At 42.3% G+C, this 461,373-nt stretch carries 392 protein-coding genes and 5 tRNA genes (1 of these 397 only partly in view); 190 read left to right on the top strand and 207 right to left on the bottom strand.

Annotated features, from left to right (window positions below; genetic code table 11):
* The 4 genes from trkA to NXR94_RS03515 all read right to left on the bottom strand — a co-directional run.
* Positions 1-562, bottom strand: partial view of a Trk system potassium transporter TrkA gene (gene trkA / locus NXR94_RS03530; RefSeq protein ID WP_258103192.1) — the start only. 779 nt of this gene lie to the left of the window's left edge; 562 of the gene's 1,341 nt are visible here — the first part of the coding sequence; its start codon is at positions 560-562; the stop codon falls past the left edge of the window.
* A 117-nt stretch (positions 563-679) separates the two neighbouring features.
* The gene (locus tag NXR94_RS03525; RefSeq protein ID WP_258103191.1) at positions 680-2,044 is read right to left on the bottom strand and encodes a sodium:alanine symporter family protein; all 1,365 of its coding nucleotides are present in this window, start codon (positions 2,042-2,044) and stop codon (positions 680-682) included.
* Positions 2,044-2,637, bottom strand: a complete 594-nt coding sequence (locus NXR94_RS03520) for an arylesterase (protein WP_258103190.1) — start codon at positions 2,635-2,637, stop codon at positions 2,044-2,046. Before NXR94_RS03520 ends, NXR94_RS03525 begins: the two co-directional genes overlap by 1 nt.
* A 75-nt stretch (positions 2,638-2,712) precedes the next feature.
* Entirely contained in the window at positions 2,713-2,979 is a 267-nt protein-coding gene (locus NXR94_RS03515) for a hypothetical protein (protein ID WP_258103189.1), read from the bottom strand.
* Between the two features lie 149 nt (positions 2,980-3,128).
* Here NXR94_RS03515 and NXR94_RS03510 point away from each other — a divergent pair, with 149 nt between their 5' ends.
* Entirely contained in the window at positions 3,129-4,262 is a 1,134-nt protein-coding gene (locus NXR94_RS03510; RefSeq protein WP_258103188.1) for a hypothetical protein, read from the top strand.
* Here the strand turns inward: NXR94_RS03510 and NXR94_RS03505 are convergent.
* Complete coding sequence (locus NXR94_RS03505) at positions 4,259-5,932, bottom strand: glutamine--tRNA ligase/YqeY domain fusion protein (protein ID WP_258103187.1); 1,674 nt, start codon at positions 5,930-5,932, stop codon at positions 4,259-4,261. The two genes, NXR94_RS03510 and NXR94_RS03505, sit on opposite strands and share 4 nt — an antisense overlap.
* A 210-nt stretch (positions 5,933-6,142) precedes the next feature.
* On the opposite strand from NXR94_RS03505, the gene NXR94_RS03500 reads away from it, so the two are divergent.
* A complete protein-coding gene (locus NXR94_RS03500) occupies positions 6,143-6,838 on the top strand; it encodes an FKBP-type peptidyl-prolyl cis-trans isomerase (protein WP_258103186.1) in 696 nt (231 codons plus the stop codon).
* 66 nt (positions 6,839-6,904) lie between these two features.
* Here NXR94_RS03500 and NXR94_RS03495 read toward each other — a convergent pair whose 3' ends face one another.
* A complete protein-coding gene (locus tag NXR94_RS03495) occupies positions 6,905-7,528 on the bottom strand; it encodes a rhomboid family intramembrane serine protease (protein ID WP_258103185.1) in 624 nt (207 codons plus the stop codon).
* The gene (locus tag NXR94_RS03490) at positions 7,528-8,502 is read right to left on the bottom strand and encodes a polyprenyl synthetase family protein (protein WP_258103184.1); all 975 of its coding nucleotides are present in this window, start codon (positions 8,500-8,502) and stop codon (positions 7,528-7,530) included. The genes NXR94_RS03495 and NXR94_RS03490 overlap by 1 nt, the downstream gene beginning before the upstream one ends.
* Positions 8,503-8,990: 488 nt before the next feature.
* On the opposite strand from NXR94_RS03490, the gene NXR94_RS03485 reads away from it, so the two are divergent.
* On the top strand, positions 8,991-13,634 hold the full coding sequence (locus NXR94_RS03485) for a pectinesterase family protein (RefSeq protein WP_258103183.1): 4,644 nt from the start codon (positions 8,991-8,993) through the stop codon (positions 13,632-13,634).
* A 76-nt stretch (positions 13,635-13,710) separates the two neighbouring features.
* Here the strand turns inward: NXR94_RS03485 and NXR94_RS03480 are convergent, their stop codons facing one another.
* Positions 13,711-14,859: a cytochrome-c peroxidase gene (locus NXR94_RS03480; RefSeq protein WP_258103182.1), complete on the bottom strand. Its 1,149-nt coding sequence runs from the start codon at positions 14,857-14,859 to the stop codon at positions 13,711-13,713.
* A 185-nt stretch (positions 14,860-15,044) separates the two neighbouring features.
* Here NXR94_RS03480 and NXR94_RS03475 point away from each other — a divergent pair, with 185 nt between their 5' ends.
* On the top strand, positions 15,045-17,459 hold the full coding sequence (locus NXR94_RS03475; protein ID WP_258103181.1) for a T9SS type A sorting domain-containing protein: 2,415 nt from the start codon (positions 15,045-15,047) through the stop codon (positions 17,457-17,459).
* Positions 17,460-17,608: 149 nt separating this feature from the next.
* Positions 17,609-18,049, top strand: a complete 441-nt coding sequence (locus NXR94_RS03470; protein WP_258103180.1) for a cupin domain-containing protein — start codon at positions 17,609-17,611, stop codon at positions 18,047-18,049.
* A gap of 15 nt (positions 18,050-18,064) precedes the next feature.
* Here the strand turns inward: NXR94_RS03470 and NXR94_RS03465 are convergent, their stop codons facing one another.
* The gene (locus NXR94_RS03465) at positions 18,065-19,015 is read right to left on the bottom strand and encodes an NAD-dependent epimerase/dehydratase family protein (RefSeq protein WP_258103179.1); all 951 of its coding nucleotides are present in this window, start codon (positions 19,013-19,015) and stop codon (positions 18,065-18,067) included.
* A gap of 202 nt (positions 19,016-19,217) precedes the next feature.
* Here NXR94_RS03465 and kbl point away from each other — a divergent pair, with 202 nt between their 5' ends.
* Positions 19,218-20,405 (top strand): glycine C-acetyltransferase, encoded by a 1,188-nt coding sequence (gene kbl, locus NXR94_RS03460; protein WP_258103178.1) that lies wholly within the window; start codon positions 19,218-19,220, stop codon positions 20,403-20,405.
* Positions 20,406-20,583: 178 nt separating this feature from the next.
* On the opposite strand, the gene rnr is transcribed toward kbl, so the two are convergent.
* The 4 genes from rnr to lipB are packed head-to-tail and all read right to left on the bottom strand — an operon-like array spanning position 20,584 to position 24,582.
* The gene (gene rnr / locus NXR94_RS03455; protein WP_258103177.1) at positions 20,584-22,758 is read right to left on the bottom strand and encodes a ribonuclease R; all 2,175 of its coding nucleotides are present in this window, start codon (positions 22,756-22,758) and stop codon (positions 20,584-20,586) included.
* 6 nt (positions 22,759-22,764) lie between these two features.
* Complete coding sequence (locus tag NXR94_RS03450) at positions 22,765-23,490, bottom strand: ribonuclease H-like domain-containing protein (RefSeq protein ID WP_258103176.1); 726 nt, start codon at positions 23,488-23,490, stop codon at positions 22,765-22,767.
* Between the two features lies 1 nt (position 23,491).
* A complete protein-coding gene (locus NXR94_RS03445; RefSeq protein WP_258103175.1) occupies positions 23,492-23,881 on the bottom strand; it encodes a hypothetical protein in 390 nt (129 codons plus the stop codon).
* A complete protein-coding gene (gene lipB / locus NXR94_RS03440) occupies positions 23,878-24,582 on the bottom strand; it encodes a lipoyl(octanoyl) transferase LipB (RefSeq protein WP_258103174.1) in 705 nt (234 codons plus the stop codon). The genes NXR94_RS03445 and lipB overlap by 4 nt, the downstream gene beginning before the upstream one ends.
* Before the next feature lie 108 nt (positions 24,583-24,690).
* Between lipB and NXR94_RS03435 the strand changes: the two genes are divergently transcribed.
* The 11 genes from NXR94_RS03435 (at position 24,691) to NXR94_RS03385 (ending at position 35,484) form a co-directional block, all read left to right on the top strand.
* Positions 24,691-25,032, top strand: a complete 342-nt coding sequence (locus NXR94_RS03435) for a YraN family protein (RefSeq protein WP_258103173.1) — start codon at positions 24,691-24,693, stop codon at positions 25,030-25,032.
* Positions 25,033-25,135: 103 nt separating this feature from the next.
* A complete protein-coding gene (locus NXR94_RS03430) occupies positions 25,136-25,573 on the top strand; it encodes a hypothetical protein (RefSeq protein WP_258103172.1) in 438 nt (145 codons plus the stop codon).
* Positions 25,574-25,770: 197 nt separating this feature from the next.
* Positions 25,771-27,531 (top strand): aromatic amino acid hydroxylase, encoded by a 1,761-nt coding sequence (locus NXR94_RS03425; protein ID WP_258103171.1) that lies wholly within the window; start codon positions 25,771-25,773, stop codon positions 27,529-27,531.
* Positions 27,532-27,558: 27 nt separating this feature from the next.
* A complete protein-coding gene (hppD, locus tag NXR94_RS03420) occupies positions 27,559-28,695 on the top strand; it encodes a 4-hydroxyphenylpyruvate dioxygenase (RefSeq protein ID WP_258103170.1) in 1,137 nt (378 codons plus the stop codon).
* A 17-nt stretch (positions 28,696-28,712) separates the two neighbouring features.
* Positions 28,713-29,867, top strand: coding sequence for a homogentisate 1,2-dioxygenase (locus NXR94_RS03415; protein ID WP_258103169.1), 1,155 nt, complete (start codon positions 28,713-28,715; stop codon positions 29,865-29,867).
* Entirely contained in the window at positions 29,864-30,985 is a 1,122-nt protein-coding gene (gene hisC, locus NXR94_RS03410; RefSeq protein WP_258103168.1) for a histidinol-phosphate transaminase, read from the top strand. The genes NXR94_RS03415 and hisC overlap by 4 nt, the downstream gene beginning before the upstream one ends.
* Complete coding sequence (locus NXR94_RS03405) at positions 30,982-31,995, top strand: fumarylacetoacetate hydrolase family protein (protein WP_258103167.1); 1,014 nt, start codon at positions 30,982-30,984, stop codon at positions 31,993-31,995. Before hisC ends, NXR94_RS03405 begins: the two co-directional genes overlap by 4 nt.
* A 10-nt stretch (positions 31,996-32,005) precedes the next feature.
* A complete protein-coding gene (locus NXR94_RS03400) occupies positions 32,006-32,950 on the top strand; it encodes a flavin reductase family protein (RefSeq protein ID WP_258103166.1) in 945 nt (314 codons plus the stop codon).
* Between the two features lie 4 nt (positions 32,951-32,954).
* Positions 32,955-34,895: an acetoacetate--CoA ligase gene (locus NXR94_RS03395; RefSeq protein ID WP_258103165.1), complete on the top strand. Its 1,941-nt coding sequence runs from the start codon at positions 32,955-32,957 to the stop codon at positions 34,893-34,895.
* A gap of 77 nt (positions 34,896-34,972) precedes the next feature.
* The gene (locus NXR94_RS03390; protein WP_258103164.1) at positions 34,973-35,227 is read left to right on the top strand and encodes a type II toxin-antitoxin system Phd/YefM family antitoxin; all 255 of its coding nucleotides are present in this window, start codon (positions 34,973-34,975) and stop codon (positions 35,225-35,227) included.
* On the top strand, positions 35,227-35,484 hold the full coding sequence (locus NXR94_RS03385) for a Txe/YoeB family addiction module toxin (RefSeq protein WP_258103163.1): 258 nt from the start codon (positions 35,227-35,229) through the stop codon (positions 35,482-35,484). Before NXR94_RS03390 ends, NXR94_RS03385 begins: the two co-directional genes overlap by 1 nt.
* 7 nt (positions 35,485-35,491) lie before the next feature.
* Here NXR94_RS03385 and NXR94_RS03380 read toward each other — a convergent pair whose 3' ends face one another.
* The gene (locus NXR94_RS03380; RefSeq protein ID WP_258103162.1) at positions 35,492-36,064 is read right to left on the bottom strand and encodes a hypothetical protein; all 573 of its coding nucleotides are present in this window, start codon (positions 36,062-36,064) and stop codon (positions 35,492-35,494) included.
* 246 nt (positions 36,065-36,310) lie between these two features.
* Here NXR94_RS03380 and NXR94_RS03375 point away from each other — a divergent pair, with 246 nt between their 5' ends.
* From NXR94_RS03375 to NXR94_RS03365, 3 genes are all read left to right on the top strand, one after another.
* The gene (locus NXR94_RS03375) at positions 36,311-38,176 is read left to right on the top strand and encodes a 2-oxoacid:acceptor oxidoreductase subunit alpha (RefSeq protein ID WP_258103161.1); all 1,866 of its coding nucleotides are present in this window, start codon (positions 36,311-36,313) and stop codon (positions 38,174-38,176) included.
* Positions 38,166-39,203: a 2-oxoacid:ferredoxin oxidoreductase subunit beta gene (locus tag NXR94_RS03370; protein ID WP_258103160.1), complete on the top strand. Its 1,038-nt coding sequence runs from the start codon at positions 38,166-38,168 to the stop codon at positions 39,201-39,203. Before NXR94_RS03375 ends, NXR94_RS03370 begins: the two co-directional genes overlap by 11 nt.
* A gap of 190 nt (positions 39,204-39,393) precedes the next feature.
* Positions 39,394-41,295: a DUF4139 domain-containing protein gene (locus NXR94_RS03365; RefSeq protein ID WP_258103159.1), complete on the top strand. Its 1,902-nt coding sequence runs from the start codon at positions 39,394-39,396 to the stop codon at positions 41,293-41,295.
* A gap of 103 nt (positions 41,296-41,398) precedes the next feature.
* Here NXR94_RS03365 and NXR94_RS03360 read toward each other — a convergent pair whose 3' ends face one another.
* From NXR94_RS03360 to NXR94_RS03325, 8 genes are all read right to left on the bottom strand, one after another.
* Positions 41,399-41,836: a hypothetical protein gene (locus tag NXR94_RS03360; protein WP_258103158.1), complete on the bottom strand. Its 438-nt coding sequence runs from the start codon at positions 41,834-41,836 to the stop codon at positions 41,399-41,401.
* Complete coding sequence (locus tag NXR94_RS03355) at positions 41,833-42,420, bottom strand: GNAT family N-acetyltransferase (RefSeq protein ID WP_258103157.1); 588 nt, start codon at positions 42,418-42,420, stop codon at positions 41,833-41,835. The genes NXR94_RS03360 and NXR94_RS03355 overlap by 4 nt, the downstream gene beginning before the upstream one ends.
* A gap of 3 nt (positions 42,421-42,423) precedes the next feature.
* Entirely contained in the window at positions 42,424-43,590 is a 1,167-nt protein-coding gene (locus tag NXR94_RS03350; RefSeq protein WP_258103156.1) for an AIR synthase-related protein, read from the bottom strand.
* A gap of 63 nt (positions 43,591-43,653) precedes the next feature.
* Positions 43,654-45,669 (bottom strand): OmpA family protein, encoded by a 2,016-nt coding sequence (locus tag NXR94_RS03345; RefSeq protein ID WP_258103155.1) that lies wholly within the window; start codon positions 45,667-45,669, stop codon positions 43,654-43,656.
* 76 nt (positions 45,670-45,745) lie between these two features.
* Entirely contained in the window at positions 45,746-46,234 is a 489-nt protein-coding gene (locus NXR94_RS03340; protein WP_258103154.1) for a hypothetical protein, read from the bottom strand.
* Between the two features lie 55 nt (positions 46,235-46,289).
* On the bottom strand, positions 46,290-47,057 hold the full coding sequence (locus tag NXR94_RS03335) for a (Fe-S)-binding protein (RefSeq protein WP_258103153.1): 768 nt from the start codon (positions 47,055-47,057) through the stop codon (positions 46,290-46,292).
* A gap of 23 nt (positions 47,058-47,080) precedes the next feature.
* Entirely contained in the window at positions 47,081-47,671 is a 591-nt protein-coding gene (locus NXR94_RS03330; protein ID WP_258103152.1) for a DUF1287 domain-containing protein, read from the bottom strand.
* Positions 47,668-48,993, bottom strand: a complete 1,326-nt coding sequence (locus NXR94_RS03325; protein ID WP_258103151.1) for a (Fe-S)-binding protein — start codon at positions 48,991-48,993, stop codon at positions 47,668-47,670. Before NXR94_RS03325 ends, NXR94_RS03330 begins: the two co-directional genes overlap by 4 nt.
* Positions 48,994-49,080: 87 nt before the next feature.
* Here NXR94_RS03325 and NXR94_RS03320 point away from each other — a divergent pair.
* Positions 49,081-49,153: transfer RNA gene (locus NXR94_RS03320), tRNA-Phe, on the top strand.
* Here NXR94_RS03320 and NXR94_RS03315 read toward each other — a convergent pair.
* A complete protein-coding gene (locus NXR94_RS03315) occupies positions 49,145-49,441 on the bottom strand; it encodes a hypothetical protein (RefSeq protein ID WP_258103150.1) in 297 nt (98 codons plus the stop codon). The two genes, NXR94_RS03320 and NXR94_RS03315, sit on opposite strands and share 9 nt — an antisense overlap.
* Positions 49,442-49,627: 186 nt before the next feature.
* Here NXR94_RS03315 and NXR94_RS03310 point away from each other — a divergent pair, with 186 nt between their 5' ends.
* Genes NXR94_RS03310 through NXR94_RS03300 form a run of 3 tightly spaced genes read left to right on the top strand, consistent with a single transcriptional unit; the run spans position 49,628 to position 58,054 of the window.
* Positions 49,628-53,665, top strand: coding sequence for a CHAT domain-containing protein (locus NXR94_RS03310; protein WP_258103149.1), 4,038 nt, complete (start codon positions 49,628-49,630; stop codon positions 53,663-53,665).
* An 11-nt stretch (positions 53,666-53,676) separates the two neighbouring features.
* Positions 53,677-55,812 carry an OmpA family protein gene (locus NXR94_RS03305; protein WP_258103148.1) on the top strand — a complete coding sequence of 712 codons (2,136 nt, stop codon included), beginning with the start codon at positions 53,677-53,679 and terminating at the stop codon, positions 55,810-55,812.
* 13 nt (positions 55,813-55,825) lie between these two features.
* Positions 55,826-58,054 (top strand): hypothetical protein, encoded by a 2,229-nt coding sequence (locus NXR94_RS03300; protein ID WP_258103147.1) that lies wholly within the window; start codon positions 55,826-55,828, stop codon positions 58,052-58,054.
* On the opposite strand, the gene NXR94_RS03295 is transcribed toward NXR94_RS03300, so the two are convergent.
* Genes NXR94_RS03295 through NXR94_RS03285 form a run of 3 tightly spaced genes read right to left on the bottom strand, consistent with a single transcriptional unit; the run spans position 58,051 to position 59,751 of the window.
* Positions 58,051-58,812: a pseudouridine synthase gene (locus NXR94_RS03295; protein ID WP_308706255.1), complete on the bottom strand. Its 762-nt coding sequence runs from the start codon at positions 58,810-58,812 to the stop codon at positions 58,051-58,053. The genes NXR94_RS03300 and NXR94_RS03295 overlap by 4 nt on opposite strands.
* Positions 58,812-59,372 (bottom strand): SMC-Scp complex subunit ScpB, encoded by a 561-nt coding sequence (scpB, locus tag NXR94_RS03290; RefSeq protein ID WP_258103146.1) that lies wholly within the window; start codon positions 59,370-59,372, stop codon positions 58,812-58,814. The genes NXR94_RS03295 and scpB overlap by 1 nt, the downstream gene beginning before the upstream one ends.
* 4 nt (positions 59,373-59,376) lie before the next feature.
* Complete coding sequence (locus NXR94_RS03285) at positions 59,377-59,751, bottom strand: TraR/DksA C4-type zinc finger protein (RefSeq protein ID WP_258103145.1); 375 nt, start codon at positions 59,749-59,751, stop codon at positions 59,377-59,379.
* Between the two features lie 229 nt (positions 59,752-59,980).
* On the opposite strand from NXR94_RS03285, the gene NXR94_RS03280 reads away from it, so the two are divergent.
* Positions 59,981-60,955 (top strand): DUF4403 family protein, encoded by a 975-nt coding sequence (locus NXR94_RS03280; protein ID WP_258103144.1) that lies wholly within the window; start codon positions 59,981-59,983, stop codon positions 60,953-60,955.
* A gap of 17 nt (positions 60,956-60,972) precedes the next feature.
* On the top strand, positions 60,973-61,389 hold the full coding sequence (locus NXR94_RS03275) for a DUF4403 family protein (protein ID WP_258103143.1): 417 nt from the start codon (positions 60,973-60,975) through the stop codon (positions 61,387-61,389).
* Here the strand turns inward: NXR94_RS03275 and NXR94_RS03270 are convergent.
* The gene (locus tag NXR94_RS03270) at positions 61,386-62,147 is read right to left on the bottom strand and encodes a hypothetical protein (protein WP_258103142.1); all 762 of its coding nucleotides are present in this window, start codon (positions 62,145-62,147) and stop codon (positions 61,386-61,388) included. The genes NXR94_RS03275 and NXR94_RS03270 overlap by 4 nt on opposite strands.
* A 674-nt stretch (positions 62,148-62,821) precedes the next feature.
* Here NXR94_RS03270 and NXR94_RS03265 point away from each other — a divergent pair.
* The gene (locus NXR94_RS03265) at positions 62,822-65,440 is read left to right on the top strand and encodes a WG repeat-containing protein (protein WP_258103141.1); all 2,619 of its coding nucleotides are present in this window, start codon (positions 62,822-62,824) and stop codon (positions 65,438-65,440) included.
* A gap of 22 nt (positions 65,441-65,462) precedes the next feature.
* Positions 65,463-65,708, top strand: a complete 246-nt coding sequence (locus tag NXR94_RS03260) for a hypothetical protein (protein ID WP_258103140.1) — start codon at positions 65,463-65,465, stop codon at positions 65,706-65,708.
* Here NXR94_RS03260 and coaE read toward each other — a convergent pair.
* The 7 genes from coaE to NXR94_RS03225 form a co-directional block, all read right to left on the bottom strand.
* Positions 65,694-66,305 carry a dephospho-CoA kinase gene (gene coaE / locus NXR94_RS03255; protein WP_258103139.1) on the bottom strand — a complete coding sequence of 204 codons (612 nt, stop codon included), beginning with the start codon at positions 66,303-66,305 and terminating at the stop codon, positions 65,694-65,696. The two genes, NXR94_RS03260 and coaE, sit on opposite strands and share 15 nt — an antisense overlap.
* A complete protein-coding gene (locus NXR94_RS03250) occupies positions 66,292-67,224 on the bottom strand; it encodes a hypothetical protein (protein WP_258103138.1) in 933 nt (310 codons plus the stop codon). Before NXR94_RS03250 ends, coaE begins: the two co-directional genes overlap by 14 nt.
* A gap of 12 nt (positions 67,225-67,236) precedes the next feature.
* Positions 67,237-67,554, bottom strand: coding sequence for a preprotein translocase subunit YajC (gene yajC, locus NXR94_RS03245; protein WP_258103137.1), 318 nt, complete (start codon positions 67,552-67,554; stop codon positions 67,237-67,239).
* Between the two features lie 19 nt (positions 67,555-67,573).
* Entirely contained in the window at positions 67,574-68,092 is a 519-nt protein-coding gene (locus NXR94_RS03240) for a DUF1573 domain-containing protein (RefSeq protein WP_258103136.1), read from the bottom strand.
* Between the two features lie 97 nt (positions 68,093-68,189).
* Positions 68,190-68,489, bottom strand: a complete 300-nt coding sequence (locus NXR94_RS03235; RefSeq protein ID WP_258103135.1) for a YtxH domain-containing protein — start codon at positions 68,487-68,489, stop codon at positions 68,190-68,192.
* Between the two features lie 11 nt (positions 68,490-68,500).
* The gene (nusB, locus tag NXR94_RS03230; RefSeq protein ID WP_258103134.1) at positions 68,501-69,676 is read right to left on the bottom strand and encodes a transcription antitermination factor NusB; all 1,176 of its coding nucleotides are present in this window, start codon (positions 69,674-69,676) and stop codon (positions 68,501-68,503) included.
* A 19-nt stretch (positions 69,677-69,695) separates the two neighbouring features.
* Positions 69,696-70,793, bottom strand: a complete 1,098-nt coding sequence (locus NXR94_RS03225) for a Glu/Leu/Phe/Val dehydrogenase (protein WP_258103133.1) — start codon at positions 70,791-70,793, stop codon at positions 69,696-69,698.
* A 161-nt stretch (positions 70,794-70,954) separates the two neighbouring features.
* On the opposite strand from NXR94_RS03225, the gene NXR94_RS03220 reads away from it, so the two are divergent.
* The 5 genes from NXR94_RS03220 to NXR94_RS03200 all read left to right on the top strand — a co-directional run bounded on the left by NXR94_RS03220 (position 70,955) and on the right by NXR94_RS03200 (position 75,632).
* Entirely contained in the window at positions 70,955-72,748 is a 1,794-nt protein-coding gene (locus tag NXR94_RS03220; RefSeq protein WP_258103132.1) for an ABC transporter ATP-binding protein, read from the top strand.
* Position 72,749: 1 nt separating this feature from the next.
* Positions 72,750-73,142 carry a group III truncated hemoglobin gene (locus NXR94_RS03215; protein ID WP_258103131.1) on the top strand — a complete coding sequence of 131 codons (393 nt, stop codon included), beginning with the start codon at positions 72,750-72,752 and terminating at the stop codon, positions 73,140-73,142.
* Entirely contained in the window at positions 73,139-74,182 is a 1,044-nt protein-coding gene (locus NXR94_RS03210) for a Gfo/Idh/MocA family oxidoreductase (protein ID WP_258103130.1), read from the top strand. Before NXR94_RS03215 ends, NXR94_RS03210 begins: the two co-directional genes overlap by 4 nt.
* 148 nt (positions 74,183-74,330) lie before the next feature.
* Positions 74,331-75,170: a putative phage abortive infection protein gene (locus NXR94_RS03205; protein WP_258103129.1), complete on the top strand. Its 840-nt coding sequence runs from the start codon at positions 74,331-74,333 to the stop codon at positions 75,168-75,170.
* A 111-nt stretch (positions 75,171-75,281) separates the two neighbouring features.
* Positions 75,282-75,632: a hypothetical protein gene (locus NXR94_RS03200; protein WP_258103128.1), complete on the top strand. Its 351-nt coding sequence runs from the start codon at positions 75,282-75,284 to the stop codon at positions 75,630-75,632.
* 64 nt (positions 75,633-75,696) lie between these two features.
* Here NXR94_RS03200 and NXR94_RS03195 read toward each other — a convergent pair whose 3' ends face one another.
* Positions 75,697-76,233: a YceI family protein gene (locus tag NXR94_RS03195; RefSeq protein ID WP_258103127.1), complete on the bottom strand. Its 537-nt coding sequence runs from the start codon at positions 76,231-76,233 to the stop codon at positions 75,697-75,699.
* Between the two features lie 231 nt (positions 76,234-76,464).
* Here NXR94_RS03195 and NXR94_RS03190 point away from each other — a divergent pair, with 231 nt between their 5' ends.
* The 3 genes from NXR94_RS03190 (at position 76,465) to cydB (ending at position 79,664) form a co-directional block, all read left to right on the top strand.
* A complete protein-coding gene (locus tag NXR94_RS03190; RefSeq protein ID WP_258103126.1) occupies positions 76,465-77,085 on the top strand; it encodes a hypothetical protein in 621 nt (206 codons plus the stop codon).
* A gap of 156 nt (positions 77,086-77,241) precedes the next feature.
* On the top strand, positions 77,242-78,615 hold the full coding sequence (locus tag NXR94_RS03185) for a cytochrome ubiquinol oxidase subunit I (RefSeq protein ID WP_258103125.1): 1,374 nt from the start codon (positions 77,242-77,244) through the stop codon (positions 78,613-78,615).
* A gap of 11 nt (positions 78,616-78,626) precedes the next feature.
* On the top strand, positions 78,627-79,664 hold the full coding sequence (gene cydB, locus NXR94_RS03180; RefSeq protein ID WP_258103124.1) for a cytochrome d ubiquinol oxidase subunit II: 1,038 nt from the start codon (positions 78,627-78,629) through the stop codon (positions 79,662-79,664).
* Positions 79,665-79,707: 43 nt separating this feature from the next.
* Here cydB and NXR94_RS03175 read toward each other — a convergent pair whose 3' ends face one another.
* From NXR94_RS03175 to truA, 4 genes are read right to left on the bottom strand one after another with little or no spacing between them, the layout of a single operon-like run.
* A complete protein-coding gene (locus tag NXR94_RS03175; RefSeq protein WP_258103123.1) occupies positions 79,708-80,820 on the bottom strand; it encodes a lactonase family protein in 1,113 nt (370 codons plus the stop codon).
* Between the two features lie 8 nt (positions 80,821-80,828).
* Positions 80,829-81,377, bottom strand: a complete 549-nt coding sequence (locus NXR94_RS03170) for a hypothetical protein (RefSeq protein ID WP_258103122.1) — start codon at positions 81,375-81,377, stop codon at positions 80,829-80,831.
* Positions 81,374-83,140: an ABC transporter ATP-binding protein gene (locus NXR94_RS03165; RefSeq protein WP_258103121.1), complete on the bottom strand. Its 1,767-nt coding sequence runs from the start codon at positions 83,138-83,140 to the stop codon at positions 81,374-81,376. The genes NXR94_RS03170 and NXR94_RS03165 overlap by 4 nt, the downstream gene beginning before the upstream one ends.
* Positions 83,141-83,143: 3 nt before the next feature.
* Complete coding sequence (truA, locus tag NXR94_RS03160; RefSeq protein WP_258103120.1) at positions 83,144-83,887, bottom strand: tRNA pseudouridine(38-40) synthase TruA; 744 nt, start codon at positions 83,885-83,887, stop codon at positions 83,144-83,146.
* A 73-nt stretch (positions 83,888-83,960) separates the two neighbouring features.
* Here truA and NXR94_RS03155 point away from each other — a divergent pair, with 73 nt between their 5' ends.
* Together NXR94_RS03155 and htpG are read left to right on the top strand one after the other, a co-directional pair.
* Entirely contained in the window at positions 83,961-84,440 is a 480-nt protein-coding gene (locus NXR94_RS03155) for a DUF4293 domain-containing protein (protein WP_258103119.1), read from the top strand.
* 226 nt (positions 84,441-84,666) lie between these two features.
* Entirely contained in the window at positions 84,667-86,562 is a 1,896-nt protein-coding gene (htpG, locus tag NXR94_RS03150) for a molecular chaperone HtpG (protein ID WP_258103118.1), read from the top strand.
* A 58-nt stretch (positions 86,563-86,620) separates the two neighbouring features.
* On the opposite strand, the gene NXR94_RS03145 is transcribed toward htpG, so the two are convergent.
* Complete coding sequence (locus tag NXR94_RS03145; protein WP_258103117.1) at positions 86,621-87,217, bottom strand: HNH endonuclease; 597 nt, start codon at positions 87,215-87,217, stop codon at positions 86,621-86,623.
* A gap of 121 nt (positions 87,218-87,338) precedes the next feature.
* On the opposite strand from NXR94_RS03145, the gene NXR94_RS03140 reads away from it, so the two are divergent.
* A complete protein-coding gene (locus tag NXR94_RS03140; RefSeq protein ID WP_258103116.1) occupies positions 87,339-88,202 on the top strand; it encodes an aldose 1-epimerase family protein in 864 nt (287 codons plus the stop codon).
* An 82-nt stretch (positions 88,203-88,284) separates the two neighbouring features.
* On the top strand, positions 88,285-89,121 hold the full coding sequence (locus NXR94_RS03135) for a toxin-antitoxin system YwqK family antitoxin (protein ID WP_258103115.1): 837 nt from the start codon (positions 88,285-88,287) through the stop codon (positions 89,119-89,121).
* Here NXR94_RS03135 and NXR94_RS03130 read toward each other — a convergent pair.
* Together NXR94_RS03130 and NXR94_RS03125 are read right to left on the bottom strand one after the other, a co-directional pair.
* Positions 89,118-90,164: a lysophospholipid acyltransferase family protein gene (locus NXR94_RS03130; protein ID WP_258103114.1), complete on the bottom strand. Its 1,047-nt coding sequence runs from the start codon at positions 90,162-90,164 to the stop codon at positions 89,118-89,120. The two genes, NXR94_RS03135 and NXR94_RS03130, sit on opposite strands and share 4 nt — an antisense overlap.
* Positions 90,164-91,066, bottom strand: coding sequence for a bile acid:sodium symporter family protein (locus tag NXR94_RS03125; protein WP_258103113.1), 903 nt, complete (start codon positions 91,064-91,066; stop codon positions 90,164-90,166). The genes NXR94_RS03130 and NXR94_RS03125 overlap by 1 nt, the downstream gene beginning before the upstream one ends.
* Positions 91,067-91,309: 243 nt before the next feature.
* Here NXR94_RS03125 and NXR94_RS03120 point away from each other — a divergent pair, with 243 nt between their 5' ends.
* The 4 genes from NXR94_RS03120 (at position 91,310) to NXR94_RS03105 (ending at position 98,003) form a co-directional block, all read left to right on the top strand.
* Complete coding sequence (locus NXR94_RS03120; RefSeq protein ID WP_258103112.1) at positions 91,310-93,322, top strand: alpha amylase C-terminal domain-containing protein; 2,013 nt, start codon at positions 91,310-91,312, stop codon at positions 93,320-93,322.
* A gap of 154 nt (positions 93,323-93,476) precedes the next feature.
* Positions 93,477-96,401: an FAD-binding and (Fe-S)-binding domain-containing protein gene (locus NXR94_RS03115; RefSeq protein ID WP_258103111.1), complete on the top strand. Its 2,925-nt coding sequence runs from the start codon at positions 93,477-93,479 to the stop codon at positions 96,399-96,401.
* A gap of 25 nt (positions 96,402-96,426) precedes the next feature.
* On the top strand, positions 96,427-97,110 hold the full coding sequence (locus NXR94_RS03110) for a TlpA disulfide reductase family protein (protein WP_258103110.1): 684 nt from the start codon (positions 96,427-96,429) through the stop codon (positions 97,108-97,110).
* Between the two features lie 2 nt (positions 97,111-97,112).
* Positions 97,113-98,003, top strand: a complete 891-nt coding sequence (locus NXR94_RS03105) for a patatin-like phospholipase family protein (RefSeq protein WP_258103109.1) — start codon at positions 97,113-97,115, stop codon at positions 98,001-98,003.
* Here NXR94_RS03105 and NXR94_RS03100 read toward each other — a convergent pair.
* A complete protein-coding gene (locus NXR94_RS03100; RefSeq protein ID WP_258103108.1) occupies positions 97,994-98,293 on the bottom strand; it encodes a hypothetical protein in 300 nt (99 codons plus the stop codon). The genes NXR94_RS03105 and NXR94_RS03100 overlap by 10 nt on opposite strands.
* A 102-nt stretch (positions 98,294-98,395) precedes the next feature.
* Here NXR94_RS03100 and NXR94_RS03095 point away from each other — a divergent pair, with 102 nt between their 5' ends.
* Together NXR94_RS03095 and NXR94_RS03090 are read left to right on the top strand one after the other, a co-directional pair.
* Positions 98,396-99,166 (top strand): AMP nucleosidase, encoded by a 771-nt coding sequence (locus NXR94_RS03095; RefSeq protein WP_258103107.1) that lies wholly within the window; start codon positions 98,396-98,398, stop codon positions 99,164-99,166.
* 4 nt (positions 99,167-99,170) lie between these two features.
* Entirely contained in the window at positions 99,171-99,647 is a 477-nt protein-coding gene (locus NXR94_RS03090; RefSeq protein WP_258103106.1) for an OsmC family protein, read from the top strand.
* Between the two features lie 312 nt (positions 99,648-99,959).
* On the opposite strand, the gene NXR94_RS03085 is transcribed toward NXR94_RS03090, so the two are convergent.
* The 3 genes from NXR94_RS03085 to NXR94_RS03075 all read right to left on the bottom strand — a co-directional run bounded on the left by NXR94_RS03085 (position 99,960) and on the right by NXR94_RS03075 (position 103,155).
* Positions 99,960-100,865 carry a DUF4382 domain-containing protein gene (locus NXR94_RS03085; protein WP_258103105.1) on the bottom strand — a complete coding sequence of 302 codons (906 nt, stop codon included), beginning with the start codon at positions 100,863-100,865 and terminating at the stop codon, positions 99,960-99,962.
* 215 nt (positions 100,866-101,080) lie between these two features.
* Entirely contained in the window at positions 101,081-101,491 is a 411-nt protein-coding gene (locus NXR94_RS03080) for an OsmC family protein (protein ID WP_258103104.1), read from the bottom strand.
* Positions 101,492-101,592: 101 nt separating this feature from the next.
* Positions 101,593-103,155: an NAD(P)/FAD-dependent oxidoreductase gene (locus tag NXR94_RS03075; protein WP_258103103.1), complete on the bottom strand. Its 1,563-nt coding sequence runs from the start codon at positions 103,153-103,155 to the stop codon at positions 101,593-101,595.
* Between the two features lie 190 nt (positions 103,156-103,345).
* Between NXR94_RS03075 and NXR94_RS03070 the strand changes: the two genes are divergently transcribed.
* A complete protein-coding gene (locus NXR94_RS03070) occupies positions 103,346-104,167 on the top strand; it encodes a hypothetical protein (protein WP_258103102.1) in 822 nt (273 codons plus the stop codon).
* A 32-nt stretch (positions 104,168-104,199) separates the two neighbouring features.
* On the opposite strand, the gene NXR94_RS03065 is transcribed toward NXR94_RS03070, so the two are convergent.
* On the bottom strand, positions 104,200-107,589 hold the full coding sequence (locus tag NXR94_RS03065) for a lamin tail domain-containing protein (RefSeq protein ID WP_258103101.1): 3,390 nt from the start codon (positions 107,587-107,589) through the stop codon (positions 104,200-104,202).
* A gap of 77 nt (positions 107,590-107,666) precedes the next feature.
* Between NXR94_RS03065 and NXR94_RS03060 the strand changes: the two genes are divergently transcribed.
* Both NXR94_RS03060 and NXR94_RS03055 read left to right on the top strand, forming a co-directional pair.
* Positions 107,667-108,659, top strand: coding sequence for an aspartate-semialdehyde dehydrogenase (locus tag NXR94_RS03060; protein ID WP_258103100.1), 993 nt, complete (start codon positions 107,667-107,669; stop codon positions 108,657-108,659).
* Complete coding sequence (locus tag NXR94_RS03055; RefSeq protein WP_258103099.1) at positions 108,659-109,843, top strand: hypothetical protein; 1,185 nt, start codon at positions 108,659-108,661, stop codon at positions 109,841-109,843. Before NXR94_RS03060 ends, NXR94_RS03055 begins: the two co-directional genes overlap by 1 nt.
* Here NXR94_RS03055 and NXR94_RS03050 read toward each other — a convergent pair.
* The 12 genes from NXR94_RS03050 to NXR94_RS03000 all read right to left on the bottom strand — a co-directional run bounded on the left by NXR94_RS03050 (position 109,840) and on the right by NXR94_RS03000 (position 118,093).
* Positions 109,840-110,472 carry a bifunctional 2-polyprenyl-6-hydroxyphenol methylase/3-demethylubiquinol 3-O-methyltransferase UbiG gene (locus NXR94_RS03050; protein ID WP_258103098.1) on the bottom strand — a complete coding sequence of 211 codons (633 nt, stop codon included), beginning with the start codon at positions 110,470-110,472 and terminating at the stop codon, positions 109,840-109,842. The two genes, NXR94_RS03055 and NXR94_RS03050, sit on opposite strands and share 4 nt — an antisense overlap.
* Positions 110,469-111,275 (bottom strand): hypothetical protein, encoded by an 807-nt coding sequence (locus NXR94_RS03045; protein WP_258103097.1) that lies wholly within the window; start codon positions 111,273-111,275, stop codon positions 110,469-110,471. The genes NXR94_RS03050 and NXR94_RS03045 overlap by 4 nt, the downstream gene beginning before the upstream one ends.
* Positions 111,276-111,289: 14 nt before the next feature.
* The gene (gene atpG, locus NXR94_RS03040; protein ID WP_258103096.1) at positions 111,290-112,183 is read right to left on the bottom strand and encodes an ATP synthase F1 subunit gamma; all 894 of its coding nucleotides are present in this window, start codon (positions 112,181-112,183) and stop codon (positions 111,290-111,292) included.
* An 11-nt stretch (positions 112,184-112,194) separates the two neighbouring features.
* On the bottom strand, positions 112,195-113,775 hold the full coding sequence (gene atpA / locus NXR94_RS03035; protein WP_258103095.1) for a F0F1 ATP synthase subunit alpha: 1,581 nt from the start codon (positions 113,773-113,775) through the stop codon (positions 112,195-112,197).
* Between the two features lie 35 nt (positions 113,776-113,810).
* A complete protein-coding gene (atpH, locus tag NXR94_RS03030; RefSeq protein ID WP_258103094.1) occupies positions 113,811-114,356 on the bottom strand; it encodes an ATP synthase F1 subunit delta in 546 nt (181 codons plus the stop codon).
* A gap of 1 nt (position 114,357) precedes the next feature.
* Positions 114,358-114,846 carry a F0F1 ATP synthase subunit B gene (atpF, locus tag NXR94_RS03025; protein WP_258103093.1) on the bottom strand — a complete coding sequence of 163 codons (489 nt, stop codon included), beginning with the start codon at positions 114,844-114,846 and terminating at the stop codon, positions 114,358-114,360.
* A gap of 81 nt (positions 114,847-114,927) precedes the next feature.
* Positions 114,928-115,125: an ATP synthase F0 subunit C gene (gene atpE / locus NXR94_RS03020; RefSeq protein ID WP_258103092.1), complete on the bottom strand. Its 198-nt coding sequence runs from the start codon at positions 115,123-115,125 to the stop codon at positions 114,928-114,930.
* Positions 115,126-115,160: 35 nt separating this feature from the next.
* Positions 115,161-116,204, bottom strand: coding sequence for a F0F1 ATP synthase subunit A (atpB, locus tag NXR94_RS03015; protein WP_258103091.1), 1,044 nt, complete (start codon positions 116,202-116,204; stop codon positions 115,161-115,163).
* Positions 116,205-116,221: 17 nt separating this feature from the next.
* A complete protein-coding gene (locus NXR94_RS03010) occupies positions 116,222-116,590 on the bottom strand; it encodes a hypothetical protein (protein ID WP_258103090.1) in 369 nt (122 codons plus the stop codon).
* Complete coding sequence (locus NXR94_RS17160) at positions 116,587-116,829, bottom strand: AtpZ/AtpI family protein (protein WP_374987993.1); 243 nt, start codon at positions 116,827-116,829, stop codon at positions 116,587-116,589. The genes NXR94_RS03010 and NXR94_RS17160 overlap by 4 nt, the downstream gene beginning before the upstream one ends.
* Positions 116,783-117,211 carry a polymer-forming cytoskeletal protein gene (locus NXR94_RS03005; protein WP_258103089.1) on the bottom strand — a complete coding sequence of 143 codons (429 nt, stop codon included), beginning with the start codon at positions 117,209-117,211 and terminating at the stop codon, positions 116,783-116,785. Before NXR94_RS03005 ends, NXR94_RS17160 begins: the two co-directional genes overlap by 47 nt.
* Positions 117,212-117,229: 18 nt before the next feature.
* Positions 117,230-118,093, bottom strand: a complete 864-nt coding sequence (locus tag NXR94_RS03000; RefSeq protein ID WP_258103088.1) for a M23 family metallopeptidase — start codon at positions 118,091-118,093, stop codon at positions 117,230-117,232.
* Positions 118,094-118,189: 96 nt separating this feature from the next.
* On the opposite strand from NXR94_RS03000, the gene NXR94_RS02995 reads away from it, so the two are divergent.
* Genes NXR94_RS02995 through uvrC form a run of 3 tightly spaced genes read left to right on the top strand, consistent with a single transcriptional unit; the run spans position 118,190 to position 124,845 of the window.
* Positions 118,190-120,766, top strand: coding sequence for a tetratricopeptide repeat protein (locus tag NXR94_RS02995; protein WP_258103087.1), 2,577 nt, complete (start codon positions 118,190-118,192; stop codon positions 120,764-120,766).
* Positions 120,766-123,045, top strand: coding sequence for a transglycosylase domain-containing protein (locus NXR94_RS02990; protein WP_258103086.1), 2,280 nt, complete (start codon positions 120,766-120,768; stop codon positions 123,043-123,045). Before NXR94_RS02995 ends, NXR94_RS02990 begins: the two co-directional genes overlap by 1 nt.
* 3 nt (positions 123,046-123,048) lie before the next feature.
* Entirely contained in the window at positions 123,049-124,845 is a 1,797-nt protein-coding gene (gene uvrC / locus NXR94_RS02985) for an excinuclease ABC subunit UvrC (protein ID WP_258103085.1), read from the top strand.
* A 31-nt stretch (positions 124,846-124,876) separates the two neighbouring features.
* On the opposite strand, the gene gldN is transcribed toward uvrC, so the two are convergent.
* From gldN to NXR94_RS02945, 8 genes are all read right to left on the bottom strand, one after another.
* The gene (gene gldN, locus NXR94_RS02980; protein WP_258103084.1) at positions 124,877-125,719 is read right to left on the bottom strand and encodes a gliding motility protein GldN; all 843 of its coding nucleotides are present in this window, start codon (positions 125,717-125,719) and stop codon (positions 124,877-124,879) included.
* An 11-nt stretch (positions 125,720-125,730) separates the two neighbouring features.
* Positions 125,731-127,377: a gliding motility protein GldM gene (gene gldM / locus NXR94_RS02975; RefSeq protein WP_258103083.1), complete on the bottom strand. Its 1,647-nt coding sequence runs from the start codon at positions 127,375-127,377 to the stop codon at positions 125,731-125,733.
* 31 nt (positions 127,378-127,408) lie between these two features.
* Positions 127,409-128,218 (bottom strand): gliding motility protein GldL, encoded by an 810-nt coding sequence (gldL, locus tag NXR94_RS02970; RefSeq protein WP_258103082.1) that lies wholly within the window; start codon positions 128,216-128,218, stop codon positions 127,409-127,411.
* Positions 128,219-128,250: 32 nt separating this feature from the next.
* Positions 128,251-129,291 (bottom strand): SUMF1/EgtB/PvdO family nonheme iron enzyme, encoded by a 1,041-nt coding sequence (locus NXR94_RS02965; RefSeq protein ID WP_374987992.1) that lies wholly within the window; start codon positions 129,289-129,291, stop codon positions 128,251-128,253.
* Between the two features lie 164 nt (positions 129,292-129,455).
* Positions 129,456-130,397 (bottom strand): PorP/SprF family type IX secretion system membrane protein, encoded by a 942-nt coding sequence (locus NXR94_RS02960; protein ID WP_258103081.1) that lies wholly within the window; start codon positions 130,395-130,397, stop codon positions 129,456-129,458.
* A 47-nt stretch (positions 130,398-130,444) separates the two neighbouring features.
* The gene (locus NXR94_RS02955) at positions 130,445-131,233 is read right to left on the bottom strand and encodes a uroporphyrinogen-III synthase (protein WP_258103080.1); all 789 of its coding nucleotides are present in this window, start codon (positions 131,231-131,233) and stop codon (positions 130,445-130,447) included.
* Between the two features lie 41 nt (positions 131,234-131,274).
* Positions 131,275-132,348 carry a DUF4271 domain-containing protein gene (locus NXR94_RS02950; RefSeq protein ID WP_258103079.1) on the bottom strand — a complete coding sequence of 358 codons (1,074 nt, stop codon included), beginning with the start codon at positions 132,346-132,348 and terminating at the stop codon, positions 131,275-131,277.
* Entirely contained in the window at positions 132,349-133,959 is a 1,611-nt protein-coding gene (locus NXR94_RS02945; protein ID WP_258103078.1) for a BamA/TamA family outer membrane protein, read from the bottom strand.
* 93 nt (positions 133,960-134,052) lie between these two features.
* Here NXR94_RS02945 and hemW point away from each other — a divergent pair, with 93 nt between their 5' ends.
* The gene (gene hemW, locus NXR94_RS02940) at positions 134,053-135,183 is read left to right on the top strand and encodes a radical SAM family heme chaperone HemW (protein WP_258103077.1); all 1,131 of its coding nucleotides are present in this window, start codon (positions 134,053-134,055) and stop codon (positions 135,181-135,183) included.
* Positions 135,184-135,205: 22 nt separating this feature from the next.
* Complete coding sequence (locus NXR94_RS02935; protein ID WP_258103076.1) at positions 135,206-135,571, top strand: hypothetical protein; 366 nt, start codon at positions 135,206-135,208, stop codon at positions 135,569-135,571.
* Here NXR94_RS02935 and NXR94_RS02930 read toward each other — a convergent pair.
* From NXR94_RS02930 to NXR94_RS02850, 17 genes are all read right to left on the bottom strand, one after another.
* Positions 135,568-136,281 carry a LytTR family DNA-binding domain-containing protein gene (locus NXR94_RS02930; RefSeq protein WP_258103075.1) on the bottom strand — a complete coding sequence of 238 codons (714 nt, stop codon included), beginning with the start codon at positions 136,279-136,281 and terminating at the stop codon, positions 135,568-135,570. The two genes, NXR94_RS02935 and NXR94_RS02930, sit on opposite strands and share 4 nt — an antisense overlap.
* A gap of 23 nt (positions 136,282-136,304) precedes the next feature.
* Entirely contained in the window at positions 136,305-137,330 is a 1,026-nt protein-coding gene (locus NXR94_RS02925; protein ID WP_258103074.1) for a sensor histidine kinase, read from the bottom strand.
* A gap of 213 nt (positions 137,331-137,543) precedes the next feature.
* Positions 137,544-140,405 (bottom strand): excinuclease ABC subunit UvrA, encoded by a 2,862-nt coding sequence (uvrA, locus tag NXR94_RS02920; protein ID WP_258103073.1) that lies wholly within the window; start codon positions 140,403-140,405, stop codon positions 137,544-137,546.
* Positions 140,406-140,473: 68 nt separating this feature from the next.
* Positions 140,474-141,208, bottom strand: a complete 735-nt coding sequence (locus NXR94_RS02915) for a TIGR00730 family Rossman fold protein (RefSeq protein WP_258103072.1) — start codon at positions 141,206-141,208, stop codon at positions 140,474-140,476.
* A 51-nt stretch (positions 141,209-141,259) separates the two neighbouring features.
* On the bottom strand, positions 141,260-142,156 hold the full coding sequence (locus NXR94_RS02910; protein WP_258103071.1) for a TIGR01777 family oxidoreductase: 897 nt from the start codon (positions 142,154-142,156) through the stop codon (positions 141,260-141,262).
* A gap of 97 nt (positions 142,157-142,253) precedes the next feature.
* Positions 142,254-145,061: a TonB-dependent receptor gene (locus NXR94_RS02905; protein WP_258103070.1), complete on the bottom strand. Its 2,808-nt coding sequence runs from the start codon at positions 145,059-145,061 to the stop codon at positions 142,254-142,256.
* Positions 145,062-145,260: 199 nt separating this feature from the next.
* Entirely contained in the window at positions 145,261-146,553 is a 1,293-nt protein-coding gene (locus NXR94_RS02900; protein WP_258103069.1) for a hypothetical protein, read from the bottom strand.
* Positions 146,554-146,765: 212 nt separating this feature from the next.
* Positions 146,766-147,755 (bottom strand): MoxR family ATPase, encoded by a 990-nt coding sequence (locus NXR94_RS02895; RefSeq protein ID WP_258103068.1) that lies wholly within the window; start codon positions 147,753-147,755, stop codon positions 146,766-146,768.
* Between the two features lie 141 nt (positions 147,756-147,896).
* A complete protein-coding gene (arsB, locus tag NXR94_RS02890; protein WP_374987991.1) occupies positions 147,897-148,943 on the bottom strand; it encodes an ACR3 family arsenite efflux transporter in 1,047 nt (348 codons plus the stop codon).
* Positions 148,944-148,954: 11 nt separating this feature from the next.
* Positions 148,955-149,557, bottom strand: a complete 603-nt coding sequence (locus NXR94_RS02885; RefSeq protein ID WP_258103066.1) for a low molecular weight phosphatase family protein — start codon at positions 149,555-149,557, stop codon at positions 148,955-148,957.
* A gap of 67 nt (positions 149,558-149,624) precedes the next feature.
* Complete coding sequence (locus NXR94_RS02880; protein WP_258103065.1) at positions 149,625-150,038, bottom strand: ArsI/CadI family heavy metal resistance metalloenzyme; 414 nt, start codon at positions 150,036-150,038, stop codon at positions 149,625-149,627.
* Positions 150,039-150,107: 69 nt separating this feature from the next.
* Positions 150,108-150,437 carry a helix-turn-helix transcriptional regulator gene (locus NXR94_RS02875; protein WP_258103064.1) on the bottom strand — a complete coding sequence of 110 codons (330 nt, stop codon included), beginning with the start codon at positions 150,435-150,437 and terminating at the stop codon, positions 150,108-150,110.
* Positions 150,438-150,564: 127 nt separating this feature from the next.
* Complete coding sequence (locus tag NXR94_RS02870) at positions 150,565-150,762, bottom strand: hypothetical protein (protein WP_258103063.1); 198 nt, start codon at positions 150,760-150,762, stop codon at positions 150,565-150,567.
* A 401-nt stretch (positions 150,763-151,163) separates the two neighbouring features.
* On the bottom strand, positions 151,164-152,078 hold the full coding sequence (locus NXR94_RS02865) for a hypothetical protein (RefSeq protein WP_258103062.1): 915 nt from the start codon (positions 152,076-152,078) through the stop codon (positions 151,164-151,166).
* Positions 152,079-152,709: 631 nt separating this feature from the next.
* Positions 152,710-153,396, bottom strand: coding sequence for a hypothetical protein (locus NXR94_RS02860; protein ID WP_258103061.1), 687 nt, complete (start codon positions 153,394-153,396; stop codon positions 152,710-152,712).
* Positions 153,397-153,817: 421 nt separating this feature from the next.
* A tRNA-Leu gene (locus NXR94_RS02855) sits at positions 153,818-153,903 on the bottom strand.
* 67 nt (positions 153,904-153,970) lie between these two features.
* Positions 153,971-154,043, bottom strand: a tRNA-Gly gene (locus tag NXR94_RS02850).
* 123 nt (positions 154,044-154,166) lie between these two features.
* Here NXR94_RS02850 and NXR94_RS02845 point away from each other — a divergent pair.
* A complete protein-coding gene (locus NXR94_RS02845) occupies positions 154,167-155,213 on the top strand; it encodes a metallophosphoesterase (RefSeq protein WP_258103060.1) in 1,047 nt (348 codons plus the stop codon).
* Between the two features lie 12 nt (positions 155,214-155,225).
* Here the strand turns inward: NXR94_RS02845 and NXR94_RS02840 are convergent, their stop codons facing one another.
* From NXR94_RS02840 to NXR94_RS02820, 5 genes are read right to left on the bottom strand one after another with little or no spacing between them, the layout of a single operon-like run.
* A complete protein-coding gene (locus tag NXR94_RS02840; protein ID WP_258103059.1) occupies positions 155,226-156,557 on the bottom strand; it encodes a TolC family protein in 1,332 nt (443 codons plus the stop codon).
* Between the two features lie 10 nt (positions 156,558-156,567).
* The gene (locus NXR94_RS02835) at positions 156,568-157,689 is read right to left on the bottom strand and encodes an efflux RND transporter periplasmic adaptor subunit (protein WP_258103058.1); all 1,122 of its coding nucleotides are present in this window, start codon (positions 157,687-157,689) and stop codon (positions 156,568-156,570) included.
* An 11-nt stretch (positions 157,690-157,700) separates the two neighbouring features.
* On the bottom strand, positions 157,701-158,972 hold the full coding sequence (locus NXR94_RS02830) for an ABC transporter permease (RefSeq protein WP_258103057.1): 1,272 nt from the start codon (positions 158,970-158,972) through the stop codon (positions 157,701-157,703).
* Positions 158,969-160,198, bottom strand: coding sequence for an ABC transporter permease (locus NXR94_RS02825; protein WP_258103056.1), 1,230 nt, complete (start codon positions 160,196-160,198; stop codon positions 158,969-158,971). Before NXR94_RS02825 ends, NXR94_RS02830 begins: the two co-directional genes overlap by 4 nt.
* Complete coding sequence (locus tag NXR94_RS02820) at positions 160,191-160,892, bottom strand: ABC transporter ATP-binding protein (protein ID WP_258103055.1); 702 nt, start codon at positions 160,890-160,892, stop codon at positions 160,191-160,193. Before NXR94_RS02820 ends, NXR94_RS02825 begins: the two co-directional genes overlap by 8 nt.
* Positions 160,893-161,271: 379 nt before the next feature.
* Between NXR94_RS02820 and NXR94_RS02815 the strand changes: the two genes are divergently transcribed.
* Positions 161,272-161,517, top strand: a complete 246-nt coding sequence (locus NXR94_RS02815) for a hypothetical protein (protein WP_258103054.1) — start codon at positions 161,272-161,274, stop codon at positions 161,515-161,517.
* 209 nt (positions 161,518-161,726) lie between these two features.
* Positions 161,727-161,960: a hypothetical protein gene (locus NXR94_RS02810; RefSeq protein ID WP_258103053.1), complete on the top strand. Its 234-nt coding sequence runs from the start codon at positions 161,727-161,729 to the stop codon at positions 161,958-161,960.
* A gap of 3 nt (positions 161,961-161,963) precedes the next feature.
* Here the strand turns inward: NXR94_RS02810 and mutS are convergent, their stop codons facing one another.
* Positions 161,964-164,567 (bottom strand): DNA mismatch repair protein MutS, encoded by a 2,604-nt coding sequence (mutS, locus tag NXR94_RS02805; RefSeq protein WP_258103052.1) that lies wholly within the window; start codon positions 164,565-164,567, stop codon positions 161,964-161,966.
* A gap of 63 nt (positions 164,568-164,630) precedes the next feature.
* Here mutS and NXR94_RS02800 point away from each other — a divergent pair, with 63 nt between their 5' ends.
* The 5 genes from NXR94_RS02800 to NXR94_RS02780 all read left to right on the top strand — a co-directional run bounded on the left by NXR94_RS02800 (position 164,631) and on the right by NXR94_RS02780 (position 170,428).
* A complete protein-coding gene (locus tag NXR94_RS02800; RefSeq protein ID WP_258103051.1) occupies positions 164,631-165,155 on the top strand; it encodes an RNA methyltransferase in 525 nt (174 codons plus the stop codon).
* Between the two features lie 125 nt (positions 165,156-165,280).
* On the top strand, positions 165,281-166,420 hold the full coding sequence (locus NXR94_RS02795; RefSeq protein ID WP_258103050.1) for a DUF4856 domain-containing protein: 1,140 nt from the start codon (positions 165,281-165,283) through the stop codon (positions 166,418-166,420).
* Positions 166,421-166,436: 16 nt separating this feature from the next.
* Positions 166,437-167,771: an HTTM domain-containing protein gene (locus tag NXR94_RS02790; protein WP_374987990.1), complete on the top strand. Its 1,335-nt coding sequence runs from the start codon at positions 166,437-166,439 to the stop codon at positions 167,769-167,771.
* Positions 167,768-170,218: a TonB-dependent receptor domain-containing protein gene (locus NXR94_RS02785; RefSeq protein ID WP_258103048.1), complete on the top strand. Its 2,451-nt coding sequence runs from the start codon at positions 167,768-167,770 to the stop codon at positions 170,216-170,218. Before NXR94_RS02790 ends, NXR94_RS02785 begins: the two co-directional genes overlap by 4 nt.
* Positions 170,219-170,221: 3 nt before the next feature.
* Entirely contained in the window at positions 170,222-170,428 is a 207-nt protein-coding gene (locus tag NXR94_RS02780; RefSeq protein ID WP_258103047.1) for a YwbE family protein, read from the top strand.
* A 53-nt stretch (positions 170,429-170,481) separates the two neighbouring features.
* Here NXR94_RS02780 and NXR94_RS02775 read toward each other — a convergent pair whose 3' ends face one another.
* Positions 170,482-171,555, bottom strand: coding sequence for an imelysin family protein (locus NXR94_RS02775; protein ID WP_258103046.1), 1,074 nt, complete (start codon positions 171,553-171,555; stop codon positions 170,482-170,484).
* A gap of 235 nt (positions 171,556-171,790) precedes the next feature.
* On the opposite strand from NXR94_RS02775, the gene fumC reads away from it, so the two are divergent.
* The 6 genes from fumC to NXR94_RS02745 all read left to right on the top strand — a co-directional run bounded on the left by fumC (position 171,791) and on the right by NXR94_RS02745 (position 178,123).
* On the top strand, positions 171,791-173,194 hold the full coding sequence (gene fumC / locus NXR94_RS02770; protein ID WP_258103045.1) for a class II fumarate hydratase: 1,404 nt from the start codon (positions 171,791-171,793) through the stop codon (positions 173,192-173,194).
* Between the two features lie 77 nt (positions 173,195-173,271).
* The gene (locus tag NXR94_RS02765; RefSeq protein WP_258103044.1) at positions 173,272-173,880 is read left to right on the top strand and encodes an Ezrin/radixin/moesin family protein; all 609 of its coding nucleotides are present in this window, start codon (positions 173,272-173,274) and stop codon (positions 173,878-173,880) included.
* A 95-nt stretch (positions 173,881-173,975) separates the two neighbouring features.
* A complete protein-coding gene (map, locus tag NXR94_RS02760) occupies positions 173,976-174,767 on the top strand; it encodes a type I methionyl aminopeptidase (protein WP_258103043.1) in 792 nt (263 codons plus the stop codon).
* A 44-nt stretch (positions 174,768-174,811) separates the two neighbouring features.
* Positions 174,812-176,590, top strand: coding sequence for a chloride channel protein (locus NXR94_RS02755; protein WP_258103042.1), 1,779 nt, complete (start codon positions 174,812-174,814; stop codon positions 176,588-176,590).
* A gap of 430 nt (positions 176,591-177,020) precedes the next feature.
* Entirely contained in the window at positions 177,021-177,485 is a 465-nt protein-coding gene (locus NXR94_RS02750) for a TlpA disulfide reductase family protein (RefSeq protein ID WP_258103041.1), read from the top strand.
* Positions 177,486-177,493: 8 nt separating this feature from the next.
* Positions 177,494-178,123 carry a thioredoxin family protein gene (locus NXR94_RS02745; RefSeq protein ID WP_258103040.1) on the top strand — a complete coding sequence of 210 codons (630 nt, stop codon included), beginning with the start codon at positions 177,494-177,496 and terminating at the stop codon, positions 178,121-178,123.
* Positions 178,124-178,168: 45 nt separating this feature from the next.
* On the opposite strand, the gene mscL is transcribed toward NXR94_RS02745, so the two are convergent.
* Complete coding sequence (gene mscL / locus NXR94_RS02740; RefSeq protein ID WP_258103039.1) at positions 178,169-178,567, bottom strand: large-conductance mechanosensitive channel protein MscL; 399 nt, start codon at positions 178,565-178,567, stop codon at positions 178,169-178,171.
* A 29-nt stretch (positions 178,568-178,596) separates the two neighbouring features.
* A complete protein-coding gene (gene mazG, locus NXR94_RS02735) occupies positions 178,597-179,412 on the bottom strand; it encodes a nucleoside triphosphate pyrophosphohydrolase (protein ID WP_258103038.1) in 816 nt (271 codons plus the stop codon).
* Between the two features lie 80 nt (positions 179,413-179,492).
* On the opposite strand from mazG, the gene NXR94_RS02730 reads away from it, so the two are divergent.
* Together NXR94_RS02730 and glmM are read left to right on the top strand one after the other, a co-directional pair.
* On the top strand, positions 179,493-179,723 hold the full coding sequence (locus tag NXR94_RS02730; protein ID WP_258103037.1) for a hypothetical protein: 231 nt from the start codon (positions 179,493-179,495) through the stop codon (positions 179,721-179,723).
* An 87-nt stretch (positions 179,724-179,810) separates the two neighbouring features.
* Positions 179,811-181,193 carry a phosphoglucosamine mutase gene (gene glmM, locus NXR94_RS02725; protein WP_258103036.1) on the top strand — a complete coding sequence of 461 codons (1,383 nt, stop codon included), beginning with the start codon at positions 179,811-179,813 and terminating at the stop codon, positions 181,191-181,193.
* Here glmM and NXR94_RS02720 read toward each other — a convergent pair.
* Complete coding sequence (locus tag NXR94_RS02720; RefSeq protein WP_258103035.1) at positions 181,190-181,807, bottom strand: NUDIX hydrolase; 618 nt, start codon at positions 181,805-181,807, stop codon at positions 181,190-181,192. The genes glmM and NXR94_RS02720 overlap by 4 nt on opposite strands.
* A 68-nt stretch (positions 181,808-181,875) precedes the next feature.
* On the opposite strand from NXR94_RS02720, the gene NXR94_RS02715 reads away from it, so the two are divergent.
* The gene (locus NXR94_RS02715; protein WP_258103034.1) at positions 181,876-183,021 is read left to right on the top strand and encodes a cysteine desulfurase family protein; all 1,146 of its coding nucleotides are present in this window, start codon (positions 181,876-181,878) and stop codon (positions 183,019-183,021) included.
* On the opposite strand, the gene hemH is transcribed toward NXR94_RS02715, so the two are convergent.
* From hemH to NXR94_RS02700, 3 genes are read right to left on the bottom strand one after another with little or no spacing between them, the layout of a single operon-like run.
* Positions 183,018-184,028 (bottom strand): ferrochelatase, encoded by a 1,011-nt coding sequence (gene hemH / locus NXR94_RS02710; protein WP_258103033.1) that lies wholly within the window; start codon positions 184,026-184,028, stop codon positions 183,018-183,020. The genes NXR94_RS02715 and hemH overlap by 4 nt on opposite strands.
* A complete protein-coding gene (locus tag NXR94_RS02705) occupies positions 184,025-184,630 on the bottom strand; it encodes a YqaA family protein (RefSeq protein ID WP_258103032.1) in 606 nt (201 codons plus the stop codon). Before NXR94_RS02705 ends, hemH begins: the two co-directional genes overlap by 4 nt.
* Before the next feature lie 58 nt (positions 184,631-184,688).
* Positions 184,689-185,348: a hypothetical protein gene (locus NXR94_RS02700; RefSeq protein ID WP_258103031.1), complete on the bottom strand. Its 660-nt coding sequence runs from the start codon at positions 185,346-185,348 to the stop codon at positions 184,689-184,691.
* Between the two features lie 130 nt (positions 185,349-185,478).
* On the opposite strand from NXR94_RS02700, the gene recJ reads away from it, so the two are divergent.
* The 3 genes from recJ (at position 185,479) to NXR94_RS02685 (ending at position 189,507) form a co-directional block, all read left to right on the top strand.
* Complete coding sequence (gene recJ / locus NXR94_RS02695; RefSeq protein ID WP_258103030.1) at positions 185,479-187,182, top strand: single-stranded-DNA-specific exonuclease RecJ; 1,704 nt, start codon at positions 185,479-185,481, stop codon at positions 187,180-187,182.
* A 70-nt stretch (positions 187,183-187,252) separates the two neighbouring features.
* A complete protein-coding gene (gene lptB, locus NXR94_RS02690) occupies positions 187,253-187,984 on the top strand; it encodes an LPS export ABC transporter ATP-binding protein (protein ID WP_258103029.1) in 732 nt (243 codons plus the stop codon).
* Between the two features lie 32 nt (positions 187,985-188,016).
* Positions 188,017-189,507 (top strand): GH3 auxin-responsive promoter family protein, encoded by a 1,491-nt coding sequence (locus NXR94_RS02685; protein ID WP_258103028.1) that lies wholly within the window; start codon positions 188,017-188,019, stop codon positions 189,505-189,507.
* Between the two features lie 109 nt (positions 189,508-189,616).
* Here NXR94_RS02685 and NXR94_RS02680 read toward each other — a convergent pair whose 3' ends face one another.
* Together NXR94_RS02680 and NXR94_RS02675 are read right to left on the bottom strand one after the other, a co-directional pair.
* Positions 189,617-190,441 carry a zinc-dependent peptidase gene (locus NXR94_RS02680; RefSeq protein ID WP_258103027.1) on the bottom strand — a complete coding sequence of 275 codons (825 nt, stop codon included), beginning with the start codon at positions 190,439-190,441 and terminating at the stop codon, positions 189,617-189,619.
* Entirely contained in the window at positions 190,441-191,490 is a 1,050-nt protein-coding gene (locus NXR94_RS02675; RefSeq protein WP_258103026.1) for an RluA family pseudouridine synthase, read from the bottom strand. Before NXR94_RS02675 ends, NXR94_RS02680 begins: the two co-directional genes overlap by 1 nt.
* 29 nt (positions 191,491-191,519) lie before the next feature.
* Here NXR94_RS02675 and NXR94_RS02670 point away from each other — a divergent pair, with 29 nt between their 5' ends.
* Genes NXR94_RS02670 through NXR94_RS02660 form a run of 3 tightly spaced genes read left to right on the top strand, consistent with a single transcriptional unit; the run spans position 191,520 to position 195,548 of the window.
* The gene (locus NXR94_RS02670; RefSeq protein WP_258103025.1) at positions 191,520-192,422 is read left to right on the top strand and encodes a 1-aminocyclopropane-1-carboxylate deaminase/D-cysteine desulfhydrase; all 903 of its coding nucleotides are present in this window, start codon (positions 191,520-191,522) and stop codon (positions 192,420-192,422) included.
* A gap of 28 nt (positions 192,423-192,450) precedes the next feature.
* Complete coding sequence (locus NXR94_RS02665; RefSeq protein ID WP_258103024.1) at positions 192,451-194,037, top strand: hypothetical protein; 1,587 nt, start codon at positions 192,451-192,453, stop codon at positions 194,035-194,037.
* Positions 194,034-195,548, top strand: a complete 1,515-nt coding sequence (locus tag NXR94_RS02660) for a DUF5723 family protein (protein ID WP_258103023.1) — start codon at positions 194,034-194,036, stop codon at positions 195,546-195,548. The genes NXR94_RS02665 and NXR94_RS02660 overlap by 4 nt, the downstream gene beginning before the upstream one ends.
* Here NXR94_RS02660 and radA read toward each other — a convergent pair.
* Together radA and pheA are read right to left on the bottom strand one after the other, a co-directional pair.
* Entirely contained in the window at positions 195,545-196,912 is a 1,368-nt protein-coding gene (gene radA / locus NXR94_RS02655) for a DNA repair protein RadA (protein WP_258103022.1), read from the bottom strand. The two genes, NXR94_RS02660 and radA, sit on opposite strands and share 4 nt — an antisense overlap.
* 17 nt (positions 196,913-196,929) lie before the next feature.
* The gene (gene pheA, locus NXR94_RS02650) at positions 196,930-197,994 is read right to left on the bottom strand and encodes a prephenate dehydratase (protein WP_258103021.1); all 1,065 of its coding nucleotides are present in this window, start codon (positions 197,992-197,994) and stop codon (positions 196,930-196,932) included.
* 151 nt (positions 197,995-198,145) lie between these two features.
* Here pheA and glyA point away from each other — a divergent pair, with 151 nt between their 5' ends.
* Genes glyA through rpiB form a run of 3 tightly spaced genes read left to right on the top strand, consistent with a single transcriptional unit; the run spans position 198,146 to position 200,685 of the window.
* Positions 198,146-199,417: a serine hydroxymethyltransferase gene (gene glyA / locus NXR94_RS02645; protein ID WP_258103020.1), complete on the top strand. Its 1,272-nt coding sequence runs from the start codon at positions 198,146-198,148 to the stop codon at positions 199,415-199,417.
* A 7-nt stretch (positions 199,418-199,424) separates the two neighbouring features.
* Positions 199,425-200,258 (top strand): twin-arginine translocase subunit TatC, encoded by an 834-nt coding sequence (gene tatC, locus NXR94_RS02640; protein ID WP_258103019.1) that lies wholly within the window; start codon positions 199,425-199,427, stop codon positions 200,256-200,258.
* Positions 200,251-200,685, top strand: a complete 435-nt coding sequence (rpiB, locus tag NXR94_RS02635) for a ribose 5-phosphate isomerase B (RefSeq protein WP_258103018.1) — start codon at positions 200,251-200,253, stop codon at positions 200,683-200,685. Before tatC ends, rpiB begins: the two co-directional genes overlap by 8 nt.
* Here rpiB and NXR94_RS02630 read toward each other — a convergent pair.
* A complete protein-coding gene (locus NXR94_RS02630; protein WP_258103017.1) occupies positions 200,675-202,057 on the bottom strand; it encodes a hypothetical protein in 1,383 nt (460 codons plus the stop codon). The genes rpiB and NXR94_RS02630 overlap by 11 nt on opposite strands.
* A gap of 63 nt (positions 202,058-202,120) precedes the next feature.
* Here NXR94_RS02630 and rbfA point away from each other — a divergent pair, with 63 nt between their 5' ends.
* The 5 genes from rbfA (at position 202,121) to NXR94_RS02605 (ending at position 209,226) form a co-directional block, all read left to right on the top strand.
* Entirely contained in the window at positions 202,121-202,507 is a 387-nt protein-coding gene (gene rbfA, locus NXR94_RS02625) for a 30S ribosome-binding factor RbfA (protein WP_258103016.1), read from the top strand.
* A gap of 3 nt (positions 202,508-202,510) precedes the next feature.
* Complete coding sequence (locus NXR94_RS02620) at positions 202,511-203,737, top strand: FtsX-like permease family protein (RefSeq protein WP_258103015.1); 1,227 nt, start codon at positions 202,511-202,513, stop codon at positions 203,735-203,737.
* A 75-nt stretch (positions 203,738-203,812) separates the two neighbouring features.
* Positions 203,813-206,737 carry a DEAD/DEAH box helicase gene (locus tag NXR94_RS02615; protein ID WP_258103014.1) on the top strand — a complete coding sequence of 975 codons (2,925 nt, stop codon included), beginning with the start codon at positions 203,813-203,815 and terminating at the stop codon, positions 206,735-206,737.
* Between the two features lie 92 nt (positions 206,738-206,829).
* A complete protein-coding gene (locus NXR94_RS02610) occupies positions 206,830-208,092 on the top strand; it encodes an aspartyl protease family protein (RefSeq protein WP_258103013.1) in 1,263 nt (420 codons plus the stop codon).
* A 15-nt stretch (positions 208,093-208,107) separates the two neighbouring features.
* Entirely contained in the window at positions 208,108-209,226 is a 1,119-nt protein-coding gene (locus tag NXR94_RS02605; protein WP_258103012.1) for an NAD(P)/FAD-dependent oxidoreductase, read from the top strand.
* Here the strand turns inward: NXR94_RS02605 and NXR94_RS02600 are convergent.
* Complete coding sequence (locus NXR94_RS02600; protein WP_258103011.1) at positions 209,219-210,079, bottom strand: UbiA family prenyltransferase; 861 nt, start codon at positions 210,077-210,079, stop codon at positions 209,219-209,221. The two genes, NXR94_RS02605 and NXR94_RS02600, sit on opposite strands and share 8 nt — an antisense overlap.
* A 55-nt stretch (positions 210,080-210,134) precedes the next feature.
* On the opposite strand from NXR94_RS02600, the gene NXR94_RS02595 reads away from it, so the two are divergent.
* The 4 genes from NXR94_RS02595 to NXR94_RS02580 all read left to right on the top strand — a co-directional run bounded on the left by NXR94_RS02595 (position 210,135) and on the right by NXR94_RS02580 (position 216,713).
* Positions 210,135-211,244, top strand: coding sequence for a type III polyketide synthase (locus tag NXR94_RS02595; protein WP_258103010.1), 1,110 nt, complete (start codon positions 210,135-210,137; stop codon positions 211,242-211,244).
* On the top strand, positions 211,244-211,981 hold the full coding sequence (locus tag NXR94_RS02590) for a methyltransferase domain-containing protein (RefSeq protein ID WP_258103009.1): 738 nt from the start codon (positions 211,244-211,246) through the stop codon (positions 211,979-211,981). Before NXR94_RS02595 ends, NXR94_RS02590 begins: the two co-directional genes overlap by 1 nt.
* A gap of 142 nt (positions 211,982-212,123) precedes the next feature.
* Positions 212,124-215,189 (top strand): SusC/RagA family TonB-linked outer membrane protein, encoded by a 3,066-nt coding sequence (locus tag NXR94_RS02585; protein ID WP_258103008.1) that lies wholly within the window; start codon positions 212,124-212,126, stop codon positions 215,187-215,189.
* Between the two features lie 3 nt (positions 215,190-215,192).
* Positions 215,193-216,713 carry a RagB/SusD family nutrient uptake outer membrane protein gene (locus NXR94_RS02580; protein ID WP_258103007.1) on the top strand — a complete coding sequence of 507 codons (1,521 nt, stop codon included), beginning with the start codon at positions 215,193-215,195 and terminating at the stop codon, positions 216,711-216,713.
* Positions 216,714-216,796: 83 nt separating this feature from the next.
* Here NXR94_RS02580 and NXR94_RS02575 read toward each other — a convergent pair whose 3' ends face one another.
* From NXR94_RS02575 to NXR94_RS02560, 4 genes are all read right to left on the bottom strand, one after another.
* Entirely contained in the window at positions 216,797-219,910 is a 3,114-nt protein-coding gene (locus NXR94_RS02575) for a T9SS type A sorting domain-containing protein (protein ID WP_258103006.1), read from the bottom strand.
* Positions 219,911-219,930: 20 nt separating this feature from the next.
* On the bottom strand, positions 219,931-221,856 hold the full coding sequence (locus NXR94_RS02570) for a hypothetical protein (protein WP_258103005.1): 1,926 nt from the start codon (positions 221,854-221,856) through the stop codon (positions 219,931-219,933).
* A gap of 15 nt (positions 221,857-221,871) precedes the next feature.
* Entirely contained in the window at positions 221,872-224,331 is a 2,460-nt protein-coding gene (locus NXR94_RS02565; protein ID WP_258103004.1) for a hypothetical protein, read from the bottom strand.
* A gap of 197 nt (positions 224,332-224,528) precedes the next feature.
* A complete protein-coding gene (locus NXR94_RS02560) occupies positions 224,529-236,141 on the bottom strand; it encodes a LamG-like jellyroll fold domain-containing protein (protein ID WP_258103003.1) in 11,613 nt (3,870 codons plus the stop codon).
* A 305-nt stretch (positions 236,142-236,446) separates the two neighbouring features.
* Between NXR94_RS02560 and NXR94_RS02555 the strand changes: the two genes are divergently transcribed.
* From NXR94_RS02555 to NXR94_RS02535, 5 genes are all read left to right on the top strand, one after another.
* The gene (locus NXR94_RS02555; RefSeq protein ID WP_258103002.1) at positions 236,447-239,605 is read left to right on the top strand and encodes a CHAT domain-containing protein; all 3,159 of its coding nucleotides are present in this window, start codon (positions 236,447-236,449) and stop codon (positions 239,603-239,605) included.
* 61 nt (positions 239,606-239,666) lie between these two features.
* Positions 239,667-241,034 (top strand): sensor histidine kinase, encoded by a 1,368-nt coding sequence (locus tag NXR94_RS02550; protein WP_258103001.1) that lies wholly within the window; start codon positions 239,667-239,669, stop codon positions 241,032-241,034.
* 56 nt (positions 241,035-241,090) lie between these two features.
* A complete protein-coding gene (polA, locus tag NXR94_RS02545; protein WP_258103000.1) occupies positions 241,091-243,862 on the top strand; it encodes a DNA polymerase I in 2,772 nt (923 codons plus the stop codon).
* 16 nt (positions 243,863-243,878) lie between these two features.
* Entirely contained in the window at positions 243,879-244,829 is a 951-nt protein-coding gene (locus tag NXR94_RS02540) for a threonine/serine dehydratase (RefSeq protein WP_258102999.1), read from the top strand.
* Between the two features lie 6 nt (positions 244,830-244,835).
* Positions 244,836-245,711, top strand: coding sequence for a diacylglycerol kinase family protein (locus tag NXR94_RS02535; RefSeq protein WP_258102998.1), 876 nt, complete (start codon positions 244,836-244,838; stop codon positions 245,709-245,711).
* Here NXR94_RS02535 and NXR94_RS02530 read toward each other — a convergent pair.
* Together NXR94_RS02530 and NXR94_RS02525 are read right to left on the bottom strand one after the other, a co-directional pair.
* Positions 245,708-246,481 carry a prolipoprotein diacylglyceryl transferase gene (locus tag NXR94_RS02530; RefSeq protein ID WP_258102997.1) on the bottom strand — a complete coding sequence of 258 codons (774 nt, stop codon included), beginning with the start codon at positions 246,479-246,481 and terminating at the stop codon, positions 245,708-245,710. The genes NXR94_RS02535 and NXR94_RS02530 overlap by 4 nt on opposite strands.
* Positions 246,482-246,486: 5 nt before the next feature.
* Entirely contained in the window at positions 246,487-246,969 is a 483-nt protein-coding gene (locus tag NXR94_RS02525) for a PaaI family thioesterase (RefSeq protein ID WP_258102996.1), read from the bottom strand.
* 52 nt (positions 246,970-247,021) lie between these two features.
* Here NXR94_RS02525 and NXR94_RS02520 point away from each other — a divergent pair, with 52 nt between their 5' ends.
* Positions 247,022-247,906 carry an MBL fold metallo-hydrolase gene (locus NXR94_RS02520; protein WP_258102995.1) on the top strand — a complete coding sequence of 295 codons (885 nt, stop codon included), beginning with the start codon at positions 247,022-247,024 and terminating at the stop codon, positions 247,904-247,906.
* A gap of 282 nt (positions 247,907-248,188) precedes the next feature.
* On the opposite strand, the gene ppk2 is transcribed toward NXR94_RS02520, so the two are convergent.
* From ppk2 to NXR94_RS02505, 3 genes are all read right to left on the bottom strand, one after another.
* A complete protein-coding gene (ppk2, locus tag NXR94_RS02515; protein WP_258102994.1) occupies positions 248,189-248,962 on the bottom strand; it encodes a polyphosphate kinase 2 in 774 nt (257 codons plus the stop codon).
* Between the two features lie 127 nt (positions 248,963-249,089).
* A complete protein-coding gene (locus NXR94_RS02510; RefSeq protein WP_258102993.1) occupies positions 249,090-249,995 on the bottom strand; it encodes a hypothetical protein in 906 nt (301 codons plus the stop codon).
* Positions 249,996-250,050: 55 nt separating this feature from the next.
* A complete protein-coding gene (locus NXR94_RS02505) occupies positions 250,051-250,992 on the bottom strand; it encodes an ion channel (RefSeq protein WP_258102992.1) in 942 nt (313 codons plus the stop codon).
* Positions 250,993-251,030: 38 nt separating this feature from the next.
* Between NXR94_RS02505 and NXR94_RS02500 the strand changes: the two genes are divergently transcribed.
* Positions 251,031-251,942, top strand: coding sequence for a YitT family protein (locus NXR94_RS02500; protein ID WP_258102991.1), 912 nt, complete (start codon positions 251,031-251,033; stop codon positions 251,940-251,942).
* Here the strand turns inward: NXR94_RS02500 and NXR94_RS02495 are convergent, their stop codons facing one another.
* Genes NXR94_RS02495 through prfA form a run of 3 tightly spaced genes read right to left on the bottom strand, consistent with a single transcriptional unit; the run spans position 251,943 to position 254,902 of the window.
* Positions 251,943-252,365: a secondary thiamine-phosphate synthase enzyme YjbQ gene (locus NXR94_RS02495; protein ID WP_258102990.1), complete on the bottom strand. Its 423-nt coding sequence runs from the start codon at positions 252,363-252,365 to the stop codon at positions 251,943-251,945. It abuts the gene before it with no gap.
* Positions 252,362-253,801, bottom strand: a complete 1,440-nt coding sequence (locus NXR94_RS02490) for a hypothetical protein (RefSeq protein ID WP_258102989.1) — start codon at positions 253,799-253,801, stop codon at positions 252,362-252,364. Before NXR94_RS02490 ends, NXR94_RS02495 begins: the two co-directional genes overlap by 4 nt.
* Before the next feature lie 27 nt (positions 253,802-253,828).
* Positions 253,829-254,902 (bottom strand): peptide chain release factor 1, encoded by a 1,074-nt coding sequence (gene prfA / locus NXR94_RS02485; RefSeq protein ID WP_258102988.1) that lies wholly within the window; start codon positions 254,900-254,902, stop codon positions 253,829-253,831.
* Positions 254,903-255,124: 222 nt separating this feature from the next.
* Here prfA and NXR94_RS02480 point away from each other — a divergent pair, with 222 nt between their 5' ends.
* Entirely contained in the window at positions 255,125-256,243 is a 1,119-nt protein-coding gene (locus tag NXR94_RS02480; RefSeq protein ID WP_258102987.1) for an acyl-CoA desaturase, read from the top strand.
* Here NXR94_RS02480 and NXR94_RS02475 read toward each other — a convergent pair.
* Positions 256,224-256,790, bottom strand: coding sequence for a DNA-3-methyladenine glycosylase I (locus NXR94_RS02475; protein ID WP_258102986.1), 567 nt, complete (start codon positions 256,788-256,790; stop codon positions 256,224-256,226). The two genes, NXR94_RS02480 and NXR94_RS02475, sit on opposite strands and share 20 nt — an antisense overlap.
* A gap of 57 nt (positions 256,791-256,847) precedes the next feature.
* On the opposite strand from NXR94_RS02475, the gene NXR94_RS02470 reads away from it, so the two are divergent.
* From NXR94_RS02470 to NXR94_RS02385, 18 genes are all read left to right on the top strand, one after another.
* Positions 256,848-257,909, top strand: coding sequence for a hypothetical protein (locus NXR94_RS02470; RefSeq protein ID WP_258102985.1), 1,062 nt, complete (start codon positions 256,848-256,850; stop codon positions 257,907-257,909).
* A 3-nt stretch (positions 257,910-257,912) separates the two neighbouring features.
* Positions 257,913-258,731, top strand: a complete 819-nt coding sequence (locus NXR94_RS02465; RefSeq protein WP_258102984.1) for an arylamine N-acetyltransferase — start codon at positions 257,913-257,915, stop codon at positions 258,729-258,731.
* A gap of 26 nt (positions 258,732-258,757) precedes the next feature.
* A complete protein-coding gene (locus tag NXR94_RS02460; protein ID WP_258102982.1) occupies positions 258,758-259,009 on the top strand; it encodes a hypothetical protein in 252 nt (83 codons plus the stop codon).
* A 2-nt stretch (positions 259,010-259,011) separates the two neighbouring features.
* On the top strand, positions 259,012-259,401 hold the full coding sequence (locus NXR94_RS02455; protein WP_258102981.1) for a hypothetical protein: 390 nt from the start codon (positions 259,012-259,014) through the stop codon (positions 259,399-259,401).
* 157 nt (positions 259,402-259,558) lie between these two features.
* Positions 259,559-262,084 carry a methyl-accepting chemotaxis protein gene (locus NXR94_RS02450; RefSeq protein ID WP_258102980.1) on the top strand — a complete coding sequence of 842 codons (2,526 nt, stop codon included), beginning with the start codon at positions 259,559-259,561 and terminating at the stop codon, positions 262,082-262,084.
* Entirely contained in the window at positions 262,081-262,608 is a 528-nt protein-coding gene (locus NXR94_RS02445) for a chemotaxis protein CheW (RefSeq protein ID WP_258102979.1), read from the top strand. The genes NXR94_RS02450 and NXR94_RS02445 overlap by 4 nt, the downstream gene beginning before the upstream one ends.
* A gap of 41 nt (positions 262,609-262,649) precedes the next feature.
* A complete protein-coding gene (locus NXR94_RS02440; protein ID WP_258102978.1) occupies positions 262,650-265,184 on the top strand; it encodes a methyl-accepting chemotaxis protein in 2,535 nt (844 codons plus the stop codon).
* A 55-nt stretch (positions 265,185-265,239) separates the two neighbouring features.
* Positions 265,240-265,794, top strand: coding sequence for a chemotaxis protein CheW (locus tag NXR94_RS02435; RefSeq protein WP_258102977.1), 555 nt, complete (start codon positions 265,240-265,242; stop codon positions 265,792-265,794).
* 5 nt (positions 265,795-265,799) lie between these two features.
* On the top strand, positions 265,800-266,834 hold the full coding sequence (gene cheB, locus NXR94_RS02430; RefSeq protein WP_258102976.1) for a chemotaxis-specific protein-glutamate methyltransferase CheB: 1,035 nt from the start codon (positions 265,800-265,802) through the stop codon (positions 266,832-266,834).
* Between the two features lie 2 nt (positions 266,835-266,836).
* Complete coding sequence (locus NXR94_RS02425) at positions 266,837-268,555, top strand: chemotaxis protein CheA (RefSeq protein WP_258102975.1); 1,719 nt, start codon at positions 266,837-266,839, stop codon at positions 268,553-268,555.
* On the top strand, positions 268,552-269,400 hold the full coding sequence (locus tag NXR94_RS02420; protein WP_258102974.1) for a protein-glutamate O-methyltransferase CheR: 849 nt from the start codon (positions 268,552-268,554) through the stop codon (positions 269,398-269,400). Before NXR94_RS02425 ends, NXR94_RS02420 begins: the two co-directional genes overlap by 4 nt.
* Positions 269,401-269,413: 13 nt before the next feature.
* Positions 269,414-269,782, top strand: coding sequence for a response regulator transcription factor (locus NXR94_RS02415; RefSeq protein WP_258102973.1), 369 nt, complete (start codon positions 269,414-269,416; stop codon positions 269,780-269,782).
* A 142-nt stretch (positions 269,783-269,924) separates the two neighbouring features.
* Entirely contained in the window at positions 269,925-270,527 is a 603-nt protein-coding gene (locus NXR94_RS02410; protein WP_258102972.1) for a hypothetical protein, read from the top strand.
* Positions 270,528-270,547: 20 nt separating this feature from the next.
* Positions 270,548-270,910 (top strand): response regulator, encoded by a 363-nt coding sequence (locus tag NXR94_RS02405; protein WP_258102971.1) that lies wholly within the window; start codon positions 270,548-270,550, stop codon positions 270,908-270,910.
* A 23-nt stretch (positions 270,911-270,933) separates the two neighbouring features.
* Positions 270,934-273,558, top strand: a complete 2,625-nt coding sequence (locus tag NXR94_RS02400; RefSeq protein ID WP_258102970.1) for a nitrate- and nitrite sensing domain-containing protein — start codon at positions 270,934-270,936, stop codon at positions 273,556-273,558.
* Positions 273,539-273,916 carry a response regulator gene (locus tag NXR94_RS02395; protein ID WP_258102968.1) on the top strand — a complete coding sequence of 126 codons (378 nt, stop codon included), beginning with the start codon at positions 273,539-273,541 and terminating at the stop codon, positions 273,914-273,916. The genes NXR94_RS02400 and NXR94_RS02395 overlap by 20 nt, the downstream gene beginning before the upstream one ends.
* A gap of 38 nt (positions 273,917-273,954) precedes the next feature.
* Complete coding sequence (locus NXR94_RS02390; protein ID WP_258102967.1) at positions 273,955-274,422, top strand: chemotaxis protein CheX; 468 nt, start codon at positions 273,955-273,957, stop codon at positions 274,420-274,422.
* Between the two features lie 9 nt (positions 274,423-274,431).
* Positions 274,432-275,217, top strand: coding sequence for a PP2C family protein-serine/threonine phosphatase (locus NXR94_RS02385; protein WP_258102966.1), 786 nt, complete (start codon positions 274,432-274,434; stop codon positions 275,215-275,217).
* Between the two features lies 1 nt (position 275,218).
* Here NXR94_RS02385 and NXR94_RS02380 read toward each other — a convergent pair whose 3' ends face one another.
* The 6 genes from NXR94_RS02380 to NXR94_RS02355 all read right to left on the bottom strand — a co-directional run bounded on the left by NXR94_RS02380 (position 275,219) and on the right by NXR94_RS02355 (position 280,341).
* Positions 275,219-275,827: a hypothetical protein gene (locus NXR94_RS02380; protein ID WP_258102965.1), complete on the bottom strand. Its 609-nt coding sequence runs from the start codon at positions 275,825-275,827 to the stop codon at positions 275,219-275,221.
* Positions 275,828-275,931: 104 nt separating this feature from the next.
* A complete protein-coding gene (locus tag NXR94_RS02375) occupies positions 275,932-276,774 on the bottom strand; it encodes a peptidylprolyl isomerase (protein WP_258102964.1) in 843 nt (280 codons plus the stop codon).
* A gap of 4 nt (positions 276,775-276,778) precedes the next feature.
* Entirely contained in the window at positions 276,779-277,696 is a 918-nt protein-coding gene (gene hemC, locus NXR94_RS02370; protein WP_258102963.1) for a hydroxymethylbilane synthase, read from the bottom strand.
* Positions 277,696-278,829, bottom strand: coding sequence for a DNA polymerase III subunit delta (locus NXR94_RS02365; protein ID WP_258102962.1), 1,134 nt, complete (start codon positions 278,827-278,829; stop codon positions 277,696-277,698). Before NXR94_RS02365 ends, hemC begins: the two co-directional genes overlap by 1 nt.
* A gap of 24 nt (positions 278,830-278,853) precedes the next feature.
* A complete protein-coding gene (locus NXR94_RS02360; protein WP_258102961.1) occupies positions 278,854-280,023 on the bottom strand; it encodes a GlmU family protein in 1,170 nt (389 codons plus the stop codon).
* A gap of 72 nt (positions 280,024-280,095) precedes the next feature.
* Positions 280,096-280,341 carry a type B 50S ribosomal protein L31 gene (locus NXR94_RS02355; RefSeq protein ID WP_258102960.1) on the bottom strand — a complete coding sequence of 82 codons (246 nt, stop codon included), beginning with the start codon at positions 280,339-280,341 and terminating at the stop codon, positions 280,096-280,098.
* An 85-nt stretch (positions 280,342-280,426) separates the two neighbouring features.
* On the opposite strand from NXR94_RS02355, the gene NXR94_RS02350 reads away from it, so the two are divergent.
* The 6 genes from NXR94_RS02350 to NXR94_RS02325 all read left to right on the top strand — a co-directional run bounded on the left by NXR94_RS02350 (position 280,427) and on the right by NXR94_RS02325 (position 287,271).
* On the top strand, positions 280,427-282,085 hold the full coding sequence (locus NXR94_RS02350; RefSeq protein WP_258102959.1) for a capsule assembly Wzi family protein: 1,659 nt from the start codon (positions 280,427-280,429) through the stop codon (positions 282,083-282,085).
* 83 nt (positions 282,086-282,168) lie between these two features.
* Positions 282,169-282,546 carry a hypothetical protein gene (locus NXR94_RS02345; protein ID WP_258102958.1) on the top strand — a complete coding sequence of 126 codons (378 nt, stop codon included), beginning with the start codon at positions 282,169-282,171 and terminating at the stop codon, positions 282,544-282,546.
* Positions 282,547-282,601: 55 nt separating this feature from the next.
* On the top strand, positions 282,602-284,140 hold the full coding sequence (locus NXR94_RS02340) for a YifB family Mg chelatase-like AAA ATPase (RefSeq protein ID WP_258102957.1): 1,539 nt from the start codon (positions 282,602-282,604) through the stop codon (positions 284,138-284,140).
* 25 nt (positions 284,141-284,165) lie between these two features.
* Positions 284,166-285,245 (top strand): alanine racemase, encoded by a 1,080-nt coding sequence (locus tag NXR94_RS02335; RefSeq protein ID WP_258102956.1) that lies wholly within the window; start codon positions 284,166-284,168, stop codon positions 285,243-285,245.
* 2 nt (positions 285,246-285,247) lie between these two features.
* A complete protein-coding gene (locus NXR94_RS02330; protein ID WP_258102955.1) occupies positions 285,248-286,357 on the top strand; it encodes a glycoside hydrolase family 3 protein in 1,110 nt (369 codons plus the stop codon).
* Positions 286,358-286,401: 44 nt separating this feature from the next.
* On the top strand, positions 286,402-287,271 hold the full coding sequence (locus tag NXR94_RS02325; protein ID WP_258102954.1) for a bestrophin family protein: 870 nt from the start codon (positions 286,402-286,404) through the stop codon (positions 287,269-287,271).
* A gap of 2 nt (positions 287,272-287,273) precedes the next feature.
* On the opposite strand, the gene NXR94_RS02320 is transcribed toward NXR94_RS02325, so the two are convergent.
* The 3 genes from NXR94_RS02320 to NXR94_RS02310 form a co-directional block, all read right to left on the bottom strand.
* Positions 287,274-288,131 (bottom strand): hypothetical protein, encoded by an 858-nt coding sequence (locus NXR94_RS02320; protein WP_258102953.1) that lies wholly within the window; start codon positions 288,129-288,131, stop codon positions 287,274-287,276.
* A gap of 42 nt (positions 288,132-288,173) precedes the next feature.
* Positions 288,174-288,569 (bottom strand): TerB family tellurite resistance protein, encoded by a 396-nt coding sequence (locus NXR94_RS02315; protein ID WP_258102952.1) that lies wholly within the window; start codon positions 288,567-288,569, stop codon positions 288,174-288,176.
* A 117-nt stretch (positions 288,570-288,686) separates the two neighbouring features.
* A complete protein-coding gene (locus tag NXR94_RS02310; RefSeq protein WP_258102951.1) occupies positions 288,687-289,454 on the bottom strand; it encodes an SDR family NAD(P)-dependent oxidoreductase in 768 nt (255 codons plus the stop codon).
* Between the two features lie 205 nt (positions 289,455-289,659).
* Here NXR94_RS02310 and NXR94_RS02305 point away from each other — a divergent pair, with 205 nt between their 5' ends.
* The 3 genes from NXR94_RS02305 to NXR94_RS02295 all read left to right on the top strand — a co-directional run bounded on the left by NXR94_RS02305 (position 289,660) and on the right by NXR94_RS02295 (position 291,746).
* Positions 289,660-290,856 carry a sodium:calcium antiporter gene (locus tag NXR94_RS02305; RefSeq protein ID WP_258102950.1) on the top strand — a complete coding sequence of 399 codons (1,197 nt, stop codon included), beginning with the start codon at positions 289,660-289,662 and terminating at the stop codon, positions 290,854-290,856.
* A gap of 89 nt (positions 290,857-290,945) precedes the next feature.
* Positions 290,946-291,071, top strand: a complete 126-nt coding sequence (locus tag NXR94_RS02300) for a hypothetical protein (RefSeq protein ID WP_258102949.1) — start codon at positions 290,946-290,948, stop codon at positions 291,069-291,071.
* 9 nt (positions 291,072-291,080) lie between these two features.
* Entirely contained in the window at positions 291,081-291,746 is a 666-nt protein-coding gene (locus NXR94_RS02295) for a metallophosphoesterase (protein ID WP_258102948.1), read from the top strand.
* 160 nt (positions 291,747-291,906) lie between these two features.
* Here the strand turns inward: NXR94_RS02295 and gdhA are convergent, their stop codons facing one another.
* Positions 291,907-293,259, bottom strand: coding sequence for an NADP-specific glutamate dehydrogenase (gene gdhA / locus NXR94_RS02290; RefSeq protein WP_258102947.1), 1,353 nt, complete (start codon positions 293,257-293,259; stop codon positions 291,907-291,909).
* Positions 293,260-293,415: 156 nt separating this feature from the next.
* Here gdhA and NXR94_RS02285 point away from each other — a divergent pair, with 156 nt between their 5' ends.
* Positions 293,416-293,589 (top strand): hypothetical protein, encoded by a 174-nt coding sequence (locus NXR94_RS02285; protein WP_258102946.1) that lies wholly within the window; start codon positions 293,416-293,418, stop codon positions 293,587-293,589.
* 1 nt (position 293,590) lies between these two features.
* Here NXR94_RS02285 and NXR94_RS02280 read toward each other — a convergent pair whose 3' ends face one another.
* A complete protein-coding gene (locus NXR94_RS02280) occupies positions 293,591-295,495 on the bottom strand; it encodes an NAD-binding protein (RefSeq protein ID WP_258102945.1) in 1,905 nt (634 codons plus the stop codon).
* Between the two features lie 292 nt (positions 295,496-295,787).
* Here NXR94_RS02280 and NXR94_RS02275 point away from each other — a divergent pair, with 292 nt between their 5' ends.
* Positions 295,788-296,429, top strand: coding sequence for a response regulator transcription factor (locus tag NXR94_RS02275; RefSeq protein ID WP_258102943.1), 642 nt, complete (start codon positions 295,788-295,790; stop codon positions 296,427-296,429).
* A 218-nt stretch (positions 296,430-296,647) separates the two neighbouring features.
* Here NXR94_RS02275 and NXR94_RS02270 read toward each other — a convergent pair whose 3' ends face one another.
* The 3 genes from NXR94_RS02270 to NXR94_RS02260 are packed head-to-tail and all read right to left on the bottom strand — an operon-like array spanning position 296,648 to position 300,771.
* Positions 296,648-297,820, bottom strand: a complete 1,173-nt coding sequence (locus tag NXR94_RS02270) for an acetyl-CoA C-acyltransferase (RefSeq protein ID WP_258102941.1) — start codon at positions 297,818-297,820, stop codon at positions 296,648-296,650.
* Positions 297,821-297,855: 35 nt separating this feature from the next.
* A complete protein-coding gene (locus NXR94_RS02265; protein WP_258102940.1) occupies positions 297,856-300,258 on the bottom strand; it encodes a 3-hydroxyacyl-CoA dehydrogenase/enoyl-CoA hydratase family protein in 2,403 nt (800 codons plus the stop codon).
* A 33-nt stretch (positions 300,259-300,291) separates the two neighbouring features.
* Positions 300,292-300,771 (bottom strand): MarR family winged helix-turn-helix transcriptional regulator, encoded by a 480-nt coding sequence (locus tag NXR94_RS02260; RefSeq protein WP_258102939.1) that lies wholly within the window; start codon positions 300,769-300,771, stop codon positions 300,292-300,294.
* A 106-nt stretch (positions 300,772-300,877) separates the two neighbouring features.
* Here NXR94_RS02260 and NXR94_RS02255 point away from each other — a divergent pair, with 106 nt between their 5' ends.
* Positions 300,878-301,450 (top strand): hypothetical protein, encoded by a 573-nt coding sequence (locus NXR94_RS02255; protein ID WP_258102937.1) that lies wholly within the window; start codon positions 300,878-300,880, stop codon positions 301,448-301,450.
* On the opposite strand, the gene NXR94_RS02250 is transcribed toward NXR94_RS02255, so the two are convergent.
* From NXR94_RS02250 to NXR94_RS02185, 14 genes are all read right to left on the bottom strand, one after another.
* A complete protein-coding gene (locus tag NXR94_RS02250; RefSeq protein WP_258102936.1) occupies positions 301,451-301,849 on the bottom strand; it encodes a hypothetical protein in 399 nt (132 codons plus the stop codon).
* Between the two features lie 212 nt (positions 301,850-302,061).
* Positions 302,062-304,398, bottom strand: a complete 2,337-nt coding sequence (locus tag NXR94_RS02245) for a TonB-dependent receptor (protein ID WP_258102935.1) — start codon at positions 304,396-304,398, stop codon at positions 302,062-302,064.
* Between the two features lie 36 nt (positions 304,399-304,434).
* Positions 304,435-305,457 carry a hypothetical protein gene (locus NXR94_RS02240; protein WP_258102934.1) on the bottom strand — a complete coding sequence of 341 codons (1,023 nt, stop codon included), beginning with the start codon at positions 305,455-305,457 and terminating at the stop codon, positions 304,435-304,437.
* A 71-nt stretch (positions 305,458-305,528) separates the two neighbouring features.
* Positions 305,529-307,109, bottom strand: coding sequence for a hypothetical protein (locus tag NXR94_RS02235; RefSeq protein ID WP_258102933.1), 1,581 nt, complete (start codon positions 307,107-307,109; stop codon positions 305,529-305,531).
* Positions 307,094-308,092 (bottom strand): FecR family protein, encoded by a 999-nt coding sequence (locus NXR94_RS02230; protein WP_258102932.1) that lies wholly within the window; start codon positions 308,090-308,092, stop codon positions 307,094-307,096. The genes NXR94_RS02235 and NXR94_RS02230 overlap by 16 nt, the downstream gene beginning before the upstream one ends.
* Positions 308,093-308,129: 37 nt before the next feature.
* Complete coding sequence (locus NXR94_RS02225; RefSeq protein ID WP_258102931.1) at positions 308,130-308,660, bottom strand: RNA polymerase sigma-70 factor; 531 nt, start codon at positions 308,658-308,660, stop codon at positions 308,130-308,132.
* Between the two features lie 35 nt (positions 308,661-308,695).
* Complete coding sequence (locus NXR94_RS02220; RefSeq protein WP_258102930.1) at positions 308,696-310,498, bottom strand: tetratricopeptide repeat protein; 1,803 nt, start codon at positions 310,496-310,498, stop codon at positions 308,696-308,698.
* A gap of 382 nt (positions 310,499-310,880) precedes the next feature.
* The gene (locus NXR94_RS02215) at positions 310,881-312,596 is read right to left on the bottom strand and encodes an Ig-like domain-containing protein (RefSeq protein ID WP_258102929.1); all 1,716 of its coding nucleotides are present in this window, start codon (positions 312,594-312,596) and stop codon (positions 310,881-310,883) included.
* A complete protein-coding gene (locus tag NXR94_RS02210; RefSeq protein WP_258102928.1) occupies positions 312,593-313,435 on the bottom strand; it encodes a methyltransferase domain-containing protein in 843 nt (280 codons plus the stop codon). The genes NXR94_RS02215 and NXR94_RS02210 overlap by 4 nt, the downstream gene beginning before the upstream one ends.
* Before the next feature lies 1 nt (position 313,436).
* Positions 313,437-315,299 (bottom strand): tRNA uridine-5-carboxymethylaminomethyl(34) synthesis enzyme MnmG, encoded by a 1,863-nt coding sequence (gene mnmG, locus NXR94_RS02205; RefSeq protein WP_258102927.1) that lies wholly within the window; start codon positions 315,297-315,299, stop codon positions 313,437-313,439.
* Between the two features lie 72 nt (positions 315,300-315,371).
* Positions 315,372-315,800 carry an rRNA maturation RNase YbeY gene (ybeY, locus tag NXR94_RS02200; RefSeq protein ID WP_258102926.1) on the bottom strand — a complete coding sequence of 143 codons (429 nt, stop codon included), beginning with the start codon at positions 315,798-315,800 and terminating at the stop codon, positions 315,372-315,374.
* A 2-nt stretch (positions 315,801-315,802) separates the two neighbouring features.
* Complete coding sequence (locus tag NXR94_RS02195) at positions 315,803-316,201, bottom strand: ATP-binding protein (RefSeq protein WP_258102925.1); 399 nt, start codon at positions 316,199-316,201, stop codon at positions 315,803-315,805.
* Positions 316,201-319,491 (bottom strand): DUF4175 family protein, encoded by a 3,291-nt coding sequence (locus tag NXR94_RS02190; RefSeq protein WP_258102924.1) that lies wholly within the window; start codon positions 319,489-319,491, stop codon positions 316,201-316,203. Before NXR94_RS02190 ends, NXR94_RS02195 begins: the two co-directional genes overlap by 1 nt.
* 13 nt (positions 319,492-319,504) lie before the next feature.
* Positions 319,505-319,867, bottom strand: coding sequence for a hypothetical protein (locus NXR94_RS02185; protein WP_258102923.1), 363 nt, complete (start codon positions 319,865-319,867; stop codon positions 319,505-319,507).
* A 30-nt stretch (positions 319,868-319,897) separates the two neighbouring features.
* Here NXR94_RS02185 and NXR94_RS02180 point away from each other — a divergent pair, with 30 nt between their 5' ends.
* A complete protein-coding gene (locus NXR94_RS02180; protein WP_258102922.1) occupies positions 319,898-320,596 on the top strand; it encodes a ComF family protein in 699 nt (232 codons plus the stop codon).
* Between the two features lie 51 nt (positions 320,597-320,647).
* Here the strand turns inward: NXR94_RS02180 and gldJ are convergent, their stop codons facing one another.
* Together gldJ and mfd are read right to left on the bottom strand one after the other, a co-directional pair.
* Positions 320,648-321,961: a gliding motility lipoprotein GldJ gene (gene gldJ / locus NXR94_RS02175; RefSeq protein ID WP_258102921.1), complete on the bottom strand. Its 1,314-nt coding sequence runs from the start codon at positions 321,959-321,961 to the stop codon at positions 320,648-320,650.
* A 147-nt stretch (positions 321,962-322,108) separates the two neighbouring features.
* Positions 322,109-325,462: a transcription-repair coupling factor gene (gene mfd / locus NXR94_RS02170; protein ID WP_258102920.1), complete on the bottom strand. Its 3,354-nt coding sequence runs from the start codon at positions 325,460-325,462 to the stop codon at positions 322,109-322,111.
* Positions 325,463-325,752: 290 nt separating this feature from the next.
* On the opposite strand from mfd, the gene NXR94_RS02165 reads away from it, so the two are divergent.
* Complete coding sequence (locus tag NXR94_RS02165) at positions 325,753-326,520, top strand: S1/P1 nuclease (protein ID WP_258102919.1); 768 nt, start codon at positions 325,753-325,755, stop codon at positions 326,518-326,520.
* Here the strand turns inward: NXR94_RS02165 and NXR94_RS02160 are convergent.
* Positions 326,517-326,975: a TerB family tellurite resistance protein gene (locus NXR94_RS02160; RefSeq protein ID WP_258102918.1), complete on the bottom strand. Its 459-nt coding sequence runs from the start codon at positions 326,973-326,975 to the stop codon at positions 326,517-326,519. The genes NXR94_RS02165 and NXR94_RS02160 overlap by 4 nt on opposite strands.
* Positions 326,976-327,082: 107 nt before the next feature.
* Between NXR94_RS02160 and NXR94_RS02155 the strand changes: the two genes are divergently transcribed.
* The 4 genes from NXR94_RS02155 (at position 327,083) to NXR94_RS02140 (ending at position 331,399) form a co-directional block, all read left to right on the top strand.
* Positions 327,083-328,606: a DUF4301 family protein gene (locus tag NXR94_RS02155; RefSeq protein WP_258102917.1), complete on the top strand. Its 1,524-nt coding sequence runs from the start codon at positions 327,083-327,085 to the stop codon at positions 328,604-328,606.
* Between the two features lie 39 nt (positions 328,607-328,645).
* Positions 328,646-329,200 (top strand): 2'-5' RNA ligase family protein, encoded by a 555-nt coding sequence (locus NXR94_RS02150; protein WP_258102916.1) that lies wholly within the window; start codon positions 328,646-328,648, stop codon positions 329,198-329,200.
* A 138-nt stretch (positions 329,201-329,338) separates the two neighbouring features.
* Complete coding sequence (locus NXR94_RS02145; RefSeq protein WP_258102915.1) at positions 329,339-330,151, top strand: hypothetical protein; 813 nt, start codon at positions 329,339-329,341, stop codon at positions 330,149-330,151.
* Between the two features lie 186 nt (positions 330,152-330,337).
* Complete coding sequence (locus tag NXR94_RS02140) at positions 330,338-331,399, top strand: acyl-CoA desaturase (RefSeq protein WP_258102914.1); 1,062 nt, start codon at positions 330,338-330,340, stop codon at positions 331,397-331,399.
* A gap of 27 nt (positions 331,400-331,426) precedes the next feature.
* On the opposite strand, the gene NXR94_RS02135 is transcribed toward NXR94_RS02140, so the two are convergent.
* Together NXR94_RS02135 and NXR94_RS02130 are read right to left on the bottom strand one after the other, a co-directional pair.
* A complete protein-coding gene (locus NXR94_RS02135; protein WP_258102913.1) occupies positions 331,427-332,431 on the bottom strand; it encodes an LD-carboxypeptidase in 1,005 nt (334 codons plus the stop codon).
* A gap of 1 nt (position 332,432) precedes the next feature.
* The gene (locus tag NXR94_RS02130) at positions 332,433-333,440 is read right to left on the bottom strand and encodes a TrkA family potassium uptake protein (protein WP_258102912.1); all 1,008 of its coding nucleotides are present in this window, start codon (positions 333,438-333,440) and stop codon (positions 332,433-332,435) included.
* A gap of 40 nt (positions 333,441-333,480) precedes the next feature.
* On the opposite strand from NXR94_RS02130, the gene NXR94_RS02125 reads away from it, so the two are divergent.
* Positions 333,481-334,182 (top strand): hypothetical protein, encoded by a 702-nt coding sequence (locus tag NXR94_RS02125; RefSeq protein WP_258102911.1) that lies wholly within the window; start codon positions 333,481-333,483, stop codon positions 334,180-334,182.
* Between the two features lie 34 nt (positions 334,183-334,216).
* Positions 334,217-334,711: a hypothetical protein gene (locus NXR94_RS02120; RefSeq protein WP_258102910.1), complete on the top strand. Its 495-nt coding sequence runs from the start codon at positions 334,217-334,219 to the stop codon at positions 334,709-334,711.
* A gap of 82 nt (positions 334,712-334,793) precedes the next feature.
* Here the strand turns inward: NXR94_RS02120 and recG are convergent, their stop codons facing one another.
* The 6 genes from recG to mutY form a co-directional block, all read right to left on the bottom strand.
* A complete protein-coding gene (gene recG / locus NXR94_RS02115) occupies positions 334,794-336,887 on the bottom strand; it encodes an ATP-dependent DNA helicase RecG (protein ID WP_258102909.1) in 2,094 nt (697 codons plus the stop codon).
* Between the two features lie 7 nt (positions 336,888-336,894).
* The gene (locus tag NXR94_RS02110; protein ID WP_258102908.1) at positions 336,895-337,659 is read right to left on the bottom strand and encodes a response regulator transcription factor; all 765 of its coding nucleotides are present in this window, start codon (positions 337,657-337,659) and stop codon (positions 336,895-336,897) included.
* 61 nt (positions 337,660-337,720) lie between these two features.
* On the bottom strand, positions 337,721-338,308 hold the full coding sequence (gene gldD / locus NXR94_RS02105) for a gliding motility lipoprotein GldD (protein ID WP_258102907.1): 588 nt from the start codon (positions 338,306-338,308) through the stop codon (positions 337,721-337,723).
* A complete protein-coding gene (gene gldE / locus NXR94_RS02100; RefSeq protein ID WP_258103264.1) occupies positions 338,308-339,660 on the bottom strand; it encodes a gliding motility-associated protein GldE in 1,353 nt (450 codons plus the stop codon). Before gldE ends, gldD begins: the two co-directional genes overlap by 1 nt.
* 34 nt (positions 339,661-339,694) lie before the next feature.
* Positions 339,695-340,147: a single-stranded DNA-binding protein gene (ssb, locus tag NXR94_RS02095; RefSeq protein WP_258102906.1), complete on the bottom strand. Its 453-nt coding sequence runs from the start codon at positions 340,145-340,147 to the stop codon at positions 339,695-339,697.
* Positions 340,148-340,160: 13 nt separating this feature from the next.
* Positions 340,161-341,201, bottom strand: coding sequence for an A/G-specific adenine glycosylase (mutY, locus tag NXR94_RS02090; protein WP_258102905.1), 1,041 nt, complete (start codon positions 341,199-341,201; stop codon positions 340,161-340,163).
* A gap of 105 nt (positions 341,202-341,306) precedes the next feature.
* On the opposite strand from mutY, the gene NXR94_RS02085 reads away from it, so the two are divergent.
* The 3 genes from NXR94_RS02085 (at position 341,307) to NXR94_RS02075 (ending at position 344,097) form a co-directional block, all read left to right on the top strand.
* Positions 341,307-341,597 carry an HU family DNA-binding protein gene (locus NXR94_RS02085; RefSeq protein WP_258102904.1) on the top strand — a complete coding sequence of 97 codons (291 nt, stop codon included), beginning with the start codon at positions 341,307-341,309 and terminating at the stop codon, positions 341,595-341,597.
* Between the two features lie 12 nt (positions 341,598-341,609).
* Positions 341,610-342,410, top strand: coding sequence for a M48 family metallopeptidase (locus NXR94_RS02080; RefSeq protein WP_258102903.1), 801 nt, complete (start codon positions 341,610-341,612; stop codon positions 342,408-342,410).
* A gap of 136 nt (positions 342,411-342,546) precedes the next feature.
* Positions 342,547-344,097, top strand: a complete 1,551-nt coding sequence (locus NXR94_RS02075) for an Rne/Rng family ribonuclease (RefSeq protein WP_258102902.1) — start codon at positions 342,547-342,549, stop codon at positions 344,095-344,097.
* Here the strand turns inward: NXR94_RS02075 and NXR94_RS02070 are convergent.
* Complete coding sequence (locus NXR94_RS02070) at positions 344,094-344,753, bottom strand: porin family protein (RefSeq protein ID WP_258102901.1); 660 nt, start codon at positions 344,751-344,753, stop codon at positions 344,094-344,096. The genes NXR94_RS02075 and NXR94_RS02070 overlap by 4 nt on opposite strands.
* 46 nt (positions 344,754-344,799) lie before the next feature.
* Here NXR94_RS02070 and NXR94_RS02065 point away from each other — a divergent pair, with 46 nt between their 5' ends.
* Positions 344,800-345,783: a gliding motility lipoprotein GldB gene (locus NXR94_RS02065; protein ID WP_258102900.1), complete on the top strand. Its 984-nt coding sequence runs from the start codon at positions 344,800-344,802 to the stop codon at positions 345,781-345,783.
* Here NXR94_RS02065 and NXR94_RS02060 read toward each other — a convergent pair.
* The 4 genes from NXR94_RS02060 to NXR94_RS02045 are packed head-to-tail and all read right to left on the bottom strand — an operon-like array spanning position 345,780 to position 348,525.
* Positions 345,780-346,982 (bottom strand): glycosyltransferase family 4 protein, encoded by a 1,203-nt coding sequence (locus NXR94_RS02060; protein ID WP_258102899.1) that lies wholly within the window; start codon positions 346,980-346,982, stop codon positions 345,780-345,782. The two genes, NXR94_RS02065 and NXR94_RS02060, sit on opposite strands and share 4 nt — an antisense overlap.
* A gap of 54 nt (positions 346,983-347,036) precedes the next feature.
* The gene (gene nth, locus NXR94_RS02055) at positions 347,037-347,687 is read right to left on the bottom strand and encodes an endonuclease III (protein ID WP_258102898.1); all 651 of its coding nucleotides are present in this window, start codon (positions 347,685-347,687) and stop codon (positions 347,037-347,039) included.
* Positions 347,688-347,717: 30 nt separating this feature from the next.
* Positions 347,718-347,957 carry a hypothetical protein gene (locus NXR94_RS02050; protein WP_258102897.1) on the bottom strand — a complete coding sequence of 80 codons (240 nt, stop codon included), beginning with the start codon at positions 347,955-347,957 and terminating at the stop codon, positions 347,718-347,720.
* Positions 347,926-348,525 carry an RNA polymerase sigma factor gene (locus NXR94_RS02045; protein WP_258102896.1) on the bottom strand — a complete coding sequence of 200 codons (600 nt, stop codon included), beginning with the start codon at positions 348,523-348,525 and terminating at the stop codon, positions 347,926-347,928. Before NXR94_RS02045 ends, NXR94_RS02050 begins: the two co-directional genes overlap by 32 nt.
* Positions 348,526-348,865: 340 nt before the next feature.
* On the opposite strand from NXR94_RS02045, the gene NXR94_RS02040 reads away from it, so the two are divergent.
* The 10 genes from NXR94_RS02040 to NXR94_RS01995 all read left to right on the top strand — a co-directional run bounded on the left by NXR94_RS02040 (position 348,866) and on the right by NXR94_RS01995 (position 368,358).
* Positions 348,866-351,316: an alpha-L-arabinofuranosidase C-terminal domain-containing protein gene (locus NXR94_RS02040; protein WP_258102895.1), complete on the top strand. Its 2,451-nt coding sequence runs from the start codon at positions 348,866-348,868 to the stop codon at positions 351,314-351,316.
* A 185-nt stretch (positions 351,317-351,501) separates the two neighbouring features.
* Positions 351,502-354,291: an excinuclease ABC subunit UvrA gene (gene uvrA, locus NXR94_RS02035; protein ID WP_258102894.1), complete on the top strand. Its 2,790-nt coding sequence runs from the start codon at positions 351,502-351,504 to the stop codon at positions 354,289-354,291.
* A 49-nt stretch (positions 354,292-354,340) separates the two neighbouring features.
* Entirely contained in the window at positions 354,341-355,102 is a 762-nt protein-coding gene (gene tpiA, locus NXR94_RS02030) for a triose-phosphate isomerase (RefSeq protein ID WP_258102893.1), read from the top strand.
* Positions 355,102-355,920 carry a 50S ribosomal protein L11 methyltransferase gene (gene prmA, locus NXR94_RS02025; RefSeq protein ID WP_258102892.1) on the top strand — a complete coding sequence of 273 codons (819 nt, stop codon included), beginning with the start codon at positions 355,102-355,104 and terminating at the stop codon, positions 355,918-355,920. The genes tpiA and prmA overlap by 1 nt, the downstream gene beginning before the upstream one ends.
* A gap of 80 nt (positions 355,921-356,000) precedes the next feature.
* Complete coding sequence (locus NXR94_RS02020; RefSeq protein ID WP_258102891.1) at positions 356,001-360,869, top strand: hypothetical protein; 4,869 nt, start codon at positions 356,001-356,003, stop codon at positions 360,867-360,869.
* An 18-nt stretch (positions 360,870-360,887) separates the two neighbouring features.
* The gene (locus tag NXR94_RS02015; protein ID WP_258102890.1) at positions 360,888-362,261 is read left to right on the top strand and encodes a dipeptidase; all 1,374 of its coding nucleotides are present in this window, start codon (positions 360,888-360,890) and stop codon (positions 362,259-362,261) included.
* Positions 362,258-364,240, top strand: coding sequence for a cytochrome c biogenesis protein CcdA (locus NXR94_RS02010; RefSeq protein WP_258102889.1), 1,983 nt, complete (start codon positions 362,258-362,260; stop codon positions 364,238-364,240). Before NXR94_RS02015 ends, NXR94_RS02010 begins: the two co-directional genes overlap by 4 nt.
* Before the next feature lie 7 nt (positions 364,241-364,247).
* Positions 364,248-365,543, top strand: a complete 1,296-nt coding sequence (locus NXR94_RS02005; protein WP_258102888.1) for a peptidoglycan DD-metalloendopeptidase family protein — start codon at positions 364,248-364,250, stop codon at positions 365,541-365,543.
* Between the two features lie 50 nt (positions 365,544-365,593).
* The gene (locus NXR94_RS02000; RefSeq protein ID WP_258102887.1) at positions 365,594-366,286 is read left to right on the top strand and encodes an OmpA family protein; all 693 of its coding nucleotides are present in this window, start codon (positions 365,594-365,596) and stop codon (positions 366,284-366,286) included.
* Between the two features lie 17 nt (positions 366,287-366,303).
* Entirely contained in the window at positions 366,304-368,358 is a 2,055-nt protein-coding gene (locus NXR94_RS01995; RefSeq protein WP_258102886.1) for an OmpA family protein, read from the top strand.
* 13 nt (positions 368,359-368,371) lie between these two features.
* On the opposite strand, the gene NXR94_RS01990 is transcribed toward NXR94_RS01995, so the two are convergent.
* Positions 368,372-369,142: a hypothetical protein gene (locus tag NXR94_RS01990; protein WP_258102885.1), complete on the bottom strand. Its 771-nt coding sequence runs from the start codon at positions 369,140-369,142 to the stop codon at positions 368,372-368,374.
* 84 nt (positions 369,143-369,226) lie between these two features.
* Between NXR94_RS01990 and NXR94_RS01985 the strand changes: the two genes are divergently transcribed.
* From NXR94_RS01985 to NXR94_RS01975, 3 genes are all read left to right on the top strand, one after another.
* Positions 369,227-370,645, top strand: a complete 1,419-nt coding sequence (locus tag NXR94_RS01985) for an aldehyde dehydrogenase family protein (RefSeq protein WP_258102884.1) — start codon at positions 369,227-369,229, stop codon at positions 370,643-370,645.
* Positions 370,646-370,675: 30 nt separating this feature from the next.
* Positions 370,676-371,074, top strand: coding sequence for a hypothetical protein (locus NXR94_RS01980; protein WP_258102883.1), 399 nt, complete (start codon positions 370,676-370,678; stop codon positions 371,072-371,074).
* A gap of 139 nt (positions 371,075-371,213) precedes the next feature.
* Positions 371,214-373,847, top strand: coding sequence for an AsmA-like C-terminal region-containing protein (locus NXR94_RS01975; RefSeq protein ID WP_258102882.1), 2,634 nt, complete (start codon positions 371,214-371,216; stop codon positions 373,845-373,847).
* Positions 373,848-373,901: 54 nt separating this feature from the next.
* Here the strand turns inward: NXR94_RS01975 and lipA are convergent, their stop codons facing one another.
* The 5 genes from lipA to NXR94_RS01950 form a co-directional block, all read right to left on the bottom strand.
* Positions 373,902-374,789, bottom strand: coding sequence for a lipoyl synthase (gene lipA, locus NXR94_RS01970; RefSeq protein WP_258102881.1), 888 nt, complete (start codon positions 374,787-374,789; stop codon positions 373,902-373,904).
* A 59-nt stretch (positions 374,790-374,848) separates the two neighbouring features.
* Positions 374,849-375,553, bottom strand: coding sequence for a hypothetical protein (locus NXR94_RS01965; protein WP_258102880.1), 705 nt, complete (start codon positions 375,551-375,553; stop codon positions 374,849-374,851).
* A gap of 66 nt (positions 375,554-375,619) precedes the next feature.
* On the bottom strand, positions 375,620-375,961 hold the full coding sequence (gene ytxJ, locus NXR94_RS01960) for a bacillithiol system redox-active protein YtxJ (protein WP_258102879.1): 342 nt from the start codon (positions 375,959-375,961) through the stop codon (positions 375,620-375,622).
* Positions 375,962-375,967: 6 nt separating this feature from the next.
* Positions 375,968-377,431 carry a hypothetical protein gene (locus NXR94_RS01955; protein ID WP_258102878.1) on the bottom strand — a complete coding sequence of 488 codons (1,464 nt, stop codon included), beginning with the start codon at positions 377,429-377,431 and terminating at the stop codon, positions 375,968-375,970.
* 123 nt (positions 377,432-377,554) lie between these two features.
* Positions 377,555-379,540: a dehydrogenase E1 component subunit alpha/beta gene (locus NXR94_RS01950; protein ID WP_258102877.1), complete on the bottom strand. Its 1,986-nt coding sequence runs from the start codon at positions 379,538-379,540 to the stop codon at positions 377,555-377,557.
* 68 nt (positions 379,541-379,608) lie between these two features.
* Between NXR94_RS01950 and NXR94_RS01945 the strand changes: the two genes are divergently transcribed.
* Genes NXR94_RS01945 through NXR94_RS01935 form a run of 3 tightly spaced genes read left to right on the top strand, consistent with a single transcriptional unit; the run spans position 379,609 to position 381,591 of the window.
* Entirely contained in the window at positions 379,609-380,847 is a 1,239-nt protein-coding gene (locus tag NXR94_RS01945; RefSeq protein WP_258102876.1) for a pitrilysin family protein, read from the top strand.
* Between the two features lies 1 nt (position 380,848).
* A complete protein-coding gene (ispF, locus tag NXR94_RS01940) occupies positions 380,849-381,334 on the top strand; it encodes a 2-C-methyl-D-erythritol 2,4-cyclodiphosphate synthase (protein WP_258102875.1) in 486 nt (161 codons plus the stop codon).
* 2 nt (positions 381,335-381,336) lie between these two features.
* On the top strand, positions 381,337-381,591 hold the full coding sequence (locus NXR94_RS01935; protein ID WP_258102874.1) for a hypothetical protein: 255 nt from the start codon (positions 381,337-381,339) through the stop codon (positions 381,589-381,591).
* Here NXR94_RS01935 and NXR94_RS01930 read toward each other — a convergent pair whose 3' ends face one another.
* On the bottom strand, positions 381,592-382,374 hold the full coding sequence (locus tag NXR94_RS01930; RefSeq protein ID WP_258102873.1) for an SDR family oxidoreductase: 783 nt from the start codon (positions 382,372-382,374) through the stop codon (positions 381,592-381,594). It lies immediately after the preceding gene.
* 261 nt (positions 382,375-382,635) lie between these two features.
* Between NXR94_RS01930 and NXR94_RS01925 the strand changes: the two genes are divergently transcribed.
* Entirely contained in the window at positions 382,636-383,139 is a 504-nt protein-coding gene (locus NXR94_RS01925) for a DUF892 family protein (protein WP_258102872.1), read from the top strand.
* Positions 383,140-383,147: 8 nt separating this feature from the next.
* Here NXR94_RS01925 and NXR94_RS01920 read toward each other — a convergent pair whose 3' ends face one another.
* From NXR94_RS01920 to NXR94_RS01910, 3 genes are all read right to left on the bottom strand, one after another.
* Complete coding sequence (locus NXR94_RS01920; RefSeq protein ID WP_258102871.1) at positions 383,148-383,573, bottom strand: DoxX family protein; 426 nt, start codon at positions 383,571-383,573, stop codon at positions 383,148-383,150.
* An 82-nt stretch (positions 383,574-383,655) separates the two neighbouring features.
* Positions 383,656-383,730, bottom strand: a tRNA-Val gene (locus NXR94_RS01915).
* 163 nt (positions 383,731-383,893) lie between these two features.
* Positions 383,894-384,730, bottom strand: coding sequence for a T9SS type A sorting domain-containing protein (locus NXR94_RS01910; protein ID WP_258102870.1), 837 nt, complete (start codon positions 384,728-384,730; stop codon positions 383,894-383,896).
* Between the two features lie 127 nt (positions 384,731-384,857).
* Between NXR94_RS01910 and NXR94_RS01905 the strand changes: the two genes are divergently transcribed.
* From NXR94_RS01905 to NXR94_RS01895, 3 genes are all read left to right on the top strand, one after another.
* On the top strand, positions 384,858-386,396 hold the full coding sequence (locus tag NXR94_RS01905) for a HAMP domain-containing sensor histidine kinase (protein ID WP_258102869.1): 1,539 nt from the start codon (positions 384,858-384,860) through the stop codon (positions 386,394-386,396).
* Positions 386,389-387,081 carry a response regulator transcription factor gene (locus NXR94_RS01900; RefSeq protein WP_258102868.1) on the top strand — a complete coding sequence of 231 codons (693 nt, stop codon included), beginning with the start codon at positions 386,389-386,391 and terminating at the stop codon, positions 387,079-387,081. The genes NXR94_RS01905 and NXR94_RS01900 overlap by 8 nt, the downstream gene beginning before the upstream one ends.
* Positions 387,082-387,151: 70 nt before the next feature.
* Positions 387,152-387,892 (top strand): 1-(5-phosphoribosyl)-5-[(5-phosphoribosylamino)methylideneamino] imidazole-4-carboxamide isomerase, encoded by a 741-nt coding sequence (locus tag NXR94_RS01895; protein WP_258102867.1) that lies wholly within the window; start codon positions 387,152-387,154, stop codon positions 387,890-387,892.
* Here NXR94_RS01895 and NXR94_RS01890 read toward each other — a convergent pair.
* The 5 genes from NXR94_RS01890 to NXR94_RS01870 all read right to left on the bottom strand — a co-directional run bounded on the left by NXR94_RS01890 (position 387,889) and on the right by NXR94_RS01870 (position 393,742).
* Positions 387,889-388,197 carry a hypothetical protein gene (locus NXR94_RS01890; protein ID WP_258102866.1) on the bottom strand — a complete coding sequence of 103 codons (309 nt, stop codon included), beginning with the start codon at positions 388,195-388,197 and terminating at the stop codon, positions 387,889-387,891. The two genes, NXR94_RS01895 and NXR94_RS01890, sit on opposite strands and share 4 nt — an antisense overlap.
* Before the next feature lie 197 nt (positions 388,198-388,394).
* Complete coding sequence (locus NXR94_RS01885) at positions 388,395-389,435, bottom strand: mechanosensitive ion channel family protein (RefSeq protein WP_258102864.1); 1,041 nt, start codon at positions 389,433-389,435, stop codon at positions 388,395-388,397.
* 1,095 nt (positions 389,436-390,530) lie between these two features.
* A tRNA-His gene (locus NXR94_RS01880) sits at positions 390,531-390,606 on the bottom strand.
* A 102-nt stretch (positions 390,607-390,708) separates the two neighbouring features.
* On the bottom strand, positions 390,709-392,046 hold the full coding sequence (locus NXR94_RS01875) for a dihydroorotase (protein WP_258103263.1): 1,338 nt from the start codon (positions 392,044-392,046) through the stop codon (positions 390,709-390,711).
* 241 nt (positions 392,047-392,287) lie between these two features.
* Positions 392,288-393,742: a M28 family peptidase gene (locus NXR94_RS01870; protein WP_258102863.1), complete on the bottom strand. Its 1,455-nt coding sequence runs from the start codon at positions 393,740-393,742 to the stop codon at positions 392,288-392,290.
* Between the two features lie 146 nt (positions 393,743-393,888).
* Between NXR94_RS01870 and gcvP the strand changes: the two genes are divergently transcribed.
* Positions 393,889-396,747 carry an aminomethyl-transferring glycine dehydrogenase gene (gcvP, locus tag NXR94_RS01865; protein WP_258102862.1) on the top strand — a complete coding sequence of 953 codons (2,859 nt, stop codon included), beginning with the start codon at positions 393,889-393,891 and terminating at the stop codon, positions 396,745-396,747.
* Here the strand turns inward: gcvP and NXR94_RS01860 are convergent.
* Complete coding sequence (locus tag NXR94_RS01860) at positions 396,744-397,205, bottom strand: hypothetical protein (protein ID WP_258102861.1); 462 nt, start codon at positions 397,203-397,205, stop codon at positions 396,744-396,746. The genes gcvP and NXR94_RS01860 overlap by 4 nt on opposite strands.
* Complete coding sequence (locus tag NXR94_RS01855; protein WP_258102860.1) at positions 397,202-397,966, bottom strand: NRDE family protein; 765 nt, start codon at positions 397,964-397,966, stop codon at positions 397,202-397,204. The genes NXR94_RS01860 and NXR94_RS01855 overlap by 4 nt, the downstream gene beginning before the upstream one ends.
* A gap of 39 nt (positions 397,967-398,005) precedes the next feature.
* On the opposite strand from NXR94_RS01855, the gene NXR94_RS01850 reads away from it, so the two are divergent.
* Genes NXR94_RS01850 through NXR94_RS01840 form a run of 3 tightly spaced genes read left to right on the top strand, consistent with a single transcriptional unit; the run spans position 398,006 to position 400,701 of the window.
* Positions 398,006-398,950: a CPBP family intramembrane glutamic endopeptidase gene (locus NXR94_RS01850; protein ID WP_258102859.1), complete on the top strand. Its 945-nt coding sequence runs from the start codon at positions 398,006-398,008 to the stop codon at positions 398,948-398,950.
* Positions 398,951-398,959: 9 nt separating this feature from the next.
* Positions 398,960-400,279: a DNA recombination protein RmuC gene (gene rmuC / locus NXR94_RS01845; protein WP_258102858.1), complete on the top strand. Its 1,320-nt coding sequence runs from the start codon at positions 398,960-398,962 to the stop codon at positions 400,277-400,279.
* A 44-nt stretch (positions 400,280-400,323) separates the two neighbouring features.
* Positions 400,324-400,701: a co-chaperone GroES family protein gene (locus NXR94_RS01840; RefSeq protein WP_258102857.1), complete on the top strand. Its 378-nt coding sequence runs from the start codon at positions 400,324-400,326 to the stop codon at positions 400,699-400,701.
* 16 nt (positions 400,702-400,717) lie between these two features.
* On the opposite strand, the gene hemB is transcribed toward NXR94_RS01840, so the two are convergent.
* On the bottom strand, positions 400,718-401,686 hold the full coding sequence (gene hemB / locus NXR94_RS01835) for a porphobilinogen synthase (RefSeq protein WP_258102856.1): 969 nt from the start codon (positions 401,684-401,686) through the stop codon (positions 400,718-400,720).
* A 282-nt stretch (positions 401,687-401,968) separates the two neighbouring features.
* On the opposite strand from hemB, the gene NXR94_RS01830 reads away from it, so the two are divergent.
* The 3 genes from NXR94_RS01830 to NXR94_RS01820 are packed head-to-tail and all read left to right on the top strand — an operon-like array spanning position 401,969 to position 406,084.
* Positions 401,969-402,805, top strand: coding sequence for a universal stress protein (locus NXR94_RS01830; RefSeq protein ID WP_258102855.1), 837 nt, complete (start codon positions 401,969-401,971; stop codon positions 402,803-402,805).
* Complete coding sequence (locus tag NXR94_RS01825; RefSeq protein ID WP_258102854.1) at positions 402,802-403,659, top strand: GNAT family N-acetyltransferase; 858 nt, start codon at positions 402,802-402,804, stop codon at positions 403,657-403,659. The genes NXR94_RS01830 and NXR94_RS01825 overlap by 4 nt, the downstream gene beginning before the upstream one ends.
* A gap of 4 nt (positions 403,660-403,663) precedes the next feature.
* On the top strand, positions 403,664-406,084 hold the full coding sequence (locus tag NXR94_RS01820) for a bifunctional UDP-N-acetylmuramoyl-tripeptide:D-alanyl-D-alanine ligase/alanine racemase (protein WP_258102853.1): 2,421 nt from the start codon (positions 403,664-403,666) through the stop codon (positions 406,082-406,084).
* Here the strand turns inward: NXR94_RS01820 and NXR94_RS01815 are convergent, their stop codons facing one another.
* Positions 406,085-406,231 (bottom strand): hypothetical protein, encoded by a 147-nt coding sequence (locus tag NXR94_RS01815; protein ID WP_258102852.1) that lies wholly within the window; start codon positions 406,229-406,231, stop codon positions 406,085-406,087.
* A 78-nt stretch (positions 406,232-406,309) separates the two neighbouring features.
* Here NXR94_RS01815 and NXR94_RS01810 point away from each other — a divergent pair, with 78 nt between their 5' ends.
* Together NXR94_RS01810 and purE are read left to right on the top strand one after the other, a co-directional pair.
* Positions 406,310-407,449, top strand: coding sequence for a 5-(carboxyamino)imidazole ribonucleotide synthase (locus tag NXR94_RS01810; RefSeq protein ID WP_258102851.1), 1,140 nt, complete (start codon positions 406,310-406,312; stop codon positions 407,447-407,449).
* Positions 407,446-407,967, top strand: a complete 522-nt coding sequence (gene purE, locus NXR94_RS01805; RefSeq protein WP_258102850.1) for a 5-(carboxyamino)imidazole ribonucleotide mutase — start codon at positions 407,446-407,448, stop codon at positions 407,965-407,967. Before NXR94_RS01810 ends, purE begins: the two co-directional genes overlap by 4 nt.
* 15 nt (positions 407,968-407,982) lie before the next feature.
* On the opposite strand, the gene NXR94_RS01800 is transcribed toward purE, so the two are convergent.
* On the bottom strand, positions 407,983-408,984 hold the full coding sequence (locus tag NXR94_RS01800; protein ID WP_258102849.1) for a TerC family protein: 1,002 nt from the start codon (positions 408,982-408,984) through the stop codon (positions 407,983-407,985).
* A 249-nt stretch (positions 408,985-409,233) separates the two neighbouring features.
* Between NXR94_RS01800 and NXR94_RS01795 the strand changes: the two genes are divergently transcribed.
* A complete protein-coding gene (locus tag NXR94_RS01795) occupies positions 409,234-409,401 on the top strand; it encodes a hypothetical protein (protein ID WP_258102848.1) in 168 nt (55 codons plus the stop codon).
* On the top strand, positions 409,398-410,519 hold the full coding sequence (gene corA / locus NXR94_RS01790; protein ID WP_258102847.1) for a magnesium/cobalt transporter CorA: 1,122 nt from the start codon (positions 409,398-409,400) through the stop codon (positions 410,517-410,519). Before NXR94_RS01795 ends, corA begins: the two co-directional genes overlap by 4 nt.
* On the opposite strand, the gene NXR94_RS01785 is transcribed toward corA, so the two are convergent.
* From NXR94_RS01785 to gpmI, 3 genes are read right to left on the bottom strand one after another with little or no spacing between them, the layout of a single operon-like run.
* Positions 410,516-412,285 carry an ABC transporter ATP-binding protein gene (locus NXR94_RS01785; RefSeq protein WP_258102846.1) on the bottom strand — a complete coding sequence of 590 codons (1,770 nt, stop codon included), beginning with the start codon at positions 412,283-412,285 and terminating at the stop codon, positions 410,516-410,518. The genes corA and NXR94_RS01785 overlap by 4 nt on opposite strands.
* Positions 412,282-412,821 carry a hypothetical protein gene (locus tag NXR94_RS01780; RefSeq protein WP_258102845.1) on the bottom strand — a complete coding sequence of 180 codons (540 nt, stop codon included), beginning with the start codon at positions 412,819-412,821 and terminating at the stop codon, positions 412,282-412,284. Before NXR94_RS01780 ends, NXR94_RS01785 begins: the two co-directional genes overlap by 4 nt.
* Before the next feature lie 3 nt (positions 412,822-412,824).
* Positions 412,825-414,342, bottom strand: a complete 1,518-nt coding sequence (gene gpmI / locus NXR94_RS01775; RefSeq protein ID WP_258102844.1) for a 2,3-bisphosphoglycerate-independent phosphoglycerate mutase — start codon at positions 414,340-414,342, stop codon at positions 412,825-412,827.
* Positions 414,343-414,500: 158 nt separating this feature from the next.
* Between gpmI and NXR94_RS01770 the strand changes: the two genes are divergently transcribed.
* The 4 genes from NXR94_RS01770 to NXR94_RS01755 are packed head-to-tail and all read left to right on the top strand — an operon-like array spanning position 414,501 to position 416,788.
* The gene (locus NXR94_RS01770; RefSeq protein WP_258102843.1) at positions 414,501-414,887 is read left to right on the top strand and encodes a DUF4783 domain-containing protein; all 387 of its coding nucleotides are present in this window, start codon (positions 414,501-414,503) and stop codon (positions 414,885-414,887) included.
* Between the two features lie 49 nt (positions 414,888-414,936).
* Positions 414,937-415,803, top strand: a complete 867-nt coding sequence (nadC, locus tag NXR94_RS01765; protein ID WP_258102842.1) for a carboxylating nicotinate-nucleotide diphosphorylase — start codon at positions 414,937-414,939, stop codon at positions 415,801-415,803.
* Positions 415,800-416,273: a YcxB family protein gene (locus NXR94_RS01760; protein ID WP_258102841.1), complete on the top strand. Its 474-nt coding sequence runs from the start codon at positions 415,800-415,802 to the stop codon at positions 416,271-416,273. The genes nadC and NXR94_RS01760 overlap by 4 nt, the downstream gene beginning before the upstream one ends.
* Positions 416,274-416,320: 47 nt before the next feature.
* Entirely contained in the window at positions 416,321-416,788 is a 468-nt protein-coding gene (locus NXR94_RS01755) for a regulatory protein RecX (RefSeq protein WP_258102840.1), read from the top strand.
* A 42-nt stretch (positions 416,789-416,830) separates the two neighbouring features.
* Here NXR94_RS01755 and NXR94_RS01750 read toward each other — a convergent pair whose 3' ends face one another.
* Positions 416,831-419,956: a glycoside hydrolase family 2 TIM barrel-domain containing protein gene (locus NXR94_RS01750; RefSeq protein WP_258102839.1), complete on the bottom strand. Its 3,126-nt coding sequence runs from the start codon at positions 419,954-419,956 to the stop codon at positions 416,831-416,833.
* A 135-nt stretch (positions 419,957-420,091) separates the two neighbouring features.
* Between NXR94_RS01750 and NXR94_RS01745 the strand changes: the two genes are divergently transcribed.
* The 4 genes from NXR94_RS01745 to NXR94_RS01730 all read left to right on the top strand — a co-directional run bounded on the left by NXR94_RS01745 (position 420,092) and on the right by NXR94_RS01730 (position 423,635).
* Entirely contained in the window at positions 420,092-421,240 is a 1,149-nt protein-coding gene (locus NXR94_RS01745; RefSeq protein WP_258102838.1) for a hypothetical protein, read from the top strand.
* Positions 421,241-421,627: 387 nt separating this feature from the next.
* A complete protein-coding gene (locus NXR94_RS01740; protein WP_258102837.1) occupies positions 421,628-422,062 on the top strand; it encodes a YHS domain-containing (seleno)protein in 435 nt (144 codons plus the stop codon).
* A 35-nt stretch (positions 422,063-422,097) separates the two neighbouring features.
* Positions 422,098-422,601, top strand: a complete 504-nt coding sequence (locus NXR94_RS01735) for a hypothetical protein (RefSeq protein WP_258102836.1) — start codon at positions 422,098-422,100, stop codon at positions 422,599-422,601.
* Positions 422,601-423,635: a hypothetical protein gene (locus NXR94_RS01730; RefSeq protein WP_258102835.1), complete on the top strand. Its 1,035-nt coding sequence runs from the start codon at positions 422,601-422,603 to the stop codon at positions 423,633-423,635. Before NXR94_RS01735 ends, NXR94_RS01730 begins: the two co-directional genes overlap by 1 nt.
* A gap of 414 nt (positions 423,636-424,049) precedes the next feature.
* Here the strand turns inward: NXR94_RS01730 and NXR94_RS01725 are convergent, their stop codons facing one another.
* Positions 424,050-425,264: a DUF4105 domain-containing protein gene (locus NXR94_RS01725; protein ID WP_258102834.1), complete on the bottom strand. Its 1,215-nt coding sequence runs from the start codon at positions 425,262-425,264 to the stop codon at positions 424,050-424,052.
* A gap of 32 nt (positions 425,265-425,296) precedes the next feature.
* Between NXR94_RS01725 and NXR94_RS01720 the strand changes: the two genes are divergently transcribed.
* On the top strand, positions 425,297-426,319 hold the full coding sequence (locus tag NXR94_RS01720; protein ID WP_258102833.1) for a radical SAM/SPASM domain-containing protein: 1,023 nt from the start codon (positions 425,297-425,299) through the stop codon (positions 426,317-426,319).
* A 285-nt stretch (positions 426,320-426,604) separates the two neighbouring features.
* Here NXR94_RS01720 and NXR94_RS01715 read toward each other — a convergent pair whose 3' ends face one another.
* From NXR94_RS01715 to rsmI, 6 genes are all read right to left on the bottom strand, one after another.
* Positions 426,605-427,039: a GIY-YIG nuclease family protein gene (locus NXR94_RS01715; protein ID WP_308706254.1), complete on the bottom strand. Its 435-nt coding sequence runs from the start codon at positions 427,037-427,039 to the stop codon at positions 426,605-426,607.
* Between the two features lie 454 nt (positions 427,040-427,493).
* Positions 427,494-428,258 (bottom strand): HNH endonuclease, encoded by a 765-nt coding sequence (locus NXR94_RS01710; protein ID WP_258102832.1) that lies wholly within the window; start codon positions 428,256-428,258, stop codon positions 427,494-427,496.
* Between the two features lie 16 nt (positions 428,259-428,274).
* Positions 428,275-433,071: a RecQ family ATP-dependent DNA helicase gene (locus tag NXR94_RS01705; RefSeq protein ID WP_258102831.1), complete on the bottom strand. Its 4,797-nt coding sequence runs from the start codon at positions 433,069-433,071 to the stop codon at positions 428,275-428,277.
* On the bottom strand, positions 433,068-434,021 hold the full coding sequence (locus NXR94_RS01700; protein ID WP_258102830.1) for an HNH endonuclease: 954 nt from the start codon (positions 434,019-434,021) through the stop codon (positions 433,068-433,070). Before NXR94_RS01700 ends, NXR94_RS01705 begins: the two co-directional genes overlap by 4 nt.
* Positions 434,022-434,165: 144 nt before the next feature.
* Positions 434,166-434,951: an inositol monophosphatase family protein gene (locus NXR94_RS01695; protein WP_258102829.1), complete on the bottom strand. Its 786-nt coding sequence runs from the start codon at positions 434,949-434,951 to the stop codon at positions 434,166-434,168.
* Positions 434,948-435,631, bottom strand: coding sequence for a 16S rRNA (cytidine(1402)-2'-O)-methyltransferase (gene rsmI, locus NXR94_RS01690; RefSeq protein WP_258102828.1), 684 nt, complete (start codon positions 435,629-435,631; stop codon positions 434,948-434,950). Before rsmI ends, NXR94_RS01695 begins: the two co-directional genes overlap by 4 nt.
* Positions 435,632-435,810: 179 nt before the next feature.
* On the opposite strand from rsmI, the gene NXR94_RS01685 reads away from it, so the two are divergent.
* Complete coding sequence (locus tag NXR94_RS01685; protein ID WP_258102827.1) at positions 435,811-435,966, top strand: hypothetical protein; 156 nt, start codon at positions 435,811-435,813, stop codon at positions 435,964-435,966.
* Positions 435,967-436,118: 152 nt separating this feature from the next.
* Here the strand turns inward: NXR94_RS01685 and NXR94_RS01680 are convergent, their stop codons facing one another.
* The 9 genes from NXR94_RS01680 to NXR94_RS01640 all read right to left on the bottom strand — a co-directional run bounded on the left by NXR94_RS01680 (position 436,119) and on the right by NXR94_RS01640 (position 444,412).
* The gene (locus tag NXR94_RS01680; protein ID WP_258103261.1) at positions 436,119-436,382 is read right to left on the bottom strand and encodes a 4a-hydroxytetrahydrobiopterin dehydratase; all 264 of its coding nucleotides are present in this window, start codon (positions 436,380-436,382) and stop codon (positions 436,119-436,121) included.
* A 113-nt stretch (positions 436,383-436,495) separates the two neighbouring features.
* Positions 436,496-436,756 carry a DUF493 domain-containing protein gene (locus tag NXR94_RS01675; RefSeq protein WP_258102826.1) on the bottom strand — a complete coding sequence of 87 codons (261 nt, stop codon included), beginning with the start codon at positions 436,754-436,756 and terminating at the stop codon, positions 436,496-436,498.
* Positions 436,757-436,805: 49 nt separating this feature from the next.
* Entirely contained in the window at positions 436,806-438,968 is a 2,163-nt protein-coding gene (locus tag NXR94_RS01670; RefSeq protein WP_258102825.1) for a peptidylprolyl isomerase, read from the bottom strand.
* An 82-nt stretch (positions 438,969-439,050) separates the two neighbouring features.
* Positions 439,051-440,337, bottom strand: a complete 1,287-nt coding sequence (locus NXR94_RS01665) for a hemolysin family protein (RefSeq protein WP_258102824.1) — start codon at positions 440,335-440,337, stop codon at positions 439,051-439,053.
* Between the two features lie 10 nt (positions 440,338-440,347).
* A complete protein-coding gene (locus tag NXR94_RS01660; protein WP_258102823.1) occupies positions 440,348-440,527 on the bottom strand; it encodes a hypothetical protein in 180 nt (59 codons plus the stop codon).
* Positions 440,514-441,110, bottom strand: a complete 597-nt coding sequence (gene lptC, locus NXR94_RS01655) for an LPS export ABC transporter periplasmic protein LptC (RefSeq protein ID WP_258102822.1) — start codon at positions 441,108-441,110, stop codon at positions 440,514-440,516. The genes NXR94_RS01660 and lptC overlap by 14 nt, the downstream gene beginning before the upstream one ends.
* Positions 441,091-442,398 carry a lipopolysaccharide assembly protein LapB gene (locus NXR94_RS01650; protein WP_258102821.1) on the bottom strand — a complete coding sequence of 436 codons (1,308 nt, stop codon included), beginning with the start codon at positions 442,396-442,398 and terminating at the stop codon, positions 441,091-441,093. The genes lptC and NXR94_RS01650 overlap by 20 nt, the downstream gene beginning before the upstream one ends.
* A gap of 11 nt (positions 442,399-442,409) precedes the next feature.
* The gene (locus NXR94_RS01645; RefSeq protein WP_258102820.1) at positions 442,410-443,687 is read right to left on the bottom strand and encodes a hypothetical protein; all 1,278 of its coding nucleotides are present in this window, start codon (positions 443,685-443,687) and stop codon (positions 442,410-442,412) included.
* The gene (locus NXR94_RS01640) at positions 443,684-444,412 is read right to left on the bottom strand and encodes a type III pantothenate kinase (RefSeq protein ID WP_258102819.1); all 729 of its coding nucleotides are present in this window, start codon (positions 444,410-444,412) and stop codon (positions 443,684-443,686) included. The genes NXR94_RS01645 and NXR94_RS01640 overlap by 4 nt, the downstream gene beginning before the upstream one ends.
* Positions 444,413-444,445: 33 nt before the next feature.
* On the opposite strand from NXR94_RS01640, the gene NXR94_RS01635 reads away from it, so the two are divergent.
* The gene (locus tag NXR94_RS01635; protein ID WP_258102818.1) at positions 444,446-445,507 is read left to right on the top strand and encodes an anhydro-N-acetylmuramic acid kinase; all 1,062 of its coding nucleotides are present in this window, start codon (positions 444,446-444,448) and stop codon (positions 445,505-445,507) included.
* A 248-nt stretch (positions 445,508-445,755) separates the two neighbouring features.
* Positions 445,756-447,267, top strand: a complete 1,512-nt coding sequence (locus tag NXR94_RS01630) for a sodium:proton antiporter (RefSeq protein WP_258102817.1) — start codon at positions 445,756-445,758, stop codon at positions 447,265-447,267.
* A 38-nt stretch (positions 447,268-447,305) separates the two neighbouring features.
* Here NXR94_RS01630 and NXR94_RS01625 read toward each other — a convergent pair whose 3' ends face one another.
* From NXR94_RS01625 to pdhA, 4 genes are all read right to left on the bottom strand, one after another.
* Positions 447,306-448,619, bottom strand: a complete 1,314-nt coding sequence (locus NXR94_RS01625) for an aspartate kinase (RefSeq protein WP_258102816.1) — start codon at positions 448,617-448,619, stop codon at positions 447,306-447,308.
* Between the two features lie 68 nt (positions 448,620-448,687).
* On the bottom strand, positions 448,688-449,170 hold the full coding sequence (ribH, locus tag NXR94_RS01620; RefSeq protein WP_258102815.1) for a 6,7-dimethyl-8-ribityllumazine synthase: 483 nt from the start codon (positions 449,168-449,170) through the stop codon (positions 448,688-448,690).
* 66 nt (positions 449,171-449,236) lie between these two features.
* On the bottom strand, positions 449,237-449,938 hold the full coding sequence (locus tag NXR94_RS01615; protein ID WP_258102814.1) for a tol-pal system YbgF family protein: 702 nt from the start codon (positions 449,936-449,938) through the stop codon (positions 449,237-449,239).
* A gap of 42 nt (positions 449,939-449,980) precedes the next feature.
* On the bottom strand, positions 449,981-450,988 hold the full coding sequence (pdhA, locus tag NXR94_RS01610; protein WP_258102813.1) for a pyruvate dehydrogenase (acetyl-transferring) E1 component subunit alpha: 1,008 nt from the start codon (positions 450,986-450,988) through the stop codon (positions 449,981-449,983).
* A gap of 102 nt (positions 450,989-451,090) precedes the next feature.
* Between pdhA and recF the strand changes: the two genes are divergently transcribed.
* The 6 genes from recF (at position 451,091) to NXR94_RS01580 (ending at position 458,516) form a co-directional block, all read left to right on the top strand.
* Positions 451,091-452,188, top strand: coding sequence for a DNA replication/repair protein RecF (recF, locus tag NXR94_RS01605; RefSeq protein WP_258102812.1), 1,098 nt, complete (start codon positions 451,091-451,093; stop codon positions 452,186-452,188).
* A complete protein-coding gene (locus NXR94_RS01600; RefSeq protein ID WP_258102811.1) occupies positions 452,185-452,475 on the top strand; it encodes a DUF721 domain-containing protein in 291 nt (96 codons plus the stop codon). The genes recF and NXR94_RS01600 overlap by 4 nt, the downstream gene beginning before the upstream one ends.
* A 247-nt stretch (positions 452,476-452,722) precedes the next feature.
* Positions 452,723-454,252, top strand: a complete 1,530-nt coding sequence (locus NXR94_RS01595; protein ID WP_258102810.1) for a hypothetical protein — start codon at positions 452,723-452,725, stop codon at positions 454,250-454,252.
* Positions 454,227-454,934 carry a hypothetical protein gene (locus tag NXR94_RS01590; protein ID WP_258102809.1) on the top strand — a complete coding sequence of 236 codons (708 nt, stop codon included), beginning with the start codon at positions 454,227-454,229 and terminating at the stop codon, positions 454,932-454,934. The genes NXR94_RS01595 and NXR94_RS01590 overlap by 26 nt, the downstream gene beginning before the upstream one ends.
* Before the next feature lie 159 nt (positions 454,935-455,093).
* Positions 455,094-455,801: a hypothetical protein gene (locus NXR94_RS01585; protein ID WP_258102808.1), complete on the top strand. Its 708-nt coding sequence runs from the start codon at positions 455,094-455,096 to the stop codon at positions 455,799-455,801.
* Positions 455,802-456,080: 279 nt separating this feature from the next.
* Positions 456,081-458,516 (top strand): sugar-binding domain-containing protein, encoded by a 2,436-nt coding sequence (locus NXR94_RS01580; RefSeq protein WP_258102807.1) that lies wholly within the window; start codon positions 456,081-456,083, stop codon positions 458,514-458,516.
* Positions 458,517-458,526: 10 nt separating this feature from the next.
* On the opposite strand, the gene NXR94_RS01575 is transcribed toward NXR94_RS01580, so the two are convergent.
* A complete protein-coding gene (locus NXR94_RS01575) occupies positions 458,527-459,432 on the bottom strand; it encodes a LysR family transcriptional regulator (RefSeq protein ID WP_258102806.1) in 906 nt (301 codons plus the stop codon).
* A gap of 104 nt (positions 459,433-459,536) precedes the next feature.
* Here NXR94_RS01575 and NXR94_RS01570 point away from each other — a divergent pair, with 104 nt between their 5' ends.
* Together NXR94_RS01570 and NXR94_RS01565 are read left to right on the top strand one after the other, a co-directional pair.
* Entirely contained in the window at positions 459,537-459,665 is a 129-nt protein-coding gene (locus tag NXR94_RS01570) for a hypothetical protein (RefSeq protein ID WP_258102805.1), read from the top strand.
* A 2-nt stretch (positions 459,666-459,667) separates the two neighbouring features.
* Positions 459,668-459,991, top strand: a complete 324-nt coding sequence (locus NXR94_RS01565) for a hypothetical protein (RefSeq protein ID WP_258102804.1) — start codon at positions 459,668-459,670, stop codon at positions 459,989-459,991.
* A gap of 72 nt (positions 459,992-460,063) precedes the next feature.
* On the opposite strand, the gene NXR94_RS01560 is transcribed toward NXR94_RS01565, so the two are convergent.
* Complete coding sequence (locus NXR94_RS01560) at positions 460,064-460,855, bottom strand: DUF6048 family protein (protein WP_258102803.1); 792 nt, start codon at positions 460,853-460,855, stop codon at positions 460,064-460,066.
* Positions 460,836-461,288, bottom strand: a complete 453-nt coding sequence (locus NXR94_RS01555) for a hypothetical protein (protein WP_258102802.1) — start codon at positions 461,286-461,288, stop codon at positions 460,836-460,838. Before NXR94_RS01555 ends, NXR94_RS01560 begins: the two co-directional genes overlap by 20 nt.
* Between the last annotated feature and the right edge of the window lie 85 nt (positions 461,289-461,373).

The raw sequence follows: 461,373 nt of genomic DNA, 5'->3' as shown, positions 1-461,373 counted from the left end.
TTAATATGGCAATTGTGGTAAAGTTATGGTCCGGATTCAGGTAGGCCGTTTCTGTCAGGGTCTTATCCTTCAACTCTGAGTTTTCGTCAACTGTAATTCCAATCAAGGATAGTTTACCCTGCTCAAACTCAAACGTATCCGTCATAGCAGATTGTTTGATTAGCCTCTTGATCTCCTTGGCCGCCAGTGATTCTGGTGAGATGATCTCATCGATTCCAAGATGTTTTAATCCCAGCTTTTCTCGCTGCTGTAAAAACTCGATGTTGGAAATACGAGCCACCGTTCGCTTGGCTCCCATACTCTTGCCGATAATGGCGGTAGTAATGTTGGTCTCCTCACTGGAGGTTACCGCTATTAGAAGTTCAGCTTTAGCTACAACTGCCTCATCCAGTGTCCTAACGGAGGTAGAGCTTCCCTTGATCGTACTGCAATCCAGGTTATTGGAAGCATTTTCGAGGACTGCACTATCCTGGTCTATTAGGATGATGTCTTGCCCTTCCTGAGCTAAAAGCTTGGCTAGATGAAATCCCAGGTCTCCTGCACCTGCTATGATTATTCTCATTTTGTCTGCCTAGTCCTTGTTGGTGCGACAAATATAAGACAAAGAGACCCGAGCCCTCCAAACATTTCGACCATTAAAAACATATCTTGGTTGAACAGGGAAATTATCCACTTAATCCTACGTTTTTTCTCCATTAACCCCCTGAAAGTATTGCTTAGCTGCCAATCTGACTTTGGGAGCAAGCAAAATCGCCGATATCATAGTAGGGAAAGCCATGAGGCCGTATGACATGTCGATAAAAGCCACGATAGCATCAAGCGTAGCAACTGCTCCCACAATGATCAATGCAACGTACCAGAAATTAAAATACTCACCTATCCTCGGACCAACCAGAAACGAAAAACATTTCTTGCCATAATACCCTAAACCAAAAATGGTAGTGATGGCAAAAATCACCACACAGAGCAACAGGATATAGGGGCCGATCACTGGCAAACTTATCTCAAATGCTTTGGCTGTGAGTGTAATGCCATTCAGGTCTCCAGACTTCCAGGCATCCGTCACCAAAATTGCCAATCCGGTCATCGTGCAAATAAGCAAAGTGTCAATCGCCGGCCCTAACATCGCCACCAGCCCTTCTCTCACCGGTTCCTTGGTTTTGGCTGCCCCATGCATGAGTGGAGCCGTACCCACTCCGGCTTCATTGGAAAAGGCCGCTCTCCTTGCCCCCGTCAGGATCAATGCTCCTACCATCCCCCCCATCGCTGCCTTCGCGGTGAAGGCATCTGTTACGATCAGAACAAGTGACGACCACAATTCTGAAAGGTTCATTAAAAGAATTACTATAACACTCCCTACATACAGCACCACCATAGACGGAACCAAGCGCGAAGCAACACTTCCGATTCTGGTTACTCCCCCGAAAATGACCAGTGCAATTAGAATAGCTATTAATATACCCATAATCAGATCAGCATAAAATCCGGTCTCGAGTCCCATGGGGATCAATACCACATCTTTGATGGCATCAATGGTCTGGTGCGTTTGAAATATAGGAGTCGCTCCAAATGAACCTACCACAGCAAAGAAAATGGCCAGGGGCATCCATTTCTTTCCCAATCCCTCACTGATAAAGTACATTGGACCTCCCTGAACCTGCCCCGCTTTGTCTTTTCCCCGATACATCACGGCCAGCGTACAAGTGAAAAATTTCGTTGCCATTCCAAAAAAGGCACTCACCCACATCCAAAAAATTGCCCCCGGGCCTCCGGTAGCAATGGCGACAGCCACACCAGAGATATTACCCATGCCTATAGTAGCCGCTAAGGCGCCTGACAACGCCTGAAAATGATTGATCTCACCGGGATCATCCTTATCATCATATTTTCCACGGAGCACGTTAATCGCATGCCCAAGATACCGGAAGGGGAGGAACCTTGAATAAACCATAAAGAAGGTACCACCTCCGAGCAACAGGATCAACAGAGGAGTCCCCCAAACGAAGTTGGCAGCAGCGACAAAAAACGACTCCAGGTTGTCCATTAAGGCTTGAATTTTTCAATAATTGGTCTGAGGAAAGACCAGACATGGTCTGCAATGACCACATGGCCATCTGCTGTGGGATGAATGCCATCTTCAAAGTTAAGCTCAGGTACGCCGCCCACTCCTTCTAAGATAAAGGGGATAAAATACGTTTTATTGTCTTTTACTAATTCTTTATAAAGTGACCGAAATCTAATACGATAATTTTCCGGCATCTCAAGTGGCATCTCCATTCCGGCCAAAATAAGAATGACATCAGGGTTTCGGTCCTTAACCTTATTAATGATCTTTTGAAGATTGGCCTTGCAAATTTCCAGATCCAATTCGCGTAGACCATCATTGGCACCCAACTCCAACATGAAAATATCAGGCTTTACCCTCAGGGCCTCATCGGCCCGATCCAGACCATCACCAGTTTCGTCTCCGCTAACCCCTTCATTGATCACACGAAAGTCATAACCCAATTGCCTGAGCTTTTGCTCAATCAAATAGGGAAACGCATCGGTGCGCTCCAACATGTAGCCGTCGGTGATACTATCACCAAAAAACATTAAAACCGGTTGCTGATTATCTGATACTGAAGATTGCTCCATTATTTATTTCATTCCTAAATGCAGGAAGCAAAAGTAATGTGCGCAGCTATATCGCCCGGCATCATTAATCCCTGATCATTCTTCATACCAAACCCTCAGTAGTTGATACCACTGTGAACTGGATTCTCCTCCTGTCCACAATTCCGTATCGTGACTCCCCTCCTCCTCACTGTCGTGAATATTTGGGAGCACTACCGTCTCCACATTGATCACCTTAATATTGTTTTGATTGATCCAGGCATTAAGGGTGGATAGCACCTCATCGAAATTCTGAATTTTACCAGATTTGAACATTCCGCCCTTTGTTTTTTCAGGGACAAAATCTTTTGACAAAATAGGCATGGTGTTGTGAATTTGTTCGAATGAATTTAACCAATTTTTATTTAATTAATTTGCGTTTCACCTTGAACACCGGGTTGCCTTATCAGAAAGATTTTATTAATTGGCATTATTTCTGGTCAGGGTAACTTTAACAACCAAATAGAAGCACTATGAAAAGAATACTTACCATCTCCTTTTTAGCACTGGTTATTGTGATGGCCGGATGTGTTACAGGCAAGAAGGCACTGGAAAAAGGATACTATGATCTGGCTGTTACCCAAGCCATTAAAAGATTGAAATCGAATGATGATAGCAAAAAGGCTACAGCCACTTTGAAAAAGGGCTATAACCTGGCTTTGGATACTCACCTGGATGAAATCAACCGGGCCTCTGCTTCTTCTGACCCGATGAAGTGGGAGATCATGGCCAATAACTATCGTGCGATCAATAATATGTACGATGCCATCAGAAGATGTCCGGCGTGTCTTGATATTATTCCGAATCCACAGAGATATGATAACGAGCTCTCCAATGCGCAAATGAAGGCTGCGGACGAGCGATACAATCTCGGGATGCAGGCCATGGCACAAAAGGAAAATAGACTCAAGGCCCTTGAAGCACATGAGCACTTCAAGGTGGTCAAAAATATGGTGCCTCGCTACAAGGACATCGACGATAAACTGGACGAATCACTGTTTTTCGCAACCTTAAAAGTATTGGTGGATCCAATTCCAAGTCCTTCCAGATTTCTGGAAATCAAGCACGAATTCTTTGTCAATAAGATCAATGAATACTTACACCACAAGCCGATCAATGAATATGTGAGGTTCTACACAGCCGAAGAAGCCAATGCTCAAAATTTGCAGTTTGTGGATCACATTATTCACATGGAATTTGACGAATTCAGCCTTGGTAATGTCTTTAGAGAAAACACCATCAGAGAGATCAGAAGAGATAGTGTTGTCGTAGGGAAGGTTGACGGAAAAGATGTGATCGGAACAGTAGAAGCTAAGATGAAAGTGACTGAAATTGCCATAACCGGTGGTGGATTGCTGGACTTCAAAATATTAGATAACCAGGCTAATAAAATTATCACCCAGGAAAAAATGCCAAGTCAATACACCTGGAGAACCTCCTGGGGAACTTTTGAAGGAGACAAGCGTGCTCTTAGCGAAGAGGATTTGGTTATTGTAAACCGTACCGAAGTAGGTCCTCCATCACCACAGATCATGTTCGAGGAGTTTACTGCTCCGCTCTATGATCAGGTGATCAGTAAGATCGTAAGTTATTACAGGGGGTTTTAATTACCCCCCTTTTTTTGCCAGTCATCTCTAAGCGTGATCGTCTGATTGAAAACCAGATGATCCGTGGTAGAGTCCTCATCTACACGGAAATATCCAACACGTTCAAATTGAACCTGATCACCAACATTCGCAGATTTCAGTGAGCCCTCCAGCATAGCACGGCTGTTGATATTAAGTGAATTTGGGTTGAGGTAATTCTTGAAATCATCATCGATGTCATTGAGATTTTCTGTCATGAACAGACGATCATATAATCTGATCTCAGCATTGATCGCATGTTTGGCACTCACCCATCCTAAAGTTCCTTTGACCTTTTTACCGGATGTATCCTCGCCACTCTTGGTTAGTGGGTCGTACTCAGCGTAGATCTCTTCTATTTCACCATCATCACCTTTTTTGAAACCAGTACATTTGATGATATACGCGTACTTCAATCGTACCTCGCGGTCAGGACCCAATCGGAACCATTTCCTTGGGCTCGGAGGATCTTCTTTGAAGTCCGCTCTATCGATATAAACTTCTCGTGAAAAAGGCATATCTCTTGTGCCGGCAGACTCATCCTCAGGATTATTTATCGCCTTCAGGGTCTCTTCTTTATCTTCGGGCCAGTTGGTGATGATCAACTTCACAGGATCGAGAATTCCCATTACCCGGTTGGCCTTCTTATTCAAATCGTCTCTTACCGCATGTTCCAATAACGCCACGTCAATGATCCCATCTCTACGGGCAACTCCAATGCGCTCAGCAAAATTTCTTACCGATTGTGGTGTAAAACCACGTCTGCGAATACCGGAGATCGTTGGCATACGTGGGTCATCCCATCCCGACACATATTTTCCTTCAACCAACTCGAGTAATTTTCTTTTACTCACGACCGTATAGCTCAGGTTCAATCTCGCAAACTCAATTTGTCGGGTAGGGAATATTTCCAGCTCCCTGATCAACCATTCATATAGCGGACGGTGTACTTCAAACTCAAGCGTACAAAGGGAATGTGTTACCTGTTCGATGCTATCAGACTGCCCATGAGCAAAATCATAAGACGGGTAAATACACCACTCGCCACCTGTTCTGTGATGATCGACATGCTTGATTCGGTACAGAACAGGGTCGCGCATGTGCATATTCGGCGAAGACATATCAATCTTTGCCCGCAATACTTTCTCCCCATTCGCATATTTACCTGCCCGCATATCCTGAAAGAGCTTTAGATTTTCTGCGGCCGTTCGGTCTCTGTATAAACTATGTTTCCCGGGAATTGTAGGTGTACCCTTGATCTTATTGAATTGATCCTGCGTCAGGTCATCCACATAGGCTTTGCCTTTCTCGATCAGCTGGCAAGCGAAGGTATAGAGCTGCTCAAAATAATCAGAAGCAAAGTATTCACCATCCCACTTAAAACCCAACCATTCGACATCTTTCCGGATGGAGTCAACATACTCAACATCCTCTTTCTCAGGGTTGGTATCATCAAAGCGCAGATTACATTTTCCATTGTACTCTTCGGCCAGACCGAAATTAAGACAGATGGATTTGGCATGACCAATATGCAGGTATCCGTTCGGCTCTGGTGGGAACCTTGTCTGTATCGATTCATGCTTCCCTTTGCTCAGGTCATCCTCAATAATCTGCTCGATAAAATTGAGTGAAGTCTTTTTCTCCGTTTCCATTTCTGTCTTTCAGTTTTGCAACCACAAATTAATATAGATTTTCAATCACCACAGAAACAATTTGGGATAAACGAAGCACGGTTGTGACAGGGTGAAATTATTAAGTTACCTTCGCAGGAAATTGTAAAAAACAAAGGCATTCTTGACGGTCAAACTGTCAAAATGGAAATGGTGACTAAACACCAAGTGATTGTTAAACCGAAAAACATTATGAAAAATTTAAATTTCGTTCTTGTGCTGGCTGCGTCTGCAATGATCGCAAGTTGTGCCCAGTCAGGAGGAGGATCAACCAAACTTTCTACCCTTGCTGACAGTGTGAGTTACAGCTACGGAGTGCAAATTGGTAAGGACATCAAAAAACGAAAAGTAGAAGGCATTAATGCGGACGTTCTTGCTCAGGGAATGAAAGATGCAATGGCCGAGGAGGGTGAACTTAAGCTTACTGAAGAACAAATGAACGCTGCTTTCCAGGCATTTGATGCTAAGGAAAAAGAAAAGCAGGAAGCTAGAAACGCTGAATACAAAGCTGAAGGTGATGCATTTCTTGCACAAAATGCTGAAAGAGAAGATGTGCTGACAACTGCTTCAGGCCTTCAATACCGAATCATCAAAGAAGGTACCGGTGAAAGCCCGGCTGGCACAGATCAGGTAACCGTGCACTACACAGGAAAGCTAATGGATGGAACTGTTTTCGATAGCTCAGTAGAAAGAGGTGAACCTGCAACATTCCCACTTAACAGAGTGATCCCGGGATGGACTGAAGGCCTTCAACTTATGAAAGCGGGTGGTAAAGCAGAATTGACAATTCCTTCAGATCTTGGTTATGGTCCAAGAGGTGCGGGTGCGGATATTCCACCAAACGCAGTATTGATTTTTGAAGTAGAACTACTTTCTGTTCAGAAATAACAAAAATAATAATCAGTTCAAAAGAGCCATCCTGAGGAATTAGGATGGCTTTTTTAATGTCTGAACTTATCCAAAGGGACGGTAAGAAAGTATCTGCTCAATAAAGGAGCCGCCGGCCTCGGGATATACGATCAGGGCAAAAATTAACCCATAGATCGCTCCATAAAGGTGAGCCTCGTGATTGATATTATCGCTCATATTCTTACCCTGATAATAAGAATAGATCACGTAAAGTGCTCCCAACAAAAAGCCCGGGATACATAATATCGCATAAAGACAGATGTCATTAAGAGGAAAATAGAGTATGCTGGCAAAGACCATCGCAGAGACGGCACCTGAAGCTCCCAGACTATTGTACATGGGATCATCTCTCTTTTTATAAGCCACTGGAAGATCTGATATAATGATCGCTGAAAGGTAAAAGATGACATAAACGATCGTTCCGGAATCTCCCAAAAGCTGCCCAAAAACCTGTTCGACTACCATTCCGAAAAAATAGAAGGTAAACATGTTGAAACCGAGATGAATATAGCTGCCATGAAGAAATCCGGATGTAACTAACCTGAAAAACTGGTGCTTATGAAAGACCATGTAGGGGTTCATTAACCCCTTTTGAAAAATGTTGGCATTGTTGAAAGCGGCTAAACTGATAGCTACAGTAACAATAATGATGATGAGGGTTACTGACATTAGGATTCTCTGTTAATAAGTGATGAGGCAAAAGTCTTTAATTGTGATTTACCGTCCGGCTCAGCATCAAGTCCATCCAGAATCCGGAAGGCCTGATCAAAGTATTGATTCATTTTTTCGGTGGTTTGTCCTTTGATATCTAACTGATCATATATCGACCTGACAGCATCAACTTTTTCTGCTACGACATAATCCTCCTTACCAAGCCAGCTCTCTAACTCCTGCTTCTGAATACCATTTGCCTGTTCCAGCGCCCTGATCAATAAATATGTCTTTTTGTTCGAAACGATATCACCTCCTACTTGTTTCCCAAACTTCGACTGGTCTCCATATACATCCAGCAGGTCATCCATTAGCTGAAATCCCAGACCCATGCTTACGCCAAAATCACAAATCCTCTTCCGGTCAGCTTCTTCAAATCCAGCGAGCAGTGCGCCCAACTCCAAACTGAACCCTAACAAAACTGCCGTTTTCAAACGGATCATGTTCAGGTACTCCTCTACTTGTACAGTATCCTGAGTTTCAAAATCCATATCTATTTGCTGCCCTTCACAAACCTCTACGGCGCAGCGATTGAATAATCTCAACGCCTCTGGTAACACTTCATTAGGTATGTTCAATAGCAAATCATACGCCTTCACCAGCATGGTATCACCGCTTAGGATAGCCACATTTCTATTCCACTTCTCATGCACCGTTGGCTTACCTCTTCTTAAGGGTGCTTCATCCATGATGTCATCATGCATCAAGGTGAAGTTGTGAAACACTTCCACTGCCACAGCAGGTGAAATGACTGCTTCAACATCCTTATGTTTCAATTGATACGCCATCAAAACCAGCAAAGGCCTCATTCGTTTTCCTCCCAGAGACATGATATAGCTAATCGGATCGTATAGATCCTTAGGTCGTTCCCCAAAATGTAATTGGTCAATTTCTTGCCTGATCAGCTCCTGAAGCTCTGGGATGGATTTCATTCGAATAGTTTAAGATCGCAATCTTAAGGAAAACCGAATAATTAGTCTAGTGTTTGAGGCTGAGAAAGGAAATGAGATGCTTGTTGAAAAAGATCCATCATTTTATGAAATCATCAATTCAGCGGTATTTAAGATTTTTATTTTTTCAATATTATTTGCGCAATCGTTTGCTTTTAGCAAATTGTTTTGACTTTATTTGTGATTCCTTAGTTGGTTCTGAGGTGCATTAATTGTTGTTTAACCCATCGCCAAATGCAGAGAACAACCCAAAATGGCAGGCTTTCCAGTCTACTCACGGCCTTTTTATGTAAAGAGGTCAACTACTTGGTTTATACAGGACTCCATCACCGGGCCCCTCCCTGAATCATTCCTCATAATGATTCAAGAGCAATTTCATTGGAAATCGCGCAGCCATTTCAGCGCCTAACCGACGCTAACCATCTGCTTATTAGCATTTCCAATAATCAACATCAAACATCTATTATACTATGAAAAAAATTATCCAACTATTTGGCTTATGCCTGTTGTTAGCAGCGCATCTGGTCAAAGCAGATTACACTGATTCGGTCAGCTATGATTTTAGGGACGGAACCATTATCAGTAACCAGGTCAGTGAGGACGGTAAACTCACTTTGAGTGGGGCTTATTCACATCATGGCACCACCTACGGACTCAATTTAAAGGTAAATCAAACTATATCGATTCAGGTTAGCGGCAGTTGTCTCGTTCGATTTATCGGTTCACAATACTCTTCTCTTGATTTGAAGGGAACAGCTTTCACCGATGGAGATTTGGGAACTCAGGCTACGCAAGTTGTCAATGACCTCTCAGACACTTATGACTTCGTTTATTCAGGCCCCGGTAACACGCTAACTTTTACTGCAGTACTCAACAGTGATGGTGGGGGTAGTGATATTTATTTGCCGAAAATAGAAGTGATTCCGGCACAGGCTGGAAAAGATCCGGCGATGCCTGACTATAATGTCCCGTACTATTTTGATCTAAGGGATGAAAGTATCTATGCATCAGGTGCTGGCAACCACGTAGAATCGGGATTAATCATTCTTGATGCGGGATGTTGCAATGGACTTTCTTTAAATGGTTCCCAACATGGAATTACCTTCAAGACTGGTAATACAATCACACTTCAAGTAGCTGGAAACAGCTACATCCGGATTGCCGGAGATCAGTATTCAAATGCTGATGCAAGTTCAATATCAGCTTCCAGTTCTACGGGAACCTTTGACATTGCATCGCTCAGTAACAAAACGGATATTACTTATCCGCAAGGGACAGATGGGGGACCCTGGGTTGAGTTTCTGTATTTAGGGGATACAGGAACTGTAGTGCTTACAGCGAATACAAGCACCAGTTATATTCCATATCTTGAAGTTTCCCCGGTGCCGTTTGATGTAGTGCCATGGGAGCAGAAATCTGGTTCTGTGAATATCAATGGAACGGACATCAACTTTACCGCAGGGGCCGATGAAGACAGCGATCCCACCGTTACGGTGTCCAAAGGTCACGTGACATCATTAACTCTGGAAGAAGCTTCTATAAGGATTGATCTTGGCGGAGCTGCACTTTCCTCTTTCACTCCCGTGGTTTCGGGAGACGTGGAGTCAGCAGCTATTGATGGAAACATTTTGACACTGACGATGGTGAATGCAGGAAATTCAAATCCGGGCTCATATGCAATTGAAATTATAGATGGCAGTATTGTTGATGTCTGGGATTTTGGAGCAGAAGTAGTTCCTGACACTGGGTCCACCAAGTTTAAAAACTGGTTGGATTCGGCAACTATTAATGCGTGGTATGATGGAGCGATTACACCCGGTACAGCTGGCAATGTGATGCCTACTACATTCACATCAGGAGTCTTCACGTGGACTGGAGGCACCAATGACCGACTGAGAACAACCAACACCAGTTTGACCAGATATGATGCAAACACCAAAGGAGAATTCGCGGGTAGATTATATATCAATAAGAATCCGGCGCCTGACAGACGTTTCACTGTCGAATTAAATAAAGACGATGAATTGGAACTTTGGATGTATGCAGAAAATGCAGATGGGGAACTGCATTTTCAGTTTGCAGATAGTGCGGCGCTACAGGATGATATAGCAAGCGTTCCTATTAGCACGGTAACAGAGGTCAATTTTGTAGCCAAGTATGCCGGATCATATTATATCTATGATGCTGTGGCCAAGCCTAGCTTCATGAGAATTTATCGCAAAGATGCCACCTATGTAACCATAAGTGGGACAGTTGATGAAACAAACGCCTCTGGAATTCCCGTAGGATACTCCATCGAGTTTACCAATCAGGATGGAAATTCAACGTCGACGGTTGTGAATGCTGGAGCTTATACTGTGAGCCTTCCGGCTGGTTATTCTTATGATTTAAGCCTTATAAATGCGAATGGTTTCGTGATAGAAACTGGAGCCACATTGGAGGTAACTTCCAGCACTACCACTCATGATTTGGCTGTGAAGCAAATTGCCCTTAATACGGTGACGGGAAATATCACAGGTTTAGGAGGTGCCATTTCCAATCTCACTTTGATTTATACACCTGATCCTGCGGCTGAGAAAATATTTGTTCCTGAACCAGTCATTAATACAGATTTGTCCACTTACAGCGTTCAGTTGGAGCCCAACGTTCAGTATACCATTTCGGCAGAAGGAGTTAATGATTTCGAAATTCCGTCAAATACCATCACCATAACGGCTGATGGCACAGCCGATGTGGCCTTTTCATCAAAAACGACCTATGATGTAACCATTACTGCTGAAGGTTTGTCGGAAGCTCAGTTGGGAGTTCTTAATCTGACATTCACCAACCTCCATGAAGATGGCTATGTCTATAATTTCAGCTCCCTCAGTGGAATTACACTAAGAGATGGAACATATACGGTGACCAACTCGGGATTGGATGACTACCCGGTCGAGCAGGCGCTTACCTCCAATCTAACAGTAAATGGGGCCAATGTTTCAAAGACAATTCCTTTCGTCCCTGTAAAAAAATGGACATTTGATGATCCAAAATTGAATGGACTCAGTTCGCACAAAGGCTTATTGTTTACAGGAAACATTGGTAGTGAGCCAGCGAAATCTCACCTAACCGCCAAACCCGGAGCAACCATCAATATCCCCGTAGAAGCTGGGGATAAAATAACTATGTACTACTACTACTCTGCTGCATTCAGCATCGGTGGTGGGGATACAATTGTTACCAGCTCAGGTTCAACATCACTTATCGAATCAACAGATTTTATATACGAAGGAGCCGAGGCAGGTTACGTTGAGGTGGTCTTTGGAACAGCCGCCAGCACCTCATATATTACTGATATTGTCATCAATGATGTGGTTGCTCTTGTCGCAGATATCACTGTTGGTGACGGCAAGGATTATGAAACAATCAATGCTGCTCTTGACGCTATTCGATCAATGGATCGCCCTAACGATGAGCGGGTCACGGTATGGATCGATGCAGGTAATTATGAAGAAATGCTTGTGATTGACATGCCAAATGTGACATTGAAGAATGCTGCCTCCAATCCGACAATAGGACTGCTAAACAAGGGGGTTGATATCACAGATGGTGCAGTAAGAATCACTTCATACTATGGCCATGGTTACAATTATTACAGCATGGGGACAGACCAGAAATGGCATGCTGATGTATTAGCTGTAAATAATGAAAATGGTTATACCAACTATGATAATACGGGTTCCGGAACGACTAATGGTTCATACTGGAACGCTACGGTAGTTGTTTTTGCAAGTGGCTTTGAAGCAGATAATATCATCTTTGAGAACTCCTTCAATCAATACATTTCGCTGAAAGAATCTCAGGATGTGGTGGTTGAAAAATCTGATGGCAAAGGCACAAGGCCAACAGACTATGGCAATACTGCAGTTCAGAATCGTTCCTTCGTGGAAAGAGCCGCCGCTCTATCAATTGGCAATAATGTCGATAGAGTAGTTTTATACAATTGCCGTGTTGTGGGTCGTCAGGATTCATTCTTCGGTGGAATTGGTTCAAGAGTAGCCATCTACAGAGGAGCTTATATGGGAGCCGTAGATTATATTTTTGGTGGGATGACTGCCGCATTCTACAAGTCTGATCTTGTCATGAACGTATCAGATGTGAGTGGAGATGCATCCTATCTTACCGCTGCACAGCAGGGAGGAGGAAGAGGATTCCTCATGTACGAATGTAATGTAACTTCTACCGAGCCTGGTATTGAGACAGCATCTACATTCAGAGCCAAGCCCGGGTATTTTGGTCGTCCATGGCAAGCCAACACCAGTGAAGTTGTTTTCTATAAAACGAACGTTGAAACATCCGATTACACCGGTTCCGAAGGGTTGTCCCTGATTTCACCGGCCGGTTGGAATAATTCACTTGGTGGCACATCTCCGTACATGTACGAGTATGGTACCAATGAGGAGTCCGGCATTGATAATTCATCCAACAGGGCTGATTGGTCCACGGTGCTCAGCGAACCAAAACTTACGGATGGAACGGACATCACGTTATTTAATTTTACCAAAGGCGATGACGGCTGGGATCCATTTCAGGATTTAATCGACAAAGACAGCACCCTTACCTCCTTAGCTGTAGCAGAGGGGACCCTAAGTCCTGCTTTTGACCCAACCACCTCCAACTATAGTGTCGAAGTGCCATTTGGTACAACCGACCTAAACATCACCGCCAAGGCTTCAAGCAATTATGCCACGGTTTCAACCAGCGAATACACAAGTTTACCAGCAAATATTACCATAACCGTGACCTCAGAATCCGGCAGTACTATGGAATATATGATCTCCGTCTCTGTTGCTGATGAGACACTGGGAAATGATCTTATTAACGATGACTTAATAATCTATCCGAACCCGGTAGCAACCAATGCGACATTATCTTATTCAGTCAGGCAGGATGGCAATATTAACATCTGTTTACTGAGTCTCAATGGAGCAATTGTTCAGAAACTTCTGAGTGAACCAATGAAAGCCGGTAATTACGATTTGAACATCGATGCACGAAAGCTTGATGCCGGACTGTACATTATTCAGATGAAATCTGCTTCGGAGACCAAATCTCTAAGATTGATAGTTAGGTAAATTTTACTATATCCGATTCCATAAAAAACCCTGAAAGCATGCTTTCAGGGTTTTTACATTCAACCAACCCTACAGTTTAGAAAGGATCAGACCACCTTTCATCTGTAAGTACTTTTGAGCCCGATAAGGTTTTTATAAAAGCCACCAGCGCTGTGACTTCTTCATCTGTCAGGTTCAGTTGCTGACCATCCAAACGACGATCAATACCCTCAACGCCCTGCGGAATATTATTATAATGAGCGACAACCTCCTCCAGCGATTTCTTGCTGCCATCGTGCATTAGCGGACCAAGTAATTTGCCTGTATCATCAAATAACCCCCGAAGCGATGGCGCCCGAGTATTTGTGATATCCTGATCCTTTGTAAGCGATGTGATGATGCCATTGTTTCCTGTCAATGGATCAATATCAAATTCAGGTGGTCGGTGACATCCAGCACAACCTGCCCCTCCCTGGGGAGGTGGCATCATGAATAGGCGCTTGCCATCATTTTCCAATGGACTGTAATTTGGAAAGGCCATCCTCTCATCATCTACCCGTTCCATCCCCTGATCATATTTGCTGTCGAAAGACTGAATGCTTCGAATAAATTGAGCCAATGCATCCTGAATCTTTTCTTCAGTGATCTCAGTATCACCAAAAGCCTGGGTAAATAATGCCCCATAGAATTCCACAGAATCCAACCGCTCAATCAGGTCCCCAAAACCGGGGTCGCCATTAGTACCACTAAATCCCATTTCCGAATGATCCTGGATGGGTTTGGTGGTTTGATCCTCCAAAGATGCTGCCCGTTCATCCCAGAAGAATTTGACTTCATTGCTAAACCTTGAATTAATCAGCCGCATGGAGTGACGCCCGGTCAGTCCATTCACTCCTTGACTTTGCACCTGATCATCCCCAAACCCTTTGGATTGTTCATGGCATGAAGCACATGCGATCGTTCGGTCAGAAGACAGATTCTTATCATAAAAAAGCACCCTGCCAAGCATAGCACCCTCATTGGTAACCACATTTCCGGAAGTATTATCCTTGGTGATGTAGGCTGGTACCTGCTGCCCTTCATAGTCGAACATTGACAGTGAAAGTTGCCATCCATCTAACTGTGTGGTATCTGAGTCTATACCCAACTCCATTGAGTTATCCTCCAAATTTAATGATCCGAGTTCTTCACAGGAACATAAACTCAGGATCAGGTATGCAAGCGATAAATAATGCGTTTTCCCCATTCTATTATTCTTTTAACTAAAACGGGATAATGATCAAAGACCCTACCTCTCGCTGGTCGTGATGTCAAAACGCAGCTGATCTAACTGCCTAAAATTCAACCAACTGACTGATGATTTTATCGTTCTAAAGAATTACATTCGTAGAATTTAAATGACATCTATTATAACCCTTCGCCAAACTTCACATGAAACATTCTTTATGTATTCTACTTCTTGTCTGCATTTTTTTTCCTTCTTATGCGCAATCGATTGCTTTTACCGAGGCTCAGGGGTGGATTGAATCCGCCTTCGTCAAGTGGGTGCCGATAGAAAATGCTGATACCTACAATGTATATTATAGCGGAGAAGGGGTCACCGATAAGCAAATCGATGATCAGCTTATTCGCAGCTATGGCTCTTATTTTCGAGCCGATATCCCCGGACTAAAAGCCGGAAGATATACCATCAAGGTGGCCGCTGTTACTTCTGGTATTGAGGGCAGTCCAACTGAAACTGATAACCTTACGGTAACGGCTCATGACCGAACCGGCTTTTCCTTTAGTAATGGTCGCGTTCCTGGCGCTTACAAAGCCGATGGCACTCCTAAAAGTGGAGCTGTTGTACTTTACATTACTGAAAACACCAAAAATATCATTTCTATGGATGTTACCGGTGCTACGACCAACCCCTGTATCGGATTACAAACCATTCTGGATGGATTTAAGAAAGGGAAGGACAATCGACCCCTAATTATACGATTAGTTGGACAGATCACTGATCTCTCCTACATGCTCAATGGAGATGTAGTGGTTGAAAATGGAAACAACCCTTCAAGTTACATAACCCTTGAGGGCATTGGTGATGATGCTGTAGCCGATGGCTGGGGCATCAGAATCAAAAATGCAACGAATATCGAAGTACGCAATCTTGCCACCATGAACTGTAACAGTGGGGAAGGCGACAACATAGGACTCCAGCAAAACAATGACTATATCTGGGTTCATCACAACGATTTTTTCTATGGTGACGCAGGTGGTGATGCGGACCAGGCCAAAGGGGATGGTGCGTTGGATTGTAAAAAATCTACTTACGTTACGTTTTCATACAACCACTTCTGGGACACAGGAAAATCTAATCTTTTAGGGCTAAGCGAGGGGACTACCTCAGGTCTATATATAACCTATCATCACAATTGGTACGATCACTCAGATTCCAGACACCCAAGAGTGCGCTTTTACTCCGCTCATGTCTATAACAACTATTATGATGGTAACGCCAAATATGGAATCGGCTCAACAGAAGGATCATCTGTATTTGTAGAAGGCAACTATTTTAGAAATTGCAGATATCCGATGTTAACGTCAATGCAAGGCTCGGATGTTTATGACGAAGGTACAGGAGCCAATGATTACACCGACATGCCCACCTTCTCGAAAGAAGATGGAGGAACCATTAAAGCCTATAACAACTTTATGACCGGTCAGCGCCGATTCGTGGCATACGGTGACACCGACTACCCCAACGCCACAGTTGAGTTTGATGCCTATGTCACTTCAACGCGCAATGAGACACTCTCTAGTTCCATCACCTCAGCGTATGGCAGTAATACCTACAACAACTTCGACACAAATGGCAGTATTATGTACAGCTATACTGCTGATAGCCCTGAGCAAGCTCGTGACGAGGTGATTTTCTATTCAGGGCGTGTCCGGGGAGGAGACTTTGACTGGACCTTTAATAACGCCGTGGACGATGCTTCATACGATGTGAACAGTGCATTAAAAAACGCATTGTCCAGCTATCAAACAAGTTTGGTTTCTATTCAAGGAGATGGGGATGGAACAGGTAATAGCAGTGGTGGAGATCCGGGTGCTTCTGACGGCGGAGAATCCGGAGGGAGTTCTGGTGGAGGTAGTGGTAGTGAAATCACTGGTGACATCGTCCATAATTTTACCATTTCCGGTCTTTCCAGTGAATATTTTAGCATTACAGGAAATCTTTCTGATGCCAAAGGAACAGTAACCTATGGAAACCTTACTTTAACCCAATGCCTTAAAATTGAGTCTAGCACCACAGTGGATTTCACCACTACCGAAGAAGGCGAGCTCACCCTTGTCTTTAATGAAGGATTTTCCGGAAACATAAAAATTGATGGCGTCAGTCAACCGATAACCAATGGGATACTTACCTTGACGCTTGCAAGCGGAAGTCACCAAATCACCAAGGTGGATGTCGCTAACCTCTATCTTATCAGTATTACTTATAGCAGCTCAACGAGTGGAGAAAGCTCAGAAACAGAAGGAAGTGGGGGTGGAACAGAAGGTGATACTACAGGAGAAACTATCGATGGAGGGAATTCAGCTGATACCACAGGCACCATTACAGGCACCAAACCATCATCAATGGAACTCATCATCTATCCAAATCCCGTGGAATCATTCTTAAATATTCAGGTGACTGATAGGATCGACAATATTGAGATATATAGCCTTACCGGACGTTTGATTTGCAGATATGAAGGTGTTAATCTTATTGATGTTGACTTTCTTAACAGAGGAAGCTACCTGGTAAAAATTATGACCTCATCAGGCTCTATTCAAAAAATGATTTTGAAAAAATAAACATTGATGTAATGATTTTAAGAGGCCACTTGTGGCCTCTTAAATTTTATGGAATGACTATTCCGCTTCCTAAGAAGATTGTTTTAACCGCCTAAACCCTTTAATTTAAGTACGCAATTTGGGTCAACCTTGCCTAACACTTAGCAATCATGAAAACCTCATTTCTTGCCTTTATCTCAATATTATTCCTTTTGTCTTGCACTAGTAAGACAGAAACGACTTCGGAGCAGTCCACCTCAACCAATGTACCAATTGAGCAACTGAAATTATTGAACCTGCTACAGGATTCTCTTGAAATGGCCGAAGGGATTGAGGTGATTGTCAGCTACGTCGAAGTTCCTAAACACATGGCTTTACCTGTTCATTATCATCCGGGAGTTGAATACGCCTATATCCTTGAGGGATCAGGTGAGGTCTTTCTTGAAGGGGATAATAAAATGATTGTCAAAGCGGGCTACGCCGGGAAAATCCCTCTAAAAAGAGTTCATGGCTTTACGGCTTTGGACGAAGGAGCAAAAATGGTAGTCTTCCGCGTTCACGAAACAGGTCAGCCTCATCGCATTCTTGTTGAAGATCCGGATGAGCATTGATTTAAAGTCAACCATTTAGCTTACTACAATGGTGTCCTTCAGGTGACCAATCATCGTTTCCACTAATTCAGGCAATCCATATTCATGCCTCCAACCCCAATCGGCTCTGGCTTCTGAGTCATCAATACTTGCAGGCCAGCTATTCGCAATTTTTTGTCGGTAATCAGGTACGAACGTGATTTTAAAATCCGGGTAATGCTTTCGAATTTCTGTGGTGATGGACATCGGTGAAAAACTCATGGCGGCCAGGTTATAAGAGCTTCTGACCTTAACCTGATCAATAGGTGCCTCCATCAGCTCGATGGTCGCCCGTACCGCATCCTCCATGTACATCATTGGAAGCACGGTACCTTCCTCAATAAAGCACTCGTAGCTTTCTCTCGCGATAGCTTTATGAAAAACATGAACTGCGTAGTCAGTAGTTCCTCCACCGGGCATGGCTTTATAGCCAATCAATCCGGGGTAACGTAGACTCCTTACATCGACTCCATATTTCTGAAAATAATATTCACACCACCGTTCACCTGCCAGTTTACTAATGCCATAGACGGTATCAGGGTTCATAATCGTTTTTTGAGGAACATTTTCCTTGGGAGTGTCCTTACCAAAGACAGCGATAGAACTCGGCCAGTAGATCTTTTTCACCTTATTCCTACCGGCCTCCAATACGGTAAGCAGGCTTTCCATGTTTAGCTTCCAGGCAAATTTCGGATTGTCCTCGCCCTTTGCTGATAAGATCGCAGCAAGATGATAGACCTCTTTGATGTCATGGGTAGACAAAATTTCATGAAATCGATCCGAATCAAGAATATTGAGAGGTTCATAGGGGCCGTCCCCAACAATTTTTGGGGGTTCATTCTGAAGGTCAGTGGCCACGACACTATCCCTCCCCTTCATTGCTCTGAGTTTCAATGTCAATTCTGTCCCAAGTTGCCCGCAAGCACCAATGATCAAAATTTTGTCCATGGCGAATCCTTGTTTTACTCAAGGCAAAGTTCAATTTTCGAATTGATTAAACTGGTGCCGCTCATCAAATAATGCTCACCTTCACTTGCTTCTTCAACCGCTAAAAATGTCCTATTGTTCATCGGTCAACTAGTAAGCGGAAATCAACACCGCATCTATTACATTCGTAAGCATTGATGAGCCATAAGAAAACAACAGCATCATGTACACCTCTTTAAAATTAAAACTCCAAAAAGAACTTGAGGATATCAAGTCCGCCGGATTATATAAACAAGAACGTGTGATTGCCTCACCACAGGAAGCTGACATATCCCTTCAGGATGGTTCGCAGGTCATTAACTTCTGTGCGAATAACTACCTGGGGCTTTCCTCCCATCCCAAAGTGATCGAAGCTGCTAAAAAAGCCATTGATACGCACGGATATGGGATGTCCTCAGTAAGATTCATCTGTGGAACGCAGGATATTCATAAGGAGCTGGAACAAAGAATCTCCGCGTTTCTGGGGACAGAGGACACCATTCTTTATGCTGCTGCTTTTGATGCGAATGGTGGAGTTTTCGAACCACTTTTTGGACCGGATGACGCAATCATATCCGATTCGCTCAATCACGCCTCTATCATAGACGGTGTACGGCTATGTAAAGCCCAGCGGTATCGTTATCAAAATAATGATATGGCAGATTTAGAAGCTCAACTGATCGAAGCCAAGGATGCAAAGTGTAAAATCATTGTTACGGATGGGGTGTTCTCAATGGATGGAACCATTGCTCAAATGGATAAAATATGTGATCTGGCTGAGAAATATGATGCGTTAGTGATGACTGATGAATGCCACGCGATGGGCTTTATTGGTAAAACCGGTCGAGGCGTACCCGAATATCGGAATTGTGCTGATCGTGTGGACATCATTACAGGCACACTCGGGAAAGCTTTGGGAGGGGCATCCGGAGGCTTTACTTCCGGTAAAAAGGAGATTATTGAGATACTAAGACAACGCTCAAGACCTTACCTGTTTTCGAATACCCTGGCGCCTTCTATCGTTGGCGCTTCAATAGCAGTCATTGACATGCTAAGTGAAACCACTGAATTAAGAGATAAGCTCGAGGCGAACACAAAATATTTTCGTCAGGAAATGACCAAAGCAGGCTTTGATATCAAACCCGGAGAGCACCCAATTGTGCCTATTATGCTTTATGAAGCGAAAAAGTCCCAAGAAATGGCTTCGAGGCTATTGGATAAAGGCATCTATGTGATTGGCTTCTATTTTCCAGTAGTTCCTAAAGGGCAGGCCAGAATCAGGGTACAGGTCTCAGCGGTTCATGACAAATCACATCTCGACAAAGCGATTGCTGCTTTCTCGGAAGTTGGAAAAGAATTGGGGGTGATTTGAGACAAGGGGATTTAATAACAAAATCCTGCAAGCGACAGATTGCTTTATCAACTTAATTCCAAATCGTTCATTCGCAATGACCGTTCAATATCAAGTTTCATTGCGAACGAAGTGAAGCAATCGTTCATCCTAATCGTAGGACTTAGAGTGAGGTTCAACCCTCCCTGGAAGAAATTCTTTAGGCTTCCTTCTCATCCACCAAAAACAAATCGATCGTTCTGCGGTCAATGTCTGTTTTGACCACCTTGACCGTCAACTTATCCCCAAGCGTTATGATGCGTTTATTGCGCCTCCCAATCACACGGAAATTTTTCTCGTCAAATTCATAGAAGTCATCATCCATGTCAGCCATGCGGATCATCCCTTCGCATTTGGTCTCGATGATCTCTACGTAAATACCCCACTCTGTGACCCCGCTGACAATCCCGTCAAAGTCCTGTCCAAGCATGCTTTGCATAAATTCAACCTGCTTGTACTTGATTGAGGCGCGTTCCGCATCGGCGGCATTTTTCTCACGCTCGGATGAGTGAATACATTTTTTCTCATATTCGTCCACTTCAGGAGATTTACCACCTTCCAGATAATGCCATAACAGCCTATGAACCATTACATCCGGGTAACGTCTAATCGGAGAGGTAAAATGAGTATAATGGTCGAACGCCAACCCAAAATGTCCAAGTGGCTGAGTGGTATATTTTGCTTTCGCCATCGCACGAATGGCTAGAGATTCCAGCACATTTTGTTCCGGTTTGCCTTCGATGTCTTCCATGAGTTTATTAAGACTGCCGGACACATTACCATCCAGTTTCATCTTATGTCCAAACCGGGCGGCAAACTTCGAGAAGTTATCCAACTTCTCCGGGTCCGGATCATCGTGAGTACGATATACGAAGGTATTCGGTGTTTCCTTGGTGGCTTGCTTGCCCCATTTAAAGATATGTGTAGCCACTTCTCGATTGGCAAGAAGCATCCACTCTTCAATCATTTTGTGGGCATCCTTTCGGATTTTCGGAACTACCTCCAATGGTTTTCCCTTTTCATCCAATTTGAATTTGACTTCTGTCGTCTCGAAGTTCACCGCACCCTGTTTGAAACGCTTACCTCTAAATTTCTTCGCCAAATCATTCAGGATTTGTAGGTCTTCCGCATGATCCCCTTCACCTGTTTCAATGCGTTCTTGTGCCTCTTCGTAGGTAAAGCGACGATCAGAAAGAATGATGCTACGCCCGAACCATTTTCCTTTCACTTTACCTTCCTTGTCCACCTTGAACACCGCAGCGAAAGTCAGTTTTTCTTCATTGGGTCTAAGGGAACAAAGTCCATTTGACAACTTCTCTGGGAGCATCGGAATAGTACGATCAACTAAATAGACCGATGTAGCTCGTTGCAGCGCCTCTGCTTCAAGTATTGACTTTTCTTTCACATAATGAGATACGTCAGCGATGTGTACCCCTATTTCAAAGTCTCCATTATCCAAATGTTCAATTGATAACGCATCATCGAAATCCTTTGCGTCCTCAGGGTCGACTGTGAAAGTAGTCACAGACCGGAAGTCCCTTCTTTTCTCAAGGTCTTTTTCGGTAATTTCGGTTGGTATCGCTGCAGCTGCCTGCTCAACATGTTCCGGGAATTTGAAGGGCAAACCAAATTCGGCCATGATTGAGTGTATCTCAGCTTCATTTTCTCCTGCCTGTCCCAGCACTGCGGTCACATGCCCTAACGGGCTTCTATTCTTAGCGTCGTGCCAATTGTCAATCTTCACCACGACCTTGTCATTGACTTTGGCACCCCCTATTTTTTCGGGGTACACAAATATGTCAAAATGAACATTTCGATTGTCGGGTACAACAAAAGAGAACTTAGGTGAAATCTCTATCCTTCCGACAAATTCTTCTCTAGCGCGTTTCACGATTTCCGTCACCCTGCCTTCGGGCTTAAATCCGTGGCTTGCAGGGGTAGTCACCTGTACCTTAACGGTATCCCCATCAATCGCAAATTTGAGATCATTAGACTTTACATAGATATCCTGTTCCTGACCGGGAACCACGATATATGCGAAGCGAGGGTTCACATGATCCACCACTCCCTCAAAGGTTTCAGCTTCCATCGTACTGGTAAATCGACCGTCTGAGGTTCTTGAAATCTGATCGTTACGCTCGAGGCTAAAAAGCAGATCCTTCAATGATTCCTTCGATGCCTTGTCCCTAAGGTTGAGTTTTTTGATGAGCTGACGGTAAGTGAAGCTCTGACCCAGGTTGAATGCAAAAGTCTCTCGTAGATCGCTTTTGAGTTCTTTGATTTTAGACGTATTCGGTGACTTCTTTAATCCTTTTTTCTTTCTTTTTTTACTCATGAAGAGTTAAGTAACTGTTGTTATGTTTTTAGGATCTACTAGCGGTAAGGAATTTAGCCTAAGATAAAGCTGTGCGGTGGCAATCACATCTCCCTGACAATATTTTTCAATTCTTTTTAAACCTTCCGTTTCATGGTAATATGTATAGTTTACCTTGGATCCATCCAATTCCGACTTACTGGACGGTATATCAAAAATGGTAGTCAAAAGATCTAGCGAAGTATAACTTTTGCGGTCCCCAAACTTCCACATCTCCATGGTGTCGAGGAAATTTACTTCCCATGGCTTTTTACCCGAATTGTCAAGCACGTATGGCAATTTCAATCCATTCAGCAACATCCTTCTACTCAAATAAGGAAAATCAAATTCCTTTCCATTGTGCGCACAAAGTCGAACGGTCTCAGGATCAAATTTTTTCTCCAAAAATTCCTTAATCGTCGTCAATAGCTCCTTTTCATCATTTGATGCAAAGGATTTGACCCTTATGGCCAACTCCCCATTTTCCATCTGATGATAAATCCCGAAAGCTACCACGATCACCTTTCCGAACTCTGCATAAATACCTGCTCGTGCCTCAAAAAGCTCCTCTGCAGATAATTCATCCCCATTTCTAAGGAAACCAGATTTATACTCCCAATGTTTTTGAAGGTCCTCCGGAAGTCCGGAAAAATGTTCATCCTGTGCTACGGTCTCTATGTCAACGATCAAGAGGTTACTGAGACGGTGATCCATATCATTCATGTAGTACGCCCTCCAGTTTCAGTTCAGGAATAAACGAGAGGTTGTCTGTTACTATACTGTCAGGAACAAAAATATATTTTTTATCAAATAACTGTCCGTCAATGAAAAAACTCACCCAATACTCATTGTTCAAATGGAAAACCTGATCATCAATAGGCTCAATGAGGGCGTACATGCCAGGCTCGAGGTAAGGGATCATGTGCCGAAGCGTAGAGGTTTTCTGGTCTTTACCCTCCTTCTTTCCATAGCCCTTTGAAGTAACCATCACTGTTTCGAGTTTATTATCACCTCGGTTTAGCAAGTATACTTTCCAGCCTTCATCATCCTTCACAATCGCCACCAAGACGTCCTCGATCTTTGGGAAATTGATGTCCTTTCTCATATCAGCTCCATTTCAAATAATTCACTCAAATGCAGTTTTAATCGTTCTTCTACATCCTTCAATGGCAGTTCATGACCCAACTCCTTCTGCATAGAAGTAACCGCTTTGTCATCAATGCCACACGGGACAATATTGTTGAAGTAGTCCAGATCCACATTCACGTTGAGCGCAAATCCGTGCATGGTTACCCAACGACTGGCCTTCACACCCAAAGCGCATATTTTTCGTGCCTTTTCCGGATCCTCCCAATCGATCCAAACTCCGGTTAACCCATCTATTCTACCACCCTCGATTCCAAAATCATCTAAAGTCAGTATGACCGCTTCTTCCAAATACCTCAGGTACTTATGAATATCCGTAAAAAAATTGTCCAAATCCAATATAGGATAGCCTACAATCTGACCCGGGCCATGATAAGTAATATCACCTCCCCGGTTGATCTCATAATAAGAAGCAGATTTCTGAATCAGTCCTTCTTCGTCTAAAAGCAAATGCTCCGGTTTACCGCTTTTACCTAAAGTATAAACATGAGGATGATAGCAAAAGATCAAAAAGTTTTCTGTCGGCATGCGATCCTTCTCTTCCAGCTTTCGATTGGCAATTTTCTTTTCTACAACCTGAGCAAAGACTTCTTCCTGATAATCCCAGGTTTCCTGATAATCTTTAGTTCCTAAATGTATGAATTGAGTCCTTTTGTTCATCTTATGAACGATTACATCATGCTTGAAACATGTGAAAGAGAGGAGAAGTTCTTCACATTTCTACCGACTATCCGGCAAATGATCTTCCACAAATAATATTTTTAAACCATGAAAAATCAACTCCTCGGCAAATATGGTGAAGATCGCGCGGTTTCTCATCTTGAAGAAAAGGGTTTCGAGATACTGGAACGAAACTACCGCCATGGAAGGGGTGAAATAGACATCATTGGACTATGGAAAAATCAACTATTGGTGTTCTTTGAAGTGAAACTGCGAAAGAACAATGCCTTCGGTGAACCTGAAACTTTTGTAACCGAAAACCAGCAGCAACATATCATAAATGCAGCTGAAGAATACATCCATGGAATCAACTGGAAAAAGGATATCCGCTTCGACATCATTGCCATCAAGGAGTCTGAACTGGAGCATATCGAAGATGCATTTTACTAAACCAACTACCTCAGAACATATCTGATGACTCTATCCAAAAATCAAATCAAACGGTAACCTATTAATTGACTATCTTTAATAAGATTCACCAAATTCTAATCGCATGAAATCCTCGTCCATCAAATTCTTAGGTATTCTGCTTTGTTTCTGCCTTTTCCTGACCTGTTGTGACGAAGACGGAGAAAATAGCGGAGGATCGCTACTTGGAACGTGGGCCTGGACAATGGATACCTACGTAGATTGCGACAATAGTGCGGATGACTACATATGGGAAGAAACCTGTGATGAAAACTACTGTACCCAATATGTTTTCAAACCCGGAGGCATCTTTGAAATTATAGATACCTGGAATGGAGTAAGTGAAACACTTTCTGGTACTTATTCAACAAAAGGAAATCAGCTTACCATTACGGTGAGTCAAGATAATTATACCATTACGATTACTTGGGAGTACTCCGTCAATGAAGATGAGTTAAATATTAATCTAGGCAAGGACGAATATGATGGCTGTACAAATATTGAGGTTTACACGCGACAATAGCCCTTTTAGCTAATAATTCATGACCCGGAGAAATTACGGATGGATTTATCCCCTCCTCCATCCCTCCAACCAAATCATCGGGCTATTACGTTTAAAATAATACATGATTCCATTCATGTAATTTGAAGCACACAAAATGTCCAAAATTGGCTTAATAGGCCATTTTCGGTAAATTTGAGGTACCTAATGCACCCCTTATGACTGCAAAGTCTTACATAGGTAACCCGGTTATAGACAAACTGCCCGCACACTTGCGACAGTTCATTAAACCTCAGGACTATGACCAGTATTCAGCCATCGACCAGGCTGTTTGGCGCTACGTCATGCGCAAAAATGTGAATTACCTCAAGGATGTTGCTCATGAATCCTATCTAAACGGATTAAAAGCTGCCGGAATCTCCACGGAACGCATCCCCAATATGTATGGGATGAACCGCATCTTAAAAAAAATAGGCTGGGCGGCTATAGCGGTAGATGGATTTATCCCACCGGCAGCATTTATGGACTTTCAGGCCTACAACGTCCTGGTTATTGCCTCTGATATCAGACAGATGGAACATATAGAATATACTCCTGCACCTGATATCATTCATGAATCCGCCGGGCATGCACCTATCATCGCCAATCCTGACTACAGCGAGTTTTTAAGACATTTTGGTGAGATCGGGGCCAAGGCCATTTCTAACAAAAAAGATTACGAGCTCTATGAAGCCATTAGACATCTTTCAATTATCAAAGAAGCTACTGGCACTACCAAAAAAGAGATTAAGCAGGCAGAAGAGAAAATAGCGTACTTGTCTGCCAATATGGGTGAACCCAGCGAAATGACCCTTCTTAGAAGATTGCACTGGTGGACTGTGGAATATGGCCTTATTGGTACCCTGGAAAATCCAAGGATTTACGGTGCCGGATTGCTCTCCTCCATCGGTGAGAGTACCTGGTGCCTCACTGACAAGGTGAAAAAAATGCCCTTGACCATTGAAGCGGCCTATCAGGATTATGATATCACCAAGCCACAACCCCAGCTCTTTGTTACTCCTGATTTTGCGCATTTAAGTCAAGTTCTCGAAGAATTTACCAATACCCTGGTGATCCGAACCGGAGGTGTTGAGGGTATCGAAAAGCTGATCGGTTCGGCTTCCTTAGGTTCTATAGAGCTGAGTACAGGATTGCAAATTTCAGGTGTCTTTACGCGCACTATTGAGCATGAGGGCAAGCCCATTTATTTTTCTACCGCAGGACCTACATCGCTCGCTTATCGTGAAAAAGAATTGATTGGTCATAGTCCGGATAAATATAAAGCCGGGTTTTGTTCGCCGATGGGCAAACTCAAAGGGATCAACCTGGCCATTGAAGATATGAGTCCTCGTGACCTGAAGGTCTATGATATTTATGAAGGGCATACTGCGCACCTGGAATTTGAAGGAGGAATTTCTTTGTCCGGTGAGGTAATCACGGGCATGCGAAACCTGCAGGGAAAAATCATGCTTATCAGCTTTAGAAACTGCACAGTGAAATATCAGGATGAAGTTCTTTTCCACCCGGATCAGGGCGTCTTTCACATGGCTGTTGGTAAAAAAGTAGTCTCCGCTTTCAATGGTCCTGCAGATCTCAACAGCTTTGAAATGGATGCCCATGTACCTGAAGAGACGACCATCCATGCCGCTAAGTCACACAAAACTATTGAATTAGAGCACTTGTATCAGCAGGTGCGTGACTATCGGGAAGGGCACCATAAATCCATCCACCTGGATGAGGTGCTTAACAAGCTGAAAAAAGATCATCCCAAGGATTGGTTGCTGCCTCTGGAGCTTTTGGAAGCCAGTGAAAATGACCTCATGTTCCGTGAGGAAGTAGAAACCTATTTAGATCAATTGAAAAAGAAATTACCCCAAAAGAAACACCTCATTGAGAGTGGTGTTGCCATTATACATCCAACCCAGCTACAAGAAAAATGAACATCGTTAACCCTAAAATGAAGAATTATGTCAAATGTACTTGGTATCAGAGGCTATGATTTTGTTGAGTTCTATGTTGGGTCAGCCAAAATGACTGCCTATTGGTATGCCAAAGCCATGGGCATGAAGATCACAGGCTACATTGGCCCGGAAACAGGGACACGTGATCGGGTCTCCTACTACCTTCAAAATAACAATTTAAAAATTGTCATCACCTCGGCCGTTCAACCCTCCTGCTTTGAGGTGCTCAGCTTCATCAATACACATGGCGATGGGGTTAAGCGGTGGGCAGTTGAGGTGGACAACGTGGAGGCCGCATTCAAATACGCCACACAGCATGGCGCGGTAATGGTAAGAAAACCTGAAGCCATTGAAGACAAGCATGGCTATGTCACGGAGGCTGCCATCAGACTTTATGATGATACAGAATTGGTTTACGTCAATCGGGATCATTACAACTACATCTTCATGCCTGGTTATTGTGAACCTCGGCAACATATCAACATAGAAGCTGAAGAAACCGGCATTATCGGAATTGATCATATCGTGGGCAATGTTCGTGAAAATGAGATGAACCTGTGGGCAGACTACTTTAACAAAGCCATGAGCTTTGAGACGTTTGTGGATTTCAAGCCAGGAGACATCGGCACGAAATACTCGGCCCTTTTATCTAAGGTTGTTCGCTCTTCTGATTCGGTGATTAAAAACCCGATCAATGAACCTTATGCGGCTGAAAAAAAGTCACAGATTGAGGAATACATTGAGCAATATCATGGTTCCGGAGTCCAGCACATCGCTCTGCAAACCACCGATATTGTCAAAACCGTGGAAGCACTTCGTAAAAACGGATTAGAGTTTCTGGATGTGCCGGACACCTATTATGATATGCTCCGAGAACGGGAAGACATCCAGATAGCCGAGGATATTGGCGATCTGCAACGGCTGAAAATACTATGTGATAAAGAGTCTACAGGATATTTGCTCCAACTCTTCACCAAACCAATCGGTGATCGTCCTACATTTTTCTTCGAATTTATACAACGAGAGGGTGCCGAAGGTTTTGGAAAAGGAAACTTCCAGGCGCTATTTGAATCGATAGAACTCGACCAAAAACTACGGGGCAATCTGGACAAAGAACCGGAGGCAGTGATGCCACCATGTTAAACCCAAACTGAGAGACTATGCCATTTTATCATAAAGTAGGTGAGATTCCAAGGGTAAAACATACGACCTTCTATCAGCCGGATGGGAAGACGCTCTATCGTGAGGAGCTCGTATCCAGTAAAGGCTTTTCGGGAATTTATTCTACGATCTATCACCATTTTCTCCCGACTGCGGTAAAATCCGTGAAGGAACTCGGACATCGTGAGGACGACTGGCCAGAAGCTCCTGCGCTATATTATCACTGTTATACCGATAAGAGCGAGAAAAAAGGCAACTTCATTACGGCCCGTGAGACTTTCCTGAAAAATCATACGTGTAAAATCTCTTGTGCCAGGGTCACCGAAGACACCAATGACTTTTACCGAAATGGTGGTGGAGCCGAGTACTTGTTTATACATCATGGCACAGGCGCCTTTTATAGTCAATATGGTAAAAATACCTTTGGGCCAGGAGACCAGATTGTGGTACCTCGAGCTACCACCTATCAATTGAAATTCGATGATTTCAAAAACAATAAATTGTTAATTATCGAGTCAGACACCGCATTTGAAATTCCCAATCATTATAAGAATGAATATGGTCAAATGACCGAACATGCGCCTTATAGCGAGCGTGATTTTCGTCCTCCTGAATATACAGAACCCAAAACAGGTACAGGAGACTTTCGAATCGTAGTGAAGATGAAGGATCGGTTCTTTGAACACATCGTACCGCATCATCCCTTCGGTGCGATAGGATGGGATGGATTCCTTTACCCATTTACCTTCAATATCAAGGATTATCACCCCAAAGTAGGCCGCATTCACCTGCCTCCTCCGGTTCATCTGCTTTATAAAACCAGATCATTCGTGGTTTGCAATTTCGTGCCGCGCCTTTTTGATTTTCATGAATCCGCTGTGCCCGCACCCTATTTTCATTCAAACATTGACAGCGATGAGGTGTTATACTACGTCGAAGGCGACTTTATGTCAAGAAAAGGTGTGGAGGAAGGGTCGATCACGCTGCATCCGGGTGGCATGCCTCACGGACCCCAACCGGGAAAAACGGAGGCTTCCATTGGGGCAAGGAAAACAGAGGAGTATGCTGTCATGATCGACACCTATGAGGCACTACAGCCAACATTGGCAGTGAAAAAAACGATTGATAAAGATTACGCGAAATCCTGGCTATGATCAAAATACCTCCATTTATACAACAATTAAAGCCCTACAAGGCCGGCCTATCCATTGAGCAGCTGGCTCGAGAAAAAAACCTCACCCGAATAGTAAAATTAGCTTCCGCTGAAAACCCTCTAGGTCCAAGTCCAATGGCCATGAAGGCAATCAATTCATCACTTACCGGTCTTCACAGGTATACAGATCCGTCCTCCTATAATTTGGTTCAGGCCATAGCAAAAAAATATGGTATACAACCAAATCATATTATCTGTGGCCATGGGACTGATTCCTTACTGGCTTATATCGTCAGCGCTTTTACCACGGAAGACGACGAGATCATCACTTCGGAAGGAACCTTCATCGGCATGTACGTTTCTATCCGTAAAATGGGACGAAAGCTTATTCAGGTGCCAATGAATAACCATGGTTTCAACCTCGATGGTATCCTTAAAGCGATCAATGAAAAAACCATGATGATCTACATCGCAAACCCAAACAACCCAACGGGAACGATGATCGATCGCAAAACCTTTGAATCATTTATGGATCAGGTCCCGAATCATATCATGGTGGTGCTTGACGAGGCTTACACGGCTTATGCTTCAGAAAATGAGAGTTATCCCAATGGAGTGGCCTATGACTATCCAAACATGGTCGTCACCCGCACTTTTTCCAAAGTATATGGACTCGCTGGTTTGAGGGTCGGATTTGCTGTTGGGCCGGATCACGTGATTGAGGCTTTGTATAAGGTTAAATTACCTTTCGAACCCAATAACCTTGCCCAGGCAGCAGCGATTGCTGCTTTAGATGATGAGGCTTTTTTGAAACAGACCATCGAGCTCAACAAGCAATCACTTAACATCCTTTACAAGTGTTTCGATGATCTGGGAATTGAATATGTACGCTCTCATACCAATTTTATTCTCATGCTGATGCCAACGGAGAAGTTTGCCGAGGAATTTGCTTCAGGTTGTCTCAACAGAGGGTTGATTGTAAGGCATGTAGATACTTTCGGCATTCCGCAGGGTATTCGTATCAACTCCGGCACAATAGAAGAAACAGAGTTCGCTGTTGAGGTCATTACCAAAGAATATCAGAAATTAATTGACAAGCTCAAACATCCAGTAGCGTGAAATTCGTATCCTACCAAATCGAAAATAAACACAGAAGCGGCCTATTGATCAATGGGCAAGTTTATGACCTGATGCATCATGCAGCACAAATCGGGTTGGAACTTCCTGCAACGATGCTGGAACTGCTTATGATGGAGGAATCAGGTATGGATATCGCCAAAAAAGTGGAGGCGGCCATTGTCAAGGGAAAGATCGGGACATCCATACCGGATCCACACCTGTTGGCGCCCGTTCCCAATCCTACTTCATGTCGTGATGCCTATGCCTTCAGGCAGCATGTGGCCACGGCACGAAGAAATCGAGGGGTGGATATGATCCCCGAATTTGATCAATTTCCGATCTTCTACTTCACAAATCACAACGCCATCTACGGCCCTGGAGACATAACTGTGGAAAATGATCACCTGTTTAAACTGGACTTTGAGCTTGAAGTGGCCGTCGTGATAGGAAAACGAGGCAAGAACATCCCCTCTTCCAAAGCAGACGAATACATTGCCGGATTTACCATCATGAATGATCTGTCTGCCCGTAGATTGCAAATGGAGGAAATGAAATTGAACCTGGGCCCGGCCAAGGGAAAAGACTTTGCGACTACTATTGGTCCCTGGCTGGTGACCCCCGATGAACTGGTGGATCTTAAGGTGGAGACCGCATTTGGGAACAGTTATAATCTCAAAATGGAGGCTTTTCATAACCGACAACCCGTATCTTTAGGTAACATGAAGGACATGAACTGGACTTTTGCCGAGATCATTGAAAGATGTTCTTATGGAACAGAGATTTTTCCCGGAGATGTCATAGGCTCCGGTACTGTGGGTACCGGATGTTACCTGGAATTGAACGGAACATGGGCATTACAAGCCAAAGAAAGTGGTGAACCGTTCGAGCCTATCTGGCTGGAACAGGGGGATGAAATCGAGTTGAAGATTGAGGGATTGGGTAGTTTGACCAATCGTATCAGAAAGTCCAAAAAGAACTATTCGATATTAGAAAAGAAAAAGACAACATAAACTTTCCTCGATGCCTGAAAGATCCCCATACCTGACCATCAACCCCGATCAAGCTGACACAAAAACAGTTCATCAACTCCTGCTTAGTGGAGTGGCACCACGTCCCATAGCACTGGTTTCCACTGTCTCAAAAGATGGCATCCCCAACTTGTCGCCATTCTCCTTTTTTAATGCGTTTGGAGCTAATCCACCTTATGTGGCATTTTCTCCAGCAAATAGCGGAAAAGATGGATCAGTAAAGGACACCCTCAATAATCTCAAGGAGGTGCCGGAATGTGTGGTTCAGGCCGTCCCTTATTCCATCGTTGAACAAATCAACCTTGCTTCAACACTTTATCCGAGTGATATCAACGAGTTCGAGAAAAGTGGACTAACTCCTATTGATTCTGAAATGGTAGCACCAAAAAGAGTCTGGCAATCACCATTTCAAATGGAATGTAAGGCGGATCGAATCATTTCATTGGGTGGCGACAAAGGGTCTGGCAATCTGGTTATCTGCAAAGTAGTACTTATTCATGTGAGAGAGGCCATTTATCAAAATGGAACCATCCCACCTGATCGAATCGATCTGGTTGGTCGCAATGGGGGGAGCTATTACACCCGGGCCATCGGAAACGCCATGTTCGAACTTGCGAAACCCAATGGACTAGGGGTAGGAATTGATTTGCTCCCGGAGCATATTAGAAATTCAAAGATTCTAACAGGCAATAACCTGGGAAGATTGGGCGGTCTGGCAAAGCTCCCCACAAATGATGAGATAGAAGCATTTTTTAATAATGCCACAACGATGGAACCCAATCAGGAATATATCAGTGATTACATCTATGTGGTCACTCAATCCAGAGAAAATCGGGAGGAGAAAATCGAACATGCAGCCAAACTGGCACTTGAAAATGGGGACCTGCATTTTGCGATACATGCTTTGATGAGCATTCCCTTGTTGAACTCACGCTAACATAATGAAAAAAACACCCCTTTGGAGCCCCTCAAAAAAGCGTATCGAGCAGTCCAATCTGACCGCTTACATGCGGTTTCTAAAGGAGAAGTTTTACCTGGATTTCAACGAATACTCTTCTCTGTATAATTGGTCGGTTAATGACCTTTCAAGCTTTTGGCAAAGCATATGGCAATATGCAGGGGTTATTCACTCATCTAGCTACGGAAAAGTATTGGTTGGATCAGACATCCCTACTGCACGATGGTTTGAGGGAACCAGGCTCAATTTCGCAGAAAACCTGTTGAGACATAAAGGCGAGAAAATAGCGATCACATATCAAAATGAAGATGGTGGCAGATCCACTTTTACCTACCAGGAATTACAGCATAGGGTCGCAGGTCTTGCACATGCGCTAAGAAAACTGGGAATCAAAAAAGGTGATCGCATAGCCGCATTTATTACCAACCGACCCGAGGCAATTATTGGCATGCTGGCCACCTCTTCTATTGGGGCAATCTGGTCTTCGTGTTCCCCTGACTTTGGTTTTGAAGGCGTTCTCGACCGATTTGGTCAAATCGAACCAAAAGTGCTCATTGCAATCAATGGATATCAGTACAACGGCAAGCCAATCCACTTGAATGACACGCTGATAAAGCTGGGCAAGTCAATATCCAGCCTTGAAAAAATCGTGGTCATTGAGCCACTCGGGGATTATCCTATGGACCCCTCAAAAAAAATGACCCGATGGGAAGATTTTATCTCCGAACAACCGGATGAATTAAGGTTCGAGCAACTTCCTTTTGATCACCCGCTCTACATCATGTACTCTTCGGGTACTACCGGAAAGCCTAAATGCATTGTCCATGGAGCGGGAGGATCCCTGCTGCAGCATTTCAAGGAACTCAGCCTGCACACAGACCTGAAACCGGAAGACATCATTACTTATTACACCACTTGTGGGTGGATGATGTGGAACTGGCTGGTGTCTTCTCTGTACATCGGAGCCACCATTTACCTTTTTGATGGAAGTCCTTCCTACCCCGATTTAGGTGTGCTATTTAGAGCCATTGAGAAAGAGAAGGTCAACATTTTTGGCACTTCTCCGAAATTCCTGTCGGCCTGTGAGTCGTCCGGATTGGTTCCTCAAAAAGATTTTGACCTTTCCAGTCTGAAGACCATCCTCTCCACTGGATCACCTCTCACAGATCATCATTTTGACTTTGTTTATCAGGACATCAAACCGGATGTTCAACTTGCTTCCATATCCGGAGGCACAGACATCATTTCATGTTTTATGCTAGGAAACCCTATTGGACCGGTATTTAAGAATGAGTTACAGTGCCGTGGTTTGGGAATGAAAGTCGAAACTTATAATGATGAGGGCCAGCCAATAACCGATGAAGTGGGTGAGTTGGTTTGTTCGGCTCCTTTTCCCTCAAGGCCCATCCAATTCTGGAATGACCCTCAGGGTGAAAAATATCGAAAGGCCTACTTTGATCAATATCCCGGTGTATGGCGCCATGGAGACTATGTGAAAATTACTCCAGAAGGAGGCTGCATCGTATATGGGCGTTCTGATGCCACGTTGAACGCTGGTGGAATACGTATTGGCACTGCCGAAATTTATGAACCGGTAGAGTCGCTGCCCCAAATCAAGGATTCCATCGTCATTGGAAAAAGGGTTGGTGATGATACTATCATAGTGCTGTTTGTGGTGCTCAATGAAGGCTACAAACTGTCTCCTGACTTAGAACAAAAAATCAAATCAACCTTACGGGAAAAAAGGACCCCAAGACATGTGCCCGCAGAAATTCACCAGGTTTCAGAGATCCCAAGAACCATCAGCGGTAAAAAAGTGGAGTTGGCAGTTACAAGACTTATTCATGGAGAGGCTATCACTAATAAAGAGGCCCTGGCCAACCCGGAAACATTGGAAGAATTTATTCAGACTCCCGCTTCATAAAGCAAAATTCAAAACTTTAAATAGAAAACATTTAAGTAACCCTATACGTACTTATATTTGTACTTATATGGAAAATTATGATAGCAGCCAATTTTACCGAGTTCCGAACCAATCTCAAAAAATACCTGGATGATGTCGAGCAAAATCAGGAAACGCTCATCGTCAAAAGAGGGTCCGGGAATGGTACCGTTATGATCTCTCTTGACGAATACAACTCCCTCATGGAGACCGTTCACTTGCTCGGCTCCAAAAAGAATGCAGATCACCTGTTCGAATCCATCAGACAAATGAAAGACGGCAACACTGTTGAAAATGGGTTGATCGAGGATTGATGAAGGTTATTTTCTCAAAAAATGCCTGGGAGGATTATACCTCATGGCTTTCGGAAGATCGAAAGATATTGAAAAAGATCAACGAACTGATCAAGGACATTTCTCACAGTCCATTTGAAGGTAAAGGCAAACCCGAACCATTGAAATATGAATTATCGGGCTTTTGGTCACGACGAATAGACCGTGAACATCGTCTGGTTTATCGGGTATCAGGTGAGGAAATCCTGATCTATGCCTGCAAATATCACTACGACTAGATCGGAACTATTTATCCCGCTTCATAAACCAAACCGTAATCCCATTTTCTTCGTCTTTCCATTCGTGGTAAATCTCAAAACCATAACGCTGGTAGGCCACCACATTTCTCCAAACCGAAGTCTCTAGCAGGACGGGAAGACCATCTTCCTTTGCCTTTCCAAAGACCACCTCTTTCAACTCAAAACCGGCACCTCCTCCGCCCGCTTCAACACCCAAAAACCAGAAGTAATAATGTAGACCAGCATAACGATGCTTTTTAAGATAACCCTCTCTTTTTAGTGCATTCAAAACTCCTTTTACCGAAAGAGTCAGTGCGAACTGGACTTCCAGCCATTGTTCATTCCAGAAGAACCCACCTTGATCCGACCGGTAAAACAGGGCAGCTCCTTTACGATTATCTGATAAATAAGCTCCATTTCGATTCAAGGCTTTTACAAACGTGTAAGCTGCTAATCTTTGCAGCTTTCTCTCCCGATCACCTTCCTTTCCAATGACCACATTCACACTCGGATTGGTATCAAAGGTTTTAGAAATGATTCGGATCACATTCGACTTGTCTTTTAACCTGGCTTGCCTCATAGATATTCAAACTCAAAACTGGGTTAAAAAACTCTTAATCGCTACCATATCTATTCATTTGGCAGATCCCAAAATAGATTGACTGTTTTTAAAAACTTAATTAAATCCTGCGGAGCTGTCTTCATATTTTAAATTATGCTTTTAGGGAATCAAAATAATGACAAGGATCATCTAAGAAAAGCGAACGAATCATTTCAGGTGCCCGTTTTTATTCAGTAAATTATTACTTGTAAAAACACCCCAAAAATGATGAAAACCGCTGTTGAAGAATCCAAAAGCGAAGTAGTCGTCCTATTTGCCGGAGATTCCGGTGACGGCATTCAATTTACTGGCGGGCAGTTCACTGAAACTGTTGAGCTATTCGGTAACGACATCACCACATTCCCCAACTTTCCTGCTGAAATACGAGCACCACAGGGTACGCTTTCCGGCGTGTCCGGCTTTCAATTGCAGTTCGGATCGGTAGAAGTATTTACCCCGGGAGATCAATATGATGTGCTGGTTGTGATGAATGCCGCTGCCCTCAAAGTCAATATTGACAACCTTAAAAGAGGTGGGATTATTATTGCCAACTCGAGTGGCTTTGACTCCAAAAACCTCAAACTCGCTAAATACCTCGATGGTGAAAACCCGCTGACCGATCATAGCCTGGACGGCTTTGAGGTACACGCCATGGATATCACGAAATTGACGCGAGAAGCCTTGAAAGATTCCGGCCTTTCCGTGAAAGAGGTAGATCGATGTAAAAACATGTTCGTGCTGGGTTTCATCTATTGGATGTTCAATCAAAGCGTGGACAACACGGTTAAATTCATAGGTAAGAAATTTGCAAAACACCCGGAGGTAGTAGATGCCAATATTAAAGCATTAAAAACCGGCTACCATTACGGAGATACCAGTGAAACTTTCACGACAAGGTTTAAGATCAAGTCTGCCAGCCTTCCTCCTGGTAAATACCGAAACATGAACGGAAATAAAGGGCTATCGCTGGGATTAATAGCAGCTACACATCTAAGTGACCTGAATCTGTTCTATGCCAGCTATCCCATTACCCCCGCTTCTGACATCCTGCATGAGCTCTCTCAGCATAAGGACATGGGAGTAAAGACCTTCCAGGCCGAAGATGAGATCGCAGCAGTTTGTGCGGCGATTGGTGCATCCTTCGGAGGGGCATTAGGGGTGACGGCTTCCTCTGGACCAGGTATCGCCCTTAAAGGGGAAGCGCTGGGACTGGCAACCATTCTGGAGATACCGCTTGTATGTATTAATGTTCAACGAGGTGGCCCCTCTACCGGGCTCCCTACCAAAACAGAGCAAGCAGACCTGTTTCAGGCTATGTATGGTCGAAACGGGGAGGCGCCGATGGTAGTACTCGCAACCTCCTCGCCCGGAGATTGCTTTGAAACGGCTTATGAAGCATGCCGAATTGCGGTTGAGCACATGACTCCTGTGCTACTCCTATCGGATGGGTACATCGCCAATGGGGCCGAGCCCTGGGCATTCCCTCAATCGAAGGACCTGAAGCCAATAGAACTACGTCAAGCTACCGAACAGGACAAAGATGAAAATGGTCAATTCCTGCCTTATAGACGAGACATGAAGCTCGTCAGACCATGGGTGGTTCCAGGTACTAAAGGATTTGAACACCGCATCGGTGGTTTAGAAAAAGAAGTAGAGACCGGAAATGTTTCGTACGATCCGGCCAATCACCAACGTATGGTTGAGTTGCGAGCAGACAAAATCACCACGATCGCCGATTATATCCCAAGTCAATTATTCGATTCGGGTGATGAAAACTGCGATATTCTGGTGATCGGTTGGGGCTCAACGTTTGGAGCTATCGAAACAGCGATAAGAGACCTCAAATGGCAGGGCATGAACGTAGCTCATATCCACCTGAGATATCTCAATCCTTTCCCGGCTAACCTAGGACAGATCATTAGCAACTTCGACAAGATCATTGTCCCGGAAATCAACAATGGGCAGCTGTCAGCGATCCTGCGACAGCATTTCGATTGCAACATCATCCCATTAAACAAAATGAAAGGACTGCCTTTTCAGGTTACAGAAATAAAAGAATGCATCTTAAACGAATTGGAACATGGACACTAAGGAAACAAAAACGAATGGAGCCCTGACTTCAAAAGATTTCATGACCGATCAGGAAATCCGATGGTGCCCTGGCTGCGGTGATTACTCCATCCTGAAACAGGTGCAAACGGTTCTTCCAACATTGGGAATCCCAAAAGAAAACATTGTTTTCATTTCCGGTATCGGATGTTCTTCGAGGTATCCCTACTATATGAATACCTATGGCATGCATAGCATTCACGGACGCGCTGCGGCCATTGCCAGTGGGCTTAAAGCGGCAAGACCGGATCTGGATGTCTGGATCATTACAGGAGATGGAGACTCATTGTCGATAGGAGGAAATCATCTGATCCACTTACTCAGAAGAAATTTTAATGTGAATATCCTTTTGTTCAACAATGAAATTTACGGTTTGACCAAAGGCCAGTATTCTCCTACTTCCCCAAGAGGAAAGATCACAAAATCTACTCCTTATGGTTCGGTAGATCATCCTTTCAACCCAATCATGCTGGCATTGGGTGCACAAGGAACTTATGTAGCCAGAACGGTTGATCGAAATCCCCAACATTTAAGAGATACCATAACTGCTGCGCATCAACATAACGGATCAAGTTTTATAGAGATCTATCAAAACTGTAATGTGTTCAATGACAAAGCATTTGAACGTTTTACCGACAAGGGTAGCAAAGATGATAATGCCATCTACATGGAACCCAACCAACCATTACTCTTTGGAGAAAACCTATCCAAGGGTATCCGACTGGATGGTTTCAAACCGGAAGTAGTGGAAATAGGGGAAAAATTTGCCGCAGACGATTGCTGGGTACATGATCCTACGGATAAGATCAAGGCGAGCATCCTAGCAAACTTCTTTGATTATGGTGATGAGCTTTCGGGGCTACCTCGCCCTTTTGGGGTGTTCTACCAGACGGAGAGATATACTTATGAAAGTATGATGGAAGAACAAATCAAAGAGGCTCAAACCAGGAAAAAAACAAAGCTGGATGCTTTGCTCAGTGGTGAGCATTTCTGGGAGGTCAAAGCATAATACACAGACCTCTTTTATTATTTTGAGTTTTCATGAAAGTTCCCCAATAATGGCCTGATCCAGTGATCAGGCCTTATTTTTGATACCTAATCAGTCGAATATATTTCAGCAGCAGTTTATCTGGTAAAAAATATTTCTCTCCCTATTATGGAATTCATGTCGGACTTGCATCTCATCAATAAAAAACGACATGAAATACCTCACACTTTTTGCCTTACTTTTCGCTCAACAGGTTTTTTCACAAACTTTTACGGAGCGCGATCTTAACACCTCCATAAAAGAGGTAACTGTATACCTTCAAGGTGGGTTGGTTTCCAGGAATGGAAAGGCTGAGATCTACCCGGGTAAGTCCACACTAAAAATGTCCGGACTTTCTCCCCACATTGATGAGAAAAGCATCCAGGTCAAAGCCAATGGAAACTTTACGGTACTCTCTGTCAATCATAAGCTCAGTTATCTCAATCAGCTCAAGATGGATGAACGTATTGAAAAGCTAAATGCTACCATAGAGTCAATCGATTACGAAATTTCCAACCACAATTCCCGACTGGAAATCCTGAAAGAAAAACAAAGCTTACTCAATGAAAACAAGAAACTCAGCGGAGAGTCATCCGGTGTATCCGTGATTCAGTTAAAACAGGCCATAGACTTTTATGACAGGGAGCTTAGCGCCATCAAAAAAGAAGAGATTGACACCCGCATCAAAATCAGGGAACTTCAGGAAGGTAGAACGCAAATCTCTCAGGAAATCGCTGACACCAGGAATAAAGACCATCTACCTACCGGAGAAATAGAAATCAGGATAGAGTCTAAACAGAGGACCAGCGGAGAATTCAAAATCACCTACCTGGTAGCCAACACCGGATGGTATCCTAAATATGATGTGAGGGTGGTCAATGTTGAAAAGCCACTGGAGCTTACTTACAAAGCTGATGTTTATCAAAATACCGGGGTGAATTGGGATAACGTGAAACTCAAATTATCCAATGGTAACCCGAACCAAACAGGAGTCGCTCCTCAACTTCGTCCATGGTATCTGAATTACGCCAGAAATGCTATGATCAATCGCAACACCTATGGAGTAATGTCAGGAAGAGTAGGAACAGTCTATGGTCGGGTAACAGACGAAACCGGCCAGCCGCTGCCTGGTGCAACTGTTCATGTGAAGGGGACTACAGTCGGCGCCGTCACCGACCTCAATGGAAATTATTCTATCACTTTACCAAATAATGCTTCTTCCCTACAAATTTCCTTTGTGGGATATCTAAGCCAGAGTCTCCCTATTAACTCAAACAATATCAGCACCACCCTTCATCCAGATGTGCAATCTCTCGATGAGGTAGTGGTAGTTGGTTACGGTGAACAGTCTAAAACCCCATCTATGAGAATTCGTGGTGCAAGGAGCATGGCTCAGGCGCAAGAGTATGAATATGAGGCGTATGAACCAGTTGCTGATATGGTTGCAACCACGACCATCGAAAATCAAACAACCGTGGAATTTGAGGTCGATGAGCCCTATTCTATCAAATCAAACGGCGAGAAGCTGACCGTAGATCTCAACAACTACGAAATAGAGACTCAATATGAATATTTCGCGGTTCCTAAGCTGGACAAAGATGCTTTCCTCATCGCCCGTATTGTGAACTGGAACCAGTACAACCTATTGGAGGGCGAGGCCAACCTGTACTTTGAAGATACTTATGTCGGTAGATCGATTCTCGATGCCAGATCACTAGATGACACATTAAATATCTCACTTGGCCGTGATAAAAGCATCGTGATAGGCAGAACGAAAGTAGATGACTTCTCCAAACGTAGAACCATCGGCAGTAACAAGGTAGAGAGCAGGGGTTTTGAAATCATGGTAAGAAACAAAAAGTCTCAAGGCATCAAACTCACATTGTTCGATCAGATTCCTATAGCTGCCATCAGTGATATCACGGTCACTCCAACCGAACTATCAAAAGGAAAGATCAACGATCATAATGGAGAATTAACCTGGGAGCTCGAACTGAAACCACAGCAACAGACCAAACTCAATTTGAGTTACGAGGTCAAATACCCTAAATACGAAAAAGTTGTTCTGGAATAAGGCTTGTGTGTGAGGTGTTGAATGTAGTGCGCACGTCTCTGACGTGTGCACATTTTTTTGCCCAAAATACTGTGGAATGCAGCAGCCAGATTAACCTATTGAGCTAATTCTTAATCTTCACTTTTTGTTTAAGGTATTTTACCACCTTATCGTACTCGGTATTTTCCCGGTTTGAGAGTTTAAGGATCTTCTTCTTGTCATAGAGAATTTTCACCTCTCTAAAATCACCATTTTTGGTATTGACTACCTCCTCACGCCAGCCCATCACCTCCTTAACCGGTATGACAGTTCTCATCCGGGTAACCAGAAATAACACTTCTATTTTGCCATCTCCGAGGCTCACTCTTTTAAGACTGCTCAGGAATTTTCCCATCACCAAAAGACCAATGACCAGCACAATTGGAGTAAGAATCAATTTGATAATAAAATAGTCTGCAGAGCTCAAAAGACTATCCAACAACATAAAGAACACGGCAAAAATGACAATAAGAAAGACAGCTAGCGCAAAAGCCGTGTTACGTTTTGGTTTGGAAACAATCATGAATAATTGGCAATTCGTTCCTTCAGGCCTTGCTTCACATCAGGCCATTCATCTTTTAATATGCTATAATAAACGGTATCCCTGCGACGACCATTCTGAACGATACGGTTGCTGCGCATTATACCGTCCAGCTTAGCTCCAAGCTTCTCAATAGCCCTTCGCGAACGGGTGTTAAGCACATCCGTTTTATACTCGACACGCTCATAACCCAGTCTTTCAAAGGCGTAGGTCATTAGCAGGAGTTTACAATTAGGGTTAACCTCAGTGCCGTGGAATGGGGCTCCATACCAGGTTCCACCGATCTCCAAAACAAGATTAGGCTCATCCACATTGAGATAGCAACTGAGCCCGATTGGTTCATTTATCTTTTTGTAATTCACCAGAAAAGGATACCATTTCCCCTCCTGGCTCATCATTACGCGGTCCTCCATCCATTTTTCGAATAAACTATCCTCCCAAAGGTCCCAGGGAAACCCTGTCCACAGGTTCTTATTACGGCTGTATTTGAGTAGCTTGTTCCAATCTCCGGATTGAAGCGGAGTGAGTCTCACCACTCCATTCTCCAGGATTTCTATGGGTAGCATGCTTTAGAAATAGTTGTAAGTTCCGGATGGTGCAACGATCTCGACTTCTTTTCTTTCAGCAGCTTCTACCCTTCCCACAACTTTAGCATCAATACCAAACGACTCAGAAATATCAATCACCGTCTGAGCAAAAGCCTCAGGAAGATACACCTCATACCGATGACCCATATTGAAAACCTGGTACATCTCCTTCCAGTCTGTACCACTTTCAGCATGTATTAATTTAAAGAGTGGTGGAATGTCGAAAAGATTGTTCTTAATCACCTTGAGGTCTTTGATAAAGTGAAGCACCTTAGTCTGGGCACCTCCACTACAATGTACCATTCCATGGATTTGACCAGTCAGTTCTTCTAGTAGCTTTTTAACAACCGGCGCATAAGTTCTGGTAGGACTTAGTACCAGCTTACCGGCATCAAGCGGACTGCCCTCCACAGAATCAGTTAACTTTTTTGTCCCCGAAAAAATCAGTTCCTCGTTAACCCCGGGGTCATAAGCCTCAGGATATTTTTCTCTATACTCCTTGTCAAATACATCGTGTCGGGCTGAGGTCAACCCATTACTACCCATACCGCCATTGTATTCGGACTCATAGGTAGCTTCTCCATAAGATGATAAACCGACTATAACATCTCCCGGACGAATACCATCATTGCTAATGACATCTGATCTTTTCATTCTGGCTGTAACCGTACTGTCCACAATTACGGTTCTCACCAGATCACCAACATCAGCCGTTTCACCGCCAGTGGAGATGATATCTATCCCCTGATCACGCAACATTTGGAGCACTTCTTCAGTACCATTAATTATGGCTGCGATCACCTCTCCGGGAATCAGGTTTTTGTTTCTCCCAATCGTCGATGAGAGTAAAATATTTTCTGTACAACCCACACAAAGCAGGTCATCCGTGTTCATGATCACGGCATCCTGAGCGATCCCTCTCCACACGGACAGGTCTCCGGTTTCTTTCCAGTACATGTAGGCCAATGAGGATTTGGTACCGGCACCATCCGCATGCATGATATTGCAGTAGTTTTCGTCCTTGGTAAGCAAGTCCGGAACGATCTTGCAAAAGGCCTGAGGGAATAGTCCCTTGTCTATGTTTTTGATGGCAGCATGTACCTCATCCTTGGTTGCTGAAACGCCACGTTGTGCATATCGATCACTCATGGGCGCAAAACTAATGAATCGGAAGTCTTTAGGACGTGAAAGTGTAGATTTAGAAGCAATCCTTCAATCAAAAAAACGATCATATTCATCGGATTCACCATCGTCCTGGATCACAGTACCTTCTTCAATTGGGACAAACCCTTCTTCCTGATCATATTCCGGTTCCCGTCGAGGGTTGTAACGTAAAACCTTAAACTCCGTACGGCGATTTACCTGGTGCTCATCTTCGTTTCGAGCATTTTGAATGATCAGCTTGGTTTCACCGTAGCCCTTCGCGGTGATCCGTTCAGGTGTAACACCATTCCGAATCATATACTGTACTGCCGAGCGGGCCCTTCTGAAGGACAGATCCATGTTGTAATCATCATCAGCCCGTGCATCCGTATGAGAGCCCAATTCCACATAAATCTCAGGGTTGTCATTCATGATCTCAACCAGACTATCAAGCACAATAGCAGCATCAGGACGAATATTAGCCTTGTCCAGATCATAATATATGTTGTTAAGCACAATCGGTTTTTCAATGACGATGCGCTCCATCATAATCTTTGATTCGAAATTCACATTGGTGATGAAATCTGTAAGCGTTGTTCTGTCTACAGATTTTCCCATCGTGGAGAATGGTTGACGGGTAGTGAAATAGTCCGTCTTCTCTCCTATTAAATCATAATTTTCCTCGGCATAAACCCTGAACTTAAACACTCCATCTTCACCGGTAAAGGATTCTTCTACGACTTCTCCGTTTTCTGAAACAAGGGCCACTTTCGTGTTAGGCAAAATGATCTCTTTGCCTCCATTGTCTGTCGTCACGGTCACTCCTTCGAGGTAATAATTGACAATTTTCAGGTCAGGGTCATCATTAACAAAGGTATAGATGTCATCGTCCCCTTTTCCACCAGGGCGATTAGAAGTAAAAAACCCACGTGTCAGGTCGAATTGGTACAGGCCAAAATCATCGGATTCGGAGTTCATCGGTTCCCCAAGATTTTGAACTTTTACCTTCCCTCTTTCTCTCGATGCCACAAATAGATCCAGGTTTCCAAAACCTGCATGGCCATCGGAAGAAAAATAGAGCTTACCATCTCCTCCTACAAAAGGAAATACCTCTTCCCCCGAAGTATTGATTTGTGGCCCCAGGTTCTTTACATCTACCCAGCGACCTCTTCGATTTAGCTGAGCAGAATAAATATCCGCTCCTCCAAAACCTCCTTCACGCGTAGATGAAAAGTAAAGCGTATTGCCATCCGGCGTAAGCGCCGGCGTAGAGTCCCACGCATCAGGATCGTTGATGCTCAAAGGTCGTGGTTCCAACCATTGGCCGTTCCTAAACCTGGTAAAATACAGGTTAACCTCAGTGTTCCCCGTAGCCTTACCAGTATTTCCTTTGGCGAAGATGATAGAATTGCCATCTGGGGAAATTGCCACTGATCCTTCGTTCGTATCCTCATTGTTAATCATTGGATCCAAAAGCTGCAACGTCTGCATATTCACATTTGCCCCCCTTGTCTTCACGCTAAAAATATCCGTAAATGGAGTCCCTGTCACCAGGTAGATTTTTTGACTCAGACGATTAGAAGTAAAGTAGAGAAGCCCATTTTTATAAACCGGTGAATATTCGGCCCTGGGGGTATTAAGTTCCTCCAGATTTTTGATTCTAAAATAGTTTGGTGTTTCCTCGATGACCTGTAGGTCACTTAAGTTATCCAGTTCATACTGTGCCAATTCCCTAAAACGTCTGTCCGCTACAGCACGAGTGACATAATTTTCCAGTACCTCCTGAGCCTCATCATAGAGTTGGTTTGCCTTCAGGGATTTCGCATAATAGTAAGGGAGAGACTCTTCAGAAGAATGCGCCTTCATGGCCGCTGAGTAATAGGGTCCCGCTACTTTCAGCCGATTGGATTTTCGATAGGCCTCGGCTATCTGGAAATTGATTACCGGATCCTCCTCAGTTAGCTTTTTTTCGTACAAAGCAATTGCTCTGTCAAACTCCCCTTTGTCGAAACTTTTTTGAGCCTGTTTCAATACGCAAGACTGAACCAGCAGTAGCAAAGAGACAAGAAAAATGGGGTATCTCATGGATGGAAACTCATGTTTTATCTAAAACGGAAGATAAACATAAATGATTATTGGCAAGATGGAAAAAAAGAGAATATCAGGAGAAAAAACGCTTCATCCAGCTGTCCTTCGCCTTTTGTTTCCAGTTTTGCTTCCAATCTCCGAGACTTTGTACAGAATTATTGAAAACAACTGATTCTTGTCCGATCACGCCGGACTGGACATTTTCCTTGATGGCATTAAAAGGAAACATCTGTATCCGTTCATTGGACTCTACTGCAATTTGAGTTCGGTCCAAAAGACTCAGACCAAATTCCTGCTCCATACTTCGGATTAAACCTACAGAAGAATCGATGCTACATCCACTTGCGCCGTGTCTGGACTCATCTACGGCAATCACAATAAATTGATCATAGGCTATAACGAACGTAGCATCAAGGTCCTGTCCATGTGCGGCCCACTGATTAACAAATCTTTGAAGCTGCATTTCTATCTGCACTTTTTCTTCAGGTATAAATGGTCTGGTCGACTGGTATACCCATAGTCGGGCATTATCCGACATCTGTTCGAGCGTCTGTGTAATCATGATACAAATTTAGTCCTTAATTCTGAGCACTTTAGATGGCTTATGTCATTCTTAATCACAAACCTTTTGCTTCAGCAATGAGTTCCGCTAGGTCTTTAACTTTTACCACAGATTCCTGCTCCTTATTTTTCACACCATCAGACATCATGGTCATGCAAAAAGGACATCCGACTGCAATAGTCGATGCACCGGTTGCTAATGCCTCTTCAGTTCTTTCAATATTGATTTCCTTGTTTCCGGGTTCTGCATCTTTGAACATCTGTCCTCCTCCTGCACCACAACACAATCCCTTGGTCTTGCAGCGTTTCATCTCCACCAACTCCGCATCCAGAGCTTGCAATACAGATCTTGGAGCTTCATAAACCCCGTTAGACCGGCCCAGGTAACATGAGTCATGAAACGTGATTTTCTTACCCTTGAATTCACCTCCATTCTTCAGCACAACCTTACCATCGTCAATTAGCTGCTGCAAAAACTGTGAGTGATGCACCACTTCATAATTCCCGCCAAGTTCCGGGTATTCATTTTTTATAGTATTGAAACAATGTGGGCAGGCTGTTACAATCTTTTTGATACCATAACCATCCAGCACCTGGATATTGGCCATTGCCTGCATCTGAAATAAGAATTCATTGCCAGCCCGACGAGCAGGATCCCCGGTGCAGGTCTCCTCCGGACCCAAAACAGCAAATTTCACCCCTACATGATTAAGAATTTTCACAAAGGCTTTGGTGACGGCCTTGTACCGGTCATCGAATGACCCTGCACAACCAACCCAAAACAAGACTTCCGGAACTTCCCCGGCAGCTGTCAGCTCAGCCATAGTTGGTATTTTTAATTCATCAGTCATTGCAAATCATTTTGGTAAGCGTAATGTCCTATTATTTGGTAACTGAACAGGCAGTCCGATAGCTCCTGCCCGTTCCCTATGTTGTGCACTATCAGATAGCGCTCCTGATCCGATGATTTTTTGTCTACCACAATCCCAATGTGGGTGATGGAACCTCCAAGATTCCAGCAAACCAGATCACCCGGCCTATAATCATTTGGATCATCCGTCATCGGCAAGGATTTTCCCCTTCTTTCAAAAAACTTCATCAGGTTAGGCACCCTGCGATGGTCAATATTGGTATCAGTGCCCGATAAGCCCCATATTTTTGGATAAAGGTGGAAGTTGACCTTCATGTCCTCATGCACCTCCTGCTGTAAGTCAATACCTAGTTTACGATAAGCTCGTATGATCACATCCGTACATACACCCTTGCCTTCAGGCACATCCCCGTTCGGGTACGAGATTGAAAAATAGGATGGATCGTAGGTTACGCGATCGTTAGTAAGTTCCAGGGCCGCCATAGACAGACGGGTAGTAAAGTCTCCCTGAGCCTGGAGGGTGGTTACAAAAAGATAAGTCGTTATAATCCAAATGGTCTTTTTCATTCACCTGAGTTTTTATCCAACATTTCATCCGCCCATTTAAAGCGATCGGTGGGAGCAAATTTCCAGGGTGCAAAATTCGTCTCCACGTTGGAAAACATCGAATTCCAGCTAGCAGGTGCACCCGACTCCTCCATGGCCACGTACCTCCTTAATTGTAGTATGATTTCAACCGGACTAATATTTACCGGACAGGCTTCCACGCAGGCATTACATGTTGTGCAGGCGTTGATCTCTTCTTTGGTGATATAATCTCCCAGTAATGATTTGCCATCATCAGTACTTCCGGCATTTGCTCCAACTTCTTCCGCGCGATCCCTCGTGTCCATCATTATCTTCCGGGGGGAAAGAGATTTGCCGGTAATATTTGCCGGACACTCCGAAGTACACCGTCCGCACTCCGTACAGGCATAAGCATCCATCAGATTCTTCCAGGTGAGGTCATTTACATCTTTGGCTCCAAACTTCATCCCTTCAGCCGGTGGAGCAGGATCACCCTCTACAGGTACCCCAAGCATCATTTTCACCTCATTGGTAATCTCTGGCATGTTATCCATTTTCCCTTTAGGCTCCAACCTGCTGTAATAGGTATTCGGGAAGGCCATGAAAATGTGCAAATGCTTGGAATAAGTCACGTAAAGAGCAAATGCAAAAATTCCAACAATATGAAGCCACCAGGCGGCCCGCTCGGCCACCAGGAGCATATTATCCGAATAGCTTTGAAAGAATGGTACCAGCATCGAACTGATAAGAAATGATCCGGTCTGAGTATAATGGGGCACTCCTCTTGATTGTAGTACCTGATCCGCAGCATTCATTTTTAGAATGGCGACCATCAGGGCGATCTCAATGATCAGGATCAGGTTAGCGTCTAAAGCCGGCCAACCCTTCATCTCAATTTTGTGAAAGCGATCCAACTTCAAGATATTCCTTCTAATCAAAAAGACCACACAGCTCACCAATACCAGCACTGCCAATATTTCAAAAAATGAGATAAGGAATGTGTAAAACCCTCCCATAAATGCTGCAAACAGCCGGTGCGTACCTAGCAGTCCATCCAGAATTATTTCCAGCACCTCCAAATTGATGAGAATGAAGCCTGCGTAGATCATAAAATGCAGCGTTGCCGGCACCCATCGTTTAAACATCTTTTTCTGACCAAAGGCTACCAGTCCCATCGTTTTCCATCTTGCTGTAGATTGATCACTATAGTCCGCACTTCTGCCCAAAAGTATATTTGCCTTGATACGGGCTACCCTTCGATATATCAGGAAGGTAAAGACCCCTAAAATCAGAACAAAAATGAGCTGAGGAATAAGGTTCATAGCATGTTGTTTAATCAATGAATATTTTATCCAAAAATATTTTTGCGGGTCTCATAGAATTCTCTACTTTTGCCCCCTCTTAACCACGGTGCTGTAGCTCAGTTGGTAGAGCATCGGACTGAAAATCCGTGAGTCGGTGGTTCGAATCCACTCAGCACCACCTTTTAAAGCCACTTCTTTTGGAGTGGCTTTTTTTACGCCCAATCCACACATTTTCAAAATCCGTGAGTCGGTGGGTGGGACGCCACTCCGATCGAATCCACTCAGCACCACCTTTTAAAGCCACTTCTTTTGGAGTGGCTTTTTTTACGCCCAATCCACACATTTTCAAAATCCATGAGTCGGTGGGTAGCACGCCTCTACTTTTCAAAAGCCTCAAAAAGCCACAATTCATCCCGCCATCATTTCTAATCACTAATATATCATTTTTCTCAAAAATAGTATGCATGCATACTATTTAATGGTCGTCGTTCAGGCATTATCTATGAAATTATTGTCAATCACTCGAACTTGCAGCTAAAATCTACCCTTTAGCAGGTATTTTCCCAAATTAGCTGTCAATTTGACCCTTCCTTGTTTGCAGTCAGCGCCATTCTTTTCTTAAATTGAAAATCAAACTCAACTCACCAACCAATTGAAGAGACTAGTTTGTGGCTTGCTATTTAGCATAGTCACCTTTACCGCCGTATCACAAGACTGGGCTGTGGCCTATCAGAATGCTGTTGACCTTTATAATAACTATGATTCTGAACAGGCCTTAGTCGAGGCAAACCGCTCGCTGGAACTGTACAAAGCAGCCGTGCCTGCAGATGACAAGAACCTAGGAGCCATTCTAAGGCAACTTTCCATCATTTATTACGATCTGGATCAGCCCGATGATGCACTGGATTATGCCAAACACGAAGTAGATCTCCTTCAAACCCTCAACCTCAATACTAATATCAACTATGCCAATGCATTACACAATCTGGCGGTAATTAGAATGGCAAGAAGCGAATACGGAGCCGCCGAGCCACTGATTAGAGCCTCCCTGGTGATTACAAAATCATTTTATTCCTTAGACACCTATGAGGTAGCCATCGCACAGGGAAACCTGGCCGTAGTGCTCTTCCAACTCAAAAAGGATGATGAGGCACTTGAGCTTTTTGAAACAGCATTGAATGTACTGGACAATCTCGAAGAAGTTGGAGCCGATTATTATCTGATCGCTTATAACTGTGCTTCCTTGCTTCTGGACCGATCTCGGTTTGCCGGTGCACTGGGCTATTTTCAAATCATTGAAGACTATTACAACTACAATACACCGAACCTGGAATATGGCAGCATTCTCATCAAGGTGGGGGATGTACTGGATGAATTAGGTAGGTATGAGCAGTCTGCTATAAAATATCAGCTGGCAGTCGACAACTTCTCGCAAATGAATGCCCAAAACTCTGAAGAATATACGATAGCACTCAACAACCTCACGATTGCTCTTCAAAAGACCGGGAAATTTAACCAGGCAAGGTCTCTGGTAACAGAACTGCTGGATCAAAAGAAAGCAAAGAAAAATGAAGCCCCGGCCTCATATGCCTCAACCCTTGCTAATTACGCCAACTTATTGATCAGAGACGGTAACAATTCAGGCGCTGAGAAAGCCTTGCTCGAAGCGATGGAAATCTATGAAGTTTACTCGCTCGATCAGGACCTGACTTATACCAACATACTGGAGAGCCTGAGTAGCATTAATCTGGCGAACGGAAACTTTGAATCTGCTAACAGCTATGTAGACGAAGCCATCACATTAGTAGAATCACGTGATTATCAAAGTAGAACTTATGCCCTGAACAATCTTAAATCGAAAATACTGGCACGTCAGGGTAAATATAAAACTTCCAGACAGCTAGCCTCCAAATCACTTGAGCAATCAATCACCCGTTTCGGAAGCAACGCAATACAGACCGCCTCGGTCAAAGCCTCACTGGCAACGATTGTATCACAATTGGGTGATTTCAGTTATGCTGAGAATCTTTACCTGGAAGTCTTACCCCTATTTAAGACAACCTATGGTGAATCTCATCCGGAAACTGCCAAAATCATGACCAATTATAGTTCCTTGCTCCAACTAAAGGGTAATTACTACCAAGCAGAATCCTATTTGAAGCAAGCTTTGAACATCAAAAGAAATGCTTTCGGTGAGAACAATCCTGACTATTTGATTACCTATGAAAATCTCGCCATACTTTATCAAAATACAGCGAGGTATACCGCCGCCCTTGAGATCCTGGAAAAAATTCTCTCTATAAAAGAAAATAGCTCTGGAGCTCATGACCCTTCATTGGCATTCACCTACATGAACCTGGGAAATGCAAAAAAACAAATGGCTGACTACCTCACCGCAGAAAAGTACCTCCGAAAAGCCCGCGAAATCTATGGTGCTACTGTAGGTACTGAACATTTGTTTTATACCTCATCACTTGACGCTCTGGCTTTACTCTACCAAAAAATGGGTAATACAGCATCAGCCAAACCACTTTTCAGGCAGGCATTGACTATTTATGAAAAGCACTTAGGTAAGCAAACACTGGATTACGCGACCACCTTAGAAAATCTGGCCACTACTTATCAAATGGAAGACAATCCAACAGAAGCCAAGAAATTACTGGAGGAGGTTTTGGTCATAGATCAACAAATTTTGGGAACCGAGCATCCACTATATTCTAAAACTTTACATAACCTGGCCGCCATATATGAGCAAAATAATGAATACGCTCAGGCCGAATCTCTTTACCTAAAGGCGTTGGCTATTGACGAAAAAGTGTTTGGACAAGAACATCCATCGTATGCCTCTACCCTGTACAATCTTGCGGTACTGGAACAAGAGCTGGAAAAATACGAAGAGGCCACGCTGAATTTTCAACGAGTATTGCGCATCCGAAAAAACATCCTTGGAGAAAATCATCCGGATTATGTCTATTCGCTTTACGGTCTGGCCCATATTTATCATCGTACGGGAAATTTTGAAGCCGCCAAAGCCCCATTTACATCCATCATAGAGAATTACCTGCAGCAGATCAAAAAATATTTTCCTGCCCTAAGTGAAAGTGAGAAAAGTGCGTTTTATGGTAAAATTCGCCCCGTGCTCGAATCTTATATGGATTACGCTGTAGAGTTCATTTTGCTCGAAAAGGGTACCCCTCAGGATCGAAGCCAAATGATCGGAAGTCTTTACAACCTTCAATTAGCAACTAAAGCACTTCTATTGAACGCATCAAATAAGGTGCGAAATAGAATCAATAGCAGTGGTAATCAGGAATTAGTCGACCTTTTTAACGGCTGGATTGCTCTAAAAGAAAACATCGTCAAGGCTTATTCAATGTCCAGGGAAGAATTAGTCAAAGCCGGTATTGACATCAGTCAAATGGAAAGAGTGGCCAATGATAAGGAAAAGGAGCTCTCCATGAAATCTTCAGTATTTGCAGCGGAATTCGAGCAGGCCGTCGTGGAATGGCAAGATGTTCAGGCTCGACTGCTTGATGATGAGAGCGCGATAGAAATTATTCGGATCAAGAAAAAAATGAAAGTTGATTCTGTTCTGTATGTTTCATTAATACTGAACGGTGCAATCGGAAGTACTCCTCAAATCATGGTGAATGCTAATGGGGTTGATCTTGAAGGCAAGAATTTTAAGTTGTATAAAAATTCGGTGATCTATAAAGTTCAGGATACAAAATCATATGCTGCCTATTGGGAAATGGTGGCCCGTTCGATCGGCAAAAACACCAGCGAAATTTACCTATCCGCTGACGGCGTTTTCAACAAGGTGAACATTACTACACTTTACGATCCTGATCAAAAGGAATATGTGTTGGATAAGTATAAGATCAGGCTATTGAGTAATACCCGTGAGCTAGCAGAGCCCACGGGAGCGGAAAATAGTAACAACATGGCACTTCTTTTTGGCTATCCAAAGTACAACCTGACTGCTGCCGAACAAGCCAAAACAGCTTCTTTGATTACGGATGAAGAGACGCGATATAGTTTTGGAGAAAATGTTTCCGAACTACCCGGAACCCTTGAGGAAATCAATAACATAGAATCCATTCTAGCCGGTAACCAGTGGACCTATCAAAAATACTTACAGGCATTGGCCAGTGAAGACCAGATCAAACAGCTCCAAAGTCCCAAAATATTACACGTCGCAACTCATGGCTTTTTCTTATCAGACATTCAATCCAACAATGATGACGCTGGCCTCGACAGCAGAAGTACTCGCTACAATCCATTGATGCGATCAGGGCTATTGCTAGCCGGGGCTGAAAATACTATAAGAAATGAGAGCTTCGAAGGAAAAGAAGATGGAATTCTAACCGCCTATGAAGCAATGAACCTCAACCTTGATAATACCGATCTGGTGATTATGTCCGCCTGTGAGACCGGCCTTGGAGAGGTGAAAAATGGTGAAGGGGTCTATGGGCTTCAAAGGGCCTTCATTGTCGCTGGAGCAAGTAATTTAATTATGAGTCTGTGGAAAGTTAATGATGCTACCACGCAATTACTAATGACTCAATTTTACAAAAACTGGTTTAAGGGACAGTCAAGGTTAGATGCCTTTAACAATGCCATACTTGAAGTAAAAAATGAATTTAAAGAGCCTTATTACTGGGGTGCCTTTGTGATCCTGGGTAAATAATATTTTAAATAATGACAAGACCGCTTCTATTATTATCATTTCTATTGTTAACCGGCATGGGTGCCCTTGCACAGGTTCCCGACACCTTGCGCACGTTTGCCGATACTATCAGGTACTTCAAGTCCACCGCTAAACCGATCGAAGAGTTGAACTCTCCTGCCATCGAATATGCTCCTTCTATTTCGGCTGACGGAAAAACCATGATTATCGAATCAAATAAAACCGGGCGATATGAATTGTACGACTCTAAACTGGTGAATGGAACCTGGACTGATCCGGTTTCCATTGACGCCATTAACAATTATGGAGACTCATCGGACCTTATCGCCGGCCCAAGTATCTCTTTTGATGGCAACACCCTCTATTTCTTCGCTTCGTTTCTTGATGGGCTAGGTAGCGAGGATATTTATTATTCTGAGAGAACAAAGGATGGATGGTCCGCTCCAAAAAATATTGGCGCCCCTATTAATTCCAGGGGATATGAAGGCTTCCCGTCAATATCATCTGATGGAAACACGATGTATTTCGTAAGGCAAAATTATGTTGGACCCTCAAATGATGAGTTGGCTAAAGAATGGGCAAACAAGGCATGCTTTAGCATTTACGTCTCGAGAAAGCAAAAGAACGGAACCTGGGGAGAACCCGAACCGCTTCCATACCCTATCAATGTTGATTGTGAGAAAGCACCCAGAATCATGGCCGATAATCGCACCCTCATTTTCGCTTCGAATCGTCCGGGCGGATTTGGTGACTATGACCTGTACCAATCCAGATTAAATGATGTCGGAGACTGGACCGCACCTGTATCTATGGAATATGTGAACACACCCAGCTCCGATCAATTCTCGAGTATCACGGCCCAGGGAGACATACTATATTATGTCTACGACTCGAAGGACATCTATTCAGTAGAAATCCCGCACAAGTACCGGCAATTTAAAAATGTGATCATTCAGGGTTACATCAAAGATGGTGAGACTGGCGAGGGAGTGGGCACCGAGCTGATTGTCTCGGATGCATATACCTCCGGAGAGCTGATGAGAATAAGGAATAATCCGGAAGACGGCAGATACACTGTTGTCCTGGCAGTGGGTAGTAATTATAATCTGGAGATCAAAACTGAGGGATATACTTCAAAGTCCTTCTTCTATGACTTAAGTGAAGAAGACGAGTATAAAGAAATAGATCAGGATATTACCCTCTACAAAAGCGCTAAGCTTAACCTGAACATTTATGATAGTGATCTTTTTGAACCTGTGATGGCCAATATTAAGGTTAAAGAATTAAATGGATCAGCGCCCATGATTGACATTGAAAACACTGAGTCCGGACGCATTACCCTGGATCTCCCTCTTGGGAAAAAATATGAGGTCACCATAGATAAGCCAAACTTTGACGCCAAGCAATTCATGTTAGACGTTTCAGGGCTGGTCGTATACCCGGATTTTATTAGGGACATTGATATGGTTCCTCATAAGAGAAGAGTAAAGCTAAATGTTGCAGACCTGGTCAATAACAGTAAAGTGCGCTCCAGAGTAAGGATCCGTAATAGAAATCGCGATGAAGTCATCGAGGTGAATGGCAATGAAACGGTCGCTCTTCGGGTAGGAGATCGGTATGAAATTGAAGCCACTAGCGATCAGGGATATGCCTTCAAGACTGCCGTCATAGACGTTGTTCCCGAAGGTCAGGAACAGATTATTGATCCTAACAGTACTGAGAACATTATAGCCATCTTCGCCTCTGAAGATGGGGAAGCGGTTATGCCGGACATTGACATGAAGCTCCAACCACTTCTAACTGGCACTAACTTGACATTGAAGGATATCCTTTTTGAATCCAATTCGGATCAGCTAAATGAAATCTCATTTGTCGAACTCGAACGGGTAGTCGAACTCATGAAACACAATGACGGTCTGAAGGTAGAAATTGCTGCCTACACCGACGATATAGGGTCGGCTGAATACAATGCCTCATTATCTGATCGAAGGGCTCAGAGCGTGGCAAGGTACCTTAAAGAGAATAAAATTTCCGATGACCGATTCGTCTCTCGAGGGTATGGCGAAAGCCAACCCATTTTTCCGAATGACTCCGAAGAAAACAGGGCGAAAAACAGAAGAGTCGTTCTGAAAATATTAGCCATCTAAGCCTGCCTATACCATGAAAAGATTAACAATATATTTTACGCTCCTGGCTATCGCAACTTGTTCTTATGGGCAAAAAGTCAAATACGAAGTTGATCTAAACAGGATATTGACCCTTCCGGTTGGAAACTCTGTTTCTGAACTCAGTCAATGGAAGAAAATTGAACCTGAAAACCCTAGTATCGCCTTTCAGCTCGGTGTTTTGTACAAAAAAAGGTATGAGTCAGCCGACCCATTGATGAATGCTAAATTCAAATACGGAAATGCTGAGTTGGCCATGGCTTCTTTGAAACGTGCAGAGCTTCTGGTTGATGAAAAGGAAGTTAAAAGAAATGAAGAATGCTACTTCAATTTCGGTCGTTACAATGAAAAAGGTAAGCTTGAAGTTTCCTTTGACACCGTGACGGCTTTCATCAAAAGCTCTCAAACTGAGTTATCCAGTTACCTGAGAGCAGCTAAATTTATTCAGGAAGAATTTCAACTGAGTTTTCACCATTATGATCTTGCTCATAAAATCTATTTGCAGATTTTAGGTGAGTACCCAACATTCAAGGAGCTCTATCTGCTATACGACGAAAATGTTAACCTACAATTTGAAAAATTAAGCCGGGAGTATTTATCCTTTTTGGAGCACTGGAAAACATACAAGGCAGCCGAAGATACGTTTGATATTGGTTATGATCAGAAAATTCAGATCAGTGAAATTCAAACCTATCGACTTGACGGACTACAATCTGAAATCAACTTTCTTAAAAACGACATTGAAGTATGGGACTATGCCAAATGGGTAAATGAAACAAGGGAAAGGATCAATACTGAAATCGGTGCCTTAAGAAAGAGTTTGATTACTGAAGATATCAGACTAAAAAAGGAATTAGCAAATGCCCCCTCCGATTTTAGGAAGGATGAGTTTCAGACATTAATAGTGGCTAAGGAGGTGCTGTTTAACCTTCGCAGATATGATCTAAACTCGCTAGTAGAGCCGCTACTAATTTATAAGGAAAAGCAGCATGACCTGATCAGACAAAAACTGCTTTCTGCCAGCCTTGATTCTGCAGGCACGGATGAAGATCGCGATAGAAAACTGTATTTGTATGGACAAACCCTAAACAAAATCATTTTGGCAGACAGAACATTGGTACAGGCTGCAGAAAGAAATGATACAACTGGATACAAGAAGTACCAACGATTTGTTGACGAGCAATACAATGGCGCTGATGGTATCAGTGCGTTTGTGAAAGCAGAGCGACGTCAAAACGCTAATGATGCCAGAGGAGTTGGAACAAAAATTAAGAATGAATTATATGAGCAACTTTCTTCAGACCTCACATCTGAAACCATAGTCTATCGAGGCAAATCTTTCCAATTAAGTGCAGCTAATCCTGTTGAAGATGGTTTGGTTTCTGCAGCCCCAATCACTACACATCAGCTTCGGACTTTCGATGGTGCATATGTAATTGGGGGCATCTTCAGGAATGAAAAAGAAAATAAGACGCAAGCCTTTGTTTGTGCTCTGACTCCCAATAAGCGTATGGCATGGTACAATGAATACCTCCTCAAAAATGAAAGTTCAGGGGAATTTGATTCTCATACCAGACTCGCTGCTCTGGAGTTTGTGCCCGGAGGAGTAGCCCTGATCCTAAATGCCTCTTCTAATGACGGACTCAAAACCAGCAACCAATTAATTATGTTGGATGAAAAAGGTGATCAGGTACTCACGAAGAATCTGGCGATTGATCAATATCCTCGAACGATGAGCTTCATTGAAACCAGTCATACCTTGTTTGTTACTTTCAAAGGACATGAATTTTCTGAATCTATCTCCCAGGAATCTGATATAACTACGGCTTCTTATAATCTTCTGGGAGAGCTTCAATGGCAAAAGAAAACGAGCTATAAGGGAGACATTGTATCCGTTGTCATTGCTGACAATACAAGAATAATTATCGGAGACTTCAACGAAATCAGAGATTTGGATGATCGAACCATTACTGCAGGCCCCAATCAAAGCGGAATTTACGCACTGAAACTTGATACAAATGGAGACATCATTGGCCTGAAAACGGTTACAAATAATGCTTCCCTATCCGGAAACATTATCTACAAAGTGAGCGATAACTGTATTAATATCTTTGGAACCAAAGGAGCTTATGTGAAGAATAAGGTACTCAACACTGATCCTGCAAGCGCTTTACATCTAATTTTGAATAGTGACCTGGATATACTGAGCAGCTCCCTGGACTAGGAGAGACGTTTTAGCTGGCCTATTTCTTTATCGGACAAATGCCTCCATTTGCCTCGTGGCAGGTTCTTTTTCGTGAGCGGACCAAACATCACACGGTCAAGCTTGACAACGTCGTAACCGAAGTGTTCAAATATTCTACGCACAATTCTATTCTTCCCAATATGAATTTCAATCCCGAGACTGGTATTATCCTCGTCAATGATGGCAAGTTCCCGCACATTTGCCAGACCATCCTCCAGTGGCACCCCCGCGAGTATAGCATCAAAATCATTATTGGTAATCGGCTTGTTGAGCGTGACCTGGTAAATTTTCTTGATCTGATGAGAAGGATGGGTCAGTTTCTTTGCCAGCTCACCATCATTAGTAAAAAGCAGGAGACCTGTGGTTTTTCTATCCAATCTCCCAACAGGAAAGATGCGCTCATCACAAGCATTCTTCACTAGTTGCATCACTGTCTTTCTCCCTTGTGGGTCTGACATGGTGGTAATAAAATCCGTAGGCTTGTTTAGCAATACATACTGAAGCGTTTCCGGGTTTAGTTGCTTACCCTGAAAAACAACTTTGTCAGTAGCATTTACTTTGAACCCAAGCTCGGTAATGACTTTACCATTTACCTTGATTTTACCCTCTGCAATTAGCTGGTCTGCTTCTCTTCGTGAACAAACGCCTGAATTGGCGATGTATTTATTAAGTCGCAACACTTCGGCAGAACCGGTATTGTCTTCCTTTTTATTCAAGGGCTTCTTCCCTCCTTTCATTACTCCTCCTGGTTACCGATGGTGTTTTCTTCGTGAACAAAATCTTTTGGTGTGGGCAGTTCCTTGATATCATTGATACCAAAGTAATCCATGAACTTTTGGTTAGTCCCGTACAACAGCGGTCGCCCTACTGCCTCCGATTTTCCTTTGATCTCTACCAACTCCTTTTCCAATAGCTTTTGAACCGCATAATCACAGTTTACCCCACGAATCATTTCAATCTCAGTCTTTGTGACCGGTTGCTTGTAAGCGATAATAGCAAGGGTTTCTAATGCAGAGTTGGACAGTCGCTTTTTGGATTGCTGCTTTAGCAGTATGCTAATGCTCGTTTGATAAGCTGGCTTGGTCAAAAATTGGTACCCACCACCGCTTTTCACCAAACCAAAGGAAAATTCATCTCCCGAATATTTTTGCTCTAAACGGTCGATGGCCCCATTAACATCCTCAACTGGTACATCTGCCTCGAACATTTCTTTAAGGCAGGCCACAATATCCTTGTCGGTAATGGGCTTGGGCGAACAAAATATCAACGCCTCAATATGGTTGACCAGATAATCCAAATAATTAGGACTTATTCAATTTGGCCTCTATTGAATGCATGGTATGGGGTACCGCTTTTAATCTTTCCTTACTGATGAGCTTTCCTGTATCAACACAAATGCCGTAAGTTCCATTTTTGATTCTAATTAAAGCATTCTCAAGGTTGTTAATAAATTTTTGCTGTCTACCGGCCAATTGACTCAATTGTTCCTTTTCTGCAGTATCTGCACCATCCTCAAGCGTTTTCACAGAACTAAATGTTGCTCCGCTATCCTCACTGCTTCTGGTTAGACCTTGTCTCAATGTATTTAGTTCAATGCGAGCTTTTTCAAGCTTTTGATTGATCAGTTGTTCGAATTCCTTCAATTCCTCATCTGAATATCTTGTCTTTTCTCCCATAGGTCCATTGTTTAGGTTTTAACCAAGTAATTTTTCGCTAAAGTAAAGAAGAAGCACTACAATTAAAACTGACTTTTCGCAGGTTAAACCTTAATTCAAAGACCTAACCCTTAGTAGGCTATACAACCACATTTTTATCAAAAAAGTGCTTTTAATTGAAACTAGTCTTAATGTACTCAGTTTATTATTCCCATCTAAGCAAGCCTGATTAGTTTTGAATTTCTGCACTATGAAAAATCCCAATCATCTATCAGCGCTAGGAGGACTGATTGCGCTCATCTGTATTTTGACCAGCTGTGGAGAGCGGTCCAGGAGGTTAAATGAAACGCAACCTATAGACGTTCCGCTATCTCATTTATCCTTTAATATTCACTTTCCAATTGATCAATTGGAGGCAGGAGTCAATGACATAATGAAAAAAACGCTCGTTGATGATGTTATCCCTACCAACAACAATGGAGACAAACTTTTTCTGAAAGTAGTGAAAAAGGGAGACCTTAAACTCTCCCTTCGCGACGGTCAGGCCCATGCTTCCCTCCCCTTATCGGTAGAAGTAGCCCTCAAAAAGAAAATGATGGGCATCACCTTCAGCAATCAGGACAGCCCGATATCCTTCACCGGTCACATAGAAACAATTAGCACTGCGAGTTTAGATGAATCCTGGGATTTTAGTCTGCATTGTCAGGATATGACCTTGATTTGGGATCAGGAACCAAGCTTCAACCTATTCGGAATTAATATTGATCTTACCCAGACCATGGAGAAGGCATTGGCACAAAATGAGGAAAAAATCCTCAGTCAATTATGCTCTTCGGTCAATGAATCCATTGACTTCAAAAAAGCGATGAACAAGATTTGGTTGGACATCCAAAACCCCATTAGGATTGCTCATAACCCGAAACTTCTGTGGCTTTACAGTAGGCCAAAAGCTCTTAATGCGGAACTCCTGCCTATGGAGAATGATACCTTATCCGTTCATGTCGAGTACAAATCCACAGTGCATATCACGACCACAAATGAAGTCACATGGCCCATTGAAGAATTACCACAACGTGGATCAACGATCAGCGATCGTTCGGCAATTATGGCTTATTTGGAAGCCAAAATGCCCTTCACCTTCGTGGAGGATATTCTTAAGGAGCAGTATTTGGGAAAAACCTTCGAGTATGAACAATACCACGCAACGGAAAAAATATTGCTGTAATTGGGGAAAAGGGTAAAATGAAAGTGTCCGTAGACGCCACCGGAGACCTTAATGGCACCATTATTATGACGGGAAGGCCCGTCTTAACAAAAACTGGCAAGCTCACCCTTGATCGGTTCTCCTTCGAGGTTGTTTCTGAAGATAAAATGACCTCCGCGGCAGATTGGATTACTCATAGCTTCATAGAGGCGTTTATCGTCAACAAAATCTTCATAGATGCATCAGATTTTTTGACGAAGGTGGACCACCTCGCCAATGAAGGGATTGCAAAATCAAATGTAGGAGACAAGCTCTCAACAAGCTTTGATTTCAGTGAAATTACCTCTTATGGACAGAACATTCAACAGGATACCTTACAATGGATATTTTATGTCGAGGGAAGTGGAGACCTCCTGCTCAAGAAAGACATCATACAAAAAAAGCGAGCCGACTAAAATTGCTCAAGACATTTGACTGAAACAGGTACAACCTCACGTTCCGAGGTCACCACACAGGTAATCGCATTATCCATTTTTTGGAACTCATACCCGTAAAGTATGTCAACTTCAGCCTGTGCCGCCGTCAGACTATAAGATCGGTTGACCTCTGATCTAACCGGTTGAAAAATGACTTTAGAAAATATCGATGTGGTATCCACGGGAATCATCCAGACATCCTCCCAAACCCCTGTACCGCATAGGATCGGAACCAATTCAACCGAAATTGAACAACCCAATGCCTCCAGGTCAGAGATATCAGGATTTATTTCTATCTCTTGTTGCTCAGATAAATTGATTACCGTGGAAGGGATCGGAGCTCCTGTCGCACTTTCTGAAAAAATCATATCCAATTGGATGTCTATGGTATCTCTCACCAAAGCATCACATTGGTCCTCCTGTCCATCATGAATCAGGTAAAGCTCAGCTAATCCGTCAGTAGAAACCTCTCCACTCCACCAAATAAGGAATAAATGATCTTTACAACCTCCCGAATAATCTACTATAACCTGCCATGTATCGGTATTTAGAGGAGAAATAGCTACGATCCGATAGTTATCAATCGCAAGCTCATCCGGTTTTTCAGCGGGATTGAGAATTGCAATCTGATAATCACCTTCAACTTCTTTACTGTCCACACCTGTATCCAGGCATGAGTATAATGGCAATAACAACAAGACCAAGGCGATAAAGTCAAATCGGGCCAAATGCTTCATATGTATTCATTAGACCCCCATTCAGTCAAATAAGTTGCATTTTATTTCGTATAGAAGGGAATCAGGTGAGGGGTGGGGATCAATTCGAAAACCTGTGGGGTGTATTGAAAAAATACAATAAGCCCTTTTTACCACCGAGAAAACAAAGGACACAGAGGAACTAATCTTATTGTAAATCTCTAATTCTCCTTTATTTGGACAAAATGCCATTTTTTATTCAAATAATGAAGGCTTTAAATCACCAAAAGACTTTTGACAACTCTGTCTCTGCTTTCTCAGTGATCTCCGGGAGGAGATATGGAGGAAATTCTCACCTCACAATGTGGCTATATGAAAAGAACAATCGACCCACAGAAATATTGCTTGATCCATGGGTGGCAGCAGTTACATGAAAAAGAACAAATAAAAAAGGGGTAACCTCTTACCCCTTTTTAAAATTCGATCCATTACTGGTTGGAATCGAACCTTTTGACCCGGCAGGAGCCGAGTCTATTCACCGCCTAATGTTCTACTATCTTCTATGTCTATGACTCAAAGATATGACAGTATCAGTCAGTGTATTAATGAATCCCTTCAAGCAGGAATTTTTTAATCTGAATGGGAATTTAAGAGTACTGATCCAAACATCAACAGGCATTTATTGTTTCCGGATTTGCTTATTTTGCCATCCAGCGATGAAACAGCGACAATCAACCAATAAGCTATACCTACTAATTACCCTATTTTTTGGGGTGTGCTTCTTCTCAAATGGACAAAACCTAAAAAAGGTCGAGAAGGAGTTATTAAAAGCTGATTTTGAAGATTTAAAACAGCAAATCGAAAAATCGATTGAAAAAGATTCCGGTCATTTTGCCAATTATTATTTCCTATCTCATTATTTCCTTGACACGACTCAAGGTCAATTCAGCCTGGACTCTGCAAGAGTAAATATTAACAAGGCTCTGACATTGGCCCCCAATGCCAACTCCGATCAAATGGATGTTTGGGGGAAAACTGAAATTTCTCTAAATGCTTTAGACACCCTTAAATCTCACATCGCATTGCTCGCATATCGTAAATACACCCGGCCGGCTTCAGTCTCTTCTCTGGATATTTTCTTGACCTACTATCCTGATTCTAAACAGTTTCCTGCTGCACTAAGAATGCGCGATAGCATCGCTTATGATGAAGCCACAGCAGCTGGAAACTGGCAGGCATTTAAGACTTTCATTGATCTCTATCCTGAATCTCATCTTTTCATGAAGGCGAAAGAAAATTATCACCTACTACTCTATCAGGACCAAACCAAATCAGGCGAATTGGAGAGCTATCTGGCATTTCTGAAGGAAAATCCGGAAACCCCTCATCGCGCAGAGGCGGAGGCAATTATTCTAAAGAAAATGACGCTGACCCATCGTCCCGAAGATTACATTGACTTTATCAATCGCTTTCCAAAATCCAGTATGAGAAAGCATGCGGCAGATATATTGTATTATCAGTACAAACTTGGGAAAATACCCAATATAAAGGATGTGCTGAATTTACATCCGGATAAGGACAGCCTTATTGCAATCAATAATCTGGAACAAAAACAATTAGTCCCGCTCTATTCAGATGGTCAGTATTCATTAATGGACGAAAAAGGGGAGGTTATTGAAGGACTATTATTTAAAGACATAAAATCCGATTATTACTGCGGAGGTATTCTGGATGAGTGGCTCGTGGTCAAGCCAAAGGAAAAGTGGGCATTGCTCAATCGGCAGGGGCTTCAATTGGCTGAAAATGTTTCATCGGTTACGAATATTGGTGAGGAATTAATGATAGTAGAGCAGCAAAACAAGAGGCTCCTTTACCATAAAACCGGAAATCTTGTGAGTAAGCTTGCTTTGGATGACGTTCGCATCGTTTTTGATGAATGGATCCTGTTCAAACAAGGTGAACTCTGGGGACTGATGTCCTTCAATGGTGAAGTGGTGCTTCCACCGCTCTATGCTGAGATTAGGGAAGATGGCTTTTTTTTAATACTGGAATCGGAAAATGAAAAGTATGGCATAACCAGCCTTTCACAGCTTCCTGAATTGTATCGCACCGGCCAACAAGTCCAAACCGATTTTGATGACTACGAAGTCATGGGTGACAGCCTGTGCATTGGATTCATTGGGAAAATTGAAACCCTAATGGACCGAAATATGAAAATGCTCATACGCCCGGGATGGCAACGTATTTTCATTAAACCAAACATGTGGTATATACAGCGGAATGACCTGTACTATGTATTTGATCAGGAGTTAGGGGAATTACGAAGGGAGGAACACAGCGGATTAATTACCAATTCCAATTTTATGGCCATCAAGGACAGCACAAAATGGAATGTCTACGGCCCGGGTAGTCAATTTGCCATTTCGGTTGACTCTATTGGTTTAATCAGTGAGAGTTTGGCCTTTTACCATTTGAATGGCAAGGATTATTTATTGTTCACCAATGGCCAAACATTCCAACTCCAATCAAACGATGAATTTCACCTGATCGGACCGGCAAATAGCGCTGGATTTGTAGTGATCACCAGTGGAAAATCCCAGGAGGTTCTGGATATGAAAGGAGAGCGAATGTTCATTGGTAGCAAATTCAATAAAATTGAATACCTCAACAACAATTATGTCATCGTGCGATATGGGAATAAATATGGCATCTATACTTTGGGAGAGGGCTATCTTATACGCCCGGGTTATGACCTTATTCAACGCTCCACAGATGGGTTAACCCACCTGTTAAAAAACAACCTCCTCGGATGCGTCAATACCTTTGATCGCACGATCATTCCACCGGTCTATGAGGCAAAACTCACTTTCTTTGGTGAACACTATTTTGTAACAAAAAATGGCCTAAAAGGTGTCGTCGATAAGGACAATAAGCCGGTCATACCTATTGAATATGATGAGATCAGACAATGGAATGATTCCTCTTATTGGGCACGAAAATGGGATTTTTGGTCGTTGATGACCTATGATGGCAGGGTCGTATTTGATAATGTATCTAGTCTAAGACCATGGCTGACAAATACAACAGGACAGTATTTTCTATTTCGGCAAGATGACGGTTATGGCATAATACATGCCACCAAAGGCATTCTGATTGACCCAAAATACAATGACATTGTCAACGTAGGTACAGAAGAGCATCCCGTCTATTTCACCGAACAGCATTTAAAAAAAGCAGATTTCTTCGTGGTAACATATTTTGACAGCAATGGTGAAACCTTAAAATCTCAAGCCTACAGGCCTCACGAATACGAAAATATCTATTGCGATCAGTAAGATTTGATGTAACTTGAGAGACATGAACAAGCATCGGTTTCAAAAGCTTACTTTCAAAGAAAAAGTCCAGTGGATTTATTTCAATGGGGAGTTTGTCACATCCATCCGATACTACAAATACAAGGTCAATCTTTACCTTCTTGACCGCCTTTACATTGAGCTATTTTATAATAATCTGGAGGATGCAGTCGAAAAAATAGAAGTTCTGGATGAACGTTCCAAAAGAATGAATTTCTATACTGACCAGATCAAATTACCTCGCCTGTAAAGCCAAAAGGGATTGATGGATAATCAAAACCTGCTCAATTAATGAAGTGCTCCCATCATTTTCTATGACGTACTGAGCCAGGGCTCTTTTTTCATCCTCGGGCATCTGATTTTTCATAATGGCCATCACATCCTCCTTTGTTCGGTTAACATCTCTCTTTAACGTCCGCTCCAACCTTATTGACTTCGGGGCGCTCACAAGGATTACGCAATCCTGTTTTTTATAGCTACCCGCCTCAAACATCAAAGCCGCCTCGCTAATTACATAGGGTATCCCTTGTTGACTACCAGCCCATTCATCATAATCCTTACCAACTGCAGGATGTACGACAGCATTTAATTCTTTAAGGAGCTCCGGGCTATGGAAAGCACTTTTAGCAATAAAGGCTCGGTCCAGTACCCCTTCATTATAGGCTTCCTCTCCAAATATTTTCACTACTGCAAGAATAATTGATGGTTCTTGCACCATAAGGGCTTTAGCACGCTCGTCGGCATAGTAAACGGGCACTCCCAGGGCCTTGAAAATCTTTGAAACCGTGGTTTTTCCAGCTCCAATTCCACCGGTGACACCAACTCTCAACACCTTATTGAGGGACATTTTTTACCTTGATGTAGTCCGGCAGGACCGTTACATTAAGAATGTCTTCCGGATAGTACATTAGCATGGCCATAACAGAGGAATCCTGCTTATTTAGAGTAGCCAAATCTGCTGTGACAGAAAAATCTTCTTCACTCACATCATCCATTTGGGAATTGCGGACATGGAAAAAGACATCTACCTGCATCGTTGATAGCTCCAGGGAACCATCTCCCGGAAAGTTCACCATTTCCACCGGAAGGGTGAGGCTAACTCTCTTGTACTCCTCCACATCGAATTGAACCTTCACTTCTGCCGGGTCACAAATGGCATTAGACCCTTTAGGTAGTATCACGCTGACTGATTTATCGAAGCTTCCATCAATTTCGCTGTACTCAGCCAAAGACAAATCAAAGAAAACCCTCAAGGTGTCTGTGAATGATTCCGGACCTGTTATTTCAAGCGTATCCGGGGTGATGGAAATTGGCGAGGTAATAAAATACCCCTTTTCCAGCGGAATCTTAAGCGAGTCAATAACGGCGATGGTTTTGCGGCGCTTCTTGGGCTCAATATTGATATGAAGCGTATCGGTAACCAGATAATTCACCTCCAATCCATCTAACTGACTGGAAACCAACGGAAACAAAGATGAGCCGGTAAAATAGCTGATCTCCGTCGGGTTTTCCAATTCAATTTGAATTGGACTGACATTAAACCATAAAGTGTTTTTGATAAGGTTCCATCCACCGCTGGAAACATCGATGGACACTTTGGAAGGCAGTTCTTCCATAATTACTACACTGTCCCGATCAAATTGAAATTCAATGGGGTAGTTAATTACGGCGTTGTAATCTTTATTAAGGGCATTAAAAAACCAAAAGGTAGTGGCCCCACCCAAGGAGAGGATCACTACCTTCCAATTGTTTAATAGCTTATACACTAAATATTGTCTTTATTTAGATTCCCCATATGCTCTCTTAGTTGAATCTAAGGAGATAGAACCCTTTTCAATGACGATCTTGCTCGCTTTATCTACCTCAAGCACCACGACATCCCCCTCAACGGAGGCCACCTTTCCATGGATACCTCCCATAGATACTACCTGATCTCCTTTTTTTATTCCTTCAATAAATTTCTTCTGATCTTTCTGCTTTTTTTGTTGAGGTCTGATAAAGAAGAAATAGAATATAGCAATCATACCCGCCAACATAATGAACTGGGTATATCCTCCGCCATCGGCTGCACCTTGCAGCAATAATGTTTTAATCATTTTATTCTGAATTATTTAATTACGAAGGGTTTTCCTCCGCTTTAACCACGTTTGCTTTGATTCTCAAACGAGAAATTTTTGGGTAAGTATTCGCAGTAATAGTAACTGTTTTGTTTTGAATGCCCGGCTTACCCTTACTATTGAATTTTACAGTCAGACTACCCTCTTCACCAATCCCAATTGGAGCTTTCGAATACTCAGGTACTGTACAACCACAAGAAGCTTTTGCTGATTCGATGATCAAAGGAGCCTCGCCTATATTCTTGAACTTGAATACGGTTTCTACGACATCTCCTTCTGTGATCGTTCCAAAATCATAATTCTCTTCAGAAAATTCAAACACTGGAAGCGGTCCTTCTGGCTTCACTTCCGGCTCAGTAGGGCTGGTGCTATTTGTCTTTGGCTCATTTTTCGCCAATTGCTGCTCAAGCTCTGCAATTCGGTCCTGAAGTTCTTTTTCCTTCTTAGCGTTTCCGCAGCTGATCAGCACAGCTGTCAAAATCACAAATGTTAATAGTTGAATAGTTTTATTAATCATATCGCACAATTTTTCAGAGATCCCGGCAAACTTAATAAATAAATCCCGCTAGGATGAAAGTTGATAATTTTGATACTAGAACTGAATATTGGCGGAATTAGTTGCTCTTGATTTGTGTGATCAATCCGTTCACATCATCCAATAGCTTTTCAGCTTTCACCTTCGCATCATTCACGATCTTCTCGCCCTCTGATTTAGCTTCGTTTTCCAGGCTATCACCATGTTCTACTAAATCTTCGAGCAGGTCCTCAAGCTGCTTCTTGTACTTATCCAATTTGAACGAAAGTCTGTCTCTTGTATTTGTTCCTTTGTCCGGCGCAAACAACACGCCCAGCACACCACCAATAGTGATTCCGAATAAAAATGCGAAAAAAGAACCTCCGGATTTACTGCTCATAATAGTCTCTTTTATTTGTTATCAATCAGACCCCTTCCACTTTTTCTGATTACACCTTCCGAAGTTAGCTCGTTTGCCAATACATCCAAAATCCCGTTAATAAATTGTTTACTCTTCGGGGTGGAGTAATTCTTCGAAATTTCAATGAACTCATTGATGGTGACCTTAACAGGAATACTGTGAAAGGTGATCATTTCTGTTAATGCCATACGTAAAATAATGCGGTCGGTTAACGCCACACGAGAGATATCCCAATTTCTGGTGTGATCAGCAATGATCTTGTCCAGTTCCTTCTCTCTCTTCACTGCCTGGCTAAAAAGCTTTTTAAAGAACTCAATATCCTCCTCCTCATTACGGCTGACTTGCTTCAATTCAAAAGGCTCCTCGAGTTCAGGCAAATAGTCCTGAAAAGTCTTCACCACCATGCTCCGTAAAATAGGATGATTCTCAACCCAGCGCAGATCAACAGATGTCAGGTAATCTCCGATCACTTCATTCTTGAAAATGATCTTCTTAAAAAGGTAAACGACCGCTTCCTGATGTTCTTCCGGAGTTGGGTTATCCTTCTTTTGATATTCTATCAAATACTCATCTTTCTGCAGGATGTCTTTGTACCAGCTTTTGATGGTATCATATTCATCCTGCCAGCTAATCTTCTGATCGATCAATGCCTTGTTAAATGATTCAAACTTCGTTAGTGAATCAATAACCGGATTGTTAATGAAGTGATATTTCCAATCAGACGCTTTTTGAATGTAGGCTCTTTCCTTTTTTCCCTTTTCCTGGTTTTCAATATGAGTAAACTCCAAAGCAAGTTGGATCAGCTTCAAATACATCCCTTCCAGGTCATCGACATCCTTGAGCATCTGCTGCTCTATAGTCTTCACTTCCTGAGTAAGAAACGTATAATATCTGTTGATGTGGGCCTGAACGTTCTCTGTTATTTCCGAATCCACCGATTCTGAAGCCTCAACCTTCTTTACATCCAGAAATTCAAAATAGAGCCTGGAGGCTGTCTTTCTACGAGCTGTAAACTGATCGGCATCCGTAAAGTCATCCTTCGCGGGATCAGGATAATAATGTGATTCCAATTCTTCATTGACCACATTTTTCAATGACTCCTGTGCCAAAAAATAGCTGTATAAAGCCTGCATGGCTTTGACACGTAGAATCCGACGATTAAGCATACTAAGAACGTTTTTTTTATTAATAAGTCATTCTGATCCTTCCCACTCCTTCAATTCGCTTCAACGCCAATCTTAACGCTGCCTCATGAGTGGTCGAATCATTTTCCGCTGCAAATTTCAGAACATCTGAGCAAACATCATAGATTCTTTCCGTTTGCTGATAAACTTTTTCTCTATTGTAGTTACCGATTTGTTCGTAATAGACATTGGTAATACCTCCGCTATTGATAAGAAAATCAGGAGCATAGATGATGCCTCTATCCTTTAGACGATTGCCATCAGCCCGCTCATCATCGAGTTGATTATTTGCGCCTCCGGCAACTATATCGCATCTCAACTGCGGGATCGTTTGCTCATTCAGTGTCGCCCCCAAAGCACATGGCGCGTAGATATCCATATCGAATGAAGGCACATCATCGGGTTGGACTACCCCCACCTTATGTTTTTGAGTGATCGCCTTGATTTTGTCATCAAAAATATCTGAGACAAAAACTTCTGCTCCTTCCTCAACCAAATGATCAACAAGATAAGAGCCTACATTCCCGACACCCTGCACTAATATTCTCTTTCCTTTCAAATCATCCTTGCCATATACATACTTCGCACTCGCCTTCATCCCCATGTATACTCCGAAAGCGGTCACCGGGCTGGGATCACCTGACCCCCCCATACTCTCAGGGACACCGGTTACGAACGGGGTTTCCATGCGGATATATTCCATGTCTTTAGATGTCATGTTCACATCTTCTGCCGTCCAGTATTTTCCGTTGAGGCTATTGATAAACTTGCCAAAACGGCGCATGAGGATTTCATTTTTGATCTTGCGCGCATCGCCTATGATCACTGCCTTTCCTCCACCAATATTTAATCCGGCAATGGCGTTTTTAAAGGTCATTCCTCGTGAAAGTCTTAAGGCGTCCTTAATAGCATCTTGTTCATTGGAATAGTGCCACATTCGGGTTCCTCCCATGGCTGGACCTAATACGGTGTTGTGAATAGCAATGATCGCCTTCAGTCCGGTTGCATCATCATTACAAAACACCAATTGCTCATGTTCCATGTTTTGCATGATCTGAAAAATGCCTGCCTTTTGAATCTTGTCTTGGGTATCTATCATGATGTGTTGTTTATTTGCCTTTGAATTCAATGAAAGTTGACCAATCGGGAACCTGTCGCACCTGTACGGCTGTTCGCAATCTTTAAGTTGACTCTCATTTTGCCCAAATTTAGAGGGTTATAGAGTAATAACTATTTAACTCTCAGATCGTTTTAACCTCTGTGAAAGACTTAACACACCTTAATAAATACCTTAAAAAGTATAAATGGCATTTGATTCTTGGGGCGATTTTTATAATCATCTCTAATTTCTTTGGCATTATCCCCGCTGTGGTTGTAAGATATTCTTTCGACCTTCTTCAAAATAATTTTAAAATTTTTCAATCTTTCGAAGGTTTCGAGCTGCAATCAGAGTCTTTAAGCATGATTACTTCGAGTGTGCTGATCCTCGGAATGGTCATTTTATGTGCTGCGCTACTTCGCGGAGTCTTTATGTTCTTCATGCGGCAAACCATCATCGTGATGTCTCGCCTGATTGAATATGATCTCAAAAATGAGATTTATGATCATTACCAAACCCTGCCGTTGAGTTTTTATCGAAGAAACAATACGGGGGACCTAATGAACCGGATATCTGAGGATGTCAGCCGGGTAAGAATGTATGTCGGGCCTGCAATAATGTATGGAATTAACCTGGCCACGCTTTTTGCCATGGTTATCCCTTATATGATCTATATCAACCCAACACTGACGTTGTATTCTTTGCTTCCGCTACCCCTTCTTTCGGTCAGTATTTATTTCGTTAATAACATTATTAATAAACGATCGGAAGAAATCCAGGAAAGCCTGTCCGGCCTTTCCACATTTGTGCAGGAGGCTTTTTCAGGAATTAGAGTCATTAAAGCATTTGTCCGTGAGGAAGACATCAACCATGAGTTTGCCAAAGCAAGCGATGAGTATAAAGACAAATCTCTGAAACTGGCACTGGTTCAGGCGTTCTTCTTTCCACTCATCATGGGCCTCATTGGCTTTAGCGTGATCGTTACGGTTTATATTGGGTCAATTGAGGTGTTTAACGGAGCAATCAGTACCGGTAACATTGCCGAGTTCATTATCTATGTCAATATGCTGACCTGGCCGGTGACTTCACTGGGGTGGATCACAAGTATTATTCAAAGAGCTGCGGCTTCGCAAAAGCGGATCAATGAATTTCTTCAAACGAAAAATGAGATTGAAACCACCGAAAATCTGGAATTGGAAGTCGATGGGCATATTCGGTTTAATGATGTCTCCTTTACTTACCCGGATTCAGGTATTCAGGCCTTAAAAAACATTTCATTTGAAGTAGCACCCGGCGAATCTATTGCCATTATTGGCACCACAGGCTCCGGAAAATCAACGATAGCCAACCTGATCTGCCGCATGTACGATGCAAGTTCCGGGGAGATCTCGATAGACAAAAGAGACATCAAGGCTTATAACCTTCAAAAAATCAGAAGCCAGATTGGCTACGTTCCTCAGGATGTCTTCCTCTTTTCTGACACAATAGCTGAAAACATCGCATTTGGCAAGGAGGGAATGAGAAAGGAGGCCGTTAAAAAAGCAGCCGAGGACGCTGACCTGCTTGAAAATATTGATAGGTTCCCAAATGGCTTTGAGACGCGGGTTGGTGAGCGTGGAATTACTTTATCGGGCGGACAAAAACAACGGGTTTCCATCGCACGGGCTATTGCCAAAGAACCAAAAATTCTGATCCTGGATGATGCTTTGTCTGCAGTAGACACCAAAACAGAAAATACCATCCTGAATGCCATGACCCGTATCATGAAAGGCAGAACTTCGGTTATTATCAGTCACCGGGTTTCTTCGGCAAAACTGGCAGATAAAGTAATCGTATTGGATGATGGCTACATCGTCGAGCAGGGCACCAACGAATCGTTGCTTGAGGCCGGCGGCGTTTATAAAGAACTGCACGATAAGCAACTTCAGAGTGATTCTGAAGAAGTAGAAGCCTGATATGTCAAAAAAGGATATTCAATCGAGGGCAGATATACAGCTCATGGTAGATGAGTTTTACAAAAAAGTCATTGCAGATGAGCTTATTGGCCATTTCTTTAACAACGTTGTAAAACTTGATTGGGAAAAGCACATTCCAATTATGTACGACTTTTGGGAGTCGATGCTCTTGCAGAAGAATGTTTATCGCGGGAACCCCATGCAGGCGCATCTAGACCTCAACAGCAAAAGCCCATTGAAAGAAAAGCATTTCAATCGCTGGCTCAACCTGTTTGAAGCAACCGTGGACGAGCTATTCATTGGGCAGAATGCAGATACCGCAAAAACAAGAGCATTATCTATTGCAACCATAATACAAGCTAAATTGATGACCCAAAACCCTGAACAAATATGAAAAACATCAATGCCGCACTACTGTCGTTTGGTATGTCAGGACATGTCTTTCACGCCCCATTTATTCATCTTCACCCTGGATTCACGCTGTTAGGTGCATGGGAGCGAACCACAAAAAAGATTCAGGAATTCTATCCTGAAGTTAAAAGTTACGAAAGCAAGGAGGCAGTGCTGGATGATCCCAATGTGGATCTCGTTGTTGTAAACACGCCGACATATACCCATTACGAGTACACCAAAAAAGTACTGGAAGCGGGTAAACACGCCGTAGTGGAAAAGGCATTTACTACAACTACCCAGGAGGCAGAAGAATTGAGGGATTTGGCGAAAAGCAAAGGGCTCAAACTATGTGTTTTTCAAAATCGAAGATGGGATAGCGACTTTAAAACTGTTAAGGAGGTAATCCAAAATGGAATGATTGGTGAGGTGGTTGAAGCAACTATCGGATTTCTTCGGTATAACCCCAATCTCAGCCCAAAGACCCACAAAGAAAAGCCCAGCCCAGGAGCCGGTATTATGAAAGATCTCGGCCCTCATGTGATAGATCAGGCACTCGATCTTTTTGGCATGCCTAAGTCCGTGTTTGCCGATATCGCGATCACCAGAAAGGATTCAGAAGTGGATGATTATTTTGATATTTTGTTAAAATATGATGCTTTCAGAGTGCATATCAAAGGGGGCTATTTCTTTCGAGAGATGGGGCCCTCATACATCCTGCATGGCACAAAAGGCAGCTTTCTGAAATCCAGAGGTGATGTACAGGAAGATCAGCTAAAACTGAACAAAAAGCCTGACGATGACGATTATGGTATCGAACCAGTAGTAGAAGAAGGATTGCTACACACGGAAATCGAAGGAAAGGTTATTAGAAAAAACATTCCAACGCATACCGGTAACTATAAAGATTATTATGAAGGTGTATATCAGGCCATAGCCAACGGAGAGCCGGAACCGGTAACTGCTCAGGATGGTGTCAATGTGATGAAAATAATTGATGCCGCCTTTGAAAGTGCGGAGCACAAAAAAGTAATCTCATTTTAGTAATTAAGCATTCCAAACACGGATATGTTTGTTTATCACCGGAGGATTAAGCCCCTTTAACGGGTATTCTTCACCAGAATAACAAGATGAGCTGAAAATTGTATCTATCTTAGTAATTAGTACATCAACCTGAATTCCGCTTTTATATATGCCATCAGCAAGATCTCCATTCAAACCATTTTTTGTTAAATTTCTTGGCGCAGCCGCTGCCTTCGCTATCCTTTCAGGCTTCGGTCTGATTTATTTTGTATTCACCAATGTTAAAGATCTGGACCTCACTGTTGAGAGTGACCTTGATACGCTTAGTATGTTGGGTGAATTTTTTGGAGGGGCGGTTGGTTCTATTTGGTCCCTGGCTGGAATCATCCTTTTTTACCTGGCGTTGATTTACCAGCGCAAGGAACTGGAGTTACAGCGTGAGGAACTACTGGAAACACGGCATATCCTTGCCAGTCAGTCCAGAACCATTGAGATTCAGCAATTTGAAAATACTTTCTTTCAATTATTGGATTTTCATTTGGCTGCCGCAAAACGAATTGAGGTTCAGGATGGTGGTAACGGATTCGACAAGATGTATGCGGATTTTAAGAAAATGGTTGCAGATACCAGGAAAAAAAGAAAGACTGATGGGAGTTCCCAAACTCTAGACACCCAAACCTTCGAGACCAGTTTCAGGCATGTATTCGATAGTTATAGAAACACCCTCTCACACTACATAGAAAGCTACAAAGCCCTCCTTTTTTTAGTGCATGATAAGAGCTTGGATCCTTCTTTTTATGTCAATATCATAAAACCCCACCTGACAGAACAAGAGGTTGTAATCCAGTTCTACTACTTACTTCTCAATGGTGAAAACCAAAAATTTAAAGAAGTGGTAGAACAGTATGCCCTTTTCGAAAGACTTAATAAACGAGCCGTACAAGCTATTGACGACCTACACCTGGAGGAGTTAAAACCTTCTGCTTATGGGCAGATTATTGCTGAATGAAATTGATCAAAAAAGCTATACAAGCCTGGAAGGTCATTTTTGAATTGCCCTTTTCCTTAATTTATTAATAGATTTATTAAATTTTTTATCCCTATACTATTTGACCGTCCTATGCCTACTCTAAAATTATCTTCAATTGTGTGTGAGGTGCCTGAAGAATCTGATAAAGACGAAATCTATCTGAAATTCAGGGATAAGAAAATATGGCCACAAAAGGGAAAATATCAACAGATAGATACCGATGAAACTTTGCATATCGGGCTAAGCATAAAAATTGAGCGAACCGGCACCTTAAAACTCGATCTTTGGGAATACGATCTAACCTCAAAGGATGATCATCTGGGCGTTTTTCAGTTGGAAATAACCAGTCTCGATCCGGGACGTTTTACGGAACTGTTAGTTCGGGATGAAGAAGGGGCAGAAAGGGCGAGCTATTATATTAATTGGGAAATACGCGAATAGCAGAAATGAAAAAAGCACCCAGAAAAATTTCCGGGTGCTTAACCGCCTAATGAATCACCAAAATTTATGATTTTACCAACTGCACATTGAGCTGAAGTTTGACCTCATCTCCAACAACTACACCGCCTGCCTCGGTCAGCATACTCCATGTCAACCCAAATTCCTTTCTATTGATCACTCCATTGATTTCAAATCCGGCCTTGGTTTGTCCATAACCGTCTACGGTTGTACCTCCTAATTCCACATTCAAGGAAATCTCCCTTGAAGTATCCTTAATGGTCAACGGACCTGTAAGCTTGTAGCTATCCTCTCCAACTTTATTTAGGTGTCCCTCAAACGAAATTTGAGGAAAATTTTCGGCATCAAAGAAATCTGTACTTTTAAGGTGTGCATCTCTATCCGCAACATTGGTATCCACACTTGCCGTATTGAGTTTAAACCTGGCCTTTGCTCCATCAAAATCTTCTGATTCTGCCTCTAATTCGCCTTCAAATTCCTTAAAAGCCCCGGTAACCGTTGAAATAACCAGGTGTTTCACCTTAAACTGCACTTCACTATGAGTGCTGTCTATTGCCCATTTTGTTGTTGTAAGCGTTTCCATATCTCTTTTTTTAAATCTCTAATATTAATATGTACATACATTAACTGTACATACATATATATTGTTTCATTGAAGTGAATATTTTTTTAAAAAAAATCTGGACTTCGTCTAAGATTAACCTTCAAATCGTCGTAGAAACGCCCTTATAGTGGCCGTTTTGACCAATGAAATTAAAATTTATTATCTTATAGATGTGTTTTCAATTGAGTTAGAATCTTAGCTTTTTAAATCATGAAAACTATTGGCCATATCGGGATTATCCTTTTAATAATAGGCGCAATGAGTGGCGTAACCTATATTTTGGAGACCATTCACCCTATTACACTCACCCATGACGCTCTGGAACCAGATTACTATCTGAAGAATTCTAAATTGTACTTTAAGGATGCAGAACTCGAACGAAGTAAGGGTGAACTCGCATTGGGTATCATATCACTTGAAAAAATCAGGGCGGAAGCTGATACAGAAACCAATGATCTGCTCAGCCCTTCTCTCAAAGATCTAAAATTGGTATACAATCTACTTCCGGACAAAGTGGACAGTGTTGAACAACTCACCACCCCCTGCATAGAAGTATTGCTGGCCCTTACCTACATGCAAATCATTACCGCAGAAGAACTTGTCAAAGCAGAGGAACTTTCGAAAGCGCATAAAGCCATTGATTTCGCTAAGGAACACGTCAAAACCGCACTGCAGATGTCTGAAGGAGATCGAAGAGAAAGTGAGGTCATGATCTATTCTGAAATGAATGACATTACCAGTGATCCATCCATGTCTACTGAGTATGTCCTTTCAAAAATTCAAAAAATTAAAGAAGCCACAAGAAAACTGGAAGTTTCCTTCTTTCACTAAACATTCATTTTCTATTCCCCTTTACCCTCCTCTCTATAGATATAACAATCAGGAAAAATATACTGTCAACATATCCTAAAAAGTCAGAAAAAAGCCTGTTTTCATTCGGCTGAAAATCACTGAGATAGTACCTTAGCATCTGCAAAATAACAGGCTATGGATGTAGAAATTCTCTCCCGAATACAATTTGCTTTTACTGTTGCATTTCACTACATCTACCCGCCTCTAAGTATTGGTATTGGACTGATTCTGGTCATATTTGAAGGGCTTTATATAAAAACAGGCAACAAGGACTATGAAATCCTCGCCCGTTTCTGGACTAAGATTTTTGCATTGACCTTCGGTATTGGGGTGGCCACAGGAATCGTCATGGAGTTTGAGTTCGGAACCAACTGGGCAACTTATTCAAAATATGTTGGCGACATTTTTGGAAGCGCCCTGGCAGCCGAAGGGATTTTTGCCTTTGCTCTGGAAAGCGGGTTCCTTGGTGTATTACTATTTGGATGGAACAGGGTGAAGCCCTGGGTACATTTGGTGGCCACCTGTGGCGTATTCTTTGGCTCAATGTTTTCAGCAGTTTGGATTGTCATTGCCAATAGCTGGCAGCAAACTCCGTCCGGATATCACATCGTAGGAGAAGGCATGAATGCCAGGGCAGAGATTACGGATTTTTGGGCCATGGTCTTCAATCCTTCCAGCATGGAACGGCTCTCTCACGTTTGGCTGGGTGCGTTTCTATCAGGTGCATTTTTGGTGCTGAGTGTACATGCCTATTATCTCATCAAGGGGCGCTATACAGACATTTCCAGGAAAGCCTTTCGGATTGCATTGATCGTTGCCACGGTGTTCTCACTCGGGCAGCTTTTTACCGGACATAAGTCCGCAGATGGCGTGGCCAAAAATCAACCCCCTAAACTGGCCGCTTTGGAAGGACATTTTGAAAAGTCTGCGCCTGCCGACATGTACCTATTTGGCTGGGTAGATAAGGAAAGCCAAAAGGTAACCGGAATTAAGGTTCCTGGAGGTTTATCCTATTTATTACATCAAAACTTTGAAGAGCCTGTCACCGGACTAAACGCTTTCCCCGAAAATGAGCGCCCATCACAAGTGAACGCGGTATTTCAGTTTTACCATCTCATGGTGGCTATTGGAATGAGTCTCATTGCCCTGAGCCTCCTCGGCGTCTTCTTTTGGTGGAGAGGGACGCTTTTCAATCAGAAGTGGTTACTGGTCGTTTTTGTGTTTGCCACTTTGCTCCCGCAAATAGCTAATCAGGCTGGTTGGTTTGCTGCAGAAATGGGCCGACAGCCATGGGTCGTATATGGATTGCTGCGCACATCGGATGCACTCTCTGCGAGCGTTACGGCCAATCAGGTATGGTTCTCGCTGATCATGTTTTTTCTTGTTTACTTATTGCTTTTTGCCCTATTCATCTACCTGCTAAATAAGAAAATCAAACATGGCCCATATGACGAAAGTGATATTGAAAGCCATCCCATGCAGCAGGACATTGCTCAAATTTTTAATTGATTATGGAGGACATGCAGACATTTTTAGGCTTGGATTATCCGACACTTTGGTACCTGGTTGTTGGAGCATTATTCTCCGGATATGTCATTCTGGATGGGTTTGACTTCGGGGCCGGAGCATGGCACCTTTTTTTTAAGAAAGAAGAAAGCCGCCGAATTGCCTTAAATGCTATTGGTCCCGTATGGGATGGTAATGAAGTCTGGCTGGTAATTGGTGGTGGCGCTTTGTTCGCCGGATTCCCGGTACTCTACGCTTCATTGTTTTCCGCCATGTATATTCCGTTTATGCTTTTCTTACTCTTTATCATTTTTAGAGCTGTCTCTATAGAATTTAGGAGTAAGGAAACCATGAAATGGTGGAGAAAATCCTGGGACATCGCTTATAGCACATCAAGTATCGTTCTTTCCATTCTATTGGGTATCGTTCTGGGGAATGTACTTCAAGGCATTGCCATTGGAGACAATTTCGAATATCAGGGTGGTGCTCTTTTTGAATTTCTCAATCCTTATGCCTTAATGGTAGGTATCACTACCCTGGCACTCTTTATGGTTCATGGTGCCATCTATCTGCTGCTTAAAACTGAGGGGAGGTTATTTGTCAAACTCATATTCTTATTGAAAAAAGGCATGATCTTCTTTATGGTTTCGTTCGGGATCACCACCTTATATACGTTAATCTACATTCCCCACCTTTCAGATACCTTCTCTCAAAACCCAGTAATGTTCGGAGTACCCTTGCTGGCATTCTTGAGTATCGCCAACATACCCAGATTAGCAAAGAAGAAGAAATACAAAGAAGCATTCCTGTTTTCCTCCGTGACAATGAGCTTTCTGCTGATCATAGTAGCCATTGAGCTATACCCTGTGCTATTACTTTCAACTATCGACCCGGCATATAACATAGATATCTATAATGCCGCCGCATCAGAGAAATCGTTGAGCATTATGCTCACCATAGCCGCTATAGGAACTCCTCTGGTTATCGGTTACACCATTTTTGTTTACCGCACTTTTCGGGGAAAAGTGAAATTAGATGAGACGAGCTATTAATCTAACAGTCCTTTGATCGGATAAGAACTACATCAGAATGAAACTAGGGCATTGACATAAACCGAATGCCCTGTGGTTCAAGTGGGGTATCAACTTCACTAACTTTTTCAAAAAAGCCAGTTTTATAATTGATCTTCATTACTGAAATCCTATTGGATCTTTTATTGGCAATCAACAAATATTCACCAGACGGATCAACAGCAAAGGCTCTTGGCCAGTCGCCACCACAATCCTGCGTTCCCAAATATTTAAGGGCTCCGGTGGACTGATCAACACTCATGACCGCCAGACTATTATGCCCCCGATTAGAAGCATACAGATACTGCCCATTTGGAGTGATGTGAATGTCCGCAGATTTGTTAAAATCCTTGAAATCCTCAGGTAATGTTGGTACTGTGTTTATTGAATCCACTATCCCCTGTTTTGGATCAAAAGAAAAGCCTGTCACATGTCCGGTAAGTTCATGCAATACATAAACAAACCTACCGTTGGAATGAAAGGCAGCATGCCTTGGGCCGCCACCCGGGCGAATGTTTGCAAATGGTATTGGCGCCTCAGAAACGTAACCTGCTGAGTCCGAAGAATAGACCATCACCTTATCAATTCCTAAATCAGGCACGATAATCAGGTTGCTGTTTGGCGCAGGTAAGATCATATGAGCATGAGCCGATTCCTGCCTTTCCTTATTAACACTAGAGCCATGGTGTTGAACAGACCAAACCAGCTCTCCAATCCCCCCATTTTCCTCTAGTCCATACATGGAGGCACTTCCCGAACGATAATAGGCAACCAATAAAAATCGATAATCATTAGAGATGCTCACATGGCATGCTCCCTCTCCATTAGGTTCAATCTGATTAATGAGACTAAGGTCACCTGCCTTATCTACGCTGAAGGCCGATATCTTGTCTCCTACACTATAGAGCCTTTTATTGAGGGTGTCGACTGCCAGGTAAGATGTGGAAGCCGGTACGTCAATCAGTCCCACAGGAGTCAGTTCGCCTGCTTTCCATCCAAAAACTGCGATACCCACAGAATCTTTAGGGCTTCCCGATGCTATATAAACATAATGGGTGTTGTCCGACTTTTGATTTTCACATGCGAAAACCAGAGAAAACAAGACGAAGAATAGAAATATATTTAGAGCAGCGCGCATAATCAAAGCTATTGAACCCAGACCTCAACAGTCATGGAATTATCAGGAAAGTAAATCTCAACAAAAAATTCCTGAAGATTGCCACCATCACCTGAAGCGGTTTCACGCAACAGCTTTCGGTATTGTTTCTCGGGCATTCGGACCAGCGGATGCATACTTAGAAAAACAGCATATCTATCTCCGGAATTAAATTCCTTCATATCAAAATCCACCGGAATCTCAGCTATATCTTCTTTTAGCATGATCCCAATGAATTGTTCTACTTCATTTGCGGCAAGATCCGGGTTTTGATAACTGAAAACTACCAAATCGCCTTTTACATGATTTGATTCAATAAGCGTCTGACATCTTTCGAATTGCTCCTTTAGGGCCTTATCAGAATACCGTGTTTTATAATACTTGCCTACAACAGTTCTTTGAGCAGGCTCTAGTCTATAGACCTTGACCTCATCAAATCCACCCAAATTTCCATAGATGATGTAGAGACTCCAACCCAATATGATCACGAGTAATCCGATCAGGCTACCCCATAAAATTTTTTGCTGTTTTAGGTTCATGCGTTAACCACCTCTTTGTATTGCATTCGGTGAAGCTGAGCATAATGCCCATCCTTGCGGAGAAGTTCGTCATGTTTTCCTTCTTCTACAATTTCACCTTTATCCAAAACTAAGATTTTATCCGCATTTTGAATGGTAGAAAGTCGGTGCGCTATAACAATAGAGGTTCTTCCCTTCATGAGTTTTTGAATGGCCGATTGGATCAGTTCCTCCGTTTCAGTATCTACTGAACTTGTGGCTTCGTCCAGCACGATGATCTTAGGATCATATACCATTGCCCTGACGAAAGAAATCAACTGACGCTGGCCTACTGAGAGGGTAGCTCCCCGCTCCATCACGTTATAATCAAAGCCACCTGGCAATCGCTCAATGAACGTTCTGGCTCCAACCATCTCCGCAGCCTCTTTGACCTTATCCATGGAAATATCCGGGTTCCGTAGAGTGATGTTATTATAAATAGTGTCAGAGAACAGGAAAACATCCTGCAATACTACCGCTATATGACTCCTAAGATTTTCAAGCTGATAATCCCTGATATTGCGACCATCCAGGCTGATACTTCCATTGTTGATATCATAAAACCTGTTTAGCAGGTTAATGATGGAGGACTTACCAGCGCCCGTGGCACCTACCAACGCCAATACTTCACCCTTATTTACCTCAAAATTTACGTCTCTCAGTACCCAGTCTTCATCATTGTAAGCAAACCATACCTTTTGAAAACTGACATCTCCGGCAATCTCATCAGGCGCATAATTACCATTATCGGGAATGTGCTCTGTACTATCCAACAAATCCAGTATCCGGTTGCTGCTGACAATCCCCATCTGCAAAGTATTAAAGCGGTCTGCTATCATACGTATGGGTCGAAAGAACATTTGAATATACATAATGAAAGAGATGAGCACACCCAATGTTAGCTGCTCCTGGATGACACCACCGGCCCCCCACCAAATAACCAGCCCAATTCCTCCAGCCTGGATAACCTCTGCCACCGGAAAGTAAACCGAATAGTACATCACCGATCTGATATTTGCCTTTTTGTGCTCTGTGTTGATCTGCTTAAACTTCTCGTACTCGCGCTCCTCGGCGTTGAATATCTGCACAATATTCATCCCGGTAATGTGCTCCTGGACATACGTATTGAGATTGCTGACAGCCGTACGAACCTGATTAAAAGAAACCTTGACCTTTTCCTTAAAGACATAGGTGGCGAAGAGTAAAACCGGTAGCAGGGCCAGACTGACCAACGTTAATTGCCAACTCGTGCTAAACATAATAATCAGAATCACTGTCAACTGAAGAACATCCGCCGCGATTCCCGCTATCCCGGTACTAAAAACCTCCGATAGCGTTTCAATATCCGATACATTTCGTGTTACCAATCGCCCGATTGGCGTTTTATCAAAAAACTTTAGCTTAAGATTCTGAACATGCCTGAAGAGTTGTGTTCTTATATCCTTAATGATGTATTGCCCTAACCACCCCGATAAGAATGTATGATAGTACTGTACGATCGCCTGAATGAACAACATTGCCAGCAATATGGAAGTCATCATCACAAGGCCCTGATAATCGCCCTGTGCAACTTCGTTATCAATGGTCAGCCTAATGAGGTATGGATTTAAAGGCACAACAATTGCCAGACTGAAGGTTAAAAAAACCATCAGAAAGAATTGTGTCCGGTAAGGCCTGGCAAAGACAAAAAGCCTTTTCAGCACCTTCAAATCAACAATTTTCCCGCTTACCTTTTCCTTTTCCAAAAACTATAGATAAATATGTTCAGGGTATGAAACCCTCGTCAAAAATAACCCTTCTGCCGGGACCGCTCTTCCCGCCTTTTTCCTATCTCCGCTATTAAGTATCTCCTTTAATTGATCCACTGATGTTCTTCCCTGCCCCACATCCAACAATGTACCTACCAAAGCCCTGACCATCCCTCTAAGAAACCTGTTGGCACTAACGTGAAAAACATAGGCCTCGTTGGTTTGCTCCCACTTTATTTCCTTGATCTCACAAAGAAACGTGTTGACATCTGTTTGAACCTTGCTAAACGCCTGAAAGTTCTCCCACCCGCAAATCAAATCACATGCAGCATAGATAAGTTTCAAATCAAGATCAATATTAAAAAAGTAAGAGAGCCCCTTTTTGAATGGATTCTTGAATCCATGAATATGGTATTCGTAAGACCTCAACTCTGCATCAAATCGTGCATGAGCATCAGGCTTCACTTCTCTACAGCTATTGATAGCAATGGTGTCTGGTAAAAAGGAATTTAGCTTATAAACCAGATCATCCGGATCCAATTCTTTATCAAAATCAAAATGAGCGACCTGATGAGTTGCATGTACTCCTGCATCCGTTCTTCCACTCCCCACACACTCCGTCGGTGTTCTTAGCAATGTTGAAAGCACGTGATTTAATTCTCCCTGGACCGTGTGCGCATTGTGCTGCACCTGCCATCCATGGTAGGATGTCCCCTCGTAAGAAATGTCCAGAAAAAATCGCATTGCGCAAATTAACAGTATATTGATTGTCTATTTGATAAGCACACTGCACTTTTGCTCCAAATTTGAAGAAACAATGGTCCAAAGAATACAATCCGTTTTCTTACTTCTGGTAAGTCTAATCATGTTAGGTGTGCTTTTTCTGCCCCTGTGGTCAGAGGTAAGTCCGGATGGCAGCGAAACCGTAAACATCAATGCCTACTCCCTTGTTTACACACAAGGAGGTCTTACAGATGCTGAAATCTCTACCAAACCTACCTGGTACATTTCACTTGCAGCGCTTTTTGCATCCGGCATAGCCATGTTCACCATCTTCAAGTTTCGAAACCGTATGACTCAAATGAAATTGAGTGCGGTCAATTCACTCTTCATAGGAGCAACCATCGGTTTGATCTATTTCTTCTCCACCAGGGCCGAACCTATCATCGCTAACCATCAGGGTGAATTTGAGATTGGCAGCTACATCGCGGCAGCAGCGCTGTTCTTCAATTGGCTGGCCAAGCACTTCATCCAAAAAGATGAAAAACTAGTTAGAAGTGCGGATAGGATTAGGTAAAGCATTTCCAACCTGAAAGCCTAGGAGCAAATAGTTTCAGTCAGTTTAGATTAATAATTCTACACTGGGCCTTACCTCTGTGACAAATCCCTTTGTCATAGAATACCCTCTTTTCTCTCCTTGAAAAGTCAATCCGCCATTAAAAATGACAACTTGTCACATTTTATGAGCTGGAATAGTATTTGATCCTTGCCCGGCAGTACAAACCAAATTTTTGAAAACAGAGATGCAAGAGAAAGGCACAATTTCCATTCATACCGAGAATATCTTTCCGATCATTAAGAAATTCCTCTACTCAGATCATGAGATATTCCTAAGAGAGCTGGTTTCCAATGCAGTGGACGCAACCCAAAAGCTGAAAAGATTAGCTTCACTTGGCGAGTACAAAGGTGAACTGGGTGACCTGACTGTCGAGGTAAGCTTTGACAAGGACAAAAAGACCATCACCGTATCTGACAAAGGTATCGGGATGACGGCTGATGAAATAAAGAAATACATCAACCAAATCGCTTTCTCGGGAGCTACGGAATTCATTGAGAAATATAAAGACAAAGGTGATGATCAACAGATCATCGGACACTTTGGACTAGGTTTCTATTCTGCTTTCATGGTAGCGAAAGAGGTGGAGATCATCACGCTTTCTCACCAGGAAGGAGCTGAACCGGCACGTTGGGTTTGTGATGGTAATACAGAATTTGAAATTACCAAGGCTGAAAAAGACAGCCGTGGTACAACTATCATCCTGCACATAGCTGATGACTCTGAAGAATTCCTTGAAGAACAGAGAATTCAGCAGATTCTTGATAAATACTCTAAGTTCTTGCCGATTCCAATCAAGTTTGGAACGAAAGAGAAAAGTGAAGAGGATGGCGAAGACAAAGACGGTAAGAAAAAATACAAGACGGTAAAGGTTGATAACATCATCAACAACACCGAGCCAATTTGGACCAAGTCTCCAAGCGATCTGAAAGACGAGGATTATCTGGCTTTTTACAAAGAGCTTTATCCATTCTCAGAAGATCCTCTTTTCTGGATCCACCTGAACGTTGACTACCCATTCAACCTGACGGGTATTCTTTACTTCCCTAAGTTGAAAAAGGATTTTGAAGTACAGCGAAATCAAATTCAGCTTTACTCCAGACAGGTATTTATAACAGATGAAGTAAAAAATATTGTACCAGACTTCCTACAACTACTTCATGGAGTGATCGATTCTCCGGACATTCCACTAAACGTGTCTCGAAGCTATCTGCAGGCCGACGGAAATGTGAAGAAGATCAACGGATACATCACCAAGAAAGTAGCAGATAAGCTGGGTGAACTCTTCAAAAAGGATCGTTCGTCATACGAAAGTAAATGGAGCGATATTGGTGTTTTCGTCAAATATGGAATGATCTCCGAAGAGAAGTTTGAGGAAAAAGCGAAAGATTTTACGCTATTGAAAAACCTTGAAGACAAGTTCTTCACTGTGGAAGAGTATAAGGCCAAAGTTGAGGCAACTCAGACAAACAAGGACAAACACACTGTCTTCCTGTATGCTACAGATGTAGATAAACAACACGGATATATTGAGACAGCAAAAAAGCGAAACTACGACGTATTAATTCTGGACGGGCCAATTGACAGTCATTTCATTGGACATATTGAGCAAAAGAATGAGAGCATCACGCTTAAGCGTGTTGATTCTGATGTGATCGATAAGCTTATCGACAAGGACGAGAAGAAAGAGTCTGTGCTTTCTGATAAAGAAAAAGAGGCAGTAACAGAAGCTTTCAAAAAGGCAATTAACGATGATAAGAACACAGTGTCCGTTGAGCCAATGGCAACTGATGACATGCCTGTTACAGTGACTCTTCCTGAATTTCTTAGAAGAATGAAGGACATGCAAGCCCAGGGCGGCGGTGGAGGTATGATGATGTTTGGAGATATGCCTCTAAACCTATCTGTAGCTATTAATGCCAACCATGCTTACACCAAAAAGATAGTGGAAACTGAAACAGAAGAGGAAAAAGTGAAGTTGGCCAAACAAGCCTACGACTGGGCTCTGCTTTCACAAGGTATGTTGACCGGTAAGGATTTAACTGACTTTATTAATAGAAGTGTGGATATAGCTTCTAATTAAGCGAACCCCACTCCAAAACTTGAAAAGCACAAACATCTCTGTTTGTGCTTTTTTTGTCTTATTTCAAAGGCTCCACTTCCTTCCAACTGTCTCCTCTTTTAATCGAAAAGAGGGTTCCAATATTAATCCCGAATCGCTTGGCAATGATCTTGTATCTGGTCTTTCGATTAGGGTCATTGATCATCTTCTTCAACAGGGCCACTTTCGCCGGAGTCAACTTCGTATTTGGCTTATGATCGGGCTTATAGTAATAAACGCTTTTCCGCTCACGCATCACATCGGCAAACTCTTCCTTGCTCATCCATTGAAGGTTATCTGCACGACAATTCTCACGCTTGCGGTCCTTAAATACCAACTTCTTATAGTTGTCTGGGTTAGGGACAAACAATTCTGCTACCAGCTTATGGACATAGATAAGCGTATTCTTGCCATCCTTCTTCTTTGTAGGAATGGCATAATATCCCATGTTTTTATAGCCCGATAAGAGTATTGGATTTTCCGGATTATTGGAGGGATAGGATAGAACTCGACCAAGGTTCGAGATCATAAATTTCGATCGTAAATCTTCCCTGATATACTCCTTCCAAACCTCGTTTTTACGAGTTTCAAAGCCTTCGGGAAGATTGCCTGGTAGATCGCTGGTCAATTCAGACATTACTTCTTAGTTCGTTAAAGATTAATTGCACAAAGGTATCTTATAATTGATATCCCTAATTTTTATCTTGCGGTTGGTTCAAAACAGAAAGTTACAAAAACCGCGATAATATACTTTAACCATGGTTCTTCAGAACGAATTTATAAAAGCCACAGTTCAAAAAAAAGGGGCAGAGCTGGTAAGCCTTATATTAAAAGAAACGGGACAGGAGTACATCTGGCAGGCTGACCCTGCGCATTGGGCGAGGCACACCCCGGTACTTTTCCCCTTTGTTGGCCGATTAAAGAATGACGAGTACCATTTTGAAGGAAAAAAGTATAGCATGGGGCAGCATGGATTTGCCAGAGATATGGAATTCGAGGTTGAATCCCAATCCGAAAATAATATTTCGTTTTTACTGACGTCATCTGAAGAAACTTTAAGAAAGTATCCTTTCCAGTTTGAACTTAGAATCGTATACACTCTGGAAGGAAAGTCCATCCAAACTCAATATCATGTAAAAAATACAGGTAGACATGGCATGTATTTTTCTATTGGTGGCCATCCGGCTTTCAAATGTGCAATGACTTTGGCAGGCAAGCGATCGGATTATCAACTGCGATTCAACAAACCAGAAGACGCCGCGATTCATCTACTGGAAGATGGTATTTTTTCAGGCGAAACTGACAACAGCATATTGAAGAAGGGCATCATCCCGATTACAGATGAACTGTTTGATCGTGATGCCCTGGTATTCAAGCATCTTAAGTCGACGAACGTCTCATTAGTATCAATGGACAAGACATGGCTGAAATTCCATTTTCAAGGTTTTCCATACCTTGGCATCTGGTCAAAGAACCAGGTTTCAAGATTTGTATGCATTGAGCCGTGGTTCGGTATTGCTGATCACAAAGATCATGATGGAGACCTTGCGAAAAAAGAAGGTATCATGTCTTTAGATTCTGATAAAAGTTTCAACTGCGATTATCGGATAGAGATAGAATAAACTTAGTTTTGATACTTCGGTCATAGGTTCGCACTATTTGTCTTTTTTATGCGTTAGCCCATTGCGCCGGTTGACTTTCAATTTGAAGAAATTACTCTACATATCGCTTTCCTTCCTTGCATTACAGGTTTACGCTCAGGATGATGAGAGTCTGGAAGAGCTATTTGAAACCAAATATGAAACCCCCCTCACCATAGATTTGGAGGCGGATGTTGAAGAAGAGGTTACTGAGGTCAAAGAAAAGAAGAAAAAAATCAACCCTAAGATCTTCTATGGCATAAAAACCAAAAGAGGATTTACCCGTCATGGATTTGGAGACAGAGTGGTAGTGGAGCTCTTTCATTACCTGAAGGACAAGGATTATGTGGGTCCCGATGAATATGTCAGAGACTTTTATTGGTATGACTTCAAAAAAAAGAAGATCGTTAACTCCACACGGATCAAAAAAGGCTACGCCGGTGTCTTACACGGCCATTATGTAAAAAAAATGGGTGACCAGGTTCTGGAGGAAGGGTACTTCTACAAAGGAATGAAGCATGGCCGATGGGTCCGTTTAAGCAGGCATGATATCCTAATGGATAAGGAAGTGTACTGGAAGGGCTGGACAAAGCAATCCATGTTGTCTTATTATGACTTTCAAAGAACTCAGTTGAAGGAAATTATTCCTGTTCATTATGGTGAAAAGCAGGGAGAATATTTCGCGTATCATTCAAATGGAAATCTGGCTGTGGTTGGATATTACCAATTCAATGACAAAGTGGGAATCTGGAGGGAATATTACCCAAACACACGTGTTAAGCGAGAGATTAAATACCCACTAGAGCCATTTGATGACACTCCCCCGGTCATCCTCAAAGAATGGGACGAAGATGGACGCGTGATCTATGACCGTGAAAAATTCAGAGCGAGTCTGGATTAGTAACTTATCAGCTTTTGGCGGGCGAACATGAACATGATTGCCGTAGCAACAAATAACAATCCTGCCTGCCAGCTAATTAATACTCCACCTAAAATTCCAATCAATATCCACCAGATAATATGAAAAATCCCTCCTGCCAGGTATTTCAGTGAAATGGTGAAAACAGGATCCTTAATCACCGGAAGAAATTTCTTCAGGGACAATAAAGCTGGGAGATTTGGTAGGCTAAACAAGGCAATCAAAAACCTGACAAACACACCTTTTGGCTTCTGTTCCCTAACTCCCGGATCTTCGCTGTTGCCCATTTCCTTGAGCTGATCAAAAGGAAGATCTTGATGTTTAGGTTGAAAAATAAAATCCCGCTTCTTTTCGTAGTGCTCACTATTTTCTGCAAGTATCAAAGTACTTTTCATCCCCTCAGTCAGATCCTCTCGGAATTTGTTGTATGCCCTCTGTTTATGCTCATCGTATAAGTCATGATAGTCACTAGTATCAATTGGCTTGCCGAATTTTATCAACACTTTTGCTAAAGGTCTTCTATGCGAAAAGTAATTAATGCCAATGGGGACGATATAAAGCTTGAGATTCGGGTCTAACGATTCCCTGGCATCCAGTGCCAGTCGGGAAGTCCCTTTAGAAATAGAGCGCAAAAAATAATCATGACCATGATTCCCCTCTGGAAAAATCAACACTGCCTTGCCGTTTGAAAGTATCTCAAAACAAGTATCAAAAACAGCATCATTCTGAGAGAGGCTTTGGATGCCATCTCTGATTCTATAGATCGGCATCATGTGAAGTGATTTTAATATGGAAATCACCACTTTACTCTTGAAGATATCCGCCCTGGTCAAAAAGTGTACGGGTCGTTTAGTATAAACCCCAGACAATAGAGCATCCATAAATGCACCCTGATGATTCGGAGCAAAAATTACCGCCCCATCCTTGGGTATATTGTGCTTGTCAATAAGCTTAACACCACCAAAAAAAAGCTTCAATCCTAGCCATGAAGTTGCCTTTACAAACAAGTAAAAAGGATGCGCCATTATGTTAATATCACTTTAGATTTCCAATAATATGAAACTGCAAATCCGGCCAAAATATGCCAGATTCCCCACCAGGCGGCTACGATAGCCATTCCTCCAAGTCCCTGAAAAAACGCAAATATAAGCAGTAACCCCAGCCCCGAATTCTGGATGCCGGTTTCAATAGAAATCGTTCTCCGGTCCTGCTCTGAAACACCAAAAACTTTACCTATCTGAAAACCAGTAATCAAGGCAATAGCATTGTGCATAAAGACCAGAAGCACTACTAAATAGATGTAATTAACAAAAATATCCAGGTTGGCCATGAAGGCCAGAATCAGAATGGCTCCAAAGATCAAAATAGACCCATAGTGCGTATAAGGATGAAGCTTCCTTGCAGTTTCGGGTAAAAACCTGTTAAAACTCATTCCGAGAACAACCGGTATTCCAAGGATAATTAGGACTGTTCTCAGCACGTCAGAAAATTCAAGGTTTACCTGTTGAAGTAAACTGGCCGTCGGCTCATAGTATCCCGCCCAAAAGGCCAGGTTCAGAGGTGTCAGCAATATGGCCAGAACGCTTGACACAGCTGTGAGACTAACTGAAAGGGCAATATTTCCACGTGCCACTGATGAGAAAAAATTCGAAATATTACCTCCCGGACACGCCGCCACTAGCATCATACCCAGGGCAAAGCTTGGTCGGGGCTCTATGATCAGAATCATGATAAATGTGAGCATTGGGAGCGCCACGAACTGCGATAACATCCCAGCGATAACTGCTCTGGGTTGTCGAAGGATCATCAGAAAATCAGAGACCTTAAGGTTGAGAGCAACACCAAACATGATAAACCCGAGGCTCAGGTTGAGGAAAAACATATTTTCCCTGCTAAAATTGAGTGTAATACTATCAATCGATTCCATGATTTCACGGCGAAATTAAACATTCTCCCAAACGGACGTCATTGAGTTTTTCAAAAAAGGAAGAAACAAAATCAAATCAAATACCTCTTCAGTTGCAATTTTTTAATCATTTATAGAGTTTATCAAACATTTTAACATTGAATATCATATTTCATTGATAAATAATTAATACAATACCGCTTTCGTTAAATACTTTTGTCTCAATGATCGTATATCTATATTGCTCTAAACGAACTAACCCACATGCCTGAAAAGACAAAAATTCCAATCCTGGTTCAGAATGATCCATGGCTTTCGCCTTACGTTGATGACATCAACAACCGCACGGCACGGTTTGAAAACCGAAAGAAGGAGATCGAAAAAAATTATGGAAGTCTACAGGCCTTCGCGAGCGCATACGAATATTACGGACTGAATTATAGCAAAAAAGAGAAAGGCTGGTGGTACCGTGAGTGGGCTCCTAATGCACATGCACTTTATCTCACCGGAGATTTTAATAAGTGGGACAAAGAGTCTCACCCAATGAAAAAAAATCAGTTTGGTGTTTGGGAGATCTTTATTCCAGACGGCAAATCCGGAATAGCGCATGAAAGTGCTTTCAAAGTTCATGTGGTAGGGAACAATGGCAGCATGGATCGAATCCCTGCCTATGCTAAGTACTGTACTCAGGACGAGGTGAACTATGATTTTACGGCGCGAGCCTGGAATCCTGCCAAACCCTATAAATGGAAAAACAAAAAATTCGATCTTAAGACCCCTAATGAAAAACCACTGATCTACGAGTGTCATATTGGTATGGCCCAGGAGAAGGAGGGAATAGGAACTTATAAGGAATTTACGGAAAAGGTTCTTCCAAAAGTCAAGGAACAAGGATATAATACCCTCCAGGTCATGGCGGTACAGGAGCATCCATATTATGGCTCCTTTGGTTATCATGTAAGCAGCTTCTTTGCTCCATCAAGCCGATTCGGAACACCTTATGATCTTAAAGAATTAGTTGATACCGCTCATGGCATGGGCATCGCTGTAGTGATGGATATTGTTCATTCGCATGCGGTTAAAAATATTGCGGAAGGCCTTAATGAGTTTGACGGTACGGAAGATCAATATTTTCATCCTGGTGGAAGAGGAAATCACGATCAATGGGACTCCAAGCTATTCAACTACGGCAAGGAAGAGGTGCAGCGCTTCTTGCTTTCCAATGTGAAGTACTGGATTGAGGAGTTCAACTTCGACGGTTACAGATACGATGGCATCACATCTATGCTTTATTTCCACCACGGAAATATCTCCTTTGACCATTACGATAAGTACTTTAATGATACTGACTGGGACGTTCTGACCTACCTTCAGTTGGCAAATGTTCTTGCTAAGGAAATAAAACCACATGCCATTTTGATCGCTGAAGATATGAGTGGGATGCCTGGACTTTGCAGACCTGTAGAGGAAGGTGGACTAGGCTTTGATTTCCGCCTGGCCATGGGCATTCCGGATTATTGGATCAAGTTACTGAAACACAAGTCTGACGAAGAATGGAATATTCATGAAATGTGGCAAACCCTATCCAATAGAAGGTATGGAGAGCGTACCATTGCCTACTCAGAATCTCATGACCAGGCTCTGGTGGGAGACAAGTCGGTTGCCTTTTGGCTAATGGACAAGGAGATGTATACCCACATGCATATCAATCATGAAAGCCTGATCATCGACAGAGGTATTGCACTACATAAATTGATACGACTTTTCACCATTAGTCTGGGAGGTGAAGGCTGGCTAAACTTCATAGGAAATGAATTTGGTCATCCCGAGTGGGTAGACTTTCCCCGAGAGGGAAATGGTTGGAGCTATAAATATGCGCGTAGACAATGGAACCTTCAGGAGCATCCTGAATTAAGATATCAGTACCTGTACAATTTCGGTGCTGATATGGTGAAAATGGTGAATGAATACAATATCATAAATGCTTTGCCTGGGCAGCAGCTTAACATGGATGAAACCAATCACACCATGGTTTACGAGCGTAACAATGTGATTTTCGCATTGAATTTCCATCACCATAACTCTATCCCGGATTACCGATTTAGAGTGCCCGAGAAAGGAAAGTACAAGATCATCCTCAATTCAGATAAGAAAGAATATGGAGGTTTTGACAGATTGGATGATGCCATGACCTACCCGACCGTAACACTATTCGGGGAGCATTTCCTTAGTATCTATTTGCCGAGCCGCGTTGGAGTCGTTTTGAAGAAAGTCTAATTTCTTGAAATAAGGCCTCAGCAATACTCATCAAGCGAATTATTCTGACAACAGGAATAATTACCTGTGTAAAAGTTAATTTTGCGCCATGAAATGAATCCCAATATGGATTTGGGGTGAATTCTATGTGACTGGAAAAAACGACTTGCTACACATGAATTTTGGTGAATTAGAGAAAAAGCTGGAAGGGGCCCTTTTTACTGACGAGACGACCCGAAAATTATACGCAACAGATGCCTCTGCTTATCGAGAAATACCCGCAGCTGTAGCACACCCAAAAACTGACCATGATCTGGTTGAACTTATCAAGTTCGCCAAAGAAAACCATACATCCATCATTCCGAGAACGGCCGGAACCTCTTTGGCAGGACAGGTCGTGGGTGGCGGAATCGTGGTGGACGTTTCCATTCACTTCGATCAAATCATTGAGATCAACCAAAAAGAAGGTTGGGCCATTGTTCAGCCTGGCATTGTGCGAGATGACCTGAACCGTGCCCTCAAACCTTACGGTTATTTCTTTGCACCGGAAACCTCTACAGCTAACCGCGCCATGATCGGAGGTATGATCGGAAACAATTCCTGTGGATCAAACTCAGTCGTATACGGTAGTACCCGAGAACATCTTCTGGAGGTAGAAGCCCTATTGGCAGATGGCAGCACAGCACATTTTGGCAGCCTGGATCAAAATGCTTTTTTGGCCAAAGCCAATGGTCAGAGCGTAAATGGCGAATTGGAAGCCAGCATCTACTTCCACATCCGTGAAATGCTTTCCAAAGCGGATAATATCAAAGAAATTGAAAAGGAATTTCCTAAGGTATCGATCCCAAGACGAAACACCGGTTATGCTATAGATATGCTCGCCCGCATGCAGCCCTTTAACCAGGAAGGTGACCACTTCAACTTCTGTGGCCTGATTGCGGGATCGGAGGGTACATTAGCCTTTGTAACGAAGGCCAAAATCAAGCTGACCCCGCTAGCTCCTCCTCATAAAAAATTGGTTTGTATTCACTGCGAATCCATTGATGAGTCGCTGCATGCCAACCTGATCGCCCTCAATCATGGGCCTTCAGCCTGCGAGCTGATGGATCACTACGTATTTGAAGCCACCAAGCGTAACGCCATGTACCGGGCTTATCGGTTTTTTGTGGAAGGTGATCCCAAAGCCATTTTGGTGGTCGAGCTAACCCGTGAGACAGAAGAGGAAGCAGAAAAAGTGGCTGCAGCACTTATTGAGGATCTCAAGAAAAACAAGCTGGGCTACTCCTACCCAATTGTTGGCGGTGATGACATCAGCAAAGTTTGGGGGCTAAGAAAAGCAGGGTTGGGTTTGCTTTCCAATGTTCCCGGTGATGCAAAACCAGCCCCTGTTATTGAAGACACTGCGGTTGATGTAAAAGACCTTCCGGCCTTTATTGCTGAGTTCAACAGAACCCTGGAAGGACACGGTCTGTATTGTGTACATTATGCCCATGCAGGGTCTGGAGAGCTTCACCTCAGACCCATTCTCAATTTGAAAACTACTGAGGGTGTGAAGCAATTCAGACAAGTGGCAGAGGACATTGCTACACTGGTAAAAAAATATCAGGGTTCACTTTCAGGAGAACATGGTGATGGTCGACTGCGTGGTGAGTTCATCCCCCAAATGATCGGTAAGCATAATTATGAGTTGATCAAACAGGTCAAGCAAACATGGGATCCGCATAACATCTTCAATCCAGGCAAAATTGTCAATACTCCTCCAATGGACACCAGCCTTAGATACGAAAAAGATCAGGAAACCAAGGAATTTGAAACGATCCTGGACTTTTCGGAAAGCCAGGGATATCTCCGTGCTGCCGAACAATGTAATGGCTCAGGCGATTGTCGAAAAACTGAACTCTCCGGAGGGACCATGTGCCCAAGTTACATGGCCACTCGAAATGAAAAAGATACTACTCGCGCACGTGCCAATATCCTTAGGGAGATGCTCACGCGTTCTGAAAAACCGAACCCATTCGCCCACGAAGAAATCAAAGAGGTTCTTGACCTTTGTTTGAGCTGTAAAGGTTGTAAATCAGAATGCCCATCTAATGTTGACATGGGTAAACTCAAGCAAGAATGGCAATACCAATACTACAAGGAGAAAGGGGTGCCTTTCAGAAACAAATTGATAGGAAACTTTGCCGGTGGAATGAAACTGGCCTCGGCCCTGACCTGGGGTTACAAACTGGCCTTTAGTAATAAACTTACGTCAAGCATTGCAAAATCTGTGATCGGCTTTGCCAATGGGCGAAGCATGCCCGAACTGTCAAAAACCACCTGGGAAAAATGGTTTCTGAAGGAATTCAAACCATCGGTTAGCGCTCGAAAAAAATCCGTCTACATCTTCATTGACGAACTGTTAAACTTCAATGAGGCTGAAATAGGTATTACGACAGTCAAATTGCTGGACAAGTTGGGCTATGAGGTGAAGTATGTTAAGCACAGTCAATCTGCGCGTACATTCTTGTCTAAAGGATTGCTTGAAAAAGCCCGTGATTTGGCAAAGGAAAATATCACACTCTACAAAGACCTTATTTCTGAAGAAACACCACTTGTCGGAGTGGAACCATCAGCCATACTTACCTTCCGTGATGAGTATCCTGATCTGGTGAGAGGTGATGAAAAAGCGGCAGCCCTCAAAATCGGGGAAAACACTTTTATGATAGAAGAGTTCCTTGCCAGAGAACTGGATAAAGGGAACATTGACAAATCGCTTTTCAAAGAGCAAAAACAGCTGATCAAATTGCATGGACATTGTCAGCAAAAGGCGCTTTCTTCACTGACACCCACCAAGAAACTTCTGACGCAGCTTGGAGGTAACGAAGTACACCTTATCCCCTCAGGTTGCTGCGGTATGGCAGGGTCCTTTGGATATGAGAAGGAGCATTTTGACCTCTCTATGAAAATAGGTGAGCTCGTACTATTTCCAACCGTAAGAAAGCAACCGGAAGAAGTGATCATAGCTGCACCGGGTACAAGCTGTCGACATCAGATCAAAGACGGGACAGGCAGAAAATCCATGCATCCTGTAGAGATTCTATGGAATGCCCTGAAATGACATCTATGTCCTAAAATTGACGTGCATGTCGAACAAAACAGTGGGTAATCTGCTTATCTTTAAAATGATTATCACTGCTTTGAATATGAAAGTTTTTCTCACACTTGCATTTGCGTTTCTATTTGCGCTGATCACGGCACAAGCCCAGATCAAGCTGGACCCCTCATATACCTATTACAAAAATGGCAAGGAGGTCAGTTACAAAAAGGGACTGAAGCTTTTGCGCACCGGACAGTACATAGCTGATATTCAGGATGATAACGAGGAAGTTCATATAAAACGCCCTCCTTCTTTAGAAGCGGGAGAATACTTCCCATTTCAGGAAATGGTTGATCTGGAGGGCAACACCATCTCTCCTGATATGCTGGAGGGAAAAGTGGTTGTGCTTAACTTTTGGTTCACCTCGTGCCGACCTTGTGTCATGGAGATGCCCGAACTAAACGAAGTGGTTGAGAACTATTCGGATAAAGAAGTGATCTTTCTGGCATTCGCCAACGATATTGGCCCTGTCGTAACCAAATTCATTGAAAGAAGGCCATTTGATTACACACTGATACCAGGTCATATGACCAAAACAATCAATTTGGGTATCACCATCTTCCCAACGCACATTGTCCTGAACCGTGATGGAATGATTACTGAAAAACTTCTGGGCTACCAGGAGGGCATTGGTCAAAAATTATCTCAGATCATTGATAACAATCTGTAGTTATGTCTAAGAATGTGACACTTGTACTTTCCAGCGGAGGTGCAAGAGGCCTTGCACATATTGGAGTTATCGAAAAATTGTTGGAGCGCGGTTATGAGATTTCCTCCATCGTTGGGTGCTCGATTGGAGCGGTGATTGGTGGCTTTTATTCTGCCGGGAAGCTGGATGAATATCGTGAGTGGGTAGTCAAACTAGACCGGCTCGATGTATTTGGCTTACTTGATTTCACTTTCTCTACTCAAGGATTTGTGAAAGGTGAGAAAATCTTTAAGGTGCTGGAGGAAATTATGGAAGACCAGCAAATTGAAGACCTTAGAATCCCCTATTGTGCCATAGCAACTGATATTAAAGCCAAAGAAGAAGCAGTTTTCAAGACAGGTAGTCTATACAACGCAATGAAAGCTTCAGTGGCTATTCCTACGGTCATTAGACCCGTAAATATTGACGGCACCTATTACGTTGATGGGGCGATAACCAATCCGGTACCAATCAATTATGCCAAAAGGATGAAGGGAGAGCTGTTAGTGGTTTCAGATGTAAATGGTATTTTCCCATACGAGAAATTGGTCGTAGATGAAAAGCTGGAAAAAAAGAAGAAGGAGGATTATAATAAGAAGATACAAAGCTTCCTGAGCAAGTGGAGCAAGCTGCTGCCGGGTGGCGAGTCCGAAACTAAAAATAAGTTTGGTTTTTTTGACCTTGTCAATGACTCCATTGATCTGATGCAAGACAAAATGACCTCGCTGCTGGTAGAAAAATACAAGCCCGAGATGCTTGTACAAGTCTCCAGAAATGCCGCCAGTACCTTTGAATTTTACAAAGCACAAGAGCTAATCGATGCTGGTAAGCATGCTGCAGACCAGGCAATTACCAAATATGAGCATCAATTATAAGAAGGCAATTTAGTAGCCGTCTCATAATGCAGGATGTCCAATAACGCATCTACAACACTTCCCCTACCTTTAAATGGCATCAGTTGTTTATACTTTCCCGCAATCATGGTCGCTGTCTCCATTCTGAATGCCAGGTAGCCATATTTCTTTTGATTACCGCGATCAAAAAGTACGATTTTCATGATCGAAGTACTCAGGCCATCGTCGTAAGTGCAATTGAGTCTCCAGTCTAGCGTGTCACTATGCTCACATATTTTATTAAGTAAATTGACCAATGTGATTTCGTCCATTGGCTTAGAATTTAGTCAATAAAAAATGCCAATGAAAGTTGGTTTGGATATTTTATGATCCCGATAAAAAATGAAGATCTTACGTATTAACGGAAACGGCTTATGAAAACAAAAGACGAAATAGTTAAAAACTGGCTTCCAAGATATACGGGACAGCCACTGGAATATTTTGGTGAATACATACTCCTCACCAATTTCAAGAATTATGTTGAGCTCTTTGCACAATGGCATCATGTTGAAATTCAAGGAATCAATAATAGTATGCAATGTGCCACAGCAGATGGACTCACCATCATCAATTTTGGTATGGGCAGCCCAAATGCCGCCACCGTCATGGACCTGTTATGTGCCATTGAGCCAAAGGCTGTCCTCTTTCTTGGCAAATGTGGTGGACTCAAACAAAAAAATCAGGTGGGGGATCTTATCCTACCCATTGCTGCGATAAGAGGAGAAGGTACCAGCAATGATTATATGCCGGTAGAAGTACCGGCGCTTCCGGCCTTCGCTCTTCAAAAGGTTATTTCAGCAGCTATCAGAGATTATGGTCACGACTACTGGACGGGTACGGTCTACTCTACTAACAGGCGTGTTTGGGAACACGATACCAAGTTTAAGGAGTACCTCACCACGCTCAGAGCTATGGCCATTGATATGGAGACTGCCACCATATTCATTGCGGCATTTGCAAATGAAATCCCCGCGGGAGCACTACTGCTTGTTTCAGATATACCTATGATTCCTGAAGGCGTCAAAACGGACGTTAGTGATAAAAAGGTTACGGCAGAATTTGTAAAAGAGCATCTTAAAATTGGGATTGAATCCTTGAAAAAATTGATCAATCACTCTACAACGGTCAAGCATCTCAAATTTTAATCAAATGAAGACTCACCATTATAAAACCGAAATATCCTGGACTGGAAATCTGGGTAAAGGAACCGCCGATTACACCTCCTATAAGCGCGACCATGTGGTTACCATTAATGGAAAGAGCGACCCTATTAATATGGCCTCTGACCCTGCCTTTCGAGGAGATCCAACACGTTACAATCCGGAAGAACTTCTTGTAATTTCTTTGTCATCATGCCACATGCTTTGGTATCTGCATCTATGTGCCATCAACGATATTATTGTCACTACGTATGAAGATGCAGCCGAGGGTACGATGGAAGAAATATCAAATGGAGGTGGGAGATTTACGAGTGTTACGCTACATCCGAAAATCACAATTGCCAATGTAGATAAAGTAGATTTGGCCTTTAGCCTCCATGAGAAAGCTCATGAACTCTGCTTTATTGCCAATTCCTGCAATTTCCCAATCCATCACCAGCCAAACATCTCTATAGAGGATGAATAAATCCGGAATTCAAAATTACGGATCAAGCAATGTTTCTGTAAGGCAATTGTACTTTCCAAATAACGACATTCCGAGATGAGAATTTCCTCCCTTTCTCTCACCCCGAAGACCACCGAGAAAACAGAGACAGAGTTAACACAAGTCTTATAGGGGTTTATAGCCTTACTTATTTGAGTAAACAGTAACTTTTTGTGTTTTTTGAAGTGACCCCACAGGTTTTAGGATTGATTCTTATGGCTGGAGGGCCAAAAAAGGAAAAAGCCCATGTACGTCTTACACGGGCTTTTTTAACCAACCAATTAAATAAAGTAACTAGAAGTTTAATGTGTCTAGCTCCACAGTTTCTGCTTCTCCGACAATAATGTCGTTGACCATGATAGCTGATAGTCCACTGCTATCTGTAGGAATGATGGCCAGGTTAAAGGTGTCGGTCTCCAATCCTTCGAATGAGAAATATCCTGATATCTCTTCCGGGTAGGTTGTGATGGTATCCTCTTCCCCGTCGATCAAATATGCTATTGATGATACTGAATCAGGTGCCGGGTAAACGAATCCTGTTACCGATCCAAAAAGATCTTCTTCTTCAATCTCGAATAAGTGAGCATAAATCACTGGACTAAGTAAATACTTCTTGTGATTTTCTGCATCCATTACGTGTCCTGCCTCCACTACGGATTTAGATGCATCGAAATCCAGAACGAGTTTGTAATTTTTTCCGGTCTCAATCGGTTCCTCGATTTTGAGTTTAACCCCGGAGGTTTGTCCTGAAGGTGTAGTCAATGCGATCGTATCCCCATCGACAACCACCGCATTGTTCTCACCAAGAATTAAACGCACCTGTTCAATTTCTCCTGTTGGCAGATTAAAATCGGCTAACAAAGCCTCAGTTCCATTATTAAGTTCTAGTAAATCATAAATCATTGGCTCCACATTCACTGAAGTCCAAGATCCCTCATCATCACTTGCAAAACGACTTCCACTTTCTTCTTCAGTGGAATCTTCTTCCATTTCGTCTTCGTCGTCCATCTCCTCCGCGAAAGTTGTATCAAGCTTGTAATCAAAACCGATCACTTCAACCAATACAGCTTCATAATCAGCTGGGTGGTCTATGAGTGTCACTTGCATTGACGCCTCACCTCTTTTCCTAAAGTTTTCATTATCGCTGGTACATCCCCAAAGGACAAGGACGGCCAATATTGTCATTAGAAAATTTTTCATCTTTCTAAATTTTTTGGTTCAAAAAAAAAGATCCCGGGCATTCCACCCGAGACCCCTATTTACCGCCTATGCCAACCGATGTTACCAATCTCATGCCAACGTGCCAAAAAAAATTAAAGCACTGATAATCAGTGCTTTAATTATTGGCATATCTCCAATATTTTCTCATTTTGAGAAAAACCTCCCCGATCAGGGAAATTATTTGGGAGAGGTGATCAATTAAGGGTGTAATCAACGGTAATTTTTGTATCCAATAACTTGGATATTGGGCAATTCTCCTCCGCATCCTTGACACATTTAGCAAAAAGCTCATCACTAATACCATCTACCTGTGCTTTTAAGGTCAGATGCGACCCGGTCACTACACCACTATCGATTGTCACTTCCGATTTCGTCTCCAAAGAAGTGGGTTTAAAACCTGCATCCTCCAGGACTATACTCAACTTCATGGAAAAGCAGCCTGAATGAGCCGCTGCCACCAATTCTTCTGGATTGGTCTCTGTACCATCCTCAAATCTGGAACTAAAGGTATATGGAGTTTGATTAAGGACGGTGGTTTCCGTAGTAAGATGTCCTTTACCACTCTTACCTCCAGTCCACACGGCTGTTGCATATCTTTTTTTCATATTCTATAGGTTTTTATTGTTTATCTGAATTTACAAAGAAATTCTTGGCTTCATAAACAATGTAAGAATTCCCTAAGATTTAAATCCGATTTACACTCCCATTATTTGGCATACATAGCGATGATCTTTTCCATGCACTTTTCACCGTCCATGGCTGCCGAGGCAATACCTCCCGCATATCCGGCACCTTCCCCACATGGAAATAAACGTTTCACTTCGATGTGTTCAAATGTCATTTTATCTCTTGGTATACGAACAGGGGAAGAGGTGCGGCTTTCCACACCAATAAGCTGAGCATCATTCGACAGGTAACCTTTCATCCTTTTTCCAAAAATCTTAAATGCCTGTCTTAACCTACTGGTGATGAACTCAGGTAGCACTTCTCGCATATCGACACTTGTGAGCCCAGGCTGATAGGACGTCTCAAGTAAATCCCTGGAAGTTTTGCCATTGACAAAATCGATCATACGCTGTGCCGGAGCTACCTGACTTTGGCCACCCATTGTCCATGCCCTTTTCTCTACCTCGGCCTGGAACTCCATGGCCGCCAACTCGCCATACTTTTGGAATTCCTTAATGTCTTCCAACTCCACAGCAGCTACCATTCCAGAATTGGCAAAGCGGCTGTCCCGCCTTGACGGACTCATTCCATTTACCACCAGCTCTCCGGGAGAAGTCGCAGCGGGCACGATGAATCCTCCCGGACACATGCAAAAGCTAAATACTCCACGCTCAACATTTTGAAAGTTGGTTTGAGATACCAATGCATAGGAAGAGGCCGGCAGGTAGGGCCCACGGTCTTCGCAATGGTACTGGATGCTGTCGATCACCTGTTGGGGGTGTTCTATTCTCACTCCTAATGCAAAGGGCTTAGCCTCTATCTTTATTTTTCTTTCCCGACAAAGCCTGAAAATATCACGGGCCGAATGACCGGTAGCCAGCAAAACGGCTACCCCTTTCAAATATTCACCATTGTCCAACTTCACTCCTTTCATTTCTCCATCTTCAATGATGAAATCGATCACCTTGCTATCAAACTTCACTTGCCCTCCGGCACGCTCAATGGATTCCCTCAAAGCGGTTACAAGCTTTGGTAATTTATTCGTTCCGATGTGCGGATGAGATTCATAGAGTATTTCTTCTGTTGCACCGTGTGCAACGAGAATCTCAAAGATCCTCCGAACACTGCCTCTTTTCTTCGAACGTGTATAGAGCTTGCCATCCGAATAAGTTCCGGCACCTCCCTCTCCAAAACAATAATTGCTTTCAGGGTTTACCACATGATCTTTGTTGATTGCAGCCAGGTCTCTACGTCGGGACCTAACGTCCTTGCCACGCTCCAGGACAATCGGGTTTAGTCCACCCTCAATTGCTTTTAATGCTGCAAACAATCCGGCAGGCCCAGCCCCCACAATAATCACGGGGTCAGCATTTCTCACATCATAATCTCGCTCAAAGTATTCAACAAACTCTACCTCTGCGGGCGCCGAGAGTATTTCAACTAGCAGATTCACTTTCACGTTCTTCTGCCTGGCATCTACCGACCGCCTTACAATGCGGTGATACTGCCCATCACTCAGCCACTTTTTAGCTTTCAAAAAAGAAACAAGCTGCTCCTCATCAAAACCCACTTCCGGGCTTACTTTCATTTCATATTGTGGCATGCGGCAAAATTATACATCCTATCACAATACATGGAAGGCTATTTCAAATACAACAAAGTTTAATATTTAACTACGCCTGACCACTCAAATAATAACCGTTGACTTGTATCATATATATTCATATCTTATTGGTTATCAGCGGAAAAAGTACAGAACATCTGAATTCTTAAACCCCTAAACCCTAATCATTATGAGAAAAAAATCCGCATTAATCTACACGATGCTACTTTGCTCATTGCTGGTAGCTGTTCCTCTATCTGCTCAGATAGTTAGCGTTAGTACTGCTCACTGGTCTTTCGACAAAGACATCAACATTGATAGTTGGCTGGAGACTGAGACCAAGTTTCATGAAAATGTGACCATGAAAAATGAACACATCAAGGGTGCTAATGTCCTCTATCACTATTATACAGCGGACAATTCAGAAATTCTTTTTGTCTCGGTTTACGAAAATCTGGCTGCCATTGATAAGGCTCAGGAAAGAAACAAGGAATTAATCGAAGCAGCCTGGCCTGATGAAGATGAGCGCAAAGCCTTCTTTAAAAAACAGTCCCAAGCGTACTCCACTATGCATTCGGACGAAATTTACAGTTCGGTACCTGAGTCAAAGACGTTAGAGTCAATGCCTGACACTTCAATGATCTACTACGTCAGAAAAAGCAGAATTGCACGAATGCCTGAGGATGGTTCTATGGATGAGATTCAGGACGCCATGAAAACCTTTAGGGAAAAGGTCATTTTTAAAAATGATGTGATAAAAGCATATTATCCAATGCGACATTTTTATGGTGCTGACAGCCGCGATTTCATAGAAGTATTTGTCGTCAATAGCCTAAGCGATTTGGAAAAAATGGCTGAAATGAATGACAAACTCATCAAAAAGAATTGGCCGAAGGAAGACAAACGAAAAGCCTTTTTTGATATGGTAGGTAAATACTTTGAACCCTGGCATGGCGATTTCATTTACACCAGCGAACCTAAATTGATGAAGATGACCAAAGCAGAAAAATAATACTGCAGGCCCCACCAATTGGTGGGGCTTTATTAATTCCACCCCACTACGACCGTTTCCTTCAGGATTTTTTTCTTCCCATAACCGTCGTAAACTTCAAAAAGCACCACATAATATCCCGTTCTCACAGCCATTCCATGATCATTGGTACCATCCCATTTAATAAATCCTGATGTGGAAAGTGAAGCGCCATTGAGCAACTCTTTGACTATTCGCCCATTTTGATCATATATGTGGGCATTGGCAAATTTCCCTCCTGTTTCGAACTGATAATTGATCGTCGTGAAACTTTGTTGGAGCCCCGAAGTTCCCGGAACAAATACTTTGGGCTCAATTTTTAGTTCTCCAATTTCCTGTGGAGCATCAAAATGCTGAGAGTTAACATAGCCTGGTGTAGCAAAACCAACCATGCTTGAGGCTGATGACCAGTTGTCTTCCTGCTGTGTGGGTGCATCATAATCTACTCTTTCCAGTGAAACACCATCCACACTCCCTAATAGACTTGAATGAAAGTCCTCGTCATAGGTAAACTCATCCAAAATATTTCCTTCAACATCAAGAAGCGCAACAGTCCCATTATCGTTTGGGTAAGTGGGCATGCCATTCATTTCATAAAATTGCTTCGCATTGGCTTTGGGATATTCGATGAATAGCACTTCGGGATCAATCGTTAAAGCAAGGTGTTTAGCCGGAGCTATGATCTTCTCGTTTTGAGAAATCAGACTGGACTGAATCAAATATCCTTCGTCTCTTCTCGCCAACTGCCAGCCTTTCAAATCAAAGTAGCGATCAGTATTATTATAGAGCTCAACAAAATCAACACCCCCTGTTCTCGGGTTGAAAAGTATTTCATTAATCAGCACCTCCATACTGTCAACCTGATCGGGCCTTACGAAGGTAGAGGTGCCGGATTTGATGCCATTTCCATTACAGTCATAAGCCCTTTTGACAACTAATTCATATACCTTATTAACCTGTAGTTCCTCCTCAAACCTGACAGTCAAAAAATGTCGATCAATCGGCTCCTGATCAATGCTTAAAACATTCAAGACCGGTTTTGTTACAATTTCAATATTGTGAACAGCCCCATAGTCTAAATGTTCATTAAACGACAGCCTGATAGTATTCTCACCAACAACCACAGCTTCCAATAGCTCGGGCCCCATGTTATCAGGAATATTTTCAGTATTAGAATTTTTTTGTCCTGGAGTACCGCCTTCAGCACTTCGCGAGCTACCCCATACCAACCTATCACCACAGGGATTATTTACATCTTTCAACTCAAGAGCGTAACCTCCCTTATTTTTTCTCTCATCATGCCAGTCTTTAGAATAAGTTACTGAGGTGATTAATGCACCTGCTGAAATCAATGACAGGGATTCCCCGGAATTGTTCAAAGAAGGAAAACCGGAAAGGCCAAGAGCATCACCCAGTTTGTGGAACTTCGTCTCTGCTGAACTCCTACAAAGAATAAGATATTCTCCCGGGTTAAGATTTCCACCATCAAAATGAGCTGTATCCTTCTGATCAGTTAAGCTGAGACCGGCAAGAGACAGGATTTCATTGGTAGCATTAAAAATCTCCAGGTACTCTTCCTCTGGCAAATCAGAAATCACAGGGTATTCATCCGCCATGATTTCGGTGATCAATATTTCATTGAATGCGGAAGTTCTCCCCACACCAAACTCAATTTCACTTGTCAGAACATTGCCCTCACAATCTTCAACCAAAGCGATTTGTAATGAATAAATGGTCCCCGCTTGAATGTTTTCGGAGAAACTCAAGGTCAATTCCTTAGACTGATCTCCATTTGCCTCCACCTTCTCAATCATCAATCCCGGAATGCCGTAATCGCCATTGATAAGGCTGAGACTATCCATGGACTCATTAAAGATGACTTTCAGCTCTTTCGAGTTTAGTAATTCATAACTAGCTACTGAAGGAGGTTCAATATCAGGAGAATCATCAAATCCAGAATTTTGCCTACCAGGTGTGCCTCCGGAAATGTCTGAAGATGCTACATAATTGGATTCACTGTTACATGCCAGGTAAGGATTAATTTGTTCAAAGGTTACTCCATTCAAGGACGGCGAGCTGTAGACAATCTCATCAATCACCCTACCCATCGGGTTTAGCAGGGTAATGCTACTGTTACTCTGATTGAGTGAAGGAAATCCGGACACACCAGCAGCATTGCCATATTCCTCAAACAAAGAAACGCTCGTCGATTTACATAATATTAAATAACCGCCTGGATCGAGAATGAGACTATCCAGGCCAGCCGTGCTTTCAGTGGTGCCGGTAGCACTGACTTCTTTGATTTGAAATCCTGATAGATCAAAATATAGATCAGTTGTATTAAAAAGCTCAATAAATTCTGCATTCGGAAGAGCAATCACCGGGTCAGGGTCCACCATAAATTCGTTTATGACAATGTCTCGTTCTTCCGGAACGCTCAAAACAAGGTAGTGGAATTGTAGTGAGCTGTTTTCGGCGATCACATTTCCACTGATATCCTCAATGTTGCTGACTAACAAATTATAGTTTCCACCATTATTCAGGGAACTGACCCTCAGCTTAACCTGACTGGAGTCAGCGGGTATTATTGTGGCTTCCAGAATTGATATTCCATCAATAAAATAATTTGCTTCTAGCTCCGCACTGATAGTGTCCACCTTCTCACTAAAACTTACTGATAGTTCTGTGCTTGAAAGAGGATTTACATCAAGAAGAAACGGAGCGTCATTGTCAGGAAGCTCCCCCTCATAAACCTGAAGATCATCTAAAAAATGTCCATTTACAGCGCCATTCAAAGAAGACTGTACGATAAGGAATCCAAAATATGATGCAGACGTAAATGTGCCATCGGCCATTGTGCCTGCCACCGTATAAGTACCTAGATCTCCGTCATCGTATTCAAGTTGCCAAACATTATTGATGGATCTTGTTATTCGAATCCTAAAAGGATTACTTGAACTACTGTTAAAAAGATTATCTCCGGCATCTATTAATGGTTCGGCTATACCATTAGTGCTCTTGTATAAAACAACCTCATCATTTGTATCTCCAAATCGAACGAAATAGCCATTGATGGATGCACTCGTAAGGTCCTCCTGATCAGAAATTAGGTAGACGTCAAAATAGTTGGCACTGGACGTTGCAAATTTCAAGTCGAGGAAAAACTCCCATGTTGCGTCGTTAGAAACAGTAGAAGGTGTACTTAGGTAATAGGTACCCAGGCCTCCAAGATCAGGATCATTATTTGAGTTGAGTTGACCATCTACCACATTAAAAGCTGAGGCACTACCTGCCCAAACCGGATTAGATGTAAAATCTCCATCCGAAAAATCATCCAAAACCTGTGCATTAGCGTATAGAGAAAAACAGAGTATTATCGCTGAAAATGTGGTTCTTACGGTCATCCTTTAGTAAATTCGCCGTTCGTTAATAGCTGGAATTCTTATTCCACACAACGTTAATTAAAACAAAAAACAAAATCATGAAAATCGCTGTTGTTGGAGCAACCGGACTAGTAGGACAGGAGATCCTCAGAGTCCTTGAAGAGCGAGAAGTGCCCTTCGATGAACTATTGTTAGTAGCCTCTGCTAGATCTGCAGGTAAGAAGGTTAGTTACAAGGGCAAGGAATACACAGTGATCGGTATGCAGGAAGCTGTAGATCAGGCTCCTGATATCGCTTTATTTTCTGCTGGTGGCGGCACTTCATTAGAGTGGGCTCCGAAATTTGCAGAAGCTGGAACAATCGTAGTTGATAATTCATCTGCGTGGAGAATGGACCCAACCAAGAAACTGGTTGTACCGGAGGTTAACGGTGACGTGTTGAGAATTGATGATAGAATTATCGCCAATCCTAACTGCTCTACCATACAAATGGTATTGCCCTTGAAGCCTCTTCACGCAAAGTATGGCATCAAAAGAATTGTCGTTTCGACTTATCAATCTGTGACCGGAACTGGTAAAGCAGCTGTTGATCAAATGATGAACGAACGTGCGGGTACCGACGGTGACATGGTTTACCCATACAAAATTGATATGAACGTACTTCCTCACATTGACGTGTTCCAACCTAATGGATACACCAAAGAGGAAATGAAAATGATCAATGAGACGAAGAAGATCATGGGTGACGATAGCATTGAAGTAACTTCAACATGTGTACGTATCCCTACTATGGGAGGTCATTCTGAGTCTGTTAACATTGAGTTTCATAAAGATTTTGACTTGAAGGAGTTGACCAATCTGATGGCCGAAGTTCCCGGTGTGGTCATAGAGGATGATCCCGCAAACAATGTTTATCCAATGCCATTGAATTCTCATGGAAAGGATGAAGTGTTTATTGGCAGAATCAGAAGAGATGAGTCTCAGGCAAACACCGTAAACATGTGGATCGTCGCCGATAACCTTAGAAAAGGTGCTGCTACGAACGCAGTTCAGATTGCACAATACCTGATGGAGCACCATTTGGTGTACTAATGTCAGAAAAACTTCAGCGGCTGACCAACCCTGTTTTTCAGGATTTTGTTATCCAAAATGAACAGGTTGACATCAATGATCTTATTCTCGGAAAAACTCCGGAATCAATTGATGCCAGGGAAGCTGCAGAGCAAATATTAAGCAGGAGGAAAGCCAGGGAAAAGCTACCTACATGGTATGCCACTTCCGGATTGGTCTTTCCTCCTCCTCTTTCCATAGAACAGTCTTCTTCGGAACAAACGGCCTTATACAAAAAGACCATTCTTCAGGGCCAGCACCTTATCGATCTAACCGGTGGAATGGGAGTAGATCTTATCACATTGAGTGAAAATTTCAACCGGGCGACCCATGTTGAAATTGACCCGTGGTTATCCTCGGTTTTCAAGTATAATGCCTCAAAACTTACCAATTCTTCTATTCAATCATCCAATCAAAGTGCTGAAGATTTTTTAGGTGGATTTGAAGGGAGAGCTTCCTTTTTTATAGATCCGGCTAGAAGGGATTCTGACAAAAAAAAAGTCTTCTTGTTTGAAGACTGCAGCCCCAATGTGGTAAGCCTGTTGAATTCATTTAGAGAAAAGGCCCAACAAGTTCTGGTCAAAGCCGCTCCGATGATTGATATTAAGTTGGGCATTCAACAATTGAAATTCGTGAAGGAGGTTCATGTAGTCAGTCTGGAAAATGAATGTAAGGAAGTGCTCTTTCTGCTTGATTTTGAAATGGAATATGAACCGGAAATACATTGCATTAACCTCAAAAAAGGTGGCATGGAATCTTTTCGATTCCATTATCAAAATGAGAAAGACACAGAAGTCGTTTATTCCCCCCTCCTGAAATACATTTACGAACCTAATGCCTCGATCAGAAAGGCAGGAGCGTTTAAAGCTATCGCCTCACATTACCAGCTCAACAAGGTCGCTCCCAACACCCATTTATATATTTCAGAAGATCTGAATCCTTCCTTTCCCGGTCGGATATTCGAAGTACAATCAGAGGTGAATAAGAGAAACATTAAAACATTATTTCCCAATCAAAAGGCCAACGTGATCTCAAAGAATCATCCGCTTACATCGGAACAACTCAAGAAGAAATTGAACTTGAAAGATGGTGGGGAGCAATTTGTATTAGCATTCAGAGACCAATCCAATAAGCCTCAAATGGTGGTCTGTACTCGCATAACTTAATCTTCCGCAAGCATTACAGGCATACTGTCCTCAGGGAGCTGATAAACACTATAGAACACCCACTGGTTTAAAAACACACTAGTCCTTGTTTTCTGAAAACCATGTGCTGTAAATACACTATCGAAGTCCAGAAGTTTATCACCTTCCAATTTGGCTGTAACACGAAAAAACAAATACATTAGTTTGATCAAAAAGCGTTGTGCCACGTTTCCTTTTCTAAAATCAACGATATGCATTTGCCCTTTCGGGTGTAATTCATTTTTCGCCTTTTGAATAATCAAGGACAGATTTTCAGCATTAAACGAATCAAGAAAAAAGGGAAACACTACAGCATCATACTTACCGGAAGGTGACCAGTTCAAATAGTCCCCCTGAACATATTTCACTGTTGCACTCGTTACTCTCCTTCGGGCTTTTTCGAGCATTTTATCAGAGAGCTCAACAAAATCTACCTGACATCCCGGTTCAATCCTCTCTAGTATCATTCCCGATCCGCCTCCAACAATGAGTACACGCGCATTAGATTTGATAGATTTAGCTGGTGCCATTTGAATGTCCTTCCACTCCCGACCAAAAACGAATTGGGCAAGCCGATCATAAATGAAGGCAACACCATTGAAATTGCTCACCAGAGAAAAATTACCGGAACATAAAAAACCGCATCACCAACGAGACGGAACCGTTCGTTAATGTTGAAGTAGGAAGGCCAATAGTCAACGATTGCCAAGACACCTGTCATCATCAGGTAGCTCAACTGAATAAAAAAGATGCCATGACCCAAATTCAGTCCAATAACGCTGAGCACTGCTGATAGCAGTATCAATGCTTTTATCAAAGTATCCGTGTTACGCAGCCCAATTCTTATAGCTATTGATCCAAAACCCTGACCCGTATCCTCCTCAATGTCAAAACGAGAAAATATCACAAGGTTAATCAACGCGATAATAAAGAGCTGAACTACCATCATCGTATCCGAAGCATCAAGTCGATTCAACATGGAAAGAGGCGCCAAAAAAATACCTATGGCGTAGCCGACAGCCACCAGCACCTCCTTAACCCAAAGTCTCTTAAAGAAAAACACCAGTAGAAGGTAACTAATGCAAGATGCACTGAGTACTGCACCTGATCTAAGCACTTCTCCTGGAAGAAATGGGAGATTCAAAATCGCCAGGATAAAAATTAATCCTCCAATGAAAATAAGGACCTTATAATATTTCTGATGAAACCGTCTTCTTGGTGATCCCTCTGCCTGAGCAGAATCAATGAGATGATCCGCTGTGTAAATCAACCATACAGCCGCTGCCAGGGCAAAGTAAACCGTTAATTGTATCTCCTGTGAATAGTGTTTTTCAAGAAATGCTAAAAAAACAATGGCTCCCAGAACAATGTCCAATGAGAGCCATCTAAAGTATTTATAGTATCGAAAAATCAAAGTGCGTCGGATTATTATCCTCCCTGGGCAAGTGCTTCTGCTCCACCTACGATCTCCAATATCTCTTTTGTAATCGCTGCCTGACGTGTTCTGTTATAAGTCAGTTTAAGTTCCTTCAAGAGTTCACCCGCATTATCAGTTGCCTGATCCATGGCCGTCATCCTTGCACCTTGTTCTGCCGCATTTGATTCAAGCAGAGCCTTATAAAACTGGACTTTCAACGATTTTGGGATGATCTCAGAGAAAATAAATTCCTGAGAGGGTTCATAGATATAGTCAGTCGACGTACTCAAATCTTCCTCTCCCTCTGAAGTTGCTTCAATTGGCAATAACTGCTCTACCTGAACTATCTGAGTTGCTACGTTTTTGAACTCATTATAGATCAATTCCACCTTATCAAATTCTCCTTTGATGAAGCCATTCATGGCTACATCGGAAGCTTCCATAGAATGTGTAAAGTCCAAATTATGGAAAATAAGGTGATGCTCATCAATCACGTTAAAGCCACGCTTGGTGTAGAAGTCATTGGCCTTTTTACCTAAAGGCAAAATCGTCAGGTTGCCTGCTCTTTCTACATCTGCATACTTTTCCGAGATAACCGCACGAACCTGCTTAAAGATGCTACTATTGAATCCACCACACAAGCCCCGATCTGACGTAACCACAACCAACAAAACTTTGTTGACAGGTCTTACCTCAGCGTAAGGATTCTCAATACTCGAAGTATCTACCCCGGCAGAAACATTCCCGATAATTTTCGAGAGCTTCTGAGAATAAGGTCGCATTTGGGTAATTCTGTCCTGAGCCCTCCTCAACTTCGCCGCCGCCACCATTTTCATGGCTTTGGTGATCTGTTGAGTCGAGGTAACCGACTGAATCCTTCCTTTTACTTCCTTCAGGTTTGCCATTTCGCTTTAAATTATGCGTTGTATCTAGATGCAAGATCTTTAGCTACTGTCGCCAAAGTTCCGGTACCTTCGTCCGTTAATTTACCTGCTTTTAATTCAGCTAACACATTTGCGTGCTGAGCCTTAAGCGATGTAATAAATTCCTTTTCGAACTCTTTAACTTTTGATTCAGGAACCTTATCAAGAAACCCTTTAGTGGAAACATAAATGATCGCTACTTGCTCTTCAACAGGTGAAGGAGCGAATTGCGGTTGTTTAAGTATTTCCTGATTTCTTCTACCTCTATCAATTGTTCTTTTTGTCGCTGCGTCAAGGTCCGAACCAAATTTTGCGAATGCCTCAAGTTCACGGAACTGAGCCTGGTCAAGCTTCAACGTACCCGCCACTTTCTTCATTGATTTAATCTGAGCATTACCTCCAACACGAGATACAGAGATCCCAACGTTAATAGCAGGTCTGATACCCGCATTGAACAGGTTAGTTTCAAGGAATATCTGACCATCCGTAATGGAGATTACGTTCGTCGGGATATAAGCAGAAACGTCACCGGCCTGAGTCTCAATAATCGGAAGGGCTGTCAATGATCCACCACCTTTTACTTTTCCCTTCAATGACTCTGGAAGGTCATTCATATTAGCCGCGATCTCATCATTATTAATGATTTTCGCCGCTCTTTCAAGAAGTCTTGAGTGCAGGTAGAAAACGTCTCCCGGATATGCCTCACGCCCCGGAGGTCTTCTTAGAAGAAGGGAAACCTCACGGTAAGATACCGCCTGCTTAGAAAGGTCATCATAAACAACCAAAGCCGGACGTCCGGTATCACGGAAGTACTCACCGATGGCTGCACCTGTAAATGGAGCAAAGAACTGCATAGGAGCAGGATCAGAAGCCGAAGCATTAACGATCACCGTATATTTGTCTGCACCTGCTTTTTCCAAAACAGAAACAATACCTGCAACAGTTGAGGCCTTTTGTCCTACTGCAACATAAATACAGTATACAGGCTCTCCTCTGTCATAAAATTCTTTTTGATTGATGATAGTATCAATTGCAACCGCGGTTTTACCAGTCTGACGGTCACCAATGATCAACTCTCGCTGACCTCTACCAACAGGAATCATTGAGTCAATCGCTTTGATACCTGTCTGAAGTGGCTCACTTACCGGCTCTCTGTAGATTACTCCAGGGGCTTTTCTTTCGATTGGCATTTCGAATAGCTCACCGTCGATAGCTCCCTTACCATCAATTGGGTTTCCAAGCGTGTCAACAACCCTTCCACACATTCCATCACCTACTTTAACCGATCCAATCTGGCCAGTTCTTTTAACAGTGTCACCCTCTTTTACCTCAGACGAATCACCTAAAAGTACAGCTCCAACGTTGTCTTCTTCAAGGTTAAGTACAAGTGCTCTAAGCCCGTTTTCAAATTCCAACAACTCACCAGCTTGCGCTTTGGAAAGACCGTAGATACGAGCCACACCGTCCCCTACCTGGAGTACGGTTCCAACTTCTTCTAGTTCAGCTTCAGTTTTTTGATTAGAAAGTTGCTCTCTAAGAATCGCTGACACTTCATCTGGTCGAACGTCTGCCATAATTTTTATTGTTTAGTGCCACAAGGGCGAATTAGTTATACTTTTTCCTTTTGAAACTTTAATTCTAAATCTTTCAATTTGCCTTTGATGCTATCGTCGATCTGCTGATCACCCAGTTTGACCACGAATCCACCAATGATTTCCGGATCTACCTTCTCGACAATAGAAGGTTTCTTCCCGGTGACATCTGCAATTAGTTTTTCGAACGCCTTTCTGGTTTTAGCATCGATTGCTACAGAGGTTGTTACCACAGCCTCCTGAATACCTTTCTTGTTGTTATATAGCTGAATGAATTTAGATGCGATATCAGGCAACAGACTTTCTCTATTCTTCCTCGCAATGATCTGAAGGAAAGAAGCCGTCAGGTCAGTTACTTTGCCCTTGAAAATCTTATCAAGGATATCAGCCTTTTTGAGGTGAGGAATGATCGGGCTTTTGAGCATTAAGATAAAATCCCTGTTGGATTTACATATCGCCAGAAAACCATTGATGTCCGAAAATACATTTTCCAATTTGCCCTGCTCCTCTGCCAGCTCCAATAATGGCTTAGCGTATCGTATCGCTATTTTGGTAGTAGACATCCTAGTTTACTTTTACTTCCTTTAAGAACTTATCAATTAGTTCAGTTTGAGCCTTATCGCTAGCAAGCTTTTCTCTTAGAACCTTCTCTGCAATTTCCAGAGACAATGAAGCTACCAGGCTTTTCACTTCAGCAAGTGCCGCCTTTTTCTCACTTTCAATGCTAACTTTTGCATCTGCAATCATTTTATCAGTGATCACGGATGTTTCTTTTTTAGCATCCTCTTTAATTTGGTTAGCCACACCTACAGCTTCCTTCAACATCTTATCTCTTTCGATACGAGCTTCCTGAAGCAAATACTCATTGTCCGCTTTAACCTGCTCCATTTCGGCTTTAGCATTTTCTGCAGCCTGAAGAGAATCTTCGATAAAGCTCTCACGAGTTTTTAGGGCACTTACGATTGGCTTCCATACAAATGCAGCGAGTATTCCGAATACGATAAGGAATACGATGGTTTGCCAAATTATTAATCCTATCTCTGGAGTAACCATATGTCTTAATTAATGTAAAAAGTTAAAGACCTGATCTTGAAGCCTAATGCTAACAAGATCAGGTTAAAGTAATTTGAATGATTAGCCGATTGACAAGAATCCAATTACAGCTGCGAAAAGAGCCACACCTTCAATCAAGGCTGCAGCGATAATCATTGCTGTTTGAATTTTACCAGCAGCTTCTGGTTGTCTTGCAATACTTTCAGTGGCTGATTTACCGATCAAACCGATACCTAAACCAGCACCTAGTACTGCCATACCTGCTCCAATTGCTCCCATTTTACTATTTATTTATATGGTTAAAAATGCTATAATTAATGATGATGTTCTTCTACAGCCTGACCGAAGTACATTGCCGAAAGAAGGGTGAATACATATGCCTGCAGTAATGCCACAAATAGTTCAAGCATATTCATCACCGTAGCAAACAATGTTGCTCCTATGCCTACCGCTATGCTTTGCGCTATAAATGTCAAACTGATAATACTCAAGATAATAATGTGCCCAGCAGTGATGTTCGCAAAAAGTCGAATCATCAGTGAAAATGGCTTTGTAAAAATACCTATGATCTCAATAGGCCATAGAATTATATACAAAGGAATCTTAGCGATCCAGGGCATGCTGCTTCCAAGCGGGTCAAAAATATGTGACCAGTAATATTTTCCTCCTGATGCCAATGTGATGATCAGAACTATCACCGCCAGTGTCAACGTTACCGCGATGTTCCCTGTAAGGTTAGCCGCCGCAGGTAAAAGACCTAGCAAGTTCCCAAACCAGATGAAGAAAAATAACGTCAACAAGAATGGAAGGTACTTTTCATATTTCGGACCAATATTTGGCTTCACAATCTCATCTCGCACATAAATGATGATCGGCTCAAAAAAGGATTGGATTCCTCTTGGGGCCTGACCTTCATTTCTCTTGTATCCTCTCACAACAGCAAAAAAGATCAATAAGAGAATTCCCGAGTTGATGAAAAGGAACAGCACATTTTTCGTGATCGAAATATCTAACACATGCTCACCATTTTCGAGTGAAATGTGTTCGTGTTCCATTACGTACCCATTAAAAGGCACAACATTATGATGCTCGTCATAAAAATTTGAAGAAGAGAAAACATCCAGCCCTTTTTCACCTGAATAAACAATCACAGGTAGGTGGATAGTCAGGCCATGAAAAATCTCCCAGGAGTGAGCATCACTAATGTGGTGACTGATCATATCACTCGGGTTAAACTTCTCACCACTTTCATCACCACTCAGCGCTAGTGCAGGGGTACTCAAGAGTAAAACTACTGCTATAATTAAACTCCTGATGTTCAAAAACTTAGGATTTTGAATTCCTCTGTTGTTTTTCATTACAATTGGTTGTCTCCTCAATTCCGCCGCAAGTTAGGTAATACGGCAAATAATTCAAAGATTAAATAAACCAAGTAGAGGATTACAAACTGTAACATTAGGGACTTAATATCCTCCGGTTTCATTGCATACAAAACGAGGATAAAAAATAATGCTGTAAGGAGTCGAAAAGTCACCGCGGCCAAAGTGTAAATCGGATTTTTCCAACCCTCCTTTTCGGAGAGATTATAAAGCCACGCAACAACCAGCGACTGACCAAAAAAGAAAAATATAGCTGCAGGTAATTCCCGATGAAGAATACCCTTGAAAACAACATCATTTAAGAAATAGCTGCAGATCAGCGCAAGCAGTGTGATCAAAAAAGTGCCAAAAAGAAATTTCTTCACGAACCGAATTTCTTTAACAAGTAGAATATTGTGGCCGCAACTGATAGAAAGATTGAAAACAAAAGGGCCCAGGGAAATTTCGTGGAGAGCCATTCATTTAGATAGTACCCTCCACAAATAATGATCAGGTTCAGGGATAATATTTCAAACGTAATGCCTGATACCCTGGCGTAATTCTTTGCTTGATCGTTATCAGGACTGGGCTTTGAGAAGTGGTTTTCCTTCTTTTTCTGCTCCATGATCTCCTATCTTGATCTCCTTGCTCTTAACACCCATTTTACAACTTCCATTGAAGGTTGCTCCCGACTCAACGATCAGTTTGTTGGTAATGATATCTCCTTCAACTATCGCAGTTGGCTTAAGCACCAAAACCTCCGTCACTTCCACACTACCCGTGATATGACCGGCAACCTCCGCATTTTGGGCTAGCACACTACCATCAATTTGTGAGGAATGCCCAAAAGCTACTTTAGACTTGGTCTTGATATGACCAATAACTTTCCCCTCAATCCTAAGATTACCGAAAGTCTCAATATTACCCTCCAACATGGTTCCTTTACCAATGATGTTGCTTGAGTTACTCAATTGTTCGGCTTCTTTTTGTTCTTGCTTGTTAAACATTTTCTCTCGTTTTCTAACTTAAAAGGCTATGTATTCCTGAGGATTAACCGGATTACCATTGTGCCACAACTCCAGGTGCAAATGCGGGCCTGAAGTAAGCTCGCCTGTATTACCGATGATGGCGATAACTTCCCCTCCGGATACAAAATTACCAACGTTTTTTAATAATTCCGAATTGTGTTTGTACACAGAAATTAAGTTGCCCCGGTGTTGAATCCCCAAAATATAACCGCTATCCAGGGTCCAGGATGAAAAAATCACTACCCCATCAGACACGGATTTTACAGGCTCTCCCTCCTTTGCCACTATATCCAGACCGAAATGATCTGCTTTAGGATTGAAGCCATCCGACACCAGTCCCTGTATTGGAGAAAATAGAAACATCTCCCGAAATTCATCTCTATTCGGGCTTTCATAGGTTATTGGCTGCATTTCCAAATTTTCAAACTCGGCCCTGAATTGTGAATCAATTGCTATTGAACTTTCACTCGTCACAAGTTCTGTAGGTTGACCACTGAGATCCTCTTGAGAGTCCAGCAGGGCATATGCATTCGGGTCCCCACTCACAACCATTTGAATATTTTTTATATACTGGTCTTTTAAAGCCATTTCGTACTCTAAAGAATCCAAACCCACGGTCAAATCCAACAGCTCCTGTTGCGTTTTCATTCTATCATACCTAGGGTCAAGCCATTCCTCCAATGTGATGGTAACCAAATACACTGCAATTAGTAAAGTAATGGTAAAGGCCAGAGTTAAAATCAGAATAACCCTTGCATAATTGAAGCTGATGGTCTTCTTTTCTGCAAAGTTTTCTTCATTTCTTATGATCAGAAGATATCTATTGGTAAGCCAGGCCGAAAGTGTCTTTCTTATTGCCAAATCAGAGATTTTTAATGAGCATCAAATATATCTAAACCATATATCTTTACAAGATTATTGACTGCCACACGTTATGCCAACATACCTGTGCATAGATTGATCAATCTCATAAAATACACTCCATTTTTTTGGGCCATTCTACTGGCTCTGCAACCGGGCAATGTTGAGGCTCAGGATGGTCGTGGCGCCTTTGGCACGGCCTACCATAATATTACAGCACACTATAATGCCTACTTCTACGCTAATGAGCGGATAAAGGAAGTTGAAAAACAGCTCTATGAAAACTATCGCTGGAACTACAATAAGGTGTTGCCCGTTTTTCCGCAATTTGACACAACCTTTTCTGCTGGCGTCAAGGAACTCACAGAAGATTGTATTCAAAAAGCTTCTATAGCTATCCAACGTCATAAGGGCTCAAAATGGGAGGATGACTCCTACGTATTGGTAGGGAAAGCTCGTTTTTACGCCAGTGAGTTTCCTGACGCAATCGAAACCTATAAGTACGTAAATAAAAAAGGGGAGGATGATGATGCCAGACATCAGGCCCTAATCCAATTGATACGAACCTTTGTGGAGTTTGATGAAATCAACAATGCTATTGCTGTTTCTGACTTCCTGAAAAAGGAGAAATTGAATAATCGGAACAGTTTTGACCTTTACCTCAACAGAGCCTATTTGTATCAGGTCAGAGATGATGAAGATCAACTGGTCAGAAACCTGGTAAAAGCGGAAGAGCTCATGCCTCGTAGTCATGACAAGGCAAGGGTTGAGTTCATCATCGGTCAGGTATATCAGGAACTTGGCTTTGAGGCTGAGGCCTATAAGTACTATGAAAATTGTCTAAGAAGCAACCCCACCTATGAGCTCTCTTTTTACACCAAACTTAATATGGCGCAGGTTACTCAATTAGCCAGTGGAAGTGATGTAAAAAGAGTTAGAAAATACTTCAAAAAGTTATTAAACGATCAGAAGAACATCGAGTATAAAGACAAGATCTATTACGAGATGGCCAATTTTGAATTGAAACATGGCAATCTCTCTTTAGCTATTGATTATTATAAGAAGTCCGTAAAAGCAAGCGTCAGTAACGACCGCCAGAAGGCCTATTCATATCTACAGCTTGGCATCATTCATTATGATAGCCTCAAGAATTTTCCGTTAGCCAAAAGTTACTATGATAGTACAGTAAGTGTCTTGCCGAAGGATGAGGAAAACTACAATCAGATTGTCCAGCGTCAGGAAGTTTTGGCGGATTTCGTTGAGCAAATATCAATCATTTCAAAAAATGATAGCCTTATCGCAATGTCTTCTATTAGTGAAGACTCCGCGAGGACTCTGGCGTCAAGTATTGCCAAAAAAGAAATTGAAGACGAAAAAGAAAGAAGAAAGCGGGAAAAGGAACAGGCAAGGAATCGGGCACGAGCCACTACCTCATTTGATCGAGAAGGGGGAGATCTCATTAGCGCCAATTTAACCGGGGATATATGGTATTTTTATAATCCCACCGCCATGTCCAGAGGAGCCTCGGCTTTTGCACGTACATGGGGTAACAGGCCTCTTGAAGATAATTGGCGAAGGAGCATCAAGTCAGGAGGAGTCGTCGCAGTGAACCAACAGCAAGAAGCTACTCCGACTGAAGAAGAAAGTGAAGAGGCACTGGAAGCCCAACTTCAAAATCGCATAGATGAATTGCTCAGCGATATTCCGAGATCGGAAGAGGATATCCAAAAGTTACTTGCGGAAGTAGAAGTAGCACTTTATAAACTTGGAAACATCTATAATTTCAAACTTGAGGAAAAAGATAATGCCATCACCACCTTCGAACAGTTGTTGAGTAGATTCAAGGATACAGAATATCGTCCAGAGGTACTTTACCAGCTTTATTTACTCTATGGTCAGGCTGAGAAAGAGGAATTAGCCTCATTAAGAGCCAAGCAATTAAAAACTGATCATCCGGAAACAGTCTATGCCAAACTAGTCGATAACCCCAACTACAGAGAGGATAGCAAAATTGCTACAGAACAGCTACGAAAGGTTTATAACGTGGCCTATGGACTCTATGTAAACGGAATGTTCCAACAAACACATGACCTAATTGATAGTGCCTTACTGATCCACCCGGATAACAATTTCAGTGACAACCTTAAGTTACTGGATGTAAAAACCATGGGTAAAATGGATGGCCTATATAAATACCAGTTTGAGTTAAATAATTTCATCAAAAATTATCCGACGAGTGATCTGTTAGAATATGCTCAAACTTTGCTCAAGGCTTCAGAAGATTATCAAATCAACATTGTAAACTCGTCCAAGGCGAAATTCATTGAATACTATGACCAAAAGCATTATTTAGTTGTTGCTTATCCAAATAAAGCTGAACTATCACAAAGCATTTCTACAGACGTTGATGAGTTTCTTGAAGAAATAGAATCAAATTATTCTTCGGGGACCTTAATTTTAAACAGTGAATTCGCTTTAGTTCTGATCAATGATATCCCTACCAAGTCCCTTGCTCAGAAAATTTTGAACCAGTTGGAGCAAAAAGACCTCTCCTCGAAATATAAGGGAGAAAAAATCCACACATTCATCATTACGCAGGATAACTTTGATATCTTCTATCAAACCAAAGATTTAAACGCCTATCTAAATTTCTACGACCGAAAATATCAATAATGAAAAGCAAAGTTTTTCGTATTCTTATCATTGTTGCCTGGATAGCGGCATTAGGATTCTTTATAGGAGTTCCCACCACGTTTTTGATGGTTCATAATGATACCTTCGGATGGTTTGGAGGACTACCAAGTTTGCAAGACCTGGAAAGACCTGATCCTGACCTGTCTTCCGAATTGATCAGCGCTGATGGATTATTACTTGGAAAATACTGGCGTCCTACCTCAAACCGGACAGCCATAACGTATGAAGAACTATCCAGCGAACTTGTTAATACTTTGCTAGTCACGGAAGATATTAGGTTCAAGCAGCATGCCGGAATAGATTTGCGCGGTTTGACAAGGGCTATTTTTGGTGTTATGACCTTTAACTTCAAGGGTGGGGGATCTACCATCACCATGCAATTAGCTGAAAACCTTTATCAGACCAATTCCGAAAACCAGGGTTCACTTTATAAAATCGGAAAAATCGGTCGAATCATAACCAAGCTTAAGGAATACATCATCGCCGTACAACTTGAAAATTCCTATACAAAGGAGGAAATTCTGGCCATGTATCTTAATCAAATTGAATTTGGCAGTAACTCACTGGGCATTAAGGTAGCAGCCAAAACTTTCTTCAATAAGCTTCCTTCTCAGCTTGATTATTTGGAGTCATCAGTTCTAGTTGGGGTCATCAATGCTCCTACGAGGTTCAGCCCAGTGCTGAATCCGGAGAACTCACTTTCGAAACGTGCAGAAGTACTTTATAATGTTCATAAGTATGGTCTTATTTCAGAAGAAGAATTTGACTCACTAAAAGTACTCCCTCTAGGCCTTAACTATAAAGTTGACAATCATAATGAAGGATTAGCTACTTACTTTAGATCGGTTATCAGACCTTTCCTTCTTTACTGGAGTAAAGAAAACGGATACGACCTGTATGATGATGGTTTAAAAATTTACACCACCATTGATTCTCGACTACAGCAATTCGCAGAAGAAGCTGTAACAGAGCATATGAAAAAGCTACAGGAAAGATTTGACAAACATTTAAATGGCACTACTCCCTGGATTGACGAAGATGGTCGCGAACTGGAAGGATTTATAGAATCCAGAATAAAGTCAACCGAGCATTATAAGTCCCTCGTCGCGAAATTTGGAGTGACTTCAGACTCTGTTGAAATTTATCTCAACCGCAAGAAGCCCATGACAGTATTTACCTGGGATGGCGAAAAAGACACTCTTTTTAGCACTTATGACAGCCTTAAATATTATAAAGGGTTTCTTCATGCAGGGTTTCTGGCTATGGAACCTAAAACCGGCCAAATAAAAGCCTGGGTTGGTGGTATCAATCACAAATACTTCAAATACGATCATGTAGATCAAGGAAAAAGACAACCGGGGTCCACTTTCAAGCCTATTGTATACACCGTTGCTATTGAAAATGGGTATTCGCCATGTTACCCTGTTGTTGATGCCGCAGTTACCTTCCCGCGTCCGGGACAGGACCCTCCAACCTGGACACCGGAAAACGCTAATGGTAAATTCACAGGTGAAAAAATGACCATTAGACAGGCTATGGCACGATCCAAAAACAGTGTCACTGCCTACATCATGAAGGAAGTTGGCCCACAAACCGTGGTAGAAAAAGCAAAACAGTTAGGGATTGAGAGCCCCTTAGATGCAGTGCCTTCCCTGTGCCTTGGAGCAGGAGGAGATGTTTCAATCAAGGAAATGGTTGGTTCGTATTCCACCTTTGTAAACAAAGGAATCTATACCGAACCCATATTCATCACAAGGATAGAAGATCAAAATGGCAATGTGATACAGCAATTTGTGCCTCAAACTCGCGAGGCCATTAACGAAGAAACAGCCTATATCATGCTTCACATGCTAAAAGGAACGACTGAAGAACCGGGAGGAACAGCACTTGGTCTTGATATCTCTTTGCGTCAGGGGAATGAAATAGGTGCCAAAACGGGCACAACCCAAAATGCTTCAGATGGATGGTTTGTTGGTGTCACCAGAGATTTGGCAGCAGGTGCATGGGTTGGTGGAGATGAAAGATCCATTCATTTCAGAAATTGGGCTTTAGGTCAAGGAGCAAAAACCGCCATGCCTATTTGGGAAAATTTCATGCTGAAGGTGTATGATGATCCAACACTGGGCTATGAAAAAGGTTCCTTTGATAGACCGCTGAAACCAATATCCATCGAGCTCGACTGTGATAAGTACACCAATGGTTCACACTCTTCTGACAATAATCAGAATCAAGTCATTGAAGAGGTTGATTTCATGTAAACCATGGAGCAAAGACTGTCTGCATCGGATTACCAGCAGCTACCTTCAGAACCAGGTGTCTACAAATTTCTAAACAAATCAGGGCATATTATTTATGTCGGAAAGGCCAAGAGCATTTCCAAAAGGGTAGCGAGTTACTTTTCTAAGAACGTTACAAACCTTAAAACAAAAAAGCTCGTTCAGGAAATTCACTACATCGAATTTGTCATAGTCAATTCAGAATTCGATGCCTTATTACTCGAGAATAATTTAATTAAGGAGAATAAGCCGAAGTACAACATCCTTCTAAAGGACGATAAGACCTTTCCAAGTATTTGTATTGCTAAAGAACGGTTCCCACGCATATACGCAACCAGGCATATAGACCCCAAAATAGGAGAGTATTTTGGCCCTTATACCAGTGTTAAAGCTATGAATGGGGTATTGGACCTCATTAGGAAGCTATATAAGATCAGAACCTGTACACTCAACTTAACCCACAATAATATCAGTCGCAGAAAATTCAAAGTTTGTCTTGAATACCATATTGGAAATTGCCTTGGACCATGCGAAGGATTACAAAGTGAGGAAGATTATTTAGCGGATGTCCATAGTGCCAGAAAAATTCTTAGCGGAAAAATCCACATCGTCAAGGATGAATTCAAAAACAGAATGAGCCAGGCCTCAAGTTCTTTAAACTTTGAGGTAGCCCAATCATACAAGGAAAAAATTGATCTCCTGGATAAATTTCAAATCAAATCACTGGTTGTAAATCCCAATATAGGTGATATAGATGTGTTTGGAGTGATTGCCACCCAAACGCATTATTATGTCAATTATATGCAGATTTCTCAAGGTGCAATCACACTTTCAGAAACTAAGGAGATCAAGAAGGCCATCCAAGATGAAGATAAAGAAACGCTTCAATCCATATTATTTGGATTAAGAAAACAGTTCAGTGCTAAATCGACAGAGGCTTTATGCAATCAAGCCATTTCCGGTTGGGATGGATTAGAAATTGTTCAACCAAAAATTGGAGACAAAAAGAAACTGCTTGACCTCTCAATCAAAAATGTGCAATATCATCAGCATGACCTACAGGTCAAAAAGCTAAAAAAACAGGATCGGAAAAACCTGGTGATAGAACAACTACAATCCGATTTAAACCTAAAGGAACTTCCCGTTCAAATCGAATGCTTTGACAATAGCAACATTCAAGGCACCAATCCGGTCGCCTCTATGGTTTGCTTCAAGAACGGGAAGCCTTCCAAAAATGATTATCGCAAGTACAACATCAAAACGGTGGTCGGTCCAGATGACTTTTCGTCAATGAAAGAAATCGTCGGAAGAAGGTATAAGCGATTACAAGAAGAGAATTTGCCCTTCCCACAGCTCATTGTGATTGATGGTGGGAAAGGTCAATTAAATGCAGCTTGTGAAGCTTTAAAAGAAATAAACCTTTATGGAGAAATACCGATAATTGGAATTGCTAAACGTCTCGAAGAAATCTACTATCCCGACGACCAATTTCCCTTGCACATCAGCAAAAAGTCACCTTCCTTGAAACTATTGCAACATATTAGAGACGAAGCTCACCGTTTTGCAATTACCTTTCACAGAAACAAAAGGAGTAAAGGACAAACAACTTCCGAATTAGACAATATCTCGGGTATCGGTACGGAAACGAAAAAAAAGCTGTTCACACACTTCAAGAGCCTCACTAGAATGAAGCAGGCTTCTGAGGACCAACTTGCTTCTCTCATAGGTCATTCGAAGGCCCAGTCCATTTTGCAATATTTCAGGCAAAAAAAAGAGGGCTAAAAGCCCCCTTAATATTTTCATTGGAACATAACTAGTATTCCCAAAGCTCACTTTCATACTCCATCAGATCGTATTCATACTTCTGTTGTAGCAAAATAGCATCGTAAGGATCCGAAGTAATTTGGCGAACATCCAAATTGTCGGCATTAGACAACCTAATAATAGGTGCGTTAAACAACCTCAACTCAAGTGCGTCACCCATATTTCTATGTTGCGCCTGATTCTGTTCATTGTACCATATTGCCTTATCAGCATACGGACCTCGCACCAAATTAACTACATCTTCATATTTGAAGTGCGCGATCATTTTCTCAAACCCTGCAGGATTCCAGGTTGTACCCGCAGAACCCGGAAGGGCAATAGAAATCGCTCTAATGTACCAGTACATTCTTGACCTGTTACGATCAAAAATGACATCTTCCTTTAGATAAAGAACCGAAAACAAATCCTTTGGAATTGCATCGAATTTAGCTCCAGAACTCTCTGTAGTAGTGGTGCTTTCACCAAATCCACCACCAAATCCGCCACCGAATCCGCCATCAAATCCACCGCCACCAAGATCAGGTCTTTCCACCTGAATATTTCCCTGGAATTCATCATCATCCATCAAGTTAAGGCATGAATCCGACTTATAAGCCTTAATCAGACCTTCCTGAACAGCTTCGATTAACAGTCTCGTGAGTTCTCTATTTTTAGAAAAAAGTGTGCGATTCTGTCGCTCCTTTAAATCCATACGTCTCCAAACCGTGCGCTTGAACATCATTTGATAATCCGCTACTTCGGCTTTAATAATTGGTATTGATGTTTCCTGAGCCTGTAGATCAATCGACAGGATCATGAGAACGATCAAAAGTGCATAACAAATCTTATTCATAACCTATTTGATTAATTCAATGGTATAGTCAGGAACCTGGTGACAACAGGAAATGTCTCAACTTGCTTTCTAAAATTCTGTCGTTGAATCAACTTCAGTTCAATAACTAATGCATCTCCTTTTCTTGCCTGTGAAGCAATCCCTGCCAGATTTACTCGCTCACCTGCCTGTATAGTAGTTCTTCCAATACCTCCACTAACTAATGTGATTTCTGCTTGAGCCACCCTGAACTTAGCATCATCAGGAAGGAATTGTTGGAAACTTTCATCAGGTATAGCTCTTAAATATAATCTTGGAGACTTAGCAGAAATACCAGATTTCATATTTACTTCCCCTTGATCAGTAAATGCTTTTATTGATGGTTGAGGAATCCTTCTAACTCCAAAAGATCTTGAACCAATAAAGTTTCCGCTACTTGAAACATTCAGTGTTACCTCTTTAAGAGAGGTAGGCACAACTGTAACCTGACCTTTATCAGAACCTTTAAGCGCTACACCATTACTTGCAGTAAAGGATGGGTTATAACTTGTTCCTAAAGCCGGAACCTGTACATCCAATTTATTTCCACAATTCAGGTAGAGCGCATTAACAGATTGTGATTGAATTTGAATAACTGGTTTCACAACAAAATATTCTATTTCATCTGTAAACGTAGTATCACGTCCACCTGTGTTCACGGTGATTGCCGCTTTATACGTCTGACGACTTAATCCTTCTTTGTCATAAGTCTTAGCTGAAGCAGTAAACTCAACCAAACCCTGACCCGAAGCATCAACCTCTAATTCCTTATCGTTGTAAGTCATTGTAGGTGTAACCCCTGAGGAAGATGCCGCAATGAACATCTTAGCAGAATATTTAGCACCAGCAGCCACATATTTTGACTCTGGTTTTACCATAGGTACAATAACATCGAATTTCAAATCACCAGCACCAACTCTACCTTTAGCATAATCTAGTGCTCTTGTTTCATAACCCAAAACTCTGGATTGAAACTCACTCACTGTAGCAAGTGCTGCAGGAGTTGGTGAGCTATGGAATGCCAAATCAGAAAATACTTTCCCCTTTTGATTCGGATCCTGATTATAAACCGGATCTTCATCTGCATCCAAAGCTATTGGCATAAAATGAGCTAATTCCTTCTCATCGGCACCAATTGTTTTGAGGGTACTCTTGACCATTTCTGCATATCCGTTGAGAAGCTCTTTTAGCTCTTCTCCGTGTCCTTCACCACCCTCTTCGACAGGCATCATATAATTACCAACCTTATCATAGTCTGTCTTACCTTCAAGGTGCTTAGCATCACCAGGATACTCTCCTTTATTTCCTTCAAGATAACCCCCGGTTACTTCGACCATCTGAACCTTAAGATTGGTCAGCTCTTCCATAACACGGTTAGTCTCATCATGAAGTTTTTTAGCTGCATCTGCAACTTTCACATCATCTTCTCGATTCCCGGAATCATCTACAGTTTTGACAATATTTTCGATAATCGCCTGATTTCGCTCAGCGGTTTCAAGATTTGCACGAACCAACGAATCATTCAGGAATACGAACTTATCAATGACCGTTGTACTAACGTTCAGCGCTAACAATGCTGTTAACACCAGATACATCATCCCGATCATCTTCTGTCTTGGTGTCTCTTTTCCTCCAGCCATAATTTCTTCTGTTTAGCTTTTAATTGGAAAATTAACCTTGTTTCATAGCACTCAACATGCTACCGTAAACCTTATTAAGGCTTGCAATATTGGTTGTAAGTTGATTCAATTGTGTCTGGAATGCAGCTGTTTCTTTACCAGCCTCACCCATGCTTTCCAAGGCCTCACTTACATTGGAATAGAACTTATTCATAGACTTCACATGACTGTGGGCATCTTTAAGTTCCATTTCATAAACAGCATTCAACGCTCCAAGGCTTTTGGTAACATTTTGTACCTGAGTATGATATTCCTTCGTGTCTTTAGACGCTTCGGCCATTTCAGACATAGCCTGAATAGAAACAGCATAAGATTTATTCATTTCAACTAATGAGCCTGACGCAGTCTTAACGTTTTTAGCATATTCGTTAGTAGCTACAGAAGCATCACCTAACGCTGCCATTTTATTGGCAGAGTCTGCCAGACCTTTCATTCCATCACCCAAACTTTTTAGTAACTCAGGACCAACTTTTGCGTCTTCGAGCATTTTATCCATTGCAGCAGAAGCTCCGCTGTTGCTCCCAGAAGTAACTCTTTTCGGAGTTGCAACAGGACCATCGTAATCATCAGCCAACTCTGGATAAACTTTTGCCCAATCCGGATCTTTGTGTTTTGGTTCAAAGGCACTAAAGAAGAAGATTACTGCTTCTGTTGTCAAACCAATACCCAACATGGCTCCTGCACCTGGAAGGTGAAGAATTTTAAACATCGCTCCTACAATTACAATCGCAGCACCGATACCGTAAATTTTCGGCATTATGGTTGAAAAGAGAAGCTCCTGAAATCCGCCTTTTTTGCTCATTTGTTTCTAATATTTAGGTTAGTAATGTCAAATTAAAATTCGTACCCAGATGATCGACCAAGATAAGTCATTGCACATCTGAATCCTATAGATGATCGAGCTGTATCTCTGTGCTCGTAAGTTCTAGTTCCGGTTTCCAAATAATATGCTATATCCTTCCAAGATCCTCCACGGATGATCTTGAAATCAATTCTTTCGTCATAGTAGGTCGGGTTCAAATCCCATACCACAGGCATTGCCGCAGGATTATAGGCATCTTCACACCATTCCGCAGCATTTCCCGCCATGTCAAAAAGTCCATAGTCATTGGAGAAATAAGTCGCAACCGGGGACGTGTAGGCAAAGCCATCGTCAAAATAATTTCCTCGTCCTGGTTTAAAGTTAGCCAACAAACATCCTTTTTGATTCCTTATATAAGGATTACCCCAAGGATATTTAGCCATATCGCGACCTCCTCTTGCGGCATATTCCCATTCAGCCTCAGATGGCAATCTAAAGTTAGGCATGATAGGCATACCAACACTTTGTCTGTATTCATTCAAATGCTGAGTCCTCCATTTACAAAAGTACTGGGCAGCATTCCAATCAACACCAACAACGGGATAATCATCAAAAGCAGGATGAGACCAATAATAAACAACCAACGGATCGCCCATGTGGTGAGTGTAATCTCTCACCCATGCCATTGTGTCTGGCATCAAGTCTGCAACGGAATATCCCGCAGGCAAATCCACTTCAGATCCCTCGGTAATAGCCGTCGTAAACTGACGATACTCGTTGTTCGTAATTTCGGTATCATCCATAAAGAATGCTCCGATAGTTATCTGTTTATTAAAGTTAATCTGGGTAGCAGCTACATCTTCGTCTGCCTGCCCCATATGGAAAGTACCTGCAGGACATGCAACCATACCATAGGGTCTGGTCATCTCCCATCCTTCACGATTGGGTACGCCAATAAGCTCACCCTGATCGCTGGTACCACCTCCACCGAACAATCCACAGCTTTGCAGTAGAATACCGCAAAGAGACAATACTGTTAAAGAATTTAACGTTGATACACGCATCTTAATCATAACACCTAATTTGAACTTGCAAGTATGTAAAATAAACAAACTTTAACAAAATATATTGTGTCTAAAGACCTAAATATACATGGTTATAAGGTTACCACGCAAGTTTGATTTGCAAATTATCCAATTTTCAGTTTTAAACAAGCTTTTTTCAAAAGCTGTATAAGCTAGAAACTAAACCTTGGGGTTTTAACACTTTTCCTTCCACCAAAAACCAGTTCAGGCAACAAATACTTGATGAGTATTTCGTGTGACGTTGAGTTCTTCGCTGCGCGGTTGTGGACAATATATTCGAAAGCATATCCCACCTTGAGTTGGTTTTGTAACAACCCATAACCAACAAACGCCATTAGCGACTCTTCCAATCTATATGAAACACCGGTCCAAAGTTTCGTTTGATAATAAACCATTGAACCGACATCAAATGTCACTTCCGATAGATCGGATCGCACGTTAAGATTTGGTCTTAAAATGAAATCCGGGGTTAGTTTATATTGAGTTCCGGCGCTCAAAGTATAGGAGCGCTCTATCTTCCCATAGCCAAAATCAAAATTCGGCTCTAAAGTATTTAACGTACTTAGACCAAGATAATACCCCTGATTAGAAACATACCAGGCTCCAAAACCAAAATCCGGTTTTAACTGTGATTGTGTTATCTCAGACTTTAACGGGTCCTCAGGGTCATTAAAATTGAGCTCATTTCCTCTCAACACCTTGGAGTATAAACCCGAAGTAACGCCTAAATAAAGCGAGGCAAAATTCAATCTGATCTGAAAAGCGGTCTGAAAATGTATTTGGAAATTGTTTTCCGCACCCAGATTATCATTTGAAATATTCAATCCGAAGCCAGTAAGTGGAATGCCTTGGATAGGAACATTAAAACAAAGCATCTGAGTATTTGGAGCCCCGCCGTTAGAATAAAAATTAGGGGAGTACCCCGTCCACTGATTTCTGTAGACAAAAATGAGATTGGAAACAGATTCAGCACCTAGAGCTCCCGGATTGAAGCTACTTGGGACTAACATCTGGTGGCTCAAAAAAAGACTGTTTTGGGCTTTCAACTGCCCAAAACATATCATTAATATAAGCAAGAGGATAATTCGTCTCATAACCTATCCTAAAGGTACGGAAACAAAAATACCCGCGATAAAGAATACTACATTATGTTATTTGCCTTTTTGATATAAAGTTCCAATGCACCTGTCATTGATGGGGCATTTGGAAGAGGCGCCTGAATATCAAGAATCAAACCGGCATCTTTGACTGCCTTTGCAGTGGTAGGCCCAAAAGCAGCAATACGCGTTTTGTTTTGCTTGAAATCAGGAAAATTATCAAACAATGAACTGATACCTGATGGACTAAAAAAAGCAATAATGTCATAGGTAATATCAGAAAGATCTGATAGATCAGCTGCTACCGTCTTGTAAATAATGGCCTCGGTATATTGATAATTATTCTCCTCGAGGAAATTCGGAATGTCATCCTTACGGATATTAGAACAAGGGAAAAGATACTTTTCACCTTTGTGCTTCTTCATCACCTCAAGCAGGTCCTGAGCAGTCCTAAGCCCTGTAAATATTTTTCTTTTTCGGATTACGATGTACTTCTGAAGATAGTTAGCCGTTTGTTCAGAAATACAGAAATATTTCATGTCAGCAGGAATCTCCACCTTGCTTTCCTGCGCTAATCTGAAGAAATGATCAACAGCATTTCGACTAGTGAATATCACCGCCGAATGATCGAGGATATCGATTTTTTGCTTTCTAAACTCCTTAATGCCCACTGGGTCGATGGCAATAAATTGCCTGAAATCAATTTTTACATTGTATTTCGACGCAAGCTTTTCGTAAGGAGAATTTTCTGTTTGTGGTTCTGGCTGTGAAACCAGTATTGAAGAGACTTTATTTAATCTCTCCTGAGATGTTAGTAACAATTCTTCGCTCATTCCTATCTATCCTAAATATGAGAACCTTTGATCTAACCTATCTATTTGATTAGCAGATATATCAAAATAAACCCTGGTAAAAATTCAGTTGTGCAAAGGTAGGAAATAATCATAATTTTTTTCAGTGAGGTAACTCTATCTATTTTAAAATAAGAGATAAGCTGAAATATTGCTACCGAAAATGTCAGGATATAACCGATAAAACTGAACCAGCTAGAGCTATTAAGGACTAGATATGCAAGGTCCAGAACAGTTATCAATAAAATAAAAAGGGCTACCCAGGAAAAGTAATTCATAAAATCCTGATTTTGGATGTTACTTACTTCCCTAAACTTGAAAAATGATGATAAAATGACAGATATGAGGTGCTTACCCAAAATTAATATTGCCACCAGTCCAGTAAAAAACAGTTGCTCCGCCATCAGACCACCGAAAGATATTCCCGAACCAATCAACTGAACCCGGTAATTGATATAAACCACGGGCACCGCTACCAAATATGCTAGATATAACAGTATTAGGATATTGTCCGCACTGAAAAAATCAGGATAAAAATCATCATACGAAGATCTCCTTCTGATGGCCAGTGGATTAGAAAAAAGCTTATCAAACCTTATCGTATAGTACCGGCGTAAAATCGCTCCAAACACAAGCAAAATCAGCAAACTGATCAAATAATAGTCCCTTAAACTATTGCCCGACTTATATTCTATCTCCAAATCATCAGATTCGATTGCAACCACATGGTTTAATTCCGTAGTCAAACTGGTCAACCCTCTTGGTCCACTAATCTGTATATTCAAAGTATCAGAGGGAAGCTCCTCAAAATCTTCAAGCTGAAGAGATACGCATGAACTCACCTGGTGCTTAAACATTCGCAGGTTCACCCAAATATCGTATGGCTCATCATTGCATATCTTTATAATCTGATTTTCCTTGAGAACCGTATTAAACGAGACCAATTCAATTCCACTGGTTCCTGTTGCCGGGGTGGTTTCTCCTTCATTAAGATATACCCATTGGTATCTCAAATCCTCAAGTAATACAGTATCAGTCTGGGCAACGAGCCCAAAAGATATTATTAACAGTAAGCACGAGAGAATCAATTTTTTCATTTAAAACCTGGAAATGTATCCAAAATGAATTTTGGCCGTGGAAAAACTCATTGGGTTTCCTTCAGACTTGCCGACGGCCATGGCGAAATTAAACAAACTGGATTTTGTGGAAAGGGCAAATCCCAATCCAAGTCCAAAAGGATAATCAGTGATGGATTTTCCTTGATACAACAGCTGATCATAAAAGAGCATAAAATAGGATGACCGCTCAAAGTATTGACGCAATTCCATTCTGCTCATCAAATATTTTCTGGCATAGAACTCATTTTCGTTAAATCCTCTAACTGATCTGAAACCGCCAATTCTATAGGCTTCATTATTTAATACTGATTCATTCTCAAGCCAGCCCATGGAAACCTCGTTGAAGAACGCCAGTTGATCATCAAAAGCGAATTGGTTTTTGACATCCAGCTGAAATCTGGCGATGTTCGTTTTCAATTTAATAGAGTCATAATAATTATCCGGGAAGTTTGGATTCCTTTGAATTTGCTTTTGACCAAGGCTTGCCAAAGCCTTCCATTTAAATCCTCCTCTAAAATCAAATGGCCATTCATAACTATTATTATTCAACTCCAACCCATAGAAATCCCTTTGGAAATCAATAATGTTTTGTGATTCAGCATATTGTTGATCGAGCGTGATCAGATTTGTATTGGACCGATGATAAGTAGCTTTCAATGTGGTTGAAGTACCAATATATGCCCCCAACTTTAGTTTCCAATCTTGATTTAAAAACCCCGTATCCTGTTTAAATAAATGAAAGTCTACATCCAACAACAGATTGGATTTTATCAAATATGGATGCCGGTAACTAAGGTCTATTGATTGTGATTGTTGAGCAAACCGATTCCACTGAAATGAAAACTCCTTTCCTGAGCCAAAAAGATTACTAAGGTATAAGTCTAAATATCCCGTAACCAACAACCCTCCATTCGCCTGATTGGGAAGAAACCCAATTATTCCTTCGAAGGAGCTAGAAGATTGTTCCTCAATATCAAGATAGATGATTGATTTCCCGTCACTAAAGGACACATCCGGAGGTGCATTCAAGGTAGCATAGGGTAGCCTGCTCAATTTTTGCGAAAGTGCTTTGTAGTCAGATTCCTTAAATGGTTGCCCTGTTTCAATATCCAAAAGCTTTTCAACATACTCCAGATCGCTTTTAATAGGATTTATTAGATAGAGACTATCATATACAATGTATGGCCCCTTACAAAGTTCCAAAGCCGCCCTATATCCGCCTGATTGAGGATGAATATCATTAAGCTGAAATGTTGCAAAGGGATACCCCTTGTCGATCCAAAATTCATTAACCTCCTTTCTTAAATTCTTGTATGCTATTGGACGCCACCGATCCACCATTTTGTTCTCATCCAAATCATAAATGGAGTCAACTTCGAACCAGTATTTTTTACCACGATGCAGGTAAGAGGAAGAGTCTGAGGCTCCGAAAATTTGACAGAATAGATACCCTTTGGACCATTGGGCCAGCTGCAATTCCCTTAGATAAAATTCAATATCTGTCTGAGATATCCCCGAGTCAAATACTTTTACTCTTTGACTGTCCAGATATACGACGTGCTGTGCGAGAGTGGTCCTTCCCAGACTCAACAGTTGGACTAAAAACAAAAAAATCCATGCACACCTCATTATCTTCGCAAGATAATCACACTCATTAGTGATTAATTAAAAGTATCAACCTCTGTGGCTGGAATATATATTCATATCCCTTTTTGTAAACAGGCATGCCACTATTGTGACTTCCACTTCAGTACGAATCTGACTAATACCAACGAGATGGTTCGCGCCATCCTACTTGAATTAGCTATTAGAAAAGATTATCTGGGCTCTGAGACTATCGAAACCATCTACTTTGGTGGCGGAACCCCGTCAATTTTAGAAGAGGCCCACATCGCAATGATCCTCAATCGAATTCGGAAAAATCATTCTGTCGGCACATCTCCCGAGATTACCCTGGAGGCCAATCCTGATGATCTCAACAGTAAAAAATTGGCAGGATTGAAGGCCGCAGGTATAAATCGTTTGAGTGTAGGCATTCAAACTTTTCAAGATGATCGACTTAAGCTAATCAACAGAACTCACTCCGCCCGGGAAGCTATTAACTGCATCAAAAATGCCCAGGAGATCGGTTTTGACAACCTGACCGCTGACCTGATCTATGCCTTACCACCTGAAGAAATGGACTATTGGAAACATGATCTTCAACAGATGGTCGCGCTCAAACTCCCTCACATTTCACTTTATGGCCTTACGATCGAAGAAAAAACTGTTTTTGGTAATTGGGTAGCAAAAGGAAAACTACAAGAAACCTCTGAAGATCTTGCCGCTAACCAATATAAATATGCCATTGAATACTTATCTGATCTGGGATACAGACAATATGAGGTCTCCAATTTCGCAAAACCCGGATATGAATCCAGACATAACAGTGCCTATTGGTCAGGTAAGAGCTACCTGGGAATAGGCCCCGGTGCCCATTCTTTTGATGGTCAACATCGCTCCTACAACATTCGACACAATCACAAATACATTGAGGCCATCCAAAGTGGAGAAATACCTGAGACCGTCGAGACCCTAAGTGATCTTCAAAGAATTAACGAGATCATATTAACCGAACTCCGAACTGTTGAAGGAATTGACCTGAACTCGCTCAAAATTCGATGGAGAAAAGACCTTTTAAATGATCAAAAAGAAGAAATCGACAATTTATTGCGTTCAGATTTCGTCAAATTAGAGAATAGCCAACTCTCTCTTACGACGGCAGGGTTTATGGTTGCCGATGATATTGCGCTACGATTATTCTATGATGAATAACTAAATCTGCTAATTTTAAGACATGGATCTGGAACAAAAGAAAGCAGTCATGCTTCTAAAATCACTCGTATTCCACTATCATGGATTGGATGCTGAAGAAACTCAGCTTTTGGAGGATGCTGCAAAAAAATACGATGCCAAAGAGCAGTTGAACTGGTCCAATGACTTTCTCGCAGAGGACTACCTTTCTGCCTTTGAGCGCTCCAGAGACTTCTTATCCAAGGTTTTCCTAAAGCTGGACAAACAAGAGCGCCTTCACCAACTTACTGAAGTATGGGAAGAAAATTACGTGAAGGGCTATGTTACGGAAATGGAGACCTCCGCCATGATCCACTTGTCACAGGATTGGAAAATACAGAAAGAATTTCTTCAGCATATAAACCATTAAAGGCTCATACGCTCTTTAAATCTAGCTGCCTGCCGACGACTTACCTCTATTTTTTCACCTCCCTTAAGTTGAACAAGTAGTCCCCCATTGAACCAGGTATCAATATTCTCAACCCAGGCCAGGTTGATGATATGCTTCCTGCTGGCTCGAAAGAAATGTCTACTATCCAATCGCTCATCCAGGGCGTTTAGGGATTTATGGATCATCGGTTTGTTGGTTCCGAAGTAAACCTTGATATAATTACCATCGGATTCAAAAAGTCGGACATCCGATAATTTGACGAACCAGCACCGGTCCCCGTCTTTTACAAAAACCTGATCATCGTTAGCCAACGTCTCACGATTCAAAGCCTTATCGGTAGTATTTTCCTTCCGGATTTTATTGATCGCTGCACCAAGACGATCGGGTTGAATTGGTTTAAGCAGGTAGTCCAATGCATTTACATCGAAGGCCTTGATGGCAAATTCATCATAAGCCGTGGTAAAGATGACATCAGGAACCTTCTCTAATTTTTCCAATAAATCAAATCCCGATTCTCCGGGCATTTGAATATCTAAAAAGATCAATTCAGGATTCAGTTTGGTAATCTGGCTTAGCGCTTCATCAACATTAGCCGCTTCCCCTACGATTTCGATGTCTTTGTGTTGATCGAGCAGGGTGGTTAGCTCCTTTCTGGCTAAACGCTCATCATCTACAATCAGTGCTTTCATATTTCTTCAATTGTCTTGTTCTATTAAAGATATCTAGGAATATTGATTTTGGTCAATACTGTATCATTCGTTTCATTTCGGATTTCAAAGCTGGCCTGATTCCCATAGATCAATTCCAGCCTTTTTTTGGTGTTGTTTATTCCAAAACCTTTGTTCCTCCTATATTTCCCATTCACAAGCTGACCCGAATTCCTGATTTCAATTGAAAGCGCATTATCCACCACTATCGTTTTCAGGTGTACCACTCCACCGTTTTTTAACGTCGAAATTCCATGCTTAATTCCATTTTCGACTAAGGTTTGGATCATCAAAGGAGGGATCATGAAACCCTCAGACTGTGGCTCAATTTCAAATACAGTCTTTAATCTTTCTTCATACCTTATTGATTCTAATGCCAAATAGTCCTTGATGGTAGTCAGTTCATCTGAAAATGAAATAAGTCGCTGCCGATCCACGGCAAGAGAATTCCTTAGAATGTTTGACAGCTGAGTAATCGCCACCTTGGCTTTAGCCGGGTTTTCATCCACCAGCGCTCTGATACTGTTCAAGGCATTGAACATGAAATGAGGGTTCAATTGGGACCGCAAATTCCTTAATTCTATTTCCCGGGCTGCTGCCTCATACTTGAGGGAGTTATTATAGCTTTCGAAGTAATAGAAGGAAACATAAAGAATCGTCCATAGCGTGTATATCACAAAAGGCCCAAAATAATTGAGTACAACCGGTACCAGCATAAAATCCCGGGTACTGAGCTCTCCTAATAGTAAGGTATAAACAGTGAGAAAGGTGAAATTGAATAAGCTCAGAACACTTATTAATCCAATCAGTCTGGGAATCAGGATAGACAGTGTTTTGACCAACCATCCCCGGCTAATAAGGATGTATCTGATGAAGTGTGTAGTGCTGATATAGAAAAGCACCAATAATACTTCACCAACCACATGGTTAACATCAGGTTGCTGAGCAATCGCATACAAAACAATCTGAAGCAGGCCGTATAGTGACCAGCCGATTACCTGACAAAGCCAATAAATCTTGGTCTTACTCATAATTTAGCTGGGCAAAGTAATTCAGAATGCTCGAGCTAATCTGACAATGTTATTTGAAAGCCTTATTAGGCTCCATGATCAGACAAAATACGCCCTGAGTGGTACCTTGGTGCTTACAACACCGCTTATTAAAAGTGAAGTACCCCCAAGCGCTTGCTTAAATTAGTCAACATTTAAATATTGATGGGCGTTCTTATAAAATGAATGATTTGACTAGGAAAGTTCCAGCTCTGACTTCAGGAACTTCCCGGTATAACCTTCTTTTGATTTGGCTACCTCCTCAGGCGTTCCTTCAGCTACTATTTTCCCTCCACCATGCCCCCCTTCCGGGCCAAGATCAATGATGTAATCAGACACTTTGATCACATCGAGGTTATGCTCAATGATCAAAACTGTATTGCCCTTATCCACGAGTTTATTTAACACTTCCAATAAATGCTGGATATCCTGAAAATGCAGACCCGTGGTAGGCTCATCCAAAATGTAAAAAGTTTTACCTGTGTCCCTTTTCGAGAGCTCTGTAGAAAGTTTCACCCTTTGGGCCTCGCCTCCTGATAAAGTGGTAGCATGCTGACCGAGTGAAACGTAGCCTAATCCAACATCAAACAATGTTTGAATTTTATTGAGGATTTTTGGCTGGTTTTCAAAGAAATCAACGGCTTGCTCCACAGTCATATCAAGGATATCAGAGATAGACTTCCCTTTAAACCTTACCTCCAGCGTTTCCCGGTTATATCGCTTGCCTTTACAGGTCTCACAAGGCACATGAACATCCGGCAGAAAGTCCATCTCAATCACTCGCATACCTCCACCCTGGCATGTTTCACATCTTCCGCCTTTGACGTTGAATGAAAATCTGCCAGGCTTGTACCCTCGGATCTTCGCCTCCGGCAATTCGGAAAACAACGCTCGAATGTCGGTGAATACGCCGGTATAAGTAGCGGGATTTGATCTTGGTGTCCGTCCGATGGGAGACTGGTCAACCTCGATCACCTTGTCCACGTTTTTAATCCCTTCTATGGATTCATAGGGAAGCGGCTCTGTCCGCGATTTATAAAAATGCCTTTTCAACACCGGATATAATGTCTCGTGTATCAAACTTGACTTTCCTCCTCCGGAAACTCCTGTGATACAAATCATCTTACCCAATGGTAATTTCAAGTCTACACTCTTCAGGTTATGACCGGTAGCTCCGGTTAGCATCAGCCATTTTCCATTGCCATCACGTCTCTTTTCCGGAAGTTCAATCTTACTTTCTCCGTTGAGAAAGCTTGCTGTTAGGGTCTGGTTCCTGACAAAATCCGTAGGGGGTTCTGCCGCCATAATTTGCCCACCATGTCTTCCCGCTCCTGGTCCGATATCAATGATAAAATCCGACTCCAGCATCATGTCCTTGTCGTGCTCGACCACAATGACTGTATTTCCCAAATCCCGAAGGTCCTTTAGCGCTTTGATGAGCTTGACATTATCACGCTGGTGCAATCCAATACTTGGCTCGTCAAGTATGTACAACACATTGACTAGCTGGGTGCCAATCTGGGTGGCCAGCCTGATTCGCTGTGCCTCGCCTCCTGAAAGTGTTCTTAGGGAACGATTTAAGCTCAAATAATCCAGTCCCACGTCCAACAAAAACCCTACACGCTTTCTCAGCTCCTTAAGCACTTCTTTGGCTATTACATTTTGCCTTTCTGACAAGCGGTCTTCCAAACCAACCATCCAGTCCGCGAGTGCATCTATACTCTTCTCAGCCAGTTGACCGATATGATGATCATCGATCTTGAAATGTAATGATTCCTTTTTCAGTCGATAGCCATCGCATTCCGGGCAAGTTCTGATATCTGTATAATCGCTGATCCATTGACGCATTTTTTCAGAACCGGAATCCTTCTGTTTCTCCAGGAAATTGATAATCCCTTCAAATCGCGTATTCCAGTCTGTGCCGGGGTATTTGACCGAGCTTACAGCCACAGGCACATCGTCCCCGTAGAGTAATACATGCACCACTTCCTCTGACAGGTTATTGATTGGTGTAGTCAGGTCAGCCCCATTCTTCTTGAGTATCGCCTGAATCTTTTTGAAAATCCAAATGTCACGGTATTCACCCAATGGAGCAATCCCTCCCCGGCTAATGCTCAATTCAGGATTTGGAATGACTGACTCTTGCGAGATCTCTTCTATCTGACCTAAACCATTACAGCTTTGGCAGGCACCATATGGCGAGTTGAAAGAAAAACTATTGGGTGCAGGCTCATCGTACGAAAGTCCGGATTCCGGATCCATAAGGTTACGGGAGAAGTGGGCCACCTTACCCTCTGCGTCGAGAACCATCAACACACCATCAGCTTGTTTGAAGGCAGTGATCAGTGATTGGCGAATACGCTTTTCATCCTTGGCCTGTACAATGATGCGATCGATAACAATTTCTATATCATGGGTCTTATACCGGTCCACCTGCATTTTGGGTTCGATCTCCATGATCTCACCATCGATACGGGCTTTGGTAAAGCCCATTTTCCGGATTTGAAGAAAAAGCTCACGATAATGGCCTTTTCTACCTTTTACTACCGGAGCCAGAATGGTCAACTTGCCTCCGTCATAAGTCTTCAGGATGTGTTCGAGAATTTGTTCCTCGGTTTGCCGAACCATTTTATTCCCAGTGATATATGAATAGGCCTCCCCGGCACGAGCATAAAGCAACCTTAAAAAGTCATAGATCTCTGTTACCGTGCCAACCGTGGAACGCGGATTTCTTGACGTGGTTTTCTGCTCTATGGAGATCACAGGACTCAGACCATTGATCTTATCCACATCCGGCCGCTCCATGTTTCCTATAAAGGATCGGGCATAGGCAGAGAAACTCTCCATGTAGCGTCGCTGACCCTCGGCATAGATCGTATCAAAAGCCAAAGACGACTTACCGCTTCCACTAATCCCGGTAATTACTACCAGCTTGTTCCGTGGAAATGTAAGGTTGATATCCTTTAGATTATGTTCCCGAGCACCAAAAACCTCAATCACCGGAGTTGATTTACTTCTGGGTATTTGTTTTTCGGCAGTAGCTGACTGATCCTTCAATTGAGTCCTTTTTAGAATTTTGCCATTACAGGCGAACAAAGATACCCGAGATCAACAAGTGCATTGAATTAGAAGTTCGGGCTCAACAGATACTTGCTGTAAAACTCGTTGATCTTATCCACAGCTTCATCTGAAGTTTCTACGACGCAAAATAAATCAAGGTCTTCCTCACTAATGTTATTTTCCTGATCTAAAAGCACTTTTTTAATCCAGTCGATCAATCCATCCCAAAAACTATGACCTACGAGGATGATTGGAAATTTTCCAATTTTCTGGGTTTGAATCAAAGTTATCGCTTCGAACAACTCATCCAGGGTCCCAAATCCGCCAGGCATCACTATAAATCCCTGGGCATATTTCACAAACATGACCTTGCGAACAAAGAAATAATCGAAATTGATCAGCTTGTCACGGTCGATGTACAGGTTTTCAAATTGTTCGAATGGCAGATCGATGTTTAGACCAACGGAGCGACCTCCTCTGCTGTAGGCACCCTTATTTCCTGCTTCCATGATCCCCGGACCACCTCCTGTGATGACTCCATAGCCATGACCAACCAATTTGGCTGCTATTGCCTCCGCTGTCTTATAGTAAGGATTATCACTGGTCGTTCTGGCTGAACCAAAAATGGAAACACAGGGTCCAATTTTGGCTAGTTTTTCAAAACCCTGGACGAACTCCGACATTACTTTAAAAATTACCCATGAGTCCGAAGTTTTGATTTCATTCCAATCTCTTTCCTTAAATGCTTCCCTAATTTTCTCCTCCTCGCTGCGAGGATCATTCTCATCTATCTTATTCATATCTCTTACTTAATCGTACTCTCAAAAAACGAGTCAACACCTTCTACGGATTCAAACTAATAAATCGTTCACAGCTTTTTGTAGTTCTGCGTATTGAAATTCATACCCCTGAGATAGAATTTTTTTCGCGGAAACTTTCGAGCCACTGAGGACCATTGAAGCCATTTCCCCAAGTAAGCTCTTCATCACGAATGAAGGCACATTAGGCATCATCAGAGGCTTATTCAAGGCATTAGCTATAGCCTGTGTCAATTCCTTATTAGTTGCAGGTTGGGGCGCAACAGCATTAAAGGGACCCTCCAGATTTTCATCTAGTATGTGTTGAAATATCCCCACAAGGTCCTTAATATGTATCCAGCTCAGATATTGCTTCCCATTGCCAAGTGGGGCTCCTACAAATAATTTGACAGGCTTGGCGATTTCAGTAAGCGCCCCTCCATTTTCTGAAAGTACAATACCGATTCTGACCTTTGCGACTCTGGTTCGTGAGCTGAACATATCCGCCGCACCCTCCCAATCCTTTACCACCTGGGCCAAAAAATCCTTACCGGGCGGTGTGTCTTCATCTACCCATTCATCGCCTGTGTCTCCGTAAAGACCAATGGCTGAAGCGCTGATATAAGACCTGAGCTTGAGATCCAGCTTTTCGACGTAATCAAATAATAATTCAGTTGACCCAACCCGACTTTCAAGAATTTCCTTTTTTCGTTTCGTCGTCCATCGCTTATCTGCGACACCTGCTCCAGCCAGATGAATGATATGATTGACCCCTTCAAACGCCTTTTCATCAATGAAACCCTCCTCAGGGTTCCACAAAAAAGTTTCGAAAGGTGAAGTCGGTCGTTTTCTCCTGCTTAGGTGAACGACATGATGGCCAAACCTGATCAAATTCCAGCTCAAAGGCTTACCCACCAATCCACTTGCTCCGGTAATTAGTATTCTACCCATAACAATGAATAACCATTAAGTTAGGAAACCTTCCCGAATAGCAATAAAAAAAGCCCCAAATGGGGCTTTAGTATTTTCACGTCTTAAACGTCCTAAATCAAAAATTGTACGTGTAGCTTACTGAAAACTGCCTGCCCGGCTTATAAAGGGAGAATAACTGTTCTTCGTTTTTGAATTTATAAACCTGCTCAGTTTCGTCATTAAGAATGTTTTTAACAGTGACACTCAAAGAAGAATTTCTCGCTGCTCCAAATTCCTTAGACAATTTCAAGTTTAAACTGTTGAATGGCTTAGCGTAAACACTTGGCACGTTAGATACACCAACGAAAGTAAGCGTTTCGCCCTGCACGTTATAAGAGAGGTTACCTGAAATACCAGATTCGTTGTTTCTGTAACTCAAATAAGCATTCACCACATAAGGTGACTGACCAGTCATTTCTCTGTATTTGCTTACCCCATTAGCAGAACCCTGGTATGATACCAAGCTTTCATATTCTGTTTCTCCTGCCTCACTCACTTCTACCGTTTGTCTGTTTACGCGAGACATTACTAATGAAATGTTCGAACCTATCGAGAAGTCTCTCACAACATCACTAATGAACCCTAGGTCCTTTCTGAATTCAACCTCAGTTCCATAAACCTGAGCCTCACCAACGTTTCTTGGCTTAACCTGACCAGTCACGTTCGGGAAGAAAATCAAAGCGATGTGATCTGTAAAGTCTTTATAGAATGTTGAAATTGCAAACACTTCATTCGCTGTAAAGAAATATTCCCATCTCAAGTCATAGTTCAGAATTTGTGCCTGATTGATGTCCAGATTACCAGAGAACTGTATTCTCGTGATTGGATCTTCAATAAAAGCAGATGACTTCTCTTTGAAAGACGGTCTGGCAACAGTTTTATTGAATGATGCTCTAAGGTTCATATCATCTTTGAGAGAATAGATCAAACTCGCTGAAGGCAAAATGTTTGTCGCATTCATGGTTTTAACATTGTCCTGCGCCTGGAAAGAATTATCCTCAAATTTTCTAATACCCGTATAGTACATCTGAACATTCTCCACTCTCACTCCATAGATTGACTTCAATCTTTCAGAAAGTTGCATTTCATTCATTAAGTAACCTGCATAGATGTTTTGACGACCTTCATAGTCATTGTAATCGCTGCTATTATCCTGAATGTAAAGCCCATTTGGATTATCCGTAGCGTAGAGATTTTCGTCTACCAATAGATCGTTTGGATCAGTAGAAGTAACATTGAATAGGGTTAAAGGCTCATAAGCGTAGTTATTAACATCAAAAGTTCTGTTTCTAACTGTAAAAAGGCCTCCGGCTTTCAGCTTGTTGTTGTCATTTAACTCATATTCGAAATCAAGCTTGAAGCTTTCGCTAACTTCATTTAGTTGTCTCCAAAAACGGCTAATAGTTCCACCATTGGCGAATTTCAATTCACCATCATCATAGTTAATTCTAGTGTCTCTGTAGTCAGGATCGCTTATGTCCGAGAATAACAATGAATTTGACCAGTCAACTCTCAACTTACCGAAGCTGTGCTTCCCATAAGTGATATTATTTGTCATGCTCCTTTGCGTGTACGCAAGAATATCATTATAAATCCTGGTCGGATTGTTCAAAGCCGTAAAACTCAAGGTTCTATCCACTGCAGTTGAAATGCCATTTTGAGTATGAAGCAAAGTGGTTCCCACTGTATGGTTTTTAACTTTAGCTGCAAGAGTTCCAAGACCACTCCATATTACATTATTGGAGCTTAAATCACCAGTACCGCTAAAATCTCTAACCATACCCAACTGCGTGGTAGTTCTGTCAACCTCGTATCGCTTTCTTTGGAAATCTTCGTAATAGGTATTTGTATTTCTATAGTTGAAGATTACGTTGTAACCCCATGTTACCTTTTGACGCTGAACCTGATTTCTGTGAGAAAAAGAAAAGTTGGTATTCATGAAATTGGTAGCTCTTTCCGTTCCCAACTGAGGAGAAAACTGTTTTGTAATTGTCTCGACTTCACTGTCAGGGCTAGAAGCAATGCTTGCATCGCTGGCAATAGGAAGCTCTCTTACGCCGTTATCGAAACCAAGTATGTCAGTGGATGAACCTTTGTAGGACACGGCATTTGAATTGAAATGCATGCTAGGGTTGTATCCAAAACCAGCAGTAATTGAAGTTGATTTATCTTCCGGAAATGCTTTGGTTTGAATGTTAACCAAACCTCCGGCAAAATCACCTGATAGGTTTGGTGTAAAGGTCTTATATACAATTACGTTTTCAAGGATCCCTGTAGGGAACAGATCAATCTGAACATCGTTTCTATCCGGATCCAATCCGGGAACGATCATGCCATTTAGAGCCGTTTTGGTATACCTGTCACCAAGACCTCTAACATATACATATTTATCATTCTGAACAGTAACTCCTGTAACCCTTTTCATAGCAGAAGAAAGGTTGTTATCCCCTACTTTTCTGAAGGCAGACGATGAAATTCCATCAACCGTGTTTACCGATTTCTTTTGAACTGAAAGAACTCCAGCCTCATTATCCTGAATTTGAGTTGCAGTTACTACAACAGACTCCAATTGCTGAACATCTTCTGCAATGGATACATCCAAAGTTGTAACCTCTCCAGCTTTGATTTCTACCTCCTCAATGGATGTTGGACGGTATGAAACAAACTGTACCACTACACTGTGGATACCTGGCTCAAGGGTAATTGAGTAGTTACCATCGAAATCGGCTACTGCACCTTGCGTAGTTCCTGTCTTAGTGATTGTCGCACCAAAGAGACCTTCGCCAGTCGCAGCGTCGATAATTTTACCTCTGAGGTAACCGTTTTGCGAAAAAGCTAATGTGCTTAGGCTTAACATTAGCATAGAAATAATTACTCTTTTCATTCTCTGAATACTCTGAATATACCGCAAAGCTAGATTGCTACATTTGCCCTAATAATTCCGGAGTTTTAACATTTGGTTACGAAAATGGCCTTTGGAAGAATGATGATTAACATTCGGATAATATGATCTCTAAAGCAAAAGGCGCCACACCGAAGTGTATGCGCCTTTATTATTCAGAGAATTGCTCTTTGAACTTTTATTACAGACCTATAAGGTCGTCGAAGCTTTTAGTATATACTGCAAATTCAGTAGCTGAAACTTTTGTGAATTTAAGTGACCCGGATGCCACATTAGAAGCAGCATCTTCAGTCTCAATGTAAGTTTCAGTGTCGAATGAAGCAGATAGTTTAATCGCACCATCTTCGAATACCACGTTGTTAACTTCACCTTTAGCTTTTGCTTTGAAGTCCGCAGTAGTGGATGCTGATCCAACAGACATGATTGAACCATTTTTGATTACGAAGCTATCATCGAGGGTACCTTCTCTTCCATCGATCTCCAGACCTTCGTCAGAAGCATTGTCAACATAAACCAGGAAGTTATCAATAGTTCCAGCATAAGACTGGTCAACATCGAGAGCATCATCACCTACGGTGTAGACAAGTGCGTTGGTTACGTCTACCGTACCACCGAAAAATTCGATACCGTCATCCTTGTTTCCATAAACCTCGATGTAAGAAATAGAAGTACCGGAACCCACTCCACCAAGAGAAAGTCCGTTGATCTCATTACCATCTGCAAGTTCAGCACCACCATGTCTGATGGATACATATTTCAAAACACCAGAGTCGTCGGCTGCATCAGACCCACCATATTGTCCATTTGTATCTTGAGCATCCACTCCTTCGATTTGAGGATTATCCGTTTTAGCACTTACTGGAGCTTTTCCAAGAATTACCAAACCACCCCATTTAGCATTATCGGTATTTACTAAAGTAGAGCCAGAAAGGTTACCCGGTTGAATGTCATCCTCAGTTGAGGTGAAAATGATAGGGCTGGCAAGAGATCCTTCAGCCATGATTTTACCACCTTTAGCAATCATTAGAACAGCAGCATCAGCACCACTTTTAGAAGCATCTCCTTTGATGATAGTACCTGGCTCAATAGTCAAAGTAATTCCATCAAGTACAGTTACTCTGGTTTTTAGGATATAAACTGAATCAGCATCCCAGGTAGTGTTGACAGAAATGTTTGAAGTCACATCTACTTCGATAGCAGAATTAGGTGCGATGGCAGAAGTAGGAGCAGTGTTAGCACCACCAAGTTGGCCATGAATTGCAGCCGCAGTCCATCCGTCAAATACGGAAGCATCAGTAACTCCGGTTGCAGTAGCGTCAACAGCAGCTGCAGCGTCAACAGCAGTTTGAGCAGAAATTACTGATTCATCAGCAATCTCCTCGTATGATTTTTTCTTTTCAGGGTCATTATCGCTACATGACACGATAAATATCAGGTTAGTTAGCGCAAACGCAAGTGTGAATAATTTTCTCATTTTTTATCCTGTTTAATTTTTCGTTTTATCGTTTTCAAAACTCAACACAAATGTGAGCTACTAATGTTAACTCATAGAATGAGCCGTATTACGATATCATTAAACTAGAATGGAGAATTTTACTTCAACGTTACCTTTGTTAACTAAATATGAAAACAGGGTCAGTTAGTTGAAATGTGAGGTTAAAAATGAACTAAAGTGGGTTCGATAACCTATTTAGCAATCTGCACCTTACCTAAAATAGAACGGATAATGTCATGTGCAGATACCCCGTCAGCTTCCGCTTCATAATTGAGCATGATCCTGTGGTTGAGCACATCATCAGCAATTTCCTTAATGTCCTCCGGAAGTACGTAATCACGCTGATCAAAGAAAGCGATGGCCTTCGCAGCACGATTCAAGTTGATGGAAGCCCGAGGAGATGCTCCAAACTGGATATACTGAGCCTCATCTTTCAATCCGTAATCAGATGGATTTCTCGTCGCAAAAATCAATTCGATGATATATTTCTCAAGTGATTCTGAGATGGCCACCTGATTGATCTCATTTCGAATGGACATAATGTCCTCCTTGGTCAACAAGGTCTTCAGCTCCGGAGCAAACGAAAGATTGGACATTCTTCGCATCACTTCCAACTCTTCTTGCTTGCTGGTATAGTTCACATGAACTTTTAACATAAACCTGTCGACCTGTGCCTCTGGTAGAGGATAGGTTCCTTCCTGATCTACCGGGTTTTGGGTTGCCAGCACCAGAAATGGCTTATCCAGACCGTAGGTGGTCTCGCCAATCGTCACTTGCTTCTCCTGCATAGCCTCCAGCAATGCTGACTGAACCTTGGCAGGAGATCGGTTAATCTCATCAGCTAAAATGAGGTTAGAGAAGATCGGCCCTTTCTTTACTTCAAACTCCGACTTCTGCTGATTATAGATCATGGTACCAATGAGATCCGCTGGCAACAGATCCGGGGTAAACTGAATTCTTTTGAAATCAAGCTTCATGACGTCAGCAAGGGTGTTTACGGTCAATGTCTTGGCCAGACCAGGAACCCCTTCCAATAGAATATGCCCATTGGTGAATAAGCCAATCAACAGTCTGTTGACCATGTAACTTTGGCCAACCACTACTTTACCAACTTCGCTGATTACCTCGCTGATCTTTTGCTGATGTACCTTCTTTAGTTCCTGATCTATTACCTCGCTCATTTTTAGTACGTTAACACATTTAAATTTCGGGATCGTAAAATTACCCGTGAAAATACAAAACGAAAAACGACAATCAGGAGATCGGGTTTAGATTAAGGCATTTAATTGTTAAGAATGGTTAATTAAACTTTGTAATATCCCTTATTGAGGTTGCGCTGGATAGTATTTTTTCTTTAACCAAAATGACACCTTTACCAACAAAATCAAAGCAGGTACTTCCACCAGTGGACCGATAACCCCGGCAAAGGCTTGTCCAGAGTTAAGTCCAAAAACCGCGATGGCCACAGCAATCGCCAACTCAAAGTTGTTTCCCGCTGCAGTAAAGGCAATGGAAGTGTTTTTATCGTATTCAGCACCCATTGACTTATTGATGAAAAAGCCAATCAAGAACATCAGGGCAAAGTAGATCAATAAAGGAACGGCTATTCTCAGCACATCTGTAGGAATCTGAACGATCAGTTCTCCTTTCAACGAAAACATGACCACAATGGTAAAAAGCAAGGCAATCAAGGTCATCGGAGAGATGGTCGGAATAAATTTGGCTTTGTACCAATCCTCTCCTTTTAGTTTGACCAAAAAGACCCTACTCAGCAAACCTGCCAGAAAGGGGATGCCTAAATAAATGGCCACACTCTCGGCGATGGTCATGATTGAGATCTCAACGATCGCTCCCTGAAATCCAAATAATGGAGGCAATTTGGTGATGAACAACCACGCGTAAAAACTATAAGCAAAGACCTGGAAAATACTATTTAAGGCTACCAGGCCAGCTCCATATTCGCTACTCCCTTCAGCCAGATCATTCCAGACAAGGACCATGGCAATGCAACGAGCAAGTCCGATCAATATCAAACCAACCATATATTCCGGATAATCCTGCAGGAAGATCAGTGACAAAACAAACATCAGCACCGGTCCTATCAGCCAATTCAAAACCAATGAAACAGAAAGTATCTTCCAATTCCGGAACACTTGCGGCAAAAGCCTGTAGTTCACTTTTGCCAATGGGGGATACATCATAAGGATCAACCCTATGGCTATCGCAACATTCGTACTCCCCCTACTGAACTGATCTATAAAATTGGAACTGGAAGGAAAAAGGTAGCCTATTCCTACCCCTGTACCCATCGCCAGAAAAATCCAGAGGGTCAGGTATTGATCTAAAAAACCCAGTCTTTTCTTGCCCACTCGCATCAGTTCTATTTGATTTTAGAAAACAAATAATAAAGCTCCACCCCAATCTGCTTCAAGCGCTCCTCGTATCGCTCTCCTTCCCAGGGAGTATCATCGGCCTCCTTTGGATCATTGTAATAAAGGGGGTATCGCTTGTCCGCGTTTGGTATGTTGGGACATGATTCATCAGCTTCAGAGCAGGTCATCAGCGCAATAAAATGAGACTGGGGGTTTTCCGGTGCATCGTAAACTTTCGAATAACAGATAATAGGCGGCCTATTTCGGTCAAACGCAACTTCATATTTTGGATTAGTACCCCTGGGGTCAACCACAGAAAAACCCGCCTTTAGCAATGCGTTAACTACCCGCACATTCATTGCTGTGACTTCCGTTCCGCCTGAGAATGTTTCGATTTCCGAAAGACCAAAGTAATCAGCATAAGTTGCCGCCCAAATTTGCGACATATGACTTCTACGCGAATTATGAGTACAGATAAAATTCAATTTGGCTTTTGATGATCGACTGGCGATTTCTCCAGCGATTTCGTCCAATAATTGTTTTCTCTTCGGATCGATCAATCCGATCAATAATTCAAACTCCTGGATGTACGCGGAAATTTGTGCATTCATGATTTTAAAGGATACAGTAAAAGGGACAGAATGGTCCCTTTCTAATTTGAATAATAGTTTTTGTTTACTAACAGCATGGTGCTGCTGAATACTTCGGCTCGTTTTGTTCTACATCTTCAATGAAGTGGTATACTTCCCACTCATAACCATCCGGATCATTGACCCAGAATTTATTCTGCTTGGCATAGCAACAAGCAACATTTTGCTCTTCCAACTCAATCTCCAGGTATTGACTCAATTCAGATTTCTTCTTTTCAAGCTCAGCATCATTTGACACACGAAAACCAAGATGACCAAACTGCGGACTCACTTTGTCACCGCTTTCGATGAATGAGATGACCAGCCCCGGATTGTCCAGCTCAAACTTCGTATAATCGGATTTGGTTTTTACTGGTTCGAAACCAAATAACCTGGTGTAAAATTGAATGGTCTTATCAATATCAGATACAAACAGGCTTAGATGAAATTTAGATGTTTCCATAATGATGAACAATTTTAGTTAAACTTTATTTATATATCGCATTATTACGATGTTTTAAGTCAAAAAAACTCAGCAGCAGTCTGAGGATGGATCATAGCCTGTAAACAACCCTTCAAATCTTGATCGGATCTTTTCCCATACCTCACCATTTATACAATAACACATAGAAGTCCCTTCTACCGTTCCCTTGATCACTCCCAGGGTTTTCAATTCCTTTAAATGCTGTGAGATGGTAGCCTGTGCCAATCCTAATTCCTGCACGAGGTCACTATTGATACACGTATTGGCCTGAGCAAGATGCTCAAGGATCGCGATCCGGGCAGGATGTGCAAAAGCCCTCGCAATAAGTGCAAGCTCATTTTGCTCTGCAGTGAATAAATCAGTTTTAGAAACCCCCATATATCGCAATATTACGATAAATAAATACTATGGTTACAACTCTCTTTAAAAAAAATAACCCTGGCGAAAAACGCCAGGGTCCCAACCAGCTATAGACAAGAATTCCGATTAAACAATCAGAATATTTTTAAGCACTTCTAAGCTCCGTTCTGGCAGCGTTCAATTCTGAAACTATCTTTTGTGCCAGTCTGGAGGTCATTTGATCCAACTCATACAAGATCATCATATCATCTGGAGATTTGCAGTTGGAAACTGCAATATCATATTCCATTTGAGAACCAACTTGGTAGTACTTGGAGTCAGGGTTATACCAGATATACATCATAGGCGTCGTTGTAAAGACTTGGCTAAATTGGGTAATTGGAGTGTATAAATCCTGCCAAAGTCCTTTATAATTCTGCCAAATATCACAAATTTTTATGAAAATAGTGATATATATTCATGGAAGCCTTCAAAATGTAGGTTAGGCGGCTTTTTGATCGGATTTCTGTTAATCAGTCTTTTAGATAAAAAAATCCTAATTAAACGAACAAGGAACGTTATTTGAAGGATTTTTTAAAAGACCGATCTGTCCTTTATCCATTCTGTGAAAAGCGCATGCAAGATCATGAGAAGATAGGATTAAAGACTGTAATTGAAAACTACCAATGCAAGGATTTGCTGAAAACCAAACAGCAATTTAAGAGTATGTATGATTAGATAAAAAGGGGCCTAGCCCCCTTTTTTTTAAAGGCTATTAAGTCGTCGCTCCAGATCAAAGTATGTTTTTCTTTCAGTATTATGTTTCAATCTGACTTCCTCAAGGACTTGTGTCTTGAAGTCAATTAGTTTATTCTGATCATTAATTTGCCTCTCCTTTTCAGAATAGCTTCGTCCAATTTGAAACTCATAAATTTTGCTTAGCCTCTTCTTGGCTTTTAACAAATCCGTTTCAGCTTTAGCAAGTTGAATGTCCAACTCATTTAATCTTAGTTTACTTATATGTATTGAGTCCAAATAGGCAAGTTTCCTTTGGGTGATCATTAACTTATCTTCAAGCTCTGAATACACTGAGGGAATATTCTGATTAACAAAAGACTTGAGATTTCCTGCATCGCTGAATTCCTTTTTGGTGCTCCCATCAATATCCTTTAATTTGAATTCAAGCCCTCTTGTCTCCTTATCCTGAATGATATTCAAAATGATTAAATGGTCTGCGTATTGACTTTCCTTAACCAATATGTAATCTGTTACTTGACCAAAATCCTTATTCGAAGAAGTACTAATATCCACGGATTTTAAATTCGCTGAGTCTGAAAATAAAACCCAATTTTGATCCATTGATGCATCTATCGATTTTAGGCCCCTTACATTCTGTACTAATACTCCTTCTGATAAAGTGGAATCATTAACAACAATGATTGATTGATCTCCCTGTTTGCTTCTAACAAATACAACACTGTTCCTGCCTTCTAAATAGATTGGAGAAATGTCATTTCCAGAAAATGTCAATTGTTTAATTGTACTGTCTGGATATAATATGAAAACATTTCCTTGTTGAGAGTAGGCTTTCGTTTCCTGTTTTTCTCCTTCTGATTTTTGAATAGAATCACAAGCGACGAAAATGATACATGCCAATAATGGCAAAAAGTACTTTCTCATGGTTAGGCAGTTAGGTTTCATACGAAAATAGCAAATACCTCTCATTTGTTGCATGAGGTGTCAACAATAACACAGTTGGCATCTAATCTATCAAAGTTTGAGATTCAATTCTTTTCAGCTCCATCGTGAATCTCGTCCTTTTGAAGGTGTAAAATCTTACTAAGAATAAGCATGGACCTCCAAAGAGTGAGAATTATAATCCCTAAAGCTAGAATATTATAAAAATAAATCACCTCATAACGTGATTCTTGAAACCCAATTTTAAGCCCATATCCTAGAATTGCCAATAATACCAGCGACTTAATGCAGTTCTTGAAATGGCGTACTGTCTCAAAATATAAATTAGTCGAAAAGAAGGCATCAAAAAGATTTATTATTTCTCCTTCGTCATTCTTTGAGTAACGCTTTACGCCAGATTTAAAAGTTATAAAAACTGTTAGCAATGTCAGAATAAACCCCGCTGAAGTTAAGCTGACCATTGTCAAATCTGACCTAATTGGTAAAACATATTTGGGATCTGGAATAATTAGAATACCCGTACATACCAAATAATAAATTGCTGAACATACTAGCCCCATCAATAGATAATCCGTAAGCACTGGTCGCAAAAAATAGAAATCTAGCGCGCGATTCATAATACTGCTAAGGTCTCAGTAAACTGTTCTTCAATTAGCTCATACCAGTCTCCCAAGCTTTGAATCTTTTTTAAATCAACCTGTAATATCAATTCTTTTTTGCCCTTCAAAAGATTAAATACCTGTTCAGCACCGTCTTTATCCTCGTATTTCACAACAAAGTTTTCAAAGCCATCAATATTATAAGGCTTGGCTTTGAACCGTCTCATGATATTCTTAACCATCTTTTTCGCTTCCGTATTTCCATTGGTCATTTTGGAAGATCCCGCAGTCTGGTACATCATTTCCAATTTTACGAACTTCGGCTGAAGTTTTTGGCCAAGAGTCGAAATCCCAGTAAAATAACTCCCCACTATATCCGTATCTACCTGCGCCAATTTTTTAGGCTTAACCTTGACATCAATGTTCAATACATTTTCCAAATCATTTAAGGCCGTATCTAACGCTGCATCCATGTAAAAAGCAACTTCGGTCTTTTTAGAAAGCTTAAGCTTGTATCTGGCGATATTTCTGAAGTAGTATTCGATATCAGAGATTCTGGGCCCATGATAATTATACTCGACGCATAAAACGGCGTAGTGATTCGAATAGTCTATAAAAAAATGGGTCTCTTCAGCAATTGAACCAATTGTACTATCGAATGGAACAAGCTGCAGTTTATCTTTTGGCTTTATTTTAGGCATTTTCCCTGCTCTTAACAACGCTATTGAACATGATATCCGTTGCTCTCTTGGGTGGAATCTCACACTTTAACAAAGAGTTCTCTAGGTGGTTCTGAATCCCTTGTTTCATGGCGATTGATCAACACCCCACGTTTTTCATTTTTTTCCGCTCTAATGAAGTTAAGGATGTCTCTTAATATTTGGTTGCTATTGGTAGCTTTATCTTGATAGGGAGTGAATTTTAAAGAAGCAAAGTGAAATCTTACTTCCGTTAAATCGTTCAGTTCAGACATATTTATGGCGGCTAGCTCTTTTTTGCTAAAATTAAACGTTCATTACAAAATAAAATAGTTCTGGTATTTAAACATAAAATAATCTGTCACCCATTCTGTCACCCAATAAACAAAAAAGCCTGATAATCAAGCGATTATCAGGCTTTAAGTACCTCGGGCGGGACTTGAACCCGCACGACCTTTAAGGGTCACAGGATTTTAAGTCCTGCGTGTCTACCAATTCCACCACCGAGGCAGCAGACTACTTTGTAGTCTATATAAAAAAAGGCCGTCCCGATAGCTATCGGGACGGCTCAATCTTGAGCGGGAGACGGGATTCGAACCCGCGACCCCGACCTTGGCAAGGTCGTGCTCTACCAGCTGAGCTACTCTCGCTTGATCCTTCTTCGTTCAAAAGGACTGCAAATTTAATTGAATGAATCAAATTCACAATACACGACAAAAATAATTTGACATTCTTTTTTACTAACTTCATTCTGTCCTGATAACCAAAACAATATGACTCGCTTTTTAGGTCCATTGATTATCCTTACGGCCCTCTTCCTCAGCTGTAAGCAAGATACACAGATGGAAGTCGATGACACCAACCTGATGCCTGATTCATTGGACCATGGCGACTCGATACAAATAGGCGACACAATGCCTGAAGACACCCTCCCCGAAAATCCAATATATGCACCCCCAGCAGACCTGATCGTTCTCAATGACGCCATCCATTTTTATGTCTTTGGAGATTTTGGACGAAACGGACTTGATGGCCAATCCGAAATGGCCCACATGATGGACACTGTCAGCACGGTACTTCCTCCTGACTTCATTGTCGGAACAGGTGATAATTTTTATCCGGATGGCGTTACCAGCACTTCTGACGCCCATTGGACTTCGTCATTTGAAAATATATATTCGAGCGCAAATGGGTTGAATTGTCTCTGGTATATGACATTGGGCAACCATGATTACCATGGAAGCATTCAGGCTCAGATAGATTATTCTGATCTCAGTGGACGATGGACATTACCGTCCAATTACTACTACAAGGATTTTGAGAAAAATGGCACTTTCATGCGGATCGTTTTCCTCGACACGAACCCATTTATCGATCCGTATTACTCGGAGGGGAAACTTAAAGACAAGGTTATTTTACAAGACACTACCTACCGCATCCAATGGATGGATTCCCTTTTTTCTGATGAAACGAAAAACTGGAAAATTGCTGTTGGCCATCACCCCATTTATTCTGGAGATTCACGGACCGATGAAATGCTTTCGATCCGAAATCACCTGACTTCTCACTTTGATTCCAATGGTGTAAACATTTACTTCAACGGCCACGAACACGTGATTCATCATGCAAAAGCTGAAGGGCCTACACATTACATCACATCAGGTACAGGCTCAAAAGTCTCGGCGGCACCAAGTATCCCTGAAACGGTTTTCGCGGCCTCGGAATCTGCTTTCACTATTGCCTCCATGACGGCTGATTCCATTTATCTGCAAGTGGTCTCTTTTAAAGGGGAGATTATCTACAAAACGGGGATTAAATAGGCAGACTAACTTCTAATCATTTAGGTTATGCACCGGAAGTCCAAAATAAAACTCCAGGACCTTCAGCTTAAAGATATAATCATATTTTGACCGGATCAGGTCAGATTCGGAAGTAGTCTGATCTTGTTTTACCTGCGTGAAATCAAAAGAATTGATCACTCCTGCTTCAAAACGTTCACGCGCATAATCAGTGGCTGCTTCACGCGCCTCAACAGTCGTTTGAGCGGCCTCAAAAGCAACGAAGGCACCTCTTGCATCATAATAAGCCTGATGAACCTGATTTTCCAGGTCAATTTTTGTGCTCATTAGATTCAATTTTGCCTTCTCTAAAAACACTTTACTTTTCTCAATATTCACATCATTGGCAAATCGATTAAATATTGGAACACTCAGACTCAATCCAAAAATATGCCCACGGTTGGATCTGAATTGCTCCCCGTAGGAAATATCTATGATACTTGTTGCACCAGTACTGAACTGGTAAAAAGCACTCAATGTTGGCAGTCTCCCACCCGTAGCAATTTTATACTCCTTTTGAGCAATATCGATATTAGTCAATGAGGCTTTAACATCATTCCGATTTTTCAAGGCGGCCTCATAGATCTCTGAGGCCTTCATTTGCATGACCTCTGAATCAGGCAATTCCATCTCCTCTACGACAATATCAAAATTGTAATAGTCCTCCAGAAGTAACGTCTGAGCAAGAGAAATTTTAGACAGCCTAAGGTTATTTTCAGCCACAATCATTTGTTGATTCAGGCTGGCAGCTATTGCCTCGAGCTGATATATTTCCCCCTGGGGTAGTTGACCAAGAGCAATGAGCTCCTGCGTCCTGACGATCTCCTTTTGATTTACCTCCGACTGAAGTTGAAGCACTTTGAGTGTTTCAACATTAAAAAGGATCTGCAAGTAAGAATTAGCCACGAATAGGGAAATGTCATCCTTCATCGCCCCAATCTGGTAATGATTGGCAAGCACTGATAAATTAGAGCGGTGCAAAGTGTTCAAATTTCGCAATCCGGTAAATAAATCAACCCCTGCCGAAACACCCATCGAGGAGTTTTGAGTGGTTATGTTCTGGAGCGTTCCGGTCGTCACGTTTTCGGTGAGCCCAACATTCCATGAATGTCTGGCGCTTGCATTTACTCCCGGAAGAAAATTCCCTCTTGCTCTTAATTGATCCAGTTGTGCACTCTCTTCATCGAGCTTGCTTTGCTGTATAGAAATATTATTCTCCAAAGCATAATCTATGCATTCACGCAATGTCCATCTCTTACCCTGGGCCAAAACTGATTGTACTGAAATCAGGGTCAGGATTAGAAAAGTAATTTTTGAAATACGCATCCTATTCATTTTAGTCGTACTCGATGTTTTTAATCTTCTCAGCGACAGTCTTATTCCAGATTTTGATTTTATCAGTCTCCTTGACACCTCCAATCACTTCCACATTCAATCCATCTGAAAGGCCCAATTTGACATTCCTCCTTTCAAATTGTTGCTCTCCTGTCTCAATTTCTACAAATGGTTCATCGGTTTTTTTATCGTACTGTAGCCAGGCTTCCTTCACGGACAAAACACTATCCTTTCGCCCGGTAATCATTGATGCATTAGCACTATATCCTGCCCGGATGAAAAATTCTTCTTTCAAATCCACATCCGCCTTGATCTTGAACTGCACGGTCCCTTCCTGCTCTGTCCCTTTTGGAGCAATGAACTTTAATTTTGCTTCGAAAGTCTCATCTGAAATTGCAGCTAAGCTTACCTCCAATGCCATTCCAGGCTTTAGTTTACCAACTTCCGACTCATCTACCTGACCTTCAAAAATCATCCGATCCAAATTCGCCACTGTAGCAATCGAGGTCCCTTCATTGAAGTTATTGCTCTCAATAACCTGATCTCCCGCCTTCACGGGGATTTCCAATATGGTCCCGTCCACTGTCGATCTGATTTGAGTATTGGCTGTACCTCCTCCAGCCGTACCTTTCACAATGATCTGAAGATCGCTCTGAGCATTTTTCAACTCCTGTTCGGCCTGTAGATAATTTAGTTCAGCATTTCTAAAGGCCTGATCCGCGATCACACCCTTCTCATATAGCGCAAGATTCCTTTCATATTCCGTTTTTGCATTTTTCAGTACGATTTGAGCAGAGCTTACCCGGCCTTTAGCCTGGTTGATCGACGCTTCATTAGGCACTACTTTGATGAGAGCGATGAGGTCGCCAGCTTTCACCTGCTGACCCTCTTCCAAAAAGACTTTGTCTATAATACCCGACAGATTGGGCTTGATCTCCACTTCATCCTCCGGAATAACCTTGCCGGTGGCCACGGATTTTTTCTCTATTGTGGCTATAAATGGTGTTGAGGTTTCAAAGGGTTCTACCGGTTTATTGTTGGTCGATATGAAATAATATCCGGCATAACCCGCTCCGGAAATTAGCAAAATAACACCCAGGTAAATAATGATCTTTTTTGTCATTTATTCAGTCTTTATTCTTCTCTTAAAGCTTCTATTGGTTTTATGCTTAGTGCTCTCTGAGCTGGCAACAATCCAATCAACGAGCCTAACACCACCATGATCAATAATGCCCCGCCCACCCATAAAATCGGAACCGTAGGATTGTAATATGGAAAATCAATTCCCTGGGTGGCATTATTTACAGCTGCCAGGGTCAATGCTCCCAGGATAATTCCCATTATTCCGGATATAAGCGTCAGGAAAACTGATTCAAGCAATATTAGGCTCCTAATCTCACCTGGAGTAGCCCCAAGTGCACGACGGATTCCCAGTTCCTTGGTCCGCTCTTTAACAGATATAAGTAAGATGTTGCCAATACCAATCACCCCTGCCAGAATCGTGGCAAACCCAACCACCAGTGATACGAAAGTCATCCCTTTTGAAAAACCGGTGATCCGTTCAAACATCTGGCCGAGGTTAAAAGATTCAATGGCACGCTCATCCGTTGGCGATACATCATGCAGGTCTTTCAACACCGTTTTAACATGTTGCTCCACCTCAACAATATCAGCATCAGCATGCGCAGAAATGGCAAACCAGTCGACCCGGTTTCCGGTATTATAGAGTTTTTGATAGGTTGAAAATGGGATGAAAATATCACTATCACTTGAAAATCCACCTTCTTCGGAATACTCATGTACTCCTATAACCTGAAAGTAGATTCCATCAATTCGTATGTAGTCACCGACTGGTTTGACGCCTTTCTCAAAAAGCTCAGCTTGAGTTCTTTCGCCAATCACACATACTTTTCTGGATTGCTCTATATCACGTTGGTTGATGAACCTTCCTTCATCGTAAATTTTAATAACGCTTATTCGAGATACAGATGGGAAATCCCCATAAACGGAATACGTACCAGTTTTGGATCCTTTGATTACCCTAGCGGGTGGCTTTCCCCAGTTTCCATTTCTGATGCGTGGAGCTATATGTTCAACTTCCGGTACGCGTTTTTTAATGGCAACAACGTCCTCCAAATTCAGAATTACACGACGCCCAATCTTATATCCCGCATATGGTACACTCGTTCGATTGGACCAAATAAAAAAACTATTGACACTGATCGACTCAAACTCCTTTTGAAAACCATTATAAAGACCCCTTGCTGAACCGGAAAGGGCGATGTAAATGAAGATGCCCCAAAGAACGCCCACAATAGTAATGAGGGTACGGACTTTATTCTTTCGAATAGACCCCAAAATCTCCGACCAGGTATCCTGACTCAATATGATCTTAACTATCCTCATTCGTCCCTTAACGCCACAATTGGTTTTATTTTCGCCGCCCTTCGTGCTGGGATATACCCAGCAATCCCTCCGCAAATAATCAATATGATGGTGGCCCCCAGTGCCGTTCCCAAATCAATCTCAGGGTTACGAATGAAATAAGGTTTCAGGGTATCCCCGACCCAACTGAGCACCCCAACACCTGCCATCAATCCTAAGTAGCCTGAGACAATTGTGATGAGAATGGACTCCTGAAGTACCATTCCGATGATGGAAGACGGAGTGGCTCCCAAGGCCTTTCTGATGCCCAGCTCCTTAGTTCTTTCTTTGATGACAAATACCATGATATTACTAATGCCAATAATCCCAGCAATAAGGGTTCCCAGTCCAACAAAACTCACGATGATCTGGAGCACAGTGGCAAACTGCTGGTTTTGCTGATAATCCTTGGCCACATTTCGTAAGTAGATGCCACCATTATCATCAGGATGAATAATTAGTCGCTCGCGCATATACTTGTTCAGTTCTTCAGCAAACATTAACACGGTCCCATAACTTAGGGTCGGTTTAAACGCGACGATGATCTGATCCACATATTCATGACCGCCATCTAGCAATTGCACTGTAGAATAAGGGGCATAGATATTCCTCTCCTCATTATCACCCGCCTGATCTTGAAATACTCCAATGACCTTGAATGTGCTACCGCGAATTCTTATATACTTTCCTATTGCATCTTCCTCTTCAAAAAGATCTTTCTCCACGAGTCTCCCAATCACCGCATGCTTTTCAGCGTTAGCTATGTCACTATAGTTCAGGTAACGCCCCTTCATTATGATAGTATTCTCGGCAAAAAGATGTTCGGGACTGGTCCCTCTTACTGAATAGGAGTTAGAGTGAGTACCGTATCTCACCTCACCATTTCTATAAATCCTGACCGTCAGGTAATCGACATACTGCGGAAACGCCTTCTCTATTGCCTCGACATCCTCATTGGTGAATTGGATATTACGTCCTGTTTTGTATCCCTTATAAGGTTTGCTAGTATTTCCTGGGTATAGCCTTATAATATTGGTGGCATCGTCCAAAAAGAACTCCTGAAAGGTATTTTTCAACCCATTTCCCAATCCGAATAATATGACAAAAATGAAGATACCCAACGCAACAGTGAAGCCCGATAGAAAAGTACGCAACCTGTTTTTGGCTATCGTTTGAAAAATCTCTTCCCAGCGGTCCCGATCAAACATATTCTTTGGGTGATTGGCTTTGCACTAGCTTGTCTTCAATTATCACCCCATCCTTAAGATGAACCAGCCGCTTACACATTTGAGCGATGTCATTCTCGTGAGTTACGATCAGTATGGTTTTCCCTTCCTCATTAATTTTCCGAACAAGCTCCATGACCTCATAAGAAGTGGCCGAATCTAAAGCTCCTGTAGGTTCATCCGCAAGTAATACCTTAGGGTCAGCCGCCAATGCCCGAGCTATGGCCACCCGCTGCTTTTGACCTCCGGAAAGTTCTCCAGGCAAGTGTGTTGCCCAATCGGCGAGACCGACCTTTTCCAGGTAATAGTTAGCTTTCTCTATACGTTCCTTCCGCGGAAGCCCCTGATAATACAATGGCATAGCTACGTTCTCCAGCGCTGTCTTGTAATTGATAAGATTAAAGGATTGAAAGATGAATCCTAAAAACCTGTTCCTATAGAGCGCTGCTTTCCGTTCACTAAGATTTTCAATCAAGGTATTGTCCAAAACATATTTTCCCTGATCAGCTTCGTCCAAAATTCCGAGAATGTTCAGCAAGGTAGATTTTCCGGAGCCCGATGAACCCATGATAGCCACCATTTCTCCTTGGGCTATTTCCAGGTCTATACCCTTTAGTACCTGAAGAGTGGATTGACCGGTTTGATAGGATTTGTAAATATTGGAAAGGGAAATCATAGACGGGTTTTAATCTAAAATGGCACTCCCTAAAAATGAGTACAGCATACTTTACGAAAAGATCATCAGATGGTTATGTCTGCAGCTACTTAAGATAAAACGCTACGCGTCGGGAGTTATTACAAGGGGTAGTAATGTGTAGCCTTCGCAAAAGCAAAATTCAATGAATATTAGATTTATTCAATTTCATTACGGTATTGTCATAAATAATCACTCTCATTATTAAAACGTCAATTTTACGTCATTATTTTATTGTGTTTTTATCACATTTACATTATCTTTCAATTGAAAATCATAAAAAAACCAATTTTTATTTCAGAAACCATAAAAACAGCGTTATAAACAACCAAGTTATAAACAACCAACTACCAACAGCTATATGAACACCAGTGTACTAACCAACAACCTAAATGACATTGAAACTATGTCTGATCGTCTCTCATTTGATGAAAATCTCCTGGCAATTGAATGTGCCGAGAAGGTTCTGTCTCATCTGAAAAGACACCAAAATGATGATATCCTGAAAAGCCGCTACAGCCGGCATACAAAAAATATCAAATTGATCGAGGGTATTATTCACGTTCATCGTACTAACATCCTTAACTCCGGGCGTCAGGCCGGTTGATCAAGGGCACAAGATATCATCAACCAACCTTTTAAATACCAAGACGATGGGGCTTATCAGTCATGAGGTCCCTCATCTTTTCCTCCCATTTTAAGAACCAGCAATCTTAAATGTGATGTATCAAACATAATTGATGAAAATTTGTGATATTTTCATCAATTTATTGATTTCATTATGTATTTTAGAACAAATAAATTGTTTAACCAGCAATGACCACAACCAGTAGAGCTGTCATTGAGGATCATGAGATGATCGCCGATGACTTAACCAAAGACGAGATTTTGACTGCACTTGAATGCGTGAACAAGGTTTACAATCAAATGGTGAAACACCATGCAGCAGGTATCAGAAATTACGAGCGTAATCTTGAAGTGTTAGAATCACTTATTAGATTCTATCAGGACCGACTTGATATGTGCGCCATGTCTGTTTTGGCTTCCTGACATTCATTTTGCACTCAGCAACTCCTTCATTTCGTTGAGCTTAAGTAAGGCTTCAACTGGTGAAATGGTGTTGATATCCGCTTCCCTGAGAACTTGAAGTAATTTTTCGAATCTAGGGTCCGACTCAAACAGATTGAGTTGAAACTGCGAACTTGGTAACTCCGCCAATTTTTCTTTATCCTTTTCGGAAAGCTTATCTGATTCAAGCTGTTTCAGAATAGTATTAGCCCTTATGACTACCTGATTTGGCATTCCTGCCATTTGAGCCACATGAATGCCAAAGCTGTGTTCACTTCCCCCTTCTTGTAGTTTTCTCAGGAAAATCACTTTGTTTTCAAGCTCCTTCACCGACACATTATAATTCTTCACTCGAGGTAAATCTTTTGCCAGCTCATTCAACTCGTGGTAATGCGTGGCAAAAAGTGTCTTCGCTTTGAAGCTGGGATGATTGTGTAGGTACTCGACAATAGACCAGGCTATGGATATCCCATCATAAGTGCTCGTTCCGCGACCAATTTCATCCATCAATACAAGCGATCGGTCGCTAAGGTTGTTGAGGATACTGGCAGTCTCCGTCATCTCCACCATAAACGTTGACTCTCCTCTACTCAAATTATCAGAGGCCCCTACTCTCGTGAATACTTTATCGATCAGTCCCACCTTAGCATATCCTGCAGGAACAAAACTGCCCATCTGTGACATGAGTGCAATCAAAGCCGTTTGCCTTAACAGGGCTGACTTACCCGCCATATTAGGACCAGTAATGATCATGATCTGCTGGCTTTCGGTATCCAGAAAAACATCATTAGGGATGTACTCCTCCTCGGGAGGCATGTTTTGTTCAATCACCGGATGACGCCCCTGCTTGATATCGAGGACCGGGTCCTCATGAATATGAGGTTTAATATAATTGTTTTGAGCTGCTAGCTGAGCGAATGAAGCCAGACAGTCCAAAGAAGCAATGGCCCGGGCATTTTGCTGGATTACTTCAATGTAATTGGACGCAAAGGAAACAAGGTCAAGGTATAACCTGTTTTCAATGCCGAAAATCTCGCTTTCTGCTTTCAGGATTTTTTCTTCATACACTTTGAGCTCTTCGGTAATATATCTTTCTGCATTCACCAGGGTCTGTTTACGAATCCATTCCTGGGGAACCTTATCCTTGTGGGCATTGGTCACCTCGAGGTAATATCCGAAAACCTTGTTATAAGCAATTTTCAAAGAAGCAATCCCCGTTCGCTCCATTTCACGCTCCTGAATGCCCTTAAGAAAATCCTTTCCTGAAAACGCTATGCTCCGGTATTCGTCCAATTGATCGTCTACCCCGTCTCGAATGACATTTCCCTGATTGGTATTAAGAGGAACTTCATCTTTCAGCGTTTCAGAAATTCTCTTAACCAGCTCTTCGCATGGATTCAGCACATCCACGTATGGGGCAAAGACCGATTCGCTGACAAGCTGTTTCTTAACCAGAGCTATCTGACTCAGGCTTTTCTTCAAGAGTAACAACTCACGGGGATTGACCCTTCCTGTCGATATTTTGGATGCGAGCCGCTCAACGTCCGAGATCTGTTTTAGATGCTCACGGGTTGACTCTCTTATCTCGGCTTCAGCTACCAATGCTTCAACTGCATCAAGCCTTGTATTAATTTTTGACTGATCCTTTAACGGCAACACCATCCATTTCCTAAGTTGCCGGGCTCCCATGGCCGTTTCTGTTTGATCAAGAATATCAATCAGCGCAGTACCATCAGACAGGGCCGGTTGTATCAGCTCCAGGTTTCTAATGGTAAACTTGTCCAGCCAAACATATTGTTGTTCATCAATACGCGAGATCTGGCCAATGTGACCAACTTCCTTGTGCTCCGTTTCTTCGAGGTAAAACAAGATCGCCCCTGCGGCGATAATGGCATCCTTCAAGTCCTCAATCCCAAAACCTTTCAGGTTGGAGGTTTGAAAATGGCGAATGAGCTTCTCGTATCCGTAATCAAGTGTGAATATCCAGTCCTCAAGAGAATAATTACTCTGAGCATTCGGAACCCGGGCCTCAAAGTCCTTTCTTTTAGCTTTTGAATAAATGATCTCTGAAGGTTGAAAACCCTGGATCAACTTATCAACGTAGGCCTCCGATCCCTGAGATACCATAAACTCACCGGTGGATAGGTCGAGAAAAGCGACACCCATACTATCGTCATGATAATGCAAAGCCGCCAAAAAGTTGTTTCGCTTTTGCTCCAGCACGTTGTCATTTAGCGAAAGGCCGGGAGTAACAAGCTCTGTGACGCCTCGTTTAACGATGCCCTTCACAGATTTTGGGTCCTCCAGCTGATCGCATATCGCCACACGATTGCCAGCTCGAACAAGCTTAGGAAGGTAGGTGTCCAGTGAGTGATGGGGAAACCCCGCCAACTCGATGTGTGATGCCGAACCATTAGCCCGTTTAGTCAGGACAATATCCAATACCTTGCTGGCTTTGACAGCATCCTCACCAAAGGTTTCATAAAAGTCGCCGACTCTAAATAAAAGTAATGCCCCCGGATAACGAGATTTGATAGCATTGTACTGCTTCATCAATGGGGTTTCTGAGCCCTTGGTGATTTTCGACATCCTTGAAAATGGTGGTAGTTTTGAAAATATTTTTCGTCGACAATATTAAGGAATGCACAGGGCATGAGAAAACTAAAAAACGAAGAGCTTAACAGAATATCAGAAGAAGAGTATAAGTCTGCAGAAAAATCCAATCTATGTATCGTTCTGGATGACATTAGAAGCATGAACAACGTTGGTAGCGCATTTCGAACGGCAGATGCATTTCGGGTCGAAAAAATCTTTCTGTGTGGTATCACCGCCACCCCCCCTCATCGAGAAATCAACAAAACAGCGCTCGGTGCAACAGAATCTGTAGACTGGGAATATCAAAAAGATGTTCACGCATTAATCAAGGAACTAAGTCAAAAGGGATATGTGATTGCCAGTGTGGAACAAGCTGACAAGAGTACCAAGCTAGATCAGTTCCGTCCTGATCCTCATAAAAAGTATGCCTTCATCTTTGGAAATGAGGTTTTTGGAGTCAACGACGAGGTTGTGAGCAACTCTGACCTGGTAATAGAGATCCCTCAGTTTGGCACCAAGCATTCTTTGAACATATCAGTAAGCATGGGAATCGTGATTTGGGATTTCTTTTCTAAATCCTGAGAGTCGCAAATGTGAATCACTACTTATAGTGAAAATTTTGACTATACATAGGTATTGTTGGAGGTGAAGGTTGCATACAATTTTGCACTATTAAGAATTATTCTAAATAAAACTAATAGACATACATGCAATTCACATTTCCAAACAAGCTACTTATAGTCTGCGCCATTTCAGCATCATTATTTACGAGCTGCGATGAAAAGGAAGATGTAAAATACGATATCCCTTCAACTTACACCTTTGAGCGTGATGGTTCGTCATCTGTTTCATTTTCAGGACAAACTGCCAGATTGGATATGCTGGCTGAGATCAAAGCTTATTTGAAAACAGGAGACTCTGGTCAGCAACTAGATGCTGCCGTTCTTTTGAACATGTTCTCGAATACAGGAAACCCTTTTTCTGATGAGGCTTTGAATACATCAGGCAAACAAATCGAAGATAAGACTTCTGCTGCTGATGTTACTTTCTATAAAAACCTTTTCGAAGAAGCTGAAGCAGTTAGCAAAACTACTGTGGATGCATCCATCGGCACTGGAGGTCAAATGCTAAGGGTTTCAAGCCAGGCTTACATTAACGTAAATGCTAAAGGCTGGGAGTTCACTCAAATGGTAGAAAAAGGCCTCATGGGCGCATTGATCTACAACCAAATCTTCAACTCATACCTTACTGAAACAAAAATCGGTGCGGATGTCGATAACACTGTCATCGTTGACGGTAAAAATTACACCACCATGGAGCATCACTGGGATGAAGCATTCGGTTATTGGGGTGTACCTGTAGATTTCCCACAAGGCAGTCCGGTGCTTGAAGAAAGTGAAGATAGATTTTGGGCTGAGTATACTGAAAGCCGTGATGCCGACCTTGGAGTAGCTGATAAAATCATGACTGCATATATCACAGGCCGTGCAGCGATCGTGGCGAATGACCATGAAACGAAAATGGCTCAGATCGACGTGATTGCAGAGGGGCTGGAATTGGTAGCTGCTGCTACAGGTATCCATTATATCAACAGCGCGCTTACTGATCTTAATGCTCAGGATCAGGGTAACATGTTCCACCACCTTTCTGAAGGCTATGGATTTATCAACGCTCTTAAGTACATCCCAAATGCACAGATATCAGCTACTGAAATCAACACTATCCTAACCGTTGATTTCGGAACAGATGGAAACTTCTGGGAGGTAGATGCAGAAAGCCTTGCCAGTGCCAAGTCAACATTAACTACAGCATACCCTGATTTGGCTTCAATTGCTGACACTTTATAATTTGACTAATTGATCCGTGCTTTTTGAAAAGCTCATATCGCAAAAGATCCCAGTAGCACCCTTGATTTTTTTCAGGGTGCTTTTTGGCTTTATGATGGCCCTGGGAGGAGTGCGTTTTTGGGCTAAGGGATGGATCGAAGAATTCTATATTCTCCCAAAATTTCATTTTACTTATTACGGTTTTGAGTGGGTAAAAGCCTTGCCGGGAACAGGAATGTACTGGCTGTTTGGCGCCCTGATCATTCTGGCCCTGATGGTTGCCGTTGGGCTATTTTACCGAATCGCTATTATAGGATTTTTCCTGACGTTTACCTACATCGAGCTCATCGATAAGACCACCTACCTTAACCATTACTACTTCGTCAGTCTTATCGCATTTCTAATGATTTGGCTTCCTGCGAATTCGAGATTCTCCTTTGATTGCAAATTGTTTAAAGGAATTGCTTCTCATGAAGTCTCTGCCTGGACGATCAACATTATAAAGTTTCAACTTTGTGTGGTCTACTTTTATGCGGGTCTCGCCAAAATCAACCCGGACTGGTTACTGGAGGCGATGCCGCTTAAGATCTGGCTTCCGGCAAAATCGCATTTGCCCATCCTTGGGCCATATTTAAAATATGAAGCGGCCGCCTATTTCTTTAGCTGGTGTGGCGCCCTTTACGACCTCTGTATCCCTTTCCTACTCTTAGGAAGAAAAACGAGGCCATTCGCCTTCCTCATGGTGGTCATATTTCACGTCACTACAGCTATACTGTTCCCTATCGGAATGTTCCCGTACATTATGATCCTTTCTACGCTGATATTCTTTTCGTCGGCGTTTCATGAACAAGTGATTAGTTTCTTTGAAAATCTTCTAAATGTTGGCAGACAGTATGGTTATCAAACCGGCAACCGACCTTACAGACTTATTGGGTTTGCCCTTGGAACCTATTGTCTGATTCAATTGGCATTCCCGTTCAGATACCTGGCCTACCCGGATCATCTGTTTTGGCATGAACAAGGCTACCGGTTTTCATGGAGAGTCATGCTCATGGAGAAATTGGGGAATGTCACTTTCTCTGTCAGGGATAAAGCAAGCAACAAAAACTTCCTGGTCAACAATCGTGATTTTCTAACTCCTTTTCAGGAGCGTGAAATGAGTACACAACCAGATATGATTCTCCAATTTGCTCATTTTCTGGAGGAAGAATACACCTCCCTAGGCATTCAAAACCCTACGGTAACCGCAGAAGGCTATGTGACCCTTAATGGAAAAATGAGTCAACCCTTTATCGATAATTCTGTCAACCTCGCAGCACAAAAAGAAAGCTGGGCTAATAAATCATGGATCTTACCTTATCCAAATCAATGAAAGCATTTAAATATTATAGCGCCCTGTTTTTATTGATGCTGTCAAACCTTGCATTTGCCCAGTACCAATTAAGCGGTAGTGTAAATACTGAAAAGAATGCTTCAGAAAGAGCCACTTTGATATTGGATCAAAGCGACCGATTCGAAGAGGCCGATGCTAACGGTGAGTTTTTATTTAAAAATGTATCTAAGGGAAACCATTCGCTTACCGTGTTCATGGAGGGTTATCAAACCCTAACCAAAAAAGTATTTGTCGATGGAAATACCTCGATAAAGATTGACATGAAGTTGTTGGAAACGGAGCTTGATGAGGTTGTTGTCAAAGGACAGAAGGACAACTCCTTTGGTATCACCAGGCTGAAGGCCATCGACGGTACCGGAATCTATGAAGCCAAGAAGACAGAGGTCATTGTCCTGGAGGACATGGTTGCGAACAAAGCGGCGAACAACACTCGCCAAATTTTTGCCAAAATTCCCGGTGCCAATATCTGGGAAAGTGATTGTGCGGGCCTACAGATTGGCGTAGCTACACGTGGCCTGAGTCCCAATCGAAACGCCAACTTCAATACCCGCCAGAATGGCTTTGACATTTCTGCAGATGCATTAGGCTACCCTGAAAGTTATTATACCCCACCTATTCAGGCCGTTGAAAAAGTAGAGTTGGTACGTGGTGCCGCATCCCTTCAATATGGAACCCAATTCGGAGGGCTTGTTAACTTCAAAATCAAACAGGCACCGGACGATAAAGTGCTCGAAATCTCAACTGAGCAGACTTATAACACCCTTGGTTTTTATAATAGCTACGTGGATGCCGGGGGTACACAAGGTAAGCTGAGCTATTTCTTTTTCAACCGTACGGCAGTAGGTAATTGCTGGCGATGCAATACGGATTTCAATTCTGTCACCTCCTACGTTGATATTCATTACGATTTCAGCGATGCCTTCAAGGCGGGAATTGAATACACTCGGATGAATTACCTGGCCCGGCAACCGGGAGGACTAACCGAACAGCTTTTTGAACAAGATGCCAAACAATCCATTCGGGATCGCAACTGGTTCCAGGTGGGATGGAATCTTCTGACCCTGCACATGGATTATAGTTTTGGGCCGAACCTCAAATTGAATAGCCGAACCTTCTCACTGGTTGGTAATAAAGAGGCCCTGGGTAACCTTGGAAGAATTGACCGCCCGGACGACATTAATGAAGAAAGAGATTTGCTGGCTGACCGATTTACCAACTGGGGTAATGAAACAAGGCTCATTTACAATTACCTGATTGGAGGAAAACAATCGGCCTTTTTAATTGGAACCAGGTATTACAAAGGATTTACGCATCGTAGACAGGGACTTGGACCTAATGGTGACCAGCCCAGCTTTCGATACAATAATCCGAATATGCTTGAGGGCTCAGATTTTGATCTTCCGGGAATCAACATGGCCGTTTTCGCAGAAAACATCATTACACTCTCAGAAAAACTCAGCATTACTCCAGGCGTAAGATACGAGTACATCAACACAAAGGCTGACGGTTATTATCGACAAACCACCAGTGATCTCGCAGGGAATGTTTTGTTTGATACGACCATACTTGAAACGCTGGAGAGAAAAAGAGACTTCCTTTTTGGTGGTGTGGGTGTGAGCTATAAGATGAGCGAGGATGTTGAATTCTACGGTAACTTCTCTCAGAATTACAGGTCTATCAATTTCAATGATATCCGCGTAAACAACCCTTCCCTGAAGGTAGATGAAAACATCAAAGATGAGTTCGGAAACAACTTTGATCTAGGCGTTAGAGGAAATCTGCAAAACGTGGTCAATTTCGATGTAAGTGTTTTTTGGCTCAACTACAATGACAAAATAGGTACTATTCTCGTAAGGGAACCGGATCCGAGATTCAACAATCTGGTTGACAGGACTTATCGATACCGCACCAATATTGCCGATGCTCGCACCTATGGAGTGGAAGCATTTATGGAAGCTAATTTGTTCAGTCTAATTAATAGATTCCAGAAACGCGAAGACCAGTTGTCCATTTTCTTAAATATTGGTGTGATTGGATCTGAATACCATCATTCACAGGAGACGGCCATTGAAGGCAACCAGGTGGAGCTTGTTCCACTTTATAGCGTCAAATCCGGAATTAGTTACAAAGCCTCCAGATTTTCATCTACCCTTCAGATTACCTCATTTGCCAAGCAATATTCCGATGCCTCCAATGCAGCAGGCCCTGTCCCAGGCGCAGTGGAAGGACTGATCCCCGCTTACCAGGTAATGGACTTTTCAGCTAAATATGTTTTGGGCAAAAGCTTCAATGTTCAGGCAGGAGTTAATAACCTAACTGATTCCAGATACTTTACCAGAAGAGCGGCCGGGTACCCAGGGCCGGGTATCCTGCCTTCAGATGGAAGAAGTTTCTATTTTACGCTGGGTTATAACTTTGATAGATAACACATGAACCTTTCGGGAACCGAACGTAAAAACATCAGTATTGGACTAGAGGTCGATATTGTAGAAAAACACAATCAGCGTACTGATGAACTCACTCGGGGATTTGTAGAAAGGATCCTTACCAAATCAGCTACACATCCTCATGGCATCAAGGTACTACTTGAAACCGGAGAGGTAGGAAGGGTTAAAGAGATATACGAGGAAGATTAATTCGAACCGTTTCTTTAGAACTGAAACGTCCGGACAATAAATTCAATTGGGTTTCAATCCCCGTCGTTATCGCTGAAGGTGACGATCAGGCCGAGTCTGGACATCATATCTGTTTTCATCAGCACAGTCAGGCCTTGCAAATCGATGAATAGCTGCTCTATGGTTGCTGACTGAGCATCCAATGCATCCTGAAGTGGTCCGTCAATTGACTCTGCGGTGGTGCGACATTTCTCAATTTGAGCTATAATTTTTGAAGAAAGTTTTTCGACACCATTATCAAGTGCCAGCGTATCCAGATAATCATCAAAACCCTGACCAGCTTTGCCTGCGAATACATCTTCAATCGCATCAAGGTTTTTAAGGATCATAGCCATCGATTCCTTGGCGTAATAAGATTCCACACTTTGTGGAGATAGAATTCCCCCGGTACTTATGCCCGCTGGCAAAGCAACTTTATAATTTTTGATCTTCTCAACAAGCATGATCAATTCATTAGCCAAAGCGGTGGCACTCGACCCAACGTCATTCCCTGTGTTTTCTACAAATGAAGACTTGTAACCGCCATTCCACAAGCTCAATATCAAATCCGCATTGGTTTCCAGCTCTTTTGATACCGCAGACAAATAAGATAACCGCTTGCCCTCCTTTAATTCTCCGATCACAGTTGTTGAATCCGCATGAAATAATATGTATTCAACAGCTACCAGTCCCTTTTTGTTTGCTCCTACAAGATCCAGGTAAGTGGTGGAACCATCAAAATCCATGATTTCATTCTCTATACCTACCCCACTTGTCGGCCAATAATCAATGTTGGCTTCTAACAGCTCCGTATCTACCGGACCAAAGTTGAAAATCTGGGCATATTTCCATGAAAGCTTTGCATCCAGCCAGGCTGCTTGTGTGGCTTCCAGGTTTTCTGCCGTTACGGTATCAAGTAGTAGATCTATTGAGTCTGTCAAAGCACCCGTTTTGGTAGCAAAGTCAGCGTATGCCGGCATGATGATATTCTCTGCCATATTGGTCAGCATTGGACCTCTATCGAAGTTATCCACTCTTTGATTATCCCCTTTATCATCACAGGACAAAATCGTAAAAACAACACAAACCAATATCAGTCCATTCCTCATTTTGCAATTCTTTTAACTTGTTATTTAGAGCAAATCTAAATAAGGCAAAAAAAGTTCTATCTACTCAAATTCTCAATTGCTACTAATAGGCAAATGCGTGCTCGCTATCTCTAGGGACGAGTCACTATAACTAGTGAGTTGCTCGATATGAAATCTTCCTCAATTAGCCATTTTTAGGAGATGGAATTTGTACTGTTGCTATATTGCGGTCAATTAATAACCATTGCCAAAAATCATGGAGTACAGAATAGAACACGACACAATGGGCGAGGTAAAAGTACCTGCCGACAAATACTGGGGAGCACAAACTCAGAGATCAAGAGACAACTTCAAAATAGGTGGAGCAAATATGCAAATGCCTATGGAAGTGGTAAGAGCTTTTGCCATTCTAAAGAAGTCAGCAGCTGAAGCCAACCATGAGCTTGGTGTACTCACAAAGGAAAAATGTGAATTGATTGGGAAAGTCTGTGATGAGATACTTGCAGGGGATCTTGATGATCAGTTTCCATTAGTTATTTGGCAAACAGGCAGTGGTACCCAGTCAAATATGAACTGTAATGAGGTCGTGGCTAATCGAGCCCACGTCATCAACGGTGGAAAGCTTTCGGACGATCAAAAAATTATCCATCCAAATGATGATGTAAATAAATCACAGTCATCGAATGATACCTTTCCAACAGCGATGCACATTGCCAGTTACCAAATGGTAGTGGATATCACCATTCCAAAGGTGAAAAAGTTGAGAGATACGCTTAAGGCTAAATCCGAAGCTTTCATGGATGTGGTAAAAATTGGAAGAACTCACTTCATGGATGCCACACCTTTAAGCCTTGGTCAGGAGTTTTCAGGTTATGTTGCCCAGCTTGATCATGGATTAAAGGCATTAGAAAATACATTTTCGCATTTGTCAGAACTCGCATTGGGAGGCACTGCCGTAGGAACAGGGTTAAACACTCCAGCCGGATATGACGTACTTGTTGCCAAGAAAATAGCTGACAATTCCGGGCTTCCTTTTGTAACTGCTAAGAATAAGTTCGAAGCTTTGGCAGCCCATGACGCCATTGTTGAAACGCATGGAGCATTAAAGCAATTGGCGGTAAGCTTGATGAAGATCGGCAACGACATCAGAATGTTATGTTCAGGACCAAGAAGTGGAATAGGAGAAATCATCATTCCTGAAAATGAGCCGGGTTCTTCTATCATGCCAGGAAAGGTCAACCCAACTCAGTGCGAGGCACTTACCATGGTTTGTGCACAAGTTATTGGTAACGATGTGGCAGTTTCTGCCGGAGGGATGTATGGTCATTTCGAACTGAATGTATTCAAGCCAATGATGGTTTACAACTTATTGACTTCTGCCCGATTGATCGGAGATGCCTGTGAATCATTCAACGATAACTGTGCGTATGGTATCGAGCCTAACTATCCCGTTATCAAAGAAAAGCTAGAAAATTCGCTAATGCTTGTAACTGCGCTTAATACGCACATCGGTTATGAAAAAGCAGCCAAAATCGCCAAAAAGGCTCACAAGGAAGGCACAACACTAAGAAAAGCAGCCATAGAGCTTGGATTTTTGACTAGTGACGAATTCGATGCCTGGGTAAAACCAGAGGACATGATTGGCTCACTCAAAAAATAGAATTCTTGCTTTTTTAAAAGTTATTATTGTACTTTAGTGGGACAAGTGTAAATTATTAATATTCAATTGTTTAAAAGATGAAAAGAATACTACTCCTAACCGCCCTTGTATTATGTGTAGCATTCGCATTTGAGGCTTCTGCTCAGAAGTTGTCTAAGAAAGAGAAGAAAGAGTGGAAAAAAAGACTCAAAAAGGCTGAGCCTGAGGATTTTAAGAATTTGGTAGAAGAAAACAAATCCTTGAAAGGTCAGGTAAGCAGTCTTCAAAGCGAACTCTCCGGCGTTGATAACAAACTGGCGGATAAGGACGATCAGATAGCACAATATGAATCTCAAATCTCTGAATTGAGATCTCAATTGTCAGAGGCCAAGAAAGCAGCAGCTCAGCCGAAGCCCATGGATACGGGTGGCCGAATTAATGATGCTGTTGGAGTGGTTTTCAAAGTACAGATCGGTGCATTTGCGAAAAAGGATTTGGCTAAGTATGATGGTCAGGAGAACTTTAATCAGGACACTGAGAGTGGACTAAACAAGTTTACCCTTGGTATCTTCCGTGATTACTGGGAAGCCGATACCTTCAAAAAGTACCTTAGAGAAATGGGAGTGAAAGATGCTTTCATTGTTTCTTATAAAGATGGTCAAAGAGTAAACATCAAAGAAGTTCTGGAAGGCGTATCCAAGTCCTGATAATTTCTTTATTCATAATATTGATAAGCCCCCCGTATTGTTCGGGGGGTTTTTTGTTTTCATTACTTTTGCAGCCACTTTAGCGCAACAAATAGATGATTTATTACAAGTCCAGAGAAGAAATTGAACTGATGAGGGAAAGTGCCCTGATCGTATCAAAAACCCTTGGCCTGATGGCAGAAGAAATCAAGCCGGGTATTACGCCACTTCAGCTGGACAAACTCGCCGAGAACTTTATTAGGGATCATGGTGCAGAACCGGGATTTTTGGGTCTCTATGATTACCCCAATACCATCATCACTTCTGTAAATGAGCAAGTGGTACACGGACTGCCTACAAACCGACCGCTTGAGGAAGGAGATATTGTGGGTTTGGATTGCGGCGCATTAAAAAATGGTTTCTATGGAGACCATGCCTACACTTTTGCCGTGGGGGAAATTTCACATGAGGTGAAACAGCTGCTCAAAGTAACCAAGGATAGCCTTTATCTGGGGATTGAGCAAATGAAAGCAGGCAACCGAATGGGAGATATCAGTTATGCCATCCAAAGCTATACGGAGAGTTTTGGCTATGGGGTGGTTCGCGAGCTGGTAGGACATGGGCTCGGGAAAAAGATGCATGAATCACCAGAGGTACCAAACTATGGAAAACGAGGACGAGGCCCTCTTTTAAAAGAGGGGTTGGTATTAGCAATTGAGCCAATGATCAATATGGGAACAAGACGCGTCGTGCAAAAAGCAGATGGATGGACGATCGTGACGGCAGATGGAATGCCTTCTGCGCATTTTGAACATGATGTGGCCATAGTGGATGGGAAGCCTGAGATACTTTCAACTTTTGATTATATAGAAGAAGCACTCAAAAAAGTTAATGGAGTCTTTATTTAACAATACAAAATCTGGCAAGGCCCAGGTCCAGGCCTTTTAAAAATATGGAACAGTCCAACCCGATCATGAAGTTTTTAGTCTGGCGACTAAAACACATCAACGATAATAACTTTACACTCATTATTGCGGGTATAGTTGGCCTCATTGCCGGTCTAGCGGCCGTTACATTAAAAAGCTCTGTCCATCTTATTCAGCATCTCCTTCAGCAGAATATAGATATTACTAATATCAGCTATTTATATATTGTATATCCGGCTGTCGGTATTCTGCTTACCGTGCTGGTTAGGTACTTCATCGTCAGGGATACTCCGGGACATGGAATCACCCGAATACTTCGGGCCATATCGATTAGTTCCAGCCGAATTAGAAAGCGCTACATGGTCTCCAACATGTTGAAAAGTGCGATTACGGTTGGCTTTGGTGGGTCTGTAGGACTCGAGGCCCCAATCGTGGTTACCGGATCTGCCATTGGCGCCAATGTGGGCAGCCTGGTTCATCTTGATTACAAGAAAAGAACGCTTCTTATTGGTTGCGGTGCCGCAGGTGCCATATCCGCCATATTCAACTCTCCCATAGCGGGGGTCATATTTGCCATTGAAGTTATTCTCAATGAGGTTAAGATCAGCAAATTCATTCCGATTCTGATTGCCTCTGTATGTGGCCAACTTGTAAGCATTATTCTTCTTGGAGAAGACATCCTTTTCTCGTTTAAGCTGACTGATCCCTTTACCGCACAAGACACTCCATTTTATGCGTTGCTGGGTGTTGTCTGCGGATTGGTTTCACTCTACTTCTTCCGCACGCTATTTAAGGTTGAGGGCCTAATTCAAAAAATCAAGAATATTTATCTCAGGGCACTCCTGGGTGGACTCGGGCTGGCTTTTATCGTTTTCACCTTTCCTCCAATCTACGGAGAAGGATATAATTCCATTAAAGATTTACTACTTGGGAATGTTACCAACCTACTAGAGTCTACGCCACTTTATGGCTCACAAGACAATGAGTATTTGGTGCTTCTTTTTCTACTTGTCATACTCATCGCCAAGCCCATCGCAAGTGCCTTTACGATTGGATCCGGAGGTAGCGGAGGAGTTTTTGCCCCATCATTATTCATGGGTGGCTTCACCGGCTTTCTTTTTGCGAAGGCTATTAATATTATGTTCCCAACACTTGCTATCAGCGCAAGCAATTTCGCCCTGGTAGGTATGTGTGGGGTGCTTAGTGGGGTGCTTCATGCTCCACTGACGGGTATATTCCTGATAGCTGAGATCACCAGTGGATATATGCTATTTGTCCCACTCATGCTGGTGTCTGCTCTTTCATTTGTTACCATCTCTTATTTCGAAAAACACTCCATCTACACCAAGCGTCTGATAGAAAAGGGACAGATCATTCAAAATGATCGTGACATGATGATCCTTAGCCAGATCAACATCAAAAAGATCATTGAAAAAGACCTCCTTTCTATTCACCCGGATGCCTCCTTAGCTGAACTTGTCAAGCTGGTCAAAAAGAGCAAGCGGAATATCTTTCCTGTGGTAGACGAAAATAAAAAGCTGCAGGGCATTGTAACGCTTGATGATATCCGGGAAATCATGTTTGACGCCGAAAAACAGAATAATGTTGTGGTGAAGACCATCATGCATAAACCCCCTGCATTCGTAAGCCCTCAAGAAAAAATGCAATCTGTGATGAATAAATTTGAGTTAACACAAGCTTGGAACCTTCCTGTGATCGAAGAGGAAAAATACCTTGGATTCATCTCTAAAGCGCGAATTTTCAATGCTTACAGAACCAAATTGATACGCCAAACCAAGGAATAATCCATATTCAGCAATTTTCATAGATAACGACAATTGGATCATTCAAAGAATTAAATTTAATTTTTCTTAGCGCTTATCCACAATAGCCCAATTTAATATCTAGTTGCTAACTTTCTGTTTTTCAGACGGATAAACTGTTTCATTAGAAATGTGTGGATAAAATGGATAAAATGTGAATAACTATTTTTCAAAATTTAGGATTTAAGAGATTTCCAAAATTCTATTAATTTATTGAGGCACAGAGCCATTCACGCCAATTCCCGTTTCAAAACTTCTAAGCACAAACGGTTGCCAGCCCAGACATTCCAACGTTATGTTAAGAATATGAGAAGTTCGTATCAAAGATGCCAGGGCATATCTATTTGCTATATTAAAATAGTGCTATTTTTAAACTTTTGATAACCTTGTTATTCATGTTTCGTTTTAGCTTATGATGAAGATTACGGGCCTTTCAGTATTAATTTTGCTTTTATCTCTACAGCTTAAAGCACAATCAATAGTTCCCATCAAATTGGATGAACTATCAGAATTGTCGAAACCCAATGCAACCAATCTATCAGTCATCAATTTCTGGGCTTCCTGGTGTGGCCCGTGTGTAAAAGAACTTCCCTATTTCGACAATTTGAGTAAAAAACCGAATGTCGATGTTTATCTGGTAAGTGTAGACTTTATTCAGGATAAAGCGAAGGCCGAAATGTTGCTACAGAAAAAAAATATTAAATCTCAATCCTATCTGCTCGATGAAAAAAATTTCGTTGAACAAATTGATAAGACCTGGAGCGGCGCCATCCCGGCAACACTCATTGTAGCGAGTAATGGTAGTAGGTATTTTTATGAAAAATCATTCTCGGAAGCGGAATTGGAAGAGTTAGTGAATAATATTACCTCAAAATGAATCGATCTATGAAGAAGACAATGTTAATGATTACCGGTCTGCTAGTGGTTGTGGCCGTACTATATGTCAATGCCTCGGAAAATGTGATGGAGGGATATGAAGTTGGCGATTACGTTTCAGACTTCAAACTTCCTAGCACCACAGGAAAAACGGTAAGTCTGTCTGATTACCCGGATGCCAAAGGGTTTATCGTTGTATTTACCTGCAATACCTGCCCTTACGCTAAACTATATGAAGACCGCGTTATTGAACTGGATAAAAAATTCAGAGGTAAAGGCTTTCCGGTCATTGCCATCAACCCTAATGATGTAGGTCAAAAACCGGGAGATAGCATGGATGAAATGGCTTCTCAAGCCAAAGCAAAAAGTTATTCATTCCCTTATCTTCGAGACGATACACAGGAAGTGGCCAAAGCCTACGGAGCGGCAAAAACCCCACACGTATATGTTCTTAATAGAGAGTCTGCCGGCAAATTCAAAGTTGAATATATTGGCGCAATTGATGATAGCCCTAGAGAAGCCGCAGACGTTCAGGAAACCTACGTGGAAGACGCCGTGAATGCCTTGCTTTCAGGAAATAAGCCTACAGTAACGAATCAAAGAGCTATAGGATGTACCATCAAGTGGAAAGATGTTTAAAATCATTGTTGACTTAAAATATAGAGGGGCTCGTTAGCCCCTTTTTTATTTGGCCTGTTTGAGGATATCTCGAATTTCTGTCAGCAACAATTCTTCCTTGGACGGTTCTGGAGGTGGAGCAGGAGCTTCCTCTTTCTTCCTTTGCATTTTATTATATCCTTTGATCACCATGAAAATGACAAAAGAGATAATTAAAAAGTCAATAATCGTCTGAAGAAATATACCATAGTTGATGGTAACTGCTGCCACTTCATCAGTAGTAGTGACCAGCTCAATCGTCAAATCCCGAAAATCAACTCCCCCAAGTGCAACACCTATTGGCGGCATAATGATATCCTTAACAAAGGATGTTACAATAGACTTGAAAGCAGAACCAATGATAACCGCTACTGCCAAATCCAGGATGTTTCCCTTCATAATGAAGGTTTTAAATTCCTTCCACATGTTCGATTAATTAAGTGATTAAAAAATTGTCATACATTTTTGGCTCGTTCCCAATACTCATCCATTTCGGCCAGGGACATCTCATCAAGACGCTTCCCGTCTTTCTTTGATTGGGTTTCCAGATAGGTAAATCGTTTTATGAACTTTTTGTTTGTTCTTTCCAGGGCCTCTTCGGGATTAATATCAATAAAGCGTGAATAATTGATCAATGAAAAGAGCAGGTCCCCGAACTCATTCTGAGCTCTTTCCTTATTGACTTGTGTCTCGTCTTCAATGTTGAATTCGCTTTTGAACTCCTGCATCTCCTCCTCTACTTTCTCCCAAACCTGTTCCTTTTTTTCCCAGTCAAAGCCGGCTCCCTTCGCCTTCTCCTGAATTCTCATAGCCTTCACCATGGCTGGAAGAGAACCCGGCACTCCTCCCAGCACAGATTTATTCCCCTTTTCCTTTAGCTTAATCTTCTCCCAGTTTTCCTTTACAGCCTTTTCATCCTCTGCTTTGACATCGCCATAAATATGTGGGTGTCTTCGTATCAGCTTCTCACAAACTTCGTTGAGCACATCAGCCATGTCAAAGGCTCCTTTTTCATCTCCAATCCGCGCATAAAAAGCCATATGTAGCATTAGGTCGCCCAACTCCTTTTTCACCTCCTCCAGATCGTCATCCAGAATAGCATCTCCCAACTCATAAGTCTCCTCAATGGTTAGGTGACGTAGCGTTTCCATGGTTTGTTTTTTATCCCACGGACAGTTTTCCCGGAGCTCATCCATAATGGTCAAAAGCCGATCAAAGGCCTTCAGTTTATTCGAGCGATTAAGGTCAGGTTTTGATAAGGAACTAGCCATTTTGAAATTTTTAGGAGTATTTCTTTGTTGCAACCAATAGGACGCAAAGATTCTTTATTTTTGCATCAAATCGTACGCTTATGCCTACTGTATTACTTGGAGTTGGATTTGTCGCGCTGTTTTTCATTTTGATGTCAGTGCGTCTAATATTGAAGAAGAATGGAGAGTTTAAGGGCACATGTGCTTCTCAAAGCCCATTTTTGAATAAAGAAGGCACAACCTGTGGCTATTGCGGGAAAACGCTCAAATCAGGGGATTCCTGTGGTAACCCGGACTCAGAAGTCAACAAAGTACTGGAGAAATTCGCATAGGTATGGGCTACATCCTGTAGCTTAAGTAAGTTTAACTATCGCTGGCAAAGTCCTATCCACTTTTGCCTATAATCAAAGAATCAAGATTTGTCACTCATTAAATCAATCTCAGGTCTGAGAGGGACCATAGGGGGAAAAGTAGGTGAAACGCTCACCCCAATAGATGTCGCAAAATTTAGCGCAGGCTATGGCATGTGGCTAAAAGAAACTTGCGATAAACCCAAAGTTGTCATTGGTCGGGACGCACGCCCTTCTGGTGTTTTGTTTAGGTCTATTGTTTCCAATACGCTAAGAGCACAGGGAATCGATGTTATTGATCTTGACCTGTCCACAACTCCAACCGTTGAGATGGCAGTAGTAGCTGAAGAAGCTCAGGGAGGGATCATTCTGACCGCAAGTCATAACCCTTCAGGTTGGAATGCACTGAAATTACTCAATGAAAAAGGAGAATTCATCTCGGCCAGGGATGGGGAAAAAGTATTGGAATGGGCGGAGTCTCCCGAAATACTTTTTACAGAACCTAAAAAATTTGGGTCTTACACCGTTAATGATACCTATATCGACTGGCATATTGATCAAATTTTAGCGCTTGACCTGATTAACATCGAGGCGATAAAAGACAGAAAATTTAAAGTTGCCGTTGATGCCGTGAATAGTACCGGGGGTATCGCCGTGCCTAAGCTGCTAAAAAAACTGGGTGTTGAGGTAAAAGAAATTTATTGCGAACCGAATGGAGTATTTCCACACAATCCCGAGCCACTACCTGAGAATATTCAACATATCTGTAGTGAAGTAAAAGGCGGAGATCTCGATCTTGGGTTCGTTGTGGACCCTGACGTAGATCGTTTGGTGATGATCACAGAGGATGGAGAGCCTTTTGGAGAAGAGTATACCCTTGTTTCAGTAGCCGACTATGTACTTGGCAAAAAGAAAGGAAATACGGTCTCAAACCTTTCATCCACTAAGGCTCTCAAAGACATTACCCTCAAGCATGGATGTGAGTATTCAAGTGCTGCAGTAGGAGAAGTCAATGTAGTGACCAAAATGAAAGAGGTCAACGCCGTCATCGGCGGTGAAGGGAATGGCGGAATCATTTTACCAGAGCTTCACTATGGTAGGGATGCCCTTGTAGGGATTGCCTTATTCCTTTCTCATTTAGCTGAGTTCGGGAAAAGTTGTTCCATGCTGAAGGCCAAATACCCAGGCTACCATATCTCGAAAAATAAGATTGAGCTGGACCCAGAGTTGGACCTGGATAAGGTGCTAGCCCAGCTTCAGGAAAAGTATGCCAAGAATCCGTCCACTACCATTGATGGTCTAAAAATAGAATTTACCAATGAGTGGGTTCATTTAAGAAAATCCAACACTGAACCCATTATACGGATCTATGCAGAGTCGGAAAGTGCGTCTACCGCCGACCATCTGGCACAAAAGCTCATGATGGATATAAAAGAGTTGATCTCGGCCTAGTCAAAGGCTGTTTCAGAGGATCGTGCCAGCTCCCTTAATTTGAGGATTTGTTTGGTTGTGTTCCTATCCAGGGACAACTCAGGCAAATTCTCAAATTCAAAAAAATCCGCTCCCAAAGTTTCATGGCCGGGATTCAAAGATCCCCCTGTAATCTCGCAAAGGAAATTTAGTTTATAGACATACTCCGCTGCCGGTGGATGATCATGTTTTCTTTTGTCCCAAACGGCCAACAGCTTTTTCACCTTAACCTGAAACCCTGTCTCCTCCTTCACCTCTTTGATGACATTCTCTTCAGGGGAAACGCCAATATCAGCCCAACCTCCCGGGATCGCCCACTTACCATCTGTATTCTCGCAAACCATGAGAAGTCTTTCCTCTTTCACCACAAAAGCGCGCACATCCACCTTCGGAGTTGGGTACCGATCCAAATGATCAAAGTAGGCTTTGACTTCTTCATTCTGCATTCCGGATATCAAGCTAATCATCTTGTTAGTGTAATCCCTCAACTCTTCATAGCGCTCCACATCATAAGGGTTTTCTGTATAGCTCAACCCGGTTTTAGCCATCGCCTGAACCCGCTTTAAATAATCCAATACTTCTATTCCTAACCGCATATTCATCTTGTTCGTACGCCCATGTAATATGTTTAGTTTTGCGAGACCAAAAGTAAGAATATTGAGCCATGAAGGTTTATTTTGACAATGCAGCTACTACTCCTCTTGATCAGGCAGTCATAGATGAAATGATGCCTTTCATGGTCAATCACTTCGGAAACCCCTCTTCCATCCATTCTCATGGGAGGCAGGTTAGGGTTGCGATTGAAAAATCCCGCAAAAGAGTTGCGGAACTGCTTAACACTTCTCCATCGGAAATATTCTTTACCTCCGGAGGTACCGAAGCGGACAACACTGCTCTAATCAATGCAACCGAACAGTATGGCGTCAAGAACATCATAACTTCACCCTTAGAGCATCATGCGGTCCTTCACACGGCGGAATATCTCGAAAAGACGGGTCGCGTAAAACTGCAACTACTTGATGTCGATCCTTTAGGGAATATTTTACTTGATCAGCTTACGGCACTTTTGACTCAAGAAAAAAATTGTCTCGTGTCTTTGATGCATGCGAATAATGAGATTGGCAATCTGAACGACATTCATACTATCGGAGAAATATGTCGGGAACATGATGCCATCTTTCACTCAGACACCGTTCAGTCTATGGCTCATTTTCGTCACGATCTTCAGAATACCAAAGTCGATTTTGTAGTCGGATCCGCTCATAAATTTCATGGCCCAAAAGGAGTAGGATTCCTGTACATAAACCACGAGAAAAAAATTGCTCCCTATATCCATGGTGGAGCACAAGAACGAAACATGCGCGGAGGCACCGAAAATGTCTATGGGATCATAGGCCTGGCGAAGGCATTGGAATTGGCTTATGAAAATATGGAAGCTCACCAAAAGCAAATTGAATCGGTGAAATCGCATATGATCACGCTGCTCAAGGATAAAATTGAAGGGGTGGCTTTCAATGGAGGTGGTGCTGACCTAAACAACAGTCTTTATACGGTCCTTAATGTTTCTATTCCTCCATCGGATGCCAACGAAATGCTGCTTTTCAACCTGGATATCGAAGGAGTTTCTGTTTCAGGAGGCAGCGCTTGTAGTAGCGGTTCGAATATTGGTTCGCATGTTTTGACTGCCATAGGTGCCGATCCCGAAAGAGGAGCTATACGTTTTTCTTTTAGTCGAAATAGCACTTTGGAAGAAGCTGAATATGCGGTCAATAAACTCTCAGATATTCTTAAGAGAGAATCGACGATCTAGTCCAGTACCAGGTCTTTCAAGCATTCGATCCACATGGGGTCGTCATTTAGGCTCTCAACCAGATCCCAACGCTCTCCCCCGGCTTCAAGGAATTCCTCATGATAGGTTTCCCCCACCTCGATGGTGGTTTCCAGACAGTCCGAAACAAAGGCTGGAGAAAAGGCCAGTACCTTCTTCACACCACTTTTGGCAAGATTGTGCAACGTCTCTTCCGTATAGGGCTGAACCCAGGGATCTTTACCCAAGCGTGACTGAAAACATACCGTGTATTTATCCTCCGATATGCCCAGCTTCTGTATTAATAATCGCGTAGTATGAAAACACTGCGCACGATAGCAAAACTGGTTGCTGCTGTGAAACTCATAGCAGCATGATCCGAGTTGACATTGATCACCAACCGAGGATTTTTTGATTTGTCGCTCGGGTAAACCATGGTAGCTAAATACAAAATGGTCATATTCATGCTCGTCCATCCGGGCTTTTCCCTTTTTCACGATGGTGTCAATAAACAGGTCGTTTTCCAAAAACTGTGAAGTAAACTTTATCTCCGGAATTACCTGCCAGTTTTTGGTGATCTCCATCACCTTATCGATGACCGAACCTGTTGTAGCGGAAGCATACTGCGGAAACAATGGGATCACATGAATACTACTTACATTCTCGCCACTTAGTTTTTTCAACCCCTCCTCAATGCTCGGGTTCTGATATCTCATGGCATATTCCACAACATAATTATCACCTAACCGCTTTCTTAACGGGTCAAGCAAATCTTCTGTGTAATATTTCAATGGGGACCCTCTCTCAGTAAATAGCTTTTGATACTCCGCAGCAGATTTAGGAGCTCGAAATGGTGCAATGATCAGGTTCACCAGCATCCATCTTGGTAAATCGGGAATATCAATGACACGCTTGTCCGACAAAAACTCCCTTAAATACTTCCTTACGTCAGAAACACTCGTAGAATCGGGTGTTCCCAGATTGACCAGTAAAACTCCTTTTTTACTCATTGCAAAATATTAGCCTCCCAAATGATCGCAGCATAAGTTGCGTAACGCAAGAACCTGCTCAGAGAGATAATCAAAAATCTTTTCGCCGGGTATTTCACCGCGCCGATGAGCATACACACTCCTGAAAATGGTAATGGAGTCCATGCCGCAACAATAATCAGGAAACCACCAAAGCGGTTGAGATGTTTATCCAGTCTCCCTAAATAGTTTCGCCTAAGCAGCCGATAAATCTTTGTAGTACTAAAATGTGACCCAATGAAATAGCCCATCACTCCCGCCATATAGGATATGGATGCAAGAGCCGTAACATTGAGGATGTACAGTTTTAGCACCTCATCTCGTAATGACCATAACATGAACAGCTCCGGAGGAATAATTCCGAAAACGGCCTCAGAAACAAAAAAAATTGAAAAAATAATGTCGGGCCGATCATAAAAAGAGCCCAACACATCCTCCAGAGTAAAGTTGAAATGTTGTTTCAGATAAAAGTATCCACCCACGATGACCGTCAGCCAAACAAGACCTTTCGCCAGATTTTGAAGGAAAAATCTGATGCGTTCACTTCGCTCGGTCGTTGGAAGATTGTCTTCGGCTTCACTCATTCAAATGGAATTTGAGAAATGAACCCGAAATTACGATCAAAATTTTGTGTGTTAAAGCTTATCCCTCTTTTTCTATCCGCTCTTTTCCCTTCGGCTGGACTGCTTTGTCTTCTGCATGACTCGTTTTGTGTTTATCGTAGAGAACTTCCCAAAAAGGGTCTTGTAAGTCGGTGTATTTACCGTTGAATTCAGTAATGATGACCTTCACCGCATAATTCAATCTGTTGACCGCATCACGGTAATAATCCAGTCGATTTCGAGGATGAACAATAAAGAATTTAATGATCGGAAATGTGTTTTTTCGAAGGGTCCCCAACACGTTTGTAACATTTGGATTCTCCTTGCCCAATTGCTCTACCGCATTGCCTGTTTCCTTTCCCAACATTCGGAGAAGCTCTGCATAAATATTTCCTAACTCTCCACCCGTTTCCTCATTAACCCTTGCCTGACCTTCACAATACGCCTGCAAAACCCGCAGACTTGGTAGACTTTGGGTGGCTTCTATAAAAACATCCGGCTGCCAAAGGATATCACGAAAAGTGAAAATTTCCGGAAGAAGCTCCGTGTTGAAATCATTGTCATCTCGTAATTGCTGAAGGGTCTCTTTCGAAATACTATCCACCACGGCATTGCCTGCATGAAGCGCAAATGACCAGCCTTTCTCGTCATTTTTGATAATGTCCGCAAAATTCCAAACCTCACTTAATGTAACCCTCATAAAGATATGTCCGCTAGAAAATACAAATTAACCAATTCAATTCAATTAAAAGGGGGTATGGATCAAAAAGCCCCTACTTGAGAGACAAAATGAAACCTCTTATTTGATCTGATTTACCTAATTTCATCCCATGGAAAAAAGGTGGATGTACAAAAGGGTACCAAATGAGGAAACAGTGCAGGAATTGTCCACTTCCCTAAATATCAACACGACTTTAGCTCAATTAATTGCACAGCGAGAAATCAATACATTTGATGACGCGCGTGATTTCTTTAGACCGTCATTGGATCAATTGCACGACCCATTTCTCATGAAGGGAATGGAAAGGGCTGTAAACAGGCTTTGCGAGGCAATTTTCAACCATGAGAAGATACTTATTTACGGTGATTATGATGTCGATGGAACCACCTCGGTCAGCCTGGTTTATGGCTTTCTAAGAAAGTTTACGGACCAAATCGAATACTACATTCCCGATAGATATTCAGAAGGTTACGGTATTTCCGAAAAGGGCATCCATTATGCGAAGGACCAGGGAATCAACTTAATTATCAGTCTGGATTGTGGGATCAAAGCCGTTGAAAAAGCGGCTCTTGCCAAAGAACTTGGAATTGACCTGATCATCTGCGATCACCACCTCCCCGGGGACATATTACCTGACGCCTATGCGATCCTTGATCCCAAACAAAACGATGACGAATATCCTTATAAAGAATTGTCCGGCTGCGGTGTAGGTTTTAAACTTCTTCAGGGGTTTTGTATTCAAAATACCATTCCCATTGAGCTACTGTATGAGTTTTTGGATTTGGTAGCCGTTAGTATCGCCTCTGACATTGTACCTATTACTGGTGAAAACCGAGTGCTGGCACATTTTGGAATCAAAAAACTCAATCAATCACCCATCAAAGGACTGGCCTCGCTGATGGAGATCAGTAATTTGAAGCCTCCTGTATCGGTCTCTGATATTGTCTTTTACATCGGGCCAAGGATCAACGCTGCCGGTCGACTCACCCACGCAAAAGAATCTGTGAAGCTCTTGCTGGCCGAAGAAGATCACGATTTGGTAAATTTTTCTGATAGTCTCAATGCAAAAAATACAGAGCGGAAAACCTTTGATCAAAACATAACAAAGGAAGCCCTGGCAATGATTGAAGCGGATAGTCGGTTGGCAGATGCCAAAACCACTGTTTTGTTCAAAAATGACTGGCACAAGGGTGTCATTGGCATCGTGGCTTCACGCTGTATAGAAACCTATTACCGACCCACCATTATTCTTACCGAATCCGGCAATAAAGCGACGGGATCTGCCCGATCAGTAGAAGGTTTTGACATCTATGAGGCCATCTCCTCCTGTAGTGACCTCCTGGAACAATACGGAGGACATACTCATGCCGCAGGATTGACCTTGAGTCTTGAAAAAATTAAGGACTTCCAGCAGAAGTTTGAGGAGACCGTGGCATCATCCATTGCACCTGAGTTACTCATTCCCAAGCTGGATATAGATCTTGAAATCGACTTTGACTTTATCAACTTTAAGTCATACAACATTATTAATCAAATGGCTCCTTTTGGACCACATAACCTTCAACCTGTTTTCTCAACTAAAGAAGTTAGATGTGCTTTTGAACCGCGACTGTTGAAAGAGAAGCATTTGAAACTGAATGTGTTTCAAACGAACCCGAAAAACTCTTTTGATGCTATTGGATTTGGGATGGTCGGGTTTTATGAAGAGATTAAGTCTGGACGCCCCTTTAGCCTCGCTTATCACATTGAAGAAAACAACTTCAGAGGAAACAAAAGGCTACAGTTAATGATTAAGGATATAAAATTTGATTGATAAATTGCATGCGCAAAAGGTCATGGTTTCGTTATAAAATGCAAACCTTTCGGACAAACCGCAAAACGTCATGGAGCTAAGAGCAGATACACTCATTAAAAAATACAAGAAGCGAACGGTAGTAAAAGGGATTTCCGTATCTGTTAATCAGGGCGAAATTGTCGGATTGCTGGGTCCCAACGGAGCAGGTAAGACTACTTCGTTTTATATGATCGTTGGACTCATCAAGCCCAATGACGGTCACATCTTTCTCGACCAGGATGACATCACCGAACTGCCAATGTATCAGAGAGCGAAAAGAGGTATTGGTTACCTGGCTCAGGAAGCATCTGTCTTCCGAAAGCTTTCGGTAGAGGATAATATCATGGCGGTACTGGAAATGACCAAATTGAGCAAGGCAGAGCAAAAGGACAAGATGGAAAGTCTCCTGGAAGAATTCTCCCTGACCCACGTTAGAAAAAACCTCGGAATGGTACTTTCCGGGGGAGAAAGACGAAGGACAGAGATCGCTCGCGCCCTGGCCGTAGACCCCAAGTTTGTATTGCTGGATGAGCCCTTTGCCGGGGTTGACCCGATCGCTGTTGAGGAAATTCAGACCATCGTTGCCAAGCTAAAAGATAAAAATATCGGTATATTAATAACCGATCATAACGTAAACGAAACACTCTCAATCACTGACAGAGCCTACCTGATGTTCGAGGGCCGTTTGCTTAAAGCTGGTACAGCTGAAGAGCTGGCGGCAGATGAGCAAGTACGTCGGGTATATCTGGGTAAACATTTCGAACTAAAGCGGAAGATCTAGTGGAGTTTTTTAATTCGATATTAACCTGGGTGATGAAAAAGCGGATACATGATATCGAGCTTTTTATGAAATATCCCCATGAAGTTCAAAGCGAGATCCTCGAAGATTTGCTGGCTAAGGGTGCGTCCACGGAATATGGCGCAAAATATGGATTCAAAGACATCAGCACCCGCGAAGAGTTCAAGAATAACGTGCCTGTCGTGGCCTACGAGGATATTTTCCCTTACGTGGAACGGCTCATGCAGGGAGAGCAACACATACTATGGCCGAGTGAAACCAGGTGGTTTGCAAAGTCCTCTGGTACCACTAATGCCAGGAGCAAGTTCATACCGGTTTCTCCCGAAGCATTAGAAGATTGTCATTATAAAGGCGGAAAAGATCTCCTGTCCATTTATGTCAATAATTATCCGGAAACCAGAATGTTCACCGGAAAGAACCTCGTTATCGGAGGCAGCCAACAGGTCAATCAGTTTGACCGCAACGCCAGAAGCTATTATGGTGATGTTTCTGCGGTCCTGTTGAAAAACCTGCCGCTATGGGCGCAGATCGTTCGCACCCCTTCACTGGATATTGCTTTGATGGACGAGTGGGAAGAAAAGATCGAAAAAATGGCGCAGCATACGGCCGACGAAAACGTCACAAGTATGTCGGGCGTACCTACCTGGACCATCGTGCTTCTGGAAAGGATCATTGAATTAAAAGGCGCAAAAAATATTTTGGATGTATGGCCCAATCTGGAAGCATTCTTCCATGGTGCTGTTTCATTCAAACCTTACAGAAGCCTGTTTCAAAAGCTGATTCCTTCCCAACAAATGAACTATATGGAGACCTACAATGCTTCAGAAGGGTTCTTTGGAATTCAGGATCAGACAGACAGTCAGGATATGCTCCTCATGCTGGATTATGGTATCTACTATGAGTTTATCCCTACTGAAGACTGGGAAAGCGACAACCCCAAAACCCTCACCCTTGATGAAGTAGAAATTGGGAAGACCTACGCCGTTGTCATCACCACCAATGCGGGATTGTGGAGATATAAAATTGGAGACACGGTGCGATTTACGTCACTTTCACCCTACCGCATTAGAATCGCAGGACGAACCAAACACTTTATCAATGCCTTTGGCGAGGAGTTGATGATAGAAAACGTTACTGAAGCAATCGCCCATGCATGTGCCAAAACGGATGCCGAGGTTGCCAACTTTACTGCTGCACCGAGATACATTGAAGAAGGGCAGAAGGGTGGACATGAATGGATCATTGAATTCATAAAAGGACCAGATGACCTGGAGCGATTTATTAGTATCCTGGATGAAAAACTACGAGAAGTGAACTCGGATTATGATGCCAAACGATACAAAGATATTGCCCTTGAAGCTCCAATGATGCATGTGGTACCCAAGGGAACCTTTTATAACTGGATGAAAAAAAGAGGTAAACTAGGCGGACAGCATAAAGTACCAAGGCTTGCTAATCACCGCGAATACCTGGAAGACTTATTAGAGATGCTGGAGGTCGTTTGACAACATAGATTTTTCACTAATAGTCCTGCCCGTCCAAAAATGTCAGGAATAATAAAAACAAAAACTGGTTCAATGCATCCCGCTTGGACCTTTTTTTTAGAGGTGGCTGTTATACCAGATACGCCCTATAATCCAAAGGGTCCTGGTTAAGTAACTGACAGGTGAGCTGGTAAAGCCTCAAATTGGATACTTTAAATTCCTCAGGGCGTTCAAAAAAATTTTCAATAACCACAGCGAAAAACTCGTGATCATTGGTTGCGGCATATGCTCTGAAAATACTCGGCTCACCATCGTTGATTCGAATAGCTTCCAGTCGAGTCTCCCTGGTAAAGCCGGAAATCAGCTTTGAATCTAAAAAACTAAACTCGCTGTTACGTGTATAATCTTCTATTTTCAAGGCATGGGCCATTTCGTGTAGGCCAAGGTTTCTTCCATCATTGGGATCAAGATACCCTTTCACAAAATTGTCCCATGTCAGAACCAGTATTCCTGTTGAATTGGCCTCTCCTTTATGATAATGTCCTGTAATGTTCGAAAAGTACGGTTCTGGATAAATGTATATATCGGTGAAATGCTCAAGGTAAATAGTAGGCAGTCCAAAGGTAACCTGTATGGCCGATGCACCAATCAATGCCTTCATCTCGGGCGTAACCTCTTTCAGCTCTCCCTTTGGTTCAAAGTTCTTTTGATCAATGAACTTCTGAAGTCTTTTTTCGAAGGTTTTCCTCTGCCTGAACCCTAGCTGTTGATAAAAACTAAATTTGTTTTGAATAATGTCCTTGTATTCAGAGCGAAGAGGTTTTATTAGCCAGTTAGTGTTTCTTCTGTCTCCTAAGAAGTAATCGAATATGGACCAGAATACCTGGAGGAAATTTACCAGGGCAAAAATAATAATCCCAGCAAGAACGAAAACCAAAGCTATTACTGGGGCCATTAATCTTCAGGATTATCAGTAAAATTCACATAGCCCCTCCATTTCTCCAGTACAGTTTGAAAGTCTTCGGGAAGCTCCGAGTCAAACTGCATAAATTCTTTCGTAGCCGGATGAACAAACCCTAACGTTTTTGCATGTAAAGCCTGTCTCGATATTGCTTTGAAACAGTTCTGAACAAACTGTTTGTATTTGGTAAAAACCGTTCCCTTGATAATTTGATCTCCGCCATAAGTGGCATCGTTGAAAAGTGTGTGCCCAATCCACTTCATGTGTGCCCTAATCTGATGTGTACGTCCGGTTTCCAGGTTACACTTCATTAAACTGACATACCTCAAATCTTCCATTAATTCCCAGTGAGTGATGGCATTCTTACCAAAATCACCATCAGGGAATGCCGTGGTCACGCGTCTATCCTTTAGGCTTCTGCCCACATTGATATGAATAGTGCCATTCGGTTCTTCCGGCACCCCCCACACCAAAGCATAATATGTTCGCTCAATGCTATGATCGAAGAATTGTTTGGCCAAACCATTCATGGCTTTCTCTGTTTTTGCAATCACCAATAACCCGGAAGTGTCTTTATCAATACGATGCACTAGTCCTGGTCGTCCCTCGTTACCCTGCATTTCCGGAAGATTTTGAAAATGATAGGCCAGCGCATTTACCAATGTGCCAGTCCAGTTTTGATAAGCCGGGTGTACTACCATTCCCGCTGGCTTATTCACCACCAGTATATGCTCATCTTCATGAATGATGTTTAAGGGAATATCTTCGGGAACCACCTCCTCATCCCTTGGTGGCTCAGGCAAGAAAATGGACACCTCATCTCCGGGATGCACCTTATAATTCGGCTTTACCGTATCTCCATTCACCTTCACAAAACCGTCTTTGATCCCCGCCTGAATTTTACTCCTTGTCACATTAGGCAGCCGATCCATCAAAAATTTATCCACACGAAGCAATGTCTGCTTGGGATCCGCAGTAATCACCTGATGCTCATAAAGTTCATCCGATGAATCATCAGAGAACCCGTTTTGCTCATTTTCCATGCGGCAAATTTATCTAACTTGCCTTTATCATGCCCGACTTCTCGCCAGTACAAAGTCTGTTACTTCCCGAAGCACAAAATCAACGCATTGAAGTCCTTATTAAAAGGGATGACTTGGTTCATCCCACAATTATGGGCAATAAATGGCGAAAACTGAAATACAATCTAGAGGTAGCCAAAAAACTTGGAAAGACTACATTACTAACCTTCGGAGGTGCCTTTTCCAACCATATACAAGCCACAGCCATTGCCGCAAAAGAATTTGGGTTCGAAAGCATCGGCTACATTCGGGGAGAAGAACTCACTTCGGAAAGCAACATCACCTTGCGTGAAGCCTCTAGAAATGGCATGGAACTCAAGTTTGTAACGAGAACTGAATTTCGCGAAATAAAAAAAGATTTAAAGACCATGGAAATCAGGCACCCAAATGCCTATGTCCTCCCCGAAGGCGGAACTAACAGTCTGGCCATCAAAGGAGCAATGGAAATCGTTGAGGAAATCAAGGAAGAGAAGTATGATTTTTTGGTTTGCCCGATAGGTACCGGCGGAACGATGGCGGGTATACTAAAAGCCCTCCCTGAGGAAAAAAAAGTAGTTGGGATTTCCAGCCTGAAGGGTGATTTCATCCATCAAGAATTCGAAAAACTTTTAACCGACCACGCAATAACCAAGGACAATTATTCGATATTAAATAAGTATCATTTTGGAGGCTATGGGCGCACATCTTCGGAACTTATCAAATTCATTAATACCTTTAGGGCTGAATTTGGTGTAATGCTTGACCCGGTATATACGGGCAAAATGATGTTTGCCGTTCGTGATTTAATAAAAAACGGCTTTTTTCCTGAACAGTCTAAGGTGATAATTATTCATACTGGAGGCCTTCAGGGCATTGAAGGATTTAATGAAATGAAGGGGAAAATGATCCTCTAATTCATTATCTTTCAGAAATTTTAAACAGGTGAAAAGGTTAATTTGCTACATTCTTCCAGTGGTTATGCTTTGGCTGGTTGGGTGCAATGCCGATGAGTTGGTTGTCAAGAATCTTGAAGGTCCAACGCTTAATACTGGTGTTGCTGTCCCCATCGGAAGTATAAGCTATACACTTCGCGATCTGATCGATGATGCCAACATTAATGTTGATCTTCAGGAAGATCCAGAAACCTCCCTCTTTTATGTAGTTTATCGTGATACGGCTGAATTTGACTCCGGCCAGGAAATCGTTAATATTCTAGATGTCTCCAACAATGACACCATTAATGTCGCAGGTACAAATATTGCTGTGTCTACAGAAGTTATCAATCTGGACACAACTTTGAGAATGTCATACACCGCAGAAAACGGTGAACGTCTGGATCGTGTTTATTATAATGCCGGAACAGCCACATTTTCTATTGTTAACAATATTGCCGACCCGGGAGTAAGTGTTACTTATGTGGCAACAATCCAGGGGACTAAACTAGCTTCGAATGACAACCCAATGGTTTTTACAGAAACGGGGCCCGGATCACAGTCACTCGTTGGATACTATTCTGAATTCGTACAATCAGGAGATAGTAATGTCTTCTTGGTTGATTTGAATATTGAAATAACTGTTCAGGCAGGTAGCAACATCCCGCCAGGGTCTGAATTTGCCGTCAACGTTCTATACGCCAACCAGCAGTTCAGCCAATTATATGGTGACTTTGGACAAGATACCTTGAATGTAGGTAATGAGACTTTAGGCATATCTTTCTTCGATGACTTCGACAACGATGCCATCATTTTTGGAGACCCTACCCTTACCTTCGATTTTCGAAACAGTTTTGGTATACCACTAGAAGTTGACTTTGGCGGTTTATATGGACTGAAAACTGAGTTTCCCAATGACACCGTCTTTATGTCAGGACCCATCGTGAACTTGGGGCCGGTTATTGAAGCTCCCGGGGCCATAGGTGAGACCGAGACGTCCGTTATCACTCTCAATAACAAAAACTCCAATTTGGTGAACTTTCTGGCCACAGCGCCCAATGAGATTGGATTCGATTTTAATACGATTACTAACCCAAGAAATTTGGATATAGATGTTCAGGACTTCGTGCTGGATACCAGTCATATTACGACCTACATCGAATTGAATTTGCCACTCACTGTTCAACTTATTGACCTTGTGGAAGAAGTTGGTTTTGGCCTGGATAGTGGTCTTAACTTCCCGGAAGTAGATTCATTGGTAATACGTATTATTACAATCAACGAACTGCCATTCTCAGGACAGATGGATCTTGAAATTTATGACCTCAACGATAACCTGGCCTTCATTGCTCCGGGGCATTTGGCTTTTGAAATCCCATTCCTAAACACAGATGGAACGCTAAAGCAAGCGAGAAAACATATAGAGGACATACCAATCACCAGAGCGGGAGTAGAAGCACTTAAGAGTGGCAAAAAACTAAATTTAAAAATGACCTTAAACACTCCAGGAAGTGGGATATATGTAAAAATGTTGGCTGATTATACACTTGATATTAAACTTTCCGCCCTTGGATTGATATCCGTTGATATAAAGTGAAAAAACTTGGTGCCGTCATATTGACCCTTTGTTTATCGGGATTGAGCCTCGTTCACGCCCAAACCAGTCTGTCATTTTATCAGCTGGGTGGAACCACGTTTCAAAACTCCAGCTACAATCCCACGCATCTACCGGATGGTAAGATTTTCTTCGGTCTGCCAGTGCTTTCAGGTATTCATCTTAACTATAATAACAGGCTGGGATATAGTGAGGTAATCGCAACGAACCCCGAAACAGGTAATCCAAAAATATATCCCAGAACTGCCCTGAAAGCGATGGGAAATAATAACCTGATAAGGGTGCATTCGACCATCGGACTTTTACATCTTGGTGTCAGACTTAATAATGGTCTCTCCATTTCAGCCTTTGCCAATGAACGGTTTGAGTCTGATGTCTTCTTTACCCAGCAAACCATTAAATTTTTTGTAAAGGGAAATAACTCATTGATTGATCAACGGGTTGAGGTGGGTAAAAACAGAGCGAACATTTCGCATTTCAGAGAAATAGGGCTGGGAGTTACGCTACCATCACCTGATTTTCCTGTAGTCATGGGTGCCCGGCTTAAATATCTGCAGGGCTTCACCAATGTCAGTACTCCAGGCAATCAATCTGCCTTTGTGAGCACTTCGGCTGAAAGCTATGATATCACGGGGGAACTGGAAGGTGCTATGCTCAGGACTTCAGGTATGGACCTGATCGGAGATGGATCACATTATGGATTTAATAAAAATACCGGTTTTGCCGTAGATTTAGGATTTGAGTGGCAAATGAACAAATACAATGTTATCTCAGGGTCTATCGTTGATCTGGGTTTCATTTCCTGGAAGGAGGACATTAAGAACCATTACTTACAGGACACAACTTTTTCCTATACCGGTGTTGACCTGAATCAACTAAACAATGTTCGAAAAACCATCCTCGATACTTTAGCGGGTCATTTTAAAAAGAGGAGTAACAATAACAGCTATACCACCTTGCTTGGAACAAAGATATTTGCCAGCTGGGTGTACCATACTCCCTACCCTGGCGGAGACGTTGTTTCCAGTATTGGAACGAGATACCTTCAGGGAAAACTGAATACCATGCTAGGAGTGGGGTACCGGCAAAGGTTCGGAAACTTTTTTGTTGGGTCCGTGAACCTTACCAAGCTCCCTCAGCAATTTTTCAACATCGGTTCCAGCTTTGCTGTTCAGGGTGGCCCGGTACAGTTCTATATGGCGGTAGATCAGGTGGTTAATTTTGATCTGACCAAATTTCAGGCATTTGATGCGCGCGTAGGGATCAATTTTGTAATCCGGCAAAGAAGCTCCGGAATCACTGGAGGTGGGGCGATGACCACCTTTGATAAAAATAAGAATGATACAAAAAGAAAGTCGTCCGGAGGTGCCAAAAATCAGAGCTTCATGGGCTCAAAAGTGAAGGTGAGAAGTAATGATGGCATTTACAATGTCATACCAAAACAGAAAAGAAGGAAGAAAGAGGAGTACTTCCCTAACAACGATCCGAATTAACGAAACAAAGCCTCAAAAACCTCAGATAGTTTTCCGTGGGCCTTCACATTAATTTCAAACTTTTTCAGGTCCAGTCCTTTAATGTTATGCTTTGAAACATAAATTTCTTCAAAACCTAGTTTAGCTGCTTCTGATATTCGGGATTCTATGCGATTGACTGCTCGAATTTCTCCGCCCAAACCAACTTCTGCTGAGAAGCACGCCTTTTCAGGAATCGGGACCTCATCAAATGAGGAAAATATGGAGGCGCAAATAGAAAGGTCCAACGCCGGATCATTCACTCTCAACCCTCCGGCTATGTTTAAAAATACATCCTGTGCACTCAATCTAAGCCCAATTCTCTTTTCAAGTACAGCCAGGAGCATGTTCAGCCGCTTCACATCCAATCCTGTGGTACTCCGCTGAGGGGTTCCATAAGTTGCCGGGCTCACCAAAGACTGCACCTCGATTAACAAGGGTCGGTTTCCTTCCATGGTGGCGCCGATACCTACACCACTCAGGAATGCCTCTCGCGGGGAAATAAGAACTTCAGATGGATTAGTAACTTCTCGAAGACCGGCCTCACGCATTTCAAAAATCCCCAATTCAGAAGTTGATCCAAATCGATTTTTTGAGGTTCGAAGAATCCTATAAGTCAAATGCCGATCGCCTTCAAACTGGAGAACGGTATCCACCATGTGCTCCAGCACCTTAGGGCCAGCAATAGCTCCATCTTTATTCACATGGCCTACCAGCATTACCGGTGTGTTGGTCTGCTTCGCATATTTCATCAATCGACCGGTGCATTCTCTTACCTGAGAAATAGATCCAACCGAGGCTTCAATATCATCCGAATAGAGTGTTTGGATTGAGTCAATAACCAGCAGATCTGGTTTCATATGGTTTGTCTGATTCAAGATTTCGACCAATGAAGTTTCCGCCAGGAGAAAACAAGATTCTGACCTTATCCCAATACGTTCCGCCCTCATTCGAATCTGCTCCAGGCTTTCCTCACCGGAAACATATAACGTTTTAATTTTCGGAAGGCGAATGGTCATTTGAAGTAGTAGGGTCGACTTACCAATGCCCGGTTCGCCTCCTATTAGTACCAGCGACCCTGGAACGATGCCTCCGCCCAGTGTTCTATTTAACTCCGTTGATCCGGTATTGATCCTGTTTTGCTCATCAAAGGTGACATCCTGAATTTTTTGCGGGCTCTGCCTTTCCCCATTGCCATGCCACACCTCTCGTGAACTCGCAGTGGCCTTTTGAACTAACTCCTCCACGTAGGTATTCCATTCGCCACAAGACGCACATTTTCCCACCCATTTGGGAGAATTGGCCCCGCAGTTTTGACAATAGAAAGTAGTTTTGGTTTTAGCCACACCAGTATATCATAAGATCAACAAATCTGAACGTAGCTACCCAGCCAGGTAATATGATCCAAATAAGGTTTGATGGTATTCTGAACATTCGGGTCGTTAAAGTGGCCTTCAAACTCCACAAAAAACACGTATTTGAAAGTCGTTCCCTGCTTCGCAGGACGGCTTTCAACCTTGCACAGGTTGATCCCGGCATTTTGGAATTGCTGTAAGAACCGCACCAAGGATCCCGGTTCATCGGGCAAGTTGGCAATGATGGAAGTTTTATCCTCACCGCTCGGCTCATTCACAAAATTCTGACTGATGATCAAAAATCTTGTTTGGTTGTCTGCCGAGTCCTGAATGTTATTATAAAGTATTGGCAGCTCGTATTGCCTAGCCGCAATCGGAGCACAGATCGCCGCAGCATTATCTTCTTCCAAAGCAATTTTGCATGCCTTGCTGGTGGAACTAACTGGTTTCAGCTCAACAGAATGATTAAAGTAGTCCTCAAGGAAGTTTTTGCATTGTCTAAAAGCAATGTCCCTTGAATAAACCACCTTGATATTTTCGAGATTTTCCTCTTTGGATGCAAAGGCAAAATGTATTGGTAATACGATCTCTGCGGCGATGGTTAATTTATGCCTGGCAAGAAAATCGATAGTTTCCTGAACCGTGCCCTCCTGATTGTTCTCAATTGGGATCACCCCAAAACGGGCTCTTGAAGTTTTTACCGCTTCAAAAACCGAAGAAATGGAATCCAATGGGATGTAGTCACTCATGGCACCATACCTGGATTCAGCAGCCTGATGTGTAAAACTGCCCTCTGGCCCTAAATAGGCGACACGCTCGGGCAACTCATAATTTCGGCTCACAGCAAATATTTCCAAAAATATCGCTTCAATAGCCGCACGATTAAGCAGCCCCCCTATACTATTAGCCTCCAGACGATCAATGATTGCCTTCTCTCTTTCAGGTCGGTAAATGGCTGTATTGCTGTCTCTTTTGAATGACCCGACCTTCTTAACCACCTCCATTCTTTTATTCAGGAGATTGATAAGTTCATCATCCAATTGGTCTATTTCCTTGCGCAGTTCCTCAAGCATCCGTATTCAGTCAAAAATCAAAGTTTGCCCTAAAATTATGGTATTACAATCAGTGTGGAAAATCTGATTGTTAAAGTGACCGCAACCTACTAATTTTGCCGCTTTAAAAACCACCTCCCATTCTTCCTCGAATTGGGGCAAATTTTTCAAAATGACTAGAGACGAAAAGGTTTTCCAACTAATCAATCAGGAGCAAAAAAGACAAGAAGAAGGTATCGAGCTTATCGCTTCTGAAAACTTCACTTCACCACAGGTAATGGAAGCTCAGGGGAGCGTACTTACCAATAAATACGCAGAAGGACTGCCCGGAAAGCGATATTATGGTGGTTGCGAAGTGGTAGACGAGGTAGAGTCTCTGGCCATAGAAAGAGCAAAAGAGCTTTTCGGAGCTACCTGGGCGAACGTTCAGCCTCACTCAGGTGCGCAGGCAAATGCGGCTGTCTTTTTGGCTTGCCTGAATCCGGGAGATACCATCCTTGGTTTTGATTTATCCCATGGTGGTCACCTTTCGCATGGGTCACCGGTCAACTTTTCAGGAAAATATTTTGATGCCAATTTTTACGGAGTAGAAGAAGATACCGGGCTCATTGATATGGATAAAGTTGAGGCAAAAGCCAAAGAGGTGAAGCCTAAAATGATTATATGTGGTGCATCTGCCTACTCAAGAGACTGGGATTACGAAAGATTCCGCGCTATTGCGGACGAAGTGGGAGCAGTGTTGTTGGCTGATATTTCTCACCCGGCAGGATTAATTGCACGTGGTCTATTGAATGACCCACTTGATCATTGTCATATAGTAACCACCACTACGCACAAGACTTTAAGAGGGCCAAGAGGTGGTCTGATCATGTTAAGAGAAGATGGAGAAAATCCATTTGGCATAACCACTGCAAAGGGAACTGTAAGAAAGATGAGCTCCATTTTGGACTCAGGAGTTTTCCCTGGTATGCAAGGTGGGCCACTTGAGCACGTCATCGCGGCAAAGGCGGTTGCATTTGGTGAGGCGCTATCTGACGATTATATGAACTATGTGCTTCAGGTTCAAAAAAATGCCAAAGTTATGGCTCAGGCATTCGTAGATAAAGGTTATAAAATCATCTCCGGCGGTACCGACAATCACTTGATGCTGATCGATCTTAGATCAAAGGGACTTACCGGAAAAGATGCTGAAAATGCTCTGATCAAGGCAGACATTACAGTAAATAAAAACATGGTTCCTTTCGATACGCAATCGCCATTCATAACTTCAGGAATGAGGGTTGGAACTTCCGCTGTGACAACAAGGGGAATGAAGGAAGATGACATGGTTAAGATTGCTGACTTTATCGACACGGTTTTAACCAATCATGAAAACGAGGCAAAAATTGCTGAAGTTAAAGCGGCCGTGAACAATTGGATGAAGGAATTCCCTTTGTACCAATAATTAGCCTATGCCTTTAGACCAGATTGAAGAGGAAAGTGAGATGGGCTTTCTCGATCACCTCGAGGAGCTTAGGTGGCATATTATCCGTTCGCTGATAGCAATTGTTGTTTTTTCTATCGCGGCGTTTATTGCCAAAAGCATCATCTTCCATACGATCATTTTAGGTCCTTCCAGAACTGATTTTTGGACGTATAGGATGATGTGTGAGCTTTCGCAGGTGTTGCAGCTCGATGCATTGTGCATAGACGATCTGCCCTTCACACTTCAAAGCCGTCAAATGACGGGTCAATTCACGATGCATATCACTGCGTCTTTTGTGGTCGGTTTGATCTTTGCCTTTCCATATGCCTTTTGGGAAATCTGGCGGTTTATTAAGCCAGGACTCTACCCTAAGGAAAGAAATGCAACAAGAGGTGCCACTTTTTTCGTGAGCGTGTTGTTCATGATAGGAGTGTCATTTGGTTATTTCATTGTGTCACCGCTTTCAATCAACTTTTTGGCGGGATATCAGCTCGACCCATCTATTATTAATGAGTTTGATATCATATCCTATGTCACCACCTTAGTGATGCTCGTAATGGGATGCGGATTACTATTTCAGCTTCCGATTGTGGTCTATTTTCTGACCAAGGCCGGACTACTTTCACCGAGCCTGATGATTCGATTTAGACGACACGCGATTGTCGTGATCCTTTTATTGGGAGCCATGCTCACCCCTCCTGATCCGTTTAGCCAGGTATTGGTGGCGATCCCGCTCACGGCCCTGTATGAAATTGGTATCTTTATATCCAAGAGAGTAACAAAACGAGAACTATCAACAGAGATAATAGCAAATGAGTAAGAAAATAGCAATAGGTGGTGACCATGCCGGCTACTACTACAAAGAGAAAATGGTTGAGTGGTTGAAGAACAATGGTTACGAGGTAAAGGACTTTGGACCCTATTCGACAGATTCTGCTGATTACCCAGACTTTGTACACCCAACCTGTGAAGCAATAGAAAAAGGTGAGTACGATTTCGGTGTGCTAATCTGTGGTTCCGGGCAGGGTGTTACGATCACTGCCAACAAGCATCAGGGAATCAGAGCTGCATTGTGTTGGGACCGTGATATCGCAAAAGTTACACGGGAACACAACAACTCTAATGTTATTTGCTTTGCAGCAAGGTTTACAGCTTACGAACTGGCTGAAAGCATGGTAGAGACTTTTATTAACACCCCTTTTGAAGGAGGCCGACACCAAAGAAGAGTAGACAAAATCAACTGTTAATTTTGACATAGGTGTCTGCTGACACCTTTTTGTATTGCTCCTCAAGATCAGGAAACCGTTCAAATATCAACGGGATTTTATTCCATTCATCAATGATCATTTCTGCATTTGATCGGCTCAGGACATCATAAAGCTGTGAGGCCTGCTGATAATAATCCAGGCCCTCCAGCCTTTGTTGACCAATATATCCATCGATAAAGGGTCCGCTAATTTTACTTCCCTCGTACCTTGTAAGATCTTCACCAAGGATCATCAGTCGAACAGGCTCTCCGGGCTGATCTATTTCCTGCGTTTCCACAAAATATTCCTGATCACTACCCTGAAGCAAATAATATGGATAAGCTAGCAGTGAGAAAAGAATTAACGTCGGAATCACCAGCTTAAAGATCCACCGTCTCAAGCCCATAAGGTAGTAAGCAAGAAAATAGGCCATCGGCGCAATGAAAAAGACCAGGCTCGACCCGGTGATCTCTCTGGAGATAAGCAGAGATGCCCCCGCTGCAATTAAAAACAACATCATCACCCGCATTACATTCACCTGAAAATTAGTAAAACGAGAAGTGACAAACACGGTCAGTGACAGCACCAGCACGGCAAGCAGGACATAAGAGAATTCAAGAAGTTCGCCATAAGACAACAAAAAGTCCTTAGGCTTGTTGAAGCCCGCTACTACAAATGAACTCCAGAAATCATCGATAGCACCGAACCAAAAATAGTAGGCAGCAATAATCAAAAAGATCATCGCAAATCCGTAAACAAAAAGTAGCAGACGCCTTAGAATGGCCGAAGTGAAGATTACCAGCGAAAATAGGAATATGATGAAATAGATAATCGCTGGAAGATAAAATGCCGTAGCCAGGCCAATGTAAATGCCCGCATAGAGAAACAATTCGTCCGTAGCGATATTATCAATTCTTCGGAATATTTGATTAAGTGAAAGGATAATGAAGGTCAGACTCATCAATTCTGGAGACAGCACAAAAAAATCCGTGCAGGAAGACATTAAAATCACATATAAAAATGCGGGTAAATAACCGTTCTCGTCATAAACCTTATTCTTCAACAATATTGAATTAAGTATCCCTGCCTGAATAATCACCAGAAAAGAGGAAAACACCACATGCACCCAATAACCTGCTCCAAAAATGACATTCAGCCATTTATAGATCATTGCCGAAAGAGGAGCTGTGTAATCAAATGTTTCTTTATACATGATCCAACCATCTCCCAGCCTCTCCCCAAGCAGAAGAAATTTGAGGGTCTGCAAAGACATTGGCATTCCGGGGATTGTCCAGATCAATCTAATCGCTACCAGGATCAGAAATATCCAGATCAATCGATAAGGGTCATTTTTTCTAAAAAACTTAATCAAGCTGAGTTTGTTGCAGAATTGTGCAGCTCGAAATTAACAAATTAATTATGGATATTTGCCGATATGATGCAGGGTAAAAGACAACACAAATACGCGCGACAATTACAAAAAGACATGGGCGAAATCTTCCAAAAAGACCCACGACATTTTTTTGGAAAAAGCCTGGTCACGCTGACGGGTGTAGAAGTTTCTCCTGACCTAAGCTTTGCTAAACTCTTTTTAAGTGTTCTTCCGATCGCGGACGCTGACGATGTCTTTTTCAGGCTCAACGAGATGAAAAGTGAAATACGGAAGTTGTTAGGAAATAAAATTGGCAAGCAGGTACGCATCGTTCCGGAAATAGCCTTTTTCCACGACGACACGGAGGAAAAAGCTTCCCACCTCGACCGTCTTATTGATAGTTTAGATATCCCATCATCTGATTCCGATGATGAAAATGATGACGACTAATCTGTGAAACTTGCTTATTTCATAGCCAGAAGGTATTTCCTATCCAAAAAGAAAAAGAGCTTCATCAATGTGATCTCGATGATCTCGATGGTAGTCGTCACTACAGGCACCATGGCCCTGATCATCGTTCTCTCCGTTTTCAATGGTCTTGAAGGGCTTCTTCGATCGATTTACGGAACAGTAGACCCCAATCTTGTGGTGAGTGCCTCCATAGGAAAATCATTCGAGTATTCTGAGGCCATGAAACAGCGTATTGCTTCCATTGATGGAGTGGAGGTTATTACTGAAGTCATAGAAGACAATGCTTTATTAAGATATAATAACAGTGAGCGCGTAGCTCGACTGAAAGGTGTCAGCGAAAATTTTCTCACGCAGGGAAGACTGGACCAAAACATCGTTTATGGCGAATTGAAGCTCCGCGATGGTGACATCAACTATGCCATTATGGGTCGGGGCGTTCAATACGATTTATCGGTCAACCCGGGAAGTGAATTTTATAGTATCCAGGCTTACTATCCGGACGATGTGGGGCCGGGTGTAACCAACCCTGAAAGTTATTTCAGAGTCAAAAGCATCATGCCGGGAGCAATATTTGCGATCGAAAGTTCTATCGACAACAACTATGTTTTCGTACCGGTAGAATTTACAGAGAGCCTGTTCCGCTACCGTGGAAAGCGCACCTCACTGGAAATAAAAGTCTCCGATGACGCTACCGCTGAAGAGGTTAAAGCCAACCTGCAACAGACATTGGGAGAAAACTTCATAGTTCAAACCAGCGATGAAATTCACAGTGACCTTTATAAGGTATTGAAAATAGAAAAATTATTCGTTTTTCTCATCTTTTCTATCATCATTGCCATTGCCTCTATCAACATATTTTTCTCTCTTACGATGTTGGTCATTGATAAGAAAAAAGACGTAGCCATTTTAATGGCACAGGGAGCCAGTCATAAGCTGATCAGAAATATTTTCCTAATTGAAGGTTCCATAGTGGCATTTGCAGGGGCCTTTATAGGGTTATTTTTAGGTATTGGCATTTGCTATGCCCAACAGTATTTCGGATTCATCTCCACCGGTACCCAAACGACCATCATGCAAGCTTATCCCGTAGAAGTTCAATGGATGGACGTGATCCTGACGCTTGTCTGCATCGTGGTTATCACCCTTTTGGCAACAATACAACCTGCACGAAGCGCTTCCCGTTTAGGACAGGAGAAATTAATTCAGTAATACTACTTAGTAACATCTGTCATTGTTATTTCAGCTAAAATCTTTAGATTAGAAGCTTGCTCAAGTTAGCATTTCATGAAAGTAGCACCCGATCGACCGTTTCAAATTATTTACTCGTTATACGAGCATGAATACCTCGGATACCTGTTCGAGTCTTTTGTGGTTCAGCTTAACGAGAAAGGAAATCTCACTTTTTCTCATCAAAACATCTCTGCGCAGAATGCTTCGGAGTTTGATAGTGGACTGGATGAGCTGGATTATGAATTGATCCAGTTTATTGATGAAATCCAGCAAACTGCAGTGGTTAACAAGTTTCAAAAACGAAAGTTGAAGCCAAGTGAGTTTTTCATCAAAACTTATGACCCGGACAATGGTGATAAACTTCTTCAGAGTGAAATTGAAAGCTACATTGAAAGGAGAAGGGCGAAAATACTTGAACGTCTTGCGGGAAAAATGCTTTTCGAAATGGGAAAAGATGGTGAACCGACCTGGAAGCAAATTCAAATTGCTGAAGAAAGGGCAAGTGTTCTGTTCCATTTTCGAAGAAATGAAGATAACACCCATTATTTTCCTACCATTAAGCTGAAGGAAGAAAAGGTTCATTTCTATCAGAATGAAAGCTACCTACTTTGCAACGAGCCTGCCTGGATGGTGGCAGACGATACGCTTTTCACCTTTGAAAAGCCTGTAAATGGGAGTAAGATCAAACCCTTTCTGAAAAAGAAATTCATTCTCATCCCAAAAAACGTTGAGGACACCTACTACCAAAAGTTTGTCGCTCCATTAATTGCATCCTTTGATGTTTACGCCAAAGGTTTTGAGATTAAAACAGAGCAATTGACGCCTGCGCCGGTATTAACCTTTTCAGAGTTGGCAGAAGTAAAGGCTGAAACTCTGTTCAGTGATGGAAAAAAGAACGGTGTTACGGATGAGCTGAGTAAAATCCTTTTTGAGCTAAGCTTCAAGTATGGAACATATTCCTACAAAGCGGATAAAATCAAAAATGTAAGTGTCTCAGTGGAAAAGCAGGATGATAGCTATGTCTTCCACCGTGTGAAACGCGACACCGATCAGGAGAAAAAGATCATTGACAGGATCAACAAAACCGGCCTGCTCCTAAAAAGTAGCAGATCTACTGTTGAGAAGAATCAGGCCATATCATGGCTCAATTCAAACCTGCCTATCCTGAAAGAATTGGGGGTAGAAGTACGTCAGCAGAATGATAAGGTAAAGCGTTACTTTCTCGGTGAAACAAGCATCAACCTCGAAATCTCCGAAAACATTGACTGGTTTGATATTAAAGCGGTTATTCGCTTTGGGGAATTTGAAATTCCTTTTGCGACCATCAGAAAGCAACTGATGAAGGATAAACGTGAGCTGCTCCTTCCGAATGGGGAATATGCGGTAATTCCGGATGAGTGGGTAACACAATACAGCGATCTGTTTGCCTTTTCAGAAGAAAACCAGGATCAACTTAAGCTTGATAAAATACACGTCTCCCTTGTTCAGGAGTTGAGGGATGGCTCCTCTGTGAAAGTGGCCATGACTAAAAAACTTGAGAAGTTGATGGGCTTCTCAGAAATTGAAGATATCGAGCCACCAAAAGATTTTAAAGGAGATTTACGACTATACCAGCAGGCCGGCTTTAACTGGCTACAGTTCCTGAATGAATACGGTTTTGGTGGATGTTTGGCCGATGATATGGGTCTTGGAAAAACAGTGCAAACCCTGACTTTACTTCAAAAGGAAAAAGAACAAAATCCGGGAAGCACTTCGCTTCTGGTCATGCCTACCTCTCTGATTTACAACTGGGAAATGGAGGCCAAAAAGTTCACTCCGAAATTGAAAGTGCTCAATTACACAGGGACCACGAGGAACAAGGATATCAACCGACTGGCGAAATATGATGTGGTCATCACCAGCTATGGAATTACTCGTATGGATGCCCCATTGCTGAGTGAGTTTTATTTTAATTATATCATTCTAGATGAGTCCCAAGCGATTAAAAACCCGGATTCTATAATAGCCAAGGCAGTTAATACGCTTAAGTCAAGAAGAAAATTGATCCTGACGGGTACCCCGATCGAAAACAGCACCATGGATCTTTGGTCCCAGATGTCGTTTGTGAACCCGGGGCTTCTGGGGAGTCAGAAATATTTTCGTGAAAAGTATCTGATCCCCATTGAGAAGAAAAAGGATATTGACCGTACCCGAAAATTGAATGCGCTGATCAAGCCTTTCATTCTACGGCGAGAAAAATCACAGGTAGCCAAGGATCTGCCGGAGAAAATTGAAAACGTTAAATATTGCGATCTTTCTCCATCACAAAGAGAATATTACGATCGAGAAAAAAATAGCTACAGAAACCAGATCCTGGATATGATTGAATCTGAGGGAATCCAAAAATCTCAGATGTTGCTATTACAGGGCTTGAACAGGCTTCGACAAATTGCGAACCACCCGGCAATGGTGGATCCGGATTATGATGGTGATTCAGGAAAATTTGAGGACATCACCTATATGCTTTCTAATGCACTGGGGAAAAATCATAAAATCCTCGTCTTCAGCCAGTATGTAAAGCATTTGAAATTGTTGGAAGACCACCTGCAAAAGGAAAAGATCACTTATGCCTATTTGGATGGCTCGGTAAAAGACCGTCAATCCGAAGTAGAAAAATTTCAAAATGATCATAAAACGCGTGTTTTCCTAATATCTCTGAAAGCGGGAGGACTTGGTCTCAACCTGACAGAAGCAGATTATGTCTTCTTACTAGACCCATGGTGGAATCCGGCAGCTGAGGCACAGGCTGTAGACCGTGCCCACAGAATTGGACAGAAAAACACGGTATTCACTTATAAATTCATAGGAAGAGATACAGTGGAAGAAAAAATCCTGATGTTGCAGGAGTCCAAACTTAAATTGGCGAGGGATCTTATTACCATTGAGGAAAGCTTTATCAAGAGTTTGACCAAGGATGATATTACCAAGCTTTTTGACTAGGCGGGAAGTCATTCAAAAGACATCCGATTCTCCAAGAATCATCTGAAATTGGTTATCTTAAGTTGCTGATTGTATTGAATTGGTGACTGTCTATGCCCAAAGCCCACCCTGTACGTAAGCTTTTGATTATCGGCCTTGCTGCACTCGGTGAAATCGTGCTTTTTCTCCAGCCCAAAGCCTATTGCCAAAGCCAAATTGGCTTCATCATGGCCCCTACCGTTGATAAGGTGGAAATTGAATTCGAAAGGTACAACAACCTCATCGTGATTCCGCTTCAGATCAACAATCAACTCTCGTTGAAATTTGTCCTGGATACCGGCGCCGAGTCGATCATCCTGACAGAAAAGCTTTTTGCGGACTTTCTAAATCTGAATTTTATTCGGGAGATAACCCTCAATGCCCCGGGAGTGGCCGACTCTATAACTGCCTTTGTGGCACATGATGTTTCACTCTCGCTTGATAAGAATCTCAAAGCGGATAACATGAATGTGCTGGTTCTTGCCCAGGATTATATTGAACTACAAAAAAACCTTGGTGAGGAGGTCTACGGTATTATCGGATATGAAATTTTTCATAGATATGTCGTGGATATCCAATATGATGATAACAAGCTGATTATTCACCGACCTGAGACCTACAAGCCCAAGCGTTTTCAAACTGAAGTCCCTATTACTGTGAGCTATGCCAAGCCATTCATTCCAATGGTGATCGAACAAAATGGACTTCGGGATACGCTCATTTTTATGGTAGACACAGGAGCAAGCCATGCAGCTTTAGTTGACGTAAGTACCTCACATAGATTGATTTACCCCAAACAAGTAATTCCTACTCGCCTCGGTCGGGGACTGGGGGGAGAAATTCCCGGAAAAATTGGCAGAATGAATAAATGCATTATCGACAAATATGAATTTAGCGATGTTCTGGTGTCCATTCCAGAAGATGGAGCTTACTCCAAAGCCATTAAGCGAGGAACAAAATATGGAACCATAGGTGGAGACTTACTCTCAAGATTCAATGTTGTCTTTGACTATGTCCACGAGAAAATGTATTTGGACAAAGGACATAATTACAAATCACCATTTGAATATAATATGAGTGGTATGTCGCTGATGGCAGAAGGAGATGATCTGGATCAGATTATTGTTACTCATGTGATTGACCAGTCCCCCGCTCATGTCGCGGGTATTCAGGCAGGGGATATTGTAATCAAAATAAATGGTCAGAACCTGATTAATTCATCCCTGGGAAACATTCAGCATCTATTAAGATCACGCCCGAGAAAAAAAATAAGGGTGACATTTTTAAGACATGGGGAAAAAATAAAATCCAAGTTTCGCTTAAAAAGGCTTATCTAATCTCATCTTTGAACCATGACAGAGGTACTAGTCATAGGGGGTGGATTGGCAGGACTCATCAATGCCATATTACTAAACAGAGCGGGTCTGAAGGTCGTCCTTGTTGAAAAAAAATCATATCCTTTTCATCGGGTATGCGGGGAGTACATTTCTAACGAGGTCATCCCATTTCTTGAAAACCAGAACCTTTACCCAACAGCATTGGGACCAGCCCAGATTACCGAACTCGAAGTAAGTGCCGTTTCTGGACGTCAATTTTTACAACCACTCGAACTTGGTGGATTTGGGATAAGCCGATATGCCTATGACCATTGGCTCAGTGAGATCGCTAAAGCTGAAGGTGTCCTATTCCATGAAAACACCACTGTTCTGGATGTACTATTTCGAGAAGACCATTTCGAGACAAAACTTAGTAATGGAGAGATCATTACCTCCCAATATGTGATCGGCGCATTTGGAAAGCGGACCAAATTGGATCAACAACTTGATCGTTCTTTTCTGAAAAGGCGATCTCCATACATGGGGGTCAAATATCATCTTAAGGGTGATTTTCCATCTCATCGGATCTCTCTACACAATTTTGAGGGAGGTTATTGTGGAATAAGTATGGTGGAGGATAGCAAATTCAATTTATGTTATCTGAGCAGAAGAAAGGATATTAAAACTTTAGGATCCATAAAGGAATTTGAGCAGCAGGTTTTAAGGAAAAATCCCTCTCTGGATAGGATTTTTTCTTCCGCAGAATTCCTAATGGAACAACCAGAAGTGATCAATGAGATCTCCTTCGACAAAATGGAACCTATTCATCAACATATATTTATGTGCGGGGATGCCGCGGGTATGATCACTCCTCTTTGCGGAAACGGAATGGCCATGGCTATTCGATCCGCAGTAATGCTTTCCAAAATGCTCATCGGAGCGAAATCAGATCCGACAATCAGCAGATTAGAGCTGGAAGAAGCCTATTCTTCAGCATGGAAAAACTCCTTTAGCACCAGGTTATGGTTTGGTCGGAAACTCCAGAATCTTTTTGGGGAGGGTACCGCATCCGATATTAGTGTGCGTATTGGCCGTCACCTCAAACCGGTATCAAAGTTCCTGATACGACAGACCCACGGGTCACCATTTAGCTAAAATGTAACCAAATAAAGAAACCGTTGAGGCAAATGGCGGAGATCCAATTCAGCTTCATGGTCATGTCGTATGAGGCACTAGACATGTCCTTTTTGGCACGGAAAAACCAATATGAAAAATAGAACAGTACCGGAGATAAGGCCAGAAGATAGATCTCTGCAGTAAATAACTGATAGAATTCCATGAAGAAGTAAACAAAGCCAGCAGTAGCCAGACTGAAGATAAAAGCGGTGAAATAAAACGTCCCCATTATTCCCAGTTTGATACTTAAGGTAATATCTCCCCTACTACGATCCTCCTCATGTTGATAGATCTGGGTCATCGGGTACGAACCAAATAGCATTAAAGAAGCCAGTAATCCACTCAGTTGATACTTGGCATCGAGCAACACTCCCCAACCTTCGCCCGTAGTGCCGAGTATAGCCATCATCACCGTAAAATATCCCTGAAATAAGCCAGCAATCAGCCACCCTGTCACCGGCATACGCTTGAGTCGAATTGTAGGATGGCTATAGGCCTTGGAGGCCAGCCCATAAATAAAAACCATGATGGCAAATGCCCAGCTGATCGAAAAAGCCAATCCTACAGCAAGACCATCCATGAATAAACTCACATGGTATAATCCCTTGCTTACTTTAGGAGGATGTTTCAATCCCCCGATACTCCCTTCATCTTTATCAAAATAACTATTGTAGCCGTTGCTGGCGGGATAAATAAGGAAATGCAAAACAATAAAGGTCAATATCCAGTAGTCACTGTTAACCCCTTTGGTCACTGCACTTGCGAAAAGGAAAATGGGAAGTAGAAAGAAGGAAAACGGAAACCTTAGATGAAGGATTGTGGATTTTTTCATAGCTCGGTGCAAGGCGCCTGACGAAAGTTAGTTAATATTACTTAAGCTCATCTACATGCCATCATATATTTCGTCCATCGGTACTGCGGTGCCCCGGCACCAGATCAGTCAGGATAAAATTCTTGACTTTATGCTCAGGCATCTGCCCTTGTCTGAAGAGCAGCAGCACGAACTCCGGCTACTTTACCGGGCCAGTGGCATAAAGACCCGACATTCGGTAGTAGCAGACTATGGCACCGATCATCCCGAAACCTACGAGTTCTATCCAAAAGACGAAGGTCTATATCCAATTCCTTCTGTTGATGAAAGGATGAGATTCTACGAATCCAATGCATTGGACTTGAGTGTTTCGGCTGTCAATAATTGCCTGGATGGAGAAAAAATCAAAGGAGACAAAATTACTCATCTGATTACGGTGAGTTGCACTGGCATGCAGGCTCCGGGTCTTGACATTTCCCTGATCCCGGCCCTGAGATTGAGAACGGATGTGATCAGATCTACCGTCAACTTCATGGGTTGCTATGCGGCCATACTCGCGCTGCGACAAGCTGATCAGATCCTAAAAAGCGATCACAAAGCCAAAGTATTAATTGTTTGTGTGGAGTTGTGCAGTATCCACTTTCAGCAATCAGTTTCAGAAGACGACCTACTGGCAGGGGCTCTTTTCGCAGACGGAGCAGCCGCAGTTTTAGTAGAAGGATCGACTAAAAGAGGAAAGCAACTTGAATTGCTCTCCTTCTACAGTGATCTCGATCTTGATGCAAGAGATGAAATGTCATGGAAGATCAGTCAGTCGGGATTTCTTATGAGGCTTTCACCCGAGGTGCCAGCAGCTATTCAGAAGGGCATTAAAGGACTCATGACCCGGCTGCTTAAAAAAATAAGCTTAACCTCGGAACAAGTTGACTACTATGCGATTCACCCCGGCGGCAAGAAAATCCTTGAGGTAATCGAAAAGGAAGTGGGGATAAGCAAAATGGACAATTTTCACTCCTATGAAGTGTTGAGGGCTTATGGAAATATGTCATCACCCACCGTGCTTTTTGTGATCAAAAAATTGCTTGAGGAACTGGAAGAGCAGGAGACCAGTAAAAACATTCTCAGCTTCGCCTTCGGACCCGGACTGACGTTGGAAAGCATGATGCTTAAAACTCATTTCACCTGATGGATTTGTCTGATCGGTCTTACGAATTAGAGATCATGGATGATTTTGACATCGATGGTCCGGCCATTGATCAGACCCTGCGCGAACTCGATATCATCAATCGCACTCTGGGGGGCAATAAAATCAGCCTTGATTGCTTTCGTAAAATCATAAAAAATCACTCCATATCGTCATTGGCAGATTTGGGGTGCGGTAGCGGAGACCTGATGAAATCAATGTCCAAAATAGCCAGGGATAAACACATACAATATATCGGCTACGATGCCAATCCCTACATCGTAAAATATGCTGAAGACCATACACGAGAAATACCCAATATCTCGTGCCGATCAGAAAATATCTTCTCCCCTGAATTTGCCAAAGAAAAGTTCGATGTGATTCACTGCTGCCTTTTTCTTCATCATTTTACCCAACAGGAGTTGATCTCCCTGTTTAAAAACTTTAAAAGTCAGGCGAACGTAGCTATTATCGTCAATGACCTCCATAGACATTGGCTGGCCTATCAACTTATTAAGCTCATCACCCGGATGTTTTCCAAATCCTATCTGGTGCGCAATGATGCCGCACTTTCCGTTGCCAGGGGTTTTAAAAAGGTAGAATTAGAGGAAATTCTCAGAGCAGCAGGTATTCAAAATTACGAGTTGAAATGGAGGTGGGCCTTTCGGTGGCAGTTGCTCATTCATACCAGAGGCACCCTAATAACTAACTGGTCAAAAGGAGTTTTTAATTTTATTTAAATTGGTAAAGGTTCTGATTATTTTTAGAGCCTGTAATCTTTGTATTTAAAGTCTTTCCAGTACCTATTTTGGTCTTATGCAGGAAGAAAATATGCCTGCTTTCGACCAAACATCGCTTATATCAAAACCTAACCTCAAATACATGAAATTTATATTCGCCATTGCGCTCCTTACGCTTTCGTCTGGTCTTCTGCTCGGACAGGACCTTTCGATCAGTGGAGTAGTGACCGATGATGCTGGTGATCCGATTATTGGAGCCCAGATAAAGGTCGATGAAACCAGCGCCATCACCTACACCGATGCCTTAGGAAAATTCACCGTCGCCCTGGTAGATGGGTATGAAACCCTCACGATCACTATGGATGGATATAAAACGCAGAGAGTGTTTGCCGGTGGCCTTAGCAGAATTGACATTATCCTGAATGAATCAGCCGTAGATTCAGGGGCTCTTTCAGTGGGATATGGTAGTCAATCCAAAAAGGATGTGACCGGAAGTATTTCTTCTATCGGTGGGGGAGAGGTGGCCTCAAGCCCGTTGATCAATCTTGAACAAGCTAACCAGGGTAAAGCAGCCGGCATGTTTGTGCAGAACTCCAGCGGTAAATTAGGGGGTAACACCACTGTCCGTGTGCGTGGAGGGTCATCCCTATCCAATTCTAATCAGCCCCTTTATGTAGTGGATGGTGTGCCATTAGTATCAGGAAATCAATCAAATATTAACCCAAGTAATATCGCCTCGATAGAAATATTAAAAGACGCTTCTGCTGCTGCCATTTATGGTTCACGTGCTGCCAATGGCGTGGTCATTATTACCACTAAGTCAGGAAGCTCCGGTAAAATACAAATTGATGCTGATTATCAGTTTGGGGTAAGCACCACACCTAAATTTTTGGACCTTATGTCTCCTGCTGAGTTTAATCAACTGGTCATTGATTACACCTTACAGCCATTTGGTTATCGAGGTGATTATTCGGGAGATCAGTTAGCACAGTGGCAATCCTCCGGGCTAACAGCAATTCCTATTAATGGGGATATTGTAAACATGCCCAGCTTTTACTCAAGACTTGATAACGACACAGATTGGCAAAACGAAATATTTCAGGCTGGGCTTTCACACAGGGCCAATGTCGGTATTCAGGGAGGCGCGGAAAAACTAGGATATTTTGCCTCCGTCGGTTACAATACTCAGGAGGGTATATTGATTGGGAACAGGTTCGACAGGCTCAATGGAAGTTTGTCGTTGAATAGCCAGTTAAGTAGCAGACTCTCTGCAAATGCTAATGTCAACTACATCTACACCAAGGACTGGAAACTCAAAGAAGATCAGGATCTGGGATCACCACTTCAGGCAATCGCGTTACCTCCTTCTGATACTTACAACGAAAACAATAACTACGAATTAGAAAACTTCAGTGATCTCTATAACCCGTTGACGGAGATTAATTTCTCTGATAATCTAGGGTTCAACAATAGTATCATAGCAAGTCTTGGCCTCACGCTAGATGTTACGGATCAATTAACTCTTGATGTCAACGGTGGTATTGATTTTAGTGACCTACGAGATGAATTACGACAGGGCCCTGAAACACAGGAAGGGGGGACCACCGGTCGATCTGAACTATCGGAAACAGAACTTAGAAATTATACCTATAATGGATGGCTAACTTATAAGCCTGAAATGAATAGTGATCAGGAACTCTCTCTTGTGCTGGGCGGATCCTATCAGAAGGCAACGACTACTCCAACCTTCAGGCAAGCCAATGTCAATAGCATCCCTACACTTGAAAAAATGGATGATGCAGATTCCAGACTGAGAATTGTGGATATCCCTTCAGGTGTGAATGTTCTATTATCAGCATTCGCTAGAATGAATTATAGCTATGCAAACAAATACATCCTCCAATTAAGCGGAAGAATGGATGCCTCCTCAAAGTTTGGAGAGGATAATCGATATGGCATTTTCCCGGCAGGATCGGCTGGATGGGTGGTTTCAGAAGAAGGCTTCATGGCTGACGTTCCGTTCATTAGCTATTTAAAGTTTAAAGGAAGTTATGGCATCATCGGAAACGTTCCAATTGATGACTTCCTCTACCGAAGCAACTACTTTAGGGCAACCTACGGAAATCAAGAAGCTGTAAGACTTGCAAATCTTGCCAACCCTCAATTGAAATGGGAAAGCACAGCGCAATTGGGATTAGGGGTGGAATTTGGGTTTGCTGATCGATTGACTGGATCAGTGGATTACTACCAAAAGAAGACCACCGACTTATTATTCCCGGTTCCTGTAACGCAAACAAGTGGATTTAACTCCGTCTTGAAAAATGTTGGAGCCATGGAAAACTCAGGAATTGAAATCAATTTAAGCTCGGTCAACGTAGAGCAAAACGACTTCAGCTGGACCACAGACTTCAACATCTCCTTTTTTGATAACAAGGTTACAGATCTCAATGGCTCAGAACTTATCGTAGGAGCAAGCGCATTTTTGGAAGGCCAGCCGGCAGGAACTTTTTACCTGAGGGAGTACGCTGGTGTCGATCCGGATTTTGGATCTCCTCTGTGGTACATGAACAGAACTCCAACCGCTACCGAATTGAGTGATGGTTATGTTTTCAAAATTCCGGAGTTTGGTGACCGCTATGTAACCGAAGAATGGGAAGCAGCAGAAAGAATTGTAGCCGGCAATCCAAATCCGGGATATTATGGAGGATTAACCAATACCCTATCCTATAAGAATATTGATTTTTCATTCATGTTTCAGTTCGTAGGAGATGTAGATGTCTATTATGAAACAGGAGAGTTTATCGCCAATAGTGGATATCAACTTTTGACCCAACTTTCAGGCCAGGTAGACAGGTGGTACACCACAGCAGATGCAGATGCGGCCAACCCCTCGCATATCTTTTCTGAGGAGAACACCAACCCATCTACCCGATGGATCGAAGATGGCAGCTACATCAGATTAAAGACCCTCACACTGACCTATCATCTTCCAAAAACAATGATTGATGACTGGGGAATCAGATACATGGATGTTTATGTAGGTGGCACCAACCTGCTGACATTTACCGACTATATCGGCTACGATCCTGATGTGAATTATGTGGACCCACTAGATGGAGTAGTTGGTCAGAATATCAGCAGAGGTATTGACAATTTCACTGCTCCTCAACCAAGAATGTTTATCACCGGAATCAAAATAGGACTTTAAGCCATGAAAATATTTAATACGAATATCAAATCAATCATGAAAAGCAGCTTAAACGCATCCTTGCTTTCAGGCGTAGTATTGGGAGTTTTTGGCATTTTGTCCTCATGTGAAAAAGCGCTGGATGTCGAAGCAGACGGAACCATCAGTGGAGATATATATGCTGATCAGGAATCCATTGAACAAGCATTAGTCGGTGCCTATTACAGTCTGGGCGGAATATATGATGGAATAGATGGAGGAGAACTTTTTGGGGGGGATTTTATGTTGATTCCAACTTTAATTGTTGCCCAAAATGCATCTGAAGTATCCTGGGATGGAACTAATGCTCCCCTTTATGACGACTTTGTGGATAATACAATTCTGAATACTAATCAGCGAATTGAATCCAACTGGAGACGGGCCTACGAGGTAATTAACATCGTGAATAACATCATCAAGAATATTGATAATGTGACCACCGATCAAGACAAAATACATGGCGAGGCGTTAGCCATTCGGGGTATGCTGTATTTCGAGCTGGTTAGATTTTGGGGGAAAGAATATGAGGATTTAACTAAGACAGAAACGAGCATTCCTCTTTTGACTGAACCGATTGTCTTTGTTGAAGAGATCAAGACACCAACATTGGCTACTGTTGAGGCGGTTTATACACGAGTAGTAAGTGACCTCACCACCGCATCTACATTATTGCAATCATTGGGTAAAAACGATGTTAATGTTTCTTATTACGTCTGCCAGACTTATTTGATGAGGGCATCCATGCACATGGGCGATTACGCTTCAGCTAAAGCCTACGCAGATACCATCATTAACTCGGGAACCTATTCCCTATCGGCCACGCCAACAGAGGCGTTTAACAATTTCTCTAATAGTTCTGAAGACATCTTTGCAATTCAACAGACCTTGAGCAATAATACTGGGGATATTACGACTGGGACCGGACCTACTAACTATTATTCATCGCTTAGCGGAAAAGGGATAGGAGCACTCAGATTACAAACCGCTCCATTTCTTGGACCTACAACTTTACAAAACCGTCCTGAATTTGCCAGTAATGATTTGAGAGGCGTACGAGATATGACTACAGATGACACTTCAACTCCGGAATCTATTGTTGGAGCATTTTATCGTCATATAACCAGTACGGCAACCTATTGTAGCTCCAAGTTTATGAGCTCTGACAGAGTCATCCCTGTTATCAGACTTGCTGAAATCTATCTGGCAAGGGCAGAAGCAGAGCTAATGGCAACTTCATCGGTAAGTACAGCCATAGTTGATGATTTAAATGCCACCAGAAGCAGAGCGGGACTGGACTCTTTATCAGCAGACGCATTTCCCTCAACAGCAGAATTACTGGATAGCATTAAAACCGAAAAGAAAAGAGAGTTCATCTATGAAGGACTTATCTTTCATGACCTGAAAAGATGGAATGATGAAATCGGCAATTCGACGCCTGAAACCTTTGGTCAGGATGATAAATTCGTCTTTCCCATCCCACAGTCCGAAACGGATACATGGAATTAAGAAAATTTACTCAAACAAAAAGGGACTCGATGAGTCCCTTTTTCGTTTAGCGGTGCGGTTTCTTCAACATCTTTTTCTTGACCCTAATTTCTTCCCACCTTCACTGACTGCCTAAACGTTCCGGCATCATCGGTAAAGACTAAATGATAAATACCCACAGACACATCACTCAGGTCGAGCTGCGTATGCCACCTACCTTTATAATGTGGGGCCTCCGCTTCCTTGATGATCCGACCATCCATACTGGTCAGCTTGAGCTGCAAGTCTTCTATTGATCTGTAAACGGTATAATCCAATGCAAGTACCCCTTCCGTAGGGTTAGGATAAAAATGCAGATCCTTAATGTAAGGTTTCAGGGTATAAAGAATCTCCGTTTGATCCACTTCAATCCCCAATTCGGTAATCAGCGCATTCACTTCAATCACCTGGTTCTCTTTGTCACCACCTACTTCAAAAACTACCTCGGAGGTTGGGTCAATCGGCACTCCCGGAAATTCAATACTGATCAGGTATTTACCATCAGCCACCCCCTCAAAATTGAAGTACCCCTCGTCATCGGTTTCGATATAATAGGCAATTTCCGCCTCCACGCTATCTTGAAAATCCTGCACCGGACGTCCCTGAGACTTAAATCTTCGCATCGAACAGGCTGCTTTTCGTACCTTTCGTCGAGCCTCTGTTCTGTTTCCCTCCTCGTCGATCGGATCATCAAACTCGGATTCCACATATCCATAAATCCGTGCCCCTGTAGCTACAGGAGGATCGGGAGTGATCTCAATCAACTCAATATCAATCCCGGACGTTACCCCTTCTAATTGGAGGGTATCTGCGTCCGTGTAAGTCTGTTGTTTTACGTAATAGGTCTGAATCGCATCAGGATATAAGCTCCGATCTGGTCTGGCAACCACTAGAAAAGTCCCGAGAACGACCTCCTCAAGCAGATAAGAACCATCGCTACTAACAGTAGTGATATTTTCTTGTTGAAACGGCCCCTGTGGTGTTTTCCTCCAAACTACCACTTCACCATTAGTAAGCGGTGCGCCTCCTGCAAAAAGTACATTCCCAATAAAGTCCGTTTGTGCCATAATGTTTTGGTTTCTACTCTGAATAACCAAACCCGGGGCTTGCGGATGAGATACCACCAATCGGTAAGTACCCTGATTATTGATGTCAATATTCTCGATGGTATAAGCACGGAGGTTTGCACCTACAATGGTATCCACATCATTGTTATAGGGTTCACCAGGTAATAACGGCGCAAATTTCCATTGATATTGTGTGTTTTCATCTCCAAGTGCCTCATACCTCAACTCATAATCCGTACCTGCAGCCAGTGTATCATAAACGGTTACCCCAAAACGCTTTTGGTTGGAGTAATCAATATTCGAAATTCCGACATTGGGTACAATGTCATTAAATACCAATCTGTTATCCGAAATGTCTAGACTGGTAAGTGTAGGAATACCCGTCATGTCAGGGAAACTTCTTAAAGAATTGTTCTCGACATTCACGGCGGTTAGACTCACCAGATCGGCAAAACCATCCGGTACGTTCCCATCCATGTTGTTCGATGGTAGGGAAACACCTGTCACCCTGTTATTGGCCACCGCCACCCCAAACCAGTTGTTGCTTACCTGACCTGAGCCCCATCCCGAACTATTGATCCAGTTCGGACCACCCGTCGCATTGTAGAGTTCCATCAAAGCGACACTGTCCCGACTCAGGGAAGAGACTTTAACAAAAAAATCATAAGTAGTGAGTGTCAGTCCGGGCACACTGCCATTCGTTACCTCAGTATAATAATACCCCTCATCATCAAAACTTTGAATACTCAAGTCCAGAGTGGGACCTGTATTGGGGACGGAGGTAACAGTACCCGCCTTGTCACGCTTAAACCATGAATAGGAATTCCCAGCCCCACCACCAATGGCCCGGCTGATCGTATATATCTGAACCAAATCCTGCTCGAACAATGTATCCACTAACTCTCCAACCTCCTTTTGAGGATTATAATCAAATCCTGATACCCCCAGATTGGGAATGATTGAGGCAAAGTCCAGTCTGTTATTTGCAAATTGTGCGGCTGTTATGGCACCGAATCGCGCTAGGGCCGGTAACGAATCAATTTCATTATCGCTCAAATTCAGTACGGCCATGTCCTCTAACCCAGACGAAATTTCAGGATATTCTCCCACAAGATTATTGGAGGGCAGACCAATTGCTGAAACCCTTTTATCCACCATGGATACACCATGCCAGTTATCTAAACCTGTTTTCAACCATCCGGATTTATTCACCCAGTCAATACCAATTAGATTTTCATAAATGCTTACCAGGGCAAGGGAATCGTTAACCCGTAACGCTTCATCAAAGTATTTACCGACGGTATAGGTTCCAATACCAGAAGCCTGGGGAGCCTTTATCGTTCCTGCGGTCAGGTCACCAGTGGGAGTCGCCAACCCCAAACCTGTAAATGCATCACCTGAAAGTTTCGCAACAGCCAACTCATTGATCGTTGTAGCTATGGTTTCATTAATGACAGGAAGTTCAACAAAGGCAGAGGTAAACGTTCCTCCATCCTGGCTAATCTGCCAATATCGATCACCATTCACCGCAAGCAAGCCATAACCTGTGGAACCACTGGCCGCTGTTTCGAAGGATTGTACCCCAATCGCGGGGCTAGTTCCTAATATACCCGTTAGGGAAACTGGGGTATAGTTAGTTCCATTGGAAATCGGATAGTAAAGGGAATCAGCTCCAGTACGGATCAGTTTACCTTCAATATTGAAAGTTTCATCATAACCAATGATCTCTCCATCCACTTGCAAAGCATTACTTCCAGTAATCATGTTAGCGCTTAGTGTAAGGTTAAGATCATCTACTGTCAAATTGGATAAGAGTGTCTTATCCCCTCCGGTGGCCATCAACAACGTGGTGATTTTTGGAGTAATTGTTAAACTCTGATTGGTCCCATCCAACAACAATGTTCCAGTTCCGCCGTAATTTCCGGAAATGGTGACCGCATTCCTTAAAGCCATGGTTCCTTCGTTGGTAACGTCTCCGGTGGAAGTAAAATCCCCTTCCACGGCCACTGTGAGCCCAGACTGAATCAGCATTGGCAACCCATTGTTGGTAACCTGGGCATAGCCAAGGCTAATTATTAGCATTGTAAACGAAGAGAAGATAATCTTTTTCATGTCTATCATCTTTTCCTTGATTAATCAGGTTCAGCTACTGTGTATTGAAATCTGACACCTGCAGTATAACTTTCCAAGCCAGCCCCACCATCAGGTACCGAGCCTGTAAACCTTAGCCAATACTGATAAGTGGTGTTGTCTATTGTTTCCTTACCATTAAAAACCGTAGTCGTATTCAGTGTAGATGACGGAAGAGTACCAGTCCATGTACATGTTGCGATCAAATCGGGAGCTCCACCAAGTGTTTTTCTATACAGTTCCATGGTCACACCATATATTGAGGAAGCATTATATAACTGCGCCTCCATTCGTGTGAGCTTAGCACCATTTGGTAAATTCACCGGCGCAGACAAATGGGCATCCGGGTCACCATTGTTTACTGGCTGTGCTGTGGTGCCATTACCATGAATCACATAGGTTGTTGGGTCATCTCCCGTCAAAATTTCCGGCTGAAAGGCGTGTACCCCAATTGTTGTATACCTAATCTGTCCGGCATTATAAGTAAACCCATCAGCCGCAATTGGATTACCAACCACCGTAACGGATCCATTAAGCTCCGTGGTCCCCACCACGTCCAGTACGGCAGATGGTGAAAACTCTCCCAAACCAAGATTCCCGGTAATGAAAGACACATCCCCAAAGCTGGTAGTACCGGAGGGGTTTTGGATCGTGAGACCGGCTCCGCCACCAGAAGTATTATCAATCTCTACGGCAGGTGATACACTCACATTGAATTTTCGAAAGGTGGCAGCGCTATTCGTTCCGTAAGAATCTACGATGAATGCCACCGAGCCATTGGAAGCATTATCTGCAGTGAACCTTCCCGCCGGGCCCAACCCACGGTTATATCCCTCAATGGCATTACCACTCCCACTGATCATTTCGGCGTGTAAAGTAGGATTGAGACTACCCGAATTATCCGACCTGAAATATCCTGTAGTCCCCAAGCCATTATTTTGGACAAACAACGCATCCGAACTTGTAGACGCACTATTCATATGAAGATTTAAGCCAATGCCATTTCCATCATGAGTGATATTCATTGCGTTTGCCCCGCTCTGCTGGGAATTGCTGTAAAGCGTCAAGGGAGAACCGAATGCGGACGTATTGGAGACCCTAAATTCTGCTACCCCACCAGATCCGTTATTTTCTATGTAAAAGGGTGATCCTGATCCATCATTAATATTGGCCTGATAGGGAAAAGTTAAACCTCCGAGTGGTTTCCACTGACCCTGAGAATAAATAAACAAATCCCCATTGTAGGATAAGGTTCCGTCGGTGAGAATCGTGGAATCCCGTAGGGAGCTGATCCTTAACGACCCTTTAAATTCTGCATCCCTGGAATTATATAGTCTAAGACTTGATTCCAGACCCGCCTGCAATGCGTTATCACCCGCATTCAAAGGGGGACCGTGAACAAACTCAATATCGCCGCTATCCAGAAACATGAATGCTGAAGGCCCATTGCTGGAGGTGAATAGTTGATCCCCGGAGGCGAATATATTGTCCCCGACGACCTCTCCATTTATTTGAAACCCGGCATTTTCAAAGTGAAAAAAGTGTAGATCGCTACCCACTTGAAAATCACTCTTCACCGTATCCGAATTCACCGCCACTTTACCATTGTAAAATAGGTTCCCCGATTGCGTGCTCCAGGGTGACGAGGCCCCATTAGCTACAGGTTGCCAGGCTCCACTCACCCAGAAATAGTAAATCCCTTCATCTGAGTCAAAAACCATAAGCCCATTTTCTGTAGCGGTTAATGACATGGCAGTTCGCTGCGCAGTAGTTAAACGTGGAACTAATAACCCCTGATTATTCGTAGGGGACACCAAATCCAGAACTGCATTGGGGTTAGGTGTATTCGTGCCAATACCCATACTGTTTTGGGCATGTAGTTGTATGGTAAAACCCAGAATAAAAATTATTAATAGCAGATTTTTCATAATTCGCTCAGATAATTAATGAGTCATTACATACCAGAAATTGCCCACCGACAATAGATGTACAGAATGTATAGCAGGCGTAACATTCAAACCAATACTAATAGGGGTCGAGACTACTGCAGCATTATAAATGAAAAAATCACCAGCTGCTCCATCCAAAGCTATACTGTGATCGCCGCCTGCTCTGACCAATATGAACAACTCACGACCATCAATTGGAACATTTGCATCAGGTAGGGTAATAGCCGTCCCAGCACCTGAAACCTCAATAATATGATCCCCCGCCTGCACAACATAAGTTGTGGAAGATATTTGCCTAACTTGATGATATACTCCCGCGGTTGTTGTCATATCACCATTTACCTCCAAACTACCCCCCACATCCAACTTCGCACTCGGTGCCACTGTTCCGATTCCTACATCACCTGCATTGGTTACTCTTAAATAATCCCCCGTCTGTCCAATATTTACATTCGGGGCACTCAGCGCGAACCCTTCATCTCCGGTTATCCCCATCGAAAAGGTGGCCGCTCCATTATTATATTGTGCGGAAACGGCCGAATTACCATCTGTACGCTCCAAAAACAATGACGGGGTACTGTTGCCAGTAAGCCCATCGCGGATGGTCAAAGTGGAATTATAGGTAGAAGGAAGATTCGTTAGGCCCGACGCATCACCGACAAAGGCAGTTGCCGTCATAGTGCCAGGAACAGTCAAATTTCCCAAACTGCTAAATGTGAATAGATGGGTGTTCGTATTTAGGTATATATCTCCATTTTCATAATTTCTAATGTAGGCGTTGGCGCTATTACTTTCCAGTACTACACCATCTGTACTTGCCAGACCACTTGCTGATTGTGTCAGACGGATCCTTGAAACGGTGGTGGTTCCGACATGGGCATGCAAGGCGTCAAACGGGGTCTGGGTACCAAAACCAAATCGATTGCTGGCGTCGATCGTAAAAAAGGCCGACCCGCTTGGGTTCGAACTGCGAGCCATCTTGAATTTTCCAGCATCACTAAAATCAATCCCCATGGAATAAATTGCTCCGCCGGAAGTCTCCTCAAAAGTTAAACTGGGGTCTCCCCCTGCATCGTCCTGAATAAGTAAATCCGATGTGCCGTTTGCCGACGATAATATATGTAATGGAGCAGTGGGAGCGTTTACTCCAATGGCCACTCTTCCGGTATCATAATAAATATCTGAGCCATTGGCGCCCCATTGAGAGGAGAAGTTCGGTAAAGCAGCCCATACAGAACCATCATAAGTCAGTACATCCCCGGAAGCGGCAGGAACACCAATCTGATCTCCTGTGATTGATCCTGTTGCTATTTTGGCATTGCTTACCGAGCCATCCGCAAGTTTCGCGGTAGTTATAGAAGCATCCTGAATTTGGGCTGTACCAAGGGTTCCAATCGCTAATGGTATGGTTTCACCGTCCCCGATGATCGTCGTGCCATCTACATTAACTGTATCAGGGCCTGCCAACCAGCCAACACCATCATATTTTAATACCTGACCTGATAATGCCGGTATGCCGAGTTGATCGCCGGTAATGGATCCCAAAGCTATTTTTGCATTCGTAATTGAGGCATCCTGTATTTGTGTGGTGCCTATGGTTCCAATAGCCAATGGAATGGTTTCTCCATCTCCTGTAATCGTCGTCCCATCCACATTCACCGTGTCAGGGCCTGCCAGCCAGCCCGACCCATCATATTTTAATACCTGTCCCGGCAAAGCAGGAATCCCGATTTTGTCACCGGTAATTACAGCAGTACCAATTTTTGTAGTTGTAATCGCGCCATCCTGAATCTGGGCGCTTCCTAGTGTTCCAATGCCCAGTGGTATAGACTCACCATCCCCGATGATAGTCGTACCATCAACATTTACTGTGTCAGGACCTGCCAACCAGCCCGACCCATCATATTTCAATACCTGTCCCGACAAAGCAGGTATACCCAGTTGGTCTCCTGTAATTGATCCCAAAGCTATTTTAGCATTCGTAACTGATGCGTTAGCCAATTTTGTTGTTGTAATACCTCCACCACGTACTTCTACCTGACCCGTGAGCAGATTGTATTGAATAGATACACCATCGAAGAAATCAACAGATATACTATCTGCTGCATCAACAGATTGGTTTCCATCCTGATCATAGATGGACGCCAGCATATCGCCATTTGCCCCATTACTCACCGGTATCCAGGTAGGATCAACCCAGAAATAGAATAACTGATCATCGATATCAAAAACAAGTAAGCCATTTTCATTGGCCGACAATGACATCGAACCTCGCTCCAAAGTGGTCAGCCTTGGAACAAGAAACCCCTGATTACTGGTTGGAGAAACAAGCTCTAATACTGCATTTGGATTGGGGGAATTGGTTCCGATTCCCATGCTATTTTGAGCAACTAGCTTGTTGAAAAGACCTGCGGTAAGTAAAATAAAGGCAAATGCGACAGCTTTGGCGTTCATTGCGTTTGAAGGCTTAGGTTTAAATTGGCTGTCTATTCGCTGGCGTGCATTATTCCTATATGAAATAGGATTAAAGCAATGGGGGAGTAAAGATAATATTTTAATGCATATTCTCTGGTCAGAATCGGATTTAACAAAGACATAAAAAAATCCCCGAAGGTCTTCGGGGATTTTTTTAAGCTATATATGTGCTATAATTATTTTCGACCCACCTTCACAGAATGCCAGAACGTTCCAGCCTTATCTGTGAACACCAATTGATAAATTCCCACACTCACTTCAGTCATGTCAAGTTCTGCATGCCATCTACCCTTGTAATGTGGGATTTCGGCCTGCCTAATAATCCGTCCATCCATGGTAACGAGTACCATTTGCAGATCATCAATCTGCCTGTAAACGGTGTAATCAAGTGCCAACAGGCCATCCGTCGGATTCGGGTAGAAATTAACATCCTTCACATAAGGCTTGAGCGTATAAAGTATTTCAGTTTGCTCCACTTCGATTCCAAGCTCTGTAACCAAAGCATTTACCTCAAATACCTGATTCTCCTTATCCCCTCCAATTTCAAAAACTACTTCTGAATTAGGATTCATTGGAACGCCCGGGAATTCAATATTGATCAGGTATTTTCCATCGGCCACTCCCTCGAAGTTGAAATATCCCTCATCATCCGTTTCAACATAGTAAGCAATTTCCGCCTCCACACTATCCTGAACACCCTGTGTCGGGCGTCCTTGCGATTTAAACCTACGCATCGAACACGCGGCTTTCCTCACCTTTCTTCTGGCATTGACACGACCGTTCTCCTCATCCACCGGATCGTCAAAGTCTGATTCTATCGTTCCAGATATCATCGCACCCGTTGCAACAGGAAGCTCAGGTTTAATACTGATCAGATCAATGTCCACACCCTCAGTTGCAGCAAACAATTGAAGTGAGTCCGCCTCGGCATAGGTCTTTTGGCTAACATAATAAGTCTGAAGTACCTCCTTATATTGCTCCAATGCCCTGTTTGGCCTTGCCAATACCAGGAAGGTTCCAAGTACCACATTAGGAATCGAATAATGTCCATTCATATCCACTGTGGCAGAATTCTCCTGTTGGAATGGGCCTTGTGGCGTTTTCCTCCAAATCACCACCTCGGCATCCGTCACCGCATCTGTGCTATCCACAGTCAGGTTACCCTGAAAGTCGGTGTAGGCCATGATGTTTTGGTTACGGCTTTCTAAGCTGATACCAGGTGCAAGAGGGTGCGTCACCTTCAGGCGGTAAGTACCCTGCTTCGCATAGTCAATGCTAAAGATATCATACGCTCTTTCGTTCGGAGCCCCTTCAATTAGCACAACATCATTGTTATAAGGTTCACCCGGAATTAGCGGACCAAAATACCATTCATAAATGGTCTGGTCATCACCCAGCTCCCGGAATCTTAAAGTAGTATCTGTACTTGCTTGAATGGTATCATATACCGTAAACCCGAAACGCTTTTGTTGACTAAAATCTTTACCGGCGATATTGAAATTCGGAACGATGTCCGTAAACACCAGCCTGTTTCCGGAAGCATCCAATTGTGTTAATCCGGTTGCCAGGGTCATATCCGGAAGTGACCTTATATTGTTATTTTCCAAGTTCACTGCTGTCAGGCTCACCAAATCTCCGAAAGATTCACCAATGTATCCGTCCAAATTATTGGCTGCTAGCTCCACCTTGGTCACCCTCAGGTTTTCAACAGTTACTCCGAACCAGTCACTGGTAACTGTGGCTGCTCCCCAACCTGAACTGTTGGTCCAGCCCGCTCCATTCGTGGAATCATACAAGTTCATCAAAGCCACTCGGTCCCGCTCAAGGGAAGATACCTTTACAAATAATTCGTAAGTAGTAAGCGTGTCCCCCTGGAATGCAGGATTAGCAACCTTCGCATAGTAATAGCCCTCATCGGCAAAGCTGGTAATCAACCGATCGATAGTCGGGCCGGTCTCCCCGGTTGACGTGCCTGTATTGGATGATTTTTCTCGTTTAAACCAGGTATAAGTGTTCCCTGTACCACCAACTGCTCTACTCAACGTGTAGGTAATTTCAGCACTTTGCTCCAGTAACGTATCCGCCAATACCCCAACACGCTTTTGCGGGAATAGCGTTGTTACATCGAGCTGAGGCAAAACTTCCAGAACACCAAAGTCCAAATGATTGTTAGCCACATTCAAGGTGGTCAAAACGGTATACCTGGCCATATCCGGCATGGCTTTCAGCTCATTGGAAGAAACATCCAGGGTTTCAAGCACCTCCAATCCGGAAGCTATGGTTGGGAAAGTTCCCTGAAGGTTGAAACCGGATAGGTTAACTCCAGTAATACGCGTGCCTGATAACGTCACTCCCGTCCAGTTCTTCAACTTGTTCGTTTTCCAATTGACCCGTTTCGTCCAGTCAATACCCTTGGTACGATTATAAACCTGCCACAGGGCTAACGAGTCTAAAGCCGTATTGGGATCTGTAAGCGTAGTAACGGCTACGGTATTAGAATTTTGAGAAATGAAGCCATCCAACCCTAACGCTCTCACTCGGTAGTAATGCGTCGTAGTATAATCCAGTCCCGTTAACGCAAAACTTGTATCACTCACCGTTTGAGAAGTGGTGATTAGGTTGGTGAATGAGGCATCCAGTGCCACATCAATCTGATATTGTGACACCCCTGCTCTTGGGAACCAGGTAGCCGTAAAAGTCGTGAATCCAAGGTTGATGGCCTGCGAAGCCAATGGCGCTCCAGGCTGAATGATAATACTGTCGCTGTCAATCAAAGTCAGGGTGCTTACATTCCCAGCCAAATCACGCGCAGCAGCTTCCACCTTGTATGAGCCAACAGCCAGGGAAGGAATCACATTATCTGATATATTCCATGAATTACCAGCCACGGTAGCAGAATAATCCACTCCCAACAATCCAATTGACACCGAATCCACCGGCTCATTGGTGGTACCACTCAATGGAGGGGTATCATCTGTGGTCACCAGTGTATTCAAGGAAACAACCGGATCAGTAACGTCTATGACCAATTCATCTACAGTTTGATCCGAGGAAGTATTTCCGTATGGATCCACTGCTGTAACCTGAACATCATAAGTTCCTTCGCTCAATGCTGTAGGGCTTACTTGAACGCTCCATATTCCTGCTGATGGGATTGGAGAGTAGCCAACTCCAGCAATGGTTACAACCAATGAGTCAGTATTCAAATCATCAATAGTACCTGTTATGATCGGAGTTGTATTATTCGTAAGCAAAAGATCGACAGTCACCACCGGTGCAGTAAGATCAACGGTGATACTACCGACAATTGTCGTGTCATTGCCCAGGGCATCAGCGGCCAGAATGTCTATATTCAAAGCTACATCGGAGACAAAGCCTGAATGTGTATTCAGATCAAAGGTCCAGGAACCCAGCCCATCGTTTTCTGCAGCTAAATAACCACTACTATTGACCTGAACCTGAATGGTAGCAGTCGGATCATCTACCGTGCCCCCAATCACTGTGTTTCCTGTGGTTTGCCCATCCTGAGCAAAAGTCACCACCGGTGGTGTAACATCCGCTGAAACACCGGTGAAAACCGCACCCGGATTCACCGTACCATCCACTACCTGGTTAGGGTCATTGACACCAATATTCATCTCTCCTGATGGTGCTAGCACTGCGAAGGTAAATCCTTCGGTTGCCGTAGAAGCAATATCGGCAGAAACATAGAGGTAAACCGTTGAACCATCCAGGTAAGTGCTACTAAAATAATACCCAATACTGCCATCCGGAATATTCGAATCCCCAGTAACAAAACCCGAACTACCAAGTAATGTGGCTCCAGCAAAATCATCCACCCCTACCGATTCATAGAAATTGAACTGTGTAAAGTCTGTTTCTAAATGCGAAGTTGCAGGATCCGGTGTCAGGAAGAAACCAATCATGGTCACATCACCTCCAGCCACGTTGAGTTCTATTTCATAGATCAGGTTGTTAGTTGATCCGATGATCATGTCTCCACCAACCAGATCCACGGAATTCATTGTCACAATGGCTGGCTCTGGTAGTGTAGTGAAGGCCTGAAATTCAATATTAGAAGGTCCCGACTCATTGTTGGCTACTACATAGAGAAAATAATCAGTAGCAGGTATCAGAGCAGGGCCACTGAACTCCGGATCACCCACCCAGAAGGTAGTACTATCAGTAATCCCCGTATAGACGCCTGAATTATAAGCTCCATTTCCATCACCATCCAAACCACTAATAATCTGTTCCGGGGTCGGAAAGGTTGGTGATTCAGAAATCACATAATAAACATCCGAAACCTGATCCACCTTCGCTGAAAATTCTACGGTAGTATGAGAACCTCCGACGATAGCAACACCCGTAAGATTAGCTACCGGAGGAATATTCAACACCCAATCGGTCAGTGGATCCATATTCACGAGCATGGCATCATATCCTTTTCCGGTTTCATCATTTACGCCATTGCTACCCGGGCCATTATTGAACGTATAAAATAATTCCAGCCCAAGCTCCTGAGGATTGACCCCAAACCTGCCTGACATTATTTCCTCCTGTGTGCGTGCCACAGACCAGATTCTGAAGTCATCAAGAATCAATCCGCCGGTTGAGCCATTACCGATCAACAGATCTCCCGAAGGACCAAAATTTTGGAACACATTACTTATCAGAGTCAGCGAGTCTCCATCGAGGTAGACCACGCCATCATTAGACGCATTGCTCACAATTGCCAAATGGTGCCAGGCTGAATCGTTGGGGTTCGCACCCGTAGCCACCAGACTACCTCCTGCGTCACCAGAAGCCTGAACATCGAAGCCCGTATGTCCTAATAATTTAATTTCATTAGTTGAAGGTGCAGCGCCGACAAAATTCACCAGGTTGAAGTGCTCAAGATTCGCAGGAATCATGCTTGAGTTAAAAAGAAATTCCACGGTCCAGGTAGACCTGGCCCATAATGGATTACCGGGAATTGCCAAATGTTCCAGTCCTCCTTCAAATTGAAGGGCATAGTTTGGCTGAGCCACCGGTGGATCATAAGGCGTATTGATAAGCAGGTAATTGATGGGATTTGTCGTCAACAAAAGTGTGTCTCTGGCAAAACCTTCCAAATCCGTCGCTTCGATAGTAGTTTGACCCGCATTATTCACATAGACTATCCGACCAAAATAATTGTCAAACTCGACATCCCGTATCCCTACTCCAAGGCCGGATTTCAACACCTCTACAGAAGAGCCGTCCGTAAAGGCCCGTCTGATTTCACCACTGTTATTGGTCCAGTATATCCTGCCATCATTTGGATCAAAGGTTAGACCTGTAATGACCGTACCTCCCGATGAGGCCGCACCAATAACCACCTGCACGGTATTGCTAATATCTGCCAGATTGGCCCTATAAATAATGCCTGCTGTGCCTGATTCTGACCAGTAGATAAATTCATTGTTGATTTCCAGATCAGAAGGATTCTCTGTGAAAACTGTATGCAGATTCTGCTGAAGACCCGTAATATCGATCTCCCGGATACCTCCCAGAGCAGGATCGACTACATAAATAAGTTGCGCAATGGTATCTATGGCCAGTCCTCCATACTGCGTATCAATTGTCCCCAAATTATGGAATAAGGTCAATCCGGAACCATCCTGACTTACCTGCATAATTTTATCCCCTGAGGTTGATCCATCAATAAAATAAATCTGGTCCTGAGTTCTCCAATAATCCAGACCGTAATCACCGATCCCCGGATCAGAAGATGCGAAAGGTGTTTCTCCTCCGCCTTCAAGATTCATAAAGAATACACTATTGGCACCTGATGTGGTAAAATAAATACCTCCCGGACTTTGAGGCGGCTGAACATTATCAATGTTGATTATGGGTCCATCAGTCAGACCGTCTCCAATGAAGTTCACATTACCGAATCCAAAATGCTCTGAATTAGGTGTCAGAATATTAAAGGCATCCCCAATAAAGGCATCAGGACTAATATTAGCTGTTACATAATAGTACACTATCTGATCAGCAGAATAAGAGCGATTAAAAAATAGTCCCACCGTATCCTGACCGAACGGAGTTCCAAAGGTAGGCGATCCTAACAGCTCAGCTCCGGCAAAATCATCAACACCCACACTCTGGTAAAAATTGAAATTCAGGAAGTCTGATGGGTCATAAGGGCCTCCAACTCTTAAAAAGAAGCCTTCTATATCCGCAGGACCATTCACAATTTGGGCTTCCATCTTATAGACCAAAACATCAGATGTTCCGGGAGGAACTGTCTGATCCTCGATGAAGTGTGTGTTCATGTAGATATCGGTGAGCGGCCCTTCACCACCAGATACCGGCGCACCAGGCTGGATATAAAAGGGATAATTGCCAATTCCCATAGGATCAAGGAAGGCTGTCAGACCACCTAAAAAGTCATAAGCCTCAGTACCGCCGCCTTCATTGAAATTGAAATAGTGTATCAATCCCGGAGCACCGCCATTAAGCTCCTGAAACATATCATTGTTAATATCTGCCTGAGTTCTGATATGATCCCACATTCTGACTTCGTCCAAATACCCTCTTGTGTATTTCGTCAAGGCCGTATTGGCCATAAAGTATAGACTCTGTGCTGTCAGACTAATACCTGTTGGCGCTGCAATGATCAACTCCTGATTTCCGTCCACATATAAGATCGCATCACCGGTCAAATTATCATAGGACATGGCAATGTGGTGCCAGTTGAAATCATTGATGAATGTAGTGGTTGCCGTATCGGATGTAATTCCATTAAATGAAGCGTATAAATATCCCTGACTCGACAGACCCATTTCGAAAGTGAAACTTTCCGGCATGGTTGAGATAATCCCTGATCCTCCCGGATCTATGGTTTCGTCCAGAATTACCCAGGCCTCCAGGGTAAATGTTCCCGCATAATTTATTGGGTCCGTTTCTGCATAATCATCTACACCGTCAAAATCCAGGGCATAGCCAACAGGCCCACCTCCTCCAATAAAACCATCCGTTTTGAATTCATCGATCAATCCGGGAGAGTCCCCGGAGAAATCCGTAACAATTTGTATCGGCCCATAATATTCCGTGCCATAGGTCGAGAATACATCAATGTATAATTCCTGGTAAACCGTGTCCGTTTTAGCAATTAATCCACCCCCTAAATCAACATTAAACGTGGCTCCGCCATCATCAGACCCAAGCACACTAAATACAAATCCATCAGCATTTAGCACATCAACGCGGTACTGTAAGGAGATATAGCTAACGGCATCAAAATGTGGTGTGGTCAAATGATTTCCAGCACCACTTTGCAATAGCACAGCTCCCGGTTCCAGATTAAATCCTTTGTCTGGATCACTTATCCAGCTCGCATTTTGGAAAGTCCAATCAGCAGGAATTCCGCTTGAGAAAGATTCATAGTAATTTATCGGAGGGGGATAAGTGAGGATCGGCCCTGCTACCCAATTACTGACATCCATATTGTAAAGTGTCCCAAAATAGCCTGACTCAGCATAGTCATACGCCTGGGAACTTCCCGGACCATCTTCAAAGTTGAAGTAGGATAAAAGGTTTGGTTCATTGCCATATAAGAACTCTCCATACCGTGCTGCAATATCAGCATCACTCAAAACAGCACCCCATACGCGCACTTCGTCAATCAGCTGGACGGAATACTGAGCAGAAGTCGTACGGGCTCCAATGGTATAGGCACTGTTTAAAGAGCCTGAAAACAAGGCAAAAGTCTGTTCTTCAATGAAAGTACCATTTTGATAGAATCGCACCGCATCATTGGCCTGATCATAAGATACCGCCACATGCGTCCAGGTATCTATCGGGATAGAGGCCGTACTAGAAATACCTCCAACACCGACATTGGTTACGGACAATACGCCGCCGTTGACATAAAATCCCCAACCCCCATTATTCTCTGAGGAAAGTATATAAGAAGTAGCTGAACTTGGGTTCACCCAGGCCTCGATCGTTAACTGCGGCTGCTCGTAGTAATCTCCAATACCATCTATGGTCACATATTCATTGACGCCATCAAACTGCAAGGCGTAATTTCCCGGTCCTCCGCCGCTAATGAATCCGTCGGTTTGAAAGTCGTCAATGATACCGGGAGAATCCCCAGATCCGTCCGTAACAATTTTTATCGGACCATAATAATCAGTACCATAAGTTGCTATGACATCCACATAGAATTCCTCATAAACCGTATCAATTTTTGGTACGCTAATTCCTCCTCCCAAATCAACATTAAAGGTGGCTCCACCATCGTCAGATCCCAGTACGCTAAACACAAAGCCATCGGCAATATTTACATCTACACGATGCTGGAAGGATATAAAGGTCACAGCCTCGAAATGAGGGGTCGTCAGGTGATTGCCTACTCCACTTTCCAGACGTACTGCACCAGGTTCTTGGTTAAATCCTTTATTTGGATCCCCGATCCAGGTGGCATTTTGGAAAGTCCAATCCGCAGGAATTCCATCGGCAAATGGTTCATAGTAAACTCCGGGACCTCCTGAATTTACAGCAAAGTAGTACTCCCCGGAGCTACATCCGGTAACTAAATCCTGAACCACCAGCGTATAATCGCCTGCTGCGAGACCGGAAATGATACTAACCCCAGAAGTATACGGTACTGCCGTACCAAAACCCTCATACCAGAAATAATCATAATTACCACTGCCTCCTCCAGCAGCACTGGATGCATCAATGCTTCCATCAAAAGCACCCGGACTGCTTTCAGCCGATACAAAAACAAAGGCTTCGTCTACGAAGGGTGGGTTAGATAGCTCATCTACAAAAATATCCGCTAAGTCATCAAAGCAACCATTATCGTCATTATAGGCTCGAATGGTATACAAGCCTCCAATCAGATTAGTAAAAGTGTAGCCCGTCGTACCATCCTGACCTCCTGGAGAAATCGCAATTAAGCTAAGTAAATCGTCATATAATTCGTAGGTATAACCACTAACCGGCTCAGTCAGCGTGCTGCTTTGAACATAAATCTGTCCATTTGGATTGGCACAATCGGTATTATCAGAAATTGTTGGAGTAATATTAATAGGATCGCATGCTCCTCCCGAATTCACGGTAAAGTAGTATTCCCCGGAACTACATCCGGTTACCAAATCCTGGACTACCAACGTATAATCGCTAGCAGTGAGTCCACTCAAAACACCTGACGGGTCATTGGTAATAAATACATCAATGCCAATACCTTCGTACCAGTAGAAATCATAATTACCGCTTCCCCCGCCAGCTGCGGTCGAAGCGTCAATACTTCCATCAAAGAATCCCGGACTGCTCTCATCTGTTATGAAAACAAAGCCTTCATCTACAAATGGAGGATTGGAAAGATCGTCAACAAAGGCGGACGTATTATCTAAACAGCTGTTATCGCCATTAATCACCTCAACCGTATAATTCCCAGGTGCCAAGCCTGTGAAAGTAAATCCGATAGCGCCATCAATACCCGGGCCTGAACTCGCCATAAAGTTGAAAAACTGATCATATAGATCATAGGTATAGCCACTGATCGGCTCTGACAACGTGCTACTTTGCACATAGATTTGTCCATCAGGTAAAGCACAACTAGTGTTCTCAGTGGCAGAAGTTGTAATGGTAATTGGGTCGCAACCCGCTGCGGCATTTACGGTGAAATAATATTCTGCCGAGCTACATCCGCTAACCAAATCCTGGACTACCAATGTATAATCGTTGGCAGTGAGTCCACTCAGAATACCTGAAGGTTCATTCGTAATAAACACATCAATTCCAAATCCTTCATACCAGTAGTAATCATACGTGCCACTACCTCCTCCAACCGCCGTCGAAGCATCGATACTTCCATCAAAGAATCCAGGGCTACTCTCATCCGTAATGAAAACAAAGGCTTCATCTACAAATGGAGGATTGGAAAGATCGTCAACAAAAATGTCCACCAATTCATCAAAACAGGCATTATCGTCGTTATAAGCTCGAATAGTGTAAAGGCCTCCCGGTAGATTAGCAAACGTATAGCCGACAGCACCATCCTGACCAGCTGAAGAAGTATCAATAAGGTTCAGTAAATCATCATACAACTCATAGGTATAACCATTAGTCGGTTCAACGAGTGTACTACTTTGAACATAGATTTGTCCATCAGGTACAGTACAACCTGTATTATCTGTAACACTTGGAGAAATAGTAATGGGATCGCAACCTGCAGGATCTACAGTAAAAATTCCATCACTCTGATCTGCAATCAACGCGGTGGTATTAGCCACTTCAATAATTCCTTCCCCAGTGACATCAAAAGAGGTAGGAGTCCAGCTGAAAGAGTTGGTAGGAAAAGTTTCAAAAGTGCCGTCATTAATAATGTTGAAAGTAGCACCTCCATCAGTACTCAATCGAATCTCGATGAAATCTGTACCCGGAAAACCTGAATAGCTCCAGGTTATTTCATATGGAAGGCCTTCTGTAAGTAATTCTCCTCCATTAGGCTGGACAACTACAATACTTGGTGAACTCAACGTCACACCACCGCTGTAGAAGCCTTCATTTAATGCAACATCCGTGGCCCTTATATCCACATCGTAGAAATTATCTCCTGAAAAATTTATGTCCCCCGATAAATCATAAGACCATGTGGTTCCATTATTAGTGGCAGGTGAATAGGTGGCTCCTAAATCTAATGATACATCTATGATCGCGGCTGGATCATCAATAGTCCCTGTTATAATTGGATCACCCACTGTCAGACCATCCTGATCAAAAGTTATCACAGGAGCTACCTGATCCAATTCCATGGTGCCAGTATAAACACCCACCTGCAATACGTCATCCATCGCACGGATATCTACAGTATAACTGCCCGATCCCGAAAACGTCGGGTCAGTTGAAATATCATAATCCCAGGTACCATCACCAGGATTTCCTGCCGGGCTCCAGGTAGCACCTCCGTCCAAAGACACTTCGATGACCGCAAACACATCATCAATCGTACCTGTGATCAATGAATTATTAGTTGTTGTTAAGTCCTGATCAAAAGTAAGTATCGGGATATCGACATCTGCTCCCGCCAATACCGGCGCGTTAGCACTCCAGGTCACGTTATTAAAAAGTGATCCGGTAAATCCATTGCTACTTAAATCACTGGTGGTTGTTCCGGAACCCTCAGAATAATCATAATAAACCAATAGGTCAGGCTGAAAACCACTCAAGGACTGGTCTTTTAAAAAGGCTACCTCAGAGGCGGTGAGTGCCCTGTTCCAAAAACGGGTCTCAGCAATAAGACCATCCCAAATTCTTGTGCTTGTATTTTGATAGGCAAATCCCAGTACCACATCCGGAAAACTTAACGGAAATGAGGCCACTGCATCATTGAATACCTGCACTCCATCCAGATAACCAATTAATGATCCGGTGCCGGTATCCCAGGTGAATGCCAGGTGCATCCAGGATCCTGTGATTGAATCCGGGGCAAGGTAGAAATGATGAAGAGATTGACTATTGTCATCAACAACGAGATACAAATCACCGGCCGCCGTGGTTTCAATTCTGAAACCTGAAGCAATGTTAGAGGCATCAGTATCCATCAATCCATGGTTGTCATCATGGTCGTCGATCCACGCCCAGGTCTCAAATGTACCCTGTGTTGGAGTGGTGCCGAGGTTTCCCACCCCTACATAATCATCGATCCCATCAAATTGTAATGAGTTTTGAGCAGCTACTGTTGAACTGCTAAGTATGAATGCTGCCAATAGGCCAAGGGCTAGCATTCTGACCTGAAAAAAGCTTGTCATTATGGTTATAGTCGGTAATTAGGGTTCTAATATAAATCTTTGGTTAATCAGATAAAATACGCATTAGACGGTATTAGGACATCTTAACACACAATTAAATCCTATTTGCGAAAAATGAGAAAGTAATTTCGATGAATCACCCCTTTTTCGGGTTGAGCATAATTGAGCCATCAGTTTTAATGGTAATAATACCCGTTCGCAAGAATCTCCTGACTTATTCCTAACTTGTGTAGTTGGTTCTTCCTTGCTTGCTTCAGAAATTATTCGTTATTTTATATTTATTATTGAAAAAATTTAATTCCGCCATGGTACGAATAGCCAGTTTAATCAGTGGTTTCATTCTCATCTGCACCCTTACTCCTTCCCTTGCCCAATACAAGTTTGAGAGTAAGAAAGCCGAAAAGCTCTATTACAAGCTAGAGGGTTATTATGATAACTATGAATATGACAAAATCCTCAAAAATGAGGAGAGCATTCAGTCTTTCTATCTGGACAGGAAGGACACCCTTGCCGCATTAATGAATTCCTTTCTTGGAGAGTCTTACCTCTATTGGTACAATGACATGCAGACGGCCTTGTCCTATTTCCAACAGGAATATGATCTGCGAAAGGAGCTTGGAAGTAATGACATCAGCACGGTCATCTTTAATCTGGGATATATCAAGGACGAGCTGGGGAGATACAACGAGACGGAAGAACTCTACCTTGAACTATTGAAAATCGAAGAGGCCAAGTACGGAAAAGAAAGTGAAGAATATTATACCTCCGCTTTTACCCTCGCAGAGCACTACATGTTCGTAGAGCAAACACAAAAAGGACTGGACCTGTGCAAAGAGCTTAAGAAATCTGTAAAAAAGAACAGCCTGAATGAGGCCATGATCCTCAAGACCATGGGTGACCTCTATACCCTGGAGGGCAACTATTCCAGAGCTGAAAAAAACCTGTCCAACGCCCTTGAGATTTTGGATGACGCAGGGCTTTATGCCTCTATAGAATATGTCAGCACGCTGTCCAGCCTTGCAGGGCTTTACAATGAAACGGGTAAGGTTCCTCAGGCCGAAGAAGTTTTCCTTCAGGCCAAGGACATCCTCAGCAAAATGCAGGGTGATCAGACCGAATACCTGATGATCCTTGATGGAAATCTGGCACTCAACTATACTGACCTTGGAAACTATGATGAGGCGGAAAAGATCTTTCTGAAAAACCTGGAGTTGGACGTTGAATTCTACGGTGACAATTCTTACCCATTTGCCATTGATGCCGGAAACCTGGCCGACAATTACCGATATGCCGGAAAACTCTCCAAAGCAGAAGAATATTACAATAAGGCGGGTGAGGCTTATAAGTCGATCGTGGGAGAAGAAAGTGTTGAGTACGGCAGAATTCTTCAGAACCTTTCCTATGTCAACAACAAAAAAGGTGATGATATCACGGCTATCGAACTAGGACTCAAAGCCGTAAAAACATTCGAAAAGGTAGGAGCCAATGCTTCTCAACAGGCCTTTGCCAACTACTATCTGGGTGAGGCCTATTTTACGAGTGGGGACCTTGACAATGCGGAAAAATATCATGTGCAAGCACTGGAACTTCGCCGTAAGGCCCTCGGAAAATCGCATCCGGACTATGCGCTCAGTACGACCAAAATGGCAATCCTCAACTGGAAAAAGAAGGATTACAAAACCGCATTAAGCTACTACAAGGAGACCTTTGATAACTACTTCAACCAGATCAACCTGGTTTTCCCGATTCTTAGCGAAGAGGAAAAAACCAAATTTTATTATAACAAACTGAAGCCTGCATTTGAACAGTACAACTCATTCATCATTGAGACCAGTTCTGAGGATAATGAGCTGATCGGTGAGATGTATGACAATCAACTGGCGACAAAAGGCATCATCCTTTCTGCTTCTCAAAAAGTAAGAGAAACCATCATGAACAGTGGTGATTCTACCTTGATGGAGCGGTACGATCAGTGGATAGATACCAAAGAAAAGTTAACTAAGCTATTTAGCGCCAGCAATATGCCGGTGGCTGCCAGAAACAAAAAGATTGACTCCCTTACAAACCTCAGCAACATAATAGAAAAAGAGCTGAGTAAATCCAGCGCAGCATTTGCCTCGACTTATGCGAATACCAAAACCAGCTGGAAAGATATTCAGGAAGCCCTGTTACCAGGCGAAGCGGCTATTGAGATCATAAGATTCCGGGACTTCTCTACAGATTCCGCTGGTGTATTTACTGATGAAGTCTACTATGCTGCATTGATCCTGACCCCGGAAACTACCGCCTTCCCGGAAATGGTGATCATGAGAAACGGGAAGAAAATGGAGACACGTTTCTTATCCAACTATCGAAATGCCATCAAGTACAAGGTGAACGAGGATTATAGTTACCGGCTTTTCTGGAGACCGATCGCAAACAAAATACCTAATATCAAGAAAGTTTACCTTTCTCCGGATGGAGTGTATAATCAGATCAGCATCTATACCCTCAGAAACCCGGCCACAGGCAACTTTCTTATTGATGAAGTAGAGCTCCACATTGTGACCAATAGCAAGGACCTCATCGCCGCCAATACCTCTTCGGGTAAAGCTGGCAAATCCTACCTTTTTGGTTACCCGAACTACAACATGGGCATCATTGATGATCAATCCGGTGAGGAAAAAGATAAGTCTGCTGAATCTGCCGTAAAAGCGGCATCCGAAGGAAGAGGTATCAGCCGAGGTGGCAGGGGAGTTGAATCTCAACCCGGTGGATTATCACGGGGTGGATCTATCCCAAGAGGTCTTCGTGGTAATATGCTCCGGTATATGCGCTCCAACCAATTGCTGGCACTGCTACCTGGTACCAAGAAAGAAGTTGGCCTCATAGATAGTCTGTATATATCACAATCGGCAGATGTAATGACCCTGCTTAGCAATGATGCTTTGGAGGATAGTATCAAAACCATCCGTAATCCGAAGACGCTTCACATTGCTACACACGGATTTTTCCTGGAGCATGATGAGGAAGATATTCATGCGGATGAATATGTTGCAAACCCTCTGCTGAGGTCCGGACTTATACTGGCCGGAGCCAATAGTTTCATCGCTCGGGGAAAAATTTCTGAAACGGAGAGTTTTGAAGATGATGGAATTCTTACGGCTTATGAAGCTATGAACCTAAATTTAGATGGAACTGAGCTGGTAGTTCTATCAGCCTGCGAAACAGGCCTTGGTGAAATCAAAAATGGTGAAGGCGTTTATGGACTTCAAAGAGCTTTTAGAGTAGCCGGTGCGGAAACCATGATCATGTCCATGTGGACGGTGGATGATGATGCGACACAAGAACTAATGACAACCTTCTATCAGGAGTGGTTAAGCGGTAAGGATAAGCAAACCGCATTTAACATTGCTCAAAAACGCATCAAAGACAAATGGAAGGCGCCTTACTACTGGGGAGCCTTTGTCATGGTAGGAGAATAAAAAAAGTGCTATTTTTAGATAGAAAAGGGTTCCATTTGAACCCTTTTTTGTTGCTGATAAAATGAAATATAGAATCCCCAGGGCCAGCACGGGACTTGAAAAGTCTCTTTTTGAAATCATCTGCCTGATCATTGTATTGATTATGCTGCATGGTATGATTCAAGGCTTTTGGCTGTATGGAATCTCCACCATGGTGCTCGTTGAGGCAGCCGCTATTGTAATCTTTGGCACTTTCTTTTTTCTATCCAGATATAAGGGTCTGTTCAATCATCTGAGAATTCCACTGATGGCACTTTGCCTTTTGGTATTGATCTATTTTTGGATCTCCTTATCCGGGATTTATGGCCCTTCGGGCATTGGAGCCGTGGCTGTTGGCATTATTTGTATCATCTTCTTACCCCCACGTTTTCGCAACTTTTTCCTAGTCCTGATTATGTCCATTTTGGTCGGTCTGGTAATCATACAGCTGAAAACAGATTGGATAGTACAGGCTCCACAATCCAATGAGACCTTACCCTATGATTACCTCGTAGTACTTTTTGGGACGTTTCTAATGGTAAACTATCTCAAAATGGAATTTGATAAAGAGCGCAAAAGAGCCCGGTCCCAAAATTCCGAACTTGAGCAGCTCAACTTTTCCTTCCGCCAAAACATCAAGGAAAAAGAGCGTATCATTAAAAACCTGACCCGAACACAAAATCAATTGATAGAGTCGGAGAAAATGGCCTCTTTAGGTCACTTTACTGCGGGTATTGCACATGAAATCAATAATCCCCTGAATTTCGTAGGTGGTAGCATTCAGCCGATCAAAAACAACATCGATGCTTTAAAGAATCAAATTAACGGATCTCAATTGGAATCAGTCAAGGAAGAACTCGTTGAACTGAACATGTTATTAGACAATGTTGAAAGAGGAACTAAACATATTGAGGACATTTTATCTAACCTCATTAAAATCACTCCAAAAAATGATCCTTCGGAAAGCTCCACTGATTTTAACCTTCAAGAGGTAGTGCTGGATACTTACTATCTGGTAAAGCATGCAAGCTCACATATCAGTTTTGATCTACAGGCCGAACAACCAATCAATTATCATGGACTACCCCTTGAGTTCAACCAGTGTTTACTTAACCTGCTCAGAAACAGTATAGATGCAGTTGAAGAGGTGTCCAACCCAAGCATCAATGTTCAATTATTCCAAAAGGAGGATAAAATAAAGATTAAGGTTCAGGACAATGGAATTGGAGTACCGAAAAAAATTCAAAATAAAATATTTGATCCGTTTTTCACCACTAAGGCACCGGGAAAAGGCACAGGCGTTGGATTGTATATCGTTTATACTATCGTCAAAAAATATGGCGGGACCATCGAAGTTGAAAGTAAGGAAGCGGCCGGTACTACCATCGAAATTTCTCTTCCTGTGATTTAATTCACGGCCAAAATTTCCCATTTCATTTCACTACCACATCTACTACCTTTACCTCCATGAGCGAACAAAAAAAATTGTTTTTACTTGATGCAATGGCACTCATTTATCGAGCCCATTTTGCGTTTAGCAAAAACCCAAGAATCACCTCCAAAGGAATGAATACCGGGGCGGTTTTGGGCTTTACCAACTCTGTACTTGAGATATTAACAAAAGAAAAGCCCTCACATATCGGTGTGGCCTTTGACACCCATGCTCCCACCTTCCGCCATGAAGAATACAGCGAATACAAAGCCAACAGAGAAGCTCAACCAGAGGAAATTGCAGTAGCCATTCCTTATTGCAAGAAAATACTGGAAGGACTACAAATACCGGTACTTGAACTCGACGGCTTTGAGGCAGATGACCTCATCGGAACATTGGCTAAAAAGGCTGCCAGACAAGGATATGATGTCTACATGATGACCCCTGATAAGGATTATGCTCAACTGGTGGAGGACCATATTTTTCTCTATAAACCAGCCTATCTGGGGAATGCGGTGGATGTTCTGGGCATACCGGAAGTCCTCAACAAATTTGATATCGATCGGGTAGAACAGGTTATCGACATCCTTGGGCTCAAGGGTGATGCCGTTGACAACATCCCGGGGGTTCCGGGGGTGGGCGATAAAACCGCTTCGAAGCTTCTAAAAGAATTTGGGTCCGTAGAAAACATCGTTGCAAATGCCGACCAACTCAAAGGAGCACTCCAGAAAAAAATTCAGGAGTTTGGCGAGCAAGGGATTTTCTCCAAAAAACTGGCGACCATCAACATCGAATCTCCAATAGAACTGGATGAAGCACTACTCGAAAAAAAGGACCCTATCAAGGAAAAGCTGGTTCCGCTATTTGAGGAACTGGAGTTTAGAACCATTGCAAAAAGAGTATTCGTAGAAGAAGTGGCCGGACCAGCCTCCTCCAGTCCCCAGCTGGGCTTATTTGGAACGGAGGCTCCGGATACCTCTGATGATCTTAGCTCCAAGGGAAAATTCGATGCCTCCAGGGCGAGTTATCACCTTGTAAAAACAAAATCAGAAAGAGCCGACCTCATTAAAAAGCTGGAAGCCCAAAAGGAGGTTTGTTTTGATACCGAGACCAATAGCCTTAATACCCGTGAAGCCAAACTGGCTGGTATTGCTTTTAGCATCAAAAAGGGCGAAGCTTATTATGTGGTGATTCCCGAGGATGACAAAGAAGCTCATGCCGTAGCCTCAGAGTTTAAAGGCCTACTCGAAAATCCGGACATTTTGAAGATAGGTCAAAACCTTAAATACGATATCCAGGTGCTTCGCAACTACAATATTCAGGTCAAGGGTAAGATTTTCGATACCATGCTTGCTCATTACCTGATCGATCCGGAAACACCGCATGGAATGGACGTACTGGCGGAAAACTACCTCGATTATAAACCGATCAAGTTTCAGGAGCTCGTCGGTACGGGGAAAAAGCAAAAATCCATTCGGGATGTCGATGAAGAAGAAGTTAAAAACTACGCCTGTGAAGATGCGGACATTACGCTCCAGCTAAAGGAAAAAATGGAGCCGGAAATAAAGGAATTCCATTTGGGGAAGTTGCTTCACGAGGTAGAAGAACCCTTGTCTTTTGTACTTGCCGACATGGAATATGAGGGGGTTAAAATTGATGAAAAGGCCCTGGCCTCCATGTCAAAAGAACTGGATGAAGAAAGTCGAAAGGCACAGTCCCAAATTTTCGAAATAGCAGGTCAGGAATTCAATATCGCCTCACCAAAGCAACTCGGGGAGATCCTCTTTGACAAGCTCAAAGTGATGGAAAAACCCAAAAAGACCAAAACTGGCCAGTATGCCACTGGTGAGGATATTCTGTCGAAGCTGGCCAATGAACATGAAATTGCCTCCCGAATTCTGGAATTCCGGGAATATCAAAAACTTAAATCCACCTATGTTGACGCACTACCAAAACTGGTAAGCAAAGTAGACGGTAAACTGCATACAGACTATCGACAAACCATCGCGGCAACAGGAAGACTAAGCTCCAACAATCCTAACCTGCAGAACATCCCTATTCGAACGGCCAAAGGTCGCGAGATCAGAAAGGCATTTATTCCAAAAGCGGAGGATTATCTTATTTTATCAGCGGATTACTCACAAATTGAATTGCGCATCATGGCTGCATTTTCCGAAGATGAGGGTATGACCACTGCCTTCAAAGAAGGACTTGACATCCATACGAATACCGCCAGCAAGGTTTTCAAAGTGCCAGTGGAAGAAGTAGACTCCAATATGCGTAGGAAGGCCAAGGAGGTCAACTTTGGAATTATCTACGGTATTTCGGCTTTTGGTTTGAGTCAAAACCTGAACATTCCGAGAGGTGAGGCAGCCGAGATCATTGAATCTTATTTCGAGCAATTTCCCAAAGTGAAGGAATACATGGACAGTACCATAGCTAAGGCGAAAGAGCAGGAATACGTGGAAACAATCCTGGGACGAAGACGATATCTGAGAGAAATCAACTCCAGGAATTTTACGCAGCGCGGATTTGCAGAACGAAATGCCATCAATGCACCCATTCAGGGAAGTGCCGCAGATATGATAAAAGTGGCGATGATCAAGATCCATGACTGGATGAAGAAGGAAAAGCTTCAATCCAGAATGATCATGCAGGTACATGATGAATTGGTCTTCGATGCTCATAAAGATGAGTTGGAGACATTACAAAAAAATGTAGATCATTTTATGAAAACAGCCTTGGAGCTCTCCGTACCAATGGAAATTGGGATAGGTCATGGAGCCAATTGGTTAGAAGCTCACTGATCCCCAGTAACCCAAAATGGATAAAATACCCGGATTAACCGAAATCAAGCGAGCGCATACACGCATCTCAAAATACATAGAAGAAACACCTGTTTTGTTTTCCAATTCCATCAATGAAATGGTTGGAGCAAAGGTGTTTTTCAAATGCGAGAATTTTCAAAGAGGTGGCAGCTTCAAAATGCGCGGTGCCACGAACATGATTATGGGGTTCACCCCAGAGGAGAGGAGAAATGGTTTTGCTACTCACTCTTCAGGAAACCATGCACAAGCTGTGGCTTTGGCTGCAAGTCTTACCGGTAGCAAGGCATACGTGGTCATGCCCAAAGATTCCTCACGTGTCAAAATTGATGCTGTGAAAGAATACGGAGCCGAAATTACCTTCTGTGAGCCCACAGAGCAGGCCCGAAAAAAGGCCTGTGATGAAATAATTGAAAAGACCGGGGCTGTTTTTGTTCCTCCTTTTGATGATTACAGGATCATTGCCGGGCAAGCAACCGCAGCCAAGGAGCTCATTGAAGAGGTCCATGAGCTTGATTATGTTATATCCCCGGTAGGAGGTGGTGGACTGGCCGCCGGAACGGCCATTAGTGCCAGCTGTCTGGACCCGACAATTAAAGTGCTCCTGGGAGAACCGAAAAATGCGGATGATACTTTTCAGTCTTTGAAAGCCGGAAAAATTAAAGGTGTTAAAAACCCGAACACCATTGCGGACGGTTTGAAAACCACCATCGGACAAAAAAACTTTGAGATCATTCAGAACTATGTGGAGGAAGTGATTACCGTAGAGGAAGAGGAGATCATTTCAGCAATGAAGCTGATCTGGGAAAGAATGAAAATCATAATTGAACCCTCGTGTGCTGTGGCCTTTGCAGCAGTACTCAAAGTGAAGGAGAGGTTTGCGGGAAAACGTGTTGGTGTAATCCTGACCGGTGGCAATGTCGACGTGACTAACCTGCCTTTTAAATAATCTGCCTTGAGAAGGATCTTCATTCTGGTCAATCCTGTTTCAGGTAAAAAAAAGTCAACCCATGTGCTCCAAAAGCTTGTCAGTGTTCTGAAGGGGCACAAGCTAGAGCATGAGATATTCTATACGGAAAGGGATAAGAACGGTACGGTTATTCTGGAGCAGCACTTCAATGAAAATTTTACAGATCTGATCATCCTGGGCGGAGACGGTACACTGAATGAAGCAGTCAATGGCCTGAAATATGACACTCCAATAAGCATTATTCCGACAGGATCTGGCAATGATTATGTAAAATGCCTAAACCTTGGTCAATCACTGGAAGATCAGATTGAGACCGCACTTTTCGGACAGGTTATGCGTGTTGACCTGGGGCTTTGTAATGGAAGGAAATTCCTCAATGGTGTTGGGGTGGGGTTTGATGGCCAAATCGTAGCTGACATGGTTCGTGAAAAAACCATGATCAAGGGGCCTGCTAAATATTATTATCACGTCCTGAAAATTTTGGCCTCTTATGCTCCTAAATCATTTTCATTTACCGATGACCATGGTACGCATAAAAAGAAACTCATTCTTCTATGTATTGCCAAAGGGACCACTTTTGGAGGCTCGTTCAAATTAAACCCTGAAGCCAAACTAGCCGATGGTTTTTTGCACGTTTGTGAAGTCGGAGAGCTCCATCCGATAAAACGTTTTTTGAGTATTCCGGCATTATCCAAGGGAAAACACGGGAGATTAAAAGAAGTGAGGTTCTTTAAGACAAACTCTCTGATTATTGAAAATCAAACGGAACTCAATGCCCATATTGACGGAGAATATTTTGGCAATCCCCCATTCAAATTTTCTGTCATGGAAAAGGCACTACAGGTCAGGGTAAAAGCTTAAATCCTTTTTTTTCGATAGCCGACAAGGTAAGCAACTACCGCAAGCACAATAAGAACAATGGAGATGAACTGAGCATGGGAAAGCCAGCCATCAAATAAAAATCCCCTGGCGATATCACCACGAAACTCTTCAATTATTGCTCGAACCGCAGCGTAAAGGACGACATAGACAAAAATGAGTCTGCCTTCCAGTCTCTGATATCGTTTTAGCATCAGTAGTAGCACCAAAATGGCAGATATCGAGAATAATTCATAAAGTTGTGTAGGGTGCAAAGCTACATGAAGTGGTTCGGCTTGTGATTTCGGATTATGGTAAGTCACTCCTAAAAAACTCTCCGTGGGTATTCCATAGCAACAACCTGCAAGAAAACAGCCCATTCGCCCAAAGCCATGTATAATACAGGCGACAATAGCGATTCGATCCATCATACGCCAGACGGGTAACTTTTCCCTGATAAAAAACCAGGCTACGACTGGAATGGCAAATAACAAAGAGCCGTAAAACACAAAGCCATTTCGAAAGCTCTTTTTCAACACCTCAAAAGACGAAAAATAATAAGAAGGGTCCTCCAGATAAAAGAAAAGCTTTCCACCAATAAAAGCCGAAACAACGATCAGAATAACCAACAGCTGCACCTTTTCAGGAGCCATCGAAAATTCCCTTTTACCCACATTACTCAAATAAAAATACCCGGTCGCCGCTCCTAGCATAATCATAAAACCGTAGGAGTAGACTGTCAGATCACCAATGGTAAAAAGCTCCGGATACATATCTCCTATTTAAATGGGTTCTCGGATTGCGACTCACTACTATCAAAGACACGGATAGCCACCACATCAGCCTGGGCAGTTTGAATACCATCAGAAAACACCCGACACTCCATCACCGTTTTGCGTCCCTTAACCTCTATAACCTTTGCCCTCAATTCAATGGTGATGTCATTCGGAGTGGGTTGCAGATACTTTACCGTCAAGGTCCCGGTGGCGTACCTATAAACTGGTTTTGAATCCATGTCACGCTCCTCTAAGCGATAGGCATGAGCAATGGCTGTACCCATGCAATGACAATCAACGAGCGTAGCCAAAATACCTCCATTGAGCAAATTGGCCCATCCATGATACTTCTCTTCCGAATCCCATCTACAGACACTCTCTTCTCCTTCCCAGTAACTTTTGATCTGTAATCCGTCATGGTTTTTTCCACAACCAAAACAGACATTTTCCGGCATATGGTCCTGAAAGTAGTCTTTGTTTCCCATATTTTCGTTATTGTTTAGACAACGCCACAATCTACCCAATAATTACACAAAAATGATTCAAGTATTAGATCTCAACTATCTCGACATTGATCAGGCAATCGCAAGTTTTTTGGTCGAATCATCTGAAGGCCCTATTCTCATTGAAACAGGTCCCCACTCCACATTTGAGTCCCTTAAGAAAGGTCTGATGCAATTTGGCTATACACCAAGGGATGTCAAACATGTGTTACTCACACATATTCATTTTGATCATGCAGGTGCCGCATGGGCATTGGCCGAGACTGGTGCCAATATTTATGTACACCCGTTCGGATTACCTCATATGGAAGACCCTACCAAACTTTATGAGTCGGCTAAACGCATCTATCAGGATGATATGGAGCGACTGTGGGGAGCCATGAACAAAATCCCTCGAAACCAGCTTTTCGCTCCGGAGGATAAAGCTGAATTAACAATTGGAGGCAAAACCTTTATTGCACATTACACTCCCGGTCATGCGAAGCATCATATTGCCTGGCAGCTTGATGATTCTATTTTCTCTGGAGACGTGGCTGGGGTAAAAATTGGCGCCGGTCCTGTAGTAGCTCCTTGTCCACCTCCGGATATCGATCTTGAAATTTGGAATATGTCCATTGATCACCTACTCAGCATTGCTGCTGACAACCTTTATCTCACGCATTTCGGTGTCATCAAAAATAAGGTAGCACACCTTGACAACCTTCGAAAAATGATGCAGGATTGGGCCGGTTGGGTTAAAGAAAAATGGAGCTCAGGCTTGGAGATGGATGAAATGGTATCTCAATTTAAGGATTATACTGTTAATCAACTCAAAGAGCATGGAGTAGATAGTCATGGTCTTGAACAATATGAGGCAGCCAACCCAAGCTGGATGAGTGTTTCAGGATTGGTGAGGTACTGGAAAAAACAAAATTCGTGAGAACCCTGCAGTATTTGCTAGGGCGTTGGACTGACCAAAATGAAAAAACACTTGCAATGTGCAAGTGTTTCTAATATTGTTTGTCGCCGGCGGTAGGGGTCTCGTTGGAACGAGGTCGGTAAAAAAAGGCGCGATAATCAAGAGGGAGGACACGCCCCCCTCTCTCAACCAGCGATCGGATATTTAAAATACCCAATACAAAAATAGATTTATTAATTACACGCCGCCGAAACAATCGATGAACTGGTCAAATCCTTAGATAAAAATTCGAAAACCTCCCTTTTAACCAAATTTTTCCGGCACAAATGTCTGATAATCCATCGGCGGCCGGACATAGGCCTTGTCCTCTGGAAGAGGAGGAAGGGTGATCTCATCATATTTCATTTTCTCATATGGCACCTGGCTGAGTATGTGATTAATGCAATTCAACCTGGCCTGCTTTTTATCCTCTGCATTAACTACATACCATGGGGAATGTTTGGTATCGGTATGAGCAAACATAACATCCTTAGCTCTGGAATATTCCAACCATTTAGCCCTTGACTCCAAATCCATTGGGCTGAACTTCCATCGCTTCATTGGGTTGGAAACTCTATTATTAAATCGTCGCTCCTGCTCCTCATCACTCACTGAAAACCAATATTTGAGTAGGGTAATTCCCGACCTGATCAGCATATTCTCAAATTCCGGACAGGACCTTAGGAATTCCTCATATTCTTGGTCCGTACAAAATCCCATCACCCGCTCTACACCGGCACGATTGTACCAGCTCCGATCAAAAAGCACCATTTCTCCCTTTGCAGGTAAATGGGGTACATACCTTTGAAAATACCATTGACCTTTTTCTTTCTCTGTAGGCACTCCGAGCGCCACCACTTTAACCACCCTGGGATTGAGCGGTTCGGTGATTCTTTTAATGACCCCTCCTTTTCCTGAGGCATCTCTGCCTTCGAAGATCACCACAACTTTAAGTCCCTGCTTCCGTATCCATTCCTGCAAATGCACCAGTTCTTCCTGAAGCGCTAATAGATGGTTTTCGTAATCTTTATTATTCATGGCTAAGTCAGTTTGAACCAATGTAATATCGATAACCCACAGTTGTTATTAGGAAGTCCCCATCAGAAAAAACTATGATTTTAGTCAGATACTGGCAGTCGTCATTATTAATCTGGTTCGGTGTATGCTAGTCCAACGAATAATAAAATTCAACATCCTGATCATGAACGTAGACAATCTCCTTGTTGTCTTCAATTTTATACCATTCGCCCACCTTTTTGATAGGCCGAATACGCCTGCCTGAACTTAGACTAAAAGCGATTTCAGCCATTTTTGAAGGCGCATAATAAGTTGCAATTCTTCGCTCACCCTTATTCACTATAGTTTTTTTCAACCAGGTATTAATTTCAATGGATAATGTATGGGTGACAGCAGTATCTTCCACGGATTTAAAATAAATAGTTGCAGTTTCCTGATTATCAAAATAATCCAAACCAAAATCCTCCAGGAGATCAACAGCTAACAGACCGTCATTTACACTTCGTAAGACCGATTTGGATGGTGATAATTCAGGCCAAACCACATATGCCCTTCCTTCATCACTATATTCCTCAAAAATGCTATTCCTTTTTACAAGCTCGATCGAATCCTTTTCTGAATCTGATATAAGACTCATTATCCCACCGAAGGCCAATGAACTAAACAATATCACCTTGGCTGCCTGCGGATTGGCCTCGTAGGTTTGACCCGTATCTTCATCATAGGTATCTGTACCCACTATCAAAGCAAGTAAAGCTCCTAACACGATAGTCACAACTCCGGAAATTCTGGTTTCACTATGATCAATATGTTTGGTGGTTATATGTTCTTCTGTAATTTCCTGCTCTATGACATTATTTACTTCTACAAATAATTCTGAAGAATGATCATTAGGAAGCTGGAAAACCCGCAGCAATTCACTTGTCTGAATAGTTTTATCTGATTCTGGAATTGCTCTTATCCGATGTGAATAATAAGTGGAGGAGCAGGAGCTCACAAAAAGACTAAGAGATATAGAAAGGGACAGACATCGATAAAGCGGGTTTAACTTCATTTGGCATACATAGAGGTAAGTGAAACATATACCTCAGCCAAAAAGATGCCAAAGACTATAACTTTATGAAATCACTGATCTTATCAAGGTGCACTACAGTTCCTGCCCCTGCAGCAGGATCAAACATCGGTTTGAAGTTGGCATCAAAAACGACCTCATCAAAATCATAGTCATGAATTTGGTGAACGTACTGATTGAAGGTCTCATCATATCCCTTCAGTATCACCAAAAACTCAGCCCGCTCCCTGCTGAAATCCTCGGCGGTTTTTCCCTGAATCGGACTTTCATCTCCTATTGGATGGACAATGGTCCATGGCAGTGGAAACATATTGATGAATGATATTTCGAGGTCAAGGGACATGTACCTTCTTTTAAACTCTCCATTTTCCTCATGCAAGAAAGAATACATCAATCGCGCCTCCATTTCTATCAATTCGTTGCGACGAGTATTAGCTATTCGGAACTTTAATCCCTTGATACCCTGATAAGGGCTCACGAGAATCCTGTCACTAAAAATAATTTTGGACTTGGCTTTCGAAAAACGCCCGTACAGTATCCCAGTGGCAAAGGCAAACCCCAACAAGCCGATCATGGCCTCAAAGGCGGCCACCATACTGGCCAACTCACCTACCGGGCTGATTCTTCCGTAGCCCACCGTGGTAAGCGTCTGACTGGAAAAATAGAAACAATGCCAGAAAGGGTGCATATTGGTGGCATCCAGCTCAGTAAGATGTTCCGCACCAATCATCCAATATAAAACCGCGAAGAGCAGATTCACCAGGATATAAGACAACAGCACAAAGACAAAAAAACGAATCCAGCTAAGGTTGATCAACCAATGGTACAATGAAAACCCGTGGATGCCTATGCCCTTCCTGATGACATTAAAATGTCCCTCCTTGTCAATCAGCTTACCACTGGTAGTTCTGCCAATGCCCAAACCGAGCTCCCGAAACCGGTCTGAAAAATTTTTTCTTGGTGTGTTTTTCTTCGCCAATGTTGATCTTCTATTTTGATGTCTAAATTAGTAGTTATATGAATAACCTGGTCTTTCACATACGGTCTTTGAGCATAAGCGTTAAGCGTCTCAGTAGAGAAGTTTTTCTAATTGTCCTGGGCGTTGTCACAGCCTCTTTTGGTTTGGAAAGCTTTTTACTTCCAAATGATGTGCTCGATGGAGGCGTCACAGGGATTTCTCTTTTGCTTACTGTGGTTACCGGAGGCCGACTATCAGTCTTTATCTTCTTAATAAATATCCCGTTTCTTGTCCTGGGATTGATCCAAATTGGTAAGGCGTTTGCAATAAAAAGTTTATTTAGTGTTTCACTGCTCGCACTGGTCATTTATAGCTTTGAATTCCCCACCATTACTTCTGATCCTCTTCTTGTTGCTGTTTTTGGTGGCTTCTTTCTGGGTCTGGGTATTGGATTTACGATTAGGGGAGGAGCAATACTTGACGGCACAGAAATACTCGCCATCTTTCTTGGTAAAAAAACAGGGTTCTCCGTAGGTGAGCTCATTCTGATCTTTAATATTTTGATCTTTTCCGTGGCGGCCTATTTGCTTTCGATGGAAACCGCGCTCTATTCTATCATTACCTACTTCGCCGCATCACGTACGGTGGATTTCGTATTAGAAGGGTTTGATGAATACATAGGGGTGACTATCGTGTCTGCCAAAAACAAAGAAATTCGGGAAATGATCCTTACCAAGCTACGAAGAGGGGCTACCGTATATCATGGAAGTAAAGGTTATAGTTTGCAAATGCAGGAGGACGCCAAAACTCACATTATTTATACGGTCATTACCAGACTGGAAATAGCGAGATTGGAATCAGAGATTGAAATTATTGATCCGGAGGCATTCCTGGTAATGTCCAAAGTCAAAGACATCAAAGGAGGTATGATCAGAAAGTTGCCACTCAAGAAGCTAAAGAATAAAAGTTGATCATTCCCCCCAGGCAGTAACTACCAGTCTACGTGATCCACCATAATCCCGGTGTTCGCACAAATAAATTCCCTGCCAGGTGCCCAGGGCAGGTCTGCCATTGGAGATGGGAATCATGACTGAGGGTCCAAGAAGTGAAGCTTTGATGTGCGCAGGCATATCATCCGAACCTTCATAAGTATGCCTATAGTAAGGGGCATTCTCAGGAACCATCTTATTAAAATGAGATTCAAAATCCTGTCTCACCGTGGGATCGGCATTTTCATTGATGGTCAGCGAGGCAGAAGTATGCTGAATGAAGACTTGCAACATTCCTTTTTTAATATTTCGAATGTCCGGAATGGCCGAAAGTACCTCGCCGGTAATAAGGTGAAACCCCCTGCTTACTGCTTCTATTCTTAAGTTTTCCTGAATAAATATCATGGATCTATTCTTTCATGTGCCCCAATATCGGGCTTTAAGTCTCTTTTCTCCCCCTTGATGTCGATGGTATAATTGAGGTCCAGCCCCTTATCCCTGGCAAAGGCAAGAGAATCCAGATCGAAATCGAAACCATCAAAGATATCCGTACTTAGGTTTACAAATCCAGGAAAATTCGCTTCCAATGAACCGTAATTGTTTGGACTTAAATCCTCTTTAGATCTTATTATGTTGTTATTGATATCCACTGTGGTATTCACCGTCTCGGTTAATGAAAATGCCAGTTCCTCCTCATTTGCTCCCCAAATGATCGAATTGTAAACTTTCATGCTTAACTCCTCTCTCAATACATAGCCTTCAAATATTTCCACTTCGTCACTAAATTGAAATGATGGATCCTCTGCATTAAACAGGTTAGGGAAATTTGAGAATGTACAGTAATCGTATTGATAATTTCCACCACCAAAATTTCCAACTGTAAAGCCTCCACAATTAAATACCTCACTGTTCTCCATCTTGACATTGGACGAAAATGCCAAAACGCCGGCAGTAGACATATGTCGGATGGACGTGTTAGATATTTCAATACTGGAAGTATAAACTCCCTTTTCTGGAATCAATATTGTTGAACCATCGATTGAGGCAAAGGTGTATCCCAGACCAATCCCAATTTCTCCATTCTCGATTTCAGCATAATGTATTTCATTATCACGACTGGATTCTAAAAATACCAATCCACTCCATTGACCAGGAGCCACAATATAATTCTCATCGAAACGAGTATTTCGAAATAGAACGTGATTACCGGAATCTCCCTGAACCTTTAACGTACCCTGCACATAGAGACCAGCACCATTATCCAGATAGACTCTTGCACCGGGTTGAATGGTAAGCTGACATAGGCTGTCTACGAACGCATAATTATAAATCACATAGGGTCTTTCTGCGGTCCATACTTCATCGCAGATGGTCTGTGCATTAACAAAATGAGCATCCTGTCCCCAGGCTACCAACTTCACATTTGCACTATTCCCATTCCAGTCAACAATAATCGAATCCTTAACCAAATAGGGTAGGTCCATATCCTGAGGATCTATCTCCACATCGACCAGAACAAGCAGGCTGTCCTTACCGAACAAGACCTCATCCTGTATTTCCGATCCCATTTTTCCATTGACAATGATCGAATACTGGGACTGATCTCGCATTCCCAATCGAATACTGGAAATGGAAACTGCTTTATTGGAAGTATTTCTGATTCGAAACCGCTTGGTGATACTGGTGCGTGCGGTTAACAGGGTATCGAATAGAACAGTATCCGTACTAAAAACTAATTGCGCAGAAGGTGATCCCGTAATCATTTCTTCCTGCGGTTCACAAGCCCATATAAGAAGCAGTGTGGCAAGTACTACTAAGAAAGTTCCGGATTGCTTCATCATTTTGATTTGAACGGCATGAGCAGAAATTTATTCCATCTCACCATCTTTCATTTTTTCTGCATTTTCTGCAATCCTGAGTTGTTCCACAAAATCATTCAGTTCCCCTCCTAATACCGTTGGCAGGTTGTAGACGGTATAGCCGATGCGGTGATCTGTGACCCTTCCCTGAGGAAAATTGTAGGTTCTGATTTTATCGGAGCGATCCCCTGATCCAACCAAACTCTTTCTGTGCGAGCTAATTTCGTCATTATGTTTCTTCAGCTCCATCTCGTACAGGCGAGAACGTAAGACTTTCAATGCTTTATCATAATTAGCATGCTGAGATCTTCCGTCCTGACATTCAACTACTACTCCGGTGGGTATGTGGGTTAATCTTATCGCTGATTCTGTCTTATTAATATGCTGTCCCCCTGCTCCCGATGCTCGAAAGGTGTCCTTTCGGATATCTCCCATATTCAACTCGATATCGACCTCCTCTGCCTCCGGCATCACAGCTACAGTTGCGGCTGAGGTGTGTACTCTACCCTGTGATTCAGTGCTGGGTACTCTTTGTACACGATGCGCTCCCGATTCAAACTTGAGCTTACCATATACGTCTTCTCCACTGATACCACAAATGATCTCTTTGAATCCTCCGACAGTTCCTTCGGTCAAACTCACTACTGAGAAATTCCATCCTTGTGCTTCCGCATAGCTTTTATACATACCAAAAAGGTCCCCTGCAAAAAGTGCAGCCTCGTCTCCTCCCGTTCCCGCACGAATTTCCAAAATGACATCCTTGCTGTCATTGGGGTCCTTCGGTATCAACATCACCTTAAGCTCCTCTTCAAGTTCCTCCTTCTTAGGATTCAATTCATCCAGTTCAGCCTTGGCCATCTCTCGAAACTCCTGATCCTTCTCCGTTTCAAGGACCTCCTTCGCACTTTTGATATTGGACAGGGTAGTACTGTATTCATCATACTTACTAACTACCTTTTCCAAATCACGATATTCCTTATTCAGTCGGGTATAGTTATCCATATCAGCCATAGCATCTGGCTGCACGATGAGCTGACTTACATCCTCAAATCTTTTCTTAATTGCTTCGAGCTTATCGATCATTTTTCGGATAGAAATATTGAATTCACAAAACTATAAAAGGGAAGAGACAAATGAATGTAAAATCTAATTCCGCATACTTCTTAGGTTCTGGCACCTGTTGATCGCAGAAAAAGCCTCGTTTATCGAGTTATCCACAGAAAGCACACCTAACTGATGGTCAGACCGGCCTATTCTCCATAAATTACGAGGATAACCAGAATCACATACTTTAAATAAAGTAACATGTCGAACTTCTCAGCCCCCAGGTTCCAGCCTGAGGTGAGATCAGAATTCTCCCGGGTTTTGAGAAACCGGGTTAATCACTATTTTAAATCAAATGACATTTCCATTCACGCGAACAATGGTATGATTGTTCGTTCTGTTGTACTGGTTGGATTATGGTTAGGCACTTATGGCCTGCTTGTATTTGGTCAACTTCCTCTTTGGGCAGCCTACAGTCTTTGGGCATTAATGGGTGCGTTGATTGCACTGGTCTGTGTGAATGTCGGACATGATGCCATTCATGGTGCGTATTCAAAAAAGCAATGGGTCAAGACACTACTCAGCCATACATTTAACATCAATGGGGCTAGTGCCTACATGTGGAAGATTTCGCACAATCATGCCCATCACAGCTACACAAACATTCATGGACATGATGAAGATATATGTCCGGGAGATTTTCTGAGAATTTCACCAACTACAGAACTGAGAAAGATCCACAAGGGACAGCATATTTATGCCTTTTTCACCTATACCCTGGCTACTTTGAGTTGGGTTTTTGCCAAAGACTTTATTCAGTTTTTTCAGAATAAAATTCATAACTACGATGGCAAGGCACACCCATTCAGGGAATACTTTCTTTTGTTTTTTTATAAAATATTAAACTACTCAGTGTACCTCGGACTTCCTTTGCTTGTTATGCCATATAGCTGGGGACACGTTATTGCAGGTTACCTGATCATGCATGCAATTAGCGGATTTTATTTGGGTATAACCTTTATGCTCGCGCATGCAGTGGAAGAAGTTCAATTCCCCTTGCCGGATAGTGATGGTGTGATTGCTGACGACTGGGTCATTCACCAGCTTCAAACTACAGCCAACTTTTCATCCGGAAGTAAAGTTGCTTCTTTCTTATCGGGTGGGTTGAACCAACAGGTAGAGCATCATCTCTTCGCGAATATTTGTAGTGTGCACTATCCTGCTCTATCTAAAATCGTCCGAAAGACTTGTGACGAGTACAAAGTTCCTTACATCTCGCTACCTTCTTTCTGGGCAGCTCTTGGATCTCATTATCGCTTTTTGAAAAAATTGGGCCGGGAAAAAGCTTACAAGGAAACGCTCAAACCTGCTTATGCCTGAAGCACTCGACGGTATGGTCGTTAATTAATCCAGTGGCCTGCATATGAGCATAGATCGTAGTGGAACCGAGAAATTTGAATCCCCGTTTTTTGAGGTCCTTTGCCAGAAGGTCTGATTCCGGAGAAGTAGCAGGTACAGATTTGCTGGATTTACACTCATGATCAATGGTTTTGTTATTTACAAAGCCCCAGATGTAGTTAGAAAAGCTTCCAAACTCCTTTTGCACTTCCAAAAACCTGTTAGCATTATTGACAGCAGCAGCAATTTTCTGTCTGTTTCGAATGATCCCGAGGTCTTTTGTCAACTCCTCGATATGTGACTCATCGTACTCAGAAACCTTATTTACATCAAAATTCGCAAACGCCTTTCGATATCCTTCTCGCTTCTTCAACACGGTACTCCAGCTCAAACCGGCTTGGGCACTCTCCAAAATTAAAAATTCAAAATGCACCTGATCGTCATATACAGGAACACCCCATTCCTCATCATGGTATTTGACATATTCGTCGAACATACCCTCAGCCCATTGACATCTTTTTATCGCCATAGATAATACGCTTGGTCTTTGTTGGTTAATATATAAATTTAGGCCCGACATTAGATCATGCGCAACAAGACATTTCATTTCCTTCTTTTTTTTCCATTATTCCTTTTCGTCCTGAGTAGTTTCGCTCAGGTTCCGGAAGATCTTACCTCCTCGCGTTCAGTAGTGATTATCGATGTTCCCGATCAGGATGTAAAAGGTTTTAAGGTTAGAGCAGATTGGAAAAAATTAGCAAGAACTGCCCATGGTGGACTAAAACAAATCGGCGTTGATGCGATTCTCTATTTGAATAGAGATGACTTGAAGGCGGGACCTGAAATCACCCTGGTCTACGAAAATGTGTTGATGAACCGGCGTGTCAGTAACCTCATATTAATTCAGGAGGTCGGAGAGGGATACGAAAAAGCCTATAAATTAAAAATCTTCGATAAGGTTCAGGGAATCGCACTTTATGATCCATACTACAGCATCACCGCACCAGGTATGGAGGAGTTAATGCTGCTCCTCGGACGTCAGGTACTAAGACAAGGGGTATCTAGATCTAACCTGCTCATTCTCGACCAGCCAGAGTATCTTGACAACCTGTCTCTTTTTTCGGGTACCCGTTTTGTAAATGTTTCATCAAGACTAAAAAGCCAAACGCTGGCGGTCATTTTGTTTGATACCATCACCGCCCCCTCCGGATTATCAGAACAGGACCTGGTAGAAATCAAAAATGAGAATGTCCTGATCAGACAGCAAAATGCTGAGTTGGCCAACATAATGCAGCGCTACCCCTTAAAGTATGAACTGGTCTATTTCAAGGGTATTGAAGATCTGTATAGAAAAGGGTTTCAATATGTGCTGCTACCGGTTATCAGCACCGGAAAAACCATCAAAAAGATGCTGGACTACGAAACCTCGGACGCAGAAACCATGTATGTTTCTGAAACACAACATTTAAATGATAAGCCCGTCCTAAAGAAAATACCCGTACAGGCAGTACAGGCCAAGTATTACATTAAGCAGACCATTGTGAATGACATCCATGTAGGAAAAAGGTGGGACGCAGATGTATCCTGGCAACAAGCTCTTAATAATTTTCTCGACAACATTTTCTTTGATCTTCAGCTAGAGAATTGACCTATGTCAAGGCCACTGAACTATTTCCGCACCCGGTCAAAAATTCAACCGATAGATGTTAACACCTATTTAGAAAAGCTTGGCCTCACCGTTGAAGAGCCTACTCTAAACTTTCTCAGGAAAATTCATCGTGCGCATCTATTTAATATCCCGTTTGAAAACCTGGATATTCATTATAATAATCGTATCGAGCTAAATGTCAACACCCTTTATGATAAAATCATCCGACAAAACCGAGGTGGTTTTTGCTATGAGCTAAACACCTTAGTGTTCCATCTTCTGGGCAACCTGGGATATCGATGCTATTTGGTTTCTGCTCAGGTATATCAGGAAGGTAGCTGGTCTCCGGAATTTGATCATATGGCACTAATCGTAGGAGCCGAGAAAGAAAAATGGCTTGTAGACGTAGGTTTCGGCGAGCATTTTCACGAACCAAAAAGGATGGTGCTCCGTCAATCGCAGCTTGATTATACCACTTACTATAAGTTTGAATATGATATAGATCGAAATGTGATCTTAAAAAAGTCTGATGACAACAGCACTTTCAGTAACGTCTACCGATTCCGCATGCAGCCTCGCGAATTAATCGAGTTCATCCCCAGGTGCAATTTTCATCAGGAGTCGCTTGACTCGCATTTCAAACATCATAAGATTATTAGTCAACAGCAAAAAAACGGACGGATCACCCTAACGGATCGAAAACTAAAAATTCAAATTGCGGGGGAGACTTCAGAGAGCCAAATCTCAAACGAAGACGAGTTTCTTGCAAAACTGGAACAACACTTCGGAATTAGTCCGCAGGACTTGATCAGGACTAAGTAATTTTGCTCTAATAAACACTCAACTTCATGCTGGAAATAATAGCCATGTTTTCCCTTGGTAGTACCATTCGCAACATCGCCCTTGATAAGGGCTTAAAGCCTGGGCCTTTTATTGTTATGATGATCATGTATTGGATAGGACTGGAATTTACGGGTGCCTACATCGGGATGCAGATTACCACTAGCATGGCAGGTGCCTATTTCTGTGGTCTTGCAGGCGCAGCATTTGGAGGATACCTCGGATACCAAAGAGTCCTTAAGGCCGAATCGATTGATTGAAGATGATTTTTGAAACTACTTATACAAATCGCGATATAACCCAACAAATCAACCTCCATGTTGGGCCGGCTTATGGAGTTTGGGAACGGATCAAAATGGGTGGAATAGGTTCCAAAAGGATGAAAGTTAAGGATGTCAATCCCGAGTACGCTGATTATTTCAGCCTGGCAAATCGATCCTCATTCGCCAATATTGAACTAAGACCTCAAGGTATCATTGTACATTTCAAACAAAAGTTGGAATCATACGCCTGGGTGATGCCTTTCGAGACTTTAACTGTAGAGACCCAGCCTTTACTCAAACTATCGAGCAACAATGCCTTTATAATATTTGACGTCAGTAGTGTTGAGAATCAGGTCATTATCACTAAAATTCAAAATGCCTGTTCTTGAGTTAGGCTGATTTTCATCGGCTCTTAACAAATCCCTGTTCACACTCCAATTTTGCTGAATTAGCCATTTTGGGTGCATTTTTCCCGGAAAATGTATTTATTTAATGTGGGTTTCCCTGAATTTGCGGAATTGGGGCATCCAACCAACCTATTAGGCTATGAAACTGGATCTGACCATCAGAAAGAAGATGATGCTGCTTGTCATTGGCATCATGACTATTACTTATTTGATCACCCTGGGATTTATCACCCTCAGATTGAGGAATCAGGCAATAGATGAAGCCTGGAAGCTGGTAAATACTGCAGCCAATGAAAAAGCCAATGAAATCTCGGCTGTACTAAATGAGGACATTGCTGTAGTACGATCAATAGCAACTTCAATGCAAGCGCTTCTGCAATTGCCTGCTGAAGAACGTAAAGAAGCCCGAAAACAAATCATGGTAAATATACTCAAATCAAATAGCCGATACGAGGCCATTTGGATGGGTTATGAACGCTGGGCGATCGACCCGGAATGGAAAAAATCTTACGGGCGCGAAAGAGCTACCTATTATTTGAAGGACAATGAGGTGCAGGAACATATCCGATGGGGAAACCTTAGTGGGGATCCTGAATCAGGATTGTATTTTTCTATCAAAAAAAATCACAAAGAAATTATTGGCGAACCGTACAAGTTTGCGGCATATGGTGGAGGAAATGGAAAGCAGCTATTAGGAGTCTCTCCTGCTGCTCCGATCATGGTTGGCGATGAATTTGCCGGCATCGTTGGTACCGATATGTTTTTGGATGATTTTGAGTCCATGTCTGAAATCGATTTCTTCGAGCGTGGTTTTGCCTTCCTGGTTTCCAATGGCGGAAGAATAGTTACCCATGATGACGCCGGCTATGCCAATCAACCTATTGACTCGCTCCCATTCTATCAAAACTTAGACTTTGACCTGAAGGAAATCATTTCATCCGGAGGCGAAACTTCATTCTCCACCTCTAATGCAGGTTTTGGAAAGGAAGAAGTACTTATCGCATTTGCTCCTATAAAAGTTGGTGGTTCGGATTACCCGTGGTCGGTCGGTCTTGAGGTGCCCATTAAGGAAATTACCGGGCCCATTACTCAAGTTTTCCGATTGTCTGTCATCGTAGGATTGATCGGCCTGGTAGTACTTATCATTGTTACCTACCGAATTGCTTCAATAATAGCTGACTCCCTTGATGATTCCAGTAAAATGCTTCAGCTACTTTCCGAGGGGGATTTGGATGAAAAAAATAAGTTGGCCATTCAAAGCAAAGATGAACTTGGACAGTTGGCTCGTTCAGCAAACCATCTCATGGATGCCCTGATCTACAAATCAAACTTTGCCCAGCAAATAGGAAACGGCAACTTATCTCAAAATTTTGAAGTGTCAGGCGAGCGGGACAGGCTGGGCTTTGCCCTATTGGAGATGCAAAAGAATCTTCAAACGGTAATCACAGAAACCAATCAGGTAATCAAGCGAGCGGGAGATTCTGGTGAGCTTAATAACGCCCGAATCCAAACTTCCTGGGAAAGCGGTGCATGGAAGGACCTTAGCGATTCCATCAATGCATTACTCGATTCTGTTGCACATCCATTCCAGGAAATTAATAAAGTGGTTAATGCAATGGCCAAAGGTGACCTGACGACCCGATTCACAGGTGAGATGAAAGGGGATGTTTCCATATTGGCGGAAAATCTCAATACCGCCCTGGATAGTATTAGCAACCTTATTGAAGGAATCGTTGAGGGAGCCAAAACGGTGGCGGAATCTACTATGGACATGCTATCTGTGAATGAGGAAATGACTTTGAATACCCGGGAGATAGCCACGTCCATTGCTGAAATGAGCCGAGGAGCACAAAATCAGGTCCTGAAAGTCGACGAATCTTCCAATCTTATGGAAGGGATTATGCGGTCTTCCAATGAAATGGGTGCTCAGGCCGAAAAAATAAAAGCCGCTGCTCAGCAAGTATCAGCCAACAGCGAACAAGGACTGAAACTTGTGAAAAAGGCAGGGTTTAGCATGAAAGACATCGCTGCATTTTCTACAGAGACCTATGACTCTATTCAGATTTTGACACAAAGATCAAATGAGATTTCAACGGTCTTGTCAGTCATTACTGAAATTGCATCGCAAACCAACTTGTTGGCATTAAACGCTGCCATTGAGGCAGCACAGGCCGGCGATGCGGGCAGAGGTTTTGCGGTGGTTGCTGAAGAAATCAGAAAATTGGCTGAGGACTCCAGAAAATCGGCTCGAGAAATTGAGAAACTTATTATAGATGTAAAAAAAGATGTCTCTTCAGCAAGCGCCGCCATTGAAATGATGAAGGCGAGCGTTCAAAGCGGAGAAGACGCTACCAATTCTGCTCATGGTGCGTTCAACGAAATATATGAATCGGCCAATGAAAACCTCGGAGTATCGGAGGATATCAGTCATCATGTGAATCAACAAATCAATGCGATCAAGCATGTTGTGACCATCACCGAATCTGTGGTTGTTATTGCAGAGCAAACGGCGGCAGGCACGGAGGAAATAGCAAGTTCAGCTAGTGAACTCTCTGCAGGAATGGAAAATTATGGTGCCCGAACCTCCAAGCTGTCGGCGGTAGCCATTGACCTGAACGAAGAGGTGAGCAAATTCCGGTTGACTGAACAAAAGTTACAATCATGACCAAAAGAACACAGGAATCAACCCTTGCAATTAAGGATGCCAGCTGGGTAGAACATGCTGAAAGCATGGTGTTGGACTATGGTCAGGATCAGTCTGGAGAAAAAGAAGAAAAGATTTCCATTGTGGTATTTCAGGTTGGAGAAGAACTCTATGGTACACCCATTTCAGCTGTAAAGGAAGTGGTTAGAGCTCCTCAAATATCTCCGATTCCACAAACAGAAGATTACATTCTTGGAGTAACCAATGTTCGCGGCAATATCGTTGCGGTATTAGATGCTGAAATGAGGATTACTAAATCGGAAATTGATAACAGTAAGCAATTTTTGGTGGTCCTCAGCGATGAAAACATCAAACTAGGGATGTTGATTGGTTCCGTACCCTTTACAATCAATATCAATAAGTCGTCCATTAATCAATCTACCTCGGTAATTCACAATCTGACTGAGGAAGACAAGTTTGTTACTGGACTGATTAAGCATGAAGACAAAATGATTTTTTTAATTGATCTGGTTAAAATGATTTAACACAATCAGACTCATTCTTAACCCGAAATAATGAACCCCCCATGAACGATTATTTGAACTTTGTTCTAATCCTCTTTTTGATTGTAGCACCTATTGGCTTGCTACTTTCTCGTATTGTTTTTAAGGCTTCCTTACTATTTAAGGTGGCGGTCCCAATGACTTTTATGATGCTGTTCATGTGTCTGTTGGGTTACACGATGGCAAAAGGAGGTGGAAATACGCTTTATTGGGCGATCCCGGCTGGGGTTGTCATTGCGGCTGGATTTTACCATTACTTTTTCCGGTTCTTCCAGATCCCGATTAACAAAATTTCTCATCGAATCAGGCTACTGGCAGAAGGAGAAGTATCAGACGTTTCAGATGATTTGGTGACCAGAAAAGATGAAATTGGTGAACTCTCCAAATCCCTCGTTTCTCTTTTTCAATCCATCCACCAGGCATCTCAATTCGCACAGGATATCTCCAATGGAAATCTTGACACACATTACGAAGTAAAAAGTGAATCCGATCTGTTGGGTTCCTCTTTGGTCAGCATGAGAGACAATCTGAAGCAAATGCTGGGCGAAACAAACGCAGTGGTAAAAAGTGCCGGGGAAGAAGGCAACCTCAATGAAAGAATAGAACTCACCGGAAAATCAGGTATTTGGCTACAGCTTTCGGATAATATCAATCAATTGCTTGAAAATATTTCCAGGCCCTTCAATTCCATTAACAAAATTGTTAGTGCCATGTCTTCCGGTGATTTGACCCTGCGTTATACGGACAAAGCAGAAGGTGATATCAAGAAAATGGCACAAAACCTCAACCTGGCGCTAGATAATATAGACGGACTCCTCCACCAAATTTCCGAAAATGTGAAGATCATCGATGAATCAGCCTCAGAGATGAAAGTGACAGGAGAAGAAATGAATGCCAATACCAATGAGATTGCATCTGCCATTGCTCAGATGAGTAATGGAGCTCAAAATCAAGTTTCCAAAGTGGACGAATCCTCTGCACTGCTTGAAGGAATTTTGAGAGATTCGAAAATGATGGTTGAAAAATCTGAAGCCATTAACCATGCCGCTAAGATTGGGGCTCAAAGCAGCGAAAATGGGATGAAACTCGTCGACAACGTGGTAAGTAGCATGCACGAAATTTCCGAATTCAGTAACAAAACAGATGCTTCCATGCAGGTGCTCAATGAGAGGAGCTCTGAAATCTCAAGAGTATTAAGCGTAATTACCGAAATAGCATCACAAACAAACCTCCTCGCGTTGAATGCCGCAATTGAGGCGGCGCAAGCCGGGGATTCAGGACGAGGTTTTGCAGTAGTAGCAGAAGAGATTAGAAAACTGGCTGAAGACTCCAGGAAATCTGCTCGAGAAATTGAGGCCCTGGTTAATAGCGTTCAGACAGATACTCTGGAAGCTGTTAAAGTCATGGAGCAAATGAAAAAAGTAGTTAAAGGCGGTGAAGCTACCTCACAGACCGCATCTACCTCTTTTAAAGAAATTCTGGACTCATCAAACAACACGCTTAATTTTTCGGAAGAAATACTCACCTCGGCACAAAACCAGATTGACAGTATCAACAATGTGGTAACTATCACCGAAAGTGTAGTAGTCATAGCCGAGCAAACTGCTGCCGGAACGGAAGAAGTAGCCAGCTCCGCAACAGAACTATCTTCCGGAATGAATAGCTACAACGATAAGGCTCAAAACCTGGCTGACATTGCGGAGAAGTTTAGTGAGGGTATCAGTATGGTTCGATTGTCCGGCCAGGCAAAAGAAAACAATGCCTTGTTCCAGATGCGAGAGGCATACGAAAAGGAAAAGAGCCTTTTGGATGCACTATTGAGCAATATTCCTGATTTCATTTACTTCAAGGATCGAGACAGCAAATTCATCAGAAACAGCATGTCTCATATAGAAAGATTCGGACTGAGCAGTCAAAATGAGCTTCTCGGAAAAACGGATATGGATTTCGGGTCAAGGCATGCTCAGGATGCTTACAATACAGAACAGGAAATTATTAAATCAGGTAAGGCCGTCATTAACCTGGTAGAGAAAGTTGACTATCTCGATGGAGCGCAAAAATATGTTTCCACTACAAAAATGCCTTTAAAAGATGTTGACGGAAATATTATTGGAACATTTGGAATATCACGAGATATCACGGAGATCAAAATGAACCAGTTGAAGTACGAGGAAGAAAAAATGCTCCTTGATACCATGTTGGAAAACATGCCGGATTATATCTACTTCAAAGATGACAAAGGCAAATTCATCCGGGCTAGCAAGTCGATGGCTGTGCAATTTGGACTGGACGATGTTGAAAAAATGATTGGTAAAACGGATTTCGACTTCTTTGGAAATCATGCCCAAAAAGCCTATGATGACGAACAGCGAATTATCAAAACAGGCGAACCTATCATCAATCAAATTGAGCGAGAAGATAAGAAGAATGGTGTCGTCTCTTTCTGCGCAACTACTAAACTGCCATTGAAAGACATTGAGGGGAAAATCATCGGTACTTTCGGTATATCCAGAGATATCACGAAGGAAAAAATGGCTGAAATAGAAAAAGAAAAATAGGATTCCTAATCACGATGTGATCAATATTATGCCAGCTACAAAAAAATCCAACTCATTGAAAACTCTTCTGTCGGAGGCCGAGTTCAAACGGCGCAAGGGTCTGCACAAAAGGTTTGTTGCCGATATTACTGCTATGAGAGGTCAGACAATCCATTTGGTCGCCTTTCAGCTAGGAAATGAGAAATTCACCATTGAAATTGATAAGGTGAATCGCGTTATTGTGACACCAAAAATTACCAAACTACCTAAAACACCCTCCTATATTCGGGGCGTTTCACAAGTAGGCAAATCTTCCATAATCAATATTGACCTGCAGGAGAAACTTGGGCTTTCGGATGGCACTGAATCTGTTGTTAACAATAATGGATATACCATCATTGTAAGCAGCGAACGATTCACTATTGGTGTTTTAGTTCCTGAGGTTCCCTCAAATTTTAAAGTCAATGGTGATCTGATACATGCAACTGGGCTTGACCTTGCAGGAACTCCGGAAGACGAAACATATATCAAGGGTTTAATTCATATGGATGACTCCACCCTTTACTTTATTGACATTGATGAACTAATAGAAGGTGATCGTATGGAGGCGAGGTCACTGATTAATAGCTAACCCATTTGAAGAACGGTATCAAAATATTGGTCGTCGACGATTCGGCATTCATGAGGCTGCTGCTTTCCGATTTACTCAATAATGATGAGGAGTTGGAAGTAGTGGGTACTGCTTCGGATGGACAGGAAGCTGTAAGTCAGGTGAAGTTGCTGAACCCGGATCTTGTGTTGTTGGATATACACATGGGCGAGTATGATGGGCTTTATGCTGTTGAACAAATAATGCACAATAGCCCGAAACCCATTTTGATCCTGAGTTCCATTGGTAATACCAATCTCAACCCAATATTTGATGCCTTGAGGCTTGGAGCCGTGGATTATATCAATAAACCAAAAAAGGGTGGCTCAAAGATCAGAGAGATGGAAAAGGAGCTGATCCAAAAGATCAAAAAGGTTGCCAGTGCCAGCCCACGGTCAACCAAAATAGTCGAAAAGGGCATCAACCAGTTAACCCATACATTTGACCCAAAACCCAACTACGATATTATAGCCATTGGGGCTTCCACAGGAGGGCCCAGTGCTATCGAAAAAATTGTGACATCGCTCCCGGCTAACTTAAATGTCCCGGTAATCATTGGTCAGCACATGCCGCAAAATTTTATCCCCTCATTTGCGAAACGACTGGATGGTTTAACCAAGCTAAAAGTCACGGTCGGCTCCAAAGGGATGGAGGTGCGTTCGGGGATGATCGTTGTTGCTCCGGGAGATGGCAATATGATCGTACAAAAAGAAAAAGGCACTGGTATAATAGACTTTTCGAACAAAAAGTACCGGGAATACAATCATCCCTCAATCAACGCTTTGCTCAATTCTGTTGCAGAAAAATATGGAAAGCGCGCAATTGGGGTACTGCTTACCGGTATGGGAAAAGATGGTGTTAATGGCCTTAAGGCTATTAAAGAAAAGGGAGGCATCACTATCGCTCAGGATGAGTCTTCAAGCATCATCTATGGAATGCCCAAAATGGCATTTGAAAATGGGGCTGCTGATGTGGTTTTGAACATTAAGGAAATTGGTGGATACCTGGTAAACTGTTTATAACATTGAAATCGAAGGAATCAGAATATAAAGAACTCTTCCTGATAGAGGCAAAAGATAACCAGGAGCAATTGGACAAACTCTTTGTCGACCTGGAGAAGGACCACCACAACGCGCAGGCCATCAAAGAAATTTTCAGGATTACCCATACCATGAAAGGTAATGCCATGGGAATGGGTTTTGATGCCATCGCCGACCTGTCTCATTTAATTGAAGACGTGATGTTGGCCATACAGCAAAAGCGTATGGAGCTGGGATCGGAACTATTTCAATTGATTTTTCGAGCCAATGACAAATTGAGCGGTCTCATTGGTGCGCTGGAAACAAATGAAAAAGTCAGTTACCTGGGCATAAAAACCAGTTTATCGCTGTTTCTCGAAAAGAACTTAAAGCAAGAGGAAACTGACGATTCAGAATCTGAAGGTGATAAAGAAGACGTAAAGGATACTGGTTCCAAAGAGCAGTCAAACGGTTTTGGAAGTCAGATTTCCTTTTCTGACGTCATTCAGGTTCCCGTAAGAAAATTGGATGAAATGATGAACGAAGTAGGGCAGCTGATCATTGAGCGTGACCGACTTCTTGCTTTGAGTCAAAAAGAGGCTTTGTCTTCTTCAGACCTTGAAGCCTTAAAACGGGTTTCTTCCAACCTGCAGTATAGTATCATGAACGTGAGAATGGTACAGGTAGGGTTCCTTTTCAACAAATTTCATCGTGTCCTGAGAGATGCCTCCTCTCTGGAAAATAAAAAGGCCAATCTGGTACTGAAGGGAACCGAAGTAGAGATTGACCGAAACATCCTTAAAATTATCGGAGATGCCCTGGTTCACGTCATTCGTAATGCGGTGAGCCATGGGATTGAATCCCCGGAAAAGAGAAAAGAACGAGGAAAAAGTGAAAGCGGCACGGTGGAGCTTAGTGCTACTCACGAGCGCGACCGGGTGATAATAGCCATTGAGGATGATGGAGGCGGAATTGATACAGACGCGATTAGGGCCAAACTTGTAAAGGCCAATTTGGTGTCAAAATCAGTGGCGGAAACGCTTTCTTCTGATGAGGTCATAGAATACATTTTTGAGTCGGGTTTTTCCAATGCCGAAACAGTCAATGAGCTCTCCGGAAGAGGGGTAGGAATGGATGTCGTAAAGAAAGCGGTTGAATCAGTAGGCGGTCAGGTTAAAATAAAGACAGAGGACCAAAAAGGAACCAGAATCGAACTTCACGTACCCGCCTCATTGGCTCTAAAAGGTACGTTGCTTTTCGAAGTGGATCAACAGGAATATGCCATTGCCCTGGCTTACACCGAGGCTGTTATCACTCTGGAAAAATCCCAGATTCATAAACTCGGAGCAGGATTGACTGCTGACTTTCAGGGAGAGGCTATTTCAATCATTTTCATGAAGGATCTACTCAGCATGAAGCATCTTTCAGAGGTGAGCGTAAGGGGTTCCTTGCATAAAACATACAATAGCATTTCTGAAAACGAACTTCATGATGTACTCGTGGTATCCTATGGAAATCATATTACCGGCATTGTGGTGGATCGCGTTATTCAGCAAAAAGAAGTTATTGAAAAGCCATTAGCCAGACCCCTTCAGGACATTAATCTAATTAGTGGGGCAACCATCCTGGGTAATGGGAAAGTATGCCCTGTGATTGATATCTCAGTGCTTACTGATTTGGTTCACAAACAATCTTTACAGAGGGGACAGGAAGAGACGAAATGAAGCCAGCAGACACATATCCAAACGTATTTAAGGTAGAGGAACTCATTACCGATGAGGAGATGAATGCCCTGATGGTTGCCATCAAAAACAGATATGGATTGGATTTTACTAATTATGAAAAGCAATCGCTTAAAAGAGGATTGAACCGACTTATGTTAAAACACAACATGGAGTCGTCATTGGATCTTTGGGGAAGAATTCTTCAGGACGCCGATTTCTTCAATGCGGCTATTGATGATTTGTTGGTCAATCTTACTGAGCTCTTCAGAAACCCGGATGTCTGGATCAAGTTACGCGATCAAATACTGCCAAACTTCAAGGGAAAACCCTTGAAAATATGGCATGCCGGCTGTTCAACCGGAGAGGAAGTTTATACCATGGCGATCGTGTTGGAAGAAATCGGTCAATTGGCTACGGCTCGACTTGCCGCTTCAGATTTAAGTAATAAAGCATTACAAAAAGCGAAAATAGGTGACTATCCACTGGAGCTGATCCAGCAATATCTTTCCCCGTTCTTAAAATTTTTTCCGGGACGGAAACTGGAAAATTACTTTGACTTTCATCAAAAGCATGCCTCCATCAAGCCCATCTACAAACAAAATGTGGCTTTTGAAAGGCATAATCTGGTGCACGATGAGGTGACGGGAAATTACGATATCGTTTTTTGTCGAAATGTCATGATCTATTTTGACGATAAGCTAAAGCTTAAAGTACTCAAGCTGATCTATGACTGTATGAAGGCCGATGGGTATCTGATCATTGGCTATTATGATATAATGCCCGAAGCAGGCAAAAAACTTTTTAGAGTAGAAGATATACGAACCAAGATTTATAGAAAAATCTAACCATTTGCCTAGAATGAAGCAAACCGTATTAGTTATAGACGATTCCGCTTACACGCGTATGACCTTGATCAAGGCCATTGAAGGGGCGGGCTATCAGGTGATTGGAGAAGCAAAAAACGGGGAAGAAGCACTTGACAAGATCATTACCCTGAGACCAGAGGTAATAACCCTGGATAACATTTTACCTGATATGACAGGATTACAGATTTTGAAAACTTTAAAAAATGAAGGGATACGAGTGGGGGTGATTATGATCAGTGCAGTAGGTCAACAATCTGCTATTGAAGAGGCTATGTCACTGGGTGCCAATGCATACCTGATCAAGCCATATTCAAAAGAAAAATTGTTGAACGAACTAAAACTGGTTTTTAAGAATGCATAAAAACAACATAACTTTAGAAGTTTTCATTTCTTTATTTAAGACTGAAAACTCTTTATTCAGAATACAAAAACGCGATTCATACAGTTTTTTTTGAGTGAATGAGTCAAATTAATGAGATTACAATACCAAACCCAACCAAAATATGTTAGACAAACTTAACCAGGCAGAGTTTGAAATTGCTTCCAAGCTTGTCTTTGACGGAATGTCAATGGCCAAGAAATCCATGGAACAAATTCTGCAAAGCCCAATTTCCATTGTTAAAGTTGACTATAGCCATGATGTCAAAGAAGCCCTTCCAAAATACAATGGCGCAAAAGATGAAACGGTACATTTAGTCAAGACTGAGCTCATGGGCGAGCTGAAAGGTACAAGCCACCTTATCTTCAACGAGGATGAAGTAGATAAAATTTATCGAGCCTGTCTCCCTGCCAGTATTATTGAAAGTGACAGCCCGGAAAGCAAAATGATGAAAATGGGCTTCCTAACGGAGGTCGACAACATGATGGCTGCCGCAGTAATCACGGAATTCTCAAATTTTCTGGGATTGGAAATTTATGGAATGGTGCCATCACTCCATGTGATGCACGACCATGAAGTAAATCAGTTCCTGGAAGAAGATACCCGGGACTTTGATTCACTAATTCGTTTTAAGGCCAACTTTAAAGGACTTGAGCTAGATATATCACCCGATTTTATTTGGGTGTTCCACGAAGAATTCATGAACAAAATAAAGGACTTAGTTTAACCAGTATAAATAAGCTACAGATGAGTAAGAAAGTACTAATAGTTGATGACTCTATTTACATGAGATCCCTGGTGCGCTCAGCACTGGAAGAAGCGGGCTATGAAATAGCGGGAGAGGCAAAAGACGGTGAATCTGCGATCGATCTTGCAATGGAAACACAACCCGACTTGATCACTCTTGACAATATTTTACCGGACATGATGGGTTTTGAGGTTCTGAAAGTCCTTCGAGATGAAGGGTTAGAATCGAAAGTCATTATGATCAGCGCTGTAGGCCAGCAAACCGTGATCAACAAAGGAAAAGAGCTAGGAGCTTCGGATTATATTGTAAAACCTTTTACCTCTGAGTCACTTGTGGAGGTCGTGAATAAGGTTTTTGCCTGATTTCTTATAGCCATTAATCCAAAATGAAGATATTATACGATCTCCCCATACGTATCAAGTTTGCGGTTGTTCTGATCCCGTTGATAGTTATTATCATCTGCTTTGATTACCTACAGATTCGCCATAACTATCTTGACTACAATGACTCAGAGCGACTCAACATCACACTGAAACTCGGTGTTGAAATCAATCAGGCCGTGCATGAGCTTCAAAAAGAACGAAGTATTGCAATTGGATATACTTCCTCTGAAGGTATTAAGTTTCTGGAGGAACTGAAAAAACAACGGTCCATTAGCGATGCGGCTCTGAATAAGTTTTACACGGAACTAGGTAAACCGGAAACCTCTGAAGTAACAATTCGGCATAATGACGAACTCAAGTTGTTACAATCCAAGTTCGAATCCCTCAAAGGGATTAGAGGAAAAATAGATAAACGCTCACTGCAGTCTTCTCAGATCCTTAACTATTACTCGGAGATCAATAACATAGCGCTCAATACGGTTGATCTTCTGATTAACGAAACACGCGATAAGGAGATTGCCCAACAGGTCCATGCCCTGATCTATTTTCTCAAGGCAAAAGAAGAAGCTAGTATCGAACGTGCTATTGGAACACAGGCTCTTTCATCGAAGGAGATGAATGATGAACTTTATAGCGCATTTACTTCTTTGGTAGCAAAGGAACAGTCCTATATTGATGCCTTTTTAGTCATAGCTGATGCTGAATCTCAAGGCTCTTACAGTCGGGAAATTTCCGGACATGATGTTGAAGAAGTTGATCGATTAAGAAACATCATCCACCTAAGGACCACCTTTGATGTAGAGCCGAGCTACTGGTATGACATGACCACCAGTAAGATCAATTCGCTCAAAAAGGTTGAAGACCAAATTTCTGAGCGCCTGTTGAGTCGTACAGTCGATTTGTCATCTTCTGCCTTCAGAAAATTCTGGTCCTTTGTGATTGTGGACATTGTGATTGGAGCAATGGCCATGTGGCTCATGTCAATCATTGTCAGTAACCTGCTTGCCAATGTTAAAACCCTTGAAAAATTCACCCTGCGAATTTCACAGGGAGACTGGTCCAGTAAGGTCAGCATTCCAACCAAAGATGAAATTGGTCAATACGCCAAGACCTTTAATGTAATGGTGGATGAGATCAACGCCTCACATGACATCCTGAGAAAAGAAAGAGATAAAGCCAAGTTCCTTTATCATAATATCTACAGGGTTTCCATGTTGGTGTTTAAAAACATCCATCAGGGGATATTTCTCCTTGATCGAAACTTTAAGATGAGTAAGCTGTACTCCAAAGCCATGGAAAAAATCTTTGGCGTTAATAAGATTGCGGGAGAAAACTTTTCCAATTTCATGAGGCCATTGATCATTCCGCGTGATTTGGAAGCCCTGGAAATGTTTATGCGGCATTTGTTCAACGAGGACATGGACGAAGATGTCGTAAATCAATTGAACCCGATCGAGCAGGTAAAGATTTTCAACGAGATAAATGGTGTTGTTACCACGAAATATATCCGCGTCAATTTCACCCGAATCTGGGGGAAAAATCGCATTGTCAATGTCATGGTGACTGTTTCAGATGAGACAGAATCTGTCTTACTACAAAAACATCTTGAAGAAGCAGAAAAGCAGAAAAAACAGGAAACTGAACAAGTTCTCAGCATTCTAAAAATAGATCCAAGCGTCATTCGCGGATTCCTTTATAATTCCAAGAAAACACTCAAGAGCATTTCTGAAAGGTATGAAAGCGATAAAGAAAGCGATCTCAAGATGCTTCTGGATTTCACCTTTCAAACGATTCATAGTCTGAAAGCCAATGCCGTGGTGATCGGACTGGAAATCATGAGTGAAAAGTTCCACTCCATAGAAGAGACCATCGAAAAGCTTAAAGCCAAAGAGGTAACGGGTAAAGACTTCCTTACAGTACTTTACGAAATAGACGATGCGGACAAAATGATAGACGATATGAATTCCATGCTGCGCAAGGTGGCAGACGTATATCGCAAATATCCTTCAGGTGGAAGTGTCGCTTCGAATATCATGTTAGTGGACTCGCTTGAAAGATCCGTTAAGGTTCTCTCAGACAAAATGGATAAGCCGGTAGACTTCTTCTTTAAAAATGAGGAGAATCTGGTATTATCAGGAGAACAGGTAGAGCAGTGCAAGGACATTATGCTTCAGCTCATTAGAAATTCGATCAAACATGGCATCGAAGATCGTGAGGTTAGACTGAAGCAAGGAAAGTTATTGAGAGGTAACATCAATGTAGAATTAGAACATCCAAAAAAGAACACCCTACAAATTGTCTACAAAGATGATGGGAAGGGTCTGGATGTGAGCGAGATCAAGGACAAAGCCGTTAAAAAAGGCCTCATTACAGATTATGAAGCTAAAAAGATGACCGACAAAAAGGCCGTAAACCTCATCTTCGAAAACGGGTTTTCTACCAGCGACAAGGTAGATGAACATGCAGGCCGAGGTCAGGGCATGAGCCTTGTAAAATCCCTAATTGAAGAGCTAAAGGCCAAATTCAAAATGGATTATGAGGCAGGTAAATATTTCAAACTAGTCATCAGCTTACCTTTTAAAGATGATGCCGGAAAAATAGAAGAGAATGAGGCTATTGATAGTTGATGATTCTTCGATAATGCGACGTATTATCGAAAAAAACCTTAAGGATTACGACATTGAGATCATTGGTATGGCTGCCGATGGAGATGAAGCTGTCAAGTTGGTGAAAGGCGAAATGCCCGATGTGATTACTTTGGATATCACTATGCCCGGAATGGATGGCTTAGCGTGTCTGGATCAGATTATGGCGATCCATCCTGCAGCTAAGGTAATGATCATTACAGCATTATCTGATAAACTCACGGGCCTGAGGGCTCTGGATAAAGGAGCCAGAGGATTTCTATATAAACCTGTCAATGCGAAAGACCTTGCCAATGCCTTCGACCGGCTTCTAAAAAGAAATAAGCCTACCATAGAATAGTATCTTTCCAATGTTTGAAGTAATTAATTTTTAGTTGGATGAAGACCAGTAAAGCAGAATTTGATGCCACGTGTAACCTCTTCATTAATTCAGTGAACAATTACTTCCGTCATTTGACGGAAATTGATTCAGAACTGAATGTACCTTACCTCAAGGAATCGGAAGGTCTGCTTTTGAAGGATTATACAGGTATGATTGGAATATCGGGCAATCGAAAAGGATTCGTCTATATTTCCTCCAATCGTGAAATGTATGAAGACCTCATCAAGATTTTTATTGGAATAGATGAACCGTCAGAAGAGGATATTCTCGATATGGCCGGTGAAATTTCTAATGTAGTCGCTGGAAATGTTCGTGCCAACCTCGGAGCGAATTTCATGATCTCTGTTCCGTTGGTGTTCAAAGGCATGCCGGATCAGTTGAAAATACCTGATGACGTAACAATTTATGTGATTCCGATCAACTGGAATAACCATGAAGCCTTCGTTGTCATCGGTTTGCAATAAATTTGGTTAATGAGCAACCAGGAACCTGCGTATTTCAACTTCGGGCTGTCCTCCGATGAAGACCAGACAAAGAGAAATTATTTCTCAATGTTTCCGGAAGAGATCGTAGCAAGCGTTCTGGATGCGTTCATTATTAACAAACCTATGACCGGACGTGCCGGAGGTGATGGGTTTTGGGTACATCAGGATGAAACGAGTCTTTTTGTAGCCGTTTTCGATTGCATGGGGCATGGCCACCTGGCTAGCATGATGACCAGGGTGTATACCCAATCCCTGGATAAGCTGGTAAAAACGGATAATGAAAAGGACCCGGGAACCATCCTTCGTTACCTACACCACATGATTGAATCCCGCTTTAAGGAAAAAACCAATCTTAAGGTTGGTCCCGCCGCGGATGTTGGAATCGTCAAGATCGATATGGGCATAAGAAAAATTGAATTTTCCGGAGCCGGTATGAATCTAATCCAAATCGAGGGGGGTGAACTCAAAGAAATTAAAGGTCACAAGCTCCAGGTGGGAGACCGGTTTGAGTATATGCATGATTATCGAACGAATCTACTTTCGCTCAATTCCCGGCTATTATCCAACATTTATCTGATGTCGGATGGCCTTAAAGACCTGATGCATGGTGGCACCGAAAAAAGACTTTCTAGCAAAGGGGTTATTGAGATTCTGTTGAAAATCTATGGTGAATCAATGCTTAAACAGAAGGAGATGCTCATCGCTGAAATCGATAACTGGAAAGGTTCTATGCCACTTACCGATGATATCCTCATATTAGGTTTCGCTATATAACTCAACCTCCCGAAGTATTCAAGCGCAGTGTTTCGAGGAAGCTTTCATCCAATATCCAGATGAAGAAGGGCGCAATATTAACAGCCTGTCCTTCCAAAACCGACTTCACAAAAAAGGCGGTTTTATAGATTTTATTCTCTTTTTTGAAAAACTGATTGATCTCGCTGCCAGGCAGTATCTGAATCTGAGGAACACGCAATTCGATTTGTACACCCAGGGCTTCTGAAATTTCCTTAACCGAAAGGGCCGCAATTACATTTTCTATTTCGGACATGAAACCATGCTTCATCAGCTTGTTTTCAGTACGCTTATCGGATTGAAATTCTTCAGGGAGACATACTGAGTTGATCAAATCAACCTCATGATCCAAAATTACAAAATAGAAAGCCCCTCGCATATCACCTGTAAACATCAATTTGACAAGATGGGCCTTAAACCTTCCAAGCTGATCGAGCTCCGGAATAGTTTCCAGGGTACCTAGGCCATATTCAATATGGTTGGCTTTGATCCTTATACGAAGCATCTTTTCCATTGAAGAAACAGCCTTCTCCAATGCCTGCGTAACAAGCTCAGAAATGATCTCTTGCTGCTCCCTGGTAAGATTGCTCATGTATCACAATGGTATAGGCGTTCCCATAAAGATACTAGACATAATGGCTCGTAAGCAAACGTATTTCCCTCACCAGCACAATATTCCGATATCAGACCATTCAATCAATTCTGCTCAGGATACTCATAACCATAAAGCTCAGTGATCTTCTTCTTGGGCATCATGCCTACTTCCATGGTTATATAGCTATTTTGAACCGGCTTATCCATTCTTCCAGTCTTAACCGCGGCAATTTTATCGATAACATCAAGCCCTTCAACAACCCGGCCGAAAACAGTATACTCACGGTCCAAATGAGGAGCCCCACCGAGCGTTGTATATCCATCCAATCTCTCAGGATCAATAGGCATGTCCAGGTCCTCTTCGGACACAGATTCCGCAATAGTTTTACATTTGATCATAAACTGGTTAATACCATCGTAATCCCTATTCTTTTGAAGCTGAATATACTCCTGCATCAAAGTGTCATATTCAGGCATCTCGAAAAGCTTACCTATAGCCTCGGCAAGTTTAGCTCTGTCAGTTGTCAATTCATCTTCGTCATAAACTTTGCCCTGAACAATGTAAAATTGAACTGCCGATGATTTTTTCTCCGGATTCATATTATCTCCCTGTCTGGCAGCGGCGAGGGATCCTTTGGTATGCCAAAAACCTTCAACAATCTCAGCAGGAATCCGATCTTCGGGTTTTTCCCTCGTGCCCTCCTTCGCATTAACATCACCTCCCTGAATCATGAAACCTTCAATCACTCTATGCCAGGTGGTACTATCGTATTTTCCCTCACTTGCCAACTCCAAAAAGTTCTTCTTATGTAAAGGCGTTTCATCATAAAGAATCAACTTCATATCTCCATATTCAGTATGGATAGTTACAATGTAATCCTTGTTTTTATCACATGCTGTCAGTGCTAAAGTCAATACCGTTAATATCAGGAACAGTCTCTTCATTACTTTATTTTTTCAATTGCTTTTTTATATCAGATAAAATATGATCACCGCCTGCTGCCAGTAGCTGCTCTGCCAACATAACCCCAATTTCTTCCGGGTCTGGCCCTTCCAACGATCTCACAATGCGGGTTTGGCCATCTAAACTGACGATCCCGCCATCTATTTTTATGTTTTCTCCTTGATTATGCGCTAAAGCAAAAACCGGGATACTACATCCCCCTTCTAACTTTTTCAAAAAGGCTCTCTCTGCCAACAGTCTTTTTTCGGTTTCGGGATGATTAATAAGTTCACGGACTTTTGATCTCTTTTCTTCAGAAACAGAAACATGGGATTCAATGGCAACAGAACCCTGACCAACCGCCGGAGTAAATTCATCCAGGGAAAGTGTTTTCTTGATCATTTCATGATAGCCCATGCGATGTACTCCTGCAAATGCCAGCAATAACCCGTCACAAAGTCCATCACGCATTTTTTGAATGCGTGTTTGGAGATTTCCCCTTACTTCAACTGTACGTACATTGGGATAAAAATGCTTCAGCGTGGCAATCCTTCTCGTAGAAGAGGTTCCGAGGACAATTTCCTTGCTTAAATCTATTTCCCGATCAGAGACAATCACATCATTGACCTCTTCTCTTTCCGAAAACGCAATCAAATCAAACCCTTCTGCCAGGGAGGATTGCATATCTTTTGCAGAGTGAACAGCTATATCAATCTCACCGTTTGCCAGTTTTTCCTCAAGCTCTTCTGTAAAAACACCTTTGCTGCCAATCTTCGCAATAGAGACATCCAGTACCATATCCCCCTTGGTTTCCATCAACACCAATTCGGTTTTCAGCCCTCCATTTTGTAATTTTTCTGCAACATATTCCGCTTGCCAAAGTGCCAGCTTACTTTTTCTTGTTCCGATTCTGATGGTGTCCATTATGCTGCCTTTTTAGAAAGAAGTTGTGATATGGTCAGTGATAAATTCATGAAAGTGATTCGTGCATTGGAGTTTCTTGACAAATTCCCAAGAGCAGCACTAATTTCAAAATAGGTATATTCTAAAGCCTCAAAACTTACGGCACTTCCAAACTTCATAATAAAATCCTTTTCTGCTCCCTCACGATGTACCAGCCCCTCATCACCAGCCTGAGCAACTATTGATTCTCGTATCAACGTCAAAGCAAACTCCAGCGTATTGCGCTGATCGGGTTTCGAGCTTTTAGCAAAATCCTCGCTTCTGGTTGCCAACGCAGTAAAGTCCCTTCTCAGGCATTGTCTCATCCAGTCCTGAAAGTCCTGGTAAGCCAGTTCTCCTGCTGATTCAAGTTCTTTAAGTGCCTTCCCAATACTTCCCGTTGCCATGCGACTTACCTGGCGAGCCTTTTCAGCTTCAGCCTGATGTTTTTCTATGAGATAGTTCGCTACTTCCTCATCATTTAGCGGAGGGATGGAAAAAAGTTGTACCCTTGATTTGATGGTAGCCAGCAAGCGCTCATAGGCATAGCTGACCAGCAGATAGATCGTCTGGGTTGGTGGTTCCTCCAAAATTTTCAGAATACCATTTGCTGCATTTGGGTGCATATACTCAGGACACCAAATGATCACAATCTTAAAATCACCTTCAAAGGATTTCATACTCACCGTTTTAATGATTCGACGGCTCTCCTCCTTGGTGATGATCATATTCTTATTGTCGAAACCATTCAAAGCAACCCAGGAACCAAGCCCCCCGAAAGGATTATTGGTGGCAAATGTCCTCCAGTTCTTTTGTGTTTCGGCGTGATGTTTATCGATATCTGTTTGCTTCGAAAAGGTCAACTTGGGAAAGAAGAAATGCACATCCGGGTGAATAAACTTCTTCATTTTTTGACAATTGGCACATGTTCCGCAAGAATCCTCAGGCTGCTTGTTTTCGCAAAGCAGAAACGTTGTAAAAGCCAAAGCCATAGGCAGAGCCCCTCCTCCTTCTACGCCATTGAACAGTTGAGCATGCGCAATATGATTGTTCTCATAAGAAGAGATCAGAGAATGCTTAATGTCCTTTAATCCGGGAATTTCTGCGAACTGCATGTTTAATATTCGATGCTATCTTACCTAATAAGAAAGGTGCTCAAAGATATAGGTTAGGATGGCTTTATCTTCAGGGCTCAAAGACAAATTTCTCCGCATCATAACGCGTTCTGCTGTTTCAAAGGTTTTATCTATCTGGTAAACTTCCGCGCCCCGCTGACCACCCCAGGTAAATGATGGAAGAAAATTACCCGGAAAGCCTGCTGCAAACACATTTGCGCAAACTCCTACGGTAGTACCCGTGTTAAAGTTGGTGCCGATTGCAGATTTGGAATGATCACCCATCACAAGGCCGCAAAACTGTAGGCCCGTAGATTGTAGTCTTTCGGTTTCATAATCCCACATTCTTACGGGACCATAATTATTTTTGAGATTAGAGGTATTCGTCCCGGCACCAAGGTTACACCATTCTCCAAGGATTGAATTTCCAATAAATCCATCATGTGATTTATTTGAGTAGCCTATAAAAATGCTATTGGAGACCTCTCCTCCGACTTTTGAAAAAGGTCCAATAGTGCTATCTCCCCGAACCTTGGTCCCCATACTAACTACGGAGCCTTCACATAAAGCAAAAGGCCCCCGAATCAGACTACCCTCAGAAATCACTGCATCCTTTCCAATATAAATCGGGCCGTCCTCCGCATTGAGAATACTTGCCCTAATCGTAACCCCTTCTTCCAGGAATATATTTTCTCGCCCATATACAATGGTATGAGGATCGGAGATGTCAGCCGATTGGCGCCCTTGAGTTAATAGATCATAATCTTTTCTAATCTCCGCACCATTTAGCAGAAATAAATCCCAAGATTTATTGATAGTGATGAGATCCTCATCATGCACAATGCTCATACTTCTATTAGCATCTTCACGCCTTTCCCCTCTAAATGCGATCAATTGATCATCAAATTCCAGAGAATGCCCTTGCTGTAGGTTTTTGAGTGATTCCAGAAAATGTACATCAGGTAAACACCGTGCATTCACCCAAAGCGTGTCCCTGGAAGTACTACCGATAACACCAAATTTATCTTTTAGGTAGCTTTCAGTATCTACTTCCACAGATGCCTCCGGAAGATACATCCTCCATTTCTCTGCAATGGTAAGAATTCCAAGCCTAAGTGAAGATATTGGCCTGGTGAGGGTGAGCGGATACAAACGAATCCGATCTACCGGATCATCAAATAATATCAGATGCATGCGGCAAAAATAAAAAAAGTCTTCAGGAGTTCTCCCGAAGACTTTTCACAATAAGATTTATTAATAAAGGGATTAACCTTTTCTGTATTTCTTGTTGAATTTCTCCACTCTACCAGCAGTATCCAAGAAGATTTTCTTACCTGTATAGAATGGGTGAGACGCCGAGCTAACCTCAATCTTGATCAAAGGATACTCATTACCATCCTCCCACTTGATAGTTTCATCACTTGTCATAGTAGATTTGGTCAAGAACTTGAAGTCACTTGTGGTGTCCAAGAATACTACTTCTTTATAATCTGGATGTATGTCCTTTCTCATAATATTGTCTTTCTTTAAAAAGGACTGCAAAGATAGGATAAAAAGTAGGATATTCAAAAGCACCTTTTTTAATATTTTTGAGTCTGTGAGGTACTTTTTTCTATTCGTCTTTTCTATTTGGGTGTTTTCGAGCAAAGCTCAGGATACCGACCTCCCATTAAACACCTACTCGTACGGGTTATTTTCAGATTGGGACATTCAGGCTGAAAGCAATTATTTCACTACGGTTAAGCCTATTTCCAGAAGGCAGTTGGCCAAAGGAATATTGGCTAAAAAGGCCTTGAATGATGAATCAGATAGCTTTGAACTGGGATATGCCAGTCTTGAAAGTCGGGAATATCTTGACAGTGTACCACCTAATTCCCCCGCGCTTTGGGGTCAACTGTATGAATATCATTCTGATTTCTATTCCCATTCTTCGAAAGATTTCGACCTGCATGTGAATCCGGTCATTGTTTTTGAAGGGGGAAAAGAAAACCGGACAAAAGATTTACTCTTTCAAAACTATAGAGGACTTGAAATCCGAGGAACCATTGATGAAAAGGTCTCTTTTTATACCCTTCTGAACGAAAATCAGGCTAGATATCCACATTATGTTCGCAATGTCACTGATAGCACACTCGGAGTACCATACGAAGGGTTCTGGAAGCAATACAATGTCACCGGTATAGATTTCCTTAGAGCGCAGGGGTTCATAAATTTTGATATCAGCAGACATATCAATGCTCAATTTGGTTATGGCAACCACTTTATTGGAAATGGTCGCCGATCACTGATATTATCGGATTTCGGAAATAACTATCCATATCTACGACTACAAACGAAAATTTGGAAGTTTCAATACACCAATATTTTTGCCCAATTAACAGCAGAAACTGCAGGGGGGAGCTTTGGGCTACTTGGCACAGGTTCCTTTCCGAGAAAATACCTCGCGCTTCACCATCTGGATCTAAGTGTCAGTGACAAACTTAATATTGGACTGTTTGAATCGGTCATATTCGGAAGGCCTGATTCTCTAGGTAATGGATACCGATTAGAATATTTGAATCCAGTCATATTCTACCGGGCCCTGGAACAACAGGATGGCAGCTCAGACAATGCTATTATTGGTTTGGATTTTAAATGGAATCCTCTTCGCCGTATTTCATTGTACGGCCAACTGGTCATCGACGAGTTGATCATCAGCAAAGCATTGTCAGGAGACGGCTATTGGGAAAACAAACAAGGCTTTCAGCTCGGGATCAAATATCCGGACGCCTTTGGGATCAAAACGCTTCACTTACAGGCAGAATGGAATCAGGTTCGCCCATATACATACGCTCATCAAAATAATTACACCTCCTACAGCCATTATAATTTGCCACTAGCTCATCCACTTGGTGCCAACTTTAAGGAGGTTTTGTTTGTGGCCAACTATCGACCGATCGATCGCTTGGAAATCGAAAGTCAATTCCTCCTGGCTCAGTATGGAAATGACTTTGACAGTCTGAGTTATGGAAAGAACATCCTAAAATCCTATGGACTCAAAACCGGAGAAATAAATATTGATCTATTACAAGGAAATAAGACCAATCTTGTACTGTTTCAAACACGTGCCTCTTACCAATGCTATCATAACCTCTTCATAGATCTTCTGTTTATATATCGAAAAGAGCGATTTGCTCTAGGCCTTCAAGACTTTCAATCTCAAATATTTACGGCTGGTATCCGTTATAACTTTGGCTGGCGTGATTACATTTTTTAATCACAACCAATCTTAAATTTCGGAATTGGGGTCTGGGCAGAATGCTAATTTTCTATAACTTTTCGGCTCCCATAGATATAGCAATGAAAAAGTTTAAACTCATTTTTTACCCCATTTATGTTCTGGCGATGCTCGTGGTGCTTTATTACAGTATCGACATATTGGCCAATATGGATGCCTACAAAGAAAAGGTACCTATTCACATGGTCTTTAAAGATATTCCGGTTTATGCCTTGAGCATTTATATTCTTTTAAGCCTGATCATGGTGGTGGAATTAGTTGCAGAAAACCTGCATATAATCAAATTGAAAAAGCGTGCTGAAACTGCTGAGAAAGAGGTGCTTACTTTAAAAGCCAAACTCTACGATGAATCTACTTCCGCCCTTTCAGCTCCAGCTGAGGAAGAGGAAACCGAAGAAGATCAAGACGATAATAATGACGATCCGGAGGGCTACGTCTAAGTCAAATCAATAACAACTTTTGTTCCGTTATTCAGGAAATTAATATCTTCGGCCCATGCTAGCAAAAACTCATGGAAGTGCCGTTTATGGAGTAAATGCGCATACTATCACCGTTGAGGTGAATGTTGGACAGGGAGCAAAATTCTTCCTGGTCGGTTTGCCTGATTCGGCCATAAAAGAAAGTGAACAACGGATCGAGTCTGCGATAAAACATCTCGGATATCGGATGCCCCGTCAAAAGGTTGTCGTCAACCTAGCACCTGCAGATATTCGAAAGGAAGGGTCATCTTACGACCTGCCTATTGCTTTAGGCATTTTACAAGCATCTGACCAGGTCGAATTCCCGGAATTAGATCAATATGTTATTATGGGGGAGTTAGCACTTGATGGAACACTACGACCCATCAAAGGTTCATTACCCATTGCCATTGAGGCTCGAAAAAAAGGATTCAAAGGATTCATTCTTCCAAAAGAAAATGCCTCCGAAGCAGCCATCGTTGACAACCTGGAGATTATTGGTGTCGAAAGCATACAACAAGCCATTGCCCATTTGAATGGAGATCAACCAATCAAGCCTGTCAGTTTTGATACACGTGATGTTTTCCAGAATGAGGCCTATGATTTCGAAACGGACTTTGCAGACGTTCAGGGGCAGGAAAATATCAAGCGCGCCATGGAAATCGCAGCAGCAGGGGGTCACAATGTGATCATGATCGGTCCTCCGGGTGCCGGGAAAACCATGTTGGCCAAAAGACTGCCTTCCATCTTGCCTCCTCTTAGTCTCCATGAAGCGCTGGAAACCACCAAAATTCACTCGGTGGCAGGAAAGTTAGGAGAACATGGAAAGTTAATCGCCACCCGCCCATTTAGATCTCCACATCACACCATCAGTGACGTAGCCCTGGTTGGTGGGGGTGGCATTCCACAACCTGGCGAAATATCATTGGCCAACAATGGTGTATTATTCCTTGACGAGTTGCCTGAGTTCAAGCGCACAGTACTGGAAGTCATGCGTCAACCGCTTGAAGAAAGAAGAGTCACTATTTCAAGGGCTAAAGTTTCCATTGACTACCCGGCAAATTTTATGTTGATCGCCAGCATGAATCCTTGTCCATGTGGATACTATAATCATCCGGAAAAAGAATGTGTCTGCGGTCCGGGCATTGTGCAGCGGTATCTTAACAAAGTAAGTGGGCCTCTGCTGGATCGTATAGATCTGCATGTGGAAGTAACGCCTGTTTCGTTTGATCAGATGACTGCCGACAGAAAGGCTGAATCCAGCGAGAACATCCGAGAAAGAGTAATCAAAGCACGGGAAATACAAAAGAGACGTTTCGACGGCCACGCAGAAATCCATAATAATGCCATGATGGGTGCCGCTCAGGCCAAAGAAGTCTGCAAAATCAATGATGCAGGTAAGGTTCTTCTTAAAACAGCTATGGAAAAGCTGGGGCTATCTGCCCGAGCCTATGATCGAATTTTAAAAGTCTCCAGAACAATTGCCGATTTGGCCGAATCCGAAGAAATCAAAATCGAACATCTTGCCGAGGCCATACAGTATAGAAGTTTAGATCGCGAGGGTTGGGCCGGTTGATAGCATTTGCTGGTTATCTTTATCTATGACATTGGCCATTCAGCGACCAACTTTACTTATTGATGAAGCAATTTGCCGTTCCAACATTCAAAGAATGAAGGAACGGGCCGATTCGGCGGGAATTATATTTCGACCTCATTTTAAAACACATCAATCCGCTCAAATTGGAGCCTGGTTTCGTGAGGCAGGGGTGGAAAAAATTACCGTCTCCTCTGTGGAAATGGCCCAGTATTTCTCTCAGCACGGTTGGTATGACATTACCATTGCCTTTCCCTATAATCCACTGGAAGCAAGTGCCATTGACCTACTGGCCCGGGATATCAAATTGGGTATTCTTATAGAATCCGAAGGAGCACTGGCCCACGCAGCAAAGCACCTATCCTCACCAATTCATTATTGGATAAAAATAGATGTGGGAACCGGCCGTACAGGAATAGATGAACGACATTTTGAGATGCTTTCCAAACTGAGGAAAAGCTCAAACTCAAATCATCATTGCGCTGGTGTACTGGCACATGCTGGCCATACTTATCAGCAGTTGGATATGAATTCAGTTCGAAAGATTTTTGAAGAAAGCCTTCGGCTATTGAATGCAGCCAGGGAAATGATCGGGGGTGATATTCTGCTTTCATACGGCGACACACCAACTTGTTCCTTTCTTACTGATTGGACTGGGGTTGATGAGATGCGTCCGGGCAATTTTGTTTTCTACGATACGATGCAATATGATTTTGGGTCTTGCTCCGTGGAAAACATTGCGGTTTGTATGGTATGCCCAGTCGTAGCCATTCATCAAGATAGAAATGAAGCAGTCATTTATGGAGGGGCAGTTCATTTCAGCAAAGATTTCATAGATAGGGAGGAAGGCAAATACGGTATTCTTGTAAAACTCACTGACAATACCTGGGAAAAACAGCCATCAGGTGGATTAATCCGTCTTTCACAGGAACATGGCATTATTTCTGGTGATCCAGATTATATTCGTTCGCTTCGCATAGGAGATTTGGTAGGCATACTCCCTATTCACTCGTGTCTTACAGCTGATCTTCAGGGTTCGTATCTATCTTTGAGCGGAAATGTAATTGCTAAAATGACTAAAGTCTGAATATGAAAAGACTGTTCGCTGGCTGCCTTTTATCCCTTTCGGTCTTGTTCGTGCAGGCCCAAACAGGTGATTCATTAGATATCATGATCGGGCAAATGATCATGATCGGGATCGGCGATTTTAATATCCCCGACAGAACTGAACCCATTTACTATGCGCTGGAACAGGGATATGCTGGGGGTATCATTCTTTTCGAAAAAAATATTTCAAACAGTAACCCCCGTCAGAACCTTAAAACGATCATTGCTGACGCTCAGGATAAATCTCCCATCCCTCTTTTTGTAAGTGTAGACGAGGAAGGGGGACGGGTCACTCGGCTTAAGACCAAATATGGATTTCCCAAAACAGTTACTGCTCAGTACTTAGGAAGAGTTGATAATCTGGACAGTACTCAATACTACGTCCGTCAAACAGCATCTACATTAAAAGCCCTTGGGTTCAATCTCAACTATGCGCCATCAGTAGATGTTAACATCAATCCACAGAATCCTATCATCGGGAGAATTGGAAGATCCTATTCTTCCGATTATCTAGGGGTGGTCAAACATGCAGGGGAAGTTGTTAAAATTCATAAAGAGTATGGAGTTGCCACTGCCTTGAAGCATTTTCCCGGACATGGAAGCTCCAAAAGTGATACCCATTTAGGAGTTGCAGATGTGACGGACACCTGGAACATTGAAGAAATATATCCTTATAAAATGCTTATTGACTCCGGGAATGTGACCATGATTATGACTGCTCACATTGTCAATGGTATTATTGACGAACAAAAACTTCCCGGTACACTTTCCTACAAAGTAGTAACCGAGCTGCTGAGAAATATCCTGGGATATAATGGGGTCGTGATCTCAGACGATATGCAAATGGGAGCAATAAGAAAGGAATTTGGAATTGGAAAGGCCCTTGAGCTCAGTATCAATGCGGGAGTAGATATTGTAATGTTCGCCAATAATGTTCCCGGATCTGAAATGGTCTCCGCAGGGGAAATTCACAAAATCATTAAGGCCAAAGTAACGAATAATCAAATTTCCGTTAGTCGCATTCAAGAGTCCTATCAAAGAATCATGAATCTCAAAAGAGATTTAGGCCTTCTTCCAGAATCGGAAAATTAGATAGACGGTTCTCGTAAACGGACATTTTCTATTATCTTCATCGCATGATCCAATATAATCCTAAAACTTGGTTCTCTCTCATCTTCGATTTTTACAGTCGCTATGTGATGAGAGTCCTCTTCCCCTTAATTCTTTTTATAGGGGTATTTACCACCGTCCTTTGCTTTTTGATCATTGATGTGCTTGGCTGGCATTATGCCGGAGCAATCGGTTTTCACTCAATTCTGGGGGTAATTTTAGGTTTATTTCTTGTGCTAAGAACCAATACTGCATACGACAGATGGTGGGAAGGTAGAAAATTATGGGGTCAACTGGTGAATGATAGTAGGCAACTCGCTGTAAAACTTGCCAGTCTGATACCAAAGGAAGAAGAAGAAGATCGCATTTTTTTCCGCCGAATGATTCCTAACGTTGCTTTTGCAATAAAAGAACATCTTAGAGATAGTATCCTCATCGGTGAAATGGATACCATCAACGATGAGATCAAAAATACGATCATAAAAAGTAAGCACCGACCTAACTGCATCAACAGGCTCATTTATCAAAGAGTTGTCGGACTCGCTAAGAAGGGAATCATCACCCAGGAGCAGCTGATCGTGTTGGATAAAGAAATCAAAGGATTTACAGATATTGTGGGAGCATGTGAAAGGATCAAATCCACCCCCATTCCCTATTCATATAGCATGTTCATCAAAAAATTCCTTTTCATTTATTCGATCACCTTGCCTTTCAGTTTCATGTGGGAGTTTGAATACTGGTGTGCTCCGGTAGTGATGCTCGCATTCTATTTCCTCATCAGTATAGAATTAATCGCAGAAGAAATTGAGGATCCTTTTGGCAACGATATTAACGACCTTCCACTGGACGAAATCAGCTACAAGATCAAGAGCAATGTATCTGAAATTATGAGCTAATCTTAAGATTTAAGCCTCTCAATTAAGATATCCGAAGCTGTCTGGTAAAAATTGCCTAAAAATTCGTGTTGGCTTTTGGAACGGAGCAAAGCACTTGATCGTAAGATTGCGCCTGTCCATATGTCATTTTCATACCATTCCATCCCCGGCTCAAGATCAGGCAAAGAATGAATATCTACATGCGGCTTGGATCGAATGTAAAAAAATGGTTCTTTAATGGCCTCAGATCTAATTGAAACCCCGGTAACGAGATTGGAATTAGTTTCAGATTCCCCTGTTTCCTTGACCAAAATAGTCATGGCCTGATCAAACCTTTTTGGCCAGGACCTGATCGTTACATCCTCCAAACCCAAATGATGATCACCCAGATCCTTAAGGGTGAGGTACGTATTATGAAAGTACTTTGACAGCTCTTTCATTTGAGCTTGGTCTATTGAAAAGGGGGCCTTTTGAAAGGTAGGAAAGTCCGGTAGTTGGTAGGGCAAATTCATAGTAAGATCCGAGGCATCTAGCTCAAGCTTACCAATTTGCTCTTCAAGCCATAAAAGAATCTGACTTTGTGTTTGTTCCTGAAGACATAAGGAAGAGATAGTATTTACCTTTCCATCAACCAGATAAATACTAAAGTCCTCAAAACTAATGGAAGCACGAAAGAGCATTTTCCCTTCTACCCAATTACTCGCCAGCCTTTTCAGACCGGGTACCCATGTTAACACTGCGGCGGTTTCATTGACACCTTCATTGGAAAATTTTCGTCCGACAGCAGATACAAACTGGATAGCATGATGAAATTGGTCCCTCGTGCTATTAAATACGGCTAAATCTAATGGTGTAAAATCAGTCCAATCGGATTGGTTCATATATTAGCCGCCTAATAAAATGTCATTAGGTTCGAAGAACGATTAATGCTCGTACTTCTTGATCACTTTCTTCAAGGCGTCCCTGTTAGAGGTGATTGAAGGGTCACTGAAAATTCTGGAAGATAGCGCAGAGATAACACTTCTCTTGAATCCCAATTTTTCTGCTAATTCCTCGCAGTATTTGATTTCACTCAAATAAACCTGGCTATCGATTTTCATTAATTGAACGATGTTGTATAGATATTCAAATCTATCATCGGAGGTCATGGTAGACAGTGGAGGGATCGGCTCCGGATTTTTTACCAAATCCATAATTTCACTTTCTGCAACACCATTAGCTTTTCCAATCATCAGAATCATCATCTTTTCTTCTCCGGCGAACTCACCATCTATATTTGCTAATTGTATTAACGTACTTAATTGGGATCTAATACTCATGATTATCTGGTTTTAAATATTATTCAAGGTACAATTGTTTCGGATGAAATTAATCATATTTCTATTCTTTTCGGAATGTCATTGATATGAATTATTGCAAGGGCCCTCTTTTACTTATCAATCTGACCTCATATAGCTTCCGGCATTGATATCAAAGGTGGCTCCGGTAGAATGATCTGCCATCCCGCTTGCAATAAAAGTAACTAGTGGGGCCAGGTCTTTTGGCTCTGTCATGCGCTCTAGTGAAACATCGTTTTGAGTAGCCTCCTCGCCATACTTATCTATAAAGTCTCTGGCCATATCAGTCCTGACAAAACCCGGAGCAACCACGAATGCCTTAACTCCGTCTTTTCCATAGGCCGAGGCAATGGATTTTGTAAGTGCCACAAGTCCCGCTTTACTCGCTGCATAGGCCATATAGTCGGCGCGCTCCCCTTTAAAAGCTGCTCGAGAACTAATGTTTATTATTCTTCCGGAAGACTTCTTTTTTAGGAAATGCTCCACTGCCTTCTTACAAAGTACTGCCGCAGAAGTTAAATTCACCTGCATCGTTTCATTCCATGCCTTTGTCCAGTCATCCTCAGAACTCATAATTCCTACAGGTGTAGCTACTCCGGCATTATTGATAAGTACCTCTACACTCCCCATTTCCAGCACCACTCTTTCGAAAAGTTTTCCTGCCTCCTCGGGCTTAGATAAGTCCGCCTGAAACGGCCTGGATTCATTCCCAATGATATGACATAAATTCTCAGCCTCACGTACATTCTTATTGTAATGAACAGCGATCGTGGCACCTGCCTCGGCAAGTTTGGTTGCCAGAGCTTTGCCTATTCCCCTACTGGCACCAGTAATGAGTATATTTAGTCCGGATAAGTTGATGTACATCTGTCAATATTTATCAAGCCATGAAATTAGTGAAAGATCGAAAGAGCTCCACCTAACATGAAAACATTTTACTAAAATCGTCTGTTGATTAAATTGATTGAAGGAACCGCCGATGGTTGTTTTTTGATATCCAGATTCAAAAAATTATTATCTTAGTCACTCCTCCAGCATTTATTCAAAGATTAACTCTTTTTGAAATTTCTTTATGGGCGTACTTATACCGCTAATTTTAATAACCATCTGTTGTCTTGTAATTTGGAGGGCCGGAGATGGATTTATGACGGCCTCTGAATATATAGGCCGAAATCTGTCTGATGGCGTAAGGGGAGCAACAATCAATGCTATTGCCAGCTCCATGCCTGAAGTGTTTACCTCCTTTTTCTTTCTGTTCATCATGAAGGACGCAGAGGGTTTTTCCGGAGGAATCGGAACAACTGCTGGTTCAGCAATATTTAATAGTATGGTTATTCCGGCCGTTGTAATTTTGGCAGTGATCGGTTCCGGAGTGGCAAAAAACATTACTATTTCCAGAAAAGTGATGTACCGCGATGGTATTTCACTCCTGATCGCAGAATTTATTTTTATCATCCTAATAAGCGGAGCAAGCCTCCATTGGTATCATGGCTTTTTGTTAATGATGGTCTATGTCGTATACATCATTTACATGTTTTGGTCAATGGACAGAAGTGAGCGAGAGCATATGCTGACCGAAAGTCATATCAGCGAAGAGGACTTTGAGGATGAAGAAAGAGCTCATAAGCCCTTTTTGTTGGGTCTGATAACTTTGGATTTAGAACGTGTTTTTATTGGCAAGAAAGAAATCAGTCCTGTTAGTGCCTGGTCTCTGTTGGTCTCTGCAACCGTTTCTATAGCAATGGTTTGTTACTTATTAGTCCTTGCCTGCGAATGGATTGGCAGTGAAACCTACGAAGTTCCATATTTGGGACAGTTTGACGGCCTTGATATTCCGGTCATGTTCGTTGCATTGATATTAGCCTCCGCGGCTTCAAGTTTTCCAGACACGATTATATCAATCAAGGATGCACAAAATGGGAAATACGACGATGCGATTTCAAATGCATTAGGAAGTAATATCTTCGATATCTGTTTCGCCTTAGGTTTTCCTCTTTTTGTTTTTACGCTGGCTTATGGGCCCATCGGAATGCCTGAAGATATGGTGAAACTGAGCAGTGAGCTACGTTTTCTGCTTTGGTTATTAACCGCTTGTGTCTTGATACTGTTTGTAAGCGGCAAAACCATGGGCCGGGGTAAAGGTGTATTCCTTCTTTGTTTTTATTTCGGTTTTGTGCTTTATGTTGTGGGTCGAGGATCAGGAAATGCCCTTGCTCAGAGTATCGCCGATTGGCTCGTTTCTGTAGTGAACTTTTTCAGCTTGAGCTAAAATGTTTCGACATTCACAAACAAAGCCTGTCTTAGGGTTGTGTCTCGAACTGATAATTTCTTAATTTAGCGATTCAAACGAATACACTCATGGAAATTACTAATCCTGCCGTTACTGAAGGCGTCAATCTTTTCGTAAATATTGTAATCGGACTTATTGCCTTCGCAGTGGCACTTTCTTTGATCGATGCTAAAAAAAGCGCTGAGGAAGAATAATACTGGTTCGTGAGAAAGCGCTACGTCATTGGCGATATTCACGGCTGTCTAAAAACATTCCTACAACTTATTGAGGAAATTCAGCCTGATCACTCAGATCGGGTCATTCTTCTTGGGGACTATATCTCAAAAGGCCCTGAACCCCTCCTTGTTCTTGAAGCTATCAAAGAACTTGAATCTAAGACTAACCTCATTGCGCTAAGGGGTAATCACGACCAATTTCTGCTCGATTATTATTCTTCCCCCACGACTGAATTGGAAGATCAGCTCATTGAGCAGGGCAATGAAGAATTATTAGCCCTAGATGCTCCGGAAAAGAACAAATTATTTAAACTCGTTTCCGGCTTTCCATTATGGCATGAGGATAATGAGAATATTTATGTTCATGCGGGTTTAAATTTTGATCACCCAAACCCCTTCCAGGATACCTTTAGCCTATTGAACATTCGCCAAATGAACTATCGGCCAACGTTGGTCAATGGAAAAAGGATTATTCATGGGCATGTGCCAGAACATTTAGATACAATAGTCGATGCTATCGCTTCAGAAGAGCGTATAGTAGGGCTGGACAACGGGTGTGTCTATAAAAACACGCCGCAACTAGGTAATCTGGTTTGTCTCGATCTTTTTGAAAACAGGATAATAACCGTCGCCAATGTGGACGATTATACGTGATCCTTTTTGTGATTGCTCACCTTTTCATTAGGAATAATGATTGGGCAAACGATAGCTAAAACAAAAAGAAAAATAATGATTCCGAGCATTAACATAGTTACAGCGTGTTTTTTGGCAAAGATAATTTGAGGGTTAAAATATCCTACTGTTTTTTTCTTAATTATACGACCCCCTGGGAAATCATGGCATCAGCAACTTTAACGAAGCCTGCAATATTTGCCCCCTTAACATAATCCACATAGGAAGCATTTTCACGTCCATAAGATTCACAATTCTTATGAATATTCTTCATGATCATTTTCAAACGATAATCCACCTCATCTCGTGTCCAGCTAAGTCTTTGAGCATTCTGTGACATTTCAAGACCAGATGTTGCCACACCACCCGCATTTGAGGCTTTTCCAGGCGTGAATAATAGTTTCTTCGAACGAATGAGCGTCAGGGCGTCTTCAGTCGTTGGCATGTTAGCTCCCTCAAACACCCCAATACAGCCATTACCAATAAGCGTTTTGACATCCTCTTCATTTAATTCATTCTGTGTGGCACAAGGATAGGCCATATCTACTTTGACCCCCCATGGTCTTTTTCCTTCAAGAAATTCTGCGGATTTGAACTTATCAGTGTATTCAGATATTCGCCCGCGTTTTACATTTTTCAGTTCTTTGATGAATTCAAGTTTTTCCTCATTGATGCCGTCCTTATCGTATATCGTTCCTCCTGAGTCTGAAACCGTCACAGGCTTCGCGCCCAATTCAATGAGTTTCTCTATAGTGTATTGAGCCACATTCCCACTTCCCGACACCGCACAAACTTTGTCCTTGAGACCATCAGAATGTGTTTCAAGCACCTCATTACTAAAATAGACCACGCCATATCCTGTGGCTTCAGTTCTAATCAAACTTCCTCCATAGGGAATGCCCTTTCCTGTAAGCACACCGGTGAATTCATTCCTGATCTTTTTATACTGTCCATACAAAAACCCAATTTCTCTGGCACCTACACCAATATCACCCGCCGGGATATCCGTAACGTCACCAATATGCTTGCACAACTCTGTCATAAAGCTTTGGCAAAAACGCATTACCTCATTATCTGTTTTTCCTTTAGGGTTAAAGTCGCTTCCCCCTTTACCTCCGCCTAGAGGAAGTGTGGTCAGGCTATTTTTAAAGACCTGCTCAAATGCAAGAAATTTAAGAATTGAGAGGTTTACAGACGGATGGAACCTCAACCCTCCTTTATAAGGGCCAATGGCTGAGTTCATCTGGACCCTATAGCCCCTGTTAATTTGTATTTCTCCCTGGTCATCCACCCAGGGAACTCTAAACATTAATACCCGTTCTGGCTCACAGATTCGCTCCAATACTTTTGCCTTCCCATACTTTGGGTTATCGATCGTAAATGGAACTATTGATTCTGCCACTTCTCTGACAGCCTGTAAAAACTCCGGTTCATGAGAGTTTCTCACAACAATTGACGACATAAAATCATCAATCAACTTATCCGTATTAGACATACTTGTAGGGGTTAAATAAATGTTGCTTTCTAAGAAAGTTAAATATTTTTCGCGTTAGGTGCTAAGTGCTTGAAAATAAAGATTTTAAAATATTTACCTAAAGCTTTAGTAACATCTGTTATTTATTATTGGTATAGAAAACCACCACAAGAAAATATGGAATCAATAACTATCGACTCGATGATTATCACGAGAGTGAAATCTTTGAGCAAAAATCAAAAGAACGAAGTGCTGGATTATCTGGAATCCCTCCCTAAGTACACGCACAGCACAAGAAATTACCGACGAAAAGGATTAAAGCAAATTAGAGAAGCGCTTAAGGATATATAAATCAATCTTCAGAGAGGACAATAATTTTATCTTCATCAGAAAGGGTGAATAGATCACTCTTTTTTGGATTTACATATACACCGTAGCCTTTTGCTGCGTTTTTGGATTCTTTCACGACTCTATATCCGATAGCTACTTCATTTTTTCGAGCTGCAGATTCAAGTACCGTGTAGAAATGCATTGGTTCACCACACTTAATATATTCCCGAGCTGGCTTTATATAAATTTCTGAGCCATCGGCATCAAAAAGATCCTCGAAAACCCTCATTAAGAATTTATTTTCAGAAACCTGACTCATCAACAAACTGATCAGCTTGTCACTTACGATAAAGTCATCCGCACTTGTGATATCAGCTAGTTGCCTGTTTCTGATATCCAGCATTTCACTTACAATTTTATATTTTTCCCCATTTCTCTCGGTGAAATTTCTGAGGTGAAGCAAGGTGATAAGCGTTTGAGCATCCGCCTCCTGAATTGGGAAATAGTTTTGATAGCACAACAAAATGATGTAATTGTACTTACCAAGATGCATGCTTTCAAGGGTTTCACGATCTGTGGTATCCAGAACCTCGAATTCAATGGTAACATTTTTTAGGTCGGATCTTAGCTTGTTGATTGTTTTCTCAGCATCGCCAAATTTTGAAACCACTTTTACATGTGACCCAGGCGGAGTGTAATAATCCAATTCCTGAATGATGTATCGAGCTCGGTCATTCCATCCGGCAATTAGAATATTTTCGCTTTCCAGAACTTCAGGTTCTGTGTACACTATTTGATTTTCTTCCAGCTCGATTTTTTCGGGTGCGTTCGGTATAATCGTATCATCATCTTCGGTGATACCTATCACCCTGTCACCTTCTTTAAAGATGGTATCCATTGGTGGGTTAACTTCAACAGTATCATCCGCATATTGAATACCCATAATTGCGGTATCCTCATATTCGAAAAGAATTTCACGGAAGGTTTTACCAATTAGAGATTTCTCCTCGCAGAAATAGATTTCATCTCCCCCAAAGTCCATTAGTTCAATGTACACAACACTAAGACCTGACTGCCTTGATGTCTGGACCATAATCCTTGAAATGATTTCATCAGAAAGGATCAATTCAACCTCATCCTTCCCAACCATTTTACCTACTTCGAAGTTTTTGCGGTTCTCCATCTCCGCAGTAATATGGTATGGTGCTTCTCTTCTTTGCGGATTGGTGACAATGGCCACAATCGTTTTGATAATCTGTGAATCAGAGTTTTCATTATCCTTATCCAGAATGATGATCGACTTGGTGTCAAAAGGGTTGGCTATGTAGAGGTCATGAACATCAATCGGATTTCCCGTTCGGCAAATAACATCCGTGTTTTGAGTATCCCCTACCTTGTCCCGAATTTCATCCTCCATCTCAACCTTATCCATATCAGCCAAAATCACGATGACGCCGCGTTTCTGGTTTTCATTGGCAATTACCAACTCAGAAATAATTGTAAATATTTTGGATGACCATCCCAGAATCAAAACATGGTCTTTCTCTATAACAAATGAACGCCCTTTTCTAAGATCATCGATCTTGTTGAGGATACCATTAGAAACCAAACCAATCAATGTGGATACAATCACCAATCCAAGAATGGTCACAAAGAACATGAATAATCTGAAAGGCCAGTTGTCTTCGTGGTTACCCACTACCCCTGGATCCAGAACGTGAATAGTATTCACCCAAATTGATTCCCAAAAGCTAAATTTTGTATCCGAATCAGGATGTACTCCCACAGAAAAGAGGATACCTGCAAAAAGCATTATTACTATCAGTGTGATAGCACCAAGACCAGAGATCATGGCCATGGTTCCCTTAGAAACGAAATTATCAAACTGGTACTTAAGTTTTGAGATGAATGAGAATTTGCCGCTCATTAGGTGTTTTTAAAGGTTCCGAAAAGGTACGCAAAACTAATTCAATTTCTAAATTATGGTCGTACAGACAAATGACAATATTATTTCTTCAATCAGAATAGAATTGTTTGCTAATAGTCAGACAGTTAAGAAATATAGTTGTCCCTCCATTTGCTCATTGAATTGTCAATAATTGTGGATTAGAACCCGGGCCTTTTCTTTTCGAGCAAACAATATTTTTAAAATTAGGGCCTTCATCAATCCTTTCTTTGCGAATTTTGCGTTACCTTATTAAAAACCTACTCTATTTGCTATGGACTTCAAAGACCTCCACATATTGGTTGTGGACGATCATACTTTGTTTAGAAAGGGTATGATCATGCTTCTCCAAACCTATCCGGGGATTGGAAAAATTATGGAAGCCGAAAATGGTCAGGCTGCTTTAGATCTATTAAAATCTACACCCGTAGATGTTGTGCTTTTAGATATTGACATGCCTGTCCTGGATGGTAAATCTGCTGCGCGCAAGATTGTTTCTCGCTTTCCTGATGTAAAAATAATTATGGTTTCCATGCACGACAGCATAAGTGTGGTTGCTGAATTAATAGAAATAGGCGTGCATAGCTACCTCATCAAAAACGCGAAACCTGATGAAGTTTTTACGGCACTGCGATTTGTCATCAATAATGATTTCTACTATAGTCAAATTGTCTCCAAGTCCATTTCATCAAACAATCAGAGGGAGCCAGATCAAAAGTCTAACATTACTAAACGGGAAGCTCAAATTCTCAGACTAATTTGTCAGGAACTGACCATGAAGCAGATTGGTGAAGAACTATTTCTAAGTGAGCAGACTGTGCATACCCATCGTAAAAATCTTCTGAAAAAGACTCAGGCAAAAAACACCGTTGGATTGGTGAAATTTGCGGTTCAGAACCAAATCGTCAGTTTTTAGGGTCTACCCAATTTTGGGTATTTTATGATAAATTTTCATTCATAAACTGCTGGTAATCATAGGCTTAAATTGATCAGAAGTCATCCTGATTAAAAACTCCAAATATTTTTCAGTTAATGGCCTAACTTGATGTTGCCATTTGTTTAATGGTACCTTATAGGTTGATGGTTATAAAGACCGGCTATAGTTTCTCTGTATCCGGTCTTTTAATTTTTGCGTCAGTTTAAAAACTCATAGATCCCTGCTACCCCTTGTCCTCCGCCAACACATGCGGTCACCATTCCAAACTTATTCTTGCGCCTTCGCATTTCATTAAAGAGGGAAATGCTCAATTTCGCTCCGGTACAACCTAATGGATGACCCAGTGCTATGGCACCTCCATTTACATTAAGCTTATCGGTATCCAAATCCAATTCTCTAATTACCGCTAGCGATTGAGCCGCGAATGCTTCATTGAGTTCCACAAGATCAAGATCGCTTTGTTTGAGTCCCGCCTGTTTGAGTGCTTTCGGAACTGCTTCGACCGGACCAATTCCCATAATTCGCGGGTTTACCCCGGCGGCCGCATAGCTTATCATACGTGCTATTGGTTGAAGATTATACTCTTTCACCATTTTCTCAGACATCACCATCACAAAGGCTGCTCCGTCTGAGGTAGGAGATGAGTTACCCGCAGTAACCTGTCCACCATTTTTGAATGCAGGCCTCAGGCCGGCCAGGCCTTCCATATTGGTTTCAGGTCGCACACATTCATCGGTCTCAACCACAAAACTCTTCTTCGCCCGTTTCCCGTCTTTTACAAAGACTTCTTCTACTTCAATAGGAACAATTTCATCTTTGAACTTGCCTTCAACAATGGCTTTTGCAGCTTTCTGATGTGAATGCACAGCAAATTCGTCTGCATCTTCCTTAGATATTTTAAAGTCCCTGGCAATCTCTTCGGCTGTCAAGCCCATGTTGAGATAGTATTCTGGGTTTTTATCTGCTATTTTCCAGTTGAGAGCCGTTTTGTATCCGAGCATCGGTACAAGTGACATAGATTCTGTACCGCCCGCTATAATACAATCAGCAGTGCCGGAGTGTATGCGTGCGCACGCCAAATGAATAGCTTCCAATCCAGAGCCGCAATACCTGTTAATGATCATTCCAGGAACTTCAATCGGTAAAGAAAGCAATGAAATCATTCTTCCCATTTGCATCCCCTGCTCTGCTTCGGGAATGGCATTACCTACAATCAGGTCATCCACCCTTTTGGCATCGAAGCCGTTAATTGAGCCGACCAAATGTTTAATCACATCTGCTGCGAGATCATCCGGTCTATAAAAACGGAAACCGCCTTTTTTGGCGCGTCCAACCGCTGATCTATACCCTGCTACTATATATGCATTCATCTTTAAGTTTGTTTTAATTAGAAATAAATCAATTCTTAATTCCTAAGTGGTTTACCCTGGAATAAGATACTCTGAATTCGCTCCAGCGTCTTTTGCTCTCCGCAAAGACTCAAAAAGGCCTCCCTTTCGAGATCCAATAAATATTGCTCAGATACAAGGGCCGGGGCACTTAGTTCTCCTCCATTCATAACCCATGAAAGCTTCTTCGCAATCTTTGCGTCGTGTTCTGATATATACGAGCCATACTGCATTCCGGCTATCCCAGCTTCAAACATTGCCATTCCTGCTCTTCCCTGTACTTTGATATCCTGCCTCATGGCCGGCTGAGTGTATCCGGCTTCTGCCAATTCTATGACTCTCTGCTTGGCTTCTGCAAGAAGCCTGTTTCTGTTTAAGGTTATTCGATCAGATGCCTTCAAAATATCCATCCCTCTAGCCTCCTCTGCTGAGGTGGCGACTTTTGCCGTGGCTATATTCATAAAATAATCCTGAAGGGTGTTGAACTCAGGATCATTTGATGGACGATACTGATCCGCTGCGCGGAGAGTCATCTCCTTAGTGCCCCCACCTCCCGGGATCAGCCCCACACCAAATTCCACCAACCCGATATAGGTTTCGGCATGTGCCTGTATGGCATCACAGTGTAGAGAAAGCTCACAACCACCACCAAGGGCCATTCCCGACGGGGCAGCTACCACAGGAATTGTAGAAAATCGTGCCCTTGTCATTGTGGACTGAAACTGGCGGATCATGAGGTCGATTTCATCAAATTCCTGATCGACGGCAAACATGAAGAGCATGGCCAGATTGGCTCCAGCCGAAAAATTAGCCGATTCGTTACCAATCACTACTCCGCGAAAATCCTTTTCCGCCATATTAATGGCTGTGTTTACTCCTTCTATGACCTCCCCTCCAATGGAATTCATCTTGGTATGAAACTCGACATTCAAAACACCATCGCCAATATCATAGATCGTGGTTCCGGCATTCGACCAGACAACCTTATTTTCTTTAAAAGCATCCAGGAATATAAATCCTTCTGTACCCGGAATCGGTTTGTAAGTTTTTGATGGAATGTCATAAAAGCATTTCTGCCCCTTTTCATACTTGTAAAATGAGGTGTTGCCGTCCTGAATCATCTCCTCCACCCATTGGGCCGGTGCAAAATCCAGCTCCTTCATTTTCGTTAGGCAATTTTCAACTCCCATGGCATCCCATGTAGCAAACGGACCAAGTTCCCAACCAAAACCCGCAGCCACAGCCTGATCGATTCGATAAAGCTCGTCCGCAATTTCCGGTATTCTGAAGGTGCAGTACCTAAACAAATCAAAAAAGGAGTGCCGATAAAAATCCCCTTCACGACCAGATGAGGCAATGGCCAATTGCAGTCTTTTTTTCAGATTTTCCTCATTCTTGGTGCTATCAAGAATATCAAGCTTAATCTTTTCCTTCTTCTTGTATTCAAAGGTTTTAAGGTCCAGTTCCAAAATTTCCTTCTTACCATCTTCAACTACCTTTTTATAATACCCTTGTTTGGTTTTATCTCCCCACCATTTTCGATCGTACAATTCCTGAATAATAGTAGGTAGCTTAAAAACATCACGTGATTCATCCTTGGGTAAACCCTCATATAATCCCTGGGCTACTTTTACCGCTGTATCAAGTCCCACTACATCAAGCGTACGGAAAGTTGCTGACTTCTGACGACCAATGACCGGCCCGGTTAGTTTGTCTACTTCATTGACAGAAAGACCCATTTTCTCAATGGTATGCATACCCGACATGATGGCGTAAATACCAATTCGGTTAGCGATAAATGCAGGAGTGTCTTTGCAAAGGACAGTTTCCTTACCCAGATACAAATCACCATAACGCATGAAAAAATCGATAACATCCTTATCTGTTTTGGTGGTCGGAATTATCTCCAACAGTCGCAGATATCTGGGAGGATTGAAAAAGTGGGTCCCACAAAAGTGCTTTTGAAAATCCTCGCTTCTTCCCTGGATCATCAAATGAATGGGGATACCTGAGGTATTTGAAGAGATCAGTGTTCCAGGTTTTCTAAATTCTTCGACTTGTGCAAACAGGCTTTTTTTGATTTCTAAATTTTCGACGATGGCCTCCAATACCCAATCGACCTCTTTAATTCTGGCCAAATCATCATCAAAATTTCCAGTTTGAATCAAAGAGGCACTTGATGGATCGTATAGTGCAGCCGGTTTGGCCTTCAAGGTCTGAGTTAAAGCCTCATTTACAAATTTGTTTTTCACCAAAGTGCTATCCAGCGAAAGTCCCTTTTCTTTCTCACTATCGTTAAGTTCTTTGGGGGATATATCCAGAAGCAAAACCTCTAAGCCAATATTCGCAAAATGACAGGCTATTCTGGATCCCATGATTCCTGAACCAAGTACTGCGACCTTTCTGATCTTTCGTTTCATAAATAATTCACTCTTGGGTTATATGATGTTTTTTTATTTGCTTTTTGGAACCTCTTCCATGAAGCTGTTCGCCATCTGATCAATTAAATCCTTATTTTCTATCAGTTGAGTAACTGTCTGGGCTACCTCCAGGAAAATCTTGATCTTATCCTCCGAAACGAGATTCCTCATTCGATTGTTAAATTCCCTCACCGCTTGTCTTGAAAACTCCCTCTTTTGCTGACCCAACTCTGTTAGAAAAATTCTTACTGAACGACCATCAGTTGGGTCAGGCTCACGATAAATCCATTTCTTTTCTTCCATTGATTTAAGCATTCGGGTCAGAGACCTTGCTTCCATTCCCATCAATGGTGCTATTTTGGTAGCCGGGGTGCCTTTCTCAACATCAATGTTTAGAAGGACAAATCCCGTTGATGCCGTGACGTCAAATTTTTGTCCGTATTGATTATATAGTCTTGAAATAGCGTGCCAGGCTACTTTTATATTATAATCGATCGTTTCTTCTCTCTTCATATATAATAGGCTTACTCCAAATATAGTGATTTTTGTTATGCATGCATACTATTTTTGGTGGGATGCGATTCACTTTTTAGCCAATTAGATTCTAGCTTTGAATTAAATGAGAAATGATAGGCTGAAACCCATTCCACGTGAATTCTATTCCGCTTCTACAGGTGTACTCTTCGCGCATTGTATAGAATGCGATAAGAACTTATTAGATGGTGATACTGAATACCTAATTGAAAAGGCGGTTAAGAATTATCCCGGCTACGATGCCCAGGATACTATTTTCGATTACGCCATTTGCTTATCATGTGCCCATCAAATGCACAGCAAAATGTCCGCAGAATCCCTAAATAAGATTCAAGATTATTTCAATGAGAATATTGATTTCGCTCATAAACAGCAATTAATGGAGCAAGGCCAAGCTGAAATGATGACTCAAACATGTATGATAAAAGGCACTCCTCGTGACGGATCATCGGAATTTCAACTTTATGCCCACTGTAAGGGCAACCAACTTGTTATGGGTAATCCCCCTTACATGATTAGTGGCGAAGCAATGGAAGAAATTATTGAATTGCTTTCTGAATCAACCAAAGATGAGCTCGGTGGATTTTTCAATAAGCACTTTAGTCCTGATCCCGATCTGTTCGAAAACCCAACACCAAAACGACTAATCCTGGTCTAATTAATTTGGTTCTGGAAGGAAGTTCAAGAAGGCCGGGTTAATTTCCTTCGAATTTATAACCATCTTTAATTCTCGGTCCTTAAATCTGGCAAGCGTCATCTTACGAATTAATCTGATCAGATTAATGGCATGCTGTTTCACTTTGCTTACCGAGCTGTCTTGATTCGTAGTATTAGCTGCAAACCATTCGATCAAGCTGATAGTGCTGGATGCAGAACAAAAATGCTTTTTTAATGCCATAGCCATTCCGATGTCTCCATATAAGACGCAATACTTGAAAAAATTAGCGTCCCATATTTTGAGCTTAACCACAGGTCCTTTGGATTTGTCCCCGATTTCAAAAATACGTCTATCAGGAAAGATCATTTTAACATAGCCCTGATCAAAATGTTGAATCACATTAATAAATCTAAATTCCCATTTCGATTTTATAGGTACGGGCAAGGTGTGTTTTGACATCATTTCTAGTTGAGCTAATTATGGATGACTTACGCATGCCAACAACACTTTGGATTTCTATTGTCTCATTTTTCTTTAATGTTTATTTTTTGGAAATGCTGGTATTGTATCAAGAAGGCACGGATGCAGTGCACCCGTGCGAATCATTGCTTTTAGAATTTTAGGGTATAAACAATGTTGGGAAGGAATGGCAGCTGTGTAGATTTTTCGATTTCTCCAGTTGCTTCAATGAAGTATTCATTGACGGTTCCCTGATTATTGGTCAGGTTAGTAATATCAATTTTAAATTCACTTGTTCGGTTGGCCTTGTTGCGACGGGTCCCGATCGAAAAGTTGACAAAGAAAATATCATCGCCCTTTTTACCAAAAGGATCTGTTTCATCCCGCACTTCAGTACCGATCCTTCTGCTCTCAGCCACATCTATAGGTGTATATCTTGAACCCCCGATTAATGAGGTTTTGGTGTTTAAAAACAAGACTCTACTTTTTGCAGGATCCCCAATGGCGAATTCCTTACCAGCCAGAACATTGAACACATAGTTACCATCGAATGCCGTTTTACGCTCGATTCCATCTTTCGGGGTGTAAAAAGATTCATATAATGAAAGTGTAGACATGTAATAGAATCCTTTGTTGAAGAATCTTTCTAAAGTAAACTCCGCTCCATAGTTTCTACCCGTTCCTTTATTCTCTAATGGAACATATTCAAAGTAGTCCGTTTCGTTAAGTAGTGAATAAGTACTTCCTGAAACATTTTCTATCGGAACATCATAAAGTTGCTGGTAATAAGTTTCTAGTTTGAAATGGGTATTTGATCCCAATGAGCGATCATATCCAACGACAAAATGGGCGGCCTTGCCAGGTTTTAGGTCTTTGTTTGGCAATATGGTATTTCCAAGACCGTCAGTTGACTTACTGAGATATATCGAGATCGGCTCCAGTTTGCTATGGATTCCAGCTCCGAAATTAACAGACTGTTTTTCATTGATTTGGTATCTGAATCCAAGCCGGGGCTCAAAGCTTTGAGTTTTATTTAGGTCATAATACAGATAATGAAAGCCCGTGATCATGGTCCAGTTTTCATTCATTCGGTATTTCCAGGTGGTAAAAGTCTGAGTAACATTGGCATTTCCATCATCATCCAAAAGGTTTTCCATCATGTCGGTTTCGAAATCCAGCAGGTTAATGACTGCGTCAAAAGTCTGATGACTCAGAATAGCCCCAACTTCAATTTTGTGTTTAGCATTGAATTTATAGTTGAAAGTACTACCCAGGCGCGTCGCTGATTTGGTGATTTTACTATTGTGGTAATTAAAATAGCTAGCATCTCCTTCCGGCAAATCACTTTCTTCATCCAGAATCGTACCGGATGTAGAAACAAAGCTTCTCACAAATGCTTGGTCGTTGATGAAATGTGTGTAGTTGACTCCGAGCACAGCTAGGCCCGCATCCATTTGGCCACGGTAGATTCTCCTGCCCTCATCATCATCCTCCTCTACCGAAATCCCGCTTAGACCTCCAAGCCCAAAGACCGAAATGTAGTTTTTCTTATTGATGGGCAAATCCACTTTGAACGAAGCATCCTGATATTTTGGCACGCCTCCAAAATCCAGAACGCCCATGTCTGAAAGTAATTGAAGGGAAGAATAGCGGTAATTAACGATATATGACCCATTATAATTTTTGGCAAACGGGCCTTCGGCTGTGAAGTCAATTCCGAACACACTTGCTGAAGTAGTATATTCTCTTTGCTCGTTGTTTCCTTTTTTGAATTTCATATCAAAAACTCCGGAAAGAGCATTGCCATATTCGGGAGCAAAGGCTCCCGAGAAAAAATCAGAGTTAGAAAGCATATTGCTATTCAAAGAGTTTACTGGCCCACCAGTGGTTCCCTCATTGGCAAAGTGATTCGGGTTTGGTATTTCGATTCCCTCAAGTTTCCACAAAATGCCTTTGGATGAATTCCCGCGAACCACAATATCGTTGTTTCCTTCCTGATTCCCGGTGACGCCAGCAAAAGCCGATACCATTCTGGCGGGATCACTTATTGCACCGGCGTAGCGTTGGGTTTCTTCTACCGAAAAAGTACGTGCACTGATCATGGCCATTTCATTCAATACTTCGTCCTTACTTTTTTGGGCGGTCACCACAACCTCATCAAGGTCTTCCACAGATTCCTGAATTTCAATATTCAAAATCACCTCCTTAGCAGAAGTAATCAAAATATTGGGAATCACTTTTTGTTCGTAGCCAATGAAGGTAATAAATAGCGATGCACGACCCACTGGCACTTTTTCGATACGAAATGTTCCATTAATATCAGTGATGGCACCAATCAGAGGGTCAGAATCTATTACCTGAACGGTTGCTCCGATCAATGGCATTTGAGTGTCCTGATCGAGAATTGTTCCACGAATTGTTTGGGTAAATTCTTTCGAATAAACAGAAAGGGAAATAAGCAATGTGAATATAGATGTGATTGTTTTCATGTTATTGGATCTTAAGTTTCGCGATGAAATGATTTATTAAAACCAGAAGCCGACTTGATAGCCAAGCCACATTCTCACATTGGTTTTATCAGAGGAACTACTCATGAGATTGTTTCGGCCAATGTCGAAGCCAAATTCTTCGGATTGCTGATCATAAGCTTGAGTGACATAGACATTAAGCGCAGGACCGCCAACCACCGAAATACGTTTGTTAAATTGATAGCCGACATTAAGAGCAAGTCGGTTGAGTAAATTCAAATCCTTTTTGAATGATCCTTTAGTGGAAGTAATTGATCCTCCCATTACTTCGATAGTTCCAAAAATGTCTTCGTTCTTTGCAGACCAAAATCTCGATCCAAAACCAAGGCCCGCAGTCAAAAGCGGATCATGCTGAGTTCGAACACCCCCGTAAAAGATGCCATAAAGATTATCCCCACCAGAGCGGAAGGCGAGTTGTGCCTGGGCTACATCATTAGAGCTTAATTCAAAATGATGAAGTCCCATTTTTACCACATTGATTAGACCTATGCTTAATCCATGCTCGATTGTATCCGCAATGTTGATGATACCAATCTGTATTCCATTTACTGATTTAGCAATATTTAATAAACCGGAAATCTGGACTCCATTCAGCTGTTTTGTTTGATTAATCGCTCCGGCTGCCTGCACACCGGAAGTCAATTCCGAACTATTTAGAAATCCACTTAGTTGAACGCCCTTAAGTGTACGACTTCTGTTGAACGCCCCGGCTGCCTGTAACCCAGTAAATTTTCTATTAACCCAGTTAGCCGTTCCGGCAAATTGGGCATAACCGGCATTTGTTTTCGTAATGTTCAAAACACCTCCAAGTTCCAGACCTTGAAGACCGTAGTTATCTCCGGCAATCCAGCTTAAAGAAAAATGGTAGATATATGGATCCGTCAGTTTTCCAATAGAAAGAGGTGGAATTACGGATATCTGAATTGGTTTTCTTTCAACGGAAATTTCATCAGATACATCTTGTGCCAATAGACCGAAAGAAATCAGGGCGATCAAAGAGAGGAATAATGTCTTTTTCATTTTCAATTTTCTTTTATTCACCTACATGAAAACTGAAAATGGATTTACCCCTATGCGAGTTAAAATTTTCTTTAAAAGCCGATTGCAACTCGGTAACCGATCCAGAGTTTTTGATTGTTGCCTTCGGCCAATGGTCTAGAGCCTAGCCGATCATAAAACTCTTGATTCTGAGGTTGCTTGTTGGTAAAAATGTAATAATGAAGAACCGGACCGGCATTTATTGAAAGGTGCTCGAAAAACTTATAACCGAAAAGTAAAGCCAATCGCTGATCCTGGGTGACTCCACTGATATGTCGCTCTAGCGGAAAAAGCGTGTTAACAGTAGTTTCTGCGCCAAAGTAGTATTTTTCTTTGTTCAGGATTTGGCTGCCAAAACCCATTCCATATCCCCAAAGTGGATTGCTACCACAAGGAGAGATCCCTGCCGATAGGATGGAATAAAATTTATACACCCCTGACTTTAAGTTCAAGTTGTATTGGGTTAGGTCATTGTTTTCCAACTCTAAACGAAGCAAACCAGTTTTACTAATATTCAACACGCCAATCATTACACCTTGATCCGCCTTTTTCGCAATATTCACCATTCCTAACTGGACGCCTTTGAGCTCACCAGCATAGTTAATGCCTCCAGAAACCTGCCAGCCTTCCATTTTATATTTTACATAATTATAGGCGCCTGCAATTTGTACACCTTTTGCTGCCCCGCTGCTGTTCATAGCCCCGCCTATGATTACCCCACTCGCTTCGTTCAAATTGGTATTGGTAGCCCCTGCAATTTGAACACCTTTCACCCTTGATCCTACCAGGTTGGAAGCGCCGGCTATTTGCACTCCTTTTACATCGGCCTTTTCAATGTTCACTGCACCTCCGATTTCCACTCCGCGTAAACTATGCGAATAGCCTGCGACTAAATTGAGGGAAAAATTATTGGCGACCTTTCCGCTCAAAACTCCATTAGTGCCGGCAACTGGCAGTAAAGAAAACTGTACAGGACGTACCTCCTGTAGCGAAATATTTCTGTTGTGCTTTTTTGCTTCCTTATTTTTTAAAAGTTTAAAAAACCTGGAATCGTCATTGGAGTCAGGTTTCGAAGTTTGAGGTCTTAATTCAAGGGTTAATGCATTCTGTTCAAGTTCCGAGATTCGGATAACCGTATCCTGATAGTTTTCTTTGGAAATCGCCAGGACGGTAAACTTGTTGATAGTTGGGGCAGTAATCTCATAGGTTCCGTCCTGCCTTGTTAGGGATGCTGTCAAATGATTCACCTCGTAAACAGAAACATCCGGAATTTCTACTCCTGTTATGGCATCTACCACGCGACCCTTAACGTTCATTGATTTCTTTTCATGCTGAACCGGGAAATGCTGAATGATTAAATAAGAACCACGGATCTTGTATTGAAATCCATCGCCCAAGAGATCATTAAGTATATAACCCATGGTTTTGTCTGAATAGGACTTTGTTATGGGTAATTCGGGTAAAAAATCAGGATTATACGAAAATTTCCAACCCGAAGCTTGCATTAATTCATTGATTGCTGTTTGCGAATCTGTTTCTACAAATTCAATCGAAAGTTTTTGTTCCAATGCCTGTTGGGACATTGCTTTTGAAATGGTAATGAATATTAGCAGGCAGATTAATTGGGTTCGCATCCGTCTCCACTTAAAGTAATTGTCGAGCCTTCTCTTTTGACTTCTAAATTCAACGTCAATGCGATAACATCTAGAATATTGCTAAGCGAATCATTTTCAAAAATCGCACTTAGACTGCAATTAGACAATTCCGGTTTACTCAAAAGGATGTTTTTATTATATGCTCTGGTCAAAGCTTTGACAACATACCGAAGACTTTGACCATTAAATTGAAGTCGATGAGTTCTCCAAAACTCATCCAGCCCTGAAGGATCTGAGTTCTGCATTATTATTTGCTGGGTTGAAGTAAAAAGCGTGGCCTTCTGACCGGGGGTTAATATTTGCTCTTTATCCTTGAAGGCGAAAAGCACTTTACCTCGTGACACCAAAACTGAAACTGTATCCGCGAGCTCTGAACTTTTTATATTAAATGCTGTCCCTAAAACCGTGATCGTGGCTTCTCCAATCGTAATCAGAAATTGCTTATCAGGGTCATGCGAAACATCAAAAAATCCTTCCCCTGTTAGTTTCACCTTTCTTTCATTTGAAAATTCCTCCGGATATTCAAGAGAGGAGTTTCGATTGAGTAGAATTTCAGATCCATCAGACAGTTGTAGGAACTCTGTATTATTCTGCGTTTGAACAAATAAATCTTTTGGAGCATGATTAAGCTGCCGGATAGCAAAGAAAAGTCCCATCACAACCAGAATCGACGCTGCAATTTTGAACCACGGAAAACTCACTGTTATTTCGGTTTCAATCATTTCCTTCTGGCCTTTGATTTTTTCCCACGCAGTGCCCATATCCACCGAAACTTCTGTCAATTCCTTGTTTCCGATTGTTCCAAAATCTTCCCAGAGTAATGAATATTCTAAAAACAGATCGGCATTGTTACTTGATGCATCTCTCCAGGACTCAATTTGATTAGTCTCCTGATCTGTGGATTCACCCGCAAAATATCTTGCCCACTGTTCTTCGGTAATATGTTTTGGTTCCTGATCCATCTCTGCTTTAATATGACAACTTGATTTTATCTTACCCCTATCTCATCATTAGAAAAAATAGAATTGGTAAATAATCGCCTAGTTCTTGTCTCAATATTTTCAACGCTTTACCCATTTGATTTTCTACGGTTTTAAGCGAAATCCCAAGCTCGTTCGCGATTTCCTTATATCTCTTTTCTTCAAACCTGCTTAATTCAAATATTTCCCGACATTTCTCAGGAAGTTGTTTCAGGGCATGCTCCAATTTGAGTTTCAGTTCATCGTATTCCAAAAAATCCTGGATCTCATCATTTGACGCCACATACATTTGATGCTGTGCATAAGTATTTTGCACTTTGACATGTTTCAAATAATTAAGAGCCGCATTACGTACCGCTCCCAATAAATAAGATTTAGCCGAAGTTTGAATTTTTATCTTGTAGCCATCGGCCCAAAGCTTTGCAAACACTTCCTGAACGAGTTCTTCTGAAAGATCCTTGTCTCTGACATATTGAAAAGTAAAAGAGACCAGGGATTGGTAATGTTCTTGAAACAATGCAGATATGACCCGTTCATCGGTTAAGTTCATGAGCTATGATGACAAGATGAGATTCAAAGTTTCATTTAATTAATTTCGTCCCCCCTCAATACTCTAACTCGGCTTCTTGCTTCAGCGCTGAAAAGGCTACCCGGGTGTTTTTTTAGAAAATCGATTAAGACTTTTAATGCTTTTTCATCATCATGTAAATAATCCGCCAGTATGACTCCTTTCTGATATTGAGCATCATCGGCAAGTACATCATCAAAAAAATTGTTAATGATTTGATCCAGATGATCAATGGATTTTTGGAAATTTCCCATTTCCAGATTCAGCTTTGAGAGCTGCCAATGAACCTCATCAACCAAACTATGGTCCGGGTAATTTTGTAACATTTCTACAAATTGATCTATAGCCTGTGACTTCCTATTTTGAAAAACCAATAACTCAATATTGGCGTATTTCTGCATTATGAGATCAGTGGTGTCAAAGACCGTATTGTTTTGTATGAGCAAGCTCAAAGCAATGGCATCATTGGCTATTTCCTTCGTAGTTGCCATTTTTAGAATATCCAAATGATCCTTTGCCAGAGCAAAATTTCCGGTATAATAATTGAGCTTGGCATTTCTCAATTTTGCCTCATATCCCACGGGCGAGGATTTGTCTGACTTTTCAACCTGAGAATAAAGTAATGTGGATTCCCAGGGTTCATTACTCAAAAGGTAAATATCTCCGAGATCCAATTTACTTCTGGAGATTAGGTTAGGAGGTGAGCGTCTATTGGAGACTACAAAATTCAATTTTGAAATCGCAGAATCAATTTCATCCAGATAAAATGCATGTAACAATGCTTTACTTCTAATAGCTTCCAGCGTATACGGATTTGATCCTAATTCATCGTACAATTGCTGATATTCTTCGGACAAGATTCGGATAGCTTGTTTATCTACCGGGTAAGTCTTTTTTACTTTATTCTCTCTAGCCTGGATACTTAACGTTCGAGCCGAAGGGTAATTTCTGCTGTCAGCATAATTCTTTATGACGTACTCAAATATTAGGATTGCCGTATCCCAATCTTCATTTTCCATTGCAATTCGGGCTACACTTAAACACTTTTCACCCGGTTTATTCATTCTTTTATCCATTGCTCTGGCCTGAATAAAAGCTGAGTAAAAATTTTTGCGCTGGATCTCGAGCCAAATGATTAAGTCCGGATACATCATATCTGATGGGTTATCCTGCATCCTTCGGATAAGGGTTTGTTCCAAAAAGTTTTGATCCTGTTCGTCCTGGAGTATACTTTGAAAAAGGTTTTTTACATAAGCGAGACCATGAGTGTTAATGGATGCATAATTAAGATATTCATCCATCATGCTATCACGCATATCTTCAGCACGATAAAGTGCCGCCAATTCCAGCGCATAGGCATATGAGGTTCTGGATATTTCTCTTGCTTCCTTATAGAAGTCAATAGCAAATTCATTTAGCTGTTGATTGGCCATGTATTTAGCCAAATTCGCCAATGCAAAATTGTTATCCCCATATTCCTTACGGAGTTTTTTCAGGTACTTATCCTGCTCATCAGTCTGACTACTTACTTCATATAGTTTGAGTAAACCAACTTGATATTGAGTGTTCGAGGGGAAATACTTTTGTGCAGATTTTATGAGGCTTTCAGCGGATTTATGTTCTTCTGACCTTAACAACAAATCGAGGTAATTACTATAGATCAGAGGAAGAGCAGCTGGATTTTTGTAGAGTTCCTGATAAATCTCCTCTGCCTTTTGCAATTCACCCTTTTGAAAATATTCATTGCCCAACTTTGCCTGATCAACCTGGGCTGTTGCGCAAAAGGTTATTATCATAAGAAAACCCGTGAGAATCTTCATCCTGTCAAATTTCAACTTATACACATAGCTAAGTAAAATAGATTTACTTAAAGAATTGAAATTTTGTTACTGTTATGCTGTGGATATGTGGAAAAGAATATCTTAATTTTTTGTATTATTTCTTTTGTGGATGAAGGGTGAGGTAATAATGAGAAATCCACATGCTATACCTATGTAAGTTTTTGATTATTAGTTGATTATAGAAAACTGTGGATAAGGGAAGAATGACATGTTGGGGAAAATTATTTTATTTTATTGTGAGTGAAACTTGTGAATAGCTGTTAAAAAAAGGGGAGTTATTAGCCTCTCTGGTTTATTGAAGGAGAGATTTGGGATAACTATGGTATTTGTCCACGGATGTCCACTCATTATTAACAGTATATTAGAATGAATATTTGAGCTCCAGGGTCCAGTTAGCTCGTAAAATGGATTTCTCGCTGAATATTATAACATCCTCTGGTTCAATGAGTTCATTGATATTTCCGACTTCCCATTTGCCATTTTGATTATTGTCGATCAGGATGCGGATAAAGTATTCTCCCGGAGGGACATTTTGGAATGCACAGGTAGTACAATTCCATTTGGTAGTGTAAACATTACCTGATTTATTGAGAATTTCAACAAGAAAACTGGGTTCAGAGGTGGAGAGCGAAAGCTTGATTTGACCATAATTTTCTGGTACCGGATATTTATATGAAGATAGTAGTTCTTGGCTACTGTCGTTTTGCACAGAGATGAATGCATTTGGTTTAAACTTCAAGGTGAATGCGGTTTCTGATAGCCTGTTAAGAATACTGTATTGTATAAGTTTTAATGAGTCAATGTTGAGGGTATCGGTTTGATGAAAAGTGTTCCTGTATTTGGTTAATGTGTCGAGGTAGGTTTGATGAGTCAGTGGCAGTCTGAAGGAAAGCTCGGTATGGTTACTATTAAGTTTATTGTCTAGAGGATATAGAGGTATAGAGACGATTGTATCTAGTTCTAAGCTTAGAAATGTACTGTCATAGGTAATGACAGGTTTATTGAATGATATATTGAAGTGGTTATTAATGAGAACAGAACCTTTAGCAGGTTTAACCGAATAATCAAAAGCCTCAGGTTTTCTGGATGACTTTCTAAATTTTACATATACCGTGTCTGTGATATGATTGTTAATACTATCGCGAGCGGTTATAATATAACGTGTGCTATCATCACTGATGATTTCAGATGTATTATAAAATGAAATGGCATCTTTATCCGCATTAAGTTTTGATAAGGATATGATAGATGAATCTTTGTTTAGGGTTGTATAATCCTGAATTGGCTTGTTGTAGCGTACATCGAATGAGAGGCCGGAGGGTCTGGCTGAGATGAATTTTAGTGGTGCTGCATTTACTTTTATTTGAAACAGATTTAAACTATCAGGCTGAGACGATGGAATAATGGTGTCATTGATAAAGGAATACGATTCTGTGGCAGGGTCTAGTTTGAGATTCCTGTTTTCATCGGAGAAGGAAATGATTCTATACTTTCCAGCTTTGAGGTTTTTAAGCTCAAATTTTCCTTGTTTATCTGTGCTAATGAAATAGTATGGAGACTGTGCTACTATGTCAAGTGAATCCGAAAGTTTAAATAATCCGACTGTTGCTTTGTCGATAGGTTTATGGGTGAATAATTCTTTAACAGATCCGATTACTCTTAGGGAGTCAATGTAATTGCCTGTGCTAAGGGCAATGATTAAATTCTCTGCAGGATTGTTTTCAGTAATATCTGTAATACCATCGAAGAAATTAAAAGTATAGGTTGAACTGTCCTGGAATGGCTCGTCAAATTTTAGTGTGATGGATCTCTTTTTAATAATGTGTTTGTACTTAACATCCGTATTGGGAGTAATGATAAGCTGTTGAGTGAGTTTGTCTGCCTTGATGAATTCATCAAAATACAAAGTGATTTCTTGACCTTGAAAATTGATGGTTTGATCTTCAGGAATCGATAGTAGTAGTTTGGGAGGAATAGTATCTCTTGGTCCGCCTGTAGGTGTTCTGGTGTTTGCACAGTTTTGAAGAAGAACTTCAGAAAGAAGGATGGATAGTAGAAGTACTATAAATTTTTTCATTTGCTTAGGACATAGAGATACATAGAATGGTCAGCTGTATCTGATTTTGCAAGTTTATTGGATTGTCGCGTTTTTTCAATGAGTCGTTTAACACTGATTTTTTCTTTAAGTACCAATTGCTGGATAAAGTGTAAATAGCGGCCATAAGTTGTAATGGGTATGGCATCGATCAGATTTAACTTATTAGCCTTCAGAAAGATTGAAAATGCTTGTTGATTGAAGTGATACTGAGTTCGGGGAACATCATAACCGGGCCAGGATTGTTGTGAGTGTTTAGCCTCTATGGATTGATAGTTAGGTAAGGATATAAATAGATACCCTTCTGGGTTTAATTTTTTGCGCAAAAGTTTTATCACTCTTTTGACGTCATATATTCTTTGAAGAGTATTCAGGCACAGGATACTCGAATAGGTTTGTGTTTTGTCTTTAGATAGCGAGTCCAGAAATGTATCCTGATTGTTTATATCAAATGGTTGAGAAGTTACATTCCAGCCTTTGTTACTAAGAAATCTGGAATAGGAAAGATGATGATTTGAGAGATCAAGAATATTGGTGGGTTGCGAATAATTGAATACTGATTTTAGCTGTTCTTTATAAAACGAGAAATAGAGATGCTTATACGTTTGTCTGACCAGGAAAGGTTGATTCCCCATGTCCAATGAAAATTGATAGTCTTTTAAATGGTCTGGTGAGACCCTCGGGTTCGTAAAAACAAGTTGACATTTGGTGCACCTTACCAGGGCAAAGCTTTCCTCACTAGCTAAAAGATCTTTACAAATGAGGAAATTATTGAACTGGGTATGCTTACAGGAAGGACATTGTTCGAGCTTCTCGTACATACTATTTGTTCATGTAGACCATTAATATGGAAACGTCAGACGGAGAAACTCCACTTATTCTTGAAGCTTGTCCCAGAGTAGTTGGTTTTATTTTGAGTAGTTTTTCCCTCGCTTCAGAAGAGATAGAGGATATTTGATTGTAGTCAAAATCCGGATTGATTTTTTGATTCTCGAGATTCATCAACTTTTCAGAGTTTTCTCGCTCTCTCTGAATATAGGTTTCATATTTAATCTGTATTTCTGCCTGTTGCCTTATTTCTGCGTCATACTTATGAATGAATGATTCATCTTCTGTCAGATTTAATACCGTGTTGATGTCTAAATCTGGGCGTTTAAGAATTTGATAGAGAGAACTTTTGTCTTTTACCGGAGCGGAATCAAGTGCTTCGAGTTTAGGGTTGAGTTCTTGTTGCTTGTATTTTTTCTGTTTCAGGTCATTAATGAGTTTGCTGGTTTCATGCATTTTGGTCATAGTGAGATTATAGCGCTCTTCCGTGGCAAGACCCATTTTGTGGGAAAGTGGTGTCAGTCTTAAATCGGCATTGTCTTGTCGGAGCAATAGGCGAAACTCAGCGCGTGAGGTGAACATTCGGTAAGGCTCCTGTGTACCCTTATTAATTAAATCATCAATAAGTACACCTATGTAAGCTTCTGATCTCTTAAGTATCAATGGATCTCGTTGATGAACTTTAAGGTGAGCGTTGATTCCGGCCATTAAACCTTGACAAGCTGCTTCTTCATAACCTGTAGTGCCGTTGATTTGTCCTGCAAAATAGAGATTATCTATAAGCTTGGTTTCCAGGGTTTGCCCCAATTGCGTGGGAGGAAAGAAATCATATTCGATCGCATATCCGGGACGAAACATTTTGGCATTTTCAAATCCTGGAATTTGCTTCAAGGCTGTATATTGAACATCCTCAGGTAGTGAGGTAGAGAACCCGTTAACATATACTTCTACAGTGTCCCAACCCTCTGGTTCGACAAAGATCTGATGTCTGTCTCGTTCTGCGAAACGGTTGATTTTGTCTTCTATAGATGGGCAGTATCTTGGTCCTAAACCTTTTATGCGTCCATTAAACATGGGTGAACGGTCAAAACCCGTTTGAAGAGTTTCATGAACCTGGTTATTGGTATAGGTAATAAAGCAACTTCTTTGTTTACTTAAAGTGGACGTTGAGGGAAGGTAAGAGAATTTGGAAGGAATTTCATCTCCTTGCTGTTCCTCCATTGCTTCATAGTTGAGTGAACGACCATCTACTCGGGGAGGCGTACCGGTTTTCATACGGCCGGCTTCAAAGCCTAATTCAATGAGTTGTTCGGTAATACCTGTTGCTGATCTTTCACCTGAGCGACCGCCACCAAACCTTTTCTCTCCAATATGTATCAGACCATTAAGAAAAGTTCCGTTCGTTAAAATGACTGCTTTGCCAGGTATTTCTATTCCGAGACTAGTTTGAACCCCTTTTACCTGGCCATTTTTTACAATTAGCCCGGTAACCATTTCTTGCCAGAAGTCGAGGTTTAGGGTGTTTTCCAAAGCCATTCTCCACTCCTCAGCAAACCTCATTCGATCTGATTGTGCACGCGGACTCCACATAGCAGGACCTTTACTGCGATTGAGCATACGAAATTGGATCATGCTCTTATCAGTGATGATACCGGAATATCCACCAAGGGCATCAATTTCTCGAACAATTTGCCCCTTGGCCAAACCTCCCATTGCGGGATTACATGACATTTGGGCTATTGTGTTCATGTTCATGGTAGCCAATAATACCTTGGAACCCATGTTGGCTGCGGCCGCCGCTGCTTCACAACCAGCATGCCCCGCTCCTACTACTATAACGTCGTACTCTGGAAACATAAAATTGTTTTGTCGAAGTGTTTCACGTGGAACATTAATGATCAGCCAATCAAAAAAGTTTCACGTGGAACATTAATCTGACAGCAAAGATATACACGCCTCTTCTTTTTGTCTCATTACTTTCTGCTCGTCTGGTGTTTTGTCCCCATATCCAAGCAAATGCAATACACCGTGAGCCATGACTCGATGTAACTCATTTTGAATAGGAACATTGAATTCCGATGCGTTGTCGGTGACACGATCAATACTTATGAAAATATCTCCAAGTATTTCAGCGTCGGAGTCGAGAGAATTATCAAAGGTGATGATATCCGTATAATAATCGTGATTGAGGTATTCCCTGTTTATGTTGAGTAAATAGTCATCTGAGCAAAAGATGTAAGTAAGTTGACCAATAGTGGAATTCTCTTGTTTGGCAATGGTATTTAGCCATTCAATAATGCGGGCCTCGTTTTCTAAAAGGAATTCTGTTTCCTCGGACAGGAATTCAATGTCGGACATATTTAGATATAAAAGCAGAGTTCCACTTCCCTTCCTTCATCATTGAAGGCTACTTCGTCACATAGGTTTTTCATGAGAAAGATCCCTCTTCCGCCAGGCTTATCAAGGTTTTCCGGCGCAGTTGGGTCGGGAAGGTTATTATAGTCAAAACCTGTGCCTTCATCACGAATAACGAACCTAATAGCATCGGTGTCCAAAAGCAGACGTAAAATGACATTTTTGGTAGAGTTATTTTTATTACCATGTTGAATGGCATTGTTAACAGACTCAGTAACTGCGATCATAATATTGCCATAGATGTCATCATCGAGTGAATACTGATCCTTAGCGTTGTCAATAAAACTTTCTACAATCCTGATGTTTTCACTAATGGATGGAATTTGAATCTGCATGCTGTCCATTATTTCTCTTGTGCTCTTAATCTTTTGAAATACTCGTTTACTTCCCGTTTGTAAAATGGATTTAAATCTAATGGAATTGTGTTTAATAATTCTATCTCACTTTTCCGGGCTTTTAGATATTCTTCAAATGCTGGAGGATATGGTCGCGCATGTTCCTGTGCTCGTTCTGCTTCCCGCTCTTCTTCCATTTCCTGCTCTTTGCTGGCTTTTTCAATTTCAAGCATTCGTGTATTAATTTCCTTTTGTCTGTTGATCAGATTCTGTGTGAGACGTTTATTAACTAAATCTGTTTCATTTTCTTCCATTTTTTCGATGGCTTCCTTTAAGGTCTGGCTGGTGCCGGATTTTTCACCTCCTGGATTTTGACCATCAAGTTTACTTTTTAGGTCTTCCAACTCTTTGCGGATTCTAGCTTGTTCAGAAGCCAGTCTCGCTAACTCTTCAGACAAATCTCTCCCTGACTTTCCACTCTGTTGCAATTCTTGTATCTGTTGACTTAATTGTTTTTGGAGTTCACTTATACTTGGGGATGACGATTGAGCTTCCTTTTGCTTATTTCCCTGTGAACCACTCGATTCTGAAAGGGCCATCTGCATATTTTGAAGAAGGTTATCGAGAAGCAATGCCAGGTTGTTCATAGAAGTCATTGCGAATTGTTGATGGCTGGTAGCTTTTCCGATGCTCCTTTCTTTTATAGCCAAAAAGGCTTGATCAAGACTGTGGTTAATCTGATCAATTTCTCGAGTAATAAAATTGCTCATTTGGGCAACTCGCTTAGCTAATGATATCAAACTGTCTTGTATCACTTTAGAATTTTCCACGAGCTGAAGCTGATCCTGTGAAAGTTTGATAAACCTAGGATCTGTTTGTACCACACCTCTGAATTCATGAATTATGCGTTCTTGTTCAAAAGAAATTTTTATCAAATTGTCTAAAATGTCTTCTAGATTTTTAATGTTTTCAGAGAGCATTTGCATTTCCATGCCTGCTTGCATATCGCGCATACCCTGAGCCATTTCCTGCATTTGATCACTTGCCTCTTGCTGTTTTTTTCTGGTTTTCTCTTTTGGCTCGGACGACATTTGCTGTGTCATTTCTTCGAGCTTTTGGGAGAGCTCCTTTTGTTGTTGTTGCTGATCAGTAATGTCTCCGCCATCTTCTAATTCTTCGTTGAGCCCAGAAATTTCTTCCAGGTCTTTTGAAATCTCTTCAAAATCCTGATTTAGTGCTTCTTGTTCTGAAAGCTGCTCTTCTTCTGTTTGTTTATCTCCGTTTTCCGATAGTTTTTGTTGTCGATCACTCAGTTGATCTAATTTATTGGCCACAGATTCCATTTTTGAATCTCTCTGTAGCTTTTTAAATAATTCCAGTGCCCTTTCCAGCTCCTTTTCCAGATTTTTCTCTTTTCTATTGATTTCTGATAGTTGATTATTCAATGGGTCAGCCTTCTTCTGTTCTGCGAGCAGTTTCTGGAGCTCTTCATACAACTCCCTGGTTTCATCGTCCAATAGCTCCCTTAACAATTTGTTAAGATCTTCAGATTTTTCCTTGAGTGATTGGCTCTTTTCCCCAAACTCTTCCTGAGTTTTCATCAGCTCCTCGTATTTATCTTTTAAGTCTTGAATGGATTTCTCCAGATTCTTTTTCTCATCAAGAACTTTCTGAGCCAATTTTTCTTCCTGCCACCCTATTTCTGATTTGCTTTTAAGTCGGTTTTCAAGATCTTCAAGTTTATTGTTCAGCGATTTTGAACGCTGTTCAGCTTTTTCCAAATCACTTTGTGTTTTACTAAATGATTTTGATACTAGTTCTTCTTTCTTTTTTTGAGTGATTGGCTTGAAATAGAAATGTTGTGATTCAGTAGACTTGGGCCCATAAATGGCATCATTATCATAAATGGTAAGCCATAATTCAAATGATTCTCCTTTTTGTTGATTTGGGGAGACCCATATCTCGGAAAAATTTTGAATAAGCTGAGTTTTATTAATATTTATACGCTTTGAGGAAATTTGATTTCCCGGAATTGTCTTTTGTTTAAGAATAAGTTTTTGGAATCCATAGTCATCCTTGATTTGGCCTGTGATGAGGACAGACCCGTACAACGTAGTGTCCGATATAAATTTAACAGCTATTTCAGGTGAATCATCTTTGATTACATCAATATTGAATGATATGGGGCTTGAGTTTTCAGAATATGAATTTTGTAGTTTCAATTCATACTGGATTTTTTGATAGATCGTCTTTTCAAAGAGGAAAACACCAGCCTGACTTTGTTGCATTTGACTGATTTGTCCGTCAAAACTAATAGCAGCGGAGTCGGTATTACGTGTGTTCAGTTGCCAGCTTAATTTAGTTCCTTGTGGAACAATGGCTTGTCCAGTATTTATTTGCTTTACATCTTCAAGCCCAGTGTATGCAGGATAGTCAATAAAAAGAGTGAAATTCAGCAATTCAGGACGGTGAAGTACTTTGATCTCTCGCATATCTGAATAAAACCCTGCAGCAGATAATCGGAACGAAATTGATTCCTGCAAATTGGTGAATGTATGCTTAAATGTATTGCTATTCTTTTCTCTAGTAAGTTTGATCTTCCTTGAATCAGGGATGTCTAAATGAACGTCTTCAGGGATGTAATCTCCTAATATACTGACACTTAGCTCGTAATCCTCATTTTTAAATGCATTGAAAGTTTTGTTTTCGAAGACAAATTCAAAAGGGGCTGGTTTTACGAACTCTTTCCTAAAATGAGTTATCCTTTCTGTACTGGTCCATATGCTTTGAGGGAACATCAAAAACCCAACAATTAAAGTGGCCATAATGGCAATAGCCATGAGTCCGTATTTTTTATTCGACCGAAAATCGATAGCCTGACTAAAATTTATGGGTAACAGGCCTGCTTCGCGCTGAGTAATTGATGCAGAGATTAATTGACGATTCTGCTTTTCGTCTCGTTGCAATTCGAGATAATTCGTAAGTTGATCTTTTATTTCAGGAAATAACCGCCCGATTTCACGTGAAACAGTCTCGTCCGGAAGTGGATTTCTAATTTTCAATAGTCCCAAAATGGGTCTCAAGGAAAAAATGGTGAAGGGGATGATGAAAGACAGCAGGAGTATTAAGAAAATTATTGTCCGCGTATTCTTTCCAAACCAAAAAACAGTTTCCAGAGAATTGAATATCAAGAAGCAGGCAATACCGACCGATATTGTAATTAATCCGCCTCGAATCAGCTCTTTGGTAAAGTGCTTCTTACGATAATGTTCGATTTTAATTTTGATGGATTGAGACATAGGGTCAATAAGATCAAACGTTCAACTGAAGTTCTCGTTCGAAATATTCAATCGCGTTCATTTTTATCAGCTTTTCCTGATCCATTAGACTCAAACTTGGAATATTATTGCTTTTTTTCCAATGAGGCCAGCCTTCTTCATCCAATCCTTCAAGCTCATAAAAGCCGGAATAGGATAGTATTTTGCATGTTGCGATATGCATAAGGTCTTGTTTTTCTTCTTTCGAAAAATTACGAATGCCTTTTCCCAGTTCCTGCACACCAATTAAAAACAACACCGCATTCAGATCTTTCGGTTTTTTATCCAAAAGTTCTTCCAGGAGTCGCAGAAGCTTTTGCCACTTAATTTCTAAATCAAGATCTTTTTTATATGCCACTTAACGATTTGTGTTTAATTTAAATGCAACATGAAAGCTATACCTTTTAAGGAAATATATGGGGATTTTCTATCGCTCATCTTTCCAAACATATGCCTCAATTGCAAAAGAACATTAATTCGAGGAGAAGAAGTTCTTTGTATGCACTGTAGATGGAATTTACCTGAAACACGGTATCATGAAATAGCCTACAATCCACTAATGGAAAAGTTTTCTTTTGAGCCGAAAGTTGATTTTGTCTATGCCTATCTGCATTATAACCGTAAGGGCATAGCCAAAAGATTAATTCACACCCTGAAATATGGCAATTCTGCTCAGATTGGAACAGTAATGGGCTTATGGTATGGTTCGAAACTAAAGGATGCCTCCATAGAGGCAGATATGCTCCTTCCTGTTCCAATTCACAGAAAACGATTAAGAGAAAGAGGCTATAATCAGAGTGAGAAAATAGCAGAAGGTCTGTCCATTCAATTGAACATTCCGGTTCGAATGGATCTTATTAAACGCAACATCTATACAAAATCACAAACTACCAGTGGTAAAGTTGATCGCTGGTTCAATATGGATTCGGTTTTTGAAGTGACTGATCCATCTTTTGTTCGTGGTAAAAAAATTGTAATCGTTGATGATGTACTTACAACTGGAGCTACGGTAGGAATGATCATTGACATACTTGTGAAATCGGGTGCGGCTTCCATTGCTGTCATTTGCCTGGCGGCTGGAAAATAAAAAAGGCCTCATCTTGAGGCCTTTTTCTTATAATAAAGAATCGGTTATTTCTTAATAGTTAGTCCCCGCTCTAATCATAGCACATCGGAAACCGATAGTTGATGTAGCTGAGTCCTCAAATAGAGCTCTTCTTGTTCCTGGTGATAACCAGTAAGCTACGTCATCCCATGATCCACCTTTGTAAGCTCTCATTCTTCTTTTTGGTGGGTTATCCGGGTTATAATTTTTCTGAAGTCCGGTCTTTTTGGTCCATTCTTCTTCTGTGTACTCTCTTTCATTTCCGATAAAGTTGTAACCAGCATCATATCCATCTTCCTCATCACCTACTGCATCCCTTCTTGAAGGATTCAGATCATCCATATCGATAAATGAAAGAGGTCTGTAAACATCTTGTACCCACTCATTAACATTTCCAGCCATGTTATATAGTCCGAAATCATTAGGAGGATAGTCGTAAACGTATGTTGGAATCATGGCACCGTCATTCAACTTACCAGCAATACCAGCGTAGTCACCTCGACCTCTTTTAAAGTTAGCAAGGAAGTATCCCATGCTTTTGCCATAAGGATTTCTTAATGCGTGACCATCCCAAGGATATAATCTTCTATGTGTTTGATTTTCATCTAACCATTGAGTCCCAATAAGTGCCTGAGCGGCATATTCCCATTCTGCTTCTGAAGGAAGTCTGTAATTCGGTAGCACAACACCAGACTCCAACGGGATTCTTTGATGTCCTCCTGAACCCCCTCCTTCTGCACCAGCAAAGGCAGCATCTCCTGAGGCCAATGGATCCAATAGCCCTGCATCATCAGCTAACTTAAGGTTAACAACCGTCGTTCTCCAATGGCAATAATTAACTGCTTGTCTCCAGTTCACTCCAACAACAGGGAAATAACGGAAACCAGGATATCGGTAGTAATGATCTACATACGGGTCATTATAGGCAAGGTCTTTTGCCCAAACAGTCGTATCCGGAAGGTTGTTTTTCCAATAGTACTCGTCAGAATCCTGTCTGATGTAGAACTCATACTCCAACCAGTTGATATTAGAGACCTCGGTTTCATCCATGTAGAAGGACGCTACCGTCACGGTTCTTTCAGGGTTATCGTGAGAATTTAACACATCTTCTTCGAAAGAACCCAATACAGTACGACCACCCTCAATGAAGATGAGGTTAGGTCCATCGGGTTGCCCCGCAAAATCATTTACCTGGAAACCACCTTCCTCGTTAAATTCGAGGCCCGTGGCGGTGCTGATGGTACCAGGGTTTGAGCTGGTAGGCGCACCATTGCTGCATGATGTGACAATGATGGCCACAGTTAAAACTGCGGATACACCGTACACCACATTCACTAATTTTTTCATAACCTGTTTTCTTTATTTCAAACGCTCAAAATAGCAATAAATACAAATATTTCAAAAATACCCTTTCTAGTCAATAGTTTGATCTAATCCTTTTGATAATAATTAGAATTTAACCAAAATATTGCCCTAAAGCTCCATAAAAGATAGCTAAGATGTCTGAGAACTCATAAATTTTAACTCATCGTAGGCGGTATTGATATCAGCTACCTCCTGAATACTTACGATAAGTTTTTGCCTGTATTCTTTCATGGATGAGCGGGACGGATTTTTTTTCACATAACTCAGAACCCAGCCGAACCTTTCCGATTGAAAATATTGCTCACTTTTCTTTTCTGATAAATAACATTTTAAAAGGCCATTTTTCAGGTTCACTTTCTCAAAACCAATCTTTTCTGCAAGCCATCGAACCTTAACAGAAGTAAATAGGCTTTCAACAGATGACGGACAAGGTCCAAAGCGGTCTTTAATGGAGTTTACGAATTTGTTTAATTCATCCTCTGTTTTAAGATTATCCAGTTCCGAATATAGACTCAATCGTTCAGCAATATTTGAAACGTAGTTTTCCGGAATCAATATTTCAAGATCTGTTTCAATAATGCAATCTTCCAGAAGATGTTCGAATTTTTTGTCATCCTCATTTTCGAATAACTCTTTGAATTCTGTTTCCTTTAACTCAGAAACAGCTTCATCAAGAATTTTATGATAAACCTCGAAGCCCATATCATTGATAAAGCCACTTTGCTCACTTCCTAATAAATTTCCGGCACCTCTTATGTCCAGGTCTCGCATCGCTACTTTAAACCCATCCCCTAAATCAGAGAATTCCTCTAAAGTGGTCAACCGTTTTCGTGCGTCAGATGACAACGCTGAAGTTGGGGGTGTCAATAAATAACAATAGGCCTTGGTATTGGATCGTCCTACTCGCCCTCGCATTTGGTGGAGGTCGGATAACCCAAACATATGGGCTCTATTGATGATGATGGTGTTGGCATTTGGGATATCAAGCCCTGACTCAATGATGTTGGTAGAAACCAGCACGTCGTATTCACCTTCGATGAACTTCAACATAACTTTTTCAAGTTGTTTTCCATCCATTTGACCGTGAGCCAATCCAATTTTTGCATCCGGAACTAACCTGAATACAATATTTCCGATTTCCTCTATATCATTAACCCGATTATGAACAATGAAAACCTGACCTCCCCGGCGTAGTTCATGACTTACTGCATCACGAATTAGTTCCTCGTTGAAGCTATGTACTTCAGTTGTAACCGGCCTTCTGTTGGGTGGTGGAGTGGAAATGATGCTTAAGTCCCTCGCACCCATTAATGAAAAATGCAAGGTTCGAGGAATAGGTGTGGCCGTAAGCGTTAGGGCATCTACATTCACCCGCATTTCTTTCAATCTTTCTTTGACCTTTACACCGAACTTTTGCTCTTCATCTATGATCATAATGCCCAAATCCCTGAATTCGATGTCCTTATTGACAATTCGGTGAGTACCAATTAAGATGTCAACTTTACCTTCTTTGACCCGTTTCTTTATTTGGGTAATGTCTTTGCTGCTCCGAAATCTATTGATGTAGTCAATTGAAACCGGAAACTGGCTCAACCTTTCTTTGAAAGTATTGTAGTGCTGCATAGCCAAAATAGTGGTTGGAACCAGCACTGCCGCCTGTTTGCTATTATTTACTGCTTTGAAAGCTGCCCTGATGGCCACTTCGGTTTTTCCAAAACCAACATCTCCACATACCAGGCGATCCATTGGGTGAGCCTGCTCCATATCCTTTTTGACGTCGGCCGTTGCCAATGCCTGATCCGGTGTATCCTGATATAAAAATGAAGACTCTAGCTCAGCCTGCAAATAGTCATCGGTTGGAAATGCGAAGCCAGGTGCTGCTTTACGCTTGGCGTAAAGATTAATTAGGTCCTTGGCGATGTCCTTAACCTGCCTTTTGACCTTTTTCTTTTTGTTTTCCCAATCCTGAGTTCCGAGTTTACTGATACTCGGCGGTTCACTGTCCTTACTAGAGTATTTTGATATTTTATGGAGTGAATGGATACTTACGTAGAGTAAATCATCGTCACGGTAAATTACCCGAAGTGCCTCTTGTTGATTTCCATTGATATCCACAGTATCCAACCCCGCAAACCTCCCTACGCCATAATCGATATGAACGACATAGTCTCCAGGCTGAAGGTTCTTAAGCTCTTTTAGGGTAAGGGATTTACTTTTTGAAAACTTTTCTTTCTTGCGATAATTATGAAACCGATCAAAAATCTGGTGATCAGTGTAGCATATGATTTCATTGGCAGGATCAACAAACCCCTCTCTTAAGCTGCCATTGATTCCATTAAATGATATTTGAGGATTGATTTCGTGAAAAATCGTTTCTAATCTTTGGATCTGTTTTCCGGCTTCCGCGAAGATGATGGTTTTGTATTCCTTCAGTTTGTATTGGAACAAGTCCTCTGCCAGCAGATCAAAGTTTTTATTGAAGTGTGGTTGAGGCTTGATTTCAAAATTGAATTCTGATTTGGGCTTCAGATAAAAGCGATGCCCAAACTCAACGAGGCCAAACGATCGTATGTGTTTATCAAAAGCCTTTTCAGATTCGAATAGATCGTCCGGTTTGAAGACAATTTGAGTATTTCCACTCATTTTCATGATTTGAGTGAAAGATTCTTCCGCTTTTTTAAATCCCTTGTCTACCAGATCAAGCGTTTCACGAAAATCCTTTAACCAAATCGTTGTCGTTTTAGGATCAAAAAATTCGAGAAATGATTGTCTTTCTTCCTTGAGAAGTTTTGTCTGAATATCAGGTATCAGATTTACAAACCGGAGGATTTTTGTACTAAGCTGAGTTTCGGGATCAAATTCTCTGATACTTTCTACCTCATCTCCAAAAAGCTCTAACCTACACGGGTAATCATTTCCAAAGGAAAAGACATCTATGATTCCGCCCCTAATTGAAAACTGCCCGGGCTCGTAGACGAAATCCACTTTTTCGAAATCGTAACTGATCAGAATTTCATTGATGAATTCTACGTCCAGCTTATCACCTGAGCTAACTTTCAGAGTGTTTTCGCTAAGAGAGCCCTTGTTGATAACCTTTTCGTAGAGAGCATCAGGGTAAGTAATGATCAGGCAATCATGTTCAGGGCTTGATATTTTATTAAGTACCTCTGCCCTAAGCAAAATATTGGCATTATCTGTTTCTTCAAAAACATAGGGCTTTTTATAAGAGCTTGGAAAAAGCAGGCATTTCTCATTAGGTAGAAAAGTAGAAAGGTCATCAAGAAAATAGGCCGCTTCTTCTTTATCATGTAAAATGAAAATATGACTTCCTCCTATGTGATGACTGATGGAGGCGACTATTAAGGCATCTGAACTACCTGATAATCCCTTCAAGCGCGTAACCTCTCCAGACTTCATGCCATTAGCGACAGTCTTATTGGTCTGGTTGTCTCGATATAAATTAAATAACTCCTGTGCTTCCACTTCCAAAATTGAGTTGGCAAAAATATAACAATGAATTGTGGACGTCTGTCAAATCAACCACTAATGATCAAGTTCAGTTATATACAGAAAATGATTTTTTTAAGAATTAATTGAAACATTTTAACACCCGATTTAGTTAAAGAAAATTGAAAGCACATACTAATTTGAAATGTCTTTACGTTCTTTAGTTGCTTTCTATTTAGGTTAGGTTGGTGATTAAGGCGTTCGCAGAGGTGCGGCGCCTTTTTTATTTATACCTTTTTTATCGTTCTTCAACTTTCATGGACTTTATGTTGAGAAGACTAAACGTTACTTTGGTTTTTCTTTTTGTTGCGATTAAACTGGTGGCCTGGGGAAATACGGGACACCGAATAGTTGGGCTCATTGCTGAGCAACACGTGACTCAGAAAGCCAAAAGGCATATTGAAAAGATAATTGGGCCGGAATCATTGGCCGAAGTGAGCACCTATATGGATTTCATTCGGTCCGATAGACAGTATGATTATATGAATCCATGGCATTATGCTACTATTCCTGAGGACATGACCTATGAAGAGGTAGGCACACCGGATAACGGAGATGTCATCGCTACACTGAAAAGACTTATTTCTGAACTGGAAACTAAACAATTTGCATTTCAGGATGAGGCATTTGCGCTCAAATGTCTGATTCATCTTGTAGGCGATATTCATCAGCCATTGCATGTTGGAAATGGAATTGACAAGGGGGGAAACGAATTTGAACTGAAATATTTTGGAAAAACCATGAATCTCCATCGTGTATGGGATTCGGAAATGATAGATGGTCAACAATACAGCTATTCAGAATATGCAAATTGGATCAACCATCCTTCCGGTGATCAGATCAAAGAATGGCAAGGAGCTGACATTCTTAACTGGGCGAAGGAGTCCAAAGGTTATCGCGCTCAAGTATACGAAATTCCAGAAAGTCGACGAATTGGCTACGAGTACAACTATAAAAATTTAGACCTGCTAAACTTAAGATTGCTACAGGCTGGAGTTCGTCTGGCAGGTATACTGAATCAAATTTATGGCTAAAAAAGAGTCATTCTTAATTTTTCAGCCGCCTGTTCCAGATCCACCAGCGCCTCAATAGCTACTACCGAATCAATGCTAACATTCATCATCTGAGCGGCCTGCATTACCTTTTCCTTTTCCTCCAGGGCGTATTCGCCATCTGCGTAAGACATTCTAATCGCATCATATAGCAGCAATTTGCTAAAGTTTGAAATGGTTGAGGAGTTAAATGAACTAAACAGTTCTTCGAGATCCGCCATATCATAGTCGAAAGCTTCCCAATCCTCAATGATTTCATCCGGCACACCCACCTTTCCTGCCAGATCCATGGTCAGCCACTCTAATTCCGGATCAGAAACTATTCCGTCAGAACCTGCGATAGTCAGCAGGGTATATCCATAAACACGCCAAAGTGACCTGGGCACCAGGGAGATACCGTAAAAAACGGGTGAAACTACATTAAGCGCTGAATCCATTTTGCGAAGAAATTGTCTATCAAATTAATCACTATTATTGAAAGTCAAAACATATGCCTTTAACTTGTGCCCCAATTTAGTTCTACACCACAAACAGTTCAATCAACATGTTAAACCCAAGTGACCAAGAGCAGATCGCTGAGCATGGACTCTCGACTGAACAAATAACCTATCAAATCGACAAATTCAAGGCAGGATTTCCTCCAAGCGATCTTGTTAAACCGGCCATCGTTGACGATGGAATTGTAAAGTTTTCCGAGAAGGAGCAAAAGGAGCTGATTGATCTATATGAGAATAATTTTTCGAATCTGGACATCGTAAAATTTGTTCCGGCATCCGGAGCCGCTTCGAGAATGTTCAAAAAGCTTTTTGCCTTTATTGATGAGTATAAGGGTACTGATACAGATTATGAAAAACTCACAGCTGATCAGGGGAAAGGCTCAATGTATGCCTTTTTCAAGAGCATTGAGAAATTTGCGTTTTATGAGCTGTTGAAAAAAAGCTTTCAACCTGAGTCCCTGGAAGAACAGTTGCTGAAGAAAAATTATGTTGAAATCGTAAAGAAACTACTTCTGGCGGAAGGCCTCAATTATGGTGCCTTACCAAAAGGGTTGCTACAGTTTCACAATTACCCTGAAGGCTCACGCACACCAGTTGAGGAGCATATGGTGGAAGGTGCCCAGTATGCAAAAAGTGCCGGTAACAAAGTAAAAATTCATTTTACGGTTTCTCCGGAGCATCAGGAAAAATTCGAAGAGCATATTGCTGAAATTAAGCCTAAATACGAGGCCCAGTTCGGTGTTAAGATAGAGGTTTCTTATAGTCAGCAAAAACCATCCACTGATACGATTGCAGTGGATTTGAGTAATGAGCCGTTTAGAAACGCAGATGGTAGTTTGCTATTTAGACCTGCTGGACACGGGGCCTTGCTAGCAAACCTTAATGATATTGAAGCTGATCTGATTTTCTTGAAGAATATCGATAATGTAGTTCCTGATAGCCTAAAGGAAGAAACAATTGTTAATAAGAAAGTAATTGCAGGTGTATTGATTCAATATCAAGCCAAAATTAAAGAGGCGATTGCTGATGTAAAGGCAGGGAACCTTGATCAAGCAACTCAATTGCTGGAAACAATGGGATATGTTCCTGGTTCGGACTTTCAAGCTCTTTCATCATCTGATAAATCTTCATTTATTCTTGAGAAACTAAGGAGGCCATTAAGAATTTGTGGAATGGTGAAAAACGATGGAGACACAGGAGGAGGCCCGTTTTGGGTGAAAGCAACGGATGGATCTATTTCTTTGCAAGTGGTAGAAACTGCGCAAATTAATCTTGATGATGCTGAACAGAAGAAAATTTTTAGTTCTGCTTCTCATTTTAATCCGGTGGATGTAGCATGCTACACTAAGGATCCTGACGGTAATAAAATCGACCTAATGAAGCATAGAGATATGGACACTTGCTTTATTTCTCAAAAGTCGAAAGATGGGAAAGATTTGAGAGCGATGGAGCTACCGGGACTATGGAATGGTTCCATGGCAGACTGGAATACAGTATTTGTAGAAGTTCCATTGATCACATTTAATCCGGTGAAGTCAGTAACTGACTTGTTAGAACCGGAGCATCAATAAAACTGAAACAAGGCTTTCCACATTGGAAAGCCTTTTTTTATGAAAAATAGCTCCCTCTATTTCATAGCATTAGTACCGGATGAGCCATTTTTATCCGAGGTAAAAGCACTTAAGCAATTAGTTGCAGAACGATTCGGGTCAAAAGCGGCGCTTCGCTCACCTGCACATATTACACTGCATATGCCTTTTCGATATGATGAGACAAAAGAGGAAAAGCTTATTGATGCCCTAAAAACTTTTACTCAAGAGATTCATTCATTGAAAGTTAGTCAATCAGGTTTTGGCGCTTTTGAACCAAGGGTCATATTTGTCAATGTGACAAAGACATTGGAGCTGACAACACTACAACAGGAATTATTGCGTTTCACCAGAAAGACCTTAAACCTGGATAGTGAGAATTATAAAGGACAGGGATTTCACCCACATATGACTATCGCTTTTCGTGACTTAAGAAAGTCTAAATTTTTTGAAGCATGGACTTATTTTGAGCAAAGGCAGATCGATATGAACTGGGATGCGCACTCGCTGAAGTTGCTCAAGCATAATGGGTCCATATGGGAAATATATGAATATATGCCTTTTGCAATGGGTTAAATCCGGATCCGGCAAATTGAACTATACTGTGTAAATGAATAATTTCATGTTAAAGTCTGTCTGGCTCAAACTTTTTCACAACTTACAGGTCTAACAAAAAACAACTGTTCAACGATAGTTACTTTAAACAGCAATCAAATGCGAAATATTCACAGAATCTTATTTTTTGTACTAATTGGGATGCTCGCATGTAAAAACCCCAGAAAGTCAGATGTGATGGATGACAATCAAAAAGTCATAGAATACAATAACCCGCCAGCTGAAGGCTTCGACGTGGAAAATTCAAATGTGATCGCAATTTTATTGGCCGATCAGGTAATGAATGCAATGGGAGGTAGGGAAAAATGGGATAACTCGCACGTTTTTTACTGGAATTTCTTCGGGAAGAGAATGCTATTGTGGGACAAGGTTAATAATATGGTGAGAATTGATGAGCCGGGCAATAACCAGGTCACCGTTGTCAATCTGGAATCGCTTGAAGGAAACTCATGGGTCAATGGAGAACCTATTAACGATACGACACAATTGAAAGATGAGCTGGAAAAAGCTAAAAGAAAATGGATGAATGACTCTTACTGGCTGTTCATGCCGTTCAAGCTTAAGGATTCAGGGGTAACGCTCACCTATTTTAGTAGCGAACCTACCCTGACTGGTGAACCCTGTGATGTCATTGGCTTAAGTTTTCGCAATGTTGGGGCCACTCCGGACAATGCTTATCATGTTTGGATCAGCGTAGAGGATAAACTTGTTAAGCAGTGGGCCTTTTACAAGGATTTTGAGGATGAGAATCCCGCGTTTGTTGCTCCATGGGATAATTATGAAAGCTACAATGGTCTTTTGTTAGCCGCCGGTCGTGGGGATCGTTCCATCACCGATATTAAGGTATTAGAAAAAGCTCCAGCAGGAAGTTTTACAGGCCCCGAACCGATTAATTTTCCGACGGCCGAGTAATTAAGGAAAGCAAAGGAGGTGCATCAGACCAGTATTAACCATAACAAGTTTAACACCAAAAAGGCCTATATTTGCGTCCAAGTAATATTTTCAATCCCCGCCGAAGACTTTTCCAGCTGATGCTCTTCTGCTTTATGAACCATATCCATGTCAACCTATCGTTCAGCATCAACCCCCCTCAGGTTTATGAGAGAAAAGGATGAAGAGTTTTCAAAGACACTCAACCAAAGAGTAAACCATTATTTTAAAACTGAAAACAGAACAAAGCATGCTAATCTGGAAATGGTTATCAAAACCATAATGATGTACAGCCTGTTTTTGGTTCCATATTTCTTCATCTATGCTGTTTCAAATCCCTACCTGGCAATTTCCTTATATGCTTTAATGGGGGTTGGCATGGCAGGTCTTGGCCTTTCTGTGATGCATGATGCTAATCACGGATCTTATTCCAACAAAAAATGGATCAATCGTTTGTTGGGCTATACGCTTAATGTCATCGGGGGTAATGCAACAAATTGGAAAATTCAACACAATGTGTTTCACCATACCTATACCAATATTGATTCGCACGATGAAGATGTCAGACCAAGGTTTATTATGAGGTTTTCTCCTCATGCGAAAAGACAATGGTTTCATAGGTTTCAATATATCTATGCCTGGATCCTATATGGTTTCATGACAGTAAGCTGGATTCTGTTTAAAGATGTGGTTCAGTTAATGTCTTATCAAAAAACAGGAATTCTGAAGAAGCACGCTGATACCCGAAGCGCCTGGATGTGGCTCATATGTACAAAATCGATCTATTATACATACATTGTTGTAATACCCTGGGTTTTCACTCCTCTTGTTTTTTGGCAGGCACTTCTAGGCTTTTTTGCTATGCATTATGTTGCAGGATTCATCCTGGCCATTGTTTTTCAACCGGCCCATGTTATGGAAATGACGGAATTCCCTATGGCCAATTCCAATGATCATATTGAGGAAAACTGGACGGTCCATCAACTAAAAACAACCTGCAATTTTGCTATGAAAAGTAAATGGTTAAGCTGGTATGTTGGCGGACTTAATTTCCAGGTCGAACATCATTTATTTCCACACATTTGTCATGTACATTATCCGGCAATTTCGAGAATCGTACAGCAAACGGCTAGTGAATACAGTATTCCATATCATTCCATTTCGACCTTTTGGGGTGCGCTGGTGACTCACGGTCGCATGCTTTATAAGTTAGGGCGGCCGACTGTATAAAATATGGGCTGCTGATTATTCTCAAACTCACGCTGTAGCACTTTCCAACAGCCGGATTTCTCCCAGATCAGCATTTAGTTCGGCCCTTAGACCTATTGGAAGCGTAGCGTTATGTTCCTCATGTCCAAACGGAAATCCATAAGTTACCGGGACGTTAAGGGGTTCGAAGTGATCTTTGAATACCTCTGAAAGCGGAACAGAATATTCATAGAATGGATCAGATGGATCAGTATCACATCCCGTAAAATATCCAAGTGCGATTCCTTTGACTTTGTTAAGCGCACCGGAATTAGCCAATTGAGTAAGCATCCGATCGATGCGATAGGCAGCTTCGCCTATTTCCTCAATAAAAAGAATGTTGTTGTCAAATTTAATCTCGTAAGGAGTGCCAATCAGGCTATTAATAATACTCAGATTTCCTCCAACCAGATTGCCCTGGCAAACGCCACCTTTTATAGGGGTCTGGCCATTATTTTTTATATGAATTCTTTCCCCATTCTGAGTTACATCCAACAAATAATCCATACTGAAATCGTTAAGCTCTGATGCTCCAACGGGGCCGTGAAAGGTTATCAACCCAGCCTTTTTGAATAGTGCGGCATGCAAGGCAGTAATATCACTATAACCAACGAAAACCTTTGGGTTTGAACGAATGAGGTTATAATCGATATGTGGCAGGAGCCGGGCACTACCATAACCCCCTCTTGCGCAGATCACGGCATCTACAGAATCATCTGCAAAAGCCTGATGCAAATCCTGTAACCTTTGCTCATCCGTACCGGAAAGAAAACCGCTGCTAACTTTAATGTTGTCCGAGTATTTTACTTTGAAGCCAAGCAAATCCATATTTGACAGGGCTTGTTCAAAAACACTGCGTTTGAGCGCACTTGCAGGTGTGATCAATTGGATTGTTCCATTCTTTGGGATAGCCGGAGGTTTAATGACCGCCAGGTCTCCATCGGGCGATATGCGAGGAGCAAGCGGCATCAATCCTAACATTGATGACTTTAATAAAAAATTTCTTCTATCCATTTCAGAGCAATCGTTGTTCAATTATTTTTCTTTCTTTCGGAGTGGTCATGAGGATGATCCAATTGCCTTTACGCAGTTTATGACCGCCTTTTGGATTGTAGATCCATTTATCCCCATCCTTTAGTGCAAGGATAATGGTGTGTTCACACCCTGCCATTGGAAAATCTTCGAGTGTTTGACCGTCTAATTTGTCACTGATCCCAATCTCTTCCATTCTTAAATTGAATTCAGAATTGCCACTCATATCGTCCATGAAAGAACTTACGGCCGGACGAACCATTTCTGATGCCATGCGCTGTCCCCCAATAAATGTTGGTGAGACTATTTTATCAGCTCCTGCACGTCTCATCTTACGTGCATGGTTCATGTCATTTATTCGAGTAATTATTTTGATATTCGGGTTTAGCTGTCTCGCGGTTATACAGATTACGAGATTGGTATTGTCATCTGATGCATTAGCGAAAATGCCTGCCGCTTTTTTTACGCCCAAAATATCCAAAAAACCATCATCCGTGCTATCACCAGCAATAAAAACGCTATCCGGAACTTGTGGCAAGAAATTTTCCAGAACCTTGTCTGAAATGTCAGTCAAAACAAATGGCCGGTTTGTTTTATACAGTTCGAGCGCAATGTTTCGACCTACACGACCACAACCACAAATAATATAGTGGCCTTCCAATTTTTTGATTTTGTTAATCATGTTGCGTTTATAAAAGGTTTTTCTAATGTCACCCTCCACGAATAGGGCAGCCAAATTGGAAAACAGGTAAGTAAGGACCCCGATTCCACTAAAAGCAATAAAAATGGTAAATAAGCGGCCAGAATAAGAATCGTCAAGTTTGATTACTTCATGAAAGCCTATTGTTGAAATGGTAATGGCGGTCATATAAAAAGCATCGAACCACTGTCCATTACTCAGCCAACCATATCCCAGCACACCAATTAGCAGGACCCCGAGGAATATACCTCCCGCAATTTTGATCCTCCTTAAAACATCGTTTAATTCCATACGTTAATGTGATAGTCATAAATTTAGGGAAAAGAGTAGTATGCGATACGTTATTACCATGGTTTTGACGGTTTTCTCCGTTATTGTTTGGGCGCAAGGTTTGGATGTCATTCTGAAAGGGCATTTTGAAGACTACGGTCAGGAATATTGGGACCAGATCAAAACGGTAGTGGTAAATGGTGAGTGGGTAAATGAGGAATTTGAAAAATATCCGATTAACCTGACTTACAAGCGCCCTGAAAAAATCAGACTGGAAGGAGAATGGAATCAAAAAACTTTTTTGGAAGTGAGTAATGGTGCTCTTGCCTGGGGAAGGTCACCATGGAAAAACCAGGTGGAGATTCAGTACCTGGAACCCGAAGAACATCTTATCATTGATAACTTATTTGATCTGGGAAGCCCGTTGACCGACTTCAAAGATTCCTTAATGCTCCTTGGATTAGAACTGTACGAAGGTGAGCTTATGATTCGGTTACAATGTCAGGATGGAAACCTTCAGCGAGATTTTTATCTGGACAAAGAAAACTATCGTCTGCGCTGGGAAGTTATTATTTCTAAAGTGGGCCGCAAAACGATGCAAATGCGAAAGCAGTATGAAAAGTATAAGCATTACCATGGTTTATTGAGTCCTACATCTGTCCGTGTATACTATGAAAGCGGACAACGTGAATTGGTATTTCATAGAATGGCTTTGGGAGTAGGAGCCTCAGATAGTCTGTTTGAAATGCCTCAAAGGCAGTAACAAGCTGCTAATCATCAATCAATCTAACCTTTGAATGAATGTCAATATGACGTTGGTGGTGATGTCACTGGGTCACATTGTCAGGGAAGACTGTGACCAGAAAATTGGCACAGGGATTGATAATAATATTAAAAATGGGATTGATATGAAGTTAGAAGATAAAATGTTGATTAAGAATCTGGCGAATACAGTGAAGATTGTAAATACGATCAATGGCGGTATGGCCCAGCCCATCACTGAACTTCATAAGAGGGAAGATTCGTGGATATTAAAAATGCGCCTACCGGCTGTAGACATCGATAGCATTAAAATTGAGGTCAAGGACAATTTCTTATTCGTATTTCAGGTCTTGAGTGGCCTTGATGATGAAATTGAGCTGCCGTATCTTGTGGATATGCTTAATCTGACAAGCCAAATAGACCTGGAAGCTATTTATGCAGAATTTAACGATGGTGAAATACAGATTCATATGCCATTTGACGAAATGGCCAGTGGGTATGAAAAGGAAATAGAGATCATTAAGAGATAACTCTGATGGACTAATATTTTTTGAAATAAGCCTGAAAGCCTCCTGCTTTAATAAGTTGGAGGCTTTTTATTCTAATCCCAATTTAACTCACCCGACTCCAATTTACTGTGCTCTTGCTTTGAGCGTCAATTTGTCTTTTGACTAGCTGGTTTTTGGGCAGCACCAGACTCGGATCCTCATTCAGTACTTCGGTAGCCACAGCTCTGGCTAATTTTAATGTTTCGCCGTCCTGACCTAAATCTGATATCTTCAAATCCATAAGTCCTGACTGCTGTGTTCCCATCAGGTCACCAGGTCCCCTAAGTTTAAGATCCATTTCTGCTATTTTAAACCCATCTGTGGTATCAACCATTGTTTTGACACGGGCTTTGGCTTCGTTGGTAAGTTTATTTCCGGTCATAAGAATACAATGAGATTGTTCGGCCCCACGTCCTACTCGTCCTCGCAATTGATGGAGCTGAGAGAGACCGAATCTTTCAGCATTTTCGATCACCATGATAGACGCATTGGGCACATTCACTCCAACCTCAATTACTGTTGTAGCAACCATAATTTTAGTCTCTCCTTGTACAAACCGGGCCATTTCCCAATCCTTATCTTCTGCCTTCATTTTGCCATGTACTATTGATAGTGGATAATCGGGAAATCTTCTGGCTATACTTTCATAACCATCCATCAGGTCCTTATAATCAAGCTTGGCAGATTCCTCAATCAGGGGATATACAATATAGACCTGCCTCCCTTTTTGAACTTCCTTATCAATAAAATCGAACATTTTGAGGCGATGGCTATCTCTCATATGGTAAGTTTTTATTGGTTTTCTGCCTGAAGGCAATTCATCGATGGTCGAAATATCGAGGTCTCCATATAATGTCATGGCTAGTGTACGTGGAATAGGCGTGGCAGTCATAACCAATACATGGGGATAGGTACCTTGATTCTTATTCCATAAACTTGCACGCTGTGCCACGCCGAATCGATGCTGTTCATCGATAATAGCCAGACCGAGTTTAGAAAATTGTACAGAATCTTCAATCAGGGCATGAGTTCCAACTAGGATTTTGATCTCTCCGGAGTCCAAACCCTGTGCGATTACCTTGCGCTCGGATTTTTTGCTCGATCCGGATAAACGAGCTATTCCGATACCCAGTTCCTGAGCGTGTTCATATAAACCTTTAAAATGTTGATCGGCCAGAATTTCCGTTGGAGCCATGAAGGCACATTGATAGCCATTACTAATGGCGATCAGCATACATAGAAAAGCCACCATAGTTTTTCCGCTGCCCACATCGCCCTGCACCAGTCTATTCATCTGTCTCCCGGATCTAAAATCCAGATAGATTTCTTTAACTACCCTTTTCTGCGCATTGGTGAGTTTAAAGGGCAAGAAGTTTTCATAATAGTGATTTAATAGTTCGCTGTTATTGAACTTGAGTCCGGGAAAACTATCAATCCTTGTAATCTTTAGCTTTATCAATCGTAGTTGGATGTAAAAAAGCTCTTCGAATTTTAATCTGGCTCGAGCATGTTGCAATGCCTTTGGGTTTCTAGGAAAATGGATTTGAATCAATGCATTTTTCTTGTCCATCAACTTATATCGCTCAATGATATTGGGAGGTAGTGTTTCGTTTATGTGATTGACAGCTTCGACAAATAGCATTTTCATCATCTTCATGATGGCTTTGCTGTCTACAAAACGGGTTTTTAATTTTTCGGTGGTATTGTAAACTGGTTGAAGATAAGCCCCTTGTTTGTTTCCTGCAGTCAGTAATTCCACTTCCGGATGGGCGATGCTGTATTTTTGACCAAAGCGAGCCGGTTTTCCAAAGACAACATATTCCTGGCCAATTGTCAACTTGCTTTGAACCCATTTGACACCTTGAAACCAAACCAGTTCTATCGTCCCGGTTTCATCGGCGAAAATGCCAACTAATCGCTGTTTTCTTCCCGTACCAACAGTCTGAAAAGAAATGAATCTACCTATGATCTGAGCACTGGAAAGATTTTCGTTGATCTCACGAATCTGATAGAACCTGGTTCGATCCTCATATCGAAAGGGGTAATGTTCAATGAGGTCAGCAAATGTGAAGATTTGAAGTTCTTTTTTCAGAAGCTCGGCCCTTTGAGGACCCACACCTTTGAGGTATTCGATACTTCTTTCAAAAAAACCGGGCATATAAGATTTAAAGTACTCCTTCTCTGATGTATTTGGCGATTAATTCGGTTACGTTATTACAGTTGGATTTCGCCATGATATTTCGTCGGTGTGTTTGCACAGTATGAAGGCTAATATAAAGTTTGTTCGCGACTTCCTGATTGTTCAATCCCTCTGCAACCAATCTTAAGACATCAATTTCCCTATTACTCAGGTTTTGCTCGGCTTGTTCTTTAGAAAAGTTTTTGTGAAAGATCGTTTCGTAGATGTCGTTGGCGTTGAGAATCATGGCGGTAGCTTTTAACGGAAGCCGCTCGCCTTTTCCAGTCACCGTATAATGCGCCAATCCTATCACCGGCTTCCCCTGGTCATCAAAATACATGGGTGTGGTGTGCTGAGTGATATTCATATACTCGCCATTGACATTTTTAATGGAGTAATTCCATATATAACTAACTCGTTTGCGATCTTCGAAGGGTACTTTTCCCATCGTAAACTGCATCAGCTCTCCCAGAATATTCACCCATAGATCTGCCTCTTCCGGATGAAATCTACTCCACCAATAGTTCATGCCTTCTTCCTTCATTTTTTTCGGGTCCAGGCCGGTAGCATGATGAAAATTTTTACTTACGTATTCAAAGGAGTGCTTGGTAGTATTAGTAATGCAGAAAAAAACGGGGTTCGCGGGCATCAACTTGTCTAATTCCTCAAGACGGTTGATGTGCGTTTTGACTACATTTTTTTCAATATCCCGGACGGTCTCAAAGACCTTGTCGTAATTGTTGATATCCATATTGGTGGTTAGTTATAACTATGAAAATAATGGATATAACAGAAAACTTTGTAGTTATGTTTTACTTTTTGTTACCATGGTCCCACTGAAGGGTTTCCAGCAGATGAATTACATCTTGTTTGAGGTAACTAATCACAGGTGCAAGTGAGTCATTTTTAGTAGCAGTTTCAAAATATAACGCACCACGAATGAAATGCCGGTTACTATCGGAAACATGAAATTGAAAGGGCGTTGGAACTTCACCTTCAAGACTGGAAACGGAGGCAAAATTGCCATTTGGAAGTTCTAGTATCATCTCGTCTATGGCGTAAGCCTTCACGTTGTGCTGTGAGGTGAGTTTATAAGAATCAGTATAATAACCACGCATTAACGAATCTTTATTCAGAATAGGCTTGTAGGTTATTTGAACCATGGCATCCATGTTTTCATAGTTGATATCGATCCAATAGCGCTCTGTGATCCAGGACTCATGCGGACTGAGCGTAGCTATCGTAGAGTACTCAAACTGATATGGAAGTGTGTCGGGAAGGTTGGTATATTCATGTTCGGGAAGGTCTATTCGATTATAACCTTTAGGCTTAGGCAAATAATCTCCCTGACAACCAAATAACATCACACCCAAAACGCATACACAAAACTGTTTTACCATTAATCTTCAAAGTCTTTAACTGCCACCTCTTTTTTAGGGTCTATAAACACCCGAATTCTTTTAATCCTTTTCTGGTCCACTGCAACAACGGTAAATAGAAAAGAACCGTATCGGATTTTTTCTCCGGCACTTGGAAGCTTCGTATTGATTTCAAGCAACAAACCTCCAAGTGACTCGCTGTCACCCTTAATTTTCTCAAAACTGGATGAATCAACCTCTGTGATTTTGCAGAAATCGTTAAGTGAAGTTTTACCTTCAAAAACATAGGTATTTGCGTCAAGCTTAGTAAAGGCAACGTCTCGTTCATCGTCGAACTCGTCATTGATCTCCCCTACGATTTCCTCAATCACATCCTCCAGGGTAATGAGTCCGGAGGTTCCGCCATATTCATCTACCACGATGGCCATGTGAACTTGTTTCTCCTGAAAGTCCTTTAATAATCCATCGATCTTTTTGCTTTCCGGTATGAAAAAGCCCGGACGGAGGAGCGTCTGCCATTCGAAATCCTCCTCCTTGTGAAGGTGAGGAAGAAGGTCTTTGATGTAAAGTATTCCTTCAATATTGTCTATTGTTTCTTCAAAAACAGGGATTCTGGAGTATCCAGTCTTATTTACCTGATTCATCAGTTCATGGAAATCCGTTTCGACATCCACCGCCATAATGTCTATCCGTGATTTCATGACTTGCTTTACCGACAGGGTACTGAAATTCACAATACCTTTTAACATGTCTTTTTCCTCAGCACTTACCACTTCTTTATCCGCAGTGATTTCAAGGGCATCGTTGATTTCATTAACTGAGAGGTTATAGCCTTTTCTTTCAATACGCGATTCAATCACATTGCTGATACTCATCAGTAGCCATGAAATGGGTCGTAATATCTTGTCAGAAAAAATGAGCATCGGCGCACTAAAGCGTGCAAAGCTCTGGTTGTTGTGGTTGGCAAATACTTTAGGTACGATCTCACCGAGAAAAATAATGAGTATAGTAACTACAGCGGTCAATGTGATAATGACCGCGCCTCCCGCATCTTTACTACCCACCAGCTTCCAGGTTGCAAAGGTAGAAATGGTGACGATGAAAATATTCACCAGGTTGTTTAGAATCAGGATATTGGCCAGTAATCGTTTCGGGCTCATCACCAGCCTACTGATGTACTTGTCCCGTTGGTTATCCGACGTAGCAGATTCCTGAATTTGTTCCCTGCTCAATGAGAAAAATGCCACTTCTGATCCGGAAATCAATCCGGATAAAAGCAAAAGTGCAAGAATGCCCAGTCCGTTAACTAAATAAAATGAAAGTGGTTGTTCTACAAATGCTGTTAAAAGCACCGAGGGGTATGGATCGTCTATAGATGTTTCCAATCAGGTTTCGTTAAGTTAAACATCAAAACGGCAAGTCATCCGTAGCTACATCGGAGCCCGCATCAAAAGTTGAAGCTGAGCTTTCTACCGGTTTTGCTACTTCTTGAGAGCCACCATAAGGCTCGCCGCTTTGTCCTCCTCCAGAATTTCCACCAAGCATGGTCATGTTATCACCTACAACTTCGGTGGTATATCTGGTTATTCCATCTTTTTCCCAGGAACGTGTCCTGAGTTTTCCTTCGATGTACACCATATCGCCCTTTTTGAGAAACTTTTCAGCTACTTCTGCCAATCCTCTCCAAAGAACGATGTTGTGCCACTCGGTTTGCTCTCTACGCTCACCGGTGTTTCTGTCCTTATATGTTTCTGAAGTCGCAATCGGAAAATTGGCAACTGCAGCTCCATTTTCTAAATGTCTGATTTCAGGCTCTTTCCCTAACCTTCCTACTAAAATTACCTTGTTTACTCCTGCCATTTTCTAAAATTAGTTAATTAACTGCTTGTTGCAAATAGTTCACAATCACTTTTGGACGAGGCAAATTTAGCATTTCTTCTAAGCTAAAAGGATGTAATCCTAATTCTTTAGAAAGGTTCTTAAATGATTTTGCCTCGTGGATTTCAATTGTGACAAATTTCACCCAAAGTCTGCGATGCGTTAAAATATGTTTAATGATCTCCGATTCCATAGTCACCTTCCCATCATATTTATTGAGAAGCTCCTTTTGTTCTTCTTTTGACCGGATTAAATAAAACTGATAGAGACCTTTCCAAATACCTTCAGTTCTTGAATGGAGGAGGTACTTTCCCGAATGCTCGAAGATTAAATAGTTCAAATGCTCTTCACTGACTTTTACTTTTTTGGTTTTAACCGGTAATTGGTTCTGAGCTTTTTGCTGATAAGCAAAACAGGATTGAGTAAAATGACATTGATCACAGTTTGGGGAAGGCGTACATACTGTGGCACCGAACTCCATCATGGCCTGGTTAAAATCATCTGGTCGATCAGAAGGGATAATATCTCTAAGCAACGACTCAAAGGTTTTTCGTGTGGCACTTTGCGTGATGTCATCAAATACTCCAAAATAGCGCGAAGCAAAGCGATAAACATTCCCGTCCACAACAGGAGTACTTTCTTTAAAGGCAATAGATGCAATTGCCGCTGCAGTGTAGGGCCCTATCCCTTTCAGCTGGAGTAGGTTTTGATAATTGTTTGGAAAGGTGCCGTTCAGTTCTTTGGAAATAAATTTGGCCGTAGCGTGCAAATTTCTTGCTCTGGAATAATAGCCTAACCCTTCCCAAAGCTTGAGAACATCCTTTTCATTAGAATCTGCCAGTGAATGGACGTCAGGGTGATGGTCTATAAACCGCTCATAATACGGTAAACCCTGCTCTACCCTTGTTTGTTGAAGGATGATTTCAGAAAGCCATATTTTGTATGGGTCACGTGTTTGTCTCCACGGCAAATCTCTCTTAGCTTTTGAAAACCAATCGATTAGCTCTTGTACGAAATAGTTTTGGTTTCTTTGCAATTGTGTCTATTAAAACCGGATATTGTTTTTTTATTACCAAACCAAATTTAAATTTGGCGACCGGAATTTTCGCCCGGGCATTAAACTTACATAATAGAATTAATTGTGACTAAACAAGACGTAATCAACGAGATAGCAGAAAAGACCGGCATAGATAAGGCCGATGTTCAGGTTAGTGTAGAGGCTTTTTTCTCGGTGGTAAAAAACTCTATGGCGTCAGGTGAAAACATCTACGTAAGAGGTTTCGGCAGCTTCGTGAACAAGAAAAGAGCTAAGAAGATAGCCAGAAACATTTCCAAAAATACGGCAATAATCATTGATGAGCACTTTGTGCCTAGCTTCAAGCCATCCAAGATTTTCATTGAGAAAATCAAAAACAGCAAAAACCTCAAATAAGAGGTTTTACGAATGAATAAAAGTCAGATCATTCTTATAATCGTAGGACTTGTTTTGGTCGCTGTGATCTACAGCCTTCCACGTAGTGTGGTGGAAAATGATCAGACAAGTGAAATAGCCGAACCCGTTGTTCACAGCATGGACGTTACACCCGCTGATAACGAGCGAATTACGTATTTGCGCGCTCAATTAATTGGGCTGGTTGAAAACAAAACTTTTATTAACTTTGCGGACTCTTTGGCCGACATGTTTTTGAAGTACCGTATGGTTGACAGTGCTTCGAGTTATGCCGACCGCATTTTGGAGCAGGGTTCATCCCTTTTTGGGCAGGAAGTGGCGGCAATGATTTATTACCGTGCTTCACAGAATGCCTCGGATGAAAATCAGGCACTGAAATTTGCAGGGAAGGCCAGAGAAATGTTCGAGAACTTGTTGAAGGAATACCCGGATAATCTGGCATGGAAGAATAAACTCGCCATGACCATGATGACAACAGAAAACCCAATGAGTGGGGTGATGATGTTGAGGGAGGTTTTGGAAACAGATCCTGAAAACAGAGAGGCCATATTAAATCTTGGTTTGCTGGCCATTCGATCCGGACAATATGAAAGAGCAAAAGAGCGCTTTCTGAATCTGGTAGAAATTAATGCGGAAGATCATGAGGCCTGGTTTTATTTGGGTGTCACTTACGCGGAGCTCGGAGAAGCCGAGAAAGGTTTGGAAGCCTTTGAAAAATATTTGGAGTTTGAAAATGCTGATGAAGCCTTAAAAGCTACAGCAGCGAACTACATAAAGGAATTAGAAAATATTTAAGTAACTAAAACACAAAGAATTATGCCTTGCGGTAAAAAGAGAAAAAGACATAAGATCGCTACTCACAAGAGAAAGAAAAGACTAAGAAAAAACCGTCACAAGAAGAAGTAATAGTCTAACATCTAAATTTTGAGTAATGAGTACTGAATTAATACTGAACTCAACTCAAAAAGGATGTCGGATTGCCCTTCTTAAGAACAAACAGCTGGTAGAGTTCCATCAGGAAGAAGATGGAAATGCCTTCAATGTTGGTGATATATACCTCGGCACGGTTAAAAAAGTAGTGCAAGGTTTGAATGCGGCTTTCATAGATATTGGCTATGAGAAAGACGCATTCTTGCATTATTTGGACCTAGGTCCCCAGGTACAATCTCTTAATAAGTTTACCAAGCTTGTGCTCAACCGAAAAAACGTGAGTTCTAAACTCACGGGGTTTTCACATGAGCCGGATATTAATAAGCTTGGCAAAATGAATCAGGTCCTTACCAAGAATCAGAAAATATTGGTTCAGGTGGTAAAGGAACCTATCTCGACGAAGGGTCCGAGACTATCCTGTGAGTTGTCGATTGCCGGCAGATACATAGTACTGGTACCATTTTCGAATGCGGTAAGCGTATCGAAAAAAATCAGTGATTCTGCTGAAAGAAAAAGATTATCTCGTCTTATCAGTTCCATCAAACCCGAAAACTTCGGTGTGATCATTCGTACGGTTGCACAGGGTAAGGATGTAAAAGAGCTTGATAACGATCTAAGAAACCTGGTCAAGATCTGGGATCAGGGAATCAAGAGTTTAAGAACTGCTAAGCCCGGTGAAAAAGTGATCGGGGAAATGAACAGAGCCAACTCCATTCTGAGAGATGTGCTCAATGAGTCATTTGACAGCATTACTGTAGATGATAAAGATCTTCATGGTGAGATCAAGTCATACATTCAGAAAATTGCTCCGGACAAGGAGAAAATATTAAAGCTCTATAACAATAAGGTTAAGATTTTCGAGGCCTTTGGTGTTGAGAAGCAGCTCAAACTTTCATTTGGAAAGTCGGTCAGCGTTGCCAATGGAGGCTATTTGATCATTGAGCATACTGAGGCACTGCACGTTATTGATGTTAATAGCGGAAATAAGTCTAACCGGGAAGAGGATCAGGAGACCACAGCCCTGAAAGTTAATCTGGAGGCGGCTGCAGAAGTTGCTCGTCAGCTTAGATTACGTGATATGGGTGGTATCATTGTGATTGACTTCATTGATATGCGCAAAGCGGACAATCGTAAAAAGGTTTACGATCGCATCAAGCAGGAAATGAAGGATGATCGATCCAAGCATACGATCCTTCCACTATCGAAGTTTGGTTTGATGCAAATCACCAGACAGCGAGTAAGACCGGAGTTGAATATTACAACCCGTGAAGCTTGTCCAACATGTGGAGGAACAGGTCAGATTTCTGCCTCGATCCTTATTGCAGAGCAGATTGAGAACACTATTGATCTCGTATTGGGGAGTCAAAATGAAGGTAAGCTGGCCTTGAGCCTGCACCCTTATTTGTATGCCTATTTTAAAAGAGGATTGATTTCCCGAAGAGTAAAATGGTTCTTCAAATATCAAAAATGGGTAACCCTGATAGAAGATTCATCATTGACTATTAGCGAGTATAATCTCCTGAATGCACAGGGGGAATTGATCGAGACTTAAAACTTGATCCCGAAATCCAGTGCGACGATATTACTTTTAATTAAAAGCTCTTCCTGAAAATCATAGCGAAGAGCTTTTATTTGATTGATCAATCCACGCTGATAGCTTACTTCAAAAAACAGTGTGGTATTCACCCCCACCCTGTACTCATATCCGGTACCCAGAAGTACAGCAAAATCAAAAACAGTAAAATCTTCGACGAGGTCATAATCTTCCCTGGAAGGTTCACTATTCACCAGAAACTCTAGTGCTGAACCAACCTGAAAGAAAATCTTGCCATCAGGCACGATCTCATTGGTGTAAAGTTTCAGTGTGACCGGAAACTGTAAATATTGAAGCTTGTAAGTTTCATTAGGGTTCACACCTACAGGAATACTGGTGGGGTTATTTTCTCCCCTTACCTGTAAGTGTGTTCTTTTAGGCATAAAAATGAGTCCCGTGCTGAAGAAATAGGTCTCGGCAATTTGATGGTCATATATTAAACCAATCGAAAAAGTACCGCGAGTACCATTGGCATTCACATCATAGGTGCTGTCCGTTAGCGTGATTCTACTGGAGGAGATCACCGGAGAAAATTTCAATCCCAGTTTGGATTGAGCTTGTGAAAGAAATGATGCAGAAATTAGAAAAAGTAATAGAAGGACGTTTTTTCTCATGTGCACAGGAAGATATGCTATTTTTGGCAGCCTAAAATTAAGAAGTATGCGAACAGTAATCATAATGATTGTGGGGCTTTTATGTTGGTCGTGTTCAGATGAGGAATGCAGGGACTCAACATTAACGATAAAAAGCGCGGATATTGAAGTGCAGCGCCTGGAAGAAGAGCTATTTGCAAGTGAGTCGGTAGAAGAGGTAAAGGGTTTTTTGGATAAGAATACTTCAACAGCGCGCTTTTTTCTGCACAGTAATGAATATCCAAATAATGGAATTCTTGCAAAGCGGATCTTCGATTTAATCAAAGATCCATTTATTGATACACTTTACCAGGAATCAAGGGATGCGTTTGAGGATTTTGAATCGACGGAAAGGACACTCGAAGGTGCTATTGGACGACTAAAGAGCATATATCCGGAAACACGAACGCCTAAAATACAGACCATGGTCACGGGCTTGTATAACGATCTATATATCACCGATAGCCTGATCATCCTTGGTCTGGACTATTTTATTGGTGAGGGTGCTACCTATAGGCCGATGGACATACCGGCTTATATTTTGAGAAGGTATGATAAACAACATCTACCAGTTACCATCATGAAATTTCTGACGAGTGGCTTGATATCAAGCGGCAAAAAGGAATCGATGCTTTCTGAAATGATTGATTTTGGAAAGAGCTATTACCTACTTACTCAGTTGATGCCATGTGTTACGGATTCTGTAATTATGGGATACACCCCTGCTGAGATGATGGCGGTTCAGGAAAACGAAGCGATTATCTGGGCCAATTTTGTTCAGAATGAGATTCTATATGAAACGAATCATGTGATTAAAAGAAAATTTCTGGGAGAAAGGCCGAATGTTTATGAGATCAGCAAAGACTGCCCGGGACGAGTAGCGGCCTGGGTAGGATGGCAAATTGTCGATGCCTATATGCGAAATAATGAGGTAGAGATTATAGCCCTGCTCGAAAACACGGATAACGATAGGATATTCCAGTTATCTGGATACAAGCCGAAGGGGAACTAGCCAGTTAGGATAAATATCTCCGAATCATCAATAGTCATGGATTGATGATTTTCAATGACATTGAGCAATTTGCCTACCAGTAATTGTTTATCATAAAATTGTTCTGCTAACCTTCGAGCGTTTTGCTGGGCAACCAATAACCGATTTGGATCATCAAAGTAAGGCTTTAGCTTTTCAATGAATTCTTCAGGCTTTTTTGGCGAATGGGTAAAACCGCAGTGATTATTCTCAATAATGGATTTGGTCCATCCTTTGAAGTTGGTAATGATGAGTTTGCCCGCGGCCAGTCCGTCAAAAAGCTTGTTCGGACTACCAGTAGCCAGTACCGGAACATTTTTAAATGAAACATAAACTCCATCCATGGTTTCAAGAAGTGCTTTGACTTTTTGTTTTGGACCAAAGTCATAGTACCTCACATTGCTAAGGCTTCCCATGGCTTCAGTTAAGGAGTGTCTTTCAGCGCCAGAACCCATAATGTGAAATTGAACCGGCAATTTGTTCTTCTCACAAAGTCGAGCAACATTGACGAGAGCCTCTAAACCATTGGCCTTCCCCAAGGTGCCGATATATCCAATATTAAAGGGGTTCTTGCGGGAGAATTTCTTTAAAGAAACTTCTGGCTGAAAATAATCGCAATGTGAAATATTGGGGATCACATATACCCTTGATGATGGCGACCTCTTTTCGATATAGTTTCTAATATCAGGAGAGAGGGCAATCACTTTATTTGCTTCGGAATAACATTTTTCCTCAAATCTATAAAGCAGCGATTTTATCATACGGGATTTAATTATTTCCATTTGTATCGGGGCCTCCGGCCACAGGTCACCAACTTCAAAGAAATAGGGAACGCCTCTCTTTCTCTTTAAATGAAGACCGATAAGCCCAGTTGTCAATGGGGTTGTCATAACATAGGCGAGGTCGATTTTAGGAAGTTTAGTCAGTTCCTTTTTCGCGAGGCGAACAAATCTTATAAAGGAGAAAATACGTCTGAAAAAACCGAACTCATTTCGATATTTAACCGGCAGATAGTGAACTCGGATGCCTTCAATGTTTTGTACTTCGTATCTTTCATTGCGAGCAGTAATTATTTTCACGGTATGCCCTGCAGCGACAAGACCTTTGGCAAGATGATAGGACCTGGTGCAGCCGCCTTGATCCGGGGTACGAAAGTATTGATGTACATAGGCAATGACCATGTTTATAAAGTTCTGAAATAATGAGTTGTAAAACCAGAATAGCTGTTAGTCCATCTATTTGGCTGGACCCATTTTCTCCCAATATTTACAGAAATTGGTGATTTGACATTCATCACATTTAGGAGTGCGGGCGAGACAAACATATCTGCCGTGTAGGATCAACCAGTGGTGGGCTTTATGGATGTACTCCTCAGGAATGTATTTCACAAGTTGATTTTCTACTTCGAGTGGTGTTTTGGCTGTTTGAGTGACAAGCCCAAGTCTTTTAGAGACTCGAAAAACATGAGTATCAACTGCCATAGCGGGCTGATTGTACAGTACGGAAACCACCACATTTGCCGTCTTTCTGCCTACACCCGGAAGTTTCTGTAGATCATCTGTGTTTTGAGGAATTTCACCACCAAAATCCTCCATGATCATTTTGGATAGCCCTATGAGGTGCTTCGATTTGTTGTTTGGATAGGAGACGCTTCGGATCAGCTCGAAAATTTCGTCGAAAGTCGCATGAGACATGTGCTCAGCAGTAGGAAAGGCTGCGAAAAGCGAGGGCGTAACTTTATTAATGCGCACATCGGTACATTGCGCACTGAGAACGACAGCCACCACCAGTTCAAATGGATTGCTGTAGTTCAGTTCCGTTTTGGGGTCTGGAAAGTTTTCCAGGAAATAATTTACAAATGCCTCGTACCGCTCCTTTTTTGTCATTGCTGTGCCCTTTTCTTTGGGCAGACAAAATTATGTAGAGTGTACCTGATATCCTTTTGAGAAGTTAAGGATATTCCTGACTGATTTTTCTGAAGGTTGGTATTTCAATTTGTTCAATTGACTTACCACCTCTTTGAGTTCATCGTATTTTTCCTGAAGAGATTGATCTACAAGCAAAGCTTGCTCTACCTCATGGTATTTGGCTTTGTCAAGTTCTCCGTAAATAAATCCCACTAAGTCATTTTCTGTAAAAGTTTTTGTCATAGGCATTTTCCGAAAGGTTTAGCTTTTTACGTAAATTAATTAAAGCATACCTCATTCTGCCTAAAGCTGTATTAATACTCACCCCGGTAGCGTCAGCGATTTCCTGAAAACTCATTTGCATATAATGCCTCATCACCAGTACTTCTCTTTGGCTCTCCGGGAGCTCTTGTATATGTTGCTTTAGCAGATTGTAAGTATCCTGCTTAATATGTTCACTTTCGATGGGTGCCTCAGAAAACTCCAACGTATTCATCACACTGCTGCCATCCTCCATTACAATGGTTGGATAACGTCTCTCTTTTCTAAATTGGTCAATGGCAAGGTTATGGGCAATTCTGAGAATCCAGGGCAAAAACTTGCCTTCCTCATTGTATCTGCCTGATTTTATGGTTTTGATTGTTTTAATAAACACATCCTGCATCAAATCTTCTGCAAGATATCGGTCTTTTACAATCAAATAAATCGTGGTAAATACCCTGTCTTTGTGTCTTACCAATAATTCCTCGAACGCCTCTTCGTTACCATTTTTGTAGATAGACACTAGCTGTCCATCTGTCAATTTTACGTTACTCATTAAGTCACCAGTTAGTTAACGTAGACGTTCAAATCATATTGTCAGGGTTTAAAAGGAATGATAAAAAAATGATTCGTATAGTATCAAATCTATATTAAATAATCCTTAACCACAAATTCATGATTTTTGAAAACTGCGAATTGGCTCGTTTGATTCGATGGATTCCTCACTTATCTATTCGGCAAAGAAGTGTCTTAATCAAGTTGAGAATTGACATTCAAAAATTGGACAAATGACAGAAAGGAATAATTATTTTCTTGTATCAATCAAGATATTTGCCTCTTTAGTCTTTGTATAAACCAACCAAAAAACCGAATTAAAAACCTTTTGTGACATTCAAATGATCAAGTTATTCATTAACTCTTTTGTGGCTGTAAGCGCCACATTATTTTTTGTGAGCTGCAACGAACCTGCCCAGGTTACGCTGAAAGTAAATCCGGAAACCACCGGAATACCAATGAGCCCAACATTGATAGGGGCATTTTTTGAAGACATTAACTATGCCGCAGATGGGGGGCTTTATGCGGAGTTGGTCCAGAATCGGTCATTCGAATATCACGAGGTAGACGAATATGTAAAACTTAAGCCTCTGGAGGCATGGGAATTAGAGGGGAATAATGGGTCAATGACTATTGAAGGTGATAACCCCTTAAATGCGAATAATCCAAACTATTTGCATCTTAACATAACGGAGGATCAACCAACCGGATTTAGAAACACCGGATTTGATGGCATTTCGGTGAACAGTGGCGAGGAGTACCTTGTCTCTATGTACGTCAGAGCAAATAAGAAATTCGAAGGTTCTGTTCGGGTCGCTTTGGTCAATTCCAAAAATAAAACTATTGCTAGCTTGGATTTTGATGGGATAGATGATACCTGGTCGAAACTGGGAGGAATACTAAAACCATCAGAAACGGAATTGAAGTCCAATTTAGTAATTACTACCTCTTCCAAAGGCGATCTTTATTTCGATATGATCTCCTTGTTTCCTAAAAACACTTTTAAGGGACGAGAAAATGGACTCAGACAAGACCTGGCTCAAACTATAGCCGATTTGAATCCACAATTTGTAAGATTTCCGGGTGGTTGTATTTCTCACGGTGCGAGCCTTGATAACGCGTACCGATGGAAAGAAACTGTGGGATCAGTTGAGGAAAGAATACCGAATTGGAATGCCTGGGGATACCATCAGACCTATGGCCTTGGGTTTTTCGAATACTTTCAGTTCTGTGAGGACATCGGGGCTATTCCGCTTCCGGTAGTGCCTGTAGGGATTTCCTGTCAGTTCCGAGATCGGGAAATTGCTCCCATTGAAGATATGCAACTTTGGGTTGATGATGCGTTGGATTTGGTCGAGTTTGCCAATGGGGCAGTAGATACAGAATGGGGTAAAGTTCGTGCTGACATGGGACATCCTGAACCGTTCAATATGGAGTATCTCTGCCTTGGGAATGAAGAGGATTTTATACCGGAATTTGAAGTGCGGATGAAGATGATCACAGACTCTTTACGAAAGTACTATCCCGAAATCAAAGTGATAGGAACATCCGGAGTCGCAGCTTCCGGTTACCATTACGATCGATTGTGGGAATACAGTGTTAAGGAAAATTTGGATGCAGTGGATGAGCATTATTATGTGAGTCCATCATGGATGCTCAACAATCAAGATCGGTATGATGATTTTGATAGAAACGGTCCTAAAGTTTTCGTTGGTGAATATGCATCACGTGACGATCGTTTGAAAAATGCTATTGCTGAAGCAGCCTATTTGACCGGTGTTGAAAAGAATGCAGATGTCATTCAATTTACTTGCTATGCACCATTGCTTAGCAATGAAAATCATCATCAGTGGAATCCGGACCTGATCCGATTTGATAATAACAACGTGGTTAGGACAGTGAGTTATTATGTACAGCAGCTTTATGGGGTATATACAGGAAATGAATACGTGCCTAGCACACTGGAATATGTGGGAAACTTCAACCCTCATTCAAACTTGTATACAGGACAAGTTGGCCTGGGCTCATGGGGTACTACAGTAGTTTATGATGACATTCAGGTCGTTAGTGATGGGAACTTGATTATTGAGGAAAACTTTGAAGCAGGTACCAAAGCCTGGGAAGTCCAAAGTGGATCTTTCGAAGTTGTTGATGGAGCCTATTATCAGACGAGCATGAATGAACCATCGCTGAGCATTTATAATCTGCCAGTGACTGCAGAGAGCTATACTTACACACTTAAGGCGATGAAAACAGGTGGTCGAGAAGGCTTTGTTATTCCTTTTGCATATCAGGACTCACTGAACTTTTATTGGCTAAATATTGGTGGATGGAACAATACACGTCATGCGATAGAATTAGCTGATAACAGTTCGAAATCTGAATTTATGTCAAAACAAGGTTCTATTGAAAACAATAAGTGGTATACGATCAAGATTGAAGTGACCACAGACTTGGCTAAATGTTATCTGGATGACGAGCTGCTATTTGAAATACTGCCTCCGGCAAAACCAGTTTCTGCTTCTGTAGTAAAAAATGATAAAAACAATGAGCTAATTCTTAAGTTGGTGAACGCTGGTGATCAGTCTATCAGGGCGAATGTGGAGATTGAAGGGATTGATGCCAGTCTGAAAGCAGATGTAATTACACTAACAGGAAATGATCCGGAATTAAGAAATTCTCTTGAGGCTCCGGAATTATTGAGTCCGGATACCACATCAATTTCTGTTGGTGATCTCAAAAATTATGAATTGCCGGCTCAATCGTTTAAGGTGGTAAGCATAAAGCAATAGAACGTATCTCTATCAATAATTTTGAAAGGCACCCCCTAGGGTGCTTTTCTGTTTTTCATCCCAGTTAAGCAATCCGGACCATTTGTTTTGAGGAACATTCAATGTTTAGCCCTGGGCTGCGTAAATTCGCAACTCTAAACCCGAACTTTAGGTTATAGATACTCCTAATTGCTTTTAACTAGTTCATGTCCAAACCCATAGACCAATACGATCCAAAGGATCATATCATCATTAAAGGAGCTAAGGTGAACAACCTGAAAAGCCTCGATGTGGCCATTCCACGAGACAAGTTGGTGGTGATCACGGGTCTTTCAGGGTCGGGCAAATCTTCATTGGCGTTTGATACACTTTTTGCTGAAGGTCAAAGGAAATATGTTGAAAGTCTCAGTTCTTACGCTCGTCAGTTTTTGGGAAGAATGGAGAAGCCTGAAGTGGACTATATTCTGGGGGTATCTCCTGCTATTGCGATTGAACAAAAGGTGTCGAGCCGAAATCCGCGTTCAACAGTTGGGACGACCACAGAGATTTATGATTACCTCAAACTGCTGTTTGCAAGGATCGGTGTAACCTATTCCCCAGTTTCGGGGGGTGTCGTTAGGAAAGATACGGTCACAGATGTTGTCAATTATATTTTGTCTTTTGAGGAGGGAGACAAACTGGTCATTTCCACCCCGTTAAAAATCAAGAACTCCCGTACGATCATGCAGGAGTTAAAAGTGCTTCTAAGCAAGGGGTATACACGGGTATTGATGGATGGTGAAACTCAATTCATTGAAGAGATACTCGATCAAAAAATTTCTTCCAAAGCGGAATTTGAGATCCTGATTGATCGTGTGGTGGTCAAAAGAGATGAAGCCACAGAGTTTAGGCTTTCGGACTCGGTTCAAACTGCTTTCTTTGAGGGGGAGGGCAACTGCAAGGTAAATATTGTTGGAAAGAATGAGCTTTCCTTTTCGGATCTTTTTGAAATGGATGGTATTCGCTTCGAAGAGCCATCCGTTAATTTCTTCAGTTTTAACAATCCCTATGGGGCATGCAGAAGGTGCGACGGGTTTGGAAGAATATTAGGGATTGATCCTGACCTGGTAATTCCTGATCCAAGTCTTTCCATTTATGAAGGAGCTGTAGCTCCCTGGCGAGGTGAGATCATGCAGTCATGGGTACAGCCACTGATCAAAAACGGTATTCGATTTGATTTTCCGATCCATCGACCGGTGAATGAACTGACGAAGGATGAAAGGGAACTCCTCTGGAGCGGCAATGAATATTTTGAAGGCATCAATGCCTTTTTTGAATACCTCGAAACGCAGGTTCATAAAATCCAGTATCGTGTGATGCTCTCTCGCTACCGGGGTAAGACCGTGTGCCCGGACTGTCATGGTACCCGACTTAGAAAAGATGCATCTTATGTGAAAATAGGAGGAAAATCCATCATTGATTTGGTTTTGATGCCTGTTGAAGACCTTATTGGGTTCTTTGACGAATTAGAGGTTAGCGATCATGATCAAAAGGTTGCTCGCCGGATCTTGAATGAAATTACCAATCGACTTTCTTACCTGGATAAGGTTGGTTTAGGCTACTTGACATTGAACCGTCTAACCGGCACCCTGTCGGGAGGAGAATTTCAAAGAATCAAACTGGCGACATCTCTGGGAAGTGCACTGGTCGGATCTATGTATATCTTGGATGAACCTAGCATTGGTTTACACCCAAGAGATACTGATAAGCTCATAGAGGTATTAATAACCCTGAGAGATTTAGGAAATTCGGTGATAGTAGTTGAGCACGAGGAAAAGGTGATGGAGTCAGCGGATCAAATTATTGATATAGGACCGGCTGCAGGAGTGCATGGGGGAGAATTGGTATTTCAGGGAAAAGTAAATGAGCTTAATGGGGAATCCAGATCCTATACTGCCAAATATCTGAAGGGAGAGGAAACGATAGGTATCCCTTCAAGGCGCAGAAAGTGGAATCAATCGATCAAAATTCTGGGAGCACGAGAGAATAACCTGAAGAACATATCTGTTGAGATCCCGATGGGAGTTCTGACCGTGATAACAGGTGTGAGTGGCTCAGGTAAATCAACCCTCGTTAAAAGTATACTTTATCCTTCAATCGGAAAAACACTTGGTGTTGGCGGTGAACTAACAGGTAAATACGAGAGCCTTGATGGGGATTATAAAAAAATTAATCAGATAGAGTTCGTTGATCAGAATCCGATTGGAAAGAGCTCCAGATCCAACCCAGTCACCTATGTGAAGGCATATGATGGCATTCGTCAATTATTTTCTGAGCAGCCGGCTGCAAAGAAAAATGCATTTAAACCTGCCCACTTTTCATTCAATGTGGACGGTGGACGTTGTGAAGTTTGTGAAGGTGAAGGAACAGTTACTGTTGAAATGCAGTTCATGGCCGACCTTCATCTGGAATGTGAGAATTGCAAGGGCAAAAGATTTAAGAAGGAGATACTGGAAGTGACCTATAATGGGAAGGACATCTCGGAAGTACTTGACCTGACCGTTGATGAGGCCATTGAATTCTTCGAAGGTAAATCCAGTATTATCAATAAGATTAAACCTTTGCAGGAAGTTGGTTTAGGATATGTAAAACTTGGACAGTCCTCCAATTCTCTTTCCGGCGGTGAAGCCCAAAGGGTTAAGCTTGCGTCATTTCTTGGCAAGGGCTCAACGAATAAATCGGATCATATCTTTTTCATTTTTGACGAACCGACAACCGGTCTCCATTTCCATGATATCAAAAAACTTTTGGACGCTATCAATGCGCTTGTTGATGCTGGAAACTCTGTTTTGATTATCGAGCATAATATGGAGGTCGTGAAAAACGCGGACTGGATCATTGACATGGGACCAGAAGGTGGAGAGCGCGGGGGAAATGTCTGTTTCACCGGAGTGCCGGAGGATATGATTAAATTAGCCGACAATTACACGGCGAAGTATTTGAAAGAAAAATTCTAAGCTGAAATAATTCACACTAAAACAATTTCGAAAACTCAAACAAATAGTCATGAGAAGAAAAATAGCTGCGGGAAACTGGAAGATGAACCTTGATCTGGAGGGCGGAAAGCAACTCGCATCAGAGGTGGTTAATATGGTTACGGATGAAGTATCCAAAGATATTGATGTGATATTGATACCACCATTTACACACCTGACCACAGTAAAAAGTTTAATTAGCGGCTCTTCAAAAGTTAAATTGGGAGCACAAAACTGTCATGAAGAAGCTAGTGGTGCTTACACTGGTGAGATCTCATTGGAGATGTTAAAATCTGTTGGTGTAGAGTACGTAGTAATTGGTCACAGTGAGCGTCGAGAATACTTTGGTGAAGACAATGCACTCTTAGCAGTTAAGACAAAAAAGGTTCTAGATGCCGGTCTGACTCCGATTTTCTGCTGCGGTGAGAAATTGGAAGTAAGAGAGGCAGGAAAACATCTGGAGCTTAACAAGGAGCAGGTTGAAGAGGCGCTTTTTGGCTTATCAAAAGAGGAAATTTCTAAGGTGGTAATCGCGTATGAGCCTGTATGGGCGATTGGAACAGGAGTAACTGCGTCATCTGATCAGGCTCAGGAAATGCACCAATATATTAGAGGCGTTATTGCTGAAAAATATGATCAGGAAACAGCTGATGGCATTTCTATTCTTTACGGAGGAAGTGTAAAGCCTGGAAATGCAGCTGAGATTTTTGCGAAGCCAGATGTAGACGGAGGTCTTGTTGGTGGAGCCAGTTTGAAATCAAGAGATTTCACAGACATTGCTAAAGGATTCTAATGAATTTTATTGGACTGCAAGTCAATTGTGACGAAGAGAAGAGAGAGTTCATCATAGCGGAGCTCTCTCTTTTGGCATTTGATGCTTTTGAAGAAAATGAAAAGGGAGTTTTCGCCTCTTGTGATCTTGCCGAATGGAATGAAGAGGAGGTCAAAGAAATCTGTAATCGCTATGAACTCGAATATTCCTTTGAGGAAATAGAAAAGGTTAACTGGAACGAGGAATGGGAGAAAAACTATGATCCGGTCATTGTTGATGATCAGTGTATCGTACGTGCCACGTTCCATGAACCGAAACCGGAGTTTCCGTACGAAATCATCATTACTCCAAAAATGTCTTTCGGCACAGGACATCATGCTACCACTAACCAGGTTTTGAAATACCAGCTTTCATTGGACCATGAAGGAAAGAAGGTGCTAGATGTGGGTTGCGGAACCGGGGCGCTGGCGATAATGGCTCATAAAAGAGGAGCTCAGGAAATCGCAGCGGTAGACATTGATGAATGGTGCATCGAAAATAGTTCTGAAAACTTCGCGTTAAATAATTGCGAAAACATCCTGCTCAAGCTAGGCGGCATTGAGCAAATTCAGCCAGATGACCATTTTGATTTCATCTTTGCTAATATCAATAAGAATGTGCTGATTGATCAAATCAAGGACTATGCGCATAGATTGGTGAACGGTGGTACGCTGGTTCTTAGCGGATTTTATGCCTGGGACATTCCCGATCTGGTTAGAGAAGGGAGAAAATATGGCCTTGAACATGAGGACCAATCGGAGTTGGAAAACTGGGCCATGCTGGCCATGAGAAAAAAGTAAAATTGGCAATAGCGTAAGCGTCTTGTTGATTTATAGATGGAATCAGGTTGGTTATATCCCGATTTCATAACTTTATTGAAATGAAAAACAGGTTGTTATTGATAGTTTGCTGGAGTGTGCTTTCATATTCCGGTTATTCCCAAAATATATTCTCTGGGAGTGATACAACATTTTTTCGGGAAACACTTTCGGTTATCCGCTCCAAAGGAACTCAGGCGGCCAATAAGGTTGCATTCGATTATGAGAATGCCTGGACTCAAAATTTCACTACTGCCCAGCAAAAGCAGATCTATGAAATTGCGATGAAAATGGAGCGCAGAAGCTGTCGCTTCGACCCTGACTTCTGGTACTTTTTCTGTTATCTGTCCTATACGGTTTCTCAAGCCAACTTAAACACCGATCAGGTTTCGGAGGTTCTAAAAATTAATGCAGAGGTTGTAAAGACACTGGATGCCGAATCCTATACAAATTTTTTATTGGGGCTGAACAACTTCATGGCGCGCAGATATCTCGTTCGAACCAAAAGTGTCAACATTTACACGGATGACGGGTCTTTTCAATTCAAGCTGCTGGAGGACTTTGTGGCCGAGGAACCTGAAGAAGAGGAATTGCCAATTCCTGTAATCGAAGAGCCGGAACCTTTGCCAGAACCTGAACCCGCTCCGGTAACTGATACATGGTCACAAGATAGTTGGGGGAGTAACGATGATTGGGGATCAAATGATGACTGGGGTTCTTCGGATTCATGGGGAAGCACAGACTCCTGGGGAACAACCACAACCTATTCTGAGCCCGAACCTGCAGCTCCAGTTGTACCTCAGCGACAAGCCGTGCAGGGTGTGGTTGAGGATTTTGTGAAAGAGCTTGAGCTAAGATATACACATCCCAATGTTGAGGGCGCGGTAATAGAGCTTCTTAACAACAGTATGATCGTTGCCACTCCTTATGATTCTTTAAAAATCAAAGAAACGAGCGGATCCTTTTTATTGCAGCATCGGGTTTATGTTGGAAAAAAAGCAATTATTAATTGGCCGGAGCAGTTTAAACAATTTAAGGGCAGCGTTGTCAATTTAAAGGAATTCTACATTGGAAAAGACCGTTCGGATTTCTGGACTCCCTTTGCTACCCTCTCATTTCCAGATTTGTTTGGAGGTACTGTTGAAGGAGTTTTTGAATTCAAGAGTATAAAAAGACGGAAAGATGACCCGGGGCACTATCCTGTTTTCACTTCGAATCGTGCAAATACCCAAATTAACCTTAGCAATAAAAGAATTTCTTATACAGGCGGAATTCAGTTCAGGGGTAATCAGCTGGTAGGAACAGCGATCTCTAGAGAAAAAGGGAGACTGGAGATTCGTGATGAAAAAGGAAATCGATTAGTCATGCGAGCGGTTCGATTTGATTTTGGCGATTCAGTTTACTCCACTCCAAATGGAGAGTTTATTCTAAAACACGGTGTTGATTCCCTCTATCATCCGGCTGTAGCCATGAAATACGATGCGAGGACAGACAAGCTATTGTTGATTAGGAAGGGGGAATATGATACCAGAGGGTTTTTCTCCACCTTTTTTGATATGTCTTTAAGTGCTCAAACAATCGCATGGGATTTGGCGGCAGGCACACTCGATTTTGACATTATGGATGGGAAGAGCCTCATCCCGGCCACATTCGAAAGCGATAAATATTACAGTGAAATTCGATTTAGAAAACTGGCAGCCGGCTTAGGTTATAATCCTATTGCTGTGGCAGTATACTATGCCAGGAAGTATGGTGATATAAAAAACTTCAATGTGGAAGAGCTCGTGAATGAGTTTGATGTGACAAGAAAGCGGTTGGATGCCGGTATGACGGTGATCAATCGTTATGGGTTTGGCAAATTCAATAAGTCTACAGGCCAAATTGAGCTTTTCGATAAGGCTTTTCACTATTATGACGCATCCGGAGGAAAGGCCGATTATGACAATTTGATGATCAATTCGATGAACGCACCTGGTCCAAGTGCGACAATGAATTTAGATTCAGGCACATTACTCATCCGCGGTGTCAGTAACTTTTACCTTACGACCGACTTTAAAGTGAAGTCTACACCGGAAAAAGGTGAGGTTACAATCCTAAAAGGGAGGAACCTGGACATGGATGGTTCGGTTGAAACGGGGGATTTTACCTATACCGGAAAAGCGTTCCGTTTTGATTACGATCAATTTTTGATCGATATGACTGAAATTAATGACATTCACATAGAGCTTCACCCGGATTCGGTCAGTAGTTCAGACGATTTTCAAGAGTTGTCAAATGGAATAGCTGGGACTTCGGGTATTCTTTATCTGGATGACCCTAAAGACAAATCCGGCCTGGTAGCCTCTTCTAATTATCCGTACTTTTCTTCCAACTCTGATGCTGTCGTGTATTTTGATGGGCCGGAGGTTTTGGGGGGAGCATATGACCGGTCGGTGAAGTTTGTAATTCCACCGTTTGAAGAAGATAGCCTGGCGGCAGATGATAAAATCACTTTTGAAGGGGTATTTAACTCGGGTGGAATTTTCCCGAATTTTCCTGAAACGCTGAAAGTCATGCCTGACAATTCCCTGGGATTTATCCATCAAATTCCTGCTGAGGGTTACAATCTATACGGTACGGATGCCAGGACTTATGAACAAATATCCCTAACCAATGATGGAATTAGAGGAGGGGGAAAAATTGATTTCATTACTTCCACCATCTACTCTGATGATTTCGTTTATTATCCGGACTCAGTTGCAGCATATGGACGAGGAGGAGAGATTCGCCCTGGTGAAATGGGAGGGTCCAGCTACCCAGATGCTGTTTTGGGTCCTTATAGGATGCACTGGCTGCCACGTGTGGATAGTATGTACCTGACCAATCTCAACAAACCATTTAAGTTTTATAATGGTACGGCTGAACTGGATGGTGCGGTGAACATTACTTCATCAGGGGTGCTGGGAATTGGTACCATGAACACAAGAGGTTCCAGGGCAGTATCAAATCACCTTTCTTTTAAGCAGTACTCCTACTCTGCCAGACATGCAAAATTTGAGGTTTTGACTGATAACCCGAACAAACCGGCCCTGGCAGGAGATGATATAGAACTGAATATTGACCTGATCAATAATAAAGCTGATATTCACCCGGAAAAGGAAGGGGTAGCAGCCATTTCCTTCCCGTATGCACAGATGAAAACCTCCATTACCAATGCGGTTTGGGATTTGGAAGACTCCATCGTGACTATGACCAAACCAGCGGATGTGCCTATAGAAAATTCGTACTTCTATACTACAAGAAAGGAACTGGACTCATTGGTTTTCAACGCAGAACAGGCAGACTACGATTTCAACACCAAAGAACTTAATATTAAGGGGATACCTTACATTTTGGTTGCTGATGCAGAACTCATTCCTAACAATCATGAGACAACCATTTTGGAAAATGCGGAACTTCAAATCTTCCACAACGCCGAATTGATTATTAGTGCTGAGAATGAATATCACTATCTGAAGGATGCCGAAATCAAAATCATTTCAAGAAATGAATTTAGCGGTACAGCCAATTACCAGTTTAAAAATGAGCATGATACATTAGAAATAAGGTTTGATCATTTTAACATGGAAGAGGTGGCCATTGATGAACAGCGAACTGTCAGAACGACGGTTTCTAATGGTGGCGTCCTGGAAAAAGATAGTATGATGATTTCCCCTGGATTCCTTTACAAAGGGGATGTAAAAATGTTCGGATATAAGAAGGCTCTGGATTTGGAAGGCTTTGTGAAGCCGGTGATTGACGGCATCGAAACACATTGGATAGCTTATTCGAAAAATAATGATAATCCAGAAGTGCTTGTGGATATGGACAACGCTTTTTTTGAAGATGACAACCCGGCAATAGCCGGACTCCACTTCGATTTGCAAGGAGCTCTTTATGCGTCGTTTTTGGAAAACAGAAAATCGCCTTCTGATGAGGATTTCTTCCTGGCCAAGGGATTGTTAGCCTGCGATACTTCCAACAATTCATTCAGAATCGAGGCTCCCCGAAAAACAAGTGGAGAAGCATATGAGGGTGCTACGATGATCTATTCTGAAGAAACGGGAGATGTGATTTTCGAAGGAGAAACCTATTTTTTTAGTCCTTACACTGATAAAATAAGAATTAAATCATCGGTGTTAGGAACTGGAAATAAAACCAAAAATGAATTTTCCCTGGATGCTATGTTAACGCTGGACCTCGGTATTGAAAAGTCTTTGCCCTTTTTAGAGATCATGGCCGAGGATCTGGTAGAAATAATTGAGCGACTCGGCCCACCTGCGGCAAATGACATCTCTCTTTCAATGCTTTATAAACTGGCCAATTTCACCTCGGATGAGATCGCCAAAACCTATGAGACTGAGAGCTTGAAGGACTATGAGCCTTTGATTGAATTTTCGGAGGTTTTTGAAAAATCATTAGTCATCTCAGGGGTGAAAATGAAGTGGTCAGAGGGGCACAGAGCCTGGTATAATACCACCAAAATTGGTGTATCTAATATCTATGATACTGACGTCAATGCTAAGCTTGATGGCTTTCTGGAGATCAAAAAGGATGAAGCGAATGAAGATGTTTTCAACTTGTTCATTCAGGCGGCTCCGGGTACATGGTATTTCATTTCCTATGCTGCCAAGACGCTACTTTTTTATTCTTCCAATACGAAGTTCAATGAGGCAGTAGAAGAAAAATCCAATTACGGCAAATCAAAGTCCGGTGATGTGGTGAAGGTTCTGGGAGATGAAAACGAAACCTTGAGCTTTATCAACAATTTTAGGGAAACCTATTTTGGGATTAGAGAGGCATTTAAGCTTTCTTACCCTGACGATTTTGATGTTTCGGACGATCAGATTTTCAATACGATTCAGGAAGATGATGATAACAATAAGCCGGCCGATGATGGCTTTGGTTTTTAATCATAACTAAGCATTTCAATGAAGGCGATAGCGTATTTCAACGACAATAAGTCGAGGTTTTTAGATGAGCTTTTGGAACTACTTAGAATCCCATCGGTAAGTGCGGACAGTAGTAAAAAGGAGGAAGTCATTCGGGCAGCTGAATATGTGAAAGAAAAGCTACTGGAAGCTGGAGCGGATAAAGCTGAACTATGCCAGACTGATGGTCATCCGATTGTGTATGGTGAAAAAATTATCGATCCGGAGCTGCCTACCATTCTAGTATATGGTCATTATGACGTGCAGCCAGCCGATCCTTATGATTTGTGGGACTCCCCTCCTTTTGAGCCAGTAATTAAAGATGAAAGGATTTATGCCCGAGGGGCTTGCGATGATAAGGGGCAGTTTTATATGCATTTGAAAGCGTTCGAATCCCTGGTAAAAACCAGTACGCTACCATGTAATGCCAAATTTATGATTGAGGGAGAGGAGGAAGTGGGATCCTCGGGACTTGAGCAATTTGTAATTGAAAATAAAGAGAAGCTTTCTTCCGATGTAATTCTAATTTCTGATACGTCAATCATTAGCAATGATACTCCTTCAATTACCGTTGGGTTGAGAGGGCTTAGCTATGTTGAGGTGGAAGTGACGGGACCCAATCGTGATTTACATTCAGGCGTGTATGGGGGTGCGGTCGCCAATCCAATCAATGTACTTTGTGATATGATTGCCGGTCTTCAGGATGCTGATGGACGAATCACTATTCCCGGATTTTATGATAATGTGGCTGAACTGAGTGAAGCAGAACGAACAGAAATGGCCAAAGCTCCGTTTGATCTTGATGATTACAAGAGAAATTTGAATATCAAGGCAATTAAAGGGGAAAAGGGTTTTTCGACGATTGAGCGTACGGGGATTAGACCATCACTGGACGTTAATGGAATTTGGGGAGGTTATACCGGGGAGGGGGCTAAAACAGTTTTGCCTTCAAAGGCCAGCGCAAAAATTTCTATGAGACTCGTTCCAAATCAGGATAGCGATGAAATCACCGAGCTTTTCAGAAAGCATTTTGAATCTATCGCCCCGGATTATGTAAGCGTAAAAGTGACACCGCATCATGGAGGTGAGGCAGCAGTAGTTTCAACTAATTCTGATGCTTATCAGGCTACTGTCAAAGCTTTTGAAGCAGCGTGGGGAAAGACCCCTATCCCTACTCGCGAAGGAGGGAGTATCCCAATTGTAGCATTATTTCAGAAGGAACTTCGGGTAGATCCTATTCTAATGGGGTTCGGCCTGGATTCTGATGCCATTCATTCACCGAATGAAAGTTATGGCCTATTCAATTTTTACAAGGGAATCGAAACGATTTCATACTTTTATCAGTTCTTCTCGGAGGAAAAACAACAAGCATGACAAAAGCTCATTTAAGGGGACTATTACTAATTCTGACATTTTTCATCGGTCATCTGAGTTTAGGCCAGATTTTGAAACCGATCAAGTGGGATAAACCGCAACTCTCGGTTGAAACACCTGAAGCAGGAGGAGAATATGATCTGATCTTTACAGCGAAGATTGATGAGGACTGGTATCTGTATTCCTCAGATTTCGATCCGGATTTGGGTCCTATGGTCACTCGCTTCAACTTTGAGCCAAATGATACCTATGAGCTTATAGGAGAAATCAATCCAATAAACCCATCCAGGAAATATGACTCAGTGGTTTGGATGGGGGAATACACCTACTTCAAAAAAACAGCGGAGTTTCGTCAGCGGATTAAAATCCTCAAAGCGGATTATCGTATCTCTGGTAATTACACCTACCAGGTCTGTACAGATGTGGATGGGAAATGTATCCCATTCGATGATGACTTTTCCCTGAATACCCATAGTAAGGAAGAAGAAGGCGTTGCAGACACACCACATGTGGTGAAAAAAAAAAGATTAAGCGCTAAGGGAACTCACGATCCGTATACGCTTCTTTCTTTCATGCTCGTATCCTTTTTAGCGGGATTAGCCGCATTGCTTACCCCCTGTGTGTTTCCGATGATACCTATGACGGTCAGTTTTTTCACCGGAAAGAAAAAGGAAAGATCCAAGTCAGTTTTTCAGGCAGTATTTTACGGTATTTCGATCATTGTCATCTACGTATTGGTCGGTGTGATACTGGCACCATTCATGGGACCAGAGACTGCCAACGACCTTGCTACTGGATGGATACCCAATGTTATTTTCTTTACCGTTTTTGTGGTCTTTGCACTATCGTTCTTCGGACTTTTTGAAATTACGCTTCCCCATAAATGGGTCAATCAGGCGGACAGAATGGGAGACAAAGGAGGGATAATAGGAATATTCTTTATGGCACTGACCCTTGTACTGGTTTCATTTTCCTGCACCGGCCCACTTGTGGGTAGTATTTTGGTAGAGTCAGCCGGAGGACAGTTTCTAAAGCCTATTCTAGGTATGCTGGCTTTTGCACTGGCCTTTGCACTCCCTTTTACACTTTTTGCATTGTTTCCGGGATTATTGAATAATCTTCCAAAATCAGGTAGCTGGCTTAATTCTGTCAAAGTAGTTCTAGGGTTTCTGGAATTGGCTTTTGCTTTCAAATTTTTGAGTGTAGCGGATCAGGCCTATCACTGGCATATTCTCGATCGCGAAATTTACCTGGCCATTTGGATTGTGATCTTCACTCTGCTTGGGTTTTATTTACTTGGCAAGATCAAGTTGCCAGGAGATGGGGATGAATCTAAAACTTCTGTAGGGAAGTTAATTATGGCGATATTGACCTTCAGTTTTGTGGTTTACCTAATTCCAGGAATGTTTGGGGCACCTTTGAAAGCATTGGCTGGCTATCTGCCACCGCTAAGCACGCATGATTTTAATTTATACGAAACAGGGGAAGTACAAGAGCCACTTTGCGAAGAACCGAAGTATTCTTCCTTCCTGGAATGGGCACACGGATTAAATGGATATTTTGATTATGATCAGGCCCTGGCTTGTGCCAGGTCTCAAAATAAACCACTCTTTATAGACTTTACCGGACATGGCTGCGTTAATTGCCGAGAGATGGAGCAACGAGTATGGTCGGATCCTAAAATTTTGGAATTGCTGAAGAATGAATTCGTGCTGGTAGCCCTGTATGTTGATGATAAAACTGAGTTGCCCGAATCGGAATGGTATACTTCCCAGTACGATAACAAGGTAAAAAAGAGCATAGGGAAACAAAATGCGGACTTCCAAATCACCGAATTTGAGAATAATGCACAGCCTTTTTATGTTATTCTTAGCCCTGAAGGCAAGCTTTTAGTGAATCCGCAAGCATATGACCTAAATGTTGATAACTTTGCATCGTTTTTGAAGAAAGGAATTAATGCCTATCAGCAAAATAAGTAGCCAAATTATGCAACCAATCAGACTGATGATCATGCTGGTTATTCCAGCAATGACAATTGCTATGTTTTCATGTCAGCCTAAACAGGCAGCGACGAAAGTAGAAGTCATTGAAGAGGTGGTAATAGAACCGGAAGTGAAGTATGGGATTGTTGTTGACTCTCTTGACGAGCACATAGATAGGGTCAAATGGAATCAATACCTTTCTGATATTTTGAGTTCATTTAATGTGGACGACCCAACGATCTATCAGATCGCACAGGCTTCGAAAGGTGTTTTTGATGTCAGAAATCTAAAAGCGGAGCGTCCATATAGTATTTTTCTTAAGCGGGATTCGGCCAAAACAGCTACACATTTCGTTTTCGAGCCGGATAAGACGGAGTATGTTGTCTTTCATCTTCAGGATTCCATCCATGTTACGAGGCACAAGCGACCAATTACAATTGAGGAGCACACCATTGTGGCAGAAATTGAAAACTCGGTTTATGAGGCTGTACTGGCTCAAAATGAAAGCCCGATTTTGGTAAGCCGCCTGGTAGATGTATTTGCCTGGCAGGTAGACTTTTTCAGAATCCAGAAAGGTGATCGCTTTAAAGTGATTTATGAGGTAGAAAAGGTTGGGGATGAAGTTGTTGGGATAAGCCAAATCAAGGGAGCCTATTTTCAGCATTTCGGTAAAGACTATTATGCCATCAACTTTGAAAATGATGGATCAGAGAATTTCTTTGATGAAAAGGGGAATAGCTTAAGGAAAACGTTTTTGAAGGCACCTCTTGACTTTTACAGGATTAGCAGCAGATACAATCCAAGAAGGTTTCATCCTGTACTAAAAAGATATAAGGCCCATTTAGGTACTGATTATGCGGCCCCCAGAGGAACCCCAATACGTACCGTTGGTGATGGTGTAGTGCTGGAAGCTTCCTATACAGGAGGCAATGGCAACTACGTGAAGGTCAAGCATAATAGCAATTACACTACTCAATACCTGCACATGTCGAAAATAGCATCGGGCATGAGACCTGGTACAAGGGTAAAACAGGGACAGACGATCGGATATGTAGGAAGTACCGGACTAGCCAATGGACCGCATGTCTGTTTTAGGTTTTGGAAAAATGGACGTCAGGTTGATCCTTTAAGAATAGAGCTGCCACCATCAGAGCCTATAAGCGAGGATAAGAGGAGTCAATTCCTGCATACCAAGAATGTCATAGTTAGTCAGCTTTTCAAATTGACTGTACCATCAGATTCTTTGGAAATGTCTAAAATGGCCTCGAAGCCTGCTGACTCTGAGGACAAAAGCTTTTAATTTTCCCTATAATTTGCGTTCTTTCAGGTGTATAATGTAAATATGCCTGTATGTACAAGTGCTCGACGGTGGTCGCTGCTGTATTCCTTTGTCTTTCTCTACAAGCCCAGCAGAGCGACGAATCCATAATAAGGGTCTTTGGCCAGGTCATGAGCCAAAAGGATTCCTCAACAATCTCCGCTTCCATCTTATATGAAAAACTGCCTTATTATGATGATATGGGCATGAGTTCAAGTGGTCAGGATGGATCATTTGAGTTTATGCTTGTTCAGGACACCAAGTATTTTTTCACGGTTAAGAATACAGAATATAATCCGGCCAAATTGGAGCAGGAAATTTCGGATCCGGATGGAGATGGTACCTTCAGCTTTAATATTTATTTGCAACCGGATCAGGATAAGGAGTTAATTACCCTCGAAAACCTGATATTCGCAAGAGGAAGTGATAAGATATCAGCCGAATCTCATAATGGTTTGGATGAGCTGGTCGATTGGTTGAATTCCCGCCCATCAACAATCATTCAATTGGAGGGACATACCGATTATGCAGGTAATGCTGACGCCAATATGAAATTGTCTGAGGCCAGGGTAGAGGCAGTGAAGGAATATTTACTCGATAAAGGGATTAACAAGAAAAGAGTTTTTACCAAGGCCTTTGGTGGAACTCAACCACTTTCCACTGATAGAACTCCGGAAGCGAAAGCCAAAAACAGACGTGTGGAGGTTCGGGTCTTGAAAAAATAAAATGAAAACGCCTAATTATGAATAAGCTCGTATTCTCTGCTTTATTAGTTTTCCTGTCACTAAGCATTCTTAGGGCACAGGAAACAGTGATCTGGGGGTCAAAAGTGATTGATGTATCTTCAGAATATGGCCGACTAGGCTATTCGGCGATACAGGCATTGCATAAGCCTAATGTCTTCCCGTCGGGAGGCGAAAACCCAAATGCCTGGAGGCCGTCATCAGAAGATCGCGAAGAATTCATTGTTGTTGCTTTTGATAAACCAATCAAAGCGAAACAGGTGGCTATTGCGGAATCTGAAAATCCTGGAGCGGTAAAGGCCGTTTACGGATATAACGAGGCGTATGATGAGTATACGCTGTTTGAATTAACTCCAAGGGCTTTGCCGATTGAAAGCAGATTATTGAATCTGTTTTTTGATGATACGGAGTATGAAATCTACGCCCTTAAAATTGTCTTGGATGGAGAAGGCGTTCCGGGTTATAATAGTATTGATGCCGTTGGGATTTCCTCGTCGAATATCCCAATTAGTGTATTGATCAATTTGGTGCCGGGGATCAATGAGGAAGTGACCACTGAAAAACTGGGAGCTAATGTCAACAGTGAATACATTGAGCACAGTCCGATTATTTCTCCGGATGGCAAAAGGCTATATTTTAGTAGGAAATATCATCCCGATAATGTGGGTGGACCTGAAGACCCGGAAGATATTTGGATGTCTGAAATGGATGAGGCTACGGGTGAGTGGAAGCCTGCGGTGAATTTAGGGCCCCCATTGAATACCGAAGGTCCAAACTTTATCAGTTCACTGACGCTGGTAGATGGTGAAGAAGTCCTTATTCTTGGTAATCGATATGGTAAAAAAGGAAGGATGTATTCCGGCCTTTCTGTTTCCAAGAAAAGAGGTGACACGTTTGATAAACCCGAATCGATTGAAATTCAAAATGAGTACAACTACTCTCCAAAAGCAGATTTTTTTCTGGCCCCGAGCGGTCAGGCAATTATTACTTCAGTGGAAAGAGATGACTCCTATGGAGGAAGGGACCTGTATGTCTCTTTTAAAAATGGAGATATTTGGTCCGAACCATTGAATTTAGGAGATGAGATAAATACTGCCGGTGAGGATTTTTCACCGTTCCTGGCTCAGGATGGCAAGATACTTTACTATTCTACCAATGGAATTAGCGGCTATGGAGGTTCGGATATCTTCGTGTCGATGAGACTAGATGATTCATGGACCAATTGGTCAGTACCTGAAAACCTCGGGGCCGGAGTAAATAGTGCTGAAGACGATCAATATTTCAGTATACCTTCGTCCGGTAAGCACATCTATTTCTCTCGAGGGGATACAGATGACGATACGGATATTTTTAGGTTCAAGGCTGAGGACCTTCTTCTTGACGATTCAAGCCCAATTGCATCTTCATTCAATCATTTGACTTCGGGCGAAGACGATGTCTTTGTGACAGTCTATGGAAAAGTACTTGATTCGAAATCGGGTAATGAAATCCCTAATGCCAGAGTAATTGTGGAGAGGTTGCCTGATGGGGTTGATATTGGTAGTATCAAAACCGAGGGTAGCGATTATCACTTTACTGTTAGAGCCGGGGCGCGTTATGGTCTACTGGCAAAATTGGATGGATACCTGTCCAGAAATGAAAACTTCGATTTTAATCGCATCAGTAAATCAGACTCTGTTAATAAAGACCTAATGTTGACCCCTATTGAGAAGGAGGCTAAGATTGTGATCAATAATATTTTCTTTGACTTTGATAAAGCGGTATTGAAAACTTCGTCCTATCCCGAGTTAAACAGAATATTGGAATATCTGAAATCCGGCGACATTGCTAAAATTCAAATATCCGGACACACCGACTCTGTGGGAGATGATGCTTACAATCAAGGATTATCTGAGCGAAGAGCAAGGGCTGTATTTAACTACTTCAGGCAAAATGGAGTGGCTTTTGCGAGCATGAAGGTCGTTGGATATGGAGAAACAGAGCCGATTGCACCAAATGACACAGACGAGAACAAACAGCTGAATAGGAGGGTAGAATTTAAGATACTGGAATGATTTCAGCCTAAGATTAAAGGCTACTTGTAGCAATAAGAGAAGCCGTATTTTTTATTCGTTCACTTGGATAAAGAATATCGGCTTTTTTTATGAACTCCCTGGCATGACTATAATTTCCACGGTTGAACTGATCAACCGCCAAATTATAGTATTGAAGACCGGCAAGATCGACAAGGTCAATCTTATTCATAATTCCGGTTTTGTTAAATTCATCACTTACACCCGCACTATTATAGGCCTCCTCTATTCTCGCATGAATTTGATCTGCTTCAGAAACAAAACCATTCATAGGATCGGTGGCTTCCATTAGGACCATCTGGTGCGCTACTTCAGCCATTAAAAATATGTGAAAGTCGAATTCGAGAATTTGGTGTTTGATGTCTAATTCGTTCATCACCAATGCCAGTAAGGCCGTCCCGGTAAGGCAGTCATATTTTTTATGTTCAATCAAATCACCGAAGGTGACGTAATTCTCATACCAGCTTAAATTTTTGCGATGAATGGTGTAAAAGAGCCTTTCCAGAAACTGAACCTCAGATTTTGACTTTTCTTTCAAATCAAAGGCTTTTGACATGATTTCAGAAAACTGATCCTGAATCCGTGTATATTTATTAAGGGTCATCTCCGGGTCAGGAGAAAGCAGTAATTCAAAGGGGTCTAAATCCGGTTTGCTAAAAGCGGCTTGTTCAAAATCAGAATGAAAATTAATGCGGATTTTATCCTGTGCAAGTGCAGGCTGTAATACAGTAAAAATAAGAAGCAATATGGTTGACAAAGTCCGCATCAATAGGTTTGAACACAGGCAGGTTATGCATTTGTTGTTTTAGTATTACTAGAAAGTTAATGAAAATGTTTCAATGTTACCTTAATGTTAACAAGCAAATTTAATCAAGTGGACATTTCTAACTCATTCTATGAGCTTTTTCAGTCTCAAGTAATTGAATCCAAGCTGCTTAGAGTGGAATCTGTGTCTAAACGGATGGATCGTCTAAGGGCAATTGAAAAATGGATTATTTCGAATAGAGAGAGCATCCATATCGCCTTAAAGGCTGATCTGGGAAAGTTGCAAGATGAGGCGGATGTGAGTGAAGTGATACCACTACTCTCGGAAATTCGCCATATCAAAAGAAACCTTAAAAAATGGGTGCTTCCCAATGAAGCCAGCTCATCAGTTCTGTATTTGGGAACTAGTGCTAAAGTGATCTATGAACCTAAAGGGACATGCCTGGTCATTTCTCCATGGAATTACCCGCTTCTGTTGTCGCTTGGACCTGTAGTATCAGCTTTAAGTGCTGGTAACACGGTTATTCTCAAGCCATCTGAATATACTTCAGCTACCGGGCAGCTCATTAAGGATCTGGCTAACGAGTTGTTTTCTTCAGAAATATTTGAGGTTTGTTTGGGGGCGGAGGATGTAAGCAAGGCACTCTTGCAACTACCTTTCAATCATATATTCTTTACCGGGTCTCCCAGAGTGGGTAAAGTGGTTATGGAGGCGGCAGCGAAACATCTTTCATCCGTGACGCTGGAGTTGGGGGGCAAATCTCCTACGATTGTAGATGGTAATTCCAATGTTCAACAAAGTGCCAAAAAAATAGCCTGGGGTAAATGGCTAAATGCAGGCCAAACTTGCCTGGCGCCGGATTATCTCTTCGTTCAGAAGGAAGTTTTAAGAGAATTTGTCAATTGCCTTAAGTCAGAGATAAAATTGCTCTATGGTGATCAATCTGGAATGACCCGGATCATCCATGAAGAACATTTGAAAAGACTTATCGCAATGCTCAAAGACTTTGAGTCTAATTCAGGTGACTTTATTGTAAAAGGGGAAATCAATGTTCAGGAAAAAATCATGGGGCCTACGGTAATGAATCATACGAAAGGGTCTTCTTCTCTACTTGAGGAGGAAATTTTCGGCCCCATTTTGCCAATTATTGAATATGGGGTACTGCAGGAGGTGATTGATACCATCAACTCAAAGCCTAACCCACTGGCGATTTATTTATTTACTAATAGTAAGAAGGTGGCAAGACGGATTGAAAAAGAAACAGCATCCGGGAGTTTGGTGATTAATGATTGCGTCATTCAATTTGCTCATCCCGGTGTACCTTTTGGTGGGGTCAATAATAGTGGCATTGGACGCTCACATGGCTTTTCAGGATTTAAAGCATTTTCCAATGAAAAAGGAGTGCTTAAGCAGCGAGCTGGGCGAGGGATACCTTATTTGCTGTATCCGCCTTATGATAGATTCAAAAAAACTTTGATTAAGCTGCTAATCAAATATATTTGAGCCGAAATTTTAAATAACCCACTTCTAACTATGTCAAGATTATTACCTGTATACCTTGGTATTTTTATCCTTATGGCCTGTTCCCAACAACAGGAAAAGAATCCAGCCTATTGGAACGGGGAATGGCAGGCCGAGTGGAAAACTGATCCGGCATCCTTTGCCGGAATACCCGGGATCACAGACTTTACCATGTCGGGCACCTTTACCTTCGATGGGGATCTTGTGAGTATCAAAGCTTATGGCTTCGAGGGGTGTGTTTTTAGCAAAGACACGTTGGATCACCAGCTGAACTGGAAGATTTCCAGTGATTCATTGATCCTGATCAATGATGAAGACACTCCGGGAATGGTTTATAGCATCAAAGAAGCTGATGAAAAGGAAATTCGTCTGCAACTCATGGATGATATATTCCTGACACTAAAAAAGTAGCCCTGGTCAAGGGCTTGAATATATCCGCCAGGTCCGACGATTAACGGAATTTTCTATTTTTCACATGATCTTTACTGAATATCAATAGGGCTTCAGCCTGCTATTTGGTATTTTGGTAGAAGAAATAAAATCTGTCATTATGAAAAAGGTCTTAATTGTATTCGCATCTTTTATAGCTTTAATCCTGATTGCAGCGATTGCTGCACCCATCATATTTAAAGACGATATAAAAGCGGCCATTGATGATGCAATGGCTGAAAGTCTTAACGCTAAAGTTTATTACGATGAGGATGGATTAAGCCTTTCTTTGTTTAAGAACTTTCCGGATTTAACGTTAACGCTGGAAAAATTTGGTATCGCGGGAGTTGATGAATTTGAAAAGGATACTTTATTAGATGTTGCTGCTTTCAGCCTGACGGTCGATATCATGTCAGCGATCAATGGGGAGCAAATTCAAATTGTTAACGTACTTCTGGATGAGCCGAATATTAAGGTAATTGTCCTAGAGGACGGGAAGGCAAATTATGATATTGCCAAGGATACCGGTGAGGTTGAAGAGGAGGAAGAAGAACCAGCAGACTCATCTGCATTAAGCATTCAAATCCAGGGATGGGAAATTCGAAACGCTAATGTGATCTATGATGATCGGTCAACTCCCATGCTAGCCGTAATCAATGGACTAAATCATCAGGGATCCGGAGACTTTACACAGGATGTTTTTGATATGACGACTACCACCCGGGTGGATGATTTTTCATTTGGTTATGATGGAGTCATGTACATCTCCAATAAGATTCTCCGAGCTGATGTAATCATGGCGATGGATCTGGCAAATATGAATTTTACATTCAAAGAGAACGAGTTTGCGCTGAACAACTTCGCTTTTGGGATCGATGGATGGATCAATATGCCTGCAGAAGATATTGATATGGAAATCAATTTTGGAGGAAGAGATATCGACATGAAGAGTGTCCTTTCGCTGGTTCCGGGTGACTATGAATCTTATCTGGAAGGAGTGGATGCGGCCGGTAAGATCGGGTTTGGAGGCTACGTCAAGGGGACTTTCAATGATAAATCAATGCCTCAGGTAAGAACCTCATTCAGCATTGATCAGGGAAGAGTAGCTTATGCCGATTATCCTATTCCAATTGAAAAAATCAATGTTAATGCAGTTTTTGACTACCCTTCGGCAGATTTAAGAGAAACCAGTTTTGTAGTCGACAAATTTGGAATGGAGGTAGATGGCCAGCCATTTGCTGCCACGCTTGTCTTCAAGGATTTGGAAGATTATTTCTGGGACTTAAAGGTGGACGGAACCATAGACCTTGAAAAGATCACCAAGGTGGTTCCAATGGAAGGAATGTCTTTGACCGGGATCATTACAGCAGGGCTTCAAAGTTCAGGAAGGATGTCCGCTCTGGAAGCAGAGGAATATTCAAAACTTCACACCGCAGGACAGATGACCCTTGCAGGCTTTAATTATGTATCTGACGACCTTCCTCAGGGTTTCAGCATCGAAAAGACTGAGCTCAATTTTGATCCGAAGGAAATTAACCTTACTTCCTTTAAAGGCAAGGCGGGAAAGACCGACTTGAATATGTCGGGAAAAATTACGAATTACATGGAGTATGCGCTTCAGGATGACGGTGAGCTTTTAGGCTCTCTTGATTTTTATTCGGCCGGAGTTTATGTTGATGAATGGATGCCTGAAGAAACAGAGGAGGAGGAAGAACCAGTGGATACAGCAGCGCTGGAGGTAATCAGAGTTCCTGAGAATATCACTTTTGTGTTGGCCTCCAAGATTGATCACATCTATTATGAAAACCTGGACCTGAAGAACTTTTTTGGTAAAGTGATCATTGAAGATGGTGCTATTAAACTTGATGAGACCGGGTTTAATATTTTGGAAGGCTCTTTCGTCATGAGCGGAGCTTACCTATCAGCGGAGCGATTTGAAAATCCTTTGTTCAATGCTGACTTTAAGATCAATAACCTATCCATTCCATCTTCATTTAAAGCTTTTAACACGGTGAAGAAACTGGCTCCTTTTGCAGAAAAAATGGAAGGAAAATTAAATTCTTCACTTACCATGAATGGAGTGCTTGGTTCTGATATGATGCCGATTTATGATGCGTTGCAGGGTAAAGGGGTACTTTCAGTGTTAGATGGCAAATTACAAGAAGTGAAATTGTTGCAAGCTGTGTCCAAGGTGAGCAAACTAAATACATCTGATGGATCGCTTGAGGTGAATGACACCGATGTTCAACTTAGCATCAGAGATGGGCGTGTATTTGTTAAACCTTTTGATCTTGTCATGGGAGGAAGAGAGACGACTTTCTCAGGCAGTTCCGGATTGGATGGTACACTAGACTATGAGATGTTCACCGTGGTGCCTTCTGGTCAGGTCGGGTCGACGATCAATAATACCCTAACATCTTTTACAGGAGGCAAAGAGTTGGTTTCCTCTACGGTGGATGTCACCTTTGGCATTGGAGGAACGTACGATGACCTTCAGGTGAAACTAATGAGTGCGAAGCCTACTGGAGCCGAAGGAGAAGGTGGCGCCAAAGCTCAGGCAAAGGAGCAGGTTACGCAGAAAGTTGATCAGACCAAAACAGAGGTAAAGCAGAAAACCGAAGCTGTGGTAGATGAGAAAAAGGAAGAAGTGAAACAGGAAGTAAAAGAGGAGACACAGCAGGTGCAGGAGAAGCTGGAAGAGAAAACGGATGATGCGAAACAGGATGCTAAAAAGAAGCTGAAGAAAATGTTTTAAAAATAAAAGGGGCCTGAGAGCCCCTTTTTTATTTTTCACTGTTTTTAATATCAATCAAATAGGAACGTTGACATGTCTCTCGGCATGGTATGAGCTCCTTACCAAAGGTCCGGACTCAACATATTTTAGTCCTCTCTTCAAACCTTCTTCCTTATATACTTCAAATTGATCCGGATGGATAAATTCTGCGACCTCAATATGCATTTTGGTAGGCTGTAAGTATTGACCAAGTGTAAGAATATCCAATCCATTTTCTACCAGGTCATCCATGGCCTTATAGACTTCCTCGGGCTTCTCTCCCAAACCTAACATGATCCCGGATTTGGTCCGCATTCCGGCTTCCTTGGTTCTTTTGGTTTGCTCCAGGCTACGGGCATATTTCGCTTGTGGACGAACTCTTCTATAGAGGCTCTCTACGGTTTCCATATTATGAGAAACTACTTCCTGCCCTCCTTCGATCATTCTGTAAAGCGCTTCCCAGTTACCTTTCACATCAGGGATCAAAGTTTCAATAGTGGTCTCAGGACTAAGTTGCTTAACCTTCACTACTGTTTGGTACCAGATCTCGGCTCCCCGGTCTTTCAGTTCATCTCTATTAACAGAAGTAAGCACTGCATGCTTAACCCCCATAGTGGCAATAGCCTCGGCAACCCGCTGAGGTTCTTGTTCATCATACTCCGGAGGTCTACCAGTAGCTACCGCACAAAATGTACAGCTTCGTGTGCAAACATTGCCCAGGATCATGAAGGTAGCCGTACCAGCACCCCAGCATTCTCCCATATTTGGGCAGTTGCCGCTTTCGCAGATCGTATGTAGTTTATTCTCATCTACTATTTTACGAACCTTCGCGTACTCCCTCCCCACTGGTAATTTTACCCGCAACCAATTGGGTTTCTTTGGTTTCGGATTTACATCCTTTGAAATAGTAGGTAATTCTATCATAAGAAGTTATTGAGGTGCAAAGAAAACCTCGTTAGAATTAAGTTCCAAAATTGGAGCGTTTATCTGCGTCTTCCCCAGTATAAAGAGAAATAAATAGAGGTGAAAACAGCCTTATTGTCCTCCACCGCCATGATGGGAATCTTCTGAGTAAATGCCTCTATCGCCACTCCTGTCTCTAAACCAACGACACTACTCTTAAAGTTTCCAAATTCGAAAGAAAGTCCACTTTTTGCATTAAGTCCGATCTTGTGTTTGGATTCACCCAGACCCTGGAATATTTTACCAGACCCCCCTACGGCACTTCTGCTCGGAAAATCCTGGACCGTGAACTTCGCGTAGTTCTGATCTGCGCCCAACACATAATAGGGGCTCACCAATGCCCAGGTAGGGCCTCCTGCAAAGACGGTGCTGATTTGTACACCTTTCTGAGGAGCCTTTTTGAAGAGCACCTTTTCGCGCCCATACTGGAACCGAAAGGAGTAAAGATGATTTGATTTTCCCCAGACGTAATTACTTCCTGAAACCTGGCCAAAATACTTTTGCTCTTTTGGATGAGTGACATTTAGGATTTCGAGTCCATAAGTATGGAATATCCCTTCCTCCTGTTGGAGGCCCACTTTGAAGATAAACCCACCAATGAGTGCACTGTTGGTATTTTTATTAATACCCCAGGTAATTTCCCGATAATAATCCAGATCGTCCTCCAACTGGGCCTGGGCCAGCAAGGGCAACGTGAAAATTAAATGTATCAAGAGCTTTTTCATGGGGCTAACCAAATGGTATAATAAAATTAATCAAAGAAACCCCATATAAAAACGATCATCAGGGTGCTATGACATTAATTTTTCTGAAACATCTCCATAAGATATTCCAAGATGAGAGGCGTCATAAACACAATTTCCATTGTCGATCACCAATACCTGCGGGCTTTGGTGTTCTATCCCATAACGATTGGTTATTTCGTTGGATACCTCTCGATACTGAATCAAATCGAGGTAGTACGCTTTAGATGCCGGGTGATTTGCATCATCCCATTTTCTCTCCAGACGATCATGTGCCGCAGCACTGATAGAGCATCTCGTGCTGTGTTTAAAAATCACCACAGGTGCTTTTGCTGATTCCTCGTCAATGTTATTTAGTCCTTCAATGTTTTTGAGTTCTTCCCAGTTCATATGCTATTAGTCGTTCCAGATTTTGGCTTCTTTTCTATCAAACTTTGGTTTTTTGATTTTCTCCTTAACAGTTGGAGGGTCTTCCTGGTTCCCATTGACTCTTACCCAGTAAACATTCCATTTGCGCATTCCTTCCCGAATTGTTTCTGAGGATTGATTCGCATAGTGGTAGTTAAAACTAGGGTGCATGTCTTTTGTTTTATTCCACTTGATTTTCGTTTCTCCACTGAAAAAGGGTGTTTCATATTCTACTAAACGATTAGCCCTTTCAGCCCTTTTGTCTTCTTTGAATCGTCCCTGGTATTTGCCGTATCTAGGAGGCAAATTCAGATACTTGTAGCCTGCATAAGGATCTCCTACAGAATAACGCGGACTAGTTTTCATGAGTTTATTGGGCCAGTTCATTTCCCCTGTTGAATACCTCGGGTTCGTAGCCATCAGCTTTTTAGGCCATTGGATTTCTCCGGTAGAGTATCTTGGATTGGGCTGATACTTTTTAGAAGCAAATGATTCACCCGTACTATATCTTGGTTCATCTCTTTTCATGAGCTTATTAGGCCAGGTGAACTGTGCTGAGTAACGTGGGCTGGTATATTTATATCCTTTATAAGGTTCTGCTACACTGTAGCGTGGACTTACCGGTTTACGCTTATTCCAGTCCATTTGTTGAGAGTACCTTGGAGATGGCTTGTAGTTGTTGTTAACAAATGGACTTCCAGCTGATAATCTTGGGCTGGCTGTTTTGTCCTTCTTCGACCAGATATCCCCTGTTGAAGAATACCTTGGGCCACTGGATTTCCAATCAAAGTCTCCCGGTTTTCTGCTTTGAGAGTATCGCGGAGATCTATTGAAATTATATCCCTTGAACGGATTTCCCATGGAGTATCTGGGTGTCAGTTTCATCAAGTCCTGCTTACTCCATATGTTTTTGGAGGAAGAATACCTTGGTGCGGTGTTAAACCTTTGGCCCCGAAAGGGACTGCCGCTGGACATTCGTGGAGAGGTAGTCTTATATCTCTGATCTCTAAAAGGTGAACCGGCAGAATATCTTGGGGTCGTCCGTATTAAGTCCTGCTTACTCCAGATATTTTTAGAGGAGGAATATCTTGGAGCCACGTTAAACCTGAAGTCCTGAAATGGGCTGCCACTGGAAACCCTGGGAGACGCAGATTTATACCTTTTCTCTCTGAAAGGCGAACCGGCAGAATATCTTGGCGCTACCCGGATAGACTCAAAGTATCCTGAGCGATTCCCAGAAATGGAACGGGGAGAAGATTGCTTCATCTCCCGAAGGTTGAATGGACGAATGGAGGAGGTCCTTCTTTCGACAGATTTTTTCTTTCTAAATGCCTGAAAAGGGCTTTTGGAAGGCCCGGTGTCAGACCGCCCGGGAGGTTCTGGTTTAGCCTTTTGTGTTTTGAGCCTTCTATCCGAATCAGTTATGAGCTGTGCCGCGACCTCTCCCACCATCAAAAATGATAGGATTAGAAAGAAGATAGATATGGAAGCAAAACGATACAAACCTGTTAATGACTGAAATTCAAAGATTTGAAAATATTAACATAAAGCCAATGATAAGACTATTAATGTGGATTAATAACGCAAGAGCTGGTTGATTTTGTCTTTAATTCGATTTTTTGGCAGAAAATTATTCTCTAATGCCTGCGCAAATGGGATCGGACTATCCAGGCTTGCCTCGCGCATCACCGGGCCATCCAGCTGTTCAAAACAATGTTCGGAGATCCAGGCGCTAATTTCAGCTCCAATGCCTCCTGTAAGAGTGTCTTCGTGTAGAATGAGTACTTTATTTGTTTTATTTACCGTCTTTTCTACCGCAGCTTTATCCCAGGGCAGTAAAGTGCGCAAATCAAGCAAGTCAGCTTCAACACCTAATTCGTCCATGATCTCTTTTGCCCAATGCACTCCCATACCATACGTTATTATCGACAAATCCGTTCCTTCCCTGACCAATTGTGCTTTGCCAACCTCCACCGTATAATAGTCATCGGGTATTTCATCACTTAATGAACGGTAGAGGTATTTATGCTCAAAGAACAGGTATGGATTGGGATCTTCCAGGCTGGCTAAGAGTAGACCTTTGGCATCATAAGGATTTGATGGATAAACAATTTTTAATCCAGGCGTATGAAAAAACCACGCTTCATTTGATTGCGAATGGAAAGGTCCTGCCCCCATTCCCCCTCCTGTAGGCATTCGGATCACCACATCTGCATTTTGTCCCCACCGGTAATGGCTTTTGGCCAGGTTGTTTACAATTTGATTAAACCCGCATGAAACGAAGTCGGCAAACTGCATTTCAATCATGGACTTCATGTCTTTGATGGATAGACCAAGGCCTGCTCCCAAAATGACTGATTCGCTAATTGGAGTATTTCGAACGCGTTCTTTTCCAAACTGATCCAGGAAGCCATCGGTTACTTTGAACACTCCACCATACTCTGCTATGTCCTGACCCATTAACACGAGTTCCGGATATTTTTCCATTCCTTGTCTGAGTCCATCAGAAATGGCGTCAATAAATCTTCGGTTGGTCGTTTTATCCGACGCAGGTTCAATGACCTCTTGCTCAAAGGGAAAATACACATCAGACAATTCTTCCTCTGGGTCTGCTTCTACCGGTTCTTTCGAAAAAGCCTCATTGACTGCCTGGCTCACCATACCTTTTATCTCCGCTTTGATCGAATCAATCTCACTTTGATTTACTACTCCCTCGGCAAGCAGATAGCGTTCATAGTTATCCACCGGGTCTTTCTCGGCCCAGGATTCCATCAACTCCTTTGGAACATAATCCGTTCCCGAGGCTTCTTCATGTCCCCTCATCCGAAACGTGCAAACCTCAAGTATTACGGGTCGTGGATCAGTTCGCAGGTCTGAGGCAAGCCTTTCCATTTCACTGAGTACCTCCAGCACATTATTACCATCTATGCTCACGGCTTCAATACCATAGGCAGGTCCTTTGACTACAAAGGATTCGAAGTTGAATTGTTCCATACTTGGGGTTGAAAGTCCATAGCCATTGTTTTCTATGATAAAGATCACGGGCAGGTTCCAAACTGAAGCCACGTTCAGCGCTTCATGGAAATCCCCCTCACTGGCACCACCATCACCGGTAAATACCGCTGTAATTTTATGTTCTTTCTTAAGCAATGAGGCCAGAGCGATACCATCGGCAACGGGCATTTGAGCTCCCAAATGGGAGATCATTCCTATGAGATGAAAATCCCTTGACCCGAAATGAAAGGATCGATCCCGACCTTTTGTGAATCCTCCCGCTTTTCCCTGAAATTGCTCAAAGAGCCTTGTCAATGGAATACCCCTGGAGGTAAAGATGCCCAGGTTGCGATGCATCGGAAGAATGTATTCGTCTGAGTGCAGGGCAAGAGCGACCCCAATAGAAATGGCTTCCTGGCCAATACCGGAAAACCATTTGCTGATTTTTCCCTGTCGTAACAGGATCAGCATTTTTTCTTCAATAAGTCGGGGAAGGATCAGTTCCTTATAGATAGAAATCAGCTGATCATTGTCCCTGTTTTTACGATCGAAGACGATAGGTCCCATGGGTGCCAAAGGTAATTTTTTGCCAGTCAAGAATCAGCCCGATCAGTTTAATTAATTTAGCGGATCATATGGTACAATACACCGAACATACTTTAAAAAACGGGCTCAAACTGATCGTACACCAGGATCGAAATGCCCCTATTGTGTGCCTAAACCTGCTTTATAAAGTAGGTTCCAGAAACGAGGACCCTCACAAAACGGGATTCGCACATTTATTTGAACATCTTATGTTCGGTGGATCTAAGCATATTCAAAACTTTGATGAACCGTTACAGCAGGTAGGAGGCGAAAACAATGCTTTTACCAGCCCTGACATCACTAATTATTACATCACGATCCCTTCTAATAATGTGGAGACCGCATTTTGGTTAGAATCGGATCGAATGCTCGGTTTGTCTTTTGATCCGAAGGTGCTGGAAGTACAACGTAAGGTGGTTATTGAAGAGTTTAAACAGCGCTATTTAAATCAACCGTATGGTGATTTGTGGTTAAAGCTAAGACCGCTGGCCTATAAGGTTCACCCGTATCAATGGGCTACCATTGGTAAAGAGATCAAGCACATCGAAGATGCAACCATGGACGATGTGAAGGCCTTCTTTGGACGTTTTTATGATCCATCAAATGCAGTGTTGGTGGTAGCTGGGGATATCAGTGAAGAAAGAGCATTGGAACTAACAGAAAAATGGTTCGGCCCGATTCCATCGAATGGGCCGGTTGAGCAACAGTTGCCAGCTGAGCCGAGACAAGAAGAATCAAGGTTTTTGGAAATCAAAAATGACGTGCCGGCGTCGGCTATCTATAAGGCGTATCATATGCCGGGTAGAATGGGGAAAGATTATCATTCTGCAGATTTGATGAGTGACCTCCTGGGAAGGGGAAAGTCATCCATATTGCACCAGCGACTGGTAAACGACCTTCATTGGATGTCATCGGTATCCGCTTATGTCACTGGAAGCGTGGATCCGGGACTTTTGACAATTACCGGAAAAGTGAATGAAGGACAAGATATGGAAAAAGTTAATCAGGAAATTGAAGCCATACTGGATCGAACATTAAATAAGTCACTTGACGCCGATAGTGTACAGAAGCTTAAGAATCAGGCGGAAGCTACCATGGTCTTTTCAGAAACTGAGTTGCTTAATCGTGCTATGGGTCTGGCCTACGCCAATTTTCTGGGAGAGACTAATTTGATCAATGATGAGTTGGATATTGTGAAGTCAGTGACGGGTGAAGATATGATCAATATGGCCAGAGAGGTCATTCGACCATCCAATTGTTCAACTATATATTATCTACAAGACAATTAATATGAAACCAAATATTCGCATAGGTTACGGGTACGATGTACATGCCTTGGCTGAAGGGGTTGATTTTTGGCTAGGAGGAATAAAGGTACCCCATACTCATGGAGCGTATGGCCATTCTGATGCCGATGTTCTGATCCATGTGATTTGTGATGCGCTTCTTGGCGCAGCCAGTCTGAGAGATATTGGGTTTCATTTCTCCGATAAAGACCCCAAGTACAAAGGCATCGACAGCAAGATTCTCTTAAAGGAAGTGGTTCGCCTAGTTGAAGATAAAGGATATGGTATCGTAAATATTGATGCCACGGTATGTTTGCAACAACCGAAAATTGGTCCGCATATCGAAGCCATGAGAGAGAAGCTGGCAGAGGTAATGGAATTACCTGTTGAAGATGTTTCGGTGAAGGCCACAACCACTGAAAAACTTGGTTTTGTCGGCAAAGAAGAAGGAGTGGCAGCACATGCAGTGGCACTCATCTACAAAAAATAGTCATGAAAGAATCCTGCGTCTCCGGTAAAAGAATTTACGAAACGCAAAGTGAAGCGGAGGAAGCTTTAGTGGAAGCATGGATCAATTTTAACTTTAACGAAAGCTCTGGCCCCAGGGCAATTTATCAATGTCAGGATTGTGACCGATTTCATTTTACTTCCCAGGGCGAAATGAATGAACATCTCAAGGAACGCCTCGATAATGGCTATATCGAAAAACAACGGCGGGCCCGTGAATGGGAGCGAAAGTTGCGCTGATCAATCGACTTCATGAACACCCTTCTTAAATTGATATCCGGATTTATTGATCAGCTTTTCTCCTGAAACAATTTTCCAGTCACTTTGGTCATCAGGATCGAATACAGGAGCCGTCAGACCCAATTCATCGCTTAATTTGGGATAATAAGCTCGCTTAGAAGGATGTTCGGGGGAGCAGGCATTAAAAGTCTCTCCCCAGAGCCTTTTTTTGATGATGGTTTGTATGATTCCAATACAGTCATCTAAATGAATCATATTGATCGGGCAATTCCCTCCTTTCAAATTTTCTTTACCGGCAAACCATTTTCCCGGATGTCTGTCTGGGCCTATGAGTCCAGCAAACCGTATGATGGTATTTTTGGGCGAATTAAAGAGCTTTTCTATTTCAAGAAGGGGAATGCCTTTTCGAGTTTTTGCGTCGGGTGAAGCATCAACTTCCGTTACAGATCGGTTAAGGTTTGGGTAAACGCTGGAGGAACTGATAAATAGGATATGCCCAGGATATCGACTCTTGATTTGATTAAGGCCTGATGCATACTCTTCCTGAGAGGAGCTACCAGGAGGAACCGCAATGATCATTACTTCTGAGTCAAAGAAGTCTGTAGATATCATATTCCGTGAAAGTAAGTTTAACTGATAGGGTTCGGCCCCTATTGCTTTTATTTCTTCCAGTTTATTCGTGCTGGTTGTGCTACCCTTGACGGTGTACCCCTCCCCAATCAGAGATTTAGCCAGAGGTAAACCGAGCCACCCGCAACCAAGTATGCTGATTTTTGATATCATCTTACGAAAATACAATGAAGATTTTTCGAGAGCTCATTTTTCAAAGCTTTTGGAGAAGGATTCTTATCTGTAAAATTGGACTCCTACAAAATACGAGCTCCCTTTCTTTTGAGACTTTTTAACAAAAAAGAGGTTGTGCACTGACCTTCGTCATAGTTTTTATTACGATTGTTTCTGAGATTTCATTCATTATCAAGGACTTTCCTTCACTCCAATTTCCTCATTGGTACTCAGAGGCAGAGCCCAGAAAAATTCAGCAAAATGAAACACCTTTTGGATCTTAATGATTTGATGGAGGAGGAAATCGGTCAGGTTTTTCAAACGGAAAGGCTGATGATCACCTTTTTGGTTGAGCTTGGACGTAGAACTGATTATGTTCCCTTAAACGAGTGGATTGAAAAGTACACTTCTCTATGTGATCTCCATGCCCTAAAACTGGAAGAAATATTTCTGGACCTGTTTATCCAATTGGAGGTAAACAAGTCTCACGTTCTGGAAGATATTATTCGTGAATACACCTCAAAGCTGACTCGTACACCCGATGAGTTTATTCAGGAGGAGGAGGCCATACTGGCACTATTCCGAGTAATCCATTATAAGATAGCCGTGTACAGCACGATTGGAATCCATATGAATGCCTTGAAATTTCTTGAGCAGGCCATGCACCTTGAATGCTTATTAAATGAGGAAAAGCGAATGGAGGAAGAGCTCAGGCTACTAACCGAAGAGCACAACGTATTTATTGACAACTGGTATTCGATCTGATCTTTGTTTTAAGAATTCCTTTTGGAAAAGATCACTGCATCCAGGGAAAACTTCCCAGGCCCCATTAGGAACAAAGAGGAATAGGCACAGAAATAGAGGATAGACATTTCCTTTTTTCCAATTGGGTCTCCTGCATGGGCAACAAAGCATGCCACAAGCATGGTAAAGATTAACGGAATAACGGATAATCGCGTGAACAAGCCGAATGCTACAAAAGTGGCACAAAAGAACTCCGCGAAAATGGCCAGTGCTAAAGAAATTTCCCCTCCTAATCCAAGGAAATTCATAAAGTTTGGTGCGTAATCATTGAAATGTGTGATTTTACCAAAACCATGATTCATCATTAAGAAACCAAAGCCAATCCTCAGTACCAGTGCGGAATAATTCAACTTATTCGAATCTACTTGAGGTGTAAGAAGTTTTGAGAGATTCATTGTACTCGTTCTAATCTTATTCTGGATTGCGGAATATTGCGGGTCGAAATCCCAGCGTTGGGCCATGGCTACGGCAAAAAAGTAGGAAGTACCGGACTCGAACCGGTGACCCCCGCCCTGTCAAGGCGATGCTCTGAACCAACTGAGCTAACCTCCTATACAATCTGAACGCCACTACTCCATTCCCATCAGGCCAATATCCCAATGGTAAACAAATATAGAAGATAGCAAATGAGAATTCTTAGAATTGAAGAGTCAAGTTTGGAATGGCCATAAAAAAGCCTGAGTAATTTCTCAGTCTTTTAGTTGAACCTTAGATTCTACTCAACTACTATTTTGCGCGTTAATCTTTTTCCATCATACATGACTTCAAGAAGGTACAGGCCTTCTTGCTGATTGGTCAGGTCGATAGTTTCAGAAAAAGTACCTCCAAATTGATCGAAGAATCTGGAAAATACTTCCTGACCGCTCAGGTTATAAATTTTAACTGAGAGTTCACCCTGATCGGGCACTTTAAACTTTAAGGTAAATCGGCCAAATGAGGGGTTAGGATAAAAGTCCAACATTTCGAGTTCAAGTGCATTGTCCTTCTTTACATTGCCTTTTTTGCCAAACTCATCACCGTCGAGATCAAGAATTTCAACTTTGCGATCATTTGGGGCTAATGCTTCATCGAAATGAAATAGCATCATGTTTTTCTGAATATGATCTTCAAGGGAGTCTGCCCATTCGAAGTTGAAATCTATTTGTGAAAGGCTCTCTTCAAGCTTTTTCAACTGAGTTTCAAATTGTTTAAAATGATCATCATTGAGGGCCATCATGGAATCCATGTTGAACTTTAGTGAATTGCTTAAACTCAACATTTGTCCATTTGGGCCGATGAATCTATGGATACCTATATCGGGTTTAGGATCGTTGGCCTGACTAAAATGAAACAACATTTCATCACCCTCTGTAAATTCCTTGAGCCGGGGATCGTTTCGCATTTGTTCTTCATTTTCGTATTCACCTTTGAATGTTTTGGTTTCACCGTCAATTTCCCGGGTGATTTCAATTTTGATCTTTCCTTTGGAGTCGCTCTCCTGAGCCAAAGCCATTGACACAAATAAAATACTCAGTGTCAGGCTTAATATTGTTTTAGAGACTGTACGATTCATATCGGTTTGGTTTTAGAATATTTCATTGTACGAACCCCTTGTTCAGTAGGCTGTTAAACAGTTGTTAATACCTGTTAAAAAAGGTTAAACGGACATCTCAGGGCAATAATCGCCGTAAATTTGTTTTGTGAAGAATGCAAAAATATGGTGGGTAATTGTGGCTATGACCCTGGCTCTGATAGGCCTGGTTGGGTTTCAGCTATACTGGGTGGATGCCATTATAAGTGCCAACGAGGAGGCCTTCAAAAGGGATGTGAATGATGCTTTGACTGGTGTTTCAGAAAAGCTTGAAAGACAAGAGGCTTTGTACGCTTTAAATAATCAAATGCGCCAATTTCAATTTTCAGCGGGCTTCAATTCTACCTCACCACTGTTACCTCAAGTAGATTTTGATACCGTCATTAACATGGAGCTTTTTGCTGATTCCAGTAGGCTGGACAACGGGTTCAATATTGTTTTTGACTTGAAATCCGGAGAAGTTCAACATCCCATGTCGGATGAGCAATTAGCACAGCTTGATCAATTGCGAAGGGTTCAGGAAGAAAGCATGTCTAAACTGGCCAAAAGGTCTGAAATGCTTTTCGAGGTTTTTGAGAATATGATGATGCGGCCCAGATCGCTTTCTGCACGTTTTAATCCTCATCAGCTGGATTCCTTGCTTAAATCTGAATTAATTGCACGTGGTATTGACCTGGCGTATGATTATGGAGTGCTGGCCCCGAACCAAAGCAGGTTTGTCCATTTGACAAATCATCAGATCAAAAACGAACTTGTTCACAGTGAGTATAAAACGCTTCTTTTTCCAAATGATATTATGTCGGATGAAAGTTGGTTGTTGATTGAATTTCCTCAAAAGGAGAAATACCTGGTTAGAAAAATGTGGATGACCATGGCGAGTTCAGGTTTCCTGATTCTGATTATTGCGGGGGTCTTTGGATATTCGATTCATACCATCTTTCGTCAGAAAAAACTTTCCGAGATGAAGAATGATTTCATCAACAATATGACCCATGAGTTGAAAACTCCGATTGCCACGATTTCACTTGCTACAGAAGCATTGAGTGATAAGGACATTCAACAACTTCCGGATATGCGTGATCGGTACCTAAAGGTTATTGGCGATGAAAATATGCGTTTGGGAGAACAGGTGGAACGAGTCTTGCAAATGGCAGCACTTGATAAGAAGGACTTCAGCCTTAAGGAGCAGCCCCTTAATATGCATGATCTCATAGAAGTGGCCATAGAGAAGAGTACCATACAAATAGAAAAACGAGGTGGAACGATCAAGGCCATACTGGACGCTTCAGATACGACCATCTTTGCGGATAAGACGCATATGACCAATATTATTGTGAATCTTTTGGATAACGCCAACAAGTACTCTCCGGAGGCAGCGAACATAACTATCAGAACCAGAAATCAGAAGGACACTATCCTGATCTCTGTTCAGGATAGAGGAATAGGGATGTCATCCGATGCCCAAAAGCATATTTTTGAGAAATTCTACAGGGTTCATACCGGGAATATCCATGATGTAAAGGGCTTTGGACTGGGCCTTGCTTATGTAAAGGACATGGTGGATGCTCACAAGGGATCGATAGCCGTTGAAAGTCAGCCAGGCAAGGGGAGTAAATTCACAATCACTTTACCTTTATACCATGGATAACCCAAGAATATTACTTGCAGAAGATGACCCGAATTTAGGTCAGGTACTCAACGAATATCTAATGCTAAAGGGCTTCAAACCCACGCTATGTGTTGATGGGCAACAGGGAGCTGACACCTTTAAGCCGGGCAAGTTTGATATCTGCATTTTGGATCTGATGATGCCAAAAAAGGATGGGTTTCAGCTGGCGGAAGAAATCAAATCAATCGACCCAGAAATACCGATCATTTTCCTTACGGCTAAATCTATGAAGGAAGACATGGTTCAGGGTTTTCAGGTGGGGGCCGATGATTATATCACAAAACCCTTCAGTATGGAGGTTTTGTTGCTGCGTATCAAGGCCGTTCTTAAACGGACCATGTCGGGAACCCATTCGGAAATTCCCGATGAGGTGACCCTTGGATGTCTCAAATATCAATATGCTGATAATAGTTTGACCACTCCCTCTGGCCCCATAAAACTCACGACGAAGGAAAATGAGTTACTAAAGCTGTTTGTGGAGAATCTGAACCAGACGGTGACACGAACAGTGGCTTTGAAAAAGATCTGGCATGATGATTCCTACTTTAATGCCCGAAGTATGGATGTCTACATTGCGAAGCTCAGGAAATACCTTAAAGAAGAAGAATCACTTAAGATTTTGACCGTTCACGGAGAAGGCTTCAAACTAGTGCATATGCACTAAATTCTTGGCTATATTTGTTTAGCCCATAAGGGCCCAGACTGATTAACCCAAAACCCCAAAATCTGCTTTTATGTGGATTGTACCATCTATCACAGTTACGCATGGCCGCACCATACGTCTCACTCAGGGCGATCCCAATAGTGAGAAGGCCTATGACTCAAGTCCTTTGGACCTGGCAGAAGAATTTCTTGAGGCCGGAATAACCAGAATTCACCTTGTGGATATGGATGGAGCTACCAAAGGAGATCCGGTTAATTTGCCTACACTTGAAATGCTTACGGCTTATACAGATTTGAAAATCAACTTTGCCGGGGGTCTTCATACGGATGGAGCCATGACAAAAGCTTTCGAGTGTGGCGCCAAGAGTATCACAGCTGCAACGATCGCGGTATACAATAAGGAATTATTTACTGACTGGATCATGTCTTACGGCAGGGACAAGATTGTTTTGGCGGCGGACACCTTACATGGAAAAATCCGCGTAGGTGGATGGCAAAAAGGCACGGAAATAAATCTATTTGAGCACGTACAATATTTTTATGATCGTGGGCTGAAATACCTGAAAACAACGGACATCTCGAAAGACGGGTTGATGTCAGGGCCCTCTTTTGAACTATACACGAAGCTGAAAAGCGAGTTTCCTGACCTTAACATTTTTGCCAGCGGAGGAGTACGCAACATGGATGATATTCTCAAACTTGAAGACACGGGTGTAACAGGAGTGATCTTCGGGAAGGCGTACTATGAAGGGAATATTACGCTAAAGGAGATAGAGAACTATATCAGTTCTCGAAAACTTAATAACAATTAGAATTCAAGGTTGATGTCGGTTGCTCCTTGCTCTCCGTTTTCATCATATTTTACTTTATAAATGAAATAGAAGAGAAAGTTGAACTTGCAACTAGAATTATAATTGGAAGCACTATCCGTTTTAAGCTGTTCACTTTCTTTTGAGGAGGTGTTTTCTGATTTTTCGGAATTATCTTCTGTGTTTTTGTTCTTGTCTTCAGTTGATGTCGGAAATAATTTCACACTTGATCGTGTCTTGTTTTCCGCATTTCCAGGGTCATTTCCCTCATTATCAGAAGCAAAAGCACCAGTTACCATAAAAAACATGGTGAAGAATAATATGTAAGCAAGCCTTTTCAGAATCGCGTTATTTTGAAGACTTTAACGATAATCAGGTATGCAAGGTTGAAAATATTCAGTTATTAACCAAACCTTCAAAATAATATTTTGTTTTGCCAATTTTTCAATTGAAAATACAAGGAAAGTCAAAATTTCGTTCTGATTTGAACGCTATTTGAAATGGATTATTTCTCTAGTAAAATTCGCTGTACAGGCAGGCTCTGTGGGTGTTCCTTCTGAAGAAAGGAAATCAGCTTTTCACGGACGCTACACCTTAGGTCCCATGCGCTCGGGCTATTTCTGGCAGACATTAGTGCTCGTACCACAATCGTGTATTCTTTAGTGTCCACCACTTGAAGGGCATTCACTTTTTTGTCCCAATTGGGTTCAGATTCTAATATTTCGGTAAGCTTTTTTCTTAATGGCTCAATTGGCGTTTGATAATCCAGGTTGAGGATGACACTGCCTATAATTTCACCCTTGTTCCTGGTCCAGTTTTGAAAGGGTTTTTCAATAAAGTAAGTAATTGGAAGGATCAGTCTCCTCCAATCCCAGATTCTTACCACCACATAGGTCAGATTAATTTCTTCAATCCAGCCCCACTCTCCTTCTACAACCACAGCATCGTCTAACTTGATAGGCTGGGTAAAAGCTATTTGAATACCTGCCAAAAAATTGGCGATTGATTTTTGTGCCGCAAAACCAATAATAATACTTGCTACACCAGCCGAGGTCAGCAATCCTGCTCCGTATTTTCTTCCTCCCTCAAAGCTTAGAAGCAATATTCCTGCTGTTACCAATACAATCGCCACAATAAAGGCTTTTCTGATAAAAACCATTTGCGTAACTATCTTTCTCTCGTTACGATTGTCTTCTTTTTTCAGGTCATACTGAGATAGAATAATACCCTCAATTGTGGAGGTCGATCGAATCAGGAGATAACTCGTGCTTAGAATAAAAATTACTTTGAAAGTGGTAATCCATCCCTGATCAACCTGTCCCTGGTTCATTGACACATAGATGATCAATGCCGGAACGAAAATGTTAAATGCTTTAAAGGAGTGTTTACGAAGATGAGTAAGGGTATCTAATTCGGTTTTTCGGGAGCCATAAACCACCCCGAGCCGTACGATCCATGCGATCAACACACCTAATATTAATCCGCCTCCTATCCGGATAGCGGGAAAGGGCAAGTGATTTACGTCATCAATCCATTCAAACAGCATATTCAAAGCTATTAAACAGATTTCATTCTATCCAATGGCCGGGAAGAGGTTTTTTAGGAAAAAAATGGGCATGGTAAACTAAGGCGCCTTTGGATCAAGCAAATTTTTTATTGGGAGATAGAATTTATCATGTTGATATAGAAGATGAACCTTGATTAGCTCACATTTCATTTACAGGCAATCCTCATTTTCTATTGCTTCTCGCGGGGCGCTTAGCCAAAAGAAAACAGCCGTAACGACGGAACGGGCAAAAAAAAAGGAGACCGGGTCGCCCAGACCAACGCAAAAAGCTACTTTGACCAAATCATATAAGCATTTGAAAATAATTTTTTAAGGTCAAAATAGTACACGCTGGCCTTGGATGAACCCCGCCCTTAAAAGGACTTTATTAGGTGTTCATGTTTAGTCTGAAACCCTTTTGTCACCAACCACCATACTCGGATACATCCTACTGGGTTTCATTTTGGTTCAGAAGATCGGTCCGAAGGGACCAACGGATCAATCCGAAAACCTGTGGGATATCTAAGAAAATTAATATTCTAAAGAATCAGGGTGAAATGTGCACTGGGTCATCCAGTGTCAGTGAGGATATCCTATGGATAGTGTGGGATATCGCTTTTCCACATCTCCTCCCAAGATTGATTATCCTTTCCATTTGCCTTGATGCAAACGGAAGCCAAAAATCAAGACATTGAAGTAATTCCGGAAATTCAAATTCAATAGGTAATGAATCCAAAACTCATCCCGACGATATCGGGACTCAAACAATGGATTCAAAAATATGCATCCAAATATTTGAATTTCTGATCGGAATTCCTTCAATGCCGAAGACCTCTATGACGGGTAAAAAGAAATTGTTTGAAAAATCATGACATGACTAGTGTCACTTTTAAGGGCAATCATATACAATGAAGAGATGTAATCAATTCTACATTTCTGTTAGTGGTTTTCACGGATGAATACAATCTCCCCACAATTTTATTGCTTGATCCGGACCAACCTTTGGCCGACGACCTCCTGAACCACATCAAAAGAAATTTCGGAGGCTTATAACGAAAAAAGCAGTCACATCACTGCAACTGCTTCTTATTCTAAGGGTGGAAGATCGGTCTCGAACCGACGACCTCCTGAACCACAATCAGGCGCTCTAACCAACTGAGCTACAACCACCATGTTTTGGCAACCAATTATCCCTCACTAGGCTCAGGATTAATCACCACCTTTTCAAAAGGAATGCAAAGGTATATTCATTATTGGATTTTCACAATACACTTTATCGATCAAAATTAATTCTTTGACCTTTTGTACTTTCATCGAACCGGCCTTGACTGTAAGCAAGGTGCCCGGAGACAAAAACATGCTCAATGGTTGATTTAAAATGATGACCAGTAAATGGTGACCAGCCGCATTTAGATAAGATATTTTCTGACTTGACCTCCCATCCCTTGTTTGGGTTAAATAGTACCAAATCGGCGTGATAACCCTCTCTGATGAATCCTCTTTCTTTTATCTGAAAACATTGCGCGGGAGCGTGACACATTTTTTCGACGATGCGCTCAAGAGAGATTTTGTCTTCATGGTAAAAGTCTAACATGGCTACCAATGAGTGTTGCACCAATGGGCCCCCGGAAGGAGCACTTAAGTATTTGTTGTTTTTTTCATCGAAGGTATGGGGGGCATGGTCGGTAGCAATCACGTCGATCCTATTATCCAGCAAGGCTTTCCAGATCTCATCCCGGTCTGCCGAGGTTTTTACAGCAGGGTTCCATTTGATCCATTGTTTTTTCTCTGGATAGTCCTGATCGCTAAACCAAAGATGATGGATGCATGCCTCTGAAGTAATTCTCTTTTTCTCCAATGGCAGTTCATTTCCAAACAAGTTGGTCTCTTTGCCAGTGGATATGTGCAGGATATGCAATCGGGTATTATGCTTCTGGGCCAGTTTGACTGCAAACGAAGAAGATAGGTAACATGCTTCTTCACTTCGTATCAGGGGGTGGGCTTCCCAGGGAATGTCTTCACCGTATTTCTCCTTGTAGGCAGCCATATTGTCTTTAATGGTCTGCTCGTCTTCGCAATGGGTAGCAATTAAGGTAGGACAATTTGCAAATATCCTGCTCAGCACATGTTCATCATCCACTAGCATATTACCGGTAGATGAACCCATGAAGATCTTAACACCACAAACGTTTTGAGGGTCAGTTTTCATCACCTCGTCATAGTTGTCATTGGTAGTTCCCATGAAAAAGGAATAATTGGCCAATGATTTAGTTCTGCCAAGCTCATACTTATCGGCTAGCAACTCTTGAGTGACCGTTTGCGGATTAACATTGGGCATTTCCATATAGGAGGTCACTCCTCCGGCTACAGCGGCTTTGGCTTCCGTGTAGATTTCGGCTTTATGCGTCAGCCCGGGCTCACGAAAATGAACCTGATCATCTATAACACCAGGCATAAGGAATAGTCCTTCTGCATCAATTTCCTCAGCACCATTGTCCGAGCCAATTTCTGAAGCAATTTTTTCGATTCGACCGTTCTTTATCAGGACGTCCGAGTTATAAATTTTACCCTCATTGATTAGAGAGGCGTTCTTGATCAGGTATTGTTTCATCATCAGGAGTTTGTGTGCAAAATAAGATTATAGAATCCTTCCAATGCGAAATTAGAAAACTATGGATATTTCGGCAGGTGAAATGACAATTCAAAAAGGCTCATAATCAACAAATTATCTTTGATTCAGCCTAGATAATTCGTATTATTGTATTGAAGACGAATGGTTCCGTCTTCACATAGCTGGTTGAAAAGATCTAGGGGGGCTAGGTTTTACCACCCCCCGGATCGATTTTTTATTCTTAATTCAGCTTAACTCTCTCCTCTTTATTGGCAAGTTCCCACGCAGTAAAAAAGATCAGATCAGCAATTTTTTTCATTTTGATATAATCGATTTTTTCGGCCGTATCGGTTGGACGATGATAGTCCTCATGCGTCCCATTGAAGTAGAAGATTACGGGAATACCATTTTTCGCAAAATTGTAATGGTCTGAGCGATAATAATATCGGTTCGGATCATCATCTGCATTGTAAGTATAGTCCAGCTCCAATTGGGTATAGCATTCGTTGACTTTTTCGGAAAGCTCATGGAGCTCTGAGGATAATTTATCCGAACCTATAAGGTAAATGTAGTCCGGATTGCCAGCGTGCTTGTTGTCCACTCTGCCTATCATGTCAATATTGAGATCGGTAACGGTGTTTTTGAGTGGAAATACAGGGTTTTGAGTGTAATATTTACTGCCGAGCAAACCCTTTTCTTCTCCGCTCACTGTCATAAAAAGAATGCTTCTTTTCGGTTTAAACCCTTTTTTGGCTGCCAGGCTAAATGCTTCAGCCAACTCCATGACGGTAGAAGTTCCCGAGGCATCATCATCAGCACCATTGTATATTTTTCCATTCTTGATTCCCTCGTGATCATAATGCGCAGTAATGACCAGTACCTCTTCCGGTTTTTCTGATCCTTCAAGAAACCCAAGCACATTGGAGGAATTTACGTTGTTGATGTGTAGATCAGCGTTGAAAATCACTTCACAGGTTTTTCCTATCCCGTTTTCCTTTAGCTCCCCGTATGGGGTATCAAAGAGCCATTCAGTAAGTTCTTTTCCGGCCATGATGATTTTGCTTCCACTTTGGTCAAATTCAAAGTTCATTTTCGAGCCGCTTAGATAACTGCTATAGCGATCCATGATATATTCATATTCCAGATCATTTTCGAAAATGAGAATGAATCCTTTAGCTTTTGCTTCTTTTAATTCTGCCAGAGTAGTTCGGAAATTGATGAATTGCTCATTAACAAAAGCGACATACCTACCTTCCAGGTTTGATTTAGATATTTTGCTGAGGTCACCTGTTCCCGAAAAAACAACTTCTATAAATTCTTCGCCAAAAGTTTCTCCTTTAGTGTAATACAGGAAGTCTTGAAAGTTCTCTTTTCGTTCACCCTCCTTTTTCAGGTAGACTTCATTATAAATGGCTCGTTTTAGATCAAAATATTGTAGGTACGGGTTATCAGAACCTCGCACCGGACCCTCAAGCCCAAGACTTTTAAAATAATTAGAAATGTAAGTGGCTGCCAATTTCTGTCCCTTCATGCCGGTTTCCCTGCCTTCGAGTTCGTCCGAAGCCAGGTAGCTTAAATGGGTTTTGAGATCCTGGGGAGTAATGGACTTTGCAAACTTCGTCGCATTCTTGTCCTGGCCCACTGAGAGGAGGGTTGTTAGACAAATAATTACGGAGGAAATCCAGAACTTTTTCATGTGCAATTGCCTTGATTGTGAAAAGAGGGTCAAAATTAATGGGATCAACCAATAAGATTTTTACCACTCGTCAAACTATCACATAAAATAGTGAATTAGATCATAGATTTGCATCGTATAAATAAGCCACCATATTTTGTTGTTTAATGAAGGTTAATCTTACCGAAAGGGTCAGTTTTCAATCCCGACATAACAGCCCATCAGCTACCGAAATTTCTGATATGCTCCATGCAGTAGGGGTGTCCTCTCTGGATGAGCTCATTGATCAAACGGTCCCCGGACCGATTCGTTTGACCAGCCCTTTGAAGTTGGCTCCGGTCAAGAATGAATATGAGTACTTGCTGGATTTGAGGAAGACTGCGGGCAGGAATAAGATTTATAAGTCTTTTATGGGTCAGGGTTACTATGGGACGATCGTTCCTGCCGTAATCAAACGAAATATTCTAGAGAATCCGGGTTGGTATACAGCATATACACCTTATCAGGCAGAGATTGCTCAGGGGCGTTTAGAGGCCCTTATCAATTTCCAGACAATGGTGATTGATCTGACAGGGATGGAGATAGCGAATGCCTCTTTGCTAGATGAGGGAACTGCCGCGGCAGAAGCAGCGACCATGCTGCACAGTACCAGAAAGCGGGAGAAAAAGGAAGCCAATGTATTTGTGGCAGATGAGCGCATTTTTCCGCAAACCTTGGCAGTATTAAAAACAAGACTAACCTCTCTTGGCATTGGCTTGAGAGTAGAGAATATCGACGAAACAGATTTGACAGATTCTTCCATCTACGGAATACTATTTCAGTATCCTGATAATGATGGTGCAGTAATCGACCGTTCTGAGTTGGTGGCATCAGCTAAGGAGAATAGCATTGGTGTGGCGGTAGCCAGTGACCTGCTAAGTCTGTGTTTGCTTACTCCTCCGGGTGAATGGGGAGCAGATGTGGTAGTGGGAACGGCTCAGCGATTTGGTGTTCCAATGGGTTTTGGTGGACCCCATGCGGCCTTTTTTGCGACGAAAGAAGATTTTAAACGTGCTATACCGGGCCGAATCATTGGAGTCTCTAAGGATACTGAGGGCAATGTAGCTTATCGAATGGCCTTACAGACCCGAGAGCAGCACATCAAAAGAGAGCGAGCAACCTCTAATATTTGCACCTCTCAGGTTTTGCTTGCGGTGATGTCTTCGATGTATGCTGTATATCACGGTCCTGCTGGATTAAAGGCCATCGCGAATCGCGTACATGGACTGGCGAACACTACAGCAGCTTCGTTGAAGACTCTTGGGCTAGAGAATGTGAACACTCATTATTTCGATACGCTGAAAATAAAAATGTCGGATGCTCAAAGGCAATCGCTGAAGAAGGTATCTGATCAGAACGAGTTGAATTTCCGATATTTTGAGGATGGACATGTTGGTATATCCTTTGATGAAACGCACATGCCTCAGGATGCTCAACTCGTGGTGGATACCTTTGCTGAGGCGTTGGGAGAGTCTTCATCGGCGATTAGCATTGAGGTAGAAATAGATATTCCTGGTGCACTATCCAGGTCATCCGTATTCCTGGATCACGATGTTTTCAAAGTTTTTCATAGCGAGCATGAATTGCTGCGATACATGAAACGACTTGAGAATAAGGATCTTTCTTTGGTTCATTCCATGATTTCATTGGGTTCGTGTACCATGAAACTTAATGCCACTACGGAAATGATACCGGTCACCTGGCCGGAATTTGGTGGACTACATCCATTTACACCGAAAGATCAGACAGAAGGATATAGACAGCTCATTTCAGAACTGACCTGCTGGCTAAAAGAAATTACAGGTTTTGCTGATATTTCCTTTCAACCCAATTCAGGTGCGCAGGGAGAATATGCGGGGCTGATGGCCATCAAAGAATACCATGAGGCAAATGGCGATTTGGATAGAAATGTCGCTCTAATCCCATCATCAGCACATGGTACGAATCCTGCGAGTGCGGTGATGGCAGGGATGAAAGTTGTCATTGTCAAATGTGATGACCTTGGAAACATTGACATAGCCGATCTCAAGGCAAAGGCTGAGCAATACTCCGAAACGCTCTCTTCACTTATGGTGACTTATCCATCGACACATGGTGTTTTTGAAGAGGGAATTAAGGAAATCTGTCAAATCATACATGATAATGGCGGTCAGGTCTACATGGACGGGGCCAATATGAATGCGCAGGTAGGACTGACTTCTCCGGCAATGATCGGGGCAGATGTTTGTCACCTAAATCTGCATAAAACATTCTGTATTCCTCATGGAGGAGGAGGACCGGGCATGGGACCTATTGGTGTCGCGGAACATTTAGTACCTTTTCTTCCTGGAAACGGGACGATTTCGGTTTCTTCGGCACCTTTGAGTAGTGCGAGCATACTGCCAATTTCACATGCTTATATTGCCATGATGGGGGCTGAAGGGCTTACCGAAGCAACAAAAATTGCTATTCTCAATGCCAACTATATCGCGAAGCGTCTGAGCGCGCATTATCCGGTGCTTTATTCCAATCACAATGGAAGGAACGCACACGAATTGATCATCGACTGTAGGGATTTTAAGAGGTTTGGTATTGAGGTAGAAGATATCGCAAAGCGATTGATGGACTATGGATATCATGCGCCTACCGTTTCCTTTCCAGTTGCAGGTACGTTGATGATTGAGCCAACAGAAAGTGAAAGCAAACATGAGTTGGACCGCTTTTGTGATGTGATGATTGCCATCCGTTCAGAAATTGAGCAAATCAAAGAGGGCACAGCTGATGCCGATGATAATGTGCTGAATAATGCTCCGCATACCTATCGGGTGGTGATGGGTGATCACTGGTCGCATAGATACAGCCGTGAGCAGGCCGCTTTCCCGATGGAGTATTTGAAGACCCAGAAGTTCTGGCCATCGGTAAGTCGAATAGATAGTGCGTTTGGAGATCGAAATCTTGTGTGCAGCTGTTTACCTGTGGAGGCTTTCGCTGAACCTGAGACGGTTTAATTGCAGGGTTTTACGTAAAATGCACCCGCTATGTCATTGTTATCATCAAGGCTCGCCTGGATGATGCCGTCAATGGTGAAAGCCGAGAATGAGATGATTTGGATGTAACCTGATGCGGCGGTGAGGGCTTTGGAGGAGAAGGACCCTTCATAAAATGTGACGGCCTTGTCTGCAACGAAATCAGACATTTGATAAATGCCTGCCTGGGCAGGAATTGTAAATTCCACATATGCAATATTAGGATTGACCCCGCTACATACGTTGCCATCGGGAGTCTTATCACTCATAAGCCTTATAGTATATTCGCTCAGGCCATAAAAAGCGTCCCCTTTTTCAAAGGTCCAATCCTGTCCGGCTACTTTTCCAGTTGCCACATCAAGGTCTCTGATCGTTTTATCCTTACATGAAATAAAACCGATCATCAGCACGATTAGACTGGGAATAAATATTTTTTTCATAGTGTGATGCTCATGGTTTGAGTGATCAAACTTTCCTCTCTTCCGCCCAACGCATAGGTCTTTTCTGTAAAAGTAACCTCTCCTAAACGATCCACGGTTAAAACGCTAGATGAACAGGTTCCGTATTGTTCTGTTCGGATGCATGCTGCCGAAAGGGCTATTTCCAATTCAATAGGTACACCTGTTCTTGGAAGAATACTTTCATCAAAAGTATTTTCATTGCTTAACAGTTCTAAAAGATCTTCGTGTGAAAAATCCTTTTGAATAGCCTGTTGCACTGATTTTTTCAAAGCGCTCACCTTGGGCCAGGGAGTATCGAGCAGGCTGTTGCTGAGCCCATGTATTCCGGCGGGAACGGTATTCAATTTTCGCTCCTGATTGCTGTAATGTAACATGTTGTGAAAATCACAAGCGAGGAAGTTAAAGCCATTATAATCCTGTGAGTACTCATGAAGTGACTCCAAAAAACCTTTTGGACTTTTGTCTCCCAACAGATAATCGGGGATAATTTCACCTCTTGACCGTACATCCTCTCTAATATTGCTGAGGTCCCGGTAATTGGTTAGTGCCCCAAACTTCCCATTTTTTGATATGGCCATCCATGTCCCCATGGCTTTTTGATCCCTTCCGCCAAAGATTTCCGGATGGTCCGGCCAGGTTGCAGCTTGTAGCGTTGGGCGCTCATAAAACTCATCCCGGTTTGCGGCCACGATCAGTTTGTATTTAGGATGCTTGTCCCATGCGAAAACAATTAGACACATATCTTTACCGGATTAAATTTTGCCAAAGAAAACAAATCGATGAAGAAAGTACTGGGCTTCCTGATTGACTTTCAAAAAAAGTATTTCGAGTGGAAGCTCTATTTGACGCTGGCTTTTTTCCTTGCACTCTCCATCACGCTGAACTACCATCTTGATTTTGAAGATACCTATATCGATTCTGTCGAAGGGACACCGACTCATTGGTTATACATGTTTTTATGGCAGGGAGTTCCCTTCCTGATGATCTCTCTGGTCATTAGCCTGTTTACCCCACATAAAGAATGGCTAAGATCCTCGAGGTTTTGGCTGACATTCATCATTGGCTTTGGCATTTGCGGTTTTGACAGGTCATTCTATTTTCATGAATATCCCATCAACCATTTTCTCGAAGGTTCGGATCGGTATTTTATCAGACATTGCGTGCGCTGGTGTTCCAGTCTGTTGGTGATGGTCACTCCGCTCTTATTGTTAAGTCGCTATTTTGAGCCAAAGGAGGATCGTATCTATTTCGGGCTAGCCAACAGGAAGTTTGATCCACGCCCTTATTTTACCATGCTGGGCATTGCCCTGGTGTTCATAGGAATAGGCTCTTTCTTTTCTGACATTCAGGAATATTATCCAAGGTATTTAAGAAGTAGTGGACCTCATTTTTCACATATTCATGATTTTCCTGCCTGGATTTCTATGGGTATTTATGAACTGTGCTATGGTGCCGATTTTTTAGGGGTAGAGATATTTTTTAGAGGATTTTTAGTGCTGGCATTTTATAGGTTTTTAGGAGGGTACGCAGTGCTGGCGATGATTTCTACCTATTGCTTCCTTCATTTCGGCAAACCCATGCCTGAAGCAATCAGTTCTATTTTTGGAGGATATATTCTCGGAATTGTCTCCCTTTACACTCGCAGTATTTGGGGAGGAGTAATCATTCATGTGGGGATTGCCTGGGCTATGGAATTGTTCGGGTATCTACACAGATTAATATAATTTTATCCTATGGAAATAACGACAGTTTTGATATTGATCCTGGGCCTGGCGGCAGGGTTTGGATTGGGGTATTTGTTGGCGAAGTCTAAAAAAGGATCTGATGGTGAAGAGACACAAAAGCTGAGGCTTCAATTAGAGATGGAGCAAAAGCGCAACGCTCAAAGTGCAGAGGAAATCAAGTTCATGAATGAAGAGCTGCGTCAGGAACGTGAGCGGATCATTGACCTAAACAGCCAAAAATCAAGACTGGAATCGGATTTTAGAAATCTGCAGGAAAGGTTAAATGACCAGAAGAAGGAAGTTGAAGACCTGCAGGCTAAATTCAAAGAGACCTTTGAGAACCTGGCGAACAAAATTTTCGAGGAAAAAAGTGAAAAGTTCACGTCACAGAACAAAACCAATCTTGGTGAACTATTGAATCCGCTCAAAGAGCGAATTGAAACCTTTGAGAAGAAAGTGGACCAAAATAGCAAGGACTCATTGCAATGGAATACCTCTTTAAAAGCAGAGCTATCCAACCTAAAAGACCTCAATCAAAAGATTACGAAGGAGGCGGAAAACCTGACCAAGGCATTGAAGGGTGATTCGAAGGCTCAGGGTAACTGGGGAGAGATGCAGTTAGAATCGATCCTTGAGAAGGTGGGGCTACTGAAGGACACTCATTATTTCAAGGAAAAGAACTTCAAAAGTGAAAACGGCTCCAATCAAAGACTGGATTATATCATTAAACTTCCAGATGATAAATATTTGGTGCTCGATTCAAAAGTTTCTCTTACTGCCTACAGTAATTATTTTGATCATGAGGGGACTCCGGATCAGGAGAAATACCTGAAGCAGCATCTCGATAGCATCAATGGACATATTAAAATATTGGGGGAGAAAAACTACCAAAACCTGTATGATATTCAGCAGCCCGATTTTGTGCTGATGTTCGTGGCCAATGAGCCGGCCCTGACCATCGCGCTGAAAGAAGATCCTGCGCTTTATGAAAAGGCACTGGACAAGAATATCGTTTTGGTTTCGACCAGCACCTTGCTAGCTACTATGCGTACGGTAAGCTACATTTGGAAACAAGATCTCCAGAGTAAAAATGCCCTTGAAATTGCCAGGCAGGCGGGAGCATTGTATGATAAATTTGTCGGTTTTACGGAAGACCTGCTTAAGGTCGGGAACAACCTTCGTCAGACCAAGGATAACTATGACCTCGCGATGAATAAACTTTCTCAGGGAACCGGAAACCTTGTCAGAAGAACTGAGGTTTTGAGAGAGTTGGGAGCTAAGACTTCAAAGCAGAATGATCAGCGATTGATTGACAGGTCAGTTGACTGATTCAATCCAATGAGATTAATTTTGCGTACTGAAAATTTGAATGCATGCAATTGACTGCGGATAACAAATTAAAGAAACTCATTGTCGTTGGTGACAAGGTTCTGATCAAGCCCAAGAAAGACTCTGAAAAGACGAGTTCGGGGATTTATCTGCCTCCTGGTGTAAGAGAGAAGGAAAAGGTACAAAGTGGCTATGTGGTCAAAGCAGGTCCAGGCTACCCTATTCCGGTCCCGACAGATGAAGATGAGAGCTGGAAGGGCGATGAAGGCAAGGTGAAATATGTGCCACTTCAGGCACAAGAAGGTGATCTGGCTATCTTCTTACAGTCCGGTTCTTTCGAAGTGGTGTACGAGGGTGAAAAATATTTTATCGTCCCTCAGTCCAGCATATTGATGCTGGAAAGAGAAGATGACCTGTTTTAATCGAAAGTATGACAGCTTACTTATGTGCCAGGGCAAATTCCTTGGCGAAGTAGGTAAGAATAATGTCTGCTCCAGCTCGCTTAATAGAGAGCAATGATTCATCTCTGACCCGATCCGCATCCAGCCAGCCTCGTTCTCCGGCGGCCTTGATCATGGCGTATTCCCCGGAAACATTGTATGCTGCAATAGGAAGATCAAATTCATTTTTGAGGTCTGAAATGATATCGAGATAGGTAAGTGCCGGTTTTACCATAAGCACATCCGCACCTTCCAGAAAATCCAGTTCACCTTCAATGATGGCTTCCTTTCTATTGGCCGGATCCATTTGATAAGTTTTTTTGTCACCAAATTTTGGTGCAGAATCCAGGGCATCTCTGAAAGGACCATAAAAAGCTGAAGCGTACTTCGCGGTATAGGACATGATACCCACATCTTGAAAACCATTTTCGTCGAGCACTTCTCTCAGGTATCCTACCCTTCCGTCCATCATGTCTGAAGGGCCGATCATATCAATACCGGTGGCCGCTTGTGCCAGGGTCATTTGACCGAGGACTTCCAGTGTTTCGTCGTTTAGGATTTTTCCATTCTTAACGATGCCGTCATGACCATCAGAGCTGTATGGATCCATGGCGACGTCAGTAATAATGTGCGCTTCCGGAAATTCTTTTTTAATGGTATTTAGGGCGATCAGGTAGAAGAAGTTTGGATCGTAGCTTTTCGTTGCCATTTTATCCTTGTAATGTTCCTCGACAACCGGGAATACATCGAATGACTGGATCCCCAGCTTAAGGCATTCTTCTATTTCCTTGAGCATAAGGTCCAGGCTTAATCTCAAAATGCCTGGCATGGACTGTACCTCGGATTTTTGATTTTGACCCTCAAGAAGGAAAAGTGGAAAGACAAAGTCATTTACAGTTACCAGTGTTTCCCTGGTAATGTCTCTGATTGCCTTGGAGCTACGATTGCGACGCGGTCTTCTGTTCATGGTGCAAAACTAAGCACCAAAGTCTAATTCCTCAGACAATTGAGAGAACAGCAAACCCCCAAATCAACAATGAAGTAATTAATTGAGCAATATCGATGTACCGCGCAATGACTTTGCGGCTCGGTCTGTGATAAATGTGATCCATAAGGGCTGATTCTTAATCTTCTATTAGTCCCGACCTATTGTAATATACGAACAAACACAGGCATTTGTCCCGACCTAAGATCTTTCTTCTTGGGATTAGTAAATGATTAACATTAAATTTAGCATATACACGATCCCATGATGAATATCCAGAACATACTTGTACCCATAGATTTTTCGGATTGCTCGAAAAATGCCTTGAAATATGCCATCTACCTGGCTAAAAAATTTCAGGCCAAAATTCATATGGTTAATGCAGTTCACGTTCATTCTGCACATCCGGATGTTGTGGGGGGTAGTATTGTGGCGGCCGTGATCAAGGATTATGAAGACATGGTCAGGGAGTCATTTGAGAAGCTTGAAAAGGAAATCATCGAACTGCAAGATGTACCTCACAGCGCCGATCAATTTCTGGCGTATCTAATTGATGCGATTCATACCGAATGTGAAACAAAAGACATTGACTTTATCGTGATGGGAACCAAGGCCGAGCACGACGAGCTGGAAAAGGTACTTGGAAGCAGAACCACTGATGTCATTGATACGGCCACCGTGCCAATTTTGGTTGTTCCTGAAGGATGGGAGAAAGCCGGAATTGAAATTATCGCGTTTGCCTGCCAGATGGAAGAAGTTAAAAACCCTATGAGAGTCAAAATGTTGAATCAATTTGCATTGGATTTTGGGGCCAAAATTGAAGCGTTTACCGTGGCGAAAAGAAGGGAAGATATCACGGCAGCGGATCAAAACATTTTTAAGAACCTTATCCACAGCTTTGATGAAGGAATTGCTTCATTCAGTACGATCGAAGCAAGTTCTACCATTGAAGGTATTACCTCTTTTTGCAATTCCCATCACCCGGATTTACTAACGCTCATTCCAAAAGAGCATACATTCTTTGAGCGATTGTTTAAAAAGTCGATTTCGAAAAGTATCGCTTTGCACGTACCAGTACCTGCTTTATTTTTTAGGGAATGAGTCAAAGCTTAGAGCTAAAGACCTTTTCAGAATCAGATATTATTCCACTGTTTGAAGCCTTTTCATTGGCGTTCTCTGCTAATGATGTGCCGTTCAGGCCAAGTTTGGAACAGTTCCGAAATAGAATATTTCGTAAGCTGGGAATTGTCAATGAAGTCTCTGGCCTGCTTACCTCAGGAAGTATGGTGGTAGCCTTTGTACTGCACACGATTAATCGAAATGGCAATAAATTAACGGCCTATAATGGTGGCACCGGGGTAATCCCTTATTACCGAGGAAATGGTCACGCCATAGAGGTTTACTCCTGGCTTTTCCCAAAACTTCAGAATCTGGGTGTCAATAACATTCTTTTGGAGGTGATCGACAACAATCAGAGGGCCATAGAATTGTATAAAAAAATGGGGTTCAATTTTGTCCGCACTTTCAAATGTTTCAAATTAACCTCAACCATACCCAATTACCATGTTGATGAATTAATCATTGCTGAAGCAAAGCAATGGAACTCCGGTTATGCCGTTTTTGACAGTTATGAAACGAGCTTTTTGGATAGTATCCCACATCTTCAGACGAGTTTTGACAATGAGACCATGCTCATTTCAAGCATTGATGATCAGGTGGTAGGGTACGTGATTTTTCAATCGGCGCTTGGGCGTATTTCGAGGCTGGCGGTGATGGAACATTTTCGTGGTAAGCATGTTGCTAGTGCTCTTGTGAGAGAAGTACAAAAGAGAAGTTTTAGCAACGAGATCACCATTATGAATGTACCCGAAGATCAACAGGGTACGATTCAAGCGTTGCAAAAGATGGGTTTTGTCAATGAAGTGGATCAAATCGAAATGGAATTGATAATTTAGGCCTATGCTTTTCTCCGAGATTATTTCAACCACACATGCCGACCTTTTAGGTAAGGAACAGGACGGAGAAATAAGCGTGCTGGCTTTTGATACGCGCAAGCTCGTTTCCAAACAAGAAGTGCTTTTTCTGGCGCTTCCTGGAACAACAAGGGATGGACATAGGTACATTCGTCAGGCCTATGATAAAGGAGTTCGATTCTTTCTTGTTTCCCAGCAGCCAGACATGAATGAAACGCCTGAGGCCACTTTTGCACTGGTTTCGGATGTATTGTCAGCACTTCAAAAAGTGGCAATAGGCCACCGTTCAAAGTTTGATATTCCGGTAGTAGGCATTACCGGCAGCAATGGGAAAACGATGGTGAAAGAATGGTTGGCTGAGGTATTGGGGATGCATTTTCAGGTGGTGAAAAGCCCAAAAAGTTATAATTCACAAATGGGTGTTCCAATTTCTGTTTGGGGCATGTCGGAACAGAATAATTTAGGGATTTTCGAGGCGGGAATTTCCAGTTCAGGAGATATGGAGAACCTGGCCAGGGTCATCCAACCTTCCATCGGGATATTTACCAACATTGGAAATGCACATGATGAAGGCTTTAATTCGTTAGACCAAAAAATTAAGGAAAAGGCTCTTCTATTTGAGGAATCGAATGTGGTCGTATGCTCTAAAGATCAAACAAAACTATATACTAAGCTTGAAGCAATTCTTGGCGAGAAGCTGTTTTCATGGAGTTTGGGAGACAAAAAAGCTGACATTGCTTTCACATCGGAGACAGAACAAATTGTCGCTAAGTACCGGGACTCGGAATACACTTTTTATATTTCAGGAAGAGACTTTCCATATGTTGAAAATATATTTCACGTGATTGCTACTGCGATTTATCTGGGTTTGAGCGAGACGGAAATCGAATCCGGGTTGAAGCGCATCAAACCGGTCCCCATGCGACTGGAAATAAAGCATGGCATCCGTGATTGCTACCTTGTTGATGACTCTTATAACAATGACCTGGCAGGGCTTTCTATTGCGCTGGATTACCTGAAACAACAACCTCATAAAAAGAGAAAGACGGTCATTCTCTCGGATATTCAGCAATCGGGCATGCCGGATGTTAAACTTTATGAGAAAGTCAATGAATTGTTGGTGGCCAACAATGTACTCCGTTTGATAGGTGTCGGTCCGCACATGAATGCATGCAGAAGCCAGTTTTCTATAGACGCAACCATTTTTGAAACGGTTACTGATCTGATTGCACAAATGCCGGCATTTGAAAATGAGTTGATTCTCATTAAGGGAGCGAGGTCCTTTGCTCTGGAAAGGGTGGTGGCGTTGCTGGAAGAAAAAAATCATGGGACGATCCTTGAGGTGAATTTTGAAGCCTTGACCCATAACCTAAATGTCTATAGAAGGAAATTAAGCCGTCAAACCAGGATGATGGTCATGGTCAAGGCTTTTGCTTATGGCGGAGGTCTTGGAGAGATTGCCCATCTACTTCAATATGAAAAAGTTGACTATCTGGGGGTCGCTTATACCGACGAGGGGGTTGAGCTCAGACAAAAGGGGATTACCCTGCCGATCATGGTGATGAACCCTGACTGGAAGCATTTTGATCTGTTGGAAACTTTCAACCTCGAGCCAGAAATCTACAGTTCGAATATGTTGCGGGAATTGCTGGATGCTTGTGATAACCCGCCTCCTATTCATATCAAAATAGAAACAGGGATGAACCGGTTGGGACTTCGTCCCGATGAATTACATGAGTTTTTGGAAATTCTTGCGATGAATCCGACGCTCAGGGTAGCCGGAGTTTTTACCCATTTTTCTTCGGCAGAGGAGTCGAGTGAGGATGAATATACTCAATGGCAGGCGACTCAATTTGAGGAGGCCTATGACATCATCACTGAGTTTTTAGGTCATTGTCCCATGAAATATGCGCTTAATTCGGCAGGAATCTTAAGGTGGCCGCAATTTCATTTTGATATGGTAAGGTTGGGAATTGGATTGTATGGGCATGATTCATCTGGCACACTGACCGACCTAAAGCCTGTAAGCGCTCTGAAAAGCCGCATTTCTCAAGTAAGATCTATTAGGCGCGGAGAGAGCATAGGTTATTCGCGGATGGGTCGTGCCGAGTCTGATGGCCAGATTGCTGTAGTATCCATTGGCTATGCTGACGGTTATTTGAGAATGTTTGGTCGAGGGAGGGGATACATGTTGGTGAATGGACAAAAGGCCCACACGATTGGAAATGTTTGCATGGACATGACCATTCTGGATGTAACCGGTCTGAATGTGGAGGAAGGGGATGAGGTGATTGTTTTTGGAAAGGATCCGTCCATAGAAAATCTGGCGACCTGGGCACAAACCATTCCTTATGAGATATTGACCAATGTTAGTCAGCGAGTGAAAAGGGTGTTTGTTAGTGAGTAATCATCCACACCCCAGAGTTTTCTTAAAATCGATGTCCGGCCAGCCAATGCGTACGTCCTCCTCTTTTGGCTCAGATTTTTCATCCTTCTTCTTTTTGACCTGATCCGCTTTTTTTACCGCCTTTTCCTTTTTGTCTTTGGGCTTCATATCAAGAAAACCATGCTTAGTTATCCTAAGTTCGGCAATTCAAATCATTGAAAGGAGAAAACTTATGATATTTGCCGCATGAAGGCAGACATTACCACCTTACAGATAGGCGTATTGGGCGGAGGTCAACTGGGACGTATGATGATCCAGTCAGCAATCGACCTTAATCTTAATATCAACTGTCTGGATCCGGATCCAAATGCACCCTGTAGCACCGTAGCTAATAGCTTTGTCAATGGAAGTCTTAAAGACTATGACACTGTTATGAAATTTGGTGAAAATATGGATGTCATGACGATCGAGATTGAGGCGGTGAACACCGAGGCGCTAAAGGACCTGAAAAAAAAGGGTAAGGTGGTGTACCCTCAGCCTGAAATCATTGAGTTGATACAGGATAAACGAAAGCAAAAGACTTTTTATAAAGCCAACCGTATCCCTACAGCAGATTTTATCCTGACTGAAAATAAGGAGGAGGTTATGTCCCATAAGGATTTTCTTCCTGCCGTGAACAAGCTTGGAAAGGAAGGATATGACGGGCGCGGGGTTCAAATTTTACGCACAGAGGCAGATCTGGATAAAGCTTTTGAAGCTCCTTCCCTGCTGGAGCAGCTGGTAGACTTCAAGAAGGAATTGAGTGTGATTGTGGCGAGGAATGAATCCGGAGAGGTAAAATGTTTTCCTGTGGTGGAGCTGGCATTTCACCCGGAAGCGAACCTGGTAGAGTTTTTATTTGCTCCGGCGGAGATCAGTGCGGAGATTGCGGATAAGGCCTATCAGGTTGCAGTGGATGTAGTGGAAAAACTCAACATGGTTGGGTTGTTAGCGGTGGAAATGTTCCTGACGCAGGATGATGAGATTCTGGTTAATGAAATTGCACCAAGAACCCATAATAGTGGGCATCATACCATTGAGGCTAACATCACTTCCCAGTTCGAACAACACCTACGGGCTATTTTGAACTTACCACTTGGTGCTACGGACCTCATTGTGCCAGCTGCCATGGTAAACGTGTTGGGTGAAGAGGGCTACACAGGCATAGCTCAATATGAGGGGATGAATGACCTGTTGGCTGAAAAAGGTGTTCATGTTCACCTGTATGGAAAAAAAGAAACCAAGCCTTTCCGAAAGATGGGACATATTACCATCACGGATGAGGATGCAGATAACCTAAAAACCCGTGCGCGGGAGATCAAAGAAATCTTAAAAGTAATCGCATGAGCAAACCACTTGTCGGAATTATCATGGGCAGTCAATCGGATCTGCCAATCATGTCTGAAGCAGCACAAATGCTTGAGGAATTTAATGTGCCCTTTGAGATATCTATTGTATCCGCCCACCGCACCCCTCACCGCATGATCGAATATGCAGAAAAGGCAGCGGAACGGGGCTTGAAGGCGATTATCGCCGGAGCAGGCGGCGCGGCTCATTTGCCCGGGATGGTAGCTTCTTTGACCACCCTTCCGGTCATTGGCGTTCCCGTGAAATCAAGAAATTCCATTGATGGATGGGATTCTATTCTTTCAATTCTTCAGATGCCGGGCGGCATACCCGTGGCCACTGTTGCGCTGGATGGTGCAAAAAATGCCGGAATTCTGGCCGCAAAAATCGTTGGAGCCTTTGACGAAAAGGTGTCTAAATCCATAGCAGAATACAAAAAGTCCCTCAAAGAAAAAGTTGAGGCTTCAGCAAAGGAGCTCGAAGAAAAGGGATGGGTTGGTAAAAAGATAGGGTTTTAAGCAATCCCTTCTAACTTATTGTTGACTCACCAACTCAGGCTTCTTCGGAAACATTAGGGAAAGAATAATAGAACCTGCCAAAACTCCCAGGATCACTCCAAATGAGAGGAAGATGGGTATGTGTATATGGTCTACGCCAAAAATATACCCTAAACCCTTTTGAATCAGTGACCACTCCATCAGCATTTTAGCACCGATAAAAATCAGTACCACGGAAAGCCCTTTTTGAAGCAGGTAGAATTTGTCAAGGATATTCGCCAGTAAGAAGAACATGGCACGAAGCCCCATCACTGCGAAAATATTAGAGGTATAAATGACGAATTCATTTTGCGTGATGGCAAATGCCGCCGGGATGGAATCCACCGCAAAAATTAAATCTGTGCTTTCAATTAAAACGATAACGAGGAAAAGAGGCGTAAAGACACGCTTTCCATTTTCTACGGTAAGGAACTTGCCATCATGATCTTTATCCGTCATAGGGAAGATCTTCTTGGCAAACTTTACCACCGGATTTTTCTCCGGCTCGATGTCCATATCTTCATCTTCTCCAAAAATTTTGATTCCGGAGTAAACCAGGAAGGCACCAAAAATGTAAAGGATCCAATGGAACTGGGTGATGAGCATGGCCCCTACAAAAATGAAAACTGCCCTAAAGACAATGGCTCCCAGTATTCCCCAAAAAAGGATGCTGTGGTAATATTCTTCCTTCACATTGAAGTATCGAAGAATGAGTAGTATCACGAAGATATTATCGACAGAAAGCGCCTTTTCCGTTACATAGGCTGATAAAAATTCCCAGGTGGCATCAGGCCCTTCACCATAAAAGAAGATCAGCGCAGCGTATGCCATAGAGACACCTACCCAAAAGAGGGTTTGTCTCAACGCTTCTTTTTGTGAGATCTTATGATCCGCTTTGTGAAAGACTCCAAGGTCAACCGCCAAAAATGCAACGATGATGATGGCGAATAAACCGAATAACAAGCCCTCGTTTTGGCCGGACAAAAGCGCTAAGAGCATGAGTTTTAATTTTATTTAGAAGAAGTTGGATAAAGCCACTAGAGCGGCACAAATAAAGTAAATAAAAACAAGATAATGAAAATCGCGTTTTAAGAACAAATGATTAGAAATTTCATTGATTAAAGGGTTTTCGTGGACAATCATGCAAAAAAATTGAAAGCCTTTTAGTAATTTAATACCATGCCGGTGATTCTATTAGATATTATCCTTGGATTGATTCTCTACTGTGCATGCCTTTTATTTTTTATTATGAGAGAAAAGAGGCAACAGGACAGAGATAACCATAACGACGAAGGGGATGATGAGGGAGGTCTGCCAGTTTCGTTTCCTCCTGATTTCGACCTACCTCCCGGCGTATGTCTGCCCGATGACCCCCGAGCTAAAAGAATCATTGAAACGGAAGAAATCTTTGCATGAATTCCATATTAAATCCCCTGGAGGACTTAAAGAAAACCCTAAGTTTCTCCACCTTCACTTCGAGTAAAAAGAAACGTCCCAAGACCGGGCTTGCACCCGGAAGCATTATTTATACGGGTAAGGTTTATTCTGAGAAAATTGAAATTGAAGTCATTGACTTTACAGCCGACCGCATACAGGAAGTCAGCATACTTGATATGGAGGACCTTCATCAATATGTCAAAAGTGACTCGGTTACCTGGATCAATGTTCAGGGACTACATGATGTTGAATTGATCAGCAATATAGGATCCATCATGGGTGTACATGACCTGACGCTCGAGGATATCGTGGATCCACAGCAGCGCCCGAAAGTGGAGGAATATGAAGACTACGCCTTCATCGCATTGAAGATGATCAACTTTAATGAAACGAAGCGTAGAATAGAAGTTCAGCAGGTCAGTGTGGTCATGGCTAAAAATTTTGTGATTTGCTTTCAGGAGCGACCGGGAGATGTGTTTGATGATGTTCGTAAGCGACTGAGAAACAGCAAGGGACGAGCCCGTCAGCGCGGCTGTGACTATTTAGGGTACATGCTTCTGGATATCATCATTGACTATTACTATGAAACGTTGGATGGCGTGTACAACCAGATAGAACGTTTGGAGGAGCTGGTGATCAGAAAACCGGAACGAGTTGAAATGCTGCAGATTCAGGCCTTAAAAAAGGACCTGATCCAGCTGAGAAAACATATGAAACCGGTAAGAGATGCATTGCTGACGTTGCTGACACGGGATACCGGCATATTTACCAGCAACACGCTGCTTTACCTGAGGGATTCACATGACCATGTGGAACAGGTGCTGGAAAATCTGGATACCTACCGCGAGATGATCTCTGATGTTATGGACATTTATCTGTCGCAGCTGAGCAACAAGATGAATGAGGTGATGAAGGTACTAACCCTGATTGCCACCATCTTCATCCCGCTCACTTTCGTGGCCGGGATTTACGGGATGAATTTTGAGCACATGCCCGAATTGGGTTGGGAGCTCAGCTATCCCTATGGGTTTTATTCCATCATAGGGGCCATTACCCTCACCATGATCATTTATATGAAAACCAAAAGATGGTTTTAGTCTTCTGCCATTTGGAGGCTTACAAAATTCTTGTAAGCTCCTTGCCGCTCTATTAAATCGGTATGACTTCCTGATTCTTTTACCTGACCTTCTTCCAGTACATATATCGTATCACAGGATTTGATCGTGGATAGTCTATGTGCGATGATCAACGTGGTACGACCTTCCATCAAATCATGAAGGGCTTCCTGAACCAGTTTCTCTGATTCTGCATCCAGTGCACTCGTGGCTTCATCCAAAATGAGGATTGACGGGTTTTTCAAAACAGCTCTTGCGATAGCGATACGCTGACGCTGACCACCACTGAGTTTCACTCCTCGCTCCCCAACCATGGTTTCAAAACCTTCCGGAAAAGACTCAATAAATCTATAGGCATTCGCCTTTTTAGCAGCTGTGATAATCTCCTCTTTCGTGGCCTCAGGCTTTCCATATCGGATATTTTCCTCTATGGTCCCACCGAAAAGGATCACTTCCTGAGGTACGATCCCTACATTTTTTCTGAGCAGTGCTAAATCCAGGTCCGTCAAACCGGTGTCGCCTATCCTGATTTGCCCAGAGCTGACCTCATAAAATCTCATTAACAGCTGAGCGATGGTTGATTTACCAGCACCACTATGTCCTACCAGTGCTGCTTTCTGGCCATTTTCGATATGGAGGTTGATGCCTTTAAGTACCGGCATCTCAGTTCTTGTCGGATATTCGAAATGAACATTGTCAAAAACAATGTCTCCACTTAATCTGATGTTGTCAGTTTCAGTGAGCTCCATTTCACCCTGTTCGGCCAGCACTTCAAGGATTCGTTCAGAAGCCCCTACGGCTTTTTGCAACTGACCGAAAAGGTCCCCAAGGCCGGCAATGGAAGCACCGATGAAAGTGGTGTAGAGAATAAATGAAATAAGGTCTCCCACAGTCATTGCTCCTGACTGTACCAGGCTAGCCCCATACCACATGATGCCTACAATGGCCCCAAAGATGGCGAAGATGATAAAGGAGATAAAGGCTGCTCGGAAGTTGGCTACCATGAGTGCTGTTTTGACCACCCCTTTCATCGATTTGGTATAACGCCCCACCTCAAAAGCTTCTGAGGTGAAAGACTTAACAGATTGGATAGACTGTATGGTCTCTTCGACCACAATGCTTGATTCAGAAAGTTGTTCTTGTGTTTTTTTTGAAAGTCTTCGAATGAATTTCCCAAAAACGAAAGCGATGATCACGATGACCGGGAAGGTCCCGATCATGAATAAACTTAAAGAAGGCGTCACAAAGAAAATGACGATGACCCCGACGACCAACACGATGATCTGTCGGATCAGCTCAGCCAACGTGGTTGACATGGCACTTTGAACCAGGGACACATCATTAGAGATGCGGCTGACCAAATCTCCTACCCGATTGCGATCAAAAAAGCTCATGGGCAAGAGCACCATTTTCTGGTAAAGGTCGGTGCGGATGTTGGCCATGGCATTTTCCGTTACCCGGGCGAATAAAACCACACGGAAAAACGAAACTATACTTTGGAACAGCAGCACCCCAAAAAGTATTAGTGCAGCCTGCCAAAGGTTGTTGACAAGCCATTGATCACTTCCTGAAGCAATGTCTATGAGCTTTCCCGAGATATACGGAAAGACCATGAACATACTACTACTAAAAAGTAGAAAGGCCAGACCTACTCCAAACGTCCACTTATAAGGGAGGATATAGGTAAAGATGCCCGCAAGCTTCCTGAGCCCTTCTTTATTCAATCGATGTTTTGATTCCTTACTCATTTTGCCAGTACCTGCCCCGCTATTTCATAATAGATGGTGTCTTTCATGATCATCTTTTGGAATCCCGTGATCCTGTAATGCTCAATAACGCCATCCGTGATGGTCAGAGTGAGTTCTTTTTTATCGGTATAGATTGTTTTTTCAGCCAAATTCTGCGCCTGAATCAAGGCCTTGCCGTCGGTTTCCTGAATCTGAAAATATCGCACCACGGCTTTTTCATCTTTCTTGAGATCAAATCGCTGGGTATTTCCATTGGTGGATTCCTCAAAGGAACCAACCATGGCCGGTTCTGTGATCGAAAACTCTCTCAGAGCACTCAGCTCCTCGGCCCATCCGCTGGAATCAAGAGTCACCACTTTGGATTCTGTGGCTCCATCCATAGTTACTTTCTTATCCAGTCCATAACCAGAGGACAAGATCTCTGCCTGCTGATCCAGCAAAGCATTCAGATCATAGTAGGAACTCACCTCAGGCTGCACTTTGGCGCAGCCTGAAAGTCCCAGGAATATTATTACAACAAATATCTTGTTCAACATTGATTAGAGGAGCTCCTCACCAGTCATCTCGGCCGGCTTCTCCACACCCATTAATTTCAAGATGGTTGGCGCCAGGTCTCCAAGTTTTCCGGGCTTTAGCTCACCATTAAACTCATTGTCCACAACGATAAACGGAACGAGGTTGGTGGTGTGTGCCGTATTTGGTGATCCATCAGGGTTTACCATGATATCAGAGTTACCATGATCCGCGATGATGATAGAAGTGTAACCATTTTCGAGAGCGGCATCCACCACTTCCTTCGCACAGGTATCTACCGTTTCACACGCCTTTACTGCCGCCTCAAACACTCCGGTATGGCCTACCATGTCCGGGTTGGCAAAATTAAGACAAACGAAATCCGGCCAGTTTGCCTGGAGCTCAGGAACGATCTTCTCTTTGATGTCGTTGGCGCTCATCTCTGGCTGCAAGTCATAAGTTGCTACCTTAGGAGACGGGCAAAGTAATCTCTTTTCCCCTTCAAATTCTGTTTCTCTTCCACCTGAGAAGAAGAAAGTTACGTGAGGATATTTTTCAGTCTCTGCAATACGGATTTGTTTCTTGCTATTGTTGGCAAGTACTTCACCAAGGGTCATTTGCAGATTATCCTTATCAAAAACGACTTTAACACCTTTGAAGGTGTCGTCATAGTTGGTCATGGTCAGGTAGTAAAGCGGCATGGTCTTCATCCCAAAATCAGGGAAGTCCTGCTGGGTCAATACCTCTGTGATCTCACGACCTCTATCCGTGCGAAAGTTGAAGCACATGACCACATCACCTTCTTCAATTTTTGCTACCGGAGCGCCTCCGGAAGTTTTGATTAATGGCTTGATAAACTCATCCGTTACGCCATCTTCATATGATTTTTGGATTCCGGCTTTCACCTCTTCAAGTTGTTCACCGGTTCCGTTCACCATGGCGTCGTAGGCTAATTTCACACGCTCCCATCGCTTATCTCTGTCCATCGCATAATAGCGACCCGTAACAGATGCTACCTGTCCAACATTGTCGCTCATATGATTTTCAAGGTCTTCGATAAAGCCTAATCCACTTTTCGGGTCACAATCACGTCCGTCAGTGAAAGCGTGAACGAACACCTGATCACAATCATTGGCTTTTGCTGCGCTGATCAATCCTTTCAGGTGGTTGATATGTGAGTGAACCCCTCCATTAGATACCAAACCAATGAAGTGGATCTTTTTGTTATTCTTTTTTGCGTAGTCAAAAGCAGCTACCAGCTCAGCTTCTTTTGCTAAACTGCCATCCGCAGCTGCATTGTTGATTTTTACCAAATCCTGGTAAACTACGCGGCCGGCACCAATGTTCATATGCCCAACCTCAGAGTTACCCATTTGGCCTTCTGGCAGACCAACCGCAAGGCCCGAGGCCTCTAAGGTGCTGTGAGGATATTTGGTATAAAGACTGTCTATAAAAGGGGTTTTGGCGCTATCGATAGCCGAAACCTTCTTGTCTGTAGCGATACCCCATCCATCTAGTATGATGAGAATGACTTTCTTATTCATGTATCTGGTTTTGTTTTTGAACTAAGGAAAGACCCACAACAGCTGTTGAGGTCTTCGAGGTGCAAATATAACATGTCCTTTCAGGGATCAGAGACCAAAATCATGAATTCCTAGAGGGCTTTGATAAAGGATGGCACAATTTTCGATAGTTTTAAGGAATGACACAGCTATTATTGATTATTACGCTTATCGCATCACTTGTTTCCGATCCCCTTCAAGACCAGACCTTAGAAAATATCAGTCAGGCCATGTCTGCTGGTAGTTCAAAAGAGTTGATCCGGTTCTGTGGAGATAATATTGAGATCAAGATTGATGGAAAAAGCTCCAACTATAGCCTTTCACAGGCCGAAGTGATCTTAAAGGACTTTTTTCTAAAGCATCCGGCCAAATCTTTCACTTATATTCATCAGGGAGCCTCTCCGGAAGGATTGAAATATACCATCGGTTCCTATAAATCTCAGGACGCATCCTACCGCGTGGTGATGGTGATTAAGAAGCAAGGGACTGCTTATAAGATTGATCAGATCAACTTTAGCCGAGAATAATCCTTTTTTTTACTTACAATAATGGGCGCCTTGCATAATTTTGCCGCCTATGATTTTTCCTTATCTCACGGAAGAAAAAGTTAATCAGTTTATATCGTCTGCATTGAACGAGGATATAGGCGAGGGCGACTATAGCTCTTTAGGGTCGATCCCCGAAGATCAGGTAAGCCAGGCCAAACTCCTGATCAAGGACGATGGCATCCTTGCTGGCGTGGAGTTGGCGGAACGTATTTTCAAGACTGTTGATCCTAATATCCAGGTTGAAGTTTTCAAAAAAGATGGAAGTGCCGTAGAGATAGGAGATGTTGGTTTTCAGGTTACTGGTAACAGCAGAGCTATTCTGGGGGCGGAGCGAACAGTGCTCAACTGCATGCAAAGAATGAGTGGCATTGCTACTTATACGCGTCAGATGAGTCAATTGCTGAAGGGCACGGAAGCCAAGCTGCTGGATACACGGAAAACCACTCCTAACTTTCGCCTGGCGGAAAAATGGGCCGTTGCGATCGGTGGAGGTGTGAATCACCGTTCTGGTCTCTATGATATGGTCATGCTCAAGGATAACCACATTGACTATGCAGGGAGTGTAAAAGAGGCGATTAATTCTACGGTTGCTTATCTGGAAGCGAATAATCTTGACCTGAAAATAGAAGTGGAGGTAAGGAGCCTGATCGAACTAAAGCAGGTAATTGATACGGGAAAAGTATTTAGAGTATTGCTGGATAATATGCTTCCTTCCGATATGAAGCAGGCGGTGGCTATGGTCAACGGATCTATGGAAACGGAAGCTTCGGGAGGGATTACAGAAAAGAATATCAGGGACATTGCCGAAACGGGAGTGAATTATATCTCCGTGGGGGCTTTGACCCATTCCTATAAAAGTTTGGATTTGAGTCTAAAGGCTGAGAAAACGAAATGATTGTAAAGACTAAGAAATATGAATTGCCAACGAACACCTACATTGGTGTGGCATTTAAATCAGTACTGAAAGAGCAATGGTGGGTGGGTCTGATTTACCTGGCTATCTGTGGTTGCTATTTTTTGATCCCAAGTTGGTGGTGGGTGATCGGAGCGACGATTGCGTTGGCATTGTACCTGCTATTCTGGTTGATCCAGTTTGCCGGGGTGACACAAATGGAGCAAGGTAAGTTTATGTTCCAAAAGATGTCCTACGAAATCAGCAGCCAACAGATCCTGCTTAAGATCAATACCAAGCAGGGCATGCCTATGAAATGGGATCAGATCAAGCGAGCAGTTCATACCAAAGATGCTTTTATCCTTTTTGCCAGTAAAGCCCAGTTGCTTTACTTCCCGCATAAGATTTTCAACAATGACAACGAGATACGGTTCATAGACACCGTGCTCAAGAGAAAGGGATTTATTAAATAGGATATTAAAAGGCCATTCGAAAGACTGGTCTTTTTTATTTTGACCCGATGAACGAAGACCGAATCAAGCGTGGATTTGCCAGTGGGGCAAAATATTGTTCCTCACGAGAAAGAGCACCTAAACAGGTTAGAGATAAGCTGCTTTCATGGGCGTTTTCAGAAGAGGAGGCTGATCTCATTATTGAGAAACTGAAGGAAGAAAGGTTTCTGGATGCGGAGCGCTTTGCCCGTGCCTACTGTCATGATAAGTTCGAATTCAATCAATGGGGCCGCGTCAAAATCCGGATGTACATTGGACAGTTTGATCTGCCGACATCGGTCGTAGAGGAGGCGCTGGAAGGGATCAATAAAGAAAAATATCACCACACCCTATCTTCACTGGCAGAACGTAAATGGCCCGGCATTATAGCAAAAAGTGAGGATGATTATCTCAATCGCAGAAAGCTGGCGGATTATCTGATGCGAAAAGGCTTTGAGGGTGACCTGGTTTGGAAGGTGGTCAATGAGATGGAATAAAGATGGCCTCCGGAAGATATGCTCTTCCGAAGGCCCTTCTAATTATTTAGTTACAGGTAAAATCCTGAATGAATACTCATGAGCTTTGTCGGCATAGAACATATAGGGCTCATGCGGTTTTGCTCCCCAGCTGTTGTCTCCACCGATTCCCATCATTTTATGATCAATGTGGACCTCTACAAAATCTCCTTCTGTAAGGTCAGCAGGCGTTCTTAGCTTTTTGTTTTCACCCGGATCAAGATCGGAGGTAGCATAAGGAAGCGCATTGAACTCCAAAGGCTGGTTTAGGGCCAAAACTTGAAGACCTACGCCACCCTGGTTTGTAAGGGCAAATGTTCTAACATCTGTTTTATGTCCGTTTTCCTGGGGTCTGGCGTATGCGAAATACTGATCAGCAACTTTGGACTGATATTGTCCTATGAATGCGGAGGTATTACGATCGTTATAATTTTCCCACGGACCTCGGCCATAGTAGGATAGATTTTCCAATTCCTGTTTCACTTGTAAGGCCATTCCTATTCTTGGGATTTCCGGAAGATCTGCTCCTTTCGCCTCGAAACCAAAGGTGACATCTACCTGACCGGCGGAGTTAATAGTATAGGAAAGATTCAACTTTCCTTCAACAGTCGGCAGGTCATAGGTTAGACTGACTTTGTAGGAAGATTTACTGATCTTTTCTGTGTTTACCATAAGCACTTTGGCCTTACTCATTACGTTTTTCCAAACCGCGCATCTTTTCTGCATTTTATTCCCAAAATCATTGTCTGTGGGTGCGCGCCAAAAGTCAGGAACCAAAGGAGCATTAATGAGTTCGTACCCATTGATCACGTACGAGCGTAATCCACCATTTTTCTTATCGATACCAATTGAGAAGTCTTTTCCTTTCAATGCGATGGCGGCCTCCGTTTCTGTCAAGGTCAACTTATCCTTCGCGGATTGAGTCTGAAGCGCAGCCACAGGGTTTTCTTTGATCACAAACTGCTCACTTGCCACTTCATACCCCAACGGCAATTCTTTAGTAGGCACCACCTGAGTAGCTTTGAAGTTGATAAAATACTCTTTGCCATTACTGAAACTTACACCGTAGTCAATGGAGAAATCACGGATCGACTGAGGCTCAACATTGCTAGCGGCGAATTGACCTCTTTTGACTGCTTTTCCGTTTTCCAAAAGCTCCCAGGTAATCAGGTATTCATCCAGATTTTTGAAGAAAAAGCGATTTTGGATTTGCAGTTTGCCCTCGGCGATCCCGGCATCGATAAATCGAATATTCTGGTAGACTTTCTTGATCTCATAGTAGGCCGGATGAGGAGTTCTATCAGCATCCACGATACCATTCATACAGAAGTTGTTATCGTGATACATGCCTTCCGGCTCAAAATGTCCGCCGTATGCCCAGAACTGTTTGCCATTTTCATGGGTTTTGGCCAAGCCTTGATCCATCCAGTCCCAGATAAATCCACCTTGTAGTTGCGGGTGTGAGTCTACAAAGTCCCAATACTCCTGGAAGTTTCCGTTACTATTACCCATGGCATGAGAGTATTCGCACCAGATAAATGGCCTTTCCGTATCTGAACCCAGCCAATTTTTTTTGATGCTACCAATTTGGCGATACATATCCCCACGGATATCGGTATGTCTTTCTTTGACACTGGTCATCTTCTCGGCCCTTTCGTAGTGTATAGGACGGCTACTATCCAACTTCTTCAATGCCTGGTAAGCGGCCAGGAAGTTGGCTCCGGTTCCTGCCTCATTACCCATACTCCATACGATGACTGAAGGGTGATTTTTATCACGTTCAAACATATTGGATACCCTGGAGACGTGTGCTGCTTCCCAGGTAGGATTGGCACCAAGCGTTTCTTCCGGCTCATAGCCCATGCCATGTGATTCGATATTCGCCTCATCATAGAGGTAGAGTCCGTATTCATCGCAGAGGTCATACCATAGTGGATCATCCGGGTAGTGACAGGTACGCACAGCATTGATGTTGGCTTTTTTCATGGTCAGGATGTCTGCAATCATGGTTTCACGATTGACCACGTGACCGTGGTAGCCATCATGTTCGTGACGGTTTACACCTTTGAGCAATATGGGCTTACCATTGACTAGCAACTGACCATTTTTGATTTCACTGGTGCGAAAACCGATTTTCGAGGAGGTGGCCTCAATCAATGTTCCCTTGCTGTCGATCAGCTCTAATACCAGTGTATAGAGGTTTGGCGTCTCCGCAGACCATCTTTCCACATTGGGAACCTGCCCGGAGAATTGTACCTGCACTTCCTTATTACCAGACAGGTTAAGGTCTGAAGAACCACTTAATCGCTCTTTCCCCGAAGCATCGAGCAACTGGTATCGGACGCTCAAATTCTTTTTGGACTTTTTTGATTTGTTCGTGAGGTCGACGGTGAGCTCCAATACACCATTTTGGTAGGATTCGTCCAGTCCGGCTCGGGCAAAGAAATCGCCTATGTGCGCTTGAGGACGTGCCAGAAGCAATACATCACGCTGTATGCCCGACAATCTCCAAAAATCCTGATCTTCAAGGTAGCTTCCGTCGGTGAACTGAAATACCTGAACGGCTAACTTGTTTTTGCCTTTTGTAAGGTAAGACGTAATGTTGAAGTCTGAAGGCAGCTTGGAGTCCTGCGCATAGCCCACCTTCTTGCCATTGATCCACAGGTCATAGCCTGATTTTACAGCCCCAAACTGGATGTATACCTCTTTACCTTCCCATGCATCGGGGATCTCAAAGTAGGTGATATAAGATCCGACAGGGCTGTATTCATCTGCAATGAAAGGAGGGTTCTTTTCGAAAGGATAACGTGCATTTGAATAGTTTCTAATACCATATCCGTAAACTTCCCAGTTGCCCGGTACAGGGATTGATTCCCATGAGCTATCATCGAACCCGACCGACTGAAAATCCGTGGGACGCTTAGAAGCCTGACTTACATAGCTGAATTTCCACTGACCATTGAGGCATTTCACAAAGTCAGCTTGTTCACGTTTGTTTTCGAGCGCCTTGGCTTTAGTTGCGTAACTGTAAAATGTGGAGTGGGCGGGTTCTTTGTTTACTTCGAAAATGCTCGGGTCTTCCCAATGATTGGGTTGAGCCCAAACCGCACAAGATAGCATGATGGCTAACAGGGGTATTAAAAACTTCATTTGGATTAATTTATTTAAACAGTAATGAGTTGAAACGTTAAATTCGTACAACCCAAATCTATTCCGGCAGTATCCATTTACAAAGAAATAACCCGTTAACAACCGTAAATAACGCTGTTAACCTACAGAAAATCAATGACTTATAAGACCGATCAACAAGTCTCCAGGTATTTAAAGAAAATCCTCGAAAGCAAAGGTTTTCAACAGGGCGACATCTACGTGAGTATGCTGGAGTATTTGGTCAAAGCTTATCAGGAGGGTAGCGTGGTCAAAGAGACTGTTCTTGAGCTGGAATTATTCAACAGTAATGGACAATCCCAATCTTACGAAGGAAAGGTCAGGGTGTATATGTACAACCTCCGTAAGAAGCTGGATGAGTACTACCGCACGGAGGGCAAGCAAGACGAGCTTATTTTCAAAATTGAAAAGGGACAATACAACCTTTCGATTGATTCAAAAAGTCAGTCCGGTGGCAATCCATGGAAATTAGTGATGCTCATCTTTTTAGGAGTGGTAGTTGTGGGATTATTTCTCATATTCTTCAAGTCAGGTCAGAGTGCTCCTAAACTATGGCAGAGCTTTATGAAGCCTGGTGTACAAAACATTTGCTATGTCGGTGACCACTATACCCTATGGGCGAAGATGAAAAGTGGCCTCAACGCGTCGATACATCTGGAGGGAGTTACTTCTGAATCGGAGTTCGATCAACTGCCGGATAGCCTGAAACCTGATGGTATAGTATTCGAAAAACAGAACTATTCCTTTGTGACTAAAATGGGCCCCATCACTGCGTCGAAACTGACTCGATGGTTTGATGAATTTGACCGGGACCTGGAGGTGAGTATGGAATCTGATTTCGTGGAGGATGATATGCTCGATCACAATATCATTTATGTAGGTCCTTATAAGACCCTCGTGGGGTTGAGTCAACTTTTTTTGAAAGATTCAAAGGTATTCGGGTTTGACGGCCGGGCCATCCTGGATTTGGAAAAAGGTCAATCGGTACCGGACCGCACGGTAAAAGATATCTGGTCAGAGAGCGTGATGGTTTCCTATGCCCCTTTGTCGGATAATGATAACAGCATCTTGTTCTTTGCGGCGAATAATGACATCGGCGTGATGGCAGCCGTTGCTAATTTTACCAATAAGGATTGGCTGGAGGAGTTTTACCAAAACATTCCTGAGGACAATGCTTATTTCAATGCTCTTTTTGAGGTGAAAGGTCTGGGCCGCACTAATCTTCGGTGTGAACTGGTCAAACTGGAGATCATCGGTCAGGACTGATAAGCTGGTTGGTGCCAATCTGAAAAGTTGCAGGGCAATAGGAATTAAAAAAGGATGGACATTATTCATTTTAGATTTTTGCTACTTTTTATGCGCCCAGCCTGGGTAATAGAAAAGTAGGAGGAAATCACCGACGTGAGGGGTTTGTGCTTATAAGGAAAGATGTATGAATTCCATTGTAGAGATATGATCAAACTCAAAATGACTTTTCTGAGCTACTTCGCAGAAATATGTCTTAATCCGCTAATTGTTGTTTTTAGGAATTCTTATTCAATTGACAGGTGGATGACATTGTCGTTGTAAGATTGTCCCGATTGTCTTTCCGCATACATTTTCCCCTTGTGATACCCAAAAGGAATCTGCTAATTTGACAAAAACGAATGTAGTATGTGGTGGATCATGATATCCCTCCTTTTTGTAATGCCCCAGGGGTCAGACCTGAACCTCAACAGAAGCGGTCTGGCCATAGATGGTTATGATCCCGTTAGTTATTTTCAGGGGAAACCTAAAGAAGGAAGTAGCGAAGTAAAGGCGGCTTATCGAGGAGCGACGTATTATTTTTCATCCGAGGCCAATAAGAAATTGTTTTTGGCTAACCCGGAAAACTACTTGCCTCAATACGGTGGATGGTGTGCTTACGCCATGGGACTTACAGAACCGGAAAAGGTCAAAATTGATCCGGAAACGTATAAAATATTGGATGGAAAGCTCTACCTCTTTTACAACTTCTGGGGGAGCAACACCCTCAAATCCTGGAATGAAAATGAGGCCGAGCTTAAACGCAATGCAGATGCCAACTGGAAAAAAATCGGCCCACAGTAATCTTCTAATCAAGAATATTTAAGAGATTTATAGTTATGGCATTGAACCAAACCGCAATTGATTTACTCGGTCAGTTGGAAAGGGTACTGAAGCAAATCGAAGATGACCAATACCTTAGCAGGGTAGAATTACTCGGCGGGTCTTCCGTCGGTCAGCATGTCCGGCATACCCTGGAATTTTTTATCTGCCTCATGTCAGCAACCCCGCATGGGGTGATCAGCTACGATGAGCGCAAAAGAGATAAATACATTGAGGAGGAAGTGGCCGTGGCAATTTCTTTTATCAGTTCCATTAACAGTAACCTGAAGAAAAATAAAGACAACTTTTCTTTCGATCTCAAAGCTTCCTACGGCGCGGATGAGGAGGCGATCCTTATGGCAACCAACTTCCAAAGGGAGTTGGCGTACAACATCGAACATGCCATTCACCACATGGCGCTGATCAAAGTGGGACTCCAGGTGGTCAGCCCTAGTGTACAGCTACCCGAACATTTTGGAGTGGCTAGCAGCACCGTTCGTTATCAGCAAGGACAGGCTTAATGTCACCTTTCAAAAGGTTCTGGCTCAAACTGGTCCAGTGGGAGTACTGGCCTTTCTACATCTTTTACATTCCTGTCGAAGCGTACTATCTATGGTTGGCGCTCAAAAATGGGAGGTTTGCCTTTTTGACTTCCGCTAACCCCTCGATGGAGTTTGGTGGTTTTACGGGGGTAAGTAAAACCAGCATTTATGAACTGATTCCCTCCGAATATCTTCCTAAAATGAAATTGATTGCTCCCGGAGACTGGGAGGCTGCCAGGAAAGCAGTGGAATGGATTGGTTATCCGGTAGTAGCCAAGCCCGATATGGGCGAAAGAGGAAAACTGGTAGAAAAGATCAGTAATGAGCTTGAACTCGAAAAATATGTCATAAACTGCCCTGTGGATTTTATCCTACAGGAAGTGATTCGGCAACCGCTGGAGTTGGGAATTTTTTATCTGCGGCATCCCGAGGAGGAGTGCGGTCACATCACCTCTATCGTACAAAAGGATTTTATGAGTGTTACCGGCGATGGGGCCCATACGGTACAGGAACTACTGCAAAAAGATGAGCGCGCTTTACTTCAAATCGATTTTGAGCATCCCCGCTTCGAGGAAGTAATGAAAGAAGTCCCGGAAAAAGGCGAAAAAAAGGTGGTTGAAAGTGTTGGCAACCACTGTCGGGGTACGGTCTTTTTGGATCGCTGTGATCTGATCGATGAAGAGCTGACAGAGGCTATTGATCAACTGTCTAAACGTATTGAGGGCTTTTACTATGGCCGCTTCGATTTGCGCTGTGCTTCGGCTGAGGCTTTGAAAAGGCTGGAAGATTTTAAGATCATTGAGCTAAATGGCGCCGGGGCGGAACCTGCGCATATTTACCAGCCTGGATATTCATTGATAAAAGCCTATCGGGTGGTCTTTTGGCATTTCAAACAACTCGCCAGGATCAGTCAGGCCAATCATCGGAGAGGTGTTCCACAGTGGGGCTTTCGCAGGGCTGTGGCAAAATTGTTTGAGGTACGCAGGTACAATAAAATGTTATCGAAGGGTTGAACTGTTTCTACGCGCCTGCCTTTTTATTGGTCTTATTTAACCGCAGAACGCAGAGAATTGTAGCCTCATGAATCAGGAAGTACTGAATAACTTGAGTTTGATGAAAAAATACCCCAGTACTGTCTTTTTGACGTTAGGAAAAATCTTCTTCCCTTTTAGTTTGAACCAAACCTGAGATGAATTGGCCGAAAAATCAGGAAGATATCTCCATTGCATTACGATATGACAGTACTGGGTGTTTTTAGCTTTTTTAAATCGAAATGAGCTAGTATTTTCCCAATCTCGAAAGGACCTGGTATAAATCTCGTTGAGAAATTCGGACAATGACCACTAAAATGTTGCCAGATTGAGCCGGGCCGCGTAGGCCGGGCCACGAAGGCCGGGCCGCGCAGGCTTGTCGAAATCAAGACAATTTTAATTCTGACTCAACCCTGCCGCCACTTTACGACTATACTTATTCAAATCATAATGGATGAAAAATCCACGAAGGGCCATGGTCAGGATCAGCGGAATGAGTGCCATGTGCAAAGGCTGTGGCAACATCCCCCAAACCACGAGCAGGACCAGGTACAAAATGGAACAAACCAGAAAGTATTTGGAGGCAAAGGGCTGGAGCTTTGGTGATTTCAGGAAATACACAAAAGGGATATGGAGAGGAATCGCCCAAAGCAGGTTGAAGTTCATTTTGGACAAATGGTCTGTCCCCAGCCATAAAAACGCACACCACCAGCCAATGATCCCCACAAAGGTGAAGACCACCACATCGACCCAATGGGTGCGCTTACCCGTCTTGAAATCCCGGTTGGTGAAAAAGCCAACGACAAAGAAGAGTAAGACAAAAACATTGAACGGGGTGAAGGCACCATTCTCGAAGGTCTCCGGTGTAGGAGTATATACATTGATGGTCTTACTGACCATCGGTACGGTAACAGAATCTCTCGTGATCGTCGCATTTTCGAGGCTTTTCTGAACATAATCTGGCAAAAACAGGTATTCCTGCGGATCCGCCACTTTGTCGATTTGTAGTCCAAGGCCAATGTCAATGATCCAATCCCCCCAGGGCTGATAGGCCAGGTAGCGGTCCATCAGGTCACGGATGGTTACCCCCTCTTCGGTGAAGCTGTAGTCATAGGTGACCGTTGCCGGAATGGCTTTCGCCAATACCTCAGGGATTTTTGTGGCACAGTTGTCATACACATAGTTGTAGTAATAGGCGCGATTTTCCGGAAGGTGGTTGTTGGACATAAACTTATACACCTCCCATTTTTCCGCACTGGTCAGGTTCAGTTCCTGCTCGATGATATAGCGGTTGTCGGCAATATAATGGCTGATAAAGCGATCATAATAGGATAGTCCCAGCTCGTAGAGCATCTTTCCCCGGGCAAAATTCCAGTAGAAGTTTTCCTGCTCAAAATTGAAGACGCCATAATTAAAGACATAGTTAACATCCGCCACCGTATCTTCCAGGTGGATGGCGCTGTGCCCAAAGGCTGAATATAACTCTCCCTGGTATGGTCCCAGCGTCATCACCGTAATGCGCATGTTCTCACCGCGCTCTGCCATGGTTGGATAAGACGCAGCGATAGAAGCTGCCAGTAGTAGGAAGAAGAATGTCTTTCTCAAAATCATATTCAAGGGACTTATTTGATTAAGTTTAGGCCATGTACATCAATCTGGCTGATACGCTCAACCTGGCCTCAAAGCTAACTTTTAAACGCTTAAATAACGCAATGCGCATATTGACCAGCTTTTATGCTTCGCGATGGTCGGGAGATGCCTCCATGAGGGGTTTGCCGATCAGCTTGTCGGTGGAGCCGACCACGGCCTGCAACCTCCGATGTCCGGAGTGCCCGAGTGGGCTGAGGTCTTTTACCCGTCCTACCGGAAAGATTGCGCCACATACCTTTCAGCAGGTGATTGATGAACTACACGAAACCCTTTGCTACCTGATCTTTTATTTCCAGGGAGAACCGTATCTGCATCCCGAATTTCTCGAGATGATCCGCTATGCGGCGGACAAACGAATTTATACGGCTACCTCTACCAATGCCCATTTTCTGTCCGATGAGATGGCCAGGCAAACAGTGGAGTCCGGACTGGACCGTTTGATCATTTCGATTGACGGCGCTACGCAAGCAACTTATGAGGCTTATCGTAAAGAGGGGGAGTTGGAAAAAGTGCTGGAGGGCACGGCCAACATCATCAAATGGAAAAAACAATTGAAATCCAGTACGCCACATGTGGTCTGGCAGTACCTGGTGGTGAAACCCAATGAGCATGAAATTGACACCATCCAACAGATGGCCAGGGAATATGGAGTAGATCATTTGGCGTTTAAGACCGCCCAGATCTATGATTATGAGCAGGGGAATGAGCTGATCCCTACAGATGAGCGCTACTCACGCTATAAACAACAGGCAGATGGGACTTATGCCCTCAAACATAAGGTGCTGGACGAATGCTGGAAGATGTGGCATTCGGCGGTTGTGACGTGGGATGGCAAGGTGGTGCCTTGCTGCTTCGATAAGGATGCGCAACATACGCTGGGTAGTGTGAAAGAAAGCAGCTTTGAAAATATCTGGCATTCGGAGGCCTACCATCGCTTTCGTGACCAGCTTTTCACTTCCCGCGGCGAAATAGAGATGTGCAAAAACTGCACGGAGGGTGCGAAGGTGTGGGCGTGAGGTTTTAATGAATGCATTCTGAATAGTTGATACCCGCTACTCTGAGTGGTAATGAGATGAAGCTCACACCAATTTTACCGTCACTCTGAGTCGTGAAGTATGAACGACGAAGAGTCTCATCCTCAGTATAAGATTCCTCTGATTCCCACTTCTATCAGGAGACTCTTCACTCCGCTTCACTGCGTTCAGAGTGACGTTAACAGATTGTGTTCCCTTTTCTGAGGATTGAACGCCGCAATATCTGCTTCTTGTACTTTATCATATTTGAATGAACTGACTCCTTTATTATTGTTCGATTTGATCAAACAAGTCATTCCATTCAGGATTTTGATGCTCAATAATAGCCACCTTTTTAATTCGTAACCATCCCTTTATTTGTTTCTCCCGTGCAATCGCCTCTTCTATTCTTGAAAAGTTTTCATAATAGACCAGCTTAGACAGGTTGTATTTGGCAGAAAAGGAATTTGGATAGTGCTTGTTTCTGTGTTGTACAATTCTGGAATAGAGATCACTGGTTACTCCTATATAAAGTGTGGTGTTATATTTGTTTGTAATGATGTAAACCCATCCGCCCCGTTGCATTGAACTAATATAGGTCGTTTTCCTAAACCCGTCCATAATTGAATGCCAGACACCCCATTTCCTACCGTCACTCTGAGAAGAGAGGAACGAACGACGAAGAGTCTCCTTCTTAGAAGCAGTGCTTAGATTCTGTATCATGGCATGAGACTCTTCACTCCGCTACGTTTCATTCAGAGTGACGTAAACAGACTATGTTTCCTTTTTTGAGGCTGGAACGTCCCATTGGTCAATTTTCATGGGAAATATAATTTAAAACCGCACATTCAATTCCTACCGTCACTCTGAGGAGTGAGGAACGAACGACGAAGAGTCTCATCCTAAGGTGAGGCACTCTAAATCACCCTTTCTAATTATGAGACTCTTCATTACACTACGTTTCATTCAGAGTGACGTAAACAGACTATGTTTCCTTTTTTGAGGCTGGAACGTCCAAATGACTAGCAGTAGCCAAAAACAAAACCCCATCCATTGCTTCAGAGATTTAAATAGGGTCGCGGACCTACCTACGGTCGCATGCAGTTATAGGTGCGGTTCCTCAAGCTCACGCGACCGGTTGGTTGGGGTTTTAGGCAGGGTAATCTTAATTGGATATTCAACGTCTAAAACGAGTAGTGTTGTGATTGGCTAAGAATTCAGGATCAGGTAAAAACTTTGATGGTAAAATGATCTCCCGGCCTTCATAGGCTTGGAAGTAGTTTCGGGCAGATTCAGTTTTGCTTTGTTTTAATTCTGATGAGATCAAAATTTTATAGTCGGGACTAATTGAAATCAAACCGAGCTCGAAGGCCTTATCGTGAAGGCCATTCATGGCTAACCCATTGCTCGGATTCATTCGATTTTGCTCATCCTTACTCCAGGGAATAATATGACCCGCAATCAATAACTCAGGCTGAGAAATTCCAGTTATGCAGCATGTATCATTATAAGAAGCCAAGATGACTTTTCTAAAAAAGTTTTGATTGATCCTAGATCTTACCAATCGCTCTTTTTTCTTACCCTCCATCAAGGGGTCTAAATTTTGATATTTCTCGATTGCTGACTTTTTGCTCCACTTTTCTAAGAGCAACTCGCTTTCGAATGCTGCGTCATCCCAATTGTGATAAAATTCATCCCAAATTTTCTTATCCAATCTGCTCGTATGATCAGCACCTTTGATTCCTCTGGCCTTGAGAGATGGATCCTGACTAGCGAAATTTCCCAATTTTAGACCTACAGAACTTGGTGTGCGTCCGATCAAATTTGCCAGATCAATAACCTCTGGATTGCTTTTATGCATCTTCCCAAATGGGAGTTTACAGTAAAGATTTATGGCTAAGATTAGCTCTTCCCTTGTCCAGAGTTTTTGACCTTTTTTCATCTGCGGATCGTTAATTTTAAATTTCCGAAAAGCGTCTAAAAGTAACTTTTGGTAAAACCACCTTTAATTCTTGTTCTGTTTCCTCTTCTATCCAAAACAAGGTATAATTAATGGTTGCTTTTATCAGGCGATATCCCTTTGTCTTTTGTTCTTCTATCTTTTGCTTGAAGGATTTTGAAAATTTAAGCACGAACTCATTCTCGTTTTGAGTACACCCTTCTTCATTCGCAGTCAGTATAATACCAGATTGAAGCGAAAAAACGCGTCGCTGAACATATTTAAAATAGCTCAGATATACATCGTGCATGCTGAGGGATACATCAAATTCTTGCGGAATCCCATAGTCATTGAAATCTTCCAAAACATGTAAATTTCGAGTGTCAATCTGATCTAATAATTTTTGATTTGAATGAAGGTGTAATCGATGTTTCGCCCTTGTAAGTGCCACATAGAGGAGACGTTTACTTTCTTCACTTCGCAGATATATATTTTGCAGCAGGAGGAACACATTGTCGAACTCTCGCCCTTTAGACTTATGCATGGTACATACCAAAATGCTTTGTGTATCCGTTGATTTAAAATCCTCGATTTTTGATTCTTGAATGTATTGATCTAAATCTGATCTGAATCGAAGCTTCGGATAAAGAAGTTCGAAGCTAACAATGAATCTTTCAAGGGGTTCGTAATTACTACTATCTTTGAATTTTTCTTTTGAATTTTTTTTTGCGCTTTCCCAATCATCAACGGATATTGTAGGCTTTCGGCCAGATTTATCAATTTGTTGAAGGAAAAAATGGAACTCTTCTATACGGCTTAAACTAAAGGAATCGTGCGATTCAACCAGTTTTGCCTTTAAACCTTGGCTATTCAATTTGTTTGCAATGAGAAAGGCTTCTTCGTTAGTTTTAGTAAGAATAGCGGTCGTACCCGAAAGTTCTGTTTCTAATACATCTCTAATTAGAGGTACTACCAGATTAGCGCTTTTATAATAAATAAGCTTCACGATCCCATTGTCCTTTTGTATTGCTTGTATTGGAGTTTGCTTAAGTCTTTCATTAATACAGTTAGCAAACTGATTAGTAAAATCTATCAAATTGGATTTACTTCGGTAGTTTTCCACTAATTCATATTTAGTGGCATTTTTTCGTTGAATAAAATCTAACATGTACTTCGAAGAGGATCCACGAAATTCATAGACGTTTTGATCATCATCGCCTACAGCGATGACTCGCATTTGTTCATTTTGACTTATTAGAGATTCTATGAGGGCATATTCATCCGAACTCATATCCTGTGCCTCATCTATTACCAAGGCAGTACGAGTTATCTCCTTTCGTTCAACTTCACCCGCTTGAATCTTTTCAACAGCATCCATTAGAATATTGGGAGCTTTTTCTAGCGTACCTACTTTTCCAAGGATGTCAAAACAATATGAATGGAAGGTTTTGATGTCTACAAATAATGCTGCATTGCCGACTAGCTTCAGTAGACGAATCTTGAACTCTGTCGCCGCAGCTCTGGAAAAAGTAAGCATTAGAAGTTGTTCGTGTTTCACATCCTCCATAAGGAGTAGAGCCGCTAGTTTATGTACAAGTACCTTTGTTTTGCCACTACCTGGTCCAGCGGCGATAGCTATATATTTTGAATCAGAATCTCTAATGATCTTTAATTGAGCGGGAGAAAGCTCACCAAAAAGTTGCTGGAATTTCCGAGGAGTAATGTTGAGTCGTAAATCATCCCGCTTGCTTCCTTTAAAGTATTTATTGAGAAAGGAGTAAAAGTTAAGCTGGAAGTAATCATCAACAAACTCTAGAGCCTCCTGATAGTTTTCAACCATCTTTTTCGCATACTCTCCGACGATATGTATTTGTTCTACTTTATTTGCATAAAAATCACTTAGCTGTTGATAGTCCTCTACTTTAAACCGTACCCTATTATCCAATTCCAATCGCTCTATGGTAAGACGATTATGAACCACGAGAAAACCGCCTTCAATTCTTATGGCCTCAATCTTTGAAAGATAAAAAAGAGAATTTTCAATGTCTTCCTGTTCTAAATTTCTGTTGAAAAGTGTAGACTGTGTCTCATAAGCCTCTTTGAGTTCGATTATAGAAAACTCTACTAAAGCCTCTTCGTTTTCAACTATTATTTCAATTTCCTGATCGAGCTTTTTATAGAGGTATTTAAGAATAAATTCCCCTAATTCATGGCGTATTCGTTGCTTTTCCTGCAACTCGTTAATGGAAAAACAGCTTATTATTCTTAAATGATTTGGTGATCGAATGTGCCTTTCTTTTTTGATCCAGTTTTTAATTGTCCAAAAGTTCAAAATGGTCCTTATTTTGGAAGGGCTAACATTATTTAGGCCAAGATTTTCAGCAGATTCATTTAACCCTTTTATATTAATGATCTTCTCGGTCTCATTCAGCTCTGTTAGAAGGTAGTTTTCGATTTTGGCGTATTCCTGGAGCCGAGACAGCGAGCGATTAATATTTTCAGCCGTTCCTATATACGCTGTTAAGTCTTTGCTATTTGCTAGAATTCCCTCTTCTCTGAGTAAATTGATAATCCGAATGACATTTTCTTTAACGATTCCTAGGTGATCGGAGATGTAATCTACACGGGCTTCAGCTTCTTCTTCATTGGAGTGCTTTCTGCTTTTTGTGGCAATCAACTTTTTAATTATTCGTATTGCCTGTTCCCTTTGCCCCTCGGTAAACTTGGAGGATCCATTTATTTTGTCAATGGCCTCTTGCGCATTACGAGCCTGAATACTGCTAGCATAGATTATTGGGGAATTCTGTCCTCTTTTTAAATATCCTGCCTCTTCGAGAGCAGCGATAGCCGTAGTAATCCGGTTTTCCATTCCCATTACAGAATCATCCCAACCTGCTTTTCGAGCGATTTCAAGTGCAGAACCTGACATCTTGGTTTTGAACTTCTTTATAGCAGACCATACTTGTTGGATTTCCTTGAGTGTGATCTTAGTTTGATTGAGCAGGGTAAAATGCTTACTTAGATCTTCTTCATTGTATAACACATAGCATTCCGCTTGAAGGCTTTCATCTCTGCCTGCCCTTCCAGCTTCCTGGACATAGTTTTCAAGAGAATCTGAAATATCGTAATGGATGACTAGACCAACATCTTTCTTATCCACTCCCATACCAAAGGCCGAAGTTGCTACCATGATATTTGCATCACCTTCTATAAATGCACGTTGATTACTTGTTTTCTCCTTCGCATCCATTTTACCATGATAGGCAAGAGAGCTATACCCATCCTTGGATAGTCGTGTAGCTAAATCGCTAGCTCGTCTTGTTCTTGAGACATAAATAATTGTTGGGCATTTGATTTGATCTATTAGGTTCCGAATTTCGATGTATTTCTCATCATCGTTGCTTTTACGGAGGACTTTGTAGCGAAGGTTTGTTCGGCCAACTTTTGCTTGTAGTAGTCTTAAGTCAAGGGAAAGCTTTGACTTAAAATATTCAAATATGTCTTCTATTACTTTACGTTTCGCAGTAGCCGTAAAGCACGAAACTGGGATAGGTTCGGGTAAGTTTTTCTTTTCTTGAATTGTTTTGATAAAATCTCCAATATACAAGTAGTCTACTCGAAAATCATGTCCCCAAGAAGAAAAGCAGTGAGCCTCGTCTATTACAAATCTGGAAATAGTCCTTCCTAGAATTATGTTTTCAATTGTCTTGGACCTTAATGATTCTGGTGAAATATAAAGAAGATGTGCAACTCCACTTTCAACTCTTTTTAAAGACTTGGAACGTTCTATTGGGTCGAGTAAACCATTAATTGTAACAGCAGAAGTTATGCCATGACTTTCCAGATTATCAATCTGGTCTTTCATTAAAGATTGAAGTGGCGAAATGACTACGGTAAGGCCTCGACAAGCTTTGCCCTGCATTAGAGCAGGCACCTGAAAAGTTATTGACTTACCTCCGCCTGTTGGGAATATGGTTAAAATGGATTGGTTGCGAACGGCTGCGAGAACTGCATTTTCTTGTAATGGCTCTCCCCCAAAAGTCCGGTAAGAATCGAAATTAAAGAATGATTTAAGCCCGCTATGTATATTCAGGTTTGAATTACAATAATCACATCCATGAAGGCATGGGTTATTCCTGAGCAGGAACATAACGTTATTTACGGATGGATAAGTTTTGAGGATCCATTTTGGAAATATGGAAAATTGATCATCCGTATTGATTAAGACCAAACAATAAGCCAATTCTATTGGATGATCAACTATTAACTGATTGATGTTAGCATTGGAGCAAATACGACTCTTAAACCTTAGGTGAATAAGTTGGAATAAGTCTTCTGATGTGTTGTTGAACCCGATCCATTCGAAGAAATATTTAAAATTGAATTGATGGGTTAGCAACTGATATAGAATCTTTTGAAATGGTTGATCCAATGTGCCGAAGGCGCTCACCTCCTCAAAAAAAAGATCTCTTGCTTTGATTGCATCATTTAATGGGTTATTCAAATCTTCAGATTGAAGCTTATCGTCCTTGACCAGTTTATGATAGGGCTTTTTCGGAAAAAGTAGAGCAGAAAGAGGTAAAGTGTCAATTACCTTGGCATCTGCAACGAGCTGGGGAAGTTTTTGGCCAAGGTATTTTAGATCATGCTTGATGATGTTGTGACCAATCCAAAAATTACAACTTGATAAAGTTGGAACAAAAGATGAGAGGTTGTTCGCGTGGAATTTATTTCCTTGATCATTAATCGATCCTATATCTTGAATTTGGTTATTAGTCTGGGATACCTCTAGATCTAGAAAAATGGACTTTTTCATTTGAATATTCTGATTCCATGCCATTCCAAATTTTCTTGTCTTGGCCAATATTTTTGATTTTTTGGTAAGTGGATTTTAGAACCACGGTATTGTTTGATCGAATAGCCACCTTCTTCTAAAAATTGATCAGAAACCCTCACAGTATAGTCGGGTGTGATGGTAATAAAACCACGATCAAAGGCCCTGTGCAGATTTGGACAGAAAGCAATGCCATTTGTGACGGTATCATCATAACTTTCACTAAAAGGCACAATATGACACGCATCTATCATCGAAACATTGTGCAAGGACTCCACACGCAAACCGGTAATACAACAGCTGTTGTTATAGATTCTTGGAATTTCACGTTTGAACACGCTACTTCGCAAATAAATCTCTTCATCTTCCTTTTGATCAATCAGTTTCCTTGACCGCTTTTGATATTCGTTCGGAGGCTCATTCAAAAAATTATTTTTCAGATTTTCGATAATACTTGAGGCACTTTGATTCGAAAAATGGGATTTGGTAACTGGAAAATATTCATCTAAAAGAAAGCGTAATAACATCTGATTACAATGCGAATCTTTTAGTAAAACAACCAAATCTGTTTCCAATTGTGCATGGTCTACCACCGCTTTTAAATTGGCGAAGCTTTTCATAAGTGACCCCATTTTTTCCAAATCGGAGAAGCCATCTTTGGGTATTAATGCCCAAAAGCCCTCACTTTTCATGTAATAGAATGGGTAGGAAATTCTACAGTCATGATTTGTAGTAACGAGAGTTGACCAATTGGCCTTGAAAAAGGCTACAAATTCTGGGGTTAGGTAAACATTGCTATTGGAAAAGATACCTGCATTGAATGACTGAATGACTGAAATAAGCAATATAGGCTTGTGGGGAGCAACGCCATGTGAGCGATCCACACGTAGCTTTTTAAACGCTTTCAGATATTTCTCAAGACTAGCCTTCATTACACTACACGGTAACATAATTTACGACTAGTTTGTCATAATACAGTTTAATATGGGTGTATTTTCGCTAAATCATACTTTTGATAAGAATAAAATTATTTGTTCAAAAGAATTGTCAATAGAACAATACAAAAGCAATTTCCCTCACCAATACTTCTGGATCACCTTCAGAAACTCTGCATGTACGGGTCCTGCAGCTACCAGCTCCCGTCCAAATAGATAGTTGTCACCCCCCTGGAAGTCGGTGATGGTCCCCCCGGCCTCCTGTACGATGATGACACCGGCCGCGATATCATAGGAGTTGAGGTTGTACTCGAAAAAGCCCTCGCAGCGCCCACAGGCCACATAGGCCATGTCCGTGGCGGCACTCCCTATCCTTCTCAGGCCATGGCAGTTTTTCATTAATTCATTAAGGATGGCCATGTATTCTTCCAGCTTGTGGAACTGGTAATACGGAAACCCCGTGGCAAACAGGCTGTCTTCGATCTTTTCCACCTTCGTCACGTGGATGGGCTTGCCATTCATAAAGGCACCGCCACCTTTCCAGGCGTAAAACACTTCATCGTGATTGATCTCGTAGATGACGCCGGACACCATCTTTTGGTTTTGCATCAGCCCAATGCTCACGGCATAGGTGGGTAGTCCATGGATAAAGTTGGTGGTCCCATCCAGAGGGTCGATGATCCACGTGTATTCTTTCCCCAGCTGATTGGGGGTATCTTCTTCGGTGATGAAGCCCGCCTCCGGAAGGATGCGCTCCAACTGCTCCACCAGCATTTTTTCTGTTTCCTTATCCACATAAGAGACCAGGTCGCTCTTGCCTTTTTCTTCTACATCCTGCAGGGAAAAGTTCTCGGACTCCCGTCGAATGAAGGCCCCGGCTTCTTTGGCTACTTCTATGACCTCATGAGTCAAAACGTCTAACTTCATGATTTTTCTTTTCCTTCTATGATCATTACAAATTCTCCCTTGACCGTCCCGGACTCAAAATGGCTGATCACCGCCTCGATGGTGTCGGTCACGGTTTCCTCAAACTTTTTGGTGAGCTCCCGCGAAATGGAGACCCTTCTCTCCTTTCCCAGAAACTCCCCAAGCTGGGCGAGTGTTTTGAGCAGGCGGTGAGGAGACTCATACAGCACGATGCTGCGCGTTTCCTCGGCCAGCATTTTCAGCTTCGTCTGCCTTCCTTTTTTATGCGGAAGAAACCCTTCGAATACAAAACGATCAGAAGGGAACCCGGATTTTACCAGGGCGGGAACAAAGGCCGTGGCTCCCGGCAGACACTCTATACCGATCCCTGCATTGACAGCCTCCCGCACAATCAAAAAGCCTGGATCTGAGATCCCCGGAGTACCTGCATCTGTAATAAGTGCAAATGTCTCTCCATTTTGGATGCGCTCGATGATCTGCGCCGTACGCTTGTGCTCGTTGAAGGCATGAAAGCTTTCGGCAGGAGTGCTGATACTATAGTGCTTTAGCAATACCCCCGAGGTGCGGGTGTCCTCTGCCAGTATTTTATCCACTGATTTGAGCACCTCTACAGCCCGGTAGGTGATGTCACCCAGGTTTCCAATGGGTGTGGGCACGAGGTATAGAGAAGTTTCAGACATGCTTTAAAATTAGTAGTCTTTGACGAGAACGTCGAGGGGGTTTTTGGAATGACAGGTAAAAAAGCGATGAAGAATTAAAATGTCCATTCCATCCTGAATCAACTTTTTTCTGGACGGGCCGTCCTTATCAAAAGCCTACGCGGCCCGGTCACCAAAAATCAAGACTAAAAAAGGTGAACATGAACCTAAACGTCACTCTGAACGCAGCGAAGCGGAGTGAAGAGTCTCCTGATAGAAGTGGGAATCAGTCGATTCTTAAACTGGGGATGAGATTCTTCGTTGGTCGTGCCTCACGCCTCAGAATGGCGGCAAAAATATTGTTAAGTGCATCTTAATTGTAGCGTCTCATGATGTGATGTAGAATCTGAGTAGTGCCTCTAAGTTGGAGACTCTTCGTCATTCGTACCTCACTTCTCAGAGTGATGGTAGGAAATGGGGTGTACCTTATCCATCACGACTCTGGCTAAGCACTAAATCATTTTAAGTATCAACCCAACAATTTATCAATTGCAGCAGCGAGCTGGTGGTCTTTTTCCGTGACGATGTCACCGGCATCGTGGGTGTTCAGCTCGATGGTTACGGTATTGTACACATTGGACCAATTAGGGTGGTGATTCATCTTCTCGGCGATAATCGCCACCTTCGACATAAAGCCGAAGGCCTCCACAAAATCTTTGAATTTGAAGGTCTGACTGAGTTTATTATCTGCTTCTTTCCACATGACAAGTTTCGTTTGATTTGAATCACATATAAAATGAGAAAAAAAAAGGTCAATTAGTAATGAATTGACCAATTCCTTTGGGATTTGCAGGAATAGGACCTCTTCCCTAAATATCTTTTATTGAAAAAGCCTACCAGCCATTATTAAAGGGCAATCAGCCCTTCAATATTATTGGCAGCAATGTACACATCCAGCACTTCCTGGCTGGTTTGGAGCTTAGCTACTGAGGTGATGCTCACATATGTTCCCTTAGCGCTCTCCTTGAAGGAGATATCGGATTTTGGAAGTAAGGCCAGCACCTGCTCTTTTTTGTCCACCGGAACAATGAATTTAAAGCTATAGCTTCCAGGGAACTGGTGCTGCGATTCGAGTTTTTCCTTAAAAGCTTGAATATCCCAACTCATAGGTAGAAGATAAAAAAAGCCGATTCAAAAAAACCGGCTTTCAAATGTCTTAGTAAAACTTGTAGCGAGTGTCTTCTATTTCTGACAGCTCTTTTACAGCGTCAGCAAGTCTCTGTGAAACCACAAGAGGTGTGTAGGTGTATGGGAAGTCAGCAATCGCTGTTCTTCTACCTTGTCTGCTGTTTAGAACCATCGTTTTGTAGGCGTCATAGGACTCCTGAGTTTCAGCAGCACTCTTAGCAGTCGCAGCAATAATGATCACTCCATTGTCTGTAGTAAATGGTGCAGTTTTTTCACCTTCTTCTAGTGAGAATGCTACACCTACTGCATTACCGGCGATTCCAACATTCGGGAATGAGTTAGAAGAAAGCGTCAAATCAGCAGATCCAGCTCTCGCTCCTGTGCCATAAGCATCTTTCAATGCTTCGAACTCCTGATCTCCAAGTTCTTTCAACTTGCCCAGGATATACGCTGATTTCTTTTCGTTCAATACTTTCAGTCTTACTTCACCCATTACCTGGTCAAGCTTAGAAACACCTTTTTCCTGAATTGCTGTCACAGCTGCAACCACGAAGCTACCATCCATGTCGAATACCTCAGATACAGCTCCTACTTCACCCTTGTTGTAAGCCCATGAAACAATGCTACGAGCATTTGCCAGCGTACCTACACGGCTGTCGTTGCTACTAATTTTGCTAGCGCTTTTAGCTGATAGGCCTTGTGCTTCAGCGTTCGTTACAAGGTCTTCTGCAGACTCACTGTCAGAAGCAAGAATGTCAGCATTTCTATAAATCTCATTAAGCGTCTCATCACCAGCGAAGATCTCTTTTTCTATTTTCGCGATTTTGTATAGTGTTTTGGTTTTTGGCTCATCGATACGGATGATGTGGTAACCAAATGAAGTTTCTACGGGCGCAGGAAGCAATCCTGTTCCGTTGAAACCGAAAGCAGCATCCTTAAACTCCTCAACGAAGTTGCCATTTTCACCAAACCATCCGAGGCTTCCACCGGTCATGGAGTTGCTTCTGTCATCGCTGTTTTGAGCAGCAAGCTGAGCGAAATCTTCACCTGCTTTGATTTTCTTGATAATGGACTCCGCCTCTTCTTTAGCCGCAGCTTTAGCTTCGATCGAGTTGTCTTCCCACTGGATCAGTATGTGGCTCGCTTTTACAAAAGCCTCATCTCCTTCTTCGATACCTGATAGTTTCACTACAGTGTATTTGCTGCCGGCAAGGATCGGTTCTGAAACGGTACCAACCTCTACAGGCTCACCATCTACCATCAATGCACCAGGAACCAACTCAGGGTCGGTGATGCTCATGTAAGGATTGTCAGACTCAGAGTTGATCGTCACGTAGATAGAGTCATTCTGTGCATCAGCAAGTCCTTTTTGAAGCTCAGCAATCTCTTCCATTACGTAGGCCGAATCCAATGAAGAAGGGATAATCGGGAATACCACATAAGAAAGGCTTCTTGATTCCTCAGTCTGGAATTCATCCGCATGGTCAGAAAGGTAGTCTTTCATTTCTGAGTTAGACACCTCGAATAGGCTATCCGCGACAGAGAAGAACGGAACGTAGAAATAATCTACGGTCATGTTGCTGTTTTGTGCGTCATAAAGCGCTTTTGCCTCTGAAGAGGTAGCGTAGTTCGTTGTCGCAAAAAGGTTGCTGTATTTCTCAGCCTCACGAGTAGGTCTCAATGATGCCTCGATGGCGATCCATGATTGCTGCTGCTGAGCAGGAGCATTTTTAAGGTTTTGGAGCATCTGGATCACGTTGTCTCTGCTGAACTCACCAGTATTAGGGTTGGTGAAGAACTGACGGATCACAGGAGAGATATTATTTCCCTGTACCATGTCGATCACTTCTTCGTCAGTCACCTCAATACCCAGTTTCTCAAATTCAGGGAGGTAAATATTTTCGATGATCAATGCATTCCAGGCCTGCTCACGGATTCTGGATGCTTCTTCAGAGCTGGGGTTTCTCTGGTAGCTCATCACAAAATTGTAAGAGAGTTCATCCATCTTTCTGTTGAAAGCTTCGTAGGAAATCTTATTGCCCGCGATCTCACCTACAGTACGGTCAGAACCACCAAAAAGCATGGAGTTTGACTGGAGTAAATCTGTAAGAATAAATGCGAACATAGAGAATGCTACCACTATCACAACGATCCGCCCCATTCTCTCTCGTAAAGTATTGATTAATGCCATTTTTGTTAAGCCATTGTTTTTGTAAGGACGGCAAAAATAGGCAGTTAGAGACTATAATAAAAATGCATGCTAAAACTTTGATTTACAGCGATTCGACTTGTGTCGGCAGGGTCAATTTCACCTCGTCGATGCGCTTGTCCTCGAGGGTGAGGATCGTAAAGATGAAAGGGGGTATTTCGATGATCTCATTGACCTGGGGAATGTCTTCATGAAAATTGAGGATCAACCCGCCCAGGGTGTCATATTCCCCAACAGGGAGCTCCCACTCATATTTTTCATTGAGGTAATCCACCTCATGTCGGGCACTGAGCACAAAATTTTGATCGTCTACCTGCTCTTCAACAAGGAACTCATCATCATGTTCGTCACGGATTTCCCCGAAAATTTCCTCAATCACATCCTCCATGGTCACAATGCCTGAGGTGCCACCATATTCGTCTACGACCAGGGCAATGCTTTTGTGTTCGGTGATAAACTGAATAAGAAGTTCATTGGCCAGCATTGATTCGGGTACGATGGTAATCGGGGTAAGCATCTCCTCGATGCTTTCCGGCTTTTTGAACATGGCCAGCGAGTGACAGTAGCCGATCACATCATCAATGGAATCATTGTAAACGATGATCTTGGAATGACCACTTTCTACAAACAGCTCCCGAATCACGCTGATTTCCTCATCCGCATCTACAGCGATGATCTCAGTCCTCGGGATCATACATTCCCGAACCTTTACCGTTTTGAATTCGAGGGCGTTATTGAAGATTTTCGCATCAATCTCGTTTTCATCCTCCTTTTCGGTATTTAGCAGGCTCTTTTTGATGTAGTTGTTGAGGTCCGTTAGCCCAAACACCGGACGTTCTTCAGAATACTCAAACCCAAATATTTTGGTAATAATCAAGCGGGAGAGAAAAGCAACGATCGTGACTGCCGGGTAAAGCAGCACATAGATCAGCATCATTGGCAGGGCAAATACCCGCAACATGATATCGGGGTTGATCATAAAAAGGCTCTTGGGTAGAAACTCCGCCGTGATCAACACGATAATGGTACTCAAAATGGATTGAAGCACCAGGATCAGCACATCGCTGTAGATCGCCTCCGGCACAATGACCATCAGCCAGGGCTCCAGTAGCTTGGCCATCAGGATACCATAAAGCACGATGGCCAGGTTATTTCCCACCAGGGTGGTAGCCAGAAAATGAGATTGTTTTTTGACAAAAAGAGAAAGGATGCGCCCGGCAAGCTCTCCCCGCTTGTTCATCAATTCGATAAAGAGCCTGTCACCAGAAATAAAGGCGATCTCCATGCCGGAGAAAAAGGCTGAGAACAACAAACAAAATAATATGCCCAGATACAGCGAGGGGTCTTCCATTAGTCAGTCATTAGGAGTCTTTAGTGTCTCCTCTTCTTTTATTTTTTCGGTAACCATAGATGAAAAGCAGCCCAAGACTCAACATAAAAATACTGTACGCCTGGCCTATTCCCAAAACCATGGACTCATATACGCCCATCACAAAGAAGGCGATGGCGGAAGAAAATAACAAAATATCAAGGAGTTTCATCGTCCTCTAAGTTTATCGTTCCGGAAGGTTTGGTGATTTTATAGGTCTCGAAATCCTCGTCAGCCACCAGGCCTTCGCCCGTATGAACCTCATCGTCTGAGACGATGGTGACGAACCGATCTGTATAAAATTTCTCTTCTTTAGGCGACCAAAACAGCTCTTCGGTGGTGAGCTCATCGCCTGTTTCCATGTTTTTTACGACTACATTACCGGTGCCTTTATAGATATCATCTTCTGCGGTGTAGTACACATAGTCTGCTTTGAAGGTCGACTCCAGGTTGCCATCATGATCGAGGTATTCCAGGTACATCCCCTTTGGCCACTCCCGGTCATCGTTTTCAAAATCTAATTGTCGTGGGGCTGTTAAGATCATCACGATTTGGGCCGAATCGCTCATTTTGGTGTAGACGCTGTCCATAGTGATGGTAGGTCCATCATAGACGGGCTGGTCGATGAGTTCCGTTCTTTGCTCGCACGCAAAAAACGCCGCCGCCCATAGGGTGAAAACAAAAAAACGACCATAGAAACGTTCTATGATCGTTTTTGAATTATTTAAACGAAAATTAATTAGGATTTCTTTCAATGGTCACTGATTCGTTGATCCAACATCCTACCTGGATCACATCACCTTCTTTATAGCTTTCACCAAAAATGATTTCCATAGTAGGGAATTGCGCCTCTGCATTTTTTACAGCCTCGCTATCACCCGCTTTCATATACATTTTCTTCGCTGCATAATATACTGCACGGTCCTTCACACGACTTTCGCTAGCCTTACAATCGTCAAAGCTGCTCATGTAAAGGTCACCGATGAACTTGTATGCATCGCTAAACGAAGGATTAATAGATATTGCTTTTCTGGCGTTGCTTCTGGCAGAAGGCTTATCACCTTTAGCGTAGAACAATTTACCCATGCTTAGGTAAAGCTCTGCCTGCTTCTCAGTATCCTCTGTCATGCTGATCGCCTGCTCATAAACTTCTGTCGCCTTACTATAGTCACCATTCTGAGCATGCTTCTGTGCGATAAACTTAGTGATACCAAAGTCAGGAGTATCCTGATTGATAATTTCAGCAGCAGTCAATGCCAAAGGTCTGTCAAGACAAGACTGATCTTTCATTAGCGCGAATACGGTTCTCGCCAATTTTGGATCCTGTGTTTCGATCATTTTAGGGCCTAGTTTTTGGTCCACAAAATCACAGTCCACAGTGACAGTAGCTGTCAAAAGTTTGTCAACATACTCTGCTACTTTGTCCATTCTGTCGTCATTACCACCGTTGGCCTTTTGGTAAGCGATCACACCAGTGATGTCAGAATACTTATCAAAAACTTCCTCATCGCTGATTTCACCTCCTGTTAGCTTGTATCTTCTCATCACATCCATATAGGCAGTAAGGTTACTGCTATAGAAATCGTTGCCATTCAACTTGAAAGCTTTATCAAAAAGCTCCATTAGCTCAGGGTACTTACTTTGTTCGCTTTTGAAAAACTTATAAGATGCCAAAGCTTTTCTGTTCATCACGTTAGCTTCCTCACCGAAGTACTGAATTCTCTTGTCATACATTTCAAGAGATTTTTCCTGATACTTCAACTTTTGAGCGGGGTCAGTTGTTTTTTCAGAAAGCTCCTCATAGATCGTTGCACCATTGATGTAGATAGACTTGTTCAAGTCCGGTGTATTGGTCAACAACCATTCGAGTGGTTTTACAGCTCCTTTATAATTTTTTGATCTCAAAAAATCAGTGTAAAGCGCATTGTTCTCTTTTGCTTTATCAATGGAGTCTCCCCAGTTCCATCCAGGCTGCGCTACAGCCAATGAGCTTACTCCAAGGAAGAATGCTGCTGCAATTAAGTTTCTAATTTGCATTTTCATAGTCCTATTGTTTAATCATACCTTCTTTTAATAAACCATCTGTCGTTTATCGTGGCTCCCAACACAAACTGGAAATAACTCTCACGGATCAGGTCATTCTTTTTAGTGCCCCTCACGCCGTATTTAAATCCTGTTTCCAGACTTGAAAAACCACGTACAGGAAATGAAGCTCCAAAATTAATACCAAAATCATTTATCCTTTTATCATTAAGGATATAAGGTGACTGTTTGTAAGAGAATCCCAATCGGTAAGTTGTTCTCGCCAAATAGCTGCTGACACTTTCGTAATTGGGGATAAATTCCCCTCCCAGAGACATTGAGGTCGTATTTCTATAAACTTCTCCGGGTTCGGCCGGTGTGCTCGAATCCCACTTTTGCTTGCGCACATCCACCCCTACCGTGTAGTTGGCAAATTTTCCAAAAGAAACGCCAAATCCGTAGGTCATGGGCAGGTCAAAGCTGATTTTTTCGTCGTTAGAAAGCTCTTGAATTTGTCCGGTAGCTCCTGAGATAGACTGCCTTTCATACCTGGTATCCCTACTTCCATCGATCTCTGAGGAGATTCGGTAAAGCGCCCCCAGGTGGAGAAACTTGTTCTCGTTGATCACATATTTATAAGACGCACCTGCTGTAAAGTCGAAATCTGCATAATTATCATCTTCAAAGTGGGCGATGGCAAAATTGGAGGCATAGATAAGTCCAAAATCAGGGTCCTCCTGAAGTAAGGTCACTTTTGTCTGATTTTCGATTGAGCCAAATACGTAGGCTGCTTTTATCCCGATTCTTAGGTTTTTGGTAAGTCTGAAGCCATTACCCCAAACAAGCTGAGTTAAGCCTCCCTGTCCGTAATAATCCGTCTGAGCGACAATGTTATCAATAGCATCCAATGAAGAAGTATGGTAATTAACCGTACTCAAGGGTAGAAGTGCAAAGGAGGAAACCCATTTTCCACCGCTTATTAACGGGAAACTCATTGCCAGGTACCTAAGCGCCAGGCTGCTTTCATTCATCGATGTAGATGAAGTACTAAATTTTCTGAAATCTCCCTGAAGGCCCACTTCGAATGAACTCAGATTGTTGTAAGTCAGCAACGCAGGGTTTTCCAGGTTGATATGGATCGGAGAATAGGTACCAATACCCAACTCACCCATAGCAAAGTTTTGAGGCAGGCCCTGAAACGCAATTTCACCAATACCATTATTGGAATAGGGACTATTGAGGGCTTGAGAGAAACCCGCCAGGGATATCAACATCATCAATGCTGTAAGGCATTGTTTCTTGCACTTCATTCTGAGTCTAGTAATAGGTTTAGTCCTTTGAGGATCAAATTAGCGTCCGCAAAGATGGGTTGTTTTACTTTGGATTCAAAGAAAGGAGCATCCCCTCCCGTCATCAGCACCACGAGTTCAGGATATTGTTGGGCATAATCATGGATAAAACCGTCGATTTCATGAATTATTGCCCTGTGAACGCCCAGTTCCATACACTCCCTCGTGGATTTGCCCACGGGTTGGTATGACCAGTCAGTTTCTTGTGTGCTGAGGTCAGGAAGATTACGGGTGTAGTGGTTCATTGCTCTCATACGCATTTTGAGCCCCGGACTGATCACTCCTCCCTGATACACACTTTGGCTGTCAAGCAGGTCGTACGTAATGCAAGACCCCATATCGATGACCAACGTATTTCTATTGGGAAATAAGAAATGTGCGGCGACTGCTCCAATGAGTCGATCAGTTCCTAAAGTATCCACCGTCTCGTAGTCGATACTTATAGGCATTCTACTCTTATTGGTAAAGATCGTAGGAATAAACTCGTGAAAGGTCTCCAGGAGCTCTTTTTCACCATTTTTAACAGAAACAAAGCCTATTCTATGGGGCTTTTGTTCCCTGGCATACAAAAGAAGGGATTCGATCGAGCCCCAGTATTGCTGTTCTTTTAATTGTCCATCCTGAAACAGCCCTGATTTTATCAGCGTGTTTCCAATATCTACTACGATGTTTCTCTTATCTTTCACGGCCTTAAAAGACTTAAAATTATAAGAAGCAGGATGAAAATTGTGGGGATCATGTCAGGTTCTTCCTTAGATGGGCTGGATTTGTGTCTGACGGACTTTTGGCAGGATGGAGTTCACTGGAAATTTGAGATCCAAAAGGCGGAAACAGCCTCAATTCCCGGTGATCTGGAAAGTAGGCTAAAAAATGCCCCTACCCTGGCTCCCGATGAGCTCGAAACACTGGATACCGATTACGGAAACTGGATCGGTGAACAGGTGAGCCTGTTTGTGAAGGGAGAAGCGGATATAGCGGCTGTGGCTGTTCATGGGCATACGGTATTTCATGAGCCGGAGAATAATATCAGCGTGCAACTAGGGAGAGGTCAGTGCATTGCTGATCAATGCGGTCTGACGGTGATTGATACCTTTAGAATAGAAGACATCCGTAAAGGGGGGCAGGGCGCACCTTTGGTTCCGGTGGGTGAACATTATCTTTTCCACGAATATCAGGGGTTGGTCAATCTAGGCGGGATCGCTAATATCACGATTCAGCTGGACGGGCTGTCCCGTGCATGGGACCTGTGTCCCTGCAATCAGGTGCTGAATTATTTTTCAGAGAAACTGGGATTTGGCTATGATCGGGGTGGTCTGCTGGCTCGAAGTGGTTCCCAGCTCATTAAGTGGAAGGAACAACTCAATCAATTACCTTATTTCCATCAGGAGCCTCCAAAGTCATTGAGTAATCAATGGGGAAGAACACATGTTATGGTAGGAGCCGAGGGAGATCCAAAAGCCCTTCTTCATACTTACTGCCATTTTATAGCTGATACTATTTCTGAGAATGTCCACAAGAATTTGGAAGCCGGAGCGAAAATTATTTTTACCGGTGGAGGAGCTCTAAATGATTACCTCATGGAATTGATTAGAGAAAGACTGGACGGAGACTATCAGATAGGGGTTCCCGATGAGGTATTGGTATCCTTTAAAGAGGCGCTAATCTTTGGTTTTTTGGGTTTATTGCGACTTAAGGAACAACCCAATGTGTTTGCATCTGTAACTGGCGCAACCGAAGATACCTGTGCCGGAACCGTAAACATTCCTTCCAAAAACAGGTGAAAATGATGCCTTCTGATGGGGAAAACGATGATCCTGTTAAAAGAAACTTAACCTTTGGGTTCTTGGCAATCTGGCTCCACATATTATATTTGAGCTTCCGGGTGGTTTTTAGGCAACTTATACGTTACAAAATCATTTTCGGTATTTCCATTGGGCACACTAAAAAGTTGAGCCTGGTTTCTTCCTCCCAATGGTTTTTTATTGATTGATTACAACATGACCTTTAAAATTTTGAGCCCCGCCTTAGTATGATGAGTACGTTTAAATCATTCGTATTAGTAGCGCTCCTATGCATAGGTGGTGTCTTTTGTGTTATGCCTGCATATGCCGGGGATGGTGATCAGGATAAGACTGAGATCACACAAGATGACGCCGCTCATGGTGAGGATCATGCCACTGCAACGGAGGAACATGGCGAAGCTCATGGTCACGGACCGGCAACATGGAGTGTATTTCCTTTTGCCCTTTTACTTATTATGATTGCCACAGGGCCATTGTTCTATGAGCATTTCTGGCACAAACATTACCCAAAGGTCGCGATGATACTCGCTGCAATTGTGGTGAGTTATTACCTGTTTTTCCTTCGTAATGAGCACAGTCCGGTTCATGCCTTCTTTGAGTATGTACAGTTTATTGCCCTGTTAACGGGACTTTTTGTGGCCTCGGGGGGGATTATGATCATCGTAGATAAAGAGGCTAAGCCGCTGACCAATGTTATTATCCTGGCAATAGGTGCGGTGATCTCTAACATCATAGGGACGACAGGGGCCTCCATGTTATTGATCAGACCTTTTATTCGATTGAATAGAAATCGGATTAAATCATATCACATCATCTTCTTTATCTTCCTGGTAAGTAACATCGGCGGGAGTTTGACCCCTATCGGTGATCCTCCTTTGTTTCTGGGCTTCCTGAAAGGAGTTCCGTTTTTCTGGACCCTGTTTAATAATATCGTTCCCTGGGTGATGGCCGTGATCCTGTTACTGGGAATGTTCTATCTTTTTGACAGAAGTAATAAAGCAGATTACTCGTTTGGTGAGGACGTACCTGAACCAACCGGAAAAATTGGCTTACGTGGGTCAAGAAACTTTATCTGGTTGGCGATCATTGTGGGAGCAGTATTCCTGGACCCAAATGTATTTCCATGGATACCGGGTATCGATTATCATGGGCAGACTTTTTCATTTATCAGGGAGATCATCATGCTGGCGTGCGCCTATTTCTCTTATAAAATGGCAGATAAACAGGCGCTAAGCGGCAATGATTTCAGCTTCGAGCCGATTAGAGAGGTGGCTTTTATTTTCATTGGAATATTTGGGACGATGATGCCGGCGCTGGAGTTGGTTTCAGCGTTCGCACAATCTGAAGAGGGTGCAGGAATAATTTCGCATAATACCCTCTATTGGGGTACAGGCTTGCTTTCAGGATTCCTTGACAATGCGCCTACCTATATCAACTTCCTAACAGCCGCCATGGCTTCAGCGGGAGCAAGCATCAATAATTTGTCAGACGTGATTGCGTTTTCTCAGGGGATGTTCCCTGATTCTATTTTGGATCTAAAGGCGATTTCGGTGGCAGCGGTATTCTTTGGAGCAATGACCTATATTGGTAATGGTCCTAATTTCATGGTGAAGTCGATTGCAGAGCAGGTAGGGATTAAAATGCCTTCTTTCTTCGGCTATATGATCCGCTTCTCTATTCCTTTACTGGTTCCGATCTTCGTGATAATCTGGCTGGTATTTTTCGCTTTCGCTGTATAATACCAACCAGGCTTAATTGATCTTATCTTAATCCTTTATTAGAAAAGTGCGGCGTGCAGTTTGCTGAGAGTATCCGCTTTGTGCTCGCTGGCTACTAGCAAGGAGATGTTGTTTCGGCTACCACCGTATGAGATCATTCGGATAGGCACCTCATCAAGGGATTGGAACAGTACAGAGCCTACTCCTTTTTTCTCTGCAATCAGGTCACCAACCACACATACGATCGTTTGATCTTTATCAATTTCCACAGTACCGTATTCACTGATTTCTTTCGTGATCTTACGTAGCTGTGTGGCATTATCGATGGTCAGTGAAACAGCAATCTCCGATGTGGTAATCATATCGATCGGCGTTTCGTATTTTTCGAAGACCTCAAATATCTTTTTTAGGAAACCGTAGGCCATGACCATGCGGCTTGACTTGATTTTGATAGCCGTGATGCCATCTTTTGCAGCGATAGCCTTTACGGTTTGAGCTGTTTCACTTTCCGTTGAGATCAGGGTCCCGAAAGCTCCTGGGTCCATGGTGTTTTTGATTCTTACCGGCACACTGTACTGGTGAGCAGGCACGATACAATGTGGGTGAAGTACTTTCGCGCCGAAGTAGGCAAGCTCGCTCGCTTCCTCAAAACTCAGCTTTGAAACAGGTCGGGTGTTTTTCACGATCCTTGGGTCATTGTTGTGCATCCCGTCGATATCGGTCCAGATCTGCACTTCCTCTACTCCAAGAACAGATCCAATTATCGTAGCAGAATAGTCACTTCCCCCTCTTTGCAGGTTGTCGATACCTCCCGCCTTGTTTCGGGCGATAAAACCTTGTGTGATGATAATATCGTCAGATACATCCGGCAAGATTTGCTCCAGTTTCTTTTGGATCAATTTCAGGTCAGGCTCATTGTACTTGTCCAATGTCATGAAGTCCTGTGCCATGATCATGGTTGCCGCATAACCAATTTCTTGTAGGTAGGTGGTGAATAGTCGCGTAGAAATGATCTCTCCCTGTACAACCAAGAGCTTCGCCACCTGCTCTTGGAATCGCTTTTCGATCAGGCCATCAATATCTACAAATACCTGATTGACGAATTCGATAGAGGCCTTTTTGCTCTCATCGGTGCTGTAGAGTTCATCGATGAAGGCATGATATTTTTTCAATAGCTCTGCTGATGCCTGTAGTGCCTCTTCCTTTTTTTTGTTTTCACAAAGCTCGCCAAGGGCTACCAGGGAGTTGGTCGTGCCTGAAACCGCTGAGAGTACAACGATCTTTTTGCCCTGCTCTGTTTTTATCAGGTTAGCAACTTGCTTCATGCGCTCCGGAGAGCCAACAGATGTACCTCCAAATTTTAATACTTTCATTTTTGATTGCTTTGACCCGTCTATTTGGTTAGTGAGGACGGTGGTTGATTTTGACGTTTTCGAAAAATTTATTGTTTGATGGCCAACATTTTGATGGCTGTGACCGCAGCTTCATCTCCTTTATTTCCGTGCTTACCTCCGGCACGCTCGTTGGCTTGCTTTTGATTGTCCGTAGTGAGCACTCCGAAGATCACAGGCTTGTCATACTTAAGCCCTACATCGGTGATTCCCTGAGCACAAGCCTGGCAGATAAAATCAAAATGTTTGGTCTCCCCCTGGATGACGCAACCAAGGCAAATTACCGCATCGATTTCCTCTCTTTTAGCCATCCATTGTGCGCCGAGGGTCAATTCAAAGCTGCCCGGTACGTTTATTCTGATAATATTTTCACGCGTGGCTCCGCTTTCAAGTAAGGTCTGTACCGCTCCGGCATAAAGCGATTCGGTGACTTCTTCATTCCACTCGGATACTACGATCCCGAATTTGTAACCTGACATGTCCTTTACTGAACTCAGGTCGTGATCGCTAAGGTTTTTTAATGATGTTGCCATAAAATCAAAAAAGGGATAAAGCGTTGCTGCCTTATCCCTGTCTTCTATATTTTCTTGTTTAGAACATTACTCGGCAGCCAGTCCTTGCAATCTAGCCTTCTGTTTCTTGGCTTCCTGCACGAAGGTTGACTTACCGTGTTTGGAAATAATCTTATCGTAAGCGTCTGCCGCTTTGCCAAATTCTCCATTTGCTTCATAAGCCACTGCCAATTTCACCAGGTAAATAGGAGTGAACTGGTCATTTGGGTTATACGAAGCAGCTTTGCTGTATAAAGAGGCGGCTTCATCGTAATTATTCAATTCTGAATAGGCATCACCCGCCAACGCATATGCACGAGCCTGGAGTAACAGGTCATTGCTGGAGAAGTCCTCCAATTGAACGGTTGCGCTTGTGTAACTGCCTTGTTTCAGATATGCAGCTCCCGCATAAAATTTAGCCAGGTTAGCAGCATCTGTTCCCGCATACTCGTCGATCACATCAAGGAAACCAAGGTTAATTCCATCGCCATTCAAAGCTTTGTTCAGGCTGTCTGCTTCAAAGTAGTATACTGCCTGGAACATATCTACCTGAGCCTGCTTGTTCAGGTCAGCGATGTAGTATTTGTAACCAAGAATCGCCAGCACTACGATAGCGATCACACCACCCACACCAAATACGATGTTTCGGTTCTTGCTATCACTAAAGAATTCCTCAGCTTTTCCTGTTAGTAATTCAGGATCTTCCAGTAAGTCCAGCCCCTCTTGCTGTTTCGTTTTCGTCTTTGCCATTTCGGGTTATAAAATTAAGTCCGCAAAGATATGTTTTTTGTCTTAATTGGTAATATATGGATAATCAGCTTCCGCGTATACGTCAGTATAAGCATCAGAAGCTGGCGGGAAGTCAGATTTCTCAGCAAATTCAACGCATTCCATCACATCCGCTTTGATCTTTTTATCCATCTCTTTCAGCTCTTCCTCGGTTGCATATTTATTTTTAAGCACAACCGCTTTCACCTGCTCAATCGGGTCTTTTGCTTTGTACTCTTCAACCTCTTCTTTGGTTCGGTATTTAGCAGGGTCAGACATGGAGTGACCTTTGTATCTGTAAGTTCTCAACTCTAACAAGGTAGGGCCTTCACCGCTTCTGGCTCTTTCAGCAGCTTCTGCCATCGCGTTGTGAACGGCTTCCACAGACATTGCATCAACAGGGAATGATGGCATGAAATAAGCATCACCCAATTTATAAAGGTCTGTTACGTTCGAAGTCCTCTTCACTGAAGTACCCATGGCATAGCCATTATTTTCGATGGCGAAAATCACAGGCAGTTTCAATGTCATGGCAAGGTTTAATGCTTCGTGGAAGGCACCTTGTCTTACAGCACCGTCTCCCATGTAAACCACACAAAGGTTATCAGTGCCGCTATATTTTTCAGCAAAACCAATACCTGTACCAAGCGGAACCTGCGCTCCAACGATACCATGTCCACCGAAGAATCCATTTTCTACGTCGAACATGTGCATGGAACCACCTTTTCCTTTTGAGATACCAGTCTCTTTTCCGTATAGTTCAGCCATGATGGCTTTAGGATCAGAACCTAAGGCAATTGGATGCGCGTGATCTCTATATGCTGTAATGTATTTGTCTCCTTTTTTCAGTGCCGAAACTGCTCCGGCTACACAGGCCTCCTGACCGATGTATAAGTGGCAAAAACCTCTGATTTTCTGCTGTCCGTACAACTGTCCTGCCTTTTCCTCAAACCTTCTCATGTATAGCATGGATTCATACCAGTTCATGTAGGTCGCTTTATCAAAAGTTTGTTTTTTCGTTTTGGCTGCCATCTTGATATTACCTTCGTCTTATAGTTAATTTTGGGTTCCTTTTAGGCGATCCGCCCGGAATGCCCTGCGAAATTAACTGAAAAAGGACGCTCAACAAAATATATGATCCTCAACACTTTAAAACTTCAGCAATTTAAAAACTACAAGCAGGTGGAGTTGGAGTTTGGAAAGGGTATCAATTGCATTATTGGTAAAAATGGAATGGGCAAAACCAATTTGCTGGACGCAGTCCATTTTTTGTCGATGACCCGGAGCGCTTTTGGAGGCACAGATCTTCAAAATATCAAACATGGACAGGCCTTTTTTGCCCTAAACGCGGTTTTTGAAGGACTCGAGGTAGCAAGTAAGGTTAACGTCTATTATGAGAAGGGCGCGAAGAAAATCATTAAAGTGGATGGACAGGAGCCTGAAAAATTGAGTGACCATATTGGCACCATCCCTTCGGTGCTCACTGCACCGGATGATAGCGAGATCATCAAAGAAGGCAGTGAGATTCGGCGTAAGCTCTTTGATGGGGTAATCTCACAATTCAATAAAGACTATTTGGGTGACCTGATCAAATACCAACGGATACTCAAGCAGCGCAACAGCTTCCTTAAGCAAAATGAGGGGCGGATGAAAATCAACAGAAGCCTGCTGGAGACCTATGATAGTCAGCTCATTCCATTAAATAGCAGTATCGCGGTAGTTCGGGAGGCATTTATTCAGGATTTCCAATCTAGTTTTCAACGGAATTATGAAATGATCTTCCCGGGAGAGGAACACCCGCTGGTAGCTTATAATACGAATTGTTTGGACTCTGACTTTCAAAGAATTTACCAGGATAGCTTTGAGAAGGATTTGATCCTACAGCGAACCAATGTCGGGGTGCACAAGGATGATTATAAGTTTATTCTAAACGATCGCCCCATTAAACGTTTTGGATCTCAGGGTCAGCAGAAGTCTTTTATTCTGGCATTGAAACTGGCGGAATATGATTACCTGATGGAGAAGAAGGGGTTTGCACCATTGCTGCTGCTTGATGATATTTTTGATAAACTGGACGATGAAAGAATTGCTCATTTAGTTACTTTGCTATCTGATCGTCAACGATTCCCACAAATCTTCATTACAGATGCGCGTGTAGAAAGGGCAAAGACCTTTTTCGAGGAGTTTGATGATGTTAGCTATTACGAGGTGAGCGAAGGACAGGTCCTATGAGTAAAGACAATACACATTCTTTTTCCAGTGCATTTCAGCAGTTTTTAAAATCTGAAAACCTCGAACATACCTTTAAAGAAAAGCGGCTGATCCAGTCATGGGAAAAGATCATGGGACAGACCATTGCCTCACGTACCTCTAAAGTTCAGGTCAGAAACAAAATTTTATATCTTCAATTGACCTCTGCCCCTTTGAAACAGGAGATGCTCAACTCCAAGCAAAAAGTCCTTGACCTCATAGAAAAGGAGATAGGCCCCGGTGTGGTAGAAGATGTGAGGTTTTTTTAGGAGTTTCCGATTTCCCTAAATTAAAAGTGGTATATGTAATGTTTGCACGAATTAGTAAAACACACTAGTTTCACGACTTCAAAACCGCTGTTTGATAAAATTAGTTGTGAGCAGTACAATTTCGCCTAACAATTCTTTACTTAATATTTCAATTTTTGACTCCAACCAGGCACTCAAGTGTGTCCTATTACTTGTAGTATTAGTTTTTTCGTCAACTATTGTTCATGGCCAGTTAGCACCAGAAGAGATGAATAATTCTGATTCACAACTTATGGCCAAATTGTTGCTCAGGAACTCCCGGTCATTTTTGGAAGCTTATGACTTAACAGATGAAAATGAAGCGGAGTATCGAGATAAGTTATATGAGATTGATCGAAAGCTAAATACCTCCGCAGACAACCCTGATTGGGATGAATTATTAGTTGAAATTCAGAAGATTAGTATTGAACTGTTGGAAGAGTTTTATGAAATGATTCAGATCGACAAAGTTTTGGAGGAATTGAAAAAGGAATCATTTGAGAAGGTCAGCGATAGTGTTTTAGATGAAATAGCAGATGAAAATGTGTCTGATAGTGAATTGAAATACGTTCACTTCGTTTCCCATGATGATGCATGGTTGAGAATGCCGGGGTCACCCGAAAAGTTTATTGAGCCAACTGAGAGAGCCGTTTTAGGTACTCAGGTGGCGCTTTTGGGTTTAGCCGCTAAGGATAAATCTGCGATACTCAAAATTCATGGTTCCGGTGATACCATCTATATCAGTAATAAACCTGAGTATCTGGCGAAAATCGTAAAATTGAGTGAAGAATTACGGTATAAACTGGTTGACGATTTTGAAGCTTTGAAATTGCCTTATAGTATTGAATGGGCAGGAAAGACTTATAAGAAGGATGGTGAGTATTTGGTGTTTAATAGACAGTGTGGATCATATTTCAAAGTAGCCGAGATTGGGGATGATATTTTAGGGCATTGGATTGTCGCTGAACTTTTGAGAAGTGAAGCGTTCTATCAGCTTTTAAGTTTAATGGAGACCAAAGACAAAATGTCGGTTGATGAGATTATGGTAGTCAGAGTTCAGATAAAGGAACTAAATATTAAGGCTGAAAAGGAAGAGTTATACATTGAATTGCAGGCTTTGTCCCCCTATGCTGATCAGCGAGATAATGAAGCACCGGCAACTGAGGAGGATTTGCAATCTCATAGCTGGATGACAACCTATAATATTTCTACTGCCGGAGAAATCATGTGTAACCTTACATCTCAGGCCATGGGACTAAGTTATTTGGGTGTGGACAAACCCTGTTCCGACTGTCCGGATAGTTGTGATACGAAATATGAGCAAATGGAGGATTATTTGGAATGTCTCAGGGTGGCGAATGGTTTTGATGACCGAACAAAGGGAGAAACAAGGAAAGATTTAGCGGATTTATTTGAGGTAGAATACAAGTATTTGGAATTTATTGAATCTACAAAGTCAGAAATTATTAATGATATGCAAGCGGAATTAGACAAAGGACATTCCGTAATCCTTGGTGGGTTTGGGCATATGGTAAGACTTCAGTCGGTATCTGGTGATGGGGTAATTGTTGATGATCCGTATGGTAAAATGGTCAACTTTACCGCAGGAGGTGTTACCGCAAAGTATAAAGAAGATGGAAAGGATTATCGAAATGGCAAAGGTCTTGGAGATGAATTAGGGAATGATAATTTATGGACCTGGGATCAATTTATGAATCAATTAAAAGTTTTGTATGGTGAAGTTTATAGTAAAAATTAACGCGAATGCGATGGGTATGTTTTTAATCCTTATGCTAATGAATGGATTTATCTATGCTCAGTCATCCCGTCAGGAGGAATTTAATCGGTTATTGAGCAGTTACCCGGAAGTAGAACTTCCAGTTGATGATTTATTGAGTTTGAAAAGCCAAACCATTATAGATGCAAAGCCTTTGAATGTGCTTTTGTTTGGTTATCAGGATGAAAGAGCAAAGCACTATGTGAGGGATACTTTGTATAGAATTACTTCCTATGGGAAGGTGTCTGACGAGCCTTTTGAGTTTAATACCGTCAAGAGAGTCGAAGGCAAAAGAGTTAGATATGACACCCTTTTTCATATAAATGTTTACGCCCTAGGTAAAATAGAATTTGGGAACGACCATGTTGGTTTAATCACCAGGGTGGTTGGTTTTATGACCGATTATATAGATATCTATTTGTTTGAAAAGTCCACGGGCAAGTTTAAATCACTTATAAATGCTTTTGAAGCTACCCATGCTCGTAATGGATACCCTGATGAGGGATACGAGGAAATATATAATACCACACGGATTTTAGCCAATAAACAAATCGAATGGCATCAGGAGCGCTACAATGTGACTACCGATAGATTGTTTGACGTCTCTCCAGATGGGTATTTCAGGGTAATCGATCAAAAATCTGAAGGTGAATTTGAGTATTGATGACTGCTTCTCTATTTGATCCAAAATCGGAGTTCTTGTATTGTGGGCTACTAAGAATCTATCTGAGTAACTATGTGTGAATCCAAAGGTCTTGGGAACGAATTGGGGAATGATAATTTGGGACCTGAGATCAATTTATGAATCAATTAAAAGTTAAGTATGGTGAAGTTTACAGTAAAAATTAACGGTATGGCAATGGGTATGTTTTTTATCCTTATGCTAACTAATGGAATTATTTATGCCCAGTCAGCCCGTCAGCAGGAATTTAATAAGTTATTGAGTAGTTACCCGGAAGTAGAACTTCCATTTGATGATTTATTGAGTTTGAAAAGCCAAACCATTATTGATGCAAAGCCTTTGAATGTGCTTTTGTTTGGTTATCAGGATGAAAGAGCAAAGCACTATGTGAAAGATACTTTGTACAGAATTACTTCCTACGGGAAGGTTTCAGAGGAACCTTTTGAGTTTACCGCTGTTAAAAGAGTACAAGGTAAAGGGGTGTGGTATGATACTGCTTTTAATATAAATGTTTACGCCCTAGGTAAAATAGAATTTGGCAATGACCATGTGGGCTTAATTACCCGAGTAGTTGATTTTATGACCGATTATATAGACATCTATTTATTTGAAAAATCTACCGGCAAGCTTAAATCACTCATAAATGCTTTCGAAGCTACCCATGCTCGCAATGGATACCCTGAAGAGGGATACGAGGAAATATATAATACCACACGAATTTTAGCCAATCAACAAATTGAATGGCATCAGGAGCGCTACAATGTGACTACCGATAGATTGTTTGATGTCTCTCCGGATGGGTATTTCAGGGTGATTGATCAGAAAATAGAAGGTGAATTTGAGTATTGATGACTGCTTCTTTATTAATCTCAATCCAAAGCTAGCTTCTGGGTCGTAAATGCGTTTCAACTTGAAAGTAAACCCGAATTCCTAGTATGTCCTCCGATTATCTTCAAATCGAAAAAGAAATAGTCTCGTGCGTGGTAGAAGATTAAGGTTTTTTGATCATAGCGGTTTCAATCTTTACCTCTGATTAATTCGGCCCGTTTGGAAGTCTTTTTGCTATTCCTCTGGTATCATTTCTCGTGATTTGGCCTTTATAGAGGTAAAGACCAAACAGCATTCACCGTGAGAAGACCCCTATTGATTTTATTTTTTATCATAGGTTGCGCTATCAATTGCGCAACCTTTGGTCAGGGCTTTGGAATGTCCGAGTTGCTAACTGATTGGTATTTCCATCTTGGGGACGTGCGACTGGGAGGCAGGGAAACACTCGACCACAGTGCCTGGCAGAAGGTGATGGTCCCTCATGACTGGTCTGTAAAGCAAAACCCCAGCCCGGACCTCGCCAGTTGTACTGGATACCTACCCGGAGGTATTGGGTGGTACAGAACGAATATCAACGTTCCTGAAAATGTTGGTAACGACCGAAGATATCTGTATTTTGAGGGAGTCTACAATAACAGTGAAGTCTTTATTAATGGAAAATGGTTAGGGAAGCGCCCTAATGGCTATGTTTCCTTTTCCTACGATATCACACCTTATCTTAAACCTGGCCAAGTCAATGTGATTGCCGTGAAGGTAGATCATAGTCAGGATGCTGACTCTCGCTGGTATACAGGTTCAGGTATTTACCGAAATGTACATCTCATCTCCGCCAGTGATGTGCATCTTGACCAATGGGGAGTTTATTACCGGGCGCAAATCAAAAAGGGACAGGCTGATCTGCAAATTTCTACCAGGGTGGCGAACCACAAAAAACAATCTGTGGAGGCAAAAATTATTCAAACCTTGCTCGATGAAGGAGGTGCGATTATCGCCAGAATTCAGGAAAAGTTGACTGTCCCCTCAGGAGAAAAATCAACCGTCAAACAGGTACTGAATTTGTCAAAGCCCCATTTGTGGGGCATCGACGACCCCTATCTGTATGTGCTGCAAACACAGGTACTACTTAATGGAAAAGTAAGTGATGAAACGACTACGACCGTAGGCATAAGAGACTTGAAGTTTGACCCTGACAAGGGTTTTGCTTTGAACGGGGAATGGATGAAAATTAAAGGGGTGTGCTTGCATCATGATGCCGGAGTTTTAGGCGCTGCGGTGCCCAAAGAGGTTTGGCGTGCCAGAGTGTTGAGGTTAAAAGAGATTGGGGTAAATGGTATTCGTATGAGCCACAACCCACAGTCCACGGATCTTTATGAGATCTGTGATGAGCTAGGAATGCTAGTCATGGATGAAGCATTTGATGAGTGGGAATATCCCAAGAAGAAATGGATCAAAGGCTGGAATGTGGGAGAGCCCGGATTTCAGGGTGCAGCGGAATATTTCCGTGAATGGAGCAAAAAGGACCTGTCAGATATGGTTTATCGTGATCGAAACCATCCTTCAATTATCATGTGGAGTATAGGCAATGAGGTGGATTATCCGAATGATCCGTACAGTCATCCGATTCTTGACAAAGAGGGCATCGGACAGATTCACGTGAGTGGCTATAGGGAAAGTCAGCCTCGAGCAGAGCGACTCGGAGATATTGCAAAGGAGCTTGCAGCCGTTGTCAGGGAAATTGATTCTTCCAGACCGGTTACAGCGGCATTGGCGGGAGCAGTAATGTCCAATGAAACGGAATATCCTTCGGCACTGGATATTGTTGGTTACAATTACACCGAAAGCCGCTATGAAATGGACCACCAGGAGTATCCCGACCGCGTGCTTTATGGTAGCGAAACGCGTCATGATATGAACGCCTGGAAGTCGGTGCGCGACAATGAGTTTATATTTGGGCAGTTCATTTGGACGGGATTCGACTATCTGGGAGAAGCAGGACGATGGCCTTCGCGTGGCTTTACTACCGGAATGATCGATCAGGCCAATCATATGAAAGGGAGAGGATATTTTAGAAAATCGCTCTGGAGTGATGAACCCACGATCTATGTTGGGACCTATCGGGCTCCTCGTCGTAACTGGGTCTCAATGGATGCTCCACATACCTGGTCTTACGAGGAGGGAGAACTGATCCGGGTGGTATGCTATACCAACGGTGAAGAGGCTGAGTTGCAATTGAATGGCGAGATTGTGGGTAAACGCAAGCCATACGATGATGAATCCGGGATTATTTACTGGGATATCCCCTTCCAGCCGGGTGAACTAAAGGCATGTGCTTATAGGGATGGAGAGCCAATCAGTGAAGATGTCATCGTCACCGAAGGAAATCCATATCAGATTGTGGCAACAACGGAAAAGCTGGAATATTCAAAAGATGAATGGGCTATCATCGAAATTGAAGTTCAGGATGAAAATGGAAACCTGTGTACCAGGGCTGACAATATGATTGAATGTCGTTTAAAAGGCGCCGCAATTTTCATGGGGATGGAAAATGCCTCTTCAAATGTTACGGAGGACTTTAATGACAACGAACTAAGATGTAAAAACGGAAAGCTCATTGCTTATGTGAAAGCAGCTGAAAAAGGCGACATAACCATTGAATTTTGTTCACCTTATATTCAGGATGCCGTGATCAACCTTAGTGTGGATCAGGATTTGAGCCAGGCGAGCCTGGAAAAGTGAGTGCCTCCGGCTAATTCAGGCAGCAGCATGCCCCTCCAATATTGCACTTCAGGTGCTCGATAAAGTTCTTAAGATATTGTGGTGGATTTTCCTGTTTCAGCGTGATGGCGTGCCAGGTGCGGTGAATGCCTCTTTTGGTAACCGGAACAAGTACGATGTCCTTATCATCTAAATAGGGACGTACAATCCATTTGGCCATTACATTGATTCCCATACCGGCTTTGACCATCTCTATGATTGCTTCGGTAACCTGCACCTGCATTACCCGTTTGGGCTGAACCCCTTCTGGCATTAGTACCTGAGAATAAACTGTCACGCTTTCCAGGGGGTATGAATGTATCAGAAGCTGCTGATCAGCAAAATCTTTTGCTTCTACATACTCTCTCGTTGCCCATGGGTGATCTGAAGCTACCAGTGCAAACATTTCGTCCTGAAAAAGCTCCTCATATTTGAGTTTGGGCTGATGAGATGATTCGTAAATCACCGCTACATCGATGCTTCCATCAAGAATTTGATGTTCAATTCCTGATTCATTGCTATGCAGGATTTCAATTTCCACGTTTGGAAACTCTTTCTTAAAGTCTTTTAAGAGACCTGGGAGCCAATGATAACAAGTGTAGCATTGCGTGGCCAATCGTATAGATCCTGTCTGGCCCGAGGCATATTTTTTAATGGCCAGCTCGGTGTTCTCTAGATCGGATAGCACTCGCTCGGCAGATTCCAGAACCATTTTTCCGGCACCGGTTAGTATCAGTTTTTTGTTGACACGATGAAAAAGGGCGGTTCCAAGCTGGGTTTCAATTTCCTTGAGCTGGTGGCTGAGGGCCGATTGAGAAAGAAATAAGGCATCCTTCGCTTTTGAAAGGCTCTTTTTATCTGCTACCTCGCGAATCAGTTTTAGATGCCGGATTTCCATACTACTATATTAGTAAATTTCATCGTTTTTACAAAATCTATTCATTGTATTAATAGGACTTCGAGTGAAGATTATCGTTCAATTTGATATAAACATTGAACGTTATGAAAAAGATCGAAATGAGTTTACGCACCCTGGTGACCTTCCTTTGGCCATCTGATTCCACTAAAAAACCCTCTAAAAGCTTGCGTGATATCAAGATTGATGTGGGGGCATTTTCTAAAGTGAGATAGTCATGGTACGGTTGTCCGTTTTAAGCATATTTCTTTTGCTGATGCTAGGTGGGACCTATGCCAATGCACAGGATATTGATGAAACTGTCATCAAGCGAATCCTGCTTCAGGATGTGCGTTGGCCTCGAAACGTTGATCTGGCATGGGCGAAAATTTGTGGCTATTCCCGATCCTGTTTTGCTGTTCGTCATGATCCGGATAACAGGCAAAGGGTATTCTTGACTTATTCCTGCCGTTGGTCTAATGCAAGATGGAACCTGGCCATGGATATGGTTTTGAATCCGCAGAAATCATTTAGCATCCGCGTAGCGCATTTTCTGCCATAGGATGCCTTCGAGCATTGCCGTTGTCGAAAGGAAATCTCTAAATGCTTAATTCAACGACCTTGCAAAGGTGAGTTAAGGCGTACTTGGTGCCGCACCTTTATCTTTATTGAAAGGGATGGCCCATCCGATATAATAGCTGAAGCCAAGGGCAACATTTTTCTCAAACCGACCATAACCGGGAATATCAAATGGTTGAAGGGAATCCGTTCCCTTGACCTTTTTGAATAGTTTAAGACGAACCGTATAACCCATGTGCAGGTTTTTTGTGATGGGCAGGTTCAGTCCGGTGGTTGCCTCCAGCCAGCTGGCCTGGGCTTTTCGGTTCTCAAGGATGTAATCATTTTGACCAAATCCAATATCGCCATTATAGTCTATTTTATCCTGAAACCAACTGTGGGCATACTTGAGCCCAAAGGTGAAGGAGCCTCCCAGCTCATTTGGCTTAATTAAGTTGGCTTCTGGTCCAATACGCGTAAAAGCTCCTGAGCTATTGTAGTCATAGCTATAATATCTCCCTGAATTACTGGCATCATAGACCGAGTCGGAATGGTTACGAGTTATATTCTGGAATCCTCCCTCTACCATGATGAAATACTGGTAAAATTGGGTGGAGAGTTGAAATTCCATTCCCTTTTGATCGGGGAACAGAATTTGTCTGCCTGTTGGCATAATATCATAACTCAGCTTCACATATTTGATGCTCCAATCCTTAGGCAACTGCTGCCTTAGGGCCCTCATTTCTTTCATGGTAATAGCCTCCCCTCCACCACCACCGGACCCCATATTGAATTGTCCGGGTAGCTGCTGGGCATAGGTGGTCAGCACACAACCTAAGGCGATTAGGCTAAAAGTATACTTCCACATTGACAGGTACGTTTTTGTTAATAAAGCCACTGACTACAGCTACTGAATCAAACAGGATCCCGGTCGTGTCCACTCTCAGGTTGTTAAACTCGAAAGTGGGTTCACACTCCGGATAGTATATTTTCAGTGCTTCGACATTATACTTAAAGGTTAAATCATAGGTCACAGAGTCGGTTTCCCAATAATAGGTGAGTATGCTGTCTTCTGGTGTAAGGAGTAAACCGAAAACGGAGGAGGTATCCTCGAGATTATAGTAGTAATAACTCGATTGGTCATTATAAACAAGGTTCCAGTTAGTCTGCTTGGGAGTCGATGGGCTATGGTAATCATAAAATACCACCACCGCATATCCAACATCCGGATCAAGATCGCATTCATTGATTTCATTGCACGCAAACGCAGCTATTACCAAAAGAAAAAACCAGGTTCTCATTTTCACGGCCCCAAAGTTATATTAACACAATGGAGATGAACTTATTATGCCCTCTTAATTGTATCAACTTGAATCGAGGAGTTTA

Origin of the sequence: Marinoscillum sp. MHG1-6 (genome assembly GCF_024714475.1) — a bacterium.
Classification (GTDB): domain Bacteria; phylum Bacteroidota; class Bacteroidia; order Cytophagales; family Cyclobacteriaceae; genus JAMZMI01.
The sequence above is the reverse complement of the archived record's forward strand: the minus strand, read 5'-3'. Positions and strand labels throughout refer to the sequence as shown.

Bases quoted from the DNA above. Each gene is read 5' to 3' on its own strand.
- NXR94_RS03525 (WP_258103191.1), bottom strand. From the start codon at position 2,044: ATGGACAACCTGGAGTCGTTTTTTGTCGCTGCTGCCAACTTCGTTTGG.
- NXR94_RS03520 (WP_258103190.1), bottom strand. From the start codon at position 2,637: ATGGAGCAATCTTCAGTATCAGATAATCAGCAACCGGTTTTAATGTTT.
- NXR94_RS03515 (WP_258103189.1), bottom strand. From the start codon at position 2,979: ATGCCTATTTTGTCAAAAGATTTTGTCCCTGAAAAAACAAAGGGCGGA.
- NXR94_RS03510 (WP_258103188.1), top strand. From the start codon at position 3,129: ATGAAAAGAATACTTACCATCTCCTTTTTAGCACTGGTTATTGTGATG.
- NXR94_RS03505 (WP_258103187.1), bottom strand. From the start codon at position 5,932: ATGGAAACGGAGAAAAAGACTTCACTCAATTTTATCGAGCAGATTATT.
- NXR94_RS03500 (WP_258103186.1), top strand. From the start codon at position 6,143: ATGAAAAATTTAAATTTCGTTCTTGTGCTGGCTGCGTCTGCAATGATC.
- NXR94_RS03495 (WP_258103185.1), bottom strand. From the start codon at position 7,528: ATGTCAGTAACCCTCATCATCATTATTGTTACTGTAGCTATCAGTTTA.
- NXR94_RS03490 (WP_258103184.1), bottom strand. From the start codon at position 8,502: ATGAAATCCATCCCAGAGCTTCAGGAGCTGATCAGGCAAGAAATTGAC.
- NXR94_RS03485 (WP_258103183.1), top strand. From the start codon at position 8,991: ATGAAAAAAATTATCCAACTATTTGGCTTATGCCTGTTGTTAGCAGCG.
- NXR94_RS03480 (WP_258103182.1), bottom strand. From the start codon at position 14,859: ATGGGGAAAACGCATTATTTATCGCTTGCATACCTGATCCTGAGTTTA.
- NXR94_RS03475 (WP_258103181.1), top strand. From the start codon at position 15,045: ATGAAACATTCTTTATGTATTCTACTTCTTGTCTGCATTTTTTTTCCT.
- NXR94_RS03470 (WP_258103180.1), top strand. From the start codon at position 17,609: ATGAAAACCTCATTTCTTGCCTTTATCTCAATATTATTCCTTTTGTCT.
- NXR94_RS03465 (WP_258103179.1), bottom strand. From the start codon at position 19,015: ATGGACAAAATTTTGATCATTGGTGCTTGCGGGCAACTTGGGACAGAA.
- kbl (WP_258103178.1), top strand. From the start codon at position 19,218: ATGTACACCTCTTTAAAATTAAAACTCCAAAAAGAACTTGAGGATATC.
- rnr (WP_258103177.1), bottom strand. From the start codon at position 22,758: ATGAGTAAAAAAAGAAAGAAAAAAGGATTAAAGAAGTCACCGAATACG.
- NXR94_RS03450 (WP_258103176.1), bottom strand. From the start codon at position 23,490: ATGGATCACCGTCTCAGTAACCTCTTGATCGTTGACATAGAGACCGTA.
- NXR94_RS03445 (WP_258103175.1), bottom strand. From the start codon at position 23,881: ATGAGAAAGGACATCAATTTCCCAAAGATCGAGGACGTCTTGGTGGCG.
- lipB (WP_258103174.1), bottom strand. From the start codon at position 24,582: ATGAACAAAAGGACTCAATTCATACATTTAGGAACTAAAGATTATCAG.
- NXR94_RS03435 (WP_258103173.1), top strand. From the start codon at position 24,691: ATGAAAAATCAACTCCTCGGCAAATATGGTGAAGATCGCGCGGTTTCT.
- NXR94_RS03430 (WP_258103172.1), top strand. From the start codon at position 25,136: ATGAAATCCTCGTCCATCAAATTCTTAGGTATTCTGCTTTGTTTCTGC.
- NXR94_RS03425 (WP_258103171.1), top strand. From the start codon at position 25,771: ATGACTGCAAAGTCTTACATAGGTAACCCGGTTATAGACAAACTGCCC.
- hppD (WP_258103170.1), top strand. From the start codon at position 27,559: ATGTCAAATGTACTTGGTATCAGAGGCTATGATTTTGTTGAGTTCTAT.
- NXR94_RS03415 (WP_258103169.1), top strand. From the start codon at position 28,713: ATGCCATTTTATCATAAAGTAGGTGAGATTCCAAGGGTAAAACATACG.
- hisC (WP_258103168.1), top strand. From the start codon at position 29,864: ATGATCAAAATACCTCCATTTATACAACAATTAAAGCCCTACAAGGCC.
- NXR94_RS03400 (WP_258103166.1), top strand. From the start codon at position 32,006: ATGCCTGAAAGATCCCCATACCTGACCATCAACCCCGATCAAGCTGAC.
- NXR94_RS03395 (WP_258103165.1), top strand. From the start codon at position 32,955: ATGAAAAAAACACCCCTTTGGAGCCCCTCAAAAAAGCGTATCGAGCAG.
- NXR94_RS03390 (WP_258103164.1), top strand. From the start codon at position 34,973: ATGATAGCAGCCAATTTTACCGAGTTCCGAACCAATCTCAAAAAATAC.
- NXR94_RS03385 (WP_258103163.1), top strand. From the start codon at position 35,227: ATGAAGGTTATTTTCTCAAAAAATGCCTGGGAGGATTATACCTCATGG.
- NXR94_RS03380 (WP_258103162.1), bottom strand. From the start codon at position 36,064: ATGAGGCAAGCCAGGTTAAAAGACAAGTCGAATGTGATCCGAATCATT.
- NXR94_RS03375 (WP_258103161.1), top strand. From the start codon at position 36,311: ATGATGAAAACCGCTGTTGAAGAATCCAAAAGCGAAGTAGTCGTCCTA.
- NXR94_RS03370 (WP_258103160.1), top strand. From the start codon at position 38,166: ATGGACACTAAGGAAACAAAAACGAATGGAGCCCTGACTTCAAAAGAT.
- NXR94_RS03365 (WP_258103159.1), top strand. From the start codon at position 39,394: ATGAAATACCTCACACTTTTTGCCTTACTTTTCGCTCAACAGGTTTTT.
- NXR94_RS03360 (WP_258103158.1), bottom strand. From the start codon at position 41,836: ATGATTGTTTCCAAACCAAAACGTAACACGGCTTTTGCGCTAGCTGTC.
- NXR94_RS03355 (WP_258103157.1), bottom strand. From the start codon at position 42,420: ATGCTACCCATAGAAATCCTGGAGAATGGAGTGGTGAGACTCACTCCG.
- NXR94_RS03350 (WP_258103156.1), bottom strand. From the start codon at position 43,590: ATGAGTGATCGATATGCACAACGTGGCGTTTCAGCAACCAAGGATGAG.
- NXR94_RS03345 (WP_258103155.1), bottom strand. From the start codon at position 45,669: ATGAGATACCCCATTTTTCTTGTCTCTTTGCTACTGCTGGTTCAGTCT.
- NXR94_RS03340 (WP_258103154.1), bottom strand. From the start codon at position 46,234: ATGATTACACAGACGCTCGAACAGATGTCGGATAATGCCCGACTATGG.
- NXR94_RS03335 (WP_258103153.1), bottom strand. From the start codon at position 47,057: ATGGCTGAGCTGACAGCTGCCGGGGAAGTTCCGGAAGTCTTGTTTTGG.
- NXR94_RS03330 (WP_258103152.1), bottom strand. From the start codon at position 47,671: ATGAAAAAGACCATTTGGATTATAACGACTTATCTTTTTGTAACCACC.
- NXR94_RS03325 (WP_258103151.1), bottom strand. From the start codon at position 48,993: ATGAACCTTATTCCTCAGCTCATTTTTGTTCTGATTTTAGGGGTCTTT.
- NXR94_RS03315 (WP_258103150.1), bottom strand. From the start codon at position 49,441: ATGCATACTATTTTTGAGAAAAATGATATATTAGTGATTAGAAATGAT.
- NXR94_RS03305 (WP_258103148.1), top strand. From the start codon at position 53,677: ATGACAAGACCGCTTCTATTATTATCATTTCTATTGTTAACCGGCATG.
- NXR94_RS03300 (WP_258103147.1), top strand. From the start codon at position 55,826: ATGAAAAGATTAACAATATATTTTACGCTCCTGGCTATCGCAACTTGT.
- NXR94_RS03295 (WP_308706255.1), bottom strand. From the start codon at position 58,812: ATGAAAGGAGGGAAGAAGCCCTTGAATAAAAAGGAAGACAATACCGGT.
- NXR94_RS03285 (WP_258103145.1), bottom strand. From the start codon at position 59,751: ATGGGAGAAAAGACAAGATATTCAGATGAGGAATTGAAGGAATTCGAA.
- NXR94_RS03280 (WP_258103144.1), top strand. From the start codon at position 59,981: ATGAAAAATCCCAATCATCTATCAGCGCTAGGAGGACTGATTGCGCTC.
- NXR94_RS03275 (WP_258103143.1), top strand. From the start codon at position 60,973: ATGAAAGTGTCCGTAGACGCCACCGGAGACCTTAATGGCACCATTATT.
- NXR94_RS03270 (WP_258103142.1), bottom strand. From the start codon at position 62,147: ATGAAGCATTTGGCCCGATTTGACTTTATCGCCTTGGTCTTGTTGTTA.
- NXR94_RS03265 (WP_258103141.1), top strand. From the start codon at position 62,822: ATGAAACAGCGACAATCAACCAATAAGCTATACCTACTAATTACCCTA.
- NXR94_RS03260 (WP_258103140.1), top strand. From the start codon at position 65,463: ATGAACAAGCATCGGTTTCAAAAGCTTACTTTCAAAGAAAAAGTCCAG.
- coaE (WP_258103139.1), bottom strand. From the start codon at position 66,305: ATGTCCCTCAATAAGGTGTTGAGAGTTGGTGTCACCGGTGGAATTGGA.
- yajC (WP_258103137.1), bottom strand. From the start codon at position 67,554: ATGATTAAAACATTATTGCTGCAAGGTGCAGCCGATGGCGGAGGATAT.
- NXR94_RS03240 (WP_258103136.1), bottom strand. From the start codon at position 68,092: ATGATTAATAAAACTATTCAACTATTAACATTTGTGATTTTGACAGCT.
- NXR94_RS03235 (WP_258103135.1), bottom strand. From the start codon at position 68,489: ATGAGCAGTAAATCCGGAGGTTCTTTTTTCGCATTTTTATTCGGAATC.
- nusB (WP_258103134.1), bottom strand. From the start codon at position 69,676: ATGCTTAATCGTCGGATTCTACGTGTCAAAGCCATGCAGGCTTTATAC.
- NXR94_RS03225 (WP_258103133.1), bottom strand. From the start codon at position 70,793: ATGATAGATACCCAAGACAAGATTCAAAAGGCAGGCATTTTTCAGATC.
- NXR94_RS03215 (WP_258103131.1), top strand. From the start codon at position 72,750: ATGTCAAAAAAGGATATTCAATCGAGGGCAGATATACAGCTCATGGTA.
- NXR94_RS03210 (WP_258103130.1), top strand. From the start codon at position 73,139: ATGAAAAACATCAATGCCGCACTACTGTCGTTTGGTATGTCAGGACAT.
- NXR94_RS03205 (WP_258103129.1), top strand. From the start codon at position 74,331: ATGCCATCAGCAAGATCTCCATTCAAACCATTTTTTGTTAAATTTCTT.
- NXR94_RS03200 (WP_258103128.1), top strand. From the start codon at position 75,282: ATGCCTACTCTAAAATTATCTTCAATTGTGTGTGAGGTGCCTGAAGAA.
- NXR94_RS03195 (WP_258103127.1), bottom strand. From the start codon at position 76,233: ATGGAAACGCTTACAACAACAAAATGGGCAATAGACAGCACTCATAGT.
- NXR94_RS03190 (WP_258103126.1), top strand. From the start codon at position 76,465: ATGAAAACTATTGGCCATATCGGGATTATCCTTTTAATAATAGGCGCA.
- NXR94_RS03185 (WP_258103125.1), top strand. From the start codon at position 77,242: ATGGATGTAGAAATTCTCTCCCGAATACAATTTGCTTTTACTGTTGCA.
- cydB (WP_258103124.1), top strand. From the start codon at position 78,627: ATGCAGACATTTTTAGGCTTGGATTATCCGACACTTTGGTACCTGGTT.
- NXR94_RS03175 (WP_258103123.1), bottom strand. From the start codon at position 80,820: ATGCGCGCTGCTCTAAATATATTTCTATTCTTCGTCTTGTTTTCTCTG.
- NXR94_RS03170 (WP_258103122.1), bottom strand. From the start codon at position 81,377: ATGAACCTAAAACAGCAAAAAATTTTATGGGGTAGCCTGATCGGATTA.
- truA (WP_258103120.1), bottom strand. From the start codon at position 83,887: ATGCGATTTTTTCTGGACATTTCTTACGAGGGGACATCCTACCATGGA.
- NXR94_RS03155 (WP_258103119.1), top strand. From the start codon at position 83,961: ATGGTCCAAAGAATACAATCCGTTTTCTTACTTCTGGTAAGTCTAATC.
- htpG (WP_258103118.1), top strand. From the start codon at position 84,667: ATGCAAGAGAAAGGCACAATTTCCATTCATACCGAGAATATCTTTCCG.
- NXR94_RS03145 (WP_258103117.1), bottom strand. From the start codon at position 87,217: ATGTCTGAATTGACCAGCGATCTACCAGGCAATCTTCCCGAAGGCTTT.
- NXR94_RS03140 (WP_258103116.1), top strand. From the start codon at position 87,339: ATGGTTCTTCAGAACGAATTTATAAAAGCCACAGTTCAAAAAAAAGGG.
- NXR94_RS03130 (WP_258103114.1), bottom strand. From the start codon at position 90,164: ATGGCGCATCCTTTTTACTTGTTTGTAAAGGCAACTTCATGGCTAGGA.
- NXR94_RS03125 (WP_258103113.1), bottom strand. From the start codon at position 91,066: ATGGAATCGATTGATAGTATTACACTCAATTTTAGCAGGGAAAATATG.
- NXR94_RS03120 (WP_258103112.1), top strand. From the start codon at position 91,310: ATGCCTGAAAAGACAAAAATTCCAATCCTGGTTCAGAATGATCCATGG.
- NXR94_RS03115 (WP_258103111.1), top strand. From the start codon at position 93,477: ATGAATTTTGGTGAATTAGAGAAAAAGCTGGAAGGGGCCCTTTTTACT.
- NXR94_RS03110 (WP_258103110.1), top strand. From the start codon at position 96,427: ATGTCGAACAAAACAGTGGGTAATCTGCTTATCTTTAAAATGATTATC.
- NXR94_RS03105 (WP_258103109.1), top strand. From the start codon at position 97,113: ATGTCTAAGAATGTGACACTTGTACTTTCCAGCGGAGGTGCAAGAGGC.
- NXR94_RS03100 (WP_258103108.1), bottom strand. From the start codon at position 98,293: ATGGACGAAATCACATTGGTCAATTTACTTAATAAAATATGTGAGCAT.
- NXR94_RS03095 (WP_258103107.1), top strand. From the start codon at position 98,396: ATGAAAACAAAAGACGAAATAGTTAAAAACTGGCTTCCAAGATATACG.
- NXR94_RS03090 (WP_258103106.1), top strand. From the start codon at position 99,171: ATGAAGACTCACCATTATAAAACCGAAATATCCTGGACTGGAAATCTG.
- NXR94_RS03085 (WP_258103105.1), bottom strand. From the start codon at position 100,865: ATGAAAAATTTTCTAATGACAATATTGGCCGTCCTTGTCCTTTGGGGA.
- NXR94_RS03080 (WP_258103104.1), bottom strand. From the start codon at position 101,491: ATGAAAAAAAGATATGCAACAGCCGTGTGGACTGGAGGTAAGAGTGGT.
- NXR94_RS03075 (WP_258103103.1), bottom strand. From the start codon at position 103,155: ATGCCACAATATGAAATGAAAGTAAGCCCGGAAGTGGGTTTTGATGAG.
- NXR94_RS03070 (WP_258103102.1), top strand. From the start codon at position 103,346: ATGAGAAAAAAATCCGCATTAATCTACACGATGCTACTTTGCTCATTG.
- NXR94_RS03065 (WP_258103101.1), bottom strand. From the start codon at position 107,589: ATGACCGTAAGAACCACATTTTCAGCGATAATACTCTGTTTTTCTCTA.
- NXR94_RS03060 (WP_258103100.1), top strand. From the start codon at position 107,667: ATGAAAATCGCTGTTGTTGGAGCAACCGGACTAGTAGGACAGGAGATC.
- NXR94_RS03055 (WP_258103099.1), top strand. From the start codon at position 108,659: ATGTCAGAAAAACTTCAGCGGCTGACCAACCCTGTTTTTCAGGATTTT.
- atpG (WP_258103096.1), bottom strand. From the start codon at position 112,183: ATGGCAAACCTGAAGGAAGTAAAAGGAAGGATTCAGTCGGTTACCTCG.
- atpA (WP_258103095.1), bottom strand. From the start codon at position 113,775: ATGGCAGACGTTCGACCAGATGAAGTGTCAGCGATTCTTAGAGAGCAA.
- atpH (WP_258103094.1), bottom strand. From the start codon at position 114,356: ATGTCTACTACCAAAATAGCGATACGATACGCTAAGCCATTATTGGAG.
- atpF (WP_258103093.1), bottom strand. From the start codon at position 114,846: ATGGTTACTCCAGAGATAGGATTAATAATTTGGCAAACCATCGTATTC.
- atpE (WP_258103092.1), bottom strand. From the start codon at position 115,125: ATGGGAGCAATTGGAGCAGGTATGGCAGTACTAGGTGCTGGTTTAGGT.
- atpB (WP_258103091.1), bottom strand. From the start codon at position 116,204: ATGAAAAACAACAGAGGAATTCAAAATCCTAAGTTTTTGAACATCAGG.
- NXR94_RS17160 (WP_374987993.1), bottom strand. From the start codon at position 116,829: ATGGAGCAGAAAAAGAAGGAAAACCACTTCTCAAAGCCCAGTCCTGAT.
- NXR94_RS03005 (WP_258103089.1), bottom strand. From the start codon at position 117,211: ATGTTTAACAAGCAAGAACAAAAAGAAGCCGAACAATTGAGTAACTCA.
- NXR94_RS02990 (WP_258103086.1), top strand. From the start codon at position 120,766: ATGAAAAGCAAAGTTTTTCGTATTCTTATCATTGTTGCCTGGATAGCG.
- uvrC (WP_258103085.1), top strand. From the start codon at position 123,049: ATGGAGCAAAGACTGTCTGCATCGGATTACCAGCAGCTACCTTCAGAA.
- gldN (WP_258103084.1), bottom strand. From the start codon at position 125,719: ATGAATAAGATTTGTTATGCACTTTTGATCGTTCTCATGATCCTGTCG.
- gldM (WP_258103083.1), bottom strand. From the start codon at position 127,377: ATGGCTGGAGGAAAAGAGACACCAAGACAGAAGATGATCGGGATGATG.
- gldL (WP_258103082.1), bottom strand. From the start codon at position 128,218: ATGAGCAAAAAAGGCGGATTTCAGGAGCTTCTCTTTTCAACCATAATG.
- NXR94_RS02965 (WP_374987992.1), bottom strand. From the start codon at position 129,291: ATGATTAAGATGCGTGTATCAACGTTAAATTCTTTAACAGTATTGTCT.
- NXR94_RS02960 (WP_258103081.1), bottom strand. From the start codon at position 130,397: ATGAGACGAATTATCCTCTTGCTTATATTAATGATATGTTTTGGGCAG.
- NXR94_RS02955 (WP_258103080.1), bottom strand. From the start codon at position 131,233: ATGAGCGAAGAATTGTTACTAACATCTCAGGAGAGATTAAATAAAGTC.
- NXR94_RS02950 (WP_258103079.1), bottom strand. From the start codon at position 132,348: ATGAAAAAATTGATTCTCTCGTGCTTACTGTTAATAATATCTTTTGGG.
- NXR94_RS02935 (WP_258103076.1), top strand. From the start codon at position 135,206: ATGGATCTGGAACAAAAGAAAGCAGTCATGCTTCTAAAATCACTCGTA.
- NXR94_RS02930 (WP_258103075.1), bottom strand. From the start codon at position 136,281: ATGAAAGCACTGATTGTAGATGATGAGCGTTTAGCCAGAAAGGAGCTA.
- NXR94_RS02925 (WP_258103074.1), bottom strand. From the start codon at position 137,330: ATGAGTAAGACCAAGATTTATTGGCTTTGTCAGGTAATCGGCTGGTCA.
- NXR94_RS02915 (WP_258103072.1), bottom strand. From the start codon at position 141,208: ATGAATAAGATAGATGAGAATGATCCTCGCAGCGAGGAGGAGAAAATT.
- NXR94_RS02910 (WP_258103071.1), bottom strand. From the start codon at position 142,156: ATGGGTAGAATACTAATTACCGGAGCAAGTGGATTGGTGGGTAAGCCT.
- NXR94_RS02905 (WP_258103070.1), bottom strand. From the start codon at position 145,061: ATGAAAAGAGTAATTATTTCTATGCTAATGTTAAGCCTAAGCACATTA.
- NXR94_RS02900 (WP_258103069.1), bottom strand. From the start codon at position 146,553: ATGAGAAAATTATTCACACTTGCGTTTGCGCTAACTAACCTGATATTT.
- NXR94_RS02895 (WP_258103068.1), bottom strand. From the start codon at position 147,755: ATGAGCGAGGTAATAGATCAGGAACTAAAGAAGGTACATCAGCAAAAG.
- NXR94_RS02885 (WP_258103066.1), bottom strand. From the start codon at position 149,557: ATGAATGCACAAATTTCCGCGTACATCCAGGAGTTTGAATTATTGATC.
- NXR94_RS02880 (WP_258103065.1), bottom strand. From the start codon at position 150,038: ATGGAAACATCTAAATTTCATCTAAGCCTGTTTGTATCTGATATTGAT.
- NXR94_RS02875 (WP_258103064.1), bottom strand. From the start codon at position 150,437: ATGGGGGTTTCTAAAACTGATTTATTCACTGCAGAGCAAAATGAGCTT.
- NXR94_RS02870 (WP_258103063.1), bottom strand. From the start codon at position 150,762: ATGATGTATATCTGGTATAACCCTGACTCCAAGTACTACCAAGTTGGT.
- NXR94_RS02865 (WP_258103062.1), bottom strand. From the start codon at position 152,078: ATGAGAAAGTACTTTTTGCCATTATTGGCATGTATCATTTTCGTCGCT.
- NXR94_RS02860 (WP_258103061.1), bottom strand. From the start codon at position 153,396: ATGCCTAAAATAAAGCCAAAAGATAAACTGCAGCTTGTTCCATTCGAT.
- NXR94_RS02845 (WP_258103060.1), top strand. From the start codon at position 154,167: ATGACTCGCTTTTTAGGTCCATTGATTATCCTTACGGCCCTCTTCCTC.
- NXR94_RS02840 (WP_258103059.1), bottom strand. From the start codon at position 156,557: ATGCGTATTTCAAAAATTACTTTTCTAATCCTGACCCTGATTTCAGTA.
- NXR94_RS02835 (WP_258103058.1), bottom strand. From the start codon at position 157,689: ATGACAAAAAAGATCATTATTTACCTGGGTGTTATTTTGCTAATTTCC.
- NXR94_RS02830 (WP_258103057.1), bottom strand. From the start codon at position 158,972: ATGAGGATAGTTAAGATCATATTGAGTCAGGATACCTGGTCGGAGATT.
- NXR94_RS02825 (WP_258103056.1), bottom strand. From the start codon at position 160,198: ATGTTTGATCGGGACCGCTGGGAAGAGATTTTTCAAACGATAGCCAAA.
- NXR94_RS02820 (WP_258103055.1), bottom strand. From the start codon at position 160,892: ATGATTTCCCTTTCCAATATTTACAAATCCTATCAAACCGGTCAATCC.
- NXR94_RS02815 (WP_258103054.1), top strand. From the start codon at position 161,272: ATGAACACCAGTGTACTAACCAACAACCTAAATGACATTGAAACTATG.
- NXR94_RS02810 (WP_258103053.1), top strand. From the start codon at position 161,727: ATGACCACAACCAGTAGAGCTGTCATTGAGGATCATGAGATGATCGCC.
- mutS (WP_258103052.1), bottom strand. From the start codon at position 164,567: ATGTCGAAAATCACCAAGGGCTCAGAAACCCCATTGATGAAGCAGTAC.
- NXR94_RS02800 (WP_258103051.1), top strand. From the start codon at position 164,631: ATGAGAAAACTAAAAAACGAAGAGCTTAACAGAATATCAGAAGAAGAG.
- NXR94_RS02795 (WP_258103050.1), top strand. From the start codon at position 165,281: ATGCAATTCACATTTCCAAACAAGCTACTTATAGTCTGCGCCATTTCA.
- NXR94_RS02785 (WP_258103048.1), top strand. From the start codon at position 167,768: ATGAAAGCATTTAAATATTATAGCGCCCTGTTTTTATTGATGCTGTCA.
- NXR94_RS02780 (WP_258103047.1), top strand. From the start codon at position 170,222: ATGAACCTTTCGGGAACCGAACGTAAAAACATCAGTATTGGACTAGAG.
- NXR94_RS02775 (WP_258103046.1), bottom strand. From the start codon at position 171,555: ATGAGGAATGGACTGATATTGGTTTGTGTTGTTTTTACGATTTTGTCC.
- fumC (WP_258103045.1), top strand. From the start codon at position 171,791: ATGGAGTACAGAATAGAACACGACACAATGGGCGAGGTAAAAGTACCT.
- NXR94_RS02765 (WP_258103044.1), top strand. From the start codon at position 173,272: ATGAAAAGAATACTACTCCTAACCGCCCTTGTATTATGTGTAGCATTC.
- map (WP_258103043.1), top strand. From the start codon at position 173,976: ATGATTTATTACAAGTCCAGAGAAGAAATTGAACTGATGAGGGAAAGT.
- NXR94_RS02755 (WP_258103042.1), top strand. From the start codon at position 174,812: ATGGAACAGTCCAACCCGATCATGAAGTTTTTAGTCTGGCGACTAAAA.
- NXR94_RS02750 (WP_258103041.1), top strand. From the start codon at position 177,021: ATGATGAAGATTACGGGCCTTTCAGTATTAATTTTGCTTTTATCTCTA.
- NXR94_RS02745 (WP_258103040.1), top strand. From the start codon at position 177,494: ATGAAGAAGACAATGTTAATGATTACCGGTCTGCTAGTGGTTGTGGCC.
- mscL (WP_258103039.1), bottom strand. From the start codon at position 178,567: ATGTGGAAGGAATTTAAAACCTTCATTATGAAGGGAAACATCCTGGAT.
- mazG (WP_258103038.1), bottom strand. From the start codon at position 179,412: ATGGCTAGTTCCTTATCAAAACCTGACCTTAATCGCTCGAATAAACTG.
- NXR94_RS02730 (WP_258103037.1), top strand. From the start codon at position 179,493: ATGCCTACTGTATTACTTGGAGTTGGATTTGTCGCGCTGTTTTTCATT.
- NXR94_RS02720 (WP_258103035.1), bottom strand. From the start codon at position 181,807: ATGCGGTTAGGAATAGAAGTATTGGATTATTTAAAGCGGGTTCAGGCG.
- NXR94_RS02715 (WP_258103034.1), top strand. From the start codon at position 181,876: ATGAAGGTTTATTTTGACAATGCAGCTACTACTCCTCTTGATCAGGCA.
- hemH (WP_258103033.1), bottom strand. From the start codon at position 184,028: ATGAGTAAAAAAGGAGTTTTACTGGTCAATCTGGGAACACCCGATTCT.
- NXR94_RS02705 (WP_258103032.1), bottom strand. From the start codon at position 184,630: ATGAGTGAAGCCGAAGACAATCTTCCAACGACCGAGCGAAGTGAACGC.
- NXR94_RS02700 (WP_258103031.1), bottom strand. From the start codon at position 185,348: ATGAGGGTTACATTAAGTGAGGTTTGGAATTTTGCGGACATTATCAAA.
- recJ (WP_258103030.1), top strand. From the start codon at position 185,479: ATGGAAAAAAGGTGGATGTACAAAAGGGTACCAAATGAGGAAACAGTG.
- lptB (WP_258103029.1), top strand. From the start codon at position 187,253: ATGGAGCTAAGAGCAGATACACTCATTAAAAAATACAAGAAGCGAACG.
- NXR94_RS02685 (WP_258103028.1), top strand. From the start codon at position 188,017: ATGAAAAAGCGGATACATGATATCGAGCTTTTTATGAAATATCCCCAT.
- NXR94_RS02680 (WP_258103027.1), bottom strand. From the start codon at position 190,441: ATGGCCCCAGTAATAGCTTTGGTTTTCGTTCTTGCTGGGATTATTATT.
- NXR94_RS02675 (WP_258103026.1), bottom strand. From the start codon at position 191,490: ATGGAAAATGAGCAAAACGGGTTCTCTGATGATTCATCGGATGAACTT.
- NXR94_RS02670 (WP_258103025.1), top strand. From the start codon at position 191,520: ATGCCCGACTTCTCGCCAGTACAAAGTCTGTTACTTCCCGAAGCACAA.
- pheA (WP_258103021.1), bottom strand. From the start codon at position 197,994: ATGCTTGAGGAACTGCGCAAGGAAATAGACCAATTGGATGATGAACTT.
- glyA (WP_258103020.1), top strand. From the start codon at position 198,146: ATGACTAGAGACGAAAAGGTTTTCCAACTAATCAATCAGGAGCAAAAA.
- tatC (WP_258103019.1), top strand. From the start codon at position 199,425: ATGCCTTTAGACCAGATTGAAGAGGAAAGTGAGATGGGCTTTCTCGAT.
- rpiB (WP_258103018.1), top strand. From the start codon at position 200,251: ATGAGTAAGAAAATAGCAATAGGTGGTGACCATGCCGGCTACTACTAC.
- rbfA (WP_258103016.1), top strand. From the start codon at position 202,121: ATGATGCAGGGTAAAAGACAACACAAATACGCGCGACAATTACAAAAA.
- NXR94_RS02615 (WP_258103014.1), top strand. From the start codon at position 203,813: ATGAAAGTAGCACCCGATCGACCGTTTCAAATTATTTACTCGTTATAC.
- NXR94_RS02610 (WP_258103013.1), top strand. From the start codon at position 206,830: ATGCCCAAAGCCCACCCTGTACGTAAGCTTTTGATTATCGGCCTTGCT.
- NXR94_RS02605 (WP_258103012.1), top strand. From the start codon at position 208,108: ATGACAGAGGTACTAGTCATAGGGGGTGGATTGGCAGGACTCATCAAT.
- NXR94_RS02600 (WP_258103011.1), bottom strand. From the start codon at position 210,079: ATGAAAAAATCCACAATCCTTCATCTAAGGTTTCCGTTTTCCTTCTTT.
- NXR94_RS02595 (WP_258103010.1), top strand. From the start codon at position 210,135: ATGCCATCATATATTTCGTCCATCGGTACTGCGGTGCCCCGGCACCAG.
- NXR94_RS02590 (WP_258103009.1), top strand. From the start codon at position 211,244: ATGGATTTGTCTGATCGGTCTTACGAATTAGAGATCATGGATGATTTT.
- NXR94_RS02585 (WP_258103008.1), top strand. From the start codon at position 212,124: ATGAAATTTATATTCGCCATTGCGCTCCTTACGCTTTCGTCTGGTCTT.
- NXR94_RS02580 (WP_258103007.1), top strand. From the start codon at position 215,193: ATGAAAATATTTAATACGAATATCAAATCAATCATGAAAAGCAGCTTA.
- NXR94_RS02575 (WP_258103006.1), bottom strand. From the start codon at position 219,910: ATGAAAAAGATTATCTTCTCTTCGTTTACAATGCTAATAATTAGCCTT.
- NXR94_RS02570 (WP_258103005.1), bottom strand. From the start codon at position 221,856: ATGAAAAATCTGCTATTAATAATTTTTATTCTGGGTTTTACCATACAA.
- NXR94_RS02565 (WP_258103004.1), bottom strand. From the start codon at position 224,331: ATGAACGCCAAAGCTGTCGCATTTGCCTTTATTTTACTTACCGCAGGT.
- NXR94_RS02560 (WP_258103003.1), bottom strand. From the start codon at position 236,141: ATGACAAGCTTTTTTCAGGTCAGAATGCTAGCCCTTGGCCTATTGGCA.
- NXR94_RS02555 (WP_258103002.1), top strand. From the start codon at position 236,447: ATGGTACGAATAGCCAGTTTAATCAGTGGTTTCATTCTCATCTGCACC.
- NXR94_RS02550 (WP_258103001.1), top strand. From the start codon at position 239,667: ATGAAATATAGAATCCCCAGGGCCAGCACGGGACTTGAAAAGTCTCTT.
- polA (WP_258103000.1), top strand. From the start codon at position 241,091: ATGAGCGAACAAAAAAAATTGTTTTTACTTGATGCAATGGCACTCATT.
- NXR94_RS02540 (WP_258102999.1), top strand. From the start codon at position 243,879: ATGGATAAAATACCCGGATTAACCGAAATCAAGCGAGCGCATACACGC.
- NXR94_RS02530 (WP_258102997.1), bottom strand. From the start codon at position 246,481: ATGTATCCGGAGCTTTTTACCATTGGTGATCTGACAGTCTACTCCTAC.
- NXR94_RS02525 (WP_258102996.1), bottom strand. From the start codon at position 246,969: ATGGGAAACAAAGACTACTTTCAGGACCATATGCCGGAAAATGTCTGT.
- NXR94_RS02520 (WP_258102995.1), top strand. From the start codon at position 247,022: ATGATTCAAGTATTAGATCTCAACTATCTCGACATTGATCAGGCAATC.
- ppk2 (WP_258102994.1), bottom strand. From the start codon at position 248,962: ATGAATAATAAAGATTACGAAAACCATCTATTAGCGCTTCAGGAAGAA.
- NXR94_RS02510 (WP_258102993.1), bottom strand. From the start codon at position 249,995: ATGAAGTTAAACCCGCTTTATCGATGTCTGTCCCTTTCTATATCTCTT.
- NXR94_RS02500 (WP_258102991.1), top strand. From the start codon at position 251,031: ATGAATAACCTGGTCTTTCACATACGGTCTTTGAGCATAAGCGTTAAG.
- NXR94_RS02495 (WP_258102990.1), bottom strand. From the start codon at position 252,365: ATGATATTTATTCAGGAAAACTTAAGAATAGAAGCAGTAAGCAGGGGG.
- NXR94_RS02490 (WP_258102989.1), bottom strand. From the start codon at position 253,801: ATGATGAAGCAATCCGGAACTTTCTTAGTAGTACTTGCCACACTGCTT.
- prfA (WP_258102988.1), bottom strand. From the start codon at position 254,902: ATGATCGATAAGCTCGAAGCAATTAAGAAAAGATTTGAGGATGTAAGT.
- NXR94_RS02480 (WP_258102987.1), top strand. From the start codon at position 255,125: ATGTCGAACTTCTCAGCCCCCAGGTTCCAGCCTGAGGTGAGATCAGAA.
- NXR94_RS02475 (WP_258102986.1), bottom strand. From the start codon at position 256,790: ATGGCGATAAAAAGATGTCAATGGGCTGAGGGTATGTTCGACGAATAT.
- NXR94_RS02470 (WP_258102985.1), top strand. From the start codon at position 256,848: ATGCGCAACAAGACATTTCATTTCCTTCTTTTTTTTCCATTATTCCTT.
- NXR94_RS02465 (WP_258102984.1), top strand. From the start codon at position 257,913: ATGTCAAGGCCACTGAACTATTTCCGCACCCGGTCAAAAATTCAACCG.
- NXR94_RS02460 (WP_258102982.1), top strand. From the start codon at position 258,758: ATGCTGGAAATAATAGCCATGTTTTCCCTTGGTAGTACCATTCGCAAC.
- NXR94_RS02455 (WP_258102981.1), top strand. From the start codon at position 259,012: ATGATTTTTGAAACTACTTATACAAATCGCGATATAACCCAACAAATC.
- NXR94_RS02450 (WP_258102980.1), top strand. From the start codon at position 259,559: ATGAAACTGGATCTGACCATCAGAAAGAAGATGATGCTGCTTGTCATT.
- NXR94_RS02445 (WP_258102979.1), top strand. From the start codon at position 262,081: ATGACCAAAAGAACACAGGAATCAACCCTTGCAATTAAGGATGCCAGC.
- NXR94_RS02440 (WP_258102978.1), top strand. From the start codon at position 262,650: ATGAACGATTATTTGAACTTTGTTCTAATCCTCTTTTTGATTGTAGCA.
- NXR94_RS02420 (WP_258102974.1), top strand. From the start codon at position 268,552: ATGAAGCCAGCAGACACATATCCAAACGTATTTAAGGTAGAGGAACTC.
- NXR94_RS02415 (WP_258102973.1), top strand. From the start codon at position 269,414: ATGAAGCAAACCGTATTAGTTATAGACGATTCCGCTTACACGCGTATG.
- NXR94_RS02410 (WP_258102972.1), top strand. From the start codon at position 269,925: ATGTTAGACAAACTTAACCAGGCAGAGTTTGAAATTGCTTCCAAGCTT.
- NXR94_RS02405 (WP_258102971.1), top strand. From the start codon at position 270,548: ATGAGTAAGAAAGTACTAATAGTTGATGACTCTATTTACATGAGATCC.
- NXR94_RS02400 (WP_258102970.1), top strand. From the start codon at position 270,934: ATGAAGATATTATACGATCTCCCCATACGTATCAAGTTTGCGGTTGTT.
- NXR94_RS02395 (WP_258102968.1), top strand. From the start codon at position 273,539: ATGAGGCTATTGATAGTTGATGATTCTTCGATAATGCGACGTATTATC.
- NXR94_RS02390 (WP_258102967.1), top strand. From the start codon at position 273,955: ATGAAGACCAGTAAAGCAGAATTTGATGCCACGTGTAACCTCTTCATT.
- NXR94_RS02385 (WP_258102966.1), top strand. From the start codon at position 274,432: ATGAGCAACCAGGAACCTGCGTATTTCAACTTCGGGCTGTCCTCCGAT.
- NXR94_RS02380 (WP_258102965.1), bottom strand. From the start codon at position 275,827: ATGAGCAATCTTACCAGGGAGCAGCAAGAGATCATTTCTGAGCTTGTT.
- NXR94_RS02375 (WP_258102964.1), bottom strand. From the start codon at position 276,774: ATGAAGAGACTGTTCCTGATATTAACGGTATTGACTTTAGCACTGACA.
- hemC (WP_258102963.1), bottom strand. From the start codon at position 277,696: ATGGACACCATCAGAATCGGAACAAGAAAAAGTAAGCTGGCACTTTGG.
- NXR94_RS02365 (WP_258102962.1), bottom strand. From the start codon at position 278,829: ATGCAGTTCGCAGAAATTCCCGGATTAAAGGACATTAAGCATTCTCTG.
- NXR94_RS02360 (WP_258102961.1), bottom strand. From the start codon at position 280,023: ATGCATCTGATATTATTTGATGATCCGGTAGATCGGATTCGTTTGTAT.
- NXR94_RS02355 (WP_258102960.1), bottom strand. From the start codon at position 280,341: ATGAGAAAGGACATACATCCAGATTATAAAGAAGTAGTATTCTTGGAC.
- NXR94_RS02345 (WP_258102958.1), top strand. From the start codon at position 282,169: ATGAAAAAGTTTAAACTCATTTTTTACCCCATTTATGTTCTGGCGATG.
- NXR94_RS02340 (WP_258102957.1), top strand. From the start codon at position 282,602: ATGCTAGCAAAAACTCATGGAAGTGCCGTTTATGGAGTAAATGCGCAT.
- NXR94_RS02335 (WP_258102956.1), top strand. From the start codon at position 284,166: ATGACATTGGCCATTCAGCGACCAACTTTACTTATTGATGAAGCAATT.
- NXR94_RS02330 (WP_258102955.1), top strand. From the start codon at position 285,248: ATGAAAAGACTGTTCGCTGGCTGCCTTTTATCCCTTTCGGTCTTGTTC.
- NXR94_RS02325 (WP_258102954.1), top strand. From the start codon at position 286,402: ATGATCCAATATAATCCTAAAACTTGGTTCTCTCTCATCTTCGATTTT.
- NXR94_RS02320 (WP_258102953.1), bottom strand. From the start codon at position 288,131: ATGAACCAATCCGATTGGACTGATTTTACACCATTAGATTTAGCCGTA.
- NXR94_RS02315 (WP_258102952.1), bottom strand. From the start codon at position 288,569: ATGAGTATTAGATCCCAATTAAGTACGTTAATACAATTAGCAAATATA.
- NXR94_RS02310 (WP_258102951.1), bottom strand. From the start codon at position 289,454: ATGTACATCAACTTATCCGGACTAAATATACTCATTACTGGTGCCAGT.
- NXR94_RS02305 (WP_258102950.1), top strand. From the start codon at position 289,660: ATGGGCGTACTTATACCGCTAATTTTAATAACCATCTGTTGTCTTGTA.
- NXR94_RS02300 (WP_258102949.1), top strand. From the start codon at position 290,946: ATGGAAATTACTAATCCTGCCGTTACTGAAGGCGTCAATCTTTTCGTA.
- gdhA (WP_258102947.1), bottom strand. From the start codon at position 293,259: ATGTCTAATACGGATAAGTTGATTGATGATTTTATGTCGTCAATTGTT.
- NXR94_RS02285 (WP_258102946.1), top strand. From the start codon at position 293,416: ATGGAATCAATAACTATCGACTCGATGATTATCACGAGAGTGAAATCT.
- NXR94_RS02280 (WP_258102945.1), bottom strand. From the start codon at position 295,495: ATGAGCGGCAAATTCTCATTCATCTCAAAACTTAAGTACCAGTTTGAT.
- NXR94_RS02275 (WP_258102943.1), top strand. From the start codon at position 295,788: ATGGACTTCAAAGACCTCCACATATTGGTTGTGGACGATCATACTTTG.
- NXR94_RS02270 (WP_258102941.1), bottom strand. From the start codon at position 297,820: ATGAATGCATATATAGTAGCAGGGTATAGATCAGCGGTTGGACGCGCC.
- NXR94_RS02265 (WP_258102940.1), bottom strand. From the start codon at position 300,258: ATGAAACGAAAGATCAGAAAGGTCGCAGTACTTGGTTCAGGAATCATG.
- NXR94_RS02260 (WP_258102939.1), bottom strand. From the start codon at position 300,771: ATGAAGAGAGAAGAAACGATCGATTATAATATAAAAGTAGCCTGGCAC.
- NXR94_RS02255 (WP_258102937.1), top strand. From the start codon at position 300,878: ATGAGAAATGATAGGCTGAAACCCATTCCACGTGAATTCTATTCCGCT.
- NXR94_RS02245 (WP_258102935.1), bottom strand. From the start codon at position 304,398: ATGAAAACAATCACATCTATATTCACATTGCTTATTTCCCTTTCTGTT.
- NXR94_RS02240 (WP_258102934.1), bottom strand. From the start codon at position 305,457: ATGAAAAAGACATTATTCCTCTCTTTGATCGCCCTGATTTCTTTCGGT.
- NXR94_RS02235 (WP_258102933.1), bottom strand. From the start codon at position 307,109: ATGCGAACCCAATTAATCTGCCTGCTAATATTCATTACCATTTCAAAA.
- NXR94_RS02230 (WP_258102932.1), bottom strand. From the start codon at position 308,092: ATGGATCAGGAACCAAAACATATTACCGAAGAACAGTGGGCAAGATAT.
- NXR94_RS02225 (WP_258102931.1), bottom strand. From the start codon at position 308,660: ATGAACTTAACCGATGAACGGGTCATATCTGCATTGTTTCAAGAACAT.
- NXR94_RS02220 (WP_258102930.1), bottom strand. From the start codon at position 310,498: ATGAAGATTCTCACGGGTTTTCTTATGATAATAACCTTTTGCGCAACA.
- NXR94_RS02215 (WP_258102929.1), bottom strand. From the start codon at position 312,596: ATGAAAAAATTTATAGTACTTCTACTATCCATCCTTCTTTCTGAAGTT.
- NXR94_RS02210 (WP_258102928.1), bottom strand. From the start codon at position 313,435: ATGTACGAGAAGCTCGAACAATGTCCTTCCTGTAAGCATACCCAGTTC.
- mnmG (WP_258102927.1), bottom strand. From the start codon at position 315,299: ATGTTTCCAGAGTACGACGTTATAGTAGTAGGAGCGGGGCATGCTGGT.
- ybeY (WP_258102926.1), bottom strand. From the start codon at position 315,800: ATGTCCGACATTGAATTCCTGTCCGAGGAAACAGAATTCCTTTTAGAA.
- NXR94_RS02195 (WP_258102925.1), bottom strand. From the start codon at position 316,201: ATGGACAGCATGCAGATTCAAATTCCATCCATTAGTGAAAACATCAGG.
- NXR94_RS02190 (WP_258102924.1), bottom strand. From the start codon at position 319,491: ATGTCTCAATCCATCAAAATTAAAATCGAACATTATCGTAAGAAGCAC.
- NXR94_RS02180 (WP_258102922.1), top strand. From the start codon at position 319,898: ATGAAAGCTATACCTTTTAAGGAAATATATGGGGATTTTCTATCGCTC.
- gldJ (WP_258102921.1), bottom strand. From the start codon at position 321,961: ATGAAAAAATTAGTGAATGTGGTGTACGGTGTATCCGCAGTTTTAACT.
- NXR94_RS02165 (WP_258102919.1), top strand. From the start codon at position 325,753: ATGTTGAGAAGACTAAACGTTACTTTGGTTTTTCTTTTTGTTGCGATT.
- NXR94_RS02160 (WP_258102918.1), bottom strand. From the start codon at position 326,975: ATGGATTCAGCGCTTAATGTAGTTTCACCCGTTTTTTACGGTATCTCC.
- NXR94_RS02155 (WP_258102917.1), top strand. From the start codon at position 327,083: ATGTTAAACCCAAGTGACCAAGAGCAGATCGCTGAGCATGGACTCTCG.
- NXR94_RS02150 (WP_258102916.1), top strand. From the start codon at position 328,646: ATGAAAAATAGCTCCCTCTATTTCATAGCATTAGTACCGGATGAGCCA.
- NXR94_RS02145 (WP_258102915.1), top strand. From the start codon at position 329,339: ATGCGAAATATTCACAGAATCTTATTTTTTGTACTAATTGGGATGCTC.
- NXR94_RS02140 (WP_258102914.1), top strand. From the start codon at position 330,338: ATGAGAGAAAAGGATGAAGAGTTTTCAAAGACACTCAACCAAAGAGTA.
- NXR94_RS02135 (WP_258102913.1), bottom strand. From the start codon at position 332,431: ATGGATAGAAGAAATTTTTTATTAAAGTCATCAATGTTAGGATTGATG.
- NXR94_RS02130 (WP_258102912.1), bottom strand. From the start codon at position 333,440: ATGGAATTAAACGATGTTTTAAGGAGGATCAAAATTGCGGGAGGTATA.
- NXR94_RS02125 (WP_258102911.1), top strand. From the start codon at position 333,481: ATGCGATACGTTATTACCATGGTTTTGACGGTTTTCTCCGTTATTGTT.
- NXR94_RS02120 (WP_258102910.1), top strand. From the start codon at position 334,217: ATGAATGTCAATATGACGTTGGTGGTGATGTCACTGGGTCACATTGTC.
- recG (WP_258102909.1), bottom strand. From the start codon at position 336,887: ATGCCCGGTTTTTTTGAAAGAAGTATCGAATACCTCAAAGGTGTGGGT.
- NXR94_RS02110 (WP_258102908.1), bottom strand. From the start codon at position 337,659: ATGGATATCAACAATTACGACAAGGTCTTTGAGACCGTCCGGGATATT.
- gldD (WP_258102907.1), bottom strand. From the start codon at position 338,308: ATGGTAAAACAGTTTTGTGTATGCGTTTTGGGTGTGATGTTATTTGGT.
- ssb (WP_258102906.1), bottom strand. From the start codon at position 340,147: ATGGCAGGAGTAAACAAGGTAATTTTAGTAGGAAGGTTAGGGAAAGAG.
- NXR94_RS02080 (WP_258102903.1), top strand. From the start codon at position 341,610: ATGAATAAAAGTCAGATCATTCTTATAATCGTAGGACTTGTTTTGGTC.
- NXR94_RS02075 (WP_258102902.1), top strand. From the start codon at position 342,547: ATGAGTACTGAATTAATACTGAACTCAACTCAAAAAGGATGTCGGATT.
- NXR94_RS02070 (WP_258102901.1), bottom strand. From the start codon at position 344,753: ATGAGAAAAAACGTCCTTCTATTACTTTTTCTAATTTCTGCATCATTT.
- NXR94_RS02065 (WP_258102900.1), top strand. From the start codon at position 344,800: ATGCGAACAGTAATCATAATGATTGTGGGGCTTTTATGTTGGTCGTGT.
- NXR94_RS02060 (WP_258102899.1), bottom strand. From the start codon at position 346,982: ATGGTCATTGCCTATGTACATCAATACTTTCGTACCCCGGATCAAGGC.
- nth (WP_258102898.1), bottom strand. From the start codon at position 347,687: ATGACAAAAAAGGAGCGGTACGAGGCATTTGTAAATTATTTCCTGGAA.
- NXR94_RS02050 (WP_258102897.1), bottom strand. From the start codon at position 347,957: ATGCCTATGACAAAAACTTTTACAGAAAATGACTTAGTGGGATTTATT.
- NXR94_RS02045 (WP_258102896.1), bottom strand. From the start codon at position 348,525: ATGAGTAACGTAAAATTGACAGATGGACAGCTAGTGTCTATCTACAAA.
- NXR94_RS02040 (WP_258102895.1), top strand. From the start codon at position 348,866: ATGATCAAGTTATTCATTAACTCTTTTGTGGCTGTAAGCGCCACATTA.
- uvrA (WP_258102894.1), top strand. From the start codon at position 351,502: ATGTCCAAACCCATAGACCAATACGATCCAAAGGATCATATCATCATT.
- tpiA (WP_258102893.1), top strand. From the start codon at position 354,341: ATGAGAAGAAAAATAGCTGCGGGAAACTGGAAGATGAACCTTGATCTG.
- prmA (WP_258102892.1), top strand. From the start codon at position 355,102: ATGAATTTTATTGGACTGCAAGTCAATTGTGACGAAGAGAAGAGAGAG.
- NXR94_RS02020 (WP_258102891.1), top strand. From the start codon at position 356,001: ATGAAAAACAGGTTGTTATTGATAGTTTGCTGGAGTGTGCTTTCATAT.
- NXR94_RS02015 (WP_258102890.1), top strand. From the start codon at position 360,888: ATGAAGGCGATAGCGTATTTCAACGACAATAAGTCGAGGTTTTTAGAT.
- NXR94_RS02010 (WP_258102889.1), top strand. From the start codon at position 362,258: ATGACAAAAGCTCATTTAAGGGGACTATTACTAATTCTGACATTTTTC.
- NXR94_RS02005 (WP_258102888.1), top strand. From the start codon at position 364,248: ATGCAACCAATCAGACTGATGATCATGCTGGTTATTCCAGCAATGACA.
- NXR94_RS02000 (WP_258102887.1), top strand. From the start codon at position 365,594: ATGTACAAGTGCTCGACGGTGGTCGCTGCTGTATTCCTTTGTCTTTCT.
- NXR94_RS01995 (WP_258102886.1), top strand. From the start codon at position 366,304: ATGAATAAGCTCGTATTCTCTGCTTTATTAGTTTTCCTGTCACTAAGC.
- NXR94_RS01990 (WP_258102885.1), bottom strand. From the start codon at position 369,142: ATGCGGACTTTGTCAACCATATTGCTTCTTATTTTTACTGTATTACAG.
- NXR94_RS01985 (WP_258102884.1), top strand. From the start codon at position 369,227: ATGTTAACAAGCAAATTTAATCAAGTGGACATTTCTAACTCATTCTAT.
- NXR94_RS01980 (WP_258102883.1), top strand. From the start codon at position 370,676: ATGTCAAGATTATTACCTGTATACCTTGGTATTTTTATCCTTATGGCC.
- NXR94_RS01975 (WP_258102882.1), top strand. From the start codon at position 371,214: ATGAAAAAGGTCTTAATTGTATTCGCATCTTTTATAGCTTTAATCCTG.
- lipA (WP_258102881.1), bottom strand. From the start codon at position 374,789: ATGATAGAATTACCTACTATTTCAAAGGATGTAAATCCGAAACCAAAG.
- NXR94_RS01965 (WP_258102880.1), bottom strand. From the start codon at position 375,553: ATGAAAAAGCTCTTGATACATTTAATTTTCACGTTGCCCTTGCTGGCC.
- ytxJ (WP_258102879.1), bottom strand. From the start codon at position 375,961: ATGAACTGGGAAGAACTCAAAAACATTGAAGGACTAAATAACATTGAC.
- NXR94_RS01955 (WP_258102878.1), bottom strand. From the start codon at position 377,431: ATGGTGGGAGAGGTCGCGGCACAGCTCATAACTGATTCGGATAGAAGG.
- NXR94_RS01950 (WP_258102877.1), bottom strand. From the start codon at position 379,540: ATGGGACCTATCGTCTTCGATCGTAAAAACAGGGACAATGATCAGCTG.
- NXR94_RS01945 (WP_258102876.1), top strand. From the start codon at position 379,609: ATGGTACAATACACCGAACATACTTTAAAAAACGGGCTCAAACTGATC.
- ispF (WP_258102875.1), top strand. From the start codon at position 380,849: ATGAAACCAAATATTCGCATAGGTTACGGGTACGATGTACATGCCTTG.
- NXR94_RS01935 (WP_258102874.1), top strand. From the start codon at position 381,337: ATGAAAGAATCCTGCGTCTCCGGTAAAAGAATTTACGAAACGCAAAGT.
- NXR94_RS01930 (WP_258102873.1), bottom strand. From the start codon at position 382,374: ATGATATCAAAAATCAGCATACTTGGTTGCGGGTGGCTCGGTTTACCT.
- NXR94_RS01925 (WP_258102872.1), top strand. From the start codon at position 382,636: ATGAAACACCTTTTGGATCTTAATGATTTGATGGAGGAGGAAATCGGT.
- NXR94_RS01920 (WP_258102871.1), bottom strand. From the start codon at position 383,573: ATGAATCTCTCAAAACTTCTTACACCTCAAGTAGATTCGAATAAGTTG.
- NXR94_RS01910 (WP_258102870.1), bottom strand. From the start codon at position 384,730: ATGAATCGTACAGTCTCTAAAACAATATTAAGCCTGACACTGAGTATT.
- NXR94_RS01900 (WP_258102868.1), top strand. From the start codon at position 386,389: ATGGATAACCCAAGAATATTACTTGCAGAAGATGACCCGAATTTAGGT.
- NXR94_RS01895 (WP_258102867.1), top strand. From the start codon at position 387,152: ATGTGGATTGTACCATCTATCACAGTTACGCATGGCCGCACCATACGT.
- NXR94_RS01890 (WP_258102866.1), bottom strand. From the start codon at position 388,197: ATGTTTTTTATGGTAACTGGTGCTTTTGCTTCTGATAATGAGGGAAAT.
- NXR94_RS01885 (WP_258102864.1), bottom strand. From the start codon at position 389,435: ATGCTGTTTGAATGGATTGATGACGTAAATCACTTGCCCTTTCCCGCT.
- NXR94_RS01875 (WP_258103263.1), bottom strand. From the start codon at position 392,046: ATGAAACAATACCTGATCAAGAACGCCTCTCTAATCAATGAGGGTAAA.
- NXR94_RS01870 (WP_258102863.1), bottom strand. From the start codon at position 393,742: ATGAAAAAGTTCTGGATTTCCTCCGTAATTATTTGTCTAACAACCCTC.
- gcvP (WP_258102862.1), top strand. From the start codon at position 393,889: ATGAAGGTTAATCTTACCGAAAGGGTCAGTTTTCAATCCCGACATAAC.
- NXR94_RS01860 (WP_258102861.1), bottom strand. From the start codon at position 397,205: ATGAAAAAAATATTTATTCCCAGTCTAATCGTGCTGATGATCGGTTTT.
- NXR94_RS01855 (WP_258102860.1), bottom strand. From the start codon at position 397,966: ATGTGTCTAATTGTTTTCGCATGGGACAAGCATCCTAAATACAAACTG.
- NXR94_RS01850 (WP_258102859.1), top strand. From the start codon at position 398,006: ATGAAGAAAGTACTGGGCTTCCTGATTGACTTTCAAAAAAAGTATTTC.
- rmuC (WP_258102858.1), top strand. From the start codon at position 398,960: ATGGAAATAACGACAGTTTTGATATTGATCCTGGGCCTGGCGGCAGGG.
- NXR94_RS01840 (WP_258102857.1), top strand. From the start codon at position 400,324: ATGCAATTGACTGCGGATAACAAATTAAAGAAACTCATTGTCGTTGGT.
- hemB (WP_258102856.1), bottom strand. From the start codon at position 401,686: ATGAACAGAAGACCGCGTCGCAATCGTAGCTCCAAGGCAATCAGAGAC.
- NXR94_RS01830 (WP_258102855.1), top strand. From the start codon at position 401,969: ATGATGAATATCCAGAACATACTTGTACCCATAGATTTTTCGGATTGC.
- NXR94_RS01825 (WP_258102854.1), top strand. From the start codon at position 402,802: ATGAGTCAAAGCTTAGAGCTAAAGACCTTTTCAGAATCAGATATTATT.
- NXR94_RS01820 (WP_258102853.1), top strand. From the start codon at position 403,664: ATGCTTTTCTCCGAGATTATTTCAACCACACATGCCGACCTTTTAGGT.
- NXR94_RS01815 (WP_258102852.1), bottom strand. From the start codon at position 406,231: ATGAAGCCCAAAGACAAAAAGGAAAAGGCGGTAAAAAAAGCGGATCAG.
- NXR94_RS01810 (WP_258102851.1), top strand. From the start codon at position 406,310: ATGAAGGCAGACATTACCACCTTACAGATAGGCGTATTGGGCGGAGGT.
- purE (WP_258102850.1), top strand. From the start codon at position 407,446: ATGAGCAAACCACTTGTCGGAATTATCATGGGCAGTCAATCGGATCTG.
- NXR94_RS01800 (WP_258102849.1), bottom strand. From the start codon at position 408,984: ATGCTCTTAGCGCTTTTGTCCGGCCAAAACGAGGGCTTGTTATTCGGT.
- NXR94_RS01795 (WP_258102848.1), top strand. From the start codon at position 409,234: ATGAGAGAAAAGAGGCAACAGGACAGAGATAACCATAACGACGAAGGG.
- corA (WP_258102847.1), top strand. From the start codon at position 409,398: ATGAATTCCATATTAAATCCCCTGGAGGACTTAAAGAAAACCCTAAGT.
- NXR94_RS01785 (WP_258102846.1), bottom strand. From the start codon at position 412,285: ATGAGTAAGGAATCAAAACATCGATTGAATAAAGAAGGGCTCAGGAAG.
- NXR94_RS01780 (WP_258102845.1), bottom strand. From the start codon at position 412,821: ATGTTGAACAAGATATTTGTTGTAATAATATTCCTGGGACTTTCAGGC.
- gpmI (WP_258102844.1), bottom strand. From the start codon at position 414,342: ATGAATAAGAAAGTCATTCTCATCATACTAGATGGATGGGGTATCGCT.
- NXR94_RS01770 (WP_258102843.1), top strand. From the start codon at position 414,501: ATGACACAGCTATTATTGATTATTACGCTTATCGCATCACTTGTTTCC.
- nadC (WP_258102842.1), top strand. From the start codon at position 414,937: ATGATTTTTCCTTATCTCACGGAAGAAAAAGTTAATCAGTTTATATCG.
- NXR94_RS01760 (WP_258102841.1), top strand. From the start codon at position 415,800: ATGATTGTAAAGACTAAGAAATATGAATTGCCAACGAACACCTACATT.
- NXR94_RS01755 (WP_258102840.1), top strand. From the start codon at position 416,321: ATGAACGAAGACCGAATCAAGCGTGGATTTGCCAGTGGGGCAAAATAT.
- NXR94_RS01750 (WP_258102839.1), bottom strand. From the start codon at position 419,956: ATGAAGTTTTTAATACCCCTGTTAGCCATCATGCTATCTTGTGCGGTT.
- NXR94_RS01745 (WP_258102838.1), top strand. From the start codon at position 420,092: ATGACTTATAAGACCGATCAACAAGTCTCCAGGTATTTAAAGAAAATC.
- NXR94_RS01740 (WP_258102837.1), top strand. From the start codon at position 421,628: ATGTGGTGGATCATGATATCCCTCCTTTTTGTAATGCCCCAGGGGTCA.
- NXR94_RS01735 (WP_258102836.1), top strand. From the start codon at position 422,098: ATGGCATTGAACCAAACCGCAATTGATTTACTCGGTCAGTTGGAAAGG.
- NXR94_RS01730 (WP_258102835.1), top strand. From the start codon at position 422,601: ATGTCACCTTTCAAAAGGTTCTGGCTCAAACTGGTCCAGTGGGAGTAC.
- NXR94_RS01725 (WP_258102834.1), bottom strand. From the start codon at position 425,264: ATGATTTTGAGAAAGACATTCTTCTTCCTACTACTGGCAGCTTCTATC.
- NXR94_RS01720 (WP_258102833.1), top strand. From the start codon at position 425,297: ATGTACATCAATCTGGCTGATACGCTCAACCTGGCCTCAAAGCTAACT.
- NXR94_RS01715 (WP_308706254.1), bottom strand. From the start codon at position 427,039: ATGATACAGAATCTAAGCACTGCTTCTAAGAAGGAGACTCTTCGTCGT.
- NXR94_RS01710 (WP_258102832.1), bottom strand. From the start codon at position 428,258: ATGAAAAAAGGTCAAAAACTCTGGACAAGGGAAGAGCTAATCTTAGCC.
- NXR94_RS01705 (WP_258102831.1), bottom strand. From the start codon at position 433,071: ATGAAAAAGTCCATTTTTCTAGATCTAGAGGTATCCCAGACTAATAAC.
- NXR94_RS01700 (WP_258102830.1), bottom strand. From the start codon at position 434,021: ATGAAGGCTAGTCTTGAGAAATATCTGAAAGCGTTTAAAAAGCTACGT.
- NXR94_RS01695 (WP_258102829.1), bottom strand. From the start codon at position 434,951: ATGAAGTTAGACGTTTTGACTCATGAGGTCATAGAAGTAGCCAAAGAA.
- rsmI (WP_258102828.1), bottom strand. From the start codon at position 435,631: ATGTCTGAAACTTCTCTATACCTCGTGCCCACACCCATTGGAAACCTG.
- NXR94_RS01685 (WP_258102827.1), top strand. From the start codon at position 435,811: ATGAACCTAAACGTCACTCTGAACGCAGCGAAGCGGAGTGAAGAGTCT.
- NXR94_RS01675 (WP_258102826.1), bottom strand. From the start codon at position 436,756: ATGAGTTGGGATATTCAAGCTTTTAAGGAAAAACTCGAATCGCAGCAC.
- NXR94_RS01670 (WP_258102825.1), bottom strand. From the start codon at position 438,968: ATGGCATTAATCAATACTTTACGAGAGAGAATGGGGCGGATCGTTGTG.
- NXR94_RS01665 (WP_258102824.1), bottom strand. From the start codon at position 440,337: ATGGAAGACCCCTCGCTGTATCTGGGCATATTATTTTGTTTGTTGTTC.
- NXR94_RS01660 (WP_258102823.1), bottom strand. From the start codon at position 440,527: ATGAAACTCCTTGATATTTTGTTATTTTCTTCCGCCATCGCCTTCTTT.
- NXR94_RS01650 (WP_258102821.1), bottom strand. From the start codon at position 442,398: ATGAAAATGCAAATTAGAAACTTAATTGCAGCAGCATTCTTCCTTGGA.
- NXR94_RS01645 (WP_258102820.1), bottom strand. From the start codon at position 443,687: ATGAAGTGCAAGAAACAATGCCTTACAGCATTGATGATGTTGATATCC.
- NXR94_RS01635 (WP_258102818.1), top strand. From the start codon at position 444,446: ATGAAAATTGTGGGGATCATGTCAGGTTCTTCCTTAGATGGGCTGGAT.
- NXR94_RS01630 (WP_258102817.1), top strand. From the start codon at position 445,756: ATGATGAGTACGTTTAAATCATTCGTATTAGTAGCGCTCCTATGCATA.
- NXR94_RS01625 (WP_258102816.1), bottom strand. From the start codon at position 448,619: ATGAAAGTATTAAAATTTGGAGGTACATCTGTTGGCTCTCCGGAGCGC.
- ribH (WP_258102815.1), bottom strand. From the start codon at position 449,170: ATGGCAACATCATTAAAAAACCTTAGCGATCACGACCTGAGTTCAGTA.
- NXR94_RS01615 (WP_258102814.1), bottom strand. From the start codon at position 449,938: ATGGCAAAGACGAAAACGAAACAGCAAGAGGGGCTGGACTTACTGGAA.
- pdhA (WP_258102813.1), bottom strand. From the start codon at position 450,988: ATGGCAGCCAAAACGAAAAAACAAACTTTTGATAAAGCGACCTACATG.
- recF (WP_258102812.1), top strand. From the start codon at position 451,091: ATGATCCTCAACACTTTAAAACTTCAGCAATTTAAAAACTACAAGCAG.
- NXR94_RS01600 (WP_258102811.1), top strand. From the start codon at position 452,185: ATGAGTAAAGACAATACACATTCTTTTTCCAGTGCATTTCAGCAGTTT.
- NXR94_RS01595 (WP_258102810.1), top strand. From the start codon at position 452,723: ATGAATAATTCTGATTCACAACTTATGGCCAAATTGTTGCTCAGGAAC.
- NXR94_RS01590 (WP_258102809.1), top strand. From the start codon at position 454,227: ATGGTGAAGTTTATAGTAAAAATTAACGCGAATGCGATGGGTATGTTT.
- NXR94_RS01585 (WP_258102808.1), top strand. From the start codon at position 455,094: ATGGTGAAGTTTACAGTAAAAATTAACGGTATGGCAATGGGTATGTTT.
- NXR94_RS01575 (WP_258102806.1), bottom strand. From the start codon at position 459,432: ATGGAAATCCGGCATCTAAAACTGATTCGCGAGGTAGCAGATAAAAAG.
- NXR94_RS01570 (WP_258102805.1), top strand. From the start codon at position 459,537: ATGAAAAAGATCGAAATGAGTTTACGCACCCTGGTGACCTTCCTTTGG.
- NXR94_RS01565 (WP_258102804.1), top strand. From the start codon at position 459,668: ATGGTACGGTTGTCCGTTTTAAGCATATTTCTTTTGCTGATGCTAGGT.
- NXR94_RS01560 (WP_258102803.1), bottom strand. From the start codon at position 460,855: ATGTGGAAGTATACTTTTAGCCTAATCGCCTTAGGTTGTGTGCTGACC.
- NXR94_RS01555 (WP_258102802.1), bottom strand. From the start codon at position 461,288: ATGAGAACCTGGTTTTTTCTTTTGGTAATAGCTGCGTTTGCGTGCAAT.